Annotated in this window: 401 protein-coding genes, 4 tRNA genes, 1 other RNA gene and 1 pseudogene (2 of these 407 only partly in view); 204 read left to right on the forward strand and 203 right to left on the reverse strand. The window is 43.8% G+C overall.

Annotated features, from left to right (window positions below):
* The 8 genes from THMIRH_RS09325 to nadD form a co-directional block, all read right to left on the reverse strand.
* A protein-coding gene (locus tag THMIRH_RS09325) for a YhdP family phospholipid transporter (RefSeq protein ID WP_173291832.1) crosses the window boundary here: on the reverse strand, positions 1–3028 show its 5' portion. It extends 797 nt beyond the left edge of the window; the window shows 3028 of its 3825 coding nt (coding positions 1–3028); it begins with the start codon at positions 3026–3028; the stop codon falls past the left edge of the window.
* The gene (gene rng / locus THMIRH_RS09330; RefSeq protein WP_173291833.1) at positions 3028–4500 is read right to left on the reverse strand and encodes a ribonuclease G; all 1473 of its coding nucleotides are present in this window, start codon (positions 4498–4500) and stop codon (positions 3028–3030) included. Before rng ends, THMIRH_RS09325 begins: the two co-directional genes overlap by 1 nt.
* Entirely contained in the window at positions 4490–5068 is a 579-nt protein-coding gene (locus THMIRH_RS09335) for a Maf family protein (protein ID WP_173291834.1), read from the reverse strand. The genes rng and THMIRH_RS09335 overlap by 11 nt, the downstream gene beginning before the upstream one ends.
* Positions 5069–5179: 111 nt before the next feature.
* Positions 5180–6424, reverse strand: a complete 1245-nt coding sequence (locus tag THMIRH_RS09340) for an HD domain-containing phosphohydrolase (RefSeq protein WP_173291835.1) — start codon at positions 6422–6424, stop codon at positions 5180–5182.
* A 24-nt stretch (positions 6425–6448) separates the two neighbouring features.
* On the reverse strand, positions 6449–8728 hold the full coding sequence (locus THMIRH_RS09345; RefSeq protein WP_173291836.1) for a PAS domain-containing hybrid sensor histidine kinase/response regulator: 2280 nt from the start codon (positions 8726–8728) through the stop codon (positions 6449–6451).
* A gap of 60 nt (positions 8729–8788) precedes the next feature.
* Positions 8789–9259: a 23S rRNA (pseudouridine(1915)-N(3))-methyltransferase RlmH gene (gene rlmH, locus THMIRH_RS09350; protein WP_173291837.1), complete on the reverse strand. Its 471-nt coding sequence runs from the start codon at positions 9257–9259 to the stop codon at positions 8789–8791.
* Between the two features lie 12 nt (positions 9260–9271).
* Positions 9272–9619 carry a ribosome silencing factor gene (rsfS, locus tag THMIRH_RS09355; protein ID WP_173291838.1) on the reverse strand — a complete coding sequence of 116 codons (348 nt, stop codon included), beginning with the start codon at positions 9617–9619 and terminating at the stop codon, positions 9272–9274.
* Positions 9620–9653: 34 nt separating this feature from the next.
* A complete protein-coding gene (gene nadD / locus THMIRH_RS09360; protein WP_173291839.1) occupies positions 9654–10337 on the reverse strand; it encodes a nicotinate-nucleotide adenylyltransferase in 684 nt (227 codons plus the stop codon).
* On the opposite strand from nadD, the gene THMIRH_RS09365 reads away from it, so the two are divergent.
* Positions 10336–10944, forward strand: a complete 609-nt coding sequence (locus tag THMIRH_RS09365) for a DNA-J related domain-containing protein (protein WP_173291840.1) — start codon at positions 10336–10338, stop codon at positions 10942–10944. The two genes, nadD and THMIRH_RS09365, sit on opposite strands and share 2 nt — an antisense overlap.
* Position 10945: 1 nt before the next feature.
* Here the strand turns inward: THMIRH_RS09365 and THMIRH_RS09370 are convergent, their stop codons facing one another.
* From THMIRH_RS09370 to leuS, 4 genes are read right to left on the reverse strand one after another with little or no spacing between them, the layout of a single operon-like run.
* The gene (locus THMIRH_RS09370; RefSeq protein ID WP_173291841.1) at positions 10946–12199 is read right to left on the reverse strand and encodes a glutamate-5-semialdehyde dehydrogenase; all 1254 of its coding nucleotides are present in this window, start codon (positions 12197–12199) and stop codon (positions 10946–10948) included.
* An 11-nt stretch (positions 12200–12210) separates the two neighbouring features.
* On the reverse strand, positions 12211–13227 hold the full coding sequence (holA, locus tag THMIRH_RS09375; protein WP_173291842.1) for a DNA polymerase III subunit delta: 1017 nt from the start codon (positions 13225–13227) through the stop codon (positions 12211–12213).
* Positions 13224–13805, reverse strand: coding sequence for an LPS-assembly lipoprotein LptE (locus tag THMIRH_RS09380; RefSeq protein WP_173291843.1), 582 nt, complete (start codon positions 13803–13805; stop codon positions 13224–13226). Before THMIRH_RS09380 ends, holA begins: the two co-directional genes overlap by 4 nt.
* Position 13806: 1 nt before the next feature.
* Positions 13807–16428, reverse strand: coding sequence for a leucine--tRNA ligase (gene leuS, locus THMIRH_RS09385; RefSeq protein WP_198415224.1), 2622 nt, complete (start codon positions 16426–16428; stop codon positions 13807–13809).
* Between the two features lie 80 nt (positions 16429–16508).
* Between leuS and THMIRH_RS09390 the strand changes: the two genes are divergently transcribed.
* Positions 16509–16892, forward strand: coding sequence for a zinc ribbon-containing protein (locus THMIRH_RS09390; protein ID WP_173291844.1), 384 nt, complete (start codon positions 16509–16511; stop codon positions 16890–16892).
* Between the two features lie 125 nt (positions 16893–17017).
* On the opposite strand, the gene lnt is transcribed toward THMIRH_RS09390, so the two are convergent.
* The 9 genes from lnt to mog all read right to left on the reverse strand — a co-directional run bounded on the left by lnt (position 17018) and on the right by mog (position 27851).
* Positions 17018–18544, reverse strand: coding sequence for an apolipoprotein N-acyltransferase (gene lnt / locus THMIRH_RS09395; RefSeq protein ID WP_173291845.1), 1527 nt, complete (start codon positions 18542–18544; stop codon positions 17018–17020).
* Complete coding sequence (locus THMIRH_RS09400; RefSeq protein ID WP_173291846.1) at positions 18541–19386, reverse strand: CorC family transporter; 846 nt, start codon at positions 19384–19386, stop codon at positions 18541–18543. Before THMIRH_RS09400 ends, lnt begins: the two co-directional genes overlap by 4 nt.
* Before the next feature lie 39 nt (positions 19387–19425).
* Positions 19426–19899 carry an rRNA maturation RNase YbeY gene (ybeY, locus tag THMIRH_RS09405; RefSeq protein WP_173291847.1) on the reverse strand — a complete coding sequence of 158 codons (474 nt, stop codon included), beginning with the start codon at positions 19897–19899 and terminating at the stop codon, positions 19426–19428.
* Positions 19900–19901: 2 nt separating this feature from the next.
* Positions 19902–20894 (reverse strand): PhoH family protein, encoded by a 993-nt coding sequence (locus tag THMIRH_RS09410; protein ID WP_173292477.1) that lies wholly within the window; start codon positions 20892–20894, stop codon positions 19902–19904.
* 43 nt (positions 20895–20937) lie between these two features.
* Positions 20938–22371: a tRNA (N6-isopentenyl adenosine(37)-C2)-methylthiotransferase MiaB gene (gene miaB / locus THMIRH_RS09415; protein WP_173291848.1), complete on the reverse strand. Its 1434-nt coding sequence runs from the start codon at positions 22369–22371 to the stop codon at positions 20938–20940.
* A 192-nt stretch (positions 22372–22563) separates the two neighbouring features.
* Positions 22564–25158, reverse strand: a complete 2595-nt coding sequence (locus THMIRH_RS09420; protein ID WP_173291849.1) for a methyl-accepting chemotaxis protein — start codon at positions 25156–25158, stop codon at positions 22564–22566.
* A gap of 73 nt (positions 25159–25231) precedes the next feature.
* The gene (locus THMIRH_RS09425) at positions 25232–26245 is read right to left on the reverse strand and encodes a carbonic anhydrase (RefSeq protein WP_173291850.1); all 1014 of its coding nucleotides are present in this window, start codon (positions 26243–26245) and stop codon (positions 25232–25234) included.
* Between the two features lie 98 nt (positions 26246–26343).
* Entirely contained in the window at positions 26344–27279 is a 936-nt protein-coding gene (gene prmB, locus THMIRH_RS09430) for a 50S ribosomal protein L3 N(5)-glutamine methyltransferase (protein WP_243831428.1), read from the reverse strand.
* Positions 27280–27290: 11 nt separating this feature from the next.
* Entirely contained in the window at positions 27291–27851 is a 561-nt protein-coding gene (mog, locus tag THMIRH_RS09435) for a molybdopterin adenylyltransferase (RefSeq protein ID WP_173291852.1), read from the reverse strand.
* Between the two features lie 84 nt (positions 27852–27935).
* Here mog and lon point away from each other — a divergent pair, with 84 nt between their 5' ends.
* Both lon and THMIRH_RS09445 read left to right on the forward strand, forming a co-directional pair.
* The gene (gene lon / locus THMIRH_RS09440; protein WP_243831429.1) at positions 27936–30638 is read left to right on the forward strand and encodes an endopeptidase La; all 2703 of its coding nucleotides are present in this window, start codon (positions 27936–27938) and stop codon (positions 30636–30638) included.
* Positions 30635–31081 (forward strand): acyl-CoA thioesterase, encoded by a 447-nt coding sequence (locus tag THMIRH_RS09445; protein ID WP_243831430.1) that lies wholly within the window; start codon positions 30635–30637, stop codon positions 31079–31081. Before lon ends, THMIRH_RS09445 begins: the two co-directional genes overlap by 4 nt.
* A 271-nt stretch (positions 31082–31352) precedes the next feature.
* Here the strand turns inward: THMIRH_RS09445 and THMIRH_RS09450 are convergent, their stop codons facing one another.
* The 7 genes from THMIRH_RS09450 to THMIRH_RS09480 all read right to left on the reverse strand — a co-directional run bounded on the left by THMIRH_RS09450 (position 31353) and on the right by THMIRH_RS09480 (position 38747).
* Positions 31353–34916 carry an EAL domain-containing protein gene (locus THMIRH_RS09450; protein ID WP_173291853.1) on the reverse strand — a complete coding sequence of 1188 codons (3564 nt, stop codon included), beginning with the start codon at positions 34914–34916 and terminating at the stop codon, positions 31353–31355.
* Between the two features lie 8 nt (positions 34917–34924).
* Positions 34925–35182 (reverse strand): circadian clock KaiB family protein, encoded by a 258-nt coding sequence (locus tag THMIRH_RS09455; protein WP_173291854.1) that lies wholly within the window; start codon positions 35180–35182, stop codon positions 34925–34927.
* A gap of 23 nt (positions 35183–35205) precedes the next feature.
* Complete coding sequence (locus THMIRH_RS09460) at positions 35206–35568, reverse strand: response regulator (protein ID WP_173291855.1); 363 nt, start codon at positions 35566–35568, stop codon at positions 35206–35208.
* Between the two features lie 59 nt (positions 35569–35627).
* Positions 35628–37130: a sensor histidine kinase gene (locus THMIRH_RS09465; protein WP_173291856.1), complete on the reverse strand. Its 1503-nt coding sequence runs from the start codon at positions 37128–37130 to the stop codon at positions 35628–35630.
* Positions 37131–37134: 4 nt separating this feature from the next.
* On the reverse strand, positions 37135–38133 hold the full coding sequence (locus THMIRH_RS09470) for an ABC transporter substrate-binding protein (RefSeq protein ID WP_173291857.1): 999 nt from the start codon (positions 38131–38133) through the stop codon (positions 37135–37137).
* A gap of 116 nt (positions 38134–38249) precedes the next feature.
* A tRNA-Pro gene (locus THMIRH_RS09475) sits at positions 38250–38326 on the reverse strand.
* Positions 38327–38453: 127 nt separating this feature from the next.
* The gene (locus tag THMIRH_RS09480; RefSeq protein WP_173291858.1) at positions 38454–38747 is read right to left on the reverse strand and encodes a BolA family protein; all 294 of its coding nucleotides are present in this window, start codon (positions 38745–38747) and stop codon (positions 38454–38456) included.
* A gap of 100 nt (positions 38748–38847) precedes the next feature.
* Here THMIRH_RS09480 and THMIRH_RS09485 point away from each other — a divergent pair, with 100 nt between their 5' ends.
* Complete coding sequence (locus tag THMIRH_RS09485) at positions 38848–39375, forward strand: DsrE family protein (protein WP_173291859.1); 528 nt, start codon at positions 38848–38850, stop codon at positions 39373–39375.
* A 61-nt stretch (positions 39376–39436) separates the two neighbouring features.
* The gene (locus THMIRH_RS09490) at positions 39437–39688 is read left to right on the forward strand and encodes a 2Fe-2S iron-sulfur cluster-binding protein (protein ID WP_173291860.1); all 252 of its coding nucleotides are present in this window, start codon (positions 39437–39439) and stop codon (positions 39686–39688) included.
* Positions 39689–39756: 68 nt separating this feature from the next.
* On the opposite strand, the gene recR is transcribed toward THMIRH_RS09490, so the two are convergent.
* The 19 genes from recR to THMIRH_RS09585 all read right to left on the reverse strand — a co-directional run bounded on the left by recR (position 39757) and on the right by THMIRH_RS09585 (position 53780).
* The gene (gene recR, locus THMIRH_RS09495) at positions 39757–40350 is read right to left on the reverse strand and encodes a recombination mediator RecR (RefSeq protein ID WP_173291861.1); all 594 of its coding nucleotides are present in this window, start codon (positions 40348–40350) and stop codon (positions 39757–39759) included.
* 26 nt (positions 40351–40376) lie between these two features.
* Entirely contained in the window at positions 40377–40706 is a 330-nt protein-coding gene (locus THMIRH_RS09500; RefSeq protein ID WP_173291862.1) for a YbaB/EbfC family nucleoid-associated protein, read from the reverse strand.
* A gap of 24 nt (positions 40707–40730) precedes the next feature.
* The gene (dnaX, locus tag THMIRH_RS09505) at positions 40731–43112 is read right to left on the reverse strand and encodes a DNA polymerase III subunit gamma/tau (protein ID WP_173291863.1); all 2382 of its coding nucleotides are present in this window, start codon (positions 43110–43112) and stop codon (positions 40731–40733) included.
* Positions 43113–43242: 130 nt separating this feature from the next.
* An RNA gene (gene ffs, locus THMIRH_RS09510) (signal recognition particle sRNA small type) lies at positions 43243–43339 on the reverse strand.
* A gap of 79 nt (positions 43340–43418) precedes the next feature.
* On the reverse strand, positions 43419–44369 hold the full coding sequence (locus tag THMIRH_RS09515) for a LysR family transcriptional regulator (RefSeq protein ID WP_173291864.1): 951 nt from the start codon (positions 44367–44369) through the stop codon (positions 43419–43421).
* 127 nt (positions 44370–44496) lie between these two features.
* Entirely contained in the window at positions 44497–45120 is a 624-nt protein-coding gene (locus THMIRH_RS09520; protein ID WP_173291865.1) for a BMC domain-containing protein, read from the reverse strand.
* A complete protein-coding gene (gene rdgB / locus THMIRH_RS09525; RefSeq protein WP_173291866.1) occupies positions 45117–45731 on the reverse strand; it encodes an RdgB/HAM1 family non-canonical purine NTP pyrophosphatase in 615 nt (204 codons plus the stop codon). Before rdgB (THMIRH_RS09525) ends, THMIRH_RS09520 begins: the two co-directional genes overlap by 4 nt.
* 22 nt (positions 45732–45753) lie before the next feature.
* A complete protein-coding gene (locus tag THMIRH_RS09530; protein WP_173291867.1) occupies positions 45754–45951 on the reverse strand; it encodes a hypothetical protein in 198 nt (65 codons plus the stop codon).
* Between the two features lie 11 nt (positions 45952–45962).
* Positions 45963–46223 carry a 4a-hydroxytetrahydrobiopterin dehydratase gene (locus THMIRH_RS09535; RefSeq protein WP_173291868.1) on the reverse strand — a complete coding sequence of 87 codons (261 nt, stop codon included), beginning with the start codon at positions 46221–46223 and terminating at the stop codon, positions 45963–45965.
* Entirely contained in the window at positions 46220–46768 is a 549-nt protein-coding gene (locus THMIRH_RS09540; protein WP_173291869.1) for a ferritin-like domain-containing protein, read from the reverse strand. Before THMIRH_RS09540 ends, THMIRH_RS09535 begins: the two co-directional genes overlap by 4 nt.
* Before the next feature lie 52 nt (positions 46769–46820).
* Positions 46821–47132, reverse strand: a complete 312-nt coding sequence (csoS1, locus tag THMIRH_RS09545; RefSeq protein WP_173291870.1) for an alpha-carboxysome major shell protein CsoS1 — start codon at positions 47130–47132, stop codon at positions 46821–46823.
* A 39-nt stretch (positions 47133–47171) separates the two neighbouring features.
* Positions 47172–47468 carry an alpha-carboxysome major shell protein CsoS1 gene (csoS1, locus tag THMIRH_RS09550; protein ID WP_173291871.1) on the reverse strand — a complete coding sequence of 99 codons (297 nt, stop codon included), beginning with the start codon at positions 47466–47468 and terminating at the stop codon, positions 47172–47174.
* A gap of 49 nt (positions 47469–47517) precedes the next feature.
* Positions 47518–47808: an alpha-carboxysome major shell protein CsoS1 gene (gene csoS1 / locus THMIRH_RS09555; protein WP_173291872.1), complete on the reverse strand. Its 291-nt coding sequence runs from the start codon at positions 47806–47808 to the stop codon at positions 47518–47520.
* A 21-nt stretch (positions 47809–47829) separates the two neighbouring features.
* Positions 47830–48102 carry a carboxysome peptide B gene (locus tag THMIRH_RS09560; RefSeq protein WP_173291873.1) on the reverse strand — a complete coding sequence of 91 codons (273 nt, stop codon included), beginning with the start codon at positions 48100–48102 and terminating at the stop codon, positions 47830–47832.
* Positions 48083–48355 carry an alpha-carboxysome shell vertex protein CsoS4 gene (gene csoS4 / locus THMIRH_RS09565; protein ID WP_173291874.1) on the reverse strand — a complete coding sequence of 91 codons (273 nt, stop codon included), beginning with the start codon at positions 48353–48355 and terminating at the stop codon, positions 48083–48085. Before csoS4 ends, THMIRH_RS09560 begins: the two co-directional genes overlap by 20 nt.
* Before the next feature lie 53 nt (positions 48356–48408).
* Complete coding sequence (locus THMIRH_RS09570; RefSeq protein WP_243831431.1) at positions 48409–49803, reverse strand: carboxysome shell carbonic anhydrase; 1395 nt, start codon at positions 49801–49803, stop codon at positions 48409–48411.
* A gap of 38 nt (positions 49804–49841) precedes the next feature.
* The gene (locus tag THMIRH_RS09575) at positions 49842–51935 is read right to left on the reverse strand and encodes an alpha-carboxysome scaffolding protein CsoS2 (protein ID WP_173291875.1); all 2094 of its coding nucleotides are present in this window, start codon (positions 51933–51935) and stop codon (positions 49842–49844) included.
* Positions 51936–51980: 45 nt separating this feature from the next.
* Positions 51981–52325: a ribulose bisphosphate carboxylase small subunit gene (locus THMIRH_RS09580; protein WP_173291876.1), complete on the reverse strand. Its 345-nt coding sequence runs from the start codon at positions 52323–52325 to the stop codon at positions 51981–51983.
* Positions 52326–52364: 39 nt separating this feature from the next.
* Positions 52365–53780: a form I ribulose bisphosphate carboxylase large subunit gene (locus tag THMIRH_RS09585; RefSeq protein WP_173291877.1), complete on the reverse strand. Its 1416-nt coding sequence runs from the start codon at positions 53778–53780 to the stop codon at positions 52365–52367.
* Positions 53781–54315: 535 nt separating this feature from the next.
* Between THMIRH_RS09585 and THMIRH_RS09590 the strand changes: the two genes are divergently transcribed.
* From THMIRH_RS09590 to THMIRH_RS09600, 3 genes are all read left to right on the forward strand, one after another.
* Entirely contained in the window at positions 54316–55128 is an 813-nt protein-coding gene (locus tag THMIRH_RS09590) for a DUF2189 domain-containing protein (protein ID WP_173291878.1), read from the forward strand.
* Positions 55129–55233: 105 nt separating this feature from the next.
* Complete coding sequence (locus THMIRH_RS09595) at positions 55234–55863, forward strand: CBS domain-containing protein (RefSeq protein WP_173291879.1); 630 nt, start codon at positions 55234–55236, stop codon at positions 55861–55863.
* 176 nt (positions 55864–56039) lie between these two features.
* Positions 56040–56351 carry a hypothetical protein gene (locus THMIRH_RS09600; RefSeq protein WP_173291880.1) on the forward strand — a complete coding sequence of 104 codons (312 nt, stop codon included), beginning with the start codon at positions 56040–56042 and terminating at the stop codon, positions 56349–56351.
* 238 nt (positions 56352–56589) lie between these two features.
* Here the strand turns inward: THMIRH_RS09600 and THMIRH_RS09605 are convergent, their stop codons facing one another.
* Positions 56590–59013, reverse strand: a complete 2424-nt coding sequence (locus THMIRH_RS09605) for a YbcC family protein (RefSeq protein WP_173291881.1) — start codon at positions 59011–59013, stop codon at positions 56590–56592.
* Positions 59010–60572, reverse strand: coding sequence for an NADH-quinone oxidoreductase subunit L (locus tag THMIRH_RS09610; RefSeq protein WP_173291882.1), 1563 nt, complete (start codon positions 60570–60572; stop codon positions 59010–59012). The genes THMIRH_RS09605 and THMIRH_RS09610 overlap by 4 nt, the downstream gene beginning before the upstream one ends.
* A gap of 244 nt (positions 60573–60816) precedes the next feature.
* Here THMIRH_RS09610 and THMIRH_RS09615 point away from each other — a divergent pair, with 244 nt between their 5' ends.
* From THMIRH_RS09615 to THMIRH_RS09625, 3 genes are all read left to right on the forward strand, one after another.
* On the forward strand, positions 60817–61356 hold the full coding sequence (locus THMIRH_RS09615) for an Lcl C-terminal domain-containing protein (protein ID WP_173291883.1): 540 nt from the start codon (positions 60817–60819) through the stop codon (positions 61354–61356).
* Positions 61357–61436: 80 nt separating this feature from the next.
* Positions 61437–62273, forward strand: a complete 837-nt coding sequence (locus THMIRH_RS09620; RefSeq protein ID WP_173291884.1) for an HDOD domain-containing protein — start codon at positions 61437–61439, stop codon at positions 62271–62273.
* A 195-nt stretch (positions 62274–62468) separates the two neighbouring features.
* Positions 62469–62544: transfer RNA gene (locus THMIRH_RS09625), tRNA-Asn, on the forward strand.
* An 86-nt stretch (positions 62545–62630) separates the two neighbouring features.
* On the opposite strand, the gene nudE is transcribed toward THMIRH_RS09625, so the two are convergent.
* Entirely contained in the window at positions 62631–63179 is a 549-nt protein-coding gene (gene nudE, locus THMIRH_RS09630) for an ADP compounds hydrolase NudE (protein ID WP_173291885.1), read from the reverse strand.
* 32 nt (positions 63180–63211) lie between these two features.
* On the opposite strand from nudE, the gene yrfG reads away from it, so the two are divergent.
* From yrfG to THMIRH_RS09650, 4 genes are all read left to right on the forward strand, one after another.
* The gene (gene yrfG, locus THMIRH_RS09635) at positions 63212–63898 is read left to right on the forward strand and encodes a GMP/IMP nucleotidase (RefSeq protein WP_173291886.1); all 687 of its coding nucleotides are present in this window, start codon (positions 63212–63214) and stop codon (positions 63896–63898) included.
* A 102-nt stretch (positions 63899–64000) separates the two neighbouring features.
* Positions 64001–65128, forward strand: a complete 1128-nt coding sequence (locus THMIRH_RS09640; RefSeq protein WP_173291887.1) for a histone deacetylase family protein — start codon at positions 64001–64003, stop codon at positions 65126–65128.
* On the forward strand, positions 65128–65748 hold the full coding sequence (locus tag THMIRH_RS09645) for a DUF429 domain-containing protein (protein WP_173291888.1): 621 nt from the start codon (positions 65128–65130) through the stop codon (positions 65746–65748). The genes THMIRH_RS09640 and THMIRH_RS09645 overlap by 1 nt, the downstream gene beginning before the upstream one ends.
* A 68-nt stretch (positions 65749–65816) precedes the next feature.
* Complete coding sequence (locus THMIRH_RS09650; RefSeq protein WP_173291889.1) at positions 65817–66098, forward strand: TIGR03643 family protein; 282 nt, start codon at positions 65817–65819, stop codon at positions 66096–66098.
* Positions 66099–66152: 54 nt separating this feature from the next.
* Here the strand turns inward: THMIRH_RS09650 and THMIRH_RS09655 are convergent, their stop codons facing one another.
* From THMIRH_RS09655 to THMIRH_RS09670, 4 genes are all read right to left on the reverse strand, one after another.
* Complete coding sequence (locus THMIRH_RS09655) at positions 66153–66770, reverse strand: hypothetical protein (RefSeq protein ID WP_173291890.1); 618 nt, start codon at positions 66768–66770, stop codon at positions 66153–66155.
* Complete coding sequence (locus THMIRH_RS09660; protein WP_207710567.1) at positions 66767–68998, reverse strand: putative bifunctional diguanylate cyclase/phosphodiesterase; 2232 nt, start codon at positions 68996–68998, stop codon at positions 66767–66769. The genes THMIRH_RS09655 and THMIRH_RS09660 overlap by 4 nt, the downstream gene beginning before the upstream one ends.
* Entirely contained in the window at positions 68979–71921 is a 2943-nt protein-coding gene (locus THMIRH_RS09665) for a CheR family methyltransferase (RefSeq protein ID WP_173291892.1), read from the reverse strand. The genes THMIRH_RS09660 and THMIRH_RS09665 overlap by 20 nt, the downstream gene beginning before the upstream one ends.
* Before the next feature lie 176 nt (positions 71922–72097).
* Complete coding sequence (locus THMIRH_RS09670) at positions 72098–72733, reverse strand: thiopurine S-methyltransferase (RefSeq protein ID WP_173291893.1); 636 nt, start codon at positions 72731–72733, stop codon at positions 72098–72100.
* Positions 72734–72778: 45 nt separating this feature from the next.
* Between THMIRH_RS09670 and THMIRH_RS09675 the strand changes: the two genes are divergently transcribed.
* From THMIRH_RS09675 to THMIRH_RS09685, 3 genes are read left to right on the forward strand one after another with little or no spacing between them, the layout of a single operon-like run.
* Positions 72779–73309 (forward strand): redoxin family protein, encoded by a 531-nt coding sequence (locus THMIRH_RS09675; RefSeq protein WP_173291894.1) that lies wholly within the window; start codon positions 72779–72781, stop codon positions 73307–73309.
* Positions 73310–73316: 7 nt separating this feature from the next.
* On the forward strand, positions 73317–74003 hold the full coding sequence (locus tag THMIRH_RS09680) for a spermidine synthase (RefSeq protein ID WP_173291895.1): 687 nt from the start codon (positions 73317–73319) through the stop codon (positions 74001–74003).
* A 32-nt stretch (positions 74004–74035) separates the two neighbouring features.
* Positions 74036–75967, forward strand: coding sequence for an ATP-binding cassette domain-containing protein (locus THMIRH_RS09685; protein WP_173291896.1), 1932 nt, complete (start codon positions 74036–74038; stop codon positions 75965–75967).
* 518 nt (positions 75968–76485) lie between these two features.
* Here the strand turns inward: THMIRH_RS09685 and THMIRH_RS09690 are convergent.
* The 3 genes from THMIRH_RS09690 to THMIRH_RS09700 are packed head-to-tail and all read right to left on the reverse strand — an operon-like array spanning position 76486 to position 79814.
* Positions 76486–78090, reverse strand: a complete 1605-nt coding sequence (locus THMIRH_RS09690) for an ABC transporter permease (protein WP_173291897.1) — start codon at positions 78088–78090, stop codon at positions 76486–76488.
* A gap of 9 nt (positions 78091–78099) precedes the next feature.
* A complete protein-coding gene (locus THMIRH_RS09695; protein ID WP_173291898.1) occupies positions 78100–79140 on the reverse strand; it encodes an extracellular solute-binding protein in 1041 nt (346 codons plus the stop codon).
* Between the two features lie 14 nt (positions 79141–79154).
* Entirely contained in the window at positions 79155–79814 is a 660-nt protein-coding gene (locus THMIRH_RS09700) for an ABC transporter ATP-binding protein (RefSeq protein WP_173291899.1), read from the reverse strand.
* A 208-nt stretch (positions 79815–80022) separates the two neighbouring features.
* Here THMIRH_RS09700 and THMIRH_RS09705 point away from each other — a divergent pair, with 208 nt between their 5' ends.
* Positions 80023–81495: a helicase HerA-like domain-containing protein gene (locus tag THMIRH_RS09705; protein ID WP_173291900.1), complete on the forward strand. Its 1473-nt coding sequence runs from the start codon at positions 80023–80025 to the stop codon at positions 81493–81495.
* A 162-nt stretch (positions 81496–81657) separates the two neighbouring features.
* On the opposite strand, the gene THMIRH_RS09710 is transcribed toward THMIRH_RS09705, so the two are convergent.
* Complete coding sequence (locus tag THMIRH_RS09710) at positions 81658–82140, reverse strand: hypothetical protein (protein WP_173291901.1); 483 nt, start codon at positions 82138–82140, stop codon at positions 81658–81660.
* 99 nt (positions 82141–82239) lie between these two features.
* Between THMIRH_RS09710 and nrdB the strand changes: the two genes are divergently transcribed.
* The 7 genes from nrdB to THMIRH_RS09745 all read left to right on the forward strand — a co-directional run bounded on the left by nrdB (position 82240) and on the right by THMIRH_RS09745 (position 89726).
* Positions 82240–83373 (forward strand): class Ia ribonucleoside-diphosphate reductase subunit beta, encoded by a 1134-nt coding sequence (gene nrdB, locus THMIRH_RS09715; RefSeq protein WP_173291902.1) that lies wholly within the window; start codon positions 82240–82242, stop codon positions 83371–83373.
* A gap of 149 nt (positions 83374–83522) precedes the next feature.
* Complete coding sequence (locus THMIRH_RS09720; protein ID WP_173291903.1) at positions 83523–84248, forward strand: histidine phosphatase family protein; 726 nt, start codon at positions 83523–83525, stop codon at positions 84246–84248.
* Between the two features lie 10 nt (positions 84249–84258).
* On the forward strand, positions 84259–85515 hold the full coding sequence (locus tag THMIRH_RS09725; RefSeq protein WP_173291904.1) for a metallophosphoesterase family protein: 1257 nt from the start codon (positions 84259–84261) through the stop codon (positions 85513–85515).
* 86 nt (positions 85516–85601) lie between these two features.
* Positions 85602–85904: an amphi-Trp domain-containing protein gene (locus tag THMIRH_RS09730; protein WP_173291905.1), complete on the forward strand. Its 303-nt coding sequence runs from the start codon at positions 85602–85604 to the stop codon at positions 85902–85904.
* 67 nt (positions 85905–85971) lie between these two features.
* A complete protein-coding gene (locus THMIRH_RS09735) occupies positions 85972–87639 on the forward strand; it encodes an aminoglycoside phosphotransferase family protein (protein WP_173291906.1) in 1668 nt (555 codons plus the stop codon).
* Entirely contained in the window at positions 87632–88588 is a 957-nt protein-coding gene (locus THMIRH_RS09740; RefSeq protein WP_173291907.1) for a GAK system ATP-grasp enzyme, read from the forward strand. Before THMIRH_RS09735 ends, THMIRH_RS09740 begins: the two co-directional genes overlap by 8 nt.
* On the forward strand, positions 88578–89726 hold the full coding sequence (locus THMIRH_RS09745) for an HprK-related kinase B (RefSeq protein WP_173291908.1): 1149 nt from the start codon (positions 88578–88580) through the stop codon (positions 89724–89726). The genes THMIRH_RS09740 and THMIRH_RS09745 overlap by 11 nt, the downstream gene beginning before the upstream one ends.
* Here the strand turns inward: THMIRH_RS09745 and THMIRH_RS09750 are convergent.
* From THMIRH_RS09750 to THMIRH_RS09760, 3 genes are read right to left on the reverse strand one after another with little or no spacing between them, the layout of a single operon-like run.
* The gene (locus THMIRH_RS09750) at positions 89723–90499 is read right to left on the reverse strand and encodes an ATP-binding cassette domain-containing protein (protein WP_173291909.1); all 777 of its coding nucleotides are present in this window, start codon (positions 90497–90499) and stop codon (positions 89723–89725) included. The two genes, THMIRH_RS09745 and THMIRH_RS09750, sit on opposite strands and share 4 nt — an antisense overlap.
* Entirely contained in the window at positions 90500–91474 is a 975-nt protein-coding gene (locus THMIRH_RS09755; RefSeq protein WP_243831432.1) for a FecCD family ABC transporter permease, read from the reverse strand.
* Complete coding sequence (locus THMIRH_RS09760; RefSeq protein ID WP_173291910.1) at positions 91471–92382, reverse strand: YihY family inner membrane protein; 912 nt, start codon at positions 92380–92382, stop codon at positions 91471–91473. Before THMIRH_RS09760 ends, THMIRH_RS09755 begins: the two co-directional genes overlap by 4 nt.
* 135 nt (positions 92383–92517) lie before the next feature.
* Here THMIRH_RS09760 and THMIRH_RS09765 point away from each other — a divergent pair, with 135 nt between their 5' ends.
* Positions 92518–94881 (forward strand): putative bifunctional diguanylate cyclase/phosphodiesterase, encoded by a 2364-nt coding sequence (locus THMIRH_RS09765; protein WP_173291911.1) that lies wholly within the window; start codon positions 92518–92520, stop codon positions 94879–94881.
* Between the two features lie 54 nt (positions 94882–94935).
* The gene (locus THMIRH_RS09770; protein WP_173291912.1) at positions 94936–95085 is read left to right on the forward strand and encodes a hypothetical protein; all 150 of its coding nucleotides are present in this window, start codon (positions 94936–94938) and stop codon (positions 95083–95085) included.
* Positions 95086–95130: 45 nt separating this feature from the next.
* Here the strand turns inward: THMIRH_RS09770 and THMIRH_RS09775 are convergent, their stop codons facing one another.
* The gene (locus tag THMIRH_RS09775) at positions 95131–95685 is read right to left on the reverse strand and encodes a DJ-1 family glyoxalase III (protein ID WP_173291913.1); all 555 of its coding nucleotides are present in this window, start codon (positions 95683–95685) and stop codon (positions 95131–95133) included.
* A gap of 22 nt (positions 95686–95707) precedes the next feature.
* Positions 95708–97066, reverse strand: a complete 1359-nt coding sequence (locus THMIRH_RS09780; RefSeq protein ID WP_425335806.1) for a S41 family peptidase — start codon at positions 97064–97066, stop codon at positions 95708–95710.
* 179 nt (positions 97067–97245) lie between these two features.
* Between THMIRH_RS09780 and THMIRH_RS09785 the strand changes: the two genes are divergently transcribed.
* A complete protein-coding gene (locus THMIRH_RS09785) occupies positions 97246–97557 on the forward strand; it encodes an ArsR/SmtB family transcription factor (protein ID WP_173291914.1) in 312 nt (103 codons plus the stop codon).
* A gap of 91 nt (positions 97558–97648) precedes the next feature.
* On the opposite strand, the gene THMIRH_RS09790 is transcribed toward THMIRH_RS09785, so the two are convergent.
* Entirely contained in the window at positions 97649–98440 is a 792-nt protein-coding gene (locus THMIRH_RS09790) for a putative metalloprotease CJM1_0395 family protein (RefSeq protein WP_198415225.1), read from the reverse strand.
* A 166-nt stretch (positions 98441–98606) separates the two neighbouring features.
* Between THMIRH_RS09790 and THMIRH_RS09795 the strand changes: the two genes are divergently transcribed.
* The 5 genes from THMIRH_RS09795 to THMIRH_RS09815 all read left to right on the forward strand — a co-directional run bounded on the left by THMIRH_RS09795 (position 98607) and on the right by THMIRH_RS09815 (position 105266).
* On the forward strand, positions 98607–99551 hold the full coding sequence (locus THMIRH_RS09795) for a LysR substrate-binding domain-containing protein (protein ID WP_173291915.1): 945 nt from the start codon (positions 98607–98609) through the stop codon (positions 99549–99551).
* Positions 99552–99731: 180 nt separating this feature from the next.
* A complete protein-coding gene (locus THMIRH_RS09800) occupies positions 99732–101111 on the forward strand; it encodes a ribulose-bisphosphate carboxylase (RefSeq protein ID WP_173291916.1) in 1380 nt (459 codons plus the stop codon).
* 196 nt (positions 101112–101307) lie between these two features.
* Positions 101308–102108 (forward strand): CbbQ/NirQ/NorQ/GpvN family protein, encoded by an 801-nt coding sequence (locus tag THMIRH_RS09805; protein ID WP_173291917.1) that lies wholly within the window; start codon positions 101308–101310, stop codon positions 102106–102108.
* 128 nt (positions 102109–102236) lie between these two features.
* Positions 102237–104498: a nitric oxide reductase activation protein NorD gene (locus tag THMIRH_RS09810; RefSeq protein WP_173291918.1), complete on the forward strand. Its 2262-nt coding sequence runs from the start codon at positions 102237–102239 to the stop codon at positions 104496–104498.
* A 99-nt stretch (positions 104499–104597) separates the two neighbouring features.
* Positions 104598–105266 (forward strand): carbonic anhydrase, encoded by a 669-nt coding sequence (locus tag THMIRH_RS09815; protein WP_173291919.1) that lies wholly within the window; start codon positions 104598–104600, stop codon positions 105264–105266.
* On the opposite strand, the gene THMIRH_RS09820 is transcribed toward THMIRH_RS09815, so the two are convergent.
* The gene (locus THMIRH_RS09820; protein ID WP_173291920.1) at positions 105263–105670 is read right to left on the reverse strand and encodes a hypothetical protein; all 408 of its coding nucleotides are present in this window, start codon (positions 105668–105670) and stop codon (positions 105263–105265) included. The two genes, THMIRH_RS09815 and THMIRH_RS09820, sit on opposite strands and share 4 nt — an antisense overlap.
* A gap of 196 nt (positions 105671–105866) precedes the next feature.
* On the opposite strand from THMIRH_RS09820, the gene THMIRH_RS09825 reads away from it, so the two are divergent.
* Entirely contained in the window at positions 105867–107030 is a 1164-nt protein-coding gene (locus tag THMIRH_RS09825; RefSeq protein ID WP_243831433.1) for a YeeE/YedE family protein, read from the forward strand.
* A gap of 72 nt (positions 107031–107102) precedes the next feature.
* On the opposite strand, the gene THMIRH_RS09830 is transcribed toward THMIRH_RS09825, so the two are convergent.
* Both THMIRH_RS09830 and THMIRH_RS09835 read right to left on the reverse strand, forming a co-directional pair.
* Positions 107103–108425 (reverse strand): NAD(P)/FAD-dependent oxidoreductase, encoded by a 1323-nt coding sequence (locus THMIRH_RS09830; RefSeq protein ID WP_173291921.1) that lies wholly within the window; start codon positions 108423–108425, stop codon positions 107103–107105.
* 18 nt (positions 108426–108443) lie between these two features.
* Positions 108444–108755, reverse strand: a complete 312-nt coding sequence (locus THMIRH_RS09835; RefSeq protein ID WP_173291922.1) for a c-type cytochrome — start codon at positions 108753–108755, stop codon at positions 108444–108446.
* A 349-nt stretch (positions 108756–109104) separates the two neighbouring features.
* On the opposite strand from THMIRH_RS09835, the gene THMIRH_RS09840 reads away from it, so the two are divergent.
* A complete protein-coding gene (locus THMIRH_RS09840) occupies positions 109105–110106 on the forward strand; it encodes a putative transporter (RefSeq protein WP_173291923.1) in 1002 nt (333 codons plus the stop codon).
* Here the strand turns inward: THMIRH_RS09840 and THMIRH_RS09845 are convergent.
* The 5 genes from THMIRH_RS09845 to clpB form a co-directional block, all read right to left on the reverse strand.
* Entirely contained in the window at positions 110070–110348 is a 279-nt protein-coding gene (locus THMIRH_RS09845) for a hypothetical protein (RefSeq protein ID WP_173291924.1), read from the reverse strand. The two genes, THMIRH_RS09840 and THMIRH_RS09845, sit on opposite strands and share 37 nt — an antisense overlap.
* Before the next feature lie 178 nt (positions 110349–110526).
* Positions 110527–111555, reverse strand: a complete 1029-nt coding sequence (locus THMIRH_RS09850) for an ABC transporter permease (RefSeq protein ID WP_173291925.1) — start codon at positions 111553–111555, stop codon at positions 110527–110529.
* A complete protein-coding gene (locus tag THMIRH_RS09855) occupies positions 111548–112456 on the reverse strand; it encodes an ABC transporter ATP-binding protein (RefSeq protein ID WP_243831434.1) in 909 nt (302 codons plus the stop codon). The genes THMIRH_RS09850 and THMIRH_RS09855 overlap by 8 nt, the downstream gene beginning before the upstream one ends.
* A 122-nt stretch (positions 112457–112578) precedes the next feature.
* Positions 112579–113823, reverse strand: a complete 1245-nt coding sequence (locus THMIRH_RS09860; protein ID WP_173291926.1) for an L-lactate MFS transporter — start codon at positions 113821–113823, stop codon at positions 112579–112581.
* Between the two features lie 195 nt (positions 113824–114018).
* Positions 114019–116583: an ATP-dependent chaperone ClpB gene (gene clpB / locus THMIRH_RS09865; protein ID WP_173291927.1), complete on the reverse strand. Its 2565-nt coding sequence runs from the start codon at positions 116581–116583 to the stop codon at positions 114019–114021.
* Between the two features lie 96 nt (positions 116584–116679).
* Between clpB and THMIRH_RS09870 the strand changes: the two genes are divergently transcribed.
* Positions 116680–117480, forward strand: a complete 801-nt coding sequence (locus THMIRH_RS09870; protein ID WP_173291928.1) for a YdcF family protein — start codon at positions 116680–116682, stop codon at positions 117478–117480.
* A 68-nt stretch (positions 117481–117548) separates the two neighbouring features.
* Here the strand turns inward: THMIRH_RS09870 and THMIRH_RS09875 are convergent, their stop codons facing one another.
* The 3 genes from THMIRH_RS09875 to THMIRH_RS09885 are packed head-to-tail and all read right to left on the reverse strand — an operon-like array spanning position 117549 to position 119732.
* Complete coding sequence (locus THMIRH_RS09875) at positions 117549–118139, reverse strand: YqhA family protein (protein ID WP_173291929.1); 591 nt, start codon at positions 118137–118139, stop codon at positions 117549–117551.
* Between the two features lie 23 nt (positions 118140–118162).
* Positions 118163–118711 (reverse strand): ATP-dependent protease subunit HslV, encoded by a 549-nt coding sequence (gene hslV, locus THMIRH_RS09880; RefSeq protein ID WP_173291930.1) that lies wholly within the window; start codon positions 118709–118711, stop codon positions 118163–118165.
* 10 nt (positions 118712–118721) lie between these two features.
* Positions 118722–119732 carry a tyrosine recombinase XerC gene (locus tag THMIRH_RS09885; RefSeq protein WP_243831435.1) on the reverse strand — a complete coding sequence of 337 codons (1011 nt, stop codon included), beginning with the start codon at positions 119730–119732 and terminating at the stop codon, positions 118722–118724.
* Positions 119733–119784: 52 nt separating this feature from the next.
* On the opposite strand from THMIRH_RS09885, the gene THMIRH_RS09890 reads away from it, so the two are divergent.
* Complete coding sequence (locus tag THMIRH_RS09890; RefSeq protein WP_173291931.1) at positions 119785–120450, forward strand: nitroreductase; 666 nt, start codon at positions 119785–119787, stop codon at positions 120448–120450.
* Positions 120451–120470: 20 nt separating this feature from the next.
* On the forward strand, positions 120471–121337 hold the full coding sequence (locus THMIRH_RS09895) for a bile acid:sodium symporter family protein (RefSeq protein ID WP_173291932.1): 867 nt from the start codon (positions 120471–120473) through the stop codon (positions 121335–121337).
* Here the strand turns inward: THMIRH_RS09895 and THMIRH_RS09900 are convergent.
* Both THMIRH_RS09900 and dapF read right to left on the reverse strand, forming a co-directional pair.
* Positions 121334–122011: a DUF484 family protein gene (locus THMIRH_RS09900; RefSeq protein ID WP_173291933.1), complete on the reverse strand. Its 678-nt coding sequence runs from the start codon at positions 122009–122011 to the stop codon at positions 121334–121336. The genes THMIRH_RS09895 and THMIRH_RS09900 overlap by 4 nt on opposite strands.
* Positions 122004–122840: a diaminopimelate epimerase gene (gene dapF / locus THMIRH_RS09905; protein WP_173291934.1), complete on the reverse strand. Its 837-nt coding sequence runs from the start codon at positions 122838–122840 to the stop codon at positions 122004–122006. Before dapF ends, THMIRH_RS09900 begins: the two co-directional genes overlap by 8 nt.
* 312 nt (positions 122841–123152) lie before the next feature.
* On the opposite strand from dapF, the gene THMIRH_RS09910 reads away from it, so the two are divergent.
* The 11 genes from THMIRH_RS09910 (at position 123153) to THMIRH_RS09960 (ending at position 134034) form a co-directional block, all read left to right on the forward strand.
* Positions 123153–123488, forward strand: coding sequence for a hypothetical protein (locus THMIRH_RS09910; RefSeq protein ID WP_173291935.1), 336 nt, complete (start codon positions 123153–123155; stop codon positions 123486–123488).
* An 11-nt stretch (positions 123489–123499) separates the two neighbouring features.
* The gene (brnA, locus tag THMIRH_RS09915; RefSeq protein ID WP_173291936.1) at positions 123500–123745 is read left to right on the forward strand and encodes a type II toxin-antitoxin system BrnA family antitoxin; all 246 of its coding nucleotides are present in this window, start codon (positions 123500–123502) and stop codon (positions 123743–123745) included.
* Between the two features lie 150 nt (positions 123746–123895).
* On the forward strand, positions 123896–125113 hold the full coding sequence (locus THMIRH_RS09920; protein WP_173291937.1) for an IS256 family transposase: 1218 nt from the start codon (positions 123896–123898) through the stop codon (positions 125111–125113).
* A gap of 164 nt (positions 125114–125277) precedes the next feature.
* Positions 125278–126966, forward strand: coding sequence for a SulP family inorganic anion transporter (locus THMIRH_RS09925; RefSeq protein ID WP_173291938.1), 1689 nt, complete (start codon positions 125278–125280; stop codon positions 126964–126966).
* Positions 126967–127148: 182 nt separating this feature from the next.
* Positions 127149–128468, forward strand: coding sequence for an ATP-dependent protease ATPase subunit HslU (gene hslU, locus THMIRH_RS09930; RefSeq protein WP_173291939.1), 1320 nt, complete (start codon positions 127149–127151; stop codon positions 128466–128468).
* 3 nt (positions 128469–128471) lie between these two features.
* The gene (locus THMIRH_RS09935; protein WP_173291940.1) at positions 128472–128864 is read left to right on the forward strand and encodes a gamma-butyrobetaine hydroxylase family protein; all 393 of its coding nucleotides are present in this window, start codon (positions 128472–128474) and stop codon (positions 128862–128864) included.
* Between the two features lie 10 nt (positions 128865–128874).
* Positions 128875–129627: a bifunctional demethylmenaquinone methyltransferase/2-methoxy-6-polyprenyl-1,4-benzoquinol methylase UbiE gene (gene ubiE / locus THMIRH_RS09940; RefSeq protein ID WP_173291941.1), complete on the forward strand. Its 753-nt coding sequence runs from the start codon at positions 128875–128877 to the stop codon at positions 129625–129627.
* On the forward strand, positions 129627–130310 hold the full coding sequence (locus THMIRH_RS09945) for a ubiquinone biosynthesis accessory factor UbiJ (RefSeq protein ID WP_173291942.1): 684 nt from the start codon (positions 129627–129629) through the stop codon (positions 130308–130310). Before ubiE ends, THMIRH_RS09945 begins: the two co-directional genes overlap by 1 nt.
* Positions 130311–130318: 8 nt before the next feature.
* The gene (ubiB, locus tag THMIRH_RS09950) at positions 130319–131956 is read left to right on the forward strand and encodes a ubiquinone biosynthesis regulatory protein kinase UbiB (RefSeq protein ID WP_173291943.1); all 1638 of its coding nucleotides are present in this window, start codon (positions 130319–130321) and stop codon (positions 131954–131956) included.
* A gap of 9 nt (positions 131957–131965) precedes the next feature.
* Positions 131966–133114, forward strand: coding sequence for a murein transglycosylase domain-containing protein (locus tag THMIRH_RS09955; protein ID WP_173291944.1), 1149 nt, complete (start codon positions 131966–131968; stop codon positions 133112–133114).
* A gap of 8 nt (positions 133115–133122) precedes the next feature.
* Positions 133123–134034, forward strand: coding sequence for a cyclic nucleotide-binding domain-containing protein (locus tag THMIRH_RS09960; RefSeq protein ID WP_173291945.1), 912 nt, complete (start codon positions 133123–133125; stop codon positions 134032–134034).
* Here THMIRH_RS09960 and THMIRH_RS09965 read toward each other — a convergent pair.
* The 11 genes from THMIRH_RS09965 to THMIRH_RS10015 all read right to left on the reverse strand — a co-directional run bounded on the left by THMIRH_RS09965 (position 134019) and on the right by THMIRH_RS10015 (position 144355).
* Positions 134019–134582 carry a hypothetical protein gene (locus THMIRH_RS09965; protein WP_173291946.1) on the reverse strand — a complete coding sequence of 188 codons (564 nt, stop codon included), beginning with the start codon at positions 134580–134582 and terminating at the stop codon, positions 134019–134021. The two genes, THMIRH_RS09960 and THMIRH_RS09965, sit on opposite strands and share 16 nt — an antisense overlap.
* Before the next feature lie 66 nt (positions 134583–134648).
* Entirely contained in the window at positions 134649–137129 is a 2481-nt protein-coding gene (locus tag THMIRH_RS09970) for a methyl-accepting chemotaxis protein (protein WP_173291947.1), read from the reverse strand.
* A gap of 300 nt (positions 137130–137429) precedes the next feature.
* On the reverse strand, positions 137430–137807 hold the full coding sequence (locus tag THMIRH_RS09975; protein WP_173291948.1) for a nucleotidyltransferase domain-containing protein: 378 nt from the start codon (positions 137805–137807) through the stop codon (positions 137430–137432).
* Positions 137804–138223, reverse strand: a complete 420-nt coding sequence (locus THMIRH_RS09980) for a nucleotidyltransferase substrate binding protein (RefSeq protein WP_173291949.1) — start codon at positions 138221–138223, stop codon at positions 137804–137806. Before THMIRH_RS09980 ends, THMIRH_RS09975 begins: the two co-directional genes overlap by 4 nt.
* 303 nt (positions 138224–138526) lie before the next feature.
* Positions 138527–138603, reverse strand: a tRNA-Met gene (locus tag THMIRH_RS09985).
* A gap of 81 nt (positions 138604–138684) precedes the next feature.
* Entirely contained in the window at positions 138685–139776 is a 1092-nt protein-coding gene (gene ychF / locus THMIRH_RS09990) for a redox-regulated ATPase YchF (RefSeq protein ID WP_173291950.1), read from the reverse strand.
* 36 nt (positions 139777–139812) lie between these two features.
* Positions 139813–140388, reverse strand: a complete 576-nt coding sequence (gene pth / locus THMIRH_RS09995) for an aminoacyl-tRNA hydrolase (RefSeq protein ID WP_173291951.1) — start codon at positions 140386–140388, stop codon at positions 139813–139815.
* Positions 140389–140429: 41 nt separating this feature from the next.
* Positions 140430–141014: a 50S ribosomal protein L25/general stress protein Ctc gene (locus THMIRH_RS10000; protein ID WP_173291952.1), complete on the reverse strand. Its 585-nt coding sequence runs from the start codon at positions 141012–141014 to the stop codon at positions 140430–140432.
* A gap of 172 nt (positions 141015–141186) precedes the next feature.
* Positions 141187–142155 (reverse strand): ribose-phosphate pyrophosphokinase, encoded by a 969-nt coding sequence (locus THMIRH_RS10005; protein ID WP_173291953.1) that lies wholly within the window; start codon positions 142153–142155, stop codon positions 141187–141189.
* A gap of 58 nt (positions 142156–142213) precedes the next feature.
* Positions 142214–142288: transfer RNA gene (locus THMIRH_RS10010), tRNA-Gln, on the reverse strand.
* A gap of 198 nt (positions 142289–142486) precedes the next feature.
* Complete coding sequence (locus THMIRH_RS10015; protein WP_173291954.1) at positions 142487–144355, reverse strand: tetratricopeptide repeat protein; 1869 nt, start codon at positions 144353–144355, stop codon at positions 142487–142489.
* 211 nt (positions 144356–144566) lie between these two features.
* On the opposite strand from THMIRH_RS10015, the gene hemA reads away from it, so the two are divergent.
* The 4 genes from hemA (at position 144567) to THMIRH_RS10035 (ending at position 148615) form a co-directional block, all read left to right on the forward strand.
* Positions 144567–145826: a glutamyl-tRNA reductase gene (gene hemA, locus THMIRH_RS10020; protein ID WP_173291955.1), complete on the forward strand. Its 1260-nt coding sequence runs from the start codon at positions 144567–144569 to the stop codon at positions 145824–145826.
* 76 nt (positions 145827–145902) lie between these two features.
* Positions 145903–146997, forward strand: a complete 1095-nt coding sequence (prfA, locus tag THMIRH_RS10025; protein WP_173291956.1) for a peptide chain release factor 1 — start codon at positions 145903–145905, stop codon at positions 146995–146997.
* Positions 146994–147851, forward strand: coding sequence for a peptide chain release factor N(5)-glutamine methyltransferase (prmC, locus tag THMIRH_RS10030; protein ID WP_173291957.1), 858 nt, complete (start codon positions 146994–146996; stop codon positions 147849–147851). The genes prfA and prmC overlap by 4 nt, the downstream gene beginning before the upstream one ends.
* Positions 147848–148615 carry a HesA/MoeB/ThiF family protein gene (locus THMIRH_RS10035; RefSeq protein ID WP_173291958.1) on the forward strand — a complete coding sequence of 256 codons (768 nt, stop codon included), beginning with the start codon at positions 147848–147850 and terminating at the stop codon, positions 148613–148615. Before prmC ends, THMIRH_RS10035 begins: the two co-directional genes overlap by 4 nt.
* A gap of 7 nt (positions 148616–148622) precedes the next feature.
* Here THMIRH_RS10035 and THMIRH_RS10040 read toward each other — a convergent pair whose 3' ends face one another.
* From THMIRH_RS10040 to THMIRH_RS10055, 4 genes are all read right to left on the reverse strand, one after another.
* A complete protein-coding gene (locus THMIRH_RS10040) occupies positions 148623–149393 on the reverse strand; it encodes an OmpA/MotB family protein (RefSeq protein WP_173291959.1) in 771 nt (256 codons plus the stop codon).
* Positions 149394–149413: 20 nt separating this feature from the next.
* Positions 149414–150256: a motility-associated protein gene (locus tag THMIRH_RS10045; protein ID WP_173291960.1), complete on the reverse strand. Its 843-nt coding sequence runs from the start codon at positions 150254–150256 to the stop codon at positions 149414–149416.
* An 81-nt stretch (positions 150257–150337) separates the two neighbouring features.
* Positions 150338–152566: a DNA topoisomerase IV subunit A gene (parC, locus tag THMIRH_RS10050; RefSeq protein WP_173291961.1), complete on the reverse strand. Its 2229-nt coding sequence runs from the start codon at positions 152564–152566 to the stop codon at positions 150338–150340.
* Positions 152563–152868 carry a heavy-metal-associated domain-containing protein gene (locus tag THMIRH_RS10055; RefSeq protein WP_173291962.1) on the reverse strand — a complete coding sequence of 102 codons (306 nt, stop codon included), beginning with the start codon at positions 152866–152868 and terminating at the stop codon, positions 152563–152565. Before THMIRH_RS10055 ends, parC begins: the two co-directional genes overlap by 4 nt.
* A 201-nt stretch (positions 152869–153069) precedes the next feature.
* Here THMIRH_RS10055 and THMIRH_RS10060 point away from each other — a divergent pair, with 201 nt between their 5' ends.
* Both THMIRH_RS10060 and THMIRH_RS10065 read left to right on the forward strand, forming a co-directional pair.
* A complete protein-coding gene (locus THMIRH_RS10060; protein ID WP_173291963.1) occupies positions 153070–153408 on the forward strand; it encodes a PilZ domain-containing protein in 339 nt (112 codons plus the stop codon).
* A gap of 7 nt (positions 153409–153415) precedes the next feature.
* Positions 153416–153775, forward strand: coding sequence for a PilZ domain-containing protein (locus tag THMIRH_RS10065; RefSeq protein WP_173291964.1), 360 nt, complete (start codon positions 153416–153418; stop codon positions 153773–153775).
* A 7-nt stretch (positions 153776–153782) separates the two neighbouring features.
* Here THMIRH_RS10065 and parE read toward each other — a convergent pair whose 3' ends face one another.
* On the reverse strand, positions 153783–155666 hold the full coding sequence (parE, locus tag THMIRH_RS10070; protein ID WP_173291965.1) for a DNA topoisomerase IV subunit B: 1884 nt from the start codon (positions 155664–155666) through the stop codon (positions 153783–153785).
* Positions 155667–155721: 55 nt separating this feature from the next.
* Here parE and pdxH point away from each other — a divergent pair, with 55 nt between their 5' ends.
* The 3 genes from pdxH to THMIRH_RS10085 all read left to right on the forward strand — a co-directional run bounded on the left by pdxH (position 155722) and on the right by THMIRH_RS10085 (position 159051).
* Complete coding sequence (pdxH, locus tag THMIRH_RS10075) at positions 155722–156393, forward strand: pyridoxamine 5'-phosphate oxidase (protein WP_173291966.1); 672 nt, start codon at positions 155722–155724, stop codon at positions 156391–156393.
* An 8-nt stretch (positions 156394–156401) separates the two neighbouring features.
* A complete protein-coding gene (ung, locus tag THMIRH_RS10080; RefSeq protein ID WP_173291967.1) occupies positions 156402–157088 on the forward strand; it encodes a uracil-DNA glycosylase in 687 nt (228 codons plus the stop codon).
* Positions 157089–157278: 190 nt separating this feature from the next.
* Positions 157279–159051 (forward strand): methyl-accepting chemotaxis protein, encoded by a 1773-nt coding sequence (locus THMIRH_RS10085; protein ID WP_173291968.1) that lies wholly within the window; start codon positions 157279–157281, stop codon positions 159049–159051.
* Positions 159052–159057: 6 nt separating this feature from the next.
* Here THMIRH_RS10085 and THMIRH_RS10090 read toward each other — a convergent pair whose 3' ends face one another.
* The 7 genes from THMIRH_RS10090 to glyQ are packed head-to-tail and all read right to left on the reverse strand — an operon-like array spanning position 159058 to position 165659.
* On the reverse strand, positions 159058–159729 hold the full coding sequence (locus tag THMIRH_RS10090) for an OmpA/MotB family protein (RefSeq protein WP_173291969.1): 672 nt from the start codon (positions 159727–159729) through the stop codon (positions 159058–159060).
* Entirely contained in the window at positions 159726–160454 is a 729-nt protein-coding gene (locus tag THMIRH_RS10095; RefSeq protein WP_243831436.1) for an OmpA/MotB family protein, read from the reverse strand. Before THMIRH_RS10095 ends, THMIRH_RS10090 begins: the two co-directional genes overlap by 4 nt.
* A gap of 8 nt (positions 160455–160462) precedes the next feature.
* Entirely contained in the window at positions 160463–161248 is a 786-nt protein-coding gene (locus THMIRH_RS10100) for a motility protein A (protein ID WP_243831437.1), read from the reverse strand.
* Positions 161249–161292: 44 nt separating this feature from the next.
* Positions 161293–162027, reverse strand: coding sequence for a lysophospholipid acyltransferase family protein (locus THMIRH_RS10105; RefSeq protein ID WP_243831438.1), 735 nt, complete (start codon positions 162025–162027; stop codon positions 161293–161295).
* Positions 162028–162041: 14 nt separating this feature from the next.
* A complete protein-coding gene (gene gmhB, locus THMIRH_RS10110; RefSeq protein WP_243831439.1) occupies positions 162042–162614 on the reverse strand; it encodes a D-glycero-beta-D-manno-heptose 1,7-bisphosphate 7-phosphatase in 573 nt (190 codons plus the stop codon).
* A gap of 31 nt (positions 162615–162645) precedes the next feature.
* A complete protein-coding gene (gene glyS, locus THMIRH_RS10115) occupies positions 162646–164724 on the reverse strand; it encodes a glycine--tRNA ligase subunit beta (protein ID WP_173291972.1) in 2079 nt (692 codons plus the stop codon).
* Complete coding sequence (gene glyQ, locus THMIRH_RS10120) at positions 164721–165659, reverse strand: glycine--tRNA ligase subunit alpha (protein WP_173291973.1); 939 nt, start codon at positions 165657–165659, stop codon at positions 164721–164723. Before glyQ ends, glyS begins: the two co-directional genes overlap by 4 nt.
* Positions 165660–165725: 66 nt before the next feature.
* On the opposite strand from glyQ, the gene THMIRH_RS10125 reads away from it, so the two are divergent.
* The 3 genes from THMIRH_RS10125 to THMIRH_RS10135 are packed head-to-tail and all read left to right on the forward strand — an operon-like array spanning position 165726 to position 168404.
* On the forward strand, positions 165726–165992 hold the full coding sequence (locus tag THMIRH_RS10125) for a sulfurtransferase TusA family protein (RefSeq protein ID WP_173291974.1): 267 nt from the start codon (positions 165726–165728) through the stop codon (positions 165990–165992).
* Between the two features lie 14 nt (positions 165993–166006).
* The gene (locus THMIRH_RS10130; protein ID WP_243831440.1) at positions 166007–167320 is read left to right on the forward strand and encodes a peptidoglycan DD-metalloendopeptidase family protein; all 1314 of its coding nucleotides are present in this window, start codon (positions 166007–166009) and stop codon (positions 167318–167320) included.
* Positions 167313–168404, forward strand: coding sequence for an anhydro-N-acetylmuramic acid kinase (locus THMIRH_RS10135; RefSeq protein ID WP_173291975.1), 1092 nt, complete (start codon positions 167313–167315; stop codon positions 168402–168404). The genes THMIRH_RS10130 and THMIRH_RS10135 overlap by 8 nt, the downstream gene beginning before the upstream one ends.
* 85 nt (positions 168405–168489) lie before the next feature.
* On the opposite strand, the gene THMIRH_RS10140 is transcribed toward THMIRH_RS10135, so the two are convergent.
* The 3 genes from THMIRH_RS10140 to argC form a co-directional block, all read right to left on the reverse strand.
* Complete coding sequence (locus THMIRH_RS10140) at positions 168490–169641, reverse strand: citrate synthase (RefSeq protein ID WP_173291976.1); 1152 nt, start codon at positions 169639–169641, stop codon at positions 168490–168492.
* A 32-nt stretch (positions 169642–169673) separates the two neighbouring features.
* Positions 169674–170015: an iron-sulfur cluster insertion protein ErpA gene (erpA, locus tag THMIRH_RS10145; protein ID WP_173291977.1), complete on the reverse strand. Its 342-nt coding sequence runs from the start codon at positions 170013–170015 to the stop codon at positions 169674–169676.
* Positions 170016–170111: 96 nt separating this feature from the next.
* On the reverse strand, positions 170112–171155 hold the full coding sequence (gene argC, locus THMIRH_RS10150) for an N-acetyl-gamma-glutamyl-phosphate reductase (protein WP_173291978.1): 1044 nt from the start codon (positions 171153–171155) through the stop codon (positions 170112–170114).
* 113 nt (positions 171156–171268) lie between these two features.
* On the opposite strand from argC, the gene THMIRH_RS10155 reads away from it, so the two are divergent.
* The 10 genes from THMIRH_RS10155 (at position 171269) to THMIRH_RS10200 (ending at position 183736) form a co-directional block, all read left to right on the forward strand.
* Positions 171269–172465: an iron-containing alcohol dehydrogenase gene (locus THMIRH_RS10155; RefSeq protein WP_243831441.1), complete on the forward strand. Its 1197-nt coding sequence runs from the start codon at positions 171269–171271 to the stop codon at positions 172463–172465.
* Positions 172466–172550: 85 nt separating this feature from the next.
* A complete protein-coding gene (locus THMIRH_RS10160) occupies positions 172551–173183 on the forward strand; it encodes a response regulator transcription factor (RefSeq protein WP_173291979.1) in 633 nt (210 codons plus the stop codon).
* 64 nt (positions 173184–173247) lie between these two features.
* On the forward strand, positions 173248–174579 hold the full coding sequence (locus THMIRH_RS10165; RefSeq protein WP_173291980.1) for a TolC family outer membrane protein: 1332 nt from the start codon (positions 173248–173250) through the stop codon (positions 174577–174579).
* Positions 174580–174609: 30 nt separating this feature from the next.
* Positions 174610–175704 carry a DnaA/Hda family protein gene (locus THMIRH_RS10170; RefSeq protein WP_173291981.1) on the forward strand — a complete coding sequence of 365 codons (1095 nt, stop codon included), beginning with the start codon at positions 174610–174612 and terminating at the stop codon, positions 175702–175704.
* A 70-nt stretch (positions 175705–175774) separates the two neighbouring features.
* On the forward strand, positions 175775–176743 hold the full coding sequence (locus THMIRH_RS10175; RefSeq protein ID WP_173291982.1) for an OmpA family protein: 969 nt from the start codon (positions 175775–175777) through the stop codon (positions 176741–176743).
* Complete coding sequence (locus THMIRH_RS10180) at positions 176727–177422, forward strand: transglutaminase-like cysteine peptidase (protein WP_173291983.1); 696 nt, start codon at positions 176727–176729, stop codon at positions 177420–177422. Before THMIRH_RS10175 ends, THMIRH_RS10180 begins: the two co-directional genes overlap by 17 nt.
* Before the next feature lie 39 nt (positions 177423–177461).
* Positions 177462–179393 carry a bifunctional diguanylate cyclase/phosphodiesterase gene (locus tag THMIRH_RS10185; protein WP_173291984.1) on the forward strand — a complete coding sequence of 644 codons (1932 nt, stop codon included), beginning with the start codon at positions 177462–177464 and terminating at the stop codon, positions 179391–179393.
* 91 nt (positions 179394–179484) lie between these two features.
* On the forward strand, positions 179485–181737 hold the full coding sequence (locus tag THMIRH_RS10190; RefSeq protein ID WP_243831442.1) for a type I secretion system permease/ATPase: 2253 nt from the start codon (positions 179485–179487) through the stop codon (positions 181735–181737).
* Between the two features lie 4 nt (positions 181738–181741).
* On the forward strand, positions 181742–183088 hold the full coding sequence (locus THMIRH_RS10195) for an HlyD family type I secretion periplasmic adaptor subunit (protein ID WP_243831443.1): 1347 nt from the start codon (positions 181742–181744) through the stop codon (positions 183086–183088).
* Between the two features lie 18 nt (positions 183089–183106).
* A complete protein-coding gene (locus tag THMIRH_RS10200) occupies positions 183107–183736 on the forward strand; it encodes a response regulator transcription factor (RefSeq protein WP_173291985.1) in 630 nt (209 codons plus the stop codon).
* 52 nt (positions 183737–183788) lie between these two features.
* Here THMIRH_RS10200 and THMIRH_RS10205 read toward each other — a convergent pair whose 3' ends face one another.
* The 3 genes from THMIRH_RS10205 to THMIRH_RS10215 are packed head-to-tail and all read right to left on the reverse strand — an operon-like array spanning position 183789 to position 186317.
* Positions 183789–184478 carry a sulfite exporter TauE/SafE family protein gene (locus THMIRH_RS10205; RefSeq protein WP_173291986.1) on the reverse strand — a complete coding sequence of 230 codons (690 nt, stop codon included), beginning with the start codon at positions 184476–184478 and terminating at the stop codon, positions 183789–183791.
* Positions 184479–186035 carry a YifB family Mg chelatase-like AAA ATPase gene (locus THMIRH_RS10210; protein ID WP_173291987.1) on the reverse strand — a complete coding sequence of 519 codons (1557 nt, stop codon included), beginning with the start codon at positions 186033–186035 and terminating at the stop codon, positions 184479–184481. It lies immediately after the preceding gene.
* 24 nt (positions 186036–186059) lie between these two features.
* A complete protein-coding gene (locus THMIRH_RS10215) occupies positions 186060–186317 on the reverse strand; it encodes an accessory factor UbiK family protein (RefSeq protein ID WP_173291988.1) in 258 nt (85 codons plus the stop codon).
* Between the two features lie 138 nt (positions 186318–186455).
* Between THMIRH_RS10215 and THMIRH_RS10220 the strand changes: the two genes are divergently transcribed.
* Positions 186456–187508 (forward strand): GGDEF domain-containing protein, encoded by a 1053-nt coding sequence (locus tag THMIRH_RS10220; protein ID WP_173291989.1) that lies wholly within the window; start codon positions 186456–186458, stop codon positions 187506–187508.
* Between the two features lie 67 nt (positions 187509–187575).
* Here THMIRH_RS10220 and THMIRH_RS10225 read toward each other — a convergent pair whose 3' ends face one another.
* The 3 genes from THMIRH_RS10225 to topA all read right to left on the reverse strand — a co-directional run bounded on the left by THMIRH_RS10225 (position 187576) and on the right by topA (position 192748).
* Complete coding sequence (locus THMIRH_RS10225) at positions 187576–188265, reverse strand: SPOR domain-containing protein (RefSeq protein WP_173291990.1); 690 nt, start codon at positions 188263–188265, stop codon at positions 187576–187578.
* Positions 188265–190034, reverse strand: a complete 1770-nt coding sequence (argS, locus tag THMIRH_RS10230; protein ID WP_173291991.1) for an arginine--tRNA ligase — start codon at positions 190032–190034, stop codon at positions 188265–188267. The genes THMIRH_RS10225 and argS overlap by 1 nt, the downstream gene beginning before the upstream one ends.
* A 215-nt stretch (positions 190035–190249) precedes the next feature.
* The gene (gene topA, locus THMIRH_RS10235; RefSeq protein WP_173291992.1) at positions 190250–192748 is read right to left on the reverse strand and encodes a type I DNA topoisomerase; all 2499 of its coding nucleotides are present in this window, start codon (positions 192746–192748) and stop codon (positions 190250–190252) included.
* A 247-nt stretch (positions 192749–192995) separates the two neighbouring features.
* On the opposite strand from topA, the gene THMIRH_RS10240 reads away from it, so the two are divergent.
* Positions 192996–193916 carry a response regulator gene (locus THMIRH_RS10240; protein WP_173291993.1) on the forward strand — a complete coding sequence of 307 codons (921 nt, stop codon included), beginning with the start codon at positions 192996–192998 and terminating at the stop codon, positions 193914–193916.
* A gap of 8 nt (positions 193917–193924) precedes the next feature.
* Here THMIRH_RS10240 and dprA read toward each other — a convergent pair whose 3' ends face one another.
* On the reverse strand, positions 193925–195046 hold the full coding sequence (gene dprA, locus THMIRH_RS10245) for a DNA-processing protein DprA (RefSeq protein ID WP_243831444.1): 1122 nt from the start codon (positions 195044–195046) through the stop codon (positions 193925–193927).
* Between the two features lie 68 nt (positions 195047–195114).
* Here dprA and def point away from each other — a divergent pair, with 68 nt between their 5' ends.
* From def to THMIRH_RS10290, 9 genes are read left to right on the forward strand one after another with little or no spacing between them, the layout of a single operon-like run.
* A complete protein-coding gene (gene def / locus THMIRH_RS10250; RefSeq protein ID WP_173291994.1) occupies positions 195115–195627 on the forward strand; it encodes a peptide deformylase in 513 nt (170 codons plus the stop codon).
* Positions 195624–196577, forward strand: coding sequence for a methionyl-tRNA formyltransferase (gene fmt, locus THMIRH_RS10255; protein WP_173291995.1), 954 nt, complete (start codon positions 195624–195626; stop codon positions 196575–196577). Before def ends, fmt begins: the two co-directional genes overlap by 4 nt.
* A gap of 12 nt (positions 196578–196589) precedes the next feature.
* Positions 196590–197936 carry a 16S rRNA (cytosine(967)-C(5))-methyltransferase RsmB gene (rsmB, locus tag THMIRH_RS10260; protein WP_173291996.1) on the forward strand — a complete coding sequence of 449 codons (1347 nt, stop codon included), beginning with the start codon at positions 196590–196592 and terminating at the stop codon, positions 197934–197936.
* 2 nt (positions 197937–197938) lie between these two features.
* Positions 197939–198601, forward strand: coding sequence for a DUF4390 domain-containing protein (locus THMIRH_RS10265; RefSeq protein WP_173291997.1), 663 nt, complete (start codon positions 197939–197941; stop codon positions 198599–198601).
* Positions 198602–198654: 53 nt separating this feature from the next.
* Positions 198655–200829, forward strand: coding sequence for a sensor histidine kinase (locus THMIRH_RS10270; protein ID WP_173291998.1), 2175 nt, complete (start codon positions 198655–198657; stop codon positions 200827–200829).
* 25 nt (positions 200830–200854) lie between these two features.
* Positions 200855–202216, forward strand: coding sequence for a sigma-54-dependent transcriptional regulator (locus tag THMIRH_RS10275; RefSeq protein WP_173291999.1), 1362 nt, complete (start codon positions 200855–200857; stop codon positions 202214–202216).
* Between the two features lie 53 nt (positions 202217–202269).
* The gene (trkA, locus tag THMIRH_RS10280) at positions 202270–203667 is read left to right on the forward strand and encodes a Trk system potassium transporter TrkA (protein WP_173292000.1); all 1398 of its coding nucleotides are present in this window, start codon (positions 202270–202272) and stop codon (positions 203665–203667) included.
* Positions 203668–203703: 36 nt separating this feature from the next.
* Positions 203704–205155: a TrkH family potassium uptake protein gene (locus tag THMIRH_RS10285; protein WP_173292001.1), complete on the forward strand. Its 1452-nt coding sequence runs from the start codon at positions 203704–203706 to the stop codon at positions 205153–205155.
* Entirely contained in the window at positions 205156–205755 is a 600-nt protein-coding gene (locus THMIRH_RS10290; protein WP_173292002.1) for a class I SAM-dependent methyltransferase, read from the forward strand.
* Here THMIRH_RS10290 and THMIRH_RS10295 read toward each other — a convergent pair.
* The 3 genes from THMIRH_RS10295 to ggt all read right to left on the reverse strand — a co-directional run bounded on the left by THMIRH_RS10295 (position 205752) and on the right by ggt (position 208167).
* Positions 205752–206150 (reverse strand): type II toxin-antitoxin system VapC family toxin, encoded by a 399-nt coding sequence (locus tag THMIRH_RS10295; protein ID WP_173292003.1) that lies wholly within the window; start codon positions 206148–206150, stop codon positions 205752–205754. The two genes, THMIRH_RS10290 and THMIRH_RS10295, sit on opposite strands and share 4 nt — an antisense overlap.
* Before the next feature lie 2 nt (positions 206151–206152).
* On the reverse strand, positions 206153–206398 hold the full coding sequence (locus tag THMIRH_RS10300; RefSeq protein ID WP_173292004.1) for a type II toxin-antitoxin system Phd/YefM family antitoxin: 246 nt from the start codon (positions 206396–206398) through the stop codon (positions 206153–206155).
* 77 nt (positions 206399–206475) lie between these two features.
* Positions 206476–208167, reverse strand: a complete 1692-nt coding sequence (ggt, locus tag THMIRH_RS10305) for a gamma-glutamyltransferase (RefSeq protein WP_173292005.1) — start codon at positions 208165–208167, stop codon at positions 206476–206478.
* 109 nt (positions 208168–208276) lie between these two features.
* On the opposite strand from ggt, the gene THMIRH_RS10310 reads away from it, so the two are divergent.
* Both THMIRH_RS10310 and THMIRH_RS10315 read left to right on the forward strand, forming a co-directional pair.
* Complete coding sequence (locus THMIRH_RS10310; RefSeq protein WP_173292006.1) at positions 208277–208708, forward strand: putative toxin-antitoxin system toxin component, PIN family; 432 nt, start codon at positions 208277–208279, stop codon at positions 208706–208708.
* Positions 208708–208935, forward strand: coding sequence for a CopG family transcriptional regulator (locus THMIRH_RS10315; RefSeq protein ID WP_173292007.1), 228 nt, complete (start codon positions 208708–208710; stop codon positions 208933–208935). Before THMIRH_RS10310 ends, THMIRH_RS10315 begins: the two co-directional genes overlap by 1 nt.
* A gap of 6 nt (positions 208936–208941) precedes the next feature.
* Here THMIRH_RS10315 and THMIRH_RS10320 read toward each other — a convergent pair whose 3' ends face one another.
* Positions 208942–209859, reverse strand: a complete 918-nt coding sequence (locus THMIRH_RS10320; protein ID WP_243831445.1) for a lysophospholipid acyltransferase family protein — start codon at positions 209857–209859, stop codon at positions 208942–208944.
* Positions 209852–210568 carry a tRNA 2-thiocytidine biosynthesis TtcA family protein gene (locus THMIRH_RS10325; protein WP_243831535.1) on the reverse strand — a complete coding sequence of 239 codons (717 nt, stop codon included), beginning with the start codon at positions 210566–210568 and terminating at the stop codon, positions 209852–209854. Before THMIRH_RS10325 ends, THMIRH_RS10320 begins: the two co-directional genes overlap by 8 nt.
* 239 nt (positions 210569–210807) lie before the next feature.
* Between THMIRH_RS10325 and THMIRH_RS10330 the strand changes: the two genes are divergently transcribed.
* Positions 210808–211773 (forward strand): DUF3616 domain-containing protein, encoded by a 966-nt coding sequence (locus tag THMIRH_RS10330; RefSeq protein ID WP_173292009.1) that lies wholly within the window; start codon positions 210808–210810, stop codon positions 211771–211773.
* A gap of 10 nt (positions 211774–211783) precedes the next feature.
* Here the strand turns inward: THMIRH_RS10330 and THMIRH_RS10335 are convergent, their stop codons facing one another.
* From THMIRH_RS10335 to THMIRH_RS10400, 14 genes are all read right to left on the reverse strand, one after another.
* Complete coding sequence (locus THMIRH_RS10335; RefSeq protein WP_173292010.1) at positions 211784–212320, reverse strand: Uma2 family endonuclease; 537 nt, start codon at positions 212318–212320, stop codon at positions 211784–211786.
* 126 nt (positions 212321–212446) lie between these two features.
* Positions 212447–212710 (reverse strand): ComEA family DNA-binding protein, encoded by a 264-nt coding sequence (locus tag THMIRH_RS10340; protein WP_173292011.1) that lies wholly within the window; start codon positions 212708–212710, stop codon positions 212447–212449.
* A gap of 113 nt (positions 212711–212823) precedes the next feature.
* Positions 212824–213477, reverse strand: coding sequence for an MOSC domain-containing protein (locus THMIRH_RS10345; protein ID WP_173292012.1), 654 nt, complete (start codon positions 213475–213477; stop codon positions 212824–212826).
* A gap of 8 nt (positions 213478–213485) precedes the next feature.
* A complete protein-coding gene (locus THMIRH_RS10350) occupies positions 213486–214025 on the reverse strand; it encodes a Uma2 family endonuclease (protein ID WP_198415226.1) in 540 nt (179 codons plus the stop codon).
* 332 nt (positions 214026–214357) lie between these two features.
* Positions 214358–215125 (reverse strand): sulfite exporter TauE/SafE family protein, encoded by a 768-nt coding sequence (locus THMIRH_RS10355; protein WP_173292014.1) that lies wholly within the window; start codon positions 215123–215125, stop codon positions 214358–214360.
* The gene (gene trmA / locus THMIRH_RS10360) at positions 215122–216237 is read right to left on the reverse strand and encodes a tRNA (uridine(54)-C5)-methyltransferase TrmA (protein ID WP_173292015.1); all 1116 of its coding nucleotides are present in this window, start codon (positions 216235–216237) and stop codon (positions 215122–215124) included. Before trmA ends, THMIRH_RS10355 begins: the two co-directional genes overlap by 4 nt.
* Positions 216238–216334: 97 nt before the next feature.
* Positions 216335–217762 (reverse strand): HlyD family type I secretion periplasmic adaptor subunit, encoded by a 1428-nt coding sequence (locus tag THMIRH_RS10365; RefSeq protein WP_173292016.1) that lies wholly within the window; start codon positions 217760–217762, stop codon positions 216335–216337.
* A gap of 14 nt (positions 217763–217776) precedes the next feature.
* The gene (locus THMIRH_RS10370) at positions 217777–219480 is read right to left on the reverse strand and encodes a type I secretion system permease/ATPase (RefSeq protein ID WP_173292017.1); all 1704 of its coding nucleotides are present in this window, start codon (positions 219478–219480) and stop codon (positions 217777–217779) included.
* Positions 219481–219559: 79 nt separating this feature from the next.
* Complete coding sequence (locus THMIRH_RS10375; protein ID WP_173292018.1) at positions 219560–220888, reverse strand: TolC family protein; 1329 nt, start codon at positions 220886–220888, stop codon at positions 219560–219562.
* Between the two features lie 60 nt (positions 220889–220948).
* On the reverse strand, positions 220949–221731 hold the full coding sequence (locus THMIRH_RS10380) for a SapC family protein (protein WP_173292019.1): 783 nt from the start codon (positions 221729–221731) through the stop codon (positions 220949–220951).
* A gap of 138 nt (positions 221732–221869) precedes the next feature.
* A complete protein-coding gene (locus THMIRH_RS10385; protein ID WP_173292020.1) occupies positions 221870–222694 on the reverse strand; it encodes a hypothetical protein in 825 nt (274 codons plus the stop codon).
* Positions 222695–222897: 203 nt separating this feature from the next.
* Positions 222898–223131, reverse strand: a complete 234-nt coding sequence (locus tag THMIRH_RS10390; protein ID WP_173292021.1) for a DUF6447 family protein — start codon at positions 223129–223131, stop codon at positions 222898–222900.
* Positions 223132–223233: 102 nt separating this feature from the next.
* Positions 223234–224307, reverse strand: a complete 1074-nt coding sequence (locus THMIRH_RS10395; protein WP_198415227.1) for a transposase — start codon at positions 224305–224307, stop codon at positions 223234–223236.
* A 313-nt stretch (positions 224308–224620) separates the two neighbouring features.
* Complete coding sequence (locus tag THMIRH_RS10400) at positions 224621–226603, reverse strand: beta strand repeat-containing protein (protein WP_173292022.1); 1983 nt, start codon at positions 226601–226603, stop codon at positions 224621–224623.
* Between the two features lie 241 nt (positions 226604–226844).
* Here THMIRH_RS10400 and THMIRH_RS10405 point away from each other — a divergent pair, with 241 nt between their 5' ends.
* Entirely contained in the window at positions 226845–227171 is a 327-nt protein-coding gene (locus THMIRH_RS10405) for a hypothetical protein (RefSeq protein ID WP_173292023.1), read from the forward strand.
* 127 nt (positions 227172–227298) lie between these two features.
* On the opposite strand, the gene THMIRH_RS10410 is transcribed toward THMIRH_RS10405, so the two are convergent.
* Positions 227299–227769: a helix-turn-helix domain-containing protein gene (locus tag THMIRH_RS10410; protein WP_173292024.1), complete on the reverse strand. Its 471-nt coding sequence runs from the start codon at positions 227767–227769 to the stop codon at positions 227299–227301.
* A gap of 107 nt (positions 227770–227876) precedes the next feature.
* On the opposite strand from THMIRH_RS10410, the gene THMIRH_RS10415 reads away from it, so the two are divergent.
* The gene (locus THMIRH_RS10415; RefSeq protein ID WP_173292025.1) at positions 227877–229079 is read left to right on the forward strand and encodes a site-specific integrase; all 1203 of its coding nucleotides are present in this window, start codon (positions 227877–227879) and stop codon (positions 229077–229079) included.
* Between the two features lie 172 nt (positions 229080–229251).
* Positions 229252–229932, forward strand: a complete 681-nt coding sequence (locus THMIRH_RS10420) for a hypothetical protein (protein ID WP_173292026.1) — start codon at positions 229252–229254, stop codon at positions 229930–229932.
* 22 nt (positions 229933–229954) lie between these two features.
* Here THMIRH_RS10420 and THMIRH_RS10425 read toward each other — a convergent pair whose 3' ends face one another.
* On the reverse strand, positions 229955–231172 hold the full coding sequence (locus THMIRH_RS10425; RefSeq protein WP_173291937.1) for an IS256 family transposase: 1218 nt from the start codon (positions 231170–231172) through the stop codon (positions 229955–229957).
* Positions 231173–231242: 70 nt separating this feature from the next.
* Here THMIRH_RS10425 and THMIRH_RS10430 point away from each other — a divergent pair, with 70 nt between their 5' ends.
* Complete coding sequence (locus tag THMIRH_RS10430; protein ID WP_173292027.1) at positions 231243–232142, forward strand: hypothetical protein; 900 nt, start codon at positions 231243–231245, stop codon at positions 232140–232142.
* A gap of 391 nt (positions 232143–232533) precedes the next feature.
* On the opposite strand, the gene THMIRH_RS10435 is transcribed toward THMIRH_RS10430, so the two are convergent.
* From THMIRH_RS10435 to THMIRH_RS10450, 4 genes are all read right to left on the reverse strand, one after another.
* Positions 232534–235734, reverse strand: coding sequence for a beta strand repeat-containing protein (locus THMIRH_RS10435; RefSeq protein WP_173292028.1), 3201 nt, complete (start codon positions 235732–235734; stop codon positions 232534–232536).
* A 182-nt stretch (positions 235735–235916) separates the two neighbouring features.
* Complete coding sequence (locus THMIRH_RS10440) at positions 235917–236879, reverse strand: hypothetical protein (protein ID WP_173292029.1); 963 nt, start codon at positions 236877–236879, stop codon at positions 235917–235919.
* A gap of 186 nt (positions 236880–237065) precedes the next feature.
* The gene (locus THMIRH_RS10445) at positions 237066–238514 is read right to left on the reverse strand and encodes a FecR family protein (RefSeq protein WP_173292030.1); all 1449 of its coding nucleotides are present in this window, start codon (positions 238512–238514) and stop codon (positions 237066–237068) included.
* A 190-nt stretch (positions 238515–238704) separates the two neighbouring features.
* A complete protein-coding gene (locus tag THMIRH_RS10450; RefSeq protein WP_173292031.1) occupies positions 238705–239406 on the reverse strand; it encodes a Crp/Fnr family transcriptional regulator in 702 nt (233 codons plus the stop codon).
* 42 nt (positions 239407–239448) lie between these two features.
* Here THMIRH_RS10450 and THMIRH_RS10455 point away from each other — a divergent pair, with 42 nt between their 5' ends.
* From THMIRH_RS10455 to THMIRH_RS10515, 13 genes are all read left to right on the forward strand, one after another.
* Entirely contained in the window at positions 239449–241197 is a 1749-nt protein-coding gene (locus THMIRH_RS10455; RefSeq protein ID WP_173292032.1) for a CHASE2 domain-containing protein, read from the forward strand.
* Between the two features lie 85 nt (positions 241198–241282).
* Positions 241283–242095, forward strand: coding sequence for an ABC transporter permease (locus THMIRH_RS10460; protein WP_173292033.1), 813 nt, complete (start codon positions 241283–241285; stop codon positions 242093–242095).
* Entirely contained in the window at positions 242085–243335 is a 1251-nt protein-coding gene (locus THMIRH_RS10465; RefSeq protein WP_173292034.1) for an ABC transporter ATP-binding protein, read from the forward strand. Before THMIRH_RS10460 ends, THMIRH_RS10465 begins: the two co-directional genes overlap by 11 nt.
* A complete protein-coding gene (locus THMIRH_RS10470; RefSeq protein WP_173292035.1) occupies positions 243332–244228 on the forward strand; it encodes a hypothetical protein in 897 nt (298 codons plus the stop codon). Before THMIRH_RS10465 ends, THMIRH_RS10470 begins: the two co-directional genes overlap by 4 nt.
* Positions 244183–246969: a glycosyltransferase gene (locus THMIRH_RS10475; protein ID WP_243831536.1), complete on the forward strand. Its 2787-nt coding sequence runs from the start codon at positions 244183–244185 to the stop codon at positions 246967–246969. Before THMIRH_RS10470 ends, THMIRH_RS10475 begins: the two co-directional genes overlap by 46 nt.
* A 46-nt stretch (positions 246970–247015) precedes the next feature.
* A complete protein-coding gene (gene rfbA, locus THMIRH_RS10480) occupies positions 247016–247897 on the forward strand; it encodes a glucose-1-phosphate thymidylyltransferase RfbA (RefSeq protein ID WP_173292037.1) in 882 nt (293 codons plus the stop codon).
* Positions 247898–248473 carry a dTDP-4-dehydrorhamnose 3,5-epimerase gene (gene rfbC, locus THMIRH_RS10485; RefSeq protein WP_173292038.1) on the forward strand — a complete coding sequence of 192 codons (576 nt, stop codon included), beginning with the start codon at positions 247898–247900 and terminating at the stop codon, positions 248471–248473.
* Positions 248466–249338 carry a dTDP-4-dehydrorhamnose reductase gene (gene rfbD, locus THMIRH_RS10490; RefSeq protein ID WP_173292039.1) on the forward strand — a complete coding sequence of 291 codons (873 nt, stop codon included), beginning with the start codon at positions 248466–248468 and terminating at the stop codon, positions 249336–249338. The genes rfbC and rfbD overlap by 8 nt, the downstream gene beginning before the upstream one ends.
* On the forward strand, positions 249335–250438 hold the full coding sequence (rfbB, locus tag THMIRH_RS10495) for a dTDP-glucose 4,6-dehydratase (protein ID WP_173292040.1): 1104 nt from the start codon (positions 249335–249337) through the stop codon (positions 250436–250438). The genes rfbD and rfbB overlap by 4 nt, the downstream gene beginning before the upstream one ends.
* Positions 250439–250482: 44 nt before the next feature.
* Positions 250483–251592 (forward strand): acyltransferase family protein, encoded by a 1110-nt coding sequence (locus THMIRH_RS10500; protein ID WP_173292041.1) that lies wholly within the window; start codon positions 250483–250485, stop codon positions 251590–251592.
* 79 nt (positions 251593–251671) lie between these two features.
* The gene (locus THMIRH_RS10505; protein WP_173292042.1) at positions 251672–252985 is read left to right on the forward strand and encodes a flippase; all 1314 of its coding nucleotides are present in this window, start codon (positions 251672–251674) and stop codon (positions 252983–252985) included.
* A gap of 33 nt (positions 252986–253018) precedes the next feature.
* Positions 253019–254287, forward strand: coding sequence for a glycosyltransferase family protein (locus tag THMIRH_RS10510; protein ID WP_173292043.1), 1269 nt, complete (start codon positions 253019–253021; stop codon positions 254285–254287).
* Complete coding sequence (locus THMIRH_RS10515; protein WP_173292044.1) at positions 254287–255384, forward strand: DUF1972 domain-containing protein; 1098 nt, start codon at positions 254287–254289, stop codon at positions 255382–255384. Before THMIRH_RS10510 ends, THMIRH_RS10515 begins: the two co-directional genes overlap by 1 nt.
* Positions 255385–255404: 20 nt before the next feature.
* On the opposite strand, the gene THMIRH_RS10520 is transcribed toward THMIRH_RS10515, so the two are convergent.
* Together THMIRH_RS10520 and glmS are read right to left on the reverse strand one after the other, a co-directional pair.
* Positions 255405–256772 carry an undecaprenyl-phosphate glucose phosphotransferase gene (locus THMIRH_RS10520; protein WP_173292045.1) on the reverse strand — a complete coding sequence of 456 codons (1368 nt, stop codon included), beginning with the start codon at positions 256770–256772 and terminating at the stop codon, positions 255405–255407.
* Positions 256773–256834: 62 nt separating this feature from the next.
* Complete coding sequence (gene glmS / locus THMIRH_RS10525; RefSeq protein WP_173292046.1) at positions 256835–258688, reverse strand: glutamine--fructose-6-phosphate transaminase (isomerizing); 1854 nt, start codon at positions 258686–258688, stop codon at positions 256835–256837.
* 197 nt (positions 258689–258885) lie between these two features.
* Here glmS and metH point away from each other — a divergent pair, with 197 nt between their 5' ends.
* The 5 genes from metH to THMIRH_RS10550 all read left to right on the forward strand — a co-directional run bounded on the left by metH (position 258886) and on the right by THMIRH_RS10550 (position 265539).
* The gene (gene metH, locus THMIRH_RS10530) at positions 258886–262596 is read left to right on the forward strand and encodes a methionine synthase (RefSeq protein ID WP_173292047.1); all 3711 of its coding nucleotides are present in this window, start codon (positions 258886–258888) and stop codon (positions 262594–262596) included.
* Between the two features lie 608 nt (positions 262597–263204).
* Entirely contained in the window at positions 263205–263624 is a 420-nt protein-coding gene (locus THMIRH_RS10535) for a nucleotidyltransferase substrate binding protein (protein ID WP_173292048.1), read from the forward strand.
* Positions 263625–263626: 2 nt separating this feature from the next.
* Positions 263627–263923, forward strand: a complete 297-nt coding sequence (locus THMIRH_RS10540; RefSeq protein ID WP_173292049.1) for a nucleotidyltransferase family protein — start codon at positions 263627–263629, stop codon at positions 263921–263923.
* A 593-nt stretch (positions 263924–264516) separates the two neighbouring features.
* Positions 264517–265008: a YeeE/YedE family protein gene (locus THMIRH_RS10545; RefSeq protein ID WP_173292050.1), complete on the forward strand. Its 492-nt coding sequence runs from the start codon at positions 264517–264519 to the stop codon at positions 265006–265008.
* Positions 265009–265023: 15 nt separating this feature from the next.
* Positions 265024–265539, forward strand: coding sequence for a YeeE/YedE thiosulfate transporter family protein (locus THMIRH_RS10550; protein ID WP_173292051.1), 516 nt, complete (start codon positions 265024–265026; stop codon positions 265537–265539).
* 27 nt (positions 265540–265566) lie between these two features.
* Here THMIRH_RS10550 and THMIRH_RS10555 read toward each other — a convergent pair whose 3' ends face one another.
* Positions 265567–265752 carry a hypothetical protein gene (locus THMIRH_RS10555; RefSeq protein ID WP_173292052.1) on the reverse strand — a complete coding sequence of 62 codons (186 nt, stop codon included), beginning with the start codon at positions 265750–265752 and terminating at the stop codon, positions 265567–265569.
* 135 nt (positions 265753–265887) lie between these two features.
* On the opposite strand from THMIRH_RS10555, the gene typA reads away from it, so the two are divergent.
* From typA to THMIRH_RS10585, 6 genes are all read left to right on the forward strand, one after another.
* A complete protein-coding gene (gene typA, locus THMIRH_RS10560; protein WP_173292053.1) occupies positions 265888–267714 on the forward strand; it encodes a translational GTPase TypA in 1827 nt (608 codons plus the stop codon).
* 143 nt (positions 267715–267857) lie between these two features.
* On the forward strand, positions 267858–268826 hold the full coding sequence (gene pip, locus THMIRH_RS10565; protein WP_173292054.1) for a prolyl aminopeptidase: 969 nt from the start codon (positions 267858–267860) through the stop codon (positions 268824–268826).
* A 150-nt stretch (positions 268827–268976) separates the two neighbouring features.
* Complete coding sequence (locus tag THMIRH_RS10570) at positions 268977–271064, forward strand: EAL domain-containing protein (RefSeq protein ID WP_243831446.1); 2088 nt, start codon at positions 268977–268979, stop codon at positions 271062–271064.
* 35 nt (positions 271065–271099) lie between these two features.
* Entirely contained in the window at positions 271100–271444 is a 345-nt protein-coding gene (locus THMIRH_RS10575) for an Hpt domain-containing protein (protein WP_173292055.1), read from the forward strand.
* 76 nt (positions 271445–271520) lie between these two features.
* Entirely contained in the window at positions 271521–272132 is a 612-nt protein-coding gene (locus THMIRH_RS10580) for a hypothetical protein (RefSeq protein WP_173292056.1), read from the forward strand.
* Positions 272132–272800 (forward strand): hypothetical protein, encoded by a 669-nt coding sequence (locus THMIRH_RS10585; protein WP_173292057.1) that lies wholly within the window; start codon positions 272132–272134, stop codon positions 272798–272800. Before THMIRH_RS10580 ends, THMIRH_RS10585 begins: the two co-directional genes overlap by 1 nt.
* A gap of 92 nt (positions 272801–272892) precedes the next feature.
* Here THMIRH_RS10585 and moaC read toward each other — a convergent pair whose 3' ends face one another.
* The 5 genes from moaC to moaA form a co-directional block, all read right to left on the reverse strand.
* Complete coding sequence (gene moaC, locus THMIRH_RS10590) at positions 272893–273375, reverse strand: cyclic pyranopterin monophosphate synthase MoaC (RefSeq protein WP_173292058.1); 483 nt, start codon at positions 273373–273375, stop codon at positions 272893–272895.
* Positions 273376–273378: 3 nt separating this feature from the next.
* Positions 273379–274599, reverse strand: coding sequence for a molybdopterin molybdotransferase MoeA (locus THMIRH_RS10595; RefSeq protein ID WP_173292059.1), 1221 nt, complete (start codon positions 274597–274599; stop codon positions 273379–273381).
* A gap of 71 nt (positions 274600–274670) precedes the next feature.
* Positions 274671–275135, reverse strand: a complete 465-nt coding sequence (moaE, locus tag THMIRH_RS10600; RefSeq protein WP_173292060.1) for a molybdopterin synthase catalytic subunit MoaE — start codon at positions 275133–275135, stop codon at positions 274671–274673.
* 3 nt (positions 275136–275138) lie between these two features.
* Positions 275139–275387: a molybdopterin converting factor subunit 1 gene (gene moaD, locus THMIRH_RS10605; protein ID WP_173292061.1), complete on the reverse strand. Its 249-nt coding sequence runs from the start codon at positions 275385–275387 to the stop codon at positions 275139–275141.
* Positions 275388–275409: 22 nt separating this feature from the next.
* On the reverse strand, positions 275410–276405 hold the full coding sequence (moaA, locus tag THMIRH_RS10610; protein ID WP_173292062.1) for a GTP 3',8-cyclase MoaA: 996 nt from the start codon (positions 276403–276405) through the stop codon (positions 275410–275412).
* A gap of 31 nt (positions 276406–276436) precedes the next feature.
* Between moaA and THMIRH_RS12090 the strand changes: the two genes are divergently transcribed.
* Positions 276437–276619 carry a hypothetical protein gene (locus tag THMIRH_RS12090; RefSeq protein WP_207710568.1) on the forward strand — a complete coding sequence of 61 codons (183 nt, stop codon included), beginning with the start codon at positions 276437–276439 and terminating at the stop codon, positions 276617–276619.
* A gap of 16 nt (positions 276620–276635) precedes the next feature.
* Here THMIRH_RS12090 and THMIRH_RS10615 read toward each other — a convergent pair whose 3' ends face one another.
* The 3 genes from THMIRH_RS10615 to THMIRH_RS10625 form a co-directional block, all read right to left on the reverse strand.
* Complete coding sequence (locus THMIRH_RS10615; RefSeq protein WP_173292063.1) at positions 276636–277706, reverse strand: c-type cytochrome; 1071 nt, start codon at positions 277704–277706, stop codon at positions 276636–276638.
* The gene (gene soxC, locus THMIRH_RS10620; protein ID WP_173292064.1) at positions 277693–279054 is read right to left on the reverse strand and encodes a sulfite dehydrogenase; all 1362 of its coding nucleotides are present in this window, start codon (positions 279052–279054) and stop codon (positions 277693–277695) included. Before soxC ends, THMIRH_RS10615 begins: the two co-directional genes overlap by 14 nt.
* Positions 279055–279289: 235 nt before the next feature.
* Positions 279290–279736: a hypothetical protein gene (locus THMIRH_RS10625; protein ID WP_173292065.1), complete on the reverse strand. Its 447-nt coding sequence runs from the start codon at positions 279734–279736 to the stop codon at positions 279290–279292.
* 76 nt (positions 279737–279812) lie between these two features.
* On the opposite strand from THMIRH_RS10625, the gene hemB reads away from it, so the two are divergent.
* Together hemB and aroE are read left to right on the forward strand one after the other, a co-directional pair.
* Positions 279813–280820, forward strand: a complete 1008-nt coding sequence (gene hemB / locus THMIRH_RS10630) for a porphobilinogen synthase (RefSeq protein ID WP_173292517.1) — start codon at positions 279813–279815, stop codon at positions 280818–280820.
* On the forward strand, positions 280817–281644 hold the full coding sequence (gene aroE / locus THMIRH_RS10635; RefSeq protein ID WP_173292066.1) for a shikimate dehydrogenase: 828 nt from the start codon (positions 280817–280819) through the stop codon (positions 281642–281644). The genes hemB and aroE overlap by 4 nt, the downstream gene beginning before the upstream one ends.
* A gap of 6 nt (positions 281645–281650) precedes the next feature.
* Here aroE and THMIRH_RS10640 read toward each other — a convergent pair whose 3' ends face one another.
* The 3 genes from THMIRH_RS10640 to xthA all read right to left on the reverse strand — a co-directional run bounded on the left by THMIRH_RS10640 (position 281651) and on the right by xthA (position 285175).
* Complete coding sequence (locus tag THMIRH_RS10640) at positions 281651–283462, reverse strand: putative bifunctional diguanylate cyclase/phosphodiesterase (RefSeq protein ID WP_173292067.1); 1812 nt, start codon at positions 283460–283462, stop codon at positions 281651–281653.
* Positions 283463–283678: 216 nt separating this feature from the next.
* Complete coding sequence (locus tag THMIRH_RS10645) at positions 283679–284344, reverse strand: NAD(P)H-flavin reductase (protein ID WP_173292068.1); 666 nt, start codon at positions 284342–284344, stop codon at positions 283679–283681.
* A gap of 9 nt (positions 284345–284353) precedes the next feature.
* The gene (gene xthA, locus THMIRH_RS10650; RefSeq protein ID WP_173292069.1) at positions 284354–285175 is read right to left on the reverse strand and encodes an exodeoxyribonuclease III; all 822 of its coding nucleotides are present in this window, start codon (positions 285173–285175) and stop codon (positions 284354–284356) included.
* A 167-nt stretch (positions 285176–285342) separates the two neighbouring features.
* Between xthA and uvrD the strand changes: the two genes are divergently transcribed.
* The 5 genes from uvrD (at position 285343) to THMIRH_RS10675 (ending at position 293021) form a co-directional block, all read left to right on the forward strand.
* Positions 285343–287547, forward strand: a complete 2205-nt coding sequence (uvrD, locus tag THMIRH_RS10655) for a DNA helicase II (RefSeq protein ID WP_173292070.1) — start codon at positions 285343–285345, stop codon at positions 287545–287547.
* 33 nt (positions 287548–287580) lie between these two features.
* Positions 287581–289764: a CHASE2 domain-containing protein gene (locus tag THMIRH_RS10660; RefSeq protein ID WP_173292071.1), complete on the forward strand. Its 2184-nt coding sequence runs from the start codon at positions 287581–287583 to the stop codon at positions 289762–289764.
* Between the two features lie 15 nt (positions 289765–289779).
* Positions 289780–290385 (forward strand): ABC transporter ATP-binding protein, encoded by a 606-nt coding sequence (locus tag THMIRH_RS10665; RefSeq protein ID WP_173292072.1) that lies wholly within the window; start codon positions 289780–289782, stop codon positions 290383–290385.
* A complete protein-coding gene (gene mnmC, locus THMIRH_RS10670) occupies positions 290382–292352 on the forward strand; it encodes a bifunctional tRNA (5-methylaminomethyl-2-thiouridine)(34)-methyltransferase MnmC2/FAD-dependent 5-carboxymethylaminomethyl-2-thiouridine(34) oxidoreductase MnmC1 (RefSeq protein WP_173292073.1) in 1971 nt (656 codons plus the stop codon). Before THMIRH_RS10665 ends, mnmC begins: the two co-directional genes overlap by 4 nt.
* 87 nt (positions 292353–292439) lie before the next feature.
* Complete coding sequence (locus THMIRH_RS10675; RefSeq protein ID WP_173292074.1) at positions 292440–293021, forward strand: YfaZ family outer membrane protein; 582 nt, start codon at positions 292440–292442, stop codon at positions 293019–293021.
* Between the two features lie 7 nt (positions 293022–293028).
* Here the strand turns inward: THMIRH_RS10675 and THMIRH_RS10680 are convergent, their stop codons facing one another.
* On the reverse strand, positions 293029–294609 hold the full coding sequence (locus tag THMIRH_RS10680) for an HD-GYP domain-containing protein (protein ID WP_173292075.1): 1581 nt from the start codon (positions 294607–294609) through the stop codon (positions 293029–293031).
* Between the two features lie 98 nt (positions 294610–294707).
* On the opposite strand from THMIRH_RS10680, the gene THMIRH_RS10685 reads away from it, so the two are divergent.
* The 8 genes from THMIRH_RS10685 (at position 294708) to THMIRH_RS10720 (ending at position 303597) form a co-directional block, all read left to right on the forward strand.
* Positions 294708–295487: a 3',5'-cyclic-nucleotide phosphodiesterase gene (locus THMIRH_RS10685; RefSeq protein ID WP_173292076.1), complete on the forward strand. Its 780-nt coding sequence runs from the start codon at positions 294708–294710 to the stop codon at positions 295485–295487.
* Between the two features lie 40 nt (positions 295488–295527).
* The gene (locus THMIRH_RS10690) at positions 295528–297519 is read left to right on the forward strand and encodes an ATP-binding protein (protein ID WP_173292077.1); all 1992 of its coding nucleotides are present in this window, start codon (positions 295528–295530) and stop codon (positions 297517–297519) included.
* Positions 297520–297522: 3 nt separating this feature from the next.
* Positions 297523–298278, forward strand: a complete 756-nt coding sequence (locus THMIRH_RS10695) for a competence/damage-inducible protein A (protein WP_173292078.1) — start codon at positions 297523–297525, stop codon at positions 298276–298278.
* Positions 298275–299456, forward strand: a complete 1182-nt coding sequence (locus THMIRH_RS10700) for a BaiN/RdsA family NAD(P)/FAD-dependent oxidoreductase (RefSeq protein WP_173292079.1) — start codon at positions 298275–298277, stop codon at positions 299454–299456. Before THMIRH_RS10695 ends, THMIRH_RS10700 begins: the two co-directional genes overlap by 4 nt.
* A gap of 674 nt (positions 299457–300130) precedes the next feature.
* Entirely contained in the window at positions 300131–300580 is a 450-nt protein-coding gene (locus tag THMIRH_RS10705; protein WP_173292080.1) for a hypothetical protein, read from the forward strand.
* A gap of 136 nt (positions 300581–300716) precedes the next feature.
* Positions 300717–301457, forward strand: coding sequence for a glutathione peroxidase (locus THMIRH_RS10710; protein WP_173292081.1), 741 nt, complete (start codon positions 300717–300719; stop codon positions 301455–301457).
* Between the two features lie 74 nt (positions 301458–301531).
* Positions 301532–302902 (forward strand): glutathione-disulfide reductase, encoded by a 1371-nt coding sequence (gorA, locus tag THMIRH_RS10715; RefSeq protein ID WP_173292082.1) that lies wholly within the window; start codon positions 301532–301534, stop codon positions 302900–302902.
* A 152-nt stretch (positions 302903–303054) separates the two neighbouring features.
* Positions 303055–303597 carry a gamma carbonic anhydrase family protein gene (locus THMIRH_RS10720; protein ID WP_198415228.1) on the forward strand — a complete coding sequence of 181 codons (543 nt, stop codon included), beginning with the start codon at positions 303055–303057 and terminating at the stop codon, positions 303595–303597.
* Positions 303598–303845: 248 nt separating this feature from the next.
* Here the strand turns inward: THMIRH_RS10720 and THMIRH_RS10725 are convergent, their stop codons facing one another.
* The 4 genes from THMIRH_RS10725 to rdgB (THMIRH_RS10740) are packed head-to-tail and all read right to left on the reverse strand — an operon-like array spanning position 303846 to position 307021.
* Complete coding sequence (locus tag THMIRH_RS10725; protein ID WP_173292084.1) at positions 303846–304229, reverse strand: hypothetical protein; 384 nt, start codon at positions 304227–304229, stop codon at positions 303846–303848.
* Position 304230: 1 nt separating this feature from the next.
* Positions 304231–304626 (reverse strand): P-II family nitrogen regulator, encoded by a 396-nt coding sequence (locus THMIRH_RS10730; RefSeq protein WP_173292085.1) that lies wholly within the window; start codon positions 304624–304626, stop codon positions 304231–304233.
* Entirely contained in the window at positions 304623–306350 is a 1728-nt protein-coding gene (locus tag THMIRH_RS10735) for a DUF1538 domain-containing protein (RefSeq protein ID WP_173292086.1), read from the reverse strand. The genes THMIRH_RS10730 and THMIRH_RS10735 overlap by 4 nt, the downstream gene beginning before the upstream one ends.
* A gap of 59 nt (positions 306351–306409) precedes the next feature.
* Positions 306410–307021 (reverse strand): RdgB/HAM1 family non-canonical purine NTP pyrophosphatase, encoded by a 612-nt coding sequence (gene rdgB / locus THMIRH_RS10740; protein ID WP_173292087.1) that lies wholly within the window; start codon positions 307019–307021, stop codon positions 306410–306412.
* Positions 307022–307076: 55 nt separating this feature from the next.
* Here rdgB (THMIRH_RS10740) and THMIRH_RS10745 point away from each other — a divergent pair, with 55 nt between their 5' ends.
* The 7 genes from THMIRH_RS10745 to THMIRH_RS10775 all read left to right on the forward strand — a co-directional run bounded on the left by THMIRH_RS10745 (position 307077) and on the right by THMIRH_RS10775 (position 315003).
* Positions 307077–307946, forward strand: a complete 870-nt coding sequence (locus tag THMIRH_RS10745; RefSeq protein WP_173292088.1) for a YicC/YloC family endoribonuclease — start codon at positions 307077–307079, stop codon at positions 307944–307946.
* Positions 307947–308100: 154 nt separating this feature from the next.
* Positions 308101–308310, forward strand: a complete 210-nt coding sequence (locus THMIRH_RS10750; protein WP_173292089.1) for a hypothetical protein — start codon at positions 308101–308103, stop codon at positions 308308–308310.
* A gap of 156 nt (positions 308311–308466) precedes the next feature.
* On the forward strand, positions 308467–310887 hold the full coding sequence (locus THMIRH_RS10755; RefSeq protein ID WP_173292090.1) for a penicillin-binding protein 1A: 2421 nt from the start codon (positions 308467–308469) through the stop codon (positions 310885–310887).
* A 71-nt stretch (positions 310888–310958) separates the two neighbouring features.
* On the forward strand, positions 310959–311858 hold the full coding sequence (locus tag THMIRH_RS10760) for a fructosamine kinase family protein (protein WP_173292091.1): 900 nt from the start codon (positions 310959–310961) through the stop codon (positions 311856–311858).
* A 47-nt stretch (positions 311859–311905) separates the two neighbouring features.
* Positions 311906–312556 carry an adenylate kinase gene (gene adk, locus THMIRH_RS10765; protein ID WP_173292092.1) on the forward strand — a complete coding sequence of 217 codons (651 nt, stop codon included), beginning with the start codon at positions 311906–311908 and terminating at the stop codon, positions 312554–312556.
* A 142-nt stretch (positions 312557–312698) separates the two neighbouring features.
* The gene (locus THMIRH_RS10770) at positions 312699–313715 is read left to right on the forward strand and encodes a GGDEF domain-containing protein (RefSeq protein ID WP_173292093.1); all 1017 of its coding nucleotides are present in this window, start codon (positions 312699–312701) and stop codon (positions 313713–313715) included.
* Positions 313716–313854: 139 nt separating this feature from the next.
* On the forward strand, positions 313855–315003 hold the full coding sequence (locus tag THMIRH_RS10775) for a hypothetical protein (RefSeq protein WP_173292094.1): 1149 nt from the start codon (positions 313855–313857) through the stop codon (positions 315001–315003).
* Positions 315004–315044: 41 nt separating this feature from the next.
* Here the strand turns inward: THMIRH_RS10775 and THMIRH_RS10780 are convergent, their stop codons facing one another.
* Positions 315045–315689, reverse strand: a complete 645-nt coding sequence (locus tag THMIRH_RS10780) for an arylesterase (protein WP_173292095.1) — start codon at positions 315687–315689, stop codon at positions 315045–315047.
* Here THMIRH_RS10780 and THMIRH_RS10785 point away from each other — a divergent pair.
* Both THMIRH_RS10785 and THMIRH_RS10790 read left to right on the forward strand, forming a co-directional pair.
* Positions 315675–316406 (forward strand): ABC transporter ATP-binding protein, encoded by a 732-nt coding sequence (locus THMIRH_RS10785; RefSeq protein WP_243831447.1) that lies wholly within the window; start codon positions 315675–315677, stop codon positions 316404–316406. The genes THMIRH_RS10780 and THMIRH_RS10785 overlap by 15 nt on opposite strands.
* A 2-nt stretch (positions 316407–316408) precedes the next feature.
* Positions 316409–318922 (forward strand): ABC transporter permease, encoded by a 2514-nt coding sequence (locus THMIRH_RS10790; protein WP_173292096.1) that lies wholly within the window; start codon positions 316409–316411, stop codon positions 318920–318922.
* A 16-nt stretch (positions 318923–318938) separates the two neighbouring features.
* Here THMIRH_RS10790 and THMIRH_RS10795 read toward each other — a convergent pair whose 3' ends face one another.
* The 3 genes from THMIRH_RS10795 to THMIRH_RS10805 all read right to left on the reverse strand — a co-directional run bounded on the left by THMIRH_RS10795 (position 318939) and on the right by THMIRH_RS10805 (position 323304).
* The gene (locus tag THMIRH_RS10795) at positions 318939–321146 is read right to left on the reverse strand and encodes a PAS domain-containing hybrid sensor histidine kinase/response regulator (protein WP_173292097.1); all 2208 of its coding nucleotides are present in this window, start codon (positions 321144–321146) and stop codon (positions 318939–318941) included.
* 4 nt (positions 321147–321150) lie between these two features.
* Positions 321151–322302 (reverse strand): FIST signal transduction protein, encoded by a 1152-nt coding sequence (locus tag THMIRH_RS10800; RefSeq protein WP_173292098.1) that lies wholly within the window; start codon positions 322300–322302, stop codon positions 321151–321153.
* A 123-nt stretch (positions 322303–322425) separates the two neighbouring features.
* Positions 322426–323304 (reverse strand): UDP-2,3-diacylglucosamine diphosphatase, encoded by an 879-nt coding sequence (locus THMIRH_RS10805; RefSeq protein WP_173292099.1) that lies wholly within the window; start codon positions 323302–323304, stop codon positions 322426–322428.
* 200 nt (positions 323305–323504) lie between these two features.
* Between THMIRH_RS10805 and THMIRH_RS10810 the strand changes: the two genes are divergently transcribed.
* The 4 genes from THMIRH_RS10810 (at position 323505) to THMIRH_RS10825 (ending at position 327814) form a co-directional block, all read left to right on the forward strand.
* Complete coding sequence (locus THMIRH_RS10810; protein ID WP_173292100.1) at positions 323505–324746, forward strand: BtaA family protein; 1242 nt, start codon at positions 323505–323507, stop codon at positions 324744–324746.
* Entirely contained in the window at positions 324727–325881 is a 1155-nt protein-coding gene (locus tag THMIRH_RS10815; RefSeq protein ID WP_173292101.1) for a GNAT family N-acetyltransferase, read from the forward strand. The genes THMIRH_RS10810 and THMIRH_RS10815 overlap by 20 nt, the downstream gene beginning before the upstream one ends.
* A gap of 178 nt (positions 325882–326059) precedes the next feature.
* The gene (locus THMIRH_RS10820; protein WP_173292102.1) at positions 326060–326674 is read left to right on the forward strand and encodes a TetR/AcrR family transcriptional regulator; all 615 of its coding nucleotides are present in this window, start codon (positions 326060–326062) and stop codon (positions 326672–326674) included.
* Positions 326675–326707: 33 nt separating this feature from the next.
* Positions 326708–327814 carry an MBL fold metallo-hydrolase gene (locus tag THMIRH_RS10825; protein WP_173292103.1) on the forward strand — a complete coding sequence of 369 codons (1107 nt, stop codon included), beginning with the start codon at positions 326708–326710 and terminating at the stop codon, positions 327812–327814.
* A 57-nt stretch (positions 327815–327871) separates the two neighbouring features.
* Here the strand turns inward: THMIRH_RS10825 and THMIRH_RS10830 are convergent, their stop codons facing one another.
* Together THMIRH_RS10830 and THMIRH_RS10835 are read right to left on the reverse strand one after the other, a co-directional pair.
* Positions 327872–329110, reverse strand: coding sequence for a TIGR03862 family flavoprotein (locus THMIRH_RS10830; RefSeq protein WP_173292104.1), 1239 nt, complete (start codon positions 329108–329110; stop codon positions 327872–327874).
* A 15-nt stretch (positions 329111–329125) separates the two neighbouring features.
* Positions 329126–329926 carry an EAL domain-containing protein gene (locus tag THMIRH_RS10835; protein ID WP_173292105.1) on the reverse strand — a complete coding sequence of 267 codons (801 nt, stop codon included), beginning with the start codon at positions 329924–329926 and terminating at the stop codon, positions 329126–329128.
* Between the two features lie 232 nt (positions 329927–330158).
* Between THMIRH_RS10835 and THMIRH_RS10840 the strand changes: the two genes are divergently transcribed.
* Positions 330159–331388: a Card1-like endonuclease domain-containing protein gene (locus THMIRH_RS10840; RefSeq protein WP_173292106.1), complete on the forward strand. Its 1230-nt coding sequence runs from the start codon at positions 330159–330161 to the stop codon at positions 331386–331388.
* Here THMIRH_RS10840 and THMIRH_RS10845 read toward each other — a convergent pair.
* Complete coding sequence (locus THMIRH_RS10845; RefSeq protein ID WP_173292107.1) at positions 331351–334260, reverse strand: bifunctional diguanylate cyclase/phosphodiesterase; 2910 nt, start codon at positions 334258–334260, stop codon at positions 331351–331353. The genes THMIRH_RS10840 and THMIRH_RS10845 overlap by 38 nt on opposite strands.
* A gap of 215 nt (positions 334261–334475) precedes the next feature.
* On the opposite strand from THMIRH_RS10845, the gene THMIRH_RS10850 reads away from it, so the two are divergent.
* Positions 334476–335288, forward strand: a complete 813-nt coding sequence (locus THMIRH_RS10850) for an alpha/beta fold hydrolase (protein ID WP_198415229.1) — start codon at positions 334476–334478, stop codon at positions 335286–335288.
* Between the two features lie 13 nt (positions 335289–335301).
* Positions 335302–336213 carry a GGDEF domain-containing protein gene (locus tag THMIRH_RS10855; protein ID WP_173292108.1) on the forward strand — a complete coding sequence of 304 codons (912 nt, stop codon included), beginning with the start codon at positions 335302–335304 and terminating at the stop codon, positions 336211–336213.
* Between the two features lie 173 nt (positions 336214–336386).
* Here THMIRH_RS10855 and THMIRH_RS10860 read toward each other — a convergent pair whose 3' ends face one another.
* From THMIRH_RS10860 to THMIRH_RS10880, 5 genes are all read right to left on the reverse strand, one after another.
* Positions 336387–336920 carry a hypothetical protein gene (locus tag THMIRH_RS10860; RefSeq protein WP_173292109.1) on the reverse strand — a complete coding sequence of 178 codons (534 nt, stop codon included), beginning with the start codon at positions 336918–336920 and terminating at the stop codon, positions 336387–336389.
* Between the two features lie 67 nt (positions 336921–336987).
* Positions 336988–339321, reverse strand: coding sequence for a nitric oxide reductase activation protein NorD (locus tag THMIRH_RS10865; RefSeq protein ID WP_173292110.1), 2334 nt, complete (start codon positions 339319–339321; stop codon positions 336988–336990).
* Positions 339322–339450: 129 nt separating this feature from the next.
* Positions 339451–340269: a CbbQ/NirQ/NorQ/GpvN family protein gene (locus tag THMIRH_RS10870; RefSeq protein ID WP_173292111.1), complete on the reverse strand. Its 819-nt coding sequence runs from the start codon at positions 340267–340269 to the stop codon at positions 339451–339453.
* A gap of 399 nt (positions 340270–340668) precedes the next feature.
* Positions 340669–341019: a ribulose bisphosphate carboxylase small subunit gene (locus THMIRH_RS10875; RefSeq protein WP_173292112.1), complete on the reverse strand. Its 351-nt coding sequence runs from the start codon at positions 341017–341019 to the stop codon at positions 340669–340671.
* Between the two features lie 24 nt (positions 341020–341043).
* Positions 341044–342462, reverse strand: coding sequence for a form I ribulose bisphosphate carboxylase large subunit (locus THMIRH_RS10880; RefSeq protein ID WP_173292113.1), 1419 nt, complete (start codon positions 342460–342462; stop codon positions 341044–341046).
* Between the two features lie 290 nt (positions 342463–342752).
* Here THMIRH_RS10880 and THMIRH_RS10885 point away from each other — a divergent pair, with 290 nt between their 5' ends.
* Entirely contained in the window at positions 342753–343679 is a 927-nt protein-coding gene (locus THMIRH_RS10885; RefSeq protein WP_173292114.1) for a LysR family transcriptional regulator, read from the forward strand.
* Positions 343680–343711: 32 nt separating this feature from the next.
* On the opposite strand, the gene THMIRH_RS10890 is transcribed toward THMIRH_RS10885, so the two are convergent.
* The 15 genes from THMIRH_RS10890 to THMIRH_RS10960 form a co-directional block, all read right to left on the reverse strand.
* A complete protein-coding gene (locus THMIRH_RS10890) occupies positions 343712–345940 on the reverse strand; it encodes a methyl-accepting chemotaxis protein (RefSeq protein WP_173292115.1) in 2229 nt (742 codons plus the stop codon).
* 144 nt (positions 345941–346084) lie between these two features.
* Positions 346085–346807 carry a response regulator transcription factor gene (locus tag THMIRH_RS10895; protein ID WP_173292116.1) on the reverse strand — a complete coding sequence of 241 codons (723 nt, stop codon included), beginning with the start codon at positions 346805–346807 and terminating at the stop codon, positions 346085–346087.
* A 12-nt stretch (positions 346808–346819) separates the two neighbouring features.
* Positions 346820–349432 carry an ABC transporter substrate-binding protein gene (locus THMIRH_RS10900; protein WP_173292117.1) on the reverse strand — a complete coding sequence of 871 codons (2613 nt, stop codon included), beginning with the start codon at positions 349430–349432 and terminating at the stop codon, positions 346820–346822.
* Positions 349422–350339 carry an amidohydrolase family protein gene (locus THMIRH_RS10905; RefSeq protein WP_173292118.1) on the reverse strand — a complete coding sequence of 306 codons (918 nt, stop codon included), beginning with the start codon at positions 350337–350339 and terminating at the stop codon, positions 349422–349424. Before THMIRH_RS10905 ends, THMIRH_RS10900 begins: the two co-directional genes overlap by 11 nt.
* 17 nt (positions 350340–350356) lie before the next feature.
* Positions 350357–352750 (reverse strand): EAL domain-containing protein, encoded by a 2394-nt coding sequence (locus tag THMIRH_RS10910; protein WP_173292119.1) that lies wholly within the window; start codon positions 352748–352750, stop codon positions 350357–350359.
* Entirely contained in the window at positions 352743–355388 is a 2646-nt protein-coding gene (locus tag THMIRH_RS10915; RefSeq protein WP_173292120.1) for a diguanylate cyclase domain-containing protein, read from the reverse strand. Before THMIRH_RS10915 ends, THMIRH_RS10910 begins: the two co-directional genes overlap by 8 nt.
* Positions 355370–356641: an urea ABC transporter substrate-binding protein gene (locus THMIRH_RS10920; RefSeq protein WP_173292121.1), complete on the reverse strand. Its 1272-nt coding sequence runs from the start codon at positions 356639–356641 to the stop codon at positions 355370–355372. Before THMIRH_RS10920 ends, THMIRH_RS10915 begins: the two co-directional genes overlap by 19 nt.
* A 79-nt stretch (positions 356642–356720) precedes the next feature.
* Positions 356721–357914: a multidrug effflux MFS transporter gene (locus THMIRH_RS10925; RefSeq protein WP_243831448.1), complete on the reverse strand. Its 1194-nt coding sequence runs from the start codon at positions 357912–357914 to the stop codon at positions 356721–356723.
* 133 nt (positions 357915–358047) lie between these two features.
* Positions 358048–360222 (reverse strand): TonB-dependent receptor, encoded by a 2175-nt coding sequence (locus THMIRH_RS10930; protein ID WP_173292122.1) that lies wholly within the window; start codon positions 360220–360222, stop codon positions 358048–358050.
* 37 nt (positions 360223–360259) lie between these two features.
* Positions 360260–360568, reverse strand: coding sequence for a hypothetical protein (locus tag THMIRH_RS10935; RefSeq protein ID WP_173292123.1), 309 nt, complete (start codon positions 360566–360568; stop codon positions 360260–360262).
* Between the two features lie 222 nt (positions 360569–360790).
* Entirely contained in the window at positions 360791–361393 is a 603-nt protein-coding gene (locus THMIRH_RS10940) for a hypothetical protein (RefSeq protein WP_173292124.1), read from the reverse strand.
* 159 nt (positions 361394–361552) lie between these two features.
* Positions 361553–361909: a hypothetical protein gene (locus THMIRH_RS10945; RefSeq protein ID WP_173292125.1), complete on the reverse strand. Its 357-nt coding sequence runs from the start codon at positions 361907–361909 to the stop codon at positions 361553–361555.
* A complete protein-coding gene (locus THMIRH_RS10950) occupies positions 361902–364097 on the reverse strand; it encodes a hybrid sensor histidine kinase/response regulator (RefSeq protein ID WP_173292126.1) in 2196 nt (731 codons plus the stop codon). Before THMIRH_RS10950 ends, THMIRH_RS10945 begins: the two co-directional genes overlap by 8 nt.
* Positions 364090–364878 (reverse strand): hypothetical protein, encoded by a 789-nt coding sequence (locus tag THMIRH_RS10955; protein ID WP_173292127.1) that lies wholly within the window; start codon positions 364876–364878, stop codon positions 364090–364092. Before THMIRH_RS10955 ends, THMIRH_RS10950 begins: the two co-directional genes overlap by 8 nt.
* Positions 364879–365189: 311 nt before the next feature.
* Positions 365190–367157, reverse strand: a complete 1968-nt coding sequence (locus THMIRH_RS10960) for a TonB-dependent receptor plug domain-containing protein (protein ID WP_173292128.1) — start codon at positions 367155–367157, stop codon at positions 365190–365192.
* 111 nt (positions 367158–367268) lie between these two features.
* Here THMIRH_RS10960 and THMIRH_RS10965 point away from each other — a divergent pair, with 111 nt between their 5' ends.
* The gene (locus THMIRH_RS10965; protein ID WP_173292129.1) at positions 367269–367856 is read left to right on the forward strand and encodes a hypothetical protein; all 588 of its coding nucleotides are present in this window, start codon (positions 367269–367271) and stop codon (positions 367854–367856) included.
* Between the two features lie 80 nt (positions 367857–367936).
* Here THMIRH_RS10965 and THMIRH_RS10970 read toward each other — a convergent pair whose 3' ends face one another.
* The gene (locus THMIRH_RS10970; protein WP_173292130.1) at positions 367937–368185 is read right to left on the reverse strand and encodes a hypothetical protein; all 249 of its coding nucleotides are present in this window, start codon (positions 368183–368185) and stop codon (positions 367937–367939) included.
* Positions 368186–368505: 320 nt separating this feature from the next.
* Between THMIRH_RS10970 and THMIRH_RS10975 the strand changes: the two genes are divergently transcribed.
* From THMIRH_RS10975 to THMIRH_RS10990, 4 genes are all read left to right on the forward strand, one after another.
* Complete coding sequence (locus tag THMIRH_RS10975; RefSeq protein ID WP_173292131.1) at positions 368506–371280, forward strand: methyl-accepting chemotaxis protein; 2775 nt, start codon at positions 368506–368508, stop codon at positions 371278–371280.
* Between the two features lie 210 nt (positions 371281–371490).
* The gene (pgm, locus tag THMIRH_RS10980; RefSeq protein ID WP_173292132.1) at positions 371491–373134 is read left to right on the forward strand and encodes a phosphoglucomutase (alpha-D-glucose-1,6-bisphosphate-dependent); all 1644 of its coding nucleotides are present in this window, start codon (positions 371491–371493) and stop codon (positions 373132–373134) included.
* 186 nt (positions 373135–373320) lie between these two features.
* Positions 373321–373992 (forward strand): histidine phosphatase family protein, encoded by a 672-nt coding sequence (locus THMIRH_RS10985; protein WP_173292133.1) that lies wholly within the window; start codon positions 373321–373323, stop codon positions 373990–373992.
* Between the two features lie 56 nt (positions 373993–374048).
* On the forward strand, positions 374049–376199 hold the full coding sequence (locus tag THMIRH_RS10990; protein ID WP_173292134.1) for a putative bifunctional diguanylate cyclase/phosphodiesterase: 2151 nt from the start codon (positions 374049–374051) through the stop codon (positions 376197–376199).
* Between the two features lie 85 nt (positions 376200–376284).
* Here the strand turns inward: THMIRH_RS10990 and THMIRH_RS10995 are convergent, their stop codons facing one another.
* Positions 376285–378357, reverse strand: coding sequence for a sensor domain-containing protein (locus tag THMIRH_RS10995; RefSeq protein WP_198415230.1), 2073 nt, complete (start codon positions 378355–378357; stop codon positions 376285–376287).
* 203 nt (positions 378358–378560) lie between these two features.
* Between THMIRH_RS10995 and THMIRH_RS11000 the strand changes: the two genes are divergently transcribed.
* From THMIRH_RS11000 to THMIRH_RS11010, 3 genes are all read left to right on the forward strand, one after another.
* Positions 378561–379490: a DMT family transporter gene (locus THMIRH_RS11000; protein ID WP_173292135.1), complete on the forward strand. Its 930-nt coding sequence runs from the start codon at positions 378561–378563 to the stop codon at positions 379488–379490.
* Between the two features lie 30 nt (positions 379491–379520).
* The gene (locus THMIRH_RS11005) at positions 379521–380381 is read left to right on the forward strand and encodes an MBL fold metallo-hydrolase (RefSeq protein WP_173292136.1); all 861 of its coding nucleotides are present in this window, start codon (positions 379521–379523) and stop codon (positions 380379–380381) included.
* Positions 380382–380447: 66 nt separating this feature from the next.
* Positions 380448–381308, forward strand: coding sequence for a DMT family transporter (locus THMIRH_RS11010; protein ID WP_279585857.1), 861 nt, complete (start codon positions 380448–380450; stop codon positions 381306–381308).
* A gap of 2 nt (positions 381309–381310) precedes the next feature.
* On the opposite strand, the gene THMIRH_RS11015 is transcribed toward THMIRH_RS11010, so the two are convergent.
* The 3 genes from THMIRH_RS11015 to THMIRH_RS11025 all read right to left on the reverse strand — a co-directional run bounded on the left by THMIRH_RS11015 (position 381311) and on the right by THMIRH_RS11025 (position 384094).
* Positions 381311–382792 carry a protein adenylyltransferase SelO gene (locus THMIRH_RS11015; RefSeq protein WP_173292137.1) on the reverse strand — a complete coding sequence of 494 codons (1482 nt, stop codon included), beginning with the start codon at positions 382790–382792 and terminating at the stop codon, positions 381311–381313.
* 109 nt (positions 382793–382901) lie between these two features.
* Positions 382902–383588: a hypothetical protein gene (locus THMIRH_RS11020; protein ID WP_173292138.1), complete on the reverse strand. Its 687-nt coding sequence runs from the start codon at positions 383586–383588 to the stop codon at positions 382902–382904.
* A complete protein-coding gene (locus tag THMIRH_RS11025) occupies positions 383585–384094 on the reverse strand; it encodes an RNA polymerase sigma factor (protein WP_243831449.1) in 510 nt (169 codons plus the stop codon). Before THMIRH_RS11025 ends, THMIRH_RS11020 begins: the two co-directional genes overlap by 4 nt.
* Positions 384095–384415: 321 nt before the next feature.
* On the opposite strand from THMIRH_RS11025, the gene THMIRH_RS11030 reads away from it, so the two are divergent.
* From THMIRH_RS11030 to THMIRH_RS11040, 3 genes are all read left to right on the forward strand, one after another.
* Positions 384416–384877 (forward strand): DsrE family protein, encoded by a 462-nt coding sequence (locus THMIRH_RS11030; protein ID WP_243831450.1) that lies wholly within the window; start codon positions 384416–384418, stop codon positions 384875–384877.
* Positions 384878–384951: 74 nt separating this feature from the next.
* Positions 384952–386235: a porin gene (locus THMIRH_RS11035; RefSeq protein WP_173292140.1), complete on the forward strand. Its 1284-nt coding sequence runs from the start codon at positions 384952–384954 to the stop codon at positions 386233–386235.
* 186 nt (positions 386236–386421) lie between these two features.
* Positions 386422–387099, forward strand: coding sequence for an META domain-containing protein (locus tag THMIRH_RS11040; protein ID WP_173292141.1), 678 nt, complete (start codon positions 386422–386424; stop codon positions 387097–387099).
* Between the two features lie 34 nt (positions 387100–387133).
* Here the strand turns inward: THMIRH_RS11040 and THMIRH_RS11045 are convergent, their stop codons facing one another.
* Positions 387134–387865 carry a class I SAM-dependent methyltransferase gene (locus tag THMIRH_RS11045; RefSeq protein WP_173292142.1) on the reverse strand — a complete coding sequence of 244 codons (732 nt, stop codon included), beginning with the start codon at positions 387863–387865 and terminating at the stop codon, positions 387134–387136.
* A 621-nt stretch (positions 387866–388486) separates the two neighbouring features.
* On the reverse strand, positions 388487–389290 hold the full coding sequence (locus THMIRH_RS11050) for an ABC transporter permease (RefSeq protein WP_243831451.1): 804 nt from the start codon (positions 389288–389290) through the stop codon (positions 388487–388489).
* Positions 389291–389385: 95 nt separating this feature from the next.
* On the opposite strand from THMIRH_RS11050, the gene olsF reads away from it, so the two are divergent.
* From olsF to THMIRH_RS11065, 3 genes are all read left to right on the forward strand, one after another.
* Positions 389386–391113 (forward strand): bifunctional ornithine lipid synthase OlsF, encoded by a 1728-nt coding sequence (olsF, locus tag THMIRH_RS11055; RefSeq protein ID WP_173292143.1) that lies wholly within the window; start codon positions 389386–389388, stop codon positions 391111–391113.
* 78 nt (positions 391114–391191) lie between these two features.
* The gene (locus tag THMIRH_RS11060; protein ID WP_173292144.1) at positions 391192–391722 is read left to right on the forward strand and encodes a lipocalin family protein; all 531 of its coding nucleotides are present in this window, start codon (positions 391192–391194) and stop codon (positions 391720–391722) included.
* Positions 391719–392861: a DNA alkylation repair protein gene (locus THMIRH_RS11065; RefSeq protein ID WP_173292145.1), complete on the forward strand. Its 1143-nt coding sequence runs from the start codon at positions 391719–391721 to the stop codon at positions 392859–392861. Before THMIRH_RS11060 ends, THMIRH_RS11065 begins: the two co-directional genes overlap by 4 nt.
* 84 nt (positions 392862–392945) lie before the next feature.
* Here the strand turns inward: THMIRH_RS11065 and THMIRH_RS11070 are convergent, their stop codons facing one another.
* Positions 392946–394061, reverse strand: a complete 1116-nt coding sequence (locus THMIRH_RS11070) for a pyridoxal-phosphate-dependent aminotransferase family protein (protein WP_173292146.1) — start codon at positions 394059–394061, stop codon at positions 392946–392948.
* 100 nt (positions 394062–394161) lie between these two features.
* Here THMIRH_RS11070 and THMIRH_RS11075 point away from each other — a divergent pair, with 100 nt between their 5' ends.
* The 15 genes from THMIRH_RS11075 (at position 394162) to THMIRH_RS11145 (ending at position 411489) form a co-directional block, all read left to right on the forward strand.
* Entirely contained in the window at positions 394162–395598 is a 1437-nt protein-coding gene (locus tag THMIRH_RS11075; RefSeq protein WP_173292147.1) for an FAD-linked oxidase C-terminal domain-containing protein, read from the forward strand.
* Entirely contained in the window at positions 395598–396554 is a 957-nt protein-coding gene (locus tag THMIRH_RS11080) for an FAD-binding protein (RefSeq protein WP_173292148.1), read from the forward strand. The genes THMIRH_RS11075 and THMIRH_RS11080 overlap by 1 nt, the downstream gene beginning before the upstream one ends.
* Before the next feature lie 13 nt (positions 396555–396567).
* A complete protein-coding gene (gene glcF / locus THMIRH_RS11085; protein ID WP_173292149.1) occupies positions 396568–397764 on the forward strand; it encodes a glycolate oxidase subunit GlcF in 1197 nt (398 codons plus the stop codon).
* A gap of 26 nt (positions 397765–397790) precedes the next feature.
* Positions 397791–399467: a formate--tetrahydrofolate ligase gene (locus tag THMIRH_RS11090; protein ID WP_173292150.1), complete on the forward strand. Its 1677-nt coding sequence runs from the start codon at positions 397791–397793 to the stop codon at positions 399465–399467.
* A 92-nt stretch (positions 399468–399559) separates the two neighbouring features.
* On the forward strand, positions 399560–400750 hold the full coding sequence (gene purT, locus THMIRH_RS11095; RefSeq protein ID WP_173292151.1) for a formate-dependent phosphoribosylglycinamide formyltransferase: 1191 nt from the start codon (positions 399560–399562) through the stop codon (positions 400748–400750).
* Between the two features lie 244 nt (positions 400751–400994).
* Positions 400995–401429, forward strand: a complete 435-nt coding sequence (locus THMIRH_RS11100) for a flagellar export chaperone FliS (protein WP_173292152.1) — start codon at positions 400995–400997, stop codon at positions 401427–401429.
* Positions 401430–401560: 131 nt separating this feature from the next.
* A complete protein-coding gene (locus THMIRH_RS11105) occupies positions 401561–402145 on the forward strand; it encodes a cytochrome b (RefSeq protein ID WP_173292153.1) in 585 nt (194 codons plus the stop codon).
* A gap of 107 nt (positions 402146–402252) precedes the next feature.
* On the forward strand, positions 402253–403116 hold the full coding sequence (rpoH, locus tag THMIRH_RS11110; RefSeq protein WP_173292154.1) for an RNA polymerase sigma factor RpoH: 864 nt from the start codon (positions 402253–402255) through the stop codon (positions 403114–403116).
* Positions 403117–403174: 58 nt separating this feature from the next.
* Positions 403175–403876: a YoaK family protein gene (locus tag THMIRH_RS11115; protein WP_173292155.1), complete on the forward strand. Its 702-nt coding sequence runs from the start codon at positions 403175–403177 to the stop codon at positions 403874–403876.
* A 33-nt stretch (positions 403877–403909) separates the two neighbouring features.
* Positions 403910–406051, forward strand: coding sequence for a 5-histidylcysteine sulfoxide synthase (gene ovoA, locus THMIRH_RS11120; RefSeq protein ID WP_173292156.1), 2142 nt, complete (start codon positions 403910–403912; stop codon positions 406049–406051).
* Positions 406051–407241, forward strand: coding sequence for a MalY/PatB family protein (locus THMIRH_RS11125; RefSeq protein ID WP_173292157.1), 1191 nt, complete (start codon positions 406051–406053; stop codon positions 407239–407241). Before ovoA ends, THMIRH_RS11125 begins: the two co-directional genes overlap by 1 nt.
* A gap of 121 nt (positions 407242–407362) precedes the next feature.
* Positions 407363–408466: a polyamine ABC transporter substrate-binding protein gene (locus tag THMIRH_RS11130; RefSeq protein ID WP_173292158.1), complete on the forward strand. Its 1104-nt coding sequence runs from the start codon at positions 407363–407365 to the stop codon at positions 408464–408466.
* A gap of 122 nt (positions 408467–408588) precedes the next feature.
* Positions 408589–409746, forward strand: a complete 1158-nt coding sequence (locus THMIRH_RS11135; protein WP_173292159.1) for an ABC transporter ATP-binding protein — start codon at positions 408589–408591, stop codon at positions 409744–409746.
* Position 409747: 1 nt separating this feature from the next.
* Complete coding sequence (locus THMIRH_RS11140; protein ID WP_173292160.1) at positions 409748–410662, forward strand: ABC transporter permease subunit; 915 nt, start codon at positions 409748–409750, stop codon at positions 410660–410662.
* The gene (locus tag THMIRH_RS11145) at positions 410659–411489 is read left to right on the forward strand and encodes an ABC transporter permease subunit (RefSeq protein WP_173292161.1); all 831 of its coding nucleotides are present in this window, start codon (positions 410659–410661) and stop codon (positions 411487–411489) included. The genes THMIRH_RS11140 and THMIRH_RS11145 overlap by 4 nt, the downstream gene beginning before the upstream one ends.
* 102 nt (positions 411490–411591) lie before the next feature.
* On the opposite strand, the gene THMIRH_RS11150 is transcribed toward THMIRH_RS11145, so the two are convergent.
* Positions 411592–412131, reverse strand: coding sequence for a hypothetical protein (locus THMIRH_RS11150; protein WP_173292162.1), 540 nt, complete (start codon positions 412129–412131; stop codon positions 411592–411594).
* Positions 412132–412383: 252 nt separating this feature from the next.
* On the opposite strand from THMIRH_RS11150, the gene THMIRH_RS11155 reads away from it, so the two are divergent.
* Positions 412384–412758 carry a response regulator gene (locus THMIRH_RS11155; RefSeq protein WP_173292163.1) on the forward strand — a complete coding sequence of 125 codons (375 nt, stop codon included), beginning with the start codon at positions 412384–412386 and terminating at the stop codon, positions 412756–412758.
* Between the two features lie 60 nt (positions 412759–412818).
* Positions 412819–414870: an ATP-binding protein gene (locus THMIRH_RS11160; protein ID WP_173292164.1), complete on the forward strand. Its 2052-nt coding sequence runs from the start codon at positions 412819–412821 to the stop codon at positions 414868–414870.
* A gap of 71 nt (positions 414871–414941) precedes the next feature.
* On the opposite strand, the gene THMIRH_RS11165 is transcribed toward THMIRH_RS11160, so the two are convergent.
* Genes THMIRH_RS11165 through THMIRH_RS11185 form a run of 5 tightly spaced genes read right to left on the reverse strand, consistent with a single transcriptional unit; the run spans position 414942 to position 421614 of the window.
* Positions 414942–415742: an HD-GYP domain-containing protein gene (locus THMIRH_RS11165; protein WP_173292165.1), complete on the reverse strand. Its 801-nt coding sequence runs from the start codon at positions 415740–415742 to the stop codon at positions 414942–414944.
* An 18-nt stretch (positions 415743–415760) separates the two neighbouring features.
* Positions 415761–416135, reverse strand: coding sequence for a DUF1987 domain-containing protein (locus THMIRH_RS11170; protein ID WP_173292166.1), 375 nt, complete (start codon positions 416133–416135; stop codon positions 415761–415763).
* A 5-nt stretch (positions 416136–416140) separates the two neighbouring features.
* The gene (locus THMIRH_RS11175) at positions 416141–416695 is read right to left on the reverse strand and encodes a SiaB family protein kinase (protein WP_173292167.1); all 555 of its coding nucleotides are present in this window, start codon (positions 416693–416695) and stop codon (positions 416141–416143) included.
* 55 nt (positions 416696–416750) lie between these two features.
* The gene (locus THMIRH_RS11180; RefSeq protein ID WP_173292168.1) at positions 416751–419210 is read right to left on the reverse strand and encodes a SpoIIE family protein phosphatase; all 2460 of its coding nucleotides are present in this window, start codon (positions 419208–419210) and stop codon (positions 416751–416753) included.
* A complete protein-coding gene (locus THMIRH_RS11185) occupies positions 419194–421614 on the reverse strand; it encodes a PAS domain-containing protein (protein ID WP_173292169.1) in 2421 nt (806 codons plus the stop codon). The genes THMIRH_RS11180 and THMIRH_RS11185 overlap by 17 nt, the downstream gene beginning before the upstream one ends.
* A gap of 306 nt (positions 421615–421920) precedes the next feature.
* Between THMIRH_RS11185 and THMIRH_RS11190 the strand changes: the two genes are divergently transcribed.
* From THMIRH_RS11190 to mtnN, 8 genes are all read left to right on the forward strand, one after another.
* Positions 421921–424689, forward strand: coding sequence for an AAA family ATPase (locus tag THMIRH_RS11190; protein ID WP_173292170.1), 2769 nt, complete (start codon positions 421921–421923; stop codon positions 424687–424689).
* A 9-nt stretch (positions 424690–424698) separates the two neighbouring features.
* Positions 424699–425211: a hypothetical protein gene (locus THMIRH_RS11195; protein ID WP_173292171.1), complete on the forward strand. Its 513-nt coding sequence runs from the start codon at positions 424699–424701 to the stop codon at positions 425209–425211.
* Positions 425212–425272: 61 nt separating this feature from the next.
* Entirely contained in the window at positions 425273–425845 is a 573-nt protein-coding gene (locus THMIRH_RS11200) for a hypothetical protein (protein ID WP_173292172.1), read from the forward strand.
* Positions 425842–427161 carry a hypothetical protein gene (locus THMIRH_RS11205; protein ID WP_173292173.1) on the forward strand — a complete coding sequence of 440 codons (1320 nt, stop codon included), beginning with the start codon at positions 425842–425844 and terminating at the stop codon, positions 427159–427161. The genes THMIRH_RS11200 and THMIRH_RS11205 overlap by 4 nt, the downstream gene beginning before the upstream one ends.
* 73 nt (positions 427162–427234) lie before the next feature.
* Positions 427235–427582, forward strand: coding sequence for a hypothetical protein (locus tag THMIRH_RS11210; RefSeq protein WP_173292174.1), 348 nt, complete (start codon positions 427235–427237; stop codon positions 427580–427582).
* Between the two features lie 156 nt (positions 427583–427738).
* On the forward strand, positions 427739–428191 hold the full coding sequence (locus THMIRH_RS11215) for a hypothetical protein (protein ID WP_173292175.1): 453 nt from the start codon (positions 427739–427741) through the stop codon (positions 428189–428191).
* A gap of 9 nt (positions 428192–428200) precedes the next feature.
* Entirely contained in the window at positions 428201–428731 is a 531-nt protein-coding gene (gene luxS, locus THMIRH_RS11220) for an S-ribosylhomocysteine lyase (protein ID WP_173292176.1), read from the forward strand.
* Positions 428728–429432, forward strand: a complete 705-nt coding sequence (gene mtnN, locus THMIRH_RS11225) for a 5'-methylthioadenosine/S-adenosylhomocysteine nucleosidase (RefSeq protein ID WP_173292177.1) — start codon at positions 428728–428730, stop codon at positions 429430–429432. Before luxS ends, mtnN begins: the two co-directional genes overlap by 4 nt.
* Positions 429433–430137: 705 nt before the next feature.
* Here mtnN and THMIRH_RS11230 read toward each other — a convergent pair.
* Positions 430138–433035: a methyl-accepting chemotaxis protein gene (locus THMIRH_RS11230; RefSeq protein WP_173292178.1), complete on the reverse strand. Its 2898-nt coding sequence runs from the start codon at positions 433033–433035 to the stop codon at positions 430138–430140.
* Between the two features lie 335 nt (positions 433036–433370).
* On the reverse strand, positions 433371–434879 hold the full coding sequence (locus THMIRH_RS11235) for a diguanylate cyclase domain-containing protein (protein WP_173292179.1): 1509 nt from the start codon (positions 434877–434879) through the stop codon (positions 433371–433373).
* Positions 434880–435146: 267 nt separating this feature from the next.
* On the opposite strand from THMIRH_RS11235, the gene THMIRH_RS11240 reads away from it, so the two are divergent.
* Genes THMIRH_RS11240 through THMIRH_RS11255 form a run of 4 tightly spaced genes read left to right on the forward strand, consistent with a single transcriptional unit; the run spans position 435147 to position 441429 of the window.
* Positions 435147–436055 (forward strand): sulfurtransferase, encoded by a 909-nt coding sequence (locus THMIRH_RS11240; protein ID WP_173292180.1) that lies wholly within the window; start codon positions 435147–435149, stop codon positions 436053–436055.
* 26 nt (positions 436056–436081) lie between these two features.
* Complete coding sequence (locus THMIRH_RS11245) at positions 436082–438067, forward strand: putative bifunctional diguanylate cyclase/phosphodiesterase (RefSeq protein WP_173292181.1); 1986 nt, start codon at positions 436082–436084, stop codon at positions 438065–438067.
* Positions 438067–439353, forward strand: a complete 1287-nt coding sequence (locus THMIRH_RS11250; protein ID WP_173292182.1) for a CAP domain-containing protein — start codon at positions 438067–438069, stop codon at positions 439351–439353. The genes THMIRH_RS11245 and THMIRH_RS11250 overlap by 1 nt, the downstream gene beginning before the upstream one ends.
* Positions 439354–441429 (forward strand): tRNA(Met) cytidine acetyltransferase TmcA domain-containing protein, encoded by a 2076-nt coding sequence (locus THMIRH_RS11255; RefSeq protein ID WP_173292183.1) that lies wholly within the window; start codon positions 439354–439356, stop codon positions 441427–441429.
* Here the strand turns inward: THMIRH_RS11255 and purU are convergent.
* On the reverse strand, positions 441426–442283 hold the full coding sequence (gene purU, locus THMIRH_RS11260; protein WP_173292184.1) for a formyltetrahydrofolate deformylase: 858 nt from the start codon (positions 442281–442283) through the stop codon (positions 441426–441428). The genes THMIRH_RS11255 and purU overlap by 4 nt on opposite strands.
* 328 nt (positions 442284–442611) lie before the next feature.
* Here purU and trxA point away from each other — a divergent pair, with 328 nt between their 5' ends.
* From trxA to hemE, 5 genes are all read left to right on the forward strand, one after another.
* Entirely contained in the window at positions 442612–442938 is a 327-nt protein-coding gene (gene trxA / locus THMIRH_RS11265) for a thioredoxin TrxA (protein WP_173292185.1), read from the forward strand.
* Positions 442939–443141: 203 nt separating this feature from the next.
* A complete protein-coding gene (rho, locus tag THMIRH_RS11270) occupies positions 443142–444404 on the forward strand; it encodes a transcription termination factor Rho (protein WP_173292186.1) in 1263 nt (420 codons plus the stop codon).
* A gap of 128 nt (positions 444405–444532) precedes the next feature.
* Positions 444533–444781, forward strand: a complete 249-nt coding sequence (locus THMIRH_RS11275; protein ID WP_173292187.1) for a type B 50S ribosomal protein L31 — start codon at positions 444533–444535, stop codon at positions 444779–444781.
* Positions 444782–444926: 145 nt separating this feature from the next.
* On the forward strand, positions 444927–445772 hold the full coding sequence (locus tag THMIRH_RS11280) for a thermonuclease family protein (RefSeq protein WP_243831452.1): 846 nt from the start codon (positions 444927–444929) through the stop codon (positions 445770–445772).
* 63 nt (positions 445773–445835) lie between these two features.
* Positions 445836–446900, forward strand: coding sequence for a uroporphyrinogen decarboxylase (gene hemE, locus THMIRH_RS11285; RefSeq protein WP_173292188.1), 1065 nt, complete (start codon positions 445836–445838; stop codon positions 446898–446900).
* Here the strand turns inward: hemE and THMIRH_RS11290 are convergent.
* From THMIRH_RS11290 to THMIRH_RS11310, 5 genes are read right to left on the reverse strand one after another with little or no spacing between them, the layout of a single operon-like run.
* Entirely contained in the window at positions 446891–447412 is a 522-nt protein-coding gene (locus tag THMIRH_RS11290; RefSeq protein WP_173292189.1) for an RNase H family protein, read from the reverse strand. The genes hemE and THMIRH_RS11290 overlap by 10 nt on opposite strands.
* A gap of 37 nt (positions 447413–447449) precedes the next feature.
* A complete protein-coding gene (locus THMIRH_RS11295) occupies positions 447450–449405 on the reverse strand; it encodes an amylosucrase (RefSeq protein WP_173292190.1) in 1956 nt (651 codons plus the stop codon).
* 11 nt (positions 449406–449416) lie between these two features.
* Positions 449417–450313 (reverse strand): carbohydrate kinase family protein, encoded by an 897-nt coding sequence (locus tag THMIRH_RS11300; RefSeq protein WP_173292191.1) that lies wholly within the window; start codon positions 450311–450313, stop codon positions 449417–449419.
* A complete protein-coding gene (locus THMIRH_RS11305) occupies positions 450310–451197 on the reverse strand; it encodes an HAD-IIB family hydrolase (RefSeq protein ID WP_173292192.1) in 888 nt (295 codons plus the stop codon). Before THMIRH_RS11305 ends, THMIRH_RS11300 begins: the two co-directional genes overlap by 4 nt.
* Positions 451190–453373, reverse strand: a complete 2184-nt coding sequence (locus THMIRH_RS11310) for an HAD family hydrolase (protein ID WP_173292193.1) — start codon at positions 453371–453373, stop codon at positions 451190–451192. Before THMIRH_RS11310 ends, THMIRH_RS11305 begins: the two co-directional genes overlap by 8 nt.
* 385 nt (positions 453374–453758) lie before the next feature.
* Here THMIRH_RS11310 and THMIRH_RS11315 point away from each other — a divergent pair, with 385 nt between their 5' ends.
* The 8 genes and pseudogenes from THMIRH_RS11315 to THMIRH_RS11350 form a co-directional block, all read left to right on the forward strand.
* The gene (locus THMIRH_RS11315; protein ID WP_173292194.1) at positions 453759–454232 is read left to right on the forward strand and encodes a hypothetical protein; all 474 of its coding nucleotides are present in this window, start codon (positions 453759–453761) and stop codon (positions 454230–454232) included.
* Positions 454233–454296: 64 nt separating this feature from the next.
* Positions 454297–455445, forward strand: a complete 1149-nt coding sequence (locus THMIRH_RS11320) for an outer membrane beta-barrel protein (RefSeq protein ID WP_173292195.1) — start codon at positions 454297–454299, stop codon at positions 455443–455445.
* A gap of 36 nt (positions 455446–455481) precedes the next feature.
* A complete protein-coding gene (locus THMIRH_RS11325) occupies positions 455482–456018 on the forward strand; it encodes a polysaccharide biosynthesis/export family protein (RefSeq protein ID WP_173292196.1) in 537 nt (178 codons plus the stop codon).
* Positions 456018–458282, forward strand: coding sequence for a GumC family protein (locus tag THMIRH_RS11330; protein ID WP_173292197.1), 2265 nt, complete (start codon positions 456018–456020; stop codon positions 458280–458282). The genes THMIRH_RS11325 and THMIRH_RS11330 overlap by 1 nt, the downstream gene beginning before the upstream one ends.
* 39 nt (positions 458283–458321) lie before the next feature.
* Entirely contained in the window at positions 458322–459047 is a 726-nt protein-coding gene (locus THMIRH_RS11335) for a tyrosine-protein phosphatase (RefSeq protein ID WP_173292198.1), read from the forward strand.
* Positions 459048–459083: 36 nt separating this feature from the next.
* Complete coding sequence (locus THMIRH_RS11340) at positions 459084–459803, forward strand: hypothetical protein (protein WP_173292199.1); 720 nt, start codon at positions 459084–459086, stop codon at positions 459801–459803.
* Between the two features lie 322 nt (positions 459804–460125).
* Positions 460126–460251, forward strand: a pseudogene (locus tag THMIRH_RS11345) (UDP-glucose 6-dehydrogenase); the annotation flags it as partial.
* Between the two features lie 339 nt (positions 460252–460590).
* Positions 460591–461373, forward strand: the 5' portion of a protein-coding gene (locus tag THMIRH_RS11350) for an MATE family efflux transporter (protein ID WP_173292200.1). 441 nt of this gene lie beyond the right edge of the window; the window shows 783 of its 1224 coding nt (coding positions 1–783); its start codon is at positions 460591–460593; its stop codon lies off the right edge, out of view.

Raw genomic sequence — 461373 nt, forward strand, 5'->3', positions numbered from 1 at the left:
CCAACTGATCGATCGCTTTACCGGCTAAAACTAAATTTTGGCCATTAAAATTAAAGCTATTGATGGCTAAATTTGACCAGGCCTGGCATTTTTTTTCTTCATCAGCAGCTTTCTTGGCACTGACAGGGTCATATTTAATCCCCTTTGCTTGAATAAAATAGTTGTTTAAACTATCCCTTCTTAAATAGACCCCAGATTCTGCTGATTCTAATTGCGCCAACCATTCTTTTATATCATTCAAATATTGCCAGGATAAGGTCACATCTGAATAGTGATTTTTTTCATCAAGCTGAATCTGTTGAAATGTCAAACTCGATTCTCGCCAGTCATGACTCAATACCCAGCTGGGTAAAGACTCTGATGGAACTTCTGAACTTTTTACCCAGTTTTGCCAACTTTCAAGGTTGACCTGACCTAAGCGGCCCTTAATTTGGAAAAGATTGGGTTGTACAGCTAATTTGTCTGCATTTTGCTGACCACCGAATTGCGCAATTAACCCTTTAACCTCCATTACATCGGTTTTATAAAGAGCTGTCGCTTTTCCCCAATCGGTCAATTGCGCATCAACCCTTAACTCTTTTTCTAATAATGTGAAGTTTGATTTTAAATTTTGGCCATTTTCTTTAAAAAATTGAGTGTCAAAGGGCAGGGGCAAAGCACTTTGAACATCAGAAAGCGCCATTAATACTGAACCCGTTACTGGTTTAGAGCTTTTTAATGGCAACGAGAGGTTAAGATTCCAAGGCACCTTACCCTTAAGAGCTTGAGCATCATCCATGACATCTGTCATTAACTGCTCAATATTGAGTAAGCCAGCCAAATCCAGTGCAAGTTGTTCATGATTTGTATCGGTAGCAAGACTCCCCTTAAGATTGCCGCCTGCAAACTTCGCCGTTAAATTTTTAGATTCTGCTGATTTTTCACTAAAGGTTACCTGTCCTTGTAACTCTGTCAGATGTAACTTATCAAACAGGTGCAAGGTGTTTTTATCTAACTTAACTTCACCACTCACCTCTTCTTGTCGTTTTGGATAACCATGTACAGGTATCCAGATGTTATTCAAACTGACCTGAACATTACCTTCAGCTTGTAACTGACTTTCCATAAAATCGGCGATTCCTGCCTTTTTAAGCAAGGGTGATGCTTGTAGTACTGCCAAGGCATTGGTTAAAGTGCCAGCCGCTTTGCCCTTGATAGCAACCGCGATGTCTGGCTGATCTAACTCTTTAATATTAACCACAACATCTGAAATGCTTGTATCTAAGATATGAGCTTGGTCGGTAGAAATTTTTAAATCGAAAGGTGTGAACTGGAGTCGAGCGGTAAAACCCTCAATGGAAGGCCAATCAGGTTGAAATTTTAAGTTTGTATTGTCGATGGTTAAGGTTGCTTTTAGGATATCGCTTGAATCTGCTGCGGTAAATTTGAGTTCTTTTAAATTCCCTTTTAGTTGCAGCTCTCCTTGAATGTTTTGACCTGACACCAAAGAGGCTTTTAACCAATCCTGCAAAGCTTTGCCCATTAAAGGATAAGGAATAAAGGCTTTTGCATCGGCCATAGAGTCTGCTTTTAATTGCAAAACTATGTCGGTATTTTTGGAAGCATCTATCTGCGCATCAATCACCAATTTTAGATTGTCTAAGGCAAAATTTTGTCGAGTAACTTGCCAAGCAGATTTTTCGATTGACCAATCTAAAATAAAAGGCTGTGGAAATTTCAGTTTAACAGGCTCTTCTCTTAAATATTCTGATTGAATCAGGATGTCCGAATCACTTGAAATCTGTAAACGATGATCTATAAACGATAACTGCAGGTCGTTTCCTGAAAGCATCGGCAAGCCCTGGTAAGCCGGCCATGAATATTGTGACAAAACGACTGTAAATTGACTTAAAGACAGATCTTGTAAATCAATCGCCCCTTTTATCTGCTCAGCATTAAGGGAAATCATGCTTGATTCTGGTAGCGTGATTCCAAAATTTGTCAATACACGACGCAAAATTGGAATAAACGGTTTTAGAGAAATTGACTGAGATTCGAAGCCCAGTAAATTGCCATGCCCTAAAGAGACTGTTATAGGGGAATGTGCTTCAACAAATTCATTATCGAGCCGAAGGCTTTCTAATTTAAACTGCCAGTTCTCCGCCCAAGAAAGCTTTTGGTTGATGGAAGGAGAAAACTGAAACTGAACCCCCATACTTTTCGGCATTAAATCATCATGCTCAGTCCAGGCTAATTGCTGTGCATTGAAATCCGTTGTTAAGGTTAGATTCCCATCATTTTTAAGCGTTGCATTTAACTGAGCGGTTGCAATGCCATTCGGCAGCAGAGATTGCCATTGCTCAGGCAAATATTCATGCCATAAAGCCAGATCTAATGGCGATGACATGGATACATCAAATTCGCCCGCAGATAAGTGGCTTAACAAAGTCGTTTCAAAATCAGACTTAAATTGCAGGTTTACACTGGGCATCTCATCTAAGGCAACAGAAAACTGCCCCAGTGTACGCCAATGTAGGCCTTTATAAGATTGAAATTCGTCGATATGCAACTTCAAATACTGTGCGGCGGCTAAATTCACTTCAATATTTTTAAGTTGAATTTTTTGCCATAAATTCCGCACATGAAAATCAGATAGAACCGACTGTGGATTCATCAAAAAGTCGTTGTTTTGCGCCGGCTGTTGCAAAACTGTTTCTAGGCGCAAACCTTCGATGCTGAGAGATTGTCCAGGGTCCAACGAATAAAAGAAAGGTGACCAGAAATTGAAGTCAAACTTGATGACCTGAGCACGCACCTGAGTGTTTGCAGACACCACTTGCAACTGATGTATTTCAACATCCATGCCTTGCCAAGTTTGCGTTAGCTGAAGATCTTTAAAACTAATTTCACTAGAGGATAATTTTTCTGCCACCCAGACCAGTTGCTTAGGGGCGACTTGCAGCCAAAAAATGGCCGCCGTTAAGGTTGCAAAATAGGCCAATAACAGAATCAGCAAAATTAAAGAAAATTGCTGAAGCCTTTTAAACATCAGAGCATAACCACATCGTATTGTTCTGCGTTATAGGAACTTTCTGCTTGAAAACGGATGCTTTTTTCAATAAACAGTTCCAGCTCAGCCACGCTACTGGATGCCTCATCCAAGATATAAGACACCACACTTTCCGCAGCAATCACTCGATATTTGCTGGCATCAAACGATCTCGCCATACGCGTAATTTCACGGAAAATTTCATAAGCAATGGTTTCAGCGGTTTTGATGGTGCCGCGTCCACTACAAATTGGGCAAGGCTCGCACAAGGTGCGCTCTAAACTTTCACGCGTGCGTTTACGCGTCATTTCTATCAAACCTAATGAAGAAATTTCAGTCACCGTAGTTTTTACTCTGTCGCGCGCCAACTCTTTTTGCAAAGAATTATAAACATGCTCACGATGCTCAGCTTCCGTCATATCAATTAAGTCTAAAATGATAATGCCGCCCAAATTTCTCAACCTTAACTGACGCGCAATCGCTTGGGTCGCTTCTAAATTGGTACGATAAATCGTTTCTTCCAAATTTTTATGCCCAACAAACGCGCCGGTATTCACATCGATGGTGGTCATCGCTTCGGTTTGATCAATAACCAAATAACCACCTGACTTTAAATCCACACGCTTTTGCAAGCCCATTTGAATTTCTTCTTCAATACTATACAAGTCAAATATCGGTCTTTCACCCGTATACAATCCAAGCTTATCCGACAAGCCCATCACATAACTCTCAGAAAACGCTTGCATTTTCTTGAAGGTTTCTGTTGAGTCAACCCGTATTTTTTCAATTCGCTCGACAGGAATATCTCTTAAGATTCTTAAAGACAAGGGTAAGTCTTCGTAGACCAAAGCGTATTCTTTAACATTTTTCGATTTTTCTTCAATGGTTGACCATAGTCGATTCAAATAAAGCAAATCGGCACGCATTTCGTGAAAATCTGCCCCTTCGGCAACCGTTCTGACAATGTAACCGCCATTACCCTCAGCAGACTCTGGAATACTTTGCATTAAATTTCTTAAGCGATCGCGCTCAGCATAATTTTCGATTTTTTGTGACACGCCAATCATTTTTTCGGCAGGCATAAAAACCAACATGCGAGAGGGAATGGTCACCTGCATGGTCACTCTAGCGCCTTTAGAACCAATAGGGTCTTTGACGACCTGCACCAAAACCTTTTGGCTGGGATAAAGAAGTTTTCCGATATCCTCGCAATCTTCAGGCACATCTTTATTGACCGATTCTCGACACACATCAGACACATGTAAAAAAGCTGCACGCTCTAAGCCAATATTAACAAAAGCCGCTTGCATACCAGGTAAAACCCGATCCACGCGACCCATATAAATATTACCCACCAAACCTCTTTTATTGGCACGCTCTATCCAAACTTCTTGTAAGACGCCATTTTCTACCCAAGCAACACGCGTTTCATTAGGCGTGACATTGACCAATACTTTTTCTTCACTGCCCATGATTAAAATATCCCGACTCGGTTAATAATTGATGACACTCAAACAAAGGCAATCCCATCACACCAGAATAAGAGCCGTCAATTTTTTCAATAAACTGCGCCCCCAATCCTTGAATGGCATAACCACCCGCCTTATCTTTCGGTTCGCCAGTCTGCCAGTAGGCTTGCATCTCAAGATCACTCAGCATTTTAAAAGTGACTTGGGTGGTATTCAGCGCAGAAAACACTTCGCCATCCGTTAACACCGCCACTGCCGATAAGACTTGATGTGTTCGACCCGACAATAACTTTAACATCCGTAAAGCATCCGCCTCGTTTTTAGGTTTACCCAGCAATTTCTGATCCACTAGAACGGCGGTGTCACTGCCAATGACCCAAATTTGATTACCTGGAACTTTATTGTATCCCGCAAAAGCCTTTTCAACCGCCATACGCAAAACAAAACTTTGCGGACTTTCCTTGGGCAAACCTGTTTCTTCAATGGGAGAGAGAATCACCTCAAAATCAAGATGGAGCTGCTGAAGTAATTCAGCGCGGCGTGGAGATGAGGAAGCAAGATAGAGTTTCATGGTCTTTGAGTTAAATAAATAAAGAAATTATTCTACCCCATCGACATAAAACTCTTTGTCAATATTATGAATATTTTAAGTTTTAGTCTTTAAATTTGCTGACACAAAACCTTAAACTTCAACTGCCAACTGATTATCAATCGTATAGGCCACCATCGCCTTTTGGTAGCACACCTCTAGATTGTCATGGAGAACATCACACACCTTTGCATCTAACTTGCCTTGCTCTTTTAGATTATTCAAAATCTCAAAAGCTGTTTCGGCAGATAACGCATTACGATAAGGTCTATTTTGAACCAATGCTTGAAAAATATCAGCCACGGCTAAAATGCGCGCGTTGAAGGGAATTTGCTCACCTTTTAAATGATAGGGGTACCCCTGTCCATCCAAAGTTTCATGGTGCAAAGAAGCCAGAAATGCAATGTCTTTAAACCCTGTAATTTGAGTGAGAATCACATTGGAATCAAATCCGTGGCGATTCATTTCAATGCGTTCATCCACATCTAATTGCCCCGGTTTATTTAAAACCCTGTCTTTTACTTTGAGTTTGCCTAAATCATGAAACAAACCCGCCAGTTCTAAATGTTCCTGCTCAACTTGGGTCAAGCCCAATAATTCAGCCAAATACCTTGCTAAACAGGCAACCCCTATGGAATGCTCGGAAGTAAAAGGACTTTTTGCATCAACGGCTGCTGAAAACAGTAGCGAAAACTCCTTAACCTCGTCAAAACTAAACTCAACTGGCGACTGTTCGGCAATCCAATCTGCAAAAAAACGCCGCAAAGACTGCTCTTCTAAGAAATACCAAAAAGCATCATTGCCAGCTGTTTCGATAAACTTATCCACCAACTCTGGACTGAAAAAGGATCCGGACAAACTTTGCAAAACTTTAAAAATATGCGCACGCATATCCATAAAAGAGTCTTGATTTTTAGCCCGTAAAGCGTCCACCCGATCGACCAAATAAATTAAATTAGCATCTATTTGAGTGGCTTGAGATAAATCACTTGGGAGATTTTGCCAATGGGTATGGTGAAAACGCACCGCTAAAGCATAATCTTGAAATAACCGAACGGATTTCATTAGCTCAAACCCGCGTTCAGCATGAAGATAGGAGTTATCCCAGTCTAATTCGTTGATTAAATGACTGTGCACTATGGTGGAAGAAACGCCGCAATCATGCAGCATTCCAGTGTAAATAATGTCGTCGATTCTTTGTTTAGGCCAACCGAGTGTCTCGCCCACTTTAGCGGCCATATAAGCCACTCGCTTACCATGTAAAGTGTCATCTATACCGACAAAATCCAAGGCTTCAGACAGTGTAAAAGTGACCTCTCTTGGATTTAATAGATACATGAAAACCTCCAGTAGCCTTTGTGCTTAATTAAATTTTTGTAAAACCAACTTTAACGCCTGTAAGTTAATCGGTTTGCCTAAAAAATCATCCATTCCAGAAGCAAAACACATTTGACGATCTTCATCGAGCACATTGGCCGTTAGAGCAACAATGGGTTTTAGACGGTTTTGTGCACCTGCCTTGCCAGCACGAATTTGTTTAGAAGCCTCATAACCATCCATTACGGGCATTTGGCAATCCATCAGAACCAAATCAACCTCGTTTTCTTGAAGCTTATCCAATGCCTGTAAGCCATTTTCGGCAGACACATACTGACATCCAAATTTTTTCAGTAACGCTTCTATGACCTTTCTGTTCACAATATTGTCTTCAACCACTAACACTTTTAGGTTAGATAAATCTGTATTCAGGGTTTGAGCACCCATCGGTGCTTTGGGCAATACCGCCGCCACTTGATTCAGTGGCAAGGTTATCCAAAAGGTTGCTCCCGCTTGTGGCTCTGAATCTACGCCTATTTCACCGCCCATCAATTCTGTCAATCGCTTACAAATCGACAAACCCAATCCTGTTCCGCCAAATTTTCGGGTGGTTGAAGCATCTACTTGGCTAAAAGGTTTAAACAACTTGGTTTGGTCTTCTTTGGATAAACCCACTCCAGTATCCCTAACCGAGACTTTGAGTATTTCGCCATCAAAAACCTGTATTTTTTCAAGTAATAAAGTGATGGTACCTTTCTGAGTAAACTTAATCGCATTGCCCATCAAATTGGTTAAGATTTGTTTTAACTTTTGCTCGTCACCTAAAATCCAATCTAAATCACTCGAGATAAACTCTAAATTTAACACCAAGTTTTTAGCCATCGCGGCGGGTTTTAACAAAACCAATAAACCGTTTGCGGTATTCACCAATGAAAATGGTGTTTTCTCTATCTCAACTTTACCGGCTTCAATTTTAGAAAAATCTAAAATATCGTTGATTATGCTCATCAAACTTTGGCCGCTTTGGCGAATAATCTCAAGTGCTTGGCGAGTTTCTGGCGTGACTGGAGAATCCAACAATAAATCCGTCATACCGATCACCCCATTCATGGGTGTTCGAATTTCGTGACTCATATTGGCCAAGAACTCGCTTTTGGCTTGATTAGCCGCATCCGCTCGCAACTTCTCTTCTTGCAGCTTGACCTCTGCGAGCTTACGGTCGGTAATTTCAGCAAAAGAACCGACCATTCTAATGGGATTGCCTTGCTCATCACGCTCAACAATATTGCCGCGGTCATAAACCCAAATCAACTTGCCATCTCGTCTACGCATTTGGTGCTCAGACACATAAGGGGCTTCGCCTCTAAAACAAGCCTGAATTTTTTCCATAATTTTAGGTTGGTCTTCTGGCAATAAACACTGCACGAAATCATCCATCATGTGCGTGAGATCAGATTCCTCATAAGCCAAAATCTTAAACCATTGTCGATTATGCGTGAGTGCGCCCGAGGGAATGTGCCAATCCCAAACGCCTTCTTGAGTGGCTTGCATAACATAGTTAAGGCGTTTTTCACTGTCTTCAATTTGTTTTTGAGCCGTGACTATGTCAGTAATATCGTGCGCAATGACTAAAATTTGTTTGTTACCTTTTTCATCCAACAAAGGTTTTTTAATCGATTGAAAATGTCTGACTTCACCCGTTTCGGCATTAGTACTGTCTTCGATAACAACTTCTGTTTCAAACTTTGTCATAATCTGCTGCACACTTTCTTTAAAAAATTGTGCTTGCTCTTGATTGCCCGTGAAATATCCATCTTCCTTGCCAATCATTTCTTCAGGTGTCGCATCATACAAATGGGCAACCGCTTGATTCACCAAAATAAAGTTACCCTCCCAATCCTTCATCACGATGACATCAGGGGTTTCATCTAACGCAGTGCGCATTAATACATTTTGATGATGTAATTCTTGATGGATTGCAGCGTAAGCAGATAAATCCGTTATTGACAGGTAAACCAGGACTTCGTCATTTTCAGTGGTTAGATTGAAAGCCAAGTGGTAAGAAACCAGCTGAGATTTGCCGTCAATTAACTTGGTGGTTGTATATTGATTGGAACAGGGCGTTCTAGACTCTGCAGGATTTTGGGGAACTTTTAGAAGATATGCCGCAGGGATTGTTTGGGTAATCAATTGTTCTAAGGCGATACAAGTTTCTTCACCCAGACCATTTAATAATTGCGCCGCTTGATGATTAAATGCTTTGATTCTCCAAGCCGCATCATAAATAATCAAGGCATTCGGTAAAGATTCTATCGCTTGCAACACAATTAACTCCATCTATTTTTAACCAGGCCTGGTGAAATTTAAGCCTATTTAAGCACAAAATTACTCACGATGATAAGGGTGATTTTGCAAGACTGACCAAGCTCGATAAACTTGTTCTGCCACCAACACTCTAACCAAGGGATGAGGCAGAGTCAGTTTGGACAAACCCCACTTCCAACTGGCCTGCTCAATTAAATCTGACTGTAAACCATCAGGACCGCCGACCACCAAAGCAATATCTTGCCCCGAACCTAACCACTCATCTAGTTTCTGTGAAAACTCTAACGTGGTCGTCTGTTGACCATGTTCATCTAAAATCACCAAACGCACCCCTTTTGGAATCGCTGCAACAATCCGCTTGGCTTCTTCTTGCTTATATTGTTCTGCTGTGCCCGTCTTACCGCGAGTTGCCATCGGCAGTTCATGCAACTTTAAACTGCAACTTTTGGGTAATCGCTTGGCATATTCTTGGTAACCATCCAATACCCATTTGGGCATTTTCTGGCCGACCACAATAAAATGAATAATCACAAAAAGACTGTTTTATTCTGCAATCGTTTGACTGGCGGGCTGCACTTCCCACAATTTTTCCAATGCATAATGCGCACGTGCTGATTCCGTCATTACATGCACAATCGCATCACCCAAATCGACCAACACCCAATCAGGCTCTGGTCCCGCTTCAACACCCAAAGGCTCTTCGCCAGCATCTTTTACTTCTTGCGCCACGCGAGAACCCAAAGAACGAACGTGCGTGGTTGAAGTACCCGTGGCAACTACCATTAAATTGGTGAAGGTACTGATTTGCGAAACATCCATGATTTTAATATCACGCGCCTTACCGTCGTCTAAAGCTTTATAAATAATGTCTTGTTTGGTTTGTAAATTCATTGAAAATTCCATGCTCCATAAAAAATAAAAAGCCCTATTCTTGATAGAGCTGGTGTTGTTGAATATAGTTAATCACAGGTGACGGCAATAAATAATCGACACAAACGCCCTGCTTTAAATAGCTGCGCAACGCCGTTGCGCTGAGTTCTAATTGGGTAATCGGCACATCCACAATTTGACCAAAAGGTTCGGTCAGTTTAGGCACCCAACTTTTCTTAAATAACTGCCCCACCTCACCGCTTTGCGGAATCGGCTCTCCTGGGCGATGCGTAATGGCTAAATTGGCCAACTTTAAAATGGTTTGCCACTCAAACCAAGTATCAAACTTAGCAAAGGCATCGGTTCCCATCATCAAAACCAATCCTTTAGCTGGATAACGCTTGGTCAAAGTTTGCAGAGTATGCACCATATAAGAAGGGCCACCCTGCTCAATTTCAACTTTATCCAGCACAAACTTCGGCTGCGAGGCGATGGCTAAGGCAATCATGGCACAACGATGCTCGGCTGAAACACTGGGCTGATCGCGATGCACCGGCTTATAGCACGGAATAAAACGCACCTCTTCTAGCCCCAAAGCCAGCTGAACTTCTAAGGCTGGGCGTAAATGTCCAAAGTGAATTGGATCAAATGTGCCGCCATTGATGCCGATATATTGACCGCTAAACGCATTCAATTTGCCAAAGTCCTCCCTGCCACTTTTTGCTATTATAGCAAGCATGTCAAATTATCCACCCGAAATTCCATCACAGCTTGAAAGTGCCTTTTTTGAACACCTCAAAGACGGTCATGCCATTCAAGAACACGCTTTGCTTAAGAATTTAACCGAACAAGGCTTTCAAGGATTTAAACCCTCCCTTGAACCACTTGAACTGTTTCAAGCACACTTTTTGTGTTTTCACTTGCTCTATCGACTGCAAACCAAGTGGTTCAGTGAAGGACTGGGTTGGTTAGAAATTTATACCCTCAATATCCAACTGCACCCTATGCAAACCGCGGATTCCAATGCGCTAACGCAAAATGATGAACTGCGTGCCTACTATTTAAACTATCAACACTTTCTAGACACCCAAGCCGTTGATGTCCAAAATCTGATGGATAATTTTTGGTCGCAATTCGATTTACAAAGCCTGCCCTATGAAACACTCAAAGCCGATTTAAATTTGTTAGAAATCGACCCAGAAACCCCTTTAGAAGATCTCAGTCTTACCCAAATCAACCAGCAATATCGCAAACTCTGCGCACAACACCACCCCGACAAGGGCGGCAAAACCGCAGACTTTCAAGCGCTCAGTCTAGCGGCGAATCGCTTGCGTAAATGCATCTAGCCTAAATACGAATATGTCCGTCGCCTAATACGATGTATTTTTGTGACGTCAATCCTTCTAATCCCACCGGGCCACGCGCATGGAATTTGTCGGTTGAAATGCCGATTTCAGCACCCAAGCCATATTCAAACCCATCGGCAAAACGCGTAGAGGCATTCACCATCACCGAGCTGGAATCGACCTGTGCTAAAAATTGACGCGCACGGGTGTAGTTTTCGGTAATGATGGACTCGGTATGTCCAGAGCTGTATTGCGCAATATGCGCCATGGCTTCTTCAACATCCGCCACCACCTTAATCGACAAAATCGCATCCAAATATTCAGTCGCCCAATCCTCATCGCTCGCCGCATTCATTGATACTATGGCTTGTGCCTTAGCGCAACCGCGACATTCCACACCTTTTTCTTGATACATTTTAACCAGGCCTGGTAGGATTTCAGCTGCCCTAGACTCGGCAATCAATAAGGTTTCCATGGCATTACATACGCCATAACGATGGGTTTTGGCGTTATAAGCCACTTTGACCGCTTTGTCGGCATCAGCATCTGCATCAATATACACATGACATATACCATCTAAATGTTTAATGACCGGCACGCGCGCTTCTTCGCTGATGCGAGCAATCAAGTTTTTGCCTCCACGCGGTATAATCACATCCACGAATTGTGGCATGGTAATCAAAGCGCCCACCGCAGCTCTATCCGTGGTTTCGACCACTTGCACTGCGGCAGTGGGTAATTCAGCCAATTCCAAACCTTTTTTGATGCAACTCGCTAAGGCTCTATTAGAAAATGCCGCTTCAGAACCACCACGCAAAATTGCTGCATTCCCCGATTTTAAGCATAAGGCCGCCGCATCAATCGTCACATTGGGACGCGATTCGTAAATAATTCCCACCACCCCTAAAGGTACGCGCATTTTACCGACTTGAATTCCGGATGGGCGGTAGCTCATATCAGAGATTTCGCCAATCGGGTCGGCCAAATTGGCGATTTGACGCAAGCCTTCTGCCATGCTTGCAATGCCTTTGTCCGTAAGGGTTAAACGGTCTAACATGGCCGCGTCCAAACCATTGGCTTTGCCCTGTGCTAAATCTTTAGCGTTTTCAGCTTTTAAAAACTCAGCTTGCGCTTCCAAGCTGTCGGCCATTGCCAACAAGGCTTGATTTTTTTGAGCCGTTGAAGCCGTCACCAAAATGCGACTGGCCGCACGAGCTTGCTGACCTAAGGTTTGCATATACGCTTGAATATCCATCTCTATCCTCTCTACTGAGCCATCTTTACCACTAAATCATTTAAACTGAGCCAAGCATCGCCTTTACGAATGCCCTTAATTTCAAAATCGGCTTGGGTGCATAAGCGCAAGAGTTCTTGCCAGCCCTGCAACGACTGACGCCGCAATGCTTGGGAATATTCCGCTTGCTTGCTGTTCCAAATAAATAACTGTTTGTATGCCTGTGCCAAACTGACTTTTTGCTGTAACTCGCACAGTTGCACTAGGGTGCGCACTTCTTTGGCCAACAACCACAAAATAATTGGCGCCTCTAAACCTTCTTGTTTAAGGCGATTTAGAATTTGCAACGCATAGGCGGTTTGCCCAGTGAGGGCGGCGGTGCTGAGTGCAAATAACTGATAATGCGCTTGGTCGGCAACATTATTTAAAATGTCTTGCACCTGCAGTTGCGTGCCTTGCGCAAACAACAAGCTGAGTTTTTCCATTTCTTGGTCTGCGGCTAATAAGTTGCCTTCAACCCGTTCCGCCAAAACGTTCGCGGCTTCCAAATCCAAACTCAGTCCCACGCTCAGAGCGCGTTGCTGACACCAGGCAGGCAAGGCTTTCAATTCAATAGGTCGAGATTGCACCACCAAACCGGTTTGCTCAATCACCTGCACCCATTTGCTTTTGGTTTGTTTGCCATCCAACTTTTCGCACAAAATCACCAGCACAATTTCAGGTGGTGAATCATGCCGCAACTGCGCCCACTTTTGAATGAAATCGCCCCCGACTTTTCCAGGTGCACCGCTGGGCATCGACAATTCAATCAAACGGCGTTCGGCAAATAAAGAACCGGCTTGGGTATCCATTTCAAGCGATTGCCAATCAAATTTGGCATCGACTTCATAGGTGTCACGCTGCAAATAATCTTGGTTTTTAGCAAACGCACGGAACGCATCTAACGACTGGCGAATCAAAAGCGGCTCTTCACCATAAATCAGCACTATCGGCGGCATAGTCAGCTGAGCGGCTTGCAGTTGTTTAATAAAGGCTGGGGCAACAATCATTGTGTGGCGGGAACCTTTTTAGATTCTGCATTCGCGTTGGCACGGGCGCTGGCTCGTGAAATGCGATCAATCATCTGTAACGCCACTTCTTGTACCATTTGTTTTTGCAAACTTTTCAGTTCTTGATTTGCTGCTAATGCTGCGGCGCTGTCTAAACGACGATCCCGAAAACTGCTGGCCGTGGCTTCTACCACTAAAGTATTGTCGGCAACCTGCCAAGCACTGAAAGGCTGTGAGAGTTTAATCAGTTCAGAAGCCGTATCTCCCTGCGCCGTTAAACTGGTTCGCGACGCTTGAGTCTGCGTAGGCGACAAGCGAATCTCCAGTTCCGCTTGCGCCAAACCATCCACCACTTCTACACCCGACATTTTAAGTTGCTGCGTTAAAGCGTTCACCAAATCCGCGCGAACACCAGATGCCGCAGACAGTTTTACGGTTTGAAAACTCATCGTGCCGACTTGGTTTAAGCCTTTTAAATGAAAGCCACAACCGCTTAATAACCCTAAAAACACCCAAAAAACGCCCAAAACTAACCAGGCCTGGTTAGTTTTGGGGCGATTTTGAAGATTATTAAGCATCTTACCCTTTTACCACGATATTAACTAAACGACCTGGCACCACAATTTCTTTGACGATTTCAAATCCATCAATATATTTAGCGGCACCTTCACAGGCTTTTGCCATTGCTAAAATCATGGCTTTATCCGCATCGGCTGCCACTTCTATTTTGCCGCGCAATTTGCCATTGACCTGCACCATGATTTCAATTTCATCTTTCACCAAGGCGCTTTCATCTAGCTTAGGCCAAGCTTGCTGAACCACCAAGCCTTCTTTGCCTAAAGCAATCCATAAGCTTTGGGCAATGTGCGGTGCCATGGGTGACAACATCAACACCAACAGCTCAAGCGCTTCTTGCATGACGGCTTTGCCTAAAGCCGAGTCATCTTGGAATTTGGTGAGTTCATTGAGCAACTCCATGGTGGCGGCGATCGCGGTGTTAAAGTTGAGGCGACGCCCCATATCATCAGTCACCTTTTGCAAAGTGCTGTGCACTTTTAAACGCAAGGCCTTTTGCACCTTATCTAAACCTTCACTGCTTTGCGCAGCGGGCACGCTTCCTTGAGCGCTAAAGCCTTGCACCAAACGCCATACGCGATTTAAATAACGCGATGCGCCTTCCACGGCTGAATCCGACCATTCCAAAGTTTGTTCTGGCGGTGCGGCAAACATAATATACAAGCGCAAGGTGTCTGCGCCATATTGGTCAATTAGGGTTTGGGGATCGATGCCGTTATTCTTTGACTTCGACATTTTAATCACACCACCATACTGCACTTCCATGCCATTTGACTTGAGCTTGCCTTTTATTACGCCGCCTTTTTCATCGGTGATCGGTTCTACATCTAACGGTGAATACCAAGTTTGTTTGCCACTTTCGTCGGCACTAAACCAACTACTGGCCAACACCATGCCCTGAGTCAACAAGTTTTTAAACGGCTCATCAGAAGACACCAAGCCTTCATCGCGCATCAACTTGTGGAAGAAACGCGCATACAATAAATGCAAAATAGCGTGCTCAATCCCACCGATGTATTGGTCAACTGGCAACCAATGATCGGCCGCTGCTTTATCTAACATACCATCTGTGCTGTTGCGCGAGGTGTAGCGTGCGTGATACCAAGACGATTCAAAGAAGGTGTCAAAGGTATCGGTTTCACGATTGGCTGGGCCGCCACATTGCGGACAATTACATTTTTTAAAACTGTCGAGTTTAGCCAAAGGCGAACCCGCACCATCTGGCACCACATCTTCGGGTAAATACACTGGCAAATCTTTTTCTGGCACGGGTAACGCACCACAAGCTGGGCAATAAATCACCGGAATTGGGCAACCCCAATAACGCTGACGCGACACACCCCAATCCCGCAAACGGTAATTGGTTTGTTTTTCGCCTAAGTTTAATGCGCCTAAGGCCTCAGCCATCGCATCCAATGCTTGGGCAAAATCTAAACCATCAAACTGCCCAGAGTTGACCAAGATGCCTTTTTCCGTAAAAGCCGCTTCTGAAACATCTGCCATTTCATCAGCGTTTGGCGCGATAACCGCTTTGATGTTTAAACCATATTTTTTTGCAAACTCATAATCGCGCTGGTCATGCGCCGGCACCGACATGACCGCACCTGTGCCATAGCCCATCAACACAAAGTTGGCCGCCCAAACGGGAACCACTTCACCCGTAATCGGGTGCTTCACGCGAATACCGGTATCCACCCCTTTCTTCTCCATGGTTTCAACATCGGCTTCGGCCGTTGAAATGTGCGAGCATTCTTCAATAAATTGCGCTAAAGGCTCATTATTAATGGACGCCTTGCGTGACCACGGATGATCTGAAGCGATGGCAACATAGGTCACCCCCATCAAGGTATCAGGACGAGTGGTATAGACTTTTAGGTTTTCAGTGCGGGCATCTAAGCCTGAGGCAATGGGGAACTGAATTTCCAAACCAGTCGATTTGCCAATCCAGTTTTTCTGCATGGTTTTAACCTGTTCAGGCCAACCTTCTAACTGGTCTAAATCATTAATCAATTCTTCTGCATAATCGGTAATGCGCAAAAACCACTGAGCAATCTCTTTGCGCTCAACTGGCACACCCGAACGCCAACCCTTGCCGTCAATCACCTGCTCGTTCGCCAACACCGTTTGGTCAACCGGATCCCAATTCACCACCGACAACTTGCGATACACCAAGCCTTTTTGCATCAAACGCGTGAATAACCATTGCTCCCAACGGTAATATTGCGGATGGCAAGTCGCCACTTCACGGTTCCAATCGTACCCCAAGCCCAAAGATTTAAGCTGATTGCGCATATAGTCTATGTTTTCATAAGTCCACTTAGCCGGTGCCACTTGGTGTTGCATGGCAGCGTTTTCGGCGGGCAAACCAAACGCATCCCAACCCATAGGCTGCAACACATTTTTACCCTGCATACGCTGAAAGCGTGCAATCACATCACCGATGGTGTAGTTGCGCACATGCCCCATGTGCAATTTACCGCTGGGGTAAGGAAACATCGACAAGCAGTAAAACTTTTCTTTGCTGGCATCTTCTTGAGCAGCAAATACCTGCTCTTGCTCCCAAACTTTTTGAATGGCGGCTTCAATGGATTGTGGTTGATATTCGTGTTGCATTTCTGGCGTCATGACTCGGTTTCTTTATGATAAACTGGAAAAAATAAGTACAAAATTATAGCAGACTTAACGGAAGCGCTAAAGGAGAGAAAATGTCAGAAGACAATAAAATGCTGGAAGCTTATCGTCATTTATTAGAAACCGCCAAAGAAGCGGCGTTTAAAGCAGAACAGGCAACCTGGGAAACCTTAGGAAAAGCCATTGACCAAGCCGAACAAACGGTTGCCGCTTTGGCGGCTTTAACCGACCAAGAAATTCAACAGGTTCAACAAGACTTAAAAATGGACTTAACCCAAGTGGCGGTGGTGTTGGATGATTTTGAAGAAGATGCCAGTGCCTTTGCGCAAATGGAATGGCACGCACTGGAAAACTACCTCACTCAAAAAACCGCTGAAATGGCAGACCCAACCGACATGATGATTTTAAGAATGCGCTTAATGGCGGCATTAAATCACGCCGACCACCCTAAGCAATAAACATAAGCATTGCTTAAAAACCCAGCAGGCTAAAGCCTGCGCCCCACAGTTTTTAAAGACTTCAAAGGGGCGAAGGCTTTAGCCTTCTTAAAATTGAGAATTGCGATTTAAGGTGTCATTTTTAATCAGCTGGGGCGCTTTAAGATAAATCTTGGTGCGAGCAAAAAGCCATACAGCACACAAAACAAAAATAGCAACGGCATTTGCTGCCAATAGACAAAAGGTGTTGTGCCTTCATAAGGTTGTACTTCACCTTTAAGTACACCGGTTTTATAAGCGGGTATTTCTTGTTTGATTCGGCCTTTCACATCAACAATCGCGGTAAAACCGGTATTGGTGCTACGAGCGATTTCTCGACCCAATTCTAAGGCACGCATTTGCACTTCTTGCAATTGTTGTGCTGGCTCAAAAGTATGGGCAAACCAAGCATCATTACTCACGGTCACTAAAAATTGCGCATCTTGAAGTTGCTCAGCCAGCTCTTCACCAAACGACATTTCATAACAAACCGACAACCCCACTTTAAAAGCCCCCAATTGCATGGGCTTTTGCATGGCATCGCCAGGGGTGAATTCTGAAAACGGCACATTAAACAATTTGCTTAACGCAGACAACACGGATGAAAACGGAAAAAACTCACTAAAAGGCACCAGGTGAGACTTTTGATAAACCTGCTCAGGATTATGCGCATTGACTATGGCATTGTAATATTGCGTTTTATCAGCATTACGGGTAATCACCCCCATCAAAATGTCGGTTTCTAGAAGTTTGGCATCCTTAATAAAAGAATGTAATGCGCCCTTTTCTACCACATCAAAATAGGAGGCTACGGCAGTTTCTGGCCAAACGATGATATCCGCATCCATGTGCTGTTTGGTTAAACCCACATAGGTTTTCAAAGAGGGCAACAAAGCCTTGGCTTGCCATTTTTGTTCTTGTGGAATATTGCCCTGCACCAACGCCACTCTGGCTGGCGGGCCTACCGGCGTCACCCATTCAATCTTTTGTAGTCCAGAAGCACTCAACCACACTAGGGCCAAAAGGCTGCTCGCACCGACCCAGGCTTTTTGGGTAACGATCAACAACAAAGCTGAAGCGGTTAAGGCGATGGCCCAACTCACGCCCAATACGCCAAAAATCGGCGCATAGCCATCTAGCCAAGTGTCTAAATGGGAATTCCCCATGAGTAAAAAAGGAAAGCCACCAAATAGACTGCCACGCAACCATTCAAATGAAACCCAAGCCAAGGGAAATACCAGCAACGCATTAAAATATGGGCGTTCAGACTTTGAGAAATAAGCAGCCACCCAACCCGCGAAACCAACATAAAGTGACAAAAACAAAATGAAAATAAACGTGGCCAAGACCGCTAAAACCAAAGGCACTTCGGCATACAGATAAATACTTGAAATCAGCCAGCTCACACCAAAGCCAAACTGCCCTAATCCAAACCAAAGCCCCAGCTTAAAGCCTTCAAGACGACTGGTCGCTTGTGACCAAAACCAAAATAAGCCGACCAAGGACGCCACTGCGGCTGGGGCAAAATGAAATGGCGCAAACGCTGTGACTGACAGCGCGCCCAGTAAAAAGGTGATTAAGACTTTCTTTTCGGGTTTAAAAACCGCTAAGACATAACGAAAGAAGTTTTTCATGCTGAAATTTCGGTCATCAGCGCAAACTGCACTTTAAAAGAATCCACACGGCGACCATCTGATTTTAAAACCTCAAAACTCAAACCTTCCATTTCAAAGGTTTCGCCTTCGGCAGGAATATGCCCCAAAAACTGCGTTACCACGCCACCAATGGTTTCGAGCTGTTCGTTTTGAATATCTGTTTTAAAGAAAGCATTAAAGTCTTCTAGAAATGTAACGGCATCTACCGAATAACCGCCTTGAAAATGCTTTTGAATGTGATCAGATTCCTCATCATCGTGCTCATCCACGATATCGCCCACGATTTCTTCTAGAACATCTTCAATGGTGATCAAACCGGCTAACTCACCATATTCGTCAACTACTAATGCCATGTGATTGCGACTGGCTTTAAACTCGCGCAATAGCACATTCAAGCGTTTACTTTCTGGCACCAAAACAGGTGGACGATAGAGCTCTTCTAATTGCGCTTTTTCAGATAAATTGTGTTTAACAACCGCTCGCAAAACATCTTTGGTTAACAAGACCCCCTTAACTGAACCATCATCGGCCAGCACTGGGTAGCGGGAATGGGATGACTCTAAAAGTTCATCCAGAATGGATTGCAAGTCTTCCGACTCATCCACACACACCATCTGGCTGCGAGGAATCATCGCATCTCTAACGCGCATCTCACTAACGCCTAAAACCCCTTCAATCATAAAAACGGCATCGGCATCAATCAGATTTTTCTCTTTCGAGGCGTTTAATATTTCAGTCAATTGGGTCAGGTGATCCACCTGTTCTCCACTAAATAAATGGGTTAATTTATCTAACCATGTCCTAGGACTGTCTGCGCTCATGATGTTTTGCTTTTCCTTTATCTAACTGTTCTAACTGTTTTATTCGGTTTCATAGGGATTGGCATAACCCAATCCTTGCATAATTTCTATTTCGAGAGCTTCCATTTCTTCAGCCTCGTCATCCTCTATATGGTCATACCCTTGCAAATGCAAGGTGCCATGCACAATCATGTGCGCCCAATGGGCTTCAAGCGATTTTTTTTGCTCGGCCGCCTCTTGCTCTACCACGCTGGCACAAATTATCAAGTCGCCCAAATAGGGTAACTCTTCGCCTAAATCAGCTAGGCCTGGTGGATTTTCAAATTCAAAAGACAGCACATTGGTGGGTTTGTCTTTGCCACGATAATCGCGATTCAATTCTTGGCTTTCTGCTGCATCAACAATGCGAATGGTCAGCTCGGTTTCTACTAATTTCTGCTCACCAACTAAGGCTGCAGCCACCCAGGTTTTGCATTGTTCAAGACTGGGTAAAGGCTGTTCATCAATCCCCCATTGTAAATCTATCCACAACATAACTACCCCCTTTGCGCCTGTTCAGCTTGGCGTTTATCGTAAAACTCATAAGCTTGTACAATTTTTTGAACCAAACCATGGCGCACCACATCCTTGGCTTGATAAAACGAAAAACCTATGCCAGGCACACCTTCCAACACTTCAATGGCATGGCGCAATCCAGATTTTTGATGCTTGGGCAAATCACACTGGGTAATATCGCCCGTAATGACTGCGCGCGAGCCAAAGCCGATACGCGTGAGCAACATTTTCATTTGTTCAGTGGTGGTATTTTGCGCTTCATCGAGCAAAATAAAGGATTCATTAAGGGTTCGCCCACGCATAAAGGCTAAAGGGGCAATTTCGATAATATTTTTTTCAATCAGTTTTTCAACCGTTTCAAACCCCAGAGTTTCATACAAGGCATCAAACAAAGGGCGCAAATAAGGGTCTATTTTTTGGGATAAATCGCCAGGTAAAAAACCCAATTTTTCACCGGCTTCTACCGCAGGCCGCGTCAAAATAATGCGGCGAACTTCTTCATTTTCTAACGCTTGTACTGCACAAGCCACCGCCAAATAGGTTTTGCCCGTTCCCGCTGGGCCAATACCAAAGTTAATGTCATTTTCGGCAATGGCTTTTACGTAGGCAAACTGATTGGGATTGCGGGTTTTAATGACTTTGCGGCGAGTTTTGATTAAGGCTTGCAACTCATTAATGGGTTGAGCTTCATCTGTGCCATAAGACTGCAGTGTCATATGGACTTTTTGAGGGGACAAGGTTTCGTTTTGTGCCAGTTCAAATAAATCACGAATGGCTTGTTCTGCTTTTATGAGCCTATCGGGCAAACCAATCACACTTACCTGAAAGCTAAACAGATTGATTTCTACACCCAGGCGCAATTCGATTTGGTCCAGATGCTCGCCATGCCAACCCGACAGATTTTGCAAAGCTGCATTATCTTCGGGCGACAATTGAAATTGAATGGTATTTAAGGGCGTCGACAAGCGAAAAATCCTGAATAATTACGGTTTTTTATCTTATCAAAAAGCCAATGGATTACAAAGCATAATATTGGCGTTGTTTGAAACGATCTGCTTCTGGCGTCGCCACCAAAATCCCTTTGAGTGAATTAACGCCAGCACCTGTGATTTCAACATCTACAAACTGACCAATTAAGTCAGGCGAGCCATCAAAATTAACCACGCGATTATTTTCTGTTCTACCCGCCATTTCGTTGAAGTTTTGGCGCGACAATCTTTCAACCAATATACGCTGCGTTGAACCAATCATGGCATCCGAAATGGCTTGAGTTTGATCATTTAATAAGGCTTGCAGAGCATTTAGACGGCGTTTCTTTTTATCCAAATCAACATCATCCGGCAGGCTGGCGGCTGGCGTTCCTGGGCGCTGACTGTAGATAAAACTAAACGAACGGTCGTACTTCAACTCTTCAACCAATGCCAAGGTTTCTTTAAAGTCATCACAAGTTTCGCCGGGGAAGCCAATAATAAAATCGCCAGACAAACTCAATTCGGGTCTAATTTTTCGAATTTTACGAATAATGGCTTTATATTCAATCGCCATGTGATTACGCTTCATCAGTGCCAATATTCGGTCCGATCCCGATTGAATGGGTAAATGTAAATGCGATACCAACTCTGGCACTTCAGCATAGCAATCAATCAAACTCTGCGTCATTTCCATGGGATGCGAGGTGGTAAAACGAATGCGATCAATGCCTTCAACCGCGGCGACTGCATGAATCAACACGGCTAGGTCGGCAATTTCACCATCTGGCATGACACCTTGATAGGCATTGACATTTTGCCCAAGCAGATTCACTTCACGAACGCCTTGCGCCGCTAAGGCTTCAATTTCAGCCATGCAATCGGCAAATGGGCGACTGAATTCTTCGCCGCGCGTATAGGGCACCACACAGAAAGTACAATACTTAGAACAGCCTTCCATCACCGACACAAATGCTGAAACTCCATTGGACTCTGGCGCCGGCAAGTTATCAAACTTTTCAATTTCTGGGAAAGAAATGTCAATCACCGCTTTGCGGCGCACGCGTTTGTGAACTTCTCTTTGTTCATCATATTCAGCGCGTTCTTTAAGCGCTTGCTCCATCATCGCTGGCAAACGGTGTAAGGTTTGGGGGCCAAAAATCACATCCACAATCTTAGCGCGCTTACGAATGGTTTCACCCTCTTGCGAGGCCACACAACCACCCACTGCCACCAAACGATCTGGCGCGGCGTCTTTCCATTCTTTCCAACGCCCCAGCTCACCAAACACTTTTTCTTGAGCCTTCTCGCGCACCGAACAGGTATTTAAAATCAACACACTGGCTTCTTCAGGCGTTTCAACTAACTTTAAACCATAGGTTTTTTCTAACAGTTTGGCCATACGATCCGAATCATATTCGTTCATTTGGCAACCATAGGTTTTGATAAGAACACCACCAGTAAAAGGAGTTGCGTTTGACATTGACTTTTCCACTCGACTTGCAATTTTTAGAAGTTGCGTATTCTAACACAACTCAAAAACGCAAACACAGTTTGCTAAACCCTTAATTTTATTAGGAATAATAAACCTCCTAAAACGCAAAAAGCCGCCAAATCTAACCAGGCCTGGTCAAATTTAGCGGCTTTTAAGCTTTAAAAAGGCTTTTAGAACGGCTTAAAACTCACCCCATTCATCAGAAGACGCCTTGGCTGCAGCCGGTTTTGCCGCAATTTTTGCCATGGGTTTTGGCTGAGCGCTTGCTGATTTGGGTGCAGACTTAGGTGCGCTCAAGGCAGGCACTTTTGCACTCGTTGTGCCTTTAGGCGCAGCAGAAGCTTGTGGCTTTTTAGTTGGGGTTCTAAGGGTTGTACCCGTGTTAAAGAACGCCATATCCTCATTCAAGAGGGTGGCTTGTTCAGACATACTTTCTGCCGCTGCCGAGGTTTCCTCAACCAGCGCCGCATTTTGTTGAGTCGCTTGGTCGATTTGCGAGATGGCATTATGCACTTGATGAACCCCTTCTGCTTGCTCTGCCGATGCCTGAGCAATATGGGTAATCATTTGCGTCACTGAATGAATAGATTCATTGATGCTGGTCAACATGTCACCCGACTCTGTTGCCAGGCTAGAGCCTTGATTAACACGATCAACGGTTTCATCAATGAGCTTTTTAATGTCTTTAGCGGCATCCGCTGACTTTTGCGCCAAGCTGCGCACTTCACCCGCAACCACTGCAAACCCACGACCGTGGTCGCCCGCTCTGGCGGCTTCAACTGCTGCGTTGAGTGCCAGCAAATTGGTTTGGAAAGCAATGCCATCAATCAAACTCACGATATCTGAAATTTTGTGGCTGGATTCTTGGATGGCTTTCATGGCATCAATGGTTTGCATCATCACCTTAGCACCGGTATTGGCTTTATCTTGCACTTCTTCCGCAACATGGGTTGCTTGCAAGGCATTTTGTGTATTGCTTTGCACCTGAGAGTTCATTTCATCCATGGTCGCCGAGGTTTCTTCTAAGGCTGCCGCCTGCTCTTGAACACGCTGGCTCAAGTCTAAAGCGCCACGCGACACTTCATCAGAAGCGCTGTTAACCACACTGGTCGCCGTTAAGGCTTTAGACACCACTTCTACCAATTTTTCTGAGGTGCGCGACACAGAATCGGTGAGGGTTTTTAAATCACCTTGATATTGATTTTTAATTTTTTGGGTTAAATCCCCATTTGATTGTGCAACCACCACGGCAATGATTTCTTTAAAGGCTGCATCTAACGCATTCATGGAATGATTCACGCCATCTTTTAATTTAAGCAACTCACCTTTGGCCTCAACATTCACACGACTTGAAAACTCGCCCTGCTGCATTTTTTGCATGGCGTTGACAATACCGCCGATGGTTTGATTTAAAGATTGCGTGGTTGTGCAGGCATTTTGGAGCATGGTTTTAAAACCACCTTCTAAATTCGCCTGAACCGACACATCAAATTGACCTTCACTCATGGCATCTAGCAACTTGCTTAAAGCGGCCATGGTTTCTTCAATCGATTGCGCAGATTGGTTGACGCCCTGTTTAAGAATATTTAAATCACCACTTAGATTGGCTTGTATACGCTTATCAAAACGCCCATTCGCCAAAGCGCCGACCACTTGATTGGCCTCTTTGATTGCCTGTTGCATTTCGGACAACAAATGGTTGACTGCGCGCCCCATTTGACCAATTTCATCCGCCTTATCCACATTGGCTCGAATGCTAAAATCACCCGTATCAGAAATTTTGCTTAACACGGCTTGAATCGCATCCAACCCGTTGGCAATCATTCTTGGGATAAGAATGGCAATGGTGAGCGCAATCAGAGATGCCAAAATGGCAACCACAATCAACACAAAAATAATGGTTTCGTTGAGCGCCTGAACTTTTGGCCCAATGGTATCCTGCTTAGATTTGGCTTGGCTACGAATTCCCTGAGTGACTTGCGTGATTTTTTCGCCCAGCCTACTGAGTTTTTCATCGACCAATTGATTGCGCTCGATAATCACTTGATTGATTTCTTGAATGCCTTTTTGGTACAAGCCTATCGAGGTTTCCGCCTCAACCAACAAGGTTTCCAAAGCTTCATCAGTTGCCTGCATGGTCAATAACTGCAATTGTGTATTGAGGGTTGTAAATTCTTTTAAAACGCGTTGCATATCGGCATCGCTATTTGAATTTAAAAACTTCATGGCATACACACGACCTAACAATAAGGTTCTAAGTGCTTGCGCGGCATCATAGGTTAACTGGGTTTTAGACAGTTGTTGGGCTTGATTCAACATGGCTGTCAAAGCGTGTTCTATTTTGGGGCCATTGACATCCAAAATACCACTGACGATGTCATCGCGTTTTTGCATATCCGCTTGAACGACTGTAAAGGTTGCCTGATAATCAGTTAAATCTTGAACCACACCCCCAACCCTTTTCAGCTCTTCTGGGTCAGTGATAATGGATTTGGCCTGTTCAACGGTTGACAGCAAAGTTTGATAAGCCTGCTCAAAAGCTTGGTTTTTTTGCGATGAGTCGTCTAGCATATAGTCTTTGACAGCCATGCGTAAAGTCAGCAATTCTGCCTCAACTTGCCCTGCAATCACGCTGCTTCTGGCAGAACTACGATAATCCTTAAACCCTTTGGCAGAGATTTCTATATTGACAACGCTGTAGGCTGCTAGCCCTACAACGATCACCATCAAGGCTATAAAGCTCGCAATGAGTTTCGCTTTAATCGTTTTTAACATAACTTCTCCTAACCATAAGCCAATTTAAATAATACGAAATTAGACTTATTGTACAGTTTTCGCATAGATATATTTAATAAAATTCATACATCTGGTTTTGTGCATCTCTATCAGGATAGGATTTCAGCAAGCTGCGAGAATTTTGCGGTTGCACAGGTCGAGCATTTTCACCCATAATTTCATTCATTTGCTGAATTTGCTCGGGCGACACTTCAACAGGCTCTTTAAAGACCATCCAATAAACCCCTTCCGAACAAGGTGGCGTCGTTAACGAACCGCTGTATTTAAAGAATTGCTTATTCATTGGGAACATTTTGGAAGGGTTAACCGTCACGGTTTTAACAATTTGCTCTTTGCCGACTTCTTTGGGCAAATGCATCAACATATCCGCCAGATATTCGTTTTCTTTGCCTTCTTGAAAAATCACCCCAATAACGGCCAAATTACCATCCCCATCTTTATGGACCAAATGGACTTCCATCGGGTAATTAAAGCCATTTTTTTGGTGCTCGCTGGGTGTGTGAAAGTGGTATTGCAATAATTCAAAACGATGGTCGCCAATTTTAATGTAGCTACCCAAAGGCAGACTCACTTGAATGGTGTGGCCGTTGTTGACGATTTTCATCGGCACATCCCGATAATAGACATCAAACCCCGACAAACCAGTTGTGCCAACGGCAATGCTTTCTTTTAAATCAATGGGGGACTGATTTTTGCCGGTTTTACATAACCCAAACTCTTTCGCCAGTTCGCCCCAATAGCGCGGACCTTCTGAGCCAGAATAAGCCCAATGCGGCGGATGCGCTTCTGCGTGGGGTGCATCATGCCCATCTGCCTTGGCAGCGTGTGCATCGGGTTTTGGCGCGGGGGCTTTTACCGCAACAGGTTCTGGTGCAGCCATGGCTGGCGCAGCCGTTGCCCCACCGGTGGCTTCTGCACCCAAGTCAATCAGGGGGGCGGTGGCCATTTTGGGTTGCGTGACGGATTTTGGATGTGGGTCATGGCCGTCAGCGGAAAAAACAATGCTGGGTGAGAAAATCAATGCCGACAAAGCAACTGAGATTAAGGTTTTCTGAAAATACTTCATACCAAACTTCCTATCCAATTTTGGGCAAGCCACAGCGCACGCCCCAACAAAAAAATGATTTACAGCAAATATCAAACCAAATAAAGTGTGAGAGTCGCTTATCCGAGGATACGACTGTCGAGGATGTCTTGAAAAACTTCCAATTCAGACTTGGAAATGGCAAAAACGCCTTCACCACCCTGCTCAAACTCAAACCATGAAAAAGGCAATTCAGGATAGGCTTCTTCCAAGTAATATTGCGACACGCCCACTTCAACGATTAACACCCCATTTTCTGTCAGGTGTTGTGCAGCTTTTGCCAAAATAACACGCACGATATCCAAGCCATCATCTCCCGCTTCTAATCCTAAACGCGGCTCTTGATGAAACTCTTCTGGCAAGGCATCCATTTCTATCTTATCAACATAAGGCGGATTAGAGACAATCAAATCATATTGTTTGCCCTCTAAAGCCACGAATAAATCCGACTCAATCGGATGCGCCACGCCAATTAAGTCGTAACGCGCCACATTTTGTTTGGCAATGGCTAAGGCTTCTGGCGAAATATCGACCAAATCCACTTCGGCATTTGGAAAGGCTTGCAAACTGGCAATCCCAATACACCCGCTGCCGGTGCACATATCCAACACATGAGTGACCGCCTCTGGGTCTTCAATCCAAGGTGCATAGTTTTTAGCAATCAACTCGGCAATCGGTGAGCGTGGCACGAGCACATGCTCATTCACATAAAATGGCAAGCCGGCAAACCAGGCTTCGCCCACCAAATACGCAGAGGGCTTGCGGGTTTCGATACGGCGGCGAAATAAATCGGTCACCGCTTGGCGCTCATGCAAGGTTAAGCGGGTTTGCAAATAACTGTCATGCAAATTCCAAGGCATGGAAACAACATGCAACACTAGCATTTTGGCATCATCAAACGCATTGTCGGTGCCGTGTCCAAAAAATAAATCCGATTTACGAAACAATGACGCTCCCCAACGGATAAAGTCATTAATGGTTTCTAAACCTTCACATTGATAGCTAAATTGGGTCACGATGTGCATCCTTAATTTGAAGAGGTCGATGAGGGTTTTTGTGCGTGTTTGGGGCGAAAGCCTTTGATAAAGTCATCATTGGTTTCTAAATAAGGCCCTTCGATTAAATCGACGCAATAGGGAACGGCGGGAAAAATCGCCTCAAGGCACTCACCGATTGCAGAAGGTTTGCCAGGCAAATTAATAATCAAACTGCTGCCACGCGTGCCGGCAATTTGGCGCGACAAAATCGCCGTGGGCACATACTTAAGCGATACTGCACGCATCTGCTCAGCAAAACCATCTAAAATTTTATCGCAGACCGCCGCGGTGGCTTCTGGGGTAACATCACGCTTAGCGGGGCCTGTGCCGCCGGTGGTTAAAATCAACCCGCATTTAAACTCATCGGCCAACTCTATCAAGGTTTGTTCGATTAACGACTGCTCATCCTCAATCACTCTGGCAACCGGATTCCAGTCATTTTTTAAGGCATTTTTTAACCAGACCTGCATGGCTGGGCCACCCAAGTCTTCATATTCTCCACGCGATGCGCGATCGGATACGGTAATAAACCCGATATTTATTTTTTGCATTTCTTGCTTGGCCTCTTGAATTTGTGCAGTTAAGACTCCATATAATAGATCAATTTTAAACCGAATTCAGCATAAGCCAACGATATGACCGACTCAAACAACTCAAATGATTCAAACAACTCTCCTCTAGAAGCTTTTTTAGAAGAACACCATAACGACATTCATGATCGCATTTCCGAAATCAAACAAGCGATTTTAGATGCCCAAATGGAACCCGAGCCAGAGGCTGAAGGCACACAAGACAGTACTCAAGACAGCCCCAAACAAATTTTGGATGGCGAACACCTGCCTCCCAGTGATGACGAGTCTGCGGAAGCACCCGTGGTGGTTGAAATTTCAGACAAGGTCAAGGCCGCGTTTTCGCAGTTAGTTAAAAGCCATAATGCCCTACCCAACCATTTGTTTTTATTACCGGTAAAAGAACGCCCGTTTTTCCCTGGTCAAACCCTGCCCATTTTGCTCAGCAAAGAACTGTGGGGCGATACCATGGAACAAGTCATTCAAGGCAAAATGCAATATATCGGTATTATTTTTGTCACCAACGACGACCATCACAAAGCCCTGCCTGAAGACTTTGCCGCCACAGGCACTTTGGTGCGCGTGCATGAACCCAAAATAAAATCTGACCATATTCAACTGATTGCCGAAGGCGTGCGCCGTTTTAAAATCAGCGATTGGATTTCAGATGCTTCGCCTTTTCAAGCGCAGGTAACCTATCCGGCAGACATTAAAACCGGCACGCAAAAAGAATTTAAAGCCTATGGTTTGGCGATTATGAACGCCTTTAAAGAATTGCTGCCGCTCAATCCGCTGTACAGTGAAGAGCTCAAATTTTATCTCAATCGCTACAGTGTTAACGACCCAGAGCATTTGGCCGATTTTGCCGCGGGCATCACCACCGCCGACAATGAAAAACTACAAGACATTCTCGATACGCTGGATTTGGTCGAGCGTCTTGAAAAAGTGCTGGCGTTGTTTAAGCAAGAAATTGAAGTCACCAAAATGCAGTTCAATATTCGTGAGCGTGTCGAAGAAAACCTCACCAATCAACAGCGCGAGTTCTTTTTGCATCAACAACTCAAAGAAATTCAAAAAGAGTTGGGCATGGTCAAAGATGACCGCACGGCTGACTCTGATTTATTTGAAGACCGCATTTCCAAACTCGAACTCAGTAAAGAAGCCGCCAAAAAAGCCAACGAAGAACTCAATAAAATCAACATTCTCGACCCACAATCCCCTGAATATGGCGTGGCTCGCAATTGGTTAGACTGGGTAACTCAACTGCCTTGGGGTCAATACAGCAAGGACATTTTAGACCTCAATCGTGCGCAAAAAATTCTGGATAAGGGACACGATGGACTTGAAGATGTCAAAGACCGCATTCTGGAATTTTTGGCGGTTGGCGCCCTCAAAGGCGAAGTATCTGGCTCAATTATTTGTTTGGTCGGCCCACCAGGCGTGGGCAAAACCTCGATAGGTCGTTCGATTGCCGACACTTTGGGTAGAAAGTTTTATCGCTTTTCAGTGGGCGGTATGCGCGATGAAGCCGAAATTAAAGGGCATCGTCGCACTTACATCGGCGCCATGCCGGGTAAATTTGTGCAAGCCTTAAAAGATTGCGGCACGGCTAATCCGGTGATTATGCTCGATGAAATCGACAAGATTGGCGCCTCTTACCAAGGCGATCCTGCGTCTGCGCTGTTAGAGGTTTTAGACCCTGAGCAAAACTCAGAATTTATGGACCACTATTTGGATGTGCGTTTTGATTTATCAAAAGCAGTGTTTGTGTGTACCGCCAATACGCTTGATTCCATTCCTGGGCCCTTGCTCGACCGTATGGAAGTGATTCGTTTATCAGGCTACATTACCGAAGAAAAAATTCAAATCGCCAAACATCACCTTTGGCCAACCCTGCTTGAAGAAGCCGGCTTAACTCGCAAACAAGTGCAAATTACCCTGCCGGCGGTGCGTCACGTCATTGAAGGCTATGCGCGTGAAGCCGGTGTGCGAAATCTTAAAAAACAACTGGCAAAATTGGTTCGCAAATTAGCGATTCGATTTGTCAAAGGTGAACTGACTGAAACCGTGATTCATGTTAACGAACTTGAAGAAATGCTGGGGCAACCGCGCTTTACCCCCGAAAAATTCAATCAACAACTCGGTACTGTCACTGGCTTGGCTTGGACATCCATGGGCGGTGCAACCCTAACCATTGAAGCCAGCCGTGTGCACACCCTAAACCGCGGCTTTAAACTTTCTGGGCAATTGGGCGAAGTCATGCAAGAATCGGCGGGCATTGCTTATAGCTTTATCTCATCTAATTTAGATAAATACAAAGCCGACCCAGAGTTTTTTGATAAGGCGTTTGTGCATCTGCATGTGCCAGATGGCTCAACCCCCAAAGATGGCCCAAGTGCGGGCATTACCATGGCCACGGCTTTGTTATCCCTGGCTCGCCAAGAAGCCATTAAAACGCCTTTGGCAATGACCGGTGAGTTGAGTTTAACGGGACAGGTTTTACCGGTGGGTGGCATTCGTGAAAAAGTGATCGCATCACGCCGTTTGGGCATAAAAGAATTGATATTACCTGATGACAACACCAAAGACTTTAACGAACTGCCTGACTATTTAAAAGAAGGCATGACCATTCATTTTGCCAAACACTTTGATGAAGTGGCGCGCTTAACCTTTAATATTCGCAGTCAGTCCCCCGCCTACAAAGCCTATTTGCGTCAACAAGAAAAGAAAGCCCTAACCGACAGTGCCAAACCAGCGGTCATGCCTTGAAGTTTCTTTTTGACGCCAGCAAACCCTATGAGTTGCGCGCCAGCTATCAAGTGCAGGCGCAAGACATAGACTTATGGCAACATGTGAATAATAAAGTCTATTTAAGCTGGATGGAGCAATTGGCTTGGCAGCATAGCCTTGCCGTGGGTATTGATATTCAAGTCCAGCAAACCCTTGGCAAAATGATGGTGGTGATTCAACACGAACTCAATTATTTGGCGGCAGCCAAACAAAATGAATTGCTTGAATTAACCACTTGGTTAGACCCAAATGAAAAAAGGTTGGGGTGCTGTAAACGCAAACGCTACTATCGTATTTTGCGTGCTCAAGATCAGCACGAAATTTTTAACGGCCACACACTTTGGGCTTGCATGGACATCAAAACTCAAAAAGCTTGTCGCTTACCTCAAGCCTTTATTTCGGCCTACTTTGAAACGCCCTGAATCCAATACAATAACCTTAAGGCTAAAGCCTTAGCCCCTTATTTATCAGACACCTTGCAGCTTTAAGTCACGAAATTGGGGCGCAGGCTTTAGCCTGCTGGAAGTTGTGCGCGCTTTAAAGAAGAAGGCTGAAGCCTTCGCCCCATGGAGTCCAGAAACTTCCTTCTATAAACCTATGTGATCATAAAAAAACGCTTAAAAATGCCAAAAACTAACCAGGCCTGGTCATTTTTGGCGTTTTTTTGGGCAAAGAAAGAGGTTAAAAATTGCTTTAAGAAAAGGCTAAGGGATTGGTAAAGTGATTGAACTGTTCAATGGACATAGGTTTTGAAACGATGTAACCTTGAATTTCATCGCAACGACATTCCACTAATTTATCCAGTTGAGCTTGGGATTCCACCCCCTCAGCAATCACCCGAATATCCATGGCGTGCAACGCCGAAATAACGGCTTTTACCAGATTATAGTCGCGTTTATCTGAGTCGATGTTACGAATAAAAGAGATATCGAGTTTTACCACATCAAAGGGTAGGTTTTTCAGTAACGCCAACGAAGAATGTCCGGTACCAAAGTCATCCATATGCACTTCTAGCCCCAAAGACTGCATGCGTTCAACTGAGTTTTGAATGCTTTTCAAATTATTCATGAAAGCACTTTCGGTAATTTCTATCCCCAAATAATGGGGGTCGACATCCGAGGTGTTTAACAAATTAGCCAAGTTATCAACAAAATTGGGGTCTAACAATTGAATGGGCGACACATTCACTGAAATGCGCGTTAAGGGTTTGCCTTGTGCTTGCCAAGTTTTGAGCTGCGCTAAAGCCGACTCTAATACCCAAAAACCCACTTTTATAATCAGACCAGAACTTTCCAGTGCTGGCACAAACTGGTCTGGCGAACGCAAAGCACCATCGTAATTCCAGCGTAACAAGGCTTCATAACCAATCACCTGATGACTCTCTATGGCCATTTGTGGCTGATAATAGACTTCAAAATCTTGCTTCTCAAAGGCGCTATACACTTCTGAGTCGAGGGTAAAGGCCTGAAGGGTTTGCACACCCATTTGCGGTTGATACAAGGCGATATGATTCGTTGGCATTTTTTTGGCTTGATACATGGCGGTATCTGCCAAGCTGAGTAGTAAACCCGTATCGGTTGCATCTTCTGGAAAGCGCGCAATCCCGATACTGGGTGAAATATGCAACTCATGTTTACTCAAAACAAACGCTGGCGCAAAACAATCTACGATCTTCTGGGCAAGGGCTAACAACTCCGCATCTGAATTCACACCTTCTACAATCAGGGTAAACTCATCGCCCCCCATACGCGCTAACACATCAGAGGCGCGCACTTGATTTTGAATGCGCTGAGAAGTTTGGATGAGTAATTCGTCACCCACATGATGACCTAGGGTGTCATTGACACTTTTAAACTTATTCAAATCTAAAAACATGATGGCAAAAGGGGTTTTATTGCGTTTGGCACGGGCATAGACTTGCGCCAATTGCATATCAAAATAACTGCGATTAGGCAGCCCTGTTAGAGCATCATAATAGGCCATTTTTTCAATACGCACTTGCGCTTCGTGCAAGTCGGTGATGTCGTGAATCATTAACAAAAAGGCTGGCTCACCTTGCCACTCGGTTTTAGAAACCGTCAACTCGGCTTTGCCAGGTGTTTTGTTGGGGCGCAGAATATCCAGCTCAATTTTCTCTTCTGCCGAGCTGATGGGGATACCAAAACTATTGCCTAATAAAAGGTCTAAAGAACGGTTTAATAATTTTGCTGCTGCGGGATTGGCAAACTGGATAACCCCAGAGGCATTAATCACCATAATGCCCGACTGATTTTTTTCGACCACGGTGGAAAAATAGGTTTGCGTTTGTTGCATGGCTTTTTGGCTTTCTACCACCGCAGTCACATCTATGGCAGAGCCTACATAGCCGGTAATCTCGCCTCTTCCATCATATTCTTTAAAAATATCACACTTTAACTCAAGCCTTGCGCCGCTGGATTTATGGCGCCAAAAAAGCGTAACCGACAACTGTGAATCTTGTGATAACTCAAATTCTCTTAAGCGCATATTCAACTCAAGTTGATCAGCGTCTTGATCCAATAACTGGGCAAAGGGTAATTTTTTAAACGCCTGAACCGGCCAACCGACCAGCTCGGCACCAAACTCATTCATCATGGTCACTTTGAAAGAACCATCCAGTTCAAAAATAACCGCATTCACCACCGCTAAATACTTCTCAGCCTGCTCTTTAGCACTGCTTAATTCATTGCGTATGGCTCGCGCTTCGCTCACATTTGAAATCATGGCTGACACAAAAACTTGCTGATTAAGCTCAAAACTGGATATGGATAGACTCACCCAAATTTTAGAGCCTTTTTTGGTTAAGGCCTCCATTTCTTGAGTAGTGCCCAGCACTGGCCCCTTTTTGGTGATTAAAAACCGTTCAAACCCTTCTACAGCCTTGCTACGGTTTTCCATAGGCACCAGCGTACGGTGCAAATCTATGCCAAATAAGCCGCCCGGTTCGTAGCCAAAAATTTTATGAGCAGCCGGATTGGCAAATTCAATCAAGCCTTTGACATTCATAATCACAATACCTTCTAGGGCTGTTTGCGTCAGCTGTTTAAATTGCTTTTGAGAAAACTCGCTTGAAATCAAGGCATCTTTAAGTTCTTGCGTTAAAGCACTTCTGGCTTTTTCTGAATTAGAAAAGGCTTGACCAACCAGGGTTAATCGACGATTTTGACTGTGCAATATGCCTAAAAAGGCCATTAACAGACCAAGCATGATTAAACCCACCACACTTTCTAGACGATGTTTTTCCCACAACACTTTTAAAGACAAGGGCTCTATAAGTCTGACAAAAGGGGGAATATTTAATGATTCCATTAAACGACGCACTTTTTCGTAATTGGCAAGTGTTGTCCAAGATAAATACCCCAAACTGCCCGGCATTTCGATATTGGGCATCAACAGTAAGGTTGCGGCAATTTGGTCTTTTAAATTAATCGGCACATTCGGCATGGCCATCAAAGCCCATTCAGGATACAGCTCGGTACTTAACAAAAACGGAAAAGTTTGTTTGCAATCCAAAGCACACTCACTGTCTAGCGGTTTTTTTGGCGCCAAAATGGTCAGCTCATTTAGGTTTAACTGGCCTTGTGTTGCCAACTGTTCTAAAACGCCCGTTCTCACCACACCCACATCTGCTAAACCAGACAAAACCGCAAACACCACGCCCTCATGAGTATGGTAATAATGCAATTTTTGCAACTCATTAAAATTAACGCCTTGCTGAGCAAACTCACTTTCTGCGAAAATTTTGCCACCCGCAGACCTAGCGTTGACAAGGCCAATTCGCAGATTAGCGGTTTGACTCAGGTCTGTTAGCTGGGTATTTTCTGAACGCCTAAAAATAACACTGCCCATTTGGCTGAAGCTAACAGAGCCAAAATGTCTTTTAAGGGTCAAAACCCCTGAGAGTTGATATTCATAAGAAAGCTGCAAATACTGCAATGGATTGGTAATAAGGAAGGTAATTTGTTGCTTTTCAACCGCTTCGTTGATTTCAGAAAAGTTTAACGGCAAGAGTTCAAATCGATGCTCGGGGCGTTTTTGTTGCAGATAGGCCAACATAGGTTGCCAATCGGTGCGCGCTTGGGCTTTACCATTAAAGGCCAAAACGCCTATCACAACATTATCTGCCCAAGCAAGCGGCACAGGCGCTATACACAACAGAATGACGCTCAGCGCCAAGAACTGCTTAACCAGTTTTGCCTTTAGCCAGGGCGTCCAACGGGCATTGAGTGAGCGCGTCATTAAATGGCTTATTTAGTCAGCTGTAAAACAATATCATTGAGTTTTGTAAGGTCAATAATCAGTTTTTTTACTGGCTCTGGAAGGTTTCTGATGAGCGTTGGCGTTGCGAAAATATTATTTTCTGCCGCAATCTCTGGTTTTTCCATGACATCAATCAACTCTAAATCCCATGGTTCGATCATATTGGCTTGCAAACTTTCTTTAAAAGCCGCAATTTTGCTTTCGCTGGACTTATTAGCCACATAAAACAGTCTAAATTTATACATAATCACTCCCGGCATTTCAAGCATTATAAATAGGCTGAAACGATTTCGTTAATTTGGTCTAAGGTAATGGGTTTTGCCGCCAATTGAAACTCAATGCCATCATCTCTGACTTGTTCTAGCTCTTTGGTAAATTCTTTTGCAAAAGCCGTTACCACATAAACCGGCACATCTGGATAGAGGGCTCTTAAGGCTCTTAGGGTTTCGACCCCGTTCATTTTGGGCATTTTTAAATCTAAAAACACCAGCGCTGGTGGCCAACCTTGAACCATCTTCATGGCTTCAACACCATTTTCAGCCAGTTTTAGATTAAGCTCAGCAATTCCCTCTAACGCTAATTCAAACGAATCTCTAATAGACTGTTCATCATCCACCACTAAAACATTCATTCTCTTTTCCTCACCATTCTATAAAGACTTTGCCCTTAGGCAAAGGTTACTTAAATTATTCAGGCTGCTTGGCATTGCAAAATCATTTGAAAACAGGCACCTTCATGCGTTGGTGACACCAACAAACGCCCATGCATATCGGCCATTAATTGGGTCGAAACGGCCAACCCCAATCCGGTTCCTTTGCCCACTTCTTTAGTGGTGAAAAACGGATCAAAAATTTTAGACTTAATGGCATCCGGAATGCCACATCCGTTATCACAAATCTCTAAAACCAATTCACTCTCTTGAACAGCGATTCTAAAGGTAATTTTAGGATGCTCCAAAGCTGGCATTTCATTAAGGGCGTCACGGGCATTAACCACTAAATTCAAGACCACCTGCTCTAGTTTATTGGGTTCTCCAAATACTTGGGGCAACTCCATGGGGGCATCGACTTCGGTTTGAATATTAAAGCGTTTTAAATCTGGGTGAACTAAATCAAGCACCAGGGTTAAAACTGGCAGTATATCAAAATAGGTGTTTTCGGTGGTTTCTTGTCGTCCAAACTGCAACATGTTTTTCACAATCTTTTGCAGTCTAGCCAATTCTACTTCAGCTTTTATGAGAATATTTTTGCTTTTTGAATCCTTATCACTCATGGCCTTTTCTACATAGGTCACATAATTCAAAACGCCCATTAAAGGATTGTTCAACTCGTGCGCCACGCCCCCAACCAAAACCCCTAAAGAAGACATTTTTTCGGTCTTCATAAGTTCTACTTGCGTTCTTTTAATTTGCTGTAACAAAGATTCTGCCGCCAACTTAGCTTTTTCGTTTTCGGCTGCCAAACTAGAATATTTTTCAATAGACACCATATTGTCAGCCAAACTGACACGCATTTTTTCTAAGCTGTCAGCCAAGCCACTGAGCTCAACGGTTGACACAGGGCGCACAGGTGCTCCTAATTCCCCTCGACCAAACCTACGAGCATCTGCGGCCAACTGTGCAATGGGTTGACGAATATAGTGCTTCACCCAAAACAATAATCCAATCGGAATAAACCAACCAAACAATAAACCTGCCCACAGCGTATTGCTGTAAAACGCGCTGGTTGCCCTTTCTTGGTCTTCTATGGTTTTTTGAAACAAGCGTGTATGCGCCAGTAAGCGCTGATTAATGGCCAGTAAATTGGTGCTGTTATGTAATTTAGCGGCATATGAACTGTCATTTTGCCCAAAGCTCAACTCTGCCGCTTCTTTTAAGTCGATAATGAGTAAACGAATCATGACTAGACTGGCATATCCCTCTACTTGCGAATATTTTGAAACTAAATTTTCCGCCTGACTCCACTTACTAAACCACTGCTGTTTGGAACGCTCACTTTTGGTTACGGTATATTCAGCCGTTAAAAATGTCAGGTCGGTGGCATGCTCTCTTAATTCATCAGAAAAATGACTTAACTCAGCAAACTTTAATTGTTGATTCCATTGCCAGCTGCCAACCGCAACCAGTAACAGGGTTAAAACCGAGGCACTGAACATTAAAGTCATGATTAAAGATCGGATACTATGCAGTTTCATCAAGCTACTCCATCAACATCACAGCTTGAGGACGGATTTCGAGCAAATAACTCGAATTAATTAAACCCAAAGAATTAAAAACAGTGTCTGCGTTGATATAACCATCTTCTTTGAGCCAATTCACTTCTTGTTCTAGCGTGATTAACATGGCGTGCTCCAAGCTGACATTAAAATCTGCCAATCGCCAATAGGGCGTTAAATCTTCTGTTGACATATCTAAAGCTTGCGCCAAAATGCTTAAGGACTCTTCTGGGTTTAAACGCAAAAATTTCACCGCCTTTATCAAACCCTCTAACAACCCCTTAACCTGCTTAGGCGTTAAATCAGATGGCTTGCCACCCACTAATAAGTCATATTGAATATAGATGCCTGGAAAAGCCAAACTTTTGGTCTGCCCGGGCATCAGCGCCAAAGCTTGCGAAACATAAGGTTCTCGCATAGAAAAAGCATCAATTTCACCCGTCATTAAGGCATTCACCAAGTCATTCGCTGGCATAAATTTGCGGATAACTTGGTCATGCAGTTTTTCAGATGACTCTAAAACGGAGTGCATAAAGAAATGGACCGCTGAATATCGCTGAGTGCCGATGCTGTGTCCTGCCAAATCCTGCAAGGTCTGAATGCCCCTATCAGTTCTCACCACTAGACGATTAACATTCGATGAGCTATAAATTGAAGCGTAGGTGACGAGATTTTTGTTTTTTAAAGAGTTAAAAATGAAAGGCACATCTGAGGTACTGACAAAGTCACAGGCACTGGTTAACAAACAATCGTTCATGGCGACTTTGCCCGATGGGAATACCTTAAAATCCACATCTAAACCCTGCTCTTTAAAAAAACCTTTCTTTTGCGCAATAAACATTAAACCGCTAGAAGGCTGTTTAGCGACTCCAACGGTCACGGGGGTATTGATTTTAATTTCGGTAGACTCGCGCTCACAACCCAAAAGGCTAATCCCTAAGAGAGGCACTATTAAAAGTAACAATCCAAACTTGAGTTTCATCTCACCCTACCTCTTATGTCTAATAGGTTTAGTATAAGTAGTTTTAAGCAATATGAACAATCAAAATATTCGATATTTACCCTAATAAATTCAGCAGATTGTTGTAAAGAAGAAAATGGTCGGAGTGACAGGATTTGAACCTGCGACCACTTGACCCCCAGTCAAGTGCGCTACCAAGCTGCGCTACACCCCGATGTAGATAAGGTTGAAAACCTTAAGAGAATCTCTTGTAGAAAAGAGAGTGCGTATTATAAGTGTAAATTTAGTTTAATCAAGCGTTAAAACAACCCTCTTGTAAGAGCCATCTTTAAAACACTTAATTAATGACCACCTTTGCAGGGCGTTGACACGGGCACTTGAGCACCCCATTCTTCGGGAGAAAAGGTATGTAAAGCCAATGCATGAAACTGCGGCATTTGCTCGGCTAAGACTTGGTAAACTTTTTGATGGCGCTTAACCTTGCTCAACCCCTGAAAAGCCTCACTGACCAGTGTCAATTTAAAATGAGATTCTGTGGCTGGACCTGAATGCATGTGACTTTCGTTATCCAATTGCATAAAGGCAACCGGAAAGTTTTGGGTAATTTGGGTTTCGATTTGTTGTTGTAAACTCATGGTTTCTCAATTTAAAAAAAGCTATCTGAAGCACTTTAGTGTGCAATAAACGCTATAATAATTTTTAAAACGACTCAAGTAAATGCAATCGGAGCGGATTATGTCACTATTTAAATCTATTTCAATCCTTGGACTCAGCTTGGCTTTGCTGGCGCCAATGCAAACTTTCGCCAGCGGAGATGGCAGTACAGCAACTGCTGCTTATAAACTTAAACCGCTCCCAGAAATGCAAGACCCACCAAGCGAACGCTTTCCGGGAGATCCTGCTGAACACAAAGCGGTTTATATGTGGAATAAGTCTGATGAAGCTTATCAATTGGCCATTTTGAATTCAATTCAGGCAATGATTAAGCGCTATGGCGACAATGTTGAAATTGCCGTAGTGGTCATTGGCCCCGGCATCCATGCACTGGCAACCCATCCTAAACGCCCGGTTGACCCTTTGAGTTATGAGCGTATTGAAAGTTTTGCTAAAGATTACAAAGTCCGTTGGATTGCCTGCGGCAGCACCATGAATACCCTTCATTGGTCGGATACGGATATTCGCCCTTTTGCAGAATATGCCGATGTGGGTGCAGCGGCGCTGATGGAACTTCAAGAAGAAGGGTTTAAAGCAATTGTTTGGTAAATTATTCAAATTTAATAAAACAGAAACTCAAGTAAATGATTTAGATAATAAGGAAGGAAAGATGCCTAAGATTACGGTTGTTGGCCAAGGTGAAGTCGAGTTTGATGGTCAATTTTCAATGCTAGAAGCGCTGGATGAAGCGGGATTTGATATGCCTTACAGTTGCCGTGGTGGTAACTGCGGCGCGTGTGAAGTGCGTTTATTGTCTGGCAATGTAGAACACATTCAAGACACCGCCTACGAAACTCGTGGTAAAGACATTTTGACTTGCAGCGTGATTCCGCTGACCGATGTTGAAATAGAATTGATTTAAGTTTTTTTCTTGGCATTAAAAAAGCGGACTTAAAGTCCGCTTTTTTATGGGTCAAAATGCACCAGCGATTAAACGGTTTTACGCCCAGCAAAAGCCTGGCTTAAAGTACCGCTATCAATGTACTCCAACTCGCCGCCCATCGGAATCCCCTGCGCTAACCTTGACACCGCAACCCCAGCGTCTTTTGCCATTTGCTGAATATAGTGAGCCGTGGCTTCGCCTTCCACCGTGGGATTGGTTGCCAAAATCACCTCGGTAATTTCACCCTCAACCAAACGCGCTTTTAAGATATCCAGCCCCAAATCTTGCGGCCCGATGCCATCAATGGGCGACAAATGTCCCATCAACACAAAATAAACGCCTTTAAAAATGCCCGACTGTTCTATTACTGTGACATCTGTTGGATTTTCCACCACGCACAATTCATGTTGCAAGCGTCTGGGCGAACTGCAAATACCACAAACTTCAGCTTCGGTTAAGTCGCGACATTTTGCACAATTACCCACTTTTTCAATGGCTTGTTGTAAAGCATAGGCGAGTTTGTCGCCCCCTTTGCGATTGCGCTCCAGCACATAATAAGCCATGCGCTGTGCCGACTTAGGACCTACGCCTGGCAAAATACGCAGGGCTTCAACCAAGCTATTAATCAACGGACTGGGCATGGAAAATTCCTAGGGTATCAAATGGGCTAAAATGGAAATTTCATGCCAGCAGGTAAATCGATACCACCCGTTAAGCCAGACATTTTCTCAGCAGAGGTTGCTTCCACTTTACGAGAAGCGCTGTTTACCGCAGCGGCAAACAAATCTTCTAGCATTTCTTTGTCGTCCATTAGGCTGTCATCAATTTCAACTTTAATCAATTCATGCTTTCCGGTCATGCGCACTTTCACCATGCCGCCACCTGCTTCGCCTTCCACTTCCATTTTGGCAATTTCGGCTTGCGCAGCTTGCATATTTTTTTGCATATCTTGCGCTTGCTTCATTAAATTTCCTAAACCGCCTTTTCCACCAAACATGTGCTTTCCTTCTTTATTAACGCATTAAATTTGTTCAATCGGTTTAATTGACGACTCAATTAAACGCATATTAAACCGTTTTTGAAATTCTGCGACTCGTTCATCGGCATGGATAGAACTGAGCGCTTGTTGTTGTTTTTGTTGTGCTTGAATTTGCCAATAGGTGGCTGGCGTCATCATCAATTCTGATGCGACTTGCTCCACAAATTGTAACTGAAAATGAGCACCAAATACCCGCTGCAATGCCTGAGTTAAACGCGTCACCGCCAATTCTGTTTTGGCCAACATTTGTCCGGGCGCAACACACAAGGTAATAAATTCAGCGCTGACCGCGACCAAAGCTGACTGGTGCGCCAAAGCCTCTGCCATACCTTCGGGCTTAATTTGCGCTAACAAACTTAACCATTCTTCAATTAAATGACTGCCCTCTGCCGATAGGGTTGGTGGAGCAACGCTGGTGATATTTTCTGCAAGCGGGTTTTCAGTCACCATGGCGGGCTGAGCGCTGGGCTCAAGCATGTCATTTGCGATAACTGGCGCACCCTCTGCAATCGTTTGGGTTTCTGGCACCCCCACGAAGGGTGGATTAAATGGCGGCTCAATCGGCTGTTCAACAGAATTTTGTTGCGGAGCTAAACTGGTCGTTTGTGAATCCTCTTGCGGAACCATTGGCGCAGACGGAGCATCATCGGCATAGGTTTCATCAAACCATGCTGGCGGCTCACCCATATCCGTCACAACTTCTAAATCTTGCGGCGGCGTGGGTTGTGCCACAGCAACAGCTGCAGAAGGCGGTGATGGTGCGGATGAATTAGAAAAACCGCCACCCTTTTGCTTGGCCATCATTGCCGACATTTTGGCACTCAAACCACTCGACATCGGATTTGCATCATACGATTTAGGCGATGAATTTGTCTGAGCAGGCGTTGCTTGAGCGGGGGTTTGCGCAGAACTATTCGGCTTTCCCAGCGTTTGTTGCAACCTCGCATGGAGCGAAGCCAAATGATTGGCATCTTTTTCAACAGGCGTAGGCTCAAGATTAACTGGCGGTACTTCTAATGTTGATGAAACCGTGGGCTGGACAGCTTCTGCAACAGCTGGACGAACAGTGGCGACTGGTGTTTCTGGTGGTGCAGGCATGGTAGGTTTTGCAACCGAGCTGGCTTTTAAATTTTGTAACACTTGCGAGGCTTGCGAAACCGCGGGTGCTGGCGGAGTTTGCGGCGCTGAGCTTGCTGATTTTGGCTCAAAATTAACCAGGCCTGGTTGTTTTTGAGCATTTTCTGAGCCATTTTGCTCATTAAATGCGCTTGGCGTGGAGGCTGAAGGGCTAAACGCCAGCATACGCAACATGGCCATTTCAAAGCCAATGCGTTCATCAGGCGCTAGGCGCATATCTTGTCGGCTGAGCAAAGCAATTTGATAAAACATTTGTATTTGTTGAGGTGATAAATGTTCTGCCAACAACGCCAGTTGCGTTTCATCAATCACCGCCACTTCGCCCAAATTGCCCAATACCTGAACCAAAGCAACCTGATGCAAGGCTTCAATCAATTGCGACAATAATGCGCTGTAATCGACCCCCATGGCCGCCAATTGCTGTAACACTTCTTTCAGTTGCTCGGCAGATTGAGCCAGCAGTGCTTGCAATAAATGTTCAGTAAACTGTTGGTCAACCAACCCCAACATGGCTTGCACCGGCGCAAAACGCACCTCGCCTGCGCCAAAAGCGATGGCTTGATCTAAAATACTTAAGGAATCTCTGGCAGAACCATCGGCACTTTTGGCAATCATGGCTAAAGCCGCTTCTTCAAAAGGAATGGCTTCTTGTTGCAAAATAAAGGCTAAATGATTGGCAATTTGCACCTGCGTTAAACGCATCAAATTAAATTGTAAACAGCGTGATAAAACGGTGACGGGGAGTTTATGCGGATCGGTGGTTGCCAATAAAAATTTCACATGCTCTGGCGGTTCTTCGAGCGTTTTTAACAAGGCATTAAAACTGCTCTTTGACAGCATGTGCACTTCGTCAATCAAATAAACTTTAAAGCGTCCTTGTACGGCGGCATATTGCACATTATCCAACAGCTCGCGGGTGTCATCCACTTTGGTTTTTGAGGCCGCATCCACCTCAATCAAATCCACAAAACGCCCTTCGTCAATCGATTTACAGTTGGCGCAAACGCCACAAGGCGTTGAAGTAATACCGGTTTCGCAGTTGAGTGCCTTAGCAAAAATACGGGCGATGGTGGTTTTACCGACCCCACGAGTACCGGTAAATAAATACGCATGGTGCAGTCGTTGTTGGTCTAACGCATTGCTGAGCGCTTGCATCACATGGGCTTGACCCACCAACTCAGAAAACTTTTTAGGGCGCCATTTACGGGCAAGGACGGTATAGCTCAAAAGACTCTCGCAGAGTTAAATCAAAAGAGCGGTTATTTTAGCTTGTTTAGCCAAACGATAAAAGACAAAGGCAGAGATAGTTGAAAACTAAAGCTGAGTAGACAAATCTAGACAAAGATTAGGGAGGCGACCCTGCCCACCGATCCTCGGCGCACGCAGCCGTTGGTACCGTTGCTACCTTCCGGTCCTGGCGGGGTTCCCAACATAGCGTCGCGAGGGAGCGAACAGAGTCACCATCATAGAAATGCGAATAGGTTTCGCAAGTGGCGCATTATACAGGTGCCGGTAGCAATTGACAAACTTAATTCAATTGCTTTGTAAGTCGATGTAGCCTTGGCCTTTTTCGGTTAAAAAGGTCAAAAACTCTTTGGCTAAAATCGATAATTCTTTACTGGCTGGGTAAACGATATTCCATTGTTTGAGAATGGGAAAGCCTTCAACATCGAGTTTAACGATGGGCATATTGGGCTCACTCAGATTCAGGGCATGCTCGGATACACAAGCGACCCCTAATTCTCCCGCCACACAGTGTTTTACGGCCTCGTTACTTTCTAAAGACAAGCGTTCTTGTACGGTTAACCCTTGTTCTGCAAATAAGTCTTCGATGGCTGAACGAATCCCGGAGCCTTCTTCACGCATTAAAAATGGTTCTTTAGCTAGACGCTTGAGCGTGACTTTTTGACCCGCTAAAGGGTGATTTTTATGAGCAATAATGCACAAAGGATTCGGTGCAAAAGGCACCGAAGTTAAATCTAAATGAGTGGGCGGCACTTGCCCTAAGATGTACAAATCATCTAGATTTTGGTCAATACGCTTATAAATATTTTCGCGGTTGGTGATTTTAAGGCCGAGTTCAATTTTGGGGTATTTTTTGCAAAACTTGCCTAAGGCCAAAGGAGCAAAATATTTGGCGGTGGTAATCACCGACACTCTTAAACGACCGCGCTTCATGCCGCGATAGTCGTCTAATAAAATTTCTAGGTTTGATAAACGCCCAATCACTTCACGGCAGCTACAAGCCACCTGTTCACCCACTTCGGTTAAAAAGATATTTCTGCCAATTTGCTCATACAGTGGCATATCAATCGCTTCGGCCAAACTTTTGACCTGCGAAGAAACCGTGGGTTGCGTGAGATACAACTCTTCTGCTGCACGTGTAAAACTGAGGTTGCGCGCAACCGATTCAAACACTTGAATTTGACGCAAAGACGCATGGCGTATTAAAAAATTAGATTGGCTGGTTTGTGAATCGGGCATTTGACTGCTCCCCAGTTATTAAAGTCAACTTGGCAAGTCCTATAGACTCTCTTGAATGCATTAAATGTAATTTTGACAAAGGAGTCAATCACTCAGAGCTTTAAAAGTTTAAGCAACCCTGAAGTCGTTACATCACATGACCACAAGGCAATCTGGCTAGGGCGTCATTTGCCGCACGAGCGGCTTCGTTGACATCAGCTTCTTTGCCCGCCATGATTAAACGACCATAAGCTCCTACCGCCCTGGCTTCTACTAGGGTGACATTGGCTGCTTTTTCGGCTTCATTCGCGGCATACACAATATAACCTGCTGGCTCGGTTTCCATAATAAACAAACTTTGTCCTGGCAAAATCATGGAGCCTTTGCGGTTATCACGGTTAATCAAGGTGGCGTGGTCAGCGGTGACACCACGAATGATTTCACTCCACATGACTTTACATTGTTGACGCGAAAACTCACTGGTTTGCAGGTGCTGCAAAATGTGCTGACCAGATTCCAACACATCGCTTTGATCACGATGGTGAATCACCATAGAACCATAGGCACGCTCAACCACCTGTTGTGCTAGGCGCACATTGGAAGCCTTAAGTGACACATCTGTTAAGCGATGCACTGCCATACCTGGTGCAACTTCTACCCATAGGCAGGAATCACCCGGTACAGGCAAAAAGCCCATGGATGCTGTACCCATGTAAGAAGCGAGCTGGGGTTGCATCGAATCTAAAAAAATGTAGGTTCTCAGTTGAATCATAGCGCACCGCGTCCTTTCAATTGTTGTAACACCTGAGCCATAGCTTGCGCCCGATGGCTGACTTGTAACTTGCGTGCCAAAGGCACTTCTGAAGCGGTTTTTAATTCACTCGGTAGCCAAAAAATCGCATCGTAACCAATGCCGTGTGATGTTCTTGGCGCGTTTAAAATATCGCCCTGCCAAGTACCGAATCCAAGGATGGGGGTTTCGTCTTTGGCATGAGCCACAAAAGCCACCGCACAAATGTAAGTGGCTTGGCGTTGTTTGACAGGAAGATTGCCCAACTCCGCCAATAACTTTTGTACATTGGCTTGTTCATCTGGTTGACTATTTTGCCCTGTTTGAGCATAGCGTGCAGAATAAATGCCAGGTTTGCCGCCTAAGAAAGCCACCTGCAGTCCCGAGTCGTCCGCAATAGCAGGCAACCCAGTTTTTGCGCTGGCATAACGCGCTTTTTTGAGCGCATTTTCTACAAAGCTTAAGCCATCTTCGTCAACCTGCTCACTGAAAAATTCGGTTTGCAGTTTGACACTATAACCCTGTTCCTTCAAAGGTGGCAGCAGTTCTGCAACCTTATTAGGATTGGCTGTGGCTAAAACCAAGGTTTTCATAGGGCTTTCCTAATCCCAGCGCTCAGTCAGGCCATACCCGTCTGCGCGGGAAAGCTTTAACAACATCGGCAATGTGGGGTGTTTTTGCCGCGGGTGTTGTTTGCATTACCTCTTCAAGCTTTTCCACCAACTCTGTGGTTGTGGTACTGGCTTTGTTGGCAGGCTTGCTGACGACTTTAGTCGGCGTTGTGGGTTTTGCAGTTGTATTTGTCGTTGTCATGACCGACTCCTTTATGAATACTGGGTAACACGATGAAAACCTTCATCAATGCCATGTGCCAGTGCAAAATCTAATTCTTGCAACTCCGCCGCCTGTCCATAAATAATCACCGACACATGACCACGCCCAAAACTGATATTGGGATGGTGATTGAGCAAATCAGCCTGTTCAGCCAACTCATCTAAGAATGAGCGTAACTTTTCAAAAGTGCTAAACTCAAATCTTGCCTCTAAACTGGCAGGACTCTTTTTCATTTTCCATCTTTCATTCATACAAACCCCCTTGTGGGTTGGCGTGATTGCCCGAATTGCTCAAAATATTCGGCGAGCCACCCTCTCACTCTATTTAACTGTGCTTGTTCTTCTGCCAATAACTGGCTGAATAACCCAAAGTCTTCCATGGCACCCATGTTGTGACAAAATTGTGCGGCTTCATCATAAAGTTGAATCAGCGCAATTTCTCGCACTTCACAGCTGTTTAAGGCTTCTACAATATTATGCGACGCTTCTGATGGCGCTAACACACTGCCCGCAGGCAAAGCCCCTTGTGCCACCATTCGGTCGGTAATTTGATTAGCATGCTGAAATTCTTCATTTGCAAGGGTAATAAAGGCTTGCGCATAAGGAATTTCATGACGAAACTTGGCCAAAGAGGCTTGGGCTAGGTAGTGTTGACCTGCCGAAAGTTCTAGACTTAAAGCTCGCCCTAAGAATCCTAAGATTCTAGAATGGGTGGTCGCCACATCCGTATGGGCAAAGCTAGGATAAGCCGCTGAACCTGGCATTACACTGCCTTGCATTCTTGGTTGATATCGCATTGTTTAACCCTCCCCTTATCGAAGAGAGAAGCACTTGAATGCTTCTCTCACCTTATAGTCTGGTGGCCGTACCAGAAGAAGACACCTGAAGTACAGGTTCCACTTCTTTGTGAGGACGAGCAATAATGTGCGCTGCAACCAAACCATCACCAACGCGTTCGCAAGCATCGGCTCCGGCACGCACCGCCGCATTCACCGCACCGGTTTCGCCACGCACCATCACAGTGACATAACCACCACCAACAAATTCACGGCTAACCAAGCGCACTTCCGCCGCTTTGGTCATGGCATCTGCCGCTTCAATCGCAGGGACTAAACCGCGGGTTTCGATCATTCCTAAGGCAATTCCATATTCTGTACTCATGGGTCTTCTCCTAATGCTTAAATTGGGTCTTTACTAAAATTATTCTTTGGCCGCGATGGTCAAAACTGGCTCCACTTCTTTGTGTGGGCGAGCAATGATGTGCGCTGCTACTAAACCATCACCAACGCGTTCGCAAGCATCGGCTCCAGCACGCACAGCTGCGTTTACCGCACCTGTTTCGCCGCGTACCATGACAGTGACATAGCCGCCACCCACAAATTCACGGCTGACTAAACGCACTTCTGCGGCTTTGGTCATCGCATCAGCGGCTTCAATCGCAGGGACTAAGCCACGGGTTTCAATCATTCCTAAGGCAATTCCGTATTCGTTGCTCATGGGTTTTCTCCTTTCTCTTCTTCGGTCTTTAAAAATTTAATTTTTTAAGTTACTTTACGATCGTTAAGATGGGCTCTAACTCGTTGTGTGGGCGTGCAATAATGTGCGCTGCAACCAATCCATCACCTACGCGTTCGCAAGCATCTGCACCCGCTCTTACCGCTGCGTTGACTGCGCCTGTTTCGCCACGAACCATTACCGTGACATAACCGCCGCCAACAAATTCACGGCTGACCAAACGAACTTCTGCCGCTTTGGTCATGGCATCTGCTGCTTCAATTGCAGGAACCAAACCGCGTGTTTCAATCATGCCTAAAGCAATTCCGTAATCGTTACTCATAGCGTGTACTCCTTTCCAAGTTTATAAAATGTTTGTGCTTTCATCTTTATCCGTTTGCCAACCATCTATGATGCCAGCAACCGTTAAATCGGTTAGTAAACGGTCATCGCCTGCTGCGCTTCTGGCAGCTGAGTTGGCTATGGTAAAAACCCAATCGCCTGGCTTAACCCCTATGGGATCCATGGCCACCAAAGTGGCGCCGGATATACTGTCTAAAACTTTAACGGGCAAGTGCCCCAATCCATCTAAACGGGAAGTTAAGGTTAAGTGACCTCTAACTTGGTGTATTTCCATGGTTAGCTACCTCCCATTTATCTATGATTCCTACGATGGTTAGGTCACTGGGATAACCTTTGGTGCCTACTGCATCTCTGGCAGCCGAACTGCCGACGCATAACACCCAGTCACCCGGTTTGCAGCCGACCGGATCAACCGCAACTTGCGGCGTGCCACCGTCCTTCTCAACCACCACCAATAGAGGTTTGTGCTCCATCATGGCAATGCGATTGGTCGACACGAGGGTTTTTTCTACTTTAAATATCTTCATGTTTTGCCCTCCTTTTACCTTTTAATTGACCTTAAACTTATTGTAAAAACCGTTTAAAAATGACCAGGCCTGGTTGTTTTTAGCCTTTCTGCGGGCTTTGCTTGGCTGTAATCTCTTAAAGTACACAAGCTTATTAACTGCCCTTTGGCCGACAACTCTGGGTAACGCGCATGCAGTGCTGTTTCAAGTCTGATGGCTTTGGCTTGGGCTCTGTCTCTTGAGCCTGGCACTTTGCCATCATAATCACAGCGAATCACCACAGGGATGGGTAAACCTTTTGGCAACTGGATCGATTTGAAGATTTTGATGCCCACATCTATGTCTGCCGCGCCTTCTTCGATGGTATCCATAAATCCATAGTAAGTCAGGTTGCGCAGTTGCACTTCTTCAAACCCATTGCCTATCCCGATAAAACGCTCTGCATGACCTATGTCTGCATACTGCCCTTGCTCATAGTCTTTGACATAAGCAATCTGCGAAAAGTTGTTACCGATTAACCAGGCTAACAAACCTTTCATAGCCGCTTGCGGCGCTGTGGAGCTGCGGTCTTCATTACACGCATTCAAGGCAGATTCGATAACCGCTTGTGCTTGTGTTGCGTTCATACCCAAGGTTTGCTGATAGAGGGCTTGAGTTTCAACATAACGCCCTAAACAGGTTTTGCCTTGCGCATTCGGAACATGCACTTTCAAGCTGTCATCATCGGTATTTAGACCTATTAACAGAGTCTGTACCGATGCGCCACAACCAAAACGATTCTCTATGGCTTGGCGAAAATCTTTTAATCGCTCCAGCGCCGCTTGCGCTGCTTTGGCATCATCACTGCCATGTGCCGCACATCCTTGGTGATGCGGATCCGACTTGGAATAGTGATATACCGCTATTTTTAAATATTGGGTGGGTTCCGCCGCTGAGTTGGGCTTGCCTTCTCTAAAGCGACTGTGTTCTACAAACACCCAATTACGAACACTTTCACTGACATCAAATAAAGCACCTGCATGGGCTTTTCTGCGTGCCGATGAATAAGGTAATCTCAAAATATAGCTGATCACATGCGCTAGGCGTCCATCCGCACAGGGGGCAATACCCACCGCATGAAATCCAGCTTTTCTAAATTGGCTTTCTGCCGAGTTTTTGGCTTGACCGTTTAACGGATCTTGCGTAAAAAACTCATTAGAAAGCGCCATAAATTGGTCAAAGAAACCTTGGGCATACACATGAGGCGTTGGGTTACCCAACCCTAAATCATCAAACCCTTTTTTAATGCGAGTTTCGTATGCACGCAAGGTGGCGTTTTGGTTCAAATCTACAAGAGCATGGGCTTGAGCCGAGCTGTCTGCATTCATTAAAGCCGGCTTGGCGTGAGTTGAGGAGACCGCACGCAAATGAGCTTTAGGTTGAATAGGCATCCAAAACAAGGACTTTTCACGCATATTCTTTTTTAACATGACTTGAACCTTTCTTTTGACCGTTAAGTAAGTTTAAATTAAGCTCTAGCTCCGCCCGAAAGCGTCACCTTTGCACCGCTATCACTGTTGCCAGATGAACCGGTAATTGGGCTCATCGGAATATCGGCCGTAGTACTTGGACGATAATTGGCTGCACTGGCTGCGGGTTGCATGCCGCGACCTTTAATAGATGGATTTCTTGCTGTTGCAAAAGGGCCATCCGTTCCAGTCACTTTGCTACCTCTATCCCAACCATCACCTGTGATTTTTGACACCTCAGGTTGTGCTGGCATAGCGGCTTGCATAGGTGAAGCCATGGGTGCCATTGGCGCAGTTGGCGCAAAACGATTCACAATCGGGTCTGCTGCCATCATCACTGGAAAATCAGATTCTCCAGGTTCTGCAGCATTTGCGGTTTGACACATCATGCCCACTTGGTCTACGCCATGGTAATGCGTGCCGGTAACCAATTCACAAGCCCCCTTTTGAGCGCCTGTTAAACCTTGCATACCCGGTTGAGTGCCACTGATGGCTTTGCCACCCATGCCACTGTTTTTCATCACCGAAGGTTGTCGACTTTGCATTTTGGCTAAATGTTCTGTTGAACAGCTTTGTGCAAAAGTTTCCATACCCATGTAAGGTGTGCCAGTCACTGCTTGACAAGAACCAGCTTCTGAACCTGTTGCACCAGACACTTTGCCTGCTCTTTCACCACTGACCAACTGACTGGCTGCGGTAACCGATTGCGCAACTTTGGTTGGCATCACTTTGGGTAAAGAGGTTTGGCAAACTTGCTCAACTTCTTCACGCCCTTGATAACCAGTGCCTGTCACATGCTTACAATAACCAGATTCATCACCGGTCACTGCCAAGCCGCGCCCTACCTGTGTACCCGTTGTCTTATTACCTGCAAAGGTTGAAGACTCGGCCACTTTAGTGGGTGCCTTGGCGGGTTTATTCGCATTTCTGTTGGTAAACACCAAACGGTCTGCACCGGTTACTGATGAAGTTGAAGCATCATTGAGTAAGCGATTACCCAAGTTGGTTCTTTCAGTGACCTTGGCAGGTGCTGCTGGCACATTACCTGGCTTTTGACAAAACAAACTGCTTTGATCGGCCGGTAAATATTCTGTGCCAGTGACCGCTTGGCATTGCCCTGCTAAATCTCCGCTAACTGACTTGTCGCGACCCACTTTCGTACCACTGATGGTTTGACCACGCGTGGTTTGGGTTTGAGTTACTTTAGCGGGTGCTGCTTTAGGCTGTGTACTACACCCTTTAGCAAAGGTTTCAGCGCCCAAATATTCTGTGCCTGTTACCCCTTTACACAATCCTGCTTCTAAACCTGTCATTTTTTCAGTGGCTAAAGATGCCCCTGAAACGGCTTGTCCGCTTAAGGTTTCTGAGAAAACAACCTTTTCCGGAGCCGGTCTTTTGCGAGACTGACGACGGTTGTCTGTGCTGTCTGCCGACACGGCTGAACAACTTTTTTTGCCTTTTGAGCAACGCTCGGCACGCACTTGGCGAGCAATGTCGCGGGTACTGGCATCTGGGTTTGACAACTTGGCCATGGCCCCAGATTGTCCGGCAATTGACTTATAAGCCTCTTGCGCGGCACGGCCTTTACCTTGCGCTTGTCGCCAAGCTCTTGCCAATTTACGACCCATTGCGGTTTCAGAAGTTTCAGATTTAATGCCTTTGGGTTTATCCTTAGACTTATCTCTGGTTCTGTCGCTGCGAGGCGTTAAGCTCCCTGAGTCGCCTGTTGAGGCTTCTCGAGTGCTTGGCAAAATCGGCTCTGGTTTCGGTTTGGTGCGTGGCTGTGGACGGTTTGCACCGTTTGCACTGCTACCACTGCTTGCCGTTCCTTTAACCTGCTGTTGTCTGCGTTGCTTGGCGGCTTCACGCCCCTCGGCAACGACAACAGCCTTACCAGCTTGTGCTTTACGCTCGGGAGAAACCTGTAAAAACGAAGCGGATGAAGCGACGGTTTCTACGGGCTTTTCAATGGGCTTTTCAGCTGGCATTGGCGCCGCCATGGTTTCTTGCGGTGCCGCAGCACTGGCAAGATGTCCACGACGGTGAGCCATGGCTCTAGCGCGTCCGTTTAAGGCGGTTGATGATGTACTCATACGATTTGCCTCCCTTAAAATCTTCGATAAAACTGTGGTTAAAACTTACATCCCTCTTGGACGATAAACCACAAAGTTATGTCCTTGACACTGGGTGTAGTTGTCATAACCTATGACGCGAATCAAATGGTCTGGGTAAGCTTGACGACACGCCTCAACTTCTGCCAATACCAGATTAGGGTCACGCATACCGAAGAATGGAAGCTTCCACATACCCCAGTAATGTTTTGAAGCATTCACGGGTTCTTCGTGTTCTAAGGCTGGCGTCCAGCCTTGGTTAATAATGTAGACAATTTGGTCATACACTTCGTCCGCAGTTAAAGGCGGTAAAAACGAAAAGGTTTCTAACGTATATTGCGTGCGGTAATCATCAGTTTGAATATTTGCCATGTTTAACTCCTTAATCTAATGAATATGTCGATGGATTAATTAACGAACATCGAGCTTGTCAACTGTGTCAAATTCAAACTTGATTTCTTTCCAAGTTTCCAATGCCACGGCTAATTCTTTACTGTGTCTGGCCGCTTCACGCAGAATGTCTGAACCTTCTCTTTCTAGGTCACGACCTTCGTTTCTAGCCTTAACACACGCTTCTAATGCCACACGGTTTGCTGCTGCACCCGCTGCGTTACCGCCTGGGTGACCTTGTGTTCCGCCCCCAAACTGGAGTACTGAATCATCACCAAAGATAGATACCAACTGTGGCATGTGCCATACATGGATACCACCCGATGCAACGGCAAATACGCCTGGCATTGAGCCCCAATCTTGGTCGAAGAACACACCACGCGAGCGATCTTCTGGTACAAATGATTCACGCAACTGGTCAACAAACCCTAGAGTTGATGCTCTGTCACCTTCTAACTTCCCTACAACCGTACCAGTATGTAAATGGTCACCACCTGACAAACGCAAACACTTAGCTAAAACGCGGAAGTGAATACCGTGTCTTGGGTTACGGTCAATTACCGCGTGCATGGCACGGTGAATGTGGAGTAATACGCCATTCTTACGACACCATTTAGCCAGTGAAGTGTTAGCACTGAAACCAGCGGTTAAGAAGTCGTGCATGATGATTGGCATGCCTAATTCTTTAGCAAACTCAGCTCTTTCTAGCATTTGTTCGCAATCTGGTGCCGTTACATTTAAGTAATGCCCTTTACGCTCACCGGTTTCTTGGGTTGCCTTGTGAACGGCTTCTGCCACAAACTCAAAACGGTTCTGCCAGCGTTGGAAAGGTTGCGAGTTGATGTTTTCATCATCTTTGGTTAAATCTAAACCACCACGCAAACACTCATAAACAGCACGACCATAGTTTTTAGCCGATAAACCTAGTTTTGGTTTGATGGTTGCACCCAACATTGGACGACCATATTTGTTTAACTTATCACGCTCAACCTGAATACCACTTGGTGGTCCCATACAAGTTTTGATGTAAGCAATTGGGAAACGAATATCTTCAAGTCTTAAAGAACGAACCGCTTTAAAACCAAATACGTTACCAACCAAAGAAGTTAATACGTTTACAACAGAACCTTCTTCGAATAGATCTAGTGGGTAAGCGATGAAAGCGTAGAATGCTTCTTTATCGCCAGGCACTTCTTCTATACGGTAAGCACGGCCTTTGTAAAATTCCATGTCTGTTAATAAGTCAGTCCATACGGTGGTCCAAGTACCGGTTGAACTTTCTGCGGCAACCGCAGCGGCTGCTTCTTCTCTAGGGACTCCGGCTTGCGGAACCACTTTGAAACAAGCCAATAAATCTGTATCTAGCGGGGTATAGTCTGGGGTCCAGTAAGTCAGTTTGTAATCCTGAACACCTGCATCAAAAGTTTTTGCTGCCATAAAATTGCTCCTTTAGTTGTTTGGAGTTGAATTGAATTCGAGCTCAATGTTATAGAGGTCAGCATGTATTGACTAATTGAATGAAAAGATAGGTAGGATTGAGAATTATCAATAGGTGGGCATTTTCATCATGCTAACCACATGATTTTTATGAGTTTAATATGTAAGATAAAAAACCTTAAAATTTGTAATAAACCTTAAAAAAAACGCTATTTTTTTCAAAATTTAATTTTTTTGTATAGATATTTGCTTTGGGCGCTCTCAAAATTTAACCAGGCCTGGTTAAATTTTGCCTGCTTTTTGGGGTGAAATTCAGGTTTTAGAAAGAGTACCTTCAAGGTTTCTAAAATATCATAAATAACTGATAGTATTGAATTATTCACTCAAGCAAATGTCATTCATTGAAAACATCAATGGCAATAACCTAGTATTTTAGTCAGGAATTGTTATAGTAGAGTCAAACTTAAAGTGATACAAAGAAGTTTCCTTTAAGACCTTTATCTATACAAACATTGCATAATGACTGGAGGTTATCATGTCAACAACTGTATCTACTTCACACACACACCTGCACCTAACTGAAAGCGGTGAACACTTGGTTTCTCATGATGCCAAATATTCAGATATAGGTCGTTGGTTAAGACAGGGCTGGATGGACATGGCACATGCGCCAGGTGCGTCTTTATTTTATGGTTCAATCATGGCTTTGTCTGTCGCCCTGGTGTATTTTTCTTTTATCGCCGAACCCCTCATGATGTTTAAAGTGGCCACTTTCTTTGTGCTGTTGTCGCCTTTTTTAGCCACAGGACTTTATTATGTGGCGCAACAGCTTGAACAAGGCAAGCAACCTTCCCTTTCAGCCTCTTTGGTTGCCTGGCGACCCAATGTTGGGGAATTTGCGCTGTTCGCAGTCGCTTTAGGTTTGGTAATTGCTATTTGGGCCAGAATAACGCCTATGATTGCTGCGGTCGTTAAATCCAACAGCTTGCTCATTGTTGACCCCAATGCTGGACTAATGGGCTTTTTAAGCTCAGACGCAGGCTTGAGCTTTTTAGCTTACTTTATGATTGGCGCTGTGATAGCAACCGCTTTTGTATTTACCATCAGCGTGGTGACAATTCCATTATTACTGCGTGACAACAATATTGGCGCAGTACAAGCGATGATTATCAGTTTCCAAGTGACCATGGAAAACAAAGGCGTTATGGCAGTTTGGGCGCTTACTGTTGGCGCGCTAGTAACCTTAGGTTTGGTGACTTTCGGCCTAGCCATGTTAATTGTGATGCCACTGCTCGGTTACGCCAGCTGGCATGCATTTAATGATTTGGTTGAGATTAAAGAATCCTAAAACTGATTTCTTTTCTAAACCATAAATAACCCTCTCGGTTCGCCGAGGGGGTTTTTTTATTGCCGTAGCATGCTAAGATTCAAAAACGACTTGGAGGATTGCTGTATGTTTGCCATTTACAATATTGAAGGACGCCGTTTTAGAGATAATCTTGAAGCCTTAAAACGCGTGCGTTCGCCGCATGCCAATGAAGCGGTGGATGTGCACACCAATATTGCACAAGACGAAACGGTGATCGTGCAGGGTTTAAAAACTGAACCTGTTAACAGCAAAGGGCTAGACGCCTATCGCAAGATGTTGCATCTTAATGAGCGGCAGCCTATTTTTCATGCGTATCAACTCATGAGCCATCCTGTGGTCACCTTACCGCTGGACTTACCCATTCAAGACGCTTATCAAATGCTGAAAAAGCATGACTTTAATCAAATGCCCGTCAGCAATTCGCAGATGCAATTGGTGGGCATGGTTACCTTAAATAATTTGTTGGCTTTTATTATTGATGATGGCGAGCGGGTTTCGTTTGTGACCAATAAAACGGTTAAAGATGCCATGAGCCCAGAAGTGATTACCGCCGACCCTGTATCGGATGTGCGCCGCATTGCCAATGTAATGGTTGACTATGATGTGACCAGTGTGCCGATTGTGAATGAGCAAGATCATTTGGTGGGCATCGTCACTCGCACGGATTTGCTCAAAGCCATGCTAAAAGATCCGCCCCTAAGCTTGTGGGGGTAAACCGCTTAGAAGGCTAAAGCCTTCGCCCCACTTAACCTTGCTACTATTGCGGCATAGGTTGAGCCTAGCTTCCATAGACAACTCTCGCAGTGTGCTATCGGAAAATCCTATTTTTATCTATGGAATACCGTCTCTATAATCGAAGTCGTCAACTGACTATTTTAAGGAGACACATCATGCCATTACCCTCATCTTCAACTCAAGCAACCTTAGCGCAGTCGCCTAAGGCCTTAACACAACCAGCTCAAAGCCAACCCAAAATTGTCGAGTTTGTGCAAAAAGAAGTCGACATGATGCCCGGTCAATGGCAAGAAGCGGGCAATCCTACGCCCTATGAGCTCAGAACAACCATCGCCACTTGTAAGCGCTTTTGGCACATGAATCAACAGGCTCTCAAACACCCTGATTGTGATCAAGCAGTCACACGCGAAAATATTAAGCGCCTAGAATGCTTATACATCAACCTTATGGATTATCTAGTGGAATAGACGGGTGGAATAAAACCATACCAGCCAAGGACACAACAAACCCCGCTCTGCGGGGTTTTCTTTTGGAAAGTTGCCGATTGAGCAATTGACGAAACATAGCGATTAATTTTTAGCCAAAAAAAAGGCCATGAGAACATGACCTTAAAGACTCTAACCTATAACAATTAACCAAAAATTGAACACTTTGAGTAACCCAAAGGTTTTATTGCCGTAAAACACTTAGATTTCTCCCTCAAAGTTAAGCAACCTCCAGCCACTCAGATCCATTGAAACGCGAGATTTTGCCGTCTTTGCCCCAATGAAATAAAAACAACCATTCATTTTTAATCAAATTACCGACCGCTTCGTGGCGTGCTGCAATGTCTTCTATGGCTGTTTGCGGTGCGTCGATATACACACTTAAACGCAGGGGTTCGTGCATCCAATCCTCACCATTGTGAATCGATTGCATGGACAGTCCAATCCGTAAATCCCCGCCATTGCCTTCAAAAACACCGATATTGCCGCCAACAACATTGTGCAACACCTTATTTCCACTGCCATACTTATAGTTGTCGCAAACAGAGGCATAGTATTGCAAGTTAATCCAATTGGTCACCACCATGGGCGCTGTCATAATGAGCTCTAGTAAGCCAAATTGGCTGTCAGAATCGGCGTTGTAGTCATGTAAAAAACTGCGTCCCTGCAAATTTAAATGCGCTGTACGATGACGCGGTGCCACGATAAACGAGGCGTTATTTGCCAAGCCCCATTCTGGACGCACTTGCGACCAATCTTTAGCGCGCGAACGAATTTCTTTATTGAGTTCATTACGATTGAGTTTTGGCAAACCTAAGCGCAAAGCGCGCTCTTGGCGACAGAAGTCTGAGGCATTTTCTAACCAAAACTCAAGTTGTTCATCCACTTCTTCAATGTCAAAACATTTAATATCGTCTGTTGTGGTATTGTGCAAAGCAGCGATAAACTCTGTGGTTTCAGGAATATCAATCCCTTGCGCCATCAAACCTTCTCTGATATCTAAGCGATTTAACAAATAGGCCAGCACTCGCACATTCAATTCGCCCGTTTGTCCGCCGCAAGCGCCACAATCTAGACCAGCCGCATGAGGGTTGTTGCAAGTTTGGCTTCCGTGCCCTACCAGCAATACAAACTGTGCCAAATTTTTATTTAACCCCATGGCTTTTAAAATGCCCGCGGCCAAATCAACCAGTTGTTGCAAACTTAAAGGTTGGTTATCTTGCGATAACGCCCAAGTTTTGCCCACTTCTAAATCATTCACCGGATGTTGATGTGGCTCTGGAAAAAGCGTATTACGCAACAATTTAAACGCATAGAGCAAACCACTGGCTTCAACCATACTAAAAGTGGCTGGCGCAGCGCTGCCCCAATCTAACCAGCGGGCTTTACGGTTAAAAATGGCTTTTTGTTTTTGCACTTGCTCAGGATCCAAAATGGGCGTTAAACGCACATTGGGTTTTAACAGCCCAGGCAATTGCGGTCTTACCAAAGAACTGCCGGGAGCTTGATATTCCATGGGCAAGCCAAAAAATCCTGCAAATCCAAGCGTTTGAATACGCTCATCTTGCGCCTCAAGCGAACGGCGCATAACTTCTGAGCGCACATCAATACAAAAAGCCGCTTGCATTAAAGGTTTGGGTTGTTCTGCTGGTGGCGGCGTTTGTAACTGTTCATGCAAACCTTCTTGGTAAGCAATTTCAGAAGCTCTTTGCCATATCCAGGTCAATTGTTGCGCCTGAGCGTGCGACTTTTTCAAGTCTTTTAACTTAGCCAACTGATGACGCCACAAAAACTTTAACTCGCCAAAAACGCTACGACTTTTTTGTTTTTGGTAACGCCACAACACCAGCTCCCAAGCTAAACGAATCGCTAATAACTCCATCATTAAGCCGTTAGGCTGTTGATTGAGTCGGTCTTGCCAACGCTCATAAGCCACCCAAGAGGCCCAACCATTCATATCAAGCAACAAAGCATGCGCGTAATCACCCACATATCGATCAGACACTTGCAAATCGCGTAGTGCCTCTGCAATTAAGGCTTCTGGGGTGTCCGGCAAGGCCTGGAAAAGTTCGGTCAAACCATCTTCCGCCATAATGATTTCAATGCCTAAATCCGCTTGCGTGGCTTTTAACCAACTGTGGTAAAAACCATCCGAACCGTTACTGAATTGGCTACATACCTCTGAGTCGTGAAAATAGAAAGCACAAAACTGACTAATTTGATGGGTAATTTCATCCCGCCAAGCCATGCGGTGCAAACGGTCACGACCACTGTCCATTAAGTCGCTGATATTATGCCAATGCGCCGCTTCATCACTTGAAAGCAAATGAGATTCACAAGTATTTTGATCGACCTCTATGCCAGATTCTTGCATAGCTTTTTCTAAGTGGCTTGGCAAAATACGACTTAACCATAAAGGTTCAAAATAACTTTTACTGGGCAAAGCCTGCACTTGCGCCAAAGCGGCCAACTGCGCTGCCACTTCTTGAATGGGTTTGTCGCGCAACTCCCACCAAGGGTTTACCGCAATCCATTGGTCCAAAGGCCAAGTTGGGGCGATAAAATCGCAAGCTTCTTGCAAAGCTTTTTGCTGAGACTCAGTTAGCGTAATGGTTTGATTAAGGTTGATCGTGTTCGTTTTCATTGAATCATCTCCCTTGCTGCTATTTGTAATTGTTTAGGGTTAAAACGCACGGGTAAACGCTTGGGGAAAAACTTTAAGCTGACTCGCGTTACCCATTCATCCAAATAAAATCCGGCATACAAAGCGACTCTGAAATGCATCACCTTGGGATGTTCTGGCCAATATTTCAGTATCCAATACAAGGCCATAAAGGTAATGAATAAAGCACTCATCCAAATATCGCCCCACAAACCAACGGCATCTGGCAAAGATTGCACCACCAGTCCAGCGCCGTATTTTTGCAGTGAATAAGCCGCCACCAAAATCAATGCCATGCTTAACACCCCAAATAGTCCACCACGCTGTAAGCGACTGTCACGCTCGGCCACCAAAATCATCATGGCGATACCCAGTAATAGCCAAGGACTATAAGGCGCTGAAATATCAAATACCCAAATCATGCCCAACACAAAGCCGGATGCAATCAAAAAGCTACTAATCCACTGCGGCGCACGCGGCATTTTTGGCAAGGCCAAACGGCGTTTTAAATCGGACTCGACTTCCGAACCACTGTTTAAGAAGGCATAAGCTTTGTAACAAGAGTGCGCCACCAAATGTAATAGAGCTAATTCATAGAGTCCTAAGCCACACTCAACCAACATTAATCCCATTTGCGACATGGTTGACCAAGCTAAACGCACTTTCACGCTGATTTTAGTCATCATAATTAAGGCGGCAACCACGGTGGTTAAACCACCGACTATTAACAACAACCATTGCGCAATCGCCGATTGAATCATGAGGGGTGCAAATAAAATCATTAAAAAGCCACCCAAATTAATGATACCGGCGTGTAACAATGCCGAAACTGGCGTGGGCGATTCGACCACTTGAATTAACCAGCCATGTAAGGGCAACTGAGCACATTTAATTAAGGCGGTTAAAGCCAATAAAATTGCCGCGGCTTCTTGCAAACCATTGAGTTCTGTCGCTTGCGACATGGCCGTGTAAACATCACTAATCAACCAAGAGCCGGTGTCTTTGTGCAGCAATAAAATTGCACTGAATAAACTGATTTCAGCAAGGCGCGCAAAAATAAATTTTTTGTAAGCTGCCAATACCGCACGCTGACGCTGCGGATAAAAAACCAATAATTGATGCAGTCCAATACTAATCGCAATCCAAGCCACCATAAATACCAATAAATGGTTGCTGATCACCACTAAGGTCACCGCGCCAAGGCTTAACATTAACCAGCGAACATAGCGTTCTTCTTCTTCGGCATTGCCTGACATGTACTTTTCAGAAAAACGCACATTCACCAAAGCAATAAAACTGATTAGCACCAACATCACTAAACTACTGGTCGATGGATTTAACCAAGCAACGCTGTGCACATCTGTCAAAGACACCTTGCCCAGCACCACCAATAATGCAAAGATCGTTGAGATTGCCAAAGCCATTTGGGTCACCCACTTGGCAACGCCCCAATTAACTTTGCGCGAATTAGCACCAGCGCCCATTAAAAACAGCAGTGGGATGGCGTAAAGCATGATCGACCAAACCATGGGAGTATTCATAAACTGCTCCTAATCATCTGACTTGTTAACTTGTGCAATATTGCACCCTTGGAACAAATCTTAGACAATTCAGATGCAGATGAATAATTGAGATATCCAATAACAGGCATAGATAGCTTGCTAAGTAAGGCTCACACCCCCCTTGAAAGCCAAGTTTAACGGCTTTTGCATGGTGTATGGCACAGGCAACATTCCTATACAATAGCCTTCATTAAATAGAAAAATATTTCAAAAAAGGAATGCCATGCCATATTTAAATCCCTATTTTCGTCACCAGCCTTATCTAAAATTGAGTTTTATATTGTTGTTGGCTATCAGCAGTCATCAGGCAAGCGCCCACAATGGTGAATTGAGTTTATTAAAAGATGGTGTCATCAAAGATGAGCAACAACAACTCCTGTGGCAAGCTTGTCCTTGGGGACAAACATGGCAAGACTCACAATGCAAAGGCAGTCGCCAAGCGTTGGATTGGACAGAAGCCATGCGTTTATCTAATGAGCAAACCAATCAAACAGATTGGCGTCTTCCCACCCAACCAGAATTAAAAAATTTCTTAAAAGCCGCTGCCTCTCAAGCAAAAATAAATTCTTGGTATCGATATTTGATAAAGACAGAACCCGGCGAACAACCCAATTTTTATTGGAGCAGCACTATTGGCAATGGCTACCAAACCGGCGCCTGGGGAATACAAGCAGACACCCAATCTGGTCATTTTTACTTTAGAAGCACGCCAGGCTGGGTCTTGATGGTAAAACAAACTTTAGAAAAGACCCCAAAGTTATAAAGTTCTTTACATTCTTTAAATCATAGACTAGATTTAAAAGGGTTTTTAAATCAAGCAGTCTCTAAGGGGTGATATTCAGTATGCAGGATAAAATAAAAGAAGCTAACGCCATCTTGGCTAAAATGAATGTCCCAAACTTGCCCGATGAAGTGATTAAACTGCAAGATGAGCTTCAAAAAAAGTTCCCAAATACCGTCACCATTGCTAATTTAATTTCTCGCAACTCAGAATTGTTAGCCGACTTTATGACCCTGGTCAACACCAACCTGACCACTGAAAAGCAACAAATCAAAGATGCCAAAGCGGCAGTGAATGTGATGGGTTTGGATGAAATCTATAACATCTTTTTGTCTGCCAGCATCATGCAGCTATTAGGCGCTTCCCCCGCAGAAAGAGCCATTCTCAGCCATGGCGCAAAATCAGGCATAGCGGCGGCCGAACTCTCCTACTGGGTATTTGATGTTTCGCGTTCAGAAGCCTATATGGCAGGTTTAATGCAAAATGTTGGCGCTATCTATTTGTCGCGCTTTGACGATGAATACAAAGCCATTTTTGAATCCCAAATGAGCAACCCCATTACAGGTTTCTTAAAAGAATTCGAACTTTTTCAAACGGAACATACCATTTTAGGCGCCATCGTTTGCAAAAAATGGAACATTGACCCCATCATTTATAAAGCCTTAATGTTTCATCATGATGTCGATTTCGCAGTCAAAACCGCCAGCAATCAAAAAATAAAACATATTACCGCCCTGATTATTTTGAGTAATTATGTTGTTAGCTCAACCTTAAGTGAACAATATATTACCCAAGAAATCAAAAATTACCGCGACCTAGCCAAAAACCTACTCGAACTTCCAGACAATGCCATGAAAGCAGCCACCGCTTCGGTTTTAAAATGGGGCAGTAAACTCTAAAAACTAAAACAACTCGCAATCCATAAAATCAAGCGACGCTTTAGATATCAAGCAATTAGCTTAGGTTTGTTGATGGGTCGGCTGCAAGCCTTGTGGAATGGGGAAAATTTATTAAATTTTTTTTACAAAAAGAGTTGCAAAGTTTTTAGGGCTGTCTATAATACGCACCATTCAAGCGAAAGCATGAACTACCACTCCCCAATAGTTCAGTCGGTAGAACAGCGGACTGTTAATCCGTATGTCCCTGGTTCGAGTCCAGGTTGGGGAGCCAAACTTTAAAGCCAAGTTATTTATTAACTTGGCTTTTTTAATTTATAGGCTTTGAAAAGTTTGCACACAACTCGACAAACTTCTAACTTAAATCTTACCCAGCTCTTTCAGCAACAACATTAATGCCGCGTAAGCTCGCCCTTCGGTGAACTCTGGGTGTTCTAAGAGTGCTTTCCAGTTTTGGATAGGCCAATGGATGATTTCTAGGGGTTCGGGTTCGTCACCCACTGCGGTTTCTGGCACTAGATCTTGTGCCAAGACAATGTGAATTTGATGCCCCATGTAGCCAGCAGCCAAAGTTACGCTATCAAGGCGCTTGACTTGACCGGGTCTAAAACCGACTTCTTCCATGCTTTCGCGCACCGCGGCTTCGGCCCAGGTTTCGCCGGCATCAATTTTGCCCTTAGGAAAACCCAGCTCATAGCGTTGCACGCCTGCACTGTATTCTCTAATCAGCACCATTTCTTCGTTGATAATGGGCACAATCAAAACTGCTCCATGGGTTGAAGCAACCAAGCGTTCAAATTGCACACGGGTGCCGTTGCTGTATTCTATGTCTAAAGCTTGCACTTTAAATATTCGAGATTCTGCAACTAACTTTTCCGCTAAAATGGTGGGCGTTTTTTGAGTTTTCATAAGGCTCCCATAATACCGAAGAGGAAATTAAAATGCCATCAACAAATCCAAATATCCCGTGGGATTCTATTGATACCGTGCTTTTGGACATGGACGGAACCCTATTGGACTTGTATTTTGACTGGCATTTTTGGATGACTTTTTTGCCACAAGCCTATGCCAATAAAAACCAACTGTCGCTAGAAGAAGCAAACCGCATTATCCATCAAAAAATCCAGGAAATTGAAGGCACGCTAAATTGGTATTGTTTGGACTATTGGACCCAAACCTTTGAGTTACCCGTGGTGGCACTCAAGCGTGAAATCAAACACATGATTCAAACCCACCCTGAAGTCATTACCTTTTTACAGCGGTTGAAAATGCTGAATAAACGCTTAATCATGGTGACCAATGCACACCGCGACAGTTTGACGCTCAAGCTAGAAATGACTGACATTGGAGATTATTTTGACCAGATGATTTCAGCACACGACTTTGGCATTCCCAAAGAAAACGGAGAGATTTGGCAAAAGATTCAGGAAGTCGCTCCCTTTGACCCGCAACGCACCTTGCTGATTGATGACAACCTGCGTGCTTTAAAAACTGCGCAAGAATTTGGCATTGCCCATTTGTTAGCCGCCACACATGTCAGCGCCAAAATGGATAAAATAAACCCAGAACATTTTGAAGCCTTTGAAAGCTATCTTGAAATCATGCCGCAACAGCCACAAAAGACTTAAAAACGCTTTAAAAACAACCAGGCCTGGTTAAATTTGAGGCTTCTAAACTTCAAAATCACTATGCTTTCGTGCACCTATTCATGCACTTAAAGGAGATGTGTTATGAACAGTCGTCGTCAATTTATTCAGCAATTGCTAGGCCTGACCAGCTTGGTTTCTTTAAGCGCTTGCGGTCATGCGGCTCGACCTGCGCCCAATAAAACTGGCGTGGTTCTTGACCCGCTCTTTTTTGAGCACACCCTAAAAGATCACCCCGAAAGCGCTCTGCGCCTAACCGCCATAGACCAAGCCTTGCAAGATGCGCAACTCTGGTCACGCCTCACGCCGGTTAAAGCCCGCAAAGCCACGCAACAAGAATTGCTATGGGCACACACCCCCAGCTACATCAAAGAGATTCAACAACTCAGCGAAGCCGGTACCGCCTTTTACGATGAAAACCAAGATACCTATCTCACCCCCGCCTCTTATGAAGCCGCCTGCATGGCAGCAGGTGGCGCCATCGCTTTAAATCTAGCGGTTTACGACCGCCAAGTCGACAATGGCTATGCACTCTTGCGCCCACCTGGGCATCATGCGCTCGCCGACAAAGCCATGGGATTTTGTTTATTTAATTCAGATGTGATTGCCGCGCGTGCTTTGCAAAAATATCGTGGGGTAAAACGCGTAGCCATTGTGGATTTAGATGTTCACCACGGCAACGGCACCCAAGACCTCACCATTGATGACCCCAGCATTATGGCAGTTTCGGTGCACCAACATCCTTATTGGCCAATGACCGGTGGCGCAGAGCATCAAGGCAGTGGTGAAGCTTTTGGCACCAACTTAAATTGCCCCTTGGGCGCACTCGCTGGCGACAAAACCTACCTGAGAGTGATGAACGAAATTATCATCCCCAAATTACAAGCTTTTAAGCCTGAACACATTATTGTGTTTGCTGGCTACGATGGTCATTGGCAAGATCCGCTGGCGCAACATCTGCTCACCGTAGATGGCTACAACCAATTGGTTAGCCAGCTTAAAGAAACCGCGCAAAATCTGTGCGGCGGTCGCATCAGCTTATCCTTGGGCGGTGGATATAATCTTGAAGCCCTTGCCCCCTGCGCTCTGGGCAGCTTTGAAGTATTACTGGGTTTAACGCCTTCAAAAGACCCGCTTGGCAAAGGGCGTTTGCCAGAGAAAGATTTCAGCGAACACCTTGCGCAGCTCAAACGCTTTCAAGGGGTGAGTTAGTGCCAAAAGCGCTGTATGTGGGCATTGATCTTGCAGGCCCTGCTAACTTTGCGGACACCTGTATGGCGATAGAATGGCAAGGCAAATTAAACATTCATTGCGGGTGTAGCGATACCGATATTTTGAAAATCTTAGCGCCCTATCTTGGCAAAACGCCTGTGTTTATTGCCCTAGACGCCCCTTTAACTTATCAAGAAGGTGGCGGTTATCGAGATGTTGATAGGGCTTTGCGCCAACACCTAAACCAACATGGCTTTGCCAAAATCGGGGTTATGGCACCGACCATGACCAAAATGGTTTATCTGACATTACGCGGTTTGCGCCTAAAAGAATGCTTAAGTGCTCTGCCACAAACCACACTCTTTGAAACCCATCCTGGCGCAGCGTTATTGTTTAGTGGGGCGGATTATGACAGGGTATGCAATATCAAATCCAACCCACAAGCCTTGGCGACGATTACGGACTTTTTAAAACAACAAATTGCGTTTAAACAACCCATCACCCAAGACCACCAAGCCATGGCTGTCGCTGCGATGCTCAGCGCCAAACGCGCTGCTTTAGGTCAAGTTTTTTGGCAATTTCAGTCTGATATTGTGGGGCAACCGGCACTCGTTTTATAGCCCACCTCAAAAAAAATTCAAAAGCTTTAGTAAAATAGAAAACAAACTATTGAAGTGAGTTCATTAAAATGCCCAACACCCTAGAGATTCCCGTAAAACCTGAATTAGATGCCGAAGCCATTTCACGGATTATTGAAATGGCTTGGGAAGATCGCACCCCTTTTGAAGCGATTTTGCTGAACTATGGATTGAGAGAGTCTGACGTTATTAAACTGATGCGCCGTGAATTGAAAACGGGCAGTTTTAAAGTGTGGCGCGAACGCGTCACAGGGCGTAAAACCAAACATTTACAATTACGATCACCCGATGTGAGCCGTGGTTATTGCCCCACGCAATACAAACACCGTTAGCTGATAACGGCTAAATTCTTAATTATCTGAACCCAAAAATTGTTTAGAAATGCGTTAATCGGACGACTCTGGTCGACCGACACGAAACTCCCATATCGCAACTTGGCATGCCGGACAGACACTGTGTATGACATTTAATGGCGCATCTTGACTGGCTTGAAATTCCTCAGGTGGCAACCAAGTGTCGGTGCCTGGTTTTTTTAACTGATTACACATACTGCAACGCACCACCACCTCCTTTGCAGAAGATGTGCGTGTCACATCTTTTAAATATAAGGGCGAACCAAACGCTTCTTCACGAATTAAATAATGGCTAATTTTGACTTGCCCATTTGCTAAGGGCTGCAGCTCCATTTCCATAAAACGCTTATGGGTTGGCGAGTCGCATCGATAGGGTTTAAATAAGGTTTGTTTTTTGAGCCGACACAGCTTTAATGCAGAATCCAAATACATCACAGAACTGTCGCCAGATATGAAATGGTCTATGGATTGTCCAATGACAGCGCTTGCAGATAAACGACTGTCTGCGTTACCTGCTTTGGCAGACGCATCCCATGAATCAGACACTTCTATAATCATGTTATTGGCATCTAAAACCATTTCAACCAGTTTTATGGCATCATCCCCTCTTAGTGAAATGCTACTAGACAAAACGGGCTTTAGCGTTTTCATGTGCTTGAATCTAGAAAGTAAGGCTGAGGTTTACCCAGCAAATAGCCTTGAATATAATCCACACCCTTAGAAACTAACCAATCCATTTGGGCTTGGGTTTCAACGCCCTCAGTAATCACTTTCAGTTTGAGCGCCTTGGCCATGCCAATCATGGCCAAAATCAACTGCTTACTTTCTTCAGAATATTCCAAATCGTCTACAAAACTCTTATCGATTTTAATCACATCCACCGGCAAGGTTTTCAAGACCGACAAAGAGGCAAAGCCAGTACCAAAGTCGTCTAGTAAAATACGGCAGCCCTTAGACTTTAAGTCCTGCAAAGCCATATTCACCCAATCTAAATTTTCCATAGTGGCTGACTCGGTCACTTCAAAGTTAAACCGAGACAAGGGTAAGTCGTATCGTTGCGCAATTTGCTCAAGTTTTGTAACCAGGTCTTCATTACGAAATTGTAACGGAGACAAATTAACCCCAATCCGGACGCCAGCATCTAGTTGCGCTGCCACTAGGTCCTGACAAACTTTTTCAAATAACACATAGCCCAATTGTGGCATTAAGCCATTCTGTTCTGCGTAATTGATAAAGTCATTGGGATAAACCATCTTGCGCTGTTCATCAAAGATGCGAATTAAGGCTTCATATTTAAAAGAAACACTTGGCGACTCTACTGCAAATACCGGCTGATATTGCATTTGAATGTGAGCAGATGGGTCTTCTAGCGCCCGCCAAATTAAGGAAGCTAAATGACTGCTGTGTAACAAATCCTGCTCTTGGGATTCGTCAAAAATTTCATAACGATTGCGCCCAGAGCGTTTGGCGACATACATCGCAGAATCGGCTCTGCGCAACAAATCTTCTGCATTTTCTCCATGCTCTGGATAAAACGCAACGCCAATTGAGGCCCCTAAACGATGCACCCCATTCACGGTGACATAGGGCGATGCCAAACTTTGTAACAGCTCGTCAACCACGGACAAAACATTGGCTTTTTTCTTAAATCTCGACAACACTATAACAAACTCATCGCCCCCAATACGGGCTGCAATATCTGTTTCTCTGATGCGTGAAACAATGCGTTGCGTGGCTTCTTTTAAAATCAAATCACCTTCGTCATGGCCAAAATGGTCGTTTACCGCTTTGAATTTGTCGAGATCTAAAAACAACACCGCAAGAGGTTGTTGGCCTTTTTCTGTACGATGTAATCGCGCACTTAAAAATTGTTTTAACAAACTGCGATTGGGTAATTGGGTTAAAGAATCGTAAAAAGCCAGTTTATCGAGGTGATTTTGAAAAGCCTTGCGCTCGGTAATATCAGAGAAAGTTGCCGCATAATAGTTTTTGCCATTAAAGGCATCGTGGATACGACTGATTTGCAGCCATTCTGGGAACACTTCTCCCGACTTGCGCTTATTCCAGATTTCGCCTGCCCACCAGCCGTGATGCTGCAAATCTAACCACATTTTTTGATAAAAATCCGGGCTATGCCGCCCTGAGCTTAAAATGGCAGGACTTTTCCCAATCACTTCGGATTCTAAGTATCCGGTAATTTCACAAAATGCCTGGTTAACCCGCACAATTTTGCTTTCCGTATCGGTAATCATGACCGCTTCGCGCAATTGTTCAATAATCAAATTATCTATGCGCAGGGCTTGGTCGCTCATCATTTTGAAATGAAGCGGTTGAATAAAGCACAAGTAAGCCGTCATCTGATGCCAGGTGACCTTAACCTTACTTAAACTCAGCGTGAAAGAAACCCCGTTTTTGAAACTGAATATATGATCGGTTGGGCATTCGTCTGAATCATTTTTACAGTAAAGCTGCATTAGCTTTAAAAAGTTCATAGAACTTTTTTTGTCCATGTAAAAACGAAAATTGGTTTGTAGAAAACTCTCTCTGGTTTTTTTAAACACTTTGGCAGCAAAGTGATTAATTTCTAAAACTTTGCCGTGCGAATCGAGCAATAACATTGGAAAGTGCGCATCTAAAAACAAGCTTTTAAAAAACAGCGATGTTTCAATTTCTCTTTCTCTGAGTTGTTCGCCAAAGAAAGACTCCGCCTCAACCTCGCTGATTTGCTGCTGCAAAATTGCATTTTGCGATTCAAGTTCCAGCAATTGCGCATTTAAGCGATGGTTTTCTTCTTTAAAAGCAGCCAAATCCTGTCGCAAAAAATCCTCAGGAAATTGCTGATTAAATAAAGAGGCTGGTTCAAGATTTGCGTGCTTCAAATTCATCCACCATTTGTTGATTGCCCATAAAGCCAATAAAGTGGCGCTGCGCATTAATCCAGGTTTCTTCTATGCGTAACTTGGTCAGAATTCTTTGCCCTGCTGCATTTAAGGCAGTGACTTCGCGCCATTGTCCGACAATACCTGCCGGCTTGTCATTTTGGTAATTTTCCAAGTACAGATTATGGTGCTGCGAATAGGGTTCTGGCATTAGGATATTCACACTTTTGTAAACCAATGCTTCACTTGAAAAACCTAAAAATTCTTGCACCTTGTTATTCACATAAGTGATGTTACCCAAGCCATCAATCACAACCAAGCCAATCGGCAAATAATCACCCAGCAGTTGAAAGTTAAGGTGTCCATCGACATTCAAGCCGTCATTCTTGTGCGCCCAAGGTAAATCAAAAAACATCATCACGCCGACTATTTGACTCATTTGAGATTTATAAGGCAGTAAGCGCAAATAATAAACCTTGTCTTTTTTGCGTAAGCGAATCTGTCTTTCTTTTTCGCCCTCAATCACATTTAAGAGTTCTTGGCGCAAATTAGGAACATCCACCGATAACCCTAGGGTGGTGACGGTTTGCCCAAGATCGCCGCCATTAATACCAAAGGTTTCGCCCGCTTTTTTGGTAAAGCGCAACAATCTTAAACGGTTATCCACCAAGATAACCTTTTCGTCCATATGACTTAAAATATGCTCTAAATCATTATTAACCTGCTCTAGTTCATAACTTTTCACTTCAAGTTCTTGGTTAACGGTTGAAAGTTCTTCATTGGTGGACTGCAATTCTTCGTTAGCGGTTTGTAGCTCTTCATTGGCTGACTGCAGCTCTTCGTTTGCCGATTGCAATTCTTCGTTGGTAGATTGCATCTCCTCGTTGGTGGTTTCTAGCTCTTCAATAGAAGTTTGCAAACGCTCTTTAAACACCGCCACTTCTTTGCGTAAGTTATCGTTCGCTAACTCAGAACCTTCGTTTAACAACCCCGTGCCACTGATAAAAGCCTCACTTAAATCGACCTGGGTAAAGGTTAAAACAAAGGTATCGGGTGATTGTGGCTCAATATCAATACGCTTAATGGCAAGAAACAATGCCTGTGATGCCACCTTACTTTCATAAAACAAGGCTTGAGTTGCGGCATAACCCTCGCGGCGTGCTTTTTGCAACAAGGCTCGCACATCAACTTTTAGGTCTTCTCGAATGAGTGACAAAATATTGGTATCTATCTTGCCCTGCGGAAAACTCAGATAAGCCTCTACCTTGCCACGAATATGCAACACCTGCCCACTGCCATCTAGCACGATGGCAGTCGGGAACAACTGGTCTAATAAAATTTTATCTAACTGTTCTACCACCAAATTTTTTTCTTGAATCAAACCGGTATGCGATGGCGATTTTTGGCGAGTTTGCGCCAAACTAATGGCACTGCTTACTTGATCTAAGCGGGGCGATAAATTGGTTTTTTTGCGAATAAAGATTTGGCTTTGCTTTAAATAGCCTTCAAACAATTCCGGCACCGTATTGCTGGCGGATTCAGATTTACCCAAAAACAAATAGCCATTTTGTTTTAACGCAAAATGAAATACCTGAAACACTTGGCGCTGTAACTCTAACGAAAAATAAATCAGCAGATTACGACAACTGACCAAATCCAAACGCGAAAAAGGTGGGTCCATAATCACATTCTGACGCGCAAAAACCACTCGGTCACGGATGTATTTGCTCACCCAATATTGATCATCTTTGGCCACAAAATATTGCTTAAGCAAAGGCTCCGGAATGTCTTTCACTTGACCAGAAGAATAGGCGCCTCTGCGTGCTAGAGAAAGCGCAAACTCATCAATATCCGTTGCAAAAATTTGAAAAGACGCTTCTTTAGAAAACTTTAAACACGCCTGCTGAAACAAAATGGCAATCGAATAGGCTTCTTCACCATTGGCACAGCCTGGCACCCAAACCCGGATTTGATTGCCCTCTTCATTATTTTCGACAATTTTTTCAATCACCAAATTAAGGTCTTGAAAGGCTTCGGTATCGCGAAAAAACGAGGTCACTGAAATGAGCAAATCTTTAAACAAGCTTTCTACTTCAATCGCTGAAGAACTTAACAGCGTTAGATAGTCGTCAATCGTCACCACCTTATGCACCGCCATGCGTCTGGCAATGCGGCGTTGTATGGTTTTAAGTTTATAGCCGCTAAAGTCGTAACCGGTTTGTTCTAGGATGCGCTGAAATATTTTTTCTAAAGAGGTGCGAACCTTGGGCGAGGACAGTCTGCGCATGGCTTGACCGGCAGATTCAATATAGCTCAACATTTCGATTGCAATTTCTTTGGGTTGCAAAATCAAATCCACAAATCCTGTGTCTATCGCAGCTCTGGGCATTCCAGAATATTTTGCCGTGGTTTCGTCTTGCGCCAATACCAAACCATTGGCTGATTTCACCGCCATAATGCCTTGCGCACCATCTGAGCCAGTGCCAGACAAAATAATGGCAATACTTTTTTCACCTATGTCTTCGGCAAGTGACGTCAGCAATAAGTTAATGGACGGTTTAGGGCCTATGGCAGCGGCAGGTTTTAAAATGATTTCGCCATCTTTGACTAGCGCATTGTGCCCTGGAGACACGATATAAATCACTCCAGGTTCGGGGCGCGTGGCGTCCTCAACCAACTTGACGGGGATGTCGGTAATTCTTGAGAGCAAATCTCTTAAAATGGTGGGATGTTTGGGATCTAGGTGTTGGGCAATTAACACAATCGTATTGTTCAGTGACTGCAAGCCTGCTAATAAATCTTTGAGTGCCTCTAACCCGCCGGCTGACGCGCCTATGACCACCCAAAAAACGCCTGATTCATTAGCGCGCCCCTTTGGACTAACAAGAGCGTTGCTTAAAGTGGGCTGATTATCAGCAGTCATATTTACTTCTCCAGTACACTTTAAAACCTTCTACCTCTGCTATCAGCGTGAAGCCGCACAGGTTAATTTAAGTATTTTTAAGGATTGTATCACAAATTAAAAGGTAGAAATTTTACAAAAAATGGCTAAAAATTTATGCCCCTTTTCTAGCGTTAAACAGCTTTCCTATTCAAAATTTATGAGTTTCTTTTAAGCAAAAACACTTTCTCAAGAGCCTTCATGCCTTTCCGCTGCCCAAGGCTTTGCGCCAGCACTTCTATTTTAAATGCATGGCCAAACAATTCAAACACTTCGGCTTCTGGCACACAAAACGGGGGGCCCATATTGGGGTCATCACCGTATTCCACATTCACCAATAGTATTTGAGCATGACTGGGCAAAATATTGATTAAATGCTGCGCATAGCGTTGGCGCATTTTAGACGGCAGCGCCACCAAGGCTGCGCGGTCATACACCGCCGCTATGTGGGTGCATTGCTCTGGGCTTAAATCAAAAAAATCGCCACAGAGCAAAGTCATTTTGTTGAGCTCATAGCCACAAAAGGCATGATGCGCCACGGGCTGAGCGGTTAGCTGGTTTTCTGCCAAAAATTCATCCAAAGCTTTTTGACTGAGTTCCACGCCCAAAATATCATGCCCTTGTTGCGCCAACCACAACATATCCAGCGTTTTACCACACAAGGGCACCAACACTTCTTCTGACCCCTCTAATCCAAGCATGGGCCAATAATCTTTTAAAAACGCATTAATATCAGGTTGATGAAAACCCACCTGCCCCGATTGCCACATGGCGTGCCAAAAATCTGCTTGCATATTCAGTCCTTTGTTATCATGTTGGTTTTGAAATAAAGATTATAAATGATGACTTCCGAGACACAGCCAATTCCCTTTTTTAAACGCGCCTGGGTGCAAAATGGCTTATGGATTATAGGTGCCTTGGCGATTTATTTAATCATGCGCCCTATTATGCAAGGCGATGTGGTGCGTGGCCAAGTGCCGGCTTTGCAACTCACCAGCCTAACGGGGCAGGCGTTTGATCTTAGCCAAATCAAACAGCCAACCTTGATTCACATTTGGGCAGAATGGTGCCCCATTTGTGAAATCACTCGTGACAGTGTGGAATCTATAGCCAAAAGCCACCCAGTCATTAGCATTGCCACTCAGTCTGGCTCAGACGCTGAAGTCTTGGCCTATGCCCAACAACACCAAATGAACCCACAACACATCATTAACGACCCCAATGGCAAACTGATGCAAGCCTTTGGCACCAAAGGTGTGCCCGCTGATTTTATTGTAGACAGCCAAGGGAAAATTCAATTTGTAGAAGTGGGTTTTACCAGTGGCATTGGCTTGCGCTTGCGCTTGTGGTGGTTGGGTTTGCAGGACTAGGTTGCTTATGAAGTACGATGGTGTGGTGATTTTTAGGCAAGATGACGAGTTTGGTCCAGTTGAAGTGGTGCAAAACCGCAGCAGTCGCAAGCTCTACTTTGGCACACCCATTGAACAAAGCTGCCAATTTTTAAATGCGCCCATGCAACTGGGCTTTGAATATCATGAAAAAATGCTGGCGGTTTATCAAGACTTTTGCGACCAAACGCCCAACAACAAAAATGCCTATGCGCTCATTTTAGGTTTGGGCGGTGGTTCACTCAGCAGCCATTTACATTTGCATCACCCCAAACTGCCAATCACCACAGTAGAATTGCGAGCACCGGTAATTGCCGCGGCTTATCAGTTTTTTCACTTGCCGCAAGTCCCCGAACTGCAAGTGGTACAAGCCGACGCATTGGATTTCGTTAAACAAACTGAGCCACACTATCAAGTGGTGTTTGTCGATTTATATAATGAATTTGGCATGCCCAGCGAATTTTACAGCACCGAGTTTCAAACGGATTTATTGCAAATTTTGCCCCAAAAACAACCAGGCCTGGTCATTTTTAACCTGTGGAATGACGACCAACCCGCTTGTAATGACTTTATTGACACCTGGCAACAAATGGAAAAAGAAAACCCGCGATTAGCGGTGAAATCCTATCAAATTCAATCCAGTGAGAATATAATCCTCGCCATTCAACAAGGTTAAGCTTTTTAGCCTGCTCAACAACGGAAGTCCTCATGGCCAATCTTTTTCTTCGTGACATTCAACTCGCCTTTGGCACCACCACACTCCTCGACCGCGTTAACCTCACCATTGAAGACAACGAGCGCCTGTGTATTGTCGGGCGTAATGGCCAAGGCAAATCCACCTTACTTAAAATTATTGAAGGCTCGATTGACGCAGACGACGGCACGCGCGTAGTGCCCGATGGCATTCGCATTGCCAAACTGCAACAAGAAGTGCCACATGATTTAACCGGTTCGGTCTTTCACACCATTGCGATGGGGTTGGGTAATTTAGGGCAACTGATTGAGCGTTACCACCAACTCAGTCACGAAATGGCCGACAATTATTCTGAAGCCTTGATGGACGAGCTGTCTAAGGTTCAACACGAACTCGACAGCAAAAATGGCTGGGATTTAAACACCCAAGTCGAAACTCTCATTTCTAAACTGTCTTTGCCTGCCGATGCGGAATTTTCAGATTTATCGGGCGGTATGAAGCGCCGTGTATTGTTGGCGCAAGCCTTAATTCAAGACCCTAACATTTTATTACTAGACGAACCGACCAACCACTTGGACATTCCCTCCATTCAATGGCTTGAAGATTTCCTTAAAAACCTTAACTGCTCTTTGGTGTTTATCACCCACGACCGTTCCTTTTTGCAAGCCCTAGCAACACGCATTGTAGAACTTGACCGTGGCCATTTGCATAACTGGGAATGCGACTATCAAACCTATTTAGAACGCAAACAAGCGCAACTGGAATCTGAAGCCAAGAGCAACTCTGAGTTTGACAAAAAACTGGCGCAAGAAGAAGTTTGGATTCGCCAAGGCATTAAAGCCCGCCGCACCAGAAACGAAGGTCGCGTGCGTGCGCTCGAAAAATTGCGCGAAGAACACAAACAGCGCCGTAACCAACAAGGCAAGGTCAACTTCCAAGTCAACCGTGCTGAAAACTCCGGCAAACAAGTCATCGAAGTGGAAGACCTGCATTTTGAATGGCCAACCCATACCGTGGTGGATGATTTGTCTTGTATGGTGATGCGTGGCGATAAGGTCGGTATTATTGGTGAAAACGGTTGTGGAAAATCAACCCTGATTAATTTGCTATTGGGTAAACTAGAACCCACTTCCGGAACGGTTAAAATCGGCACCAATATCAAGGTCGCCTACTTTGACCAACACCGTGAACAACTCAACGAAAACACCCCAGTGGTTGAAAGCGTGCTCGAAGAATCTGACTATGTTGAAATCAATGGTCAGCGCAAACACATTATGAGTTATTTGGGTGACTTCTTGTTTACGCCCGACCGCGCGCGTCAACCCGTTAAAGCCCTATCGGGGGGGGAACGCAATCGTTTGTTATTGGCACGCGTATTCGCCAAACCGTCCAACCTACTGATTTTGGATGAACCCACTAACGACCTAGATATTGAAACCCTCGAACTACTCGAAGACCTACTGCTGAATTACACCGGCACTGTGCTCATCGTTAGCCACGACCGTGCCTTCTTAAACAATGTGGTGACCAGCTCGATTGTGTTTGATGCACCGGGCATCGTCAATGAATATGTCGGTGGATACGACGATTGGTTGCGTCAGCGCCCAGCGGAATTTCAAGGCGCCAGCAAAAATATCAAAATCACCAAAAAATCCGCTCCCAAACCCGAAGTCATGGAAAGCAAACCGGCGCCAGCGGCCGTGGTTGAGGCAGATAAAAAGCCCAAAAAACTCAGCTATAAAGATCAGCGCGAGTATGACGAGCTACCCAAAAAAATCGAAGACCTTGAAAAACAGCTAGAAGGGCTGAGTGCCGAAATGTGCGAAGCCGACTTTTTTCAAAGAACTGACAGCCAAAAGGTTTTAGATAAGATGAAATATTTAGAAGGCGAACTCGAAAAAGCCTTTGAACGCTGGGAAATTTTAGAAGCCATGGTGATGGGGTAAAAATTCTAAGAAGGCTAAAGCCTTCGCCCCTTTAGATTTAAAAATAGCATAACTGGGGCGCAGGCTTTAGCCTGCTTTCAACTTAAATCAAAATATTGTACTTACATTATTAATGTCGCTTTTTGGCTTTGTGTTTTCTGATTGAGAATTGTTCTTAGCGCCCTTGTCACTTTTTGGCTCGCCCAAAAAGTAACCAAAAAATCGACCCTCTCATCATTTCTATGCCCCTAAAACTCAGGACTGGAAAGTGGCGAACTCGCTGCGCTCAAACAGCGCCACTTTTTCTCCAGTCCTTTCGTTAAGGGGCATCACGAAATGATTCAAAGGGAATTTTAGGCATTCTGAAAGACCCGTTTTTCTTTTCAGAAGAAAGTGACAAGAACCCAGAGCAAAAATCTAGGAAGGCTAAAGCCTTCGCCCCTTTAGATTTAAAAATGTAATAACTGGGGCGCAGGCTTTAGCCTGCTTTCAACTTAAATCAAAAAATGTTTCTAGATTTTAACGGCTGATTTAATAGCTCATTTGATCAAACCAAAACGCTTCATCATCCACAACCCCAAAAACCCAACACCTAATAACACCAAAGAAGGCACCGCCGCTCTTTCATAAAGCCCATCGGCACTCAACTCATAAATCCGAATCGCCAAGGTTTCCCATCCAAACGGACGCAATAAATAAGTGGCGGGTAATTCTTTAGAAACATCTAAAAACACCAATAACGCCGCACTGAGCAAACCAGGCTTAAGCAAAGGCAAGTAAATTTGCCAAACTAAACGCGGTTTGCTGGCGCCCATATTACGGGCGGCTTCAATAATGCTGGGTTTAATACTTAAAAATCGACTGTAAACTGGCCCATGTGCCACCGCCATAAACCGCACCAAATAAGCCAGCAACAACGCCCAAAGTCCGCCCATCATCAATTGGGCATTAAAGGTTTGATTAAACTGCGTCAACACGCCCATCACCCCAATCGCTAAAACAATGCCCGGCAAGGCATAGCCCATTTTGCCCAATTCTAACACCCATTGTAACCAACGCTTTTTGGGATATTGCACCTGTTGACTGCTCATAAACACCGCTGCCGTCACCGTGATGCTGACTGCCATGACCGATAATAGCAAGGTATTCGCTAACCAGTCCCAATAACGCTTATCCCATTCAATTTGTAGCGTCTGAGCTGCCCAAATAGCCAATTGAATTAAGGGCAATCCTAAAGCTAACATCATAAAGCTGGTAAAAAAACCCGTTAACAGCCACTGCTTTGCTTTAGAAACTTCAAAAGGCGGCTGAGTGATTTTGGACTGTTGCGTAAAGCGGCGTTTGCCGCGGGTTAAACGCTCTATACCCAACAATAACAAGGCCAAAAATAACACCAAAGTGGACAGTTGTGCCGCTAACGCCAAAGATCGAAAATCTTCCCAAGCACTGTAAATGGCCGTGGTAAAGGTGGCAAAATTAAATAAAGACACGGCGCCAAAATCTGCCAGCGTTTCCATGAGCGCCAAACCCAAGCCTGCGGCAATGGCAGGTCTGGCTAGGGGCACACTGATGCGCCAAAAAACACAAGCCGCACCACAGCCTAAACTTCGAGCGGTTTCGATACTGCTGGTGGATTGATTGGCAAAAGCCGTTTTACTGAGGATGTACACATAAGGATAAAACACTAAAGACAGGACTAAAATCGGCGCCAATGCGCCTTCTCGAATATCAATGGGTTGCCAACCGATTTGCGCCAGCCCTTGTTGCAAGGGGCCGCTGTAATCAATCAACCCCAAAAATACAAATGCCAACACATAGGCAGGCATGGCAAAAGGCAACAACAATAACCAACTAAAGGTTTTACGCCCAGGAAACTCCACCATCACCACCAACCAAGCCAACCCCACCCCTAAGAGCAAAGTGCCAAGCGTTACGCCAAGCAACAATAACAGCGTATTACTGACCAATTCTGGTAACAGGGTATCGGCAAAATGCTGCCAAAGCTCGGGGTCTGACTCAAACCAACCGCTAAACAGTTGCAGCGTTGGCAAGAGTAAAATGAGCAACAGCAGAAAAAGCAAAAAGCCCATAAACAACTTCATGGGCTCTAGAGGGGTGATTGCTTTGCGAGATAAGTTAAACAAGCAATTTCCTTATTGATACTTTGCTTTTTGCATCAAAAGCACTGCATTTTGTTGAAGTTCTGCCACCTTGGCTAGGTTGAGTTGGTCAGCTTTAAAAGCACCCCAACGGCTGAGCGCCTCAGAAGGTTGATTGTTTGGATTGGCAGGATGCTCATAATTTTTTTCAGCATAAAGGGTTTGCGCTTGATCTTGACTGAGCCATTCGAGCAACTTTAAAGCCTTTTGCTTGTTTTTGCTGGCTTTCACAATACCGGCACCACTGACATTAATGTGCGTGCCGGTGCTGGCTTGGTTTGCCCAAAAGAGTGCCATTTTAGCTTGCGGGTTTTTGGTGATTTCTTGCCCAAAATAATAACTGTTGACGATGCCCACATCACAGCGATTGCTCAAGATCGCTTTCATCACTTCAGAATCTTTGGCAAAGGGTTTAGCCGCCAAGTTATTCACCCAATTTTCGACCGTCTGTTTTGCTTGGGCTTCGCCTTCATGCGCAATCATGGAAGCCACCAAGGATTTGTTGTAAACATGATTCCCCGAACGCAAACACAAGCGCCCTTTCCAGTTTGCATCGCCCAATTGTGCATAGCTAGAAAGCTGCTCAGGTTTGACTCGCTCGGTACTATAAACAATTGTTCTGGCGCGAATCGACAGTGCCGTCCAACGCATTTGCGGATCACGCAAATGGGCAGGAATGGCTTGCTCTATCAGGGGTGAATTGATTGACTCAAACAAACCCTGTTCAGCCGCATAGCCTAAATTCCCTGCATCGGCCATCATCAATACATCGGCGGGTGTCTGAGAGCCTTCGGATTTAACACGCTCAATCAAAGCCCCATCTTTACCGGTATAAAGTGTCACCTGAATACCTGTTTGCGCGCTAAACTGATCCAACAGGGGTTTCATTAAATGCTCTTTTCGAGCGCTGTAAACCACCAGCTCTGTAGAGTCCGCCGCCATTGCAGGCGTGACCGGTATCAGTCCAAAACTTAAACTGACACCCAGCAAACTGGGCAAACTGGAAAAACTAAATAGGGTTAGCCATTTTTTCATGCTCATATTTCCTGCTAAGCTGCGTGAGAAAGGGGTTGTAATCGCCCCAAATGTAAACTGGCCAAACGATCGCACATGAGCTGCGCCTCTTCTAAAGAGTGGGTCACCACCAGGGCGGCCATGTTTTCTGCTTTAATCCACTCGCGTAAAGTTTTGGCCAAACGAATCGCCAGGGGTCTATCTAAGTTAGAAAAGGGTTCATCCAATAATAACAAGTCGGGTTTAGGCGCCATGGCTCGAGCCAGAGCAACCCGCTGTTGTTGGCCGCCTGACAGCTCGTGGGGAAAACGCCCAAGTAGCGATGTCAGCTCCATCATTTGTGCCAATTGCTCAACTCTTAAGCGTTTTTCAATTTTGGAAACTCGATGTAAACCAAACGCAATATTCTGCGCCACAGTTAAATGTGGGAACAAAGCATAATCTTGAAACACCATGCTGATACCACGCTGCTCAGGTGCAGTACAGTGACTAGGACAACTTAGGCAGCGCCCTGCCACAATCACTTCGCCCTCCGCCAAGCGCTGAAAGCCCGCGATGGTTCTGAGCAGCGTGGTTTTGCCACTACCGCTTTCGCCCATTAAACCGACAATTTCACCCTGCGCTACTTGCAAGCTACAGGTGTTTAAAATAGCGCTTTGGTCGTGCAACACACTTATTTTTTCTAAGGACAACATCAGTTCACCATGATTTTGTATTGATTAATCGCTATCTTAAAATAAATGCGAATCGTTTTCAATAACATTTATATACAAATTAACCTCAATTCAACAAGACCTTTTTAACAAGCCTAAAAGGCTGACTGAACCTGGGATGGATTTTTTATCCCTAAGGGATTTGATATAGTAAAATTTCAAACACTTAAAACTTTGGAGCCCTTTTATCATGAACTCACAGATCATCCCCTTAGCGCTTTCCAACCATGAATCTTTAGGCATTTTGCCCCAAATGGGTAACCGCCACGGACTCATCACCGGTGCCACAGGAACTGGCAAAACCATCAGCTTACAGGTCATGGCAGAGGGTTTTTCTAAAGCGGGCGTTAATGTCTTTATGGCAGATGTTAAAGGCGACCTATCAGGCATTGCCAAAGCGGGCGTCGCCTCTGAAAAATTTCAACGCCGCTTAGAAAAACTGGGCGTTGATCATTGGCAAGGCAAAGGCTTTCCTGTCACCTTTTGGGATTTGCAAGGAAAATTAGGACATCCGTTTCGCGCAACGCCATCTGATCTTGGGCCATTATTGCTATCAAGATTGCTAGAACTCAACGACACTCAAACAGGCGTCATGCAAATGCTGTTTCGTATTGCAGACGATGAAAATATGTTGTTATTGGACATGAAAGATTTGTTGTCTTTGACCAAATATGTCAGCGAGAACAACAAAAACTTTGTGGCTGACTATGGTCACATGGCGCCTGCAACCTTGGGTGCTATCCAACGCCGCCTATTGGCGCTGTCAGACGAAGGTGCCGAAACCTTTTTTGGTGAGCCGATGGTGGATATCAACGACCTATTAACCCCCACGCCCACTGGACTCGGTGCCATTCATTTGCTCAGCGCTGAAAGCCTGATGAATCAACCCAAACTCTATGCCACCGCTTTATTATGGTTGCTCTCAGAACTGTTTGAACAATTACCCGAAGCAGGCGATTTGGCAAAACCTAAGTTGGTGTTATTTTTTGATGAGGCGCACTTGCTGTTTGCCGATGCACCGCCAGTGTTGGTTGAAAAAATTGAACAGGTGGTTCGCTTAATTCGTTCAAAAGCTGTGGGGGTTTACTTTATCAGCCAAAACCCCAGCGATATTCCCGATAAAATTTTAGGTCAACTGGGCAATCGCGTGCAACATGCGCTGCGCGCCTTCACACCAGCAGACCAACGCGCCGTGAAAGCTGCGGCACAAAGTTTGCGTGCCAGACCTGGGTTAGACACGCAAAGCGTAATCAGTGAATTGGGTGTGGGTGAAGCCCTAGTCTCTTTTATGGACGAAGAAGGTCGCCCGCAAATGGTCTCGCGCGCGATGATGCTGCCGCCTTCAGGACAAATTGGCCCCATTACCCTAGCTGAACGCCAAGAGATTTTGGCCGAATCCGCTTTAGGGGCTAAATATCAAGAAGAGATTGATCGCCATTCTGCCTACGAAATTTTGCAAGAACGCGCTCAACAAAGTGCCGAAACACAGGTTAGCTCAACAAACAGTGAACCCTCCAGTCGTCGAGCCACCAAAGAGAAAAGTCTATTAGGTGACCTAGCCACCAGCTTAGGGCGTTCTTTAATGTCATCCGTTGGGCGCCAAATTGGCAGAGAAATCATGCGTGGGGTGATGGGATCTTTTAAAGGTGGGCGCCGCCGTTAATCATTAAAACTCTATGAACACCCAATAAAAAGGAGCGCAGGCTTTAGCCTGCTTAAAACTCATTTGCTAACATTCAGTTAGGGCTTAGGAAGCAACCCCATTAAATAGGGTTATTTCTAAGCAATTTTAACCAGGCCTGGTTAAAATTTGCGAGGTTTTTGTCTACTTTTGACTTAAGGAAGCTAAGGGATGTGCTTCGCTGTGTTGCATATCCGCTTCCCAGCTTTTCCAGCGATCAAGCATCGTTAACACTTTGAGTAACTCTAGCTTACTCACCGGGCTATTAATCTCGTATTTAAAATACCCTTTATCAACCATATCCTGTGCTAAAGGCACTTGCTCGGGTGTTCGCATGAGCACCACAGGGGTTTGTAGGATGGTTGGATTTTCTTCAGTTACCTTTTCCCAAGCGGCTACCGCAGTGCGAGCCAAATGGTAATCCACCAAAATCACCAAAAATACCCTTAAGGTGGAATATTGTTGACGATGTAACTCCTCCATGACGGCTTGCGGACTGTTAAAGTGACTGACCATTAGCCCATATTGTTTGAGCAATTTTTCTAAAGCCAAAAACTTTTCAGCGTTAGGTTCGCATAGAGCGACCCGCTTTCCGTTAAGCCATTGCAACGCATCTTTGACGGACATCCCTGTTACCTCAAATCAATTTCATGCTATTATTATCCACCCTTAAGAACCAAAAATAACATTTTTTACTGCTTTCGTTTGAACTTTTAGGAATTGCTTATGAGCTGTCAAGACAAACACACCTACTCTACTTTTTGCCGCGCCAACAATAACGCGTTGAAAGAGCCGATGTTTTTTGGCCAAAATGTAAATGTAGCCCGTTATGACCAACAAAAGCACCCTATCTTTGAAAAACTGATTGAAAAACAATTGAGCTTTTTTTGGCGCCCTGAAGAAGTGGACTTATCCTCAGACCGCAGCGAATATGCCGCTCTACCAGATAATGAAAAGCACATTTTTATCAGCAACCTAAAATATCAAACGCTGCTAGACTCTGTACAAGGCCGTTCACCCAATGTGGCGTTATTGCCTGTGGTTTCTATTCCAGAACTCGAAACCTGGATCGAAACCTGGTCCTTCTCAGAAACCATTCACAGCCGTTCTTACACCCATATTATTCGTAACATCGTGTCTGACCCAGCGTTGATTTTTGATGACATAGTGACCAACGAAGAAATTGTGAAACGCGCGATTTCGGTCACGCAATATTATGATGAGTTAATTGACCTGACCAACCAAATGTATGCCAACCGCATAGATTTGGCAAACGATGACGAATACCGCAAAAAAATCAAAACCGCTTTATTCTTAACCGTCGTGTCGGTGAATGTCTTAGAAGCCATCCGTTTTTATGTTTCTTTTGCCTGCTCGTTCAGCTTTGCCGAACGCTCGTTAATGGAAGGCAATGCCAAGGTTATCAAGCTGATTGCTCGTGATGAAGCCCTACACTTATCCGGCACTCAGCACATGATTAACATCATGACCGAAGGTCAAGACGACCCAGAAATGGCTATCATCGCCAAAGAAAACGAAGACAAGGTTTACCAAATCTTTAGAGATGCCGCCGAACAAGAAAAACAATGGGCAGAATACCTATTTAAAAATGGTTCTATGATTGGTCTGAATGCCAAAATATTGAAAGACTATGTGGAATACATCACCAATGTCCGCATCAAAGCCCTCAAACTGCAACCCATTTTCGAAAGCAAAAGCAATCCACTACCCTGGATGAACAACTGGCTGGTCAGCGACAATGTACAAGTCGCGCCACAAGAATCCGAAATCAGCTCTTATTTGGTAGGCCAAGTAGACTCCAAAGTCGGCACAGACGACTTTAGCGATTTCTCGTTGTAAATTCACTGTTTTCAAGTCTTAAAAAGCCCTAAAAACGACCAGGCCAGGTTGGTTTTAGGGCTTTTTTATTTATTTTATCGAAAATGCTGTTATAAAACTGTCATCTAATCATCATCTTTTGTTCAAATGCGCTTACTACAATTTGCGCCATGTTAAAGACCCATCCAAAACTTTACCTTGCCTTTGTGCGCCATGGTGAATACAAGCAAAAACCTCAGGTGCCCAGTGCTTTGCAGCCTTACGGCATTTCTAATCAAGGTTCTGAACAGGCCTTAGAAGCCGCTATTCAAATTCAAAAGTTTGCCCAAGAACATGACTGTGACATTCGCAGTACCCTGATCAGCTCTTCCCTGTTGCGTGCTTGGCAAACCGCCGATTTTATTGGGCAAGGCTTGCAGGTGCCTTATCAAATCGTTGAATCCTCAAAACTGGTGGAACGCTCAGTTGGTGCCATGACTAATTTAGCGGTTGAAGAGATTGAAGCCTGTCTTGCCGCTGACCCCCGCTATTCATCACCGCCAGAGGGTTGGAAGTCGGACAGTTTTTATTGCCTGCCCTACGACGGCGCCGAATCCTTGATGCAAGCGGGACAAAGAGTGGCCAATCATATCCGCGATACTTTTACAGAACTTGCCCAAAGCGTTACTCAAGATACTTTGCAAATTATGGTGGGACATGGCGCCAGTTTTCGGCATGCGGCTCATGTATTGGGGCTGTTACGCTTTGAAGAAATTGCCGGTTTGTCGATGTATTACGGCGTGCCGTTGTTTTTTGAATATGACGCACATGACTGCGCTAACGGTCAATGGAAAATGATTGGTGGTGAATGGAAAATTCGCCAATCGGTTTTGATTGATTGCCCGACCATTGATTAGGTGTCAGACCATGAACGCTCAATTTCCCCCTAAACGATACAGCCATCAAGCCACTGCTTGGCAACCGCCTTTAAGTGAACACTTTACAACCAGCCATTGGCAATTTCCGCAAAACGACACCGTCTTCTTTTGTGATTTACATGCTGACGCCGATGCATTTTTACGCTCGCTAAAAGCCAGTTATCTCATATCACAAACCAGTAGCCTTGGAAAAATCACTTTAACAACCCAAGGTTTGAGTACCAACATTATTATTGGTGGCGACTGTTTTGATAAAGGCCCTAGCAATTTAAAACTGCTGTCACTGATGGGTCAACTACGCCAACAAGGGGCGCATTTGATTTTATTGGCGGGCAATCATGACATTCGCATTTATGCCGGACTCTTAGCCTTAGACCATCCTAACGACCCCAAACAAAGCCACTTTTTCACTCGCATGGGTCGCAAAACTTCGGCGCTGTTTGCAGAAATCTTTCAAACTTATTTTATCGATGCTGGCTTAACTGCTAAGGATCTCAGTGCGCTATCAAATTCTGAAATTAAACAAGCACTGTTTCCAGCGACCGATTGGGCAGAACACTTTAGCCAACAAGCCAAAAATCATTTAACCCCATCCGAATTTACCAAAGAGATTCGCCAAATTGCTTTTAAACAAACTGATTTTTTAAACGCTTGCCAAGAAAAAGGCTTAAACCTTCAACAAGTCTATTGGGCAGTCCATAAAGCACGCGAATTATTTATCTCTGCGCAAGGTGACTTCAGTTGGTTTTTTCAAGAATTGGCATTATTGCATCGCGAAGGCAGTTATTTGTTTTGCCATGCCGGACTTGACGACCGCATCACGCATTGGATAAAAACGCGCTCTATCGAGCAGGTAAACACGCATTTTAAAACTCAACTGCAACAGGGCGACTTGTTTAATATTTACTACAACGAATTTGGCAATGTGTTTCGCACCAAATATCGCACAACCGACAAACCCTTAACGCACAAGGGCGCGGCAACCTTAAAATCCATGGGAATCTATGCCATCGTAAATGGGCATCGTAGCCATGAAAATGGCCAGCAATTATATGGTCGAAATGGCCTACTTAACTTTGAATGTGATACCCAGTTAAATGCCAATTGCCGACAAAAAAGCCAGATGACAACCCCCGGATTTTCCGCCACTTTGTTTTATTCCAATGGCGTGGTTTCGGCAATTTGCAGTGAATTACCCCATATCAAAATGTTTGACCCACGCTATTTGCATCAGAGATTAGCCTAGCAAACCTCAAAAGTTGACCTTTGTCATAATTGGGAGATTATTTTTTGCATATAATCTTCAAATGATAAAAAACTTGAGAGCTTTAAATGAGCAAGAAAACGCGTAACTTTGAACATGAGTCCTTGCAAGATTCGCAGGGCATCACGGGTTATTTGAATGCCATCACCGAAGGTTTTAATAAAGGTGAATTGGTTTTTACCGATGACGATGAAGAAATTCGCCTAACCCCTGAAGGCTTGGCCAACATTAAAATTAAAGTGACCCATACTAAAAACTCACAATCTTTGAGCATTAAATTGAACTGGTCATCTAGCGAACGCTCTGAGAATGAAGAATCGCCTTTGTTTATTGAGGCCAAAAAACGCTCTGGCAAAAAGAAATCTAAATAATACGACTCACTGAAACAACCCACTAAACAACCTAAGGAAAATGGCCCAGTCTTAAGCCTTCTTTCACATGAAAACCACGCCCGAACTGCTCACTCCCCTCCAGTTTTTAATTTTGACTTTGCAAAAACAATTGCAAAGCGTGGTCGACTATATTGAAACCGGCGAAAAGCGCCATTTAAACAAAAGCCTGCAACAAGTCGATTACATCGAAAACTATCACGCAGCCCTACTCAACCAATCTGCCAAAGCCTTTTTAAACACCCAAGCACCTGACCAACCTAATGCGCTCAGTATTCAATGCTTTGAAATGATCAGTAATCATCTCAAAACCCTCTCCAATCAACTGCAACAATTAGCGACAGAACTGCAAAAACCTAAAATGGGGCGTTTATTCAAACAGGCAGCGATTGGCAATATTTTCTTAGAGTTAGCACGAAATTTGAATCTAGTGCGTCCAGCCATTTTGGCAGACGATTCGCAACTGGCAATAGAGCTCTGTCAACTCGAAACTCGTCTTGAGCATCATGCCAATCCTTTAATCAAAAAAACGCAAAAGCGCCTAGCCAGTGGCCAAAACATTGCAACCCTGCTCAACGGGCTATTTGTTGTTAAAGACCTATGCAAAACTGCCGAACCTTTGCGTCATATTGGTGAGGCGATTATCTCAAGCAATCTGGGGCAATTGATTCAAATTGACCGTTACCACACCTTGCAAGCCACCCTCAATAGCACCTCACTCCCAACGGAAGACGACCTTAAAATTCACGCCATGGGTGAAACCAAATCTGGCTGTAGCATTTCAGGCTTACGCCATGCTGACTTGGCAAAGCGCACTACTCAAGACTTGGATATTTTGGCGATTTTTAAAGAAGGCAATGAAGAAAAGTTGCAAGAAGAAAAGCTCGGTATTGAAAGCTGGCACAAAAAATACCCGGGGATTGCGCCGGAGGTTTATGCCTTTCATCAACGCGGTGACAAGGCTGGTTTGTTGTTTGAATACATGCAAGGCGAAACCTTTGACAAACTGATTTTGCGCGAAAACCTAGAGCCATTACAAGCGGGTTTAAATCGTTTGTTTAAAACGCTCTCAGACATTTGGCAAACCACTCAAATCAAAGAGCGCCGCCCAGCGCTCTTTATGGAACAACTCAAAAGTCGCCTCAACAGCATTTATGCCGTACACCCAGAATTTAATATCAATGCGCTGTCGATTGGTCAAATTAAAAAAGATTCTCTAGAAACCCTGATTCAAAATGCCGCTAAACTGGAAGCCAAGCTTAAAGTGCCACGCGCTATTTTTGTGCATGGTGATTTTAATATCGACAATATTATCTATGATGCCACCAGTGACCAAGTGAGCTTTATTGATTTACATCGCTCTGAATACTCGGATTTTGTGCAAGATTTATCGGTGTTAATAGTGTCGTATTATCGCTTGTGCGATTTTGACCCCACGGTGCGCCATCGCATCAGCCAAACCATGCAAGCCATCTACGATTTTGGCGAACGCTACGCGCAAACCATCGGAGATGCCACCTACGGACAGCGCATGGCTTTGGGGCTGGCGCGCTCATTTATCAGCTCAACTCGGTTTATTTTAGATAAAACCCATGCCAAAACTATGCAGTTTAAAGGCCGATTTTTAATTGAACAGGTCTTGGATTTCCAAGCCGCTCTGCGCAAGGATGCGACTTCATCTCCCTATCAAGTTCCAAAGGACATATTTAATGACTAAGCCTTTTTCAACGCTGAAAATTGCCGTCGTCGGCATCCCCGGTAAATGGTCAACCGAAGTGCTCGCAGATGCCATCGAAGCCAAAACAGGCTTTCGCTGGGTGATTGACATCGAACAAGTGGTCGCCGATTTAACTAAACCCAGTTTGTTTTACCAAGGTAAATGTATGTGTGATTTGGATGGCATTGTCATCAAAAAAATCTCCGAAACCTATTCACCTTTGGTACTCGACCGCTTGGAAATTTTGCGTTTTGCCGAAACTTGCGGTGTGCAAATTTTTTCAAAACCCGAGGCTTTAATTCGCTTAATTGACCGCATGAGTTGCACCGTGGGATTGCACAAAGCGCAAATTCCCATGCCGCCCACCACCATTACCGAAAATATTGAAGAAGCCCATCAAGCCATTATGAATTACGGTGAAGCGGTCTTAAAACCGCTTTTTTCCACCAAAGCCCGTGGCATGATTATACTCAATAGTAAAACTCCCAAAAAACAGCTTAAAGAACAACTTGAAACCTATTTTGAAAAGCAACGCTTTTTTTATATTCAACAGAAAATTAACCTACCCGGACAGGATTTGGGATTGGTATTTTTAAATGGTGAATATCAAGGCGCTTATGCCCGCATAGGCTCAAAAGACAACTGGAATACCACCATTCTAGGCGGTGGAAAATATGCCAAAGCCGAACCCTCGCAAGCCATGATTGATTTGGCGCATAAAGCCCAAGCACAGTTTAATCTGGCCTACACCACCGTGGATATGGCAGAAACCGAAGCAGGCATAGTATGTTTTGAAGTTTCGGCTTTTGGCGGATTTAGAGGCGCCAAAGAAGGCTTAGGGTTGGATATGGCAGAACGCTATGCGGACTTTGTGCTGCAGCAAATCCATCAAAATCCGTTGCCCAATCCTTGTCATAACGCAGCTGAAGAAGTCGCCCTTGAACACTGAATCGCATTTTCAGTTGCTATCAACTTTGGGCATTAATTCTAAATCGTTTTGTCCACACGCATTGCGCATTCAATTGCCGGGTTTGGTGATTTCACTACACAGCAATAGTGAACGCTTAATAGACACTTTAAAATCTTATTTTGACTGTGTACTGCTCAGCGATGAACACCCCCAAACCGACATCCAATTATTTGCCGTGCAAATGGATGAAATTCCTTTAGAAATTCGCAATCTACCCTGGCAAGACTGGCACAGAGAAGCCGGCAAAATTGGGCGTAAAGAAGCGTGTTTTGATGCTGACTATAAAGGCATTTCTTATCGCTGGATTTTAAAGGTTAAAACCCAAGTGGTCTTTTGCCAACGAGGGCAAACGGAATCTTCTGATAGCGCACTTCATTCTTTTGCCCTTGGCCCGGTCAATAACCATCCCAACCAAATCATTAATTTTATGCTGACCCAGTTTCTCAATCATCGTCAAAGATTGGGCAGTTTACTGGGGCACGCCTCGGCTTTGCGCATTCACAATAAGGGCGTGGCGATTGCCGGTTTATCAGGTGGCGGCAAATCGACGCTGATGCTTAAACTCTTAGAAAAAGGCCAACACTTTATCAGCAATGACCGCATTTTATGCCATGCAACCGCTGAAGGTATACAACTGCAAGGCATTCCCAAACAGCCGCGGATTAACCCAGGCACCATCGTGTTTAATCCGCGATTGCATGGGTTGATGAGTGAGTCAGAACGACAAAGTTATTTGGCCATGCCCACCGAAGAATTACGGGCCCACGAAGAAAAATATGATGCCGATGTCAACCAGCTGTTTTGGCCGAATTGTTATTTGGCCGAAAATCGTTTGGATGCGTTAGTGGTTTTAAATTGGCAAGCCAATCCAGAACATCCTACTTTTTGTCGCCAAACGACTTTAGCAAAATCCCCTGAATTGGTCGCGGCGATTATGAAAACCCCTGGCGTATTTTTTGCAGAAGCGAACAGTCAGTTTATCGCTAATGGCAAAGCGCCGCACCCGCAACGCTATCTTGACCTTTTAGGTGAGTTGCCATGCTTGGAACTCACAGGGAATATTGATTTTGAGGCGGCTGAAAGACTGGTGATTCAGGCTTTAGAAGAACTGCACTAATCGACATGAATCCACTGCACAGTGGCATCTTCATCTAAAACACTCAACCATTTGGCTTGCACACCAAACACCTCTGCCAAAATCTCAGGGGTTAAAACTGTTTTGGGCGAACCGCTGGCCACCAAACTGCCGGCTTTTAATAGGTGACATTGGTCAGCCAAACGCACCGCCAAATTTAAGTCATGCACCACCATCAAAACCCCCAGCCCCAAAGCCACATAATCTTGTAATACCAGCTGAATGGTTTGTAGGTGTTTTAAATCTAATCCGGTATTCCACTCATCTAACAACAACCATTTGCCCTGCAAATTTTCCGCCTTCATTTCACCCAGCTGCGCAACCACTCTGGCCAATTGCGTGCGTTGTTGTTCGCCACCCGACAGGGTTAAATAGTTTTGATTTAAAAGGTGTTCTAGGTCAAAAAAGCGTGCAATTTTAACCAGGCCTGGTTGTTTTTGAGCCGAATTCACCGCCAAACCCAGCTGAATTACCTCGGCAACCTTAAAGCCAAAATTTAACTGCACCTTCTGTGACAACACCGCTCGTTGCTGAGCCAAGGACTCAAAATTCAAAGCGACTAGTGGCTGGCCTTGCCAGACAATCTGCCCGTTACTGGGTTGCAAATCTTTACTCAGACACTTCAGTAAGGTACTTTTACCCGCGCCATTGGCGCCCAGTAATACATGGACTTTGCCGGCGTCTAACTGCAAATTGATGTCCCGCAAAATCTGTTTTGAACCCACCGCATAACTGAGTGCTTGGCAAATAATCATTTACAGCCCCTGACGCTTATGCAGTAACATCATCAAAAAAAACGGTGCGCCCAGCAAAGACATCAGCAAGCCTATGGGTAATTCGGCAGGTGCTATCCAAATGCGCGCAAACCAATCGGCCAGCGTTAATAAAATTGCGCCCCCTAAAGCAGATGCCAACAACAACTGTCGATGCCCTACCCCAAACCACAAGCGCATTAAATGCGGCACCATTAAGCCAACAAAACCAATCACGCCTACCAAGGCAACCGAAACCCCCACCATCAGCGCAGACAGCCACATCATTTGGCGTTTAAAGGGTTGTGGGTCAAACCCCATTTGCTGACTCACCGACTCGCCCAATAAAAACACATCCATTTGATGTGCTCGGCGCCAGAGTCCCACTATACCGATAACAATTGCCATCAAAATCCACAACACCGCTTGCCAACCTAAACTGGAAAATGACCCCATCATCCAAAAAATCACACTGCGCATTTGCTGGTCATCTGAAACACTCACCAATAATCCGGTTAAAGCGGCTGCAAAGGCATTTAGGGCAACGCCCGCCAATAACATAAAGCCCACTTGGGTTTGCCCACGATGAATGGACAGCACATGCAAGAGTGCGGTCACCGCAAACGCCATCACAAAAGCACTCAAGGCCAGCCAGCCACTGGAAACGTCTATCCAAAACCACGGGCCGACAACAATCATCAGCACAGCACCCAAGGCAGCGCCAGAAGATACGCCCACCAAACCCGGTTCTGCTAGGGGATTACGAAACAAAGACTGCATAGCAACGCCTGATACCGCTAAACCTGCCCCCACTAAACTGGTGGCGACAACTCGTGGCAATCTTAGCTCCCATAGAATTAAAGATTGCGTTTCGTCCAAATTGCCAAAATTTAACAAAACCTGCAAAGCATCAAATTGCTGCCAAAAAGTATTCAACCCAAACACAAGCATTAACAGCAGAACTAACAGAAAAATCAAACGACCTCCAAAGTATCTTCGGAGGAGGCTTTTACGGGGGGATGCTTAGCCTTTATCGATGATTTGAGTTGCGAGCCTTTTTCAAAGTTTTCTAATTGAAAAACCACTGTAGCAGAAATCAAAATAACCGCCCAAAGACTGTAAATCCACAGTAATAAAATAGGAATGGCTGCAAAAGCCCCATAAATAATGCTGTAGGTTGGAAACCAGGCCAAATACAACCCAAAGCCATTTTTAAGCCCCTCGACCAGCAATGCCGCCAAAACAGCACCAATCATAGCCGACGTCCAGCTGACTCTGACAACAGGCACAAATCGGTATAAAAATGCAAACCCTAGCACATTAAACAAGATCGGTAGCGCATGCAACCAATCCAAGGGTTGTACCACCCAGTTCTGCACATGACTGATCAAGGGCATAGCCGTTAAATAAGAACTCAGCACCAAACTGCCGCCTAACAAAACAGGCCCCAATAAACTGATCCCCAAATAATGTAAAAGACTCACCCACCATCGGCGCGAGAGGGTTGATGACCAAATGCTATTGAGCTTGTCATCAATCGTCCACAGCAACATAAGCGTGGTGATTAAAATAAAAATCAAACTGGGGCCTTTTAATTTAGCCACCTGCTGTGAAAACTGCCAAAGGTATTGCTGTATGGTTTCACCAGACTGCGGTAATAAATGGGCGACCAATAAATCTAACACTTCTTTAGACAAAGATTGAAACAGGTCTGACATTGAAAAAATACTCAACATCAACCCCAACAAAGGCACCAAACTGAGTAAGGTGGTGTAAGACAAAATGACCACCGCATCCAACCCTTTTACCTTGTAAAAGCGCATAACCACGCTTTTCCAAAAGAGTCCTTTCCGCAAGAATTTAAGTTTTTGCCAGAGGCGGTTCATGCTTTCTTATCCATTTTTTATGGTTACGCACATCGACTAACAACCATCGATCTTTTACGTCGCTCTCTAAAATTTATTATAAAGCCATCAAAATTATTAAATTGCAGTCATAAATAAAATCTATAAAATGCGGCCATGCAGAAAAACTCAAACTCATTTATCTACTCTTTAATTATTGGCTACGCCCTTATCATTATATTGGTGGCGATTTCGGCTGGCATTTTCTTTAATTACGAATCTAAAATTTCTAAAGCCTTCAAAGACTATATCAACCTCACCCAGCAAAACTATCATGTTGATATGCTACATAAAGCCTCATCAACCCGCAGTATTTTGCTGGTAAAGATGATTAAAAGCAACGACCCATTTGAGATAGATGACCTTAAAACACAAATGAACGCCTATGAACATCGGATAGGCAATCATCTCAGAACCTTAGAAAGGTTGAATCTAAGCGATGCCCAAATGGCGCTTTTGCAGGCAGCAAAAAGCAAAATGGATGAAAACCGCATTATGCAAATGATGGTTTACGAGCTGATTCTGGAAGAAGAAATTCCCAGCGCCATGATTGAGTTGGTAGAGGTTACCCTGCCGTTACAAGAAACGGTTCAGCTTACGCTGGCAGAACTGCAAAAAAGCATCGCTCAAGAATCCTCTTTAGCCATCAGCCATTACTCAGAAATCATTGCCGATATGCGCTCAATGATTACTTGGGTTTCCCTGCCACTCATCTTGTCCATGCTACTGATTGGAATTTTAACAACCCGTAAGATTCATAAGGCCGCCACCAAACAACAAGAATTATTAGCCACCCTAGAAACACGCGTTCAACAGCGAACTCAAGAACTGCTGATGGACCGAAAATTGTTACAACACTTAAATGAAGCCATAGGCGTTATCAATCAAAAAGGCGCTTTGATTCTTAGCAACAAACGCTTTAAGAAACTGCTTGAAGCTTGCCAAATTGAAAATCAAACGTCAATGTGGCCCTGTCTTGCCTTAGCGTTTAACGACATCAGCATTGAAGCCATTCAGCAAACCCTCAGCAAGGGCAAATGGCGTAGCGAAGTGTCTTTAACCAATATGCCAGAGCAAACTTTGATTTTAGACATTGAAGAAATCCACGATTTTTCTCTGCCCGAAACCTATTATTCCATCATTCTAACGGATATCTCCGAACTCAAAACCTTTCAAACGCAACTTGAACATTTGGCCAACCATGATGCCGTAACAGGCTTGGCAAACCGCCACAGCTTTAACACTCAAATGCGCCAACAAATTGAACAGTATCCTGATATTGAGTTTTTCTTACTCTACCTGGACCTAGACGATTTTAAATGGGTCAATGATCATTTAGGCCATGCGGTGGGCGATCAGTTCCTCCAAAAACTGGGCGAAATTTGCATGCAAACCTTTACCGAAAATGACACAGTCGCGCGCATAGGCGGTGACGAATTTGCGGTGATTATTCGCCAATCTTTAGAAGATTTTGAGCTGGCTAATTTAGCCAATCAACTCATTCACAATCTGCAAAAGCTTAATGACCTGCACGCCACAGAACATAAGGTGCGATGCAGTATCGGTATTGCTCGCTATCCAAAAGACGGCACTGAGCCAGATATTGTTTTAAAACATGCCGACTATGCCATGTACCAATCCAGAGAAGATGGCGCCAACCAATTCTGTATTTTTTCGAAATCCATGAGCGAGCATTTACAATATTTACATGACATAGAACAAAACCTTCACCAAGCCGTTAAATCACAAGAGTTTAGTGTGCATTACCAACCGCAGTATTCTTTGAAAAACTTAGGATTGGTTGGGGCTGAAGCCTTAATTCGCTGGGAAACGCCATCTCGCAATATTCCCCCAGCAGAGTTTATTCCCCTAGCTGAAAAATTTCGTTTAATTGGCGACATAGGTGAGTTTGTCTTTGCAGAATCGATTCGCCAATTTAAATCTTGGCAAACTGCTGAGAATCCATTGCCAAGAATTGCCATTAATGCCTCGTCCATTCAACTCTTGGCAGGTAACTTTGGGCCATTTGTAGAAAGCACCCTGAAAAAATATGGAGTGGCCGCCAATCAAGTCGATATTGAAGTCACTGAGTCGGTGATGATGAAAAATATTGATGCCCAAAAAGAAGAAGGTGGCTGCTTGGCAAGCCTACAAGACCAAGGTATGGAAATATCCATTGATGATTTTGGCACAGGCTATTCATCCCTGTCTTACATCAAACACCTGAACATTGACCGTATTAAAATTGACAAAAGCTTTATAGATGATATTGAATATAACGACGAAGCGCGCTCAATCGTAAAAGCCATCATTAAAATGGGACATAGTTTAGGACTTAAAGTGCTGGCTGAGGGAATTGAAACCCAATCTCAATTAGAGATTTTGCAAAAATTGGAATGTGATGAAGGACAAGGTTATTTATTCAGCAGACCTTTAACACCCGAAAACTTTGCCCTTAAATGCTTATCCAAGGCCGCTTAAATCGTTAAAAACGACCGTTAAAACCTTATCAAACCGTTGAATTAGGGGCATCGTATGGACAAGAAACAACTTGAAGGACTCAAAGATAAGCTGGTTATGGCAAAAGCTTTGCAACAATCCGCGCGCCGCGAAATTACCCTAACAGAAGCCCAAGCCAAAGCGCTTGCTGAAGCCATCAAAAAGATACTCAGAAAACTACATTAAAACGCTTAATAATCAATAGTGTTATTTTACAGACTATCTGAACGACTACCTGACAAGCGCAGCTTCGACTGTTTGACGCTTTTCTAAACCCACCAATACTTCAATTAATTGCAGCGCAAAATCCATCACAGTTCCCGGCCCTCTAGAGGTCACAACCTTGCCATCCATCACCACAGGCAAATGGCTATAGGTCATATTTTTGGCGGGCAAGGTGTCAATCACCCCAGGATAGCTGGTTGCCGTTTTGCCATCTAACAAACCTGCACTCACTAAAACCTTTGGTGCTGCACAAACAGCGCCAACCCAGCCACCTTGGGCAGCGGTTTGTTGCAAGATACGTTGCAAACGCATATCTTGATCTAAATAGTCAGCACCTGGCAAACCACCAGGCAGTACCACCAAATCAAAGACTTGATTTTCAACCTCGGCTAAAGTGTTTTGAGCAATCAATTGGGTATGACGGCTGGCGGTGATGATTTTTTGTTCATCCAAACTGGCTGTGACCACTTCAATACCCGCTCTCACCAGCAAATCCATGATGGTCACCGCCTCTAACTCTTCACAACCCTGAGCCAGAGGAACCAAAACCCGCTTTTGCATCAAAACCCTCTCTTTATTAAATTTAGTTGGCTTGATTCATGGCTTGCGTAAACGCCATACCTTTTAATAAATTTAGAGCTTCATGCAATTCAAAGTCTTTTGCTAAAGTTTCGTCTAACTCTTTCAAACGAGCTTCGTCTTTGGTTTGCTCTTCTGTTTTCACTGTTTGTTTTTTGTCATCCACATGATCTAGATGCCCGCTAAGATCTTTTTCTTTAACACGATCCATCGTTTCTTCACGCTTTTCAACCTTAACCAAATCAATTTTGATATCTGGCTTAATGCCTTCCGCTTGAATCGAACGACCTGAAGGCGTGAAATAACGCGCCGTGGTCACTTTAATTGCCCCGCCGTTATTTAACGGTAACAGCGTTTGTACTGACCCTTTACCAAAACTGGTGCGTCCTGCAATTAAGGCACGCTTCTGGTCTTGCAACGCACCTGCAACGATTTCAGAAGCAGAGGCTGAACCTTCATTGATTAACACAATGATTGGCTTACCCTTCATGACATCACCGTTTTCAGCTTCAAAACGCATTTGTGAATTTTCAACACGCCCTTTGGTGTAAACAATCAGACCTTTATTTAAAAACGCATCTGAAACCTGCACCGCAGCACGCAAAACACCGCCCGGATTATTTCTTAAATCCAACACAAGACCATTTAAAGGCGCCTTATTTTCTTCAGTCAGCTTTGCGATAGAATCGGTTAAATCTTCACCCGTACGAATTTGGAACTGGCTGATACGAACATATCCCATGCCATCTGTGAGTAATTTTTGTTTGACGCTTTTAACTTTGATAACTGCTCGGGTTAATTCCAGTTCGATTGGCTTATCTTCACCCTTACGAACAATGGTTAACTTAATTGTGCTGCCTGGCTTTCCGCGCATTACTTTGACGGATTCATTCAGCGTTTTGCCTTTAGTAGGCTCTTCATCCAACTTGATAATAAGGTCACCAGCTTTTACGCCTGCTTCTTGAGCAGGGGTATCGTCAATCGGAGAAATGACTTTCACAAAGCCGTCCTCTAAACCAACTTCCATACCCAAGCCACCAAACTCACCGGTGGTGTGCTCTTCCATTTCCTTGTAATCTTTGGGTGGTAGATAAGCAGAGTGTGGGTCAAGGTTTGATAACAAACCACTGATAGCGCCTTCTAAAAGTTTTTTGTCATCGACAGGTTCGACATAATCATTGGCCACGCGTTCATAGACTTCTACAAAAGCACGCAATTCTTTTAGCGGAAGCTGCTTTGAAACCTGCTCAGTCGTTGCCGGTGCATCTTTATCCGCCACAACCGTTGTTGCCAAAACCACAAACGCTCCTAAAAAAGCGCCTGTAACACCCCATAAACCTTTTTTTGCCCAAGTGATTTTCACTGTATCTCCGACTGGCATCATGCCAAATTTCAGGTTTTGTAGCCTTTCAAACTGGCTCGCAAAGCCCTTGTTATTAAAAAATTAAATTCATTATAAAATAACTTTAAGTGACTTTAACCATCAATTTAATTAGAATTAGACAATTAGTATATTTTTATAAACTTATTTGGTGATATTCCATGGCTCAAACTGATAACTACTTTGAAATGAAAGAAGAGAATATTGAAAAAGCGTCCAAAGCTTTAAAAGCCATGGGACACCCCATTCGCTTAAAAATTCTCTGTGTTTTAGGAGAAGAAGAAAAGCCTGTTATGGAAATCGTTGCGCAAGTAGGCACAACCCAAAGCAATATTTCGCAACACATCGACATCCTTCGTGAAAAAGAAATTATTACCTCGCGCCGTGAGGGCAGCAAAATTCTTTGCAAAGTGCGTGATACCCAAATTTTGGCATTATTAAATGCCATGCAACAGACTTTTTGCCCGATTTAATCAGAAAAGTTTAGCCACCAATTTTCTTCATAAAAAAGCCACGATTGACGTGGCTTTTTGCTAAACGGCTTCTCAATACCTCAAGCAAAACTTAACGCATGGCCTGCTGTAAATTCACCCGAGTATCAAACATGCCTCTTTCAGGCAACAATCTTGACTCTAGTCCGTTATTTTGTTGAATCGTTTGAGCATTGTTACCTGATGACTCCGCAGACATATCTCCCTGTGTTTGCGAAGATTCGCCATCTGATGATGGTGTACTTTCAGTTGATAAGTTAGCGGCTGACATTTCTGCTCTGGCATCAATCATCATTTTTTGAGCAGCCGCAGCCACTTTAATATCTTGCCCAGAAGGTTGTGCTGGCGCCAAGGCCGCTCTTTGAATGACCTGGGCTTTTTGCAAAGTTGCTTGGGGATCCCCTGAAACCGGCGAGGTATCAATACCCACTTCACCACCCACGGCATACTGTTTACCATCTGGTCCGGTTTGATAAGAGAAGCTCATTCCACCACGCGCATAACTGCCTGCTGTAGACAAGTGCGCCATTTCATGCGCTCTCACTTCGGTGTCTCTGGCTTTAAGCTGTGAGATGACTTGTGCGACCTGCTGTTGGCTTTGTGCTTCTTTTGCCTTGTCCTGGGTGGACTGCGACTCCATGCCATTGGATTTTTGAGTATTGGGAGCCTCAACAGAATCTTTTGAATTGACCGTTGATGAAGAGGTTTTTTGAGTTGTTTTAGATTCCTGCTGAATCAAGGGAGAATAAGAAACAGGCTGATTGGGTGTTGAATGCAATGCAGCATTTGAGCGTGACAAGCCACTCATCGAAGAAATCGATGGCATATTCATTGGGCTTGGACTGGCTGAAATACTGGAAATCATAGTGGTTTTAAAACCTCAACGCTCACATTGACTTATAAACTTTAAGTCAATTATAGACCTTTTATTTCAAATAAAACAGAGGCTTGGCAATTTTACGCCCTAAACTGATGGTAAAATCCTGAAGGTAATATCGCACAACCCTTTAAATTAGCCATAGGAAGCTTTCGTGCCCGAAAAGATTTCAGTATTAGCGAGAAATGCAACCCTTAGACAGTTACAGGTATTTGAGAGTATCGCACGCCACAACAGCTTTACCAAAGCTGCCGAAGAACTCCACTTAACGCAACCTACGGTTTCTATGCAGGTTAAAAAATTGGCCGACATTCTGGACACGCCCTTATTTGAGCAAATTGGCCGTAAAGTCTATTTAACCGGCGCTGGCCAAGCACTTTATGATGCTGCGGATGATATTTTGCGTAAATTGTCGTTTGCCGAACAAAAAATTAACCATCTCAAAGGTTTTTCTGGGGGCAGTGTGAAATTTTCGGTGATTTCAACCGCACAATATTTTATTCCTAAGGTGATTCACACCTTCACGCAAAGCTATCCCGATGTCACGGTTTTAATGCGAGTGGGTAACAAAGAAAATTTACTTGAACGCATTTTAGCCAACAAGGATGATTTTTATATTTTGGGTCAACCCCCTGAAGAATTGAATGTCACCTCTTCACAACTCTCTGTGAATCCATTGGCATTTGTTGCCAATGCCAAACATCCTCTAGTGGGGAAATCGCTCAAAATCGAAGACTTACAAGACGAACCCTTTTTAATGCGCGAAACTGGCTCTGGAATTCGCGCGCAATTAGAAAAGGTATTTGCCGCAGCCCATTTTGAACCGCGAGTCAAAATGGTATTGGGTGGCAATGAAGCCATTCGCTTAGGTCTGTTGCAAAACCTAGGTATCTCGATCACCTCCATTCCCACTTTAATGGACGAAATCACGCAAAATGAAATCGCCATTCTCAATGTCCAAGGGTTTCCAATTCATCGACACTGGTATTTAGCTTATCCAAAAGGCAAGGTGCTCTCCTTAGCCGCAGAGAAGCTTATAGAACTTTTACAGGCAGAAGGACAGCTCTTAAGCAGCAAAGCATTTAATAAAATCTATTAATACCGACTTTAATATAGATAATTGATTATATGTATAATAAAAATAATTGATTTGTCTTTATTGTTCAGCGCCCTATAATGAGCGCTCAAACTTTTGGGATTGAATTGTTTTGGGACAATTCAATTGAAACTAAGGATAGTGTTTTTAAATAAGCAACATCCTAATATTGAGGTAAGAAAAATGGATCAGTCGAATCGTTACGCTGACTTGTCTTTGAAAGAAGAAGACTTGATTAAAGGTCAAAACCACATTCTTGTGGCTTATACAATGGAACCAGCTGCTGGTTACGGTTACTTAGAAGTTGCTGCTCACATCGCTGCAGAATCTTCAACTGGTACTAACGTTGAAGTATGTACTACAGATGATTTCACTAAAGGCGTTGACGCTTTAGTTTATGAAATCGACGAAGCTCAAGGCATCATGAAAGTTGCTTACCCATTTGATTTATTTGACCGTAACGGTACAGATGGTAAGACAATGTTGGTTTCTTTCCTAACACTAGCCATTGGTAACAACCAAGGTATGGGTGATGTTAAGAACCTACAAATGTTTGACTTCTGGGTTCCAGAAACTAAGCTACACCTATTCGACGGTCCAGCAGTAGACATCACTAACATGTGGCGTATGCTTGGTCGTGACAAAGACAACGGTGGTTACATCGCTGGTACAATCATCAAGCCAAAACTAGGTCTTCGTCCAGAGCCTTTCGCAGATGCTGCATACCAGTTCTGGTTAGGTGGTGACTTCATCAAGAACGATGAACCACAAGGAAACCAAGTTTTCTGCCCAATGAAAAAAGTAATTCCTTTAGTTGTTGACGCTATGAAGCGTGCGCAAGATGAAACTGGTGACACTAAGTTGTTCTCAGCTAACATCACTGCTGACGACCATTATGAAATGCTTTACCGTGCAGACTACATCCTAGAAACTTTCGGTGAAATGGCACCTCAAGTTGCTTTCCTAGTTGATGGTTATGTTGGTGGTCCAGGAATGATTACTACTGCTCGTCGTAACTACCCAGGTCAATACTTGCACTATCACCGTGCGGGTCACGGCGCAATCACTTCGCCTTCAGCGAAGCGTGGTTACACTGCATTTGTTCTAGCTAAGATCTCTCGTCTACAGGGTGCTTCTGGTATCCACGTGGGCACTATGGGCTTCGGTAAAATGGAAGGTGGAGCGGATGACCGTAACATCGCTTACATGATCGAACGCGAAGAAGCCCAAGGTCCAGCATTCTTCCAAAAATGGAACGGAATGAAGCCTACTACTCCTATCATCTCTGGTGGTATGAACGCTCTACGTCTACCTGGTTTCTTTGAAAACCTAGGTCACGGTAACGTAATCAACACTTCTGGTGGTGGTTCTTACGGACATATCGATTCTCCTGCTGCGGGTGCTATCTCTCTACGTCAATCGTATGAGTGCTGGAAATCTGGTGCAGATCCAATCGAATTCGCTAAAGACCACAACGAGTTTGCTCGTGCATTTGAGTCTTTCCCAGGCGATGCAGACAAAATCTTCCCAGGTTGGAGAGAAAAATTGGGCGTTCACAAGTAATTATTCTTAACGAATGTTTATTTAGAAACCCAAAAAAGAACCTCTGCTTTCGAGCAGGGGTTTTTTTAACTCCAAATTCTATCCCGTTATCTTTACTAGGTTATTTAATCCAAGTGGTTTTGCGCGCGCGCCTGAGCCATTTTGATTAAACAACCTAGCTTCAACACATTCAAAACTCTAGTTACGAGGAACCATCATGGATATTTCACAATACAAAATCAACAATGAACCTTTTTACGATGCACAATCTAACGAAGTAGAACTTTACACGGCTGCTTATGCGGCGCGCCTACCCGTGATGGTTAAAGGCCCCACCGGTTGTGGTAAATCGCGTTTTGTTGAACATATGGCTTGGAAACTCGGTAAGCCGATCATCACCGTTTCTTGTAACGAAGACATTACGGCTTCGGATTTAGTTGGCCGTTATTTATTAGATGCTAATGGCACGCGCTGGGTTGACGGCCCTTTAACCATGGCGGCTCGTTATGGCGCGATTTGTTATTTAGATGAAATTGTTGAAGCCCGTCAAGACACCATGGTGGTTATCCATGCACTGACAGATCACCGTCGTGAATTATCTTTAGATAAAAAAGGCGAATTGATTAAAGCCCACCCAGATTTCCAGTTGGTCATTTCATACAACCCTGGCTACCAGTCACTCATGAAAGATTTAAAACAATCAACCAAACAGCGTTTCTGCGCTTTGGACTTTGACTATGCTGCCCCAGAAGTAGAATCTCATATTCTACAAGTGGAAGGTAAAGTGGATGCGGCAACTGCAGATAAACTGGTTAAGATTGGTGAAACTGCGCGTAATCTAAAAGGTCACGGCCTTGACGAAGGGATTTCTACCCGCTTAATGGTTTATGCTGCAACGCTGATTAATCAAGGGATTACGCCAATCGAAGCTTGTAAAATGGCTTTAGTGCGCCCCATCACAGACGATGCCGATATTCGTCAAACGCTAGACAATGCAATCGAAATGATTTTTGGATAAAAACACCAAAAAACTTGCCTAAAAATAACCAGGCCTGGTCATTTTTAGGCGTTTTTTGGACTTGAATCATTAAAAAAATTAATGATTTTACCAATCTTATTCAAATCTAAGACAAAGAGCCCCCTATTATGGAAGCAGAAATTCTCTCCCAATACGAAGCGCTGTTTACATGTGGTTTTCCTAAAGCAAAAGAGGTTTTCCCAGCCTGTATTGCGGATGCGCACAATCATTTGTCCCCTGAGGGCGTGCAAGCCTATATTGATGGCGCAAACTTCATCTGTAAAATCGGCATGGGCGTTGAACCCGTGTTGGTTTACCTAGAAGTCATGCCCGAAATTGCAACCCACATAGGCAAAGGCACCATGAAAATGGTGGCGGACTATACCTATGTCATCGCTCGCAGTCCCAACAAAAAAGCCTTAATCCCATTCCTAAATTCTTTAAGTAGCGTTTGTCGTCGTATCGACCGTATTGAAGATTTACAGATGTATCTCGATATCATCAGCGAATATGTTGAAAAGACGCAAACCGTCATTCATGGTCACCACTCTTTATACGAAAGTCCGGGAATGATTGCCTTACTCAACTCCATGCCACAACTCATTTCCAAGTTGTGCCTAAACGGCATTCGCAACTTTATTGATTACGGTGCACGCAACTATCGCAACGCGCCAGACCAACAAATTGAATATTTTGAACTGACCTCGCATGATGCCAAAAGCATTATTCAACGCGAACGCAAAGGCACCACCTTTAAAGGTGTCGAACGCCACATGGAAATGCTCAAAGACTGCCTGTGGGATTGCGATTTACCTTTCTCGGTTTTCTCTACCGCCTTTGACCAAATTCGTAAACCTGTGCCCTACTTAGACTCGCAATTGATTGCGGTGCCTGATGTCTACGAAATGGAAAATGGGGTTAGCGGATTAAATCGCTACCGTGCCATGTTAGCGCATTTGATGGCGCACCATACCTGGTCGACCAAACTTATGGCCGATAACTTTGCACCCCATACGCAATTGTTTATTTCGACCTTTGAAGATTGCCGTGTTGACCGTTTGGCGATGGCACGTTACCCAGGTCTTAAACCCTTATTTTTAGCGTTGCACCCATTTCCGCCAAAAGGCGCGTGTGATCCAGAACATCAATCTTGTTTACGCTATCGTGCTGCGCGATTATCGCGCGCCTTGATGGATGAAAACTTCGATACTGAAAATGGACTCTTGGAAGAGTTTCGGGTTCGATTTAATGCCATCTTAGATGAAAAAGGTGAAAACTCCACCACCCAAGACATGAGCAAACTCGGTACCGATTTCTTTGTGAAAACCCGCAAAAAAACCGACAGTCAACCCGACATTTACTGGGATGACACCGAAATCAGCTATCGTGATGACAACCGTTTTATCTGGTTTCACCACGAAGAAAATGACGAAGCCGAAGATTTTCACAACAATGAATATCAATCCGAAGAACGCATTGTGGATGACGCCAACAGCTTGCCACCGCGTCATTATGATGAATGGGATTACAACTCAGAATCCTATCGCCCTGATTGGGCAACGGTTTACGAACGTTTGCACCCCAGTGGCGACTCTGGAAAGATTGACCGTTTGATGGAAAAGCATGGCGCGCTAGCCAATCGTTTGAAAAAAATGATTGAAGCCCTTAAACCACAAAACAAAAAACGCATTCGCTTCCAAGAAGAAGGCGAAGAGCTGGATTTGGATGTGGCCTTGCGCTCAATCATTGACTTTAAATCTGGCCAAGCACCTGACCCACGCATCAATTACAGCCACACCACTGACAGCCGCAATATTGCTGTGATGTTATTGGTGGATACCTCACAATCACTCAATCAGCGCAATAAAGACTCTGGACAAACGCTATTAGAGTTATCCGAAGAGGCCTTAGCCATTACTGCTTGGACAGTAGAGCAACTGGGCGATAAGTTTGCCATTGCTGGGTTTAGTTCTGATACGCGTCATGAAGTGCGTTACTCACACATCAAAGGCTATTCAGAACATTATGGCGACGAAGTTAAAGCGCGTATTGCCGCGATGAAAGCCGAATATTCAACGCGCATGGGTGCGGCGATGCGTCATGCAGCGCATTACTTAGAAGCCCAAAAGGCAGAAAAGAAATTAATGCTGATTTTGACCGATGGCGAACCGGCGGATATCGATACCAAAGATCCTCAAATGTTGATTCAAGACACTCATAAAGCTGTTGAAGAACTCAAGAGCAGAGGGATTTATTCCTACTGCATTACTTTGGATCCAAAAGCGGATGAGTATGTCGCCGATATTTTTGGCAACCAATACACCGTAATAGATCATGTTGATAAATTACCTGAAATGCTACCTCAGGTATTTATGAAATTGACCCATTAATTGGTATAATCCATCAAATCCATAAAAAATGCCCTCACAAAGGGCATTTTTTATAAGTAAATTTTATCCCAAAAGGATAGGCTGCAAAGGACAACCGTTATGTGCCAAAATTGTGATTGTAAGACTGAAACTCATGTTCCCTCTATCAAACAACTCTTTGATAACAATGCCTTATGGGTTGAAGAACGCATTGCGCAAAACCCAAATTTCTTTACCACCCTTTCTCAACAACAAAAGCCCGAATACCTGTGGATAGGCTGTTCTGATAGCCGTGTTCCTGCGAATGAATTGGTCAAAATGGATCCAGGCACTATTTTTGTTCACCGTAATATTGCTAACTTGATTAACTCTAGTGATATGAATGCTTTATCTGTCATTCAATATGCCGTTGAGGTTTTAAAGGTAAAACACATTATTGTCAATGGACATTATGGTTGCGGTGGTGTGATTGCCGCGATGGAAGACAACAACCCTGACCTGATTGACCATTGGATTCGACCCATTCGTAAATATTACCAACGGGTACAAACCGAACTCGATGCCATGCCAGAAGAAGCGCGAATTAATCGCCTATGTGAAATTAATGTGGTTGAACAAGTGCGTAATATCTGCCATATTCCAGCGGTTCGTAAGGCATGGAAAAAAGGCCAAGAACTCTCTGTGCATGGTTTTATTTACGACATTAAAGATGGTTGTTTACATGACATGGGCATTTCTATCAGCGATATCAAAGCGGCCGAAGAAGCCGTCTTGCGCGCCAACGACTAGTCGTTTTTGCCCGCCACAAAAGCCGCCATTAAGGCTTGGTGCTCAACAGAGTTTGCAACCAAGTCTTTTCCCCAAAACTGCTGACTGATGGTATTTAACAAACCAAAAGATTGCTGAGCCAGCCAAAACTGTTTAAAGCCTTCAAAATCAAATGTCTGCTCAGTTTCATTATAAAACTGCACAGCCAAACCTTGCGGGTCTTCAAAAACAATCTCTGAAGACTCCATCACCTCTAATTCATACGAATAACTGCCAATACCATTTTCTTGGGCAATCACACTACAAAAGTCAGGCAACTCCCCTTGGCTACGCTTAGCCCAGTCATCTAAATTGAGCTGAGTACTTGGCGTATGCTCAACCCCTTTAAAGTAAAACGGAATTTTGGCGGTGATGCGATTATTCAAAGTCCTTCTCCTGTTCAAAAGTGGCCCTATTATAACAAGGGACCTCCCCTCTTTAAGTCTTTAATCACTGGCTAATATTAGCCGCTGACTTTATAACAAAAACCAATAGCTTCATTGAAAACCATAATTATTTTTTATAAAACTTTGCGATTATCATAAAGCCCAGCTCATCACAAATTGAGGAAATTTTACGCTTATGCCACCCCTTGCAAACCCCAAAACTGCACTTTTGCAGAATCCTGCATTATTTGGATTGATTGGTTTAGGCATTTTATTTTTTGCCAGCCAGTTTTTTATGACCCCTGCTCTAAGCCTTTTTCTCATAGGTACGCTGTTTGGCGCTACCCTTAATTACTTTCAATTTGGGTTTCGCACCTGCTCACAAGAATTATTAAATCAGGGGCAGACGCTGGGCATCCGCGCCATGATTATCATGCTGGCCACGAGCAGTGTTTTGTTTTTTGGCTTACTCTCTTTTGGCAGCTTAAATGAGCAACCTTTAAGAGGTTTTGTTCAACCACTCAGCCTAGCTGTGATTGGCGGTGCTTTTGTATTCGGGATGGGAATGCAACTTGCAACAGGCTGTACCTCTGGCACACTCAATCGATTAGGGCAATTGCAACCTATGTCTTTAGTGAGCTTTCTCGCTTTATTGGTCGGCGGCGTTATGGCAGCCAATCACAGTGACTTCTGGGCAAATTCCCCAGCACTCCCGCCAGTATCCGTGTTACAAACCTTTGGGCTTGAGCTGGGTCTTAGCTTACAACTGGCATTTTTAGGCAGTTTATATCTTTTGCTCAGTTACCAAGAAAAACGCAGTCTTGGAAAGGTTTCTCCATTATTAACTCAGTCTATTTGGAAAATCGGGCAATGGCACCCTTGGTTAAAAGCGGGTATTTTATTAGCCCTCTTAAATGCACTGTTACTCGCGTTTTCTGGACAACCCTGGTCAATTGCTAATGTTTTGCCTATTTGGGGATTAAAGTTATCCGATTCCTTGCAAGTGCCAATTGATTGGTCTTTCTGGAGCTATGGCATGACCTATGCCAATCGCATTGAATCCAGCATTTTTGTAGACCCGGTTAGCTTAACCACCCTAGGCATCATTGTGGGTGCTTTGCTGGTGACCTTATTAAAACCCCAACTCTCAAGACATCAAGAAAAACATCCTTTGAAGACTTATATCATGGCTTTAATGGGTGGCTTTTTAATGGGATATGGTGCAGTGATTGCATCAGGTTGCAATATAGGGGCATTTTTTAGCGGCATCAGCTCTGGGAGTTTACACGGATGGCTTTGGGGATTCAGTGCATTAGCGGGTAATGCTGTGATTATTCATTTAAGAAATCGTTTTGCATGACGCTCATAAAAAAAGCCCTTGTATTCTCACAAGGGCTTAATCATTAAAGTTCATCAAAGATAATGAAGTTAATTAACTGTTCCAAAGGTCTGCGGTAATACTCTTGTACCAACCACGCGCATAATTGGCCTCCATTTTACGGAAAGCAGCATCAGCGCCCATAGGGCTTACGCCCCCTGCGCCACTCACGCCACCAATCGTGCCATCGTGCATTTCATAAACCGCTGCCACACTGATTCCATAATCAGCAGAAATCAAACTATAGCAGGTGTTCACATTTTTAGGTCTTGGCATTGCCCAGTTATGGAACTGCGACACAATAGCCGCCGCACACATTTTGCCTTGGCTAGCCGCTGAATGCCCTGATTTTGGCATTTTGCCGGCAATAGACGCATCACCAATCACATGAATACCACGATGAATGGTCGACTCAAAGGTTTCTTGGTTAACTGGACACCAACCCGTTTCATTGGTTAAACCTGCCGCAAATGCCAGTTTACCGGCTTTTTGTGGCGGAATAATATTAACCACATCGGCTTTAATAGTCCCATAATCACAAGTCACCGTTTTGGTGGCTGCATCTACTTTTTTGACAGCTCCGCCATCGGTAGCAGAAACCCATTCAATCATATCGCCATACAACTCGGCCCAACCTTCTTTAAATAAACCTTGCTTAGAGAACTTATCTTTGGCATCTAAAACCAAGATTTTTGCGGTTGGGTTATTGGCTTTAAAATAAGCCGCCACCATACTCACACGCTCGTATGGGCCAGGAGGGCAACGGAAAGGATTGCCTGGTGGTGCAATGACAAAAGTCCCGCCTTGCTTCATTTCGCGAATCTGTTTGTACAGAATATCGGTTTGTGGGCCTGCTTGATAGGCATGCGGAATTTTATCTATGACATCTGCAGACAAGCCTTCAATCGCTTCATATTTAAAATCAATACCCGGAGAAACCACCAAACGATCATATCCAAGTAGATCACCATTCGCCAAGGTGACTGTTTTAGCGGCGGGATCAATCGCAGAAACCATTTGGTGAATCACATTCACCTTGTGCTTTTCACTCAAGGATTTGTAGTTGTGGGTAATGGTTTTTGCATCGGTTAAACCTGCCAAATACCAATTACTGCCTGGGCAGGTCATATAGGTTTCCTTAGGTTCAACCAAGGTCACATCAATATGACTGTCAAAACGCTTAAGGTATTTTGCACAACTGGCGCCACCAAATCCGCCCCCGATGACCACCACTCTAGGCTGACTGCCCGCTTTGTTCAATTGCGCTTTTTCTTTGGGTGCATTGCTCACACAGCCCGTTAATACCGAATAAACTGGCGCAACCGCCCCTAAGGCGACCATGGCTTTTATAATTTCACGACGATTAAATTGTTTCATAATGCTCTCCAGGGCTAATTAAGGTTTTAAAGTACTGAAATACTTTGCCAACTCTTCAATTTCTGCATCGCTATACCCTTTGATATGACGCTGCATGACTGTTGAGGGTCTGGTACCATCTTTAAAAGCCTTAAGCTGTTGAACCATCACAGACTCAGGATACCCTGCTAAAGGCGGAATGCTTCCACCCACCGCTTTACCTTCTGGCCCATGACACATAAAGCAAGTCGTGGCAGAAAGCTCTGCATTACTAATGCCCACCGCATAAGAAGCGGTAGGCAATACAATCATCATTGCGCCAGCCATGATGAGATGTTGCAATTTCTTCATATATTCACCCTCGTTGGTTAAGAATTTAAAATCGATTTTTGTTTTAAGAGACCTAAAATAGCCTGACAGAATTTAGCGACAAACCCATGCTTAGCAGTTAACAGCTTAATAACTGTTTTTTATGTAGATTTGATTTTGAAGTGAAATCGATCAGTTATCCAATCAAAAAATCTTTTGGCATATAAAATTATTTTTTATTAGCATTAAATAATATTATTAAATACTTATTCAATTCTCTTAAAACCTGCTTTTAACATGACAACCTTAACTAAACTGACTAACAAGACTTTGCCAAAGGCATGCAATCCAATACACTAGGCGGCAATCATAGAAATTGAATGGAAAAGTCATGTTAAGAAGTTTTTTTGGGAATAAACAATGGGCGCTCTGGGCTTGGGGCGGGCTGTTTTTACTATTTACGGTGACTTGGCTACAAGTGGAACTGACTGTAAAACTGAACAGTTGGTACGGAGAGTTTTACGATATTCTGCAAAAGGCGAATGATATTCAGGCTTTTTGGCAAAGTATGATTGATTTCACCTATATCGCAGTGCCCTATATTTTCATTGCCATGTTTGCGTTTTATTTTGCCCAACATTATGCTTTTCGCTGGCGCCAAGCGATTACCTTTCATTATTTGCCTCACTGGGAAAACACCCCGCACAACATTGAAGGGGCATCGCAGCGTATCCAGCAAGACACCTATGAATTTTCTAAAAGCCTAGAAAGCTTAGGGCTTGGGCTATTTAAAGCCACCTTAACCCTCATTGCCTTTATTCCCATCTTATGGACGCTGTCAGAAAAGGTGACCCTGCCCGGCATTGATCATATCCAAGGCTCATTGGTTTGGATTGCCCTAGCAACCTCCTTAGGGGGGATACTCATTTCATATTTTGTGGGCATCAAACTACCTGGGCTGGAATATAACAATCAAAAGGTAGAAGCGGCCTATCGTAAGCAGCTGGTCTATTCTGAAGATGATAAAAGTTTTGCTAACCTGCCAACTTTAACAGAACTGTTTACTGGCATTCGCAGCAACTATTTTCGGATTTTTAACCACTACTCCTACTTCACTTTGTGGAGCAATTTATATGGTCAAATGATGATTATTCTGCCCTATCTGCTCATGGCACCCTCGCTCTTTACCGGCGTAATTACCCTAGGCGTGGTGACGCAAACCGGCAATGCATTTGGCAAGGTGAATGACAGTTTTTCTTACCTAATTGACCGTTGGACCGACATCACCAAGTTTATTTCGGTGGTTAAGCGACTTAATGAATTTGAAAAACACTTAATTCATGGTCAGCAGAATCCTCATAGCCCTTCAGCTGAAGAACTGAAAACCCCTTGAACACTCAAAGGCACTTTGCTCCAAGTCACTTCTGAAACTTGCTGTTCGCCTAACTGACAAACCGCTTTTTGAGGGCAGCTTTGACAGGTTTGTAAAGCGCAACTTTGCAAACAAGCTTGTCGAATTAACGCCTTCACCTCTGGGTCAGGGCTGTGTAAGTCAACACCCGATAAATGACCCGCAGCCATTAACTCTGCCACCTTCGCTGAGCTAAGTGATACCCAAACCCTATTCGATGTCATCCAACCTCCTAAATGAAAAACAACCCAACGTTGCATTCAATGATAATAAATCTCATTAACACTTGCAATCAAATAAGAACAATTCTCATATAAAAGGAGGTTTTTTTAATTTAAGGCTCAAAAAAACAACCAGGCCTGGTTGTTTTCTATTGGTTTTTTCACTGTTTTAAGGGTTCAATTAATCATCCGACCATTTAAACAGATAAGCGCCGATGGCAATAAACACAACAGACATCAGGCTTAAGACCATCAAGGGTTGTGTCAGCTCGGCAAGCCCTTGGCCGTCGATGGTGATGGCGCGTACTGCATCGAGCATGTGGGTCAGCGGAAAGAGTTGTGCCAGATATTGCAGCACGGGATGACTGCCTTCCAAAGAAAACCACACCCCCGAGAGCAACATCATCGGCCAGCTCACCAAGTTTAATAAGCCGCCCGCCAATTCCTCAGAACTGACCCTTGCGGTCATGACTAAACTCAGCGCAATCATAGACAAACTGCCCAAAATGGTGACCAGCAACAAATCCCAATAACTGCCATTCATGGCAAAGCCTAAAATCCATTTACTCACCATAAAAATAGCTACCGCCAAAAACACCACAATGAATAAGCGTGAAACTAATTGCGCCAAAATAAATTCAACGGGTTTGAGCGGCGTGGCATTCAGGCGTTTTAGATACCCGCTGCGTCTATAGCGCACGATGACAAACCCCACGCCAAATAACGCACCAAACATAATATTCATACCAATAACCCCTGGAATCACCCAGTCAATGTAGCGTATTGGCTGGTTTTCAGTGTCATGGCGTTTTAAGTTGGCATCAATGCCCTTCAGCAATTCCTCCATCACATAACCATTGGGCGAATCCACATTCACCCAATATCCCTGCTCTGCCAAAGGCGTGCTGGGGTTTAAATTGAGCAATAAATCACTTTGATGGCGTGCCACCTTGTCAATTGCTTGTTGCAAATTGTCGGTGGCGTAAAACTGCACATGTTGCAAATTAAAAATGGGGCTCAATTGTCCATTCATCTCTGATGCCGGCTGATAAACCGCCACTTTAAACAAAGGCTTGTTGTCGCCATAAAACGCCAAGGCTAAGGCAAACACCAAAAAGAACGGCATGGCCACACTCCAACCGAGCGAGGCTTTGTCTCTAAAAAACTCTAAATTGCGTGCATGGACCAGGGTGAGAATTCGATTAAACATTGGCCGCTCCCTTGGCTGACTTTAAGCCGGTTGAATCCTTGGCGGTCAATTCTAAAAATAAATCATCCAAGGTGCGCGAGCGGATTTTGAGATGGGTTAAATCAATGCCCGCACTCATTAAACTTTGCAAGGTTTGATTCATGGTTCGGGTAAAAATCTCGGTCTTGTCGCTGTTTTTAAAATGGGTTTCTGGCGGTGTAAAATCACCCAACACCTCGGTGGGCAACTCTAAAATATTGTCGCCAAAATGTTGTGCCAACAAAGCATCTGGCGTGCCTTGGGCAATCAACTTGCCTTTGGCCATAATGGCAATTTCATCACACAGCAAATAGGCTTCTTCCATGTAATGCGTGGTGAGAATAATAGTTTTATTGCGCGCTTTAATTTTTTGAATCAAACTCCAAAACTGGCGTCTGGCTTGGGGATCGAGTCCGGTGGTGGGTTCGTCTAAAAAAATCACCTCTGGGTCATGCACCAATGCCAAGGCCAGCAATAAGCGTTGGCGTTGCCCTCCAGATAATTTGGAAGCATCTTGTTGTAAAAAATCGCTTAAATCACAATCCAAAATGAGTTCTTGTAAATCAGTGTGGCGGTCATAAAAACTGCGAAATAGGGTTAGGTTATCTGCCACACTCAAATAATCTTGCAAAGCGGTACTTTGAAACTGGATCCCCGCGACCTTTTTAAAGTCTGAGTTCATTGGCTGACCTCGAAATAAAATCTCACCCGAACTGGCTTTTTTTAAACCTTCAATCATTTCAATCGTGGTCGATTTGCCCGCCCCATTAGGCCCCAATAAACCAAAACAAATTCCCTCAGCAATGGCAAAATCCACGCCATCCACCGCGGTCAGTTTTGGGTAGGCTTTGCGCAAAGCTTTTACTTCAATAATGGCTGTCAAAATCGCTCATCCTTTGCTTTTCATATTTAAATTCTATGCACGGATATTAGCACAAAAAAACCCGCTCAGCTGAAACCAACTGGCGGGTTTTGAAGTTAAGCCTAAGGCTGGTTTAAATGGTTTTATTCAGCCAGCGCTTGCTTTTTCTCGATGGTTTTAATATTGATCAACATAGCAATCGAGACCAATAACGCCACCACAAAGAACCCTGAAAACACATACAGCGTTTCGGCATAAGAACCGGTTGAATCTTTAACGATGGAGATAATCAGCGGCCCGACCAAACCAGCAGCTGCCCAAGCCGTTAAGATATAGCCATGAATCGCACCCAATTCTTTGGTACCAAAAATATCGCCAATATAAGCCGGAATCGACGCAAATCCGCCCCCGTAACAAGACATAATGAAATATAAAATCACTTGGAACAACAATATTTCAGTGATAGACGGTAGTGCATAAAAAGCGACGGCTTGCGTGGCAAAGAAAATAATATAAACAATCGGACGCGTTAAATAATCGGATAACGATGCCCAAAAAATTCGCCCCGCGCCATTAAAAATCCCCATCAAACCGACGGCTGCGGCTGCCACCAAAGCCGAGACCCCAAGCACTTCTTGTAATAAAGGCGAAGCCACGCCGATAATCGCAATCCCGCAGGTCACATTGATAAACAACATAATCCACAAACCATAAAATCTTGGGGTTTTCACCGCTTCATGAACGCCCATCATGGCAAGATCGGTTTTAAGCGTTTTGTGGCCCGCTTCGACTTTTTTCTTAAAGCCTTCTGGTAAATAACCTTCTTCCGGTTTTTCAAGATACATCGCCGAGGCAAACATAATCACAAAATAAGTCGCACCCAAAATAATAAAGGTTGAAGCAACACCCACTTCAGAAATCAACACTTTAATGGTGGGACCCCAAATGGCTGAAGCAAACCCAAATCCCATAATGGCTAAGCCCGTGGCCAAGCCGCGTTTATCTGGGAACCACTTCACAAGCGTTGAAACGGGCGAAATATAACCTATCCCTAAACCACAGCCGCCCAACACACCGTAGAAGAAATAAAGCAACAACTTAGATTCCATCAGAATCGCCAAGCCAGAACCTGCCGTTCCTAAACCAAATAACACTGCCGCAATAATCGCGGCCACCTTAGGGCCATTCTTTTCAACAAACTTGCCCATTAAAGCCGCAGACAAACCTAAGAAGAAAATGGCAATACTGAATGCAATCGTGACATCCGTTAGCGTCCAGTTCATGCTTTCCTTAATCGGATTCACATACACACTCCAGGCATAAACCGAGCCTATGCAAATGTGAACCCCAACGGCCGCTAACGCCATCAGCCATCTATTTTTATTCATACCAAAATCTCCTCAAAACTACTCAATACAAACTGCGCTCATACTAATCAATAAATCCCTAAATATAAAGGGAGATTTTTCAATCAATCCACTAAGTGTTTTTATGAGGGTGATTAAAAGAATTTTTTAGACAATAAAAAACCCGCTAAGCCATTGCTGACTTGCGGGTTTTGTTAAGTTGTCTAATCTTATGGATTAGTGAAAATCAATCGCTCCATCGATGAGTCCAATGTGGACTGTGGTTCCGGGTAGAAACTCGCCTTTTAGGATGCGTTGCGCTAATGGGTTTTCAATCATGTGTTGTACGGTGCGTTTTAAAGGTCTTGCGCCATACACAGGGTCAAAACCAGCTTCGCCAATCAAATCCAATACCGCTTCTGAAACCGCTAATTTCAAGTCAATATCGCCTAAGCGATTGCGTAGGTGATTGAGTTGAATATCGGCAATCGAACGAATTTGCGCTTTATCCAATGGATGGAATACCACAATATCGTCAATACGGTTAATAAACTCGGGACGAAAATGCCCACCGACCACTTCTAGCACCGATTGCTTCATTTCGTCATAAGTGACTTTACCGGTTTGCTCCTGAATCAAGTGCGAACCGAGGTTAGAGGTCATGACGATCACGGTGTTTTTAAAGTCAACCGTGCGGCCTTGTCCATCGGTTAAACGCCCATCGTCCAACACTTGTAACAAAATATTGAACACATCCGGGTGCGCTTTTTCGACCTCGTCTAGCAAAATCACCGAATAGGGTTTACGGCGCACGGCTTCGGTTAAATAGCCGCCTTGCTCATAGCCCACATAGCCTGGTGGCGCACCGATTAAACGGGCGACCGAGTGTTTTTCCATAAACTCAGACATATCCAAACGCACGATGGCATCGGTCGTGTCGAACAGGAAATCGGCCAAGGCTTTGGTCAATTCGGTTTTCCCCACCCCTGTTGGACCGAGGAATAAAAATGAACCATTCGGGCGATTAGGGTCTGACAAACCTGCACGCGAACGACGAATCGCATCCGATACCGCTTTTACCGCTTCAGTCTGTCCTATCACTTGCTTACCCAAAGCCTCTTCCATGCGCAGTAGTTTTTCACGCTCGCCCTCGAGCATTCTTGAAATCGGAATACCTGTCCAACGCGCAACCACTTCGGCAATTTCTTCTTCAGTGACCTTATTACGTAATAAATGCATGGTTTCTTCGCCATCCACTTCGGCCGCTTCTGCCGCTTTAATTTTGGCTTCTAGCGCAGGAATCACGCCATATTGCAACTCGGACATTTTGCCCAAATTACCTTCGCGGCGTGCCGCTTCCATATCAATACGGGCTTTTTCGAGTTCTTCTTTAAATTGTTTGGCACCTTGCAAAGCGGCCTTGTCTTTTTTCCAAACTTCTTCTAGGTCGGCATACTGTTTTTCTAAATCGGCAATGCTGGCTTTAAGGTCTTCTAGGCGTTTTTTTGAAGCCTCGTCTTTTTCTTTTTTAAGCGCTTCACGTTCAATTTTTTGTTGAATCAATTTACGCTCAAGCTTATCCATCGATTCGGGTTTCGAATCAATTTCCATACGAATACGCGAGGCCGCCTCGTCAATTAAGTCGATGGCTTTATCGGGCAATTGGCGATCGGGAATATAGCGTTGTGACAAATGTGCCGCCGCAATAATCGCGGGGTCGGTAATCGCAACCCCGTGATGCACTTCATAACGCTCTTTGAGTCCACGCAAAATGGCGATGGTGTCTTCTTCCGTTGGCTCGTCCACAATTACTTTTTGGAAGCGACGCTCAAGAGCGGCGTCTTTTTCAATGTTTTCACGATACTCATTTAAAGTGGTTGCGCCAATACAATGCAATTCGCCACGCGCTAAAGCCGGTTTAAGCATATTACCGGCATCCATTGAGCCTTCGGTTTTGCCTGCACCCACCATGGTGTGAATTTCGTCGATAAACAAAATGACCGCACCGGCTTGTTTTTCAAGGTCTTTTAATAAGGCTTTTAAACGCTCTTCAAACTCACCACGATATTTCGCCCCCGCTAATAAGCCTGCTAAATCAAGCGACAAAACACGCTTATGTTTAAGCCCTTCTGGCACTTCTCCATTGACAATACGCTGTGCAAGACCTTCAACTATGGCGGTTTTACCCACACCAGGCTCCCCAATTAATACCGGGTTATTTTTGGTACGGCGTTGCAACACTTGAATGGCACGGCGAATTTCATCATCACGCCCGATCACTGGGTCTAATTTACCCGCCTCAGCACGCGCAGTTAAATCGACGGTATATTTATCAAGTGCTTGACGGTTTTCTTCAGCATTTTGGTCTTTCACAGCTTCTCCTCCACGGACTTTTTCTATCGCAGCTTCAATATTTTTTTCGGTGGCGCCAGCATTTTTGAGCAAATCTTTAACGCTGTCATTGGATTGCAAAGCTGCCAAAAAGAACAGTTCGCTGGCGATATAAGCATCGCCCTTCTTTTGCGCCAGTTGCGTCATTAAATTTAAAATGCGCCCTGCACTTTGTGACAATTGCACATCGCCACCTGTGCCAGAAACCTTTGGCAAACCTGCAACCTTGTCTTGTACCGTCTGCGCCAACTGCGTTAAATTGATGCCAGCCAATTGCAACAGCGAGCGTTGTTGCGGCAACAAGGCCGCCAAAATGTGCACGGGTTCTATAAACTGTTGACCACCCGTTAAGGCGGCATTTTGCGCTTCACCTAATACACTTTGAAATTGGGTTGTGAATTTATCTAACATACTTTTCTCCACGAATAATCTTCTGTTGATTACAATATGGTCATTAATTACCAACATTCAAGAGCCAGCTTTAAATAATTAGGATAAATACTTATTATGGATCAATTTTTCTTCGTGCTATCCAAGCTGGCTTGGGTGTTTTTAAGCCCCATCAACTTAATTTTATTGGGCTTTATGCTCGGTACGCTTTTATTATTGTTAGGTTGGCGATATGGCAAAACCTTATTGGTTTTAAGCAGTCTACTGGCTGGCAGTGTCATGTCCTATCCTGTGGGCGATTATCTGATACAACCGCTCGAAAAACGCTTTAGCGCGCCCGCCACTCTGCCATTAGACATAGACGGCATTATTATTTTAGGTGGTGGAGAAGATTTGCCGCGTAGCTTGAGCTGGGGTAGACCCGAATTGGGCTTGGGCGGTGACCGTTATATTGGCGCCAAAGAATTGGCCGACCATTATCCCAATGCACCCGTTATTTTTACCGGTGGAAGTGGTTCCGTGCAGTTACAAAATACCGCGGGCGAAGGAAATTTAGCGCGCGAACTACTCACTAAACTCGGGATTGCACCTGAACGCTTAATTATCGAATCCAAATCCCGCAATACCTATGAAAACTTCAACGTCACCCAACCACTGCTCCCCAAAGCAGACGGCACCTATTTATTGGTGACCTCGGCATTTCATATGCCACGATCGGTTGGCATTGCCCGAAAAGCTGGCATAAACGTTATCGCTTATCCAGTTGATTATCGCTCTAACTCAGATGACATTAGACATTTCGATTTTGATTTTTTTGACCACTTAAAATCACTAGAACCTGCCTGGAAAGAATGGATTGGGCTTAGCGTTTATTACTGGACAGGTAAAACTTCTGAGTGGTTTCCGAAAGCCGATTAACAGGGGCTTAAACGCAAAAACGACCAGGCCTGGTCGTTTTTGAATGTTTTTATCTTTAAACGCGTAGTTTAATGATTGCCTTCATACGCCTTATGCGAGAAATACAAGGCTAAGGCCACTAGCATAATCGCTAAAGAGTAATACAACAACTCTAATGGTCCTGTGGGTTTTAAGAACAAGGCTTGTTCAAAAAACATAACAATCAAAATCATTAGAATCACTTTGGCGAGTTTATCTTTTAAATCATCTAGCGAGTTAATCATCAAAATTTTGCTAGACGATTGCTTGCCTTCTGCCGCATCAATTTTAGAAATAAACAACTCATATAAACCGAGTGAAAAAATCAACATGATTGTGCCTAATAAGAATCCATCTACCGAACCGACTACATGCGCTACAGTCATGGATTTTAATTCGGCACGCGCCACATCATCTAACTCATGATAATGCGCTAAATGTGCAAGGGTTTTATAGACATCAATCGAGGTCATATAAAAAATACCAAACGCCATTAACAAGCTGGCAATCACCGCCAAAATCACCACAAAGCGACTGTTCCATAAAACGCTTTCAAAAGTTTTTTCAGCGATACTCGATTGTTTTTTAACGCAAACCACTTCTGTTGAGTGGTCGTGATTTTCGGTAGGTGTTGCACCCATAGCGTTTTCCTCTTTTTAAAATGTTAGGCTTTGGTTAATTCTTCAATGGTTAAATTGTGATTGGTGTAAATACACAAATCGGCTGCAATGTTGAGTGCTTTTTCGACCACCTCGCGCGCCGATAACTCGGTATTTTGCATTAGGGCTTGTGCCGCCGCATGGGCGTAATTGCCGCCAGAACCGATGGCAATAAAATCATGGGCGGGCTCTATCACATCGCCCGTTCCAGAAATTAAGAGCATATTGTCTTCATCGGCCACCAACATCATGGCTTCTAACTTGCGCAAGGCGCGGTCGGTGCGCCAGTCTTTGGCCATTTCAACCGCGGCGCGCATTAATTGACCGTTATGGGTTTGCAGTTTGCCTTCAAAACGCTCAAATAAGGTAAAGGCATCGGCAGTGGCGCCCGCAAAACCCGAAATGATTTTGCCATTGTATAAACGGCGCACTTTACGGGCATTGCCCTTCATCACCACATGGCCTAAGGTGACTTGGCCGTCGCCGCCGATCACCATTTTGCCATTGCGTTTGGCACACAAAATCGTGGTGCCGTGAAAAGTTTGTTCACTCATATTGAATCTCTTAGGTCTCGGTTATTTTGAGTTTACTGTTTGAAATTGGGGTGCTGCGTTTGGCTCTGGGGTGAGCCGAATCGTAAACTTTGGCGAGGTGTTGCAAATCTAACTTGGTATAAATTTGCGTGGTTGAAAGATTGGCATGGCCTAACATTTCTTGCACCGCGCGCAAATCGCCGCTAGATTCTAACACATGCGTGGCGCAGGCATGGCGCAATCTATGGGGCGACATTTTGGTGGGCAAGCCCACGGCTAGGGTGCGAGCATCTAAAGCTTTTTGAATGGAACGCACCCCCAGTCGCTTGCCAGAATGATTCACAAACACCGCTGTTTCATCGGCATTCGCATGCTCAGAACGCAACTTTAACCATGCCGTTAAAGCACTCAATGCCTGAGTGCCCACTGGCGCTAGGCGTTCTTTGCTGCCCTTACCCAAGACCTGCACCCAACCTTGCCCCAAAGCATCTAAGCCCGGCGACAAGTCTAAACCCGCACACTCCGACACACGCAACCCCGCTGAATAGAGCAATTCAAAAATGGCTTGGTCACGCACGGCTTGCCAAGTGCTTTCGGAGTTAATCGGTTGATTCAACAATTGCGCGGTTAAATCCACATCTAAACTTTTGGGTAAAGGTTTGGGTTGTTTAGGTGCCTTGACCGATTTGGCGGGATTGTGCGTCACCACCTTTTGCGCCAATAAATAATCAAAAAAGGTTCGCAAAGCAGACAGCTGGCGCGCCAAACTTCTGGCGGCAATACCAGACTGCATGCGCTGCCCCACAAAGGTTTGCACATCCAACACCGCAACCCTATTCCACCCCGAAAAACTGCCTAAAAGTAACCAGGCCTGGTCAAAATGGGCGGTTTGTAGGGCTTCTTTTTGCTCAGGAGAATAATCATCCGACAGTTCAATTAAGGTTTTACCAAAGCTCATTAAGTCGCGTTGATAAGCCTCCAGCGTTTTTGCCGACTTACCTTGTAACCGCAACTGTTTTAAAAACGCATCTAAATGGGACACAGAATTTTCCAAACTTTATAATAGCCAACATTCTACAAAAAAAGGACACCCCATGCAGGTTTCTCAAGCCATCCAACAACGCCATTCCACGCGCGCTTTTTTAAACAAACCCGTTGCCACAACCACCATTGAGCAAATTTTAGATGTGGCACGCTTTGCGCCCAGTGGCGTCAATATGCAACCTTGGCAAGTGGCCGTGGTCACGGGTGAGCGCAAAATTCAGCTCCAAGAAGCCATGCTAGCCGCCTTTGCCAAAGGCGAAAAAGAACCCATGGATTATGCCTATTATCCCAGCACTTGGGTGAATCCCTACAAACGCCGCCGGGGTGAAACGGGTTCATTACTGTACAACGCCCTACAAATTGAACGCGAAGACAAGCAACGCCGTTTAGACCAATGGGCCGCCAATTATCGCGCGTTTGATGCGCCGGTGATGCTGTTATTTTTTATCGACCCCACTTTAGAAACTGGCTCTTACATGGATTATGGTATGTTTTGGCAAAACATCATGTTGCTGGCAGTAGAACACGGCCTGGCCACTTGCCCACAAGGCGCTTTGGCAGAATTTCCTAAGCTGATTAAAACCACCTTGGGCTATGATGAAAACTTAATTTTATTAGGCGGCATGGCATTGGGGTTTGAAGATACCCTTGCGCCAGTCAATCAATATAGAACCCCGCGCGCCGAAGTGGCGGAATTTACCCAATTTTTTAACTAAACGCCTCAGGAACTCTGACTATGCAAACCGATATACTCACCAGTGTCATACTGCCCGCCGCACTCTTTTTAATTATGTTTGGCATGGGGTTGTCACTTAAATGGGTCGACTTTAGTAATGTGCTCAAAACTCCTAAAGCGGTCGCCGTTGGCTTAATTGGGCAAATGTTGTTATTGCCGATTGTGGCTTTTGTGATTGCAATTGCCCTACAACTTCCGCCAGAAATTGCTGTGGGTTTAATGATTATTGCCCTAGCCCCGGGTGGCGCAACTTCTAATATGTTTACCTATTTGGCCAAGGGCGATGTGTCTTTGTCGATTAGTTTAACAGCCGTTGTTAGCTTGTTAGCGCCCTTTACCCTTCCGGTGTTGACCGCTTTGAGCATGACTTATTTCATGGGACAAGGCACCGAGTTTAGTCTACCCCTAGGCAAAACCATCACGCAATTATTGGTCATCACCGTGATTCCGGTCGCGCTGGGTATGCTGTTTTTAAAATACTGGCCCAACACCGCCGCTAAAATCGAAATCCTTTTAAAATGGTTTTCCATTGCTTTCTTGTTTTTGATAATTGCACTCATCACGCTCAAAAACGCCAATAGCCTTGGCAGCTTTTTTGCCCAAGCTGGTTTAGCAACCCTGTTGCTGAATGTCATCGTATTAATTTTAGGCTATCAATTGGCAAAAAGAGCACGCCTAAATCAAGCTCAGGCGGTGTCTATTGGTTATGAAGTGGGGATACAAAATGGCACTTTAGCCCTAGTGGTGGCTGGCACGCTGATTGGCAATGCCACCATGATGATTCCAGCCGTCACCTATGCGCTACTGATGTTTGTGAGCGGTGCAGCTTTTGGATGGTGGCTTAAGAAAAAACAGTCCGCGCTTTAAGCAAATAATCTTTGCAAACGGGCAGTCACTAAACTGCCCATGATTTTTAAAAAATAAGTGCCTAGCTCTGGGCTAAAACGATTGGTGGTTGCCCCTAAAGCCAACACCCCCCAAACTCGATCTTTTCCCAAGGGCAATACACAAACCGATTTCATCGGCTCACTGGTTTGAAACAAGCCTTTTTGCCAAGCATCTTCTAACAATCCACAAACCGGATTTTCTGGCACAAGGGTTTCGCGCAGACTTTTTGACCAGGCCTGGCTAATGCCCAACTGATAAAAACCCTGCACCGAAATACTCGGCACTTCCCAAGACACCAGCGCAATATGCTCCACGCTGAAAATCGTGTCTAGAGTGCTAAAAATGGTATCGACCGCCGCTTGCTCATCCTCTGCGGCCATTAAAGCATAAGAAAAGTCATAAACCTTATGTAACAGCTGACCGTTTTCACCTGCAATGTCTTTTAAAGTATCGATTTCAATTTGCAGTCCATCACGCTGTTCGCGCAACTGATACAGCTGGCGCTCTAATAACGAAATTGCCTTACCCGACTTAGGATGCGGAATACTTAACCCCTCCAGCAACCCCGGAAAAATATGAAAAAACTCGCGATTTTGATTTAAATAATTAGCCACTTCATCGGCATGAATTTGCTTTTCGCCGAACTTAGCCATCAATAATCGTTCCTTCAAAAACACTTATGGCTGGGCCAGTCATCCACACTGGGTCGGTAGACACACCGCTCCATGAAATACTTAAATCTCCACCGGGCAAAGAAATGGTCACGGTTTCATTCACTTCTTGCCAGCGTCTAAAAACCACCATTGCCGCACAAGCCCCCGTGCCACACGCCAAAGTTTCGGCAGCACCGCGCTCATACACACGCAACTTAATATGACTGGCATCAATTTTTTCCGCAAAGCCCACATTCACTCTTTCTGGGAAGCGCGCATGGCGCTCAATTTGTGAACCAATTTTATCCACGGGTGCCGCACCAATGTCGCTCACTCGCAATACCGCGTGCGGATTGCCCATCGACACCGCACCTATATCAAACAACTCCCCCGCCACTTCAATGTCATAACGGTCGGCCACCATTTCAGCTTTAAAAGGCAAATGCATCGGTTCAAAATTAGGCGGCCCCATATTCACGCGTATCCAACCATTAGGCTCAACATACAACACAATAATGCCCGATGCGGTTTCCACAGTAATTTCGGTTTTATCCGTCAGCCCCTTGTCATACACAAACTTAGCAAAACAACGCGCACCATTGCCACACTGCTGCACCTCAGAACCATCCGCATTAAAAATACGATACCGAAAATCCACATTCGGTTGCTGTGCGACTTCAACAACTAACAGCTGATCAAAACCAATCCCAAAATGACGATCTGCCCAGCGTTGAACCTTTTCGGCGGTAAACTCAATAGACTGGTCAAGACCATTAATAACCATAAAGTCATTGCCCAAACCATGCATTTTGGTGAACTGAATTTGCATAAGTGCCCCTAAAAATAACCAGGCCTGGGCAGATTTAACGCCCAAAAACCTATTTTTTGAATCAAAATATGCGCAATTATAACAGACTGCCAAACATCAACCGACAGAACAATAAAATCCGCAAGGCCGAAATATTTAATAACCTGTATTCATTGCATAAATTTAAAATTACGTGAATAAAAGTTTTTCACTAACTTGGTGTTTAAGGCTACATTAGGATCTCAAACAAACACATAGTTAGGTTTCAAGGACATTAAAATTCATATTAACCTGACTATGAATCTTTTTTAAGCATCGAATAGGAAAGTAGCTATGAGAAAGCTATTCACAAAAGAAGAGATCGTGCTTTGCACCTACATTGCAAAATTTGGTCGTGGATATTTCAACGAAAAACAGATTACCCTTCTAGAAAATCGCTCTGAGGCATCGGTCAAAATGAAAGTTAAAAACATCGCCGCCATGCTGGATGAAGAAGGCTTACCACATAGCCCTGATGTTTCTACCCTTAGTGGCGTACCAACTGGCAAAGAAGGAAGGAGAACAAATTGGGATATCGTAGGGCCGATTGCGAAAATCAGCAAAGAAGAGCACAATCAAATCTGCCGAGAAATTTTCGGCCCTGAAAATAATTGGGGAATAAAAAAATGAGGTGGCATTGTTTGAAAGCTTCTGAATTTGATCAAAAATTTAATGACGATGATGATATCTTGGCGCATTTGGATTTATCCAAAGCAAAGCGTTCTTTGCAAGAGACTAAACGAGTTAATGTTGATTTCCCTACTTGGATGCTAGAGTCTTTAGACCGAGAAGCGAGTAGTGTGGGCGTGACTCGACAGTCCATCATTAAAGTATGGCTTGCAGATAAACTTGAGAGCCTGCGTCCTGCTGTCGAAAGACAGGGGTAATTGACCAACATCCATTGATAATCAATGTTAAGTTTTTGTTGTTCTTTAGGATTTGTTAAGCCCCCTTCTACATAAAGCCGTTTATTTGAGCCTGTAAATCAAACTGTGTAAACGCTCATAGATTAAAATCCTCAAAAAAGGAAAAAAGCTATGAGCAACTTAGACCACAAAAAACTCCAAGAATTGGCCAAAGAACTTGCCAAGTCTGTTAAAACACAAGAAGACCTATCCAACCTTTCATCCATGCTGGTTAAGATGACTGTTGAAGCAGCCCTTGGCGCTGAGATGGAAGAACATTTAGGCTACTCAAAAAACCAAGTTTCCGATTCAACTAACAGCCGTAACGGCTACACCAGCAAAATCCTTAAAGGTGATCATGGTGAAGTTGAACTGTCCGTCCCTAGAGACCGTAACAGTACCTTTGAACCCGTCATCGTTAAAAAAGGCGCTACACGACTCACCCATATGGATGACCAGATTCTTAGCCTTTACGCTAAAGGTATGAGTACCCGAGACATCGTTGATGCCTTTAAAGAAATGTACGGTGCTGATGTTTCACCCACCCTCATTTCTAAAGTCACCGAATCTGTACTCGAGAAAGTTACCCAATGGCAAGAACGACCCCTCGATGAAATCTACCCGATTATCTACCTTGACGGCATAGTGCTCAAAATCCGCCAAGACAAACAAGTGTTGCGCAAAACCATGTATGTAGCGCTGGGCATTAACCTAGAAGGTAGAAAAGAATGTTTGGGGCTTTGGTTATCAGAAAATGAATCTTCCAAGTTTTGGTTAAATGTTTTAAATGACCTTCACGCCCGCGGCGTGAAAGACATTCTCATCGCATCGGTTGATGGCCTAACAGGATTTCCTGAAGCGATTAATGCTGTCTACCCTAAAACAGATATACAGCTTTGTATTGTCCATATGGTGCGTAACTCACTCAAGTATGTCGGCTATAAAGAACGCAAACTGGTTGCCACTGATTTAAAAGACATTTACCAATCCGTCACTGAAGCAGGTGCTTTAATGGCATTGGAGCGATTTGAACAAAAATGGGATGCAAAATTTCCCAGTATCAGCAAATCCTGGCGAACTCACTGGGATAATGTCTCAACCTTGTTTTTATATCCAGAATCGATACGCAAAGCGATCTACACCACTAATGCCATAGAGTCACTAAACTCTGTGATTCGCAAAGCGGTGAATAATCGCAAGATTTTTGGGCATGATAATTCGGCATTTAAAATTGTATTTTTGGCGATTGAATCGGCATCAAAAAAATGGACAATGCCGATTCGTGACTGGAATGCTGCGATGAATCAGTTTATGATTTTGCATGAAGACCGCCTTAAAGGGCGGGTGTAACCAAATGGGCGTTTACACAGAATTATTTACAGGCTCGTTTATTTTAAATAAAACCCCTCAATTATTTCATTTTCCTGCTGTTTTATACCTATAATTGACCTTGTCAGCGCTGACCATTCGTAAAACTACTTTACTCAAAAATTCATTTCACTAGGTCATTTCCCTTGCCATTTAATACCATCAACTTGAGCGGCCAGCTTAAAGGCGCTTTTATTTCTGCCATTATTGCTTTGCCACTGGGCTTAGCGTTTGGGATTGCCTCTGGGTTGGGCGCACAGGCTGGGATTATTGCGGCGGTTTTGGCGGGGATTATTTCTGCCTTGTTTGGCGGTACGCCTGGGCAATATTCGGGGCCTACGGGGGCAGCGGCGGTGGCGGTTGCTTTGAGTTTGGGGCATTTAAGTTTGCTTTATCCAAACGACCCGCTCTTTGTCATCACTTTAGGATTGGTGATTGTGGCACTCGCTGGCGTGTTTCAAATTTTGTTTGGGTTTCTGAAATTGGGGCAATTGATTGAATATCTGCCACACTCGGTGATCTCTGGCCTGCTTTCTGCAATTGGTTTAATGTTGATTATTGAACAGTTGCCACTGGTAATGGGCGGCGAAATGCTGGCACGCCCGCTGGATAGTTTACTGGCTTTGCCAGAATTGCTACAAAACCCGGACTGGCTGGCACTTGCCTTTGGTTTAGGCAGTTTTTTGCTGATGCTACTTTGGCCACTATACCTACCCAACCTCCATCGCAAACTGCCTGCTCCCTTGTTAATTTTGGTTTTGGGCACCAGTTTGGCTTATGCACTCAGTTCTGGCGAAATGCTTCATGAAAATCAAACTTGGCAAGCAGGAAGCCTAAGCGTGATTGGCCCTATCGAGTTTGCTTGGCCAACTTGGTCTTTTCCGCCCTTAGGCAGCTTGCCCTTGGCACTGATTGTGCAATCTGCGTTTGCCTTAGCGGTGATAGGATCTTTATTATCTTTGTTGGGCGCGGTGGTCACCGAACGCCTAACCCGCCAAACCCATGACCCAGACCAAGAACTGATTGGTCAAGGTTTGGGCAATATTGCCAGCGGAATTGCGGGGGGAATGCCCAGCATGGGTGCGCCCATGAGAACCACTGTGGCGTTTCGTTATGGGGCGCGAGATCGCTGGTCTGCCGTGGTTCACAGCCTAGTCGTTGGCGCGGTGATTTTAAGCCTGAGCGATTGGATAGCCTTTATGCCACTTGCCGTGTTTGGGGGCTTATTAATCAAAGTTGGCTTAGATCAAGTTGATAAGGATTATTTGCGCCGCTGGTCATCCATTCCAAAGTCTGGGCGTATTATGATGATTTCGGTGATTACCAGTGCATTGCTCTTAGATTTGATGACTGCGCTGTGGATAGGCATTTTGCTAGCCAGCATCGTGTTAATGAAACGCATGAAAGCCTTACAAATTAAGTCACTCATCTTAGGGCAAAAATCGTCAAGTCTTGGGCGCTTATGGTTAACCCCAAAAGAAAAAGCGCTGTTAGATAGCGCAGAGGGCAAGCTGGCATTATTGTATTTGGATGTGCCGATGAGTTTTGGGGCGGCTAAAACCATATCTCGCAAAGTTTTAGACACAGACGCGCAAGCCTTTGTGCTGGATTTACGCTCTGTGCCCTATGTCGATTTTTCGTCCGCCATGGTTTTGGAAGATTTAATTTACCGCCTGCAACTCCAAAATAAAGAAGTTTGGCTGTTACTGATGATTGGCGATGTACAAGAAAACTTAAGAAAACATGGTGTTCTTAAGCGTTTAAACCAACGCATTTTATTTGACCGCACTGAGGCACTACAACAGGCCTGCGATGGGCTGAATACACCCGCTTAATTGTTCTGCAATGGCTTTCCAATCGCTTTAATTTAACCCTTATCATCCGCTAACCCAAAACTAACAACATAGCTTTGAATGCCAAACGCCACTATAATAATCTTCTTTGATTATTTTTTAGCCAACCGACGCTTTTTGAGCAAGGCTTCTGTTCCCATAATTTTAAGGATTGATAAACTTCTATGATGACCCCTAAGGAAATTGTTCACGCACTTGATACGCATATTGTTGGCCAAGCTGACGCCAAAAAATCTGTGGCGATTGCGCTTAGAAATCGTTGGAGAAGAAGTCAACTCGCCGAAGATTTGCGTGCTGAAGTTACCCCTAAAAACATTCTTATGATTGGCCCTACAGGCGTGGGTAAAACCGAAATTGCGCGTCGTTTGGCCAAGTTAGCCAATGCGCCCTTTATTAAAGTCGAAGCCACTAAATACACCGAAGTGGGTTATGTGGGCAGAGAAGTTGACTCTATTATTAAGGATTTGGCAGAAAGCGCGGTCAAAATGCACAAAGAACAAGCCATGAAAGCCGTGCAGCGCAAAGCAGAAGACTTGGCTGAAGAGCGTGTTTTGGATGCACTGTTACCGCCTGCTCGCGGTTTTGAAGCCGAAAGCCACGACAATATGGCCGATACGCGTCAAAAATTCCGCAAAAAGCTGCGTGAAGGCCAGTTAGATGACAAAGAAATTGAAATAGATTTAAACGCTGCCCCTGCGCATGTTGAAATTATGGGCGCTCCGGGCATGGAAGAAATGACCCAACAATTGCAAGGTATGTTTGAAAACCTTAATCAAGGCAAAAAACAAAAACGCAAATTGCCTATTAAAAAAGCCTTGAAAATGCTCACTGAAGATGAAGCACAGCGCCTAATTGACCAAGAAGAAATTAAAACCAAAGCCATTGAAAATGTTGAACAAAATGGCATTGTATTTATCGACGAAATTGATAAGGTTTGTAAACGCCAAGAAAGCTCAGGCGGTGATGTATCCCGCGAAGGTGTACAACGCGATTTATTGCCTTTAATTGAAGGCACCACTGTTTCAACCCGTTATGGCATGATTAAAACCGACCATATTTTGTTTATTGCATCGGGCGCGTTTCATTTGGCCAAGCCGTCAGATTTAATTCCAGAGCTACAAGGGCGCTTGCCGATTCGCGTGGAATTGAAGTCGTTAAAAGTGGAAGACTTTGTGCGCATTCTCACCGAACCCAAAGCCTCACTGACCATGCAGGCGATTGAGTTATTGAAAACCGAAGGCATGAATATTCGCTTTCAACCCGAGAGTATTCAGCGTTTGGCAGAGATAGCCTTTCATGTTAATGAAAACACCGAAAACATTGGCGCGCGCCGCTTACATACGGTGATGGAGCGTTTGTTAGAAGAAATCTCGTTTAACGCACCCGATGCCGCTGAAAAAGAATTGGAAATTACCGTAGATTTTGTGAATGAGCGCCTAGGCGAGTTATCGCAAAACCAAGATTTGTCGCAATATATTTTGTAACTGATGATGAAAACACCGCAACCTACCGACATTAAATTGCACCAAAAATCTCGCTTGCTAGAAGTGAGCTTTACCACAGGCGAAACCTTTAAATTGCCTTGCGAATACCTGCGGGTTTATTCGCAATCCGCCGAAGTGACTGGCCACACACCCGACCAAGCGGTTTTGCAGGTGGGCAAACAAGCCGTCAATATCGTCGACATTACCCCAGTTGGCAACTATGCCGTCAAACTGCATTTTGACGATGGTCACGATACCGGTCTTTACACTTGGGAACGCCTGTATGACTTGGGTCAACATCAAACTGAGTATTGGCAAGACTACCTCAAACAACTCAAAGCCGCAGGCCATTCTCACCCAGATATGCCTCGCCCCAACCTAACCGATTTAATTTAAGGGACGCATTATGAACGCAGAAAAAAAGACCATTGATTTTGGATTTACCGAAGTTCCTTTAGAAGAAAAAGTGAAAAAGGTCAAAGGGGTTTTTGACTCGGTGGCGGGCAATTATGACTTGATGAATGATGTTATGTCCATGGGCATTCACCGCATTTGGAAGCGCCACACCATCGAACTGAGTGGCATACGCCCTGGCAATGTGGTTTTAGATTTGGCAGGCGGCACCGGCGATTTGACCAAAGCCTTTGCCAAGCGTGTCGGCAAAACAGGTAAGGTGGTTTTGGCAGATATTAACGAAAGCATGGTGCGAGTTGGGCGCGACCGCTTAACGGACGAAGGCATTATTGGTAATGTGAATTACACCATTACCAATGCCGAAGCCTTGACCTTTCCAGACAATACCTTTGACTTGGTGACCATTGCGTTTGGCTTGCGTAATGTCACCCACAAAGATAAAGCGCTGGCAGAAATTTATCGCGTATTAAAGCCTGGCGGACAACTGATGGTTTTAGAGTTTTCAAAAGTCTCTCAGCCTTTACTCGCCAAAGCCTATGATTTTTATTCGTTCAGCATTTTGCCCAAAATGGGCAAGTTGATTGCCAATGATGAAGCCAGCTATCAGTACCTTGCTGAGTCGATTCGTATGCACCCAGACCAAGAAACCCTCAAGCAGATGATGTTGACGGCGGGATTTGATAAGGCTGAATACCTCAATATGTCAGAAGGCATTGTTGCTTTACACCGTGGATGGAAATACTAATGGCACTAAAATCCCTAGAAGATAACGTTCAAAAAGGCATCGAAAAAAGCCTAGAAACCGCCCAAAAACTACCAGGCCTGGTTAAAACTGGATTGTCAAAAGGCTTAGAAACGCTACTGAATCAACTGATTCGATTAGATGAAGAACAAGGTAAAGGCTTTGCACCTTGTGATGAAAAGGTGATTCAACTCACGCTGGGGGATGTGTCGCAAACCTTTTTTATCATCTATCAGATAACCGACAAACAGGGTGAGTTCAGTGTGCAAACCACCTTAATGGGTGCGCCTGATTGTCACATCAAAACCCGCTTAGGCGCTTTGATTAACCAGCAACCTGCCGAGCGCATAACGGGCGATGAAATACTCGCGCAACAATTTTTAAATGCCCTCGCCGATTTAGAAATTGACTGGGAAGAACATTTGTCGCATTACACGGGTGACTTGGTGGCGTTTAAAGTGGGACATGCTGTGCGCACTGGCATAGATGCCAAGCAACAAGCCAAACAAAAAGCCGGCGATACCTTTAAAGAATATTTACAGTTTGAAGTAAATTTATTGCCCACCCAACATCAAGTGGCTGCCTTTAATCAAAAGGTCAACGCCACCCAATCCGCTGTTGATGCCTTAGAAAACCGCATCAATGCTCTGTTCGCTTCTGTTAATTCTGCTCACTCTGCTAAATAAAGACCTCTATGAAATTCTTCACTCGCCCGTTTAAACAAGTTTCTCGCATTATCAAAATCAACCGCGTGCTCACCTATTACCAAATCGACAAGATGGTGTTGGGCAATTCTAAATATGCTTGGTTGATTTTAATTAACCTAATGCTCCCCTGGAACTGGCGCGCTCAATCACAAGGAGAACGCGGCGAGCGCATTCGTTTGGCACTGGAAGAACTGGGTCCTATTTTTATTAAATTAGGACAAGCCCTCTCCACCCGCAAAGATTTGCTGCCTGAGGATATTGGCTCTGAACTGCGCAAGCTCCAAGACGACTGCCCACCGTTTGACGAAGCGCACTCTAAAGCCATTATCGAAAAAGGCTTGAAGCGCTCCATTGAAGACGCTTATGCCAGTTTTGACCCAACCCCCATGGCCTCGGCATCGATTGCCCAAGTGCATGCCGCCAGTTTGCATGATGGTACCGAAGTGGTGATTAAGGTGGTGCGTCCAGACATTAAACCGGTCATAGAGCAGGATGTCGGCATTATGAAATCCTTGGCGGGTTTGTTAGAAGCGGCCGTTAAAGAATCCAAACGCTTACACCCCAAAGAAGTGGTGGAAGAATTTGAAAAAACCATTCTCGATGAACTCGACATGATGCGCGAAGCCTCTAACGCCTCGCAATTGCGCCGCAACTTTGAAAACTCTGACCTTCTTTATGTGCCAGAAGTTTATTGGTCGCACACCAACGACAATGTGATGACCATGGAGCGCATTTATGGCACACGCATTTCCGAAACCGAAAAGCTGATTGAGCAAGGCATTGACCTCACCGACCTATCGGCCAAGGGTGTGACCATTTTCTTTACACAGGTCTTCAAACACAACTTTTTCCATGCCGATATGCACCCTGGCAATATTTTTGTATTGCCCGATGGGCGTTATGCCGCCATCGATTTTGGGATTATGGGCACGCTGACGCCAGACGACCAACGCTATTTGGCTGAAAACTTTTTGGCATTCTTTAACCGCGATTATTTGCGCGTATCAGAACTGCACATTGAATCGGAATGGGTGCCTAAAGAAACGCGTGTTAACGAACTGGAATCGGCCATTCGCTCGGTTTGTGAACCCATTTGGGACAGACCGCTTAAAGAAATTTCATTTGGGTTATTTTTAATGCGCCTCTTCCAAACCGCGCGCCGCTTTGGCATGGAAGTACAACCACAACTTGTGTTGCTGCAAAAAACCCTACTCAACATTGAAGGCTTAGGTCGTCAATTGGACGATGAACTCGATTTATGGGATACCGCAAAACCCTTCTTAGAAAACTGGATGCACGAACGAGTTGGCTTTAAAAGTTTGGTCAAAAACACCCAAGCCAACTTACCGTTATGGATTGAACACGCCCCGCAACTGCCGGGTTTATTGCATGCCAGTTTACACAAACTGGCGCATGCCGATTTTCAACAGCAATCCATTCAACTGGCTAAGTTAGAAAAACAAATCCAAGCCCAAACCCGTGCGCAAAGTTTTAGAACCCTCGGAATACTGCTGATTGTGTTTGCATTTTTACCAGGCCTGGTTAATTTTGACTGGATAAATGAATCTGTATTACAACTATTATTGGTGGTAAGTGGCGCCTATTTAATTCTTAAGAAAACCTAATCCAACCTTATGAACAGAAGACAATTTTTAACGGCCCTGAGTAGTTTAGGCGGTCTAGGCAGCTTGGGGCTTTTAAGCGCTTGTACCCCTGCCGAAATCAAACGCGGCGTGACCACCAGCCAAAGTTTGGTTAAAGGCGATGTACCCAAGGTCTTAAGCGCGCAAATTCCCAAAACCGGCATTGCTGAAATAGACGGCCTCATCCAAAGCCAACTCAAACAACTCATCAAAGAACTCAGCAAGACTTGGGGCGATAAAAAAGTCGCCACCCCAAAAGAGTATGTTAAATACACCGACCATTATCAAAGCCGTGCCATCATCAACTTTTCAACGCGAACCATTCAGGTAGAAACGCTTGCGGCTCAAAACGCCACCAGCACTCTAAAGTCGGCCATCGTTGCAACACTGTTAACCTCAGAAGACCCCAGCACAGTCGACTTATTGTCCGACAAAGCCGTTGAGATTGGACAAAAACCTTTCTTATCAGGATTAGTGCTTGATCAAGATAACAAGTCGATTGAAACCCAATGGCGCGCTGAGCGTTATGCGGATTTACTGCTTAGAAGCATGAAAAACGATACCTACAATGGCAAATCACGGCATTTTGTCTTGTTTAATATGGTGAAAGATACCCAAGCCAAGCAAGAGCATAAATACGCCATCACCGTGCAACGCCAAAGTCAACGATTTGGCATCCAAAAATCTTTAATTTATGCCATTATCCAAACCGAAAGTGACTTCAATCCCTATGCCATGAGCCCGATTCCCGCTTATGGACTGATGCAAATCGTGCCGCAAAGTGCCGGGCGAGATGCGCACGAATTGTTGTATAACAAAGCCGGCACACCCACCAAAAATACCCTATTTAATGCCGAAAAAAATATTGAGTTTGGTACCGCTTATTTACACATTTTATTTAACCGTTACTTGGTAAAGGTCAAAAATTCGGTTGCTCGAGAATATTGTTGTATTGCAGCTTATAACACCGGCAGCGGTAATGTCTTAAAAGCCTTTGACAGTGACCGAACCCAGGCGCTTAAAAAAATTAACAACATGAATAGCCAAGAAGTTTACAATCATTTACGCAAGCATTTAAAGTACGAAGAAGCGCGTAACTATTTACGCAAAGTTGTCAAAAACAAAAAGAATTTTGGATAACATTCCCCATGAATGAGAAATCGACACCCACTTTAAAAAGTTTTAGAGCTGATGAAATCATCTTTAATGAAGGTGATGCCGGCTATAAGGTTTACATTATCAAACAAGGCTCGGTGAACATTGTTGCCCAACATGGCGACCAAGCCGTAACCCTAGCTCAACTCACTGAAGGCGCATGTTTTGGTGAAATGGCCGTTTTATCCAGTGGCCCACGCTCTGCCACCGCCGTTTCTGCCGACAATACTCTGGTTTATGAAATCGACAAAGCGCAAGTGCTGAAAATGATCAGTGAACTTTCGCCTTTATTTAGAGCGGTCATTGCCTCACTGATTAAACGCGTTCGCAATTTAAACACCTTGGTGTTGGAAAAATCCACCCAACCTCACCCCTTAATGGCCACCATAGAAATTCTGCAAATCCTTAAATACCATGCCAATCGCGAAGAAGATAACAGCCACAATACGACAAGCCGCGGCGGCAATATGGACATAGAGATTGAAATCGGAGAAGCAGATGACTTGGTCAAATTGACCAGTCAATTGGTTCAAAATACTCTGGCGAAAATTTTAGGGCTCACTCAAGCAGAAAGCTTACAAGTCTTAGAAAAACTCGCCTTTTTAAATCTGATTGAGATAGAAGTGGCTCATCTGCAAAAATTCATTGTTTTTAGTCCAGCCAAGCTGTTAAAAGATGCTAAACCAAAACTGAAAAACGAAATTTTTAAGTACGAAAATACCATATCAACCGAGTTAGAGTATCTAGATTTAGCCGAACTGGCTAACCAATTGGGTACCGACAGTCAGCGGTTGATTGAGTCAATCGCTTTAGGCTACATCAGTGAAGACGCTATCTTGTTAAAAAGATCAGTTGTTTTAGACGATATTAAAAAGGAAAGCCGCGTTCTTCAACGCAAACGATAACGCGGTTCGCTAAGTAAAGGGGCAGCGACTTGAATGTTTTTATCTCTGTCTAAACGCTGTAACAACTCATCATAAGAAGTTTGCGGTTTTACATCAAAAATAGCGGTAAAGCGATTAGGGAGCTGAGTCACTTTAACAAAACCATATTGCTCCGCAATCTTATCAATATCGGCTTCTTTGTAAGTTTTTATCAAAAAAGAGCCATTAATCACTGCGCTCATGCCAGTTTGTCGGTTAAACAATACCGGAGAAAACTCATAAGCCTTCTGCGAACGGTCTTGTTTTATTATCGGACCACAAGTCGTTTTAGAAAACCATTCTGTGTCTGCTTGATAGATAAACCAGCCGCCATTCTGCTCCAATAAAGTCAATTGAAACTCGCTAGGCAACTGTTCAGGTATCAACAAAGAAGCAACCCGTTGATTACGAATCTCATAAGCAGGACCCGCCATTTGCGCCACCAACTCACAGCCATATAAATAGGCTTGAGCATGGCTTGCGCCTAAAAGCCCCAAGATCGCAAGGCCGAATTTTTTCAACAATTTCACTTTCGCTCCCTAGCATTTTTAGCGAGTTTAAACAGGCGTTAGCTTACGCCAAAAACTAATCGAACACTAGGCTGTTTTGACAACACCATGCAAAATGACATCATTCGCAACTTCTGACGCTTGGCGCAACTTAAAGCTTTGTAAGCGCTCTTCAACCCCTTGCACGCTGGTAATAATACTTTCAGAAGTTTGCGCAACCTCTTCAACTAAGGCTGCATTCTGCTGAGTAACATCATTGATTTGCTGCAAGGACTCACTCACTTCGTTAATGCCTGCGGTTTGTTGTTTTAGCGAATGTTGCATACCATCCATCATGCTGGATATTTCATCAATAGAAGACGCATTTTCTTCAAACGCCTGTTTAGTTAAACGGCTCAATTCTATGCCCTGTTTAACCTTTTCGATGCTGTGTTTGGTAAGGTGTTGAATACTGCTGGCGGCTTCTGCGGACTTACTGGCTAAACTGCGTACCTCTGAGGCAACCACCGCAAAACCTCTTCCTTGTTCACCCGCTCTAGCCGCCTCAACGGCAGCATTTAAAGCCAATAAATTGGTTTGAAATGCTATATCGTCGATCACCTGTGTAAAACTAGATATATCAACACTGGTTTTTTCAATTTCTTGAATGGCTTCAAACATCCGGTTAACAATGTCGGCACCACTGACGGTATTCTTTTTGGCTTCTTGGCTTTTTTGATTCACAGAAGTGGCATTATCAGATGTTTTTTGAACCTGCTGAATCATCTGCTCCATATGATTTAAAGTTGACTGTATGGATATGGCCTGAGCCGAAACTCTTTGACTTAGATCTTGGTTACCCATGCTGATTTCTTTAACACCATTCACCGCATGAGAAGAGGCAACTTGAACTTCTGAAAGCATACGGCTGATGTGGTTAGCCATAATATCCATATTTTCACGCAGTTCATTTAACTTACCATCAAACTCCCCGTGAGTTTTATAGGCAAAGTTGCCTTGCTTAAAGTGCATTAAGGTATTTGATTTATCAACAATCGCTTCTTCTAACTTATGCAAAGCCTGATTTAAATAATCTTTTAGAAGTGTCAAATCTCCAGGCATTTCACATTCAATGCGTTGAGAGAAATCGCCTTGATTCATGCCCATCATGACATCTTTCACTGAAGCAATGGCCAATTTTTGCACGGCAAATGCTGCATTTAAGCTGGCAACGACTTTACGATAATCGCCCGTGTAAAAACTGGCATCTTCCACAAAATCTAATCGACCATCTCTTAAAGCTTGACTCATTTCTTGAATGGCTGACATCGTACTTCTTATTTGTAAAATGGAATCGTTAAACTCATTTTTAAGCGTGAGTAAGTCACCATGATACTCCTGCTGTAATGCAACATTAAAGTCGCCTGACGATAAACCTTGCCCTACCATTTTAAGTTCATCCGTGAGCTGCTGAAACTCCGCCATCAGTACGTGAATACTAAAGCTCATATCGACCAACTCATTTTTACCCTTTAGTGGACGCCAAAGGCTTAAATTACCTGTTTCTGCAATTTCTGCAATTCGCAACCTTACTTTGCGTAAAGGACTTGTAATAGAAGCCACCAACATGGCGTTAAAAATAAGCATCATTAAAACAGCCATGCCACTAATAACAACAACCCAGCGTGTTTGTTCTTTGGATAAAAGCGTTAAACTACTCAAATGATTTAAGGTTGCTTGGTTTGATGAAGTTGAAACGCTTTTCATGACTTCATTAGCGTCATTCACCAACCTGATTAGCGTTTGGTTATTTTCTTTAATAGTGACCAAATAATCTTTGATGTCTTTAAAAGACTCTTGAAAACCATCTCGACTGTCCGCTAATCTTTCCAGAACCTCAGTCAGGTCATCTTCACTTGATAATAACGACTCTATGACACGGATATCCTTTTCAGATTGGTCACCCAGCCCCTTTTGATTAAATTCTTTTAATACAGTAACATCACGACTGGTCACTAACTTTGCTACCTGTGACTGCGAATTTTTCACACGCTCTACGAGACTTTCAAGGACTGCCGTTAAAGAAGGATTATTAACTGTGACATTAAAATTCGTTAATGTCATGATTGATGTGTTTAACTTATGAATGGCAGGGTCGATTCCATACTTTAAGGTACGAGAAATTTCACCTTGAAGGTAAACACTTGAGTTAATAGACTTTTTGTATTCCATCAACATCGTCTGCAAAGAGTCTATTTCTGCCTTTTGCTGATCATCCACCGTCAATTCAGCAATCTCTAAAGCCAATTTTTTTAACAAATCAATTGATTGATTAAAGTTTTGATTATTGTTAGAGGTACTCTCCAACACATATTCATTAGCATTTTGAATGGTCTGTATCAACATCCTTTGCAAATCCGCTAACTTCATCGTTTGATTCTGTTGTATTTGCTGAATTTCTAAGGTTTTAGATTTCACTTCCGCCAAAGACCACCAAGCAACATAAGCAATTGCAATCAAAAACGTTAATGAAAATAACGTGTTAATAAAAAGACGCAAGTTAATGGTCAAATAATTGAGCAATTTCATTATGGTCACACTCACAGATTAAAATTTGAGCGAGAATAATAACTTTGCAAACAAATACTTATATTAAAGTTTAATTAAAAATGCGTACATTTTTTGTCACAATTCAGCGAAAATTTACCCAGGCCTGGTTAAAACACGCTCTAAATTGGCGCCATTTCTATAATTTATTTTTGTATTTTCTGGATAACATCATGCTGCAAAAGGATAAGGAGCAATTTGAACGCACCCCTGAAAATACAAGCATTCCTGTTATTCTATATTTGGCTGGGAAAGTCTCTTTACATGGTTTAGAACGCGGAGTTAATGATGGGATTCAACAGTTAGTCGATAATCAGCGCGGTCAAAAAACGGACAACCAACCCGATTAATATGGTCAATTAAATCTTGATTTTCAATCTGGTCAAACCAAGAAAGATCAACTTGATTGAGAAAGTCTAACTCATCAATTTGATTAGCTATTTCAGCCAAAAGTGAAAGCTGTTGTTGCTGAGGGTCGAATGTAAATAAGGTTAAATCAATATCAGAACCTTTTTTAAAAGTCCCTTTGGCACGTGAACCGTAAATCACAGCCTTTTGAATCTCTGGATGCGCCCACAAAACTTGCTGTATTGAATGGATAGTTGATGCCTTCAGCCCAAAGGCATCGGGCAACTCCGTTTTTTTTAATATTGCCGTCATTTTGGCAACAACCTCATCAAATCATTTTTTAATTTTACAAAAGCAGGATAATAATTTTTTTGAATGGCTTTCAGAACTTGTAGCATAGTGGCTTCATTATAGGTATGCACTGTCAATTGTCGAGTTTTGACCATCTCTAACCAAAGTTTATCATTGTCAATTAATCCACGACTAAAGGCCATACGAAATGCATCTCGACTGCCTTGAATAGAAATCTCCCCTTGATATTCATAGAAGTCTTTCAAAACATTCCAAGCAAGTTCATAGTTGTACTCAAAGGCTTGGATAACCCCCTGTTGTTCAAGTTCACTCAAAGGGCGAGCACTCACAATAACCATTGCTTTATCCAGCTGTTTTAAAGCATTTTGGTAATTATTAAAACGTTGAATCCAGCGAATATCTTGTTCTTGTTGCATAACCTATACCCGTATTAAATTTTCACTATTAAGTTGCTCGAAACATTCCAACAAAGAATCCAAATAATCACCTCAAGCTTGCATCATCTTTTTTATTCAAGCGTTTATATCCAGAAGTTTTGATGAACTAAGGTAATTCAATTTCCGCATACATGCACGCTAGTTTACACAAAAAAATGAAATTTGAGGCGTTTGAATAAAATGAAATCAGAATTGTAAATTCGTTGAATACTCGTAAACTATTGATTTTAAGATATTTTAGGCAATAAAAAAGCCCGTATGAAACGGGCTGATTTAAGAATATGGTGGCTACACCGGGATTCGAACCTGGGACCCCATCATTATGAGTGATGTGCTCTAACCAACTGAGCTATGTAGCCAAAAGATTGTGCGTATTATAGGGATTTCGAAAAAGATGTCAACCATGTGACAATCTTTTTCAAACCCTTTTTAGCATTTAATTAGACATTAAAACGGAAGTGCATAACATCGCCATCTTGCACGATGTATTCTTTACCTTCTAAACGCTGTTTGCCAGCGGCTTTTGCACCACTGTCACCTTTATAATCGATAAAGTCTTGGTAAGCAGTCACTTCTGCACGGATAAATCCGCGTTCGAAATCGGTGTGAATAACACCAGCGGCTTGAGGAGCGGTTGCGCCTTTTTTAACCGTCCAAGCACGCACTTCTTTAACGCCAGCGGTAAAGTAGGTTTGTAAGCCTAATAAGTCGTAAGCTGCGCGAATAACGCGATTCAGGCCTGGTTCTTCTTGACCCATTTCAGCTAAAAATTCAGCCTTATCTTCATCGTCTAACTCTGCAACTTGCGATTCAATTTCTGCACTAATCGGCACAACGACCGCACCTTGCGCTTTTGCAACTTCTTCAACCGCGGTTAATAATGGATTATTTTCAAACCCGTCTTCGTTGACATTGGCGATATACATCATTGGCTTGATGGTCAATAAATGTAAGTCGCGCAATTGCAGTAATTCTTCTTCATCTAATGGAACTAGGCGAACCAAAGTTCCATCTTCTACGGCTGCTAAAACTTTTTCGTAAACTGCCAATTTTGCGGATGCTGTTTTATCGCCACTTTTGGCCACTCGTTGCACTTTTTGCACGGCTTTCTGCAGAGATTCCATATCAGCCAATACCAATTCCATATTGATAATTTCGATATCTGACAGTGGATCAACTTTTCCGGCAACATGGACGATATCATCATTTTCAAAACAGCGTACAACCTGAACAATCGCATCGGTTTCACGGATGTTTGCGAGAAATTTATTGCCTAACCCTTCACCCTTAGAAGCACCTTCAACCAGACCCGCAATATCCATAAAATCAACCGTTGCAGAGAGAACTCTTTCTGGTTTAACAATTTCAGCTAAAGCCGCTTCACGCGCATCTGGAACAGGGACAACGCCGACATTCGGTTCAATAGTACAAAAGGGATAGTTAGCAGATTCAATACCCGCATTGGTTAATGCATTAAATAAGGTAGATTTACCAACATTCGGCAAGCCAACGATGCCACATTTAATTCCCATACTGAACTCCTACTCTCATTACTGACTTTTAAATAATTATTTGGTGTGTAACTGATTCATCACTTTCTCAAATTGCCCATCCAAGATTTCTGGTAGATGGCTTGATGCTGCATAAATGGCATCATCGATGAGTTGACGATCTTGTTTGCCACAATTTTTAAGAACATAGTCCACCACAAACTTTTTGTCCCCAGGGTGACCAATACCCAGCCGAATTCGATAGAATTCTTTGGTATCAAGAGCTGAAATGGTGTCACGCAAGCCATTGTGGCCGCCGTGCCCCCCTCCTTTTTTGAGGCGAACGATTCCTGGCTCTAAGTCAAGTTCGTCATGAGCAATAAGAATCTCTTGAGGGGTAATTTTATAAAACTTGGCGAGTGCTTGGATAGATTGGCCACTGCGATTCATAAAAGTGGTTGGCTTTAATAACCAAACATCTAAACCGTTTGACTGAATTCGACAGGCTTGACCTAAGAATTTGGGTTCTGGACGAAACTGCACATTATATTGGCGCGCAATTTCCTCCACAAACCAAAAACCAGCATTATGTCGGGTCTGCTCATACTCTGCTCCGGGATTACCGAGACCGACTATGAGTTTTACAGAAGACATAATGCTGGCTTTAAGTTGAAACTAACGCGATAGCGCTAGAATTATTTAGCAGCTTTTGGCTTACCAATACCTACAACCGCTTGGTCGTAGTCAGAGTTACCATGGCTTAATGCAACGATGCTAACGCCTTCTGGCATAGCTAACTGAGATAAACGCAAGCTTGTTTGAGCTTCCATGTTAGAAACATCAACTGTAATAAATGCAGGCAAATCTTTTGCCAAAGCTTTTACTTCAATATTTGTCTGCATGTAAGACATCATACCACCCATCTTAACGCCAGGCGCTACGGCAGCACCCACGAATTTAATCGGTACACGCTTAGTTAAGTAGCTAGACTCATCAGTTCTTTGCATATCGATGTGTGAAATAGCACCGGTAGCAGGATGACGCTGCATATCTTTGATGATACAAGATTGCTGAGCACCAGCAACTTCAACGGTCAAAACGGTGTTGAATAAATCTGCATCTTGTAAAACACGAGTAACAAAGTTAGATGCAAATGCAACTGACTGTGGCTCTATTCCTGCGCCATAGATAATACCAGGTACTTTACCTGTATTACGAAGGCGGCGGCTCGCACCTTTCCCTTCATCTGAACGTACTTCAGCGTTCCAAACTAAACTCATTTGATTTCTCCAAAAAATAAAATCAAGATCCGATTTCTCGAATCTAAAATCCATGCTCGCGACCAAGCACAGAATGAAAGATGCGCATTATACTGAAAACTTAAAAATAATAAAGACTTAAATGCAAAAAAGCACCCAAATGGGTGCTTTTGACCAGACAATAAAATGCGTTTTATCTCAAGTTGTAGAGTTCAGACACGGATTCTTCTTGGTGTACACGACGAATGGTTTCACCCAACATCGGTGCGACGGTTACCTGACGAATTTTGCTAGAGGCCAAACCAGCTTCTGATAAAGGAATCGTATCTGTCACCACCAACTCTGTTAAACAAGAGTTGTTAATGTTTTCAACCGCTGGACCAGACAAAACTGCATGCACAACATAAGCAGTAACACTTTTGGCACCATGCTCTTTTAACGCTTGCGCCGCTTTACATAGCGTACCCGCGGTATCTACCATGTCGTCTACCAAAATACAGTCACGACCAGCGACATCACCGATGATGTTCATAATTTGCGCAACATTCGCCTTAGGACGACGCTTGTCAATAATAGCCATGTCACAACCTAAAGCCTTAGCAACTGCACGCGCACGCACAACGCCACCCATATCAGGTGAAACAACCATCATGCTTTCGCCAGAGATGTGAGGCGATTTCAACATATCCTCGACCAAAGTCGGTGAACCGTAGATGTTATCCACTGGGATGTCAAAAAAGCCTTGAATTTGGTCAGCGTGTAAATCAACGGTTATGACGCGGTCAGCACCTGCAACGGTAATCATATCAGCCGCTAAACGCGCGGTAATTGGTACACGAGCTGAATGAGGGCGTCTGTCTTGTCTGGCAAAGCCATAGTAAGGAACAACCGCAGTAATACGCTTGGCTGAAGCACGCTTAAGTGCATCAATCATCACCAGCATTTCCATCAAATTGACGGCTGGCTCAGGCGTGCAGGTTGGTTGTAAAACATAAACATCTTTACCGCGAACCGATTCATTAATTTGAACCATAATTTCGCCGTCACTAAAGCGACCAACATCGGCTTTGCCTAGAGGAATATCAATGGCTAAGGAAATGTTCTCTGCAAGGGTAACATTGGCATTACCAGCGAAGAGTCTGACATTTTTATAAGAAGCCATTACAGGCAATCTCCTACGGTTCGAGGATAAAAATGATTTGAAGAATTCGGGAGGATAATGGCAGGGCTAGCTGGATTCGAACCAACGCATGACGGGATCAAAACCCGTTGCCTTACCGCTTGGCGATAGCCCTACATTTATCTGTCTCGTTAAGACAGGTGCGTATTATCCAGTCTTTAAACTCAAAATCAAGCGTTTTTTAATAAAAACTTAAAAAAATTTACTCGGTGCTTCAGTAAGATTGGCACTTTTAATGAAAAACTTTATCAAAACCCATGGGTTACATTCACTCAGAAAATTTGGCGCAACGCTTTAAAAAATTTAGCGCGGCTTAGTTTTTAGAGAGATTCCGCATCAGCGACTGCAAATCTTCATTTTCAGGGAATTGCGGCGCATATTTATCCCACAAGCCTTGAGCCTCTGAAAATTTACTGAGTTGCCACTTGGTTTTAATCAGGTGCATCAAAACTTCTTCATCCGTCTTTAACGCCATCGCTTTCTCTAACAACACCTCTGCTTCAGAATAGCGCGCTTGCATGTAACGCAACCACCCTTGGCTGTCTAAGACATAATAAGCATCGGGGGCGATGGCAACTGCTTTGGCCAATAAGTCTTCTGCCTTATCCAAATGAATATTTTGCTCAACAAAGTAATACCCCAAAGCGTTTAACGCATCCACTTGATTTGGCTTAAGGGCAAGAACACGATTCAATCGATCTTCGTAACTTTGATAATCTGCCGTTTCATAAAACAACGCCGCCTGAGAAAACAAGATATCAATATTGCTCGGCATGATATTTAGGGCTAACTCGTAATTCTGAATGGCTTGAGGGATGTTATCTGCCGCTTTGTAAAAAATGGCTTTTGCACGATAAAGCTTTAACTGATCTTCTGGATCTTCGGCATTTAAGGTTTCCAACTGCTCAAGCACTTTTGTTAGCCCAATCTTTGGGTATTCCAATTCGGCAATTTGCAATTGTGCTTCTATGTAAAACTCACCCTCAACGATTTGTTTAAAGAACAACAATGCCTGTTCAGGTTGGTTTTGTGACTTTTTAGATACACCAGAGTAATACAAACTGATCGACTGAAAACTGGGCACATTTAACAACGGATTTAACAAATCATCGGCTTGCGGGAATTGCTTTTGCTCCATTAACAATAGGGCTAAAGAGAGACGCGAGGTGTAAGCCTGAGGAAATTGCTCAACAATCATCGAGTAACGCTGAACGGCAGATTCATAACGCTCCGCTTTAACTTCTAATCTGGCATATTGCTCTTGAAAGCGCCAGATGTTGGGATTTTGCGCTGCGTAACCCGCCAGTTTATTCAACCCTTCTTCATAAGAGGTCGCCCCCAAATAGGCTTGCGCCAACTTGGTATAAATATCTTCATAGATAACTGTCTTATCCTCGACCCCTTGATAGCTTTTTTCTGACGCCCAAAGACTGGTAAGCGCCACCGAATAATCTTGATAAGCTAAGGCTGCAGCCCCTAACGCATAACCCACCACTCGTTCTTGGGGATACTGTTTTTGAATTTCTTTTAAAAAAGCCAAGCCATATTCAGCGGCAGACGATTGTGCAACTCGATTGGCGGTATCTAACACTAAACTTTCAAAGGTTTGCTGCTGAGACAGTTTAGATGTCACACTATCTTCATCAATAGCTGACTTGGCGCGCATTTCTGCATCGGCTAATTTCACATAGCGTTGCCACTCTTTAAAGGCCGCTTCTAACTCTCCTTCCTGCAAAGACAATAAATAGGCAGCTTGCCAAGTGACGGCTTTGTCTGGCTCAACCTCTTTTAGCAAAGTGGTTGCTTGCTTCATCGATAACAAATTCATGGTTTGCATCGACAACTGAAAAACTCTTTGCGTAATCTCTGGTTCACGGCGCTTTTGTGCGATCGGAATCATCAAGTCAAAGGCATCTTGAAACTGGCCATGCGTAATCAACATTTCAGCAATCATCAACTGATACATGGTTTGCGCATCCATACTCGAATAGGTTGGCGCTTCTTCAACCGGCGTAGATAGGCGAGCATTCACAAAGCCAGACTTCATTTCCACCGCTTCAGGTGCTAAAGTTTCTTTAGCCGCAGGCATATTCAAATGAGAGCAGCCTGACAATTGAGTCAAACCAGACAAAGTCAATAAACTAAGTAAATAAGCGTTTTTAAATTTGATTGAGCGCAACACAGAGATATCCAGTAAGCAGTTAAATTAAAGACAGTATAACGATTAAATGCTACACCGATTCTGGCCAATGAACAGAAGGCCTAGCAATGTGTCATAATAAATGACTCTTTAAGCAGGTAAGTGATGCAAAACTTGCAATTAGAGGGATAATTTAGCAAAATTACGCCTCTTTGATTGCATTATTTTGCTTTGAGCCCCAAAACGATTCCCTATGAAACTATTTACGCTTGGTGTTAACCACGAAACAGCGCCCGTCGACATTCGCGAAAAGGTTTCTTTTTCGACCGAGCAAATTCCACTCGCCTTAACAGAACTCAAACAAAATGGACTTTTACAAGAAGCCACCATCTTATCAACCTGCAATCGAACTGAAATCTACGGCGTTCTAAACGACAACTCGACTTCAGAAATTCGTCAATGGCTGCACCAATACTTCAACATTGAACACAACGACATCAATGGCTATTTGTATGAATACCACAATCTAGACGCAACCAAACACATGATGAAAGTTTCGAGCGGCCTTAATTCATTGGTATTGGGTGAACCGCAAATCTTAGGGCAAATGAAAGATGCCTACAATCTTGGTCACAAAGCCGAAACCATACACCACACCCTAGAGCATCTTTTTCAGCAGATTTTTAAAACTGCCAAACAAGTTCGTACTGACACCGCCATAGGTGCTAGCCCGGTTTCAGTGGCCTTTTCTGCCGTTGCGCTCTCCAAACAATTTTATGGCGACTTGTCCGAGCGTACGGCTTTATTGCTGGGCGCTGGTGAAACCATTGAATTGGTTGCTCGTCACCTTAAAGAAGGTGGCATTGGCAAACTGATTATTGCTAACCGAACCCTAGCGCGCGCTCATAAACTGACAGAATTGCTAGGGGGTTATGCCATCGAACTTCATGAGATTTCTGATCATCTTCATGAAGCCGACATCGTTATTGGTTCAACCGGCAGCCCAATGCCGGTTCTCACCAAAGCACAAGTTGGCCAAGCCCTCAAAAAACGCCGTAATCGCCCCATGTTTATGGTCGATATTGCCGTGCCACGCGACATAGAACCCGGTGCCGGTGACTTTAGCGACACCTACCTTTATACCGTGGACGACCTTCAAGAAATCATTGAAGAAAATAAACGCTCGCGCCAAGATGCCGCACAGGCTGCTGAAGAAATTATTGATGTGCAAGCCGAAGCGTTTATGACGCAATATCTGTCGATTCAAAAGGTCAACCCCCTGATTCAACAGTACCGCACCAATGCTTATGAATTGCGCGACCAAGCGCTCAAAGACGCCCTACACCATTTAAAAAATGGCGACTCTGCCGAACTGGTAATCACCAAACTGGCTAATCAACTCACCAATAAATTATTGCACACCCCCACCTCTCAGCTACACCAAGCAGGGGTTACAGGTAACGAAGCTCTCATCGCCGCAGCTCAAGAATTACTATTGCCAAAAAAACATTAGCGTCTTCAACTTTTATCCGCTGCTTGCCAGTGACACGAAGCTAACGCTCTCTTAAATTAAAAAATAAAGACCTTCCATGAAAAATTCGATTCGCGCAAAACTAGAAACCTTAGTTGAAAGACTGGATGAACTTAATCACCTCATTTCAGACCCTGACACCATTTCAGACCAAAACAAGTTTCGCAACCTCAGCAAAGAACATTCGCAACTGACACCCGTTGTTGAAAGTTTTAACCAGTTTTGTAAAGCCGAAGCCAATCTTGCAGAAGCGCAAGCGATGGTTAACTCGGGGGATGCCGACCTTAAAGAAATGGCACTTGAAGAAATTCCCGAACTTGAATCTGAAATTGAAACGCTTGAATTAGATTTGCAAAAAATGTTACTGCCCAAAGACCCCAATGATGATGCGAACATATTTTTAGAAATTCGTGCGGGCACGGGTGGTGACGAGGCTGCGATTTTTGCAGGTGACCTATTTCGTATGTACAGCCGTTATGCCGAAACCAAACGCTGGCAAGTGGAAGTTTTAAATACCAATGAAGGCGAACATGGCGGATACAAAGAAATCATTTGCCGTATTATTGGCGACGGTGCTTATTCCAAACTGAAGTTCGAATCAGGCGCACATAGAGTGCAACGCGTTCCCGCAACCGAAACCCAAGGCCGCGTCCATACCTCTGCTGCCACCGTTGTCATCATGGCCGAAGCGCCAGATGTTGAACAAGTCGACCTAAATCCTGCGGACCTTAAAGTCGATACCTTTCGCGCTTCAGGTGCGGGTGGACAGCATGTTAACAAAACGGATTCGGCCATTCGTATTACCCATATCCCCACAGGAACCGTGGTTGAATGCCAAGATGAACGCTCGCAACATAAAAACCGCGCAAGAGCCATGTCCTTGTTGGCGGCACGCATCATGGACGAACGCCAACGCAAACACGATGCCGTCATTGCGCAAGAGCGTAAAAGTTTAGTCGGCACAGGCGATCGTTCGGAGCGTATTCGCACCTATAACTATCCACAAGGTCGCGTAACCGATCATCGCATCAACTTAACGCTTTATAAGCTAGACGAAATCATGCAAGGTGCTTTAGGTCAAGTGTTAGACCCTCTTGCCCACGAGTATCAAGCAGAACTGTTGGCCAGCCTGAGTGGTGATAACGCCGCATGACCCCATTAACGCTGGTGGAAGCACTGCATCTTGGAAAGCATCGCCTAACCAGCGATACGGCTCGATTGGATGCTGAAGTTTTACTGGCGTTTGTGCTGCAAAAAGACCGAACCTACCTTTACACCTGGCCTGAAAAACAACTCTCCGCAGAACAATCCCAGCAATTTTTAGAACTGATTCAGCAACGCCAGCTCGGTCACCCTGTGGCGCATTTAACGGGGCAACGCGAGTTTTGGGGGCTTAACTTAACCGTTAATCGTCATACGCTTATCCCTCGACCTGACACTGAAGTCCTTGTAGAAGTGGCTTTGGAAAAACTGCAGGGATTGCAACACCCGAAAGTATTAGACATGGGCACCGGGTCTGGCGCGATTATTTGCGCCATCAAATCAGAACGCCCCGACTCAGAAGCGACTGCGCTGGACTTTCAACTCGAAGCCTTAGCCATCGCCCAGCAAAATGCCAAACAGTTCAACTTGGATATTCAATTTATTCACAGCAATTGGTTTAACGCTATTGCGAATCAAACTTTCGACCTAATTGTATCCAACCCACCCTACATTGAAGAACAAGACCCCCACTTATCGCAAGGTGATGTGCGCTTTGAACCCATCACCGCACTCACGGCTGGCATGTCTGGATTAGACGATATTCAACACCTCATTAAGGCGGCAAAAAGCCATTTAAATGACCAGGCCTGGTTGATTTTAGAGCACGGTTATAATCAAGAAGCCAGTGTTCAAGCCTTGTTTTCTGAACATGGATATCAACAAATTCAAACCGTTAAAGATTATCAACAAAATGCCCGAGTGACGCTAGGGCAATGGTTGCAAACACCGGAGACCAACAGATGAACTTTGATAAAACAGAACTTTCAGATGAAGAACTCAGCCGTTATAGTCGACAAATTTTATTATCCGACATTAATTATGACGGTCAGCTCAAACTTGCTCAATCCCATGCGGTTATTTTTGGATTAGGCGGGCTGGGCTCTCCCGTTTCCTTGTATTTAGCCGCTGCCGGTGTCGGCAAACTGACTTTGGTGGATTTCGATTCGGTTGATGACTCTAATCTGCAGCGTCAAATTGTGCACCGTGAAGCCAATATTGGACAAGCCAAAGTAGATTCTGCCAAACAAAATCTGCAAGCCTTGAATCGCCACATTCAAATTGCAACGCTCAATCACAGCTTAGACGAGGCAGAACTCTTAACCCTAATGGAATCCGCTGACATTGCTATCGATTGCACCGATAACTTCAGCAGTCGATTTGCCATTAACCAAGCATGCTTACAGGCTAAGAAACCCCTAGTGTCTGGCGCCGCCATTCGCTGGGAAGGTCAATTGACCACTTATGATTTTCGGCAAGACAACAGCCCTTGTTATGCTTGCCTCTATAAACCTGGCAGCCATCAAGAACTCACTTGCAGTCAAAACGGGGTGTTATCGCCCATTGTTGGGATGGTGGGCAGCATGCAGTCACTAGAAGCCGTTAAAGCCTTGCTTGGTTTGCCAACCTTAATGGGTAAACTGATGATTTTAGATGGCTATACCCTGCAAATACGCACCCTCAATCTTAAAAAAGATACCCACTGCCCAGTTTGCCAAGCGCAATCCTAACAGTCGGTTATCGAATTCGGTTATAAGGGCTATATTGTTGTGACGCAGGGGCTGGTTGTTGTCGAGCAGGCGCGGCTGGCTTTTGGCTGGCACTATGAGACTTCTTGTTCACCAATATAATCACTCGGCGATTCAAAGAGCGACCGTAAGGTGAATTATTGGGTGCGACCGCTTCATTGTCCCCTTTACCTTCGATGGTAATCAGCGTTTTATCAACCCCCATATAAATAAAGGTTCTGGCAACTGTTGCCGCTCTGGACGCAGAGAGTTCCCAGTTAGATGGAAATTGGAAGTTTTCTATGGGAATACTGTCGGTATAACCCGTAATGGTAATTTTTTGATCACGACCACTGAGCGTTTCGCCCAATTTCTCTAACTGCTCACGCGTTTTTTCGCTGATATTGGCGCGCCCACTTTCAAAGAAACTATCTGAATGCAGGGTAATTTTTGTAAATTCTTCGGTGTCTTCAATTTCTATGTCTTTAGGATTCACCCCTTGCATGGCATCGGCAATTTCTTCAGTGCTGACTGGCGGCTTGGTTTCTTCAACAGGGGATTCAACAACTGACTCTGGAGCACCCTCTTTGAGTTCAACCACATTTTTACCCGCGGTTTCACCCACCAAAGCATCCACAAAAGCTTGACGCTTACTGGGCTCAACTATCGAAGTTAACCACATGACCAAGAAGAAGACCATTAAAACGGTCATTAAGTCGGCAAGGGCTATTTCCCATGCACCGCCTTCTTCACCATGTTCTTCATGCTTTCTTTTTGACATAAGGGGTTCCTTAGCAATGCTTAACGCATTTTATCGCGGGGAATTTCAAATTCTGGCGGCACGCGTTGGCGACCGATTTCACTGGCCAAACTTGGAGAAACACCATGCTGAAACGCAGTTAAATAAGCCGCGGCCATTTCATAGATGGAACGATCTTGGCGAATCATCACTTCCACCGCGTGCGTAAAGGGAGCAACCACCGCAAATGCAAAGAAAATACCGGTCAGTGTTCCCACTAAGGCCGCACCAATCGACGAACCGATTTTTGCCACATCCATATCACCACTGAGCAGGTTCATCGTTAAAATGACCCCCATAACGGCGGCAACTATCCCGAAACCTGGCAACAAATTGGCTAGCTTGCCGGTGGCTTTGGGCACTTCCATATTGGATTGAATAATATCGTCTATTTGAGACCCTAAATAGTTTTCAAAATTTAAGGATTGTGGCGGATTGAGTAACAGGTAACTGAAGTTGTCGACAATAAATTTGCGCAATTCTTTGTGTTTTAAGACCCTTGGATAGCGATTAAAAATTTGGCTTCCCTCAGGATTAACGATGTGAGATTCTAAAGACAACATACCGTCTTTTCTGGCAACACGACCCAATTCATCTAATAAGGCCAAGGTTTCTTGATACATTTTGCCATCCACACGACCACCGGCAAAAAATCGCCCAATGTAAGTCAAGGTTTTAAGCCAAATATAAACTGGTGTAGAGCCCAGAAAAACCCCCAAGCCTATGCCCAAAATAATAATCAACTCAGCCGGATGCCACAATGAAAGCAGCGTACCGCCTTCCATAAGGAATCCGCCAAAAAAGCTGGCGAGAATAACAATAATGGCAACAGGTTTTGAAAACATAGGCTTGTCTTTTTGTTGTTTGAATTTAAGTGAATGCTTTCAAGCAAATTCAATACCAATTAATCGCAAACAATAACTCAACTATTCGCTGAGGCTAATTTTTGATACCATTTTTAACGTTCTGGGGAGCGAAATACCGCGTTTAGCTCGGCTGGCAAGCGCCTCCTCTATGGCCGTTGGCCCAAAGGTTTTGACATAATTACCCGCAATTAAATCCAATTTACTGCCAGGTGCAAAGGCAAAAACCGCCGTCACTTCAAACTCTTGAGCCATCTGAATCAGCTTATTACCCTTACCTTTTGCCAATTCGGGCAACTCTTCAGCGGCAAATACCAACATGCGTGGTTCACTGGTCACCACCATCACCCAATCATTTGGCGCAACCAAACAGGGTTTTAAAATATTGGCGCCCTCAGGCAAGGTTATTAACCCCTTACCCGCTTTATTTTTGGAGTAACAATTTTCTAACTGGGTCACAAAACCATAACCCGCGGAGGACGCAATAATGACTTTATCTTGCGGGTTTCCTAAAACCACCTGCTTAAAGCTGACGCCATTGCCTGGGCTTAAGCGCCCAGTTAAGGGTTCGCCATGACTTCTGGCAGATGGTAAGGTATGTGCGGGCAAGGAATAACTGCGCCCTGTACTGTCTAAAAACACCGCCATTTCGCGACTATGCCCCAAGGCTTGGTCACAGAAGGCATCGCCCGATTTATAGGGCAAAGCCAAACCATCCACATCATGGCCTTTAGCGGCTCTAATCCAGCCATTTTCAGACAAGACCACGGTCACGGTTTCGGAGGGCAGTAAATCTTGCTCGCTCATGGCCTGAGCGGCTCGACCTTCAATTAAAGGCGAACGGCGCTCATCGCCATAAGCCTCGGCATCTGCCAGTAGCTCGGTTTTTACCAGGGTTTTTAGACGGGCTGGACTGTTCAAGATTTTTTCCAACTTTTGACGCTCGGCCTCTAATTCGGCCTGCTCGGCACGGATGCGCATTTCTTCTAGTTTAGCCAAGTGGCGCAATTTCAATTCTAAAATAGACTCAGCTTGCACATCGGTTAAACCAAATCGTTCCATCAAAACTGGCTTAGGTTTGTCTTCGGCTCGAATAATGGCAATGACTTCATCAATGTTCAAAAAGGCAATCAGCAAACCATCCAAAATGTGTAAACGCTCTAATACCTTATCCAAACGATATTGCAAACGACGACGCACCGTTTCTAAACGATACACCAGCCACTCCGCCAACATGGTTTTCAAGTTTTTCACTTGCGGGCGACCATTTAAACCAATCACATTTAAATTAACCCGATAACTGCGTTCTAAATCCGTGGTGGCAAATAAATGTAGCATGGCTGTTTCAACATCAATGCGTTTCGAGCGTAACTCCACCACCAAACGAATCGGGTTTTCGTGATCTGACTCATCGCGTAAATCCACCACCATCGGCAATTTTTTGGCACGCATTTGTGCGGCAATTTGCTCCAAAACCTTGGCACCAGACACTTGAAAAGGCAAGGCATCAATCACCACATTTACGCCATCTTCTACAAAATACGCGGCGCGTTGCCGCACAGAACCATTGCCCGTTTCATACAGGCGTTGCAAATCGGCCTTAGGCGTAATCACCTTAGCACTGTTGGGATAATCCGGCGCTGGCACAAACTCAATCAGTTCTTGGACGGTTAAATTGGGATTGTCTAACAAAGCAACACAGGCATTGACCACTTCACGAAGATTATGCGGCGGAATGTCCGTTGCCATCCCCACCGCAATACCCGAAGTGCCATTTAAAAAAACATGCGGCACACGAGCCGGTAATACGGTAGGTTCTTCTAATGAGCCATCAAAGTTAGGTGCCCAATCCACGGTGCCCTGACCGGTTTCTTCTAATAATAGCTGGCTAAACTTCGATAGCTTGGCTTCGGTATAACGCATGGCGGCAAACGATTTGGGGTCATCAACCGAACCCCAGTTGCCTTGCCCATCAACCAGCGGATAACGAAATGAAAAATCTTGTGCCATGAGCACCATGGCTTCATAACAAGCCGAATCTCCGTGCGGATGGAACTTACCCAATACATCCCCAACGGTTCTGGCAGACTTCTTATGCTTGGCACTGGCTTTTAACCCTAACTCGGACATTGCATAAATAATACGGCGCTGTACCGGCTTTAAGCCATCGCTAATATGCGGCAGTGCGCGGTCTAAAATGACATACATGGCATAATCTAAGTAGGCTTTTTCAGTAAACTCAGCAACCGTGCGTTGCTCTATGCCTTCATAGTTAATGGTTTGTTGTGTCATGCCTTATCTCCTGAATCTTTATCTTCACTCATGCGGCCAATCGCGCAAGACACAAAAGACTTGGCTTTTGCACCCACTGACTTTAAGCCCTCCACACTCCCCACTTCTGGATAACCCATTTGGGCAAGTGCCGCTACCACGGAGCTTTTTTGAGCCAAATCTGCCGTTATTTTAACCAGGCCTGCCTCAATGTCGACCTCTACTTGGTGTATTTCGGGGTTGGACAGCAACTTGGTTTTGATACTGTTAGCGCAACCGCCACACTTAATATTTTCTACCGCAACTTCAAAATAAGAGGTCATTTATTTTTCCTTTGATGGCTTTGGCTTGACTTAAAGGTAAGAGTTTCATTTTAACAGTGAATTTCGAGTAACTAAACTATTTGAGTTTCTAATCCAAATAAAACGCATCCTCAGACATTACGCATGACATTAGGCATCATAAATGCTTATAATTGATTCACAAGAATGGATCGGCTTTTCAATTTCAAGAGACTGACTTACATGCCAAACAATCAAAGACAATACGAACGCGTATCTACCTCGCAACCCACCATTATTTTGCATCATCAACATGAAGACACCGGCAAAATGATTGATATTTCTGCCCAAGGTTCTGGGGTGATTGCCAATGCCCCAGTGCTTGAAGGTGAAAATGTAAAACTAAAATTCACGCTCCCCACCCATGCCATTCACTCGCCATTCGAAATATCTGGCAAAGTGGTGCACAGCAACAAGGTTAGACAGCAATATTTGGTGGGGATAGTCTTTGACACCATCAACCCTTCTTACGAGTCTGCAATTCGTGAATTTATCAGCAATCATCACAGCATGAGAGATTAATAAACGCATGACCAAAGCTGTTAGCTACCCGATGGATCGCAAGGCGAAACTCATCGGGGAAACCGTCACGGTTGATGGCCAATTAAAAGAGCTTTCAATTGAAGGCGTTGGCGTGGAAAGCCCTGTGAAAGCCAAATTAGGCACTCGCCTACAAGTGGCTTTTGAAATCCCAGCCCTAGAATATTTTCAAAACTTATCACTCTATGGGTTAGTGACACACATCCACAATATCTCAAACGGATATTACTTGGGCATTGATTTTGAAATCCTCACGCCGCGTGAAAAACGCATTCTTGAGGACTTTATAGAATACAAAAAACGACTCCACAAACAAGGCTTGCATCATTTCAAACCCGCTGGCGAATAAATTAAACCTACACCTCCGCCAAATCGCCTTTTTCTTCTAACCACATTTTACGATCCCCAGAACGCTTTTTGGCCAACAACATATCCATGACCAATTCACTGGTTTCTTTGTGTAATGACAGCTGAATTAAACGACGGGTTTCTGGCATCATGGTGGTTTCGCGCAATTGCAAGGGGTTCATCTCACCCAAACCTTTGAAGCGTGTGGCCTGCACTTTTCCAGGAAGTTTTTCAGCCACAATGCGATCTAAAATCCCTTGGCGCTCAGCTTCATCTAAGGCATAAAACACGCGTTTGCCCACATCGATACGATATAGAGGTGGCATGGCAACATAAATATGCCCCTGCTCTACCAAAGCTGGGAAATGCCTAACAAACAGCGCGCAAATTAAGGTGGCAATATGCGCACCATCCGAGTCAGCATCTGCCAAAATACAAATCTTGCCATAACGCAAACCGCTGATGTCTTCTGAGCCCGGGTCAACCCCAATCGCCACGCTGATATCGTGAATTTCAGAAGAGGCTAAGACTTCAGTCACATCGACTTCCCAGGTATTTAAAATTTTACCGCGTAACGGCATAATCGCCTGAAAACGCTTATCTCTGGCCTGTTTAGCCGAACCACCCGCTGAATCTCCCTCTACCAAAAACAGTTCGGTTAAGGCGAGATTCGATTCCGTACAATCTGCCAATTTGCCGGGTAATGCAGGGCCTGATGTAATTTTTTTACGCGTGACCTTTTTGGCTTTTTTATTGCGGCTATTGGCATTTTCGATCACAATTTCAGCAATTTTGGTAGCCACTTCGGTATTTTGATTCAGCCATAAACTCAGCGCGTCTTTCACCACCCCCGAAATAAAAGGCACACATTCGCGCGATGACAAGCGTTCTTTAATTTGCCCTGCAAATTGGGGGTCGCGCATTTTAGCGGACAACACAAAAGCAACATTTTGCCAAACATCTTCAGGCGTCAGCTTTACCCCTCGCGGCAATAAATTTTGAAACTCACAAAACTCACGAATCGCATCTGTCGCCCCAGAACGCAAGCCATTAACATGCGTGCCGCCTTGTGGGGTTGGGATTAAGTTGACATAACTCTCTAGCACAGTTTCTGCGGGTTCTGCCAGCCAAGTAATTGCCCAAGCAACCGCTTCATTTTCGCCAGCAGCCTCACCCACAAAACCTTCTAAAGGCACGCGCTCGATGCCATCGAGTGCTTGATTTAAATAATCACGCAAGCCGTCATCATATTGCCAAACTTCGGTTTCATTCGACACTTCGTCAATAAAAGTGACTTTTAAACCGGGGCTCAAAACAGCTTTGGCACGCAATAAATGAGTCAGGCGTTTGAGGGCGTATTTGGGAGAGTCGAAAAACTTAGGGTCTGGCCAAAAACGCAGTTTAGTGCCGGTATTTTTTTTGCCAACTTTACCAATGATTTCTAAAGGTTCGACCACTTCACCGTTTTCAAAGGCAATTTGATGGATTGCACCTTCCCGCTTGATTTGAATTTCAATGCGTTTAGACAAAGCATTGACCACCGAAACCCCAACCCCGTGCAGACCGCCTGAGAATTGATAGGCTTTATTAGAAAACTTTCCGCCGGCATGTAACTTGGTCAAAATGACCTCAACACCGGGAATACCCTGTTCGGGATGAATATCTACAGGCATACCCCGGCCATTGTCTTCCACCTGCATGGAGCCATCCGCAAAATGGGTAACGGTAATCTCATTCGCATGACCAGCAAGGGCTTCATCCACACTGTTATCAATGACTTCTTGAGCCAAATGATTGGGGCGCGTAGTGTCTGTGTACATCCCAGGGCGTTTACGCACTGGGTCAAGCCCGGTTAAAACTTCAATTTCCGAGGCGTTATAAGTGTCACTCACCAGCAAAACTCCTGTAGAATAATATTGTTCGATATAGTAGCAGAGAGCCTGGATAATGCCAAACATAGACTTGCAGTCAGTTCCCTCAGACCCCCTCGAAAGGGTTCTTAATCACGAAGATCTTCATTTAGACCCCTTTAATCAATTCAAAAAATGGATGGATAAGGCTTGGCATGAAGGCGTTTTTGAACCCACCGCTATGTGTTTAGCGACCACAGATGCTCAAGGGCAACCGCATAATCGAATGTTGAATTTAAAAACACTGGACGACAAGGGTTTTGTTTTTTTCACCCATTACAACAGCCCCAAAGCACAAGATTTAGTTCACAACCCCAAAGCATCAATATTATTTTATTGGCCGCAACTCAAGCGCCAAGTTCGCATTGAAGGGATTGTTGAAAAAATTTCACCAGAAGAATCACAATCTTTTTTCACTTCTCAGCCATTTGAAACCCAACTCGCATTGCTCTCAAGCCATCAAAGCGAACCTGTGCCTGGACGCAAAACCATTGAACTAAACTTTCTGCTGACTCAAGCCGAACAACAAGGGTCAAAGCTGCATTGCCCTGACACCTGGGGAGGCTACTGTTTAAAGCCACACCTGTTTGAGTTTTTGCAAAGACGCGCCCATCAAATGGATGACCGTTTTGTGTATCAAAAAGCCGCTAAAAATAACCTGGCCTCGGGCCATGCTGAACACTGGTTAATTTCACGCTTAGCCCCTTAATTGAGTCTATGACAGAAAATAACATACAACTGAGTGAAAGTTGGTTGGCGCAAATTGGGGATGAGTTTAATCAGCCCTATATGCAGCAATTGAAAGGTTTTTTACAAAGTGAAAAAGCCCAAAAAAAGCTGATATTACCTCACAGCTCGCTTTGGTTTAAAGCCCTCAACTCGACCCCTTTTGAAGCCGTCAAAGTTGTGATTATTGGACAAGACCCTTACCCAACCCCAGGGCATGCGCATGGTTTGTGCTTTTCAGTGTTACCTGATGTAAAACCTCTTCCAAAATCATTACTGAATATTAATAAAGAACTGCTAGACGATTGCGGAGTTAACAATCAACATTCAGGATATTTACAATCCTGGGCAGAACAAGGGGTTTTATTACTCAATGCTGTACTCACGGTTGAAGCCGGTAAAGCCAATGCCCACCAAAATCACGGTTGGGAAACATTTACCGATGCCATCATTCGACAGTTAAATAACCACAAAGATCATTTAGTGTTTATCCTTTGGGGGAGTTATGCACAAAAAAAAGGCGCGATTATTGACCGCCAACGCCACTATGTGATTGAAAGTGTTCATCCTTCTCCCTTATCCGCCTACAGAGGGTTCTTTGGCAGCAAGCCTTTCTCAAAAACCAATCAATATCTGACAAGCCATGGGTTACAACCTATCCATTGGCAAATCCCATAAATCTCTACGCTTTTTCAGCTATAAATTAACTTCATTTATAGATAAAAAAACACAATCACATCTGCGTAGTTTTTCGGTATTATAAGCACTAAAAGACTATCTAAAGAATTTTTAGTTGAAATTTAAATAAAAAGAACTATTAGTTTTCCTCACTTTAAAACAAGTAACATCCTGATTAGGAGCGACCACTATGAACACTGAAAAGCATGGATTGTGGAGTAAAGCCTCCATTAAAACGCTCAGCATACTTTTGTTATCGATGATGATTATGGCAGGTATCTTTTTTACCAGCGCCTTTCTCATTATTCATTCTCAAGTCGAATCGATAGAAGTTTTCTGGCAAAACTACCTGGCACAAAATCAGTTACAGCAAGACCTTAAGCTACAAGAAATGACTGGCTATTTGGCTCAGATTAAACAACTGACCTTAATATTCATCGTGGCAGTGTTAATGGCGGTGGGTGCTTTCTTTGCACTGATGTACGCTACCTTAATCGGAAAAATTGTACGCCCCTTAAAATGCTTACAAAAAGGCATTACCGAAGTATCCACTTCTAATGATTTTTCAAGAAGCCTGCCCATACGCTATCAAGATGAAGTTGGTCAGGCCATTGCTAATTTCAATCAACTCACTCAAAACTTAAAATCGATATTTGACCAAACCAATGCAGGATTAGAAAAGGTGGCCAAGGGAGAGTTTGACCAGACCATCAATGTTCAGGTCGGTGGTGATTTATTAACCCTTAAAAATAATGTTAATGCTTCTATTCAGAGCGTTGCTACCACCATGCACTCTTTAGAGGATATCGCCAATGCCATTGCTGCGGGCGATTTTTCTGCGCGCTTAAACCCAGAGGTAAAAGGCGACATTAAACATAAAATTGATTTTGCTATGTCCTCAATTGAAACGATTATTGTGCAAACTAACCAAGTCATGAAACAAGTTTCTGTCGCTGACTATCGTCACCGTATCGATGCCAAAGCAAATGGACAATTGGCAGATTTAAAAGACTATATTAACCATGCTTTAGACGCTTTATGTGTGGGTATCGATGCCTTGAATGGTGCGATAGGCAATCTTGCCAAAGGGAATTTAACCTATCAAATTCAAACGGCCTGTAAAGGCGAAATGGCAACCTTACGCAACAACTTAAACCACAGCACCGAGCAACTCAATCATGCAATGCAAACCGTGTTAGAAACCGCAAATTTGGTGTCCAGCGGTATTGAATTTATCTCAGAGGGTAATCTTGCCCTAGCACATCGCACTCAAAATCAAGCCGCCTCGATTGAATCAACTGCCAGTGCCATTGAGCAAATGACCAGTAGCGTAGAGCAAGCGGCAGACCATGCACTCAAAGCAAATCACTTAACCCAAGAGGCACTTTCTTTAACGCTTCAAGGCAGAGAAGTGATGAATCTATCGGTTGCCTCTATGGATAAAATTCAATCTTCCAGTGTGCGCATCAGTGACATTGTTGGACTCATTGATAGCATTGCCTTTCAAACCAACTTATTGGCATTGAATGCTGCTGTTGAAGCGGCCAGAGCCGGTGAACATGGCAGAGGCTTTGCCGTAGTGGCGGGAGAAGTGCGTAATCTTGCCAGCAAATCATCCGATGCGGCACAGGATATTCGTCATTTAATAGACCAAGTCGTTCATCAAGTGAATCAAGGCGCATTGCAACTCAATAACACGAATGAGGCATTTGAACGCATTAACCAAAGTATTCACACGGTGAATGAAATCATGACCGAAATTTCTACCAGCACATCCGAACAGGCATCTGGTATTAGAGAACTCAATAATGCCATTAATGAACTAGACGATGGCATCCAACAAAACAGCATCTTAGTGACAGAAACCACTGATAACTCTAACAACCTTAAAGACCAGTCAGTCAAGTTATTAGGCGAAGTGTCACGCTTTAAAGTAAAAGCCCTACTTGCTCAAGCAGCTTAAATTAGGCTAGCGAGTCTTTTCGAAAGTCGCCGTAATTAAAATCTCAATACGGCGATTTTTGGCCTTGCCTTCTGGCGAATCATTGTCTACCAATGGACGATATTCGCCATAACCCGCCACCCCAAACAATTCTTTATCCAAAGTACTGGATTCATACAATAGTCGCATCACCTGCTCTGCACGCAAAGTACTTAAAAACCAATTGTTTCTTAAGCCAGAAAAAGGATTAATCGGATCATTGTCGGTGTGTCCTGCAATGTTGACTTCCGCGCGCCACTGCAAATTTTCTTGGGATACATGCTTGCGGACTTCTCTGGGCAAAATACCCAAATCTAATTTAAAAATACTTAAATCACTCAGTGCCTTACCCAATTGCTTCAATTGATTTTGTAACTGCACTGAAGGCGTTAACCCGCCTTTTTCAAAGGCTTGATCATCTGCAATTAAGATTAAAATACCATTAGAGTTTCGCTCTACCTTTAAAAAACTTTCCTCGCTGGTTTCTTTGAGCAACTGCGCATAAGAACCATCCAATTGCAAATCTGTAAACTTTTGAACCCTAGAAATCTCGCCTTTGTTCAGAACAATCATCAAAATAAAAAAGGTGATTAAAAGCGTCACTACATCCCCAAAAGTAAGCAACCAGACTGACTTGGCTCTATCGGTAGATTGGCTCATGACGCACTTCGCTTCGCCAAAACCTGTGGCACCAAATAGATTTCAACACGGCGATTCAGCGCATCCGTTGTATCTTCCACCAAGGGATAAAAACTGCCATAACCCGCAATCGCAAAAAAGTGCTTAGGCAAGCCGGTGTAAATGCGTAATAAATCCATGACCGCATAGGCTCGATAGGTACTTAATTCTATGTTATTGGTAAAAAAAGCGGTTTTTGCCAAGGGTTGAGAATCCGTATGCCCTTCTACCCGAATGGTAATGACAAATTCATAACCGCTCGCTTCAATTTGTTTAACCAGTTTAGCGTGGCGGGTTGGAAAAGATTCAAGCTCTATATGTTTAATCAGGGTTGCAACTTCAGACATATAAGGCACAAATCGAGGATTGAGTTTGGCTCTGGCGGACTCAAACAAAGAAGCCTCTTTAAATAAGCTTGGATCAAAGGATAGCTTAACCCCTTTAGACAAGGTATTCTCCACCGCTAACCAGGGCATGGTTTTTTGCTCTTCTAGAACTGTTTTATAGAGAAAGTGGACCAGTTTTTGATGGTTACGCTTAACCGTAGAACCTTCTAAATCTATTAGTGAAATAGTGAGAATAAAAAAGGCTAACAAAGAAGTAAACAAAGAAACAAACACAATTTGCCAGGTGCGATGACGACGCGTTGCCGCTTTTGCTATGGCAACTTCTTCTAATTCCATCATTACTTGTCTGGCTGATTGCATGATTCCTCCTAGTGCATCGACTGATCAAGCCGTTGCTTAGTCAAATCATTGACAAATACCATGAGCATTTCTCGCAGCATAATCGGCGACTCTTCATGCTTCAAGCCAATGATACCTTCAATCAAAATCTGGTTTTTTAATACCTCTGCATCCGACAAGACTTTAAGTTTTCCAGCGGTAGGAATAAACAAGAAGTTTGAGAATAACACGCCGTAAAAAGTGGTGACCAAGGCTAAACCCATGCCTTGCAATAGGGCACCGAGCATATCTTGCCCTTGCCCATCCACCACCACGGCATCTTGCGCCACTTGAGTGGTCATCATCATAATCAACCCCATAACGGTTCCCATCATCCCAAAGGCTGGGGCATAAGACGCCATGTTATTGAAAACATCTTGGCAAGTTAGATGACGCATACGCATAGCATTGAGGCTTTGCTCAAGGCTTAAGCGCAAAGACTTTTCATCGCGGTAGATCATCAAATTGGTAATCCCAAAACGCAAAAATTTATCATCAATGAAATCGATTTCTTTTTCCAAACCCAGCACGCCTTTTTGCTGTGCGATATGACTGAGGTCGATGATTTGCTCAATCGCTAATTGTGGAGAAGCCGTTTCTTGTGAAAAAATTTTGACTATGCTTTTGAAAAAACAACCGAATTGACCCAAAGGGTAATTGATGAGCGTGGCGGCAAAAGTGCCGCCCAGAACAACCAGCAAACCTTGCCAGTTAAAGAAAGCTGAGAGGATTTTTCCTGAGTTAAAGTCAATCATACTCAGGATGAGAATAATCATCCCTAATATGGCGCCGAGAATCGTTGCTACTTTACTCATTTAAATTAAGGGTTTGTGGGCACCTCCTTCTCTTCGGAAGCCGCAGAACCTGCGGATAGATGCTGTTTAAACCAATCCTCTGTTAGTTGATTAAGTTGTGCCAGTGTCAAATTCGTGACATCAATCGCAGGACTGATAAACACTTCAACCACACCTGGCTTTTTAATAAAACTGTTTTTAGGCCAACACTCTCCAGCGTTGTGTGCCACTAAGTAAACCGGGGCTTGCGCTTTCAGGGCTAACATCGCCCCACCCGCATTGATTTTGCCCAGTTCACCAGCGGGCATTCGAGTCCCTTCTGGGAAAATCACCACCCAAATGCCTTCTGCTAAGCGGGCTTGGCCTTCGCTCAAAACCTGCTTCATTGCCTGACGCCCCGCATTGCGATCAATCGCAATGGGATACATCATCGACATTCCCCAGCCAAAAAATGGGATTTTGAGCAATTCTTTCTTCAAAACAAATGCTTGGCGAGGGAAAATCACCTGGGTCGCAAAAGTCTCCCAGGCGGACTCATGTCTAGCAAGGACTAAGCCAGCTTGAGTTTTATCAATATTTTCCGCACCATAAACTTTATATGAGACCCCACAAGTCCAACGCACCCAAACGACTATAAATCTAGCCCAAAGATGCATAAATTGATAACGAACCTTGTGAGAAAAAGGCCATAAGAAAAGGCCTATGACAGAGAAAAACAACAAAGACACCACCTGACCGATGGCAAAGACAACTGATCGCAAAAAATACCAAGCCTTCATGACAAAATATCCTCTACCGCAGCTAAGAGATTGTCATACACAGCCACACCTGCCAGCACCGCTTGGGTTTTAGCGTCTTGCTTAGCTAAAATGCCTGCGCCCTTGCCAGTTTTAACAAACAGGGGCACCATGCCTTTTAATTGAGCAACAGCAACATCATGCAAGGTATCACCCACCATAGGAAACCCCTGCAAACTACCTCCAAAACGATTTTCGATGGCTTGCAGCATACCGGGCAAAGGTTTACGACACACAGAATTATCGTCCGCTAAATAGGGCGAGTAATTTATCCAGTCCACCTTAGCCGCTTCACCGCCAGCAGCCATCAATAACTTTTGCAGTTTTTGGTGCATTAAACTCAGGGTATAACGGTCGTAATAGCCACGTTTTATGCCAGACTGATTGGTTGCAATCGCCACCAACCAACCGGCCTGTTTTAGCTTAACAATGGCTTCAATCGAACCTGGCTCTGGATGCCATTCATCTGGATGCTTAATGTAAGCATCCGAGTCTTGATTAATGACACCATCGCGATCCAGTACAATGATTTTTTGATTAGAATTTAACACCAGTTTTTGCTACGCTCTTCTTAAACTATTCTTAAGCACTTTGTAAACGAGAAATATCGGCAATCGCCATAAACAATTGATAAATCTGGTTAAGTAATGCCAAACGATTATTCTTAACCGCTTCATCGTCTGCCATAACCATTACATCTTCAAAGAAAGCATCCACTGGCTGACGAATTTTCGCTAATTCTGTCAGCGCTGCAGTGTAATCACGCCCTGCAATCAGCTCACTGACACTCTCACGCAAATTATCCAGCATTTGCCACAGGGCTTCTTCTGCAGGATTGTCAAACAGCTTAGGATTGACCGTTTCAGGCAAATCACCACTGACTTTTTTCAGTAAATTTGAAATGCGTTTGTTCGCAGAGCTGAGGGCTTCAGCGGCGTCCATTTTAGAAAACTGCACCACCGCTTCCAAACGCTTGTCAAAGTCTAAGGGGTGCGCAGGTTCGCAAACGCGAACGGCTTCAAACTCTTCAGCAGAAACCCCTTGATCAGCATAATAAGCCTTTAAACGACTGATGATAAATCCGTAGATATCATTCACTAAGGCTTCAGTTTGCGTCACTTCAGGGTGCAACTCTAAGCTGAACTGAATCAACAAACGCAAATCCAAGTCTAAGCCGTTTTCAATGATGATGCGCATCAAGCCTAAGGCCGCACGACGTAAGGCAAAAGGATCTTTGTCTCCGGTTGGAATTTGCCCAACCCCGTAAATACCCGTAATGGTATCTAATTTATCTGCAATCGCTAAGGCTTGAGAAACTGCTGAAGCCGGTAAAGCATCACCTGAAAAACGCGGTTGATACTGTTCGTCAATGGCCGCAGCAACCAATGCATCTTCTTTTTGTTCTAGCGCATAATAACGCCCCATCACGCCTTGTAATTCTGGGAATTCACCCACCATCTCACTCATTAAGTCGGCTTTTGACAAACGCGCTGCACGAGAGGCAATTTCTGGCGCAACGCCTAATGGCTTAGCAATCTTAACCGTCAGCGTTTCTAAGCGCTCAACCTTATCAAATAAAGTGCCTAATTTTTGCTGGAAAACCACTGTTTTTAAGCGGGGTAAGAAATCCTCTAAGCCATGTTTGCGGTCTTGATCCCAGAAGAACTTAGCATCTGACAAACGCGGACGAATCACGCGTTCGTTACCAGACTTAACAGACTCTGGATTTTTGCTGTTAATATTTGAAATGGTAATAAACTTTGGCATCAACTTGCCATTAGCATCCAAAATATGGAAGTACTTTTGATGGCCTTTCATCGCAGAAATCAAGGCTTCAGAAGGTACGGATAAAAACACTTCATCAAAGTCACCCATGACCGCTTGCGGCCACTCATTGAGCGCTGTGACTTCTTCAAGCAAGTCTTCATCAATTTCTGCTTTACCCCAAACAGACGCAGCCACCTCATTAACCTGCTTGCGAATCATCTCAGAACGCTCAGCAAAGTTGGCTTTTACATAGCCTTTTTCACCCAAAAGTGCCTCATAATCACCAGGCCTGGTTATTTTCAGGGCTTCTGGCGCATGAAAACGGTGTCCATAAGTGACATCAGAAGTTTCATTGCCAAGAATCGTCGCAGGCACAAGGGTTTCATCCAACAACATCACCGCCCAATGCACAGGACGCACGAACTCAACCTCTGAACTGCCCCAACGCATACGCTTAGGAATTGGCAATTTTGCTAAAGATTGATTAACGATGTCTGGCAATAAAGCTGCCACCGGTTGACCTTTTTCAGCTTGGTAGTAAACCATCCAAACGCCTTTATCGGTATCAATCTCTGATAATTCCGCTGTGCTGACACCACAGCCACGCGCAAAGCCTTCAAGGGCTTTGGTGGCTTTGCCTTCGGCATCAAAGGCTGATTTTTTGGCAGGGCCTTTTTTTTCAATGGTTTTATCCGCTTGCTGAGCTTGCAACTCTTGGATGCGCACCGCTAAACGACGCGGCGAGGCAAACAAAGAAACTTCACCATAGTTCAGCTCCGCTGCTTTTAAACCGGCTTCAATACCAGCACCAAAGGCTTCAGATAATTTTTTTAAAGCTTTAGGGGGTAACTCTTCGGTTCCAATTTCAACTAAAAAATCGTGGACTTGGCTCATGCTTGTGCCTCTTCTATCGCATTGGTTGTCTGTTTATTTTTAACCAGAGGGAAACCTAAGGTTTCGCGCCCTTCGTAATAAGCTTCGGCTATTTGTCTTGCCATGGTGCGCACCCGCCCAATAAAACGCGCGCGCTCTGTCACCGAAATGGCATGACGAGCGTCTAACAAGTTAAAGGCATGAGAGGCTTTAAGCACTTGCTCGTAGGCAGGCAAAGGAAGCTTATCCGCAACCAACTTGGCAAAAACCTGCTCACACTCGTCAAAGGTGCGGAACAAAATCGTGGTGTCGGCTTTTTCAAAGTTATAGGTCGACATTTCCACTTCGTTTTGGTGAAACACATCGCCATAGGTGACCTTACCTTCTGGCCCATTCACCCAAGTCAAATCATAAACCGAATTGACGCCTTGTAAATACATGGCAATACGCTCTAAACCGTAAGTAATCTCACCGGTGACAGGACGACACTCTAAGCCACCGACCTGTTGAAAATAGGTAAACTGAGTCACTTCCATGCCGTTCATCCAGACTTCCCAACCTAAGCCCCAAGCACCCAGCGTCGGCGATTCCCAGTTATCTTCCACAAAACGAATATCGTGCTCTAGCGGATCAATGCCCATCATTTTCAAAGAGCCCAGATAGAGGTCTTGAATATTATCTGGCGAAGGCTTTAACATCACTTGAAACTGATAATAATGCTGCATACGATTGGGGTTTTCACCATAACGACCATCCGTTGGACGGCGACAGGGTTGCACATAAGCTGCACGCCAAGGCTCTGGACCTATGGCTCTTAAAAAAGTGGAGGGATGAAAAGTCCCCGCGCCCATTTCGTTGTCATAAGGCTGCATAATCACGCAACCTTGCTCTGCCCAATAGGCTTGCAGGGTTTGAATTAAGCCCTGAAATGTTGAAATATCTGTTGCCGCGTTCATTGACACCGATTTCCTATGTGTTTTTTGATAAAATTGCCGCAAATTATAACCAATAAGCACCGACTCATGTCACAAGATATTACAGATGCCACAAATCCTGCTGTTTTCATCGATGCCAAAGGGCTTAAATGCCCCATGCCGGTGATTAAATTACAGCAAGCCATTAGAACGCAACCTAACGGTCAAGTTGTAGCCATTGAATGTACGGATTTAAGTGCCGAGAAAGATATTGGTAGCTGGTGCAGAGTCAATAAACACGAATTTATAAAAGTAGAGTCTTGTGACTTTGGCATCATTTGTTGGGTCAAAGTGATCAAATTGACTGCACCTTAAGTTATACTAAACTGATGATTAAAAAGACCCTCAACCTTCTCATTACTTATCTAAAAATCGGATTGATTGCGCTCATTCCCGTGACCATTGGCATTATCAGCATTTTGGCGATTGGTGAAACCAATGCCAGTATCATGATTAAAAAAAACCAATTGCCGCTCCCTGACATTCAATCCGTAGATCTGACTCAACTTGAAGCCAAAAAAGCTGCAGCGCCAGAAAGCCTGTGGGAAAAGCACAGTGTTAAAATCAAACCCAATGGCAGTCTCTCAGAAGCGCTGGATCAAATTGGACTGAATAAACAAATCACCTTTGATATTTTGCAGCTTAAAAACAGTCATTATTTAACGCAACTGCGAGCCGGTGACGAACTACAAATTTGGACAGACCAAGGGCAACTCAAAAAGATCCTCTACCCGCAATCCGAAGAACAAGATTTTGTTTTATCCGAGGTGCCAGAGGGTTTTCAAATAGAGGCCGTCAATCATAAGGTGCAAATCAAAGTGGTCAGCGTGGCTGGCACCATAGACGACTCTTTTTATCTCAGCGGCAAATCCGCTGGACTCAGCGCCAAGACCATTATGAATTTGGCCGATATTTTCACCTGGGAAATCGACTTTATTCGTCAGTTACGCCACGGCGACCCTTTCAAGGTGATCTACGAACAACGCTACATTAAAAACCAATATATCGGCGATGGTGACATTTTAGCGGCATCCATCGACACGGGTGGCGAAACACATACCGCCTTCTTACTCAAAGACGAGTCGGGTAAAAGCCTTGGGTATTTTGATGCTGAACAGAACAATCTTAAAAAGACTTTCTTAAAAAATCCCGTAGATTATGTGCGCATCACCTCCACCTTTAAACCCAAGCGTTTTCACCCAGTATTAAAAAAATGGCGCGCGCATCGGGGCGTTGATTATGCAGGGCCGATTGGCACCCCAATTCACGCCACCGGCGATGGACAAATTATCACGCGCACTTGGAGCAATAGTTACGGGCGCTTAATCATGATTCAACACGCCAATAAATATGTCACCGTTTATGGACATATGTCTAAATATGGCAAATACCCCAAAAATGCGTGGGTTAAACAAGGCGATGTGATTGGATACATCGGTCAATCAGGCTTAGCGAGTGGCCCACATTTGCATTATGAATTTCGTGTGAACGGTGTTCACCAAGACCCCCTTAAAGTGAAATTCCCTAACGCGGGACCCGTGCCCAAAAAATATCGCGCTGAGTTTGCAAACTATGCCAGTCTGATGCTGGCGCAAATGGAGCGTTTATCCCCCGACACTCAACTGGTGGGACATTTTGAATAAGCTGGCCATTGGCTTAATGTCTGGCACGAGCTTAGATGGCATAGATGCGGCCTTGGTCAGCTATTCAGAGAGCGATTTCAAACTTGTCGATTTTATCACGCACCCCATGAGCGTTGCTTTGCGCCAGCAACTTTTAGAGCTAAACCAAAGCCCTTCGATTGGGCTAAAAACCCTTTGCCAGCTGGAAAAAGCCGTGGCCGACGCATTTAGCGCAGCTGCTCAAACCTTGTTAACGCGCAACCAACTCAAACCGCAACACATTGAAATTTTGGGTAGCCACGGTCAAACCATTTTTCATGCGCCAGAAATTCCGATGTCTTTGCAAATTGGTCATGCAGCATTTATTGCCAAGCAAACCGGCATTTGTACCGCCGCGGATTTTAGAGTGGACGACATGGCTAATTTAGGACAAGGCGCCCCTTTAGCACCGGCATTTCATCAATTTCTATTTCAAAAATCACAACCGATTGCTTTGGTCAATATTGGCGGCATAGCCAATATCAGTTTTATAGACTCACAAGGGGATGTTTCTGGCTTTGATACCGGGCCAGGCAACGGCTTAATGGATGAAATTTGCCAAACACAACTCGGGCAATCTTGTGATTTTAATGGTGATATTGCCGCAAGCCACCCAGTCGACTCATGTTTGCTAGAACAGCTTTTACAGCATACTTACTTTAAGCAAACACCCCCAAAAAGCACTGGTCGCGATATTTTCAATCAGGATTGGTTAGCACCGCTCCTAAAACTGAGACCTAACTTATCCACCGAAACACTCATCTCCACTCTTAATCAATTAACTGTCGATTCGATAGTGTTAGGCCTTAATGCACTGCCATCCAAGCCTAAATCTCTATTAGTCTGCGGAGGTGGCGCACTCAATAAAACCCTATTACAACGCTTACAACAGCAATTGCCCTATCCAGTCAACACCACAGAATCGCAAGCGATTAACCCTCATGCAATAGAAGCCATGATGTGTGCATGGCTAGGCATTCAACGCCTAAACCATCAGCCAATCGCCTTAAAAAGTATTACAGGCGCCCAACAAAACAGTATTTTGGGCGGGCTTTGGTTACCTTAAGAGATCCCTAAGCCAATTAATGCATTAATCTAAAAACAAAAAAGCGCCGAAAGGCGCTTTTTGATTCACTCAGATTAACAAGGATTTAACCCCGCTGATCCATCGGTAAATAACAAAGGTTACCAGCCCCTTTATAGATTTGAGTCGGTCTGAAGATTTTGTTTTTGCTGAGCTGTTCACGCCAATGCGCCAACCAACCAGCTGAACGCGCCACCGCAAAAATTGGGGTAAACAAGCCAGGGTCAAAGCCCATTTCTTTATACAAAATACCCGAATAAAAATCGACATTCGGATATACGCCTTTATGTCCTAGCAACTCTTCACAAACACGCTCTACTTCTAAAGCGGTTTCAAACGCCGTACTCAGTTTCATGGATTTATCGCCCAACAACTGAGATGACAATTTTTGCAAAATGGTCGCGCGAGGGTCTTTGGTTTTGTATTCGCGATGCCCCATGCCCCAAATGACTTTTTTCTCAGCCAAACGTTTTTCAATGTAAGGACGCGCATTTTCAGGTGTGCCAATGGTTTCCAACATCTCAATCACTTTCTGGTTTGCGCCACCATGCAAAGGACCAGACAAAGAAGCAATCGCTGACGCAATAACCGAACAAGGATTGGCCAGCGTAGAGCCCGTTACCATCGTGGTAAAGGTTGAGGCGTTGATGGTGTGTTCTGCATGCAAAATGAGAATGGCATCGAGCAATCTTGCCCAATGTTTATCGGGGACTTCACCAGTCACCATATACAAAAAGTTTTCGGCATAAGATAAATCTTTACGCGGTTCAATCGGATCATAGCCATTGCGCATATGCTCCCACATGGCGACTAAAGTCCCCATATGGGCAATGATTTTTACCGTTACATCGTTTACATACTCTTGGTTTTCAGTGCCGCCCTTCATGTATTCGGTGCTGGGATAAAAACTCGCCAAGCTGGCAACCACCACTTGCAACATGTGCATAGGGTGAGTGGTTGACGGAAGGTTGCGCATAATTTCGCGGATATTGAATTTAACTCGGCGTGACTCTCGCAGTTTTTTATCGAAAGCATCCAGTTCAGCTTGGGTTGGTAAACTACCAAATAACAGCAATAGCGTGGTTTCTTCAAACGAAGAGTTTTCGGCCAAATCCATAATATTGTAACCGCGATAAGACAAAATGCCTTCTTGCCCATCAATATATGAAATTTCTGACTCAGTAGCAGGAACGCCCGCTAATCCTGGAATATAATCCATAAAACAACCTTTATTATTTGCGTAAAACCGCTTTAAACACTAAACGAAGAACCGCAACCACACGTCGTTGTCGCATTGGGGTTTTCAATCACAAATCTTGCACCTTGCAAATCTTCTAAATAATCAATCTTAGCACCCATCAAATATTGAAAACTCATCGGATCAATCAATAAATTCACACCGTTTTTTTCAACACAGGTATCGTCTTCTGCTTGTTCTTCATCAAAAGTGAAGCCGTACTGAAATCCAGAACAACCGCCACCTGTAATGTAAACACGTAGCTTGAGATTTGGATTGGCTTCATCTTCAATTAATCCGCTGACTTTAAGAGCCGCGGCTTCGGTGAAATTAACTGGGGTTGGCATTTCAGACATGGCGATCACCTTTTATAAGTTTGATAGAAATGGCATTCTATCAAATTGCATCTAAAACTGCACCCAAGCAAAACTAGGGGAATCGCTTCTTTACGCTTAAGGCAATAAAGCGACCTGATTTAACCCCAGCGTTTCTGGCAAATCAAACAAGATATTCATATTTTGAATCGCTTGTCCTGACGCACCCTTAACCAAATTATCAATCACCGATGTTACGACCACTTGATTTGAACCCGCAGGACGATAAACGGCCATGCGGCACATATTTGAGCCTTTAACCATGCGGGTTTCTGGCAAACTACCTGCCGGCATGACATCGACAAATGGCTCGTTTTGATAGGCTGTTTCAAATAAGGCTTGTAATTGGGCTTGCGATTTATCTTCGGTCAAAGTCGCATAAATGGTGGATTCCATGCCTCGCACCATGGGCACCAAATGCGGCACAAAGGTTAAACCCACTTCTTCGCCAGCCAATTGCGATAGTTTTTCTTGCATTTCTGGATGATGACGATGCCCTGCAACACCATAGGCTTTAAAGCTTTCACTCATTTCAGCCCCCAAATTCGCCACACTGGCACCACGCCCTGCACCACTCACGCCCGACTTGCCATCGGCAATAATGCTATCCGTTTTAACCAGGCCTGCTTTTAGCAAAGGCAAAATACCTAATAAAATACTGGTGGGGTAGCAGCCGGGGTTGCCAATAATCATGGCTTTTTTAATCTGTTCACGATAATACTCTGGCAAACCATAGACCGCTGAAGCCATCAGCTCGCCCTGCGTCGCTTCATGTTTGTACCAATGCTGCCAAGCGGTTAGATTCTCTAAACGAAAGTCAGCCGCCAAGTCGATGACTTTGGTGCCAGATTCAATTAAGTCTTTAGCCATACTCATGGCCACGCCATGCGGTGTTGCAAAAAACACCACATCACAAGTTTTCAGCTGGTCGATGTCGGGCACCGAAAAACGCAGATCATAGACGCCACGCAAATTAGGATACATATCAGCAACCGCCACCCCTTCTTCGCTGCGAGAGGTAATCATGGTGACTTGCGCTTGCGGATGTGCCGCTAACAATCTTAATAACTCAACACCGGTATAACCTGTGCCCCCAACAATGCCAACGCTGACTGTCTTCATGCTTGTCTCTTTGTCGTAAAAAATGAATGGGATTTATTCTAACCCAAGCACACCAAAATGCAATGAGCGACTCGACTGAGTACAATACAAATCATCAAATAAAAAGAGATTCCATGATGACTGCAAATTTTTCAATCCCTCAACAACCACAAATGCATTTTGGCTGGGGCATTCGCCATGCTTTTAAATCGCAATTGTTACAATATAATTTTCAGCATTTAGTGGTCATTTCGAGCCGATTTTTAACCAGGCCTGGTCAATTTTCAGCAGATTTAGTTGATTTTTGCCATAAAAATGACATGCGAGTTTCATTATTTTCGGTTTCTGGTGAACCTTCGCCGGAACTGGTTGATGAGATAGTGGCTTCCTGCGGAACCCAAAACCAAGCGGTGCTTGGCATCGGTGGCGGCAGCGTATTGGATACTGCCAAAGCCGTTGCAGGTTTGATTCCAAGTCGGCGCTCGGTAATGGATTTTTTAGAAGGCGTTGGCAAAGGTGAGGTCTTTAATGAAAGCACTCTGCCCTTTATTGCCCTACCCACCACGGCAGGCACTGGCAGCGAAACCACCAAAAATGCTGTGCTTTCAAAACTAGGGCACTATAAAAAATCATTCCGCTCCGACAAACTGCTGGCAAAAGCCATTTGGCTTGACCCAGAGTTTTTGGTGAGCTGCCCTAAAGATGTTCTTTTTAATACGGGAATGGACGCCTTTACGCAACTACTGGAATCTTACACCACCCTAAAAGCCAACCCCTTTACCGATGCTCTCGCATGGCAAGGTATGCAATTATTTAAAGACGCTTTTGAAAACATTGAAACAGGAACGCTCGAACAACAGCAAGTCGCTTATGGCAACTTAATGTTAGCCGCCAGTTTTTCGGGCACTACGCTTGCTAATGCTGGCTTAGGCGCTGTACACGGTTTAGCAGGGCCGATAGGGGCATTTTTTGAAGCGCCCCATGGCGCGGTATGCGCCAACTTACTGGCGCCCATCAGCGCACTCAATATTCAAACCCTCCAAACACAAGATTCCCACAGTGCTCAAAATACCTTGACCAAATACGCCCAAATCAGTCAACTTTTAACGCCTGACTCTCTCAAACAATCCATCGAAACACAGCTGAAAAGCTTAATCGAGCAGCTCGACTCGCTATCTAACCGTTATGTACCGCAAAAACTTCAAGACTTCGGGTTAAGCGCCGATAACCTAGAGCCAGTGATTAGCAGTTGCAGAGCAGGCAGTATGCTCGGAAACCCGGTCACATTAAGCGATCAACAGCTACGTAGCGCAATCACACACAGTTTATAAGTCATTGCTTTTAAAAAGCTGACATAAGCTGACATTTATAAATATTCGTTTTGTTCGAACTGGAAATCCAAGTAGAATTCTTTTCATGAAAAAATTACCACTATTCACTCTGGATTCTAACTTAATTAAACATTGGCAAGCTCAACTTGCCGATACGGATTATGCATTAGCTGTTTTTGATAATCTTACAAATATGAGCAATAGGCTTGAACAAACATCCTTTCCTCAACATGCGGTTTGTTTAATTCACCTAGATAACTTCACAGATGTAGCGTTATTGAAAACCCTTTGCGCCAAATTTACCCTATTGATTTTGTCTAATGCTCCTAGCAATGCTGAAGCCATCCCCTTATTTAAACTTGGCATCAAAGGTTACTTAAATGCATTTGCCAATCAAGCACGCATTTTACAGGTGCTGTTTACCCTTGAAGCCGGAAGCGTTTGGTTGGGTCAACAACTCTTGTCAGAATTGATCCAAACGGGAGGGTTGATTGAACCAGAAGCAAACTTGGCATCAGAAATGCTTGATGAGAGCATATTGACCGAAAGAGAACAACAAACGCTTGATTTAATTCGACAAGGATTGAGTAACGCTGAAATTGCTCAGACCCTTGAAATTACGGAGCGAACCGTTAAAAAACATGTCAACCAATTACTGGAAAAATGCCAAGTCAAAGATCGTTTAGCCTTGGTCATTAAATATCCTAAACGACAATAATTTGACAACTAAGGCAATGATTGCCACCAAATTTCATTAATTAACCCGTCAGAGAGTGTTAACCATGATACAAAAGAAAACTCTAGCCAGCACCATCACCACCACACTATTAATGACTGCCGTTTTCAGTTCGAATGGTTATGCCATGAACTTAAAAGAAACGATTGAAGATGCAATTTTGCATAATCCAGAGTTTCGCGCAGAAGTTAAAAAATATCGCGGTATTGAAGCCGAGGTTAGAGGTGCTCGTGGTAGTTATTATCCAACACTCGACCTGAATGCCGGCATCGGTTACGAAGAGGTTGACAATCAAACTACAGTAAACACTGGCAAAGGATTAACACGCCAAGAAACTTCCGTAAAACTGACGCAAAACCTTTTCGAAGGCTTTGGAACCTCCAATGAAGTCGATCGTCAAAAATTTCGTTTGGATGCACAGGCCTATAAAGCTGAAGCGAAAGCCAGTGACATTGCCCTCTCCATGACAGAAGCCTACATTGATCTGCTCAAACAACAGGATCTTTTGTCTTTAGCGCAAGACAACCTAGACACCCACCTTAAAATCATGGATCAAATTACCAAAAGAAACAGTGCGGGGATTGGCAATCAAGTAGAAGTCGACCAAGCAAATGCGCGTTTATCTCTGGCACAAGCAAACTTTGCATCGACCCAAAACAACTATTACGATGCTTTGGCGAAATTTCGCCGTGTCTTAGGGCGTGACCCAGACAGCGATTTGGTTAAGCCAAAATTTGCCTTCCAACTCCCTAAAAACCTTGATGATGCAACCAACACCGCCATGACAGATCACCCAACTTTGCGTTCGGCAAATGGGGATGTGGCTGAAGCTCGTAAACAATTTGAAAGTTCTTCCAAAACTTTTTATCCTCGCCTTGACCTTGAAATTGAAAAAACATTTGATAACAACCTCGGTGGTGTAGAAGGCAAAAATGAAGACCTGCAGGCCATGTTACGCATGAAATATAACCTTTACAATGGCGGCAAAGACTCTGCCAATCGTCAGCGCACAGAATCGGCTTACTTAGAAGCCACTGAAATTCGTAACAATACCCGTCGTCAGTTGATTGAAAACCTGCGTTATGCATGGAATGCGCAAGTGTATGTTTCTGATCAAATTAAATACACCACCCAACACATCAAACTCACCCACGACACGCTAAACGGATACCGCAAACAATTCAGCTTAGGGCGTCGTTCGCTGTTAGATTTACTAAACACCGAAAACGAATATAACAGTGCCTTACGCACCCTAATGAGCAGCGAAGCAGACCTATTAAAAGCCAAATATCGAATCCTAGGTGGCATGGGACATTTATTAACCAAGCTCAACATTCAATACAGTTTTATTGACCCTAAAGACCATCCAACTGAGTAAATGTCTATGAATATGGCTAAACAATCGTTTATGAATTTTATGCAGACCCAGCCTTCTGTCATTAAAATTTTGGGCATGATGTTGCTAACGCTGCTGTTATGGAGCTGTGGAACGCCAACACCCCAAGAAACAATTGTTAGGTCAGTGCAAGTGGGTTGGCCAGAATGGATTCTCAAAACTCCAGAAGACAGCCAACATTTTTATGCTGTGAGTAGTGCAACTGTCGAAAATAATGATGTCAATCTCGCCTATTCAAAAGCAGTTTGGGCAGCTCAAACTGAATTAAAATCACAGATGCAGCTGGCTATCAAAAAAATCCAAATTGGCAACGATTGGGCGGACAGTCAACAGACTTTTGATAATCAAGATTTGGAAGCACAACTGCGTTCGCTGGTTCGCCAAAAACTGACCCCGGATAAAAACATTCGTTTTAGTTACAAAACTGAAGAAACCTATGTGGACATTGAAAATAGAAAGTTCTTTGTCTTGGTGAGCTTGGCAAAAAGTGACATTCTTAACAATTTAAATGAGCGTGCCAACCTCCTTGAATCACAGCTCAAGGATTACAAACATGCCATTCATAAAGGCAGTACCTTGGCTCAACTGATGTCTTTATCCCCGGTCTTGCCGACCCTTGAAGAGCTCAAATTGCTCAATGAAATTTCATTGACCTTTGGCGCCCCCTTGCCGCCATTAAAAAAACAATTGCTGGCCGATTTAATGAACGACCAAATCACCCGTTTATTCAGTGGATTGGTTTTCAGTGTGGATGCACTGACAGCTGAAACTGAAAAGCTAGAACTGGCCTTGACCCTTGCTCTGCAAAACTCTGGACTAACGGTTTCAGCAAGAAGACCCGATTTATTGTTGAAATATTACATCGAAATCGAAACCGAAATTGTGGACAAATCCACAAAAGTGTCACTTGATACGGATATTGAGATGATTAACAGAGACTCTTCAAATTTTGAAAACTTTAATCGCTCTGTTGCGGCAGAAAACCTTATTCCAGAAGCGGCTCAGGCCAATGCTTTTGACCAACTGGCCATCGAATTAAAACAAACCATTACCCAAAAATTGGAAAACTATGTCGAAGAGGTCAATCGACTCAATTATGGTCGTTAATCAAAAAACGCCTTTATAAATTTCTAAAAATGTTCTTTAATGATAACCTGCTCACCTTAAGGAAAGTCAGATGAAACCCCTTTACCTGCTCACCAGTTTCGTTTTATGTTTAAACACTTCTTCGATGCTCTATGCAGACGCCACTACCTCATCTGTTCCTAATGCCAATTTAGATCCGCAACGCTATGGCATTAAAACCATTACCAACAAAAAAGACGATTCGCGCGCAGTCACCACTCTTTACAAAGATTTGGACCAAGATGGCGTTGAAGACCGTTATGACCAATGCCTTAATACTGGCGTGGGTTATGCGGTTGATGAGTATGGCTGTGAGTTGGATTCCGATAAAGATGGAGTTTATGACCGTTTTGACCAATGCCCAGATACCTACATCAATATTCCCGTAAACTTTTTAGGCTGCGAAGCCGATCAAGATAAAGACGGGGTTTTAGATTCAGCAGACCTGTGCCCCAATACACCATTAGGGGTTAAGGTGGATGCCCAAGGCTGCAAAGCCATTTTAGATACGGATGGTGACGGCGTTTTAGATCCTAAAGATCAATGCCCTGACACACCTTTAGGATCAACTGTGAATAACATAGGTTGTGTTCCAGAGGCCTTCGTGATCACTAATATCATCTTTAACTCCGATGCTTACTACATTCGTGCTGACCAAAAAGCCATCTTGGATGAGGATGCAGGTAAACTTCGCAAACTTGCGCCTAATGAATTGCTTGTGATTACTGGCTATACCGACAGCTTAGGAAATGACTATAATAATGAAAAACTTTCTTGGAATCGTGCTCAAAGCACAAAAGACTACTTAGTTAAAACATTCAACATACCGCAAGAACAAATTTATGTTCTAGGTAAAGGTCGAGCGGATCCCGTTGCCACGAATGCAACTCGTGAAGGTCGGCAAAAAAACCGCCGCATTACTTTAGAAATTAAAGCGATTAAAGACCTACCGCAAGGCGCGCAAAATAATATTCCTAAGGTCATGCAAGGGTATCAAGGAATCGATGAACCTTCAGAGTAACAAAACATCCATTAGGTGTGAAAAACTAAATCCAAAAATATTTATTTGGATATTGATAGGTCCTCTTATATGGTTGGGCGTTGTTTTTTCTGCAAATACCCCTCAAGTTGTTTCTAAAGCTGAAATTCAAGAGGCAAAAGAGCAATTTGGTCCATTAGCCGTTAAAAGGCTTGAAGCCTGGCAAGCTTTAATTGACAACAACCAAAACAAACCTGAAAAATTAAAACTCACCCTCGTCAATGATTTTTTTAATCAAGCTAAGTATATAGATGACCTGACACATTGGAAGAAGGACGATTACTGGGCAACACCATACGAATTCTTAACTACGGATGCTGGGGATTGTGAAGATTACGTCATTGCCAAATACTTTACTTTAAAAGCCCTTGGAGTAGAAGAAAGTAAATTATTTCTTACCTATGTTAAAGCGATACGATTAAAACAAGCTCATATGGTCTTAACCTATTTCGAAAACCCAAAAGATCAGCCTTTAGTTTTAGACAACCTAACGGATAAGATCCTATTTGCAAATAGGAGAAAAGACCTTGCCCCTATCTATAGCTTTAACGGTGATGGACTTTGGTTATCTAAACAGAGAGGAAAAGGCCAAAAAGTGGATGGTGGGACTGACAAACTCAAAGAATGGAATCGATTACTCCAAAAATTGGAGAAATCTTAATAGCATGACAAACGAATTAGACAGTGTAAGGAATTCGATATGAGCCTAACTAAGCAAATGATTATTTTCATTTCATCTATGTTGATGATTTTGTTGATTGGAACTTTTGCCTTAAATTTATCCAATACCAAGGTTTTCTTACAAGACCAGCTGTTAACCCATGCTCAGGACACTGCCACTTCTTTAGGGTTATCCCTCAGTTCCGTGGCAGACCCAGAAGACCCCTCTAGCATGGAAACCATGATCAATGCCGTTTTTGATAGAGGCTATTATTCGAAAATTGAACTGATTGATGTTGAAGACAAACCCCTTTATTTTCGCCAAAACCCTCAAACCATTGAAGGCATACCACAATGGTTCATCAATTTTATTTCATTTCATGCCCCAACCGCAGAAGCGCTGGTGCAAGCCGGCTGGTCACCCGTTGGCACGCTCAGTATTCAAAGCCACCCAGGCTATGCCTATATTGAGCTTTGGAAAGCCTTTAACAACCTTCTGATTTGGTTTTCACTAGCAGCGCTTATCGCCATCAGTTTAGCCTATTATGCGATACGCACCATGCTACAACCGCTCAAGTCGATGGAACAGCAAGCCGAAGCCATCGTTAAAAAAGAATACCTGCTGCAAAGCAAGCTCCCAGGAACCAGTGAGTTTAAGCAGGTCGTCATTGCCATGAATGCCATGGTTTCCAAAATGAAAGAAGTGTTTGATCGCGATGCTAAAATTGCCCAAAAACTGCAAAAAATGGCGTATCAAGACAGCGTAACTGGCATGAGTAACCGTGTGCATTTTGAAATGACGGTGGACGCCCTACTCGATCCACAACAGGAAAATACCGGAGGAGCACTTTGCCTCATTCATGTTGAAGGTTTAAAAACCTTAAATGACCAACACGGCTATTTAGTCGGCGACAAAATGATGAAAGACCTCTCCAGCCAATTAACGCAACAGTTTGCCTCCGCAAAAGCACTTTATGCCCGCCTGAATGGCTCTGAACTGATTGCGGTCTTACCAGGCTTTTCCGCTGAAACCCTACAATCGAATGCACAAGCATTAACCCATAGTTATCCGGAGATACTCAAAGCGTTAAATGCTGATACGACCGAAGCTTTTATTGCTGTCGCTCTGATAAATTATCACTTAGATGATCGCCGAGGACCTTTATTGGCGCAACTGGACTTTGCCACTCAACAAGCATTAGCAAAAGGTCCAAACCAAACCTATTGTCACATCACTGAAAAAGATCACGAAGACAACCAAGACTGGGAACAATTACTCATTCATGCCATTAATGAAAAACGCTTTATGTTATTCCAACAACCCTCTTTTGACGCGCAAGGAGAAGTTCATGACCGTGAACTGTTAATACGCCTAAAAGATGAAGATGGCACCATGCGTTCAGCCGGCTACTTTATGCCCGCGGTTGAGAAACTCAATAAAGTGTTCGAGATTGATTCGCTGGTCATTCACTTAGCTTTAGATTATTTAAGCACGCATCATCCCAAAGAACTCTTAGCCATCAATCTCAGCCAAGCGGTTCTCAACTCACAAGAAACAACCGATGCGCTATTTGAATCGATTAAAAAACTGCCTTCTCAACAGCTCTCTTTTGAGCTGAGTGAATCTTTGGTCTCCACCGAAAAAGCCAAAGCCTGGCCGTTTATTCATGCCCTTAAAGCACACCAAATTGAAACAGGCATAGACCACTTTGGTAGCCGTTTTGCCGATATGCGCTATTTACAAGAACTTCGCCCAGATTATGTCAAACTAGATGCCGCCTTCAGTAAAGCCATTGAAAAAGATGAACAAACTCAGTCTTATGTATCTAGTTTGTGCGAAATGGCCAACAGCTTAGATATTAAAGTCATTGCTATGTCGGTAGAGAATGAATCTCAGGTAGAGGCTTTTAAAGCGCAAGGCGTCAACTACTTCCAGGGTTATCACTTTGGCGCCCCTACGGCACTCAAATAACCTGAAGATTAGCGGCCTTAGAGTTGCTTTTACGGATAACTAATGGTAAGTTTACAAAAATTTAAGTTAATGACGACTAGGTAGAATCGGCGTGAATGAGCTCCCAAAATCCCAAGCCTCGCCTAACATCAATCAGGCGACTGAACAAGCTGCTCAAGCCAGTGCTGGCATTAGCCCGCAAGACCAAGCACATCAAAAAGCTTACAGAAAAGCCAGTCGTTCGCAACATATCGAGCATGATGATGCATTGCTCGATTGCCTAGTGCTCTACACAAAAATTAATCGCAACCCTTTTTCCAAAGATTCTTTAATTGCTGGATTACCCATCAGCAATGGCCAAATCACACCAGAACTTTTTATCCGCGCGGCCGAAAGAGCCAACATCACCGCCGCCTTTAAAAAACGCCCTTTGAAGGAAATTCCAAATCTGGTGTTACCCTGCATTTTACCGCTTAAAAACAACCAGGCCTGCGTGCTAGAACACCTAGATTTAGAGTTGGGTGTCGCTCGAATCATTCTCAGTGATGCCCCAGAAGGTCATTTAAGTGTGCCGATTGATAAATTGGAAGAAGGTTATTTAGGTTATGCCATCTATCTTACCGTTAAATACCATAATGCCGATAAAGCGGAAAACCTGATTCATGCCAACAAGGGACACTGGTTTTGGAGCACTTTTTGGCAAAATCGCGGTATTTACCGTGATGTTTTAATCGCCTCTATCGTGATTAACCTATTCATTCTTGCCAACCCCCTGTTTGTGATGAATGTTTATGACCGAATCGTGCCAAATAATGCCATTGAATCCTTGTGGGTACTTGCCATAGGGGTTAGTGCCGTCTATGGTTTTGATATTCTATTAAAGTTCTTACGCTCCTACTTTTTAGAAACCGCTGGTAAGAAAAGCGATGTTATTCTGTCTGCCAAGTTATTTGAACAAACCCTGGGTTTAACCATGGCAAACCGCAACAGCACCGTTGGAGCCTTTGCGAACAACCTAAAAGAGTTTGACTCCATTCGTAATTTCTTTACCTCTGGCACCATCGCCTCTATTGTTGATCTCCCGTTTGTCATCATTTTCTTGGGCGTTATTTTATTTTTAGCGGGGGACTTGGTCTGGGTTCCAATTATGATCATTGCCCTGATTTTGCTTTACAGCATGATCATGAAAGGCCCTATTCAAAAAAGCATTGAGGCCAGCTACGAGGCGCAAAGCCAAAAAAATGCGGTGCTGATCGAAACCCTGACCGCGATTGAAACCATTAAATCCCTCGGTGTCGAAGCCCATTCTCAATGGAAATGGGAGCAAGCCGTGGGCGACATCGCCCGTGCCAGCATCAAGTCTAAAATGTTACAAAGTTCGATTGGTCGCATGACCGGTTTTTTACAACAAATGAGTACAGTCGTCATCATTTTGACTGGAGTTTATATGATTGCCGACGGCAACCTGACCATGGGTGGGCTAATAGCCACGGTTATGCTTAGCCAACGCGCCATCGGACCTATGGGTCAAATTGCCAGTTTAACCGCCAGTTATCAACAAACCAAAACCGCTCTCAACTCTCTCAATGATCTCATGCAAAAAGAAATTGAGCGCCCTTTAAATAAAAAGTTTATTCAACACCCTGTGGTTGAAGGCAATATTGAGTTTGTAGATGTCACCTTCACCTATCCTGGTGAAACCAAACCTGTTTTAAATCGCGTTTCTTTTAGTTTAAAAGCTGGCGAAAAACTCGGCATTATTGGACGCATTGGCTCAGGGAAATCAACCATCGAAAAACTGATTCTTGGGTTTTACCCTGTGGATTCCGGCAGTATTTTGATTGATGGCATCGATATTTCGCAACTAGACCCTGCCGAACTGCGCCGCAACATCAATTATGTGCCACAAGAAATCACCCTTTTTAAAGGCGATGTTAAACAAAACATTGCTTACCGAGCCCCCTTTGTGGATGATGACGACATTATCAAAGCGGCAAAACTGGCGGGGGTAGATGACTTTGTGAAACGCCATCCATCAGGTTACAGCATGGCAATCAGTGAAGGTGGGGCATCGCTATCAGGCGGTCAAAGACAAAGCATAGGCGTTGCTCGTGCACTCTTATTAGACACGCCCATTTTCTTGTTTGATGAACCCACCAATGCTATGGATGCCAAAACTGAACAAGCGCTGATTGACCGTTTAAAACAAGGCATCTTAAAAAATACCACCATCGTTGTGACCCATAAAATGAGCCTGTTACAATTGGTTGATCGCCTCATCGTATTAGATAATGGCAGTATTATTGCCGATGGTCCAAAAGCTACCGTTCTGGAAGCCTTAAAAACAGGTCGTATAAGTCGATAAGCCTATGAGCAAAAAACCGATTCACAAAACCAAAATTTCTGATGATGACTTGGCTTTTATGTCGAGCCTTAGCCAAGCGGCTTTAGAAAAAACCACCTTTAAATCGCAATTTATTGTCTGGACGGTTCTGTTAGTTTTTGTTCTCAGCGTGGTCTGGGCAAACTACACGGAACTGGATAAGATAGTGCGTGGCGAAGGCAAGGTTGTGCCTTCTAGCAAAGTACAATTAGTGCAAAACTACGAAGGTGGGATTATTGAGTCTATCCTAGTCAGTGCGGGTGATCAGGTCAAACGCGATCAAGTATTGGTGCAACTCGACAACACGCAATTCCTCAGTACTTTTGGTGAAACCCTGGTTGAACAACAAGCGCTAAAAGCCAAAGCCGCTCGCTTAAAAGCCGAAGCTTCTGGCAAAGAGTTTGTTGTACCAACTGATTTAAACAGTCGCTACGAAAAAGAAGCCTACGAACGAGAATTTGATCTCTATCAAAATCGCATGCAACAACTCAGCACTTCTAAACGCATCATTGAACAACAGATTGTCCAGTCCAACACCGAGTTAAAAGATGCTTTTTCTCAAAAATCCCAACTGCAAAACTCCTACAAACTGTTAGAAAAAGAAATTCGCATGACCGAACCTTTGGTCAAGCAAGGTATCGCCTCTGAAGTCGATTTACTCAAAACGCGTCGTGAGCTTAATGACACCGCTGGTAAGCTCAATGCTGTGGAACACTCCATTCCTAAGTATCAATCGGTGATTGCAGAATCAGAGCAAAAAATTAAAGAAACCGAGCAAAAGTTTGCCAATGAAGCCCAAGAAAATCTCAACGAAGTTCTGGCCAAAATTTCACAAATGGAAAGCTCAAAAACAGCGCTTGAAGATAAGGTCACCCGAACCAGTATTCGCTCTCCTGTGAATGGAACAATTTCAGAACTGTTGGTCGCCTCGATTGGCGAGGTGGTTCAACCGGGGAGTGACATCGTTAAAATTGTTCCGAATGACGATTCTTTGGTGCTAGAAACCAAAATATTACCTTCTGACATAGGGTTTGTTTACCCTGGACTGAAAGCAAAAGTGAAATTTACCGCTTATGACTTTGCCATTTATGGCGGTTTAGATGGTGAAGTGCAAAAAATATCTGCCGACACCATTACTGACGAAGAAGGCAATAGTTTTTATATCGTGCGCATCAAAACTCAAAAAAATCATTTGGGTTCCGTTGAAGACCCGCTCTACTTAATGGCAGGGATGACAGCCACCGTTGATATCGTGGTTGGCAAACATACTGTTTTAGAGTACCTCATCAAACCCATTATCAAAGCCAAAGACTTGGCTTTGCGCGAATCTTAAAACAGGTAATCCCACAAGATGCTTCCCATTTATCTTTACGCCCAAAACCCTGAAGCCTTGCAACGCTGGATGCAACTTCAAGGGGTAAAATTCAAACCCTGTTTTAATCTAATGGGCTTAGCAGAAACTGCCACCGAAGGTTTGATTTTGGTGCATCTCACCAACAATCCACAACAACTTGCAGAAATTAAAGCCCTAGCAACCGCGGGTATAAAAGTCATTGCGCTGGCCAATGAGCCCAGCGGCCCTGAAGGCGCTAAACTTTTCAAACTTGGCATCAAAGGCTATCTAAACACCTACACCGACCCCATCAAACTACAACATGCCATCGAGGTTGTTTTGCAAGGCAATGTTTGGCTGGGGCAAACCGTGATGAGTGCGATGATTCAAAATATCACCAAAACACCTGCGCTCAATACCGCTTGGCAAATCGGTTTAAACGAAAAAGAACTTGAAACCGCCAAGGCGATTTTGCAAGGCAAAAGTAATAAAGAAATTGCAGATCTGTTGAATGTCACAGAGCGCACCATTAAAGGCTATGTTCACCAACTGCTAGAAAAGTTTGACGCTAAAGATAGACTGGGTTTAGTGTTGAAAATTCAAAATTGGCCAGTCGAAGCCGAGGTTTTAACTCAAAGTCAGGCTTAAATTGGCAGATGTAAAGTTGTGCAAAATTTTCAAGCTGCTTAGGCTACCGTCTTTAAGCAACTTTTACACTGAGCGCCAAGTAGATTTGCCAGCAACCCATCGCGATGACGCTTAGCCCAGCAAACTGACGAACCCTAAGATTTCTGGCCAAACGGGTAAAGTAAAATACAAACACCCCCATCAGCATTAAATTTGGTAAAGTGCCCAAACCAAATGCCAGCATGACCATTGCCCCTTCAAACGCTCCGCCAGAACTGAGCGCCATGATTAACATGCTGTACACTAATCCGCAAGGTAACCAGCCCCACACCAAACCAAACAACCAGGCCTGGGGCAAATTCTTAACGGGCATTAAACTGGTGGTCGCTGGTTTTAGGCGCTGCCACAAACTTGCGCCGGCCTTTTCAACCATCACAATTGCTGACCACCAACCGCCCAAATACAACCCCAACAAAACCATAAAACCGCCCGCTATGATTTGCAAAGCTTGCTGAATGGGTAAAAACTGTGCCAGCGAAGTTAAAGAGGCGCCCAATAAACCAAACAGCCCTCCCACTATCATATAGCTGGTGATTCGACCCAGGTTATAAGCCAATTGATAGGGCAACATACGATACACATGCGCCTGAACTTTGGGCGGCAAATTAAAGGTTAAAGCCCCGACCACACCACCGCACATGCCCAAGCAATGCACGCCGCCCAAAATTCCCACAATAAACGCCGTTAACCAAATAGATTCCACTTAGTTTCCCTGCAACTTTTTATCTAGCGCACGATACCCCACCGCTTCTGCCAAATGCGGCAATTCAATCTGCTGCGAATCTGCCATATCCGCAAGGGTTCGTGCCACGCGCAAAATACGGTGATACGCCCTAGCTGAGAGCCCTAAGCGATTCATCGCCTTTTCTAAAAAGACTTCACTGCTCTGGTCTAGTTGCGCATATTGCTGTAATTGTGGTGGCGTAAGGGCGCTGTTTAAAACCCCTTGTCTTGCCATTTGCTTTGCTTGACAAGTTACAACCCTTTTTCTGACTTGCTGACTGCTTTCCGCCTGAGGATCCAAGCCGCCTTTTAAATCTTCAAACTGTAAGGGGGGTACTTCTAGGTGACAATCAATTCTGTCCAATAAGGGGCCTGATATTTTGCGTAAATAACGCGCAATTTGTTCTGGCGTATCTTTACAGCGATTGAGCGCATCATCTGGAAAAAAACCGCTCGGACTTGGGTTCATCGCCGCCACTAACAATGCCTTGGCAGGAAAAGACACCTGTTGATTCACTCTGGCAATTTCCACCCGATGGGTTTCTAACGGTTCTCTCAGCGCTTCTAACACAGGGCGTTGAAACTCGGGCAGTTCATCCAAAAATAATATGGATTCATGCGCCAATGAAATGGCACCCGGTTTTAAATAATGCGAACCGCCGCCAACCATTGCCGCGGTAGTCGAAGTATGGTGCGGATTGATAAACTTTCTTTGATACAAGCTTGCAGGATGCAATACTATCCCCGCCAACGAATGGATAGCCGCCACTTCCACCGCTTGTGCCTGCGACAAAGGCGGTAACAGGGTAACTAAGCGATTCGCCAACATACTTTTCCCCGAGCCAGGGGGGCCAATCATCAAAAGGCTATGTAAACCGCTGGCACAAATTTCCAATACTCGTTTAGCCTGCGCCTGCCCTCTAATGTCGCTTAAGTCTTCTGCAAACTCATCGCGCTCGTTGACGGGCAAAGGACCGGCGGCTTCAAGGGTTGCAGATTCGTCTGCTAAGAACTGGCAGATAGCCAATAAATGATTTGCCCCAAGCACACTTGCGGAAGACACCGTTTGGTTACCCAATAAAATGCCTGCTTCAAGCAAATTATCTTGCGGGCAAATCAAGGTTCGACCTGATGCTTGCGCTTGCAATGCAGAAGGAATTAAGCCTTTAATAGCACGCACTTCACCATTTAACCCCAATTCACCGAGCCACTCAAAATGCTCTAAAGGCTTGCGTGGTGTGATTTGTCCCGTTGCCAATAAAATACCCAAGGCGATCGGCAAGTCGTAGCGGCTACCCGACTTAGGCAAATCGGCTGGGGCTAAATTAATGGTAATTCGCTTAGGTGGTAATTGAAATCCACAAGACAATAAGGCACTCCGCACCCGGTCTTTACTTTCTTTGACAGACGCTTCTGGCAAGCCAACAATCGCCAAACTTGGCAATCCATTGCTGGCATGCACCTCTACCTGAATTTCGGGCGCGTCCATGCCCAAAACGGCACGGCTAAAAAGCGTGGCATAGCGAGTTGCGCTCATGGTAAAAGACTCATGCTAACCAAATTAAGCGTCCGTTTTATTTAAATTGGATTCTAATTCAGCCACTTGCTTTTCTAAGGCTTCTAATTTTTGGCGTGTTTTAGCCAAAACCTGCGTTTGAATATCAAACTCTTCACGAGAAACCAAATCCATTTTTTGAAAAACACTGGATAAGGTCATCTTCAGATTTTTTTGCATATTTTCAGGCACCTCACCCAAACCGGCGGGTAATACTTCTGTGACCTTATTCACTAAAGACTCTAATTGACTGGGATTTAACATAACAAACTCTCTTTTAATGACGATTATTTTTAACTCAAAAACTATACCCCTTTCACTCAAAGATATCCATAAATAGGCTATTGTTTAGGATAAAAAAGCGGTAAAATCACAAACCAATGTTCAAATAAGGCGAATTGTATGCTCCGCGATTTTAAGGATGCCCCAGAAAAGGCTAAGCGAATTTTTATGATGCTCCAAGAACTCTTTGAAGAGCAGAACATCAATCCCCATCCGCTTAACTACTATATTTGGTATAGCTACTACAAAGGCGACAATCCTAAATTTCGCCAAGAAATGGATCGCGTTTTAAATGATCCCTTCGGTTATAACGACCGTATCGGCAAACGCCTGTATGAAGAATACCTTGAAGATCAAGACAATTCTGACAACCAATTTGACAGTGCTTTCAAACGCCTAATTGGACTCATGATTCAAAAGATGAATCTATGGAGCGATCGTCTTGAAGAACACACTAAAGAATTAGATGCCTGCGCAACCTCTTTATCAGGCGATCCTTTAAACGCCGAAGAGCTCAAAAAACTCACCAACTCGGTGCTTAGCACCGCCAATTCGATGCAACAAAGCACCGCAGAATTTCAAAAAGAATTACTGGAAAGCACCAAAGAAGTTCAAGACCTGCGCCAGCAGTTGATTGAAGCGCGCGCTGAAATTATGCAGGACGAATTGACACAAGTGGGTAATCGTAAGGCCTTTAATAATGCCATAGAAGAACTGACCACTGAAGCCATGCAGGCCCCGCAAACTTTGTGCTTAATCATGACAGACATTGACCACTTCAAGCGTTTTAATGATACTTTTGGGCATTTAGTCGGTGATAGCGTTCTGCGCTACTTTGCAAATGTCATGAAAAAAGGCAAACAAGAAAACGAAACCATTTGCCGTTATGGCGGAGAAGAGTTTGCCATCTTATTGGCTAACAGCAGCTTAGAAGCCGCCAAAGCCCGAGCAGAAGCGGTACGCAGTGGTATTGAGTCTGCCCAGCTGAAACGCGCCAACTCAGAGCAAACGCTAGGCAAAATAACTGCGTCTTTTGGAATTTCGGTTTACCAAGGGCCCAAAGAAAGTGTTGAAAGCTTTATTAAACGCGCCGACGATGCGCTGTATTTAGCAAAAGACCAAGGCAGAAACCAAGTTAAAACCGAGCTTGACATCCCCGTAAAACCTGCTTAAGCCAACTTACCAAGGTCAATCCACCTAACCTATTTAAATCGTTGTTAAAAAAGAATACCCACTCTGGTTAATTCTCTGATTTAGCAACGGTTTTAAGACTGCTCTTGACCAGCAGAGTATCCACTCCAAGACGATTCAACTCATTACGCTTTTTATTCAACTCCAGGCGGTCATCAAAAGGCCCCATCCGCAAACGGTAATACAGTTTTTTGCCTTGATAAATAGACACTTCCACGGCTTGCCCCATTCTGGCTAAACGCGCTTTTTCTTTTTGAGCCTGCTCTGCCGACCCAAAAGTGCCTGCTTGAATATAATAAGGCACTGGCAAGGTTACCGGAATGGGCTCCGCATCCACCAAAACCTCGGTTTCACTAAGACCATGATAAAAGCTATATTCTAACGGCTGTGCGGTTTTAGCGGATGCAGTGGCGGGCGTAATCGCCACCACATTTAAAGGTTGTTGCGGGGAAGCTTCTTCAGGTTCAGCGACAACTTCTTTTGCCTGAGCCACATCAGGGGTTTTGATCTCTTCAACACTGGCTTTCGCTTGCGCTTCTTGGCGTGTTCCAACCCCTTCTGTTGCGAAGTGATAGACCACAAAATACCCCAATACCAAACCCAGCGCCAAGAAAGTCGCTGCCACCCAGACCAAACGAACAGAAGAACCTGCAGAACTCTCTTCAGCCACCTGCTGAGATTTACGCTGATAAGGCTTTTTATGGCTGCCGCCATATCCATGACGCAAATCACCCGCCATCACATTTTCTCGGGCGCTGAGACCCCTAAAATGGCTAGGCCGTTTTTCAAAACTTGTTGTACCGCACAAATAAGCGTTAAACGCGCTGCCCGCAAGGGTGCTTCTTCTACAATAAATTGGCTGGCATTGTAATAGGCGTGTAAGCCTTGCGCTAAATCTTTGAGATAATAAGCAATTTGATGCGGTTCATAAGCCAAAGCAGCGCGCTCTATTTGCTCTGGATATTTAGACAACAACATCGCCAAATCCGCTTCATGCGCCAGCGTTAGTTGATCCAAATGTGCCAAGCCCGCTAAGGCATCAACGGCATAACCTTTTTCTTTGGCTTGTTCTAACACTCGGCTGATACGGGCATGCGCATATTGAATGTAATAAACAGGGTTATCGTTAGACTGAGATTTCGCCAAGTCTAAATCAAAGTCCATGTGTTGTTCGGAACGACGCTGTACATAAAAATAACGCGCTGCATCCTTACCCACTTCATCACGCAACTCACGCAATGTTACAAACTCTCCAGAACGCGTCGACATAGAGGCTTTTTCGCCACCACGATATAAAATGGCAAACTGCACCAACAGCACATTTAACGCATCGGCATTTACGCCCATGGCAGTCATCGCCGCTTTGACACGCGGCACATAACCATGGTGATCCGAACCCCAGATATCAATTAAGGTATCAAAACCGCGCTGTAACTTATTTAAATGATAAGCAATGTCTGAAGCAAAATAGGTTTTAACGCCATTATCACGCACCACAACGCGGTCTTTTTCATCGCCGTAATCGGTCGATCGGAACCAAAGCGCACCGTCTTTTTCATAAATTTTATCGGCTGCTTGCAGCTTTTCAATGGCGGCATCAATCACGCCAGAGTCCATTAAAGAACGCTCTGAAAACCAACCATCAAACTCCACCCCAAACTCACCAAGGTCTTGTTTAATGTCCTCTAAAATACTGTTCAAGGCCGCATCAAACACCACGCGATAATGAGCTTCACCCAACAGAGTTTTGGCATTGATAATCACATCATCTATGTGCTGTTCTTTGTCGCCAGTTTGCGTCGCGGCATCAAAATCTGCGGCAACACCCTCAAAGACTTGGGCCACTGGGCGCACAAAATCTTCGCCATATTCTTCAATCAAACCACTGGCAATGTCATAAACATAATCGCCTTTATACCCATTACTTGGGAACTTAAATTCCGCACCGCATAACGCCAAATAACGCAACCAAGTGGACGCCGCCAAAATGTCCATCTGACGACCTGCGTCATTGACATAATATTCGCGCGCAACTTCATATCCAGCTACTTTCAATAGGTTAGCAACACTGGCGCCATAAGCAGCACCACGACCATGCCCCACATGCAAAGGCCCTGTTGGGTTGGCTGACACATACTCCAGTAGGACTTTTTGTCCAGAACCTAGGGTTGATTGACCGAATAACGCTTGCGCAGACAAGACCTTTTCAACCACATCAAATTTGGCAGTGTCTTTAACAAAAAAGTTAATAAAACCAGGGCCAGCAATCTCGATTTTTTCGATGTTGGCATCTTTTGGGAGGTGCGACAAAATCAGTTCCGCTACCTGGCGCGGGGGTTTGCCAACCAGCTTGGTCAACATCATGGCAAGGTTAGTCGCATAATCGCCGTTGGCTTTGTCTTTGGTATTATCAAGATTGATTGCCACCTGATAGTCTGCGGGCAAAACACCTTCGGCTTTGAGGGTTTGAATAACGCCAGATAAATGGTCGGCAATTTGCTGCTTCATGCGAGAATCTCTTCAAAATTTTAAAAACGGTATTTTACTAGATGCGCCAAGGCAATAGGAACTTTTAAACAGCCAGAGATCGTCAGCGCCGACTTTCAGACAAACCTAAGAAATGGGTAGATTTGCCCCTAAAAATAACCAGGCCTGGTTATTTTTAGAGGCGATTTAGCGATATTTAGAGGCAGGATGCGTGCCGCCTAACGGCCGACAGCCTGCTAGGTGCTGGCTTTTTTGGCGGGCGCTTTTTTAGCTGCTGCCGGTTTTTTAGCCGGGGCTTTTTTGGCCGGAGTTTTTTTGACGGGTGCTTTTTCAGGCGTTGTTTCCGCTTTTTTCGCTGGCGCTTTTTTGGCGCCTGCTCGACCACGCTTTTTAGGCTCTGGCGCTTCTTCTAAGCGTTTTACACACTCTTCAAAAGTCAGCTCCATTGGGTCTTCGGTTTTGGCAATTTTGGCATTTTTCTTGGTGACCGTGTCGGCAATATAAGGCCCCCAACGGCCTTTTAAAATTGACACATCGGACCCTGGGAAAACCCGCACAATCTTTTCAGCATCGGCAACGATTTTGGCCTCAATCAGCATTACCGACTCTTCCAGCGTAATCGCTAAAGGACTGTAACCCTTGATGGGCGCGTACACTTTTGGGCCATATTCCAAATAAGGTCCAAAAGGCCCTTGCTTGGCGATGATGTCTTGGCCTTTTTCTGCTTTAAAGAGCGTGCCATCGACCGCAGTGGCTTCAAAGGTTTCAGGCATTTGCCCCACCAAACGCGGCAATTTAAACAGCTCTAAGGCTTCTTCTAGCTTGAGCGTATCCATTTTTTGGCCGGGCATCAAACTGGCAAACACCGGTTTCTCGTCATTCTCCCCATCACCCAACTGCACATAAGGCCCGAAGCGGCCAATTTTGACAAACATGGGCTTGCCGGTTTTGGGGTCATTGCCTAAAGGGCGAGCTTGCCCGGCATCTTCTCGCGAGACATCTTCTGCGGCTAAAACTTTGGGGTGAAACTTTTGATAAAAATTATCTAACATCCCTTGCCAAGTGACCTTGCCCTTAGCAATTTCATCAAACTCGCTTTCCACCTTGGCGGTAAAAGAGTAATCCAATATATCGCCAAAATGCGCCACTAAAAATTTGGTCACTATGCCCGCAATATCGGTTGGGAAGAGTTTATTTTTTTCTGTGCCAGCCATTTCGGTAAGGGTTTGAGTTTGCACACCCTGTGCATTTAATGTGAGTTGTCGATACTCACGCGGCGTACCTTCGCGGTCTTCTTTTACCACATAACCACGCTGTTGAACCGTATCAATGGTTGGCGCATAGGTGGATGGACGACCTATCCCCATTTCTTCTAGGGTGCGCACCAATGCAGCTTCGTTGTATCTAGCAGGCGGACGCGAAAAACTTTGGCGCGATACCAGCTCACCCAAAGCTAAGGGCTGACCAATATGCATGGGGGGTAACAAACCACCCTCTTCATCATCGGTATCCAAATTATAAACTTTCAAGAAACCGTCAAACACCACCACTTCGCCTTTGGCAGTCAACTTATCACCTGGTAAGGTATCAATGGCAATATCCACCGTGGTACGCTTTAACTGTGCTTCTGCCATCTGTGAGGCAATAGCACGGCGCCAAATCAATTGATACAGGCGTTGTTCGTTGCGTTCGCCCATGACTTCAGACACGCCAAAATCGGTTGGACGAATCGCTTCATGCGCTTCTTGCGCATCGGCTTGTTTGGTTTTGTAACGACGCGTTAGGCTGTATTGAGGGCCATAATCTTGCGTAATCACCTGCTTGGCTTGCGCCAACGCAACTTCAGACAAGTTCACCGAGTCGGTTCTCATGTAGGTGATTTTTCCAGACTCATACAAACGCTGCGCAATCACCATGGTTTGCTTAACAGAGAAGCCTAATTTTGAAGAGGCTTCTTGCTGCAAGGTTGAGGTGGTAAAGGGGGCTTTAGGCGATTTTTTGGCGGGCTTTTCTTCTAAACTTTGCACCGTTAAACGGGCGCTAGAAGTTGCCTGTAAAAACGCCATGGCCTCAGCTTCTGAGTCGAATGCGGCGGTGCGTTTCACCTGTAATTGACCACAGGGTTTGCCTTGGGCATCCAGTAAATCCAAAACACCTTGTAATCGATACACAAAGTCTGACTGGAAGGCTTCAATTTCAAGCTCACGCTCGACAATTAAACGCACCGCCACCGATTGAACTCGGCCCGCAGATAAACCAGTACGAATTTTTTTCCATAACACGGGTGATAACTCAAACCCCACAATACGGTCTAATAAACGACGCGCTTGCTGGGCTTCCACCAAATCCATGTCCACGGTTCTGGGCGAAGCAATCGCCGCTTGAATCGCAGGCTTGGTAATTTCATGAAACACAATTCGCTTGGTGGTTTTTACATCTAAGTTTAAGGCTTCCGCTAGGTGCCAAGCAATGGCTTCCCCTTCGCGGTCCTCGTCCGTTGCCAGCCAAACCGTGTCAGCTGCCTTGCTGAGTTTGCGTAATTCGGTGACGGTTTTCTTTTTATCGGGCGAAATCTCGTAGGTGGGTTCAAAGCCATTGGCTAAATCAATCCCCATTCCTTTCTTTTGAATATCTCGAATATGTCCATAACTGGAACGCACGGTAAAATCGGCACCCAAATATTTCTCGATGGTTTTGGCTTTCGCCGGCGATTCTACAATTACTAAATTTGTCATGACCAAAGGATCTCATAATTTTTTGATTCAACACATTTTAATGCGCTTGAATACAAAATCTGCAAGTGAAAAAACACTTTTATTTATGTGCAATTAGGGTTTATTATTCTATTTATGAAAGACTTTACAGTCTTCTAATCATTTTTACTATATGAAAGATTGCAAAAAAAAACGCCAAATTGCAATCATTTCTTTTACATTCACTCAAATAGACCTTTTAAAAGGTTTGCTTAAAGACGGGAAGCCCTTGAAACATTACAACCTCTTATTGATCGATGATGACCTAATCAGCCTTGAATTAATGAGCACTTTCTTAGACACAGAAAACTTTCATTTATTTACAGCGCCCGATGGTCAAGCCGCTTATGATTTAATCATGCAAAAATCGCCTGGATTTTTCAGCTGCATCGTGTCGGATGTTTCTATGCCCAACTTAGATGGGATTGGCTTGCTCAAGCGCATTAAAGAGGATGAAAACCGTAAAGTATTGCCCTTTATTCTGCAAACCTCAGACCGCAACCCTGAAAACATCAAAAAAACCTTAGAGCTGGGGGCTTTCTATTACCTCATCAAACCCATCACGCGCGAAACCCTAAAATCGGTTGTCAATGCCGCGCTGAAAGATTATGAAAACCACCTAGAAACGCACAACACCGTTCAGCACTTAATGCGCATTATGCCGCTGATGCAGGCGGCTACCTTTCATTACAAAACCTTGGACGAGGCCAAAAGCTTATCGAGCCTGTTAGCCTTAATGACCCACGACCCCAAAAATATTTCTATCGGTTTATTTGAAATTTTTGCCAATGCCGTTGAGCATGGAAACTTGGGTATTACCTACGATGAAAAAACCGCGCTGATTAACCAAAATCAACTCAATGCCGATATTCAACGCCGTTTGTCTTTGCCAGAATACCGCGACAAGTTTGTCACAGTGAATGTCAGCATGGAAAACCACAAATTGCAGGTCACCGTCACCGACATGGGTAATGGGTTTGATTTTGAAAAATACCTAGAATTCTCGATAGACCGTATTATGGACAACCACGGACGCGGCATCATGATGGCGAAAAGCTTAAGTTTTGATGAGTTGATTTACAGTAATGGCGGGCGCACCGTCAGCTGCTGGGTGCATCCGCCCGTTAATTCCGCTGAAAAGGTGGATTAAACGCCCAACTAACTCAAGCGGCGCCAGCGCCCAGCAGACAAGGCCTCAACCTCGCCTAACACCTCTAACTGCATCAGTTGGCTTTGTATCTCTGAAACCGGCATTTTACTTAAGACCACCAATTCATCCAACCCTATTGGGTCGTATTCAATCCAGTTGAGTACGGCTAAATTCGATTTAGGATTCACCCTGGTTTTCTCAGAAAACTTGGCCGCTGCACTTGGCTCATTTTCGGTGATCGACAATTGCACCAAAGCCGCCAACTCCTCCAAAACATCTTGACCACTTTCGACCAATTTAGCGCCTTGTTTAATCAGTTGATGACAACCTTTGGCGTGCGGATTATTAATGGCACCGGGCACGGCAAATACCTCTCGACCCTGCTCCATCGCCAAACGCGCGGTAATGAGCGAGCCACTTTGCAAAGCCGCTTCCACCACCAAAACGCCAGTACTCAAGCCCGAAATAATACGGTTACGCTGCGGAAAATGATGCGCCAAAGGGCCAGCCCCCAACGGATACTCCGACACCAAAACGCCCTGTTCGGCAATTTGGCGCGCTAACTGTCGATTGGAAGCAGGATACACCCTGTCCAACCCTGTACCCACCACCGCCACCGTTGACCCCTGCCCCAATAAGCCACCTTGATGTGCCGCCGCATCGATTCCCGATGCCAAACCAGAGGTAATGGTTAAGCCCACAGAAGACAAATAGTGCGCAAAATCCTTAGCCGTTTCCACGCCCAAGCGTGACGCATGACGACTGCCCACCAACGCAATTTGCGGGTCTTTTAATAAGCCCAACTGCCCTTTCACATAGAGCAAAATGGGCGCGTCGATTAAGTCTTTGAGCAAATGCGGATAAGCTTCATCTCGCATGCCCAATAAAGTGTGTTCGCTGGCTTGTTCTTGCCAAGCCAACGCAGCTTCAATAAGTGCTGGCAAACCGCTATCAAACAACTTTGCCGCTTGGATTTTGGTCAGCAATCCTGTGCCTTGCCAATCGCCTTCTTGGGCAGACCTTGCCTCTGCCAGCGACCCAAAGTAGCTTTCAATCTCTAGCAACTTTGCCGCTTTTAAACCCGCAAAATGGAACGGCAGCAGTGTTTCTATTTCAGACAGATGTGACACAATTCGCTATAATCCTAAGCTTATAAAATTTTTACCATTTGAAAAGTATAGCTGAGCCTTAGAAAAATATGGAAAAACTCGACATTGTTCTTTACCCAGACAGCGGCTTAAGAGAGGTTTGTAAACCCATTGCCGAAATGAACGACCGCATTGACCGCCTAATTGACGATATGTTTTACACCATGTACGACGCCCCCGGCATTGGATTGGCTGCACCGCAAATTGCTGTGCAAGAACGCTTGATTGTGGTGGATGTGTCTGAGAAAAAGAACGAGCCTCTGGCCTTATTAAACCCAGAAATCATTCGCTCGGCAGGCAAAATCACCTGGGAAGAAGGCTGTTTGTCTTTGCCCGGTATTTACGCCAATGTGAATCGCCCCTCCGACATCATTGTGCGCGGCATGAACCGTGATGGCAAAATGATTGAACTGGAAGCCAATGATTTGCTGGCAGTGTGCATTCAGCATGAAATTGATCATTTGAATGGTAAATTGTTTGTTGACCATTTATCAGGACTTAAGCGCATGCGTGCGCTGCAAAAATTTAAAAAACTGCAAGAAGAAGGCGACCTAGACGAATGACCAGCCCCGCGCCCCTTAGAATTATTTTTGCCGGAACACCAGAGTTTTCGGTGGCGCCGTTGCAAGCACTACTCGACAGCCCACATGAAGTCATCGCGGTTTACACCCAACCCGACAGACCTGCTGGTCGTGGCCGTAAACTGACCGCCAGCCCGGTTAAAGCCTTGGCGCTGCAACACAACCTGCCAGTTTATCAACCAGAAACCCTGCGCGATGGGGCTGCCCAAGCAGAATTAGCAGCCCTCAATGCTGACCTAATGGTGGTGGTAGCTTATGGTTTGATTTTGCCGAAAGTGGTTTTAGACATGCCCAAATATGGTTGCTTTAATATTCACGCTTCAATCCTGCCGCGTTGGCGCGGGGCGGCACCGATACAACGCGCCATTGAAGCTGGCGACCCTGAAACCGGTGTCACCATTATGCAAATGGATGTTGGCTTAGATACGGGCGATATGCTGTGCGTATTACCAACCGAAATCACCCCGCAAGACACTGCACAAACCTTACATGACCGTTTAAGTGTTTTGGGTTGCACAGCACTGCTCAAAACTTTAGAAGAGCTTCAAGCCGGCCAACTCACCCCCATCAAACAAGACGAAGACCTAGTGACCTATGCACACAAAATGAGCAAAGAAGAAGCCTTGCTTGATTGGACGCAGGATGCCACTACCCTTGTGCGCAAGATTCAAGCCTTCAATCCCTGGCCAGTTGCCTTTACCCAATATCAAGAACAACCCTTGCGCATTTGGCAGGCTGAAATCGTGCAAAACAGTGAAAAAACCCCACAAAAACAACCAGGCCTGGTCATTTCTGTGGCCAAAAATGGCATTGAGGTGGCTTGTGGAAACGGCAGTTTGCGCTTGTTAAGCGTGCAACCCACGGGGAAAAAAGCCATGCCGGCTTATGACTTTGCGCAAGCCCGTGCGCTCTTGAATGAACAACTCGGTTAAACACACTTAAAGATGAATCACGCCAGCAACGCTCCCAAAACCAAATCCCAAAATCCGCGACTCGTTGCCCTCAGAATTTGTTTGGCAGTGGTGCAAAACGGTCGCTCCTTAAGCCAAGCGCTCGGCGAGGGTTTAGCGGTTTTAACCGATCGTCGCGATCGAGGGTTTGCACAAAACTTGGTACTGGGCACTTTGCGCTGGCAGCTGCGCTTAGAAGCGATTCGCGACCAATTACTCAGCAAGCCCCTCAAAGCCAAAGACGAAGATGTTAACCAATTGATTTTATTGGGTTTATATCAACTGATTTATTTAGACACGCCACAACACGCCGCGGTGTCTGAAACCGTGGCGCTGACCGCTGCGCTCAAAAAACCTTGGGCCAAGGCGTTGTTGAATGGTCTATTGCGCAATTTTATTCGTGACGCTGAAAGCCTTTTTGCAGCCGTGGATGTTAAGCCCGCTTTTGCCTATTCGCATCCGCAATGGTTTACCAAAAAAATTCGTGAAGCCTATCCCAATGATTGGCAATCCATCTTAACTGCCAACAATGAACCTGCGCCCTTAACGCTACGCATCAACCCTTTAGTTCAGTCACGAGAGTCGTTTTTAGCCAGCTTACACGCAGAACACCCAGAGTTAAATGCGCTAGCGCATCCCTTTAGTGCGCAAGGTATTTTGCTAGAACAGAGCACCGATGTCAGCCAACTGCCCTACTTTGAGCAAGGTGGATTCAGCGTGCAAGATGGCGCAGCACAACAAGCTGGTTATTTGCTTAACCCTCAAGCCGGTGAGCGCATTTTAGATGCCTGCGCCGCACCGGGTGGCAAAACCACACATTTGGGCGAGTTGTCTAATAATCAAGCCCGCATTTTTGCACTCGAAAAAGAACCCGAACGCTTGGAACGCCTCCAAGAAAATCTGGCGCGTCTTGGCATAACAGCCACGGCACAAACCGGAGATGCGTCTTTGCCAGACACTTGGTGGGATGGTGAATTGTTCGACAAAATCCTACTCGATGCGCCTTGTTCTGCCACAGGTATTATTCGGCGTCATCCGGATATTAAATGGCACCGCACCCCTGAAGACATTAGCGCCTTAACCCAACTGCAAGCCAATATTCTGGCGGCTCTTTGGCCATTGTTGAAACCTGGCGGTCAAATGCTGTATGCCACCTGCTCGGTGTTGCCTGACGAAAATACTGAACAAATGCAGTCTTTTTTAGCCAAAGAACCCAGTGCTTCGCAAGTTCCCATGACTCAAAATTGGGGCAGAGGCGATGCGCAACATCCTGGCAAACAAATTTTACCGGGCGAAGCCGGCATGGATGGGTTTTATTATTGTCTGCTGCAAAAGTCTTAAGCATGATGACCCCGCCCTCACGTTCGTTTTTAAATTGGCCACTGGGGTTACTGTTTTGGGTCTTGAGTCTGACACTTGGCTCTGTCAGCCATGCCAACAGCGACCTTTTTAACCTACCTGCTCCGTCCCCCAGTCCGCAAAAATTACTACAGGCCAAAGCGGTCATCAATTATGTGTCGGATTATCAAGAAGACCAGCAATTGTTTATGGATGCGCAAGCCAATATCGAATTGTCTGCTGAAATGGCTGAAGCCCTGCTCCACGAAATACCGCTTAACTTTAAAACCGAAATTGTATTGTCTGAGAAATCTAATTTTTTAGGGCTGGCGCTGTTTAACAGCTTTAAAAACATTGAGTATGAAACCGAGCTGCGCTACTTTGGCTACACCCAAACTTACATTTTGACCAATAAACGCAATAAACAAAACCGCACTTTCAAAACCTTAAAAGAAGCCCTTTATACCCTAAGTGTGCTCTATAACTTCCCCATTACTGAGTTATCCAGACTGCATCCCTCGAATGCTTATCAACTCAAATTACGGCTATCGCTCATGCCCGATAAATTGCCCGCCCCCCTCATTTTAAAAGGCTATTTTAGCGACGCCTGGCAACTAGACACCCAATGGCATAAGATAGAGATACATTCCCCCTTGAGTTGGTATTAAGGGTTACAAAATCAGTTAAGTTCAAAAAATAACAAGATAAAGCAAGGCAAAACATGGCAGGCTCACTGAACAAGCGACAATTTATCAAACAGTATGGCTGGCTCTTAGCCTTGTCGAGTATTCTGCTGATGTTGTTGGTGGTGATGAGCCATATTCTACAAAATGCCTCTGAATTTGCCGAGTTTTATACCTGGTTATTGTTGCTGTCTTTTGTTGGGGTCGCCACCTTAACGGGCTTTTTAATCAAAACCCTCTACCAGCTGTATCTGCAACAAAAAGAAAATGTTCCGGGTATTAAACTCACCATCAAACTGACCAGTATTTTGTCTTTGGTGGTGGGTATTCCAATTGCCATTATCTATTATTTTGCGGTCAGTTTTATTCATCAAGGCATCGACCAGTGGTTTGATGTTAAAACCGAACAAGCCTTGCGCAGTGCGGTTGAACTGGTTAAATCGACTCAGGACGATCAAGTCCGAAACCACCTAAACAATGTTTTTAGCCAAGCGATTTCTTTAACGCCGGCACTCATTTCAGATCCCATCTCAGCGATAGATAAACTACGCAGTCAACTCAATGCCCAAGAGGCCTCGCTTTACAGCAAAAATGGTCAGCTGGTTGCCTACAGCACCTTGTTTTCAGTTAATATTTTACCCTCGCAACCGTCTAAATCTTTATTCCAACAATTACGCCAACAGCGCACCTATGCCGCTTTAGAAGTGTCGCCTGGCGTAGAAAAAGCGCATCAAGTGATTCGAATTCTGGTCCCCATTAATGACAATCAAATGCAGGTGGAATATACCTTACAGGTGATTTTTCCCATCCAAGACAATATCACACGCTTGGCTAATGAAGTGCGCATTGCGTCTGGGCAATATCAAGAACTGTCCTATCTAAAAGGCCCGTTAAAAACCAGTTTCATTCTCATCTTATCCATGGTGTTATTGCTCACTTTGGTGACCGCCGTGTTGTTTACCATTCAAACCATTCAAAACATGGCGCATCCCATTCGCGTTTTGGCCAAAGGAACCCAAGCCGTTATGGATGGCGACTATACCGTGGCCATGCCCATTGAAACCCAAGATGAATTTGGGCAACTGATTCAATCTTTCAATAAAATGACGCAGCAGATTGCCAAAGCGCGAAATGACATTAAATTTGGGCATCAACAAACAGAAGTCCAAAAACTCTATCTGCAAACCATCATTAAAACCCTCAAAAGTGGCGTACTCACCTTTAATGCCAACCGTCACTTTAAAACCGCTAATGATGCGGCCAATGATATACTCAATGTCAATTTTCATAAACACCTAGGGAAACCCTTGCAAGAGGTTTTACTGCTGCCAGAGTTCGAGCACCTCCATCCTGTTTATGAGCAAATTTTTGAATTTTTTAAACAACAACCCAACTGGAATCATCAACTCACTTTTGACTGTATTCAGGGGCAAAAAATTCTATTGATACACGGCTCAACCCTACCCAGCCTAGACCAAGATGCCGGCGGTTATGTTGTGGTGATAGAAGACATCACCCAAATCGTGCAGGCGCAATTGCATGCTGCTTGGAGTGATGTGGCGCAACGCTTGGCACATGAAATCAAAAATCCGTTGACGCCCATTCAATTATCCGCCGAACGCCTTAATTACAAATTGAGCAGCAAGCTCGAAGGCGATGACAAAGACTTACTCAGTCGCATGACCCACACCATTACAGAACAGGTGGATGCCATGAAAAATTTGGTGCAAGCCTTTACCGAATATGCCGACACCCCAGAAATTAACCTGCGTAAAATGAACATTAACACCCTCATTGAAGACATTGTTGGCATGTACCGTGACCCGCAAGCCAACTGGTATATTACCTGCGAATTGGATGAAACTTTTCCAACCATCCAAGCGGATTCTGCAAAATTACGCCAACTGTTACACAATTTAGTGAAAAACGCACTTGAAGCCTGTGAAAATCAAACCGACACTCTAATTACCATCAGCACCCTTAACCAACCCAAAGAACACCAGCTATTGCTGAGCATTTGCGATAATGGACCGGGCATTCCGGCGGAAGCCAAAAACTGGATTTTTGAACCCTATGCCACTAATAAACCCAAAGGGACTGGCTTAGGTCTTGCCATCGTCAAGAAAATTGTCGATGAACATCAAGGCACCATTCGTGTAGAAACTGCACCGACTGGCGGCACTTGTTTTATAATCACGCTCAAAACCCCTTAAGCGCGCAATCCACAAGAGAGCACTGATGAAGCCAGGCAAAATTCTGATCATTGACGATGAAAAAGACATTCGTAACCTGATGCAAGAAATCTTTGAAGAAGAAGGTTATCAGGTGCATCTAGCGGCCAATGGACAACAGGCTCGCCAAGCTTGGCAAGAGCATCCTGCAGACCTGATTTTTTTAGATATTTGGATGCCTGATGTCGACGGCGTGAGCTTACTCAAAGAAATGCGTGATAGCGGGATATTAACGCATTCCAGCGTGATTATGATGTCGGGTCACGGCACCATCGAAACCGCCATCGAAGCCACCAAACTGGGGGCCTACGACTTCTTAGAAAAACCCCTTTCACTCGGCAAACTGCTGGTCACCGCCGAACGCGCCCTGCAACACCTGCAACTAGACCAAGAAAACAAACACCTCAAACAAAAACTTCCCGAACAACTGTTACCCATCGGTAAAAGCAAGGTGGTGCAAAACCTGCGCGATACCATCGAGCGCCTAAGTAAGTTCACCATGCCATTACTCATCACCGGTGAGTCTGGGGTCGGAAAACACCACATTGCCGAAGCGATTCATAAAATCAGCGAGCGCAAAACGCGTCGTTTTTATAAATTGAACGCCTTAGATTTTGATGAGCAAGAGCGTTTTATTCTGGGTGAAAAAACGCCTGAGGGCAAAATCCAACAAGGTGAGCTGGCTTTGGTGGATGGCGGAACCCTAATGATTTCCGATATTGAAACCCTTAGCGAGCGTGGCCAGCAGTTTTTGTTTCAACTCCTCACCCAAAAATCTTACTTCAGATTGCAATGTGACCATCCGAGTCCTTTAGATGTCAGAGTCATTGCCTTATCTAAGACAGGGTTGGATGATGTAGTTTCTGAAGGGGAATTTCGTGAGGATCTGGCGCAAAAATTGTCGGTGATGCCCATTTTTATTCCTGCTTTGCGCCAGCACACTGAAGATGTGCCAGAATTGGTTGAGTATTTTTTAGATTATTTTTTAACCCATGAAGGACTCAACTATCGAGAGTTTCCGTTATCGGTTAAAAATATCCTGCGTCAATATAGCTGGCCGGGCAATTTTAGAGAACTTAAAAACCTGATACAACGCCTGCTGATTATGGGCACCGGCATGGTAAATGAAGCAGAAATCAAACAAGCGCTCGAAAATGCCAAGCCCCATGAAACCACGCCAGCCAATATTGTGGATACTTCGCTGAACCTTAAGCAAGCCAAAGAGCATTTTGAGGCCGCTTATCTGGGGCAATTATTACGAGAAACCGGCGGCAATGTGACAGAAACCGCTCGGCGTTCTGGTGTGGAACGCACCAATCTCTATCGCAAATTAAAAAGCTTGGGGTTAGATCCTAAAAACCCCAAATAAGAACCAAATAAAACCTTGATATCAAGTAAAAATAGCTGTTTTAAAGGCAAACTATGAACATTATCATTCTCGGCGCAGGTCAAGTCGGCACATCTATCGCAGAATTGTTGGCCATTGAAAACAACGATGTCACAGTGGTTGACTTAGACAACACCAGCTTACAAAAGCTGCAAGACCGTTTAGACATACGCACCATCTTAGGTCATGCCTCTGACCCTGATGTTTTAGAGCGCGCCGGTTTGGAATATGCCGATATGTTGATAGCCGCCACCCAAAACGATGACACCAACATAGTCGCCTGCCAGCTGGCGCACATTATGCATAAAACCCCCACCAAAATTGCCCGCGTGCGTTCCAAGAGCTACTTAAATCACCCTGAATTGTTTGACCGAAATCTCAACAGCAATGCCATTCCCATCAATGTCCTCATCAGCCCCGAAGTACTGATTAAAGACTACATTATGCAGCTCATTGAATATCCAGGCGCTTTGCAGGTGGTGGACTTTGCAGAAGGCAAAGTGCGTTTGGTCGCGATTCGTGCTCACGCCGGTGGACTTTTGGTTGGCAAGAAAATTTCAGAAATCAAAAACTACCTGCCCTTTAATGTCAAAACTCGCATTGTGGCCATTTATCGACATGACGAGGTGGTTTTACCTAACGGTGAAGCCATGATTCGCGCCGGTGATGAAGTGTTCTTTTTGGCCAAATCAACCGACATTCAGCCCATTGTGCAAGAACTGCGCCGCCAAAAAATGAAACCCTCTCGCAATATCATGATTGCCGGTGGCGGTAATATTGGGTTTAATCTGGCTAAAGATTTGGAACAACTTCACAATGTTAAAATCATTGACCGCAACATTCATCAAGCGCGGTACTTGGCAGAATCTTTAGAAAATAGCATCGTTATTCAGGGCGATGTGTCTGACAAAAACTTGCTGATTGAAGAAAATATTGATGAGATCGACTTGTTTGTGGCCATTACGAATTCTGACGAAGCCAACATCATTTCAGGGATGCTCGCCAAAAAACTCGGCGTGCACCGCGTCATTGCGCTGGTAAATAACCAGTCCTATGTGGAATTAATTCAACTCAACTCAATTGATGTCGCCATCTCGGCCGACCAAATTACCACCAGCAATCTTTTACACTATATGCGCCAAGGCGATACCGTTAAAGCCTTTACCCTGCGCCGTGGCGCGGCAGAAGCCATGGAAGTGATCGTGCATGGCAGTGAAAATTCCTCACAACTCATTGGCAAAAAAATTGGCGAAATTGAGTGGCCAACCAGCATGACGCTAGGCTGTATTATTCGTGAAGAAGAAGTGCTGATGGCACATCGTGATTTGACCATTGAAGCTGAAGATCATGTGATTTTATTCATCAATGACCGAGAACAGGTCAGCGAAGTTGCCAAACTCTTCAGCCCAGAAGAAAAACGCAGTTGGTTTTAATCCATCCATGTATTCCATCTAAAGGTTCTTTAATTTATGCATGCCAGTATTATTTTTAAAGTGTTGGGCATACTCTTGATGGTGTTTAGCATCACCTTGATACCGCCTATTGCCATAGCCGCTTATTATCAAGATGGCGATACCATGGTGTTTGTCTCTACATTTTTTTGGCTATTGGTCGTGGGATTGTTCTTATGGTATCCCCTGCGTAAAGACAAACATGATTTAAAAATTCGAGATGGTTTTGTCATAGTGGTGATGTTTTGGACCGTACTGGGCTTTGTTGGGGCTATCCCCATGTACTTTGCGGAAGCCACCGAAATCAGCATTACCGATGCTATTTTTGAATCTTTCTCAGGGCTCACCACCACGGGCGCGACCATTTTTAGCCATCTAGATAACCTGCCGCATGGTTTGCTGTGGTATCGCCAACAACTGCAATGGTTAGGCGGTATGGGGATTATCGTTTTAGCGGTTGCCATTTTGCCTATGCTTGGAATCGGGGGAATGCAGCTTTACAAAGCCGAATCTCCCGGCCCGGTTAAAGACTCCAAACTGGCGCCTCGTATTTCTGAGACTGCAAAAGCGCTTTGGTACATTTATTTAGGCCTCACCTTAGCCTGTGCGCTGGCTTATAAAATGGCGGGCATGAATTGGTTTGATGCCTTCTCACACAGCTTTTCAACCGTGGCAATTGGCGGTTTTTCAACCCATGATGCCAGCATTGGTTATTTCAACAACAGCAACATTGAAATGGTTGCCATGTTCTTTATGTTTTTTGCGGGCATCAACTTTGCCCTACACTTTACCGCATTCCGCAAAGTCGACATCAGCCCTTATCGATTTGACCCAGAAGTTCGCGCCTATGCCACCATTTTATTAGCGGGCGGCTTGATTACCTCGCTCTATTTATACTCGCATGAAATTTATCTCGACATGTCAGACGCTCTAAGATATGGCTTTTTCCAAACACTTTCTTTTGGCACAACCACGGGGTTTGCCAATACCGACTTTAGCGTTTGGCCAGCTTTTATTCCTGTCATGCTCATTATGATGAGCTTCATCGGTGGCTCTGCAGGCTCAACCGCTGGTGGTATGAAAGTTATTCGAGTGATTTTGCTGTTTAAACAAGGCGCGCGTGAAATCAAAAGCTTATTGCACCCTAATGCTTTAATGCCCGTTAAACTCAACGGCAAGGTCATTCCCGAAAAAGTCATGACCGCCGTTTGGGGATTCTTCTCCCTCTATATCGTGCTGTTTGTTTTTATTCTGCTATTACTGATGGCGCTAGGAGTTGACCAAGTCACGGCCTTCTCAGCGGTGGCCGCCATGATCAACAACCTTGGCCCAGGACTTGGCGAAGTATCTGCCAACTATGCCACCTTGTCTGACCCCGTTAAATGGGTGCTCACCTTCACCATGCTACTTGGGCGTTTGGAGTTGTTTACCCTACTGGTTTTATTTACCCGTGCCTTCTGGAAAATTTAAATGACGCAGTCGCTGGCCCAAAAGTGGGATGACAAATACGCCAACCTAGACCCTAAACGCCCCGTTTTACCCTGCTGGCTGTTAAAACATCACTCTCGACGCTTGCCTCTAAAAGGCAAAGCATTAGATCTGGCGTGTGGTTTGGGAGGCAATGCACGCTTTATGGCGCAGTGTGGGCTGAGTGTTGAGGCCTGGGATATTTCGGACAATGCCTTAACCATTTTGAATAACTGGGCGGCGATTAATCGTCTAAAAATCAAACCCATGTTGTGCGACTTTGAGCAAATGTTGTTTCCATATCAGCAGTTTGATGTCATAGTGGTGAGTCGCTACCTCAATCGAGAGTTGTTTGCACAAATAGAAACCGCACTCAAACCCGGTGGCATGTTGTTCTATCAAACCTTTTTGAGCCCAGTGCAAGAAAACGCCCCACAAAACCCGAAATTTTACCTAAAACCCACCGAATTTAACCAGGCCTGGTCAAATTTAACCACCGAAATCTACGGTGAAGGCTGGTTAAAAGACACTCCAGACACTGAAGATGCAAGCATAAGCCAACATCGTTATGCGTGGTATGTAGGCAAAAAAGCATTACTTTAGTGGAGCAATCCTATTAAGCCATCTTGCAAATAAGCTGAAAAAGCACGATCCCTAGAAACCAGCGTCAATTGATTTTGTATCGCCGTGTGAATAATCATTCTGTCAAAAGGATCGTTGTGATATTTTGGCATTTGATGAATACTTGAGGCTATTTCGGCGTCTAAAGCCAGCACTTCTAAGCCCAACTTATTCGCCCAACCTGGCAACTCTTCTGGCAAAACCCCTGAAAAGCTAATTTTACCCAAACCATATTTCAATGAAAGTTCCCAAAAACTAACGCTAGAAATATAGACAGAATGTTGACGGTTTTGAATCAAAGATAGGGTTGCAGGAGAAATTTTTTCAGGGCTAAAAAGTAACCATAAGAAGATATGGGAATCAATCAATAACTTCATCATCACAGACCTAAAAAGGCTTCTTCTGTTATTTCAAAATCATCTGATAGTGCATAATTTGCCTTTCCTTGCAAAAGGCCAAGCGGTCTATCGGGCTTGTCCAATAAACTCGAATCATAAGGTATCAACATGGCAACTTTTTTGTGCTGTTTACCATACTCTATAACAACGCCTTCACCAGTTGCTTGAAGCCTTTCTAAGATGCTTGAAAACTCTGCTTTTAACTGCCCTACCTGTATGGACTGCATAACCTATTTCCTCTCTGTTGCAATAGAGGTTTAGTATTGAAGAAACTTGTCAACTTGTCAAGAAAGACTTAAAAGCCTTATTGAAGGTTAAAAACCTTAGCAACCCCACGCCCTCGATAGTCGGAAGCCCCATTGAGTTGGCCGTTTTGTTGCACAATCAATTGAATATCCCCCAAATAATCATTCTTTTTCAATTGATAGCCCATCAGCGTTAGGCTCTCTTCATCCTCCGGCTTCAAACTGGGATTGAAATAAATCACATCCTTCGGCAACAACTGATGATGCACTCTGGGTGCATCGACCGCTTGCTGGGCGGTCATTTTTTCATCGACCACATTCACGATGGTTTGAAAAACCGAGGTAATAATCGATGAACCACCCGGCGTACCCAAGACCATTTCGACTTGTTTGCCTTGCATGACTATCGTTGGGCTCATAGAGGATAACATTCTCTTTTCGGGGGCAATTTCATTAGCCGACCCGCCGACCACGCCAAAAATATTGGCCACACCGGGTTTGGTGCTGAAATCGTCCATTTCGTTATTCATTAAAAAACCAGCACCTTCAATGACCACGCCTGAACCAAAGGGCATATTTAAAGTGGTGGTGTTAGCCACGGCATTGCCTTGGGCATCAATAATTGAGAAATGAGTCGTTTCTGCGGATTCTATTTTTCCGGGTTGAATGGCTTCGGTTTCAGAAATACCATCCAATAACACATTTTGAGCGCGTGATTTCAAATAGTCATCAGACAAAAGTGACTCACTGGGCACTTTGATAAAGTCCGGATCGCCTAAATAATGTGCTCTATCGGCATAGACGCGTTTTTCTAACTCGGCATAAAAATGGGTTTTTAGGGCAAAATCCGTCATTCCAGAATAACTAGACTTGACCAACGCTCTATCCAATTGTGGTTTTAGCACACTTTTCATTTTGAGTAACTGCACCAAGGCGATACCACCAGAGCTCGGTGGTGGCGCAGAAATGATTTGGCGCCCTTGCCAATGACCAACAATAGGTTCACGCCATACGGGTTGATAGGCTTTTAAATCTTCTAATGAAATCAATCCTTGATGTTTAACCATTTGACTGGCAATCATCTTAGCTGTTTCACCCTGATAAAATTCATCGGCGCCGTCTTTTGCCAAGCGCTGTAAGGTTGCCGCCAAAAGAGGCTGCTTTTTAATTGTGCCCGCTTTCAAATCTCCAAAATAGGATTCAAAATTAAGTTCATCCGTGGACTTATTGGCCACCCAAGTTTGATACCAGTCAGCCGTATTGGCAAGCCCTCGTGGAACCTTAAAGCCCTTTTCCGCTAAGTCGATTGCGGGTTGTAGTAGTTTAGCCCAAGGCTTTTTGCCAAATTTTTGATGCGCCGCCCACATGCCTGCAACTGTTCCCGGTACACCAGAGGCTTGATAGCCAACCAAAGAGCGATGCGGAATCACCTGTTTATTGGCATCTAAATACAGATCTCGGAAAGCACCTTTAGGCGCTTTTTCTCGGTAATCTAAAAAGTAAGGTTTCTGCTTAACGACCAGCGTCATAAAACCGCCACCGCCTAAATTGCCAGCTTCAGGATAGGTCACCGCCAACACAAAAGAGGCCGCAACCGCAGCATCAACCGCATTACCCCCAGATTTTAAAACCTGTTCGGCAACCTTAGCACTAAACGCATCAGGCATTGCAACTGCAGCCTGTTTGGCATTAATATCCTTAAGAAAAAAAACTAACAAAAGCGGCAAAAAGATTTTTAAGATGGTTTTCATAATCTGACTCTTGGCGTTAAAAATTATTCTTTTAGAGTAATGACTTAAACCCTTCAAAAGTTTAATATCATATACAATATCACTCAATATTAATTTACGGTTCTATTACATGCGCATTGTCTGCGATACTAATGTCATTCTATCAGCTTTAACTTCCAATCTAGGCGCTTCACATCGTCTTGTTAGATGGTTGTTTGAACAAAACTCAACGATTAACTGTCTTTCAGTCCCAATGGTTTTGGAGTTAGAGGATGTTTTATTGAGGCCAGAAAATCGAAGTCGTATGCGCCAATTTAAAGAATCAGATTTAAAAGCGTTTGTAGATGACATTTGCCATGTTTCCAAGCCAATAGAAATCTATTATCTATGGCGCCCTATTCTAAAAGATGTTAAAGACGATATGGTTCTGGAGTTAGCGGTCAACGCAAATGCTGATTATTTGGTGACATTCAATACTAAAGATTTTCAGAAAGTAAGTGAACAATTTAACTTTAAACTAACAACCCCAAAACAATTTTTAACTGAAATAGGAGTAATTTGATGAACTTTGCACTGCGAATTCCTGACTACTATAAAACGGAAATTGAACAACTCAAAGGCGATGTATCGATAAATCAATTTATTATCAACGCATTGGGTGAAAAAATTTCAGCACTCAAAACAGAAGAATATTTAAAAGCCAGAGCCTTAAAAGGTTCAAAGGATCATGCTTTGCATATGCTAGACGCAGTTAACAATACCCCCGTCCATCCACTTGACGAACTTTAGTTTTATTTAAGGATGTTTTTTATAAATATCCTCCACACCCGCTGGCGGATGACGATAGCGTTTGTAGCTCCATAGATATTGACTGGGATCAATGGCAACACAGGCTTCAACCCCTCTATTCAGGGCTTCTGTGGCTAACACTTCATCACCACAGCGAATTGCGTCTTCGGCGGGGAAAACATGCAAATCAAACCCTTTGCCATCTGCTAGACGCTGACCGACAATAAATAACACATCGCATTGCGCCTTAGCGGCGAGCTTGGAAACCAGTGTCATGGTGCGAGCAGGATGATTAAAAAATGGCACATGAATCCCGCCGCTATCACCGGGATCTTGGTCAGGCAAAATGCCGACCATTTTATTGTCTTTGAGGGCTTTAAACATCATCTTCACGCCACGCATATCGGTAGGCGCAGGCGTTCCACCTGAACGGGCACGCACTTCTGAAATATAATCTTCTACGCCTTTATTATCGGGGGGCTGATACAAAAATGTTAGATCGTAGGTTTGCGTGAGATATAAAGAGGTGATCTCCCAACAGCCAAAGTGCGGTGACAACATAATCACCCCTTTATTCTTGGCAAAGGCTTGGGCAATCAGTTCTTCACCATGCACCTGTTTGATTAAAGGAAAAACCGCTTCGATTGGCCAGCCCCAAACGGCGCCCAATTCAGCAAAACTTTTCACATTTTCTTGTAAAGTCTGCAGTGCTAATTGGCGGTGTTCTTTGGCGGATAGTTGAGGATAAGCCGTTTTTAAATTAGTCCGAATCACATCGCGATTGTAATTGGGAAACCATGACAGCAATCGCCCCAATGCCGAACCAATTCGCTGTTGATTGGCTAGAGAAAAACGCGATAAAAACCCAATCAATGTTTTAAAGGCTTTACCCAGCCAGAGGCGCTCTTTGCGTGAATCAGTCATCATTCACCTCATGCAAAGCGGCTTCACCTTCGTGATTATCATCGGCAATCAAAAGCTGCATGGCGCGCCATAGATTGGCATATAAATGTGCATTGCGTTGTTCTTGTGCCAACAGTAATTCTTTAAAATAGGCTCGGTCTTGCGGTTTGCTGTAACAAGCTGGGCAATTATCGGGAATTACCGGTAAATTCGCCGTTTTGGCAAACTCACGAGTTTGATTCTCTCGCACCCGAACCAGTGGGCGAATAATGCGCACATCTTTTTCGTTATTGAGGTAATGCGCTTTCATGGTGCGTAATTCGCCTGCATTAAAGGCCGACATGATAAAGCTTTCGGCCAAATCATCTAAATGCTGCGCCAAAGCCAAAACGTTATAACCTTCACGACGACAGACCGTATAAAGTTTTCCACGCTTGTGGCGCGCGCAAAAACTGCAAAAACTATCGCCTTTCATATGCGCATTAGCCAAAGCCACCAAATCTTCGGATTCGTAAAAATAAGGAACGCCTAACTTTTCAACCCAAGCTTTCAACGGCGATGGATCAAACCCCGGAATTTCAGGGTCAATGGTGCAGGCTGCTAGCTCAAACTTTACAGGGGCATGGCGTTGAATGTGTTTAAGCACCACCAACAGTGCCAAAGAATCTTTGCCACCCGATAAACCCAGCAACACTCGGTCGCCGTCTTTGAGCATTTTGTACTGCGCCATGGCGCGTCCAACCAATTTTAAGATGGATTTGGGGGGGATAATCCAATCTTGCGTGCGTTGTTGTTTGGTCAGTTTGTTTGACTCATCCGTCTGGGGCGAATCGGGGTTTAAATCAGTCATAGCAGCTTCCGTCACAAATATTGACATATTTTACCCTAATCAATGCTGAGTGTGCCGCTGTGCCTAAAAAGTCTGCTAAGATTCTCTAAAACTTCCGTAAAAAATTGATTAGGAAAACCATGCTGCAACGCTTTTTAAATATCTTCGCACTGCTTTTTATCACCTCTATGGCCCAAGCTAAGGTCGCTCAAGTGATTGAAACCCTCAAACTCCCCAATCTTGACATCCCCAATGAAGATATCAGTGGCATAGTGATTCAACCCAATTTTATGGCTTTGGTCAGTGATGAAGGTAATGCTTTGCAAATTTTGAAAAAAACAGGATCGCGCTGGGTCGCTAAGACCCCCATTGAGTTAAGCGCTAGTAAAGATGAAATTGACTTAGAAGGACTGACTTACCAAGCCCCCTATTTATATGCGATAGGTTCGCATAGCGCCAAACGGCCGCGCATTAAAGACGAGGCATCGGTTGAAAAAAATCTGAAACGCTTAGCAGAAGTGTTGCCAGAAAGGAGTCGTCAGCAATTGTTTAGGATAGAACTTGATACTCAGCTGAATGCCAAAAATATAGAAGCCATTTCCATTGAATCTATCATTCAAGATCACCCTATTCTCAGTCGATTCATCCCCATCCCCAGCAAAGAAAATGGTATTGATATTGAAGGGTTGAGTATTGATGCAGAGGGTCGTTTATTAATTGGCTTTCGGGGTCCTGTGATTAGAGGGAATTTAGCGCCCGTTTTGCAGCTTCAACTGAAAAAGAAACGCTTTGATATTAAAGACAGCGAGGTATTTTGGCTAAACCTGAATGGTCGAGGCATTCGGGGATTGAGTCAAGTTGCCAATCAAGATCGCTGGTTAGTGCTTGCAGGCGATGTGGGCGACTTGGAAACACCTTATGAGGTATATCTTTGGACAGGCGACCATCAATTAAATGCCATGCAATCGCTCTGCGAGTTACCGAAAAGCCGCGGGAAACCAGAAGGTATTCAATGGACTAAACAACATGGCAAGGTCTGGGAGTTTGTGATCGTGCAAGATGGCTTAAAAAATGGCGAAGCACAGCAATTTAGCTGTAGAGAATAGTCATCAATTATTAGGGCAGCTTGCGCCAGACTTGGCTAAAATCAACGGCAAGCTTGCAACCTTTCACCTCAAATTCATACGTTTGAAGTACAAAATCCCCTGCCTTAATAAAGCGCCCTTCTTTTAACACATACACCTTGGCGACTTGGTGTTCTGGATAAGCCAACACATAAGTTTTCACACCTTCTTTCTGATAAAGCTCAAACTTAATTTGTTCATCGCGTTTAGCCGAGGTTGCTGAGACAACCTCAACAATTAACTCTGGAGTTTGCGTGAGTTTTTCGCCTTGAATATCGCAGGCAATCAAAATATCAGGGCGAACTACCGTGTCTTCTGCAATTTGCCAATCCACTTCGCTCAAAACCTCACATTGCAGACATTGCTTTAATCCATCAAATAATTGAGCCGCAATAGACTGCTCAAGTCGTTGATGCGAAATACTTGGACTTGGAGACATGGCATAGGGCGCACCTTGAATGAGCTCCCAATCCCCATCCCAAGCGGCATAATCACGAATGGTATAATGTTCTAAATAGGCTAACGACATTTTGCCCCCCTGCAAGAATGAATTCTTTTTAATACAATAACATAAGCGCCTTCGCAAAAAAAGCTTGTCCAACAAGAGAGACAAAAAAGCCAGCTAACGCTGGCTGATTTAAAAACGCTAAAAAAATCAGTGCTGATCTTCTAATAAAATATCCGCCAAGTTTTTCTCAACCGTTTTTTCACCTATGCCTTTAACCTGCGTTAAATCTTGCGCCGATTTAAACGCACCATGCGCATCACGATAAGCGACGATTGCCTGCGCCTTAGTCAAGCCTATTCCCGTTAAGGATTTTGATATTTCTTCTGCACTGGCATGATTCACATTCACAGGTGAAGCCATGACTATAAATGTAGAAAACAGCAACCCAAATCCAATTAAGATACTTTTCATAAGGACTCCTTAAAGCCAACTCTGCAAAATTGCAGAATTAATTCTAATACAGCCCGATTAAAAAAACTAATTTAATTACAAATTATTTTACAACAACAAATCATTATTAAATTTCATCCCAAATAGTCACAACTACGCTGCAAGCGGGTCAAGATTTTTTGCAGCTCTTCGCGCCAAGCGGTAGATAACGCAGGATGTTGTATGGCTTGATTTAATAATTGAATATCACGACCTGATTTTGAATGATATTTAGCCAAAAACAGCTCAGAAATAACCAGGCATGATTGTTTTTGATTTGGAAAATGAATGATTTCATCGTTTTGTTGAATCACACCTGTTTGGATGACTCGACAATAAAACCCCACTCGGCCACTCTCAGCATAGATTTTCAGCAAGTCTTTGCGGCCGGTTAAAGCATCCAACTTCCAACAAGGACTTCGAGGTTGACTCACCTCTAAAATAACCTCACCAATCTGCAACCGGTCGCCAACACACACTTGGGTTTCATCTAAACCTTCTAAGGTTATGTTTTCACCCAAATAACCAAAGGGGTCTTGAACGTTAAATAAAGCATAGTTTTGAGCAGGCAAAACCATAACCGCTTTATCTAAACCACCGTGATTTTTTAAATCACACTGAGTGTCGCCAACAAAACCAGTTTCTGTTAATTCTGCAGTGGCAACACTTTGCTTATGAATTGCCGAAGCTGTTTCGCCTCGCCAATCATAGGTGCGCGCCTGACCGATATTAAGGGATAGAACTTTCATTTTGAAACCTAACAACACTTCGAAAAATCAATTTTTAATATACATTCCGCCAAATCAAACTCAAAAATCTCACGCGTAGTTTCTTTCACCAAGTGATAACGGCCGTTTAGTAATTGGTAAATTTCTGCCAAATCCGTTGCAGGATCCACCATCACATAATAAGAAACACCTTGCTCTTGATAAATATGAAACTTTTCATTGCGATCTTTGCGCTTTGTTGAGGGAGATAGCACCTCAAAGATGATAGCGGGCGTGCGAATAATGAAATGATCATCTGCCTGCAAATGACACACAACGGCGTTGTCAGGACAAAGAACGGTTTCATTATCAATTTTCCAATCCGTCGCCAACACTGCTTGGCAATCAGCACAGCCCTCTAACCTCAAAGGAAGTTGGGCGTGAATTTTGCCACTTTTATGTTGATGCTCCAAAACCGGCGAAGGACTCATGGCATAAGGATGCCCCTCAATCAACTCCCAACGGCCTTTCCACTGCAAATAATCAACATAAGTATAAGTAGGTAAATCTTCAAGTTTAATATAGGCCATCATCTACTCCTATAATTACGAATCTTACAAAGCGCGGTACGCAGGCTTTAGCCTGCTTTAGATTGTGCAGTTAGCTTTTGAAGGCTAAAGCCTTCGCCCCAATTCTTCAAGCACTATACAAAGCCCGGGGCGCAGGCTTTAGCCTACTGGAATTTTACGGATTGTTTTTGAAGGCTAAAGCCTTCGCCCCAATTTTCCGAGCACTATACAAAGCCCGGGGCGCGGGCTTTAGCCTGCTGGAGTTTTACAGATTTTTTTGAAGGCTAAAGCCTTCGCCCCGTTTTTCACTGCACTGACACTGACTATTTAAAAACGAGTCATACGAACGATTACTAGAATAACCCAGGTAAGTTTTTATACAAAATAAATGCGCCCATTAACAACAAGAAAACCGCAAAGCCCTTTTTAAGATGCTCTTGATTCACACGGGAACTGATTTTGTGACCCAACCAACCACCGAGTACGCCAATGACTGAGAAAATGCCGATAATATGCCAATCGATTGTTAAGTTTAATGCCTCTAGCACACTTAAATAACCGATAAAACCCGCAAAAGACTTAATGGCAATAATCACCAAACTGGTACCCACGGCCAAACGCATCGACAAACCGCCCAACAAAACTAAAGCAGGAATAATCAAAAATCCACCACCTACGCCCACCAAACCGGTTATCGCACCAACCAACAAGCCATCGATGGCAATTTTATAAATAGCGCGTTCCTCATGTTCCTCTTCGTCCTCTTTGAGTTTGACGGGCTTATACATTAAATAAGCAGCTGTGACTAACAACACGGCAAACACCAGCATTTGTAATGCGTCAGATACAAAATGCGCCAACCAGGCACCCAAAACTGCACCCGCCATACCAGGCACACCAAATATCACCACCGTGCGCCATTTCACCAGTTTCTGGCGTGCGTAAGGAATGACAGAGAACAAACTGATGACGCCAACTATCATCAACGAACCCGCAATGGCGAGTTTGGTTTCTTGTCCCACCAAATAAGTTAAAACCGGTACTGTCAAAATCGACCCGCCCGACCCGAGCAGCCCAAGGGTAATTCCGATAACGAGCGCCCCTATCCAAGCTAAAATCATAAAGTTTTCCTTCTTAAATAAACGCCACTTTCGATATGGTGCGTGTAGGGGAATTGATCAAATAATGCCGAAGCCACCAATTCATGTGTTTGTTGAATAGATTGTAAATCAAAAGCGAGGGTGTCTGGGTTACAAGAAATATAAATAATATGATCAAACTCACAAACCATCTTGCGCGTTAAATCATCCAAACCCGAACGCGGTGGATCGACAAAAATGGTTCCAAAATCATAACTAGCTAAGTCAATGTCTTTTAAACGGTTATAAGACTCGCCTTGCAAAGCGGCAGACACATCCTCGGCCGCCATTTTAAGCACCGTTAAATTACTGATTTGATTGGCTTCGATATTCCATTGCGCCGAAGCAACTGAAGTTTTAGAAATTTCCGTCGCTAGCACACGATTAAAACACTCCGCTAGAGCAATTGAAAAGTGTCCATTGCCACAGTAGAGTTCAATCAAATCTCGCTTAGGCGTATCCGCTGAAATGTTGAATGCCATTTGCCGAGCCCATGACAACATCTTTTGTGCGACTCCAGCATTCGGCTGGGTAAAACTGTTTTCAATTTGCTGATAAACAAAAGCTTTACCATCCACCTGCAAGCGCTCCACCACAAAATCGCTATCTAGACAAATCTTCTCTTTACGAGCGCGCCCAATCAGCTGAGTTATATTCAGCTTTTCTTTGAGTTCTTGCGCTGAATTTAACCAGGCCTGGTTAAATTCAGGGTCTTTTTGCAATGATTTTCGATAAATCAAAGACACCATCATCTCACCGCTGAGCGTGGCCAAAAAGTCCACCTCAAACAACTTCAATTTCAACACAGGGTCTGCCATGATTTCAGCCATTAATTTGGGCATTAAATCATTAATCGACTGCAACACCATCGGACAATCCTTAATAACCACACGCTGCTTGGTATCCGTATCAAACATAATGTAATCCGCCAAGTCACCCTCATGCCAAATACTAAACTCGGTACGAGCACGATAATGGGCAGGTTCAGACTCGAAAACATTAAAACAACTTAAAGATGGTACAAGACGCTTCAAGCGTTGAGCTTTTTCTTCTAGCTGAAAAGAATAAGCATCGGGATTTACTTGGCAAAGCATAAATAACCTTTAGCAATACAAACTGAATGTAAAAAATAAGCCATAAATAAAACAAAAAAGGCTAGAAAACTAGCCTTTAATATGGGTCTATAAGTGATTAATCTTCATTAAAAGACCGGGCAATCATGTCCGTAAAGGGTTTCATCAGATAACCCAATAGCGTTCTATCCCCCACCTTAATCATGGCTTCAACAGGCATCCCAGAACGCATATACATACCATCTTTTTCCATTTGTTTGATTCCCTTAGGGGTAATCAAAACTTTAGCTTCGAAATATTCCATACCACTTTTTGGATCAACAAATTTATCAGGAGATACATTAATCACTTGCCCCTCAACCACATGTGTTATTTGTGTGTTGAAAGCTGAAAAACGAACATGGGTAATCAAACCGACCTTAACTTTATCGATATCTATGGGAGAAACCCTTACTTTTGCTGCATATCCTTCATTTTGTGGAACGACTTCCATAATTGTTTCACCAGGGCGAACTACCGAGCCGACCGTGACAATTTGCAAGCCTTGTACTTTGCCATCTGCAGGAGAAACAATGTCAACTCGATTAAGCTTGTCTTGTAAAACTTGTTTACGATAAGACAAATCTACTTTTTGAGCGAGCGTTTTGGAAAGCTCGTCTGCAACCTCTTTACTAAAATTTTGGGTTGCTAAGATTTTTTGATAAGTATTCTCAGTAATTTGCACTTTTAGACGGGCTATTTCAGAAACATTCTGATCATATTCACCTTGCAACTGCGCTAACTGTCTTTTCATTTCTTGTAAACGAATTTTATCTGTGAACTGCTCTTTATAGAGCGCTTCCCAATCAATTAATTCAGCTTTATAAGAATCAATACGATTTTGCAGAGAATTCAAATACTCCGATAACCCACTAATCTGTTGTTTGAGGGCATTAATTCTTTCTGAATAAATGGATAACTCACCCGCTTTTGCCTCTTTTCTCGCTTTAAAGACAGCTTCTTGGGAGTTTTGTATTTGTAGTATAGAGGGTAAGTTGCTTCTAGCTTGCATTTCATCTACCCACTGGATTTTATCTAAGCCCATTTGCTCAGCACGCAATCTTGATTCAGCCCCATAAGACTCATCTAATTGGCTTTGAATCATCGATAACTCAGCTTGTGCTTGGGTAGGCGACAGTTTGAGTAAGGTTTGCCCCTTAACAACCAAATCACCCTCTTTCACCAATATTTCGGCAACTAAACCGCCTTCAAGGTGCTGAACCGATTTATTACTGGATTCGACGACGACTTCACCTGCAGCAACGGCAGCATTATCAATTTTTGCAATGGCAGACCAACCACCAAAAATCACAAACACGATAATCAGTGAGATCCAACCTAAGCGTGCAAAACGCTTATCATCAACATCTATTTGAATCTGCTCAGACGGCTTAGCATGTTTAAAAGCATCAATGTCTTTTTTAACAACTGACTGTCCATCAATTACTTCATGTTTTTGCAAACTGGATTTTTCTTTTACCAGCGTTGTTTGTTTATCTTGATTCACTTATTTATCCAACCTTAAGACTTATCGGCAATTGAAAGCTCGCCACTTTGTAGCGCCATCAAAACATCATCTCTTTTGCCAAAGCCTCTCACCATTCCATTGGCCATTAACAATATTTTATCGACATGCTTGAGTATCGGCTTGCGATGAGAAATAACAATAACGGTTGCATTTGCTTGCTTTAATTGCTCCAAAGCGACCGATAAGGCTTGTTCACCCTGATCATCTAAGTTTGAATTAGGCTCATCCAAAATGACTAACTTGGGAGAATCATACAAAGCACGCGCCAATCCTACTCTTTGTCTTTGACCACCCGAAAGACTCCCAGAATTGCCGGCTATAAAAGTATCGTAACCATTCGGAAGCCTTAAAATCATTTCGTGCACACCTGCCATTTTGGCAGCTGCCACTACTTTTTCTGGATCTAAATGATTAAAGCGCGCAATATTTTCACTAATGGTGCCGTTAAATAATTCAATATCTTGTGGCAAGTAACCAATGTGCCGGCCTAACTCATCTTTATTCCAAGCATGAACATCAGCGCCATCTAAACGAACTTTACCACCCATTAAAGGCCAAACACCCAATAAGGCTCTTGCTACAGAAGACTTTCCAGCTGCACTAGGCCCTATAATAGCCAAACTTTCTCCGGGGTTTAACGCAAATGTAACCCCTCTTACAACTGGAATCCCGCTTCCTGGAGGAGTGACAACAATATTTTCACAGCTCATCGCCCCCACAGGATCGGGAAGCGTCATATTGCGCTGTTGGCTTGGATAATCTGCAAACATTTTATTTAATCGCTCGTAAGCTGAACGAGCCGCCCCAAAACTCTTCCAGGTACCAATCATTAAGTCTAATGGTGCTAATGCTCGCCCCAGAATGATTGAACCAGCAATCATCATCCCTGGTGTTACCTGATCGGTAATGGCTAAATAAGCTCCAAGCCCTAGAATTAATGACTGAAACATTAGTCGAGAGGTTTTAGAAATATTGGCGATGACTCCTGCCTTGTCACTTGCATTACTTTGTTTACTTAAGAAACTTAAATGCTTTTGCAACCAGCGTTCGCGCAAGTTATTTTCCATTCCCATTGCAGAAACAACTTCTGCATTACGAATGCAAGCGCCCGCATATTGACTTGACACAATACTTTCGTTGCTGGCCTCACTCAGGATTTTCTTAGTAGAAACCTCATTCCAGTAAGCCAAACCAAATAAAAATAAAGCTGCAAAAATTGCAAAAACGCCAAAGTAAACATGAAATAAAAATAAAATAGCGATATAAATCGGTAACCAAGGCGCATCAAAAAAAGCAAAAGGACCATTACCTGTCATAAACTGACGAATACTGGTCATATCACTGATTGGTTGCGGACCACCTTGACCAGGTTCTTTAATCGATTTTTTAAACATTGAAGCAAACAGGTCTGCATTCAAATCTTGGTCGAGCCTGTTACCCACTCTCACTAAAATTCTAGAACGAATAAACTCTAAAAACCCCATAGTAATAAATAACACAACCACAATCAGGGTTAACATGATCAGAGTGTTTTCACTTCTTGAAGTTACAACTCTGTCATAGACTTGCAACATGTACAAAGGAGGAACCAGCATTAATAAATTAATAAAAAAACTAAATACGCCAACTGAATAAAAAGCTTTTTTAACATTAAACAGGGCTTTTTCTAACTCTGTTTTCTCATGGATATTTTTCATATTTTTCCTAAACAGCCCTCAAAATAATCGAGCGCCAAACACATTAAAACTTTTACGATACTATTTGAATAGGGGCAAATCAGGGATTTAAAAGGTCAGGTGTAAAATCTTTTTGCAAATATTGCGACAAATGCTCTTCATCAAGCTTTCCTAGTAAAAACAAGAGTTCAAACTGCCCTCTTAGATTACCGTAGATTTCATTAACCATTCTTCTTTCGGTGTCATATATACGAGTTTTAGCATCTAAAATATCGAAAACGCCCCGCAAACCATAAGACAAGCCCTTTTCAGCAGAATCTAAATACAACTTATTAGAGGTCACACTTTTATCTAATGCGTCAATATTAGCAACTGAACTCATTAAACCTGTAACCACTTCATTAATTTGAACATTCAACATTTTTTCGGCATCTTGCAACGCTAACTGCTGACTCAATATTTTTTGATTAGAGGCTCTAACCTTAGAATTGGTAGACCCGCCCTCATAAAGTGGCCAAGTCATTTCTAACTGTATTTTTTTATTATCCCTAAAGGTTGACTCATAACTATCGGTATTATCAATAGCAGCCCTTAAGTTAACTTCAGGATAATAACTAGACTTTTCCAAGTTAGAATCTTGTTTAGCAAGCTGCACATTATATCGAGCAATTCTTAAATTTAAGGAGGCATCCTTAGCTAAATCGCTCCAATTCGAAAACTCTACCCACTTGCGGGCTCTTTGCCACAAAGTTTCATCAATAATTACTGACTGAATCGTTTTACCACCCAACAATCTTTCTAATTTTTTTCGATTTTGCAATTCTGTTGATTCAGCACCTTTTAGACTAGCCAAAATATCATCTTGCTTTGCTTGAGCCTCCAACACATCCATCTTGGTGGCTAAACCTCTTTCCAACATCGCTTCAAGGCCTACAAACTTAACTTTATGATCCTCTAATTCAGCTCGATAAGTCTCTACTAAGCGTTGTGATTTAGCTAAATCTAAAAACGCATAAGTCATATCCAGTAAAGTTTTTTGAGTTTCAAACTGGTAATTAATCTTTGAATAATCAGCAAAAGTTGATTGGCGTGAAATATACTCGAATTTTCTATCAGAAAAAATGGGTTGAACAATCTGAACACCATAGCGATTAAATGTATCACTGGTGTTAGGTGTATAGGTTGTTGAATATTCGCCTGCGCCATAAACACCTGAAATAGAAACAGAAGGGTAAACACCTGCCCAAGCCTGATTTAATGACTCTTGATCTGCCACCATTTGCGCTTTTCTAGATGACAATAAATCGTTATTTTCAAGAGTCATCTCAAATGCTTTATCAATACTTAAATTAAGTTTAGGTTCGATAGCTTCTGCAAAAGCAGGCGTCAACAGCTTCAAAACCATGAAAATTAGAAAGTTTTTTTTCATTAAAGTTGTTTCTCTTTTAATCATTTTAATAAAGAATTGAATTCAAATGATTGCTAATATTTAAAACTTAAGACCATCATCATCTTCACCAAATAATTTATCCAAGTCTATATCCATAGGCTTTTGGTGCATCTTATTAAAATACTCATATCGCTGAGAAAAATCTTTTAATCTTATTTGGCTAAATAATTGAGCGTAAGCTAAGCTTAAAGCTCCTGAAGTATTTAAATCCACAAGCACTTGAGCATCTAATTCCCTAAGCTTTAACTCGTCAATTTTAAATAAACCGTTAACTGACTGAGCTTTATCAGATTCATTCGACGGCTTTAATTGAATATCCCAAGGAACAATAACCTGAGAATCAGATAATTTATTAACCAATTCCTGCGTTATTTTTTGATTCTGACTGCGAGAATTATGGAAGTTTAATATCGACTGCAACTCATCAGAAAGCTCATCAGCTTGCATGAAAGGAGTATCACCGGGTAAAAGTTCAGCATGAAAGTTCTCAGAACTCTCATCAACACACAGAATTAATTGATCCCCTTGAGGAATCAACAAAAAAGGGTAACCTCTATAAGAAGATGGTACATAAGGTGCCATCCATTGTCCGGCTTTATTAACAAACAGATTCACTCCTGCTTGCAAGGATTGAACAACAACCAATTGATATTGCCCGTCAGCATTTTGGGTAAATGCTAAAGGATAATAGGGCAATAGATGCATTAGCTCAGCCAACAATACTGGAGTTACGGCATCTACTTGAGCAAATGAATAATTGCTAAATTTTTTCCATCCAGCATTTTTATGCTTTTCTTTACTTACAGCGACCCAAGTTGCCATCTAAACTCCCTAATCAATTTCAAATTAACTAGTTATCTTAACAAATTAAGCAGCCCAACGCACTTCAAAAGAAGACTTAACTACATAAAGCAATAGTGAAATAAATTTTCAATTATCGGCATATTGCTGATTCATTATTTACTCAATTGATCTTTCTAAATTTAGTTGAGCAGAAACTAAAGCTAAGGCCTGATTAAATAATTCACCCTCAGAGTCCAATAGATCACTAGCTTCACTTAACGCCCCAGAAGATTCATGCTGCACTTTCACTTCCGTAAAAATTTCATCATTTTTAACAACTTGATTAATTGCGTCACTTAAATCTTGTGAGATTAACTGAGCAGGCTCAATAAGTGCCTGTAAAGGGGCGGTATCAAAACCAAAGAGCCAAGCATTTCGCTTTATTTGCAGTTCATCATTCCCTGCATCTCTTAATAAATTTCCTTGCCCGTCAATCAGTCTCAAACCTTGGCTAGTAACCTTGCCATCCCCATCAAACTGCTGTTGCAAAACAAAATTTCCACTTTGCGCAACTTTACCACTACCAACCTTATCCACATTATAAGCATCAAGGTTATAAGAATAACCAACGTTATACATCTCACCCGTCGCTTTTCTAGCCATTGATACTGGGTCGTCGCTAGCCATAATAGCCGACCAATTTCGTGTATCTACATTTGAACCGACTACACCATAAAGAATTTCACTGGCATCTGCAGCGTTTAATCCAGTTGCATCCATAAAATGTTTCATATCAGGGCGATAAACCTTAGCTGTCAATGCATCCGTTACTAAAGATGTACTTGCGTCAACTTGCGACAAAACATCTTTTGTAGCTAGTGATTTCGTCTCTACATCAAGTAAATCATTAAAGCTACCTGCTCCGATATCATTATCATCATTGCCTTTCGATACAGGCAGTGTATTAAAAGCAAACATTGATGAATTAACAAGCTCAACCATGGTAAACCCCTCTTAAATTATCTATAAAGATAAGCAACTACAATGCCAAGCAAGAATGAAAAAAAACATCATATCCCTGGTTTTAGCACCTGTGCTTTAAAGTAAGCTTTACCAAAACATAATGGATTACTACTTGTAATTTCAGAGATCGGAAGAGCCAATAAATCAAGCCCTGCAAACCAACCAATTCACTGCAATATTATTTACTTAGATTTTGCTGCTGTCTTTTTGGCTACAGGTTTTGTTGAAGGTGTTGCCTCTACCTCTGTTGCTAAGGCATTTACATAGGCATTACGGGCTGTCTGATAGATGGCTGCTTTTGAATTAAGCCTTGCCAGTTCTGCATCAACGGCTTGAATATTAGCTAGTTGCTGCTTGGCTGTGTCTGATAAATCTTCTAGGTTATAGTCTTTTTCGTTGATTTTGATTGCGTTCATTATTAATTCCTTTAGTTTTCAGGTACCTTAGTTATAAATTTTAAAACATCCAATATTTAATAGTACCTATATCTAATTATTCAACCCTAACAAGCAAATTCTTTATCCATACATCATTTTTGCCACACCACTGCCTTTTTGATATTTGACTTGTTGATGCGCCTGGTGTCTTTGGAGCGATTTGATGTCCCCTATGGCTGCGCCAAAACTTTTGAGTAGTTTTCCTTGGCAGATGACATTGATGATTTCTGGTGTGAGTTTGTATTTCTGCATGAGAGGGTTAGGTTTTTGCGTACTGGATAGAAAGCCTTTTTTGTAGGGATGTAGAGCTTGTCCTAGGTAGTTCACAAATTCTATATAGTCTGGTTTGGCAAAGGGAATTTGTTGGTTGTTTAAAGCGTTAGCGTCAAAAGCCATCAAACTGGCTCTAGGAATTTGGTCTAGGCGCTGCAGAAAGGCGTTTTCGAGTTTTTGCTGTTGATTAATGACTTCACAAGGTTTTTCTTGTGTAACCAGTGCCGGTTCTGGAAAGTCTTCGGTGTTTTTAATTCTGCGTTGTATTGTTGTAAAGTCTGAATCTTCTAAGGATAGTGCAATATTGGCTCTGACAGGATTCAGGTCAACATAGGCCATGACCGACAAAAGGGCTTTTTCGTCTAACAAAGCTTGGCTTTTAAAACGCCCTTCCCAAAAATGTCCGGTGACTTGGTCTTCCTTATTTGCCATTCTGGCAATTGATTCGTTGAGCACTCGCATAAACCATGAGATGTCATAAAGTCGTTTGCGATAAATATCAGCCATATCATTAACTTGCTTAACAATCGCCTCATCAGCAGTTTCGGGGGATTGCAAATATTGTTGTACAGTTATATTGCTGGCAAACAGTTGTGTCCAGGCTTGTAGAACTTCTAAATTCGACCAGGCCTGGGCTTTTTCTTGATTTACTCTAGCCACTAAATGATAGTGATTGTTCATAATGGCATAGGCCGCTATGTCTATAGCAAAAACATTGGCTAATTGCATAATGCGTTGTTCTATCCAAGCTCTGCGATGTTCGTAATTTTGACCTGATATCGAGTCAACTCCGCATAAGTAGGCTCTGCGAACACAGCGATTGACTAGGTGATACCAAGGCGTTTGACTTAGGTCGATTTGCGATTCACGGGCTTTAGTCATGACGGATACCTATTTATTGATTATGTTTAGTTTAGCAGAATATGGAGTGAGTTGAAAACAAAGTGGGTGTCCTTTAGTTTTATTGATTAAGTTTAGTTTAGCAGAAAATGGAGTGAGATGAAAACAAAGTGGGTGTCCTTTAGATAGTTTTAAATAAAGTGGGTGTCCTTTTGTATTAAAAAACTAAGTGGGTGTCCTTTTGTTTACTTTTGTTATAAGTATCCTTTCAACAAAAAGCCCCACCAACTTCGAAGAGAAAGTGAGGCTGAAATTTCCAAAGCCCGAGGGCTTTAAGAAAAGATAGAAGCAGGAATTAAACTATATCACCAAATGCCATATCAGTAACACCTGTCATTTGAATAACAGAAGTATATCCAATGCCATCAGCGTCATAAACAAGGTAACCATCAGAACCAACAACACCAAAGTAGTATTTTACTGTACCATTCAGCGCAGTATCTGCAGCAGTTAACAATGCGTCAAGACTTGCAGCAGCAGTCAATTGCTCAGTATAGTTTCCAACTAATCCTGCAGTTGTAAAGTCTAAAGTATCACTAGTAGTTACGAAATCAGTGATAATGTCAGTAACAGCACCAGCAGAAGTATCAATATCAGTATCAACATCACTAAATACAAATACGTCAGCACCAGCAGCGCCTGTCATTGTATCAACACCAGTTCCACCTGTTACAGTATCAACACCAGCACCACCAGTAAAGGTATCATTACCAGCTCCAAGCACATATGTACCAGCAGTAGCAGCAGCTTTGACAACGTCAGCACCTGCACCAGTAGTTACAGAGATAGCACCAGTTGATGTTCCAGTTACAGCAGACAAGTCAATTGTTTTTGCAGCAGTTGAAGCCAATGCAGATACACCACCAGAAATTGTAATTGTATCTGTCTGTGTATTATTTGCAGCCGTCATTGTAACAACATCCGCACCCTGTGAAAGAGTAATTGTTGTAGCTGTAGCATTTGCAGCAGTATCAACGTTTGTAAGTGTTAACTTCATTGAGTTTGTGCCAGTAAGACCAGTTCCATCAATAGTTACAGCACCAGTAAGAGCTGAGGCAGTTACATCGAGAACACCACTATTTGCTGTTGCTAATGCATTAGCAAAACCACCGACGGAAAATGTTAATGCAGTAGCAGAACCAATTACAACTTTTTCGATTGCAGTAACATTTGTAAAGCTGTTATCAGCCAAAGTCAATGTTGCTGCATCTGTAAGAGTCATAGTGTCTGTACCTTCACCACCATTGATAGTTGCTACAGCCATAACTGCTTGAGTAGCAGAAATGGCATCGTCACCTGCACCAGCATTAACTGTTTGCAATCCACCCGCACCAGCAGCATTCATAGTAACGATATCACGTGTTCCTGTACCAGTTACAACCACGGTACCAGTTTGTCCACCGATAACGATATCAGCACCAGCTGTATTAGCAGAGGCGTCAACAGTTGTAACTTTTGTTGCATTGGCAGAAAGATTTATTTTTGCAGCATTTGCACCAGCAAGTGTTACTTTTGTAAGATCAGTTGTAGCCGTACCAAGAGCCAAGCTTGTGTAATCTGTACCTGCAGTCAATGCAGTCGTACCTGCAGCATTGTATAGTGAAGTTCCACCACTGCTTACAGTGAAGTTAGCTGTTTCAAAACCTGTAATGTTAAGACCAGTTGCATCTAATTCAGTTGCTGCAGTTGCTGATTTAACTGTAAGATTCAATACATCTGATGTACCTGTAGCTGTTGTCAACGCGTACTGAAGAGCACCTGTTTGATCAGCAGTCATTGTTACCGCAGCAGCTTGGGCAGCACTCATACCTGTAAAGCCAGCACCATCACCTGCAGTAATCAACGATGTAACACCAGAAATACCATCAGCAGCGATTGCAGCAGTTGTTGCATTTGATAGTACTTCAAAACCAGTGTATGAACCACGCAATGCAGAAGAAGCAACGTCAGCAGTAGCAGCAACTACTAGTGTATCAGCTGTACCAGCACCAGCATCAATAATACCAGCAGCAGGAGCAGCAAGAGTTGCTGTAGTTACTGTATCATTTCCAGTAGAACCTTTAAATGAAGTCGTCACTGTATCAAGTGTCATTGTAAGACCACCTGTGTTAGTAGAAGCATCAACAGTTTTGAATGTACCAGCATTACCAACGTTAACCGCACCAGCACCTGTTACTGTTAAAGCAGCAGTTGCAGCATAGTCAGCTGCCAAAGTTGCTGTAAATGCAGTAGTAGCGTTTACTGTCAATGAAGTAATGTTAGCACCAGTTACGTTCAAGTCAACAGTACCAAGAGTATTTGCAACACCAGTAGAATTGATAGTTGCAGTTGTAGCATTACCTGCAGAAGCATTAGTAACGTTAGTACCAGCTTTCGTGCCACCAGAAACATTAAGAGTTACTGCATCAGTAGCTGTTGCATAACCAAAAGTAACTGTACCATTAGCAGTAGTACCATTACCGATAACACCGATAGATGCACCCGTTGCAAGATTAGTTACGGTAACTGCACCAGCACCAGTGTTAGCATTAACTGCAGTTGCACCAACAGCACCAGAAGCATCAACTGTTGCAGTAACACCAGCAGCTGCAGCACGAACATTGATTGTCTCAATTCCAGTAATTACTGCAGCATTAAGAGCTGTTGCATCAGTAGCAGTAACAACTAAATTTAATGTATCAGTACCTGCTCCACCATTAATAATGTCTGCAGCATTTAAAGTTTCATCCGTTCCACCGTTAGAAGCGATAGCTGTAAATGTATCATTAGCAGATGAACCCGTGAATGCAGTACCTTGGTCAACACCTGTAGTAAGCGACCAAATAATAGATACTGTAAGTATCTGATTTTTAAAGAACTAACTTGTAGATACTATTAGTATCTGGTAATTTCTTGTTTTTTTCTACAAAATTAAATCGTTTCAATTACGGAAAACAAATATTATACTTATATTTCAACAACTTAGTTAAAATACTATTCTTTTACTTTTCTGTCACTTCGTCTTTTAGAAGTTTTAAGCATTGATAGATATGATTTTATAAAGACACTTGGGCTGATTGACAATTGATATTCAGAACCTGATATGGAAATGGTCAAACCCTCTGAGTTCAGATAACCAATAATCCGCTCTGTCATCTCTGAATTAGGCTTTGTTTCAAATGTCTCTAACCGAGCTATCGTTGGCTTACTGAGTCCTACGTTTTTAGCAAATTCCTGCTGAGACTGATTTAGCAAATTTCTACAAGATTTTGTCATCAAACCAAAAGACACTTCTTCAGCAAATCTTTTACTGGCATCTGAATCTGGGAAACTACCATACTGGCTAATACCGTTTAAAAAACGCTCAACATCCTGCTCCAGAGCCTCATCTGAAGGAATTTCCTGACTTCTTAAATGCTCTACAAAATCAAAAAACTCTTGATAACCATCATAAATGCTTGACATTCAAAATCCAATATTAGATACTATGAGTATCAGATACTTTCAGTATCCGAAAAACGCAGTGCAAATGCATAATCAATAATTCAACCAATAATTTAAAGGAACACAACATGCCTAAACAACTACTTAGTCAGGCTTTCGTGGATAAAGCCAAATGTCCTAAAGGACAAACTAAAGTCGATTACTTCGATACAAAAGTTAACGGCTTATTGCTCAAAGTATTAACTTCAGGAAAAACAAATTACTACCTAAGATACCAAAACTCATATGGTAGATGGACAGAAAATAGACTCTCACAAGTTGACGCATCTGCTCTCAACCTCAACGATGCCAGACAACTTGCTAAACAATATCTGTCTCAAATCACACTTGGTCACAACCCTTTTGAAGACAAGGTTAAAAAGACCAGCGTCATCACATTCCAAGAGCTGATTGATAACTACTACCTTCCCCACATTAAGGGATACAAAAGAAGTTGGGATACCGATGTCAGCTTATTAAAGAACCATATTCTACCAGCTCTTAAGGATAAGCATTTAGATGAAATTAAACGCAATGACATGGTTTCTATTTTTACCAAACATCGCAGCACTCACAAGCCCGGCTCTACGAATCGAATCATTATTCTTTGTCGTTACATCTTCAACTGCGCCATAAAGTGGGAAATTGAAGGTGCTGGACAAAACCCAACTTCAGGCATCGACTTGTATCAAGAAAATAACAAATTAGAACGATACTTGTCTAGTGATGAAGCTAAACGGTTATTTGAAGAACTCGATAAGTCTCAGGCGAAAATGTTAAAGCCGATTATCACCATGCTTCTGCTGACTGGTGCACGTAAAAATGAGGTGCTACAAGCTAAATGGGAAGACTTCGATTTTGAACGCAGATTGTGGCGCATCGAGAAGAATAAGACGGGTACAACTCGTCATGTTCCACTTAATGATGGTGCAATTCAACTACTTCAATCCATGACAAAGCATGATAGTTCTGAGTATGCCTTCCCTAACCCAGATACTGGAAAACCTTATACACAAATCTTCCATGCATGGAATACGGTTAGGAAGCGAGCTGGTTTAGATGAACTACGAATCCATGACCTGCGGCATTCATTTGCCAGCTTTCTAGTCAACAGTGGACGATCACTGTATGAAGTGCAAAAGATACTCGGTCACACTCAAATCAAGACAACACAAAGGTATGCACATTTAGCAAACGATACATTAGTAGATGCTTCGAATGCAGCGTTCAAGGCATTACCCTTGATTCAACTTCAGAAACTACCAGAGGTGCCAATGGTCACAATGCAATGACAAATATTAATAGCAAAAAGTGCCTATAAAAGTTCCCGCTCTTATAGACACTTGAACCTTCCAGAGTTAAACGGTAGATTCAATTTAACAATAAACATTTTACCGCACTCTAAAACGAAAGAATAGCTCTCTGGAAGGTTTTAATTAACTTTCAGTTAAAAAGGTAATAATAATGACAAACGTTAAATACGGCTTAAATGAGCGACTTTTAAAGGTACTCAGAGTACTAAAGTCAGACAAGACCACATCACAAACATCTTACACTGAACTGGCTAGACTCGCTCAACTGAGCCGACAAACAATTAATAAACATCAAACAGCCATACAACACTACCTAAGTGATGCACCACCACCATCAAACCTTGATTTGATGTATGTCAGAAGGCGGCAAAAAGAAACCTATGTTGAATATGCTACAGCTCATCTTAAACTCGGTGATGAACTATTCCCTGCAATATTGGGGGCGATTGCTGGCTACCAACTTAGACATGAGGTCAAGTTGATTTCACATTTAAACAAGATTGATGCAATCATTGAACTAGGAAAAGCCTTTGTCCAAGTTGCCAACCAAGTACAGATTAAGAAAGATAACTCTGGGATAGTCATAAACAGCCAAAACAAAGCCGTTAAACATTTACTGAACTCCGGAACTAAAGTGGCTTTTGTGGACAAACTATTTAGTCGCAGCAAAAGTTACAGCTCTGCTAGATACTCAAAGAAGTGGAAACTCACTAAACTGGGACAAGAAACTATTCAAGAGATAGTTAAGTTAGCACTCCATGAAATTAGAAGAATAAATGCAGACCTATGTTCTCAACTTACAGTTAGTCCGCTACATAGAGCCTGTAAATAATTCTGTGTAAACGCCCATTTGGTTACACCCGCCCTTTAAGGCGGTCTTCATGCAAAATCATAAACTGATTCATCGCAGCATTCCAGTCACGAATCGGCATTGTCCATTTTTTTGATGCCGATTCAATCGCCAAAAATACAATTTTAAATGCCGAATTATCATGCCCAAAAATCTTGCGATTATTCACCGCTTTGCGAATCACAGAGTTTAGTGACTCTATGGCATTAGTGGTGTAGATCGCTTTGCGTATCGATTCTGGATATAAAAACAAGGTTGAGACATTATCCCAGTGAGTTCGCCAGGATTTGCTGATACTGGGAAATTTTGCATCCCATTTTTGTTCAAATCGCTCCAATGCCATTAAAGCACCTGCTTCAGTGACGGATTGGTAAATGTCTTTTAAATCAGTGGCAACCAGTTTGCGTTCTTTATAGCCGACATACTTGAGTGAGTTACGCACCATATGGACAATACAAAGCTGTATATCTGTTTTAGGGTAGACAGCATTAATCGCTTCAGGAAATCCTGTTAGGCCATCAACCGATGCGATGAGAATGTCTTTCACGCCGCGGGCGTGAAGGTCATTTAAAACATTTAACCAAAACTTGGAAGATTCATTTTCTGATAACCAAAGCCCCAAACATTCTTTTCTACCTTCTAGGTTAATGCCCAGCGCTACATACATGGTTTTGCGCAACACTTGTTTGTCTTGGCGGATTTTGAGCACTATGCCGTCAAGGTAGATAATCGGGTAGATTTCATCGAGGGGTCGTTCTTGCCATTGGGTAACTTTCTCGAGTACAGATTCGGTGACTTTAGAAATGAGGGTGGGTGAAACATCAGCACCGTACATTTCTTTAAAGGCATCAACGATGTCTCGGGTACTCATACCTTTAGCGTAAAGGCTAAGAATCTGGTCATCCATATGGGTGAGTCGTGTAGCGCCTTTTTTAACGATGACGGGTTCAAAGGTACTGTTACGGTCTCTAGGGACGGACAGTTCAACTTCACCATGATCACCTTTAAGGATTTTGCTGGTGTAGCCGTTACGGCTGTTAGTTGAATCGGAAACTTGGTTTTTTGAGTAGCCTAAATGTTCTTCCATCTCAGCGCCAAGGGCTGCTTCAACAGTCATCTTAACCAGCATGGATGAAAGGTTGGATAGGTCTTCTTGTGTTTTAACAGACTTGGCAAGTTCTTTGGCCAATTCTTGGAGTTTTTTGTGGTCTAAGTTGCTCATAGCTTTTTTCCTTTTTTGAGGATTTTAATCTATGAGCGTTTACACAGTTTGATTTACAGGCTCGCTACATATGCACCCCACCATATGTAGTCGAGCAAGCGTAAACCTAAAAGAACAGTTTAAATCTTTATTCAGCGTTTCCAGTTCTAATATTACATCACCTTACCAGACCAGTGTTTCCATTGATATGCTAGATGAGTTGAGCATTCCTTCTCTATTTGCTTTACTGAGCCATGCCAGCCCTTCTTATATTGATGCTGGTCAGCTTTTAGTTTCAACTCGGCATCTTGCTTCTACAGATGAATCCGATGGTCGAAGTTATAACGTCTTCACGAGACTCAGTAGTTCGGAACGCAAGCTTTTAGGATATTACAACTATGATATTAGCAGCTGTTTGCAGATTGTTAGCTTTGGCTTGCTTTACCGTTACAGCTCTAACCCTGAATTATTTAGTGATTATTGTCTGGTGTTCAATTATGCATGGGATACCGACTTCAAGCGTAGTTTTAGACAGCAGATTTCTAATGACATCGTTATTGATGAATCTGATGTGAAGAAGGAACTCACTGCATTTGCTAATGGTAAGCGTAACAGTCACCTTGAACATCCAATGCTTGAAATGTTCCAGCAACAATCCGATAGATTACGTAGAGAAGTATTGGCATTAATCTTCACCTATGAACCTGATGTCTTTGCAATAGCATTGAGTCAATCGCGCAAAGACCTACCTGACAATGTGAACTGGATAGATATCGAAGCACCAGAAGAACCTGCTCTTGCTTATGCCAAGTCCAGTGTCTTTTTCTTTGTCTGGACGTATTACGAGAAGCAAATCAGAGATGCAATGTTAAGCTTAGTTGATGATGGCATACCCCTGCATGATGCTATTTATAGCAGGCGGATAGTTTCACCAGACACCTTTGAGAAAGCCATTTTTGATCAGACAGGTTTTGAGGTCAAGATTGCTTAACACCTCAGGGGGGGGTTGCTCTTTAACAATTTGGATAGTTGGTAAGTAATGTGAGAATAACAAATTTTTGAACTTTATCGCTAATGGATTAAATGTATGTTTGTGTACGTTCTTCAAAACTTAATTCATAAAGTTATCTGTATGTTTTGGCATGAAAATCATGAAGTACTTTCAACAAGCGCAGTCTGTTGAATGTGCTGAATGATTCGACAACCGAAGGGCGTCAGCTTGTAGTTTTCAGTAAATAGACTCTATTATTTTTCCAAAGTCCATTTACAGAAAACCCCTCGCTCCAGGAGGATTGAGGGGCTAACTGCATCCCTAACCGAAGCTAGGGATTGGTTTTTGCTTTACACCTTTTGCCGAAGCTTGAAGTGTATCTCCAAGGAGATTATGCCAAATCAATTAAACCAGCAGTAGTTGCATTAGTTGCAGAGATTGAAGTAGCTACAACACCAACCAATTCAACAACAGTATCGTTTGTTCCCTGCTGGAAAACGATAGTTGCATCAGTAGTACCGTCACTATTACTGTCATAAGCAAATGCAACTGTATCGCCAGCTGTAGTGATATTTGTTGCTAAATAAGTCAAGACAGTTGATAAATTAGATTCATTTACTGTAAGTGCAGTTGCAAAAGTATCAACATCATCAAAAGTGATAATACCACTTGTTATAGCATGAGATTTAATTGAACCGCTATCCGTACCATTTGTACCAGCCGTGTTAGCTGTAACAGTAGGAGTGCCATTTAAATCCAATGTATCAGCAAATTTAGCAGCAGTACCTAAATCAAAACCAGTAATTTTATCACGTGATGCAGCCAATGAATCTCCATCAGCGATTACAAAAGTGAAATTACCTAAACCTGAACCCGCATTATCATGAACAGCAGTAATTGTATCTGCACCAGTACCAGCGTTAATCGTAACTGCATTTGTACCTGTAACAGCTAGTAATGTTCCAGTAGTAACTGAAATCGTATCATTACCACCACCCGTTACAACATTAATTGCACCAGCCGCACCAGCCGCACCAACCCATGAAGTTGCCGTCAAAGTAACTGTGTCAGCCCCTGAGCCTGTTGTAATTGATGAATTATCAGCAGTTGATGCACCATCACCAGCAGTAGTTGCAACTATTGTTGCAGCACCAGTAAATGAAGATAAATCGATAGTTTGGGTTGCACCGTTTGCAGTTGTACCAGTTGTCAAAGTCACACCAGAAGCTTTGAAGTTGTTATCAAAGAAACCACCAGATGTTACAGATAACGATGTAATGTTAGTCAAAGTTACTTTCTCTACACCTGTAACGTACTGAAACTGAGCGTCAGCAAATGTAGCATCAGCTGTATCAAATGATAATGTATCAGTGCCTTCACCACCCTCAATTTTTAAAGAGGCTAACGCATTGTTTGTGTTATTAATCGCCGTCAAGCTTGTTGAAATTGCATCATCTCCAGCACCTGCATTGTAGCTGACAAACTCACCTTGAACACCAGCAATGGCTGCAAGAGCAGTTTCGATTGTGTCACCGTTTGCAGTTGTTGTTACAGAAGAACCTTTAATCAATTCACCTTCAACTTTCATAGCTGCTGTACCTGAAAGTGTATTTGCTACAGTTACAGCCTTGGATGTGTTATCAAGGATGACATTTGCCGCAAATGCACCAGCAATATTTAAAGAAGTTAAATCAGTTGCCGCTGCAAAACTAACTACTGTCGCTTCAGCATTTGTCTCATCAACATTACCAGAAGAAACAGTTACATTCATAGTTTCAAAACCATTTACAGTTAAAGCTGCTAAATCAGCTGCTGTTGTAGCAGTTGCATGTTTAGTTTCAATACTTAGAACATCAGAAGTACCTGTTGCTGTTGTTAAAGCATAAGTTGTACCACCAGCTTGAACAGCCGTGTTTGTAATTGCTGCTGCTTGTGTAGCATTCATTGCAGTAAAACCACCCTGAATACCACTTGAAATCAATGAAGTTACTCCTGTAAAACCATCTGCAGCAATCGCACCCGTAGTAGCATTATTTAATGTTTCAAAGCTTGTAAAAACAGCTCTTTCAGCTGAAGTATCCACATCGTTTGCGTGAGCTACGACTAAAGTATCAGTTCCTTCACCACCATTAACAACACCAGCAGCCGTTCCAGCTAATCCAGCATTGCTTGTTGTTGTAACAACATCATTTCCTGCGCCGAAAGTGGCAGTTTTCACGCCAGCAGCCAATGTAATGGTATCTACACCAGCACCACCTTTATAATCTTCAGTACCAGTTCCTAAGGTTGCTTTAACACCACCCGCTGTTAAACCAGATGCATCAATTGTCTTAATCGTATTGTCCAAAGCCGCAGTCAATTCAACCGTGGTTGCCGCACCTGAAATTGTAACTGCACCGTCAGTACCTACTTGGTCTGTAGCCTGAGACAATAAATCAGCCTTAAGATTTGTTGTTGCATTAATTGTTACTGATGTTAATGTTGCGTTTGCAATATCAACTGTACCCAGGATATTTGCAGCACCAGTAGAATTAATTGTTGCTGTTGTTGCAGTCCCTGTATTAGACACTGTGGTTCCTACTTTAGTTCCACCTGCTACATTTAGAGTCACTGCATCAGTACCAGTTGCATAACCAAATGTAATAGCACCGTTTGTTACTGTACCATTACCAGTTACTGTCATTGATGCACCAGTAGCTAGGTTAGTTACTGTTACAGCACCAGCACCAGCATTTGCATTAACACCAGTTAATCCAGCAATTGAAGAAGCATCTAATGTAGACGTCGTACCAGCTGTTGCTGCACGGATATTAACAACTTCAATATTAGTTATTTGGGCACCATCAGTTACGTCAGTATTAGCAGCCGTTGTTGTGATGTTTAATGTGTCTATACCTGCACCACCATCAATAATATCAGCGGCAGTTAAAGTGTCAGTAGCAGCAGCAGCAGTTGCTTGAGACAAACCTGAGAATGTATCGTTGTTTGCTGTACCAGTTATGTTGTCCGCACCTGTAGTAAGCGTGAAAGTCTGACCAGAAGCAGCACCAGCAGTTGTAGAAATTACAGCTGCCATTGCAGCGGCAGTTGAAACATCAGTTGTTGAAGTTACACCAGAAACAACAGAAGCTAAAACACCTAAATCAGTACCAGTAGCTGCTTGAGTTACTGTGTAGTATTCTGCAACAGCTGCTTTGTTGGCTAAAGTTGCTTTTGCAGTTGCGAAAGCTGTGTCAGTTGTTGTGTCAAGAAACTGTTGAGCTGCTGCAAATAAAGAACCTGCAGAAGCACCAGCATTTAGATTAGCCAAGAAGTAGTCATAAGCTGCTTGACCCGCTGGAGTTGTTGTATCACTTAATGCAAACGCAGCTGCCATTTTAGTAGCAACTTCTGCATTTGTTAAGTATGAAGGATAGAAAGAAGCTGACTGATAAGCAGCCGTGTTAGTTAAAGCGGTTGTGAACGCTGTTAAGTTACCACCAACGGCTTCATAAATTGAAGTCAATGCGGTCATGTATCCCGCTGGTGCGATTCCGAAAACTGATACCGTTGCTTTAATGATATCTAGTCTTTGTGCTGCTGTAATTGCCATTGTAATATTCTCCTATTACGTTTTTTAAATAAATATTATCGATAATATTTTGCCTTGTCACACTTTCTTAAAAGAATGCATTCCAAAGTTAGCCTGCTATTCTATTAGCCTTTTATGACATTGCAACTAAATTCTAGCAAATTGCATCATTTATTTTGTGACACAAGTCACAGTTTAAAAAATTACCAGCTTTTTAATAGGCCTAATTCAAAATCCAGCGTATGCCATTCAAACATTGCCAAACTACTTTTTTGCTCTAAGTAACTGACTCGCGCATAAGATTTAAAATCACCCAAAAATTTTGTTTTGAAGCTTTTCTCTAATAACGCCATACCCTTTAAAACAACTAACTCTCTAACTGCATTATTTTTTATCAGCGGACTATATGCTTGTGAGTCTTTTTGAAAGCGCAATCCCACACCCAAAAACGCATTAACACCCTCACTTACTGAGCGCCCTTTGATTAAATTAAACTCTAATGCATCATAACGCCCACCCGCTCTAATTTGTTGAGGAAAGCTAGAAATAGCAGCCGCTTGTACTTTTAATGTATTATCTAAGAAAGCGCTTACTTCTATATTTAATTGATTGTCATTGAAGATTGTTGCGTTTCGGTAACTATTTTCTGCCAAAACAACCCCAAAGCTAATTTTCTTACTGAGCGTTTTTTTGTAAAAAAGTTTTAAGGTATTTTGCTCAATCCCAAATAAAGTTTGCTTAGACACTGACAACCCTGCTAAATCAACTTTATTAATAACCGAATCAATACCAATAAAATAACTCTCCTGTTCTGCCACCATGGCATACTCTTGTCGTGAAACACTCATTGCCAAACTATATTGATTGTTATAGATTAAATTGACACTTATATCCACACCTCCAAAAACTGAAGACTTGGGCTTGCTTTGATTTAAAAAACTCAGCGTTCCTTCGGGCAAGGTAATTTCAAATGCATTTAAGTTTGAAAGACGACTGGGATTGGTTGAAAAGCCCAAACTTGTGAGCGAACGACCGTTTGCCTGCCACTTACTTTGAGCTATTGGCGATTCACACTCAGACATTAATATGGAATAGGCTAATTGGAAATAACGATTATCTGGATTATTTAAAAGCTTCAATTCGATTTGATCAAATTGTGATTGCAACTGCGGTGTTGGACAAGTTGCTAAAGAGATATTGGCATACACAAACAATAGCAAGCTTAGCCAAGGCTTTCTAAAAGGCAAAGCTATTATTAACAAACCTTTGCCCTTTGCAGAATGAATCGATAAAAATAGGTTGTCACAAGCATTAATCTATCTATAAACACTCTTAGCAACCAACTTTAAAAATTAAGGCACAACAGAATTGGACTGCCAAAGCGTTTGCACCTTAAGCAATCCATCTTGAGACTGCTGATTTAAAATATACCCTACAGCCTGACCATCATTAGAAATAGCACCATTAACAGTGACACCCATCTGATTTTTTAATGCAAAAATACCATCGTCTCGAGCCATAGTGGATTCTATTGACTGACTGTTAAAAGCTCCGCCGGGCATCAGCATATCTAAGCGCGTTTGAAAAAGCCTACTGTCAAAGTTTATTTTTAAAGCACCCCCTAACACACCAACAACTTTTGCATCACCCTGTGTATACAAAAAGCCCTCAGCAGCCTTTAAACCATAATTAACAACGCCAGGCATGGGCAAATACTCACCCTGATTACGCCACAATACCGTTTGGTTATCACCAACCGTAACAGAACGCCCTTCTCTTGCTGAGTCTATTGGCACATTTAACCCTTTAGCATCATTTGTCCAATAACTAAAGACCAATGGAATATCTTGCGAAACCGAAACAGGAACAGAGCTCACTGATGAGCTTTCTTTAAAATACTGCAAGGATTTTGTTAAAAACTTTTCAACCAACAAGGGCGAGTCTGCCAAAATGGTCGCCACATCTGTAACAGCAACATCCGTAACAGGTGAAGCTGCAGATGATGACTGCGAACTTTGCTCCAAATCCTGACCAGCTAAAGCTTGTAATTGCTTTAATGACTTTTGAGCGACCACATCTGGCAAGTTATCCAAAGGAACCTTAAGCGGCAAGACACCAGGAGTGACTCTTAAGGCATAGGGATCAAGTGCGCTCAACACAGACGACAAAGAGGTAGTGCATACACCCAAACCATTTGCGGTGCAATCACCTCCGAAAGGTGAAGCCACAACAGCACCCTCTAAAACACGCACCAAGCTTTCTTGCAGTGTTGAGGAAACCACAAAGTCTGTACCTTTAACACCTATCGCGGCTACTGGCGTATTGAGTCTAAAAGTTTCTGGCGCCAATTTGGCTGCATCACCATCCACAACCCTTACTTCACCTTGCTTTAAAGTAAGTTTCATACAACCTTTTGACTGTTGTTGCACTTGATAACAGACTATTTCAAGCTGGCTTTGTGGTCGCAAAGAAATTCGAGCATTATCTTTCATCTTTAAGTGCACAAAAGTACCTTGCTGAGTTTGAAGCGAATCACCTTCTAGAATATCTGCTTTCATTTTTAGAGGCAGAGCTTGGTTATTACGAATCAAAACGGCATCTTTACCCGTCATTAACATGACTTGCCCAATGACTTGCATATTTGAAGAATTTACTGAACCCTCCAGAGCCAATGATTGCGCGGAAATCATCAACAAACCACTGACCAACACCATGGATTTTGCAACTTTTTGATTCAAATAAGATTTTAACCATCCAAGCCAGGAAAGTTTACAAAGCTGTAAAGACCTAAAACTTAACATAAAGCTCCCCTTAATTAATGAAGATTGAAACAAAATCTATGATTGAAAAAAGTTTAAACAGTTACATTCAAGGTAACTATCCGTTTATAAATAATAACATTATTGACACTTACATATAGATGAAAACTGAAGTTATCCAGAAAACAAACGCTTTAAAAACCCAGCTTTAGACTGAAATAATAACTTAACCTTAGTCAAAAACAATATTTTCAATAAACAATTCAAGCGCGCTTGCATCTATAACCCAGTCATGAGTGTTTAACTTGCTAGCAATTTGATTTTTTTGTAGTTCTGACAAGGCCCTACTCACAGTTTCTCGACTGGTATTACAGATAGATGCCAAAGCTGAATGCTTGGGCAAATTATTGATATGCATCTCGCCCTCTACCTCTGTGGCAATAGACATTAAATAACGATAAACCCTAACTTTTGCATTTGGTATTGCAATAATGGCACGGACATTATTATCTTTTCTGATGATTGAAACCAATCCCCTCATCACCCTTAAAGCAACAATCGGTTCGTGAGTAAACAATTCAAGTGCATGCTTGTGACTAAGGTAGAGCAACTCAGAGTCTTTTTCAGCCATAATGGATGCAGAACGCGGCTCGTCATCTAAAACAGCCATTTCGCCAACATGCCAACCTGGCCGAATAACGGCCAAACCGATTAATTGACCTTCTGGCGTGTAATCCAAAACCTGCAGAGAACCATTTAATAAAAAATACAACTCTGAAGACTCCGCTCCCTTATGGAAAAGATACTCCCCCTTAGAAAGGCTTAACACTTTAATCTTAGGAATTATTGCCTCAAGCGCGGCATCTGACAAACCCGCTAACAAATTTATCTGCTTAAGCAAAGATAGCGTAACATGTGTATTATTAAGTTTCATATTGTGCTCTACTCGTACAAATAAATTAAAAAACTCACTACAATGCATTTTAAACTCAATAACAAAACAAACATTATTATTCTTACCCTCATCCTTCTCTATTGCGGGAGTGTTTACTTTTTATTGAAAAATGACATTTTTAAACAAGCCGATCGATTAATATTAGATAAATTTACAGAACTTAAAGCAATCAACCCAGCCCCTCAAGACATCATTATTATTGACATAGATGACCAAACCTTAGACACCTTTGGAGAATGGCCTTGGAGCAGAGAGTTGTTTGCAACCTTCTTAGAGAAGATCGCAGCTCAAAACCCAAAGCAAATAGGCTTGGACATCGTCTTTCCTAACGAAAAATCAGCTTTAGGCGATAGCCAATTAAGCCAAATCATACAAACCAATCATATTTGTTTGGCTACCGCGTTTGATTACAACACTGAGAATAAGAGCAAAGAAATAGGCCAAATCAAAAAACTTTATCCCTACTCGCCAATTTATATCGAAGCAAATGGTGTTATTGGTAATTTTGAAAACCTGACTCAAAAATCAAAATGCCTTGGACATATTAGCCCAATTATTGATAGCGACGGCAAGATTCGAAGAATACCTACCTGGGTTAACTTCCACTCAATATCGACCCCCAACCTTGCTCTGGCAATGGCATTAAGTCAAAAACTTATAATACCCAAAAGTCGCTTTAATAAGACAACCGAAACAATTCCTTTTAACAGAGAAATTTCTTCTTGGATTGTCGTTCCTGCGCAAGCCATTTTATATGAACAAATCCCTAGCCATATTTTTGAAAACAAATGGATACTCATTGGCTCTAGTGCCTTAGGTTTGGGCGATAGAGTCTCCACACCCATTAATCCGTGGTTACCGGGGGTTATTATTCACGCAGAACTTCTGGCAAATTTTTTGGAGCCCGAGAAATCCGAATGGAATGTTTCTCACTATCTACCGGTTGCCCTCACGATTACCATGGGTTTAATCATACTTTTTTCTTTTCTTTCAAACAACTCGATCTCGGGAATAACCATTGCTTTGTTTAGCATCGCTGCCTGGCTTTATTTTTCTTGGCTAGCTTGGATAAATGGCACAAATATAAACCCCTCGCTTGTTCCCATAAACTTGATTTTGCTTCTCGCATTTTTAATACCTTACCAATGGTTTAAAGCCAATCAACAAAATTCTTTGATAACTGACTTATTTAAGGATTATCTTGCCCCAAACCTTGTTGACAAGCTCATTTCTAACCCAGAAAACAGCCTTACACCTCAAAAAAGGGTTATTACCGTTTTATTCGCTGACATAGAGGGCTTTACAGCCATAAGCCAAAACAACTCACCCCAACTAACAGCCGATCTTGCCCAAAAAGCTTTAATGGTAATGACCGATTGCGCTCAGAAATACGATGCCACAATTGACAAATATATTGGAGATGAGCTTATGGCTTTTTGGAACGCTCCTTTTGAACAACCCAACCATGCAGACCTAGCAATTAAAACTGCGCTAGAAATTTTGCAACAGATAGAGGTCTTTAACCAAAACAATCCTGGATTCCCTACTTTAAAAATGCGAATAGGCATTAGCACTGGTGAAGTAATTGTGGGAAACCTTGGCACCCCTTTTAGAAGCTCCTACACCGCCATTGGCTATACAGTCAACAAAGCACACGAACTGGTTGATAAAAGCAAGCTATTGAATACGCAAATTTTAATTTGCAAAAATACTTATTTACAAGCCTCAAAACCATTACTAAACAACATTATTTGCCATGAGCAGCCCTAAATCAATTTGTTTGCGATTAAAAGGTATTTGAATTTAACAGGATATTAACTTAAAATTCAAAATTGATTTGCTCAGGGTGATTAGATTGTTCTTACATGATTTTATAAAAAAAATATTAAGCTTAAAAAACAGCGCTCTAATACTAAAACAATTCACACAACGAGAAATCAGAGCAAAGTACCAAAATACGGTTCTCGGTACGGGCTGGATATTTGTAATGCCTTTGCTTTTGCTTGCCGTTTTCACCTTTGTATTTAACGGCATATTCCAAATGAAATGGCCACATGATGAATCACAAGGCCCCCTCAATTTTGCACTATTTGTTTTTGTTGGTTTGATCATTCACCAAACGTTTGCAGAAGTTCTTTCGCGCTCACCCACACTGTTTACTTCACAAACAAATCTTATTACAAAAGTAGTGTTTCCCTTGTGGGCATTACCAGCAAGTATCGTTTTAAGCGCCATGTACCATTTATTTTTAACAATGCTACTCTTTGCCATCATACTATTATTTTTAAGCACACCTTTTCTAACCTGGCTTGTTGTTCCAATTTTAATATTACCTTTTATCATTGCTTCATTGGGCCTGTCATTACTAATAACAAGCCTAGGGGTTTACCTTAGAGATCTTGGCCAAATCATGGGACTACTTGTAACTTTATTGATGTTCTTAACTCCTATTTTTTATCCTTTATCTGCAGTTAAAGGCAGTGCTGGATTTTGGTTAAGCTTGAATCCCATGGCTGTTTTAATTGAAGCCTTACGCTCTGCCATTTTACTGAATGAATGGCCACCCTTATCGAGCCATGTTTATTTATGGGCTTTCTCCTTAGCGTCTCTTTTAGTGGGAACTTTTGTCTATTTAAAACTAAAACGAGGGTTTGCTGATGTCCTCTAACAATTTAAACATAGCTGTTGAGGCTTTATCAGTTTCGAAAGACTTTAAGCTTTACTCGAACCCTGGCGATAGGTTTTTAGAGTTTTTATTCCCATCTAAATCAAGGCACAAAACCTTTAGTGCATTAGACAATATCAATTTTACCCTTCAAAAAGGTGAGTCAATTGGCATTATAGGACGAAATGGTGCTGGAAAATCAACCCTTCTGCAGCTGATTTGTGGCACACTTTACCCGTCTAAAGGTACCGTTAAAATTAAAGGACGCATCGCGGCTTTATTGGAACTTGGCGCTGGCTTTAATCCGGAGTTTACTGGCAGAGAAAACATTTGGATGAATGCTGCAATCCTTGGAATGTCTCACGATGAAATAAAGTCAAAGTTTGATGAAATTGTTGCGTTTTCTGAAATTGAATATGCTATTGACAACCCTGTCAAAACCTATTCCAGCGGCATGTTTTTACGCCTAGCTTTCTCGGTTGCAGTCCATGTATCTCCTGATATTTTGGTCATTGATGAAGCGCTTAGTGTAGGGGATGGCGCTTTTGCAAAAAAATCTTTTGATAAGATCATGCAATTGAAAGCTGAGGGTTGTACGCTTTTATTTTGTTCACATGCGCTTTACCAAATTGAAGCTCTATGCCAAAAAGCAATTTGGATAAAGTCAGGTAAAATAGAATGCATAGGTGAAACCAAAGACGTTACATCTGCATATCAATCTTGGCTAGATTTGGAGTCTGTAAAATCCGAGGGAAATGCTCCAAAACATCCTTTACAGGTTTCTCCTGAATCCACTGATTCTCCAAGAATATTGAATATCACTTTACTCAAAAATGGCAAAGAAACCAATAAATTAGAAAAGGATATCACTGTATTCAACAATAACCTTGATACGCTTGAGCTTGTTTCTAAAATTAAATTTTCTTCTAAGGCGCCAGCACCGACTCTAGGATTTGTTATAGAAACGCCTGCGGGCGTGCAAGTCTGTAGTTTTATCTCTCATGTAGACTCAATTACCATTCCTAAAACAGCTGAAGAAATTCATTTGAAAATTCCTAACTTACCGCTTTTAAAAGGAGTTTATAGCATCGATGCCTTCCTGCTTTGCGAAAAAGGCATTCATGTTTACGAACATCTTCGCAGGGTTGCTGAATTCCAAGTAAAACAGACACACCTAGAAGTTGGCTTAGTTCAACTTGCTCATCATTGGGAACTTCACATCAATAATGAGACACTGAATTGAAATTAAATTCTTTCGTTAGGGCGCTAAAACTAAGAGCTATACTGCCTGCATTAAAATTTCTACCTAAAAACTGGGCTTATCCCATTGCATCTTACATTGGCTACAAACTTTTCTTTATTTTCGAAAAAGAATGGGTAAACCAATACAGAGAAGGGATACAAAACTTTTACGCTGTTGATTTTAAAACCGCCGTTAATTGGACTAAGCTACACTTTCAAATGTTAGCTCGGGAAGAAATGGACAGTTTTTTTTACCCCAAAATTAAAGTCTTAGACGATTTTAAACACATCTCTTATGACGCTAACTTTGAGAATGACCTAAAAGAATTTAAAGAAGATCCTAATGGAAAAATTATTATTATGAGTCATTTTGGTAGACCTTTATCTTCAATAGGCTATCTTGGGCTTCATACAAATAATGTTGGCATGCTCAGCCAAGCCGTTGACCAAACTAACCCGCATTTGGACCCAACCACCCGAACATACTTAAACTACAAAATGCAAAATGTAGCAAGAATTAGTGGCGGCCAATGGTTTAAGACTAATCAAAATCCGATATTGATGTACAAAGCTCTAAAAAATAAAGAAAGTATTGTTATTATGTTTGACATTCCTGAAGGCGACATTTCACGACAAATAAGACCTCGCTTTGAAAAAGGCTTTCTAAAAGTTGCCCCAGGCATCGTACGTCTTGCAAGAAAGACTCATGCGAATCTCTATTATGCAGAAAATATCGACAATGGTAACTCAACCATATGCAGAGTTATTAAACTCAGTAACGAACCTGAAACTGCCCTATCGGAAGCTGCGGAACAACTATCAAAAACACTAAGGGATAAGCCGTGGCTATGGTGGCAATGGAACATAATAAACATACTCTGGGAGAAAGAATGACTCATATTGACAAACAAAACTGCTGGTCATTAATCAACCCTAGCCATCTAAACTTCCCCTATTCTTGGGTGGGGCATACGCCGTTTGCCATGTGGTTGATTTGCAAGCTTGGTCCTAATATTTTTGTAGAGTTAGGCACACATTCTGGAAACTCTTATTTTGCCATATGTGAGTCGATAAAAGCCCATGCGTTAAAAACCCAATGCTATGCCATTGATACATGGCAAGGTGACCCGCACGCCAATTTTTACAGTGAAGATATATTTACTTCTGTCAACTCACATAACACAGAACACTATGCTTCATTTTCCAACCTAATGAGAATGACTTTTGATGAAGCTTTAGGTACATTTGAAAATAATCAAATTGATATTTTACACATTGATGGTCTTCACACTTATGATGCTGTTAAGCATGATTACACTTCATGGCTTTGTAAAATGAAAAGCAATGGCGTGATTCTTTTTCATGATATTACGGTTAGGGAAAATGACTTTGGCGTTTTTAAGCTTTGGGAAGAACTTAAAAATCAATACCCCTATCATTTCGAATTTCATCACTCGAATGGTTTAGGCGTTCTTTTTCTTGAAAAACCTTCAGACCCTGAAATTCTGACGCTTCTTAACAACCAAAATAAGACATTGATACAGCAATTTGAGATATCTGGTATTCAACAAACCTTTATGGCTAACCTTAATAGCCTCAATACCTTGCTAAAGGATAACCCAAGTGAACGCTTGTCATTAGAAAGAGAGTTCAACACGCTTGTGCATAAATATAATCAACTCTTATCAGAAACACAGACTGCGTTAATTGAATTGCGAGTTGATGAAATTCAAAACCAGTTAAATCGCATATTAAACTCAACATCTTGGAAACTCACTCTACCTATAAGACTGGCCAGTGAATTACTTAGAAAAATGGCTCGAATCCTAAAAAAAAATTTAATGCTAATCAAGAAAGCGAATGATTTTAGAAATCAACATGGCTTCAAAGCACTTTTAAGAAGAATTTACCAACAAATCAACTTGAGAAACCATCAAGTTGATTACAATCTCTGGTTCAAGCGAGACTTAGAGATTAGGTTGGAAAACATAAAAAACACTCCTGACCAAAACATATTGAACCCAACTTTATTCTCAATTATCATGCCCGTTTACAACTCGGACATTGGCCTTTTAGAAGCCGCAATCAAATCAGTGCAGTCTCAAATTTACACCCATTGGGAATTGTGTATCTGTAACGATGCTTCTACAAATGAAGACATCAAGCCTTTTCTGGATAGCCTTAGTGCGGCAGATTCAAGAATTAAAGTTTATCACGCTACATCAAATGGCCATATTAGCAAAGCATCAAACCTTGCTATAGAGCAAGCTACTGGTAACTTTTTAGTTTTGCTTGACCATGATGACCTCCTGACAATCGATGCCTTGTTTTGGGTTAATCAAGCTCTGATAGACAATCCCACAGCAAAATTGATCTATTCTGATGAAGATAAAATTCATTTAGACGAAACCCTTTCAGACCCATACTTCAAAACAGATTGGAACTTTGAATTAATTTTAGGACAAAATTACTTTTCCCATTTAGGTGTGTATGAAACCGCTCTGGTTAAGTCAATTAATGGTTTCAGGGAGGGGTTTGAGGGCGCACAAGATTACGACTTACTTTTACGCTGCGCTGAAAAAGTAAAACCGAGTGACATTATTCATATTCCAAAAGTACTTTATCATTGGCGTGTTGTGCCTGGAAGCACATCTATTAATATTGCGGAAAAGCCTTATGCAATTAACGCAGCAAAACAAGCCATCAAAGAATTTGCACAAAACAATCATTTAATAGGTGAGGTTGAAGTATTTAACTCAGGACTCTATAGACTTATCGAAAAAAATCCTATCGTACAACCCTCTGTGACATTGATTATTCCAACTTATAACGGTTTTAAACTGATCAAAAACTGTATTGAAAGTATTCTCAATAAAACTACCTATCAAAACTTCAGCATTCTTATTATTGATAACCGTTCAGACGAACCACAAACTTTAAATTATCTTAAACAAATTCAATCAAGACACCCTAAAATTAAAGTTGTTAGAGATGAGAGTCCATTTAATTATTCTGCTATCAATAACCGCGCCGTTGACTTAGCCAACAGTGAGTATGTATTGTTGTTAAATAATGATACGCAGGTTATATCTAATAACTGGCTTACTGAAATGATGCGCATGGCTTGCCGACCTGGCGTTGGTGTTGTTGGCGCGAAACTGCTCTACCCAGACAACAGAGTACAACATGCAGGCGTTATATTAGGACTGGGAGGTATTGCTGGACATGCATTCCATCTAAAAGAAAAAACTGATCCGGGCTATTTTGGCCTTGCTACTCTACCAAGGGTAGTAACGGCTGTCACGGGAGCTTGCTTACTTGTTAAAAAAAGTATTTATAAAGAAGTTGAGGGTTTAGATGAAACGCACTTAACTGTCGCTTTTAATGATGTTGATTTTTGCTTAAAAGTCATGAGTAAAGGTTACAGAAATGTATGGACACCTTTTGCTGAACTGTATCATTTTGAATCTATTACCAGGGGCTTAGATACTACACCTGAAAAACAAGCCCGTTTTGAATCTGAAATTCAATATATGGCCAACACTTGGCCAAACATTATTGCAAAAGATCCTTTTTACAATATTAACTTGAGTTTAAACCTTCAAAATGCCTATACCTTGAAGCATTTTGACTAACTTGAGTTATTTCCATTTTTAAAACAAACCATAAGTTGAGCAAGCAATGAAAGGCATAATTTTAGCTGGAGGATCCGGCACTAGACTTTATCCAATTACCAAAGGGGTTTCTAAGCAGTTAGTGCCCATTTATGATAAGCCAATGGTTTATTATCCTTTGTCGGTATTGATGTTGGCCGGCATTAAAGAAGTTTTAATTATTACAACACCTGAGGATCAGGCAAGCTTTAAGCGACTTTTAGGGGATGGTTCTGAATTGGGTATGCGTTTTGAGTATATCGTTCAGCCATCGCCTGATGGCCTTGCCCAAGCTTTCATTTTAGGTAAAGATTTTATCGGCAGTGATGATGCCTGCCTTATCCTAGGTGATAATATCTATTATGGTCACGACTTGCCTAATATGCTTGAATCAGCCGTTCAAAATGCTCAACAAAACAAAGCTACGGTGTTTGGTTACCATGTTTCAGACCCAGAAAGGTATGGCGTTGCAGAATTCGATCATAAAGGTACCGTTATTAGCTTAGAAGAAAAACCTACCCATCCCAAATCTAACTATGCCGTTACAGGCTTATACTTCTACCCCAATGATGTGGTTCAAAAAGCTTCAGAGGTAAAGCCTTCTCATCGTGGTGAATTGGAAATTACGACCGTTAATCAAATGTATCTAGGAGAAGGTCGCTTAAAACTAGAAACTATGGGTAGAGGTTATGCCTGGTTAGATACGGGAACTCACGAGTCTTTGTTAGAAGCCTCAGCTTTTATAGAAACCATTGAAAAACGCCAAGGCCTTAAAGTAGCCTGTTTAGAGGAAATCGCTTATGAAATGGGCTATATCAATAAAGAGCAATTGATTGAATTGGCGCAACCGCTTAAAAAGAATCAATATGGTCAATACTTACTCAAAAGAGCCGAGGAAGGAGTCCTCTAAATGCAGTTTATTCCTCAAGCGATTCCAGATGTGATTTTAATTCAACCTAAAGTGCACGGTGACCATCGTGGATATTTTGTCGAAACTTTTCGTCAAGATAAGTTTGAAGCAGCCCTTGGGTATCAGGTCAATTTCTGCCAAGACAATGAATCTAAATCGACTAAAGGAGTATTACGCGGACTGCACTTTCAATTGCCACCTTTTGCTCAAAGCAAACTTGTGCGTGTAATTGAAGGTGAAGTGTTGGATGTGGCGGTGGATATTCGTCAAAACAGCCCAACCTTTGGTCAGCATGTAGCGGTATTGCTTAATGACAGTAACAAACACCAACTGTTTATTCCCAGAGGATTTGCCCACGGCTTTCTCGTGTTAAGTGAGTCAGCAACTTTTGCCTACAAGGTGGATAACTATTATTCACCTGAGTGCGATCGAGGACTGGCTTTTGATGATCCTGAACTTAAGATTGACTGGCAACTGCCAAAAGCGCTGTTACAACTCTCCGAAAAAGACCAAAAACAACCAGGCCTGGGGGATTTAGGTACTTGCTTTGAATTTGGTGTGGATTATTATGCTTAAGAAAATTCTAGTCACTGGCGCAAACGGTCAGTTGGGGCAAAGCATACAAAAAATAGCAGGGCAATATCCAGATTACCAATTTACCTTTGTTGCGAGAGATGAACTTGATTTAAGTCAGGCGCAAAGTATTGCAAGTTTTTTTCAGGACAGATCTTTTGATGTCATTATCAATTGTGCGGCCTATACCGCCGTTGATAGAGCAGAATCTGAGCCAGAATTAGCCAATTCAATCAATCATCAAGCACTAGAGCAACTGGCTAAAATCTGCAAACAACATAATGCCATGATGATTCACGTCAGTACGGATTATGTGTTCAATGGCACAAACCATAAGCCTTATATTGAAACGGATCTCGTTGACCCTCAAGGCGTTTATGGGTTAACGAAGTTAAAAGGCGAGCAAGCCATGCAGACCATTCAGCCCAAAGGCGCGATTATTCGTACCAGCTGGGTTTATTCTGAGTTTGGCAATAATTTTGTTAAAACCATGCTGCGACTAGGCAAGGAGCGTGAGGCCTTGGGTGTTATTTTCGATCAGGTTGGGAGCCCTACCTATGCTGGGGATTTGGCACAAGCTGTTTTGACGCTTGCTAACCAGCCTGAAAAGCTCACACAAACGCCGATTTATCATTACAGTAACGAGGGAGTTTGCAGTTGGTATGACTTCGCGAAGACCATTTTTGAAATGGCCCAAGTGCAGGTTAAAGTGACCCCTATAGAAACAAAAGACTATCCAACACCAGCCAAACGCCCCCACTACAGTTTAATGAACAAAGCGAAAATCAAGCAGCATTTTGGTTTCGACATTCCTTATTGGCAAGACTCACTTAAAATATGTTTAAAAGAACTTGAGAAACAAGCATGACAAAACCATCAAACAAAAAAATTCTAGTGACTGGCGGTGCCGGTTTTATCGGTTCAGCCGTGGTACGCCATTTAATCAATGACACCGAACATTCCGTTGTGAATGTTGATAAGTTGACTTATGCGGGCAATTTAGAATCTCTAAAAACCGTTTCCCAAAACGCGCGTTACGCTTTTGAACAGGTGGATATTTGTGATGCGGCAGAATTAAAACGCGTTTTTAATACCCACCAGCCAGATATCGTAATGCATTTAGCTGCGGAATCTCATGTAGATCGTTCAATAGATGGCCCAGGTGAATTTATTCAGACAAATATCGTTGGCACTTACACTCTACTTGAGCAAGCAAGGGCCTATTGGAATACGCTTGATGGGGGCAAAAAAGCCAACTTCAAGTTTCACCACATATCAACCGATGAAGTCTATGGGGATCTTCCGCACCCTGAAGAAGTGCCTGATATAGAAAAAGACAGTCTACCCCTGTTTACCGAAAAAACACCCTACGCTCCCAGCTCGCCTTATTCAGCCTCTAAGGCAGGATCTGATCATTTAGTGCGCGCTTGGCAAAGAACTTATAAATTGCCCACGCTGGTGACCAATTGCTCAAATAATTATGGCCCTTATCATTTTCCAGAAAAACTGATACCTCTCGTCATCTTAAATGCTCTAGAAGGCAAACCTTTACCCGTGTATGGCAAAGGCAATCAAATTCGAGACTGGCTCTATGTAGAAGACCACGCAAGAGCATTAGTCGTTGTTGCTACTCAAGGTAAAGTAGGGGAAACCTACAACATTGGTGGTCACAACGAAAAACAAAACATAGAAGTGGTTAAAACTATCTGCGCTATACTCGACGAAGTAAGGCCCAAAGCAGACAAATACGAACAACAAATTACCTACGTCGCAGACAGACCTGGACATGATATGCGCTACGCTATCGATGCCAGCAAAATTAAACAAGAATTAGGCTGGGAGCCGCAAGAAACCTTCGAAACTGGTATCAAAAAAACCGTGAAGTGGTATTTGGAGAATCAAGATTGGTGCCAGCATGTACAAGATGGTAGCTATCAAAGAGAACGTTTAGGAAAGGATCTTAAGTAGTGCTCTTTTCCTTCACCGTCTTGATGATTTTCATAAGCGTGATTGTGGCTTTAAAAACAGCCACCTACTTACAAAAGCATGCACTATTTACGATAAATCTTCCAATCGGTGAACCTCAACGCAAAACTAACATTGACGGATTAAGAGGTTTTCTGGCTTTAGGTGTTTTTTATCATCACTTTATCATCACTTATCACTGGAAGCTCACAGGACAGTGGGTAGCACCCGCACAAAACTTTTTTAACAACATCGGTCAAGTAAGTGTAGCCCTTTTTTTTATGATTACAGGCTACCTTTTTATTGGCCGTATGTTAAAAAACAAACTGACATGGAGAGCTTTCTTTTTGTCTCGTTTGTTTAGAATTATGCCGTTATATTTATTTATGATTACCCTAATGACATGGTTAATTCTTTTTCATAGCAACTTTTTGCTTACCGATGGCGTAATTCTTTTGTTAAAAGAAATTGGCCTTTGGCCTATATTTCAGCAACCTAGTATCAATGGATTTGAACATACCATGCAAGTAACTGCTGGGGTTACTTGGACATTAAAATACGAATGGATTTTTTATTTAGCACTTCCTATTATTGGGTTACTCTTGAGTCATAAGATAAGTATTTGGATATTGCTACTTAGTGTACTAATCCTTGCTCACAACCCCAAAGAAATTTACATAACTGAACCCATCCAATTTAATACTTTCTTTTTTATTTTATTTTTAATTGGTGGTTTTGGCACACACATAGAAATCAAGTATAAAAACATTAAACCAAACTTAATTCGTCTGTTAAGTTATGGCGGAATACTTTCAATAATATTGGTTCTATTTTTCTTTACGAATTCCTATGGAGTTCCTCAAGCATTTTTAATTGGCGTGTTTTTTTTAAGTATTTTATTGGGCAATAATCTCTTCGGGCTTTTGCATCATCGCGCCTCAATCATATTAGGAGAAATGAGCTATAGCATCTACTTAGTTCATGGCCTTGTTTTGTATGTGCTATTCTCGATATTTTTTAATGATTTTATCAAGATAGACGCCAACTCCTATCTGACAACCATGCCCTTTGTAGGACTATTGATACTTTTAATCTCGTCTTTAACTTATAAACATATAGAAAAACCCATGATTGAGGTGGGTAGAAAACTCCGTTAAAGCTTAATTTAATGATAATTTTTTATAAAAATACAATGCCTAATAGCGCATTTAAATCAACTTAAGAGTCGTCACACTATTGCATTCAACTAAAACAAAAGTTGCTTTAAATCTTTCAAGTACTGCCTTGCCTATGGCGTTTGGCTTATACGTTATTCCACTATTAATCGATGGGATAGGTCTTGAACGATTTGGCATGTTATCTATCGCGTGGATGCTTGTAGGCTACTTTGGTCTTCTGGATATGGGACTGGGCAGAGCTCTTACACAAAAAATTGCACAAAGAATTGGAAGCAATAATACCGACAATATTAAACCTTTAGTATGGAAAACCTTAGGGTATATTTTCTTGTTTGGGTTGGTTGGTGCATCCATTTTGGCTGCATCAGCTCATTGGCTTGTTTATGACTTACTCAATCTGTCAGAAAATCTTCAATCAGAGACTTTGCAGGGTATCTACTGGTTGGCTCTAACCATTCCTTTCGTCATAGTTTCGACTGGTTTATTTGGCGTTTTAGAAGGACAACAACACTTTGGTTGGACTGCTCTAATAAGGGCTCCACTGGGTATATTGATGTTTTTAGCGCCTTTCATCACAATGCATTACACCGACTCACTATCTTGGATATTGGCGTCTTTATTTATCGTCAGGTTTTTTATTTGGATGCTACTAATCGTAACAACCATTAAAACATTGAATCCCTATTCTGGTTGGCACCTTAATAAAAATGAAATTAAGTCACTATTTGTATTTGGTGGCTGGGTCAGTATCAGCAACATCATCAGCCCTTTAATGGTTTACTTTGATCGCTTTTATATCGGTGCAGTTTTATCGGTTGCCGTTGTTGCCTTTTATACAACCCCGTTCGACCTTCTCACTAAAGCTTTAATTATTCCATTTGCATTAGTAGGCGTCATGTTTGCAACCTTTGCAACCGACTGGCAAAGTCATCAAGATAAAGTCATACATCAGTTTAAAATTTCAATCCTGATTATTTCAGCTTTTATGCTTCCTTTCAGTGTAGCTACTTTTATTTTTGCTGAAGAAGGCCTAACACTTTGGATAGGTAGTGAATTTGCCAGCCAAAGTTATTTGTTGGTTAAATGGCTTTCTGTCGGTATTTTTATCAATGCCATAGCCATGATTCCATTTGCCTTTATCCAAGCAATCGGGAAAGCGGATATTACTGCAAAATTGCATCTCATAGAATTGCCTATCTATGCTGCCTTACTCTGGACTTTGGTTGAAAACTTTGGGCTGATTGGCGCTCCCATGGCTTGGGTTATTAGAGTTAGCATTGACACTTTAATTTTAATGATTTTATCCTTATACCTAATGAATAAATTTCCCATTAAATTTTTAAACCAAGACTCTTTGATAGAGTCGAAATGATGAAATCATTACACTGAAAAGGCGGCATTACTGTTGAAATTCTTTCTTATATATAAAGGTGACTATGGAACGGGACTTAAAGGTCCTGAAATGCGCTATATTGGATTAGGAAATGCCTTATCACAAAAAGGGCATGAAATTTATATTGCGGTTAACAGAAACACACAAAATTCACCATTAAATCGATTAAATTTCATCCCTCTTAACAAGCCTCTCAAACTGCTGAAAACGATCTTCGAGAGCGATGTGATCGTCCTTCATGGCGGTGGTCCACTTATCTTACTTCTTTCTATTATTTCAGTATTTTTTGGAAAAAAAGTGATATTGGACAACTATGTTCCCCATTGGATTGAACTTGATGAAGTCATGAATAACTCCAAGCCTTCTATAAAGTTACTTATTAAATCCCAATTCAATGTCTTCAGAAGTTTATTAGGTCTTTTTAGTTTTGATTTCGTCATCGTTGCAAACCAAAGACAACAGGATTTGCTTCGTGGAATGATCGCGCCCTTCTCTCGTACTTTTGATTTTAATAAAATTAAAGTGATTCCCTTTGGCTGTCAACCTTACAATCCACTCCCTAAATCTGATGGCGTTAGCCTTTTAAATTCTATTGCAACTACTCAAACCCCTCTTACCAGTAATGAGTTTTTAATCGGGTGGCTGGGAGGCACCTATGGTTGGTTTAACTTAAATAGTGTCATGTCTGCGTTATCAGAAGCCTTTGAAAAAAATTCTCAAATTAAATTGGTGTTTTTTGGGGTATCTGTGGAACAGCAAATAGACATACTAAGCAAGCTCCCTAACACGGTTCACCATCAAATTATTTTTTTACCTTGGGTTCCTTTTAAAGATCGTTTAGATTATTGGTCAGCATTTGACCTTTCACTGGTTTGGGGTGGAGAAGGATACGAGAATGATTATGCCTCTAGGACAAGAAATTTTGATTGTTTAAGTCTAAAACTTCCCATCATCCAAAACCAAGACGGTGAATGGGGCCCTAGACTGACACAGACACAAACCGGTTTAGTGACAAATATTGAAAATCTCGCTAAAGATGTTTTATATTTAAGCAGACATCCTGAAGCCTTAACTCAAATGAAAAAGAATCTTGAGCTTTTAGCACCTTCCTTTTATTGGGACGAATTTGCAAACAAACTTTTAGAGTCTGAAAAATATTCAAGGTTTCATCCAATAAAGGGGTTCATCCACCTTGTAGCTTTATTGGCAATCATTCCAACGATCTCTATATTTTTCTTTTACGAAATCTTGACCCATTTACTTATGATAAAGAGAACCTAATGCATTTAATTATTACCGGCATCAGGGGAATCCCTGCTTCTCATGGTGGCTTTGAGACCTTTGCTGAAAATCTAGCTTTGTATTTGGTCGAGCAAGGTTGGAAGGTTACTGTCTATTGCCAAGTTAAGCATAAAGACTACCCTCATTTAACTGAATCTAACTGGAAGGGCATTCACCTTATTCATATCCCGATTAAAGGGGAAGGCGCTCTTTCGACCATTAAATTTGACTGGGCAACCGTCAATCATGCTAAGAATCAAATAGGAACAATCCTAACATTAGGTTATAACACGGCCATCTTTAACCTTGCTTTTCGTTTTAACAAAAAAACTAATCTCATAAATATGGATGGAATCGAGTGGAAAAGAGACAAATGGCGCTGGTATGAAAAGGCATGGTTGTTCCTAAATGAAATAGCTGGGTGCCACATTGGTAACCATTTAATTGCCGATCATCCAGAAATACAAAAACATCTCGAAACTCGAGTTAATGCCTCAAAAATAACCATGATACCTTATGGGGCAAGAAAGGTTACAAGCGCTAATATAGATTTGCTAAAACCGTTTGACCTAAAACCTCAAAAATATGCAATTGTTATTGCCAGACCGGAACCTGAAAATAGTATTTTAGAAATCGTAAAGGCGTTCTCAAACAAAAGTCGTCCAGTTAAACTGGTTATTCTTGGCGGATATAACCCGAAAAACCCATATCACAATGAAGTACTACAAGCCGCAAATCATGATGTGATATTTGTTGGTGCAATCTATGACCACAACATCTTAGATGCTTTAAGATTTCATGCCATGCTTTATATTCACGGACATACCGTTGGAGGCACTAACCCCTCTTTAATTGAAGCTTTAGGTGCAGCGCAACCAGTATTAGCTCATAACAATCGATTTAACCGCTGGGTTGCAGGTAGTCAAAATGAATACTTCAATGACATTGACGAATGCGAACAAAAACTAGATAAAATTATCAACAGCCCAGATAAAAGAACTGAAATGTCTGAATCCAGCGAAGAAAGATTCAACACTTTATTTACTTGGGCGAATATCTTAGAAGCTTATGCAGAAGTTATCAAAGCCAACAGTTAACAATGAAAAGCGGGGATGAATCAGTAAGCATTTTTATCAAAAAAACCCTTAACAAGGGTTAAAAAAATGATTTTTAAATCCATTAATAAGCTCCAGTTATTAATGTAATATAAATCAAACTCGATTCTCTTCTCCATTTTATCAAGCGTTTTGGTCTCTCCTCTCCAACCATTAACCTGGGCCCAGCCAGTAATACCAGGCTTTACCGAATGGCGTTGCATATACTTTGGAACAATTTTTCTGTAATGCTCATTATGAGCAGATGCATGGGGTCGCGGACCAACAATGGACATCTTTCCTTGTAGCACATTGATAAACTGAGGTAATTCATCCAGACTGGTTTTTCTCATAAAAGCACCAAACCGAGTGACTCGAGCATCGTTTTGTGTGGCTTGAAGAATAACATCACCGTTATCCTGAGATATCATGCTTCTGAACTTATAAATATTAATTTCCTTACCGTTAATTCCGTATCGTTTTTGTTTAAATATAATGGGGCCTTGAGAAGTCAGCTTAACCCCTAGCGCTAAAACCACTAAGATAGGGGAAATCAAGACAAGAATACACACTGATAAAATTATATCTTCAAGCCTTTTAATAATTTTTGCTAAATTAGAATTTAACGGTGAATCATAGACACTAATGACAGGGAGCCCTTTTAAATCTGTCCATCGGGCCTGAAGTAAGTCGAAACTAAATAAATCGGGAATAAACTTAACGACAAGTGTGCTATTACTCAATAAGTTCAGCAGTTGTTGGATTTCTGACTCAGCCTTTAAGGGTAAACAAATGTATATTTCAGCAAACGAATTTTTATTACAAGCTTGCTCCAAATCCTTTAATTCACCAAGCATCTGAAACTCATTGCCCTTATATTCATCATCAAAGAACCCTGCAACTTTGTAACCTAACCATGGGTTATCATTGATAACTTTTGCAAGTTCTCTTCCTGAACGAGTCACCCCTATTATCGCAACCATTTTATAATTAGCGCTTTGATAAAAATACTGCCTTAAACTAACTCTGATAAGCCAACGATAACTGATTAAAAAGAAAGGAACCGTCAGTCCCCATAAAGTCAAAACAACCCTTGAAAAATTCTCCGACTCTTTTAACAAAAACATTAAAACAATCAAAATGAACCAAGCAACAACCCATCCATTAAATATAAGGCTCGCGATGGAAATTAATGTGCTTGTTTGCGAATTTTTATAAAGCCCAAACAATTCAGATAACAAAACAAATAGCCCGCTGCCCAACACGCCTAAAATTAAATAGGATGTTGAAAAAGGAATGCCATAAACATGAGCTATTAGAATTAACGCAGTTATAGAAAGTGACAGATCTAGAAAACGTTGTAGCATCGAAATATTGGTGGAATAGTTCATGAGATCAATTCTTTATTTTAAGTTGTAATGAAAGATAACGATTGAACCCCCCGGCCCTCAAACTATTCAACTGTTACTGACTTTGCCAAGTTCCGAGGCTGATCGACATCTGTCCCTTTTATTAGCGCAACATGATAACTTAATAACTGCAACGCAATATTGAAGGTAATGGGCGCGGTTATGCGCCCAACATTTGTGGTTGTTTTGACCACTCTAAACCCTGACTCTGAACTGATATTAGACATTTCATCTTCAAACACAATCATCTGCCCACCTCGGGCTTTGACCTCTTGCAGGTTAGATTTGAGCTTTTCCAACAAATCATCATGCGGCGCTATCGCAATGACTGGAATGTTTTCGTCAATCAAGGCTAAAGGGCCATGCTTAAGTTCACCGGCAGGATAGGCTTCAGCATGAATATAACTAATCTCTTTGAGCTTAAGGGCACCTTCCATTGCGATTGGATACATGGTGCCACGCCCCAAGAATAAGGCATTTTGCTTGTCGGCAAAGGATTGGGCAATTTCTTTAATTGTATCTTCGTGTGCCAATGCATTTTTAACCAGGCCTGGTAGTTTTTGCAGGCCTTTAACGATAATTGTTTCTCGCTTGACGGACATCATCTTTTTGACTTTGCCAACAGAAGTCATTAGTAAAGCCAAAGCCACTAACTGCGTGGTAAAGGCCTTGGTTGAAGCGACACCGATTTCGGGACCCGCATGAGTCAAGAAGGTTAAGTCTGACTCACGGGTTAGACTAGACTCTGCCACATTGCAGATGGTCAGCGTTGGAATATTCTTTTTTGATTTCAGTTTTTTGACTTGCTGTAAAGCGGCCAATGTATCTGCTGTTTCGCCCGACTGGCTAATCGTAACAAACAAGGTATTGTTTTGAATAACGGGATTGCGATAGCGGTATTCACTGGCTACCTCAACCTGACAAGGCATGCCTATAATATCCTCAAACCAATAACGCGCAACCATGCCTGAGTGATAACTCGTGCCACACGCAATGATTTGGACTCTCTCAATAGACTCGAACAAGGCTTCAGCTTGATGCCCAAAACTGGAAACCAATACATGCTCTTGCGTAATGCGTCCTTCTAAGGTGTCGATAACGGCTTGCGGTTGCTCAAAAATTTCTTTGTGCATGTAATGGCGATGTTCGCCCAATTCCACCGAGGAAGCTTTTAAACTGGACTGTTTAATGGGGCGTTCAACGGACTTGAGCTGTGAATCGAAAATTTCACAGGTGCTGCGGGTTAATCTGGCAAAATCGCCCTCTTCCAAAAAGATAAAGCTTTGAGTCACCGGCAACAATGCTGACACATCGGAAGCAATAAAATATTCGCCAATACCGACACCTACCACTAGTGGACTGCCTTTGCGCGCCACCACCAAAGTATCTGCTTGAGTAATAGACAAAACGCCTAAGGCATAAGCCCCTTCAAAGTTTTGGGTCGCATTAAACACCGCTTTAAGTAAGTCAGGCTCGCTTTCTAGGTGCTTGTGAATACAATGAGCAACCACTTCGGTATCGGTTTCAGAGGTAAAGCGGTAACCTAATGCAAGCTGTTGAGCTTTTAGAATTTGGTAATTTTCGATAATGCCATTGTGAACCACAGCCACTTTGTTATTACAAATGTGTGGATGCGCATTATTTTCAGCAGGCACACCATGCGTAGCCCAGCGAGTGTGGGCTATTCCAACTTGGCCGCTAATGGGTTCAGCATCGATTGCAATTTTAGATTCTAGTTGATTTATCTTACCTAGAGCACGAACGCGCTGAATATTTGCTGCGGCATCTAAAACAGCAATTCCTGATGAGTCATAACCGCGGTATTCAAGACGGCGCAGCCCTTCTAGCAAAATAGGAACAATATTTCTCTCAGCAACGCCGCCTACAATTCCACACATACCGAAAAAATCCATTTAAAAATTTAATAGAAAAGTATAACAAGACCATCACATAATTACTGAATTTTTAAATCTCTTGAAACCTACAAAACTCACCAAGATTATGGCAAAAAAAACTACTCAATGCATCTCATAAGACTAATCGATTGTTAATCAGTTAAAATAGCGCCTTTAAAATTAAAGATAAGTTTTCAAACATGTTAAACAGAGCCGAACGACTAGCCCGCTTAAAAGCCTTATTAAATGAACGCGTTGTAATTTTAGACGGCGCCATGGGTACGATGATTCAAGATTTGCACCTCTCCGAAGAAGATTTTAGAGGGGAGCGTTTTGCCGATTACCACATGGATATTAAAGGCAACAACGACATCCTGGCCATGACCAAACCTGAGGTCATTCGCGACATTCACTTGGCGTTTTTGCGGGCTGGGGCAGACATTATTGAAACCAACTCGTTTAACGCCACCACCATTGCACAGGCTGATTACGATATGCAGGCAGTGGTTAGCGAACTCAACCTAGCCTGCGCTAAAGTGGCGCGCGAAGCCTGTGACCTTGCCGAACAAGAAGATGGCAGGCTGCGTTTTGTAGCCGGTATTTTAGGCCCAACCAACCGCACCGCCTCGATTTCACCCGATGTTAACGACCCAGGTTATCGCAACACCTCATTTGACGAACTTGTTATCGCCTACAAACAAGCCGCGCATGCCCTGTTAGAAGGCGGTGTGGACACCATTTTAATTGAAACCATTTTTGATACGCTCAATGCCAAAGCGGCGATTTTTGCGGTTAAAGAAGTGGAAGATGAAGTGGGTTACGAAGTGCCAATTATGCTCTCAGGCACCATTACCGATGCTTCTGGGCGCACGCTGTCAGGTCAGACCACTGAAGCCTTTTATAATGCCGTGGCGCACGCTCAGCCACTTTCAGTGGGCTTAAACTGCGCTTTAGGCCCTGAAGAATTGCGCCCCTATGTGCAAGAGTTAAGCCGCGTTTGCGAAACTTTTGTATCCATTCACCCAAATGCCGGTTTGCCGAATGAGTTTGGCGAATACGATGAAACGCCCGAACAAATGGCCAAAGAAATTAGCCATTGGGCGGAACATGGTTGGATAAACATTATCGGCGGTTGTTGCGGCACCACGCCTGATCACGTTAAAGCCATGGCTGAAGCGGCTCAAAAACATCCGCGTCGCGCCTTACCCAAAATCAAACCCGCTTGCCGTTTATCAGGGTTAGAGCCACTCAATATTGACGAAAAAACCCTGTTTGTGAATGTGGGCGAGCGCAATAATGTCACCGGTTCTGCGCTTTTTAAACGCCTAATCATTGAAGACAACTATGACGAAGCCATTGACATTGCCGTAAAGCAGGTGCAAGACGGCGCGCAAGTGATTGACGTCAATATGGACGAAGGGATGTTGGATGCCAAAGCCTGTATGGTGCGTTTTTTAAATCTCCTGGCCTCCGAACCTGAAGCCTCGCGCGTGCCAATCATGATTGATTCGTCTAAGTTTGAAGTGATTGAAGCGGGTCTAAAATGTATTCAAGGCAAAGGCATCGTTAACTCCATCTCGCTCAAAGAAGGTGAAGAAGCCTTTATTCACCATGCCAAACTGGTTAAAAAATATGGCGCGGCTGCCATTGTCATGGCATTTGACGAGGCGGGTCAAGCCGACACTTTGGCACGCAAAATTGAAATCTGTCAACGCTCTTATGATGTGCTAACCCAAAAAGTTGGCTTTTTACCACAAGACATTATTTTTGACCCCAATATTTTCGCCGTCGCCACCGGTATCGAAGAACACAATAACTATGGTTTGGACTTTATCAATGCGGTCACTTGGATTAAAGCCAACTTGCCCTATGCCAAAATTTCTGGCGGCGTGTCGAATGTGTCTTTCTCGTTCCGCGGCAACAACCCAGTGCGTGAAGCCATTCACTCGGTATTTTTGTACTATGCCATCAAAGAAGGCATGGACATGGGGATTGTCAATGCCGGGCAAATGGCGATTTATGACGACCTGCCCGAAAAACTGCGCTTGGCAGTCGAAGATGTCATTTTAAACAAAGACCCAGAAGCCGGCGAACGCCTATTAGAAGTGGCCGCCGAATTCCGTGGAGATGGCACGACTGCCAGCAAAGAAGCAGACACCTTATGGCGTGAACAGTCGGTTGAAGCGCGTTTAGCACACGCTTTGGTCAAGGGTATTACCGACTTTATTGAGGTAGACACCGAAGAAGCCTATCAAAAATCTGGCTCGGCTTTGCAAGTGATTGAAGGGCCTTTGATGGACGGCATGAATGTGGTCGGCGACCTGTTTGGCTCGGGCAAAATGTTCTTGCCACAAGTGGTTAAATCGGCGCGTGTTATGAAGCGTGCCGTGGCTTACCTAGATCCTTATTTGCTAGCCCAAAAAGCCGAAGGTCAAGCCAATGGCAAAATAGTCATGGCCACCGTAAAAGGCGATGTACACGACATCGGCAAAAACATTGTTGGTGTGGTGTTGCAGTGCAATAACTTTGAAGTAATCGACTTGGGCGTGATGGTGCCCGCAGAAAAAATTCTAGACACCGCAATTGCCGAAGGCGCGAATGTGATTGGGCTTTCGGGATTGATTACGCCGTCACTCGAAGAAATGGTGAATGTTGCCAAACTGATGAAAGAGCGCGGCATGAATCTACCGCTGTTAATTGGTGGCGCCACCACCTCTAAAGCCCATACCGCCGTTAAAATTGAACCGCAATATGACCATCCTGTGGTCTATGTTAAAGATGCTTCGCGTGCGGTCGGCGTGGCGCAAAGTTTGATTTCTAATGATTTGAAAGCAGACTTTGCTGCCAAAATTAAAGCTGAATACATTCAAGTGCGCGAAGAACGCAAAGCGCGTGCCCAACAAGTCAAGCGTATTCCCATTACCAAAGCACGCGAAAACCCGTCTTTAAATGACCAGGCCTGGTTAAATTACACCCCGAAAAAGCCAACTTTTATCGGTAATAAAGTCTTAGATAACTTCCCGCTGGAAAAACTGGTGGAACGTTTTGACTGGTCGCCTTTCTTCCAGTCTTGGGAATTGCACGGTTTATTCCCGCGTATTTTGGATGACGAAGTGGTCGGTGAGCAAGCCAAAATGGTTTATGCCGATGCGCAAGTCATGCTCAAACAAATTATTGATGAGCAATGGCTCACTGCCAAAGCGGTGTATGGTTTTTACCCCGCCAATCGCGTAGGCGACGATGTTGAAGTCTATACAGACGAAACGCGCACCCAAGTGTATAAAACCTTACATCAACTGCGTCAACAGGCCGAGAAAAAACGCGGCGGTGCTAATAATTGTTTGTCAGATTTTATTGCCCCTAAAGAGTCGGGCATTGCCGACTACATTGGTTTATTTGCAGTTACCGCCGGCATTGGCATTGATGAACATGTCGCGCGCTTTGAAGCAGACCACGATGACTATCGCTCAATCATGCTTAAAGCTTTGGCCGACCGTTTTGCGGAGGCCTTTGCCGAAACCTTGCATGAGATGGTGCGTAAAGAAAGCTGGGGCTATGCTGCGGATGAAGTACTGACCAACGAAGATTTAATTCGCGAGCGTTATCAAGGCATTCGCCCAGCACCTGGCTATCCAGCCAACCCAGACCACACTGAAAAAGGCACGATTTGGGAAATTTTAAAACCCGATGAAACCATCGGGCTACATATTACCGAAAGTTTTGCGATGACACCCACCGCAGCGGTCTCTGGCTTGTATTTTGCACATCCAGAGTCGCGTTATTTTGGGGTGGGTTCTTTGGGACGCGACCAAGTAGAAGACTATGCGCACCGTAAAGGCTGGACTGTTGCCAAAGCCGAACAATGGTTAGCGCCCAACTTGGGATACGATCCAGAAGACTTTGCGCAATAAACAAGCATCGTGTATTGATGAAAACAGGCTAAAGCCTGCGCCCCAGTCATTCTGATGATGAAATTTAAGGGGCGAAGACTTTAGCCTTCTAGGGTTGAGCACCGAATCTTGGATAAGATCCAGAAGACTTTGCGCAGTCGACAAGCATCGTGTATGGATGAAAGCAGGCTAAAGCCTGCGCCCCGGTCATTCTGATTATGAAATTTAAAGGGGCGAAGGCTTTAGCCTTCTTGAGTTTAGCGCCCAATCTTGGATACGGATCCATAAGACTTTGCGCAATAGACAAGCATGATGTATTGATGAAAGCAGGCTTAAGCCTGCGCCCCAGTCATTCTGAATATGAAACTTAAAAGGGGCGAAGGCTTTAGCCTTCTCGGGTTGGTTGCACAATCTAGGGTACGACCCAGAAGACTATGCGCAATCGACAAGCATCGTGTATTGATAAAAGCAGGCTAAAGCCTGCGCCCCGGTCATTTTGGTTATGAAATTTAAAGGGGCGAAGGCTTTAGCCTTCTTGGGTTTAACGCACAATCTAGGGTACGACCCAGAAGACTTTGCGCAATCGACAAGCATCGTGTATTGTCATTCTGAATAATCGAGGTGAGCAAATGGATAACAAACTTGATTTCACAGCCTTAGAAAAAGCCATTGCTAGACTTGATGAAAGCCTAAAAGTGGTTGATGAATTCAGTACGACCGAATCTTCACCCCTACTTCGCACATTAATTTCTGGTGTCGTGCAACACTTTGAGTTTACCTATGAACTTAGCTGGAAGTTTATTAAACGTTGGCTGGGTGAAAATTTAGGCAAAAGCCAAGTCGATGGATTATCACGCCAAGCACTATTTCGTTTAGCGGCAGAATATCAATTAATAGAATCCGTTGAAAACTGGATGCTATTTCATCGTGCTCGCAATGAAACCAGCCACACCTACAATGAAAATACCGCCGAAGAAGTTTTTCAAATTGCCATTAAATTCTTACCTGAAGCAACCAAACTCCTTGGTGCTTTAAAATCGAAAGGTTGAAAATGCTTCAACTTAACGAGCAACAGCGCCAGCAAGTCATTAATTTAGTCAGCAGCACTCTCTCTGAGCCGCATGAAATCTATGCTTATGGATCCCGAACTAAAGGCCAAGCAAGAACCTATTCGGATTTAGATCTATTGGTTAGAGCCCAACAAAAACTTCCTATTGAAACCCTTTTCAAACTTAAAGATGCATTTGAATTTTCAGAATTACCTTTTAGGGTAGATATTCAAGATTGGTATGCGATGGATGATGGCTTTAAAGCAAATATCGAAAGCTCTTTAATTCAAATTGCTTAGTCGTGAAAATTTAATTTTACTCTGACCCCAATTACGCTTATGAAAGCAGGCTAAAGCCTGCGCCCCAGTCATTCTGAATATGAAACTTAAAAGGGGCGAAGGCTTTAGCCTTCTTGGGTTTAACGCACAATCTAGGGTACGACCCAGAAGACTTTGCGCAATCGACAAGCGTCGTGTATTTACAAAGGCAGGCTAAAGCCTGCGCCCCAGCTTCACCGGTGACAGGTGAATTGCGTAACTTGGCAGAAAGTCTGCACCCCAAGAATGACAAGATTAACCACCTTTCAAAACTTGTCACATTTGCGTACACCCTAGATTTATTAATAGCTAGAGACCTTTGTACGAGTGAGGTGCGAGGAAAAATTGAGATAAAATTTGCCTGATTGAGGCGAAAAATGCAGAGAATAGCTCGCTATTCGCAAGTTTTTCAACAAAAAGCAGGTGAATTTTAGCCATTTTTTACCGTGCCTTGACTCGTGCAAAGGTCTCTATCTATATAAATTAATCTTATGCCTATCAAAAAAGGGTTGTTTTGACAAAAACACTGCCCACCCTAAAATAGTCCTTAAATAATAGAATTTAAGGGTCATTTTATGAGTATTGAAATTTGGGCCGGATGGTTCGCGGGCCTTTGTATTGGTCTGTTTGTCATTCTACACTTTTGGGTCATGGGCAAACCTGCGGGCTGTTCAACGGGTTACGGTAATTTTTGCGGCTTAATCACCAAAAAAGTTTCTTACTTCCACACGGGTGAATATCGCGACATCAACAACCCTAAGCTGTGGTTTTTGATTGGCATTCCGTTGGGCGGCCTGATCAGCGCCTTAATGTCGCCAGAACCTTGGCATCTATCTTTTGATTTTGGTATGTACAATCAAATTCTGCCCCAAACAGATGCCGGTAAAGCGATTTGGCTGATGTTTGGCGGAGCCATGTTAGGGTTTGGCGCACGCTTAGCCGGCGCTTGTACAACGGGTCATGCTTTAGTGGGGGGCGCTATGATGAATCCGCCTAGCCTGCTGGCAGGTGCGGTGTTTTTTATGAGTGCTTTTGTGACCACTCGTTTATTATTTGATGCCTTTTAAGCATTAGGATTGATTATGTTTGAATTTCCATTTTTAAAAAACTTTAAGCTGATTCTGATTTCATTCAACTTTGCTTACCGTACCCATGTATTGGCACTTTTGATGGGCGCTTTGTTTGGTTTTTTAATGAGTCGTGCAGGTGCAACCACCTATGACTTTCACGCCCAGATGTTTTTATTTATCGATTTTCAATTAATGGAAGTGATTGGAACAGCAGTGATCGTGGCAATGATTGGCGTTTTGTTATTAAAAAGATTTCATGTCAACGCACTTTCAACAGGTTGCGAGGTCGATTTTGTTAAAAAACCCTATCAAGCCGGTTTAGTGACTGGGGCATTTATTTTTGGAATCGGCTGGGCCATGACCGCTTCTTGCCCGGGAACCATTCCGGCGATGCTGGGGGAAGGTAAAATGGGCGCTGTTTTCGCACTCATAGGCATAGTGGGAGGCACCATGGCTTATGGCGTATTACAAAGTTTTGTCACGCACACCAAGCAAAGCGCCCCACCTTCTAAAGATAACAACTGTTAGCACCCATCCTTGGCGCTCTGATTAAATTTAGTAATCTTGCCAAGGTTCGTCCACCGCTTCTGGCTGAATTTTCACGCCACAAGCGGTTTCTTCATATTCTTCCTCATCGACTTCGTCCTCGTCAGACTCCTCATCCCAATCGTCCATTTCCATGGGATCTTCTTCTCCGTAAGACCAGTCATCGTTATTAAAATTATTTGAATATCGACTCATTCAACAATCCTTTTTTGTACATTTTGTTAAGAATTTTTATTGGGTAGCAAACTTATTGAAAATTCACAACTTTTTTCCATTGCCATCACCAAATACATTATAATGCGCCCTTTTTAAATCATTAGAGATTCTTGGATGAAAACCGATCATATCCGCAATATTGCAATCATTGCCCACGTTGACCATGGTAAAACTACACTGGTTGACCAACTTTTAAAACAATCAGGGACTTTCGACAATGTTCGTAAAGAAACCACTGAGCGTATGATGGACTCTAATGATCTTGAAAAAGAACGCGGAATCACCATCCTTGCTAAAAACACTGCGGTTGACTGGAACGGTTACCGTATCAACATCGTTGATACACCCGGCCACGCCGACTTTGGTGGTGAAGTAGAGCGTATTTTATCAATGGTTGACTCAGTTTTGCTACTGGTAGATTCCGTTGATGGCCCTATGCCACAAACGCGTTTCGTAACTGAAAAAGCCCTTAAGCGCGGCTTAAAGCCAATCGTTGTTATCAACAAAGTTGACCGCCCTTCTGCGCGTCCTGACTGGGTTCTAGACCAAACTTTTGATTTGTTTGACCGTTTAGGTGCAACCGATGAACAAATGGACTTCCAAGTTATTTACGCGTCTGGCTTAAGTGGCTATGCTGGTTTAGACAGCAGTGTTCGTGAAGGAACGATGGATCCCATCTTCCAAATGGTTGTAGACAAAGTGCCTTCTCCTGATGTTGATTTGGCCGGTCCTTTCCAATTACAGTGTATCGCTTTAGATTATGACAACTACAAAGGTGTTATCGGAACAGGTCGTATCACGCGTGGTGCTGCTCAAGCAGGTATGACGGTTAGCGTCGTGGGTGCAGACGGTAAAGTTCGTCGCGGTAAGATTGCTGAAATTTTTGGTTACCTAGGTCTAGAAAAATACAATGTGGATGAGGCGCATGCCGGTGACATCGTGGCTTTCTCTGGTTTAGATCCATTAAACATTTCTGACACCTTGTGTGACCCTAACCACCCAGAAGCGCTTCCACCTTTAGTGGTTGACCGCCCAACGGTGAGCATGACTTTCCAAGTTAACGACTCTCCATTTGTGGGTAAAGAAGGTAAGTTATTAACTTCTCGTCAAATCCGTGAGCGTTTAGATAAAGAATTACTCACCAATGTCGCGCTTAAAGTTGAAGAAACTGAAGATGCCAACAAATTCCGTGTTTCTGGTCGTGGTGAACTTCACTTGTCAGTATTGATTGAAAACATGCGTCGTGAAGGTTATGAAATGGGGATTTCTCGCCCTGAAGTTATCTTCCGTGAAGTGGATGGTGAAATTCACGAGCCTTACGAAAACCTGACCGTTGATGTTCCTGAAGAGTCTCAAGGGACGATCATGGAAAAACTAGGGATGCGTAAAGCCGAAATGCGTGACATGGTTATGGATGGTCACGGCCGTGTGCGTATCGACTTTATCATTCCATCGCGCGGCTTGATTGGCTTCCGTACTGAGTTCATGACCGCCACCCAAGGTGAAGGTTTAATCTTCTCTAGCTTCTCGCACTATGGTCCTAAATTTACAGGGACATTGGGCGAAAGACAAAACGGTGTATTGATTTCTAACGGTACAGGTAAAGCCCTAGCCTTCGCACTTTTCAACCTACAAGATCGTGGACGCATGTACATTGGTCACGGTGAAGAGATTTATGAAGGGATGATTATCGGCTTGCATTCTCGTTCAAACGACTTAACAGTTAACGGTTTGAAAGGTAAGCAACTGACTAACATGCGTGCTTCTGGTACAGACGAAGCCTTAACTTTAGTACCACCGATTCGTTTCACGCTAGAACAAGCCTTAGAGTTCATTGATGATGACGAGTTAGTTGAAGTCACACCAAAAAGCGTTCGTATCCGTAAAAAGTTGCTCACAGAACAAGATCGTAAAAGTGCTGGCCGTAAAAAGCAAGACTAAGCTCAAAAGCGCCTAAAAATGACCAGGCCTGGTTATTTTTAAGCCACAAAACCCTTAAAAGCGTGCCTTGTGCACGCTTTTTTATTTTCTGGCAGCTAAAATTCGCTAAAATTGATTTAACGAATTTTAAGGCCAAGCCTCATATGAAAACCATCGACACCCTTTTATTCCCGCACCTAGAGCCCTACAGCCAACATAGCTTACAGGTCGACTCTATTCATCATTTACATTTGGAAGAATGTGGCAACCCGCAAGGCATTCCTGTTTTATTTGTGCATGGTGGACCTGGCGGAGGTTATGGACCGATTCATCGTCGTTATTTTGACCCCAGCGTTTATCGCATCGTGCTATTTGATCAACGCGGTTGTGGGCGTTCGCGTCCCCATGCCTGCTTAACCAATAACACCACACCGCATTTAATTGAAGACATTGAAAAGATTCGCCGCCATTTGAATATTGAAAAATGGGTTTTATTTGGCGGCTCCTGGGGTTCAACCCTGTCTTTGCTGTATGCGCAAACTTATCCCGAGAGAGTTTTGGGTTTAATTTTGCGAGGCATATTCTTATGTCGTGATGAAGATGTTAACTGGTTTTACCAACAGGGTGCTGACCGATTTTTTCCAGATTATTGGCAAGATTTTATTGCGCCCATCCCCGAAGCAGAACGCACTCACATGATTAAATCCTATTATCAACGCTTAACGGGTGACAACGAAATTGCGCGCATGCAAGCCGCCGAAGCCTGGTCGATTTGGGAAGGCCGAACATCCACCCTTGAACTCGACAAAGACTTGGTGAATCATTTTGGCGACCCCATTCATGCTTTAGCAATGGCACGCATTGAATGCCACTACTTTGTGAATCATGCATTTATAGAACCCAATCAAATTTTAAAAAACGCTCAAGTCCTTAAAAAAATACCCACAACCATTGTGCAAGGTCGTTATGACATGGTGTGCCCTATTAATCAAGCGTTTGCCCTAAGCCAAGCTTTACCTAATGCCAACTTAGTCATTTGCGACCTATCCGGTCACTCAGCGATGGAAAGAGCAACCACTCAAGCCTTGGTTAAGGCAACCCAAGAATTTGCCGAATTATTCGACAACGCTTAACCACCACTTAACAAACCTTAAAAGTTGTCATTAATAATTACCCGACATCCGCTAAAAAAGAATCTATCCGCTTAGCGCATTGAAAAGATTGGTTTTTTGCACAAAAGGCTTTAAACTAACGTTCTAAATTTTTATTAGTAGGATTTTTTTGTGTCCAGTCTTCAAAGCCATTCAGCGGTTAAAATCCTTGTCATAGACGATGACATGGTGACACGCTTAACACTTACCAAAATCCTGCAAAAAACTGGCTATCAAGTCATTCAGGCTGAAAACGGCCAACTTGGTTTCAGTCGATTTTGCGAAGAGAAACCTGCCCTTATCCTAATGGATGTGATGATGCCCGTCATGGACGGCTATGCCGCCACACAAGCCATTCGCAACTACGAAACTGGCCAAGCGACCCCCATTATTATGCTAACCGCCTTAGAAGACATGGAATCCATTGATCATGCCTTTAACGCCGGCGCGACTGACTTTATAACCAAACCTATCAACTGGGGACTCTTGGGTCAAAGACTTAAATACGCCCTTAAAGCCTCCAAAACAGAAGAAGAACTTCGTTCCAGCCAAGTTCACCTTAACTATGCGTTGCGTTTGGCAAAACTGGGTTATTGGGAATGGGACGCAACTAAAGACTCCGTTAATGGCTCAAACTCAGCTTTTGAACTGATGGGCGTGCCGGCACAAGAAGATATGCCGATAGATATGTTCATCTCCAAAGTGGCTCCGAAAGATATGCCGCTACTGCAACAAGCCATTTCAGATGCCCAACGAGGCGAAAGTCATGTTCAGGTGAGCTTTAGGGTCATGCACCCTAACCAAAATTTACTGCACATCGACTGTTTAGGAGATGCCTCTTATGACAAAGAAGGCAAGCTCATCAAAATCACTGGCTCTGCACAGGATATCAGTCGCCTCCATAAAGCTGAGTCTATCATTGACTATCAGGCCAACCATGACAGCCTGACAGACCTTGCCAACCGTAGTTATTTTAATAAATACCTGCAGAACTTAATCGAAAGCAATGCTTCTGCGCAAATCAGTGCTTTATCGGCCACGATTGTTTTAGACATTGATCGTTTTAAAATCATCAATGACAACCTAGGTCAAAACAATGGCGACTTATTGCTGATGACGCTGGCCAATCGCCTGAAAAAAGTCACCCGTGAAGACGACTTTGTGGCGCGCTTAGGCAGTGATGAGTTTGCCATCGTCATTAAACACGCTCATAGCTTGGCGGAACTGAACTTATCTTTAAATCGCATTTTTAATGACTTATCTCGCCCTTATCTGATTGGCGACCAAGAGCTGTTTATCACCTTCAGTTTTGGGGTAGCGATAGTCCATCAAGACGGTAAAACCGCTAACCACCTATTGGCCAACGCCAATGTGGCGAGAGCGCAAGCCAAGGCGTTAGGTGGCAATCAATTCGCGCTTTACCAAAAAGATATGAATCAACAGGCTAAATCACAACTGCTCTTAGAAAATGATTTATACAAAGCCCTAGAGCGCAATGAAATTGAAGTTTATTTCCAGCCTCAAGTGGATGCCAAAACGCTAAAACCTTACGGTGCTGAGGCGCTGGTGCGCTGGAATCACGCTAAACAAGGCTTAATTTCACCGGTGCAATTTATTCCGATTGCGGAAAGTACTGGGCTCATCATTGAAATCGGACAATTCATCATTCGCAAAGCGGTTGAAGAAACTGAAAAATGGCACAAGATGGGCTACGACCATCTGCATATTGGGATTAACCTCTCAGGCAGACAGTTCGCCAATGACAACTTAATGGATGTCATCCAAAATGTGCTCTCGCACTCAACCTTGCCTGCAAAATTTTTAGATTTTGAAATCACCGAAAGTCTAGCCATGAGCAATGCTGACCACAATATTTCTGTACTCAAAGGTTTAAAGGCCTTAGGGGTTTCTTTATCCATAGATGACTTTGGTACAGGGTATTCTTCGTTAGCCTATCTACATAGCTTCCCCATAGACACCATCAAAATTGACCGCTCATTTATCATCAATTTAGAAACCACTCAGGGTCAAGCAATAGTAAACACCATTTTAGCCATGGCCAACAGCCTGGGCTTAGAAGTGGTGGCTGAAGGGATTGAGGATGACTTCCATGTCAGCTACTTACAATCTCGCAATTGCGATATTTTCCAAGGCTTTAAATTTGGCAAACCCATGACATCGACTGACTTTACCCGCTATCTTGCTGAAAACGCCAAATAACCCCATTCAAAAAAACGATAAAAAGGACACGCATTATGACAACGGCCGTCGACACTGACAATTTAGATATGCTAAGAGAAGTTATCGGTGATGATTTGAAAGAGATTTTGCAAAGCTTTATTGATATTGCGCCTGATGCCATGAAAAACATCAAAGCTGCCATCGCAACTGACAATGCTGCCAACCTAAGATTGCATGCGCATACCCTTAAAGGGAGTTCAGCCAATATTGGTGCCACAAGATTACCTAACCTTGCCCTAGCCCTAGAAAATGCCGGCAAAGCTGGACAAACTAAGGGCTTAGAAGCTGAGTTAGCTGCGGTAGAAAAAGAGAACCAAGAGGTTCTCAACTTTTTATTGAATTACATCAAGCAGTTTTAAATATTCAGCCTGATTCAAGTGTTGCCGGCTTGGCAACACTCTAAAATATTCGCATTTTCGAACACAGGAAACCACCATGCACTATCAAGTGACTGAGCAAGAGTTACACTCTGCTAAAACTCCACATCACATTTTCAACATCAATGTCATCATAACCCACTTGTTTTTTTCCATGATTGTTTTGGAAATCGGTCAAACGTTTGAACTGCTGTTAATCCCATTGGTTTCTAGTGCTGTCATTGCAATGCTGTACTTTAAAACCCAGAAAAAGATTAAAACAGAAAGCTGGTTTGTCGCCTCACATTGGATGTTGGCTTGGCGTCGAGGACGCATCTTGTTATTTAGCTATGGCGTCGCCATCAGCATGGTATTGATTTACCTTTTAATAGATACCATTTTCCCCGGTGGTTTTAGTATGAACGATTTTTCAACCGAAGGCACCAAAACCAACCTAGGTGAAATCATCACCATCCGCTTCTCAGCCGTGGTGATATTTGTTGCGGTACTCATCACCTTTATGCAAACCGGTATTTCAGTCTATGATGCCGGCAAAGGGATTCAAGACCCTAAAATTGCCAAACTTTTACCGCGTGATGAAAACTCAAACATTGAGTTAGGTGAAGGTTCTGATGAAGTAAAACACGATGGTGTCAAATCGATGAATGAATCCGGAAACGGTCAGTCTTAATGTCGCCAACAAAAGCCAAGCAGACTTCTTTGATGCAGTCTTTAAAAAAAATGCCGCCCTTTTTAATCGTACTTTTGGCAGGCATTGTTTTGTTTGTATTGATGTTGTGGATGTCACCCGACCGAACACCCACTCCAGAAGAGCAACTCCCCTGGAATGCGGTTGCTTTAGAGAATGGACAAGTCAAAGTGATTGGTTTAACTACTTTGGAAACCACTGCACTTCAAGCTCAGCGTTTTTATAAGGATGACATTACCGTCAAAATCTTTTCTAAAAAAGATGAGTCAGGCAAATCTGCTGAAGTGTTTTTTCCATCTATTCATATAGGCACGATTCATGCATCGATGGTGCTCAAGCTAAAGGTAGACCCAGACAAACTTCAAGCCATATATGACCGTGGTGTGAAAACCTCGATCAATGAATCGGGCAACCGCGAAGTCACCCCTTCACAAGAGGATGACTTGTTTCTTAAAAACCAACCTTTTACCCTGTTAACACTGATTCCGCGCAAGAGCTTATCAGAAGAAGCCATTCAAAAGCGTTTTGGTGCGCCACAACGCATCGTTAAAGAAAGTGATGGGCTTGATCATTGGTTTTATCCTAAAAAAGGCTTAGAACTCATTTTTGACCCCAAAGGACCTGAAGCCTTGCAGTACTACGCTATGTAATTATTTTGGCTCACCAAAATGCAAAAAAGCCTTGTTACTCGACCAGTAACAAGGCTTTTTTATTGTCTGTAAAAATTTCAAGACTGAGCGAATCAGCGCGTCCAATGACCGCTTTTACCGCCCACTTTTTCCAGCAATTTCACCTGATCAATCACCATTCCGCGATCCACGGCTTTACACATATCGTAAAGGGTTAAAGCGGCAATCGATGCGGCGGTTAAGGCTTCAATTTCAATCCCCGTTTGGCCAACCGTTTTGCAAGTGGCTAACACCTCAACCGAAGACTGCTCTAAATTAGGCGTCAACTCGACCTTAACAGAAGTAATCATCAAAGGGTGACACATGGGGATTAAATCTGGCGTACGCTTGGCAGCCATAATGCCCGCAATTCGCGCGGTAGCCATCACATCCCCTTTTTTGTGCTTACCTTCAACAATCATTGCGAGGGTTTCAGGTTGCATATAAATGGTTGCCGAGGCCGTGGCTTGTCTTTCGGTGTGGGCTTTTTGCCCCACATCAACCATACGCGCCTGACCTTTTTCATCCAAATGCGTTAAACCATTCTCTGCTGTCATAACCTACTCCTGAATCGGATTAAATGGATAAAAAGCAACCACATCGCCACGCTGAATAGCCGTGTCTTCCGGAATAACCACAAAACCATCTGCCCAGGTCGTCGAAGTTAACACCCCCGAACCCTGATTAGGGAAAATCTCGACCAAGGTTTTTTGATATTTATTCACCAAACGAGCCCGCGCAAATTCGCGTCTAAAACCTGGCTTAAGCCATTCAAAATCAGCTTCTAACCAAAGTGGTTTGGCTTTTAATTCATTGGCGCCCTGCATTTTCAGCAAGAATGGGCGCGCAAACAAATTAAAAGTGGCAAAGGCACTCACCGGATTACCCGGCAATCCAATAAATGGCGTTTGACCTATTTGACCATAAGCCAAGGGTTTACCTGGCTTCATTTTGACCGACCACATATCCAAAGAGCCTAACTGCTCTATCGCAGGCTTAATATGATCCTCTTCGCCAACAGAAACTCCGCCAGTCGTAATCACCACATCTGCAAGGCTTGCGGCCTTTTGCATCGCAGCCACTGTGGCCTCAAGGGTATCTTCAACTCGGCCTAAATCGATCCATTCAAATCCTAAGTTTTGAATCGCCCCAGTCAAGACGGCACGGTTCGCATTAAACACCTTACCAAACTCGGGTGCTTGACCTGGCTCTAATAATTCATCACCCGTGGTAAAAGTCGCAACCTTAATGGGTTCATACACCAACACTTCAGGCAAACCTATACTGCTGATTAAACCTAAATCTTGCGCACGAAGTTTTTGCCCTTGTTTTAAAATCACCGCATTTTCAGTAATATCTTCGCCAATCACACGGATATTTTGACCAGGCCTGGTTGTTTTTTCATTAATCTGGATGGTTTTTTGGCCGTTTTCTGAACTGGCAATTTCTTCGGTATGCTCCTGCATCACCACCAAGTTGGCACCCTCTGGAATGGGCGCTCCGGTAAAAATTCTGGCAACCGTTCCGGGTTTTAGCGGTTGACCTTTTTGCCCAGCGGCAATACGCTGACTCACTTCAAATACATTGTTATGCTCTAGGTCATAACTGTGTAACGCATAACCATCCATCATACTGTTGTCATAAGCGGGCACATTTACGGGTGAAATAATATCCTGCGCCAACACTCGACTAAAGGCTTCGCGCACCGCAATCTGAGTGGTTTTTTGGGTAACCTGTGCCTTACTTAATAAATAAAATAACGCTTCATCAAAAGTTTTCATGGGACTTCCTAAAAAAAATCCCCGCAAAACGGGGAAATGACAGTTAAATCGGTTGTTTGTTGGTGACTATTTTAATCTTTTAGCCAACGAGAATGCGCATCTTTATCTGAAACTCTGGCATCCACCCATCGCTCTGAGCCATCGGGCAGGGTTTCTTTTTTCCAAAAAGGCGCATTGGTTTTTAAATAATCCATAATAAAGTGGGCGGCTAAAAAAGCGTTTTCTCGGTGCTTTGAGGTCACCGCCACCAACACAATTTGATCTTGCGGGTACATTTTGCCAACCCGATGAATAATCAAACTGTTTTGTAATTCCCAACGCTGATGCGCTTCTAGGCGAATTTTCTCAAGCGCTTTTTCGGTCATGTTCGGATAATGCTCTAATTCTAAAATAGATACATCATCCCCCTCATTGATATCTCTTACTGTACCAACAAAACTCACCACCGCGCCCACATCTTTGTAGGCTTCACGGAGTTGTTTGATTTCGGTCGACAAATCAAAATCTTCTGTTTGAATTTTAATTTGGGGAAACATGAATCAGCCGCCGGTCACCGGTGGGAAAAATGCAATTTCGTCACCCGCTTTAATCTGAGCGTGACGATGAGTAATGTCATGGTTTAGCGCAATTTGTAGATTTTGATTTTCAAGTAACGCTTCTCGCCAAGATTCACCACGCGCCCCTAAGGCTTCTAATAAACCCTGAATGGTGCCGTGCTCAGCAGGCAATGACTCTTGTGATTGACCCAATACTTCTCTAAAGCTGGCAAAATATAAAACCTCAATCATCTTCTCTTCCTTGTACTTTGGGTTAACCACCCAGTGAAACCATTTGTCTAAATTCAATATTGTGAACATTCTCGTTAAAGAAATGCTTCTCTGGCTTTTTAAGCATGGCATCTACAATGAGTTGCTGTAATTCTTCATCTGATATACCCGCTCTTAAAGGGGTGCGTAAATCAACCGAATCTTCTTGACCCAAACACAAGGCTAAAACTCCTCTTGCCGTTAAACGCACACGATTACAAGTTTCGCAGAAATGTTGCGATACGGCAGAGATAACGCCTATACGGGTATTGGTACCTGCAATCACAAAATTACGCGAAGGACCGTCGTGTGTCTTGCCCTGTGAAGGGATTAAATCTTGGCCAACATGAGCTCTAACGCGCGCCAGAATCTTTTCCGCTGCATAGTGCTGATTCATCATCGATACGCCAGCAGGACCGATGGGCATGGTTTCGATAAAGCGCACCTCAACACCTTTTTCTAGTCCATAATCCACCATGGCTTCAATTTCATCATCATTGGTGCCTTTCATGACCACCATATTAAACTTGATGGGGGTCATACCCACTTCAAGGGCACGGTCAACACCGGCCAGAACCTTAGATAAATCTCCGCCACGCGTGATGTTTTTAAAGCGTTCTGGTTTTAGGGAATCAATCGATATATTGGCGCGAGTAATGCCCGCTTCTTTAAGGGCTAAAGCTTCTCTTGCCAAGTGATGAGCATTAGTCGATAAGGCGATGTCTTGTAAGCCTTCAAATTCATTAATTTGGGCAATCAAGGTCGGCAAATTTTTTCTGACCAGTGGCTCACCGCCTGTTATACGAACCTTGGTCACGCCTAAGTTGACAAAGGCTTTAATGATGCGCGCTAGTTCATCATAAGATAAATATTCGGTATGCTCACCTTCAGGGTGCACACCTTGTTCGGGCATACAGTATCCACAACGGTAATTACATTTATCCGTGACAGAAACCCTGACATATTCAATTTTACGATTAAATGGATCGATTAAAGCCATGTTAATGTCCTAAGTTTGAGTTTGTCCCACCATGAAGCGTTATAGCTTAGCGGGAATAACGGTGTATTTTACGGAGTTAGTTTTAAAAAAACAAGCTGATATTAGCAAAGACTTAACTAAAGGCTTTCAAAAACATGACTTTATAAAAATGAAGCCATCAATTAAAAAAATGGACAAAAAAAAGCCCGCACAAGGCGGGCTATTTTCAAACTAGGCTTGGGGTAAAAGGATTACATCCCTTCGTGACCTACACCTGGTTTTGCTTCATGTAAACGCTGAGCAACGTTGTACTGTGGTGTACCATCTGGTAGACGACGCGCTTGCGTGTAGTCTTGGATGTTACCATTACGACCTGCTACTTCAGGACCACAATCCTTCATGCAACGCTCGTTATGGATAACTGGACGGTGATCACAGAAGAAGTTCCCTTGGTTTTTCATGAACTTGTTCATTTTCATTAAAACTTCAGAGTTGAAGAAAGTATCATCTTCTAACATTGTGCCGTTTTCATCCATTGGAACATAGTTAGATTGTAGGATGTAACCTGTAATCCCCATGTATCCTTTGTCACCGATGTAAGGAGCATTTGGCGTCCAGAAAGGCATTGCACGACGGTTGTAATCAAACAAAGTTGTCGCATAGGGCCAGTAGTTACCAACAGCTTTCATAGGTGCTGGGTCTTTGAAGTCTGAAGTCACTAGGTTTTCTTCAACCGCTAAAGGTAGGTAACCCTTAGCACCTTCACCGAATTCACCGTGACACATTGAACAGAACTGTACATAAACCTTAGCACCTTCTTCAACGGTCATACCAACAGAAGCGTCTGGTAAACCGTGTCCGTTTCCGTCTGCAGTGATGTTCCACTTAGCCAAAGCACCTTCAGCGATTGGCTTACCAAAACCATAGGCAACGAACTTAGAGTCACCATAATAGTTTTTGTGAGCACTTTCGTGAACTTCAACGAAAGCTGCTGGAATCTTACACTGAGCGTTACCGTGGTTACCACCGTCAATGCTGTCATCCACTTCGAAAGAGTAAGGGTTAGCAGGATCTAATTTTCCTTCCAAACCGTTACGACCATGAGTCGCTTCTTTCCCTAGAATCGCTTCAATAACTTTAGCGTCTAGGTATTTGCCGTCTGCTGCCTTGATGATTTCTGCATAGTTAGAAGCATACTTGCCATCCATTTTAGCAGCGGGTAAACCGCCAGCAGTGTCTGAAGAACCAGACATTGCCATCGCAGAACCTGCGAATAAAGTTGCAACTGCTGCTGCAACGAATGTAGTTTTAGTATTGAACATTTTCAATCATGCCTCCGTTTTGACCATTATCCCAAGGAAGAACTCTCCAAGTTACCATCGCTGTACGGTGGTAAACGTTGTTTGTTCCTTCTAGCTTACGCATTTGAGGCATAGGAGGTTGAACATAACCAGTTTCATCAGTTACACGGCTCATCATAAAGGCTTCAGAACCATCCCAATCCCACTCAACTTCAAAACGAGTCCAAGCTTTGTCTAGGACCGCTGAAGTGAAATGTGCTTCTTTCCAGTTCTTACCACCGTCAAAAGACACATCAACATGAGCAACTTTACCACGGCCAGACCAAGCTAGACCACGAACAAAGTATTTACCAGGACCTTGCATTTTGAAGTCTGGTGATGGGTAAGTGATAACTGAGTTAGCTTCCATGTACCAAGAGAAACGCTGTGCAGTACCATCTGGCATTAACTCAGTGTACTTAGAGGTTTCTTCACGGTGTTGTAATGGGCTATCAGTGACTTGAATACGGCGTAGGTATTTAACCCACATGTTCGCTTCACAACCAGGAACCACTAAACGAATTGGGTAACCTTGTTCTTGACGCAATGCTTCACCGTTTTGCGCGTAAGCAATAAAACAGTCATCCATTGCTAAGTCGATTGGTAGAGAACGCGCCATACCAGATGCATCAGCACCTTCTGGAATAATCCACTTACCTTCTGGCTTGATACCCGCTTCTTTTAATAAGTCAGAAACACGAACACCTGTGTATTCAACACAAGACATCATCCCGTGAGTCCACTGAACTGAGTTCAACTGAACACCTTTCCATTCCATTGCGCCGTTAGCAGGACACTCAACGAAGTGAATACGAGAAATTGATGGGAAACGCTTTAGGTCATCCATCGTGAAAATTAATGGACGCTCAACCATACCGTGAATTACTAAACGGTGATCATCTGGGTTGATTGTTGGTACACCACCGTGGAAACGCTCAAAATGTAGACCGTTTGGCGTGATGATACCGTGCAAGCTCTGAATCGGAGTCATAGTGATAGACGCCATTGAATCTGGAGTCAACCATTCTAAAGTACGACGCTGAACTTCTTTTTCATAAGGTGAAGGCATACCGTAAGGATACTTACGAACACCAAAACCTAAGCTCTTACGAGCTGCGTTATCAGCAAGAACGCCTGTTTCTTCCGCTTTACCAGCGTAAGGTGCAACAGCTTTCTTAGCGTCATAGCCTGCCGCGCCATTTGCAGAAGCGGCCTTAGTGAAAAGCACGCCTCCAGCTACTGCCGCACTTCCTTTTAGGAAAGCACGACGGCCTTGATTACGACTCTCTTCAGTTTGAATCGCAACCTTTTCAGTGATTTGATCTGTCATTTAATGCTCCTTGATTGATATTTTTGCTTACCAAAAACATCCCAGATTCAAGAGTTTATATTTATGGTTAGTTTTGTTGACTGAGTTAATCTTTACTCAATGCAAGTCATACTAATAGGCTATGATAAATTTAATGCGTCCTAACTTCAAGTTGCACCCTAAGAAAAATTAGCATTTTCTTATATAATTTTTTTATAACCCATGTAAGATTTATCTATCCACCTAGCTCAAAGCCTTATAAATCGGGCAAATTTTCTCTTCTGCAGATAGGACCCGATTTTGGATTCTCAATATCTTCCGCCACCTGCGCTAAAAACTTTTGGAGTTCAGCAATCGTTAATACCGATAAGATTTTGTTCATGATTTTTGGATGAACGGCCACGGTGGTAAACTCACCCGAGGCTAATTGAACTTGAACTCCGCAAGCATCCGCAATCGCTTCACCCTCATTGCCTTCAATTTGAGCGGCTTGTTCACCAAACAAGATATCTGAATAAATCTCTTCGATTTGTTCAGCCAGCTCATCTGTCAAAGAACCCAACACCTTAACCTCAAACAAGTCTTCTCCAGTGGGTGACTCATCCGCCGCTGTTGCGGTTTCTAATCCCAGCGTATGACATTGTTCCGCAAAGTGCTGAGCAATCTCAGCATCAAAAAAGGTATATTCAAATTGATCTAGCACAAGGGCTCCTTTATTTTTAGACCGACCCCGAGTATGATTTATGGCTTACTTAAAAGCCAGAGCCTCGAGAACCACTATGATTGAACGCCAATTCCCCATTACTCGTATGCGCCGCATGCGCAAAGATAACTTTTCTAGACGCTTGATGCGTGAAACGACCCTGACGACTAACGACCTTATCTATCCTATGTTTGTCATAGAAGGATTTAATCAACGCCAGCCGGTTAAATCCATGCCAGGCGTTGAGCGGCTGAGTATAGACCTTTTGGTGAAAGAAGCTCAAGAACTATTTGATTTAGGCATACCAATGATGGCGATTTTCCCGGTACCCGATGCCGACTGCAAGTCACTTGAAGCCGAAGAAGCCTACAACCCTGACGGTTTGGCACAACGCGCAATTCGTGCCATTAAAGAAGCCGTACCAGAAATGGGCGTGATGACCGATGTTGCCCTTGATCCTTTCACCACGCATGGTCAAGATGGCATTATTGATGAAAATGGTTATGTCCTCAACGACGATACTATTGATGTCTTAATGCAACAAGCCTTGTCGCACGCAGAAGCTGGCGCCGATGTCATAGGACCATCTGATATGATGGATGGTCGTATTATTGAAATCCGCGAACTCCTGGAAGAACATGGCCACATTCATACACGTATCATGGCTTATTCTGCCAAATACGCATCTTCGTTTTATGGGCCTTTTAGAGATGCGGTTGGCTCGGCAGGCAACCTAGGCAAAGCGGACAAATACACCTATCAAATGGACCCTGCCAATAGTAACGAAGCATTACATGAGGTGGCGATGGATTTAAATGAAGGCGCAGATATGGTCATGGTAAAACCTGGCCTGCCTTATTTAGACATTGTTTACCGAATTAAAACTGAGTTTAAAGCGCCAACCTTTGTTTATCATGTGAGTGGAGAATACGCCATGTTAAAAGCAGCGGCGCATAATGGCTGGATTAACGAACAAGCCGTAGTGCTTGAAACCCTACTGAGTTGCAAACGCGCTGGGGCTGATGGCATTTTGACCTACTACGCTAAAGAAGCGGCTATTTGGCTGAAAGAGGCCAAAGCATGACCGATCTATATGCAGTCGTGGGCGACCCAATCGCCCATTCAAAATCCCCCACCATTCATCGATTGTTTGCCGAACAAACTGGGCAAGACATGGTTTATGAAGCCATACGCATCGACAGCGACCAAACCACTTTTGACCATGAAATGGCCATCTTTAAAATGCAAGGGTATAAGGGTATTAATATTACCGTACCTTACAAACTCAATGCGTTTGAATATGCAGATGAACTCACACCCAGAGCACAACAAGCGCATGCCGTGAATACTTTTGTGTTTCAAGAAGATGGCCGTGTTTTGGGCGACAACACCGATGGCGTTGGCCTAATGAACGACATCACTCAGAATGCAGCTTTTGAGATTAGCGGTAAAAGTGTTTTGATTTTGGGCGCAGGCGGTGCCGTACAAGGTATTTTAGAACCCCTACTCGCCTTAAACCCGAGCCTAGTACACATCGCCAACCGCACCGCTGAGCGCGCTTTAAAATTGGGCGAACGCTTTAGCAGCCAATGCCCCATCACCGCCAGCGGCTGGCAAGACATTCCAGAGCAACCTTTTGATTTGATTATAAATGGTACATCCGCCAGCTTGGATAACAAACTCCCGCCCATATCCACAGCCGTGATTTGCCAAAACAGTTTGGTTTACGACATGATGTATGGCAAAGAACCGACCATTTTTATGAACTGGGCAAAACAAGCACAACCTAACTGCCAAGTGCGTGATGGCTTGGGTATGTTGGTCGGACAAGCCGCAGAAGCTTTTTTTCTATGGCGAGGCATACGCCCCGAAACGCAACGTGTTATCGAGTTTATTCGAAAGTTATAACCATCACTAACGCTCAGCACCCATCTTATCTCTAAGCCACCCGCAAAAGGTGGCTTCAGCAACCGGACGACTCCACAAATACCCTTGGCTATAATCACAACCAATGGATTGTAAAAAATCTTGATGCTCTTGGGTTTCAACGCCTTCTGCAACCACTTTTAAATTCATGGCATGCGCCATTTCCACGATTTGTTTAACCAATATCTGATCCAAGTTGCCTGGTGTCATCGCACTGACAAACGACTTATCAATTTTTAAAACATCCAAACAGGCATCTCGCAAAACCGCCAAAGCGGCATAACCTGTGCCAAAATCATCTAAGGCAATTTGCACGCCCAATTTTCTCAAGCGCATCAAGGTTTCTCTGGCCTGAATATCGCCACCCATAAACAGACTTTCAGTCACTTCTAACTTAAGCAAATGCACCGGGAATTGATGGTGTTTGATTAACTGCTCTACATTGCCCACAAACGCTTCTTCAAACAATTGAATAGGGGAAATATTGACTGAAAAATAAACTTCCACCCCCTCATTCGCATTTAATCGACTGCCAACCTCAAGCGCCTTATCTAAAATTTGATACCCCAAATCCACAATCAACCCTGTGGCTTCAGCCAATGGAATAAATTCATCTGGGTAGATGGTGCCCATGTCTTCATCTTGCCATCTCGCCAAACACTCAACACCTGCGACCTGCAAAGTTTGCGAATCTACCATGGGTTGAAAAAAGGGCACAATCTTGCCATCTAAAACCGCATCGCCTAACTTGTGCTCAATTTTTAGCAACCGCTCGTGCCCCTGATGCCCCGCATTTCGATAAGCCTGCACAGACAAGCCTGGCGTTCGCTTAGCTTCATACATGGCGGCATCGGCAAACTTTATTAAGCTGTCGACATCTTGCCCATCCTCAGGCGCCCGCACCCAACCAAAACTGGCAGAAACCTGTAAACGCTGCCCCGCTAAATCAATGGGCTGCTTAATCACTTCGCAAACCTCACTAATCAAGAGCGGCATATCGACAGATTCATCCACCACAAACACAAACTCATCACCCCCAAAGCGAGCAAATGAAGCGTTAGGAGGCAAAGCGCCTTGAATTTTTTGGCTTAAATCCACCAACAATTTATCGCCAACGGTATGACCTAGGGTATCGTTGACATACTTAAAGCGATTTAAATCCATCATTGCCAAACTAAATGGCTGAGCCAAATCTAAGCGTTTTGCTAAATGTTCTTTAAGGAAGCGTCTATTTGGCAAATGCGTTAGGGGATCAGTAAAAACCATTTCTTGTAACGCCGCTTCTTGCTCAATATAACGCGTAATGTTGGTATTAGTCACGCTGAAAGCCACCACGACCTCTGCATCACGCACCTCGCGACGACTGTGGCGCACCCAAACAATCTGGCCGTTTTTATGAATCAGCCGTATCTCAACAGCATTATCAAAAATATGCTGAGCCAAATTAGCTTGGTAGGCTTTAAACTTTGAAAGGTCTTCATCAAAAATCAACGATTCGAAGAACAAGGGTTGATTTAAAAAGTCTGCGGGGGCATGGCCCGTTAAGAGCTCACTGGCGGGAGAAACATAGCTGTAAGCGCCATCGAGTTGTTGAATATAACTGAACTCTTCTGCCATATCGACGATGGCACCAAACTTAGCGCGCTCGGCTTCAAACTTAAGGCGCAAAACTCGCTGAGAAGCCAGTAATGCGCCCAATACAATACTTACTAAGATGGGGGCTGCATACAGCTGAGGCTTTAAAATACCCCCCATGTTTAAATAAAACTGCAAACTGGCCACAGAGAACACAAAAAACATCGATAAGGAAATATACTTAATATATATTTTTTGGCTCTGGGAAAGCTGGATCACGGTTTTAGCACCTTCATTGAATGTGTCAAAAAAATATAACACAGTCAATTTTTTTAACGAGCAAATTAATTTTATAGCAAGTATCTAAAAATTTTTACGCCGAAAATTGCTCGTCTAATGCCTAAGTAATCCTTCTTATTTTGCATTCATAACAAAGGCTTATCAGTTAAATTGTGATTCCGGCAAGCCCGCTGCCAAAAAATCTGCCTTAGCAGTTTGCTGCATCGGCCAAGGGCCACACAAATACACCCTAAACCCACTTAAATCTGGGTGGTCTTGCAACACCGCTTGATGCACTAAACCGGTTCTCCCCCCAAAATCTTCCTCAGACACCACTGGCAGGTAATTTAAATTAGGGTATTGCTTACACAAACTCAACATATCGGTGTGCTGATACAAATCAGCCGCCGTGCGAGCGCCCCAATAAAATTCTATAATTTGCTCACCGCCTTGCTTTAAAGCCACCTCTAGCAAGGCTTTCATCGGGGCAAAGCCCGTACCGCCAGCCACAAAAATGAGTGGCTTATCCAAGTTGGCATCCAACTGATATTGCGCTTTAGGGCCCTGCACAAACAAGGTGTCATAGCGTTGCACCTCAAACAAAGCGACCATCCAATCACTGTTATCGTGATTGCGAATGTGCAACTCAATCATCCCATCCAAACGCGGCGCAGACGCGATTGAAAAAGGCTTCAAGTCAGCCTCGTCCAACCCCAATAAAACATAATCACCCGCTTGATAATCAAACGGCTCACTGGGATTGAGCAACAGCTGAAGGATGTCGGGTGTTAACAAGACACGCTCGACCAAAGTCATTTTTTGTAACATGGTGTTTCCTTAAAATTTAAATTCAGTCCAAACCGGCGCATGGTCTGAGGGCTTATCCATGCCACGCACATCGTAGCAAATGCCACTGGCAACCGCCTTGGCGTTTAAAGCTGCCGTCGCTAAGAGCGTATCAATGCGCAGTCCGCGTTTTGGCTCATCCTCAAAGCCTTTTGAGCGGTAATCAAACCAGCTATATTGCCCATTCGGTTCGGGATAAATCGTGCGATAAGTGTCAAACAATCCCCAGCTTGTCAAAGTTGCCCACCACTCGCGTTCTTCTGGCAAGAAACTGGTTTTACCCTGTTGCAACCAACGCTTGCGGCTGGCTTCACCTATGCCGATATCCATATCTTGTGGCGAAATATTAAAGTCGCCCATCACCACCAGATTTTGCTCAGGCGAGCAGTCCGTTTGTAAATACGCCATTAAATCTTCATAAAATTTCTGCTTAGCCGGAAACTTGGTTTCGTGCTTGCGGTTTTCGCCCTGCGGAAAATAGCCATTCACCACACGCACTTGATTACCTTGCGCATCTTCAAAGTCGCCAATAATCATGCGCTTTTGCGCGATGTCGTCATCGGACTTCCAACCCTTTTGCTCAGCAATCAATTTCACGGTATTTTTGTACAACAAGGCCACCCCATAATGGGTTTTTTGGCCGATATAAATCGCCTCGTAGCCCATGGCCTGCAAGGCCTCTAAAGGAAACTCGTGGTCTTGCACTTTGGTTTCTTGCAGTCCAATCACATCGGGCGCTTGGGTCGCAATGAGCGCTTCGAGTTGATGCAAGCGCATCCGAATGCTGTTGACATTAAAAGAAACAATTTTCATTTATCAAACCTCTCAACATTTTTAATGCGGAGAATTATAACGAATTTAACACTTTAGCCGGCAATAAAAACCCAGTAAACCAGTCAATTTTAACCAGGCCTGGTCATTTTTAGCCTAATTTTGGCCTCAAAAGCTATAATGATTAGATTCAAATAAAGGCTTTCCCCATGGACGACATTTCTCACATTATCGACACCCTCAACGATGCACAGCGTGATGCGGTGACCACCGAAGATCAGCATGCTTTAATTTTAGCGGGCGCGGGCAGCGGCAAAACCAAAGTGCTGGTGCATCGCATTGCGTGGTTGACGCAAGTCATGGGGTTTTCGTCTTACAATATTTTGGCGGTCACCTTTACCAATAAGGCCGCCGCTGAGATGCGTGGCCGTATTGAAGCCTTGGTTGGCAACCAATCACAAGGACTCACCATGGGCACCTTTCACGGCATTGCTTATCGTTTATTGCGCCAGCATTTTCAAGAAGCCGGTTTGCCGCAAAGTTTTCAAATTCTCGATTCCGACGACCAAAAACGCGTCATTAAACGCCTGCTCAAAACCATGGAGCTGGATGAGCAACAATGGCCGCATCGCCAAGTGCAAGCCTTTATCAATGGTGAAAAAGAAGAAGGTCGTCGCCCCCAGCACATTGACCCAGGCCATAATCCGTTTGTGAAGCGCATGGTGCAAATTTACCAAGCCTATGAAGCACAATGTAAAAAGGCAGGCCTGGTGGATTTTGCCGAATTGTTATTGCGTGCGCACGAGCTTTGGCTTAAACATCCGCATTTGCTGGCGCATTACCAAAGTCGCTTTCGTCATATTTTGGTAGACGAGTTTCAAGATACCAACACCTTGCAATATGCTTGGTTGCGCGTGCTGGCAGGTGCGACGGGCAAATTATTTATTGTGGGGGATGACGACCAATCCATTTACGGCTGGCGCGGTGCCAAAATTGAAAACATTCGCCAATTCTCACAAGACTTCGCCAATGTTAAAACTGTGCGTTTAGAACAAAACTACCGCTCAACCGGCACCATTCTTAAAGCTGCCAATGCCCTGATTGCCCACAACCAAGAACGCATGGGCAAAACGCTCTGGTCGGCGGGTGATGACGGCAATCCGATTAAAATTTACGAAGCCTTTAACGACCTCGACGAAGCGCAATATGTCTGTAACCAAGTCAACCAATGGGTTAAAGAAGGCGGCGAGCGCAGTGATGCGGCGGTGCTGTATCGTTCTAACGCCCAATCTCGTTTGATTGAACAAGCCCTATTGCAGGCCAAGATTCCCTATCGGGTGTACGGCGGCCTGCGCTTTTACGACCGTGCCGAAGTTAAAGATGTTTTGGCTTACTTGCGCCTGATACTCAACCGCCAAGACGATGCCGCCTTTGAACGCATTTACAATCATCCGCCGCGCGGCATCGGCGCCAAAACCGCCGACATGATTCGTGACATTGCCAAAATGGAAGGTGTGTCGTTATGGAATGCGATGGAATCTTTGCTCGAACAAGGCCTCACCGCGCGAGCACAAACCTCTCTAATGAGCTTTAAAACGCTGATTGAAAGCCTCGAAGAAAGTGGCGAAGGTCAAGAACTTAAAGACCAAACGATGCAAGTCATTTCAAGGTCTGGCCTGCAACTGCACTTTGAAAAAGACACCTCAGAACAAGGCCAGAGCCGCTTAGAAAACTTAGACGAATTGATTAACGCCACCAGTGTTTTCAAAACGCCACAAAGTGCCATCGAAGATTCGCTGGGCGATGTGGCTTATGCATCGCCTTTGGCAGAATTTTTAGCGCAAGCGGCACTGGAAGCGGGCGAACAACAAGCCGACAAATGGGAATCGTGCGTGCAACTCATGACACTGCATTCTGCCAAAGGCTTGGAGTTTCCGTTAGTCTTTATGGTGGGGGTTGAAGAAGGCTTGTTCCCCTCGCAACAATCGACCGATGATGCTTACAAACTCGAAGAAGAACGCCGTTTGGCTTATGTGGGCATCACGCGTGCCGAGAAACAATTGATGATCACTTTTGCCAATCGCCGCCGAATGCATGGCTCAGAGTTTTACCCGCAACCGTCACGCTTTATTAAAGAAATTCCAAATGATTGCGTGGACTTTGTGCGCCTAACAGGCTCCGCACGCCCTTCAAGCGGCGGACAAACCTCGGGTTGGAATGAAACCAAATTGAATGATGCTTTAGCGCAACAAACTGGCTTTGCCTTAGGTGATCGGGTGTTTCATCAAAAATTTGGGGAAGGCACGGTATTGGCCACCGAAGGTGCGGGCGAACACGCCCGCATTCAAGTCAATTTTAAAGCGGCTGGCAGTAAATGGCTGGTGGTTGGTTTTGCCAAACTCGAGCGCCTTTAACGCCTTTATTGCTTTAAAACTTAAGGATAAACGATGAAACTCAGCAAACAACAACGCAAATATCTGCATGGCTCCCTGCTTGCATTGCTGGCGTTTGTCATCACCTCAGGTTTATTTTTAAGTGGCGGCTTGAAGAAAATGGAGTGGCAGGTCGACGACCTTAAAAGCCAACTCTTGCGCAGTGAACTGCATGCTGACAAGAATGTGGTCATTTTATTGGTGGATGAAGCCTCCTTGGCAACCCTTGACCCACTGGTTGGTCGCTGGCCTTGGCCGCGCTCGGTTTGGGCAGATGTACTTGAATTTATGAGCATGGGCGGCGCACAAGGGGTGGCATTCGATATTCTATTTACCGAACGTGCGCTGGATGCCGACAAACAGCATTCTGAGCATGACCTAGCGTTTGTGGATGCGACTGCACAAAGTGGCATCGCAACCCATGCCATGCAATTATTACACGACCCTTCTAACCCTAATCCCAATAAACCCTTACCAGAATTATTCCACGACAAGTTTGCCTTGCCAGATACGCAAGGCTTACAAACCAGTGCCAATAACACCTATTACATTTCATTTAATGGTCTTTACCAAAACGCCCGCACCATGGGCGTGGTTGAATTCTCACCAGACCTAGACGGCACCTATCGTCGCACTCGTCTTTTCCGAGATTATAATGGCGATTTCTTTCCCGTTTTATCGACAGCGCCCTTAATGGATCGCCTCAACATTCAAAAGGTAGTCGAAACGCAAAATCGCCGAACCCTGTATTTGGATGATTTAGCCGTTCCGCTCGATAGAGATGGTAACTACCAGGTCAACTTTTACAAACATTTTGAAACCTTTTCGATTGGCAGTGTTTTGGCATCCGTTGAGCAATTGCGTCGCGGTAATTTAGAAGCCCTTTACACCGACCCGCGTTATGTCAACCCTGAAATGTTTGCCGGCAAAACCATTTTTGTGGGCACCAGTGCGGTCGGCCTAGAAGACATGAAAGCCACCCCCATGGAAAGCCGTTGGCCCGGAGTATTTTTGCACGCCTCGATTGCCAGCAACCTCATTAATAAGGACTTTATAACCCAAATTGATGCTGTTAGCGTGGTGGCCAGTATTTTTGTTTTAGCACTTTTAACCATGATGTTATCCATCAATCAAACCTCGATACTTTTGCAAACGGGTTACCCATTGATACTGGCTTCATTGGTGGTTGGCACCGGCATTGGCTTACAGTCGCACTACGCTTTGCAATGGGATTTAATGCCTCCGCTCATCAGTATTCTGAGCACTTGGCTGCTCATCAGCGGTTATCTATCGGCAACCGAAGGGCGAGAGAAACGCCGTGTGCGCAGTATGTTATCGCAATATGTATCACCTGCCGCGCTGAATATGGTGCTGGATAATTACGAAAAACAAGCCGAAGCTGAAATTGGTAAAGAAGAAGAAATGACCGTAGTCTTCTCCGACATTCGAGGCTTTACCACCATCTCAGAATCCTTAACACCGGCAGAAGTGGTGCGCCTACTCAACATTCACCTAGATGCCATGACGCAAGTCACTTTCGACCATGGCGGCACCATGGATAAATTTATCGGTGATGCCACCATGGCCTTTTGGGGCGCCCCACTACCCGACCCAGACCACGCCCTTCACGCAACCCAAGCCATGATACACATGACTCGAAAACTCGAAGAGGTCAATACCAAACTCATTGACCAAGGTTTAAAACCCATTGCCATCGGTGTAGGTGGCAATACCGGTAAAGTTATTTTAGGCAATATCGGCTCTAGCCAAAAACTGGACTATACGGTCATTGGCGATGCGGTTAACCTGGGCTCTCGCCTAGAAGGGCTGACCAAACAATACGGTTTAAAATTGCTGATTTCGGAATTCACCCGTGAAGCAATTTATGAACGAATTCCCTGTGCCTTAATCGACCAGGTTCGCGTCAAGGGTAAACACGAACCCGTTAAAATTTATCTGCCCTTAGCGGACCTTGGAGATGCCAATATTGCAGACATGTTTGAGCTGGTTGAAACTTGCAATAAGGCTTTCAATGCTTATCATGCACAAAACTTTACCGAAGCTCAACGGCTTTTTTTACTGCTGCCCGACGAGCCTTTTGCGCACTTTAAAGAACTCTATGCCGAACGCTGTGAAGCCTATCTGCAAACACCGCCACCTCAAGATTGGGATGGTGTATTTACCTTAACAACCAAGTAAACAAATAGATCAATCATGTTTAAAGTCAATCAAGTGGCCGTTGCAGGCCGATTAAGTGCCATTAGTTTTGAATTACAACCACAAGAAATTCGCTGCATCACGGGCAAGTCTGGTTCAGGAAAATCGGTTTTATTGCGCGCGCTGGCCGATCTAGAGGTACACGACGGTGAAATCTGGCTAAACGACCTTTCGCAAAGCCATAACCGCCCAGAAGACTGGCGTCGCCAAGTGATGTGGTTTTCGGCTGAAACCGCCTGGTGGCGGGAAGACATGGCGGCGCATTTTGATGTCAACCCAGAAAAAACGGCCCAACTCGTAGAGGATCTGCAAGCATTACAACTGGAAAAAAACATCCTCAAACAGCTTCCCAGAAACTGCTCCAGTGGCGAAAAGCAACGCTTGGCCTTAATTAGGGGGCTAGTGCATCAACCTAAAGTTTTATTGCTTGACGAAATTACCGCCAACCTTGACCCAGAGACGACTCAAGCCGTTGAAGCCTTTGTTATGCACTATGTTCAAGATCACCAGGCTTGTGCGCTTTGGGTCACGCACGACCCTTTACAACAACAACGCTTACAAGCCAAGCAACCACGACCGCCAATTGAGCTGAGCAAACCATGAAACTTGACGTCCTGCAGCCCGCCCAAATTCACTGGCGCGAAAACCATACTCTGGTTTCAGATACCTTTGATGATGTGTATTACTCCACCGATGGTGCCATTGCTGAAATTGATTATGTGTTTATGCAACACAATCAATTGCCCGAGCGCTTTAAAACTGCTAAAGACTTTTGCATTGCCGAAACGGGCTTTGGCTCTGGGTTAAACTTTTTAAGAGCAGCACAACTTTGGTTAGAAAACACACCAGCAGGTGAGTTACATTTTATCTCTTTTGAAAAATACCCACTCGAAGTTGAAATCCTTGCCCAAGTGCATCAAGCCTTTAGCGACAACACCACCTTGCAAACCATCAGCCAAGCGCTTTTAGAAAACTACCCCTTTCGACTGCCCGGCTGGCATACCTTAATCCTCATACCCAGCCGCCTTAAAGTCACCCTGTGGTTTGGCGATGTTTTACAGGGCCTCCCCGAATTTGAAACGCCAGTAGACGCTTGGTTTTTAGACGGCTTCACGCCCTCTCGAAACCCCGATATGTGGCAAGCCAGTTTATTCACTCAAATGGCGCGCCTGAGTCATGCTCAAACCACTTTTGCAACCTTTACCGCCAATGGCGAGGTACGCCGTGGTTTAAAAGCCGCGGGATTTTGCGTCCAAAAAGATGTCGGCTATGGCGTCAAGCGTGAAATGTTATTTGGTCAACTGGCACAACAGCGACCATTTGCGCCAAAATTTCCGTGGTTTGTGCGCCCCGACTTTGTCCCTTCCGCGCAAACAGCCCTAGTGGTTGGTGGCGGTTTAGCGGGAGCCACCACAGCATTTCAATTGGCTCAACTAGGATTTGAGGTCACCGTTTTAGAACGCCATGCCCAAGTCGCCCAAGAAGCTTCCGGCAATTTAGCAGGCACACTCCACCCCCTGATTACCAGCGATTGGAATTTGCGCAGTCAATGGTATTTAAAAGGCTATCAAACCACCCAGGCCTGGTTAAAAAACTGGCTAAAAAACGCTGAAATCATTGGCAAACTGGATGGACTGATTCAATTGGCTGCAACGCCTACTGCAGAACAACGCATTCAAGACAGCCTTAGACGCGTCGGTTTGCCGAACAATTTTGCAACTTGGCAAAACGCCAACCAACTCAGCGAGCAACTGGGGCAAACCGTTAACTTTAATGGATTGTTTTTTCCACAAGGTGGCTGGGTTCAGCCCAGCTCCGTGGTTAAACGCTGTTTACAACACCCAAAGATAACGCTCAAAACCCAGATTGAAGTGACTGACTTTGTTTGGCAGGATACTCACTGGCAAGTCCAAACCGCGCAGGGCACTCAATTTTCAGCGCCCGTTTTAATATTTGCCACCGCCAGTTTAAGCAACTCACTCAATCAAAAACTTGGCCTGCCAGTTCGGCCTGTCAAAGGGCAAGTGACCCATTTCCACGCTGACAACATCAAAACCCCATTACGCTTTCCACTGACACACGGCGGTTACAGTGTTAGCCTAGATGCTCATACCCATTTAAGTGGCGCCACTTTTGAAGCACCTAACATGGATACCAAACTGTCTTGGGAAGCACAAGCTGAAAACCTTAGCACCACGCAAAGCGCGCTACCCGAGTGGATAAACCGTGCGCCCACCGAGTTAAGTGGCAATATCGCGTTTCGCCCCACTTCACCCGACCATTTACCAATGATTGGCCCAGTCGCCGATGCTGACTTTATGAAACAAAATTACCTCAGTCAAAGCCATACCCATGTGGTTTATCGTTATCCAAAGCAGCAATATTACCCGGGACTTTATGTCAATAACGGGCACGGTGCGCGCGGATTGATGTCAGTATTTTTGGCAGCCGAACTCTTGGGGGATTTAATCACGCAACAGCCACTCAACTTACCGTCTGCACTTTATTATGCCAGTCACCCTGCTCGCTTTGCCATTCGAGCTTGGCGCAGTGGGCAAATCACTGATTGACACGCCTACAGACTGAATCCATGATTTTTCGTTGATTTTGTGCGACAATTTAAAAGATTATTTTGCTCCAACCAAAAAGGAACACCCATGAATTTAAAGAAAATCGCCCTAATCTCGCTTTTAAGCAGTTTAGGTTTATCAGGACAAGCGCACGCCCAATTAGCAGCGGACCTTAATCTGTCTAATGACGCTTTAAGATTTGGCGTATCTAAAGAGAATAATTTTGCTGGTGAATCGCAAATATTAGGTGTCGATGTTTTACACACCAATAAAAATGGTAACCTAATCTCTGGCTTTGGCAGTGTAGCTCGCTTAGGATTTGAAGCTGCGCCTAATTTGGATGTTGGATTAAAGGGGAAAGCCTACTATTTACAACCGAATAGTGGGACGGACGATGGTTATGGTGCGATGTTAGGTGGATTTGCGCGTTACTGGATACAAACAGAAGCACCTGTGGCAGTGACTGCTGAATACTTAATTGGACCCAGCGTTTTAAGTGGTGGCAAAATTGAGTCTGCCAGTGAAATAAACTTGCGTGCTGAAGTACAAGTATTGCCAACAGCGATTGCCTATATTGGATATCGCAAAATCGAAATGACCATGCCTGGCATGACCTATAACTTTGATGATGGTGCGCACATCGGTATCAAATTAGCGTTTGATTTATAAATCGTTTTCAAGCTTCTGGCAAAGGTTCGTAACCCGGAATCTTTGCCGGATCAACCTCATCAATTTGTTCTGGTTTTAAATAACTTTCTGCATATCTTAAATACACTTTCTCGCGGACAAACAGATTAAATAAGTCTGGGTCAACATGACCATCTTTTTTCATAAACCCTAAAATTTTCAAACTTTCAGAGAGTTTTTTGGCTTCTTTGTAAGGTCTGTCACCGGCTGACAAGGCTTCAAAAATATCCGCAATCCCCATCATTCTGGCGGGTATCGACAATTCCTCTCGTTTTAAATGATTGGGATAACCCTTACCATCCATGCGTTCATGATGCCCACCGGCAAACTCAGCAACGCGCTTTAAGTCTTTCGGAAACGGTAACATATTCAACATATGAATCGACATGGCAGCATGGTCTTGCATAATATCGCGCTCTTCATCATTGAGCGTACCGCGTTGAATCATTAAATTGGTTAACTCATCGTCAGTCAACAAACTTTCTTTTTCGCCCATCAAGTTAGTGTAGTTTTTACCCGCAATAAACTTTAAAAAATCAATGCCTTCATCATTTAAGAACTCACCACCGGTATTGATTTGTTTTAAACGCTCATAGGCACTGAGGTAATTCGCTTGAGTTTGGGCAATTTCAGTTTCTGAAATACCGTGTTTTCTAACAATCTCTTGAAAAGCCTTCAAATTTAAGCGTGTTTTCACCAACTCTATACGGTCAAATACCGTTTCTAACTTGGTCGACTTATCCATAATGTATTCAGGCGTTGTCAGCTTGCCACAATCGTGTAACCAAGCCGCCGTTTGTAATTCATAACGCTCGGCTTCGTTCATCGTAAAATCTTTAAAAATAGGGTCTTGAGCGTTAATCGCGGCTTCAGCCAACATCATCGTCAACACGGGAACGCGCTCACAATGTTTGCCGGTATAAGGTGATTTTTTATCGATGGCATCTGCGACCATTTTTGAAAAGCTTTCAAACAGTTTTTTGTGCTCGTCTATCAGGCGGCGGTTGGTTAGCGCAACCGATGCCTGGGACGCTAAAGAGCGCGCCAAACTTTCTGACTCAACCGAAAAAGGAACGACCTGACCCGTTTCATCTTGCGCATTAATCAGCTGCAAAACGCCAATCACTTCGTCTTCAAAATCTTTTAGCGGAATCGCCAACATCGACTGGGTTCGGTAATGGGCATTTTGGTCGAACTTTAAGGCGCCACTAAAATCAAATCGATCGTCGCAATAGACATCTTCAATATTCACCGTTTCACCACGGTTACCCACATAAGCCGCCACGGCAGAACAATTGGCTGACCCATCATTATTTGTCAAAGGTATCGCCCCAAAAGGCACGCCTTTGGTGTAGTTTCCGCCCATTTTGATATTAAGTGTACGATTTAAAATAACATCAAAGTGCAACTTACCATTAATAACTCGATAAAGCGTGCCACCGTCTGCCGCCGTCAGCTCTTGAGCACTTTCTAAAATCTGTCCCAACAAAGCGGTCGTATCCGATTGTGCCGACAAAGCAATACCAATTTTATTTAGCTGTTCAATTTTCTTTAAAAATGGATTTGACATGGCACAACCCTAACTAATTTGTCGATTAATTTGCAGTTTGACATATTTTGAGCATAATGTAAATTTGGGTTTTGGAAATACGATAAAGGCGATTTTGTATGCAATTAACGATACTTGGCTGTAGCGGCGGAATCGCGCCTGGCAAAGGAACCACTGCCTTCCTCATCAATGAAGATACGCTAATTGACGCGGGCACAGGCATAGAGCGCCTAAGCTATGAAGCCATGCAAAAAATTCGTCGTATTTTCTTAACTCACAGCCATCTAGACCATATTTCACATTTACCGTTTTTGCTGAACAACCTGATAGGTTTAAAGCTGCCAGCCATCGATGTTTATGCTTTACCCCATACCATTGACGCCTTAAAAAATCATATTTTTAACAATATTATTTGGCCGGATTTCACCCAACTGCCCTCTAAAGAAGAGCCTTGTGTGCATTTACATACCTTGACGCTTGATCGGATGATGTCTTTTGACAACCTGAGTATTCAAGCCTTACCTGCCAACCACTCCGTTCCAACGGTGGGTTATTGGGTGGGTCGCTCACCAAACAAAGGCAGTTTTGCTTTCTCGGGCGACTGCCATCATACGCAAGCTTTTTGGACAACCTTAAATCAACTGCCTAAGGTTGATGATTTGATTGTAGACAACCAATACTTAGAAAAAGAAGCCGCCATCAGTGAACTGGCAAAACATTACTATGCCGCTGCGCTGAGTGAAGACCTGGTCGAACTCAACTATCACCCCAGATTATTCATCACCCATTTACCACCTCACCACGAAGTGGAAGTCTTTTCAGAATGCGAAACCGTACTCAAAAAATGGCACCCTCAAAGGCTGATGCCGGGTATGATATTCGAGTATCATTCAAACTAACCAAAATGACAACCCTGGACAGAAATCTTAGAAATATACGATGTTAAAAAACTTGTTCAACCGCCTCAACCAACAATGGATCGCCATTTTAAGTCTCAGTTTGATACTCGGACTCACTTGGGTGTTTTGGCACAATTTTCATCAAAACAAAGAAATCTCTAATCAAATTGCTTTAGACGATGCTAAAAACTTTACCTATTCTGTTAGCCAGTTTAGAAATTTTTACGCCCAAAAAATACTTCCGCCTTTGCGTCAAAAAGGCATAGTCATCACGCACGATTATCACAACATCGCCGGTTCAGTGCCCTTGCCTGCGACCTTTGCCACTGACTTTGGCGAATATTTGTCCTCAGACAGCCAATCTTACAAAGTGCGTCTTTTCAGTGACCAACCTTTTTCTTGGCGCAAAAATGGCGGTATCCGCGACCAGTTTGAAGCCGATGCCATGAATGTTTTGCGAGTCCATCCAGAGCAACCCTTTTGGCGCTTTGAAGAATCAAATGGTCAAACGGTTTTAAGATATGCCATTGCTGATCGTCTGGGTGAAAGTTGTGTGGCTTGCCATAATAGCTATCCAGGCACCCCAAAAACAGATTGGAAAGTGGGCGATGTTCGGGGGGTTTTAGAAGTGACTCGCCCTATTTCTGGCTTAAATAAAACGCTAGAACAAAGTGCCCAAAAAACATTTGCCATTATGATGTTGATGGCTTTTATTGGGTTCTTGCTAATCAGCTTGATTTTAAAGCGTCTCAAAAACACGCTTAAGGCATCACAACAACTTTTGTCAGAAAAAACGGAAATGAATGAAAAACTCAATAACGAGATTTTCTTACGCGATCAACTCACCGCTGAACTGCAAGAAGCCAAAAACCGAGCTTTAGAATCCTCCAAACTCAAATCTGAGTTTTTGGCCAATATGAGCCATGAAGTGCGCACCCCTATGAACGGGATTATTGGTATGTCTGAGCTTCTAAAAGACGCCAAACTTACCGAACAACAAGCCGATTGGTTACACACCATTTCTGATTCTGCCAATGCATTATTGGCAGTACTCAATGATATCCTCGACTTCTCCAAGATTGAAGCGGGCAAACTCCATCTAGACCCCAAACCTTTCGAACTTAAACCGCTCATTCATTCAATCGTAAAAAGCATTGAGCCACGTGCATCCGAAAGAAACCTTAGCCTTGCCGCTCATTTAGATGATCGTTTACCGGAATGGATTTTGAGTGACGACATGCGTATTCGCCAAATTTTGTTAAATTTGTTGGGCAATGCCCTTAAATTTACGCCTCATGGTGCCATTCAATTATTTGTCACCGCTGCCGGCGAACACAATGAATACTTAAAATTCTCGGTGCAAGATACTGGCATAGGCATCCCAGAATCCGCCAAACAAAAATTATTCCAAGCCTTCTCACAAGTCGATGGTTCCACCACTCGACTCTATGGCGGCACAGGATTAGGGCTCACCATTTCTCAACAGCTTGCATTGATGCTCGGTGGTGAAATTGGCTTTGAAAGCCAAGAAGGCACAGGCTCTACTTTTTGGTTTACCATCGCGCTGACCCTGGCTGAAGCCCCTCAAGCCGTTGATGAAAATGCGCAAGCCAAGGCCTCGGATGATGAATCCATCGTGAATGAAGACTTACGAATTTTACTGGTTGAAGACAACCTAGTGAACCAAAAACTTGCGTTAGCGCTGCTGCGCAAATTAGGATACGACGCCGACATTGCTGAAAATGGCGCCGTTGCCCTAGAGAAGATTGCCAACTCACATTACGATTTAATCTTAATGGACTGCCAAATGCCGGTAAAGGATGGTTATCAAACCACTCAAGAATTGCGCCAATGGGATTCCGCACTCAGCAAAACACCCGTGGTTGCGATGACCGCCAATGCCATGCAAGGCGATGAAGAAAAATGTTATGCCGCAGGCATGGACGACTACATTTCAAAACCCATTAACCCCAAAATACTGGCCGAAAAAATGGCCTTTTGGCACGCCCAAATCCACAGTCAGAAATCTTAAATCATGTTCAACCCCAAACGAATTGGCCTCATTATCATTGGTGATGAGGTGCTTTCCAGTAAACGCCAAGATAAACACCTTGCCAATGCCAACAGCCTGCTGAAACCTCGCGGCATGGCTTTGAGCTGGGTGCAAATTTTAGGTGACGAACCTACCTTGCTCACCCAAACTTTGCAACGCTCTTTTGACTCGGGCGATTTAGTGTTTTGTTTTGGTGGCATAGGTTCCACACCCGACGACCGCACCCGTCAAAGTGCGGCAGCGGCTTTAAACTTGCCTATCAAACGCCACCCAGAAGCGGTTGCCGAAATCGAAGCGCAATTTGGCGAAGGCGCTTATCCGCAACGCATTCATATGGCCGAGTATCCACAAGGCGCGAGTATCATCCCCAACTTTTACAATCGTGTACCCGGCTTTTCAATTCGTCACCACCACTTTATGCCAGGCTTTCCGATGATGTCTAAACCCATGATGGAATGGGTGCTTGACACTCATTATGCGCATTTATTTGGCGAACCCACCGTTGAAAAAGCCATACGCTTGATTGGCGGCTCGGAGTCTGAATGGGTTGAGTTTATGGAAAGTTTTGAAGCACACAACCCAAACTTAAGACTGTTTAGCCTACCCACCATCAATGCCCACAATGAGCGTGCTATTGAGCTAGGCGTTGAAGGCTTGGCTAGCCGAGCAGAGGCCGGACTTCAACTGCTGATTGCCGAAGCGCAACGCCGCCAACATCCGTGGGAGCCGGTCAAATGACCTTAAACTCAGATTGGGATGTGATTATTATCGGCGCTGGCGCATCAGGCATTATGTGCGCCACCACCGCAGGCTATCGAGGCAAATCGGTTTTAGTGCTGGACCACGCCCCCAAAGCGGCTGCTAAAATTCGTATTTCTGGCGGTGGCAAATGCAATTTCACCAACCTTACGGTCACGCCCAATCACTACCTCTGCCAAAACCCCCACTTTGTCAAAAGCGCACTGGCTCGCTACCAACCGCAAGATTTTATTGATTTAGTAGATCGTCATGGACTGGCTTACGAGGAACGCGACTTAGGCAAATTGTTTTGTGCGGAACGCGCCAGTGATTTAATTCAAATACTGCGCACCGAAGCGGACTGGGCTGGTGTGGAGTTTTTAATTAACACCCCAATTGAAAGCGTGTCTTACACCCACACCACCTACCAAATCAAAACGCCTCAGCAAACTTTTAACGGCAAAAGTTTGGTGATAGCAACAGGCGCCCTATCCTTTCCCAAACTCAAAGCCACAGGATTGGGGTATGACATTGCCGAACAATTTGGGCTAAAAATCATCCAAAAATCACCAGGCCTGGTGCCTTTAATCTTTGAAGGACGCTGGGCAGATTTCTGCCAAAACCTGACGGGCATTGCTTTAGAAGTGGCGATTAGCATTCAAAATCAGCGTTTTCAAGAAGCCTTGTTATTTACCCACCAAGGCATGAGTGGCCCAGCCATTTTACAAACCTCCAATTATTGGCAAAAAGGTATGCCGCTGAGCATTAATTTGCTACCGCGTTTAGACTTACCCGATGAATTCAAAATGCTTAAGAAAACCAATGGCAGCTTAACTAAGTTTTTGAATCAATACTGGCCCAAAAAACTCACCCAGGCCTGGTTAAATTTACACCCCTTTGACAATCTTGCCAACCAATCCGATGAAGCCATTGAGGCTTATGCGCAACTAATTGCCAACTGGCAAGTGTATCCCAGTGATAAAGCGGGCTATGACAAGGCAGAAGTCACTTTAGGAGGCGTGAATACCGATGAAGTTTCATCCAAAACCTTTGAAGCGTTTAAGCAACCAGGGCTTTATTTTATTGGTGAAGTCTTAGATGTTACCGGACATTTAGGTGGCTACAACTTTCAATGGGCATGGGCATCAGGGTTTGCTTGTGGACAAAGCTTGCCTTAATTTACTCTTGAATTTGGAAATTAAGGTCGCTTTTGGGTTTGTATTTCTTAATAAGATTTTTGTAAAGCACCCTTAAATAAAAAATTGCAAACGTTTTTTTAGTTTGAGTTGAAAGCAGGCTAAAGCCTGCGCCCCAAATGAGACGATTATCAAAGGGGCGAAGGCTTTAGCCTTCATGGATTTTTGCCCTGTGTTCTGATCACTTTCTTCTGAAAGGACAAACTGCTCTGTCAGAATACCTAAAACTCCCTTTGAATCATTTCGTGATGCCTCTTAACGAAAGGACTGGAGAAAAAGTGGCGCTGTTTGAGCGCAGCGAGTTCGCCACTTTCCAGTCCTGAGTTTTAGGGGCATAGAAATGATGAGAGGGTCGACTTTTTGGTTACTTTTTGGGCGAGCCAAAAAGTAACAAGGGCGCTAGGCACAAAACATAATTCAGAAATACAAATTAAAAAATCGGCCTTAAAATCACAAACTTTGGGGCGCAGGCTTTAGCCTGCTGATAAGCGCGCAACTTTTAAAGAAGAAGGCTAAAGCCTTCGCCCCTTTAGGCCATCCTAGCAGCTCCAATATAATCAAAAAAATACCCCACAAAAAGCAACCGCAACACTTTTAAAGTTTTCTAATCCCACCAATTCGGTTATGATTTTCAAACTTATTAAAGCGAATCTACTATGAACCTACTCAATCTAAAACCCGAAACCCGCGCCCCCTTTTCTGCCACCGTCAAAACCCTCATTCAAAAACACAAAATTGATCCCAATGAAATTTTCATGAATGTACTTGAAAGCCAAGAAGCACCTGACATGAACTACTGGATGACCCTGGTATTGGTGCAAGAACATTTTGTGTCGCCACAACAAGAAGTGGCCAAAGATGCCGCGGGTGAAAGTGTTAAGCCCTTGCAGGCGGCTTGTTTATTACAAAATGCCGGTATGGTCGCCGCTTTACTGGAACTCAATGCCTTTAGTGGCAGCTTAACCGACCGTGAATTTCAACTCGCCGCTCGTATTGCTTCACAACAAGAAAACGAAGCCATTATGGGATTACTCATGGCTTATGCGCAAGAAATGGGCAACCTAGAACCTTTTATGCGCACACTTCAAGGCGCACCATTACAATAAGCTATTGCTGATTAGTTAAAAACTATCATTAACTTTAAAACAATTGATTTTACTAATTGATAAATTTACTGAATAATAGGCTCCAACAACGAAACATTCGTTAAACACTTTTACTTAAAACCAAAGGAAGTACAACATGTCTAGATTTATCAGCAAAGAAGGCCAAAAAGTCCCTAACGTTATTTTCCGTACGCGTCAAAACAATGAATGGGTAAATGTTTCAACAGACGACCTTTTCAAAGGCAAAACGGTCATCGTTTTCTCTTTACCTGGTGCTTTCACGCCAACTTGTTCTTCTGCTCACCTACCACGTTACAATGAATTAGCTGGAACTTTTGCCGCCAATGGCGTTGACAGCATTGTGTGTATGTCAGTTAACGATACCTTTGTCATGAACGCTTGGGGCGAAGACCAAGAAGCCAACAATGTCACTTTAATTCCTGACGGCAATGGTGAATTTTCGGAAGGCATGGGCATGTTGGTTGATAAGTCTGACCTAGGGTTTGGTATGCGTTCATGGCGTTATTCTATGTTGGTGAAAGATGGTACGATTGAAAAAATGTTCATCGAACCTGATGTTGCGGGCGACCCATTTGAAGTGTCTGATGCCGACACCATGTTGAAATACATCAACTCTGAAGCACAAGCGCCAAAAGCGGCCACCATTTTCACGAAACCTGGTTGCCCATTCTGCGCGAAAGCCAAAGAAAACCTAACCAAAGCAGGTATTCATTATGAAGAAATCACCATCTCTAACGCAGATGTGACTTCTCGTACTTTGCGTGCGATTGCCAATGCCAATACCGTGCCACAAATCTTTATCGAAGGCCAATACATTGGCGGTTCGGATGACTTAGAGAAATTCTTAGCTAAATAATCCAACCCCAGCTTAACAAGGCCTCTTCGGAGGCCTTTTTGGTATCTAAAACCCGAGTTTCACAGGAGTGATGAATGACATACGATTATGATGTAATTGCAATAGGCGCTGGTAGCGGTGGATTGTCCGTGGTTGAACGCGCGGCAGAATATGGCAAAAAATGTGCCGTGGTAGAAGCCAAAAAACTCGGCGGCACCTGTGTGAATATTGGCTGTGTTCCCAAAAAAGTTATGTGGTTTGGTGCGCACATTGCCGAAGCCTTGCGCGATGCCAAAGATTTTGGTTTTGAGCATGAGGTTAAAGGCTTTGACTGGGCAAAACTGGTTAAAAACCGTGAGCAATACATCAGCAACATCACCACTTGGTACGATGGCTATATGAAAGACAAAAATGTCGATGTGTTAAACGGCTGGGGCAGTTTGATAGATGCGCATACGGTATCGGTCGATGGCAAACACTACACCGCCGAAACGATTGTGATTGCGCCCGGCGGTAAACCCTTAATTCCAAATGAAGTAGACGGTGGCGAACTCGGCATTACCTCTGATGGCTTTTTTGCGCTGACCGAACAACCCAAAAAAGTGGCGGTGATTGGCTCTGGTTACATTGCGGTTGAACTGGCGGGCGTTTTACAAGCCTTGGGCACCGACACCTCTTTGCTCAGCCGTAAAGATTTGGTATTGCGCGGCTTTGATGACATGATTCGTGAAACCCTCACCGATGCTATGATTGAAAGCGGCATTCACAAAGAATACCACTTTAAAGTCAAACGCTTATATCGTGCGGCTGATGGCACGCTCACCGTTGAAAGTGAAGATGGTCAACATTTAGAAGGTTACGACCAAGTGATTTGGGCGGTCGGTCGCGAAACCCTCACCGAACCTTTAGCACTTGAAAAGGTCGGTCTCAGTGTCAATGGCAAAGGGTTTATTGAAGTTGACGAGTTTCACAAAACGGCGGTGGATAACATTTATGCCATCGGCGATGTCACCGGCCAGCCTCAACTCACCCCCGTGGCGATTCGTGCTGGGCGCTTTTTGGCAGAACGCCTCTACAACAATCGCCCTGACTTAAAACTCGATTTACACGCCGTGCCCACGGTCATTTTCTCGCACCCACCGGTCGGCACGATTGGTTTGGCAGAACATGATGCGCGCCGCCAATTTGGACATGACAATGTGCAGGTTTATACCTCGGTGTTTACGCCCATGCGCTATGCCTTTACCGAACACCAAATCAAAACCGCTTTGAAATTGGTCACGGTCGGTGAAGATGAAAAGGTGGTCGGTGTGCATATCGTCGGTGATGGTGCCGATGAAATGTTACAAGGCTTTGCCGTAGCGGTACAAATGGGTGCGACCAAAGCCGACTTTGACGCCACCATCGCCATTCACCCATCGGCCGCAGAAGAGTTGGTAACCATGCGCCCAATGAAATACAAATAACCCGCCATACAATCAAAACATCCCAGTGAGTTTGCCACGCTTGTGACCAAGCGTGGTTTTTTTGTTTAAAAACCACACAGGCGAAGTGCAGGTTTATTTTTTAACTCAGTTTGCTAAACTGTTGCGCAATGACATGCAAAAAAGGACAAATGATGAGCATACGAAAATACTTAGGCATAGTGCCACAAATCGCCGAATCGGCTTGGGTGGATGACTCTGCCGTGGTGATTGGCAAATGCCAATTGGCGGAAGATGTTGGTATCTGGCCAAACGCCACTTTGCGCGGCGATGTGAACGACATCATCATTGGTGCACGCTCAAATATTCAAGATGGCGCAGTGGTACATACAACTCATGAATCTGAGCGCTCCAAAGGCTCTAAATGTATTGTGGGGCAAGATGTGACGGTTGGTCACAATGTCGTGCTGCATGGCTGTGTGATTGAAGATGAATGTTTGATTGGCATGGGTGCCGTGGTGTTAGACAATGCCGTGGTGCAAAAACATGTTTTGGTGGGAGCAAACAGCTTAGTGCCACCCGGCAAAGTGTTGGAAAGTGGCTATTTATATGTCGGTTCACCTGTAAAACAAGCGCGCCCTTTAACCGATGCTGAGAAAGCATTTTTTAGATATTCTGCCGCGCATTATGTAAAATTGAAAAACGATTTTAAAAACGGTGATTGTGGCGAGGTTTAACCTAGCCAAAAAACTCAAAAAATCAAAAGGGTCAGACTCGATTGATTATAAGAAGGCTAAAGCCTTCGCCCCATTCGCTGTCAAAATAGCATCAGAGGGGCGCAGGCTTTAGCCTGCACTTTAACCAGCACCAAATCAAACTAGTCTGATGGTGTGGACACGCCCATTCATGCAAAACGGCTTTATTTTGCAAATAGAAATCACGAATTTTGACCAGGCCTGGTCGTTTTTAGGGCTTTTTTGCTGTTTTATTTAGGCAAATCCTTTTCTAAGCTGACTTCTTCAGCAACCATCTCCGTTAAATCAGGCAATTCATAATTGGTTGAAAACCCTAGATCGGCTTGAAAAATGATGCCGCCTTCAAACTCGGCAATTTTCGCTAAGAAATACATTTCATAGAAGACTTCTTCAGCATATTCAGGTGCAACGATGGCGGTAATCATATCAACCTCTTGCCAATCTCTTTGCCCCATTTGCACATGCTGATTTCTGCCAGTGGCGTAATCAATCCCCAACACATGTTTTTGATTGTGCAAAGCCTGCACCACTGCCTCTGCATGACCACGCGCCATCACACAGCTGATCAGTTTGGCGCACTGCAAGTGTTGTTTAATCTCTGCAAAACTGAGCATGTTATCTATGCCCCGACAAACGATCTTTTTCGATGCGTTGCAAAACTGCCTCTGGAATATAGGTGGCGGCTTTTTCTAACGGGGTAACAAACATAATGCCCATGCCCGGGGTATCGAGCTTGCCCGCGTTAAACATGGCGGCAAACACTTCTTCTTGTTGCTGACGCGATACCATGATTTGCACAATTTCTTTTTCGGCTTCTACCGTAATACTCAACAAGCCTAAACGCTCTCTCACGCCAGCGCCACGCCCAAATTGTACCGATGCCCCTTGGGCGCCTGCTGCTCTGGCAGCGGCCACCACGGCATCCGCCATACCTCTTTGAATCATGCAGGTAATCAATGAAACGCCGGTTAAAATCGTCATTTCTTTGGGAGAATTTTGCGGTTTAATCATGCCTTAGATTCCTTTGTTTGACAGGGTTGGTTAGGCTTACACACCTGGCTGCGATATTTAATCCACAAACCCGTTATCAAGACCGTAATAATGGGGCCAATGGAAGCCATTGATAAAATTCCAAATCCTTCAACCGCACCGACCGCTTGTCCTAGACCCAAGCCCATCGCAAGGACCAGCGGTACTGTCACAGGCCCAGTGGTCACACCCGCACTGTCCCAAGCGACATTCACAAAGGATTCTGAGGATACGAAAGTTAAGATTAAAGCAAACAAATAGGCAGGAATTAAAATGTAAGCCAAGGGTAAATCAAAAACAATTTTGGCGACACCCACTGCAATCCCAAACCCAACGCCCAAAGACACCGCCATCATCAAGGTTTTCTTTTTAAAAGCACCACTGGTTAAACTTTCAACCGTCATGCCCAGGGCATTTAAAGCGGGCTCCGCTAAGGTGGCGCCAAACCCTAAAACAAAAGCAAAAGCCAAGGCAATCAAAATCCCTAATGAAAACCAATACAACGGTGATTCACCAATCCCTGGCACTTCGGTAAACGCACAGGGAATCAAAGAGCCCGATTGTCCGCCCAATTTTGCCAAACCATAGGTTAAACCTATGTTAAAAATAATCATGCCCAACACCGCAAACCCTAACCCCAAAAACACGGTTTTTTTGTTGGGCAAACTTTCTTTTAAAACATACACCAGCACTAAGCCCAAAAACAACACCAAAGGCACAATAGAGCGAATACCGCCAATGATTTCGGCATAGGGCGTTGCGTCCATCCAAGAAGGCGCTTCTACAACCGCTGTTTGACTGGCTGCCATAATCGTCGCTAGCGGAACGGTTTCAACCAAATAAACTGACAGCATCAATACGCCTAAAATTGGGAATAAGGAAGCTAAGGTCACGATACCAAACCCAGATAAAGATTGATTACCACTGCCCGCAGCTGATGCAATGCCAATGCCCAAAGCCAACACCAGCGGCACAGTTACCGGCCCTGTGGTTACCGCGCCACTGTCCCAGGCCAAACCGACCATTAAGCGTAAATGTTCATCTTGAAAGGCATAAAAAGTCAGTAACAAGGTTGGCAATAAGGTCAGCACAATTAACGGTTTTAAACTCCAACCATACAAAAAGCGCATTGTTCCCAGCACCGCGGCTAAGCCCACGCCTATGCCGACTACCAAGACCAAAGTGCCAGACCAATCATTGAGCAGCGTATATAAATAAGGCGCTTGCGTTACGCTCACATTAGAGCCAGCCGCCTTCAAAGCCCCGATGGCTGGTTCGGCAAAAGTCACGCCTATACCCAACAAAAATGCGATGGTTAAGACCACCGGCAAACTGGATTTTTGCGGCAGTTTATTGCCAATCACTTCGCCAAACGGCATCAAACCGAGTTTTAGGCCTTCCATAAACAACATCAAACCGAGCACAACTGCCATTAAGCCGCCCGTTATGACGGCCGCATCGGCCACCGACTGTCTTAAGATGAGTATTTGAAACAACGCCAAATAAATCGCGAGCGGCAAAACTGCTTTTAACTGTTCAAGAATTTTGGATTGTAGATAAGGGCGAATCAGACGATAAGCGTCGATGGGGCGAATTTTAAATTTGGTATAAGCCGCATTTGGAGATTTGTTCAGTTCATCATAGCTGATGACTTTGGCGTTATAACGACGATGTTCAACCAAATCCTGATAAGGAATTTGTTTCATGCGAGCTCCAAATACCACTTAAAAAATAAACAAATTCAAATTATACACATTTCAACGAGTTATAAAATCAACTCGGCTTTTAATTGCGCAACCAGTTGCGCCAAAGCCAAAGCTCGATGACTGACTTTGTTTTTCTGCTCAGGCGCTAAGTTGGCAACAGAACAGCCAAATTCTGGCATCCAAATGACTGGATCATATCCAAAACCACCTGTGCCTTGCGGCGCCTCTAAGACTTCACCGCACCAACGCCCCAATCCAATCAAGGGGGTTGGGTCTTCGGCAAAACGCACAAACGCCATCGCGCTGTAATAACAGGCCTTGCGCTGAGTTTGTCCCTGCATTTCTGCCAGTAATTTAGTGATGTTATCAGCATCCGAAGCATTGCCATCGCCAAGGGCAGCATAACGCGCCGAATAAATACCAGGTCTGCCCTGCAAAGCATCTACTTCTAAACCAGAATCATCAGCAATGGCCGGCAAACCGGTTTTTTGTGCCGCATAATGCGCCTTTAAAATGGCATTTTCAATAAAAGTTAAACCCGTTTCTTCGACTTCCTCGTCAAAAAAGTTTTTTTGCGAAGCCACTTGCCAGCCCAAAGGCGCCAAAAGTTCAGACAACTCTTTTAACTTGCCCACATTTCCAGAGGCCAAAACCACCGTTGAATTCTGCATTACCATTGACTCCTGATTTACAATAAAACGCATTATACAAAAACGAGACCCGCTCATGAACAGTATGACCGCATTTGCCCGCCATGAACTTCCACTCCCACAAGGCTTACTCTCTTGGGAAATTCGGGCCGTCAATCAACGCTATCTAGAAGCCAATTTCAAACTGGCAGAACCTTTTCGACACCTTGAAATGCCGTTACGCGATTTACTCAAAAAAAGCGTAAACCGCGGCAAGGTTGAAGTTTTTTTAAAGTTCCATGCACAACAAAATAGCGCTCAACAACTTGACCCTGCCGTGATTCAAACACTCGGTCACACATTAGAGCAATTGCAAAACGCCTTCCCCAATTTGGCGCCCACCGACCCTTTAAGCCTTTTAAACTGGCCAGGCCTGGTTAAAAATAGCACCGAAAACTTAGATTTAAGCGCTGCTGAAAGTGATATTTTGCAAAGCTTTTCAAGCCTGCTCGAAGCCTTTAATTTGGCAAGAGCAACCGAAGGCGTAGCACTCAAACACTTGATGCTAGAAAAGCTAGAGGCCATTGCATCCCAAATTGCTGTGGTTTACGCACGCTTACCTGACCGCTTGCTAAAACACACCGAAAAAATGCAACAACGCCTATTAGACCTGCTCGGCAACACCGAACTAGACACACAACGCCTTCACCAAGAAATTGCGCTGCTGGCACAAAAACTCGACATCCAAGAAGAACTCGACCGCCTAAACACCCATATTGAAGCCGTTCGTCAAACCTTTGAAAACCCTGAACCCGTCGGCCGTCGCCTTGATTTTTTAATGCAAGAAATGAACCGAGAAGCCAATACCCTAAGCTCTAAAGCGCTGGACTCTGAAACCACCCAAGCCAGTGTGGAACTCAAAGTTTTGATAGAACAAATCCGCGAACAGGTGCAAAATATCGAATAGGGTGCCAACCTGAACCAATCCTGTCAAAAAATTGAAGAAACCTTTGCGATAAGTTATTTTTCTTGACTTCAATCAATATTTTAATTTGTATTTTGACCGCAAGATGGGTATAGTTCGAAATGTTGAAACAACCAACACTATCTGAGGAATAAACATGAACAACTTTATGAAAATGCTAGGCGTGATCGTTGTAACGGTTGTACTACCACTTGCTGTATTACTAGGTATTTGGGCAGACATCCTTCCACAATCAGTTCAAATTGGTATTGCATTATTTGCAGTGGCTTTTTCAGTCGTTTACATCATTGGTGGCAATGTCTACTTGATGTGGAGCGATATCAAAACGGGTCGTTACAAAAAGTAATTTGACTGTTTGACAAAAGCCCTATTAAAAGCCCGTTTAAGCGGGCTTTTTTTATCCCAGCGGTTTTAGAAAAATGCACCGTGCAAAGCAAAGCCTCCTCCTTTATAATATTTCTCCACACTTTAAACAACGCTTGAAAAATCAAAGGCCTGCTGCATGACTTCTGCGGAACACCAAGAAACCCCTGACGCCAATCTGGCACAGCCTAAAAAGAAAAAAAGCATCTTGCGCCGCCTGTTTTGGGGCAGCTTTTGGTTATTTGGTTTTATCCTTCCCAGCATTGCGGCCATTGTTTACGGTTTTACCATCTACCCTACCCTGCCAGATGCCAATCAACTGCGTGATGTAACCTATGAAGTGCCTCTAAAAATCGTTACCCAAGACGGCAAACTGATTACTGAAATTGGCACTAAAAAGCGTATTCCTTTGGATTACACCCAAATCCCCGAGCAAATGACCCATGCCATTATTTCTGCGGAAGACAATGATTTCTTTAATCATGGCGGCGTTGATTATAAAGGTTTAGGCCGTGCCGTTTTTGAATTGGTGACCACCGGTTCTAAGCAATCTGGGGGCTCAACCATCACCATGCAGGTGGCCCGAAACTTTTTCTTAACCAAGAAAAAAACCTACCTGCGCAAACTCAATGAAATTGTATTGTCTTATAAGATTGAACACGAAATTTCCAAACAAGAAATCTTGGCACTCTACCTCAATAAAATCTTTTTAGGCTATCGCTCTTACGGGGTTGCTGCCGCTGCCCAAACCTATTACGACAAAACCATTGACCAACTCACTTTAGATGAGTTTGCCATGATTGCTGGCTTGCCCAAGGCGCCTTCGGCTTTTAACCCAATTGCTAACCCCGAGCGCGCCAAACTACGCCGCAACTATGTATTGCGCCGCATGTTTGAAAACCACTATATCACCGAAGCCGAAATGGTCGCGGCTCAAGCCGTGCCTGTGCATGCCAAATTGACAGGGGCGCGCATTGACATTGAAGCCGGTTATGTTGCCGAAATGGGTCGTCAGTTTGCCCTTGACCAATTTGGTGAAGAAGCACTTAATAATGGCTTAACCATAGTGACCACGCTCGATAGCAAATTACAAGATGCCGCCAACCTAGCGATTCGTAATGGCCTACAAGAATATGAGCGCCGTCACGGTTACCGCGGCCCTATTAAACACCTGGCTCCCACTCAACTGACCAATGAAGACAACCTGCTCGAAGAACTCAACAGCATTCCTAAATTTGGTAAATTAGGCGTTGCGGCTGTCATGAATGTTCAACCCAATGAAGCAACCCTTTTGGTGCATACGGGTGAGACAAGCCGCATCACTTTAGATTCAGTGTTGTGGGCGCGCCGTTATATTGATGTCAATAAAATGGGCGACGACATCTCTCAAATGGGTGATGTGCTTAGCAAAGGTGATTTGGTTTATGTGCAAGCATTAGACAACCAATGGCAATTAGCACAAGACCCTTTAACCGAATCTGCGTTAATTTCCATCAGCCCCAAAGATGGTCGCATTTTGGCATTGGTGGGCGGTTTTGACTTCTTCCGCAGTAAGTTTAATCGGGTCACCATGGCGCAACGCCAAGTGGGTTCTAATATCAAACCTTTCTTATACTCTGCCGCGCTCGACAAAGGCATGACAGCAGCCACCACCATTAATGATGCGCCAGTGGTGTTTCACGATGATGCGTTAGAAGATACCTGGCGTCCCGAAAACTATTCTGGGCGTTTTTATGGCCCAACGCGCTTGCGTGAAGGCTTAGCTTATTCCAGAAACCTGGTGTCGATTCGCCTACTACAACAATTGGGCATCAGCCCAGTGATTGATTATTTACAAAACTTTGGGTTTACCAAAAAAGACCTTAACACCACCCGCAACCTATCACTGGCTCTGGGTGCGGTGCAATTTACCCCATGGGAAGTAGTGCGTGGTTACGCCACTTTTGCCAACACAGGTTATCTGATTGAGCCTTATTTGGTTAAAGAAGTGCGCGATTTTAATGGGCGGGTCATTTATGAGTCTGCACCCAAGCGGGTTTGTACCGTGGCCTGTAACGAGGACGATCCGCTCAATGCGCCACGCGTGATCACGCCACAAAATGCTTATATCATGACCTCCATAATGCAAGATGTGATTAATTATGGTTCTGGTCGCCAAGCTAAAGCGCTCAATCGTGAAGACCTTGCCGGCAAAACCGGTACAACCAACCAACAAAAAGACGCTTGGTTCTCTGGCTTTAATCCTGATGTGGTGACCACGGTTTGGGCAGGTTTTGATAAACCAGACACCATGGGTCGAAACGAGGTGGGTGGCCGTGCCGCCCTACCGATTTGGATGGACTATATGCGCATTGCTTTAACTGAACTTGGCTCGCCCAACGCACCCTTTATGCGCCCAGATGGTTTGGTCAATGTGCCGATTGATAAAAAAACCGGCCTAGCCGTACCTGCCGATACCCCGGGCGCTTATTTTGAAATTTTTAGACCCGAGTTCGCACCTAAAGTGCCCGAAAGCAGTGCCACAGAAATCAAAGCCTTGGCAGACGAACTCTTCAAGTAATTTTATAACGCGCGCTAAGCGCGTTTTGTTTTTAAAGCGCTAACTTTAACGCACATAACCCAAGGACTTTTATGAACTGGCAAGTCATTGCAAACAGCATTCAGCAAGACCTCAATCAAGAATTCAACATTATCTCTGCCGCTAAAATTTCGGGTGGCGATATTCACCAAGCCTTTAAAATTCACACCCACTCCACGCTGGACCACTTTAGGCCTGAGCAAAACTTCTTTATCAAAATCAATACCGCAGAAACTTTTGAATTGTTCGCTGCCGAAGCCTTTGCCCTGAAAACCCTGAAAGACAGCCTGAGCTGTCAAGTGCCCAAAGTGATTCATTTAGGGCAAAATACTGACCAGGCTTGGTTAGTTTTAGAGTATTTTCAACTCACCTCCAAAGGCGACGACTTTCAACGCGGCAAAGATTTGGCGCTACTGCATCACACCACTCAAGCAACCTTTGGTTTCGATCAAGATAACTTCATCGGTTTAACGCCACAAATCAACACCCCTAATAGTGATTGGATTGTTTTTTATGGCCAACAGCGCCTCGGTTATCAACTGGCATTGGCGCAAGCTAATGGGATTTCGGCACAAGTGTTTAACTTAGGTCAAAAGCTGATAAGCGCCCTGCCAAAGTTTTTTGAAACCTATCATCCCAAAGCCTCTTTATTGCATGGCGATTTATGGTCGGGCAACTCAGCGTTTGATGAAGATGGCGAAGCCATTTTTTATGACCCCGTCAGCTATTATGGCGACCGCGAAACCGACCTTGCCATGACTGAGTTGTTTGGTGGATTTAGCCCTGCGTTTTATAAAGGTTACAACACTGTTTTCCCGCTCGACAAAGGTTATGAACTGCGTAAGCCGCTCTATCAACTTTACCACCTGCTTAATCACTTTAATTTGTTTGGCGGCCACTACGAACAGCAATCCCTTGAGTGCATGCAAAGTCTGCTCAGCAAGGTTTCATAAAACTGTAAAGATGGTAAAATGCATCCGATTTTAAAAAGGACCTCATTATGAAATTCATTCTTCTTGGCGCTCCTGGCGCAGGCAAAGGCACTCAAGCCCAGTTTTTAACTAAGCAATTCGACATTCCACAAATCTCAACCGGCGACATGTTGCGTGCCGCCATTAAAGCCGGCACGCCCATGGGTAAAATGGCTAAAGAATTTATGGATGCCGGTAAATTGGTCACAGATGAAATTATTATCGGTTTAGTGAAAGACCGCATTGCCGAACCTGACTGCAAAAACGGCTTTTTGTTAGATGGTTTTCCACGCACCGTGCCACAAGCCGATGCCTTGGCAGAAGCGGGAGTGGCGATTGATGCCGTGGTTGAAATTGCCGTGCCAGACACCGAAATCGTGAATCGTATGTCTGGGCGTCGTGCGCACTTAGCCTCAGGTCGCACCTATCATGTGGTTTACAATCCGCCAAAAGTCGAAGGCAAAGATGACGAAACTGGCGAAGATTTAGTGCAACGCGATGATGACAAACCGGATGTAGTTTTGGGGCGCTTAGAGGTTTACCACAAACAAACAGCTCCGCTTATCGACTATTATCAAGCCGTTGCCGCTAAAGATGCCTCAGTAAAATATTTAAAAGTCGATGGCACGCAAAAAATTGATCAGGTTGAAACCGCCATTTTGGATGGTTTGAAAGCCTAATCGACCATTTATTGATTGAATTTTTTAGGTCAACGATGACCTAAATACTGCCCCAATAAAGTTTATAGACACCCTGCAGAGATTTCAGTGAGTTAGCCTTTAAATTTTATTGTGGCACTTGCCCCTGATTTAAGGAGAACTGATGTCCTTTCCTGCAGCCACGTATCTCAGTAAGCTGGGGCATTTACACCAAAATACCTTCATCAATGCGCGCCAAACCTTTATTGTTTATCAAGCTATTTTGGCAGCTGCTTCCATTTTCCCATTTGCCATTTGGCGCTTTCTAACCGGTGATTGGCAACACGGTCTGATTGACCTCTTAATTGTCGCAGTGTTGGCTTTTCTGGGGGTTTTGGCACGCCAGCCGCAACAACTAGAACGGATTATTTGGTCACTGTCTATCCTTTACATCATCGCTGTTTGGACAGTGGTTTATTTTTTTGGCGAACAAACCCTCTACTGGGGAATAGTGGTCGGCATGGCAACGCATTTTGTTTTACCCACCCGCTCGGCACTGGTCATGAATGCCATTTTACTGCTCGGCACACTTGCTTTGGCACATGAACACCCATTTGCCGAACTCTTTACTTTCAGTATCATTTACACCTTAGTGATTATTTTAGCGTCACAATTTTCTTGGCGCATGAACCAAGATAACCGTAACTTGCTATTTTTGGCTCACAAAGACATTCTCACGGGCGCTGGCAACCGCCTAGCCTTAGATCAAAAAATCAACGACATTTTTAAAGAACCACAAACCACCCCCTGGACTTTGATGATGGTCGACATAGACCACTTTAAAAACATCAACGACCAATATGGACATTCGGTTGGCGATGAAGCACTCGTGCAATTGGTTTTAACGATGCAACAGAACTGCCAACATCCAGAATGGGTGTTTCGTTATGGTGGCGAAGAATTTTGTTTACTGCTACCCCAATCGCTTGCACAAAGTTTAGTGTTGGCAGACAAGCTACGCCAAACCATTCAGACCACACAGCTGATCGCTCAAAAAACCATCACCATCTCAATAGGCCTTGCCGAACGCCAAGATGCTGAAAACCCGCATGACTGGCTGATTAAAGCCGACAGCGCGCTATATAAAGCCAAAAAGGCAGGACGCAATCAAGTTTGCCTGCACCACCCTAACGAGTCTTAGCGCAACGCTCATCAGCGATTATTGCTAAAGAAAAGACATTTTCATCCGTTAACCTCTTTAATTCCAAACTATATGGAATCTTAAAAATAAAACACCCAAGGGAAACTTCCAAATACAGATAAAAATATTGGAGTGTTTTATGAAAATACATGACCAGAAAATTGAGTTCGCCATGCAGCACGCTGCCCAGCAAACTCAACACCGCCAAACCCTTAAAGAAACCTTTACCAATGGCCAACTCACCGCCAAAGAAAGCCAAACCGAACAACATCGAAGTCGCCAAGCTAGTGCCAGCAATGTGACATCCTTAAATGGCCAATGGCAGCAACACACGCTTTCAGCGCCCAAAACTGAGTTTTTTGCGCCACAAAAACCCTCAGAAACTGCCAAAAATAACCAGGCCTCCCCCCCAAAAGAACTGCCAAGTGCTTTACTCAAAATGATAGAAGTCGTCGAAGCCATGATGGAACGCCTAACGGGCAAACCCTATCATCTCGAAATCATGGGGTATCAAAGCACCAAGCCATCAACCGACACACGCGAAAATAATCCGTTTAATTTCGCCAATCGGTCAGCAAGCCAATCTCCCTTTTTCTCGGGTTTTAACCTTCAACCGCTCAATCAAAAAGGCGAAAGAATCACCACGCTGACCGACTACCAAGAAACAGAAACCCTAACCTTTAAAGCCCAAGGTCAAGTCACCACCCAAAATGGTGATACCATTAACTTTAATTTTAATAGCGAAATGAACCGTTCATTTCAAACTCAAGCCAGCCATACTCAAGAAAGCGGCTTAATTTTTAAAGACCCACTGGTGGTCAATTTTGGCGGAACCCCTGCCACCCTTACCCTCAATAAAGTGCAATTTGATCTCGATGCCGACGGCCAGCAAGAGTCTATGTCTTGGCTGAATGCGGGTTCTGGATTTTTAGCGTGGGACCGCAACCAAGATGGCCAAATCAATGACGGCACCGAACTGTTTGGCGCCCAAAGTGGCGATGGTTTTGCCGACTTGCAAGATTGGGATGAAGATGGCAATGGTTGGATTGATGAAAACGACAGCATTTTTAGCCAACTTCAAATCTGGCACAAAGACACCAAAGGTCTCGACCAACTGCAAGGCCTGTTAGAACTCAATATCGGCGCTCTTTATTTACAAAACACCGCCACCCCCTTTACCTTCAAAGACCCAAACAATCAAACCCAAGGCCAAGTGGTCTCCAGCGGCATTTTTCTCAATGAACAAGGTGGCAGCGGCAGTTTGCAACAAATCAATCTAGTTGTGTAAAACGAATCAGACAAATATCAATCCAGCCACGGCTGGATTTTTTATTGGAGCAGGTTTTGGAATTTTGGCCACAGCCTTTCTAAAATCTGCGGTTGTGCCGCTTCGTTTGGATGCAGGGCATCGGCTTGCATCAGGTCGGGGTCTAGGGCAACTTCTTCTAAAAAGAAGGGATCAAAAACAAGGTTGTATTGTTTGGCTAATTTTGCATAGACATTTTGTAATTGGCGGTCATAGGCGGGGCCATAGTTGGTGGGCAAACGAATTCCTAGTAACATAACTTTTGCCCCCTCTTGCTGAGCAATTTCAATCATAGAGGCTAAATTTTTTTGTGTGGTTTTTAAATTTTGCCCTCTTAAAGCATCGTTAGCACCCAACTCGATAACCACCCAGCGGGGTTGATATTGGGTGAGCAGTGCTGGCAAACGGCTTTTGCCGCCTGAAGTGGTTTCGCCGCTGATACTGGCATTGACCACGGCAATTTTGGCCTGGGCTGGGTCTGATAAGGTTTGTAATCGCTGTTGTAATAAAGATGCCCAGCTTTTCTCCAAAGTGATGCCGTATCCTGCGCTTAAACTGTCGCCTAAAATGAGTAAACTGGGGTTTGGACTGGCTTGTGCGAAAGATGTTACACTCCATACCAGAAACGCCAAGACTCGCACTAGGGATTGAAAATGACAATGCAGCATACACACACTCCTCTTAATTCGGATTCACCGGTCATAGAACTTACCGAAGTCGCTTATGAAGTGCCTTCGCAAGAACACGGCCTACTCAGTATCTTAAAGGGTGCAACCCTCAAAGTCCAACCGCAAGAAACCCTTGCTTTGGTGGGGCGCTCGGGTTCAGGCAAATCGACTTTGCTGGCACTCATGGCGGGTTTAGAAAGCCCCACGCAAGGTGAAGTGCGCTTACTGGGGCAATCGTTAAGCGCGCTTAGCGAAGACCAACGCGCCCAACTGCGTGCTTTGCAAGTGGGATTTGTGTTTCAAAACTTTCAACTCTTACCCAACATGACAGCACTTGAAAATATCCTGATGCCTTTGGAACTCTTTCAAGTGGCGGATGCCAAACCTAAAGCCTTGGCGGCTTTGGAAAAAGTAGGACTCAGTCATCGGCTGTCGCATCGACCTGGTTTATTATCCGGCGGTGAACAACAGCGAGTCGCGATTGCCCGAGCTCTGGTCACGGAACCCAAGGTGTTATTTGCCGATGAACCCACCGGCAGTTTGGATGAAGAAACTGCGCATGGCATTCAAGAGTTGCTGTTTAAACTGAATCAAGAAACCCAAACCACCTTAGTTCTGGTCACCCACGATTTAGAGTTTGCCGAGCGTTGTCATCGCCAGGTGTTTTTGCATCAAGGTCACTTAGTCAATCGTGACCTCAGTCCTCTTGAGGCCTAAACATGACGCTCACAAAACCGACTCATTGGATCACAGACGCTTGGACCGCTACGCGCTGGTTTTTTCGTAGCCTACGCCAAGGCGATTGGATTTGGTTATTGCTAGCCGTGGCACTCGCCAGTATGAGTGTTACCACGGTGGATTTGCTTGCCAAAACCGTGAAACAAAGCATGCTAGAAGAGGCGGCCAATCAAATGGGCGCCGATTTAGTGATTAAAAGCACGCGCCCGCTGAATCGTGACTTTATAAAGCAAGCCCAAACGCTTGGCTTACAAACAGCAGAATCGGTAAGTTTAGTGACCATGGCCTCGCAAGGCGATGAGTTTCAGCTGGTGCAACTCAAAGCGATTTCTGAGAACACCCCCTTACGCGGACAGCTCAAAAGCCGCCCCTTATTTCAACAAAACGCCGGCAAATTGAGCCCTGGGCAAGCCTGGGTTGAAGCCTCTTTGGTTGAGCAGCTGGCATTATCACCTGAAAAAAACACCATCACCCTGGGTGTTTCCGAATTTAGCGCACAAGCCAGTGTGCAACCCAGTGGTTTAATGAATGGTTTAAGCAGTTTTGCGCCACAAATTTGGATTGCCTTAGCTGACCTAGAACCAACCCAATTACTCGGCCCCGGCAGCCGCGTGAGTTATGAATTGAGTTTTGCGGGTGAAACACAAGCCTTACAAAGGTTTAATACCCAGATTCAATCCGTGCTAGACCCCAGTATTCAAGTGGTCAGTGCGCTGGCACCCAATGAAGACTTGGCTAAATCACTGGATACTGCTTGGTTATTTTTAGACCTGTCAGCGTTATCCGCTATTTTGGTGGCGGGTTTGTCGATTTTAATTGCCAGCCGTTTTTATTTGCAACGTTGGCAAGCGCAAATGGCGTTGATGCGTGCTTTGGGTGGGCAGGCTGGCAATATTGAGCGCATCTTTACCTTGCAACTGACGTGGTTAGGATTGGTGGGCAGTGCGCTGGGTTTGGTGGCGGGCATTTTACTTTTTCAAGCATTACGCCCTTGGCTCAACCAGTTTTTTGAACAACCCGCAGAAATTGAGTATGGTGCAACGCTGTTTAAAAGTTTACTGATTGGTTTACTGGTGCTCTGGAGTTTCACTTGGCAAGCCTTTCAGCGCGCCCTTAAAACCCCGCCCATGTCGCTGTTTAGAAATACCCAACCTCAACCCAGCCTATGGCATTGGCTGTTTAGCTTTACGCTGGTTTTGGCATTGCTTGCCTTAATGACGCAATCCGCCAGTTGGCTACAAATGGTGTGGATGATTGTCGGCTTATCTGTTGTAAGCCTAGTGTTATATGCCACCGCTGCTGGATTGCTCAAAGGCATGCAAATTTGGCAAAATCACACCCAAGGTTGGTTTAAATTGGCCTTAGCGGCGCTTTCAAGAGAGCCAGGCCTGGTTAAAATTCAGCTGATTTCGGTCGGTTTGGTGTTGTTTGTTTTGATGTTACTGACCTTTGTGCGCCAAGATTTAATGCAAACTTGGCAAGCCTCTTTGCCAGCCGATACGCCCGATACCTTTGTGATGAATGTGCAACCAGACCAAAAAACCTTAGCGGCACAGTTACTGACACAATCAGACATTCAAACCGACCTAGTGCCGATGGTTAAAGGCCGTTTGATTGCCATTAATGACCAGCCCATCCTAGCCAGTCAACAAACAGAAACTCGAGCGCGCCGCTTGCTCGAACGCGAGGCCAATATTGCTTTACTGCAAACCCCACCCAGCTACAATCAAATCACCGCAACACTGCCAGATTCAAAACAAAACCCCTCATTACCCAAGGTGTCTGTTGAACAAGACATCGCCAAACTGTTTCACATTCAACTCGGTGATGTGCTGACTTTTAATTTATCGGGCGCCCAGCTTAGCTATCAAGTCAACAGTATGCGTAGCGTGCAGTGGCAAAGCTTTCGGTTAAACTTTTTCTTTATCATCCAACCCAGCCAAGCCGATGCAACCCTGCCAATCAGCTATATCAGCAGTTTTAAAATGCCCCACGAGCGCGCGGTGCAACCCCTACAAAAAGCACTGGCTGAACAAACCCCTGGGGTATTGCTGATTGATGTAAAACATATCCTCACGCAGATTCAAACCATCATGAGTCAAGCCAGCTGGGCAGTGACGGCTTTGTATATTTTGACCTTATTGTCGAGTATTTTGGTATTGCTCAGCGCAACTCAAGCCAGCCAACAAAGTCGAGTGCAAAATTGGATGTTGCTGAAAACCTTAGGAGCCCAGCAAAAAGTGATCGTCAAAATGGGATTAATGGAGTTTGCCCTGTTGGGCGCTTTGGCAGGACTCATGGCGGCAAGCTTGGCGCAATTGGCCAGTATTGCTTTAAGTATCAGCCTGTTAAAAGTTGACCCCAGTTTTAATCCCTTGTTATGGGTGAGCGCTTTGGCGCTGGGGATTTTAGGTTTGCTCTTAATGGGTTGGCTAACCCAACGCCATTACCTCAAGCAATCACCCAAAGCCCTTAGCCGATATGAATCTTTATAAACAGTTTATAAAAAGTTTAAGACCAGTGGTTGAGGGTTTCTTTGAGCTTTTCAATGTTGATAGGTTTAGAGAGGTAGTCAGACATACCGGCAGACAAGCATTTTTCACGGTCTCCTTCCATGGCATTGGCGGTTAAACCAATAATGGGAATCTGTTGACCGCGCTCGTTGAATGAGCGAATTTTATCGGTCGCCTCATAACCATCCATAACGGGCATTTGGCAATCCATTAAAATTAAATCAAACTCGCTGTCTTTAAATGCGTCCACGCCCTCTTGTCCATTGTGTGCCACCACCGCTTCATAACCAAATTTTTGTAACAACTTAACCGCCACCATTTGATTCACGGCATTATCTTCAACCACCAACACCTTTTTACCTGTGCTCGGTGTCGGTTGATTGGCTGGTTTGCTGAGCGCCCCTTTTTGATCAGCGGTTTGAGCATCATTTTGTTTATCTTCAAACAACACTTTTTGTAAGGTATGGCGCAACACGCTTTGACGCAAGGGCTTACGCAAACACTGATCGAAATTGCGTTTAACCTCTTCTGGCCAGTGATGGGCATAATGAGATGAAGCCATGACCAATTTAATGTTTGAGCAGGTCGGCAACTGGCGAATCAGTTCCGCCAATTCAACGCCATCCATTCCCGGCATTTGCATGTCTAAAATACCCAAATTAAACGAAGCGCCTTGTTGACGATTTTGGTTAATCATGCGCAAAGCCTCTAACCCCGAATGTGCAATATAAGGCACCAAATCCCAAGCTTTGAGTTGTTTTTCTAACATGGCACAGTTGGTCAGGTTATCGTCCACCACCAAGACTTTTTGCTTTTGAAAACCTATGTCAGTTAATTCGTCTGGCTGCTCCAAGGTAGGTTCATCGGTTTCTATTAAAGGGAGTTCAAACCAAAATAAACTGCCTTGTCCGTAAACACTGTCAACACCAACCACGCCGCCCATTAACTCTACCAATTGTTTGGTAATGCTTAAGCCCAACCCAGTTCCGCCAAAACGACGCGTGGTAGAGCCATCGGCTTGCGAGAAGGGTTGAAACAATTTTCTTAAACTCTCTGGGGTGATGCCGATGCCCGAGTCTTTAATTTCAAAACGAATCCGCAGGTTTTCACTCGGAGATGCCACAACGGACGCCAGTAAAGAAACCTCACCCTTTTCGGTGAACTTATAGGCATTGCCAATTAAATTAATCAGCACTTGGCGTAAACGCACCGAATCGCCAAGCACCCAACGCGGTACATCGGGATTGGGAGCGATAATCAGCTCTAATTGTTTTTCACAAAACTGCATGCCAAAAATTTCAGACAAATCTTCCATCAATTCATACAGATTGAAGCGGATTTGTTCAATATCCATTTGACCGGCTTCGATTTTTGAGAAGTCCAAGATGTCATTAATGATGGATAACAGCGCCTCGCCCGAACGCACAATCGTGCCGGTCAACTCGGTTTGTTCTTGGGTTAAATGGGTGTCTTGCAATAAGCTGGATACGCCAATAATGCCATTTAAAGGCGTGCGTATTTCATGACTCATGGTGGCTAAAAATTCAGACTTGGCTTTAGAACCGGCTTCGGCTTGTTGCTTGGCTTCGGCAAGGGTTTTTTCATAAGCCTTTTGTACAGAAATATCTCTAAACAATAGGGCAACCGAATCGACTTGATCGTTTTGAAAAATGGGAGAAATCACCAGTGCAATGGGAATTTGAACATCGCCCACCATGACATAAGCCGAATCGTCTTGATAGACCTCGCCTCTCAGCATCATGTCTAGCAAGGTGCCGCGTGAGCCATTAAAATTGGGGAGCTGAAAAATTTCTAAGGCACTCAGCGCGTAAATATCATCATGCGATTTTTGTAAGATGTTCACCGCCGATTGATTGCAATACATAAAACCGCAATTCAAATCGAGTTCACACACGCCATCATTTAAGGATTCCAAAATGCTCTTAAACTTGCGCTCTTGTTCGAGTAACTGATTGGCACTGTGACGACGAATTTCTTCGTGTAAACGCGTCATTTCCTCTGAGGAGATTTGTAAAGAACGCTCCATCATGTAGCGTTCTTCATCGTACCCTTGAAAAGCCTCATCAAGACGCGCCAACAATTTAGACCAAGCGTCTAAATCGGGCAACTCGTCTTCGGTTAATTTTAGTCGCTTTAATAGGCGCTTAAGCGCATTGTGGCGTCCCGTTTCTTTCAAGGGTGACATCTAATCAGTCTTCGCGTATGGTCGTTAAGGTCATGGTTTGGTTATGCAAACTACACACCCCGCTACCGGTTGGCGAGATTTCGCCATAAGAATAAAAACCAATTTGATGGGTATTTTCTGGCAAGGCATCCAGCGTGGCTTCAACTTCTTCTTCAACACGCCCTTTTAAAATCAGACGCCGCCCAACACAGCTGATGGCAATTGATAAGGTGGGTTGCGAGGTTGACACATCCGACCAATCCACCAACTCTGCCGCCGAATAGGCGCCATCAATTAAGCGGTCAAAGTTGGCTTTCATCAGTTGCACGCGAGCGCCTTGCGGCACATCACCCGCAAAAATTAAGGCGTTTTCGGCTTCATCGACCTGCACAATGGTTCTCACCAAGCGTTCACCATCCTCACCAATCATCGAAATCGGGAATAATAAGGCGGTGCCAGGAAGACCAGAGGCCAATTCACCTAAATAGGTTTTGTATAAATCCAGCGCGGGTGAGCCGTCAAATTCGTAAACAACATTGTCTGTTGAACGCGTCACCAAACGCTCTGGACCAAACACATCCCAGCCACCTTTTGAACCATTGCTCATAGACAACTGCGAACCATAAAACCCAACGGCGGTCACTTGTTTAGATGCCCAAGAACCATTTGCCAATACAAATGTTTGCCCAAATCTTGGGCCATCCCCCATGAGTCCGCCAGTAATCACGGCTTGTTGACTGCCCGCTTTTAAACCATTGACCAAATGCGTGCCATTGACATTCAAGCCATCTGACAACACAAACAGACCTTTCATGGGCAGCTTGGGCGTTTCAAAAGACTTTAATTGCGCACCTAAAAACTCGCCAATGGCCGTGGCATCCGCATAATCATCCACCTGAGCGGTGACCACTTTAAACTGAGATTTATTGAGTTGAATTAAACAAACCGCAATAGACTCATCTTTGACTTCGGCGCCCAAAATTTCACCCGAGGTAGAGCCGCCAATAAAAGTGGTTTGCGGAAAACCTTCTTGTAAATAAGCTAGAGCCGCTTCAATGTTGTCTAATTGATTATCTGCAAACACCAACCCGAGGGTATTGGGCGAATCCAATGCCGCTAAATCGTCAAGGTCTACTGACCAATCACCATCTACATATTCAAAGGTTTCTAGCTTCATGTGCGTCCCCGGGGTATTAATTAATACCCGACATTTTAACGCACTTTTTTATCTGTAAACTTTAAAAAGTTTTATGGCTAGATGATTATTTTTGGGTAATCCTTAAGCATAAACCGCATTTAGCTAAACGGCGGCAACGCTTGGGATAGCAGAGTGAGAAGGTTGCTCCAGAACGCTATGGTCAATTTCAATCCATTTGAGTAGTTTCATTTTACCTTCATCGGTTTCCACAATGGCAGTGCAAGACTCTACCCAGTCTCCGCAGTTATAGTAATCGATACCGGAAATTTCCCGGATTTCTGGGTGGTGGATGTGGCCACAAACCACCCCCTGATAGCCATGCATCTGGCAATCTTTCACCACCGCTTCTTCATAGGCACAAATAAAAGAAACCGCTGATTTCACGCGTTGCTTCACATAAGACGACAAAGACCAATACTCTTTGCCCATTAAACGCCGCACCTTATTAAAAACGGTATTGAGTTTGAGCAGGGTTTCATAACCCCAATCACCGAGTACCGCCAACCATTTTTGGGTTTGCACTACACCATCGTATTTATCGCCATGCACCACCAGCAATTTATCGCCATTGACACATTGATGAGAGGTTTCGTCAGTAAGTAAAATATTGCCAAAATCGACGCCTGAATAACGGCGTAAAAAATCGTCGTGATTACCGGTAACCAGCACCACCTGAGTGCCGCGTTTTGCTTTAGTGAGAATACGGCGAATCACATTGGTATGGGCTTGTGGCCAAAACACCTTCTTTTTGAGTTGCCAGCCATCAATAATATCGCCCACTAAATAAAGTTTTTCGCAGTGGTTGTATTTGAGAAACTCTGCCAGAAAATCGGCTTTTGCGCCCTTAGAACCCAAATGGACATCTGAGATAAAAATGCTGCGGTAGTGCTGATGCTGGTGGGTATTTTCCGCCATAATCAAATCATCTTTTGCAATCGACGCCATCCAATCTGGCATATGGGCAAGTGGCAAGTCTTTCATGACAACTCCAAAAATTTTGGGGTAGCTTAAGTCTTGCGTATTGCGCCAAGTTGACGATTTTTTTGCAGTTAAATGACAAACCTCCTTGTCATATTTTGCACACAAAACTGCCATAAAACCTTTGCGTGACTGTCACATTCATTTCAAGAAAAGTTTCTATCGTATTGTGAATTCAATTTTGCTTAAAGGAACGCTTCTTCATGAACACGCACAACACGGCAGCCACTCAAGACCTGTTAAATTCAGCCGTCAACAACACCAGCATTTTCAGCCGTAAGGGCATTTTGGATCGACTGTTCACCAAATGGTTTGACCGACTAGTTTACCCACAAATTTGGGAAGACCCAGAAGTGGATATTCAAGCATTGGGGCTTAACAAACATTCTCGTGTTTTCACCATTTCATCAGGGGGCTGCAATGCACTCAACTATTTAACCCTTGAGCCCACCTCGGTGACCGTGGTGGATTTAAATGAAGCCCACATTGCCCTTATAAAACTCAAACAAGTGGCCATAGAACAGTTGGATCAAGAAGCGTTTTTTGATTTCTTTGGGCGCGCTAACCTGCCTAAAAACCTGGATACTTTCCGCGCCAAAATCAAACCACACCTGGATGAAAAAACCTTGGCCTACTGGGAAGGCAAACAAAACTTTTGGTCAAAACCCCGCATTCACTACTTTACCAATGGGTTTTACCGACATGGCTTGCTTGGACATTTTATTGGTTTGATTCACTGGGTCAGCAAACGCTTAGGATATGACATTAGCCAAGTCATGCAGGCGCATACCCTAGAAGAACAAGCAGAGTTGTTTGATAAACATGTCGCGCCAGTTTTTGAGACGCGTTTAATGAAGTTTTTATCCAATCGCGCCATTGTGATGTACAGTTTAGGCATTCCGCCGGCACAATTTGATGAAATGGCCAAAGAATCCCATGACCTAAATTTAGGCATGCACAATCTCCTTAAAGCCCGTGCGCGTCGTTTGGCGTGTGATTTTCCGTTGGACAGCAACTATTTTGCATGGCAAGCCTTCAATCGCGAATACGACATCAAACACCGCAAAGCCGTGCCGCGTTATTTAATGACCGAACACTTTGCCACCCTAAAAGCCAATACCAGCAAACTCAGCATTCACCATCAGTCCATGACTGAGCGCCTAAAAGCCATGCCCAGCAACAGCCTCACTTCTTATTTGTTTTTGGATGCGCAAGATTGGATGAACGAACAACAACTGACCGAGTTATGGCAAGAGGTCAATCGCACCGCCATGCCGGGCGCGCGAGTGGTTTTTAGAACGGCTGGCGAAGTGTCACCTTTAGAGGCCAAATTGCCAAGCCACATTTTAGGCGGTTGGACAACCGATCTAGACGCCAACAAAGCTTGGACAGCACAAGACCGCTCGGGTATTTATGGAGGCGTTCATGCCTACCAACGCGCTTAATGCAACTGCGCACACTGACGAGAAACCCTGTTCGGCGCAAAGTTTTGTCAATACACTGAGCAAACTCAGCATTCATCAGGGTTCCGAAAATATCGGCATTCGCAATGTAGATACTCAAGTGCAACTGGTGCAAATTGGCAACCAACTCGTGCCGGCCACTTTAAACAGCGCCGAATATCAAAACAGTTATGTGTGCTCACCCTATACCGCTTATATTTCTTACGCCAAAGACGAACTAGGGCTGCTGAACAATCCGCTGTTAGAAAGCCTGCTTTCTGGCGGAATTATTTTGGCAGGTTTAGCGCTTAAACTGGCAAAACTCAATCAAACCCTGTCACTCAACAACTGGTTGGTTTCCACCAATCTATTACCCAGTTGGACAGCGCAAGACATACAAGAAGCCACCCAACGCCTAACCCAGCAACGCCCACAACATTCACTGAGTATTCGCTCGCTCAACCTAAAACATCATTCCACTTTAATTGAGCTGCTCAAATCGCAAGGTTGGCTTTTACTGCCCGCGCGCCAAGTGTATTTGTTTGACAACCATGACCGCCAATGGTGGCAACGCAATCACACCAAAAAAGACCAAGCACTGCTACGCAAAGTCGAAGCCGGCAAACTGCCACTGCATTGGTTAAAACCGCATGAGTTATTAGACAGCGATTTTAAATCGCTAGAAATTTGTTTTAACCAACTGTTTATTGAAAAACATTCGCCCTACAACCCACAATTTAGCGCAGAGTTTTTGCGCGAGATGCATCATCAAGGGCTGATAGAATTTCACAGTTTTCGAGATGAAAATGGCCGCATTATTGCTACCATTGGTTTGTTTACCCAACAAAACACCATCACCACGCCAATTGTGGGTTACGACACCGATCTCCCCAAAGAACTCGGGCTATATCGCTTATTGATGGCAGTCTTATTACGCCTTACCTACGAGCGCCAACAACCCATGAATTTAAGCTCTGGCGCTGGCAGTTTTAAACGCGCCAGAGGCGGTGAACCAGTGTTGGAGTACACCGCCTTTTATACCCAACACCTTCCCTGGGGACGCCGATTCATTCACCAAGGCTTCGCCAAACTTTTAAACAAATTTGCACCCAAAATGTTTGAAAAACATCAAATCTAAATCAGCCAAACACCTTAAAAAAAACCGCTAAAAATGACCAGGCCTGGTCATTTTTGGGTAATTTATGAGGTGTTTTGCGGATAAAACTTGCCATTAAAGCCCTAAATAACTAGAATCCTAATTCTAGAACATTCATTCTAGAATTAGGATTCTAGTTAACAATGGAGCTTTACCGTCAATGTCCTATCTCAATCCAGCCGGTTTTAGTGACGCTAAAAAGAAAATACTCAATAGCGCCTTAACCCTATTTGTTGAAAAAGGCTTTTTCAATACCTCTATTCCCGATTTAGTCGCACACTCTGGCGTCAGCACTGGCTCTATCTATCACGGCTTTAAAGACAAACAGAAAATTGCTGAAACCCTCATGCAGCAACTTTTATTGCAAATTGAAGCAGAACAATCCAGCATTTTAGAACAGCATCAAGATGCTTGGTCTCGCTTTTATGCCCTATCCGCATGGTTAATGCAAACCGCACAAAATCACCCTCATGTGATGCGTTTTATTTTAAATGCGCGCCACAAAGAGTTTATGCCAGAACTTGACCCCATTTGCTCCTCACAACCCTTTATGACTTTGCGCAGTGTTATTCAGCAGGGAATGGACGAAGGCTGTGTGCGCCAGATGGATTTAATGGTGGCGGCTTCCAGCAGTTACGGTGGCGTGCTGAGATTGATTCAGCTTGGACTGGATCAAATGCTAGAGCGCCCCATCATCAGTTATTTAGATGACATTACCCACTGCTGCTGGCACAGCATCAGCATTCAAGACCCTCAAACAACCCATCATTTTTAGCACTAATAAAATCAATCTTTTCAGGAGGAAATGATGAACAATCTGCTACGCATTTTATCTTTAACAATCTTAACCAGCCACCTACCGACGGCACTGGCTGAAGATGCTTATATCAAAAGTTTTGAAGCCTATGCTCAAGACCTAAAAGCTAAAACAGGTGACACGCACTTGTCTCAGAGCGTGTTGAACTATGCCGAGGAAGTTGCCAAAGCAGAGAAAAAAGCAGGCTACATCGGCAAAACCCTCACCCTGCCTCCTGCGATTGAAGTTGCGCCGGGGGTATATACCCTTGTGGGCAGTTTAATTTGGCACAATCCTTCCAACTACGGCCTTAATAACAACTTAACCTTTATGGTTTTTGAAGACGGCGTGTTTGTATTTAACGCTGGTCCAAACCCTGCGGTTGCCCATGCCTTTCATCAACAAATCAAAAAAATCACCGACAAACCGGTTAAGTGGGTTGCCGTTGAAAACAGTCAAGGTCACGCTTATTTAGGCGCGAGTTACTGGGTAGATAAGGGTGTTAAGCATCTTTATTCGCACAGTGTTGCCAACCGAGACTTTCACAATGCTTTTGAACACATTAAAAAAAGCTGGGGCGATAGAGTGGGACATGAAATCACTCAAACAGCCAGAGATGTGTCGGGGCAATTTACCACCTTTGACGAGCCACTGCGCATTAAGGTTGGCGAAAATGAAGAAGTTCAAATCATGAACTTTGGCCCTGGCCATACACCGGGTTCAACCGTGGTTTATGTACCGAGCCGCAATATTGTTTTGCCAGGAGATCTTGCCTATAACGAACGAATGCTGGCACTTTTTTCTTATACCGACACCTTTCAATGGACGCAGACTTTTGAAAACTTTGTGAACGCTATGCCTAAAGATGTCATCGTCATACCTGGACATGGCCATCCCACAACCTTAGCGCAAGTGAAAATCGATACCTATGATTATTTAAAGTTCTTACAAAATGCTGTTCAAGACTTGATTAACAAAGGTGGAACAGAGGCGGATGTTAAGGAAATTGACCAGTCTGCTTATAAAGACAGACCCGTTTACGAACAAACCCACCTTCAAAATGCGGCGCATATTTATAAAGAAATTACCGGTGGCGACTTAGGGCAAAGTTATGAATAAACAATTCGGTTTGACAACGCAAGTTTTCAAGTATTTTTAAGCGCTTAAGCGAGTTATCTAGTGTTTAGAATTTAAATACTCAATCACCCCTTTAGCGGCCACCAGGCCGCTGGCCATCACCGCGGTCAGTAGATAACCGCCGGTGGGGGCTTCCCAGTCAAGCATTTCGCCGGCACAGAATACGCCGGGTTTTTGAGTGAGCATTAAACTTTGGGAGAGTTCGGCAAAAGACACACCGCCTGCGGTGCTGATGGCTTCTTCGATGGGACGAGTGCTTTGGATTTGAATGGGGAAGCGTTTCAGCGTTTGAGCCACCAGAGGCATATCACTGAGTTGTTGGGGCGTTAAGACTTCTCGCAAAAGCCCGACTTGCAAGGCAGACAACCCTTGGCGTTTAAAAAATGAGGCCAAACTTTGTTTGCCTTTGGGCTTACGCAAGGCGTTGTGCAGTTTGTCTAGCGACACATCTGGCATGAGGTCTGCCAACACTGTGACTGGCGAAGTCTGTAGCAGCGTATCTCGAATGGGTGCCGACAAAGCATAGATTAAACTGCCTTCAATCCCGTGTGCGGTAAGCATGGCTTCACCGCGTTTTTGATGCGTTTGACCATTTTTATCCGTCACCGACAACACCACATTTTTCAGCGGTTGTCCGGCAAATTTTTCGCTAAAAATAGACGACCAAGCAACATTAAAGCCGCAGTTAGCGGGTAAAAAAGGCGACACGCTTAATCCATCGGTTTCAAACCAACTTTTCCATGCGCCGTTCGAACCCAGCTTTGGCCAGCTAGCTCCGCCCATGGCTAAGAGCGTCGCATTGGGTTTTATGCGGATTTCACCCTCTGGATTTTGCAAACGCAACTCCCCAGCGTCCGTCCAGCCTAAGCAAGTATGGCGCATGGCAAACTGCACGCCAGCAGACCTTAAACGATGCAACCACAAACGCAATAAAGGTGCCGCTTGCATATTGAGCGGATAAACTCGCCCCGAACTGCCAATAAAGGTTTCAATACCCAATTCGCTCACCCAAGCTCGCAAAGCATTTGCATCAAACTGCGTCAACCAACCATGAATAATCAGCTCAGATTTTGCGTCATAACGCTGCACAAAATCAACATAGGGTTCACTGTGGGTAATATTTAAACCACCGCGCCCAGCCTGCAAAAGTTTGCGACCCGCGGATGGCATGGCATCATAAACCGTCACCCGCAAGCCAGCTTTCGCCAAAACTTCAGCCGCCATTAAGCCGGCAGGACCAGCGCCTATAATCGCGATTGAGCTCTGTGATAAGGACATATTATAGAAGTTAGATTAATAACCCGAACGAAAGCGGTTATCGAGGATGGGCTCGTAGAGTTCTTTGGGGACTTCTGGAAGGTGTTCAAAACCGGGTTTGGCGAAATAGTAGCCTTGCATGAGGTATACGCCTAAATCTTTAAAAAACTGGGCTTCTTCTAGGGTTTCTATGCCTTCAGCCAAGACGGTAATTTTGAGTTGGTTACAGGTGGATATTAAATTGCGATTGATAATTTGCTTAACTTCGCTTTTATCGACATCTCGAACCAATTCCATATCGAGTTTCATAATATTCGGAATAAATTGCGTTAATAAATTCAAACCCGCATAGCCGGCACCAAAGTCGTCAATGGCGGTGACAAACCCTTTACTTTGGTAATAATTAAAAATGCGCGTGAGATGTTTGGCATCGACCACCTGTTCGGATTCGGTGATTTCAAACATGATGTTTTCAACGGGGAATTGGTAACACTCCGCCGCACGCAAGGTGCTTTGAATACAATGTTCTGGCTGATACACCGCATTAGGCAAAAAGTTAATGCTAAGCATCTTGTCTAATTTGAGCTCGCTGGCCAGCTGTATGGCTTTAACTCGGCAGGTTTGGTCAAACACATAGCGATTTTGATCATTGACTTGACTCAAAATTGTGGGCGCGCCCTCGCCATTAACCCCTCTGACCAAAGCCTCATAACCAAATATGGATTGACGACGCAGATTAACGATGGGCTGAAACGCAAAACTAATCTCAAACGGCAACTTTGTTCCACAATGTTCGCAGCCGGCTTTTATTTCCTCGATGGGAAAAGTTGTTGCCATCTTGATACCTCTTGACGCAATGCGTTAAATTCGAATTTCTAAAGTGTACCAAAAAGCGCGGCCAGAAATTCAGCAAAATGCGCTTTAAGTTTCGTAAAAAGACTTAACAAATAAGTAATTGATTATATCATCAAAATCGCGACTCGCTTAAAGATGCCTTAAACACAATATTGATTGACTCTAGTGAGGCCCTCTCCTAAGATGAAAGCCCTGCTTTTTAAATAGGTTTGCAATGCCAAAATCTTCGTTAATGTCTTGCCCCTTTGCGACCCACTGGGTATTTGCGGATGCAGAAATGACACCCAACATTGGGCCTATTTTAGATGCCCGTTTACAGGTTAAGTCGGTGTGGGTACTTTACACTCTCAACCGCATAGAAAATGCACAGCGTTTACAAACCATTTATCAAAATCATCACATTCAAACCCGCCTGGTCGAAATTGCCCATGATTTTGAAATGATGGACATCGTCAAAAATCTGCAAACCTTGGCCAGCGAACTCGCGCTAAGTCATTTGGCGATTAACCTAAGTTGTGCCAATAAAATGGTCACTCTCAGCGCATTTAAGGCCTTTGAAGGCTCGCCGGTGGGCTTATATTATTTGCTACCCAACGACCAGCTCAAATGGATTCAACCGCCGGGTTTACAAGAACTCAACATTGCCAAAAACATTCAATTGGCAGAGTTTCTGCACGCCCATGGCATAGAGCAATTTCAAGCAGCACAACTCAGCCCCAGTCAAGCCAGCTTTGCCAAAGGCTTGGTTAACGCCATTCAAAAAATTATTTTGTCGCACAAGGCCTTAAAAAGTTATCAATATTTTTCAACCCATCATGCGCGTGGCAAATCCATCAAGCTGGTTAAGCATGAGGGGCGTTATTACTTAAATGAAGTGGGCGCACGCTCGCGCTTGCAAACTGATTTGATGGTGGGGCTATTGCGCAAATTGCAAAACCAAAACATTGTGCAACTCACCACCCAAGATAATACCCTCACCACCCTACCCGAAGAGGATGGTTGGAAACGCGGTTTTATTGAAGGTGGCTGGTTAGAATATTTAACCTATCAAGCAGTTTATGCCCTAAAAGCAGACATTGAAGGTTTGGTGGATGTTGCCTTTAGTGTGAAATTACAGCGTCACAATGCTTATGATGAAGCAGATGTATTATTTTTAGCCAATAACCAGCTATTTTTGGTGGAATGCAAAACCGGCAGTAACGCCAATTTAAACCTGCACTTACAACGCCTAGACAGTTTAAAAAATCGGCTAGGCGGCATGACAGCACACGCCTTGCTGGTCACCACTGAACCGATTGGCGCCAATCAAAACAAGGCGCATTTATTGAAAGTGGGTGTGATTGATGGCAAACAATTGCCTGACTTAAAATCGCACCTAAAGCAATGGATTTTAAAAGAAATTGCGACTACTGAAGTGGCGCAGGCAGAAGAATCGGCTCTTTGATTTTTTTGAGCATTTGCGCATAGCGATGTGGTTTTGACAGATAAAACCCTTGAAAATAATCACAGCCATTGTTTTTTAACCAAACCAATTGATCAAAGGTTTCTATCCCCTCTGCAACACTTTCTAATTGCAGCTTTTGCGTTAAAAAGAGCGTGGCTTCACAGATAATTTTATCGCTTTCTTCATTCGGTAAGCCATCGACAAACATCTTGTCGATTTTTAACTCAGAAATGGGCAAGTCTTTCAAATAAGACATGGACGAGAAGCCTGTGCCAAAATCATCTAACGCAAAACTAAAGCCCAACTCAGAAAACTCTGCCAACAAGGCTTCCGTGTCTAAATTCTTTTCTAACAAAGCACTTTCAGTAAATTCTAAACGAATCATTTCTGGCGAAATGCCCGCTTCGCTGAGATGTTGCTTAATGTTTTGTGCCAGATTTTTTTGATGCAACTGTTTAATGCTCAGGTTAATTGAAATATGCATAAAGCCCTCGGGTAATTCAGCATTGCTGTATCTTTGCATATCGGCAATGACCATTTGCAAAACCAACTCACCCAAGCGGTCCATTAACCCCATGCTTTCTACCAACGGAATAAACACCGCCGGAGAAACCATGCCCAAACTCTCGGTTTGCCAGCGCACCAAGGCTTCAGCACCTATGGCTTTTAAATCGTGATTATATTGCGGCTGATAAACCATAAAGAAGTCGGTGCCTTCCTGCAAACTCGACTTAAGCGCATTTTCGATCACTATGCGCTCATTTAAGCTTTTTTGTAACGACTCTGAGAAAAACTGAAAGGTATTTTTACCCGATGATTTTGCCAAATACATAGCGGTATCGGCTTCTTTTAACAGTTTGTCAAAATCGGCGTGTTGGCAGTCGGTCATACTGATACCAATACTGCCAGACACAGCGACTTGTTCACCCTGCACCTTGCAACCTTCGTTTAAACGATGCACCAAAATCTGCGCTAATTGCTCAATTTCTGCAATGGCTTGTACATTATTCATCGACAACTCTGGCAACAAAACCATAAACTCATCACCGCCAAAACGCCCAATTTCCGCTTTTTGGGGCAAAGCTTCACTGAGTAATTTGGCAAACTCTTTGAGCAGCGCATCACCAAATCCATGACCTTTGGTATCGTTAATTTTTTTAAAGTCATCCAAATCGATAAACAATAATGCCAATTGACAAATCGCCATAGGACAATGATTTATGGCTTGATGCAAACGGTCTTCAAACAAGCGACGATTAGGCAGCCCCGTGACACCATCGTAAAAAGCTATGCGCTGCAACTCGGATTCGTAACGCTTTTTTTCTGAAATATCAGAAAAGTTACCCACATAATGAGTCACTTCGCCTTCTTCATTTTTAACCTGCGTAATGCGTAACCATTCTGGAAAAACTTCGCCACTCTTTTTGCGATTCCAAATTTCTCCTGACCAAAATCCTGTTACCTTTAAATCTGCCCACATTTGGGCATAAAAAGCGGCATCTTGCCTACCTGATTTAAGAATGCTCATATTCTGCCCCAGAACCTCGGCATTGTTAAAACCCGTAATTTCGGTAAAGGCGTCATTAACTCTTAAAATTCGGCCAGTGGCATCGGTAATCACCAAGGCTTCTTGTGAGTTAAAAGACACGGCCGCTAAATTTAATTGTGCTTGTGCTTGCAATTTATCGGTCACATCTGTGCCCATCGCCAACACATAACGAATGTCTTGCTGTGCATCTTTAATCACAGTGACAGTCCAATCCAGAGTGCGACATTCTCCGTTTTTGATTTGCCAAGGATGGCGCATTTCAAGTGGAAACGCGTGGGTGTCTAGCTGCTCGAAAAAAGCCTTTTTCATTTCACGGTCTGCATCTGTCAGTAAAACCTCCCAGACCGGGCGCCCAATGACCTCTTTAGCCAAATAGCCTGAGAGTTTTTGGGCATGGTCATTAAACAACTGTATGCGCCCGTCTTTATTAAGCAACATCACCACCACTTGCAGGTTTTGAATCACTTGATTGGTTAAATCTCTTTGCTGCTGTAATTCTAGGGTTCGGTCAGTCACCAATTGGGTAACATCGTCCATCATCTTGCGGTCAAGTTTACTTTTATAAAGCTCCTCTTGAGCTCGCAACAGCATTTTCTTTTGCTCCAGCAGCATCAAACCAAAAGACATGACTAAAATACCGGCGACCACCCCAACTACCCAAATAGAAACCCAGCCCGCTGACAATCCAGTTTCTAGCGTAGTGCAGTAGGATCCCAAATCAAAATTTGCCGCCGCCATGCCGCTGTAATGCATACCCGAAATAGCAGCCCCCATCATCAGCGCAAAAAATAAATTTCTACCCGAAATAAAGTCCAGTTGGCGCTTTTGAGAGCTTCCCTCAAATATCAATAACGCGGCAAAAGAGGCGCCATAAGCAATCACCACCGAAAGCGCCACCCAATAAAAATCATAACGAATCGGCGGGAACATTTTCATAGCGTCCATACCTATGTAGTGCATCAATAAAACGCCCGTACCCAAGATGACTGCGCCCCAAAGGTATTTGAAAGCGCCATAGATAAACGACATTTTGATGACAACGCTAAAGGTGTAATAGGCAGCCACCACCGCGATGACGGCAGAGAAGAGGGTTTCAAGATAATCAAAAGCAAACGGAATATTGAGATGCAGCGCCAGCATGCCCGTAAAGTGCATCCCCCAAACGCCCAAACCTAAGTTAAGGGCCGCCACCCAGTGCCAAAGGGAATTGACCTTTTCTTTTTGCCAGTAAATCAAACTGGCAAAGGCGATCGACAAAAACGCCGTTAAGACAGAAATGCCAATAGATGCAATGACCAGCCATAAATCATAGGTTTTTTCCATAGAGCACTTCTAGGGGGGATTAAGGTTATAGAAGTTCATCCTATAGCCTTTATAACAAGCACTCAAGCTGAATTTATGTAATTTCGCATAAAAAGAATTTATACGCAAAACCCAGGTTTCTGCGCTTATAATGATCCAAAATTGCTCATGGAAGAGCCGCCAGATTACCAGATTAATTATGTGGCAACCCAATTTTGATTAAATGAGATTGAGCAATGTTTGATAATTTTGATAAAAACACCATTCAACACAGAAATAATGTACAAATTGTCGGTGAAGGCTCAAAAACCTTAATGCTGGCCCATGGTTTTGGGTGCGACCAAAATATGTGGCGCTTTCTAACGCCTTATTTAGAAGACAATTACCAAGTCATCCTTTTTGACTATGTTGGTTGCGGTAAGTCTGATTTTAATGCCTTTAATAAATCGCGTTACAGCAGCCTTGAAGGCTATGCGCAAGATATTCTAGATATTTGCCAAGCCTTTGAACTAAAAGACATTATTTTTGTGGGCCACTCAGTAAGCAGCATTATTGGCATGCTGGCATCCCTAAAAAAACCAACATATTTCGCAAAACTTGCAATGGTTTGCCCATCGCCTTGTTTTTTAAATTTGCCACCGGATTATTTGGGCGGGTTTGAGAAAGATGATTTAGTTGAACTCATCAATTTAATGGACAAAAACTACATTGGATGGGCAAACTTTTTAGCACCCTTAGTCATGGGACAAAAAAATGACGCTGAATTGATTGAAGAACTAGAAAGCAGTTTTTGCTCGACAGATCCAAACTTTGCAAAACCTTTTGCCAAAGCGACCTTTTTTTCTGACTACCGCAAAGAATTAAATGAAGTCACTCACCCCAGTTTGATTATTCAAAGCACTGATGACTCCTTGGCGTCGGTTGATATTGGGCATTATATGCAAAACGAGATGCCTGCAGCAGAATTGGCTATTATAGAAGCACACGGACACTGCCTACACATGACTAAACCTCAAGAAGTCATGGAATGTTTAAAAGACTTTATATGACCCATAAAATCCTATGAAACCGCCCAACCCTGAATGCTTTAATAGGTTTCCAACCTTATTAATCATCTCTGATAGAGAAACCAGAAAAATTGAATACTGCAATGATTTTTCTGCGGCAGTATTGTTATATAGCAAAACAGACCTAGAACATAAAATATTTGAAGACGTTTTATCCAGTGGCAGCATCATTTTTTTCGAAAGCTACATAGAGCCTCTTTTAAAAGAATATGGTGAATGTCATGAAGTTCAAATCACACTTTTAACAAAAGAACACTTACGAATTCCTGCCGTAGCAAACATCAGCGCCATCGACAATAAACTCTATTGGTCGATCCACACGGCTGTCAAAAGAGATAAGCTATATCAAGAGCTTATTGAAACGCGTGACTCGCTTGAAGAAAAAACAGACAAACTCCGCTCTTTAGCGCGAACAGACCCTCTAACACAGCTGTTAAATCGCAGAGCGGCGCTATATGATTTAAACAAAATCATGGAACAAAACAAAAGACGCTATGTCCCCTTGGCATTTTTATTAATTGATATCGATTACTTTAAGAAAGTTAACGATGAGCATGGCCATGACAAAGGCGATGAGATTCTGCAAAAACTTGCTAAAACGCTCCTAAAGTCAATCAGATCAGCAGATATCGTTGCGCGCTGGGGAGGCGAGGAATTCTTAATCGTTCTTTATAACTCAGAACCTACAGAAACATGCCAATTCACGGAAAGACTTCACGAACAAGTTAATAAAATTTTAATCAACGGCAAGCCAATCACCATCAGTATCGGAATCTCTCAAACCAATACAGAGAGTCAACATATTGAATCCATCGTCAAACAAGCCGATATTGCCCTGTATCAAGCTAAAAATAATGGGCGAAATAGAACAGAGTTTTTTAAAGAATACGACCCTATCCTAAATTAAAAACAAACATCTAACCATTCAATTTAAACCCCAAAAAACCTCCAAAAATAACCAGGCCTGGTTGGTTTTGGGTGGGTTTTGGTTGGTTTTGATGATTTTTTAGGCTTTAAAACAACAAACGCCGACATTTGTCGGCGTTTGTTTGTTTGGAATAACAGGCTTTGATACCTCTTTTATTCCAATGCGCTGTAACGACAGACATTCACGCTGATGTAGTCGCCATAGGCAGTGCCAGATTGAATCCAGTTTTTGACTTTGTTTTCGCGCGCGGCGGGCTGGTAATCTTGGTCTAGCGTTAGGTACATCCCGTATTTAAAACGCGGGCTGGTTCTGTCTTCGACAATCACTTCACCGTCTTCCACAAAAATCACATATTCTGCGGGCACTTTTGGCATGGCGGTAAAAGCCATGTAGCCTAATTCATTCATGTAATGGGTTAAGCGGGCTTGAAAATATTCACGACTTAAGGGATTAAACTGATAATACTCTTTTAGGGTTGGTTCAGCAGTGGCAATCAAATGTGCTTTAAGTTCGGCAACCGAATCGAATGACTCATCGCCCAACTCGTAAATCACAAAAGCACTTTCGGTTTTACCCAAACCCAGCCCCTTATCTTGCACAACAGTTAGGGTTGCGCCATCCAAAATGGCTTGGTAATCAGCATCGGGAAACGCTTCTAATGCTGCTTTGAATTCTGTGGTGTTCATGGGTCTTACCTTTAATTGTTTAAGATAAACGCATCGCTCCCCAAAGAGCGTTGCGTTTGTAAGAGGATTATGCCGTTAAATTGGCGAACAGTGTCGGTAATTTCTCAGGTAAACGCATCACATCATCTACGATGGCAAAACGATTTTGCCCAAAAATTTGTTGAACATACTTGTCGGCAAATTGGTCGATGGTTAAGCAGTAAGAATAAATGCCTTTGCTCGACAATTCTTCAACCGCTTTTTTGGCGTCTTGTTTTAGATACTGCGCATCTTTTTCATCGATATCGGCTGGCTCACCATCGGTAATGACCAACATCAGCTTTTGACGCGAGTTTTGTCTTTCTAAATATCCGCCTGCATGACGCATGGCTGCGCCCATACGGGTGGATAATCCGCCTTCCATACCCGCCATTCTGGCGTGAACATCGGCATCAAAGGGTTCGTCAAATTGTTTGAAGCGACGATATTGCACATCGTGGCGTCCGTCAGACGAGAAGCCATGCACCGCAAACTGGTCACCGATACCATTAATGGCATGAGACACTAAAATGGCAGCTTCTTGGGTGACTTCTAAAATAGATTTATCGGAACCTGGCACCAGTTCGTTGGTAGACTCAGATAAGTCTAACAATATCAATACCGATACTTCACGGGTTTTAATCACATTACGCATCGTAATACGAGGGTCGGGTTCTTGTCCCATACGAATCGCCGTAATGGCTTCAACACAGGCATTCAAATCCAATTCATCACCATCTTCTAGGCGGCGAATACGCTGTAAACCGACCGACTGCAATTTATCTACAATTTGTTTAATGCGGTGCGCAATGGGTTTGTTGGCTTCTAAAATTTCTTGGTACAGCGCAGGGTCGCCTTTTTTGGCACGATGCTCATAGAGCGTTACCCAATTGGGGCGATGCAACTGCACACGATAATCCCACTCGGCATAATGATGTGGGTCTGAAATAGGTTCTACCCCTTCCATGTCATTAAACGATTGACCCATGTCTTCGTAAGGGAAAAGCTCTGTGCCTAACACCCAAACTTCGTCATGGTCAACATCCACCAACTCTGAGTCGATTTCATTAATCATTTCCATCACCGACACATGTTTACGAATGGTTTCTTTATGGCCTGGACCACCCGCATCCATATCACCCCATTCATCGGTTGCCCAAATTAAACGGTTATCGTCGCGGTAAGCAAAACGCAAACGACGGATTTCGGTTAAAGACTCCCACTTGCTGGTGGCTAGGTTAAGGGTGTTATACAGCAAAATCCCCATACTCCAAGACCAGTCTTCATTGGCTTTGTTTTCTTCAATTTCTGCATGGAATTTTTCAGCAATAAACCCCATTTGAGTGTCTTCCAACACCATGTTGGCATCCATCATTGCAAAAGCAAGTTGCTCTAAACGCGCCGCCGTCGATTTGGGGTCTAGGTCATGGTGCGTCATGGCTTCTAGCGTGACTTTGCGCCATAGGTTTTTTAAACCAGGGAAGGCTTTGATGGCGTTATATTCAACACGCGCATCTTCCATCAGCTCAATAAAGAACATTTGTTGTGGATTGAGTTGTTCAGCAGAAATCGCTTTTTGGGTATAAACCATGTGTGACGCTATGTGCGCAGCCATGGCACGATACACTTCTAGCCCTTTAACTTCCCCCAAATCGTCTAGCGCATCTGGCAAGTGCATGGCACGGTTTTCGTAATAGGGTTTAAAGCCTTCAAAATCTGCCGCCGCTGGGCGAATAAAGAAATCACGCCCCCAGAAAGCACGCAAATAAAAGTTGATAGAACGGTGATAATCAATAAACAACGAGCCTTTGCGCTGCTGTTGGAAAACCGCTTTAGAATCTTGCGACTCTAAACTGAAATAACGCAATTGCTCACCATAATCTCTGGCGTGCGCTTGCGCGCCCCACAGCGCCCAACGACGCAAACCAGAAACCGTTAACTTGGTGAGTAATTCGTCAATGTGCAGTAACATCGGGCGCAAACCACGCGGGGTTTTAGAACCCAACTGATAAATCAACGCCAAATATTGGCGCATGAGTTGCACATCAAGCGTTCTTTCTGCCGCTAGGGGTAAGGACGCCAAACACAAAGCAACCACTTCGCCAGAAGTCACCGAAGACAACTTCATCACGGTTTCTAGAATGTCATCAAGGATTTCATCATCAATTTTTGAAACCACTTGTGGAACGGCTTCAAGATAGTTGATCACCACTTGCGGGCCTTTACCTAAATAGGCAATACCACGGGCATTTTGCAACCAAGTATGACGACTTTGCTCGTTCATACAATGCGAGGCTTCTTGGATAAGACCGTCTAAAATATCCGCCAGTTCTGGGACACTCTCGATTAAGTTTTGTTTAATTTCTTCGATTTCTGAGCTCATGATTTCATCTTCTTTGCTGGGTGAGTTCAATGTCGGTGCGACATTTTGAGGGCTTATTTAAACAAAATGCGGACAGTTGTCCGCACTTGATTAAGAACCGTACGGACAAACTCGTCCTAACACTAAGGATTACTCAAAGAAAGTATCCACAGCGGTCATTAAGGTATCCCAAATATCGACATCGTCTGTCAAGGGGGTTACTAAAGCAACACGACAGGCTTGCTTAGCAGGCACGCCCTTAGCAATTAACTGCCCTGCGTATACCAACAAACGGGTTGAAATCCCTTCGTCTAAACCGTGACCTTTAAGGTTACGAGAGCGTTGTGCAATTTGAACCAACTTCTCAGCAATGCTCAATTCAATACCGGCTTCTTTGGCAATGATTTCTGCTTCAATTTCGGCTTTTGGATAGTCAAACTTAAAGCCACCAAAACGCTGTTTAGTTGATTGCTTTAGGTCTTTCATCATCGACTGATAACCAGGATTATAAGAAATTACCAATTGGAAATCAGGATGCGCTTCTACCAACTCGCCTTTTTTATCCAACGGTAAAACACGACGGTGATCCGTTAAAGGGTGAATAACGATGGTGGTATCTTGACGCGCTTCAACCACTTCGTCCAAATAACAAATGGCACCAATACGAGCAGCAACCGTTAAAGGGCCATCCTGCCAACGAGTTCCGTTAATGTCGATTAAGAAACGCCCCACTAGGTCAGAAGCGGTCATGTCTTCGTTACACGCAACCGTGATTAAAGGCTTGCCCAATTTCCACGCCATGTATTCTACAAATCGTGACTTACCGCAGCCCGTTGGCCCTTTCAGCATAACTGGCATTTTGGTGGCGTAAGCTGACTCATACAGTTCAACTTCATCGCCGACTGGCTGATAAAAAGGTTCGTTTTTGATGGTGTATTGAATGGGATTAGACGCATTAACTTCTGACATGCTGATTTCTCCTGTGAAATAAGTGCTTATCTGATTTAAACACTCGCACGATGGCTGAATGTGTAAGTCAAATAAGTGCCAGCCTAGTTTTGGGTCTAGCTGGCCGATTTGTTCCCCCGGGAGGTAAGAAGACCGGAAGTTCAAATTTGGTTTAAAAAAGGCGTTTCAAAAAACGCCTGATTTTAAGAATTTGAGTGCCTACAAGCTAAAACCTGTAGGACTTAACTAACCCAGAGTTGTTATGCAAAATTGAATTTTAAAGTAATTCAATTATATTTATGGCTTAGATGGCTTGATAAACGAGGCTAGTTCTAGGCGGGAAATGTGAGCCTACGATCAGTAGGCGTCCATTTCCCAACAACGAAATAGACCGTTTAGTGAGCCATATCAGCTCATAAATTACATGTCGCCTCTTTTGATTAGCATGTTCGCACCTTGAGACTGTGCAAAGTTGTCATAACCAATCAAACGAACGTGGTTTGAAGGGTTAGCTTTGATGCAGTTTTGCACTTCTGCTAATACTGTATCTGCGTTTGTTTCACCAAACATTGGTAACTTCCACATGTACCAGTAGTAAGAGAAAGCATTCTCTGGCTCACTGTGTTCAATCGCTGGGTTCCAACCTTTGTTGATGATGTACTGAACTTGCGCTTTGATCTGCTCGTCAGTCATCGATGGAAGGTAAGAAAAAGTTTCTGTCTTACGTGACTTAGGGTCAGATAGACGAGATGGATAATCTTGAATACTCATTTGTAATTTTCTCCTGAATTCAAATTACTTGTGCTTAACGTCTAGCTTGTCAACTGTGTCGAATTCAAACTTGATTTCTTTCCAAGTTTCCATTGCGATCTTAAGTTCTGGGCTATGCTTCGCAGCGTTAGTAAGGATATCCTTACCTTCTTTCTCAATCTCACGACCTTCGTTACGAGCTTGTACACAAGCTTCAAGAGCAACACGGTTTGCCGCAGCACCCGCAGCGTTACCCCATGGGTGACCTAAAGTTCCCCCACCAAACTGTAATACAGAGTTATCACCGAAGATAGCAACCAAAGCTGGCATGTGCCATACATGGATACCACCAGATGCAACTGGGATTACACCAGGCATTGCACCGAAGTCTTGGTCAAACATGATTCCGCGTGAACGATCTTCTGGGATGAATGAATCACGCATGATGTCGATCCAACCTAGAGTTGCTTCACGGTCACCTTCCAACTTACCTACAACAGTACCTGAGTGTAAGTGGTCACCACCTGATAAACGCAATACTTTTGAAAGTACGCGGAAGTGGATACCGTGCATTGGGTTACGGTCGATTACACCGTGCATTGCGCGGTGAATGTGTAACAATACGCCGTTATCACGACACCAGTTAGCTAAACCAGTGTTAGCTGTTAAACCACCTGTTAGGAAGTCGTGCATGATGATCGGAGAACCGATTTCTTTTGCAAATTCAGCACGCTTGTACATTTCTTCTGGGGTTGCAGCAGTTACGTTTAAGTAGTGACCTTTACGCTCACCAGTTTCTGCTTCTGCTTTGTTGATTGCGTCTTGGCAGAAAGAGAAACGATCTCTCCAGCGCATGAATGGCTGAGAAGTTACGTTTTCGTCATCTTTCGTGAAGTCTAGACCACCGCGTAAGCACTCATAAACTGCACGACCGTAGTTCTTAGCAGACAAACCTAGTTTTGGCTTGATCGTACAACCTAACATTGGACGGCCATACTTATCCATTTTGTCACGCTCAACTTCGATACCGTGTGGTGGGCCACCGCAAGTCATTACATACGCTAGTGGGAAACGAATATCTTCTAAACGGATTGAACGCAATGCTTTAAATCCGAATACGTTACCAACCAAAGAAGTCATTACCGATACGATAGAACCTTCTTCAAATAGGTCGATTGGGTATGCGATGAATGCATAGAAAGCGTTGTCATCACCAGGAACGTCTTCAATTTTGTATGCACGGCCTTTATAATAGTCAAGGTCTGTTAACAAGTCAGTCCATACAGTAGTCCATGTACCTGTTGAAGATTCTGCAGCTACCGCAGCAGCGATTTCTTCACGAGGAACACCTGGTTGTGGAACAACTTTGAAACATGCCAAGAAATCAGATTCTTTTGGCGTGTAGTCAGGCATCCAGTAAGTTTCGCGGTATTCTTTTACACCAGCGTTATAGGTCTTTGCCATTTTTCACCTCTTTGTTTAAATGAAATAGGTTGTAGCTAAAAACAAACTGCAAAGCGCATTTTGAATCGGAGAGTTCTAACAGCGGCAACTGTTAGGTCTTTTCAAAACTGCTTGTGCAATTCAGTTGTGCATAGATTACCGAAGCGATTCCTACTTGGCTACTCAGGCATTGTTATACAATCCATAACGGTTTGTTTATAATAGCGTTGCAAACCCCGATAAATAGGGCGCTTCCAGTTTTTTTAAGTGCCAAATTTAAGGTGTTTTTATTTAAATTCAGAGTTGATTTTATGAACAACCTTCACTTGACCGCCCAACAAATTCGAATTTTTGAAGCGGTTGCCCGTCTTAAAAACATCACCAAAGCCGCTGAAGAATTGCACTTATCTCAGCCCGCCGTGTCTATTCAGCTCAAACGCATAGAAGAAAATAACGAAGTTAAGCTGATTGAAGTGGTTGGTAAGAAGTTATTTTTAACGCGTTCTGGCGAACATATGTATAAAAGCTGCCAGAAAATTCTTGATGAGCTAAAAGAACTCAAGCTCAATATCAGCGAAGAACAAGGCGAAGTGAGTGGCGAACTGAATATTGCCGTGGTGACACCGGTGAAATATTTTATTGCCTATATCTTAAAGCACTTTTTAACGCGCCATCCCTTAGTGATTCCGCAGATTACCGTGTTAAACCGTAGCAATATTTTGGCGGAATTTAAAAATAATGCCTTCGACTTAGCCATTATTGGCCGCGCGCCCGAAGAATTTAAAGTGGAAAGTTTTCCGTTTTGTAAAAACGAACTGGTGATCGCCGCACCGCCTAAGCACCCTTTAAGCAAAAAGCATAATGTCACGCTTGAAGAAATTGCCAATGAGCGCATCATTTTTCGCGAGTCTGGCTCTGGTAACCGTATCGCCTTTGAGGAAGTTCTGGCTTCAAAAGGCATCACGGTGAATCCCTATATGGTGATGAGCAGTACTGAATCTATTAAACAAGCGGTCATGGCAGGCCTGGGCATTTCTATACTACCCAAACAAGCCATTCGTATTGAAGCGAAATATCGCCATTTGGAAATTTTAGATGTGGAAGGTTTTCCACTGATGCGCGATTGGTATGCGTGTCAGCTTCCCGAAAAATCCTTGCCCTTGCCCGCCAAAGAGTTTGTTAAATTTTTAAAGTCGGTCGACATAGACAAACTGCTGAGCATGAGCGACATTCGTTAATCAACTTCGGGGCGAAGGCTTCAGCCTTCTTTTTATCGGCTTAATGCCAACAACCCCGTGCTCAATTTAAAACGCTCAACTGCGGCGGCTTGCTCATCGGCTTGTTCGCTCATATTGCCTGCAGTGGCCGACAACTCTTCAACCAAAGCGGCATTTTGTTGGGTCGACCCATCCAGACTTCGCATGGTGGCATTAATTTGCCCCAAGCCTTTGGTTTGTTGCTCAGTGGCTTGATTGACCTCTAAAACTAAATCATTGACCTGCTGAATTTTGGTCACCATATTACTGAATACTTCATGGGTATTTTCAACCAGGCCTGCCCCTAAATTAATCTGCTGAATGGTTGAACCTATCAGGCTAGAAATCTCTTTAGACGATTCTGCTGACTTTTGTGCCAAATTGCGCACTTCACTGGCCACCACCGCAAACCCTCGGCCATGCTCACCGGCTCGTGCCGCTTCAACCGCCGCATTCAGTGCCAATAAGTTGGTTTGAAAAGCGATGCTGTCAATCACAGAGGTAATTTCACCAATTTTTTGACTGAGTGCCGAAATGCCCGACATGGCTTGAGAAGTTTTGCCCATTACTTCAATGCCTTCTTCTGCGCCTTTAACCGCCTCAGAAGCCAAATGAGTGACCTGACTGGTATTGGCATTGGTTTGTGCAATATTGGAATTTAATTGCGTCACCGACGCGGCCACCTGCTCTAAAGCCGCCGCCTGCACCTGCGTTCTTTGCGATAAATCGGCGCTGGCTTCTGCTACCTCTGAAGACATATTGCCAATGGTGAGTGTGCCTTGTTTAATTTGTAAAAAGGTCTGTTCGATATTGGACAAGGCTTCATTAATGGCGGTTTCAACCACCGCAACATCTCCCTGCAATTTCATATTTAAGCGCACCGTTAAGTCGCCTTGACTCATGCGCGTTAACACCTGTTGCATTTCTTGCATCACCGCATGGAAGTTTTCTAACAGGTGATTCATGTTTTGTGACAAATTAAGATTAAAGCCATTTAAACCCTGCAAATTCAAACGCTCAGATAAAACACCATCCGACGCAGAGCCCACTACAGCATTAATGTTTTCTTCAATGGCTAACTGTAGCGTCAAGTCACGCCACTCCACCACTGTGCCAATGCGCTGTTGCTGGTCGTTAAAAATAGGATCCATCATCAACTCAATGGTAGATTTACCAAGGTGAATTCTAGCGGTATGCGTACTGGTTAAATTGGCGATCTGTTGCGCTTGATGATCAGGCTGCTGATGAAATTCATCGATGGATTGGCGCAATAATTTGTCGGGATTAAAATTAGGCAACAGGGTTTTTAACTCGGGCGCTAATTTCTGCATTAATGCCTGAGTTGCCTTATTCACATAAATAATACTGCGGAATCGATCGGCCACCATAATGCAGGCAGAAGACGCATCTAACGCACTCTCCACGCGTTTGGCATCGGTTAATAAAGACTTGGTATCATCTAACTCTGCGCCCAAACGAATTTGCATGGCTTTGATGCGCCCCAAAATCTGGTCAAATAAAGTGCGGCCTTTGATGGATATGTGATTATCAAAATGCCCTTCTGAAACAGAGGTCACCAAATCAAAAATATGGCGCAACTTATTAAAGTTGTAAGCCATCATACCCACCATCGTGATGATGGCTAAGGCATGTAACACGGTAAATAAGCCAGGGGCGACATCTGGGTAAAAATAGTTCATGCTGCCAAAAATCAATACCATCGATGCAAAGATATACAACTGATAAATCATATTGATATTGTTGATGGGATTTATTTTTTCCCAGGTTGAGCGAATTTCTCCGCCCGTCAAGTGTACTTTGCCTGCAGCGATTTGACGATAGGCTTCTTCAGCCTCGCTGATTTGCTGACGCGTGGCTGGCGTGCGCACCGACATATAGCCTGCCACCTTGCCATCTTTAAATAAAGGCGTTGCATTGGCAATAACCCAATAGTGGTCACCGTTTTTACGACGATTTTTAACCACTTGCGACCAAGGTTTGCCGGCTTGTAAAGTGGCCCAAAAATCTTTAAAAACGGCTGCGGGCACATCTGGATGACGCAAAACATTGTGCGGTTGACCAACCAACTCACTCCAATCGTAACCGCTGGCTTCGATAAAAGATTCGTTCGCTTGAATGATATTGCCCTTTAAATCGGTTTGCGACACGATAATCACATCGTCTTTAAGTACATACTCTTTCTGAGTCACTGAGCGATTTTGGGTAGATGAAGTGCTAGACATAGCTAAATTCCTTAATCAACATTTCCGAATATGGTTTTTGTTGATATAAGTATAAGCACTCATTAATTTGAATACACTGACAAAAGCTGGCATTAACCGAGCGTATGACTAGGTTAACCATTTTGGTACAGCTTTAATTCAGCGCTATTTGTCGTTTTTGACGATCAAAACCTGAGTAAATTGATAGCCCACATTGCGTACGGCTTTAATCACCTCTTCGGTTTCGGATTCTGAGTTTTGTAGCACCGACAATTTGCGTCTTAAACGGCTAATGGCCGACTCTAAACGACGATTATCAAAATACTCTGGTGAACCGCCCAATCCTGCAATTAAGTCTTCTTTGGTAGCCAAACCTTCGGGGGATTTAAAAAACACCTCCAATAGATTGAGTTCTGCCCAGGTGAGTTGCGCTTTTTGGGTTTCCAAACAAGGCGGCTGAACCGTCATTTTGTGTTTATCAATAATCCAAGCATCGCTGTCGCCTGTGCTTGCCTGCGAAAAGCTTAAACGACGGTGCAACGCCAAGATAACGGCGGCCAATTCTTGATAATTGACAGGTTTGGTTAAATAGTGATCTGCCCCTAAATGATGTCCCAAAATACGGTCATCTAGAGCAGAACGAGCGGTCAACATAATAATACCTAAGGCTGGAAAGGCCTTTTTGAGTCGCTTAGCAATCGACAAACCATCCTCTCCCGGCAAGCCGATGTCTAACACCACTATCTCAGGTTGCAGTTCATCAAATATGGCATCCATCGCCTGTGCATGGGGCACGCCTTTGGCCTCAATCTTTAAATAATTCAGATTCAGCAACAAATCATCTAATAGGTCTTCATTATCTTCAACAATTAAAACTGGACGCATCATTCTACTTCCTAGCTATTTTCTAGCACGAGTCATGGTTAAGTTCTGAGGAATTTTTAAGGTAAAAATACTGCCCTTGGAGCGATCTTGCGATTGATAGCGAACTTCTCCACCATGCAGTTTTGCAATCTTTTTGACCAAGTACAAGCCCAAACCAACGCCTGGAATATCCCCCAGATTTTGTCCTCGCTGATAAGGCTCAAATAAGCCCTCTACTTGGCTTTCATCTAACCCAACCCCAAAATCTGCGACAGAAATCAACCAATAGATGGCATTGGGCTGTACCTCTTCTTCTAAGGATACCAGGATAACTTTATCTAACAGACTGTATTTATGAGCATTATCAATCAAATTACTGAGTGCAAGTTCTATCAGTGCCGGGTCAGCCACCAGCAAATCTGATTTTAGGGCGTTGTGAAACTGAATCTTTCTTTGTAAAGGATAGTAGTTGACCACATTGTCTAAAATACCCTTTAATGCAAACGGTCTAATATTTAACTCAAATTGATTATCCTCAAGACGGTCTTGCTGTAAAAACCTTTGTACCAAATCATTAATGCGATTCGCCGCACGGCGAATGCGGTCATAGCGTTTTTCCACTTCTGGCTCAACCGAAGGCGTTAGCAAGCTTAAGGATTGCAGGGCACCGTCTATCATAGACACAGGGGTTTTTAACTCATGGGTAATCATCGCAAAAAATTTGGCTTGCGCTTGGCGATGTTGTTTTTCTAGGTTTAACTGCTGCTCAGCCGCTTGCGCTTTATTAAGCGCTCCTTTGATTTTTTCATCGGCGAGCTGTGTCAAGAGTTGGGATTTTTGGGTTTGATAAAACACATAAAAAGCCCATAAACCAATCATGCCCAACAGCCCTAGCAAGTAAGGCCAAATCAGACTGAAAATTTGTTTTAAATCCGTTTTATTGACCAGCTCAAGCTGAATCCAACGGTTGTAGATTTCACGCTCTTGTTCAGGCGTAACTTGATTGAGTGCTTTTTCTAAAATACTCAATAACATCGGCTCGCTTTTATGAACCCCTATCGCCAACTCAAAACGCTTATCGGCTTGGCCAATAATATGCAGACCGTCTATGCCTTGTTTTTTGAGCGCATAATTGATGGCTGCCAAGTTCCCAGAATAGCCATAGGCCTCACCCTTTAAAACGGCGTCTATGCCCTGCTCAACGGAATTCACCAACAATAAAGAAATTTGAGGAAAGTTTTCCTCCAAATACTCCTGTGACCAATAACCACGCGTAACCGCGATCACCTTGCGATTGAGTTTATTGTAATCTTCAATGTAGTCCACCGTATTGCGTGCCAGCAACACCATCGGAAAAGACAAATACGGACGCGTAAAACTTAGGCTCGCTTGGCGTTTTGGTGTGGAAACGGCACAAGATAAAACTGGCAAATCTCCCTCAGAAGCGCGTTGCAAGGCCGTGTCCCAGTTTTGATTGGGGGTTGCTTTAAACTTGACACCCAGCGACTTTTCAAACAGTTTGAAATAATCCGCCGCCAAGCCGTGATAGCGACCTTGCTCATCGGTAAACTCAAATGGCGCCCAGCTGTTATCGTTGGCTAACTCTATGACCGGATGCGCTCTAAGGTAAGCGAGTTCCTCTAGGTTTAAAAATCGCTCGGTGTCATGGAATAACAAGCGGCTCAAATCGGCTTGCGCCAACTGCTCTGGCGTAATCAAACCGGTTTCTTTGGCGCTAACCGCTATGGCTTGTAATTTAGCCGCACTGACTTCGCCGATCGGCGTTTTGCCAAATTTGACATATTTAGTGGTGTCATGCGCTTCGGCAATTAAGTCCTCGCGGGTTTTAACCACTGGAAAATGCGCCATTAAATAATCCACAATTTCAGATTGATTATGCAGTGCATAATCCCACCCCTTAAGGGTTGCTTCATTAAAGCGTTTAACCAAACTGGGGTCAGATTGCGCGAGGGCTTGCGAGGTAAACAGCAAATTGCCATAACTTTGAATGCCATAGTTTTTAGGATCGGTTACATAATAAGGCACTTGCAATTTATTCAATCGAAACGGCTCATTGGTCGCATAACCCGCATATAAATCGACTTTTTTCTCAATAAAACTCGTTAAATCGCCAGTCGATTTTTGGGTGAACGCATATTGGTCGGCACGGTTTTGATAAGCTAAATTGAGCAAGGCTCGAATTTGCATATCATCATGATGCATGACTGTTTTGTTTTTTAAATCTTCAAGCGTTAACACTGGCGCATGGGATAACAAAATCATCGGCGAATATTGAAAAGAAGCCGACACAATTTCAATCGGCGCGCCCTTAATGTAATCCACCACCAGCGTGCTGTAACCCACGCCAAAATCTGCGTCCCCCGATAACACGGCATCTAGGGGCTCGTGATCTTTTGTCCAGCTAATAAGCTCAACTTCTAAACCCAACTCTTTGTAATAGCCTTGCGCTAAAGCGGCATAAAAACCTGCAAACTCAAACTGATGGTTCCAATTGAGTTGAACCTTAATGATTTGACTCTCGGCAGACGGCTGAGCCGGCCCGCCTTTTGGGGTCGCTTGCGCCGTGGACATAACGCCCAAAAACAGGACAACCACGCCTAACAGATATTTGGTAAACCTAGCGTTCACTTAAAAACAATCCTTGTGCATTTTGATAGGCCAATTTTTGCGCCGTTTGCGGCGGCAACTGCCCTAACCAATGGCGAATTTGCGCCACCACGGCATCAAAGTTGTGCCAGCGATTCACGCTAAAGGTATCCACGCCGACTAAAATTTTGTCTGAGTTTGCCGTGAAAAAATCACGCCATTCTGCTTTGAGCTTGCCTTGCCCATCCACAAACTCGGCATCACGCACGGTGGTGTCTATATACAAATTGTGTGGATGCTTTTTTAGCATTTTGGTTAAAAACTGCGGCTCGGGTTGTGTGCCTAAATGCGCCCACAAAATGATGCTGTTGGGCGCTTGGGCAAAAATTTCATCTACGATTTCCGCATCACCGTGCACTTGCAGCTTTAAGTTTTGTGCTTTAGCAATGGCAACCAATTCACGCAAAACTGGACTGTTGCGGTCTTCTTTAAATAAATGAAACTCACCTATGCCTTGGTAAATGCCGGCCTTAAGCCCTTGTTGAATGCGCTGGATAATTTCAGGGTTATCGCCCCAACGCCCTTTTTCTTTGAGATGATGATAAATATTGAGAAAAGGAATAATGCGCTCGGGTGCGGCTTGATATAAGGCTTGCGTGCCGGCATCAGGCGTGCTGGATATCAATGCATGCGTCACTTGGTTGCGATCAAAAAGTCTAAGGACTTCGGCGGTAGATAAGGCTTCGGTATCTTCTGCGCCATAATGCAAATGGCTGTCAAAAATTTTGCCCGTGTAAGCGGTATCAGAGGTATGAACCACTGTGGATTCGGAAAGCAATGAATGAGCCCATAGGCTTGTAGAGAAAAATAGCCCACAAAAAACGTAAAAAGGCTTTAAAAATAACCAGGCCTGGTTGTTTTTCGGCACTTTTAAGCTTAATTTTGGCATAAAAACCTCCTTCTGCACTAAATGTCGTCTTGCGGCTTTTCGAGTGGCGGACTAATGAAATAACCTTGCACCATATCAACGCCCATGAGTTTGAGTTTAATATAGGTGGCATTGTCCTCCACAAACTCGGCAATGGTTTCTATGCCACGCTTTTGCGCAAAGGTGACGATGGTTTCCACAATCAATTCTTTGTCTGGATCTTGCAACATATTACGAATCAAAGAACCATCCAACTTAATATAGTCAGGTTGCAAACGCATCAGATATTCAAAGTTAGAATAGCCTGTTCCATAATCGTCTATGGCGACCTTAACGCCCATTTGTTTAATTACATTCAAAAACTGGGTGGCTTCTTCAAAGTTCTCAATGCCTTCTGACTCCGTGATTTCAATGGTTAGGCGCTCACCGGCAGTATAGTCGTGACACAGCTTTTGTAAATATTGCAGTGTTTCGGGTGTGCCCAAATCTTCTGCCGACAAATTAACGGCAAAACGCTCAGTGCGGTCTTTAAAGGTTTCAAACGCATGCATCAGCATGGTGCGGGTTAGGTCGGCATACAAGCGCGTTTTTTTGGCGATTTCTAGGAAGTAGAAAGGGCTGACCAATTCACCTCGAGTTTTCAAACGCACCAAACACTCATAAGACACGATGGCTTCTTGTTGCATATTGTAAACCGGCTGAAAAACCGCGATTACACGGCCTTCGTTAAGCGCAGATTTCAGCTCTCTACTCCAAATCAAGTTTTCTTTGTATTGATCAGAAACCACCACCACTTCGGCGTAGTTCACCACCGCTTTATGAGATTTTTTGGCTTCGCGCAAAGCCATGTCGGCTGTGGCCAGTAAATTGGCATCACCTTGCGCAACCCCCGCCGATAAAGACACAAAAATATCTTGGTCAGCCACCATAAAGGCGTGGTCGCTGATATGACGCGTTAAGTGGATAATTTGTTCATGAAAATTCTGCACCGGGGCATCGTGCTGCTCTATCAACGCAAACTCGTCGCCATGCACTCTAAACAGTTTTAACGCGGGTGCTTTATGGGCACCCAAGAATTCGGCGACTTTTTGAATCACTTCGTCGCCTTTTTCTACGCCCAAAAAGTCGTTTACTTCTTTAAAATCGTCAACATTTAACAAAGCCAAAGATTTAACGGCCTTGCTATCCAGTTCGCGGATGAGTTGACTGCGATTTTTTAAGCCGGTTAATTTGTCCGTAATCAATAAACTGGTTAAGGCATCTTGATCTTTTTTCCATTGAGTAATGTCGTGGCGCAACGCAATGTATTCTTGAATGTCACCTTGCGCATTCTTAATCGGCATAATGGTCATTTGAACATGAAAATTGTCACCATTCTTTTTCTGGTTTACCACTTGGCCATGCCAAGCTTTGCCAGCCGTTAAGCGTTCCCACATGCCAACAAACACCTCTTGTGGACTACCGACACTTTTAAAAATATTGTGCGACTGCCCCAGCAATTCTTGACGACTGTAACCCGTTAACTCAACTAATTTATCGTTCACATAAGTAATTTTGCCGTCAAGGTCGCCTTTAGACACGATGCTGGTTTCATCAACAATGGTTTGATATTGTTTAAGCAAATTCAGGGTGTTGGCGAGAGCCGTGTTTTCTGCCATGGCTTTTTTTTCTGCCAACACGCGTTGTTTGACATAACGATTAATAAAGCGATAAAAGGCAATCGTAATCACCAAAAAGGCCACGACTCTCACAAAATGCCAAACAAACCACTGAAAATCCCACAGAGTTGAAATCACAAACAAAATGCCCGCAGACCCAAACAACATACCGCCGCCAAACAGAATTAAATCTTCTGGGTGCTGATGTTTCAGATACTTAAACAGGTAAAAGACGCCGCCCCAAATAAAAGCAAAACCGCCCACGACATTCATCCCTTGGGCAATGTTGGTAAAATGCCCTTCGGCATGCCGCATCAACGGCAAACTGTCTTGATACTGCAAGGACAATAACGCGCCTAAGAGGATTAAAATAACAAAGCTACCCAACCACTGCAAACGCTGCTCTACCGAAATATGGTCGGGCAACCAAGCCAACGCAAAGAACAGCCCGCCCAAAAACACCGACATAGAGTGATACCAAATAAATAAATTGCCCGGTTCTGTCATGGCGTGGAATAAATCAAAAATACCCATCGCCAAAAAGGCTAAAACCACATTGACATATTCGGTTTTAATAAAGCCCTTATCTTGAATTTGGTAGATGGCCACCGCTAAAACAATGGCGATAGAGGCCGATGCAGACTCTAAGGTGGCATGCAACGAAACATTCACCCAAACACCCTGTATCAACACTTGGCTCATATACCCTAGAAATAGCGGCAAAACCAAAGACAACACAACCATTTTAAAGACATTTTTGTAGAGGTCAGTCATGCGCTTTCTCCGCTGCTTCAACTAAATAAACCTGATTACGACCTAAGGCTTTGGCTTGATAAAGTGCCTGGTCGGCAAGGTGATAAATTTCCTGACTTAAATAATTGCGCTTGTCAGCCAGATGCAATAAACCCACCGAAATCGAAAAGACCTCTGCCGCTTCATTTTGCGCATGAGGAATTTTTAAATCTAAAACCGCTTGACGCAAGGCTTCGGCATATTGGTGACTTTCTGCTAGGGTATAGCCGTTTAATAAACATAAAAACTCTTCGCCCCCTGTGCGATACGCGTCTACATTGGCAGTCGAAAACTGCGTTAACAACAATTGCCCAAGGCTTTGCAAGGCCTGGTCACCCGCTAGGTGTCCATACAAATCATTAAAACGCTTAAAGTAGTCAACATCAAAAATAATCATACTTAACGCCCGATCATCTGTGTTGGCCAAGCGCTGTTCAATGGTTTGGTTGTAATAACGGCGGTTATACAAATGGGTCAACTCATCGGTGATAGAGAGTTGATAAATCTGTTTCTCTTGGGTGGTTTCTCGCCAAAAGGATTGGTAAGCCACTAGCTCATTTTTTTCATTGAAAACCGGTGAAGCCGTCACCCAAAAATATTGTAAGGTGTCTGAAGTTTGCCATAACACTTCCTCTTCAAAGGAGGTTGGCTGGGTTTTACTGTTGATATAGCCTGCAAACTTGTGCCAAGCATGTTCCGCCATCAACTGTTGCAACACATCCGTAATGGGCTGCTGCAAACCCACTTGTAAAAGATTTCTACCCACTAGATCGGGCGTTTTAACCCGCGTGATTTGACAAAACGCATCACTCACCTCTAGCACATTCATGTGCAAATCCAGCTTGAGCGTGGCCACAAACTGGTTAACCATATCCAAGGCTTGGTTCAAACGACTGGTCACTTGTTTTTGCATTTGTGTGGTTTTCACCAAATCCGCCGAAATTTGTACCTGTTGCGTAATATCTATCCCAATACTACAAATGGCTTCATCCTCGCCTTGTAAATTGCGCAATTTAAAACGCGCCATTAAATATTTGCGCTCAAACAATTCTTCTTCAAATTGCAGCGGTTGATCACTCGCCATCACCAAGCGGTCGTGTGAACGGATAATGTGCGCATTCACCGGCGGGAAAATATCCAAATCATCTTGTCCCAACATGTCTTCGGCGGTTCGCCCAATTAAAGACAGCGCTTGGGCATTGAACATTTTGTAATGCCCTTGAATGTCCTTCACCATCACAACCATCGGGGCATTGTCTAAAATATTGCGAATTTCATATTTAGACGCCAATAAATCATGGGTGCGCAAGCTCACCATTTGTTCAAGATTATTAGACAACTTCTCCAGCTCGTCTTTGTTTTTGGCCAGGCTCTCAGAGTTGGCGGATAACTCATTCAAACTACTTTGCAGATGGCTGGCCATTTCATTAAAAGCCTCCGCCAGTGTGGCAAACTCGTAAACATCGGGCACAGGAATTGGATCGAAGTTTTTTCTTTTTTGCTGTAAACGATGAATCCCTTGTAACAAGAGTTTGAAGTTTTCACTTAAATATCCATACAAAAACAACGCTAAAATGCCGCTAAATAACAAAATAAACCCAAAAATCTGCAGCGCCCAACTGCTCAGTTCATTGAGATTTTTAAAGACTTGATGGGTCGGCATTTCATACACAAACCCCCAGCGCAAATCGGGCTGATAACGCCAAATGGCATAAACTTCTTGCCCCTGTTCGTTGCGTAAAACACCCTGTCCATCTTCGGCACGCACCGCTTTAGCCAAAGGCGTTTGTGCTTGATAAGCGCCCCAAAAGTTTGAGGGGTGACTGAGCGGCTCGTCACTCATCGAGGCCAATACATTTTGAATTTTATCCCCTTGGCGTTTCCCGACTTTTAACTGACCTTGCTCCCCCAGCCCTTCTGAGTTACTGAGTATATTTTTGAGTTGCGTGTCTTCAATTTGGCCAATCAAAATGCCTTTGAGTCTGTCTTGCAAAATAATCGGCGTGGCAATAAAAGCAGCACTTCTGGCAGAGGGTGGATAATAATTAAAATCTGAAACGCTGGTATCCAATAGGGTTCTTGACGAGTTAAAAACCTGACTTAATCCGGTATCTTTCCACTGCGCGGCATTTAAATCAGCGTACAAATCAGCTTCTTTTTGCACCGTAAACTGTACTTTGCCGCTGAGATCGACAAAAAATAAATCATAAAAATGCGACAGCTGCATATATTGCTCAAGATAGTTGAGCGTTTGTTGCTGCTCGCTGCCTGAAAGCGGCTTTTGTGCTTGGTCAAATAAACGAAAAAACGCAGGGTCGCGCGCCAACAGTTGTAAACTTTTGCGGTTTTGTTGAACCAAATCAGACACTTGAATTAAACGCTGATTCAGTCTATTTTCAAAAGAAGTTTGCACTTCTCGTGTGAGAATTTTTTCGACATTCATGTGACTTAACCACATGACCAACAAAATGGGCAACATGGACACCAACATAAACCACACGCTTAACTGCAAAGCCAATCGTGATTTAGAAAAGCGCAAATACTCAGTCGCACGCATCCAAAAACCGCTGGGTGGCGTCAGTTTTAGCTTAACATTTTTGGCTATTCGGGTGCCTGCCATGCGCCCCCCCATGCTTCATACAACTGGGTTAATGCCTTGGCCGAATCTTCGTAAGAGGTTTCAAAAATTGAAAAAGGTTCCGGCTTGATAAGACTGCTGCTTTGCCAAACCACTTGTGACTCACCGCTCGCAGTTAATTGACTAATAACATCTGGCTTCCAAGTATGGCGGCTATTTTTGTCCACAAACACTTTACCCGCTGGCCCTGTAAAACCAACACGATGAATAACACTCAAAATGGCATCTGAATCAATAGACTCCACTTTTTCTGCTGCCAACTTCCATAGATACACATTCACATAGGCGTTCACCATGGGGGAGTTAACTTCTTCATCTTGCCCATAGCGCGCGCGATAGGCTTTGATAAAGGTGTTATTTTCAACCGTATCCAAATTGGGGTCGTAGCCCCAGCTAACATAATGCCCTTCTAAAGATAACCCATACTGCTTTAAATAAGATTTGGCTTCTACGGATGAAAAACTGAACGACATCACAGGCACAGGATTGTCTGGCTGTAAGCGAGATAAGGTTTCAAAAAAATAGCGATTTCCGTCACCATTTAAGGTATTGATAATGGCATCTGGTTTTAAGGCTAATAAACTGTCTAGGTCACTGAAATCAATATTGTTTAAGCCATAATATTGCGATTTTAAAACCGTCATCCCCAAGGTTTCGGCGACTTTTTGAATTTGCATATTGGCAATATGAGGAAACACATAATCTGAGCCAATCAACAAAATTTTTTGCCCCAGATGCTGTTGCACCCAACTGATGGCTGGAATAATTTGCTGATTGGGCACTTCGGCGGAATACACAATACGCTCAGACGCTTCTAAGCCTTCATATTGCACGGGATAAAACAGCAGGTTTTGATGGGCTTCAATCACGGGTTTAACGGCTTTACGAGAGGCGGATGTCCAACAACCAAAAATCACGGGCACCTTATCTTGCGACACCAAACGCTCTGCCCCCGCAGCAAAAGTTTTGTCCAAAGACGCACCATCCACCAAAATAGGTTGTAATGGACGCCCCATCACGCCACCTTGCTGATTGATTTCATCAATCGCCATCAAGGTTGCTTGTATAACGCCTTGTTCACTCAGCGCCATCGGCCCAGTTAAACTGTGCAGCACGCCAACTTGAATGGGTTTTGGCTGAGTGGCACCCCACAATAACTGCAGAAAAACCACGCCCAAAATCAGCAGCAGCGCAGTATTTGCTCTTACCAGCCATTTTGGGCGTTGAACATTCATCCGTAAAAACCTTTAATCAATTTGAGTGCTTCAAAAAATAAGCCATTTTACCCCTTTTTAGTCGAGCGTTGACACTCTCTTAACGCAGCTGTACTTGAGCCATCCATTTTAAAAAGCTCAAACTACCTGCCGACAGTAACAGCGTAAACAGCGCAATGGTGAGCAACGAGCCGTTGTGCAGCGTTCCCATAATCAACCCCATTAAACCACCCATGGCAAAAATGCTACTGCCCATTAGCGCATTGGCAGTGCCAGATATTTGTTCAAAAAAATCTAAATAACAGGCTTGAACATTGGGCGTTACTGCCCCCAACAAACCCAAAACAAAGAATTGGAACACTAAAATTATATAGAGGTTTGGCGTAAAAATGCTGACATAAACTGACATGAAAACCAGCAAGATCACTTGTAACTGCATCACGCGCCATAAAATCGTTGCGGGCTCAAAGCGTTTTAACAGGGTGACATTCATCCGATTAAAAAACACCACGCCCAAAACCACTATCCCAAAATACAACGGAAATTGGCTGGGCGAAATATCAAACTGCTCCATATAAATAAAAGAGGCTTCGGTGATGTACACAAACAAAACCCCACTGGCCAGTCCTTGCGCCAATAAAAATCCAACCGCTCGGCGATTTTTAAACACTTGACCGTAATTAGAAATCAACGCCGACCAGGGTTGGCTGCGCGCTTTTTGTTGGCGCTCCAACGAGCGGGTTTCTGGCAAGGTGAATTGCACCATCATCCATAACAGCAACCCATAAAAAGCCAAGAATATAAAAATACTGTGCCATTCGCTGAAATTTAAAATCAGCGCTCCGGTTGCCGGCGCGACCAAAGGCGCTATGAGCATGACCAAGGCAATCATCGAAAACACCTGCGCACTCTCTCGTCCAGAGGTTAAATCTCGTACGATGGCTGCTGATACCACGGTAGCAAAACCACCACCAATGGCTTGAATAACCCGCATCACATAGAGTTGTTCTAAATTCACTGAAAAGGCAATCAGCAGTGAACTTACCATAAATATCAATAAACCAATCAGCGCAATGGGTTTGCGCCCAAAACGATCGGACAAAGGCCCCCCCAAAAGCTGCCCCAAACCAAATCCCATTAAAAATAAAGGAACGGTAAAGCTCACCGCATTCACATCGGTATTGAGCTGTTGCGCCAAACTGGGTAACGCAGGTAAATAGGTGTCTATGGCAAAAGGCGTTAAGGCAACCAAAGCGCCTAAGCGAGGCGCAAGTTGACGAGCGGTAAGATTCATAATCTGCCTCAATGGATAGAAAACAGTATCTTACCGAGTTTATAGAGGGTTTGTGTAAAACCGCAGCTAAAAAAAGACCCAGTCGAGCTGGGTCTTCATTATTTTTAGATGCTATTTTAGATGGCTTGTTGCGTTAAACGCCAAAAGGCATCCGAACATTCAACTTAACATTGCGACCCATGCCCTGTGCTGTACCTTTGTAGGTATCCAAGAAATCTCGGTATTGCGTATCAAACAGATTTTGCACCGTTAAGTCCAATTGCAAGGCCTGCTTGCCCAATTTGAGGTCTGTGCCTGCTTGGACTTCCCATAACCAATAGTCTGGCGTTGAGGCGGTTCCAAAAGGCGTTTTATCAAATTGACTGTAAGGCTCATACAGACCGGCTGATTTCTTTTCTGCCACATAACGGGTTTTTAAACCCAAGCTGGGTGACGCCAAAACCCCAAGATTTGCAAAGGTGTATTGGGCTTGCAAACTGGCATTATTGGCCGGCATTAAGGGTAGTTCACGATTTTTAACAGTATCGCGTCCTTGCATCACTTCCGCCGTCGCTTTCCATAATAAACGCGATGTCGTTTGATATTTTGCCGACCATTCTGCGCCTTGAATTAAAGCCGTTGTTTGTTGGCTTTGCATTTCAGGTACATAAATACCCGTTGGGTTATTCACATCTAAAACTACTTGGCCTTCATCCGTTGTGCCTTCTGCATAACGGTATCTGCCGGTATTTTCGAGCACAATATAGTTGTCTACCCAGTTGGAATAGACTGCAAAAGTACTTTGCAAATGACTGGCTTGAAAAGTGAGCGCAAGCTCAGAGTTGACCGAGGTTTCTGCTTTTAAATTGGGATTACCCAACTGATAAGCCTGCACACCGCCATGTGCGCCACCGGCATACAATTCAAAAATAGATGGCGCACGGAAACTACGCCCTAAGTTAGCCGTTACAGTCCACTGAGAATCTAAAGGATAAGCCGCACCCAAAGCACCCGACCAATCAGCAAAACTTTGTTCATTATTGGTTTCGTTATATACATCTGCAAAATGCGCATCCACCGGTGCTTTTACATCTTGTGTGTCCCAACGAGCGCCGGCTTCAATTTGGAGTTTGCCAAAGGCACGCTTTTCAACCACAAACACCCCTTGACCCTTTTCGGTGGCCGACGGTGAGAGTTCGCCAGAGCGCAAGTCTTGCGTTTTATCAAAACCACTCGCGCCAAACTCACCACGCCAACCGGCCACTTCGGGATGTTCTGCGGAGAGTTTTAATTCAGTGCGTTTAACCAATAAATCTAAAATATCGGCGCGCGGTAAACTGCTCATCTCTTCAAACGGCACATCATGCGCCGCTTCACGGCTGTTACGCGTCACCGATACTTGCGGTTTAATCACCCAATCCCCTGCAAACCATTCGGCCTTGAGCTGGGTTTCTTGATTGGTCAACACTTGACCTGCCGCCGCCATCAGCTCGAAGGGCTGTCCTGGGCCATCTGACTCAACGCCCAAATAGTTTTGTTTGCTTTGCCAATAGGTGTGGCGCAGTTCAACCTTGCCCCAATCGTCTTGATAGCCCAAGCCCAAAGAGGCGGCTTGGTTTTTAAAGTTGGTATAGGGCGTTTCGCCAGTGACTAAAGGCAAATTTCCCGCTGGCTCTCCCATATTCACCACACCGGCTTCAGTGCCCTTGGGGGTTACAAAATTATCGCCTTCGCGTTGCGTAACCCCGCCAACTAAACTCAATCGACTAGACGACACCTGTGCCTTAAGACCCAGCATATGTTCATTGTTATTAGAGTTAACTTCACCAACGACTTCACCCTTAAGGTCAGTTTTACCCGGTGCGGCATAATCTATTTTGAGACCTTGCACATTCACCGCGCCTTTGACCGCTTGGCTAGAATATTTCAAACCCTGCGGGCCGCGAATGACCTCCACTTCATCTGCCAGCACTGGGTCGACATTAGGGTTATGACGCGTGCCTTCAGCTTGATAATCCATCGCCATGCCGTTTGACAGCACTGGTAAGCGTAATGCGGTATCACCACGCACCACAGGTTTACCCGATTGTGAACCAGCACCTAGGTTATTCACCCCGGGCAAGTCAGACAGGGCTGCACCCAAAGAGGTTGTGGCATTGCGTTGTTGCTCGGCTTTATCCAAAGACAAAGAGGTAGAGGTGGTGATTTCAATGGGTTGCATTTTTTGATCAGCAGTTTCTGCAACACTGACGCGAGGTAATTCGGTTGCCGCCCACACAGGCGACAGGGTAACAGCACACATGGCTGCCACAAGCGTTTTAAGATGCATGGCATTCTCCTAAATTCAAAAGACTTAAAGTTGTTTTTTAAATCCAGAATTTAGGCGGGGCTCTGGCTAGGTGAACTAAGAGTGGAAAGGCTGCTCGCCAAGCCAAAAGCTGGAGGGCTTGCTTACCATAAACAGGCGTTTGTGACGCTAAACTGAAAAAAGGCGTTAGGTCAGTCGCTTGATGCTCGACTCCCACAAAGACATTACATTGTTCTGAATGGTGATGAAATGGGTGAATTTCACTGTGAATGAGGGCTGCCGTTTGCCCAAACAACAAAATCGCCAACAATCCCAGCAGGGATAGCGAAGATAAAAAGCGTTGTCGGAAAACGGTGAGGAGATTCATAGTTTACTATTGTAGTAGATTTGCAGGGATTTTAATCATAAATTAAACACCTTAAAACCTTTTAAAAACAACGGTTTTGGGCAAATTTAACCAGGCCTGGTTATTTTTGGTCTGTTTTTGGTGATTTTAACGGTTTTTTGGGCAACGGCTGATAACAAAAATCCCCGTTTAGTTTTTACCCTAAACGAGGATTTTTGAAAAAGCAATCAGCGTTATTAAAGCTTACTTTTGATTTTGTTCTTTGTATTTATCAATCATCGTCATCAACTGATTAAAGGTGATGCCGTAATACACAAACGGATTGGACGGAATATACTTAGGACGGCGCTCTTTTGAATATTGCTGCCAACCTATGTAGTTTTCGATGTCTTCACCCGCTAACTCAGGAATAATTTCTTCGACCGCACAGAATTTAGGCGCTAGAAATTTTAACCAAGAAAACTTGATGCCTTCGGTTTTTGGATAATATTTTTCAGGCGCTAAAGGTAAATCTTTAACACGATTTTCTTCAACAAACTTTTTATAGTCTTCACGATTACGAATCGTGAACTTCACGCAAAAATCATGTGCTTGCTGGTAGGTTAAAAATTCTTTTTCTTTATTGGCTACCGCATCAGTTCCTAAAAACCAACCCCAACCATGCTTTTCTGGCCAGCCAGATTCTTTGTAAAAAGACGCTGGATTATAGGGCAACTTAGGGTGTCTTTTGTCCGATGAAATATACTCAAACCATTGCTTAACGGTTTTGATGTTTTTAAGCTTTTTCTCTACATACTTTTTAGCAGCCGCTAGGTCGTAGAATTTACCTTCTCTTACAATAGGCATGTTCAAAACTCCTTCTATTTAGTCGTACGCAAGAGTGCGAATACTTAAATTTATTTACGATCGGCTATAAGCATATAGTCAAACATAATTTTTTTCCACAACTTTTTTTATGTTTTTACAAAAAACTTTCATTCTGTACACAATTTTTTGTCTAGCCCTTCAAACGACAAACGCTTTTAGCAATTCTAAATCTTGCTGATAAGCCTTAATCAAGTCCGCAAGACGGCTTAAGTCATTCGCTACCTTGCCCATAGAAAGCTCATCCACAGGCGTTTTGTTCATTTTTTCTAGCACCGCATTAATCTCATCAGCACACAATACCAATGCCGTCGATTTAGCTTGATGCACTTGGGCAATATAGGCCGCCCCTTGTTCTGGCAACGCAAGACTGGCTTGTTGAACCACTGACAAAACCTGCTCAGACTGTTTCATTAAGTCGGTTATCAAGGATTCTTTATGGGCCGCACTCAAATGCTCGTAATCATATAAAAAATTAAACGCCTCTAAATCAATCATGATTTTTTTCCTGGCTAAAATAAGACTGCATAAACTCAAACACCTGTTCAAACTGCTTAAAGTCTTTCATGTACACCTTATCCATTAAACTCTGACTTAGATCTGCTTCTAAAGCCGGCGTAATGACCGCAGAAAACCCAATAACCAAGGTTTCTGGACGCTGAACTTTAATAGCCTTACAAGCCTCCTCGCCACTCATCACCGGCATCATATGATCCATAAACACTACATCAATTTCATATTCTCGGCTCAGCGAAACGGCTTCTAGCCCATTATTGGCCACATAAACATGCTTAAAACCACGGTTTTTCAGTTTCTTAACCACCAAATCGCGATAAGCGGGAATATCGTCGGCAATTAAAATGCGTTTATCCGTGATAAAGCGCCCAAACTCTGGGGTTTGAGTGTTGGGTATTTCTAAGGTTGGCATGGGCTCAACATCTTGATAGCCGTGCAACAACATTTTTAACTCATCTAAATTTAACACCAACCCCTGTCCAAACATTTTGACCACGCTGGGGGAAGGTTTAATGGCATTGTTCATAAAGATAATGCGTGCGCCCTGTTCTCGAGCGCTTTTCAGGCTTTGAGTCAGCTCCGCTGGACTCATTGGAAACGCTGAATTGAACGCTGTATGCGCTTCTTTAACATTAAACAGTTCATGCAAAATAAATAATGAGCGACTTTTTAAGTCTTTTGCCTCATGAGAAACTTTAAAACCATAACTTTCAAACCAGAGCGTTAGATAGGTTTTTAACAAGCTATTGGCAGAAATAATCACCGCGTGCTTGGTACGAGCATTGGCTGGCAAACTTGGTATTTGAGCCTTTACTTCAGCATCTTTAGGTACACATTGCACCGGAAAACGGAACTCAAACTGCACACCTTTTTCCATGCGATTAAAAGATAAGTCATACCCAATGGTTTGTAACATGAGTTTGCAAAAACTCAAGCCCACACCGGTTCCTTGTATGGTGTCATTGGACAATCGATGAAAAGGGACAAAAATCGAGTCGGCTTGATCTTCCGATATCCCGCGACCCGTATCAGTCACTTGGGTTTTAATAACATCCTTCTCACAAATAACCTTAACTTCAATAAAACCTTGCTCAGTATATTTCACTGCATTGCTCAGCAAATTGCGCAACACCTGCTTGTATTTAGAATCATCTAAATAAACGGGTCGATTCGGCTCACTCTCTAAGCGCAAATAAATATATAAACCTTTGGCATTGGCTTCTGCTTGAAAGTTCTCAATCACCGAGTTGAGTAAATCAAACAAAACAAATTGGCGTGGTCGCAAAGCCACTTTTTGCCCAGATTCAATACGGGTTAAATCCAGAGCATTGGAAACCATTAACTCCATTTCTTCGAGTTGCGACATTAACGGACTGATTAAATGGTTGGGCACTCGTGACTCTAAACTTTGTAACGCACCCTGCATAATCACCAAAGGAGTTCTAAAGTCGTGCACCATAGACGCGATAAAAATGTTTTTGGTATCCACCGCTTTTTCAACGGTTTTACGCAAAGACACTTCGTGTTCAATGGCTCTTAATTTGGATTGATAAATTTGATCGGCTTTTTCAATCAGCACATCTAACTCAGTGCCACTTTTGGATAACTTTTGAATTTCAGGGTTACTTTTAAAGGCATCCGACGCATAAAAATCAAGGGTTTGCGCCAACTCGGTGACTGGGTTACGAATAAAGCGTCTGAGCGCCTTTTGAAACACCCACAAACTCAATAAAGAAAACAGCGCCACCCCTAAAGTGATTAATTGCACATATTCTAAAGGCGCTTTTAGATAGTTTTTGCCAGTCAGTTCAAATGCCAGACCCTGCTGATTTGTCACAAATTTAAAATCATCTGCAACATCATCTCTAGCCGCATATTGTTGGCCATCCAACACGAGATTTATGGCACTGATTTGACGACTTCTGGCAACTTCCGCTTGAACTTCTTGATGAATTCGCAGTTTGTCTTCTGTGAGAGATACCAAATAAATGTTATCAACCACTTGCTTGGCTTGTTCCTCAAAAACATTCCTTTCTATCTCGGTGACCTTGTCTTGTGCATATTCAATTAACCCAAACAGCGTGACCGAAAACAGCATAATCATGCCGGCAACGCTTAAAAAGGTTTTGCTTTCAATGGAGTTGAATTGCCAATTTAATAACTTAGTCATTGGCAACCACCAGACCAAAATAGCCCATCATTTTTTGGTTGGTCATTAAGGTTTCTAAAGGCTGAGTTACCTGCCCCGTTTTTAACCAGGCCTGCGTGGCTTCAATGGCCTGTTCATCAGATACAAACTGGCCAAAAACGGTTCCCTTTTTTAACTGCTCAGCAGAACTGCCACCCACTAAAGGGGTTAGAAACTTTAAGCTCATTTTGCGAGCCGTTAATAAAAATCCATCATTGAAAATATCGGGATTGCTGCCCAAAATGACTGCAGAAGATTTTAAGATATTACGACCCAACGCCTTTACGGCCTCCGCAGAGCTGGTAACCTGAATTAGGTTAAGCTCTTGTTCAGGGTGTTTTTTACGAAACTGCAGAATAGATTTTAATTCTGCCTGCTCGGAATATAAAACCGTATAAGCACCGACCACCGCCGTTTGGGTAGCGGTTAACTGGCTCGCTAAGCTCGAAGAAACGAAAAATCCAGAAACCTTAGGTCTTGCCAACAAAGCATCTGTGGCATTCAGACCAACCACAAAAATCTTTGGCGGAACATGGCACAGTCGATCCAAAGCAACGACATCTTCTTGATTTAAAACCATCACGGTTAAATCATCCGCACATAAATCTGCCACAGGGTCTTTATAAGTTTTGACATTTTGCATCACGAACTTTTTGATGGGCGTTAGCTCACCTTTGCCTACTAAAGCAACCTTTTCACCGGCGTGCAAAACGGAAACCTGCAACACCAATGCAAAGAATAAGGTCAAATATCTAAAAAGCATGGAATGAATAACGGCAATGTCCAACAATTTTTAAACAAAAATGAAAACGCAACATATGCTAAATTTATGCAAAATATTTACAATATCATGTACAAAAAATAAGTAATTTACACACTATAAAATGCATTATAACAACACAATAAAAAAATAAATAACTTTTTATAAAAAATTGTACGATATGAATTATTCGAAGCTATAGACAGAAATGTGGCTAACAAATGAAAAGCTTTATTGAGCGTTTAGGAAAGCTGCTCACGGAAAGGGTCAAAGCCATGAGCATAGATTAGACAGGATTGAGCTTGGAGGCTAGATTAAAAACGATAATCCATTTTTAAATAAAAATTGCGAGCTGTTTTAGAGTCTTCCAATTCATAAAAAGTGGAGTCTTCTTCTAAAAGGTTTTCTGCTGAGGCTTGCAAACAGAGTGCGTCATAATCACCAACATCAAAACATCTTTGCAAATTAACCGAGATATTGGCATAACCTCTCAATGTTTTTTCATCTTCTTCATGATTCCCCGCCGCTTCCCAACGAACCTGTGAAAAATAATGATAAATAAAATTAACTTTATTTTTTCCTATTTTTGAAGAAAGCATGGCGCTCAAAATATGCTCTGGCGAAGTTTGCTCTCTTAGCAATAAATTTCCGGAATCCACTTCTACAAAATTTCGGGTATAGGACAATACAACCTGATGATTTTTCTGAACGACCCAGTTAGCAAAAAGCTCGCCCCCCTTAATAACCATCTTATCGCCATAACCACTGGTAATTGCCCTGTTGTTATCGTACGCACAGATCATTGACGGGTCGCAAGTTTCAAAATCAAAATAACTTAAGTCGCTATAACTATCGTGAAATAGGCGTGCTGAAAATTGATTTTTTTGACGAACAATAGAATATTTAAGCGCATAGGAAGCAACGCGCTCTGGCTTTAAATCATTAGGCTGACTGTTGTATAAGAATAACTTTGTTTGCGCATCCGTACCTGGTATCGCCTGAATACCTAAAGGTGTTAAGGTGCCGTACAAACTCGCGCGCGACTCCCAATTCGTTAGAAAACGAGACCCTTCACTGTACATCATCGAAATTTTTTGCTGGGACGGCAACTTAACTTCCAATGCAGCAAACTGATTTAAAACATTATCTTTATATTCAGAATGGTTTGCTAATCTTGCGCCGCCACTCAAACTAAAGCTACCTGCATCGTACTTCAAGCCTAGATGCCCACTAGATTCGATACTATGCCACTTTGATTCAGTCCCCGACCAATGTAAAGGAACCTCATCATCATGCACATAATCTGCGCCTAAACTCACTTCCAAGCCTGAGAACATTTGACGATGCTTGACGGACGCAAACTGGCGATTTGAACGGTAGGCAATATCAAAGTTGAGCACACCATTTTCAATCACATTCTGGGCATCGTTATGAAGATCATTAAAACCCAGTACAACCGTTGTTTCTCCAACAGAACGATTAACCCAATTCACATTGGCTTGAGTATTATTAATGCTTCTGTCCTGGTAACTTGAAGCCTTCACATCTTCAGAACGATCCGAATCATCAACATTTGCTCGCCCCACACCTAAATTAAGGGTGACTTGATTCTCATAACTTGGGGCATAGAGCACACTTCCCCAAACTCGATTCAAATCTTCATCAGACACCTTGACATGATCACCATCACTGGCCTGCTTTGAAGCGGCCAATTGAAAACTCAATGTATCATCTGCCCGAAAAGTTCCACGGGCATACACATCTCTATAGGCATTGGTTCCGCCCATCACCGACACCAAATTACTGGCTTGGTCAGGTTTTACGGTAAAAATTTTAACAACACCATTAAAAGCGCCATCGCCATTTAAAACAGTCGAAGGCGTAGAAACCAACACAATTTTTTCAATATCTTCTAAACGCACAGGCATGGCATTCCACTCAACCCCACCGGTTGCTGCCACATTAATGGGCACTCCATCCACCTCAAAGAGAGTACGACGAGGAAACTCATCCGTCATACCTCTGTAAGAGGCTGTTTTGTATGAACCCCATGGAGAGACATACATCATGCCCGGTAATAAACGCAGAACTTCTGGAATGCTTTTTGCACCTGAGTTTTCAATTTCTTTGCGTGTTAGGGTTGAAGAAAACCAAGCTGAATTAACAAGCTCGTCTTCAGGCAAAGGCGACAGGATATCCGTTTCAATAGTGGTTTCATCTGCATAAACGGGCGCTAGAAAGCTGATACCCGCAACAATACTGACCTTAAAAAAAGCTTTCACATGATGACTTGCAAACAATTGGACTGCCTCGCTCCTAAAAATTTATGATAAGCATTATAAAAGAAAAAAGACTAGAATGATTTGAAATTAAAACTTACGGAGCTTTAGTTTATGAAAAAACCGCCCAATCAAGTATTTGTTATTGATGATGATCAAGCATTTTTTAATTTATTAAACCGTGTGGTCACCAAAGAAATCAGTGGCATTGAACTGGTTCAATTGCCTGACTTTGCCGCTTTTTTAAATTTTTGCGAAGACGAACAAGCCACCCAATCTGCGTTACTCGCCGTAGTTGATAAAATGATTGGTGGCACAGATATTTCAATCGATACATCTAGCCGATTGAATACACTCAAAATCCCACACATCGTACTGTCATCTAACCAAGTAAGCGCCGAAGACTTTAAAACTTTTAAAAAACACAAGCATTGCCTTAATTTGTTTTTAAAAGAAAATATGCAATCCATTGCTTTTCAACTGATTAAATCTATCGACAATGCCAAACAACACCTGTTGCAAATCAACGCCATTGAAAACGCGCGCTTAACTTCGATTGCTCAGGGCTTAATAATGGGCAAGTCAGGACTTTGCCAAGAAGAAGGTGCACTCAAATTAAAATCGATTTGTGACAGTGAAAACCTCACGCTAAAAGAAGCGGCAGCTTTGATTATTCGACTGCATGAAGCCGTTAACAGCTAGTCTTATCTTTTTAACAGACATAAAAAAACCCTCAGCTTTGAGGGTTTTTAGTGGTCTAGCATTAATAGAACAAAATCTAATTAAGCTGCCATAGACTGCGCAGGCGTAATGCTTGCAAAAGTCTTATTGTTGTCTTCCATCAGCACCAATAGTCCAGATTCCAGCAAGGAATCTTTAGCGGCACGAAATTCGGCAAAGCTCATTCCCAACATTAAAAAATCTTGAGTTTCATTAAAAAACTCTTTGAAAACTTCTGAGCCAAAATGGTGATCTTGACGAGTTGATAAAAACGCGATCAAGGTTTGTTCATTTAAATTAATTGAGTTCACGGTAAATACCTCTATAAATAAAGAGATATCAGGTGGTTTTCCTAAATCAAATGGGTGGAAGATTTTTGCGATAGTTTCTGGTTTTGAAACTTCATCAACCTAAGGGGACACACAAATGGTTTTTTTGTGTGGTTGTCATTATAACCACCCTTCCACATAAAAATAAAGCGAATTTTTTGAACACCGTAAATTAACCACTTTATATAAATGGGATAACAGTTTTTTTAGCCCTGTCATCAAATAAAACTATTTAAAAATGAGGGGTTATCAGCCTAATATGAGTCACATAAATAAAAATACTTAACCAAAGGCAATTTATAATGCGCGACAATGGACCCGTTACCCAAGTTGAATACACCCTTCCAAAAGGGATGACGATTGTTTCTAGAACAGATCTGCAAGGCAATATTCAAGAAGCAAACGAAGCCTTTATTGAAGCGAGCGGTTATGAATGGCGGGATTTAGTGGGACAACCCCACAATATTTTGCGCCACCCAGATGTGCCAGCGGCGGTGTTTAAAGACTTTTGGGAGACGATAAAGCTGGGAAAGCCCTGGTCGCAAACCGTCAAAAACCGCCGCAAAAATGGTGACCACTACTGGGTTATCGCCAACGCAACGCCCATTTTTGAAAATGGCAAAATGTCTGGCTATATGTCAGTACGCACACCCGCAACACCGCAACAAATCAAAGAAGCCGAAGCCGCCTACCAAGCCATAGCTGCGGGTAAAATCCATCTAAAACATGGCAAGCCTACAGAATGGGTAGATAGTATCAATCCCCTCAAACATTTTGAATTAACCCAGGTAATTTTGGTTTTATGTGGATTCTTTTTATTTTCTGCCTATGCGCCAAAGTTTATCCATGGTATCCCCGACATCCTGTTTGAAGCGCTTGACCTACTGACCATTGCGCTGATTTGGTTAAGCGTTTATCTAAATGGCAAGCGCACCAATGAAATGTCTAAAATCATTACCTCCATATCTGAGGGTAAGTTTGATAATAACATCGAGTTATCTGGCAACAATATTCTCAGCAACGCCACAGGGCGATTAAAGTCTATGCAGATTAAACTTGGCGCCGATTTTGAGGAAGTTAAAGAAGCACTCGACAGCGCTCAACGCATTGAAAGAGCCCTTTACTCCTCCTCTGCCAATGTCATGGTCGCAGACCGCTTTCGCAGCATTATATTTATGAATCAATCCATGCAAACGATGTTGCGTGACATTGAAACCGATCTTCAAACGGACTTACCCGACTTTAATGTTGATAATTTAATGCGTCAAAATATCGATGTATTTCATAAAAACCCTCATCACCAACAAGACATACTTGAAAACTTAACCACCACTCACAATGCCCGAATTAAGGTAGGCACCCAAACACTTGATCTAGTAGTAGACCCCATTTTTGATAACAACGGTCGTCGCATTGGAACGGTAACCGAATGGAAAAACATGACTGAGCAATTGGCCATTGAAGACAATATTGCCAAAATTGTTGCCGATGCATCCCGCGGGGTATTAAAAAATCAAATCAACACCACTCACCTGCATGGTTTTGAAAAAAAGCTATCGATTTCAATCAATGATTTAATTCAAAGCTTCTCTGCCATCACCAAAAGTTTGAGTCGAATTTTGACCGCCATGAGTGATGGCGATTTAACCAATCGTATGTCTGGCGACTATGAAGGCGAAGTATTAGCCATGCAGGTTGCGGTGAATAACGCCCTTAAAAACTTAGAAGTGACCTTGGGTCATGTCAAAATTGGCTCAACTGAAATTGGCAGTATGTCCCATGAAGTGTCACAAGCCAGTGATGACCTCTCACAACGCACCCAAGAACAAGCCGCTTCTTTAGAAGAAACCGCGGCCAGCATGGAGCAGTTAACCGCCACCATTAAACAATCCTCTGACAACGCCGAAAAGGCCAACCGCAATGCCAAACAAGCCGCTTTAAAGGCCTCTGAAGGCATAGAAGTGATGAGCAAAACCCTCGCTGCCATGCATGGCATCAGCGATCTCAGTCAAAAAATCGGTGACATCACCAGTGTGATAGACAGTATTGCGTTTCAGACCAACCTATTAGCACTCAACGCTGCTGTTGAGGCCGCAAGAGCAGGCGACCATGGCAGAGGATTTGCCGTGGTGGCGAGTGAAGTGCGTAATCTGGCGCAAAAATCAGCCGAATCGTCCAAAGAAATTTCTAATTTAATTTCTTCTGCCAGAAAACAAATCCACCAAGGAACCGAGTTGGTTGAAGAAACCAACCGAGCCTTTGATGCCATGGTTAGCCAGATTAAAGAAGTTGAAGATTTAGTCACCGAAGTTTCCAACAGCTCTAGCGAACAGGCACTTGGGGTAACGCAAATCAACCAAGCCGTTATGCAACTTGACCAAATGACGCAACAAAATGCGGCATTGGTTGAAGAGTTATCCGCCACCGCGGGTAACATGAATGAACAAGCCACCACTCAGGCAAAATTTGTATCTCGTTTTAAAATCAACCCTTCTGCTGTTCGCCAATCCGCTGAAGCATCTGATGCGCAAACCATTGACTTTGAAGATGCCAAAATGAAGCATCGTGCTTGGAATGTCAAACTCGAACAACTTCTAGCGGGCAACGAAGTTGACCTAGACAAGCAAAGTGCGCGTAAAAACAATGTTTGCCCCTTAGGCAAATGGCTCTATGGCGATGGACAAAAATTTGCTCATTTAAACGAAATGAAAGACCTTATCAGCCTACACAGCGAAATGCATGAAGTGGTTGGTCGTGTGATTGATGCTTATGACCTTAATGACCTGGACATGGCGCATCGTGAAAAAGACCGCGTACACAACCTATCTAACAAAATTATTGCTACGATTGACTTGGTCAAACATCATGTTGCCAAAGACTCTGCCGCAGCCAAAGCGGCCGCTAAAAACCACCTTGCGAATGCTCACCCAGCTGAGAGCCCAACACAAATCTCCAAACCTGCGGTTTCTGCCCCCGCCTCAAAACTGGCCGCACACATTGCGCCAAAGCCACTGCCCAGCAAACCTGCTAAGCCAGCTAAGCCATCAAAGGGTGATGACGAATGGGATGATTTTTAAGCCATAAAATCGCATAACCAAAAACAGCAGGCTTAAGCCTGCGCCCCATTATTTTTTTGTCCGTAAATATTGAAATAAGCCAGTGACAGGGGCGAAGGCTTTAGCCTTCTTAAAGTCCAATACAAAAAATAACCCCATTGCCTATGGTTTTTTACCCCCCTCTCGTTATAATTGAAAGATAACTTTTTCAAACCAACAAGAGACTCATCCATGGCACTTTCTCCACTCGCTGGCAAACCAGCTCCCCTGTCTATTCTTGAAAACATTCCAAAACTCATGACCGACTACTACTGCCTAGCACCCGACCCCACTAATCCAGACCAAGCCGTATCTTTTGGTACCTCTGGGCACCGTGGTTGTTCTAGCAAATCAGCATTCAACGAAAATCACATCGCCGCCATTACCCAAGCGATTGTGGAATACCGTGACGACATGGGTTACACCGGCCCAGTGTTTATCGGTATGGACACTCACGCTTTATCTGAAGCAGCGCATGCCACTGCCATTGAAGTGTTTGCGGGCAACAGCGTGAATGTGATCATTCAAGGCAATGGGCGTTACACGCCAACCCCAGTTATTTCACATGCCATTTTGACCTATAACAAAGGCCGCACCGAAGACTTAGCCGATGGCGTTATCATCACCCCATCGCACAATCCACCACAAGACGGTGGTTTTAAATACAATCCCCCAAATGGCGGGCCAGCCGATACCGATGCCACCAAAGTGATTCAGAATCGTGCCAATGAAATTCTCAAAAGCTATATGGATGACATCAATCTCATGCCATTAGAAGATGCCATGCAATCTGAATATGTCACGGCTCAAGACCTCATCACGCCTTATGTGCAAGACCTTGATAAGGTCGTCAATATGAAAGCCATAGCTGAAGCGGGCCTAAAATTAGGCATAGATCCACTCGGCGGTGCGGCGATTGACTTCTGGAAACCCATTGCCGACACCTACGGTTTAAATCTAGAAATCGTCAACCCAAAAGTTGACCCAACCTTCTCATTTATGAGTGTCGATAAAGACGGCAAAATCCGTATGGACTGCTCAAGTCCATATGCCATGGCCAGTTTGATTGATTTAAAAGACAACTACGACATCGCTTTTGGTAACGACCCAGATGTTGACCGTCACGGTATCGTGACCAAGTCAGCCGGTTTGATGAACCCTAACCATTATTTAGCCGTGGCGATTCAATACCTATTAACGCACCGCCCAGAATGGTCTGCCGATGTCAAAATTGGTAAAACGCTGGTGTCGAGTTCGATGATTGACCGCGTGGTCGCCTCTTTAGGTAAAAACCTTTCAGAAGTACCTGTTGGCTTTAAATGGTTTGTGGATGGTTTGGTCAGCGGTGATTTTGCCTTCGGTGGTGAAGAATCTGCCGGTGCGTCTTTCTTGCGCATGGACGGCACCACTTGGTCAACCGACAAGGACGGCATTATCATGAACTTGTTGGCTGCTGAAATTACGGCTGTAACAGGCAAAGACCCAGGACAACTCTACCAAGAGTTGACCGCGCAATTTGGCAACCCTGTCTACACGCGTATTGATGCTCCCGCCAATCGTGAACAAAAAGCCATTTTAAGCAACCTGTCACCGGATATGGTTAAAGCCTCTATGCTGGCCGGCGAAACCATCACCGCCAAACTGACGCATGCGCCAGGCAATGGTGCGGCCATTGGTGGTCTTAAAATCGTAACCGAAAACGGTTGGTTTGCGGCGCGTCCATCGGGCACAGAAGATATTTATAAAATCTATGCCGAAAGCTTTAAAGGCGAAGAGCACCTCAAGCAAATCGTAGAAGAGGCGCAAGCAATTGTTTTAGATGCCTTAAACGCATAATTCAACCCGTCAATCACTTCAATTCAAAGCGGCTTTTTAGCCGCTTTTTTTTCGCGAAAACCAGCCCCAAAACCCCTTTAACTCATAAATTTAATAAGGTTTTTAATTTTTATACAAAATCGCTTTAAAAATTATACTTGTTAGGGTTTAATACTAAATATTATGTGTTTTAAAGGCTTGTTTTTTATGTCCCCCCTACGCACCGCAACTCTTTCTTTATTCACCACGCTTCTAGTGTCCGTTTTAAGTTTTATACCAACTGCTCATGCCAATGATTCAGCCAAACCAGAATTCCAAGAAAAAATTGCCAATCCACAACTGCTCACTCAACTCAAACAAGGTGGCTTTGTGCTTTATATGCGCCATGGCAACACCGACAACTCACGCCCAGACCGAGTGCCCAGCGTTGACTTAAATGACTGCAATACCCAGCGTGTTTTAAATGAGCTTGGACAAACCGTGACCAAACAAGTTGGAGTGTATGTGCGCCAAGCCGGCATTCCTGTGGGCGAGGTGTTTTCAAGCCCCATGTGCCGTGCCAAAAACTCGGCCTTGAATGCTTTTGGTCACTTCACTTTAGAGCCCGCCATTATGTATACCGGTGGCATGACCAGCGCCCAAAAAAAACCCGTATTGGCCAAAACGCGAGAATTGATTTCAAAGCCCGTGGCACCGGGCACCAATCGTTTCTTGGTGGCGCATGCGCCTAATATGATGGACTTAATGGGCTATTTCCCTAAAGAAGCCACCTTGGTTATTTTTAAACCTAAAGGGCACAGTCAGTTTGACTATTTAGGCAGTATTCGCCCCCAAGATTGGTCAGAATTGCTTAAACCGACTGCTGCAACTCGTGAATAAGTTTATCTCATCCAGACTGCAACACTTGAGCACGCTAAAAACCCTTTGATGACATCATGAAAAAACCCAGCATATCTTCCCTAATCATTTTTCTACTGCCAGCACTGCTGGCTTTAGGCATTATGGGGCTGGTCAACCTTTATAGTTCAACCCACTTTATTGATACCGAACAAAGCAATCTGTCGCATATCGAAAAACACACTCAAAATATGCGCATGACCCTTAACTTTATTCAGCAAACGGGTCAACTCCACAGCCGACTAGAAACACTGCTGGAAGCCGCCAAACAAAAAACGCAATCACAAGGGCAACTCTATCTCAGCCACACCAAAATTATCGATGAGTTGGCCAGTTTAGAACAACAGTTTCAACAACTTGAAAGCACCCTCAATCAATTGCCCAGTGACCAAATGGACCTAAAAAAATGGAAAGAGGGGTTTATCAAATTTAAACATTTTTGCATGATGGCTACGGACATCATCGCCATCGACCCCAGCACGGCGCAAACCTACCTTAACTCTGCCCAAAAGTCGTTTTTTGATTTTTCATACCATGCTTATTTAGTGTCTGAACACCTCTCCAAACAAACCAATCAAACCATTAAAGAGTCCAAAACACTGTTAGAAGATTCCAAAAGTGTGCTTTATTTGATGTTTGCGTTAGCGTCTATGATTGCGCTATTAGTTGCCATTTTGGCAGCCCGCAAACTCTCAGAATATCATCGCGACATACTTTCTTCACTCACGGCCTTAACCAATAACACCAAAAACATTCCAGAGCTTCCTAGAATTACTCAGTTGGTGTCAAAAACCCGTGGCGAAATTCAAAACCTTGGGCAGGCTGTTCTTAAATTTAGAGATGTCTTAATCTTGAATGAAGCTGAACAAAAGCATATTTTTGAATTGGCTTTTTGTGACACCCTTACCCAACTCCCCAACCGCTCCTCACTGCTTAAAAAGTTAAGCACCGAGCTTGAAGACTTAAAGCTCGCCAACAAACAAAACGCCCTATTCAAAATTAACCTGAATCGCTTTAAGTTATTTAATGATGGCATGGGGTATGAGTTTGGAGATGAACTCCTCAAACTGCTCGCACTACGCCTTAAACATTTCGACCTGCCAGACATTGAATGCTTTAGAACCGGTGGCGACGAGTTTGTGATCAGAATTCCGTTTACCGCTGTCAACAACCAAGACCTATCGAGCCACCTCAATTTACTGGCCGAAAGTTTGCATCATCATGTCAGCAAAGAATTCTCAATTGCCAACCACCGCATCAAAGTCACGGTGAATATCGGCATGACCCTCTATCCTATGAGCGCCAATGACACGCCTTTAGAAGTGCTAAGGCACAGTATGATTGCACTGCATAAATCTAAAGAATTAGGGCAACGCCAAACGGTGATTTTTAACAGCGATCTTTTAAAATCCGCCAATGACAGCTTTGAAATTGAAAAAGACCTCGAAAAAGCGCTTAAAAATAACGAGCTGGTTTTTTATCTTCAAAGCCAAATTCACCCCACCAATAAGACCCACTTTGCCGAATCCTTGATTCGCTGGCATCACCCCACCAAAGGCATGATTTCTCCAATGGTTTTTATTGGCATTGCCGAAAAGTCAGACCTGATTGTTCAAATCGACCAATGGATGTTAACGCAAGCTTGTCACTTTATTGTGCAGCAAACGCTGTTGGGTAAAAGCGTGCATATCTCGGTCAATATTTCTGGGCGCCATTTCACCAAACCTGATTTTATCGAAGAAATCGAAACCCTGATTGCCAAAACCGGCGTAGATGCCCACAAACTGACGCTTGAAATCACCGAAAGTGTTTTGGTGACAGACCTTGAAGATGTCATTGAAAAAATGCGCCATTTGCGCCGTTATGGCATACGCTTTTCGATTGATGATTTTGGCACGGGCTATTCGTCACTCGCCTATTTGAAAAAACTACCCGTGCACGAACTTAAAATAGACAAACTGTTTATTAATGAAATTGCCACCAACCCAGACGACTTTAAATTGGTACGCGCCATTTTTGAAGTCGCCAAAACCTTTGACTTGAGCGTGGTGGTTGAAGGCGTTGAAGATGAGCACCAACTCGAAGTGCTTAACGGACTGGGCAAACCCATTATTCAAGGCTTTATCTACGCCAAACCCATTCCTGCGAATGACTGGGCCCAACAACTCACTGTTGCGCAAAGCGTTTAAACTCCAAAAGACGCTATTTTTAACGCAAATTTAACCAGGCCTGGTTGTTTTTAGTCTTTTTTACACGCTTTTTAGGTGTTTTTTATTAAGCCTTAGCGCTTAATAAAACCGACATTTCTGCTGCCGGCAAGGGCCTACTGTAGAAAAAGCCTTGAATGGTATCGCAGCCATTTTGCAAAATAAAATGCTGCTGTTCTGCCGTTTCAACGCCCTCAGCAATCAAACTCAACCCTAAACTTTTGCCTAAGGCGATGACCGCACGGGTAATGGCGGTGTCATCCTCATCCTCTGGAAGGTCACGAACAAAAGACTGGTCAATTTTTAACTTGTTAAGTGGTAGTTTTTTCAAATAAGACAAGGAAGAATAGCCTGTTCCAAAATCATCAATGGCAATCCCAAACCCTAGCGCACGCAGTTGTTTAAGCATGGCGATTGCCTTATCTGGGTTTTGCATGATTTGACTTTCAGTCACCTCCAACATAATGCGCTCTGCTGCTACGCCATACTGCTTTAGCTGACTCGCTAAGACAACACTAAAATCTTCTCGCTCGAGTTGATGTGGCGCCACATTTAACGACAAAACGCCCCAATCTAATCCCGCAGTATCCCACTGAGCCACTTGTGAGATGGCCTGTTCCATCACCAAGCGATCCAAGGGGATAATCAGCCCTGTTTCTTCTGCCAGTGGAATAAATTGCGCGGGGCTCAAAAGCCCTAATTGAGGATGTCGCCAACGCACCAACGCTTCTAATCCGCTTAATCGCGCAACGCCGTTTATGATTTGCATTTGTGGCTGGTAAAAAACCTCAAACTCTTTTTTCTGAATGGCTGCACGCAAACTACTTTCTAAGGCGACTCGCTCTAACGCTTTTTGCGTCATTTCTTGGCTGTAAAATTGATAGTGATTTCTGCCGTCTGCTTTTGCTTTAAACAGCGCGGCATCGGCATTTTTGAGAATACTGTTGGCATCTAATCCATCATCTGGAAAAATAGCAACACCGATACTCAAGGTCACATAAAAAACATGATCATCTATGATAATGGGCGCCGCCATCAAGTCGATATATTGCGATACCTTTTCCGCCAAACTGGCAATGCCTTTAATGTCTTGAATAATTAAACCAAACTCATCACCGCCCAAGCGCGCCAGTGTTTGCCCCTCGGAAACCAAGATAGAGAGCTTTTTTGCGATTTCAATTAAAACCAAATCGCCCACTTGGTGACCAATAGCATCATTAATCTCTTTAAAGTTATCTAAATCAAATACCAAAACAGCCACTTTGCTTTGGCTTTTTGTATTGGTATCAACTACCTTTTTTAAGCGATCCCAAAACAAATTACGATTGGGCAAACCGGTAAGCTCATCATAAAAAGCTTGGCGCTCCAACTGAACCTCTAAGGCTTTTTGAAGGGTAATATCTCGACCACTGCCCACCGTACCAATCAACTGACCTTGTGCATCAAACAAAGGGGCTTTATGCACATCTAGGTAACACAACTCACCACGAATATTGCCATACTCTTCAAACGCCATAGCTTTCATGTTTTCTATGACCACTTCATCTGAGTTAAAACATAACTCACCAAAGGTGTGCCATGCCGGATTGTCGGCGTGTTTTTCACGCTCTCGTTGTGCAAAAAACATGTCGTTTTTGCCAATGGGTTCTTCAATATTATTGGCCATTAACAAGTTGTCGCAAATGGCTTGATTTGCAAATAAATAGCGCCCTTCCAAATCTTTCGCCCACAACATATCGGGTAAATTATTGGTCAAAATACTTAAGAACTGCCCATCATTTAAGACGGCTTGGCACTCCAATTCTGAAGGCGCAGGCCCACCTAAAAACAAAATCAATGCGGCTTGATCATCGTCAGTAAATGGGTGTCTTGTAAAAAAATACCGCACGCCATCCCAAACGATTGCAACGGATGCGTTTTCAACAGGGCTGTCTTCTGCTGAACTTTGAACCTTAACTTGCTGATTAAGAGATGTTGATTGTTTTGAAGGATGGAGCAACTCCCAAAGAAGAGAATCGGGTAGAATTTCGCAGGGGAAATTAGCTTGTTCAGCGAGTAATAATTTAACTGGCTCATTGCCATAGAGTAGCAGCGCTTTACCTTCTTGGGTATTTTTGACGACTAATTGCCACTGGCTCATAAACTTCCTTGTCATTCACTTTTTTAAAGTCCACCATTTTTATTTAACTTGCTGTCTTTCGCCAATCAATTAATTCTATCCAGTAGTATCATGCCTTATCGATTAGCGATTTCGTCTTAAAAATAAGCGCCATTAAATATTCATTTTTAAAACCACTAGAAGCGTAAAATAATGCTCTTTTTAACAGCGCTTGGAACCCACTCATGACTCGCAGCTTAGTGTTGCAAACTGCTTTTTTAACGCTTGCATCTATCACCGCCTTTGCCGCCAATGCCGTGGTGTGTCGCTGGGCGTTAGACCATCAACTCATTGACCCTGTGAGCTTTACCAGCTTGCGCTTAGGTTCGGGCGCCGCCAGTTTGTTTTTGGTGATGACTTGGTTTCATTGGCGCAAAAAATCCAATCAAGCCGCCAGCTTAAACTCTGCCACAGAAACCGTTAGCCATGGTAGTTGGCGTGCGGCAATTATTTTATTTTTGTATGCCATTACCTTTTCTTACGGTTATGTTGCCATCAGCACCGCCACTGGTGCTTTATTATTGGCTGCCGTGGTGCAACTGACCATGATTGGCTATGCCGTCAAAAATGGCGACAAACTGCACACGGCAGAGTGGATTGGTGTAGGTCTTGCGCTGTTAGGCCTGTTGTATTTGGTCTATCCAAAACTCACCACGCCCTCTTGGTGGGGTTTGGTCATGGTCGTGGCATCGGCTTACACTTGGGCGCTTTATACGCTCAATGGACGCAAATCACTTAACCCCTTGTCCGACACCGCATTTAATTTTTACCGCACTTTACCCATGATAACACTGGCCAGTACCTTGAGTTTGCTGTTTACCGAGCAAGTGTTTATCACCGAAAAAGGATTCCTATTGGCGATTATCTCAGGTGGTGTCACCACGGGACTGGGGTATATTTTATGGTACACCGCTTTGCCACGCATCTCATCCAGTTTGGCTTCGGCTTCGCAATTGCTCGTGCCTTTATTGGCGGCTTTTGGCGCGGCTTGGATGATCAGTGAACCCATTACTTTGCGCTTTTTAATCGCCGCCACCTTAATGCTCGGTGGCCTCGCCTTAGTTTTGCACGGACGCAATCAACACCGCAAAGCGGCGTTAAAAACGCCGGCTTAAAAGCGCCCACTCAACTTTAAGGAAACTCACATGATCAAAATTACCTGTGTGGTCGAAAACTCCGTTAAACTCGGTTCACCCTTTTGGGGTGAACACGGCATGTCTGTGCTGATCGAAAACACCCAAACCCAAGAACGCATCCTGTTTGATACCGGACAATCGGGCGAGGTACTGTTGCACAATCTTGAACGCCTTAACATTACCCCCGACAGCATTCAACAACTGGTGCTCAGCCACGGACATTATGACCACGCTGGCGGACTTTACGCTCTGCTGAAAGCACGCACGGCTGGTACAACCCTGCCTATTTATGGTCATCCAGACATTTTCTCGGCACATTTTTCTACGCATCCCAATGGCCAGCTAAAACCGGTGATGATGCCCAAAACCCAAGCTGAACTCGAAGCCTTAGGCGCGCGCTGGGAGCTGAATGTCCAATCACAACCCATCACTGCCCAATTGTTTACCACAGGCGAAATTCCCAAACTTGAACCCTTGGAAAACTTTGGCGACGAACGCTTGGTGATTCAAAACCCTCAGAATCCAGATGAGCGTTTAAAAGACCCGATTAAAGATGACATGAGCTTGGTCATTCAAACCTCACAGGGTTTAATCGTGGTGTTAGGTTGCTGCCATGCGGGTGTCATCAATACCCTCAACCACATTGAGCAAGTCTTTGCCAATCAACCCATCTTAGCCATGATGGGCGGAACCCATTTGGCCAGTGCTTCAGAGGCCAGATTGCAAAAAACCGCCGAGCGCGTTGCGTCTATTCCACAAATCGGCTTTAGCCATTGCACGGGCATTGCGGTGATGGCGCGCTTTTTAGCACAAATGCCGCAACAAGCCTTTGTGTTTCAAGTGGGCACTGAGCTCACTTTTGCCCTGTAATCCTTAACCATTGAAACAACACCGGAGATTCTCATTCCAACCAAACAGATTACCGCTCGCCCCCTCATCGTTTTATTTTTGTTGAGTTTTATTTGGGGCTATAACTGGGTCGTGATGAAAGACGGTCTGAGCGATAGTGCGCCTTTATGGTTTGGCTCTATTCGTACCATTGTGCCCGGCTTATTATTGATTTTGCTGTTGCCGCTGCTTAAAAAAAGCATGACGCCACCGCCCATGCGTTTTGTATTGCCACTCGCGCTGTTGCAAACCACAGGTTTTGTTGGCTTTACCATGTTAGCACTTGAAGAAGGTGCGGTTGGCGCAACGGCGATTTTGGTATTCACCATGCCGATTTGGCTCACCTTGATGGCGCACACTTTTTTACATGAACGCCTCACCAAACGCCATTGGTTAGCCATACTGGTGGCGGCAGTTGGATTGTTTCTGATGATTGCGCCCTGGCAAACCCACCTGGCTTTAGCCGCCAGTTTATTTGCCCTGCTCTCAGGGATTGCATGGGCAGGCGGTTCACTGTGGCAAAAGAAATATGGGCCTTTATATCAACTCGACATGATTAATATCACCGCTTGGCAAATGCTGTTTGGCGGATTCTTTTTACTGGCCAGTGCAATGTTGTTGGAAGACTATCGCATGAATTGGACACCGCATTTTGCATGGGTGGTGTTTTATAATCTAATTCCAGTGGGTGCGGTGGGTTGGTTGATGTGGTTTTATGTACTGCACAATTTACCGACCAAAGTCGCCGGCTTTGGCTCTTTGCTGATTCCAACCATAGGCGTTTTAGCCGCATGGATACAACTGGGCGAAGAGCCAGATACCTTTGAATTTCTGGGTATCTTGTTTATTTTGACCGCCTTAGTGATGATTTTGTGGCCAACAAAATTATTTAAACCACCGACTGCATAACACTAAGAAGAACAACTTAAAACAATATTTTTACACTGCGGCTTAGGCGGTTGTTGATAAGCCTGCAGTTCTGGGTAATTCTCAAACGGCTTTTGGAGTTTAGGCACCCAAAACTCTAACAAGGAAAAATCGCCCTGCTCGGCGGCTTCGATGATTTCTTGTGCAATGTAATTACGCAAATAAACCGCTGGAGAGTTGGCAAAAATCGTTGCGGCAATCTCAGATGGCGTTCGATTTTCTAGCGCCAAACGCGCTTGATAATCCAAAAACCAATCCTCAAACAAATGCGGTTGCGACAGCAAACCTCGCAACTGTTCATTATCCTTGCCAACACCACCAGCTAAGGCTCTAAAAAACAAATTAAAGTCCACACGCTGCTGATCCATCAACACCAGCAAATTGCCAATGAATTGTTTGTCATGCTCTAAAACTGTTACACACCCTATTTTAGCCATCATGCGCTGGATATAAGTGGCATTGTAGGTTTCAATATAGTGCGTCAACGCCTCATCCACCTGCGCCTCAGTCAGCAAATCTTTTAATGCATGCGCCAGCACCTGACAATTCCACAAACCAATTTTGGGCTGTTCGTTATAGGCATAACGCCCTTGGTCATCACTGTGATTACAAATATAACCAATTTGAAAATCGTCAAAAAATGCATAGGGCCCAAAATCAAAGGTTTCGCCCAAAATCGACATATTATCGGTATTCATCACCCCATGATTAAAGCCAACAGTTTGCCATGCGGCAATCATTTTGGCCGTGCGATGACACACTTCTTTAAGCAAAGCCGCGGCGGGATGCTCGGCGATTTTTAATTCGGGATAGTGCCAATTCAGCACCTGATTCAGCAACACCTGCAGATCCGCCTTCCCGCGACTGGCCGCCCATTCAAAATGTCCAAAACGAATGTGCGATGGTGTTAAACGCAAAATCGTGGCACGCGGCTCACTGGTTTCGCGCCAAACGCGTTCAGTTGGATTGAACGACGTGGCCAACCCCAAAGCTCGCGTGGTGGGCACACCCAATCCAAACAAAGCCTCACTGGCTAAGAGTTCCCGAATGGATGAGCGCAATACCGCCCGACCATCGCCCCGGCGCGAATAAGGGGTGCGCCCAGCACCTTTAAGGTGGAAATCCCAAGTATTTGAAGCTAAATTTGACCAGGCCTGGTCATTTTTGGATGATTTTTGGGCATTTTCAGACTGGGTAAATTGCCCCAACAACATGCCCCGCCCATCCCCTAAATCGGGATTGTAATACCCAAATTGATGACCGGTATACTTATGCGCAATCGGCAACATACCCGCTTGCAACTGCTCGCCCGACAACAACCCCAAGAGCGCCTCATCACTTAAAGACAACCCCAAATCCTGCTGCAATGCCCGATTCACAAACGCCAACTGCGCGCCTTGCATCACTTCAGGGCGCACTTCACTGTAAAAATGGGATGGGAGTTGGGTGTAGCGATTAATAAACATGTTCAATTCTCAAGATTAATTCCTGAGTATTTTACTAGGTTTCTTGTTTCACTATCATAGAAATGCAGTCATCTTTAAACTGGAGAGATGAACAGGAACCAACAGAGTTCTAAATTTTGATATAAGCCCAACCTTGTTTCATTTTATCGACAACTTCATCTATTGCAGCGGTATCAGATTTAACACCTTGCATTAATTGAATTTCACGCCCTTCAGTTTTGGCTCTTTCTAGGGCATTTTGACAAGCAACTAAGCGTAGATTATTGTATTGCGCCAACATTTTTTGAATGTCTTCTGAGCTCTCTGAGCGCGCATCAAACAACTGGATACCATGATAATTAGCAACAATTTCTACTTCCGCAGCAGGATGACTGCTGAGTAAATACTGAGTTTCCAATAAAGTTTTTTGCATTTTCACCGGGTCTTTAGAGTCTAAATGAACCACAAAGTTATGACTGGGCACTTGAGCAATTTGTTCAATGTTGCTGTTAGAGTTTAGTTGTTCTATGAACATAAACCCTCCCAAACCTATGATGACACCCAGTAATAAGGAGGCCACTAAACTGGTTTTTTGACCTTGCATTATAGGCCGCTTATTTTCTATAAACTTAGGGGTTGGAGGCGTAATTTGTCGATAAAAATTAACAATCTTTTGCTTGTTTGCGCGTAACTGATTGAGTTCTTCTGCCAGCTCAGGATTTTGAGCCAATTCTTTTTCAAATAATTGGGTTTCAAGGGCAGATAATTCACCATCAAGGTAAGCATGAATATCAGAATTAGCAAAAGGAGATTTCATTTCTGACTCCGTAAATAAACAACTTTTTGGCTTTTTTTATGGGAATACTCTCTTTCTAAAAGAGATTTTAATTTACTTCGAGCTCGCGACAAACGCGACATAACCGTGCCCACAGGTACCTCTAAAACACTGGCTGTTTCTTGATAGCTAAATCCCTGCAAATCAACTAAGGTGACCACTTCTCTTTGCTCAAAAGGCAAGCAACCTATGGCTTGATGGACCGTAAACTCAGTTTGTTGAGTAATACAATTGTCCTCGCAAGATTTAGCAAAATCAAAATGATCTATATCTTCCGTATCGGTAAATTGCCACTGTTGATTATAACGCAGCCTGTCAATGTAAAGGTTGTGCAAAATTTTGCATAACCAAGGTTCTAAATCTTGCAAATTTTGGAGCTGATGTTGTTTTTCAATCGCCTTTAACATGGCTTCTTGAACCAAATCCTGTGCCAAAGACTGCTGTTGGCTCCATGCCAAAGCCAAGCGGTATAGCTTTGCATATTGCATTTCTAACAACTGGTTGAAATGGCTTTCTAACTTTCTTTTTCCGGTCCAGTTTATTAGGGAATTTCTCAATTTCATTGCGCAATCACATCGTTAAAGTTTTCAGGTATCCGCATTTAAAAAATGCACTTTTTTTGAGTCTATCCGAAAAAACACTTTGACTGCAACTATTTGTTTTTAATAAAGATATAACCATTTAATTAAATAAAAAAACCTTGTTGTGGCATAAAAATTATATCGATAAAAATTTGGAATAAACCTTTGAGAATCCCGTTATTAGGATGTGACATTAAAAATAAACCATCAATAATGTGAGGTAAATTTGTGAAAACTGTTAATCATACCCTAGCGGGGATCATGTTCATTTTGAGCTATCTGCTGGCATTTAATGTTCAAGCTGCTCAAAAAGAAGCCCCTTTGCCAGAAACCTTTGCCACTCATAAAGTGGTTTTACAAATCAGCGACCCCGATCCATTCAAACAAACTTTGGTTTTGAATGTAGCTGCCAATCTTCAAAAATATTATGGACCTGAAGATGTTGATCTTGAAATCGTGGCTTTTGGGCCTGGACTAAGATTGATGCTCGATGGCAATTCAAATGCAAAACGTATTAAATCAATGATGGATGGAGGCATTCGTTTCAGTGGCTGTGCAAATACGCTTGAAGGTTTTTCTAAGCAATTGGGTTACAAACCCGCACTACTAGAAGGTGTTCAAGTCATGCCTGCGGGCGCAGGACGCATACTGCAACTCAATGCGGCGGGTTATCAAATCCTTAAGCCTTAGTCATCAACTCTCAAAAGTTTTTTACAACTTTGACGCTAAAACAAAAATAATAATATCTTGGAAGGATACGACCCATGAATAACGAAGTTCAATCAACTCAAATTAAAAAAACCATGCTGGCAGCGGCCGTTGCAACCGCTTTAGTTGCCGGAAATGTTCAAGCCGCAAACTGGTTAATGCTGCAAGGCACAGAACCTGCCAACAGTGCCGAACGCGCTAAGGTTTGGGGGTTTGTGCAAGCTGAATATCAACAAACTGACGACACCCTTCTACCAAGTGGTAAAAAGGCTGCTTTCAACCAGTTAGCACCAGATTTAAGTACATCATCAGGATTTAACATTAAAAGAGCGCGTATTGGCGTAAGAGGCGCTAATCTGCCTTTGGATTCAAAGGTAAATTACTTTTTACTGGCAGAGTTTGGGAATAATGGAATTACTACCGGAGGCAATGCCGGCCCCGGACAAGTTTCCGATGCCAGCATTACGCTCAACCACATTCCAGGCGCGCGTATTCGTGTAGGACAATTTAAAACGCCTGGCGTTGAAGAGAGCTTGCAAGCCGCACCTGTTTTTAATTATGTCAACTTTACGACGATGACTGACCGCATCATTAATGAACGCCAATTCACTAGCTCTACAGGTAATACTGGGCGCAATGGTTCTAATAGTTCTTTCCGTGATATTGGTGTACAGGTGTTTGATGCTTTTGATGTTAAAGGCTATGAGCTGAGTTATGCCTTAATGTATGGCAATGGTAATGGCTTAAACCGCAGTGACAACAACAAATTCAAAGACTTATACACCTATGTATCCTTAGAAAAATACTTTTCAGATGACAAAGGCCCTCGCGCCAAAAGCTTTAAGGTGTTTGCTTGGAATCAAGATGGTAAACGCACTTTATCCGACTTAGGTGACAAAAATCGCACCAGAAGCGGCTTAGGAACCACCTTCTTCAATGGCAAGTTTAGAGCTGCGGCTGAATATATTACTGCAGATGGTATGATTTATGGGGGATCTTCAGGGGGTGGATTGCCCAGTGATGGCGCAACCTTTAGTGTTCAAGCTGACGAAAAAGCCAACGGCTATTACCTAGACTTAGGCTATCGTGTGATTCCAAAGCTAGAACTTAAAGTGCGTTATGACACACTTAATAGTGGCACAGAAGTAGCAACGAATGAGCGCAAATTTACAACCACGACCATTGGGGGACAATATTTTATTAACAAAAAAACGACCCTGTTAGTGGACTACGAAATGCGCGAAGCATCTGCACCAAATCTCGCATCAACGCACGCGGCTAATAAAATTTTAGATACGATGGACAACCGTATCGCCATCCAATTAGGGGTAGTTTTCTAAACGACCACTTATTATTAATTTTTCACTTTTTTTAAATGATAACCCCGCATTGCGGGGTTTTTTTCACCTTTTTAATAATGTCTACCCTCTTTTCCCCAAAGAGTGATTTCAGTTTTAACGCTCATTAATATGAACTTCTCCAATGAAGGCGTTAAAATCATTTAAAAGATTTCAGTGAGGGTGCTTATGAGATTACTAACAACCATTTTAATGGGCTTTTTATTGGGTTTGGGTTTGATGAGTTGCAGCCTTAACTCGGAAAAGCCTGTTGTGCAAAATGTGCCGTTAAAAGGCACAACATGGCATTTGACGCATCAATATGACCCCAAAACTTTTGACGCAATCGGCGTGGATATTCAGGCGAGTTTGGTGTTGAGTGACGCAGGCTTTTCTATCAGTGGTTCGGATGGTTGCAATCGTTTTGTGGGCGCTTATCAGGGCGCTCAATCGGCAGATGGTCGCTTGAGTTTTTCAAGATTTTCCAGCACGCGCATGGCTTGTATTCATCATGCCGAACAAAGCCAAGCCTTTATGGCGGCCTTGAAGGGCGTGACCGAGCTTGAGTTGTATGGCAAAATTTTAACGCTCTATCAAGGCAATAAGCCGTTATTACGATTTAGCCCTGAAGCGCCTGCCAAACAAGTTCAACGGGTCAATTATCGCTGCGGCACAACGGATCTTAAAGTGCATTTTGAGGATCAAACCGCCTATTTAAATTGGTTGGATGAAGAGCAAATTTTGCCTTATGTTTTGTCGGCTTCAGGGACCAAATATATGAATAACCAGCTGACTTTTTGGACCAAAGGTCGTAAAGCTTTCTTGATTTGGGACAAACAAAACCTAGCCTGCGAGCAACAAGATTAAAAATCCTTTAAGGGTTTTGCGGGTTTTGCGATTTTTAAGGCTTGTGCGCCACAATTAAAACCAACTGCTCTATCACTGGCACGGTTGAGCGTTGGGGATATTGGCTTTCAATTTCTAAAATGCCCGCCTCAATCTCTGCGTCACTAAAAGGGGCTAAATCCGACATAAAACGATTGCGGAGCATTTTGAACCACACGGGTTTGTCTAATTCAAATTCGTAGGTAGCCTGTTGAATATCAACCCTAAAACCCGCCAGACTCAATTCATCAGCCCAAACTTGCGCATCAGACTGATTTTGATAAAAAGCTTGTTTAGCCGCTTCAAAAAAGGGAATTTTTACCCGCCTGGGGCGCGTCACAATCAACAATCGACCCGCTGAATTGAGTTGGTTAAAAACGCCCTGCCAAACCGCAGGGCGGTCTTGGATGTGGTGCACAACTTCTTTAAATAACAATTTGTCGTAGTGACAATCGCGCAAGGCAAATTGATTGGCATCTTCACACAACACCTGCAATTGTGGATTTTGTGCCGCTACTTCTGCCATAGGTGCTGATGGTTCAACACAATAGGGTTTGGATAGCAAACCCGCTTGCTGCGCTATCAAAAGGGTATAAGACCCTGTACCACCGCCGACATCCATCAGCAGATCTGCAGGCTGTAAAGCCAAGGCGTCTAAAATGGCATCTCGCATAAAGTCTTGATAACCGGGCGTAAAGGCCCAAACATCGTTATAGACCTCCGCAATCTCATCAAAATGATTTTTCATGGTTACTCCAACTGGGTTTTCAAGTGCTAAAGAAGGCTAAAGCCTTCGCCCCAAACAACAACTTTTCTAGCCCAAAAACTGCTTAAAGGCGAGCGAGGCATGCGTCAAAAGTTTTTGTCATTGTCTTTATCGTAACTAAAATCTTTATGGGGCGCAGGCTTTAACCTGCTAGGGATTGCCAAAATGTGTAAGAAGGCTAAAGCCTTCGCCCCGAACAACAACTTTTCTAGCCCAAAAACTGCTTAAAGGCGAGTGTGGCATGCGTCAAAGGTTTTTGTCGTTATCGTGACCAAAAATCTTTATGGGGCGCAGGCTTTAGCCTGCCTAGGCTTGCACAAATAACGTTTGAGAAGGCTAAAGCCTTCGCCCCGAACAACAACTTTTATAGTCCAAAAACTGCTTAAAGGCGAGTGTGGCATGCGTCAAAAGTTTTTCTCATAGTCGTTATACTGACTAAAATTTTTATGGGGCGCAGGCTTTAGCCTGCCAGGGATTGCCAAAATATTCAGGAAGGCTAAAGCCTTCGCCCCTGCAAACACTTTTCTATGTCAAAACTGATGAAATACCCGCTAAAAATGACCAGGCCTGGTTGTTTTTAGGTTGATTTTCACCTGTTTTTCGTTATTTTTGCTTAACCAATTTATCCAATACCAAACGCTGTCTGTCGTCAAACAACCGCTTGCTGCCTAAGTGTAACGCAATCATCACGCCCGATGCGGTCGACAACACAATTAAAAGCATGACCATAATCTGATATTTGACCGCTTCCATCGGGTCTGCGCCCGCCAAAATTTGCCCAGTCATCATCCCCGGCAAGGAAACGATGCCCGCCGCCACCAAAATATTAATCACTGGGATCAAGGCGGTGTGCAAAGATTGTTCGCGGATAAACGCAATGGATTGTTTGGCGGTTTTGCCCAACGCCAATTGTGCTTCGATTTGCGGTTTAAGTTGTACCGCTTGTTTGGTCAGGGTATCTAAACCCAATCCAACCGCGGTCATGCTGTTGCCCAACACCATTCCTAATAATGGAATCGCATATTGCGGTTTGTACCAAGGTTCAGGCTGAATGACTAGGGTTAGCACCATGATGGTCACTACCAGAGCGGTCATAGACAAGGATAAGAGCCCCATTTTAAAACTGCCGTTGCTGGCAAACACATAGGTTTGACGCTTGCTGATTTCATAACCCGCAAAGCCCAACATCACCACACTGACCAGCGCAATCCAAATCCAATGGTCAGCATAAAACACCCAGCTGAGCCAAACGCCCATTAAGAGCAACTGGGCAATCATACGCACACTGGCAATCCACAATTGGCGGGTTTGCTGAAAACCATTGAGCATCAACACCAACCCCAGTAAAAATACCAAGCTGGCTAAAAAGGTGAGGTCTAGGTAAGAAATCGAAATCATTGTCATCATTTGGTTAACTTTTTGTCATTTGTAATTCAAAAATGTGTCACACCCCTTTCAAATCACCACGGCAAACTGTGCCGATTCTGACCAAGGAGCTGTGCATGAATATTGAACTGGCATTAAAAGAGAAATTCCCCAACTTTGAAAAAAAAGTCGGTGCCAAACTGGTGTTAAAAGTGCTCAAAGCGCTGCTGCACGAAAACGACATCAATCAATTCATTGAACACCACCAACATCTTAAAGGCTTTGCCTTTTTAGATAAAGTGCTCGAACACTTTAATTTTAGCTATCAGGTCAACAGCCGAGATTACCACAACATTCCCTCTGAAGGCCGCATCATCATTGTTGCCAATCACCCGATTGGGTCATTGGATGGGTTGGCTTTGTTAAAGCTGGTGCGCAGTATTCGCCCAGATGTGCGCATTGTAGCCAATGATTTACTGGCTACCATCAAACCGCTGGAGTCTTTGTTTTTAACAGTCGACAACCTGTCTGAAAAAGCCAATCATAAAGCGCTGTTTAAAGCCATGACATCCGCCCTCGAAGCCGAACAAGCCGTGATTATTTTCCCCTCGGGCGAAGTGTCGCGTATCCGTCCGAATGGCGTGCGTGATGGCGCGTGGAAAACCGGATTTTTAAAACTCGCTGCAAAAACCAAAGCGCCGGTTTTACCCATCTATATTGATGCGCGCAATTCTGCGTTGTTTTATAGCCTATCTGCCGTTTACAAACCGCTTGGCACGCTGATGCTAGTGCAAGAAATGTTTAACAAATCTCACCAAGAAATCGAGTTTCACATTGGTAAACCCTTTGCTTGGAAAACCATTGCCCAATCAGATGCGCAAGGCAAACAACTCGCCAATCAATTTCGCAAGCACCTCTATCGCTTAGACAAACCCAAAAAACTCAGCAAATACCCATTTTTACAAACCCTAGAAACCGTTGCCCATCCTGTGGATCGTAAAGCGCTCAAGAAGGATCTGCAAAAGGCTGAGCTTCTTGGGCAAACCTCAGACGGCAAAAAAATATTCTTATTTGATTACGAATCCGACTCAGCCGTGATGCAAGAAATAGGTCGGCTCAGAGAACTGACTTTTCGCACCGTGGAAGAAGGCACGGGCAAGCGCACCGACCTAGATGCCTATGACAGCTATTATCGCCATTTGGTTTTATGGGACGACTTGGATTTAGAAATCGTTGGCGCTTATCGTATTGGCGAATGCGCCCATATCATTGCCCAAAAAGGCAAAGCTGGACTTTACACCAGCACCTTATTTGACCTAAACCCAGAGATGGATGCCTATTTAGAGAGCGCCTTAGAACTAGGACGCAGTTTTGTGCAACCGCGTTATTGGGGCAAACGCAGCTTAGACTATTTGTGGTTTGGCATAGGCGCTTATCTGGTGCGCCACCCAGAAATCAAAACCATGTTTGGCCCAGTGAGCCTATCAAATGCCTACCCTGCTTTAGCCAAAGAACTCATCAGCAGTTTCTACCTGCAACAATTTGGCGATGACCGCCACCTAGCCACCGGCAAACGCCCCTTTAAACCCAGCAAGGCCACTTTGAGCATCAGCGAGGCGGAGTTTGCTGGTGACTACAAAGAAAGCTACAAAAAACTCAACACCCTGCTCGATTTAGAAGGTGTCAAAGTGCCAACCCTGTTCAAACAATACGCCGAACTCTGCGAAGACAAAGGCTGTCGTTTTATTGATTTTAGCATTGACCCAGACTTTGGCGACTGCATCGATGGCTTGATACTGGTCGATATTGCCAAAATTTTAGCCAAGAAAAAAGAACGCTATATGACGCCAATGAAAGCACAGTAAGATCAAGTATTTTCAGCAAGCCTATTTAAGTTACAATGCGTCCTCTTTATTCAAAATCACTGATTAAGGGTCGCATTTATGAAAGTTTTCTTTGCTCTTTTAGGTTTGTCTGCCATTTTACTAAGCGGTTGCACCGCGGTTCCCGATAAGGTCACGCCTGTGACGCCTTTTGAACTCTCGCGCTATTTGGGCACTTGGACAGAAATTGCGCGCTTAGATCACAGTTTTGAAAAAGACCTGATGCAAGTCACCGCCACCTATTCGATGCGCGAAGATGGCGGCGTTAAAGTGCTTAATCGTGGTGTCAATGTTAAAACCGGTGAAGCAAAAGAGGCCATAGGCAAAGCCTATTTTGTGGAAGATACGAATGTTGGGCGACTCAAGGTGTCGTTTTTTGGACCTTTCTATGGCGGTTATAACATTGCCAAGTTAGACGCTGATTATTCTATGGCACTGATTATTGGCCCTAATTTAGATTATGCGTGGATTTTAGCGCGCAACCCCAACCCCAGTGCGGAACTGTGCCAAGCCTATTTTGCTAAGGCGCGCGACATCGGTATTAATCAAGCAGACTGGATAGCTGTACAAGGTTGTGGAAAAACAGAATGAGCCAAGCCTTAAAAGACCTTTATTCACCTGCCCTGATTCAAAGTTTGGCAGATGAAATTCAAATTCACTATGCGCAATTTGATAAAAATGGCTTTAAAAATGCCATTTTGATGCCGCAAAACAACCAGCACCCTGAAGGGCATAAAACCTGGTCAAGTTTGAGCTTAAAACAGCGTGCCAGCCATATTACGCAGCAACTTAAAGCCTTTTTACCCGATGATTATGCGCAAGCCTTGCATTGCATCATTGAAGTGGCGCCCAAGTTTCAAGGCATGGAGTTTTATTTTTTCCCCGAATTTGTAGCGATGTTTGGCTTAGAAGAAGACTTTGAGTTGAATATGTTGGCGCTGGGATATTTAACCGAATTTTCGACCGCTGAGTTTGCGGTGCGCCCATTTATTGAGCAAGACCCCGCACGCATGCTGGCGCAAGCCATGTTGTGGACCAAATCAGAAAATGAACACCATCGTCGTTTAGCCTCAGAGGGATTTCGTCCGCGCTTGCCTTGGGCACATCAACTCAAACTGTTTAAAGAAAATCCTCGAATGCTGTTACCCGTATTAGAAATGCTCAAAACCGACGAGTCTTTGTATGTGCGCAAAAGTGTCGCCAACTGTTTGAATGACATCAGCAAAGACCACCCAGATTTGGTGAAAGACCTCACGCAAAAATGGCAACGCCTGCCTAAGCGTAAAAAAGACGCGTCAGTCAATCCAAATACGCAATGGATTTTAAAACATGCCAACCGCACCCTGTTAAAACGCAGTGACGATATGGCGTTGAAATTGTTCGGGTTTGATGAACATGAGCATTTAAAAATTCGGGCTTTTAAGGCAGAAAAACAAGTTGCCATTGGCGACTTTATTCACTTTGAATTTAGCCTAGGTAGCAAACAAGCTCTGGGCAAATTGCGGGTAGAGTTTGAAATTACCTTTGTGAAAGCGCGCGGCAAAACCAGCAGCAAACGGTTTTTCATCAGCGAATTAGAAGAAATCGGTCGCAAAAAATCTTTTCAGAAACGCTTTGAATTGGCGCAACGCACCACCCGAAAACTGTATCCAGGTCACCACAGCTTGAGTATTTTGGTGAATGGTCAAGTACTAAAAACCCATGCGTTTATCTTGACCGAAGCGCCCTAAGTCATCCATTGGGCATAAAAAAACCGCCCAAGCCAAAGGCAGGGGCGGTTCAAGGAGTAAACTTGTTGCTGTATTTAGCTCAGGTTACTTGCCTAAAACTTTTTTCAATGCAGAGGTACAGAATAAAACATTCTCTTCTTTCGCAGAGAAGCCCATCAAACCAATACGCCAAACTTTTCCAGCCAAAGCACCCAGTCCGGCACCGATTTCTAGGTTATAAGTGTTTAACAATTCCGCACGAACTGCCGCATCATCAACACCTTCTGGAATCCAAACTGAGTTCAATTGTGGCAAGCGAACCGCTTCATCCACCACAAACTTAATTCCCAACTCCGTCAATCCTGCTTTTAATTTCTCGTGCATGGCGGCGTGACGCGCCCAAGAATTCTCTAACCCTTCTTCTTTCAACATCACCAAAGATTCATGCAAAGCATATAACCCATTCACTGGCGCGGTGTGGTGATAAGTACGCTTAGCACCTTGTCCCCAATAACCCATGACTAGGTTTAAATCTAAGAACCAGCTTTGTACTTTAGTTTTACGGTTGCGCACTTTGTGTAAGGCACGCTCGTTGAAGCTGATTGGCGACAAACCAGGCGTACAAGACAGACATTTTTGCGTGCCAGAATAGATGGCATCAACGCCCCACTCATCCACACGCAACTCAACACCGGCTAAACCGGTTACCGAATCAACGATGGTTAAACAGTCGTGCTTGTGCGCAATTTCACACAGGGTTTTCACATCTGAGCAAGCGCCCGTTGAAGTTTCAGCGTGCACAAACGCCACAATCTTAGCATCTGGATTGGCTTGCAAAGCGGCTTCTACTTTTTCAGGCGAAACAGCCATGCCCCAGTCATCTTCAACCAATACTGCAACACCACCGCAACGCTCAACATTTTCTTTCATACGCATACCAAACACACCGTTGATACACACAATCACCTTGTCACCTGGCTCGACCAAATTCACAAAAGCGGTTTCCATACCCGCAGAACCGGGGGCTGAAACCGGCATGGTCATTTCGTTTTCGGTTTGGAAAGCGTATTTCAACAACTGCTTAACTTCATCCATCATGCGAACAAATTCTGGGTCTAAATGGCCAATGGTTGGGCGAGCCATTGCTGATAGAATACGAGGATGAACATCAGATGGACCAGGCCCCATGAGGGTACGCACAGGTGGATTGAATGACTGCATAAAATTTCCTTTTACTAAGTTTGCTATCCGTCAAGAATAACTTTTATATTTTTTTAAAAAAATGATTAAAAATTGATTTGCCTCAATTATAATAGTAAAAATGAACCTAATTCAAGAATTATCAAAAAGCTTTTCCAAGGAGAAGCTCATCATCGATGATGAACAAAAAGCGCCGTTTGAATGTGACGGCCTGTCTGCCTATCGAGAAACCCCTTTGGCGGTTGTACTGCCCACCACCCACGAAGAAATCAAAACCGCCCTTGCCATTTGTCGCAAACATAAGGCACCTGTCATCACGCGTGGCTCTGGCACAGGCTTAGCGGGTGGCGCTTTGCCGTTGCATAATGGCGTGGTTTTAGGGCTTTCAAAAATGAACCGCATTCTCAAAGTCGACCCCTTGGCACGCACCGCTGTCTTAGAACCCGGCGTGCGCAATGTGGTGGTCAGCCAAACGGTTGCGCCCTATGGTTTGTATTATGCGCCCGACCCTTCATCGCAAGTTGCCTGTTCGATTGGGGGCAATGTTGCCGAAAACTCAGGTGGCGTGCACTGCTTAAAATACGGACTGACTGTGCACAATGTATTGTCGATTACCATTATCAATATGGAAGGCGAAACCATTGTATTTGATGAAAAAGACGATGGCGTTGATCTATTGGCTTTGCTTAATGGCTCAGAAGGTCTATTGGGCATTATTGTCGAAATCAAAGTAAAACTTCTCCCCAAACCCGATACCGCACAACTGGTGATGGCTGGCTTTAAATCCATCAGTGCTTGCGCCGATGCGGTGACCAGCGTGTTAGAGCAAGGCATTATTCCGGCAGGCTTAGAGATGATGGATAAATTCTCGATTAAAGCCGCTGAAGAATATGCCAAGGTGGGCTATCCACTCGAAGCCGAAGCTTTATTATTGTGCGAAGTGGATGGCAGTTTTGATCAAGTGGCCGAGGACACTCAGCGCATTTCAGACATTTTAATTGGCAGTGGCGCCAGCTCCATTCAAGTTTCCAACTCAGAAGCAGAACGCATTGCGCTTTGGCAAGGCCGCAAAAATGCCTTCCCTGCGGTGGGGCGTTTTTCGCCTGACTATTACTGCATGGACGGCACCATTCCGCGTAAACGCTTGGCCTATGTGTTGCAAGAAATCCGCAAACTGTCTGACAAATATCAGCTAGAAGTCGCCAATGTATTTCATGCCGGTGACGGCAATTTGCACCCGTTGATTTTGTACGATGCAAATATTCCGGGTCAACTCCACGAAACCGAAAAATTTGGCGCCGAGATTCTTAAGTTGTGTTTAGAAGTGGGCGGCACCATCACCGGTGAGCATGGCGTGGGCATTGAAAAACTTGACTCTATGTGCCATCAATTTGCTGACCCAGAGTTGGAAATTTTTCATGCCATTAAACAGGTGTTTGATGAAACCGGCCTAATGAACCCCGGCAAAGCGATACCGACCCTGCACCGCTGTGCCGAAGTTGGTCAAATGCATGTCCACAATAATCAACTGCCCTTCCCGCACTTGGAGCGTTTTTAATGCACAACGCCTTCACCCAACAGCTCTCCGAACAGATCAAAACCGCTGTGTCTGAAAAGCGCATGCTGCAAGTGGCCGCCAGTCACAGCAAGGTGCCTTTAGCGCAAGATATTGAAGAGGTTTCGCTGAGTGATTATAGTGGCATTATTGAATATGAACCCTCAGAGTTAGTGGTCACCGTAAAAGCCGGCACCAAACTTTCCGACCTCAGTGCTGCACTGGCCGAACGCAAACAAATGCTGGGATTTGAACCACCAGAATATGGCGACTCCACCATTGGCGGCACTTATGCTTGTGCGCTGACCGGCCCTTCGCGCCCATTTCGTGGGGTATTGCGCGATTTTGTACTCGGCACCAAGTTAATTGATGGTCGTGGGCAGTTGCTGACCTTTGGCGGACAAATGATGAAAAATGTCGCCGGTTATGATGTGTCACGCATGCTGGCAGGCTCTAAAGGTTCTATGGCGGTGGTTACGCAACTCAGTTTAAAAGTGCTGCCACTGGTCGAAGAAATCACTTATCGTAAAGAAATGCCTGAACAAGACGCGATTATTTTGATGAACCAAATGGCGGGCACAACCTTGCCTTTATCCGGCTGTGCTTATTATCAAGGGCATTTTTATTATCGCGTTTTCGGCAAACACCCCAAACAAAACAACGAAGCGGTTGATAACCACATTTGGAAAATTCTCAATCCGTTTATGCCCAAACTAGAACCTCAGCAAAAATTATGGCGCGTCGATACCGAAGGCCCAGCAGATTCTATTCCTGGTACACTGGCGGTGGGTATGTGCGGTCAACGCCGTTGGGTTTTGAGTGATACGGCGCCTGCGCCCTACGCCACTTTATGGCAGCGTTATTTTGCGCCCCGCGACAATGTGCCACCGCCAGTGGCCAAGATCAAAGCTGGGCTCAAAAATGTTTTTGACCCCCATCACATTTTCAAAACCCTTTAACAGATACGACTTTATGCAAACCAACCTCCCCCAAGACTTGCTCGCAACCCCAAAAGGTCAAACTGCTGACAAGATTTTGCGTTCTTGTGTGCATTGCGGTTTTTGCTTGTCGGCCTGTCCAACCTACGGCATCTTGGGCGACGAACTCGACTCGCCGCGCGGGCGTATCTATTTAATTAAGCAAGCCTTAGAAGGCAATGCTGTTTCTGCCAATACCCTGAACCACTTGGATCGCTGCCTGACTTGTCGCTCCTGCGAAACCACCTGCCCGTCAGGCGTGGAATATAGCCATTTACTGGATATAGGTCGTGAAGTGGTCGAAGCCAAAGCCCCTCGCCCGCTCTATCAAAAACTGATGCGCTTTGGCTTGCGCAAAACACTCACCATGCCTTGGTTATTTAACAGCCTAGTGAAATTGGCACCTTGGGTCAAACATTCCAAAGCAGACTCAGAGCTCAAACAATTTGTACAAGCCGCACAATTGGCCAATCAAGCCAACCCTGAACAGCGCCAAGTCTTATTAATTGCCGGTTGCGTACAACCCGCTCTGGCACCCAACATTAATCTTGCCACCATTAAAGTGTTGCACCAGTTAGGCATAGGCGTGCTTGAAACACCCCAAAGCCAATGCTGTGGCTCAGTCAGCCACCACTTATCGGGCGGCACAGACACGCTCACCCAGGTCAAACGCAATATCGATGCTTGGATTGCCGAGCTCGACCGCGGTGTTGAAGCGATTATTTCCAACACCAGCGGTTGCGGCGTGATGATTAAAGATTATGGCCATCTGTTAAAAGACGATGCCGACTATGCAGCCAAAGCCAAGCGCATCAGCGCAGCCACGCTAGATATTTCGGAGTTCTTGCTTAAACAAGACTTGACCATATTTAAACGCACCACCGAAAATGCCATTGTTTTTCAATCGCCTTGTACCTTGCAACACGGTCAAAAACTACCAGGCCTGGTTGAAAAAACCTTAATAGACCTAGGTTTTAAACTCAATTTCGTGGCCGACAGCCACCTATGTTGTGGCTCGGCAGGTACCTACTCTATTTTTCAACCCGAACTCTCAAATAAACTGCGGGACAATAAGCTGAACGCGCTTTTAAAAGAAGCCCCAGCAACCATTGTCACCGCCAATATCGGCTGTTTAATGCACCTCCAAAAGGGGACGCAAACACCCGTCAAACATTGGATAGAACTGCTCTAGCCGTTCCATAACCTTAGGATTTAATCATGTCTGATATTGAAATCGCACAACGCGCCAAAATGCAACCCATCATCCAGCTGGCCGCTGAAAAATTTGGCATTCCCGCCCAAGACCTCGACCCTTACGGACACTACAAAGCCAAATTGTCTTTGGAATATGTCGATAGCTTGTCGCATCAAAATTCCATGGGCAAATTGATTTTAGTTACCGCCATTAGCCCCACGCCAGCGGGTGAAGGCAAAACCACCACCACCGTTGGCTTGGGTGATGCACTCAATCGCATTGGCAAAAAAGCCATGATTTGTTTACGCGAACCCTCTCTAGGCCCTTGCTTTGGCATGAAAGGCGGCGCGGCAGGCGGCGGTTACTCACAGGTCGTGCCAATGGAAGACATCAATTTACACTTTACCGGTGACTTTCACGCCATCGGCGTGGCGCACAATTTATTGTCGGCGATGATTGACAACCATATTAACCACGGCAATGCGCTCGACATCGATCCGCGCCGCATCAAATGGAAACGCGTGGTTGACATGAATGACCGCGCTTTGCGCCAAATCACCGTGGGTCAAGGCGGCCCAGCCAACGGCTATTTGAGAGAAGATGGATTTGATATCGTTGTGGCCTCTGAAGTCATGGCAATTTTATGCCTCGCCACCAACCGTGCAGACCTGAAAGAACGCTTAGGGCGCATAGTGATTGGTTACAAATCAGACCGTGTAACGCCTGTTTATGCCAGTGACCTAAAAGCACAGGGTGCCATGGCGGCCTTATTAAAAGATGCCATTAAACCGAACATTGTCCAAACCTTAGAGAACAATCTAGCCATCGTGCACGGCGGCCCTTTCGCCAATATCGCCCACGGCTGTAATTCGGTGACCGCCACCCAAACGGCTCTAAGACTGGCTGATTATGCTGTTACCGAAGCAGGGTTTGGTGCGGACCTTGGGGCTGAAAAATTCATTAACATTAAATGTCGTGCCGCTAAACTGTCGCCCTCTGCGGTGGTTTTAGTCGCCACCGTGCGTGCCTTAAAATTTCACGGCGGTGTTGCCAAAGACCACCTCAATCAAGAAAACTTGGATGCCTTAAAAGTGGGCTTTGCCAACCTAGAGCGCCATATTCATAATGTCACACAAAACTACAAACTGCCTTGCGTGGTGTGCTTAAACCACTTCACCCATGACACAGATGACGAAACGGCCATGGTGGTTGCCAAATGTGCTGAATTGGGTGTGAAGTGCGTTATTTCAAAACATTGGGCCAAAGGCGGAGAAGGGGCTGAAGAACTGGCTCACAGCGTTTTAGAATTGATTGCAGACGAAACGCCCAAGCTGGAATTTTTATACGACGACAAACTGCCGTTACGCGACAAAATCGAAACCATTGCCACCCGTTTATATGGCGCCTCTGGCATCGTCATGAGCGACAAAATCGAAGCAGAATTAAAAGAATTGCAAGCCAACTATGGCGAATTGCCAATTTGTATGGCTAAAACGCAAATGTCCTTTTCAACCAACCCTGCCACACGCGGCGCGCCCTCTGGGCACACAGTGGAAATCAGCGGTCTAAAACTTGAAAATGGCGCAGGCTTTATTGTTGCCATCGCTGGCAATATGATGACCATGCCAGGACTGCCCAAAGTGCCCACTGCCGAAAAAATCGACATAGACGACAATGGTGTGATTACTGGTTTATTTTAAACCCCTCACACTTTCCACCTAAATACGAGCGGGCATTTTTGGCCCGCTTTGTCTATAATGGAGGTCTCGTTTTCAATCATCAGGAACCTCTTATGTCGACCATCGGAACCCCATTTTCTGCAAGCGCAACCAAAATTTTACTGCTAGGCTCAGGCGAGCTCGGTAAAGAAGTTGCCATTGAAGCGCAACGCCTAGGGCTTGAAGTGATTGCTTGCGACCGTTATGAAAACGCGCCAGCCATGCAAGTGGCAGACCGCAGTTATACCCTTAGCATGTTAGATGGTGCCGCCTTGCGCAAGGTGATTGAAGCCGAAAAACCCGATTACATCATTCCAGAAATTGAAGCCATTGCGACTGACACCCTTGCCGAATTGGAAGCAGAGGGTTTTAACATTGTGCCCACTGCCAAAGCCACCCAACTCACCATGAACCGCGAAGGCATTCGTCGTTTAGCCGCTGAAACCCTTGGGCTACAAACCTCTCGTTTTGAATTTGCCGCCACCAAAGCTGACTTTGATGCCGCCATTGAACGCATTGGTATGCCCTGTGTGGTGAAACCCATTATGAGTTCGTCGGGTAAAGGGCAAAGCGTCATTAAAACCGCGGCAGATATTGACCAGGCCTGGGCTTATGCGCAAGAAGGCGGCCGCGCCGGACAAGGCAAGGTGATTATCGAGGGGTTTGTGGATTTTGATTATGAAATCACGCTGCTCACCATTCGTCATATTAATGGCATCAGTTTTTGCGCCCCGATTGGTCACCATCAAGAAGATGGCGATTATCGTCAATCTTGGCAACCGCATCCAATGACCGCAAAAGCGCTACAGTCTGCTGAGCATATGGCAAAACTGGTTGTTAATGAGTTGTGCGGTGAAAAGGGTCGTGGACTGTTTGGCGTTGAATTATTTGTGAAAGGTGATGAGGTCATTTTCAGTGAAGTGTCGCCGCGCCCCCACGACACGGGCATGGTTACCTTAATCTCGCAAGACTTGTCTGAATTTGCTCTACACTTACGCGCCATTTTAGGCTTGCCGATTCCCAATATCACCCAACACGGCAACTGTGCATCCAGTGTTATTTTGCCGACCGGCCATTCCACGCAAACTCAATTTGGCAATTTAGCAGACGCTTTGAATGAACCCGACACCCAAATTCGTTTATTTGGCAAACCAGAAATCGCTGGACGCCGTCGCATGGGCGTTGCCCTAGCCAGAGCAGAAACGGTGGAATTGGCTGTTGAAAAAGCCAATCGTGTTGCCGGTAAAGTGACAATTACTTTCTAGGCGACCTTTAAATTCATTTAAATTACCTGTCAAAAAAACCATCACTTTCTAAATTTAACGATTATTTTTAGAAAGTGATGTTTCAAAATAAAATTATAAAAACCATATTTTTCAAATAGTTAAACTAAAAACCCTTTCTTTTTACAATCCATTCATTTTCAACAATCATCATTTGGCACGCCTTTCGCTAATCGGTAAACAAGCTAAAAACTTTAATCCGTATTCTTTAAAAGAGGACATGATCATGACAATGAATCAAATTATCGCTGAGGAAATCAAAGCACCCATCCTACAAGATTACCGTCGTAATCCTGACATGGAAAACCACCTAGCCGACAACCCTAAAAAAACGGTTTTGCTATTATTGCAAGGCGTTGTTGACAAGGGTAACTTGGCAAAAGTTTGCCACCAGAGCCAAGCCCTGGTTGAAAAAGGCTTTCACCTAGGTCGCATGACCACTATTTTAGACGCCTTGCGTGACCGTTTATTATTTACGAAAGACACACCTTTAGCTTATGATTTAGAAGAACTTTATCGTTATGCCGATAAGTCTGTACAAGAAGCCGTATTTGAAAAAGATACTTTTTATCTAGACAGCGCCATCGAGATTTTGACGGAACTGCGCGACGCCTGGTTAGAGATGATGCACGAAACGGGTCAACTAGACGCAGACGCTTAAGTCAACAACCTCCATATCATGATTCTTTTGAAGAGGCACCCGCCTAAAAATGGGTGCCTTTTTCATTTGTGAAAACAACAACAAAGTGTAGAATAACTCACTTATTTAAATTTAGCGGTTCCAGGTGGTTCATGGCTTTAAAAAACTCTACAAATACTTTCGGTTTAGTTTCGCGCGCTAATCACTGGATTACGGCTTTTGCATTTATTCTTGCCATTATGGTGGGCATCTACGCGGAAAATTGGATGGAAAAAGGGCCTGAACGCTCAGAAATGTTTCAATTACATTTCAGCTTAGGGGTATCCATTTTTGCCTTAATGATGATTCGCTTGATTTGGCTAAAAATATCGCCCAACCCACAGCCCATTGGCGATAACCGCAAAGAAATTGTCTTGGCTCACATAGTAAAAGGTTTTTTATATTTAGCGATGCTGGTGCTACCGATTTCAGGCTATATCATGGTGTCTTTAAAAGGCATTGACATTAATGTGTTTGGCCAATTTGTACTGCCTAATCTTTTTGGTGAAGACAAAGAATCAACGCTAAAAGCCATTGCCAAATTTATACACGTAAATGGCGTTTATTTCATCATGGCAATCTTAGCCCTTCACATTGCGGGCGCACTTAAGCACCACATTATCTTAAAAGACAATACCCTTTTAAGAATGCTTGGTCGCTCACCCAGCGCCGCAAACGAAGAAACAAAATCATCGTAAATCATTAAGTTAAGATGACCACTTGAACGGCATCTTGACAAAAATGCTATAATGATTATATTAGTTAAATATTATATGCTTTATATCAATTTTAGAAGGAGCGTTACATGACCGAAAGACTCGTTCCCGTCGTTAATAACTTAACGCCTGGACAGAATTTAGAAAGTTATTTGCACACCATTCAAGCCTTACCGCTACTGACTTCAGATGAAGAGCGTGCGTTGGCTGAAAAAATTTATTACCAAGAAGACTTGGTAGCGGCTCGTCAGCTTATTTTGTCTTCGTTGCGTTTTGTGGTTCCGATTGCCCGAAGCTACAACGGCTATGGCTTGCCGCTTGCAGACCTCATTCAAGAAGGCAACATTGGTTTGATGAAAGCGGTTAAACGCTTTAATCCGGCAGAAAATGTTCGCTTAATGACCTTTGCCGTGCATTGGGTGCGTGCTGAAATTAATGAGTTTGTGATTAAAAACTGGCGCATAGTCAAAACCGCAACCACCAAAGCGCAACGCAAATTGTTTTTCAAACTTAAAAGCACCAAAAATGCTTTAGAGTGGTTTGGCGATAAAGATGCACAGCGCGTTGCAGATGAATTGGGTGTCACCAAAAAAGATGTGCTTGAAATGGAAATGCGTTTATACGGTCAAGACTTGTCGGTTGAATTAAACCAAGAAGACCAAGATGATGTCCCTAAACAACAAGCGCAATTCCCAGCTTTAATCAGCAAAGAACTTGACCCTGAAATGGCTTTAATTCAAGCCACTCAGGTGGATTATGAAACGCGTTTAATGCAAAAAGCCATGGCCGATTTGGATGACCGCAGCCGCGATATTATTAATTTGCGCTGGTTAACGGACGACAAAATTGGCTTGAAAGAACTGTCTGAAAAGTATGGGATTTCGATGGAACGCGTGCGCCAAATTGAACAACAAGCACTCAAAAAACTAAAATCGCATTTTATAGCAGCTTAACGCTAGCGCAAACCTAACCCCGCTTTCACAGCGGGGTTTTACTTTCAAGAGGCGATCAGTGCCCTATCCCACCAAAGAAATCGACTTTCCTAAAATGCCCGTTTTTGTTTTGGGCAGTTTAATGACCTTTATTGCCGGCTATATCAACAGCTCTATGCTCATAGAGTTCGCCATGCCGGTTAGCCAAATGACGGGCATCGCCTCTCGCATCAGTGATGCCAGCATCCATTTGGAATACAGTGATTTATTGAATGCTGGCATGATTTTATTGGGCTTTTTCATCGGCGCCATGCTGTCGGGTTGGATGATCGGACATCGTCAGTATCACCAAGATCGCTCTTATGGTTATGCCTTATTATGTGTCAGCTTATTACTAACCATTGCCACCTTGTTTAGTTATGTGCAATCAGAACTCTCAGTATTTTTAGCCGCCATGGCCTGTGGATTACAAAATGCCTTAGTTGCCAGTTACCGAGGGCTGCAAATTCGAACCACCCATATGACGGGCATAGTGACTGACCTAGCGGCGTTCACCGGCATATGGCTCAAAACGCATGCGCCTTGGACTTGGCAACCCTACTTGCTCATTTGCCTGTTAATCAGCTTTATTGTGGGCGGAATCATTGGCACGCTGATCTATCGCGAACTGCCCAACATCACCTTAATTTTCCCTGGCATCGTCATGGCTATACTCGGCATCCTTTATCTAAAACAGGTTTCAATAAACCTTAGCGCAAACTCGACACATAATATACAATAGTTATACAAGACCATTTAGTGACCTGGAGAGAAGATGATTCGCCGAGAAGATTTACCCGCAAAACCTGTCAATCTGAATCAAGGAACCGTAGCAGCCAAGCGTGCGGAAATAAAAGCCTACTTTAACCAGACCTATACCACTTACGAGAGTTTGTTTGAAACCCTCGCCAGTGATGCTGCCTTTTATGAGCGCCCCTGTTCATTACGTCATCCGCTGATATTTTATTTTGGTCACACCGCTACCTTCTTCACCAATAAGTTGATTTTGGCTAAACTTTTGCCCAAGCGTATCAACCCTAAAATTGAATCGACTTGCGCAATAGGCGTTGATGAAATGTCATGGGATGACCTGAATGACGCCCACTACGATTGGCCTAGCGTGACCGAAGTGCGCAACTATCGTAAAGCAGTGCAAGCTGCCGTTAACCAATTGATTGATACCGTTGAATTTAGCTTGCCGATTGATTGGCAAAGCCCTATGTGGCCAATTATGATGGGCATTGAACACGAGCGCATTCACCTTGAAACCTCCTCCGTGTTGATTCGCCAACTGCCCATCAGTTCTGTGAAATCCAGTCCTTTATATCCAGTTTGCCCACAAAACGGCACGGCACCCAGCAATCAATGCCTCAGCGTGCCGGCAGGCCTGGTTAAAATTGACCATCAAGACCCCGCTCAAAGCTACGGTTGGGACAATGAATATGGTCACCATCAAGCCGATGTTGCTGAATTTAAAGCCTCGCAATTTTTAGTAAGTAATCAAGAATATCTTGAGTTTGTGGAAGCCGGCGGCTATGACACTCCCGATTATTGGTCGGACGAAGGCAACCGTTGGCGTTTATTTTCGCCGGTCAAACATCCGACTTTTTGGGTTAAAAACAACCATACCCTAAAGGGCATAAAGGCCTGGTCATTGCGCTGCATGACCGAAGAAATTGCCATGCCGTGGGATTGGCCAGTTGAGGTGAACTTTTTAGAAGCAGAAGCCTTTTGTCGTTGGAAAGCCTTGCAAACCGGCTTGCCGATTCGTCTGCCCAGTGAAGACGAATATCTGCGCTTAGCTGATTTTACTCAAGCGCAAAAATCCATTGCTCAAGCCAATGTAAACTTGCAACACTTTGCCTCCTCCACCCCCGTTACCCAATTTAAAACGGGCGAGTTTTATGATGTGGTTGGTAATGTGTGGCAATGGACACAAACCCCCATTTATCCGTTTGATGGTTTTAAAGTGCATCCTTTGTATGACGATTTCACCACCCCGACCTTTGATAATAAACACAATATTTTCAAAGGTGGCAGTTGGATTTCCAGCGGCAATGAAATCAATGGCCATTCGCGTTATGCGTTTCGTCGTCACTTTTTTCAACACGCGGGATTTCGTTATGTGGAATCTGCAACCCCGGTGCAAACTGAATTTGCGGTTTATGAAACCGATGCTGATATTATCCAAGCCTGCGAAGCTCATTATGGCGAGAGCGTTTTAGGCATCGGTAATTTTCAACAAGCCTATGCGCACTTGGCACAACAGGCCATTCAAGCGGATGCAAATTTGGAGAGCAAATCCGATTTAAAGATATTGGAAGTGGGCTGTTCTGTCGGGCGTGCCGCGTTTGAATTGGCTAAAACTGGGGCATCCGTCACTGCATTGGATTTTTCAGCGCGCTTTATTCAAGTGGCAAACCAACTCCAAGAAACCGGAAGCGTGCATTACACCTTACCGTTAGAAGGCGAGATTGTCGATTTTAAAGAGCAAAGTTTAGCCGCTTTAGGGCTGGCAGAATGTGCACACCAGGTGCAGTTTTTACAACAGGACGCCGCTAACTTAAAAGACATATTTATTGGCTATGACCTAATTGTATCGGCCAATCATCTAGAAACCATGGCCAATCCGCAAGCGTTTTTGAAACAATGCCACGAGCGTTTAAATGCCGGCGGTTTATTGTTGATTGGCAGTACCTATCAATGGCCTGATAAACATCAAGCCAATTGGTTGGGCGGCTATAAAGATGCACATTCGGGTGAGAATGTCACCAGCCTAGAGGGTATCACCGAGTTGTTACAGGGGCATTTTGAATTGGTCAACGCCCCTTTGTCTTTGCCATTGATCAAGCGCCACAACCAACGCCACTTTGACTACGAATTGTCTGAGTTCACTCTGTGGAAAAAGAAAGCCTAATGCCAAGCCCTGCAGTCATTTTTGACTTTGATCGGGTTTGGGACAGAAGCGGCACCGACGCTGAAAAATATGATGCCCGCCAAGCGGTGTTTGGCACAACAGATGTCATTCCCCTGTGGGTGGCTGACATGGATTTTGCGACCCCTGACTTTATCATTGAGGCGCTCAAAAATCGTTTAGAGCATCCTCTCTTGGGATATACGCTGATGTCGGAGGCTTTATACCAAGCCGTCATCGACTGGCAGGCGCAACAGGATTATCACCTAGAGGCGTCACAGATTTGTTGGACCCATAATGTCGCCAATGGTTTTCACCTTGCGGTGCAAGCCTTCACCCAGGTGGGTGACGCCATTTTGGTTCAGCCTCCCATTTACCCGCCTTTTTTAAAAGCCCCTGAACTCAATGACCGCCGCTGCATAGAATCACCTTTGGTGTTAGAAAAGGGTCAATATCACATCGACTTTGCCGCCTTTGAAAGCCAAATTCAACGCCATCACATCAAACTATTTTTATTTAGCCATCCGCAAAATCCCTCGGGGCGAGTTTGGCAACCAGATGAATTGCTTAAATTAGGGCAGATTTGTATCAAACATCAAGTCATTATCGTGTCTGATGAAATTCACTCAGACCTAGTTTATCCACCCTTTAAACATGTCCCGTTGGCCAGTTTATCGCCAGACATCGCCCAAAACACCGTCACGCTCAGCTCGCCCGGCAAAACCTTTAACCTAGGCGGCTTGCAAATTGGCTATGCCATCATCGCTAACCCGGTTTTAAAAAAAGCGTTTGAGCGCGTGAGTCAACGCCTAAAAATCCAAGACCTCAATGTCATGGGCGCCGTGGCCTTACAAGCTGCCTATTCTGACTTAGGCCGCGAGTACAAAAAGCAACTGGTGACCTATTTGAATAACAATATTCAAACGGTGCTCGATTTTTTTGCTGAACAGGCTCCGCAAGTCAAAGTGATGCGTCCGCAGGCTACTTATTTAATCTGGATCGACTTTTCTGCGCTCTTTAATGCCCAAGAAGACCTCCAGGCCTGGTTAATTTTTAAGGCCAAATTGGGTTTAGGCAGTGGCATCAACTTTGGCGAGGCAGGCAGAGGATTTATGCGTATGAATATTGCGCTACCAAAAAGTCAATTACAACAAGCACTTAGTCAATTAAAGTCCGCCCTGCACACTCTTTAAAACACCCTCAAAAATTAATGTTTGAAAATTTCAAAAATTCGCTAAAATCTGAGGCTACGAGTCATCCCGAAGATGGGTACGCTTGACACTTATTTTTTCAAAATTTTTATGAGATATCACCATGAAAAATTGGCTTTCCCCTTTAAAAACGTTAACAGCCGCCCTTGCATTGAGCGTGACTTTACAAGCGCAAGCGCAAGAAGAACTCCATGTTTATAACTGGTCAGATTATATTGCTGAAGACACCTTAAAAAACTTTGAAGACAAAACCGGTATCAAGGTCATTTATGATGTGTACGACTCAAACGAAGTGCTAGAAGCCAAATTATTAGCCGGTCAAAGTGGTTATGACCTAGCCTTCCCAACGGCGCGCCCATTTGTTGAGCGCCATATTAAGGCTGGCATTTACCAAAAAATCGATAAATCAAAATTATCAAATTACGGCAACCTTGACCCAGTGATTTTAAAATCGCTCACGGACATCGACCCAGGCAATGCCTATGCGGTGCCTTATATGTGGGGAACTACTGGGATTGGGATTAATGTCAAAAAAGTGAAAGCCATTTTAGGCGATGACATGCCTTTAGACACTTGGGCGTTGTTTTTTGACCCTAAAATTGTCGCTAAACTGTCTACTTGTGGCGTTTCTTTAATGGATGATGCAACAGAGGTTTTTGCTGCCGCTCACGCCTACAAGGGTGAACCTACCGATGATTTCAGCAAAGCCAACATTGAAAAAGCCACGGAAACCTTGATGGCGATTCGCCCCAATATCCGTTACTTCCATTCTTCGCAATACATCAACGACCTAGCCAATGGGGATACCTGTGTCGCACAAGGCTATTCTGGCGATATTTTACAAGCCAGAGATCGTGCTGATGAAGCCAAAAATGGTGTCGAAATCGCTTATTTAGTGCCTAAAGAAGGTGCGGTCGTTTGGACAGATACCATGGTTATTCCAAAAGATGCGCCAAATCCTAAAGCCGCTTTACAGTTTATCAACTATTTATTACAACCTGAAGTGATTGCCCCTATCTCTAACTTTGTGGCCTATGCCAACGCCAATGCCAAAGCCTTGCCTTTAGTTGATGAAAGCATTCGCAATGACCCAGGTATCTATCCCTCAGACGCAACCCGTGAACATTTCATGGTGTTAAAAGCCCCTTCTGACAAACAAGCGCGTAATTTAAACCGTGCTTGGACACGCATTAAAACTGGCCAATAATCGCCAGCCAACCTGCTTATCTGAGTCGTTGCCATAACGACTCAGTCAAACTGTCTTTTCATAGCAGTCAAAATTGAGTAAAATTTTGACCTCTTAAACTTTTCTACAAGTGAACAATCCACATGACAGATGCACCTTTTAACGACGCAACCCCCTTTGCCGAGATTCAATCGTCAGAAAATGATCCGATTGTTCACATTGACAAGGTCACCAAAACCTTTGGTAATGTGTATGCGGTGGATGATGTCAGTTTAAAAATTTACCAAGGTGAGTTTTTTTCACTGCTTGGCGGTTCTGGTTGCGGCAAAACCACCTTACTTCGCATGCTGGCTGGCTTTGAAAAACCGACCACCGGTCGCATTTATTTGGATGGTCAAGATGTGACCGATTTACCGCCTTATGAACGCCCACTTAACATTATGCTGCAGTCCTATGCGTTGTTTCCGCACATGACCGTTGCCGACAATATTGCATTTGGTCTTAAGCAAGAATCCATGCCCAAAGCTTTGCGCCAAGAGCGGGTGCGCGAAATGATGGCCTTGGTGCAAATTGAAAAACTCGCCAATCGCAAACCCCATCAACTGTCAGGTGGACAAAAACAGCGCGTTGCTTTGGCACGCTCTTTAGCCAAACACCCCAAAATTTTATTGCTCGACGAACCGCTCGGCGCACTCGATAAACGCCTGCGTGAACAAACCCAGTTTGAACTGGTCAATATCCAAGAACGCCTCGGCATTACCTTTATCGTGGTCACCCACGACCAAGAAGAAGCCATGACCATGTCTTCGCGTATTGCGCTGATGAACGAAGGGCGTGTTATGCAGGTCGACAGTCCGCGTCGCTTGTATGAATATCCGTCTTCGCGTTACAGTGCCGAATTTATTGGATCCATTAACCTGTTTGCAGGCACCGTGATTTCGCAAGAAGATAATTTGGTATTGATTGATTGCGAAGAAGCCGGCACTCAAATCAGTGTGCAACACTCTCAGCCACTGGTGAGCGGTATGGATGTCACTGTTGCCGTGCGCCCCGAAAAAGTGCGCCTAAGCTCAGAGCTGGACAAAACGCTTGCCCCCCATGCACCTAACCAACTGCAAGGGGTTATCAAAGAGATTGCCTATTTAGGCGATGTGTCTATTTATCATGTGGACTTGCCCAGCGGTAAACGGGTGCAATTTACCCAATCAAACGTGCAAGCCCTTGCCGAACAACCCTTAAACTGGGACGATCAAGTTAATATCAGCTGGCAAGCCAACGCCTGCAGCTTGTTGGTTGAATAATATGTCGGCAGTTACTCTATCACTTAAAAACAAGCCCTGGGGCAAACTCGCACTCATAGGTACGCCCTGGTTTTGGTTGGCACTGTTTTTTGCACTGCCGTTTTTATTCGTTTTAAAAATCAGCCTCTCTGAAGCGGCGCTGATGCAGCCGCCCTATATGCCGTTTATCCGCGACATTGAAGACGGCTTAGTGACCCTGGCAATCAACTTTGGCAACTATGCGATTTTATTTGAAGACCCGCTGTACCGCACCGCACTCGAAAACTCGGTCACCATTGCCGGTATTTCAACCCTCATCGCTTTATTGATTGGTTACCCCATGGCCTACGCCATTGCCAAAGCACCGCAACATTGGCGTTTGCCACTGTTAATGCTCATTATCCTGCCGTTTTGGACTTCTTTTTTAATTCGGGTGTATGCCTGGATTGGCATTCTTAAAAATAACGGCCTCATCAATAACTTTTTAATGTGGCTGGGTATTACCGACCAACCCATCGAAATGCTCTACACCCCAATTGCGGTGTATGTGGGCATTGTTTATTCCTATTTACCCTTTGTCATTTTGCCGCTCTATGCCACGCTGATTCGCATGGACGACTCCTTACTCGAAGCGGCGGCCGACCTAGGTTGTAAACCTTGGAAGCAGTTTTTAACCATTACCCTACCGCTATCGATGCCTGGCATTATTGCTGGTGGAATGCTGGTATTTATTCCTGTGATGGGTGAATTTGTTATCCCAGATTTGTTGGGTGGCCCCAACTCTTTGATGATAGGTAAACTCATGTGGACTGAGTTTTTTAATAACAAAGATTGGCCGGTGGCATCTGCCTTGGCAGTGGTGTTGCTCACGGTTTTAATCATTCCGTTTGTGCTGTGGCAACACTATGAACGGCGTCAGGAGGAGAAATCACTGTGAAAAAAAATCGCTTTCCTCTGCTTTTGACGCTCTTGGTGTTTGGGTATGCCTTTTTATATGGCCCCATTTTAAGTCTGATTATTTACTCTTTTAACGAAAGCCGACTGGTGACCGTTTGGGGTGGTTGGAGTACTAAATGGTATGGCGAGCTCATGCAAAACCAAGCCATTTTGGATGCCGCACTCCTGAGTTTAAAAATCGCCGCCATCAGCGCCAGCTTTGCGGTGATTTTAGGGACCATGGCCGCCTTGGCATTGGTGAGATTTAAACGCTTTAAAGGCAAAACCGCTTTAGAAATTATGGTCGCCGCCCCCATGGTAATGCCCGATGTGATTTTAGGCTTAGCCTTATTACTGCTGTTTGTAGCGATGAGTGACTTTATTGGCTGGCCCGATGGCCGCGGACAAACCACCATTGCCCTCGCACACACCACCTTTGCGCTGGCTTATGTCACCGTGGTGGTGCGTTCGCGCATTGCCCATTTAGATCAAAGCCTAGAAGAAGCCGCCATGGATTTAGGTGCAAAACCGCTCAAAGTCTTTTTTGCCATTACCCTACCCATTATTGCGCCTGCCTTGGTGGCGGGTTGGTTGCTGGCATTTACCTTGTCGCTAGATGATTTAGTCGTCGCCAGTTTCGTGTCTGGCCCTGGTTCAACCACCTTGCCCATGGTGGTCTATTCCAGTGTCCGCTTAGGCGTAAGCCCGCAAATTAATGCACTCGCCACCCTGATTGTTGTGCTGGTGAGCTTGGCAGTGGCCATCGCCGGTTATGTGATGTATCGCCAAGAAAAACAAAAGCAGGCAGAGATAAACGCAGGCAACTAAAAAAAGGGCTTTTAAACGCAAAAAGGCGCTAAATTTAACCAGGCCTGGTTAGATTTAGCGCCTTTTTTGGTTTATTAACCCATATTTAGATTAATTTAGACTTTATTTTGGCTGGTCTAATGCGCCAATTCTGGCAACCGTATAATCACCCGTTTGGGTATTTAATTCGTAGATATTAAAGTTGGTATTAATATCAAACGTATTCAAACGGCTTGCATAGTTGGTAGACAAACTGCCTTCTGGCGAATGCACACGATGGAAAACATGAATACCCCAGCCTAAAATAGCCGCACCTTCATAAATGGTTTCACCATTGTGCTTAATGCCTTGTTGCGACACTTCAAACTTTTCAATCTGACCATGCGCTTTAGAATACAACTCCACCAAACGCTTACCTTGATGCACCACCAATTTGTCTTCTTGGTCGGTATGCATATACCAAAACCAGGTATCGTTGCCTGCAATTAAAGGACTTTTCCCGCCTGGCTCATGAATTACCAAGTCAATTCCAGACAAACCTTCCAACACCCCTTCGACGCTGTAAAAGTTCACTTTTGGCGTTGCACGCAGTGGCTTTAGAGGGATAATAAAACACAAATTTTCAATATAGGTCTGACGTTGACCCACTTCAATAGACAACATGGCACTAAGCTCCTTAACAAGCTCAAATTAATTTAAAAATAATGCTGCCACACCGTTGTGCCAAGCTAATATAAGATTTCGCTAATGTATCATATTTTGGCTCATCAAATATGCTGAAAATTGCATATTTTTCAGCTTCTTATACAACTATACCCTTACCATTACTACTGATTTACTGGATTCAGTTTCTAAAACAAAGCATTTTGAAGTATCATTATTAACGTTATTTAATACTGAGAAAGACGCAGCTTTATGAATTCGAGTTTAAAATTTTTAATTGTGGATGACATGCCGCAAATGTGCAAAATCATTTACTCTATTTTGACTGACCTTGGCTGGAAAAACATTACCATCGCTACTAGCGGTGAAAAGGCCTTAAAGCTCTTACAAGAAAAAGAATTCGATGTCATGCTACTGGACAACAATATGCCGGGCATGGAAGGTTTAGAGGTCTTAGAACAACTGCAAAAATTGAACATTACCACTAAACCTAAAGTGATGATGTTAACCGCTGATCGAAAAATGACCACTGTCCAAGCAGCGATTAAACTTGGGGTATCTGACTTTTTGGTTAAACCTTTTAAACCGCAAACTCTGCTTGAAAAGATAGAAAAACTTGGCTTGTAAATGAAGCACTTCATTTAACCACCCAAAATTTACTTTTGTCTGGAAAGGAAACCTAAAACCATGAGCCAAGAAAATCCATTGATTGCAGAAATTCGAACGCTGCAAACAAATTTTGAAGCCCTAACCAGCAAACTCAGTAAAGACATTCACCGCCATGACAAAATTATGGCGCGCAGTGATAAACGCCAAAAACGCGAATATGATGAACTTCAACAGCGCCTCACCGAAATCGAAGCGCTGCACGCCGAACTCCAACAAGCCAACCAACAACTCGAGAAAAAAGTTGAAGAGCGCACCCTAGAATTAAACGCTGCCCTGCTCAAAGCGGAAGAAGCCACCAAAGCCAAATCTGAGTTTTTGGCCAATATGAGCCATGAAATTCGCACGCCCATGAATGCCATTATCGGCATGGCCTACTTAGCTCTGCAAACCAACCTTGACCCCAAACAACGTAATTATGTTTCTAAAGTCCATAAAGCCGGTGAAAATTTGCTGGGCATTATTAATGACATTCTCGACTTCTCAAAAATTGAAGCGGGCAAACTCTCCATGGAAAGCATCCCACTGAATTTAGAAGAAGCACTGGAACACTTTTCAACCATCATTGGCGTCAAGGCTGAAGAGAAAAATCTTGCGATTGTGTTTGAGGTTGCGCCCAATGTCCCCAAAGACTTAATGGGCGACCCTCTTCGCTTGGGGCAAATATTGCTCAATCTTGGCAGCAACGCCATCAAGTTTACCGACCAAGGTCAAGTCACACTTAGCATCGACTTAGTAGAGTCTACTGCGGACAGTGTCATGCTCCACTTTGCGGTACAGGATTCTGGTATCGGCATGACACCAGAGCAATGCGCCAAACTTTTTAAGTCTTTCAGCCAAGCGGATACGTCCACTACCCGAAAATATGGCGGCACAGGACTTGGGTTAGCCATTTCCAAAACACTGGTTGAATTGATGCAGGGTAAAATTTGGGTTGAAAGTGAAGCTGGAAAAGGCTCAACCTTTCACTTTCATGCGCAATTCGCACGCCAAACTGAGGCAGACTTACAAAAGCTCATGGCGGATGCCTCTGAAACCGCTCAATTAGAAACGGCTATCTTATCTCTATCTGGTGCTCGACTCTTATTAGTTGAGGACAACACCATGAACCAAGAGTTAGCTGCCGAACTGCTGGCGCATATTGGCGTGCAGATTGTCATCGCCAATCATGGGCAAGAAGCCCTGGATATTCTTGCTCAAGATGCCGATTTTGATGCCGTTTTGATGGATTGCCAAATGCCAGTAATGGATGGTTTTGTCGCTACTAAACATATCAAAGGCAATCCAACCTTTGAACAACTGCCGGTCATCGCGATGACCGCCAACACCTTTGCCGACCGTGAAAGCGAATTTTCAGATGCCGGCATGATTGATTATGTGGGTAAACCGATACATCCTCAATCCCTTTATAAAACCTTGACCAAATGGGTCAAAATCAATACAGAACGCCAGCAAAGCGCCCCTTTACAAAACACATCCAGTGCCCTAGAGACATCAATAATCATCGACCTCAGCAATTTCAGCGGCATCAATATCGATGAAGCTCTGACCTTTTTCAATGGCTCTGAAAATTTATTGAGCCGCAACTTAAAGCGCTTTAGCCAAGATTATGCGCATGCATTGGCGGACTTGACCGATTTAATGGCCAAAGACGACCTTGCCGGTAGTATACGACACGCCCATATGCTTAAAGGTTTAACCGCAACTTTGGGCATGCAAGCCATCAGTGCCGATTTCGGGGCATTAGAAAACGGATTGTTAGCCAATCAAAACACCCAAGACATTCAAATCCCAGAAAATCTAGTGACGGCCTATGGCGAGATGATTAGTCAACTGACAGAACATTTTGCACAAGATACTCAAACTGCTCAGATGAATGAAACCCCTTGGTCGACGATCAAAAGCCAGCTAATTCAGATGTGTGAAGATTTTAGCGGTGAAACCTTTGAGTATTTCGAAACGCATCAAACCAGCATTCAAAACGCAGTTACACTTGAAGATTTTGAGTACTTAAAACAGACGATTAATGACTTTGAATTTGATGAGGCACTTGAACGACTGCAAAGTTTGTAAAACATTAGACCTCTATATAAAAAGCCGCTATTTTTAGCGGCTTTTTAAATGGCTTTACTCGTGCAAAGGTCTCAATGAATCTCATCTCGCAAACGATCTCGAATGGCTAAAAACTCATCTAGATGTTCAAAGAAGATATCGACCAATTGCGGATCAAAATGCTGTCCACGCTCCTCACGAAACAGTTTGAAAATTTTTTCATCTTCCCAAGCTTTTTTGTAACAACGGTCACTGCCTAAGGCATCGAACACATCCGCTATGGCGGTAATTCTGCCGTAGATATGAATGTCTTCACCGGCTAAACCTCTCGGATAGCCTGTGCCGTTATATTTTTCATGATGTTCGTACGCCAGAGTCGCAGCCATTTTTAACAGTGGACGTTGCGAATGTTTAAGCATTTCATAACTGAGTTGCGCATGCGATTTCATAATTTCATACTCTTCATCGTTAAAGCGCCCAGGTTTGTTTAAAATCGCATCCGCAATCGCAACTTTACCAATATCGTGCATCGGACTGGCCTGTTTCAGCATTTCCGCTTCTTTTTCATCCATACCGTAGTATTTGGCCAATAAGTAAGAATATTCTGCCACCCGCTTTACATGGTTGCCGGTTTCTTTACTACGACTTTCACCTATGGCCCCCATGGTAAAGACCACTTCTTTTTGAGTTTCTTCTATTTCTTGTTGGAGCGCCTTTACTTCAGCAAAACGAGCTTGAAGCTCATCATATTCTTGCTTTTGGCGTTTATCGCTGCGAGCCATAATCTTATCGTTACGATGGATGTCTTTAATCATTTTTTCAGACATGGCTAGAAACTCTTTTTTAAGAGCCTCTATCTCCGCAATCAATGGATTTTGATTATCATCACTCATGATTCAACTCTTCTGAAATTAAACGGTCACTAGCTTGATGCTCAGGTCAGGAAAATCATCAATAAAATCTTCGCCAGCTTCCATGGCACTTTCGTTTTCTTCGTCATAACACCAGTCAATGGTAATACCGACCGAATCTTTGTGTTCGTTGAGTAAATCAAAGAAATCAAAAAACAACTTTGAACTACTGGAGTTAAAGTAGGTAATTTCAAATTTAACCTTTAGAGATGGCACGCTGTCTTGTACGAAATAATCGGTCAACCAAACCATTACAGGCTTGTAAAACTCAAAGGTGTTTTCTGGGTAAGACTTGCCTTTAATCTCTATCTGCCCCTCAGGACTCATCTTAATGCTTGGGGTATATTGTGTTTCTTCTATTAACAATTCATTCATGGCAATCAATCACCCTTCTTCATAGGCACTATGGCTTTTAAATTAAAAAAATACTTATTATTTTCAGCGGGAGAAAACGAGTACTCTAGCCGTTCACAGCGTTTCGCAATTTCATAAAACCCTATACCGCCGCCAACATCATGTTTATCGCGACCACTTTTGCGCAATTCACGATAGCGTTTTTTGATTTCATCATTACTCATACCCTGCAATTCGGCCAGTTTAGGTTCCATTTTTTCCATGTCGCTGACATCGACAACATTTTGACTTTCTACATAATAATACTCAGGCAGGCGTTTTCCAACCAAAATTATGCCCTCAGGCTTTCTGGAGTTATCGAGAGCTGTTAAATCTCTTGAGTAATTCATCATATTCTGCGCCATCTCTATAAAAATCGTATAGATATGCGCTGAAACGCCTAAGTTTAATCCGCCATAATCAGTTTCTTGTTCCAAAGAAGTCATCATCGCTGAAATCAGTGATTGTGATAAAAAGCCGGTATAGGCTAAAAACACAATCCCTTCTTTATCGGTTAACTCTTTAATGGATTGTATATTCATACGTCGTAAATCCCCCTACTTGTCATTCTAAACTGGCTCACAACATGCAACATTGCTAAATGGTAAACCCTATAACCGTCACATCATCATTTCTAATTTCATCACCTTGATAGTCATCCAACACCGTCAACAAGTGTTGTTTTTGCGCCATCATGGTTAAATGCATTGAGTCATTGAGCGTTTGAAGATAGCGCTTACGACTGAACGGAAAGCCTTTAGCCCCACCATTTTGGTCCAAATAACCATCAGTTGTGACATAAAACTTCATACCCTTACTGACAGATATTTCATGTTCAGTAAACTCATAATTGGCATCCGACTTCTTATACCCAATTGAATGGCGATTGCCTTTGATTTCTTGCATGGCATTATCCTGCCAAACATGCAATGCCGTTTCGGCACCCGCAAATCGCAACAGTTTTCGCTGGCGGTCATAATATAAAATTGCGCCATCGAAGCCCGCATTACTGATGCTGTCAATGGTTTCTTGTTTGAGCAAACGTTTCAGCGTTTGGTTAAAAAGTGCCAAAACATCTTTAGGATGCACTTCACCTTGCAAATGCTTAACACTGGCCACAATTTGTTGTTCAACAGCTTTAACCAACATGGTGACAAACGCGCCAGGCACTCCGTGTCCTGTACAATCAATCACCATCAATAGGCATTCATCTTCGTGTCTGAGTTGGGTAAAGAAATAAATATCGCCCCCCACCAAGTCTTTAGGTTGCCACAAACAAAAATAGTCGCTGAACATCGTTTGAAATAAGTCATCCTCTGGAATCAATGCTTTTTGAATGAGAGAAGCATATTCAATCGACTCTCGCGTGTGCCGATGAATACGCTCAACTTCTTTTTTGGCTTGTTCTAAGTCTAACAACATATTAGTGGTTGCTCTGCGACCGTCTTGCAAAGAAAGCATCTGCTTGTGCATTAAGTCTTGCAAAGATAAGCGTTCTCTTATGTCACGCGCACTTAAAATAAGCGTTTGACGCCCACCAAAGTCTGCAAAAAAATAAGAAACATCAACAGGAACTTTTGAACCGTCTGCGCAAGAGAAATGGGTTTCTTTATGAATAATGACCTCATCGGCTAGGCGCATAATCATGCCCTGCAAATTATCCAGACTAGAATCCATCTCAATAATCGGCAAGTTCAACAATTGCCCATTTTCATACCCTAAAACTTCATAAGCGGTTTCGTCGGCATAGCTAATCAAACCCGATTTTGGGTTAACCCAAAAAACAATATCAGGAGATTTATCAACCACAAACTCAATAAATCTTAAGCGTTGTTCGGCCCGAGCTCTGTCGTCAATATCACTTAAAACCATCAAGTAACTTTGCTGCTGATTTTGAGAAACTGAACAACAGGAAACCTCCGCCATAAAGCGTCTTTCTTGCGAGGTTTGAGCTGGCATTTTAAGCACCGAAAAATCAGATAAGTCCGTGAGTTCCGGTAAAAAACGCGCTATCGAATGATTGAGGAGATCAACATTGGCAACCTCAAGCAAAGACTTGGCCGCAGGGTTAGCAAATTCAATACAGCCCTCTTTATTAATCAGCAAAAGACCAAATGGTAACGCTGCCATCATCTGTTGGTTAAAGTGGTTATATTCATCCATTTTTTGTTGCGCTAACTGAATCTGAACCAGTCCGTCATAAAGTTCTCGCATTTCAAAATCGACCAACTCAAGGGGTTCGTTTGACTTTTTCCCTTGAGCCAACGCTTGGGTAAACGCCAATAGTTGAGCGATGGGCATCATCAAACGCGTTCTAAGTAAGCGATTCGAATAAAGTAAGATGTAACTGGAAAACACTAAAATTTGGAGCAATAAAATCCCTGACATTGCCCAAACCCAGTATTGGTAAAGCATTTTTTCAGTGTCGGTTCGTTGATTCACGGCAGCAATAAACTGATCAATATTGTTTTGGATTTTTTGCAGTTCATCCATATAAAGAGCGCTGAATAAAAGGTCAATCGGCAGTGTTCCTTCAGACACATCCGGCAATTTGCCTTGTGCCGTTAAATCCATGGCTTTTTCCTCTAGCGTTACAAGGGTCATGGACAATCTTTCGGCCTCTGCAATTAAAGCCAGTTCATTCGGCTTTAACTGAAAATATTCAAACCATTCTTGACTGGAAACCAAATCGCCTCGTTCGGGCAGTAACCCTGCCGTCGCCAATTGGTGCAATCGATTATCATCTAATACCTCAGATGCAACCAACCCCTGACGCATATTGACGATGTCCCAATAGCGTTTTTTATAGAGTTCGTTATGGGTGATGACGTAACTTCTGGCAAAGTTAGTGAGTTTGGCAGAAGACTCTTTAAGCTCTAAGGCCAACATCACCGATCGAAATTGTTGATGACTGGTTGCCTCTAATTTGTTTTGAAAAAACACCAATGCCAAAATAAGCATCAAAAACACCACTAAACCTGCAGAAACGATTGAGGTGCTTTGCTTTAGACTGTCTAAAATAGAAGAGGGTTGATGGGCACTATTCTGCGATGTCATACAAAGCCTCTTTACCTGATGCCACTAACAGCGCATTAATTTGTTGTTTAAGTTCAATCATTTTCAACTCACGCCCAACGGCAACATCGGTAAAGCGTGTCAATTCTTCCATCTGCGCTTCAATCTGCTGTTGAATACGCTGTTTTTCACTGATGTCCTTAAAGACAATAACAATCCCATCCCAACCCTTGTCGGTTTTCATGGGAATAGACTCAATTTCGGCCACAAACTTTTCACCCGATTGGCGCGCAAGGGTAATTTGTGCGGTGCGTTTTTCGCCATATACCAAGGCATGAGTCACCCCAACCTCCAACATGGCCTGAGTATCTTTGCCAAAAAGAGCGTCTGCGACCTGCTTGCCAATTAAAACCTCCACAGATTCATAACCCAACAAAGTGGTGGCGGCAGGATTGGCAAAGGTAATCATGCCCTGCTCATCTACCCCTAAAATACCATCATCCACTGCCTCAATTAAAAGGCGCATTCGCAACTCTGTTTCAATCGCCAACTCTTCCACTTGTTTGCGCACCAACAAATCAATCGAAAAACGTAAAGCGATTGACAGCTCTCTAATGACATTCTTTAAATATTCTCGTTGCTCATCATTCAAAGGGTCTGACAGTCCCAATTCCAAAACACCACAAGAACTTTCACCATAAGCAATCGGCAATAACAAAGCACTTTTAAGTGAGGCATGCTGCTCAGATAAGTGAGCCGATTCAACGCTCCAAGGATTATGGACATCCACAGGCACTTCTTTGGTCATAATTTTTTGAATTAACATTTGCTTGTCAGATGACAGCAGATGTGACGCAGATTGTGCCCCCACATTTGACAAAACCTGCAAGCCGTCGTTGGGCAAAATACTGTAAATACTGGCTAAAGGAACTTCTAAGAACAGCATAATTTCTGCCAGTGCCAACTCCGCCAAACTAAAAGGCGACTCACTTGATTTGATGGCCGACAAAAATCGGGCGTTAGCATCCACCAAACGTAATTCGGATTCTAATTTCAGGGCAGCAAAATGCTTTTCCGTTTCATCTTGCATTAAAGACACATAGCCGGTTAAAGATTTTTGGTCGTCAAAAACCGGCGAAATCGTTAGGTCTGCCCAAAATGCCGAGTCATCCTGACGACGATCAACCAGTTGCCCGCGCCAAGTTTGTCCAGACCTTAAACTGTTTTTTAAATCCTTACGAATGTCTACATCAGTTAAATCACTACTCAACACCGAAGGTTTTTTACCAATCAATCTGTCTGCAGAATAACCCGTGATGCGTTCTAAAGCTGCATTTACCCATCTTATGTTTTGCTGGCTATCGGTCATCATAACGCCCGTCGGGCTGTTCACAATCGCACTGCTTAGCATGCTTAGACGATGACGCACTTCTTTTTGCTGACGGAATTGTTGATATTGCCAAGTTGCCAACCAACCCAGTAAACCAAAGATTACAAAGGCAATCGCAAGAATGATTGCTCTAGCCTTAGCACTCACAAATTGACCTTGCGGCTCTAACATCAACAAATGCCAAGCACCATTCACGTCCGCCAAATCCACCGTTTGGCTTTTGGCTAGATACATCTGCTCACCCCACAAAATACTTTGGGTAAATGCATGACTTTGCTCTGCTTGAAGATTTGGATTGGGAGCCCAGGAAAAAGGCAAATAGGCAATTTTATTCTTATCAAAATAGTTACCAAATTGTTTTAATTTTTTAATGGCATCAACTTGTTCTGGCGTGACCTCACTTGAAAGGTGATACAGATATTGTAAATTTGTGGCACTAAAAACAATGCCTTGTGGTGATAAGAGAAATGCCTCACCGCGTTGATAAGACTTTAACAAGCTATCGATAAAACCAACACCTTGCTTAATCATAACAACCCCTAAAACAGCTGAAGTATGCGAGGTTGTTTGATAGATGGGGGCTGCATAATAAATGCCACGCGTGTTGGATTTACTCCCAACCGCTGGATAAATGCTAATAGAACCTTGAATAGCTTGTTTAAAATAGGGTCTAAAATCAACCCGGTAACCAGTTCGCCCCTTGCCCTTAATGCTTTGCTGCGCAACAATCATCCCCATGCTGTCAATCGCATAGGCGCCTTGCGCTAAAAACATATCGCGAATGACTTCAAGATGCTCTATGGTTTGATCGGAGTTTTCAGGCACCCGCTTTTGCACCTGCTGCTTGATATGATGATCCGCCAGCCCCAAAGTTCGTAAAGCACCGAAACCTTGATAACCCAAAGTAACCGTTTCCAGTTGACGACCAAAATCTTCACTCAACTGGTCCAGCTTTTCGGTCTGTTGCTGGTCTTTTTCAGTTTGAAAAATATCCAACACACCCAGCGTTAAAACCGTTCCTAAACAAGCAAAAACCAAACTGAAAAGCCAATTCATTCTAAATTCCGCAAGGTAACTTCCCTAAAAATCATTAAAAGACCAATCGTCATTCTAGCACTTGTCGTAAGGTTGTTTGATTAGAAAAATTTTATCAATTCATTCGTATTTATTCGGTAAGTATCCTTTTCAAAAAACTCAATGCTTCTTAAGACGCTGCTTTTAAAGGTTAACAAACCTAAAAACTTCCACAGCGCAACACAATTCCTTTTGTACCTTTCATAAATTATTTCTATCAAGTTACATCTATTTATCCCTACTCTAAGTGCTAGAATCCCTAATTATTTAATTCTGGAAACCTCTCCAATGCGCAAGTTGCTGCTCACAGCCAAGTGGTTCGCTCAACAAAACCAAGCCTCTGAAATTCAAATCTCTCATTTAAAACAAGCGCTCAGCCAACTTGATATCATTGATCACAAAGCCTCTGAAAAACTCCAAACCTTGTTTAAAGCGCAACAAGTCACCTGGCCAGAGCCAGCAACCTCACCAGAACAACCTGATTTAGATGCCGTTGCCAGCCAACCGAGAATCCCTTATCAAGATGCTGTCCACCAAATGGTTTTGCAACTCGAAGCCTTAGGATTTGGGCTTTCAAAGGTCATCAGTGAGCAACGCACCGCTGCACCTCAAGCAGGCAAGCACTTGCAAGCCCTGACTGAAGTAGCCGAAGTTAAAGCCCTGCTCAGCAGCAAAGTCTTTGACCAAGAAATGGCGGTAGAAGCCATTTCAGATGCGGTGATGCAAATGAGCTGGCAAGGCATCGCCAATCGACCTAGAGCCAGTTTTTTCTTTCTAGGGCCGCCTGCCACAGGTAAAACCTATCTTGCCCAACTGCTCGGGCAAGGTTTACAAGGTTATGCCTTTAAAGCGTTTGATATGACGCAATATGTGTCAGAAGAAGAAGGCTTTGGACTCACAGGCTTGCGCAAAGGTTACGCCAATGCGGGTGTAGGCACTTTAACCGAGTTTGTCAAACACAACCCCAAAAGCATTTTGGTGTTTGATGAGGTAGAAAAAACGCATACTCGCGTGCAATCGAGTTTATTGCGTCTGTTCTCAGAAGGTTTTCTGCAAGACGCTTTTTCCAATGAAGATATCGATTTTCGCCAAACCTTAGTCATTTTCACCTCTAATTTGGGCTCGGAACTTTATAGTAATAAAACCTTTGTCAGTCAGTTACAACAGCAACCCCATCAAGCCCGTGAAACGCTATTAGAAGTTATTCGCCGTGAAAAGAAAGTTGAGAAGGGTCACGAGGTCAATGCCATCTCGCCTGAAATGTTGTCGCGTATTTCACAGGGTAGCATTATTCTGTTTAACCGTTTGAGCCTAGCAGGTTTAACACGCATTGCCGAAAACCAAGTCAAACAAGACATTCAGCGTTTTGAAAAGGCAATGGGACTAGCGCTAAAAAACCCACAAAGCCTAGCTTTAGCGCAGATGGTGGTCTTGTCCTTTGCGCCTAGCTTTGATGTTCGCGCGCTGAAAGCTCGCACGGCGGATTTAATCATCGACCCGATCACCGATTATCTGCTCGACAATCCTGGCATTGAATTGACTCAACTCGCTATTGGTTTAGACAGTGATGTATTAGCCTTTTTAGAGACCCATCAACCCCTTGATAGCTTGATTAAACAACTCACCCACAAGCACCAGCGCTTGAGCACAACCTTTGAAATACAACAGTCAGGCAAGCAACTGCATTTGGTTTTTAAGCATCCGCAGATAGAAAAACTGTCGCGCGGTGATGACTATGGCGATGCTTCTGGTATTCAAGTGGCACTGCCAGAAGTGAGTTTTGTCGATATTGCGGGCCATGATGTGATTAAGCGCCGTTTAAAAGAAGTGATTGACCAAATCCACCAAACCGAAAAACTCAAATCCTTAGGCGTAAGTTTGCCTAAGGGTATGTTGCTGTACGGCCCACCTGGCACCGGTAAAACCCTATTAGCAAAAGCGTTTTCAAATGAAGCGGGTTTGCCCTTTATTGCTTGCTCGGGCAACGACCTGCTGAGCGAAGGGTTTATCAAAAAACTCTTTAGCCGTGCGCGCGAATATGCCCCTGCCTTGATTTTTATAGATGAAATAGATGCCTTGCCCAAACGCGGTAAAGCGGGCGCCTATGCTGATGCGTTGGTGAATCGTTTACTGGTAGAGCTCGATGGCTTTAGCAAAAATGGCGATGATATTTTTGTGATGGCGGCGACGAATCGTAAAGACAAAATCGACAGTGCCATTGTGCGTTCGGGGCGTATAGATTTGCATTTAGAAGTGCCGCACTTAGATAAGGGTGCGCGCCGCTGGTTCTTGGAAAAGTTTTTGAACCATCCTAACTTTGCGCCCGACATCAATATCGATCGTTTACTGACTTTTACAGCCGGTTTATCCGGTGCGGATATGCAAAAAATTCACCGTGAATCGGTGCTGGAATCGATTCGCCAAAACATTGATATTATTCCTGAAAGTTTGGTGCTAGAACAAATCAACACCCTTAAATATGGCCAACCACTCAGCTTGGCAGAAAGTGATCAGCGTCTCAAAGAAACGGCTTATCACGAAGCAGGTCATGCGGTGATTTCGATGGTTTTGTTACCAGAACGCAAAATTGAACAACTCACCGTCGTGCCTAGAAGCAATGCTTTAGGCATGGTTTCGTTTGATGTGGAAGAAGCCGTCGACTACCACAAAGATTATCTCTTTAACCTAACCTGTGTTGCCTTAGCCGGACGGGTTGCGCAAGTCAAAGCCACAGGGCCCAAAGGGCTTGACTCTGGCGCATCTGGCGACCTAAGACAAGCCATGCGTTATGCTTATTTAGCCATCGCTGAATGGGGCATGAGTGATGCGTTGCCCAACATAAGTCCTGCGGCGCTGCGACAGCAAACTCAGCAAGATTGGTTTGTGCAAGAAACTGAGGCGCAAATTCGCCAATGGATGGCCGATGCCACCCTGAAAACCCAATCCTTGGTTGAACAATATATGCCCGCAATCGAAGCCATTACCCAAGATGTGTTGCAAAAAGAAATTTTAGATGCAGCGCAACTACAAACCCACCTTTCCAACTCAGCTCACTAAGGAGCCCCTATGTCCATAGAACAAAGCCTTATCAAATCTTACTTAGACGAAATTGGTGTTAATTACCACGAAAAAGACGAAGACACCATTGTGTTTCCTTATACAGGTGATGAAGATTCAAAAATCATGGTGGTTTGCCGCATTATGGAAGACGGTGAATACTTTAAAATGCACACCATTAAACACCTAGACGACCTGATGGACAATGTGGCTGATGATAAGAAAAATGCCCTTAAAGATTGGATGCTCTATGAAAACTATAAAACCAAAACTGGTTCTTGGGAATATGATCCATCGGATAACGACATCCACTTTTCTGTGGAATACCCCATTGAAGATGGCTCTTTAACCATGAAGCAATTCACGCGTGGTTTTGCCGTTGTGATTAAGTCTGCAGACAAAATCCCAGAAATGAAAAAAATCTTGGGCTTAGTCTCAGGTGAAGTGGACGAAAAAGAACGCAAACGCCAAGAGTTATTGCGTCAATTACAAGAATTAGAAAGTGGCTCTGGCAGCATCTAATCATTAAGATTTACCCTCTAAAACCTTTGCTTGCAAAGGTTTTTTTGTTCAGGAGAACCCCATGGCAATTTCACTCGCCGATGTTCAGGCGCATATGGACGGCTTAAGCTGGAAATACAAAAGTAACCCAAAAGATGGTTCTAAAACCGATGGACACTTGGTCACCGGTTTTCCCACCGAAACCTATCAAGACAAAGATGGTGACAACTATTTAAGTATTGCCATTGCAGTCGATGAAAATGGCGAGCGCATTCGCTTTATGACCCCAGCCCTTTATAACTGCAAACATCCGCAATATCGCAAAGCCTTTTTTGAAGTGGCCATGAGCAAAGCCTTGTCACTCAAACTGTGTCATTTTGATTATGACCACAGCGATGGTGAAATACGCATGATCAATGAAATTCCCATTGAAGACGGAAGCTTTACCGCCAAGCAACTCGAACGGATAATTCGTGCCATGGTGCGTCTTGCCGATAATAACCACGAAGATTTATATGCCGCCATCACCACGGGTGCGTTGCCGATGTTAGATTACAAAACCGACATCGCTCATGAAGTCAGCCAAATGAGCACCGATGATCAACTGGAACTGCTTGTTGAAATCAAGAAACGCCGCCGAGGAGCCCAATCATGAGCCGCGCAACTAAACAAACTTCTCAAACGACCCAACAGGGTGGGGAATTTCTGCGCTTTAAAAAAGGCATTTGGCAGTTTGTTATTTTATCGAGCATTTTGTTTTCAGGCGCGACCGCACTTTTTCTAACGGTGCCCGGCTTAGAAGCAACGGTTGGATTTGAGCGCTGGGGTGATCTTGCCGACAGTTTTAACCTTATCTTAGGATTACCCATTGCCTTTGCTGGTGCTTATGTCGCCATCATTATTGCGCAACGCGCCACCGACATTGCAGAGCGCCAGCAAACACAAGATAACTTTAACTACTATCAAGGGCTGCACGAAGAAGTCATCGACAACTACTTTGCCATCGCCAAAGCCACCTCACGCTTAGTGTCGGCTTCGAATCGTTTTGAAGAAACTTTTAATGGTGTTTTACAACAGCACACCCAAAACAAATATCGCGTCATCAGCTTTTTAGACGATGAACAACTGCAAAAATTCATTGCCAAACTGCTCGACAAAAATGTGGATGGTTTAACCGACCGCCTTGAAAACCATTACGAACAAGTTAAAGAAGCCATTCTGGATTTCACCGAAACGCTCGATGAAGCCTTTAAACACGCCATCGTTAACGAAACTTGGTTGCTCTCCAATGAAGATAAGGCAAAACACTCTTTGGTGCTGAAAGCCTTGCTCAATGAAGGCCTTATGGGACAAGACAATCACCCAACCAACTTTGCTAACTGGCTAATTAATGCCAAAGACGACATCTTAGAACGCCTAGATTTACAAGTCACCAATGCCCAAAACGACACCCACCCTCTGCTGCCCTATTGTTATTATTTGGCAAAGTTAAACGATCTAGATAACCAACAGTGGCAACTCAAAGAAGCGCACAAAGAAGTGTTACTGGCGGGTTACTTTTTACTGGTGCGCCCTCGCGAAAACCAAAAGGGCTTTTTTAACCTAGGGTGCTTATTGTTATTGGATTTATTAAATGCCATGCCCAGTTCACAGCATGTGGCTTTGGCTTTTGCACAACGCCGTGCGCAAATGCTGCAAATTCAGGACAATACCCAAACCTCTACCGGCCTGAGCCAAGCGCAACATGAGTTCACTCAACTGGATGATAAAACCAAACAACTGTTTATTCGCTTGGCAGAAAATGTTCAATTAGGCCATTATGCGCCGCGCATTCGCCGTGCTTATGACTGGTTAAACAGTCACATTGACCAAACCGCTTTGCCCTTTTTGGATATCCAACTCGAACTGCACAGCAAAGCCAGTGACTATGAAGATACCCTCAGCTTAAAACTCGAGAAATCTGAAAATTAAATCCCACGCGAAGTCATTTTATTTAAGGCCATTTTGGCTATAATAAATACTTAGTCGTGTGGGAATCAGCATTATGGCAGGTCGTACTTTTAACACTGAAAAAGAACAGCAATTCATCGGAATGTTGATGAAAATGCCGATGGCAGATCGCCAAAAAGAGTTATTAAAATGTGACCTTAACTCCCTTGCTAAAGCCATGAAGGACTATTCAAACCCGCAAATCGAAGCCTTTGCCTTAGCGCTACCGCGTCACTTGCGAGCTGAGTTTGCCAAGACCGTTAAAATGCACAAGGGCGAAATCCCTTTCCCTAAAAAGAAAGTGGTGCGCCGCACCATTCAAAAACATCACTATGCGCAAGCGGTGGTTGCAGTGGCTGTGATTATTATTCTGATTTTTTATCTCGATTGGTTTATGCCCTAAAAGCTTAAAACTCGCCCTAAAAACCTCTAAAAATAACCAGGTCTGGTTGTTTTTAAGCCTAAAACTACGGCAATTAACCCTTAAAAACCTTTAGCTTTACTCGGTTTTGTTGAGCGTTTGGCTTATAATGCATTTTTATTTTAAGAACCTATCCCTATGAAACAGCGACTCTCTTTTGGACTCATGACCTTACTGCTGGGCAGTTTTGTGTTTTTATCGGGTTGTTTTGCGCCAGACCAGCCGTCTGATGAACAAATTCAAAGCCAAGCCAAAGCTTTTTATAACCAGCTACAACCCAGCTTATTTGAAGCGGTTAGCATTGAAAAAACCAATGGCTATAAGCAAAACGACACCCATTATGTCGCAGAACTGACGCTAATTGTGCGCGCCAAACAAAGTTTAGAAAGCTATATTAATTCCATCACCCATGACCCAAGCCTTTCCCCCTTAGAGAAGATGACCAGCGGGATGCAGGCAGGTTTAATGAAATTGTCGATGGCCGATTTTGACGAAAACGACACCTTTGAATACCACAAAAATTACCTATTTATTAAAACCGACAAGGGTTGGCTCTTAAAGAAAGACCTAACCGACGACCATAACCCCTAGGAGTAAACCATGCCCTTATTAGACAGCTTTACCGTTGACCACAAAATTATGAACGCCCCAGCGGTGCGCGTTGCCAAAACCATGACCACGCCGAGTGGTGACACCATCACGGTTTTTGATTTACGCTTTAACAAACCCAATGAATCGATGATGGGCGAAAAAGGGATTCATACCCTAGAGCATCTATTTGCTGGCTTTATCCGTAACCACCTAAATGCCAAAGATGTCGAAATCATTGATGTTTCACCGATGGGATGTCGCACAGGCTTTTACATGAGCTTAATTGGCACACCTGATGAAAAGCGTGTGGGCGATGCTTGGATGGCGGCAATGCACGATGTCTTAAAGGTAGAAAAAATGGAAGAGATTCCAGAGTTAAACGAATACCAGTGCGGCACCTACCAAATGCACTCGCTTGAAGAAGCCAAAGAAATTGCCCAAGACATTATCAATAAAGGCATAGGCGTTAATAAAAATGCAGACATCGCTTTAAGCAAAGAAATTTTGGCAGAACTTGGCAATGATGTGAGCGTGCTATGAAGATAGCGATTATAGGTGCTATGGAAGAGGAAGTCGCTCTTCTGCGCAGTCACATCAGCAATCCAAAAGTCGAAACGCACGCTAAATTTGAATATACCGCCGGGCAAATTGGCGCGCTTGAAGTGGTTTTATTACGCTCAGGCATCGGCAAGGTGAATGCCGCGGTCAGTACAGCTTTATTGCTTGACCGCTATCAACCCGACTATGTGATTAACACCGGCACAGCCGGTGGTTTTCACGCCGATTTAAATGTCGGTGACATCGTCATCAGTCAAAGTGTGTGCCATCACGATGTGGATGTCACGCCTTTTGGTTATGAGCACGGGCAAGTACCAGGGTCTCCAGCGTGTTTTTTACCAGATGCAGGCCTGGTTAAAATTGCCCAAGAATCCATAGAAGCCTTACAAGAAGTGGCCCATATGCACGGTTTAATTGCCACGGGTGATCGTTTTATGTACGACCCTGCCGATGTGCAAACCACTCGGGATAAGTTCCCCAGCATGATTGCTTGTGAGATGGAAGCGGCAGCCATAGCGCAAACTTGCCATTCAATGGATGTGCCATTTGTGATTATCCGCTCTTTATCGGATATTGCGGGTAAAGAAAATGCCGTGACCTTTGAGCAATACCTAGAGCAAGCAGCCACCCATTCGGCTAAGTTGATTTTAGAAATGCTCAAACGCATTTCGCTAAACGCTTAGTCTTGTCTGATAAAGCATCTGAAGGCTAACGCCTTCGCCCCTTTTCATATCAAAAATCATGGGGCGCAGGCTTTAGCCTGCTTTCACCTTAAATCAAAAAACCTTTTGCGATTCTTTTATTAAGGTCGCTTTTGTAATTTGCATATCTAAATTAGGTTTTGTGCCTAGCGCCCTTGTTACTTTTTGGGTCCCCAAAAAGTAACCAAAAAGTCGACCCTCTCATCATTTCTATGCCCCTAAACTCAGGACTGGAAAGTGGCGAACTCGCTTCGCTCAAACAGCGCCACTTTTTCTCCAGTCCTTTCGTTAAGGGGCATCACGAAATGATTCAAAGGGGAGCTTTAGGCATTCTGACAAAGCAGTTTGCTCTAACAGAAGAAAACCCCAATCCCCCTTGAAGACAATTCGTAAGCCCTCTTAGTGAAGGCGCCAGATAAACAGCTGCGCATGTTTGAGCGAAGCGAGTTCGCAGCTGTCTGGCGACAAGCTTAGAGGGCTAGAATTGGCTGAGTGGGGTCGCCTTTTTTGGTGACTTTTTTGGCGAAGCAAAAAAGTTACATGGGCGCAGGTCAATAATTTGTTTCAGGAATACTAAGTGCAAAAGCGACCTTAAAATAAACCAGAATGATTAGAAGGCTAAAGCCTTCGCCCCTTTAATATGCTTTGCTTGGGGCGCAGGCTTTAGCCTGCTTTCCCATTACACCTTTAAAAATCAGACCACTCATCACTATTATTTTGCACTGGCTTGGCAGGTTTTGGCGCGGCTAAGGCTGGCGCTTTTTCTGGCTTTTTAGCTGCCGATGCGGCGGCTGGGCTAGGTAAAGGCTTGGCACTTGCGGGTGCTTTTGACGCCTGCACTTTTTTAGAAGGTTTGGGTCTTTCATAATGTGCGGTATGCGCTTGCCCCGTTTTAAAATAAGACATGGTTTGTTTTAGGGTATGCGCCTCATGATTCAAACTTTCTGCGGCGGCACTGGTTTCTTCTACCAACGCGGCGTTTTGCTGGGTTACCGAGTCGATTTGCGAAATCGCTTGATGCACCTGACGAACCCCCTCTGCTTGTTCAGCAGAAGCCTTGGCGATTTGCATAATCATCAGGCTTACTTGGTCTGTCATGGTGTTAATTTCTGAGAGCATTTCACCCGATTGCGAAGCCAAAACAGAACCCTGTGCAATGCGTTCGGCCGTTTGACTGATGAGCAATTTAATGTCTTTAGCCGCATCGGCCGATTTTTGGGCTAGGTTGCGCACTTCGCCAGCCACCACGGCAAATCCGCGACCATGTTCACCCGCTCTAGCCGCTTCTACTGCGGCATTCAAAGCCAATAAATTGGTTTGGAAAGCGATGCCATCAATCAAATTGACAATGTCTGTAATGCGGTTACTGGAGTCTTCAATGGCACTCATGGCGGTAATGGTTTGCTGCATTAAAGAAACACCATTATGTGTTTTGTTTTTAACATCTTCTGCCATACTAGAGGCTTGTTGAGCATTTTCGCTGTTACTGGCGACTTGCGAGCTCATTTCATCCATCGTTGCCGATGTTTGCTCTAAAGCCGCCGCTTGCTCTTGCACACGCTGACTTAAATCACCTGAACCTTGCGAGACTTCAGCCGAAGCACCGCTCACCACATCTGATGTATCTATTGCAATATTGACCACTTCTTTAACTTTAACCGATGAGTAATTGATGGCATTTTTTAAATCATGCATTTGGCCTTTAAAAGTTCCGGCAGGCAATTCCATGGTTAAATCGCCCGCCGCTTGCGCCGCAACCACTTGGCTGATGGCTCCTATGGCATAACCGAGTGAATCCATCGCATCGTTAAAGTTATCTTTCATGGTAGCCAATGCACCCAAAGCATCTGCTTCTACGCGAGAGTTGAAGTCACCTTGTTGTAAGAAATGCATTGATTTATTAATGTCTTCCACAACATCATTTAAAGCGGTTAAGGCTTGCTTGGCATTCTTGAGAATAACGCCATATTCTCCTGGCGCGCGCGTATTGACTTCAACATCAAAGCGACCTTGTGCAAGGGATTCCATAGCCCCAAGAATTTCGGTCATGACAATTTGGATATTGTCTGCAGAAGCGTTGACGGAGTTTTTAAGCTCGGCTAAATCACCTTGCATATCACTGGTGATTTTCACCGAAAAATTACCTTGTGCCACTGCGCCAATGCTGTGATTCACTTCGGTCAGGGCAACATCAATACTCGACAACATCACATTTAAAGACTCACTGGCTTTGCCGATTTCATCTTGTGAAACCACCTCAACACGCTCTTTAAAGTTAAAACTGCGCCCAACTTGTGTCATTTTGTCAGCCAAGGCAATAATCGGTTTTGCCATTCTCAGTGCAAAGGCATAAGCCGCCAAACCAATGATGATTGCGCCCAATAGCCCAATAATGAGCACCAGCATTTGCATTTGGTGACTGGAAGCAAAGGCTTCTGCCACATCAATCTCAACCAATAAGCCCCAAGAATTGCCACCCAACATAATGGGGGTGTAAGCCGACACCACAGGGTTGCCATTGTAATCAATAATTTCATCTAAACCAGTTTTGCCGGCCAACACCGCTTGTGCGGCTTGAGTATCCACCATGCCTTTTTGAGGGTTTCTAAAAGACGCAACCACCGTGTGGTTTTCTGGGTCTAAGTAAGAATCGGAGCGCATTAATTTGTCGCTACCAATCAAATAACTTTCGCCGGTTTCTCCCATGCCCGATCTTTGCGACATGACCTGAGTAATGGTGTCCAGAGGCATTTGGAAAATAAGCGTTCCTACGCGCTGACCCTTTTCAAAAATGGGGGTTGATGCAAATCCAGCGGGTGCGTCGTAAGAAGGTGTGTAAAGTGCCATATCGGTAAAATACGCTTGTCCATCATCCAAACGCAGGGCTTTGCGATAGGCTTCTGCCAAACCGGTGTTTTTCCAGGGGCCACTGGTTAAAGAAGTGGCAAAGTCTAGTTCTTTAAACACGGTGTAAACCACCTTGCCATCATTGTTCACTAAAAAGATGTCGTATAAACCAAACTTTTGCAAAAACTCATTAAACCACGCATGGTATTGATTGTAGCTTTGCGCATACAGCGACGAACCGGGCATTTGTACAAGATTGTTTTTGCTACCCAATGGCTCAGGGTTTTGGGCAATGAGCGCGGCTTGCATCATGATGGCCTGAGGCGATAATTGATTGAAGAAGGAGTCTATATCCAGTTTTTGATTATTTTGTTCTTGATATTGCTTACCAAACTGATTTTGCCAATACCCTAAGATAGCGGCTTTGCTGTCGGCCAGGTCACGATCAGTGAATTGATTATCGTCTTTAAAACGCTCCATGCCCTCACCAAATTGAGCTAAGGCCATTTGAGTATTCGGGTTTTTGGCAACCGTGGTGAGTTGATTTTCAAGAGTCGAAAAATAACGCTCAATTGAAGCTTTTTTGATGTCCCTCACGGCTTCTAGCTTTTGCTTAACACTGTCGTTCAAAGCCTGACTGGAATTCACCAGGCTTATCACACTGATCAGCGCAAAGGGTAATAAACCGGCTGCTAAAAGTGACAAGATTAATTTTTGTTTTAAGCTAAGCGTGGACATTTAAACATCTCCTAATTGAGATAGGTTTGGTAAAGATTGTTTTTTGATTGTTTTATTACCTGTGGCACTTCATCGAATAACAGAAAGCTAAGGCCAAAAAACGAAAGCAATAAAAGCAACAAAAGCCATAAATGGCTGACAACCCTCCCTTAATCGCCGTTGATTAGAGGAGAGAACTAGAAAAGGCACATAAATTTTAGAATGTTGAAATATATACTACAGCACTACAAAGCTTAGACACAATAAAAGTTTTCTATTCGGGACACATAAAATTTATCACCCAACAAAAACTAATTACAAATGCGTAATCCTTGTAAAATCAAGGCGAATAAGCCTTATAAAGAGAAGATTTTACTGAAATTTTCAACGGCAACTGGTTGCGCCCATAGGTCACCCTGACCGATAAGACACCCCATCTCGACCAATTGTTTGACCTGAGATTTTGCCTCAATACCCGGGCAAATCAAACAAATATCTAAAGCCTTACTCATCTGCACAAACGCCTTTAAACACTTCTGCCCCGAGGCGGTTTTTAACTGTTTTTTTAACCAGGCCTGGTCAAATTTAAGCTCTTGCACCGGTAAATCCGCCAACAAAGTCATATCAACCGCTAAAGCACCTAAACCTGATAGCGTAAGTTGATAGCCCAAGTCAGCCAGTTTTTGAAGCATCTCGATGCTATTGTGCTCTTGACTTGTCACTGACTCTAAAGAAAACTCTAGTTGCACTTGTGACTGAGTCACGCCATAAAAGGCCATGCGCGTGGCTAACAGCGTTTCAAATGAGGGTTCTTGCCATAAAACAGGCAACACAGCAATGGTCACCACCAAATCCTGTTGGGCGACTGACCAGCGTTGACTGTAATACAATCCGCTATCCAACAGCCACAAAGCCAACGGCAAGGCAGCAGTCTGTTTGTTAAGCGGATTTTGCCATGCGGCAAAATCGTTACTCGGCAAAGGCGCATCTTGCCAGTTTAAATATAAACTGGCGCCCACCAGGCGGTTTTGCTTTAAATCCATCTGAGGGTTGGCTTGAATGCCAAACGAACCCTGCGCCATGGCGACTTCAAACAAGGTTGCAATATTGGCTTGTTGAGAGGCTGAGTCTGAAAGGATTGGCTCAAAAAAACGAAAGGTTTTCTTACCCTCACTTTTTGAGATATATAAGGCTTGGTCGGCTTTTTCTATCAGCTCGGTGGTGGTTTTGGCATCCCTCGGAAAACGCGCAATACCAATACTACTAGAGGTAATCACCGCTTGACGATTGATACAATAAGGACGCGCAATTTCATAAATAATACGCTCACAAACTCGTTCGATGATTTCAACGCTATCGGTATCCGTGAGCAAAGCAACAAACTCATCGCCCCCTAAACGGCTCACAATATCGCCTTCTCGCACTGAAGACAAAAGTCGAGCGCTCACATGGCGCAGCAACTCGTCCCCTATGCCGTGACCCAAGTTATCATTGACGCCTTTAAAACCATCCAAGTCTAAAAACAACAAGGAAAATGGGTGCTGAAATTCGTCATGACGCCGCACCAACTGGTCAAGGGTTTCTTGTAAGTGGGCACGGTTCGGTAAATGGGTTAGGGCATCAAAATGCGCTTTGCGATAGAGTTCGGCAGTGCGGCTTTGCACTTGCGCTTCGATGAGATCACTGACATCGTGCGCTTGTGAAAAACGGTTTTGTAATTTGTTAAACAGCGTTTTCAGGTTAAATTTGGGTTGCCGACGATTGCGCTGAATTTCTGCTTGGCGAAACTTTTCAACGGCTGAAAGTGTTGGGCGCTCCGAGCGCTCAGCAACCGTAGCGGTTTCTGTTTTTGCGAGTTCAATCATCTTGTGGCTCCTTTAACCCAGGCTATTTTTAAAATATGGGTCAAAACTGTTAAAGATTTTTTATGGCTTGCCGTTACATTAAGCAATTTTGTTAAAAACGAACAAAGCAAACTCAGTGCCAAGCAGCAAGCCACCTTTTTTTGCTAAACACGCCCTACACCCCAAAATTCTCTGCCAATCATGATTAAGGGCAACTTATAACCCTTGCGCTTATTGAAACTCTCAGCAAAACTCGCTATATTGAAATTCCATGCTTTGGAGAAGCCCATGAACCAAAAACTGTTAGACCTTTTGAGTCGTAACTCACTGATTTTTGTCATCAGTCTGAGCTTTGCTCTCTTAAGCATGAGTGCCACTCAAGCCGCAGAATCTGAATTGCGCATTTCCCCCCAGGCTTTGCAAAAACAGCTAGACCAGTTTGTTATTTTAGACGCTCGGCCCGCCAGCGATTACCTAGTCAGCCATATACCAGGTGCATTAAACTTTCCGGTTGCAGACACCTATGCCCATAAAGCCACGAATGGCAAAATCATCGAACCCCAAGCCATGCAAGCCAAGCTCAGAAGTTTGGGGATTAGCGTCAATCAACCGGTGGTGGTCTATGACCAAGGCCAATTATTAGATGCGGCGCGCTTGTTTTGGGCATTAGAAGTTTACGGACTCAATCAGGTTAAATTATTAAACCAAGGGTTTGCCGGTTGGCAAAAAGCACAATTGGCCACCGATGCCACCTTGCCAAAGGTAACGCCTAGTGATTATGTGACCAACATTCAATCAAACCGCTTGGCCACACGATTTACCACCCTATTAGCCAGCAAAAACCCCAACCAAATTATTATTGATGCCCGCCCAGAAGACGCCTATTTAGGCAAGGTATCTTCGGCCAAACGCTATGGTCACATTTTAAGTGCCATCAATATTCCAGCGTCGCACAATCTGACCCAGGATAATGACTTGTCTAATTTGCAATCCTTAGCAGAATTAAAGTCACTTTACCAAGCCATTCCGCACACCAGCAAAGTGATTATTTATTGTGCAATCGGCAGAATTTCGTCCACTAACTATTTGGCTTTGCGAGAATTGGGCTATGATGTTGCCAACTACGATGCGTCTTGGAATGAATGGGGCAATGACGACCTTTTACCCATTACCAGCTATGCCAACCTGGCGCCTTAACTTACAAAGAATTTGAGAACTCAATCATGTGGAACTCACTTAGCATACGCACCCAATTATCACTCCTGATTTCTGGCATGCTTTTGGTGGTTACTTCGGTCACCCTACTACAAGCCAGTTGGTTAGATACTAAAGAACGCCAAGTGTTGGCGGTTGAAATGTCGCATGCACTCAATAAAGCCATGAGCCAGGATATGCTCAAAGCCATGCTGCTTAATGAGTCGGATTTACTATCTGACTTATCGTTTCGTTTTTCACAATTTGACTCGCTCGACGATGTGCTTTTGACCAATACCGAAGGCCAAAAAATATTTGAATTTAACCGTAAACAGCATAAGTACGACCATTTAATCAAAGCAGCGACCAGCCAACCGCAATTTGAAGGCGAAGACCTCTATGTTAAATTACCGCTAGAAGCCGACGGTCATCTGTTTGGCAATGTGACCTATGTGATCGACATGCAAAGCATCACCACTCAACTCAATGAACACTTCACCACCCTGGCGATTATTTTTCCGATAGAAATCATCTTGGGTTTGATTCTCGCCACTTGGATCGGCCACCACCAAACTCAGCCATTCAAAAAACTGGCCTTAGCGATGGTTGAAAGTGACCCTACGGTAAAAGCGGCCACGCCTTTAATGACGCGCGCTAAAAACGAGATTAAAGCCCTGTTTGATGGCTACAATCAAATGATGTCGCAAATTTATCAAGCCACCCAAAAAATGCGTTATCAAGCTGAACGCGATCAACTTACCGGCTTGTATAATCGCTACTTTATGGAATCTGAAATTCGCCAAGCCCTTAAAAGTGAAGCCGATATGCCCTTTGTGCTGATGGGCATAGACCTTGACCAATTTAAGTTGATTAACGATTCCGCCGGACATGTGGCGGGCGACGAGCTGCTTAAGATGATTGCCTTACAAGCACAAAACACCCTGCCCAAAAATGCGTTGATGGCCAGGCTGGGTGGCGATGACTTTTTTATTTTGCTGAAAAACACCACCGAAGCCGATGCTTTAAGTTTTGCCAAACAAAAGCTAGAGCAGCTCAAAGATTTCCGTTTTTCATGGGAAAATAGAACCTATTCTGTTTCCGCCTGTATCGGAATGGTGGCCTTTAAGCCTAATCAATACACCCCCGAAGAACTGACCAAAGCCATCGACAATGCTTTTTATACTGCAAAATCTCAAGGCAGAAATAAACTTCATGTCTATCAACCTAACGACAATCAAACACAACGCTTTAACCAAGAAGTCATTACCGCTGGTTTTATAAAAGAAGCCTTGGCCGAAGGTCCTGCGCGCTTTGAATTATTTGCCCAAGCCATCGTACATTTACAAAAAGAAACCGACTTGGTGAGCTATGAAATTTTATTGCGCCTCTGGGATTCGCAAGGTCACTTTGTGGCGCCAGATAACTTTTTACCCACCGCCGAACGCTATCAAATGATGGCTGAAATCGATGGGTTTGTCCTCTGGCAATACCTAACTCAGGCCACACAAAACCCCAGCCACATTCAAAAATTAGAAACCGTTCATATCAATCTGGCCGGCTCATCACTCAACAACAGCGACTTTCAAGCTAAGGTTAAACAGGCTATTATTCACTTTAATTTTCCGTGGCAAAAGCTGGAACTGGAAATCACCGAAACCTCTGCTGTCGGCAACTTTAGCCAAGCCCAGGCGTTTATTGCTTGGCTTAAAAATGTCGGCATCGGTTTGGCCTTAGATGATTTTGGAACAGGTATGTCGTCATTTGAATATCTCAAAAGCTTACCCTTTGATGTGGTCAAAATAGATGGCAGTTTTGTCAAAGACATGCATAAAGACCCATCCGATAAGGCGGTCATTCGTTATATTCACGAAATCAGCGAACTGCGCGGCCAAAAAACCGTTGCCGAATATGTAGAAACCCAAGCCGATGTGGATGTACTCACCGCCATCGGCATTACCTATGGTCAAGGCTACTTCTTAGGCAAACCCAAACCCTTAACCGATTGGCTGGTTTAATGAAGCGCACCCTGCTTAAAGGCTTATTTTTAAGCCTTTTTTTGCTCACGATTAACCCGGCTTTATCGGCAACCCAAAGCAGATCAACGACGGGCACTTTTGAAGATGCCGAAGGCGCAAAATCGGCTTTCAATTATGTCAATCATCTGCGCCAAGAGCTCAAACTAGCGCCTCTAGCTTGGAACCCTCAGTTGCAAACCAGCGCCCAAAGCCACGCTTATTACGAAGTTCTCAATGACCAACAAGGTCACCAACAAGCCCCAAATATGCGTGCCTTTGCAGGCAAAACCCCCAATGATAGAGCCTTTGCGGTGGGTTATCGTAGCCAAGTGTCTGAAGTGATTAGCTACAACGCCGCGCATCCCCAAAAGTACATCGACGACCTTATGTCGGCCATTTACCACCGCTTGGGCTTGCTGGACATGACCAAAGATGAAATGGGTATCAGCCTGGCAGAAGATTCAAAAGGCTGGGTAAAAGGTGCCTTAGTGGCAAACCTTGGCAATCAAAACCTTAATCAAGCCTGTGGGCGAGAAAACCGTTTTGCAAATGGCACGGTGTTATATGGCGGGCTTTGCAAAAATGATGTGCGCTTGGCCAAAACCACCTTTGAGCAAATTCAAAAACAAACAGCTGCCAGTAGCCCTAAATTAATTTTCTGGCCCAAGTCTGGCGCCACGGTACCGCCAGTTTTTTATGAAGAAAGCCCAGACCCTTTGCCACAATGTAATGTGTCTGGCTATCCGGTTCACCTGCAAATCAATCCGAATTTTTGGGGGAAAATACAATTTATTCCCTCATCTTTTACCCTAACCAACTTAACCACCGGCACAGCCATCAAACCCGCCGCCATTTTTAATAATCTGACCGACCCACAACACCACGAAGCGCAAGCCACCGAAGAACGCTGGCTGGCTTTTTTTCCTGAGCAGCGTTTAAACTGGAACAGCCGTTACCAAGCGCAAGTGCAATGGCAAGAAAACGGCACTCTCAAAACCACACGCTGGGCATTTTTTACCCCAACATTGCAAAATCTCCACATTATTCAGCAAAGACAACAAACCCTGAGCGCCAAGTCAGGCGAAACGCTTTATTTTTACTTTCCCCCGAAAGGCTGCCAAGCACCACAACAAGCCAATCTGGCTGCCAAGCACACCCCTAGCCTGACTTTTGAAACCGAATTTGTCGACACCCAAACCCTTAAGGTGGTTTTAGGCAAACAAACCGGCAAGATTGTATTAACCTATCTCCCCACCCAAACCGAAGTGACCATCGAGGTTAGATAGATGCTGTCTGCGCAAGTGAAGGCGTTAAAAACCCTCAGTGAAAAACTGCTTAAGGCGCAGATTCGTGCCTGCCTATTGCTCAGTGGAGAAACTGCCTGGCAAGAAGCACTTTGCCAAGCGTTTCTGGCGCAAACGCCTCTCAAACAAGGCTTGTGGGTAGGTGAACACTCGCCTTTTACCCAAGCAAAAGCTATTCATCCCAAAGCGGCTTCCTTGCTGTTGGGACAAGAAACCGACTTTGTGATTTTTTCGGCAACCGAAGGCATCGACCCCAATACACTGGGTATTTTAAGTGGCATGATTAAAGCCGGCGGTTGGTGCATTATTTTGCTACCAGAGCACCAGGCCTGGTTAAATTTACCCAATAAATCCTGTGAAAAACACCTGTCTTTTCCGTTGAAAGCCAAAGACACCCTCAGAGGGTTTAATGCGTTTCTGTGGCAACAACTCACCCAGCATGCCATTCATTTAACCCAACACCAAGACCCTAAAGATCTAGAAGCTTGGTTTAATCAATTTCCTTTAAACCAAACCGCACCCTGTCAAACCCTACCCACTCCAGACCAACTGGCAGCGGTCAAGCTCATTCAAAAAGTCGCGCTCGGGCATCGCAAGCGTCCGTTATTAATCACCGCTGACAGAGGTCGCGGCAAATCTTCTACGTTAGGTTTGGCGGCAGTGGCCTTAATGGAAGCCGGTAAACGCCACATTACTTTAACCGCCGCTCGACCCGACCAGGTTAAAAGTGCGCTACAGATTGTAGAAGATGCCGGACTGACTGAGTTCATCACTTTTAAAGCGCCAGACGAACTCATCGCAAACCCCATCCAAACTGATCTGCTGTTAGTTGACGAAGCGGCACATTTACCACTGCCGATGTTGCAAACCCTGATACAAACCTATCACCGTTTGGTGTTGGCCAGTACCTCGCAAGGTTATGAGGGATCGGGGCGTGGCTTTGAGCTTAAACTCAGTGCCTTTTTAGACAGCGCAACGCCCGGCTGGAAACGCTTGGAATTGCACACGCCTATCCGCTGGCGAGCCGGCGACTGGCTGGAAAACACCCTTAATCAAACGCTACTCTTAACGCCCTGTAAAGCTTTCAACAGCCAAGAAAATAATGCCCCAATCGTTTATCAAACACTCAGCGTGGCAAGGCTTTTGGATAACCCGCAACAGCTGCATGAGTTATTTCAATTATTGGTATCGGCGCACTACCAAACCTCGCCAAACGATTTGATGCAACTCTTAGAAGCGCCCAATCTCACCATTTTTGCAGCCATGCAAAACGAGCACCTATTGGGTGCGCTCATTGCCATCTCAGAAGGTGACTTACCGCTACCCGACCCAAAAAAACCTAGAAGATTACAAGGTCATTTGTTTCCGCAAAAACTTTACCAACAAACGGGCAACCCAGACTGGCTAAGGTTAAAAGGATTGCGCGTAATGCGCATTGCGGTTCAAGACGCGTGGCAAAACCAACAATTAGGCAGCCACTTACTTCAACACCTAACCCCGTTTGCCAAGCAACAACAATTCGATTATGTCGCCAGTAGTTTTGGGGTGACTGCGCAGTTATTAAACTTTTGGACGCAAAACGACTTTAAAACCCTCGGATTAGGGCTTAAAAAAGACCACGCCAGCGGCACTTATTCGATTAACCTCTGTCAGCCTTTATCCCAAAGCGCCCAAGACTTGGTAAAAATCACCCAGCAAATGGTGACCCCACAATGGGTTTATTGTTTGCAAACGCATTATCAAGATTTAGAAATACCCACGCTCTTGGCGATTTTAAAAACCCTGCCTTTTAAAGCAGCGCCTTTTCCTTTAGGCTATTTGCAACAGCAACCTTATGAGAGCGTTTCTTTAGCGCTGCGAGATTGGACTTTGGGTGAGTTAGACTTTTTAAGCACTCAAGCGGATGCTCAGCTACAAACACTATTTAGCCGTAAACTGCTGCTCAATGACGCTTGGGAAAATTTGGTGACCTCACAACTGAACAGTCGTAAGCAATTAGAAGCCAAACTGCAAAACAGTTTGGCGGAATATCTAGACAAAAATAGATTAGAAAATTAAGCGTTAAACACCACGGTTTTATTGCCTAAAATCAAAACGCGGTCTTCAAGATGCGCTCTTAAACCTTTAGACAGAACATTTTTTTCAACATCTCTGCCTAAGCGTTTTAAATCTTCAACGGTTTGAGAATGACTGACACGCACCACATCCTGCTCAATGATTGGACCTGCATCGAGTTCTTCAGTCACATAATGGCAAGTCGCCCCAATCAATTTCACACCGCGCTCAAAGGCTTGATGATAAGGTTTTGCACCCACAAAGGACGGCAAGAAACTGTGATGAATGTTAATCACACGACCGGCATAATCTGCACACAAATTAGGCGGTAAAATTTGCATATAACGCGCCAAAACAATTACTTCTGCTTGATAATCGGCCACAATTTTTTCAGCCTCAGCAAAAGCTGCGGGCTTGGTATCGGGCGTGACAGGCACATAATGGAAAGGCACACCATACCATTCTGCCATAGAGCGTAAATCTTCATGGTTGGCAATCACACAGGCCACTTGTCCGGGTAAATCTTGCTCATGCCAACGGTAGAGTAAATCCGCCAAACAGTGTGATTCTTTACTGGCAAACAGAGCAATCTTTTTGGGTGACGCAGAATCGTTGACTTGCCATTGCATATTAAACTCAGTCGCTATGGCCGAAAACTGGGTTTTAAAGCCTTCTAGATCATTGCCTAAAGAACTGGCTAAAATCTCATAGCGCATGAAAAACCATTGGTTTTCAGAGTCGGTATGGTGATTGGCTTCAACAATCGAGCCGCCCAATTGGGCAATAAATCCTGACACTCTTGCCACAATACCGTTACGGTCAGGACAAGAAATGACTAAACGAAATACTCTATTCATAAAATGACACTTCTCTAGATTCAACTAAAATAAATCCTAGATATTAGCAGAAAATCTTAGTTTTGCACGAACTTAGCCAAAATTAAGCCATTTTTTTGAATAAAAATTCTTGATTTTGCAAAAAATGTTTGTAAATGCACTTTTAATAATGTAATAATTACAAAAATTTAAAGTTTTTCATGAAGTGCTTGGTGCAAATAAAAGCGTCGATTCTTGTTCCAACCACATCAAATGTCTGTTCTGACGAATTTTCAATCCGAATTTTCACTGCTTGTCTTTTGACAAGTGCGGTTAGATGCAACAAAAATAATAATAGGAGTTACTAACAATGAGTGACAACATGATTGCAACAAGTGATGCAACCTTTGAAACTGAAGTTTTAAAATCTGATATGCCCGTTCTAGTTGATTTTTGGGCAGAATGGTGTGGTCCTTGCAAAATGATTACCCCTATCCTAGATGAAGTTGCTGGTGAATATGCAGGCAAAATCAAAGTGGCTAAGTTGAACATTGATGAAAACCCATCTACACCACCAAAATACGGTGTGCGTGGCATCCCAACTTTGGTTTTATTCAAAAATGGTGAAGTCGATGCAACTCAAGTAGGTGCTTTGTCTAAATCACAATTGTGCGCATTTTTAGACGGTAACCTATAATCCGCTAAAACGCTCAATGCTAGGCTAAGCTTCTTAGCCTGGCATTGAAACCCAATTCCTTTCAAGCACCATTCAAATTTACCTTTTCAAACACTTTTAAAGTTCAAAACCAAATAAAATTTGTTTTAAAGCCTTTTAAAAACCAACCCAAATTGACCATGAAATCAATTTTCCATAGATATTAAAAAAGATAGAAACTACTTATGCATTTAAGCGATTTAAAAAAAATGTCTGTTTCCAAACTGCTCGAAATTGCCGCTGAAAAAGGCTTAGAAGACAGTTTAGCCAGACTTAAAAAACAAGAAATCATTTTTGCCATCCTCAAAGCACACGCCAAAAGCGGTGAAGATATCTATGGTGAAGGTGTTTTAGAAGTCCTACCCGATGGATTTGGATTTTTACGCTCAGAAGATGGCTCTTACCTAGCGGGACCCGATGACTTATATGTATCGCCCAGCCAGATTCGCCGTTTTGGTTTACGCAAAGGGGACTCCATTTCAGGCAAAATTCGCCCACCTAAAGAAGGTGAGCGTTATTTTGCACTGCTAAAAGTGGGCAAAATCAACTTTGAAGAACCTGAAATTGCGCGTAAGAAAATTGCGTTTGAAAACTTAACGCCATTACACGCTCAAGAGCGTTTGAAAATGGAATTGGGTAACGGCAGCACCGAAGACATTACCGCAAAAATCATCGATATTGCCTCGCCATTTGGTAAAGGGCAGCGTGGTTTGATTGTTGCACCGCCAAAATCAGGTAAGACCATGATTTTGCAGAACATCGCCCAGTCGATTGCCGAAAACCATCCGGATTGTTATTTAATTGTATTGCTGATTGATGAGCGTCCTGAAGAGGTGACTGAAATGATGCGCACCGTGAAAGGTGAAGTGATTTCTTCTACCTTTGATGAACCCGCAACTCGCCATGTTCAGGTTGCCGAAATGGTTATCGAAAAAGCCAAACGCTTGGTTGAACACAAAAAAGATGTCATCATCCTGCTTGATTCAATTACCCGTTTAGCGCGTGCTTACAACACAGTAACCCCATCATCCGGCAAAATTTTGTCTGGGGGTGTGGACGCCAATGCTTTACACCGCCCCAAACGCTTTTTTGGTGCGGCGCGTAATATCGAAGAAGGGGGTTCTTTAACGATTATCGCGACTGCGTTGATTGATACAGGTTCTAAAATGGACGAGGTCATCTTTGAAGAATTCAAAGGGACCGGTAACATGGAACTTCACCTATCGCGTAACTTGGCTGAGAAGCGTATTTTCCCTGCGATTAACATTGAGAAATCGGGCACGCGTAAAGAAGAATTGTTAACGACTGAAGACGAATTGAAAAATATTTGGATTATCCGTCGCTTCTTACAAAGTATGAACAATGAAATTGAATCGACTGAAACGCTGATTAATCAAATGAAAAACACCAAAACCAACGCTGAGTTGTTTGTGGCAATGAAGCGTTAGGCAAGCATTTAACACCACAAAAAACCGCAAGCGGCTTAAATTTCATTAACTTATTTAATTTAAGTGCTTGCATTTACTAAAATTTTAATTATAATTCTCGTTTTTGAATTATCAAATGGACCGTCATCATGCAACCAGGCATTCATCCAGAATATAACGAAGTCGTTTTCCAAGATATCTCGACTGGCGAAACTTATGTAACTCGTTCAACGATTAAACCTAAGAAAGCTGAAACCATTACGCTAGACGGTAAAGATTATCCTTTAGTCCGCGTAGAAGTTTCTAGCGCATCTCACCCTTTCTATACTGGCAAGCAATCTCTTGTCGATACTGAAGGTCGTGTTGAGAAATTCCGTCAGAAGTATGGTCGCAAGTAAGACTCGATTATTCTTTTCTAAAAGGTCGCATTGCGACCTTTTTTTTTACTTGCTCTAAGATCATCGGCAATCCAATTCCAAACCAGTTCGCTATTCTGGTCTAAGCCTTGCTTTAAGCTGTTCATCTTGATTAAAATGAGTGCTTATGAAAACATTATCGATTTTTCAGCCCCGCCTTTTAATGCTCTTAAGCCTAATCAGCCTGAGCTTTTGGACGCCCGTTGCGCAAAGCGCAGACACAGATGAATGCAAAATGCCTGAAATTGATAATTGGGCCAAGGCAACTTTTGCCACGCGTGGTGACACCTTAATTGTGCAAGGCCAACTGATTCGCTTAATTGGGGTGGTTGCGCCCGAAATCGAAAAAAAGCAAAAACTCCTGCAACCTGGTCAACCCCTCGCACAAGTTTCGCAAACTTTCTTAAACAAACTGATTGCCAATAATGAGATGGAAGTGGGTTTGGTTTACGACGAACAAAAACGCGACAATGCGGGGCGCACCCTAGCCCATGTCTTTTTTAAAGATGGTAGCAACGCCACCACCCGAATTTTAGAGGCCGGTCTAGGCATTGCCGATGCCACTCCGCCCAATACCCAGTTTATCAATTGCTACTTTGCCGCAGAACAAACCGCTCGCAATAAAGACATAGCACTCTGGGGACTCGCCAAAAAAATGCCGCAACTCCATTACCCCATCGCAGAATCCACCACGCTTTATCCCAACGACATTGGCTATCGCATTATCAAAGGCAAAGTGGTTAAGGTGGATAAAAGCAGTACCAATATGATTATCAATATGGACACCACAGGCATTCGTGTGCCCAAAAAATATTGGAAATACTTTGATTATGGTGACATTCAAGATTTAATGGATAAAACCATTGAAGTCAGAGGCTATGCCTTTCAATATCGCCGCGCCATGTTTATGAGCATTGAATCTCCAGATGACATAGATCTGCTGAGAAAAGCCCGCAAAACCAACGAAAAATAACCAGGCCTGGTCATTTTTGGTTAAAATAACGCCCTTTTAAGACATAAATTCAAAGGGTTTCCCATGGCAGACTTACAAAACGACCGCTTTCTCAAAGCACTTTTAAGAGAACCAGTTGATCGCACGCCCGTTTGGATGATGCGCCAAGCCGGTCGTTATCTGCCAGAGTATCGTGCCACACGCGCTCAAGCGGGTTCTTTCATGGACCTATGCCGCAACAAAGAGCTGGCTTGCGAAGTGACGCTACAACCGCTTGAACGCTATCCTTTAGATGCTGCCATTCTGTTTTCTGACATACTCACCATTCCAGATGCCATGGGATTAGGCTTGCGTTTTGCGCAAGGTGAAGGCCCGGTGTTTGACAAACCTTTGCGCACGCAAGCGGATGTTGATAAATTGTATGTGCCAGACATGGGCTCAGATTTAGGCTATGTGATGGATGCCGTCAGCACCATTCGCACCGCCTTAAACGGCAAAGTGCCATTAATCGGCTTCTCAGGTAGCCCTTGGACTTTGGCCACTTACATGGTTGAAGGCGGCTCGAGCAAAACTTTCGCTATCATCAAAGCCATGATGTTTGACGAACCAAAAATGCTGCACCAGATTTTAGATGTGCTTGCAGATTCGGTCATTGCCTACCTAAACGCCCAAATTCAAGCCGGCGCGCAAGCTGTGCAAATTTTTGATACTTGGGGTGGCGTACTCACGCCTCGCGACTACAATGAATTTTCATTGCGTTATATGGCGAAAATTGTCGATGGCTTAATCAAAGAATACGATGGTCGCAAGGTGCCTTGCATTCTCTTCACCAAAGGTGGCGGACAATGGTTAGAAGCCATGGCGGATACCGGTGCTGATGCCTTAGGACTTGACTGGACAATGAACATTGATGAAGCGCGTGCGCGCGTAGGCAATCGTGTTGCTTTACAAGGCAATATGGACCCAGCAGTTCTGTATGCCTCACCCGAGCGCATTCGCCAAGAAGTGGGCAGCATTTTAGCCGCTTACGGCAAAGGCACCGGTCATATCTTTAACCTAGGCCATGGCATTCACCCAGAAATCAAACCTGAGCACGCCGAAGCCTTTATCAAGGCCGTGGTTGAACTTAGCCCTCAATATCACTCATAAGACGACAAGCCAGGTGAGCAGACAGCTTGCCTGGCTTGAGTTGCCAAGCTGTCCACCCGTTCGTTCATTGGGTGGTTTGCATGTCCTTTTACCCATTTGGCTTTTACCGGATTGGGGATTTGACCCAACAACTGCCAAAGTGCTTGCCACATAGCCACACACTTTAAAGTGCGGTTCTTTTTCTTTTGCCAGTCATTCTCAGACCAAAACTGCAAATCATGATTAATGGCATCCACCACGATTTTAGAATCTGACACAATCAAAATGGTTTGATGACGATTTTCACAGTCTAGCCAGGTTAAGGCTTCAACCACGGCTCGCACTTCCATTTGCAAAGATGGGGCTTCTAGTTGCTGAGTTTGCAACACTGAACCGGACAGGGAGAATGACTCTTGTTGCTGAGCGCTGCGATTTGATAACAAACTTTCATCAGCTTCTGCCACAAACGCCCAACTGCCTATATGGGTTTTAGGGTCGTAGCCGCCATCGGTATAAATTGTTATCAAACGCACCCTCCACTCCCCTTGTGCTGCTTTGCTGTTATTGTAACTACATTTCGGTTAGCCAATAAAACCCAAACCCTGGAATCACCAAAGTATTGTTGTAAATCTCTGGGCTTTGACGAGTATGCACATCCATTAATTGCCCATTGCGATAGCGCCCCCAACTACCAACATCTTCAATATTGAGCTTTTGCGGCTTGTTGTTGAAATTGGCGACCACCAACACTCGGTCATTTGCATTTTGGGTGTTATAACGCCCAAACACAAATAAATTGGGATTTTGCACATCAATTAATTCACGGTTATTAAAGTCGGCAAACACATCAATTTCTTTGCGTGCCGCAATCATTCTTTTCAAACCGTTAAAAATCGCAAACTCAGGTGTTCCTTGTAGATGGCGTTTTTCAGCTTTTTCCCAGTTAATGGCAGGTCGATGCACCCAGCGATTGTCGTCCATTTTGTAAGGGTCTTCTAAATAAGCGTCATCATTGAGTGTTCCTATCTCATCACCGTAATACAACAACGCAATTCCGCCAAATGCCAAAATCATACTGTGCAACAGCAATATCAATTTAATGGCATCTTGCTCTGCAGCCAAATCACCCGACTTTAAGGCATACTCCAACCCAACCAAAGACGCTAAAGACCCAGACACTCTGGCATCGCCTGTTTTGAGGTTTTCGGCAAATGGCAAACCACGAGAATGAGATTCGGGAAATTTACCGGTTAAATACTGAATCAAAAATCGTCGATGCGAATGAGGCTCATAACCGGCGCGAATAATGTCGCGGTCATCAAACCCCAAACCGATATCATCATGACAACGCACATAGTTTAACCAAGTGGCTCTTTCTAATTTTACCGGCAAACTTTTAATACCTTGCGTCAGCAAATTCGCATTTTTGGTGGCAACCGCATCCCACATTAAGGCCATAAAGGTGGCGTTGTAGGCAATTTCACATTCTTTAGCAATAATGGCATCTTCGCCAAAATATTTGGTGACCTCATTCGGCGCAACAATGGCCTCGGCAATAAACAGCACGCCTGGCGCGGTGACTTGGCAACAGTCTTTTAATAGCTGTAAGATTAAATGGGCTTCACGTTCGTTTTGACAATTACTGCCGATTTTTTTCCATAAAAATGCCACCGCATCCAAGCGCAAAATATCCGCGCCCTGATTGGCCCAAAACAAAATGACATCCAGCATTTCAATAAACACGGCAGGATTGTTGTAGTTTAAATCCCACTGATATTGATTAAACACGGTCATTACCCAGCGTTGCATTTGCTCGTCCCAGGTAAAGTTACCAGGCGCGGTTTCTGGAAAAATTTCACTCATATTCTCTTCAAACATATCGGGAATATTGCGAGTAGGAAAAGTGTAGTAATAATCTTGGTATTTAGTCTCGCCGGCACGGGCTTTTTGCGCCCATTCATGCTCGTCAGAGGTATGATTTAACACCACATCCAACGCCAGTAATTGCCCACGATGTTTCATGCTTGTGCTCAGTGCATTTAAGTCATCTAAAGTGCCAACGCGCTCATCAATTTCTCTAAAATCGCTCACCGCATAGCCGCCATCACTACTGCCATCAGGGCAACGCATAATCGGCATAATGTGAATCAGGTTAACGCCCAACTCCGAAAAATACCCCAAGCGTTGTTGCATGTCTTTAAGGTCTTTGGCAAACCCATTGGCATAGAGCGCCATGCCCACCCATTGTTGACTTAAAAACCAATTAAAGTCTTTTTCACGCTCGATATCTAAGTCTTTTAGCGCGTCGGAACGCTTAATATATTGGCGCGCCATGGTTTCTACCAACTTAAGCATTTGTTGGTCAAAATCGGCTCGTTTGCCATAGAGTTTATTAAAGAGGTCGTGAATGGCATAAAAATTTGCACCCAAACGGGTATAAAAATGCCTTAGGTCTTGCTTGGAAATCTCGGGTTTGATTTGATTGAGGATTTCATTGAGTAACGAATGGGAAAGTTGTTCATACATAAAATGAGCCTTTAATTAAGGGCTGAGTTGCGTAAAGCGTGCAAAAATGGCGTATAAAACGCCTGATCCGTGGTGGTGGCGCCACGCAGGCCAATCACTTGCCCCGCAAAGGTTTGTGCCGTTTGCAAAATGCGCTCAACCGGCCAGTTGGCTAAGAGCCCATGCAAATAAACTGCGGTAAAGGCATCGCCTGCCCCAACGGTGTCTACAAACTGCGCTATAGCTTGAGGTTGATGGGAAAACACTTGTCCATCCGCTTGTAAAACCATAGCGCCTTCTGCTCCGCGCGTGACGATAAGTTGGGTTAAGCCATATTGGGATAAACACTGTGACATAGCTTCTTGTAAATTTGGTTGATCAAAGCCCAGTAAGCGTAATTCGTCAACATTTAATTTGACCCAAGTTGCCCCCTGACACCAATGGTCGATATCGGACTTTTGCCACCAAGGACTGCGTAAATTCACATCCACAAAACGCTTTAGATTAGGTGTTTGGCACAAGGCTTCAAAAGTTGCTCGGCTTGCAGGATGTCTTAATGCCAAACTGCCGTGATACAGCAAACTCCCCTCGGGTATGAGCTTGGGGGATTGAATGTGGTCATAGGCAACTTCGGGGGTGATTTGATAATGAGGTTCATTGTCGACCAAAGTGACCGCCACCTGACCGGTGGGATAATCGGGCGTAACTTGAATGTTTTGAGTATCTAAACCCCACAATTGCGCCGCATCTAAAATGCTTTGCCCCAAAGCATCATCCCCCACACTAGAGATAAACTGAGGTTCGTCACCAAAGGCTTGGCAATGCCAAGCAATATTAAAGGGCGCACCGCCCAAGATGTTTTGTCCGTCTTCAAAGCAATCAAACAAAACCTCGCCAAAGATGATGAGTTTGCGGGTTGTTTTTTTCATGCGCTCTCGCTTATTTGCTGAACCATCTTAGCCAAAATGGCTTGATACTGGGGGTGATAAAATGCCAAACCTTGCAAAATGCCCGCCGCATAGTTACCGCTGGCATCTTGCTCGAAATTCTGCGCCAGATACAAGGCAGCTTGATGATGTTGCTGGGCACTCAAGGCCAAGGCTTGTTGTTTAAGTTCGTCACTGGCATTGGCAACCAAAATGGCAGGGATAGCGCTAATCAACACCGGTAAATCATTACCACTGTCGCCGGCAAAGACCACTTGATTTTGTGCTAAATTCAGTCTTGCTTGCAAAAATTCTATTGCATGTAATTTGGTGGCATGGCGCGGTAACACATCCAATAAACCAATATGATTTGGCTCGTCCAAACTCCAAATCAAACTGGCTTGAATACCCGCTTGCGCCAACAAGGCTTCTGCCTGATCAATCAACGGAGCAGGGTTTAAATCCATCGGGCAATAAAAACTCAACTTGTGGGTATTTTGTTTATCATCTTCTTGTAGCACCATATTGGGCGTGACGGCAATCAAAGGGCTTAACAAAGCCAGTAAATCTTGGCGCGATAAATTCAACCAATCTTTGGCAATATGTGCCTCCCACGCCTCCAAAACTGACCAGGCCTGGTTAAAATTAGGCTCAAATTGATAGATTTTGGTGCCTACATCGGTAATGGCAAAATCAGGCGTAGGCAGTTGATATTCTTCAATGGCTTCTAGCACCAAGCCCAAGTGACGACCGGTGACATAAGCCAACTGTATCTCAGGGCGCGCGCAAATTTCACTAAACATTTTTCTTGCCCCAGGTGCTTCGGGCGAAGCACCATTGGGAATCAAGGTGCGATCCATATCAGTACATAATAAAAGTTTACTCATGTAAGACCGCCTCTGGTGCTTTGCACTCTCCAAAAAAGTCGTAATACTCTAAGGCCTCTAAAATACCGGCTTCGTGCGGTAAGGATGCAAAATAAATCCGTTCGTTATCAACCAACTGCGAAAGTTCCTCTTGGTGTCTATTGGCCACCACGGTTGCCAGCGTATTGCCGCGCATCATGTCTTCATCCGAACCCGACCCGCCAGCGACAAATACTTTTTCAAGCGGAATTTGCCAACGGTCTGCGACATAACGCAAGGCAGAGCCTTTGGAGGCGCGAATCGGCAAAATATCTAAATACTGCCCAAACGACAACTGCACATTCACCGATTGTTCTTCTTGATGTAAAAGGCGTTTAATCGCCTCCACATCAGCAATATTGGGGTCAATTAGGTAACTCAACTTAAAGCCAGTTTGCTCGCTTTTGGGTTGTTTCACTAAACCGGGATAGTCCTTTAGAATAAGTCGAACTTGGTGCGGCGCCCATTGATAATCTATGTGCTTAGTCCAAGCACTGTCTTTGGTTAATTTAGAGGCATAATGAATGGCTGTGCCGCTACTGCTGATTAAAATATCTGGCTGTGGAATGCCATATTTTTTCATCAAACGCAAAGCCGATTCCAAACTTCGGCCTGTTGCAATCACAAATAAGGTAGAGGTTTTATGAGCGCTCAATTTTTTGATTAAGTCTTGCAACGCTTTTTCATCACCCACAATATTGTGATCCAAACTGCTCACAAACATACGGTCACGATACAAGGCATTGCGGCGAGTCACCACTTTTGGAATTAAGGGCTCGGCATCACGCACCAAACAAGAGATTAACCTGAGATAGCGCTCAGCATGCGCCGCCCAAGCATAATGCTCTTTAACGCCCTGCAAGCCATTTTGAGAAAACTCAGTCCATTGCTTGGGTGACTTTAGAATGGTTAACAATGCTTGGCTTATCGACTGCGACTCTAAAGGGTCAATCAAAATGCCATTATGGCAATTGGCGACGATATCTCTTGGCCCGCCATCTTCGGTGGCAACAATCGGCAGCCCCGATGCCGCCGCTTCAATCAGCGTCAACCCAAAGGGCTCGGTTAAGGCAGGGTTCACAAACACGCCATGCGTGGCTGCGGCGATACGATAAATGTCCGCCACTTCGTGGCGCTGATGATGTTTGGGCAGAGTGACCTTGCCATATAAATCATAACGGTCTACTGCAAATAACAACTCCTGAAAAACCTCTTGAGCGCCCTCTTCTAAATCCTCAATGTCATCACGATTACCCGCAATAATCACTAAATTAGCCAGAGCTTGGCATTCGGCGCATTGACCATAGGCCTCAATCAGCGCTTTAATGTTTTTGCGTTTGTCGGGACGAGATAAGGCCAAAATAATCGGTTTTTGAGGATCAGATAAATGCTGTGTTAAGCGCATAAACAAATCAGATGAACGCTCTGCATTTTTTTCAAGCTGATCTAACTCAAGGTGCAAGGGTGGTTTAAACAATTTTAAATCGGTACCCGGTGGCAAAATACGCATATGCTCAGGTTGGTAGTAATCATACAGCTCGTATTGCTTTTCGATTTCTTGCGAAGTGCTCGTGATCACCCGCTGAGCAATCGCCAACACATTCTCTTCGGCTTCAATACGACGGCTGATTTGATATAAATCTTCAATTTGCTGCGAATTTAATCCGCTGGCCAATAAACGGCTGCGTTTCACTCGACCCAAAGAATGGCCGGTAAACAATAACGGAATCGCCGTTTGATTGGCCAAATGCGTGCCCACATAACCTGCATCGGCATAATGACTGTGCAATAAATCTGGAAAGCGTTCTTGCTCTCTGAAAAACGCCATCATATTATCGCTAAACATATCCAGCACATCCCAAAGCTGCTCTTTAGGCAAATAACTCTCAGGGCCTGCTTCTATACGAATAATATTAAGTTTATCCGTCACAACCTCGCAAGGTTCTGCATAATCGGAAGACACCGCAGCATCTATGACTCGCCGAGTAAATAAATCAACCCGGGCAACGGAGGGATGGTTGGCTAGAGCGTGCGCAAGCTCTAAAGCATAAAGCGTTTGACCGCCAGTATCGGCATCTCTGCCAAGTTCAAGGTCGTGTCCGCGGATGAGCCCGTGCACACTGATTAAAGCCAAATAAAGGCCGGGGTTGGGTGACATAAATCCTTCTTTTTGGTTGCACTGTGCTTTTTATTGTACAAACATGGCGGGATAACACAACCTAAAAACATAAATAAAACCTAAATGCGTTTCTGTTCTCAACCCCCCATTGATTTAACAAAAAATTACCATAACACTTGAAATGCAAATTTAAAATCGAGCAAAAAAACCAATGAATGCCACATAAAAAATTAACAAAAAAGACAACGCAAGCTATTAAAATAATTAAATAAATATTGATATGCAATTTAATAGCCTCTATAATAAGAATACATGACATTACCCTTTTATTACAAGGCAGACATCGAAGTATGTTTAATACAGGGCTAATTAGGGTGTAGATTAACCCCTATAAACAAATTTTATATTTATTAGGAGCATAAAAATGCGCAAATTAGTTATTACCTCGGCAATTGCCTTAGCTTTATCAGTCACTTCTGCTAACGCAGACGTAGATACTTTAAATGCCCTGAAAGCAGCAGGGATTATTTTGACAACTGAGCAAGCCGCCAGCATTGAAAACGCAACCTGTTCTGCTACAGACTGTCAAGCCTTGACTGATGAAATTGCTGCCTTAGTCGTTGCAAATTCTGATAATGAAGCTGCCGTTCAAACAATTCTTAGCACAGCCTCTCAAGTTCACCCTGCACAGTCATTAGCATTTGGTGACGCAGCAGTGGCAGCGGCACCTGCGTTAGCCGCTACAATTTTAGCTGCAACAACTCAAGCGGCACCGACTGCCGCGGGTGGTGACATTGGAGGGTTTACTGGTCCTACAGGAACTAATCAAAACCAAAACGCCTCTATTCCTTCCGCTCCTGCAAGTGGTGGCGCTGCCGGCTCTAGCAGCCCTAACTAATCCTTTATATTAATTAGCCCTTATACGAGATCAGTCTCGTAGGGCTTTTTACAGGTAAAAAATTATGAATTCTTATAAAAAAGTAAACCTAGCGGTTATACTTGCCATGTCAAGTACAACCGCTTTTGCATTAGAACCTGCACCCATTTCCTATTCAATCGCTGACGTAGTTCCCACGCTAGAAGTGTCTGAATCCTATGATGACAACTATCTGTTAACCAATGCAGAAACTGCATCTTGGGTAACCAGCGTAACGCCAAGTGTAGGCGTAACCATCTACGGTGAAAAAACAACTTATCAAATTGACTATGCACTTAACTACCAAGCATTTGATGCAAAAAACGCTGATAACCTGGTAAATCATTATTTAAGCGCCAGCACCGAACTTGAGTTTGACGTAAGAAACAAACTGGCTATCCAAACGGGCTACAACAAAACTCAAAGTTCTGCAGCAGCCTTAACACCAGGTGTTTTAAACAGCTTTAATACTTTTAACGCTGGTGGAAATTACACCTACGGCACAGACACTTCAACTGGCAATGTAGAGATTGGTGCCAACCACGTTCAAAAACGCTCTGACAATGGTGCTAACTTAGACCAAGAAAACGACTCAACCGTCATCAGCACCGCATTTATCTATCGTGTAACGGATAAATCTCGACTACTTGCTGAAATCAAAGCAACTGATTTTAAATATATCAGTAACACTAATCTAAACAGTAAAAACATTGCATATTTAGTTGGGGCGCGCTGGGAAGCAACGGCTAAGACTACCGGAAACTTCAAAATCGGTATCGAAACCAAAGATTTCAGCGACTCCAGCAGAAAAGATACCGACCTAACCTCTTGGGAAGGAAATATTGAATGGAGTCCTTTGACCTACTCTACCGTTACCTTAACAACCAGCCAAAAGATTGAAGAAGGTAGCTATACATCTAACTACACCAACTCCAGAAACAGCATAGTTAACTGGGCTCATGATTGGGGTAGCGGATATACATCAAACTTAAACTACACAAATACAGACAAAGAATATGCATCAACAATAGCGCGTAAAGACACCATTGATGCCTATGGCGTTGGTGTTAAATATGCATTCCGTCGCTGGATGGATATAGGCTTTGACTACCAAGCAAGCAATCAACGTTCGACCGATGCAACTTATGACTATAATCGTAATCTTTACAAGCTTAGCGTTAATATAAGCTTATAATTAAATTATTATTAATTCATTTGGAGTGCTTGTTGCATGAAGTTTTATGCTCGTCTTTCTCTTATATTTATAATTGCTATGTTTGCAAACATTTCAATTGCAAACACTAATACAGAGTATCAACTCTCGTCAGGTGATGTTATTTCAATCACTGTTTTTGCAGAACCTGACTTGAGCCTAGAGAAAATTAAACTTAATGAAACAGGCAGCTTCTCCTATCCATTTATTGGTGAGGTCAAAGCTGAAGGCCTCTCCTCAACAGAATTACAAACTAAAATCACTAACGAACTTTCAGGAAAATATTTAGTTAATCCCAAAGTAACTGTTAGCATCATCGAATACCGCCAATTTTATATTAGCGGAGAAGTTAAAAACCCAGATGGTTATCCATTTCAACCTGGTCTAACCGTTCGTCGGGCAATTGCGTTAGCCGGTGGACTTTCAGAACGCGCTTCTGAAAATCGTATGACCGTCATCCGAGAAAAAGACCCCACTAAAACACCAGAAAAAGTAACCATGGAAGACTTGGTTATGCCTGGTGATACCCTTACTATAGACCAAGGTTTCTTTTAATGGATCACACCTCCCAAATTCAAAACAACAACAATCTTCCAACACAAATCAATCACAACGCATCTAATAATAGCGATGTCATTGATTTACTTCCGCTTTTCCAGACAGTCTGGCGCAGAAAATGGAGCATTGTCACCATTGTATTTATCGTAATGCTTTTAACCACCTTAGTGGTTATGAGCATTATCCCAACCTATCGTGCCTCAACCACCATGCAAATTGAACAACAAGAAGCCAAAGTTGTTTCGATTGAACAGGTATACGGCATTGATAACAGTAGCGAATACCTTCAAACACAGTTTGAGCTTTTAAAATCTCGCGCCCTCGCTGAAAAAGTGGTCAAGCTTTTAAACCTTACAAAACATAAAGAGTTTGACCCCGCACAACAAAAACCGCCTTTAATAGATATTAAAGGTTCAATTCGCAGTTTACAACTTAGCCAAATGCTACCAGGCCTGGTTCCAGAAAGTTTTGACAATCCTGCCCCACCCACTGAAGAAGAGATTCTTGATAGCGTGGTTAAAGCCTTTATGGAAAGAATCTCTATTCAGCCAATCAAAAAGAGCCAATTAGTCATTATCAACGTTGACATGCAAGATGCTAAAATGGCCACAAAAGCAGCCAATATGCTGGGTGAAACCTTCATCAACAGCCAATTAGACGCTTCTATGGAAGCCACTTTTACGGCCTCTAAATGGATGAACTCTCGTCTTTCCGAATTACGCGAAACGCTTCAAGCCTCAGAAAACAAACTGCAAGCCTTTAAAGACCAAGAAGGATTAATTGATGTCGATGGTGGCATTACCAGTGTATCTACCAATGAATTAACGGCCATCAACCAACGCCTTGTCGACGCAAGAAGTAAACGCGCCGAAGCAGAAAGCCAATACCGTCAAGTAAAAGGTATTAAAAAAGATGATTGGCAAAAACTTGCCGCCATACCTGCTGTTTTAAGCCATCCACTTATTCAAACCTTCAAAACAGAAGAAGCACGCGCCAAAGCAAAAGTTAATGAACTCTCAAAACGTTACGGGCAAAGCCACCCATCCATGCAAACCGCTCTAAGCGACCTAAACGCCGCTCAAGCCAGTTTAAAAGCCCAGGTTTTACAAATTGTGGCGGGTATTGAAACCCAATATCAGATTGCGGCAGCCAATGAATATTCGCTTAACAAATCAGTCAAAGAAAACAAGCAACAAATCAAAGATATCTCTAAAAACGAATTCAAACTTCGCGAACTGCAGCGTGAAGTCGACTCCAACCGGGCCATATTTGACACCTTCATGACGCGACTCAAAGAAACCACAGCGACTTCTGACTTACAAACCACTAATGCTAGAATTGTAGACCCTGCTGTTATACCCACAGAACCCATCAAGCCCAAAAAGGGTTTAATCATTATCATAGCGGGTTTCCTGGCGGGTCTTTTCGCGGTATTTTTAACGCTTTTATCTAATGCACTAAACAACACCTTTAAATCTGCAGATGAGATTGAATCCAAGCTCAACATACCCGTACTTGGTGTTTTACCGCTTATTAAAAACATCAAAAAAGATCAAAAAATTGCGTTAAGTTTCCATAAAAACATCGACAAAATTTTCTCCGAATGTGTCAGAACCGTGCGCACCAGTGTCATGCTATCGTCTATAGATACCACACACAAAGTTGTTATAGTCACCTCGTCTATTCCAGGTGAAGGTAAAAGTACAACCTCAATCAACTTAGCCGACGCCATAGGCCAGCTTGAAAAAACATTGTTGATTGAAGCCGATATGCGCCGCCCAACCATGTCCAAAATATTAGGCTTACAACCTGGTACACCCGGCCTGGCAAACTTAATTGCGGGTAGCAATTCAATTGAAGAATGTATAAAATCGCTTTACGGCGGCATGGACATCATTGTTGCAGGTATTGTACCGCCAAATCCGTTAGAGTTGCTTTCGTCTGAAAGGTTTAAAGACCTAATAGACGAGCTCTCTGAGACCTATGAAAGAATCATTATCGACTGCCCTCCCGTGCAAGCCGTAAGTGACGCGATTGTTTTATCCGGCTTTGCTGACTCCGTTATCTATGTTATAAAATCAGACTCAACAAACAAACAAACGGTCATGCATGGTGTTGGCAAACTATTACAAAACAAAGCGCCCATCAGAGGCATTATTCTTAACCAAGTCGATATCAAAAAAGCCAAGCAACAAGGTTATTCTTACGAAGGTTATTATGACTATTACGGCTACAGCAGCGATAATGCCAAGGCAACTTAATCGCCGCATCAGACTGATTAACTGATTGACTGATTAATTATGTATGACCTCCACAACCATCTTTTGCCAGGTATTGATGACGGATCCCCAGACATCAATACCTCACTAGAACTTGCCAAGATTGCCATCTCGCAAGGCATCACCCACATGGTTTGCACACCACACATTCATCCTGGGCGCTATGACAACACCCTCGCATCCATCGCCACTGCTCTCAATAGTTTTAAAGAAGCCCTAGTACAACATAACCTAAACTTAATTGTCTCTGCTGCTGCAGAAGTAAGAATTGGCCCCGAAATACTGTCAGCAATCAAACTCAATACTCTACCTTTCTTAGGCACCTGGAATAACCAACAAGTTTTACTGATCGAGTTTCCAAGCAACATGATACCTATAGGCAGTGAAAAACTCACTCAATGGCTAATAGCACAAAACATAATCCCCATGATTGCCCATCCAGAGCGCAATCAAGCGATCATAGACAACCCCAACAGGCTCCGAACCTTTCTAGACCAAGGTTGCTTAACCCAGATAACGGCCGGGGCTATAACCGGTAATTTTGGCCAAAAACCACAAAAAACTGCCGAAATACTGCTCCTAGAAGACAAGGTTACCATCCTAGCGACCGATGCCCATAACCTTAGCTATCGCCCACCTGTTATCCAAGAAAGCTTGCAAAAAGTTACTCAACTCATAGGTGAAACCCGAGCCAAAAAACTCGTTTTAGACAACCCAATGGAAATTGCAATCAACAAATGGCACTGATTTTTAATTGTCCCCAAAATAAGGCAAGTCATTAAAATGACAAACATGAAAATAAGCATCAACACAAAAGCAAAATCCATCAGCTTAATTTTAATAGCAGGCCTGGTCATTTTTATCAGCGTACACATGTTTATATCTAGCCTTTATGCCATACAAGCCAACTTATTTTTAAAAGACTGGCAAAATAAAGCCAGCACCCAGAAAGAAATTGTCTTTATCCCAACTGAGCAAGCCTGGTTAAACGCAAATCAAGCCAGTCAAAAGGCCATTAACAATGCCCCAGTCAAAGACGCTTTTTTAGAAGAACAAGCCGCCAAAATTTACCAATGGAAAACCTACGCCGAGCCGTTTGGAGACTCAATCAGTCAAAGCAATCGTGCGCTTGCCTTACAAGGCTACAGATCGCAAACCAAAATCACCCCACTATGGCCTGCCGCTTGGTTAAATTTAGTCTCTATAAAAATCGAACTGTCAGAGTATGATCAAGAATTTTATAATGCATTTAGCATGGCCGAACAAACTGCCAACCAAAACCCAGAAGTTAGCTCAAGAATAACCATCTTAGGTGTTCAAGCCTGGAAAAACCTTGATAACCCCACCAAAACTAAAGTCCTTAAAAACATTATCACCGAAGCAGGTCTTAGCAAAAAAAATAGCCAAGACTTAAAGCCACTTTTACAAGCCTACAAAATGTTAGACATTAGCTGTTTTTACGCCAAAGCCATCAAAGCAAATACCTTTGAACTCTGTAAATAAAAATATAACTTAACAAGATAGATAATGTCCCTTGTTCTTTCGTCTTAAGAAACATTGACACCCTACTCATACCTTGTATTGACGCTAATACTATCAAAATTTAATTAGAGAACCTAAACAGGCAAACGCAGCCTAACCATGTAGCACAAACCACTAACCCAATACGGCTCAATATGATTTAGCGTCTACACAAAATTTTAAAAATAATTGAAACACTAATCACCAATATTAATGTCAATTCACTCATAATTTAAAGATAATTTATTTGCCTTAACCCACTTAATGTGTAAAATAAAGTAAAAATATTTATAAGGTATTTCTAATGAAAATCGCAGTCGCTGGAACCGGATATGTAGGTTTATCTTTAGCTGTTCTATTAGCCAAACATCATGAAGTGGTTGCACTCGATATTGTGCCCGAAAAAATAGACCTGCTTAAAAGTAGAAAAATACGGTAGTGTCTTCCATAGTATTCGAAAAGTAATTCAAAACTACACAACAATGACTTTTGAATACGAGTATTACGGCGACGGCTAAATGGCTACAGTGAAACATGCCCAGCAAAACTAACACTAGAGCGTTTGCTATAACAGTTCAAAGACCAAAGCAAAATTGAATTTCGTGGCGCATCAAAAGCGGGAGTTATTTCATAAGATGAACAAAGTAATCTTAATGGAAAATAGTATCTTTGCCAACAGTCGTTCTGAGCCTTTACAATCCCATTCAAAATTAAAAGTCATAAATGGTGCTTTCCCCGTTTATATACTAGGTATAAATAAGAACAAACAATGAAAAAACTTGTACTGTTAGAACAAGCAACAATAAGCTTTTCAAATTTCTTGCTTGCAATTGTACTGGCAAGACTTCTTGGTATAGAAGCATTTGGTATATTTGCAACAATTTGGCTAATAGTTTTGTTTATCAACAGCATACACCAGGCTTCGATCATCTTTCCAATGATGTCAATAAACCCTCTGATTTTAAATAACAAGACATATAGGGGTGGCTTAAACTCACTCCAATTAATATTTATAGCAGTAGCTTCAATTCTTTTCATAACGTTATTTCAATTACTGTCATTGTTTATAACTTTTGATTCCAATCTGTTACTACCTGCATTTTTAGCAATGCTTAGCTACCATATGCAGGATTACTTAAGAAGATTATTTTTTGTTGATAGTAATCAGTACCTGGTTTTTTTGTCCACTATAACTAGCTACCTCTCGCGTTTTGTATTCATAGCCATATTTATATACCTAGGCAACTCACTAACTCTAGAAGACACCTTTTACATTTTGGCTCTCTCTTATTTTATTGGCAGTCTATTTGGCTTTAATAAACTAAAAACATTATTTGGCAAAAAAGCTTTGATCTATTCAAGCAAAAAACATTTAAAAACGGCTAAATGGCTTATTCCATCAGGTGTACTACAATGGTTTTCAGTTAACTTTTTCATGATACTGGCCGCGGTCATATTATCTCCAATTGCTGTTGGCGCAATAAGAATTGGGCAAAATATTGCACAATTAATCAATGTAATTTTGTTAGCCGCCGAAAACTATATACCTCGC

Source organism: Thiosulfativibrio zosterae (genome assembly GCF_011398155.1).
GTDB classification, from domain to species: Bacteria; Pseudomonadota; Gammaproteobacteria; order Thiomicrospirales; family Thiomicrospiraceae; genus Thiosulfativibrio; species Thiosulfativibrio zosterae.

Excerpts from the sequence above, each read along its gene's own strand:
- rng (WP_173291833.1), bottom strand. The coding sequence starts at position 4,500 with ATGGGCAGTGAAGAAAAAGTATTGGTCAATGTCACGCCTAATGAAACG.
- THMIRH_RS09335 (WP_173291834.1), bottom strand. The coding sequence starts at position 5,068 with ATGAAACTCTATCTTGCTTCCTCATCTCCACGCCGCGCTGAATTACTT.
- THMIRH_RS09340 (WP_173291835.1), bottom strand. The coding sequence starts at position 6,424 with ATGTATCTATTAAATCCAAGAGAGGTCACTTTTACACTGTCTGAAGCC.
- rsfS (WP_173291838.1), bottom strand. The coding sequence starts at position 9,619 with ATGAATTTACAAACCAAACAAGACATTATTTATAAAGCTTTAGACGAC.
- THMIRH_RS09365 (WP_173291840.1), top strand. The coding sequence starts at position 10,336 with ATGTCAAATTATCCACCCGAAATTCCATCACAGCTTGAAAGTGCCTTT.
- nadD (WP_173291839.1), bottom strand. The coding sequence starts at position 10,337 with ATGCTTGCTATAATAGCAAAAAGTGGCAGGGAGGACTTTGGCAAATTG.
- THMIRH_RS09370 (WP_173291841.1), bottom strand. The coding sequence starts at position 12,199 with ATGGATATTCAAGCGTATATGCAAACCTTAGGTCAGCAAGCTCGTGCG.
- holA (WP_173291842.1), bottom strand. The coding sequence starts at position 13,227 with ATGATTGTTGCCCCAGCCTTTATTAAACAACTGCAAGCCGCTCAGCTG.
- THMIRH_RS09380 (WP_173291843.1), bottom strand. The coding sequence starts at position 13,805 with ATGCTTAATAATCTTCAAAATCGCCCCAAAACTAACCAGGCCTGGTTA.
- leuS (WP_198415224.1), bottom strand. The coding sequence starts at position 16,428 with ATGACGCCAGAAATGCAACACGAATATCAACCACAATCCATTGAAGCC.
- THMIRH_RS09390 (WP_173291844.1), top strand. The coding sequence starts at position 16,509 with ATGTCAGAAGACAATAAAATGCTGGAAGCTTATCGTCATTTATTAGAA.
- lnt (WP_173291845.1), bottom strand. The coding sequence starts at position 18,544 with ATGAAAAACTTCTTTCGTTATGTCTTAGCGGTTTTTAAACCCGAAAAG.
- THMIRH_RS09400 (WP_173291846.1), bottom strand. The coding sequence starts at position 19,386 with ATGAGCGCAGACAGTCCTAGGACATGGTTAGATAAATTAACCCATTTA.
- ybeY (WP_173291847.1), bottom strand. The coding sequence starts at position 19,899 with ATGTTGTGGATAGATTTACAATGGGGGATTGATGAACAGCCTTTACCC.
- miaB (WP_173291848.1), bottom strand. The coding sequence starts at position 22,371 with ATGTCAAACGCAACTCCTTTTACTGGTGGTGTTCTTATCAAAACCTAT.
- THMIRH_RS09420 (WP_173291849.1), bottom strand. The coding sequence starts at position 25,158 with ATGTTAAAAACGATTAAAGCGAAACTCATTGCGAGCTTTATAGCCTTG.
- THMIRH_RS09425 (WP_173291850.1), bottom strand. The coding sequence starts at position 26,245 with ATGAAGTATTTTCAGAAAACCTTAATCTCAGTTGCTTTGTCGGCATTG.
- mog (WP_173291852.1), bottom strand. The coding sequence starts at position 27,851 with ATGCAAAAAATAAATATCGGGTTTATTACCGTATCCGATCGCGCATCG.
- lon (WP_243831429.1), top strand. The coding sequence starts at position 27,936 with ATGACCGACTCAAACAACTCAAATGATTCAAACAACTCTCCTCTAGAA.
- THMIRH_RS09450 (WP_173291853.1), bottom strand. The coding sequence starts at position 34,916 with ATGACGCGCTCACTCAATGCCCGTTGGACGCCCTGGCTAAAGGCAAAA.
- THMIRH_RS09455 (WP_173291854.1), bottom strand. The coding sequence starts at position 35,182 with ATGTATAAATTTAGACTGTTTTATGTGGCTAATAAGTCCAGCGAAAGC.
- THMIRH_RS09460 (WP_173291855.1), bottom strand. The coding sequence starts at position 35,568 with ATGAATGTTTTAGTGGTGGATGATGAACAGTCTATTAGAGATTCGTTT.
- THMIRH_RS09465 (WP_173291856.1), bottom strand. The coding sequence starts at position 37,130 with ATGAAACTGCATAGTATCCGATCTTTAATCATGACTTTAATGTTCAGT.
- THMIRH_RS09470 (WP_173291857.1), bottom strand. The coding sequence starts at position 38,133 with ATGAAACTCAAGTTTGGATTGTTACTTTTAATAGTGCCTCTCTTAGGG.
- THMIRH_RS09480 (WP_173291858.1), bottom strand. The coding sequence starts at position 38,747 with ATGAGTTTACAACAACAAATCGAAACCCAAATTACCCAAAACTTTCCG.
- THMIRH_RS09485 (WP_173291859.1), top strand. The coding sequence starts at position 38,848 with ATGTCACTATTTAAATCTATTTCAATCCTTGGACTCAGCTTGGCTTTG.
- THMIRH_RS09490 (WP_173291860.1), top strand. The coding sequence starts at position 39,437 with ATGCCTAAGATTACGGTTGTTGGCCAAGGTGAAGTCGAGTTTGATGGT.
- recR (WP_173291861.1), bottom strand. The coding sequence starts at position 40,350 with ATGCCCAGTCCGTTGATTAATAGCTTGGTTGAAGCCCTGCGTATTTTG.
- THMIRH_RS09500 (WP_173291862.1), bottom strand. The coding sequence starts at position 40,706 with ATGTTTGGTGGAAAAGGCGGTTTAGGAAATTTAATGAAGCAAGCGCAA.
- THMIRH_RS09515 (WP_173291864.1), bottom strand. The coding sequence starts at position 44,369 with ATGCCCGATTCACAAACCAGCCAATCTAATTTTTTAATACGCCATGCG.
- THMIRH_RS09520 (WP_173291865.1), bottom strand. The coding sequence starts at position 45,120 with ATGATTCAACTGAGAACCTACATTTTTTTAGATTCGATGCAACCCCAG.
- rdgB (WP_173291866.1), bottom strand. The coding sequence starts at position 45,731 with ATGAAAACCTTGGTTTTAGCCACAGCCAATCCTAATAAGGTTGCAGAA.
- THMIRH_RS09530 (WP_173291867.1), bottom strand. The coding sequence starts at position 45,951 with ATGACAACGACAAATACAACTGCAAAACCCACAACGCCGACTAAAGTC.
- THMIRH_RS09535 (WP_173291868.1), bottom strand. The coding sequence starts at position 46,223 with ATGAATGAAAGATGGAAAATGAAAAAGAGTCCTGCCAGTTTAGAGGCA.
- THMIRH_RS09540 (WP_173291869.1), bottom strand. The coding sequence starts at position 46,768 with ATGCGATATCAACCAAGAATGCAAGGCAGTGTAATGCCAGGTTCAGCG.
- csoS1 (WP_173291870.1), bottom strand. The coding sequence starts at position 47,132 with ATGAGTACAGAATATGGAATTGCCTTAGGAATGATCGAAACCCGCGGT.
- csoS1 (WP_173291871.1), bottom strand. The coding sequence starts at position 47,468 with ATGAGCAACGAATACGGAATTGCCTTAGGAATGATTGAAACCCGTGGC.
- csoS1 (WP_173291872.1), bottom strand. The coding sequence starts at position 47,808 with ATGAGTAACGATTACGGAATTGCTTTAGGCATGATTGAAACACGCGGT.
- THMIRH_RS09560 (WP_173291873.1), bottom strand. The coding sequence starts at position 48,102 with ATGGAAATACACCAAGTTAGAGGTCACTTAACCTTAACTTCCCGTTTA.
- csoS4 (WP_173291874.1), bottom strand. The coding sequence starts at position 48,355 with ATGAAGATATTTAAAGTAGAAAAAACCCTCGTGTCGACCAATCGCATT.
- THMIRH_RS09570 (WP_243831431.1), bottom strand. The coding sequence starts at position 49,803 with ATGTTAAAAAAGAATATGCGTGAAAAGTCCTTGTTTTGGATGCCTATT.
- THMIRH_RS09575 (WP_173291875.1), bottom strand. The coding sequence starts at position 51,935 with ATGAGTACATCATCAACCGCCTTAAACGGACGCGCTAGAGCCATGGCT.
- THMIRH_RS09580 (WP_173291876.1), bottom strand. The coding sequence starts at position 52,325 with ATGGCAAATATTCAAACTGATGATTACCGCACGCAATATACGTTAGAA.
- THMIRH_RS09585 (WP_173291877.1), bottom strand. The coding sequence starts at position 53,780 with ATGGCAGCAAAAACTTTTGATGCAGGTGTTCAGGATTACAAACTGACT.
- THMIRH_RS09590 (WP_173291878.1), top strand. The coding sequence starts at position 54,316 with ATGTCAACAACTGTATCTACTTCACACACACACCTGCACCTAACTGAA.
- THMIRH_RS09595 (WP_173291879.1), top strand. The coding sequence starts at position 55,234 with ATGTTTGCCATTTACAATATTGAAGGACGCCGTTTTAGAGATAATCTT.
- THMIRH_RS09600 (WP_173291880.1), top strand. The coding sequence starts at position 56,040 with ATGCCATTACCCTCATCTTCAACTCAAGCAACCTTAGCGCAGTCGCCT.
- THMIRH_RS09605 (WP_173291881.1), bottom strand. The coding sequence starts at position 59,013 with ATGAAAACGAACACGATCAACCTTAATCAAACCATTACGCTAACTGAG.
- THMIRH_RS09610 (WP_173291882.1), bottom strand. The coding sequence starts at position 60,572 with ATGAATACTCCCATGGTTTGGTCGATCATGCTTTACGCCATCCCACTG.
- THMIRH_RS09615 (WP_173291883.1), top strand. The coding sequence starts at position 60,817 with ATGCCATATTTAAATCCCTATTTTCGTCACCAGCCTTATCTAAAATTG.
- THMIRH_RS09620 (WP_173291884.1), top strand. The coding sequence starts at position 61,437 with ATGCAGGATAAAATAAAAGAAGCTAACGCCATCTTGGCTAAAATGAAT.
- nudE (WP_173291885.1), bottom strand. The coding sequence starts at position 63,179 with ATGAAAACTCAAAAAACGCCCACCATTTTAGCGGAAAAGTTAGTTGCA.
- yrfG (WP_173291886.1), top strand. The coding sequence starts at position 63,212 with ATGCCATCAACAAATCCAAATATCCCGTGGGATTCTATTGATACCGTG.
- THMIRH_RS09640 (WP_173291887.1), top strand. The coding sequence starts at position 64,001 with ATGAACAGTCGTCGTCAATTTATTCAGCAATTGCTAGGCCTGACCAGC.
- THMIRH_RS09650 (WP_173291889.1), top strand. The coding sequence starts at position 65,817 with ATGCCCAACACCCTAGAGATTCCCGTAAAACCTGAATTAGATGCCGAA.
- THMIRH_RS09655 (WP_173291890.1), bottom strand. The coding sequence starts at position 66,770 with ATGAAAACGCTAAAGCCCGTTTTGTCTAGTAGCATTTCACTAAGAGGG.
- THMIRH_RS09665 (WP_173291892.1), bottom strand. The coding sequence starts at position 71,921 with ATGACTGCTGATAATCAGCCCACTTTAAGCAACGCTCTTGTTAGTCCA.
- THMIRH_RS09670 (WP_173291893.1), bottom strand. The coding sequence starts at position 72,733 with ATGCAAGCAGATTTTTGGCACGCCATGTGGCAATCGGGGCAGGTGGGT.
- THMIRH_RS09675 (WP_173291894.1), top strand. The coding sequence starts at position 72,779 with ATGATGACTTCCGAGACACAGCCAATTCCCTTTTTTAAACGCGCCTGG.
- THMIRH_RS09680 (WP_173291895.1), top strand. The coding sequence starts at position 73,317 with ATGAAGTACGATGGTGTGGTGATTTTTAGGCAAGATGACGAGTTTGGT.
- THMIRH_RS09685 (WP_173291896.1), top strand. The coding sequence starts at position 74,036 with ATGGCCAATCTTTTTCTTCGTGACATTCAACTCGCCTTTGGCACCACC.
- THMIRH_RS09695 (WP_173291898.1), bottom strand. The coding sequence starts at position 79,140 with ATGAAAAAATGGCTAACCCTATTTAGTTTTTCCAGTTTGCCCAGTTTG.
- THMIRH_RS09700 (WP_173291899.1), bottom strand. The coding sequence starts at position 79,814 with ATGTTGTCCTTAGAAAAAATAAGTGTGTTGCACGACCAAAGCGCTATT.
- THMIRH_RS09705 (WP_173291900.1), top strand. The coding sequence starts at position 80,023 with ATGAACTCACAGATCATCCCCTTAGCGCTTTCCAACCATGAATCTTTA.
- THMIRH_RS09710 (WP_173291901.1), bottom strand. The coding sequence starts at position 82,140 with ATGTCCGTCAAAGATGCGTTGCAATGGCTTAACGGAAAGCGGGTCGCT.
- nrdB (WP_173291902.1), top strand. The coding sequence starts at position 82,240 with ATGAGCTGTCAAGACAAACACACCTACTCTACTTTTTGCCGCGCCAAC.
- THMIRH_RS09720 (WP_173291903.1), top strand. The coding sequence starts at position 83,523 with ATGTTAAAGACCCATCCAAAACTTTACCTTGCCTTTGTGCGCCATGGT.
- THMIRH_RS09725 (WP_173291904.1), top strand. The coding sequence starts at position 84,259 with ATGAACGCTCAATTTCCCCCTAAACGATACAGCCATCAAGCCACTGCT.
- THMIRH_RS09730 (WP_173291905.1), top strand. The coding sequence starts at position 85,602 with ATGAGCAAGAAAACGCGTAACTTTGAACATGAGTCCTTGCAAGATTCG.
- THMIRH_RS09735 (WP_173291906.1), top strand. The coding sequence starts at position 85,972 with ATGAAAACCACGCCCGAACTGCTCACTCCCCTCCAGTTTTTAATTTTG.
- THMIRH_RS09740 (WP_173291907.1), top strand. The coding sequence starts at position 87,632 with ATGACTAAGCCTTTTTCAACGCTGAAAATTGCCGTCGTCGGCATCCCC.
- THMIRH_RS09750 (WP_173291909.1), bottom strand. The coding sequence starts at position 90,499 with ATGATTATTTGCCAAGCACTCAGTTATGCGGTGGGTTCAAAACAGATT.
- THMIRH_RS09760 (WP_173291910.1), bottom strand. The coding sequence starts at position 92,382 with ATGAACCGCCTCTGGCAAAAACTTAAATTCTTGCGGAAAGGACTCTTT.
- THMIRH_RS09765 (WP_173291911.1), top strand. The coding sequence starts at position 92,518 with ATGCAGAAAAACTCAAACTCATTTATCTACTCTTTAATTATTGGCTAC.
- THMIRH_RS09770 (WP_173291912.1), top strand. The coding sequence starts at position 94,936 with ATGGACAAGAAACAACTTGAAGGACTCAAAGATAAGCTGGTTATGGCA.
- THMIRH_RS09775 (WP_173291913.1), bottom strand. The coding sequence starts at position 95,685 with ATGCAAAAGCGGGTTTTGGTTCCTCTGGCTCAGGGTTGTGAAGAGTTA.
- THMIRH_RS09785 (WP_173291914.1), top strand. The coding sequence starts at position 97,246 with ATGGCTCAAACTGATAACTACTTTGAAATGAAAGAAGAGAATATTGAA.
- THMIRH_RS09790 (WP_198415225.1), bottom strand. The coding sequence starts at position 98,440 with ATGATTTCCAGTATTTCAGCCAGTCCAAGCCCAATGAATATGCCATCG.
- THMIRH_RS09800 (WP_173291916.1), top strand. The coding sequence starts at position 99,732 with ATGGATCAGTCGAATCGTTACGCTGACTTGTCTTTGAAAGAAGAAGAC.
- THMIRH_RS09805 (WP_173291917.1), top strand. The coding sequence starts at position 101,308 with ATGGATATTTCACAATACAAAATCAACAATGAACCTTTTTACGATGCA.
- THMIRH_RS09810 (WP_173291918.1), top strand. The coding sequence starts at position 102,237 with ATGGAAGCAGAAATTCTCTCCCAATACGAAGCGCTGTTTACATGTGGT.
- THMIRH_RS09815 (WP_173291919.1), top strand. The coding sequence starts at position 104,598 with ATGTGCCAAAATTGTGATTGTAAGACTGAAACTCATGTTCCCTCTATC.
- THMIRH_RS09825 (WP_243831433.1), top strand. The coding sequence starts at position 105,867 with ATGCCACCCCTTGCAAACCCCAAAACTGCACTTTTGCAGAATCCTGCA.
- THMIRH_RS09830 (WP_173291921.1), bottom strand. The coding sequence starts at position 108,425 with ATGAAACAATTTAATCGTCGTGAAATTATAAAAGCCATGGTCGCCTTA.
- THMIRH_RS09835 (WP_173291922.1), bottom strand. The coding sequence starts at position 108,755 with ATGAAGAAATTGCAACATCTCATCATGGCTGGCGCAATGATGATTGTA.
- THMIRH_RS09840 (WP_173291923.1), top strand. The coding sequence starts at position 109,105 with ATGTTAAGAAGTTTTTTTGGGAATAAACAATGGGCGCTCTGGGCTTGG.
- THMIRH_RS09845 (WP_173291924.1), bottom strand. The coding sequence starts at position 110,348 with ATGACATCGAATAGGGTTTGGGTATCACTTAGCTCAGCGAAGGTGGCA.
- THMIRH_RS09850 (WP_173291925.1), bottom strand. The coding sequence starts at position 111,555 with ATGTTTAATCGAATTCTCACCCTGGTCCATGCACGCAATTTAGAGTTT.
- THMIRH_RS09860 (WP_173291926.1), bottom strand. The coding sequence starts at position 113,823 with ATGAATAAAAATAGATGGCTGATGGCGTTAGCGGCCGTTGGGGTTCAC.
- clpB (WP_173291927.1), bottom strand. The coding sequence starts at position 116,583 with ATGTTAGATAAATTCACAACCCAATTTCAAAGTGTATTAGGTGAAGCG.
- THMIRH_RS09870 (WP_173291928.1), top strand. The coding sequence starts at position 116,680 with ATGGATCAATTTTTCTTCGTGCTATCCAAGCTGGCTTGGGTGTTTTTA.
- THMIRH_RS09875 (WP_173291929.1), bottom strand. The coding sequence starts at position 118,139 with ATGGGTGCAACACCTACCGAAAATCACGACCACTCAACAGAAGTGGTT.
- hslV (WP_173291930.1), bottom strand. The coding sequence starts at position 118,711 with ATGAGTGAACAAACTTTTCACGGCACCACGATTTTGTGTGCCAAACGC.
- THMIRH_RS09890 (WP_173291931.1), top strand. The coding sequence starts at position 119,785 with ATGCAGGTTTCTCAAGCCATCCAACAACGCCATTCCACGCGCGCTTTT.
- THMIRH_RS09895 (WP_173291932.1), top strand. The coding sequence starts at position 120,471 with ATGCAAACCGATATACTCACCAGTGTCATACTGCCCGCCGCACTCTTT.
- THMIRH_RS09900 (WP_173291933.1), bottom strand. The coding sequence starts at position 122,011 with ATGGCTAAGTTCGGCGAAAAGCAAATTCATGCCGATGAAGTGGCTAAT.
- dapF (WP_173291934.1), bottom strand. The coding sequence starts at position 122,840 with ATGCAAATTCAGTTCACCAAAATGCATGGTTTGGGCAATGACTTTATG.
- THMIRH_RS09910 (WP_173291935.1), top strand. The coding sequence starts at position 123,153 with ATGAGAAAGCTATTCACAAAAGAAGAGATCGTGCTTTGCACCTACATT.
- THMIRH_RS09920 (WP_173291937.1), top strand. The coding sequence starts at position 123,896 with ATGAGCAACTTAGACCACAAAAAACTCCAAGAATTGGCCAAAGAACTT.
- hslU (WP_173291939.1), top strand. The coding sequence starts at position 127,149 with ATGATGACCCCTAAGGAAATTGTTCACGCACTTGATACGCATATTGTT.
- THMIRH_RS09935 (WP_173291940.1), top strand. The coding sequence starts at position 128,472 with ATGATGAAAACACCGCAACCTACCGACATTAAATTGCACCAAAAATCT.
- ubiE (WP_173291941.1), top strand. The coding sequence starts at position 128,875 with ATGAACGCAGAAAAAAAGACCATTGATTTTGGATTTACCGAAGTTCCT.
- THMIRH_RS09945 (WP_173291942.1), top strand. The coding sequence starts at position 129,627 with ATGGCACTAAAATCCCTAGAAGATAACGTTCAAAAAGGCATCGAAAAA.
- ubiB (WP_173291943.1), top strand. The coding sequence starts at position 130,319 with ATGAAATTCTTCACTCGCCCGTTTAAACAAGTTTCTCGCATTATCAAA.
- THMIRH_RS09955 (WP_173291944.1), top strand. The coding sequence starts at position 131,966 with ATGAACAGAAGACAATTTTTAACGGCCCTGAGTAGTTTAGGCGGTCTA.
- THMIRH_RS09960 (WP_173291945.1), top strand. The coding sequence starts at position 133,123 with ATGAATGAGAAATCGACACCCACTTTAAAAAGTTTTAGAGCTGATGAA.
- THMIRH_RS09970 (WP_173291947.1), bottom strand. The coding sequence starts at position 137,129 with ATGAAATTGCTCAATTATTTGACCATTAACTTGCGTCTTTTTATTAAC.
- THMIRH_RS09975 (WP_173291948.1), bottom strand. The coding sequence starts at position 137,807 with ATGACGGCAATATTAAAAAAAACGGAGTTGCCCGATGCCTTTGGGCTG.
- THMIRH_RS09980 (WP_173291949.1), bottom strand. The coding sequence starts at position 138,223 with ATGCAACAAGAACAAGATATTCGCTGGATTCAACGTTTTAATAATTAC.
- ychF (WP_173291950.1), bottom strand. The coding sequence starts at position 139,776 with ATGGGAATTAAATGTGGCATCGTTGGCTTGCCGAATGTTGGTAAATCT.
- pth (WP_173291951.1), bottom strand. The coding sequence starts at position 140,388 with ATGTCTTCTGTAAAACTCATAGTCGGTCTCGGTAATCCCGGAGCAGAG.
- THMIRH_RS10000 (WP_173291952.1), bottom strand. The coding sequence starts at position 141,014 with ATGAGTTTAGTTTGGAACGCTGAAGTACGTTCAGATGAAGGGAAAGGT.
- THMIRH_RS10005 (WP_173291953.1), bottom strand. The coding sequence starts at position 142,155 with ATGGCTTCTTATAAAAATGTCAGACTCTTCGCTGGTAATGCCAATGTT.
- hemA (WP_173291955.1), top strand. The coding sequence starts at position 144,567 with ATGAAACTATTTACGCTTGGTGTTAACCACGAAACAGCGCCCGTCGAC.
- prfA (WP_173291956.1), top strand. The coding sequence starts at position 145,903 with ATGAAAAATTCGATTCGCGCAAAACTAGAAACCTTAGTTGAAAGACTG.
- prmC (WP_173291957.1), top strand. The coding sequence starts at position 146,994 with ATGACCCCATTAACGCTGGTGGAAGCACTGCATCTTGGAAAGCATCGC.
- THMIRH_RS10035 (WP_173291958.1), top strand. The coding sequence starts at position 147,848 with ATGAACTTTGATAAAACAGAACTTTCAGATGAAGAACTCAGCCGTTAT.
- THMIRH_RS10040 (WP_173291959.1), bottom strand. The coding sequence starts at position 149,393 with ATGTCAAAAAGAAAGCATGAAGAACATGGTGAAGAAGGCGGTGCATGG.
- THMIRH_RS10045 (WP_173291960.1), bottom strand. The coding sequence starts at position 150,256 with ATGTTTTCAAAACCTGTTGCCATTATTGTTATTCTCGCCAGCTTTTTT.
- parC (WP_173291961.1), bottom strand. The coding sequence starts at position 152,566 with ATGACACAACAAACCATTAACTATGAAGGCATAGAGCAACGCACGGTT.
- THMIRH_RS10055 (WP_173291962.1), bottom strand. The coding sequence starts at position 152,868 with ATGACCTCTTATTTTGAAGTTGCGGTAGAAAATATTAAGTGTGGCGGT.
- THMIRH_RS10060 (WP_173291963.1), top strand. The coding sequence starts at position 153,070 with ATGCCAAACAATCAAAGACAATACGAACGCGTATCTACCTCGCAACCC.
- THMIRH_RS10065 (WP_173291964.1), top strand. The coding sequence starts at position 153,416 with ATGACCAAAGCTGTTAGCTACCCGATGGATCGCAAGGCGAAACTCATC.
- pdxH (WP_173291966.1), top strand. The coding sequence starts at position 155,722 with ATGCCAAACATAGACTTGCAGTCAGTTCCCTCAGACCCCCTCGAAAGG.
- ung (WP_173291967.1), top strand. The coding sequence starts at position 156,402 with ATGACAGAAAATAACATACAACTGAGTGAAAGTTGGTTGGCGCAAATT.
- THMIRH_RS10085 (WP_173291968.1), top strand. The coding sequence starts at position 157,279 with ATGAACACTGAAAAGCATGGATTGTGGAGTAAAGCCTCCATTAAAACG.
- THMIRH_RS10090 (WP_173291969.1), bottom strand. The coding sequence starts at position 159,729 with ATGAGCCAATCTACCGATAGAGCCAAGTCAGTCTGGTTGCTTACTTTT.
- THMIRH_RS10095 (WP_243831436.1), bottom strand. The coding sequence starts at position 160,454 with ATGCAATCAGCCAGACAAGTAATGATGGAATTAGAAGAAGTTGCCATA.
- THMIRH_RS10100 (WP_243831437.1), bottom strand. The coding sequence starts at position 161,248 with ATGATTATTCTCATCCTGAGTATGATTGACTTTAACTCAGGAAAAATC.
- glyS (WP_173291972.1), bottom strand. The coding sequence starts at position 164,724 with ATGAGCCAAGTCCACGATTTTTTAGTTGAAATTGGAACCGAAGAGTTA.
- glyQ (WP_173291973.1), bottom strand. The coding sequence starts at position 165,659 with ATGAACGCGGCAACAGATATTTCAACATTTCAGGGCTTAATTCAAACC.
- THMIRH_RS10125 (WP_173291974.1), top strand. The coding sequence starts at position 165,726 with ATGTCACAAGATATTACAGATGCCACAAATCCTGCTGTTTTCATCGAT.
- THMIRH_RS10130 (WP_243831440.1), top strand. The coding sequence starts at position 166,007 with ATGATTAAAAAGACCCTCAACCTTCTCATTACTTATCTAAAAATCGGA.
- THMIRH_RS10140 (WP_173291976.1), bottom strand. The coding sequence starts at position 169,641 with ATGGATTATATTCCAGGATTAGCGGGCGTTCCTGCTACTGAGTCAGAA.
- erpA (WP_173291977.1), bottom strand. The coding sequence starts at position 170,015 with ATGTCTGAAATGCCAACCCCAGTTAATTTCACCGAAGCCGCGGCTCTT.
- argC (WP_173291978.1), bottom strand. The coding sequence starts at position 171,155 with ATGAAGACAGTCAGCGTTGGCATTGTTGGGGGCACAGGTTATACCGGT.
- THMIRH_RS10155 (WP_243831441.1), top strand. The coding sequence starts at position 171,269 with ATGATGACTGCAAATTTTTCAATCCCTCAACAACCACAAATGCATTTT.
- THMIRH_RS10160 (WP_173291979.1), top strand. The coding sequence starts at position 172,551 with ATGAAAAAATTACCACTATTCACTCTGGATTCTAACTTAATTAAACAT.
- THMIRH_RS10165 (WP_173291980.1), top strand. The coding sequence starts at position 173,248 with ATGATACAAAAGAAAACTCTAGCCAGCACCATCACCACCACACTATTA.
- THMIRH_RS10170 (WP_173291981.1), top strand. The coding sequence starts at position 174,610 with ATGAATTTTATGCAGACCCAGCCTTCTGTCATTAAAATTTTGGGCATG.
- THMIRH_RS10175 (WP_173291982.1), top strand. The coding sequence starts at position 175,775 with ATGAAACCCCTTTACCTGCTCACCAGTTTCGTTTTATGTTTAAACACT.
- THMIRH_RS10180 (WP_173291983.1), top strand. The coding sequence starts at position 176,727 with ATGAACCTTCAGAGTAACAAAACATCCATTAGGTGTGAAAAACTAAAT.
- THMIRH_RS10185 (WP_173291984.1), top strand. The coding sequence starts at position 177,462 with ATGAGCCTAACTAAGCAAATGATTATTTTCATTTCATCTATGTTGATG.
- THMIRH_RS10195 (WP_243831443.1), top strand. The coding sequence starts at position 181,742 with ATGAGCAAAAAACCGATTCACAAAACCAAAATTTCTGATGATGACTTG.
- THMIRH_RS10200 (WP_173291985.1), top strand. The coding sequence starts at position 183,107 with ATGCTTCCCATTTATCTTTACGCCCAAAACCCTGAAGCCTTGCAACGC.
- THMIRH_RS10210 (WP_173291987.1), bottom strand. The coding sequence starts at position 186,035 with ATGAGCGCAACTCGCTATGCCACGCTTTTTAGCCGTGCCGTTTTGGGC.
- THMIRH_RS10215 (WP_173291988.1), bottom strand. The coding sequence starts at position 186,317 with ATGTTAAATCCCAGTCAATTAGAGTCTTTAGTGAATAAGGTCACAGAA.
- THMIRH_RS10220 (WP_173291989.1), top strand. The coding sequence starts at position 186,456 with ATGCTCCGCGATTTTAAGGATGCCCCAGAAAAGGCTAAGCGAATTTTT.
- THMIRH_RS10225 (WP_173291990.1), bottom strand. The coding sequence starts at position 188,265 with ATGGCGGGTGATTTGCGTCATGGATATGGCGGCAGCCATAAAAAGCCT.
- argS (WP_173291991.1), bottom strand. The coding sequence starts at position 190,034 with ATGAAGCAGCAAATTGCCGACCATTTATCTGGCGTTATTCAAACCCTC.
- topA (WP_173291992.1), bottom strand. The coding sequence starts at position 192,748 with ATGACAAATTTAGTAATTGTAGAATCGCCGGCGAAAGCCAAAACCATC.
- def (WP_173291994.1), top strand. The coding sequence starts at position 195,115 with ATGGAAAAACTCGACATTGTTCTTTACCCAGACAGCGGCTTAAGAGAG.
- fmt (WP_173291995.1), top strand. The coding sequence starts at position 195,624 with ATGACCAGCCCCGCGCCCCTTAGAATTATTTTTGCCGGAACACCAGAG.
- rsmB (WP_173291996.1), top strand. The coding sequence starts at position 196,590 with ATGAATCACGCCAGCAACGCTCCCAAAACCAAATCCCAAAATCCGCGA.
- THMIRH_RS10265 (WP_173291997.1), top strand. The coding sequence starts at position 197,939 with ATGATGACCCCGCCCTCACGTTCGTTTTTAAATTGGCCACTGGGGTTA.
- THMIRH_RS10270 (WP_173291998.1), top strand. The coding sequence starts at position 198,655 with ATGGCAGGCTCACTGAACAAGCGACAATTTATCAAACAGTATGGCTGG.
- THMIRH_RS10275 (WP_173291999.1), top strand. The coding sequence starts at position 200,855 with ATGAAGCCAGGCAAAATTCTGATCATTGACGATGAAAAAGACATTCGT.
- trkA (WP_173292000.1), top strand. The coding sequence starts at position 202,270 with ATGAACATTATCATTCTCGGCGCAGGTCAAGTCGGCACATCTATCGCA.
- THMIRH_RS10285 (WP_173292001.1), top strand. The coding sequence starts at position 203,704 with ATGCATGCCAGTATTATTTTTAAAGTGTTGGGCATACTCTTGATGGTG.
- THMIRH_RS10290 (WP_173292002.1), top strand. The coding sequence starts at position 205,156 with ATGACGCAGTCGCTGGCCCAAAAGTGGGATGACAAATACGCCAACCTA.
- THMIRH_RS10295 (WP_173292003.1), bottom strand. The coding sequence starts at position 206,150 with ATGAAGTTATTGATTGATTCCCATATCTTCTTATGGTTACTTTTTAGC.
- THMIRH_RS10300 (WP_173292004.1), bottom strand. The coding sequence starts at position 206,398 with ATGCAGTCCATACAGGTAGGGCAGTTAAAAGCAGAGTTTTCAAGCATC.
- ggt (WP_173292005.1), bottom strand. The coding sequence starts at position 208,167 with ATGAAAACCATCTTAAAAATCTTTTTGCCGCTTTTGTTAGTTTTTTTT.
- THMIRH_RS10310 (WP_173292006.1), top strand. The coding sequence starts at position 208,277 with ATGCGCATTGTCTGCGATACTAATGTCATTCTATCAGCTTTAACTTCC.
- THMIRH_RS10315 (WP_173292007.1), top strand. The coding sequence starts at position 208,708 with ATGAACTTTGCACTGCGAATTCCTGACTACTATAAAACGGAAATTGAA.
- THMIRH_RS10320 (WP_243831445.1), bottom strand. The coding sequence starts at position 209,859 with ATGACTGATTCACGCAAAGAGCGCCTCTGGCTGGGTAAAGCCTTTAAA.
- THMIRH_RS10325 (WP_243831535.1), bottom strand. The coding sequence starts at position 210,568 with ATGGCGCAGTACAAAATGCTCAAAGACGGCGACCGAGTGTTGCTGGGT.
- THMIRH_RS10330 (WP_173292009.1), top strand. The coding sequence starts at position 210,808 with ATGCTGCAACGCTTTTTAAATATCTTCGCACTGCTTTTTATCACCTCT.
- THMIRH_RS10335 (WP_173292010.1), bottom strand. The coding sequence starts at position 212,320 with ATGTCGTTAGCCTATTTAGAACATTATACCATTCGTGATTATGCCGCT.
- THMIRH_RS10340 (WP_173292011.1), bottom strand. The coding sequence starts at position 212,710 with ATGAAAAGTATCTTAATTGGATTTGGGTTGCTGTTTTCTACATTTATA.
- THMIRH_RS10345 (WP_173292012.1), bottom strand. The coding sequence starts at position 213,477 with ATGAAAGTTCTATCCCTTAATATCGGTCAGGCGCGCACCTATGATTGG.
- THMIRH_RS10350 (WP_198415226.1), bottom strand. The coding sequence starts at position 214,025 with ATGGCCTATATTAAACTTGAAGATTTACCTACTTATACTTATGTTGAT.
- THMIRH_RS10355 (WP_173292014.1), bottom strand. The coding sequence starts at position 215,125 with ATGATTTTAGCTTGGATAGGGGCGCTCGTTATCGGAATTACCCTTGGG.
- trmA (WP_173292015.1), bottom strand. The coding sequence starts at position 216,237 with ATGCTTTGCCAAGTAAATCCCGATGCTTATTCTTTTCAGCTAGAAGAA.
- THMIRH_RS10370 (WP_173292017.1), bottom strand. The coding sequence starts at position 219,480 with ATGAAAAATATCCATGAGAAAACAGAGTTAGAAAAAGCCCTGTTTAAT.
- THMIRH_RS10375 (WP_173292018.1), bottom strand. The coding sequence starts at position 220,888 with ATGAAAAAAAACTTTCTAATTTTCATGGTTTTGAAGCTGTTGACGCCT.
- THMIRH_RS10380 (WP_173292019.1), bottom strand. The coding sequence starts at position 221,731 with ATGGCAACTTGGGTCGCTGTAAGTAAAGAAAAGCATAAAAATGCTGGA.
- THMIRH_RS10385 (WP_173292020.1), bottom strand. The coding sequence starts at position 222,694 with ATGGTTGAGCTTGTTAATTCATCAATGTTTGCTTTTAATACACTGCCT.
- THMIRH_RS10390 (WP_173292021.1), bottom strand. The coding sequence starts at position 223,131 with ATGAACGCAATCAAAATCAACGAAAAAGACTATAACCTAGAAGATTTA.
- THMIRH_RS10395 (WP_198415227.1), bottom strand. The coding sequence starts at position 224,307 with ATGACTAAAGCCCGTGAATCGCAAATCGACCTAAGTCAAACGCCTTGG.
- THMIRH_RS10410 (WP_173292024.1), bottom strand. The coding sequence starts at position 227,769 with ATGTCAAGCATTTATGATGGTTATCAAGAGTTTTTTGATTTTGTAGAG.
- THMIRH_RS10415 (WP_173292025.1), top strand. The coding sequence starts at position 227,877 with ATGCCTAAACAACTACTTAGTCAGGCTTTCGTGGATAAAGCCAAATGT.
- THMIRH_RS10420 (WP_173292026.1), top strand. The coding sequence starts at position 229,252 with ATGACAAACGTTAAATACGGCTTAAATGAGCGACTTTTAAAGGTACTC.
- THMIRH_RS10425 (WP_173291937.1), bottom strand. The coding sequence starts at position 231,172 with ATGAGCAACTTAGACCACAAAAAACTCCAAGAATTGGCCAAAGAACTT.
- THMIRH_RS10430 (WP_173292027.1), top strand. The coding sequence starts at position 231,243 with ATGCACCCCACCATATGTAGTCGAGCAAGCGTAAACCTAAAAGAACAG.
- THMIRH_RS10435 (WP_173292028.1), bottom strand. The coding sequence starts at position 235,734 with ATGGCAATTACAGCAGCACAAAGACTAGATATCATTAAAGCAACGGTA.
- THMIRH_RS10445 (WP_173292030.1), bottom strand. The coding sequence starts at position 238,514 with ATGTTAAGTTTTAGGTCTTTACAGCTTTGTAAACTTTCCTGGCTTGGA.
- THMIRH_RS10450 (WP_173292031.1), bottom strand. The coding sequence starts at position 239,406 with ATGAAACTTAATAATACACATGTTACGCTATCTTTGCTTAAGCAGATA.
- THMIRH_RS10455 (WP_173292032.1), top strand. The coding sequence starts at position 239,449 with ATGCATTTTAAACTCAATAACAAAACAAACATTATTATTCTTACCCTC.
- THMIRH_RS10465 (WP_173292034.1), top strand. The coding sequence starts at position 242,085 with ATGTCCTCTAACAATTTAAACATAGCTGTTGAGGCTTTATCAGTTTCG.
- THMIRH_RS10475 (WP_243831536.1), top strand. The coding sequence starts at position 244,183 with ATGGTGGCAATGGAACATAATAAACATACTCTGGGAGAAAGAATGACT.
- rfbA (WP_173292037.1), top strand. The coding sequence starts at position 247,016 with ATGAAAGGCATAATTTTAGCTGGAGGATCCGGCACTAGACTTTATCCA.
- rfbC (WP_173292038.1), top strand. The coding sequence starts at position 247,898 with ATGCAGTTTATTCCTCAAGCGATTCCAGATGTGATTTTAATTCAACCT.
- rfbD (WP_173292039.1), top strand. The coding sequence starts at position 248,466 with ATGCTTAAGAAAATTCTAGTCACTGGCGCAAACGGTCAGTTGGGGCAA.
- rfbB (WP_173292040.1), top strand. The coding sequence starts at position 249,335 with ATGACAAAACCATCAAACAAAAAAATTCTAGTGACTGGCGGTGCCGGT.
- THMIRH_RS10515 (WP_173292044.1), top strand. The coding sequence starts at position 254,287 with ATGCATTTAATTATTACCGGCATCAGGGGAATCCCTGCTTCTCATGGT.
- THMIRH_RS10520 (WP_173292045.1), bottom strand. The coding sequence starts at position 256,772 with ATGAACTATTCCACCAATATTTCGATGCTACAACGTTTTCTAGATCTG.
- glmS (WP_173292046.1), bottom strand. The coding sequence starts at position 258,688 with ATGTGTGGAATTGTAGGCGGCGTTGCTGAGAGAAATATTGTTCCTATT.
- metH (WP_173292047.1), top strand. The coding sequence starts at position 258,886 with ATGTTAAACAGAGCCGAACGACTAGCCCGCTTAAAAGCCTTATTAAAT.
- THMIRH_RS10535 (WP_173292048.1), top strand. The coding sequence starts at position 263,205 with ATGGATAACAAACTTGATTTCACAGCCTTAGAAAAAGCCATTGCTAGA.
- THMIRH_RS10540 (WP_173292049.1), top strand. The coding sequence starts at position 263,627 with ATGCTTCAACTTAACGAGCAACAGCGCCAGCAAGTCATTAATTTAGTC.
- THMIRH_RS10545 (WP_173292050.1), top strand. The coding sequence starts at position 264,517 with ATGAGTATTGAAATTTGGGCCGGATGGTTCGCGGGCCTTTGTATTGGT.
- THMIRH_RS10550 (WP_173292051.1), top strand. The coding sequence starts at position 265,024 with ATGTTTGAATTTCCATTTTTAAAAAACTTTAAGCTGATTCTGATTTCA.
- THMIRH_RS10555 (WP_173292052.1), bottom strand. The coding sequence starts at position 265,752 with ATGAGTCGATATTCAAATAATTTTAATAACGATGACTGGTCTTACGGA.
- typA (WP_173292053.1), top strand. The coding sequence starts at position 265,888 with ATGAAAACCGATCATATCCGCAATATTGCAATCATTGCCCACGTTGAC.
- pip (WP_173292054.1), top strand. The coding sequence starts at position 267,858 with ATGAAAACCATCGACACCCTTTTATTCCCGCACCTAGAGCCCTACAGC.
- THMIRH_RS10575 (WP_173292055.1), top strand. The coding sequence starts at position 271,100 with ATGACAACGGCCGTCGACACTGACAATTTAGATATGCTAAGAGAAGTT.
- THMIRH_RS10580 (WP_173292056.1), top strand. The coding sequence starts at position 271,521 with ATGCACTATCAAGTGACTGAGCAAGAGTTACACTCTGCTAAAACTCCA.
- THMIRH_RS10585 (WP_173292057.1), top strand. The coding sequence starts at position 272,132 with ATGTCGCCAACAAAAGCCAAGCAGACTTCTTTGATGCAGTCTTTAAAA.
- moaC (WP_173292058.1), bottom strand. The coding sequence starts at position 273,375 with ATGACAGCAGAGAATGGTTTAACGCATTTGGATGAAAAAGGTCAGGCG.
- THMIRH_RS10595 (WP_173292059.1), bottom strand. The coding sequence starts at position 274,599 with ATGAAAACTTTTGATGAAGCGTTATTTTATTTATTAAGTAAGGCACAG.
- moaE (WP_173292060.1), bottom strand. The coding sequence starts at position 275,135 with ATGTTTCCCCAAATTAAAATTCAAACAGAAGATTTTGATTTGTCGACC.
- moaD (WP_173292061.1), bottom strand. The coding sequence starts at position 275,387 with ATGATTGAGGTTTTATATTTTGCCAGCTTTAGAGAAGTATTGGGTCAA.
- moaA (WP_173292062.1), bottom strand. The coding sequence starts at position 276,405 with ATGGCTTTAATCGATCCATTTAATCGTAAAATTGAATATGTCAGGGTT.
- THMIRH_RS12090 (WP_207710568.1), top strand. The coding sequence starts at position 276,437 with ATGAAGCGTTATAGCTTAGCGGGAATAACGGTGTATTTTACGGAGTTA.
- THMIRH_RS10615 (WP_173292063.1), bottom strand. The coding sequence starts at position 277,706 with ATGTTCAATACTAAAACTACATTCGTTGCAGCAGCAGTTGCAACTTTA.
- soxC (WP_173292064.1), bottom strand. The coding sequence starts at position 279,054 with ATGACAGATCAAATCACTGAAAAGGTTGCGATTCAAACTGAAGAGAGT.
- hemB (WP_173292517.1), top strand. The coding sequence starts at position 279,813 with ATGATTGAACGCCAATTCCCCATTACTCGTATGCGCCGCATGCGCAAA.
- aroE (WP_173292066.1), top strand. The coding sequence starts at position 280,817 with ATGACCGATCTATATGCAGTCGTGGGCGACCCAATCGCCCATTCAAAA.
- THMIRH_RS10640 (WP_173292067.1), bottom strand. The coding sequence starts at position 283,462 with ATGTTTTTTGTGTTCTCTGTGGCCAGTTTGCAGTTTTATTTAAACATG.
- THMIRH_RS10645 (WP_173292068.1), bottom strand. The coding sequence starts at position 284,344 with ATGTTACAAAAAATGACTTTGGTCGAGCGTGTCTTGTTAACACCCGAC.
- xthA (WP_173292069.1), bottom strand. The coding sequence starts at position 285,175 with ATGAAAATTGTTTCTTTTAATGTCAACAGCATTCGGATGCGCTTGCAT.
- uvrD (WP_173292070.1), top strand. The coding sequence starts at position 285,343 with ATGGACGACATTTCTCACATTATCGACACCCTCAACGATGCACAGCGT.
- THMIRH_RS10660 (WP_173292071.1), top strand. The coding sequence starts at position 287,581 with ATGAAACTCAGCAAACAACAACGCAAATATCTGCATGGCTCCCTGCTT.
- THMIRH_RS10665 (WP_173292072.1), top strand. The coding sequence starts at position 289,780 with ATGTTTAAAGTCAATCAAGTGGCCGTTGCAGGCCGATTAAGTGCCATT.
- mnmC (WP_173292073.1), top strand. The coding sequence starts at position 290,382 with ATGAAACTTGACGTCCTGCAGCCCGCCCAAATTCACTGGCGCGAAAAC.
- THMIRH_RS10675 (WP_173292074.1), top strand. The coding sequence starts at position 292,440 with ATGAATTTAAAGAAAATCGCCCTAATCTCGCTTTTAAGCAGTTTAGGT.
- THMIRH_RS10680 (WP_173292075.1), bottom strand. The coding sequence starts at position 294,609 with ATGTCAAATCCATTTTTAAAGAAAATTGAACAGCTAAATAAAATTGGT.
- THMIRH_RS10685 (WP_173292076.1), top strand. The coding sequence starts at position 294,708 with ATGCAATTAACGATACTTGGCTGTAGCGGCGGAATCGCGCCTGGCAAA.
- THMIRH_RS10690 (WP_173292077.1), top strand. The coding sequence starts at position 295,528 with ATGTTAAAAAACTTGTTCAACCGCCTCAACCAACAATGGATCGCCATT.
- THMIRH_RS10695 (WP_173292078.1), top strand. The coding sequence starts at position 297,523 with ATGTTCAACCCCAAACGAATTGGCCTCATTATCATTGGTGATGAGGTG.
- THMIRH_RS10700 (WP_173292079.1), top strand. The coding sequence starts at position 298,275 with ATGACCTTAAACTCAGATTGGGATGTGATTATTATCGGCGCTGGCGCA.
- THMIRH_RS10705 (WP_173292080.1), top strand. The coding sequence starts at position 300,131 with ATGAACCTACTCAATCTAAAACCCGAAACCCGCGCCCCCTTTTCTGCC.
- THMIRH_RS10710 (WP_173292081.1), top strand. The coding sequence starts at position 300,717 with ATGTCTAGATTTATCAGCAAAGAAGGCCAAAAAGTCCCTAACGTTATT.
- gorA (WP_173292082.1), top strand. The coding sequence starts at position 301,532 with ATGACATACGATTATGATGTAATTGCAATAGGCGCTGGTAGCGGTGGA.
- THMIRH_RS10720 (WP_198415228.1), top strand. The coding sequence starts at position 303,055 with ATGAGCATACGAAAATACTTAGGCATAGTGCCACAAATCGCCGAATCG.
- THMIRH_RS10725 (WP_173292084.1), bottom strand. The coding sequence starts at position 304,229 with ATGCTCAGTTTTGCAGAGATTAAACAACACTTGCAGTGCGCCAAACTG.
- THMIRH_RS10730 (WP_173292085.1), bottom strand. The coding sequence starts at position 304,626 with ATGATTAAACCGCAAAATTCTCCCAAAGAAATGACGATTTTAACCGGC.
- THMIRH_RS10735 (WP_173292086.1), bottom strand. The coding sequence starts at position 306,350 with ATGAAACAAATTCCTTATCAGGATTTGGTTGAACATCGTCGTTATAAC.
- rdgB (WP_173292087.1), bottom strand. The coding sequence starts at position 307,021 with ATGCAGAATTCAACGGTGGTTTTGGCCTCTGGAAATGTGGGCAAGTTA.
- THMIRH_RS10745 (WP_173292088.1), top strand. The coding sequence starts at position 307,077 with ATGAACAGTATGACCGCATTTGCCCGCCATGAACTTCCACTCCCACAA.
- THMIRH_RS10750 (WP_173292089.1), top strand. The coding sequence starts at position 308,101 with ATGAACAACTTTATGAAAATGCTAGGCGTGATCGTTGTAACGGTTGTA.
- THMIRH_RS10755 (WP_173292090.1), top strand. The coding sequence starts at position 308,467 with ATGACTTCTGCGGAACACCAAGAAACCCCTGACGCCAATCTGGCACAG.
- THMIRH_RS10760 (WP_173292091.1), top strand. The coding sequence starts at position 310,959 with ATGAACTGGCAAGTCATTGCAAACAGCATTCAGCAAGACCTCAATCAA.
- adk (WP_173292092.1), top strand. The coding sequence starts at position 311,906 with ATGAAATTCATTCTTCTTGGCGCTCCTGGCGCAGGCAAAGGCACTCAA.
- THMIRH_RS10770 (WP_173292093.1), top strand. The coding sequence starts at position 312,699 with ATGTCCTTTCCTGCAGCCACGTATCTCAGTAAGCTGGGGCATTTACAC.
- THMIRH_RS10775 (WP_173292094.1), top strand. The coding sequence starts at position 313,855 with ATGAAAATACATGACCAGAAAATTGAGTTCGCCATGCAGCACGCTGCC.
- THMIRH_RS10785 (WP_243831447.1), top strand. The coding sequence starts at position 315,675 with ATGACAATGCAGCATACACACACTCCTCTTAATTCGGATTCACCGGTC.
- THMIRH_RS10780 (WP_173292095.1), bottom strand. The coding sequence starts at position 315,689 with ATGCTGCATTGTCATTTTCAATCCCTAGTGCGAGTCTTGGCGTTTCTG.
- THMIRH_RS10790 (WP_173292096.1), top strand. The coding sequence starts at position 316,409 with ATGACGCTCACAAAACCGACTCATTGGATCACAGACGCTTGGACCGCT.
- THMIRH_RS10795 (WP_173292097.1), bottom strand. The coding sequence starts at position 321,146 with ATGTCACCCTTGAAAGAAACGGGACGCCACAATGCGCTTAAGCGCCTA.
- THMIRH_RS10800 (WP_173292098.1), bottom strand. The coding sequence starts at position 322,302 with ATGAAGCTAGAAACCTTTGAATATGTAGATGGTGATTGGTCAGTAGAC.
- THMIRH_RS10805 (WP_173292099.1), bottom strand. The coding sequence starts at position 323,304 with ATGAAAGACTTGCCACTTGCCCATATGCCAGATTGGATGGCGTCGATT.
- THMIRH_RS10810 (WP_173292100.1), top strand. The coding sequence starts at position 323,505 with ATGAACACGCACAACACGGCAGCCACTCAAGACCTGTTAAATTCAGCC.
- THMIRH_RS10815 (WP_173292101.1), top strand. The coding sequence starts at position 324,727 with ATGCCTACCAACGCGCTTAATGCAACTGCGCACACTGACGAGAAACCC.
- THMIRH_RS10820 (WP_173292102.1), top strand. The coding sequence starts at position 326,060 with ATGTCCTATCTCAATCCAGCCGGTTTTAGTGACGCTAAAAAGAAAATA.
- THMIRH_RS10825 (WP_173292103.1), top strand. The coding sequence starts at position 326,708 with ATGAACAATCTGCTACGCATTTTATCTTTAACAATCTTAACCAGCCAC.
- THMIRH_RS10830 (WP_173292104.1), bottom strand. The coding sequence starts at position 329,110 with ATGTCCTTATCACAGAGCTCAATCGCGATTATAGGCGCTGGTCCTGCC.
- THMIRH_RS10835 (WP_173292105.1), bottom strand. The coding sequence starts at position 329,926 with ATGGCAACAACTTTTCCCATCGAGGAAATAAAAGCCGGCTGCGAACAT.
- THMIRH_RS10840 (WP_173292106.1), top strand. The coding sequence starts at position 330,159 with ATGCCAAAATCTTCGTTAATGTCTTGCCCCTTTGCGACCCACTGGGTA.
- THMIRH_RS10845 (WP_173292107.1), bottom strand. The coding sequence starts at position 334,260 with ATGGAAAAAACCTATGATTTATGGCTGGTCATTGCATCTATTGGCATT.
- THMIRH_RS10850 (WP_198415229.1), top strand. The coding sequence starts at position 334,476 with ATGTTTGATAATTTTGATAAAAACACCATTCAACACAGAAATAATGTA.
- THMIRH_RS10855 (WP_173292108.1), top strand. The coding sequence starts at position 335,302 with ATGAAACCGCCCAACCCTGAATGCTTTAATAGGTTTCCAACCTTATTA.
- THMIRH_RS10860 (WP_173292109.1), bottom strand. The coding sequence starts at position 336,920 with ATGAACACCACAGAATTCAAAGCAGCATTAGAAGCGTTTCCCGATGCT.
- THMIRH_RS10865 (WP_173292110.1), bottom strand. The coding sequence starts at position 339,321 with ATGAGCTCAGAAATCGAAGAAATTAAACAAAACTTAATCGAGAGTGTC.
- THMIRH_RS10870 (WP_173292111.1), bottom strand. The coding sequence starts at position 340,269 with ATGTCAGAAGTTAATGCGTCTAATCCCATTCAATACACCATCAAAAAC.
- THMIRH_RS10875 (WP_173292112.1), bottom strand. The coding sequence starts at position 341,019 with ATGAGTATTCAAGATTATCCATCTCGTCTATCTGACCCTAAGTCACGT.
- THMIRH_RS10880 (WP_173292113.1), bottom strand. The coding sequence starts at position 342,462 with ATGGCAAAGACCTATAACGCTGGTGTAAAAGAATACCGCGAAACTTAC.
- THMIRH_RS10885 (WP_173292114.1), top strand. The coding sequence starts at position 342,753 with ATGAACAACCTTCACTTGACCGCCCAACAAATTCGAATTTTTGAAGCG.
- THMIRH_RS10890 (WP_173292115.1), bottom strand. The coding sequence starts at position 345,940 with ATGTCTAGCACTTCATCTACCCAAAATCGCTCAGTGACTCAGAAAGAG.
- THMIRH_RS10895 (WP_173292116.1), bottom strand. The coding sequence starts at position 346,807 with ATGATGCGTCCAGTTTTAATTGTTGAAGATAATGAAGACCTATTAGAT.
- THMIRH_RS10905 (WP_173292118.1), bottom strand. The coding sequence starts at position 350,339 with ATGCCAAAATTAAGCTTAAAAGTGCCGAAAAACAACCAGGCCTGGTTA.
- THMIRH_RS10910 (WP_173292119.1), bottom strand. The coding sequence starts at position 352,750 with ATGACTGACCTCTACAAAAATGTCTTTAAAATGGTTGTGTTGTCTTTG.
- THMIRH_RS10915 (WP_173292120.1), bottom strand. The coding sequence starts at position 355,388 with ATGGCAGGCACCCGAATAGCCAAAAATGTTAAGCTAAAACTGACGCCA.
- THMIRH_RS10920 (WP_173292121.1), bottom strand. The coding sequence starts at position 356,641 with ATGAATGTTCAACGCCCAAAATGGCTGGTAAGAGCAAATACTGCGCTG.
- THMIRH_RS10925 (WP_243831448.1), bottom strand. The coding sequence starts at position 357,914 with ATGAATCTTACCGCTCGTCAACTTGCGCCTCGCTTAGGCGCTTTGGTT.
- THMIRH_RS10930 (WP_173292122.1), bottom strand. The coding sequence starts at position 360,222 with ATGCATCTTAAAACGCTTGTGGCAGCCATGTGTGCTGTTACCCTGTCG.
- THMIRH_RS10935 (WP_173292123.1), bottom strand. The coding sequence starts at position 360,568 with ATGAATCTCCTCACCGTTTTCCGACAACGCTTTTTATCTTCGCTATCC.
- THMIRH_RS10940 (WP_173292124.1), bottom strand. The coding sequence starts at position 361,393 with ATGCCTATTGTAAGAGAAGGTAAATTCTACGACCTAGCGGCTGCTAAA.
- THMIRH_RS10945 (WP_173292125.1), bottom strand. The coding sequence starts at position 361,909 with ATGATTGATTTAGAGGCGTTTAATTTTTTATATGATTACGAGCATTTG.
- THMIRH_RS10950 (WP_173292126.1), bottom strand. The coding sequence starts at position 364,097 with ATGACTAAGTTATTAAATTGGCAATTCAACTCCATTGAAAGCAAAACC.
- THMIRH_RS10955 (WP_173292127.1), bottom strand. The coding sequence starts at position 364,878 with ATGCTTTTTAGATATTTGACCTTATTCTTTGCATTGGTGTTGCAGGTT.
- THMIRH_RS10965 (WP_173292129.1), top strand. The coding sequence starts at position 367,269 with ATGAAAAAACCGCCCAATCAAGTATTTGTTATTGATGATGATCAAGCA.
- THMIRH_RS10975 (WP_173292131.1), top strand. The coding sequence starts at position 368,506 with ATGCGCGACAATGGACCCGTTACCCAAGTTGAATACACCCTTCCAAAA.
- pgm (WP_173292132.1), top strand. The coding sequence starts at position 371,491 with ATGGCACTTTCTCCACTCGCTGGCAAACCAGCTCCCCTGTCTATTCTT.
- THMIRH_RS10985 (WP_173292133.1), top strand. The coding sequence starts at position 373,321 with ATGTCCCCCCTACGCACCGCAACTCTTTCTTTATTCACCACGCTTCTA.
- THMIRH_RS10990 (WP_173292134.1), top strand. The coding sequence starts at position 374,049 with ATGAAAAAACCCAGCATATCTTCCCTAATCATTTTTCTACTGCCAGCA.
- THMIRH_RS10995 (WP_198415230.1), bottom strand. The coding sequence starts at position 378,357 with ATGAGCCAGTGGCAATTAGTCGTCAAAAATACCCAAGAAGGTAAAGCG.
- THMIRH_RS11000 (WP_173292135.1), top strand. The coding sequence starts at position 378,561 with ATGACTCGCAGCTTAGTGTTGCAAACTGCTTTTTTAACGCTTGCATCT.
- THMIRH_RS11005 (WP_173292136.1), top strand. The coding sequence starts at position 379,521 with ATGATCAAAATTACCTGTGTGGTCGAAAACTCCGTTAAACTCGGTTCA.
- THMIRH_RS11015 (WP_173292137.1), bottom strand. The coding sequence starts at position 382,792 with ATGTTTATTAATCGCTACACCCAACTCCCATCCCATTTTTACAGTGAA.
- THMIRH_RS11020 (WP_173292138.1), bottom strand. The coding sequence starts at position 383,588 with ATGAAATCTCCTTTTGCTAATTCTGATATTCATGCTTACCTTGATGGT.
- THMIRH_RS11025 (WP_243831449.1), bottom strand. The coding sequence starts at position 384,094 with ATGCAATATGCAAAGCTATACCGCTTGGCTTTGGCATGGAGCCAACAG.
- THMIRH_RS11035 (WP_173292140.1), top strand. The coding sequence starts at position 384,952 with ATGAATAACGAAGTTCAATCAACTCAAATTAAAAAAACCATGCTGGCA.
- THMIRH_RS11040 (WP_173292141.1), top strand. The coding sequence starts at position 386,422 with ATGAGATTACTAACAACCATTTTAATGGGCTTTTTATTGGGTTTGGGT.
- THMIRH_RS11045 (WP_173292142.1), bottom strand. The coding sequence starts at position 387,865 with ATGAAAAATCATTTTGATGAGATTGCGGAGGTCTATAACGATGTTTGG.
- THMIRH_RS11050 (WP_243831451.1), bottom strand. The coding sequence starts at position 389,290 with ATGATGACAATGATTTCGATTTCTTACCTAGACCTCACCTTTTTAGCC.
- olsF (WP_173292143.1), top strand. The coding sequence starts at position 389,386 with ATGAATATTGAACTGGCATTAAAAGAGAAATTCCCCAACTTTGAAAAA.
- THMIRH_RS11060 (WP_173292144.1), top strand. The coding sequence starts at position 391,192 with ATGAAAGTTTTCTTTGCTCTTTTAGGTTTGTCTGCCATTTTACTAAGC.
- THMIRH_RS11065 (WP_173292145.1), top strand. The coding sequence starts at position 391,719 with ATGAGCCAAGCCTTAAAAGACCTTTATTCACCTGCCCTGATTCAAAGT.
- THMIRH_RS11070 (WP_173292146.1), bottom strand. The coding sequence starts at position 394,061 with ATGCAGTCATTCAATCCACCTGTGCGTACCCTCATGGGGCCTGGTCCA.
- THMIRH_RS11075 (WP_173292147.1), top strand. The coding sequence starts at position 394,162 with ATGAACCTAATTCAAGAATTATCAAAAAGCTTTTCCAAGGAGAAGCTC.
- THMIRH_RS11080 (WP_173292148.1), top strand. The coding sequence starts at position 395,598 with ATGCACAACGCCTTCACCCAACAGCTCTCCGAACAGATCAAAACCGCT.
- glcF (WP_173292149.1), top strand. The coding sequence starts at position 396,568 with ATGCAAACCAACCTCCCCCAAGACTTGCTCGCAACCCCAAAAGGTCAA.
- THMIRH_RS11090 (WP_173292150.1), top strand. The coding sequence starts at position 397,791 with ATGTCTGATATTGAAATCGCACAACGCGCCAAAATGCAACCCATCATC.
- purT (WP_173292151.1), top strand. The coding sequence starts at position 399,560 with ATGTCGACCATCGGAACCCCATTTTCTGCAAGCGCAACCAAAATTTTA.
- THMIRH_RS11100 (WP_173292152.1), top strand. The coding sequence starts at position 400,995 with ATGACAATGAATCAAATTATCGCTGAGGAAATCAAAGCACCCATCCTA.
- THMIRH_RS11105 (WP_173292153.1), top strand. The coding sequence starts at position 401,561 with ATGGCTTTAAAAAACTCTACAAATACTTTCGGTTTAGTTTCGCGCGCT.
- rpoH (WP_173292154.1), top strand. The coding sequence starts at position 402,253 with ATGACCGAAAGACTCGTTCCCGTCGTTAATAACTTAACGCCTGGACAG.
- ovoA (WP_173292156.1), top strand. The coding sequence starts at position 403,910 with ATGATTCGCCGAGAAGATTTACCCGCAAAACCTGTCAATCTGAATCAA.
- THMIRH_RS11125 (WP_173292157.1), top strand. The coding sequence starts at position 406,051 with ATGCCAAGCCCTGCAGTCATTTTTGACTTTGATCGGGTTTGGGACAGA.
- THMIRH_RS11130 (WP_173292158.1), top strand. The coding sequence starts at position 407,363 with ATGAAAAATTGGCTTTCCCCTTTAAAAACGTTAACAGCCGCCCTTGCA.
- THMIRH_RS11135 (WP_173292159.1), top strand. The coding sequence starts at position 408,589 with ATGACAGATGCACCTTTTAACGACGCAACCCCCTTTGCCGAGATTCAA.
- THMIRH_RS11140 (WP_173292160.1), top strand. The coding sequence starts at position 409,748 with ATGTCGGCAGTTACTCTATCACTTAAAAACAAGCCCTGGGGCAAACTC.
- THMIRH_RS11150 (WP_173292162.1), bottom strand. The coding sequence starts at position 412,131 with ATGTTGTCTATTGAAGTGGGTCAACGTCAGACCTATATTGAAAATTTG.
- THMIRH_RS11155 (WP_173292163.1), top strand. The coding sequence starts at position 412,384 with ATGAATTCGAGTTTAAAATTTTTAATTGTGGATGACATGCCGCAAATG.
- THMIRH_RS11160 (WP_173292164.1), top strand. The coding sequence starts at position 412,819 with ATGAGCCAAGAAAATCCATTGATTGCAGAAATTCGAACGCTGCAAACA.
- THMIRH_RS11165 (WP_173292165.1), bottom strand. The coding sequence starts at position 415,742 with ATGAGTGATGATAATCAAAATCCATTGATTGCGGAGATAGAGGCTCTT.
- THMIRH_RS11170 (WP_173292166.1), bottom strand. The coding sequence starts at position 416,135 with ATGAATGAATTGTTAATAGAAGAAACACAATATACCCCAAGCATTAAG.
- THMIRH_RS11175 (WP_173292167.1), bottom strand. The coding sequence starts at position 416,695 with ATGAATATACAATCCATTAAAGAGTTAACCGATAAAGAAGGGATTGTG.
- THMIRH_RS11180 (WP_173292168.1), bottom strand. The coding sequence starts at position 419,210 with ATGACATCGCAGAATAGTGCCCATCAACCCTCTTCTATTTTAGACAGT.
- THMIRH_RS11185 (WP_173292169.1), bottom strand. The coding sequence starts at position 421,614 with ATGAATTGGCTTTTCAGTTTGGTTTTTGCTTGTTTAGGAACGGTTTTA.
- THMIRH_RS11190 (WP_173292170.1), top strand. The coding sequence starts at position 421,921 with ATGCGCAAGTTGCTGCTCACAGCCAAGTGGTTCGCTCAACAAAACCAA.
- THMIRH_RS11195 (WP_173292171.1), top strand. The coding sequence starts at position 424,699 with ATGTCCATAGAACAAAGCCTTATCAAATCTTACTTAGACGAAATTGGT.
- THMIRH_RS11200 (WP_173292172.1), top strand. The coding sequence starts at position 425,273 with ATGGCAATTTCACTCGCCGATGTTCAGGCGCATATGGACGGCTTAAGC.
- THMIRH_RS11205 (WP_173292173.1), top strand. The coding sequence starts at position 425,842 with ATGAGCCGCGCAACTAAACAAACTTCTCAAACGACCCAACAGGGTGGG.
- THMIRH_RS11210 (WP_173292174.1), top strand. The coding sequence starts at position 427,235 with ATGGCAGGTCGTACTTTTAACACTGAAAAAGAACAGCAATTCATCGGA.
- THMIRH_RS11215 (WP_173292175.1), top strand. The coding sequence starts at position 427,739 with ATGAAACAGCGACTCTCTTTTGGACTCATGACCTTACTGCTGGGCAGT.
- luxS (WP_173292176.1), top strand. The coding sequence starts at position 428,201 with ATGCCCTTATTAGACAGCTTTACCGTTGACCACAAAATTATGAACGCC.
- mtnN (WP_173292177.1), top strand. The coding sequence starts at position 428,728 with ATGAAGATAGCGATTATAGGTGCTATGGAAGAGGAAGTCGCTCTTCTG.
- THMIRH_RS11230 (WP_173292178.1), bottom strand. The coding sequence starts at position 433,035 with ATGTCCACGCTTAGCTTAAAACAAAAATTAATCTTGTCACTTTTAGCA.
- THMIRH_RS11235 (WP_173292179.1), bottom strand. The coding sequence starts at position 434,879 with ATGATTGAACTCGCAAAAACAGAAACCGCTACGGTTGCTGAGCGCTCG.
- THMIRH_RS11240 (WP_173292180.1), top strand. The coding sequence starts at position 435,147 with ATGAACCAAAAACTGTTAGACCTTTTGAGTCGTAACTCACTGATTTTT.
- THMIRH_RS11245 (WP_173292181.1), top strand. The coding sequence starts at position 436,082 with ATGTGGAACTCACTTAGCATACGCACCCAATTATCACTCCTGATTTCT.
- THMIRH_RS11250 (WP_173292182.1), top strand. The coding sequence starts at position 438,067 with ATGAAGCGCACCCTGCTTAAAGGCTTATTTTTAAGCCTTTTTTTGCTC.
- THMIRH_RS11255 (WP_173292183.1), top strand. The coding sequence starts at position 439,354 with ATGCTGTCTGCGCAAGTGAAGGCGTTAAAAACCCTCAGTGAAAAACTG.
- purU (WP_173292184.1), bottom strand. The coding sequence starts at position 442,283 with ATGAATAGAGTATTTCGTTTAGTCATTTCTTGTCCTGACCGTAACGGT.
- trxA (WP_173292185.1), top strand. The coding sequence starts at position 442,612 with ATGAGTGACAACATGATTGCAACAAGTGATGCAACCTTTGAAACTGAA.
- rho (WP_173292186.1), top strand. The coding sequence starts at position 443,142 with ATGCATTTAAGCGATTTAAAAAAAATGTCTGTTTCCAAACTGCTCGAA.
- THMIRH_RS11275 (WP_173292187.1), top strand. The coding sequence starts at position 444,533 with ATGCAACCAGGCATTCATCCAGAATATAACGAAGTCGTTTTCCAAGAT.
- THMIRH_RS11280 (WP_243831452.1), top strand. The coding sequence starts at position 444,927 with ATGAAAACATTATCGATTTTTCAGCCCCGCCTTTTAATGCTCTTAAGC.
- hemE (WP_173292188.1), top strand. The coding sequence starts at position 445,836 with ATGGCAGACTTACAAAACGACCGCTTTCTCAAAGCACTTTTAAGAGAA.
- THMIRH_RS11295 (WP_173292190.1), bottom strand. The coding sequence starts at position 449,405 with ATGTATGAACAACTTTCCCATTCGTTACTCAATGAAATCCTCAATCAA.
- THMIRH_RS11300 (WP_173292191.1), bottom strand. The coding sequence starts at position 450,313 with ATGAAAAAAACAACCCGCAAACTCATCATCTTTGGCGAGGTTTTGTTT.
- THMIRH_RS11305 (WP_173292192.1), bottom strand. The coding sequence starts at position 451,197 with ATGAGTAAACTTTTATTATGTACTGATATGGATCGCACCTTGATTCCC.
- THMIRH_RS11310 (WP_173292193.1), bottom strand. The coding sequence starts at position 453,373 with ATGTCACCCAACCCCGGCCTTTATTTGGCTTTAATCAGTGTGCACGGG.
- THMIRH_RS11315 (WP_173292194.1), top strand. The coding sequence starts at position 453,759 with ATGCGCAAATTAGTTATTACCTCGGCAATTGCCTTAGCTTTATCAGTC.
- THMIRH_RS11320 (WP_173292195.1), top strand. The coding sequence starts at position 454,297 with ATGAATTCTTATAAAAAAGTAAACCTAGCGGTTATACTTGCCATGTCA.
- THMIRH_RS11325 (WP_173292196.1), top strand. The coding sequence starts at position 455,482 with ATGAAGTTTTATGCTCGTCTTTCTCTTATATTTATAATTGCTATGTTT.
- THMIRH_RS11330 (WP_173292197.1), top strand. The coding sequence starts at position 456,018 with ATGGATCACACCTCCCAAATTCAAAACAACAACAATCTTCCAACACAA.
- THMIRH_RS11335 (WP_173292198.1), top strand. The coding sequence starts at position 458,322 with ATGTATGACCTCCACAACCATCTTTTGCCAGGTATTGATGACGGATCC.
- THMIRH_RS11340 (WP_173292199.1), top strand. The coding sequence starts at position 459,084 with ATGACAAACATGAAAATAAGCATCAACACAAAAGCAAAATCCATCAGC.